Annotated in this window: 418 protein-coding genes, 5 tRNA genes, 4 pseudogenes and 2 riboswitches (1 of these 429 running past the window's edge); of the genes and pseudogenes, 170 read left to right on the top strand and 257 right to left on the bottom strand. The window is 58.5% G+C overall.

Annotation, left to right across the window (positions count from 1 at the left end; genetic code table 11):
* From NSND_RS10625 to NSND_RS10675, 11 genes are all read right to left on the bottom strand, one after another.
* Positions 1 to 1211 carry the 5' portion of a TonB-dependent receptor gene (locus tag NSND_RS10625; protein ID WP_080878981.1) on the bottom strand. 835 nt of this gene lie to the left of the window's left edge, so the window shows 1211 of its 2046 coding nt (coding positions 1–1211); the start codon lies at positions 1209 to 1211; its stop codon lies beyond the left edge, outside the window.
* Between the two features lie 126 nt (positions 1212 to 1337).
* On the bottom strand, positions 1338 to 1757 hold the full coding sequence (locus tag NSND_RS10630; RefSeq protein WP_080878982.1) for a DUF3842 family protein: 420 nt from the start codon (positions 1755 to 1757) through the stop codon (positions 1338 to 1340).
* Entirely contained in the window at positions 1757 to 2176 is a 420-nt protein-coding gene (gene nikR / locus NSND_RS10635) for a nickel-responsive transcriptional regulator NikR (RefSeq protein ID WP_080878983.1), read from the bottom strand. The genes NSND_RS10630 and nikR overlap by 1 nt, the downstream gene beginning before the upstream one ends.
* A gap of 138 nt (positions 2177 to 2314) precedes the next feature.
* Positions 2315 to 3388 (bottom strand): response regulator, encoded by a 1074-nt coding sequence (locus NSND_RS10640; RefSeq protein ID WP_080878984.1) that lies wholly within the window; start codon positions 3386 to 3388, stop codon positions 2315 to 2317.
* Positions 3389 to 3442: 54 nt separating this feature from the next.
* Entirely contained in the window at positions 3443 to 6202 is a 2760-nt protein-coding gene (locus NSND_RS10645) for an ATP-binding protein (protein ID WP_080878985.1), read from the bottom strand.
* A gap of 16 nt (positions 6203 to 6218) precedes the next feature.
* Positions 6219 to 6809: a type II secretion system protein gene (locus NSND_RS10650; protein WP_159450748.1), complete on the bottom strand. Its 591-nt coding sequence runs from the start codon at positions 6807 to 6809 to the stop codon at positions 6219 to 6221.
* A 7-nt stretch (positions 6810 to 6816) separates the two neighbouring features.
* Entirely contained in the window at positions 6817 to 7452 is a 636-nt protein-coding gene (locus tag NSND_RS10655) for a methyl-accepting chemotaxis protein (RefSeq protein ID WP_080878987.1), read from the bottom strand.
* Positions 7449 to 7823 carry a hypothetical protein gene (locus tag NSND_RS10660; RefSeq protein ID WP_080878988.1) on the bottom strand — a complete coding sequence of 125 codons (375 nt, stop codon included), beginning with the start codon at positions 7821 to 7823 and terminating at the stop codon, positions 7449 to 7451. Before NSND_RS10660 ends, NSND_RS10655 begins: the two co-directional genes overlap by 4 nt.
* A 173-nt stretch (positions 7824 to 7996) precedes the next feature.
* On the bottom strand, positions 7997 to 9430 hold the full coding sequence (locus NSND_RS10665; RefSeq protein ID WP_159450749.1) for a Do family serine endopeptidase: 1434 nt from the start codon (positions 9428 to 9430) through the stop codon (positions 7997 to 7999).
* Positions 9431 to 9568: 138 nt separating this feature from the next.
* Positions 9569 to 12463, bottom strand: a complete 2895-nt coding sequence (locus NSND_RS10670; protein ID WP_080878990.1) for a heavy metal translocating P-type ATPase — start codon at positions 12461 to 12463, stop codon at positions 9569 to 9571.
* A 76-nt stretch (positions 12464 to 12539) separates the two neighbouring features.
* A complete protein-coding gene (locus NSND_RS10675; protein ID WP_080880856.1) occupies positions 12540 to 13184 on the bottom strand; it encodes a DsbA family protein in 645 nt (214 codons plus the stop codon).
* A 102-nt stretch (positions 13185 to 13286) separates the two neighbouring features.
* On the opposite strand from NSND_RS10675, the gene NSND_RS10680 reads away from it, so the two are divergent.
* A complete protein-coding gene (locus tag NSND_RS10680) occupies positions 13287 to 13832 on the top strand; it encodes a Slp family lipoprotein (RefSeq protein ID WP_235000226.1) in 546 nt (181 codons plus the stop codon).
* A gap of 109 nt (positions 13833 to 13941) precedes the next feature.
* Here NSND_RS10680 and NSND_RS10685 read toward each other — a convergent pair whose 3' ends face one another.
* The 37 genes from NSND_RS10685 to NSND_RS10865 all read right to left on the bottom strand — a co-directional run bounded on the left by NSND_RS10685 (position 13942) and on the right by NSND_RS10865 (position 55015).
* Positions 13942 to 14421 (bottom strand): hypothetical protein, encoded by a 480-nt coding sequence (locus NSND_RS10685; RefSeq protein WP_080878992.1) that lies wholly within the window; start codon positions 14419 to 14421, stop codon positions 13942 to 13944.
* 16 nt (positions 14422 to 14437) lie between these two features.
* On the bottom strand, positions 14438 to 14782 hold the full coding sequence (locus NSND_RS10690) for a hypothetical protein (RefSeq protein WP_080878993.1): 345 nt from the start codon (positions 14780 to 14782) through the stop codon (positions 14438 to 14440).
* A 255-nt stretch (positions 14783 to 15037) separates the two neighbouring features.
* The gene (locus tag NSND_RS10695; RefSeq protein ID WP_080878994.1) at positions 15038 to 15340 is read right to left on the bottom strand and encodes a hypothetical protein; all 303 of its coding nucleotides are present in this window, start codon (positions 15338 to 15340) and stop codon (positions 15038 to 15040) included.
* 225 nt (positions 15341 to 15565) lie between these two features.
* Positions 15566 to 16093, bottom strand: a complete 528-nt coding sequence (locus tag NSND_RS10700; RefSeq protein ID WP_080878995.1) for a hypothetical protein — start codon at positions 16091 to 16093, stop codon at positions 15566 to 15568.
* Positions 16094 to 16124: 31 nt separating this feature from the next.
* On the bottom strand, positions 16125 to 17279 hold the full coding sequence (locus tag NSND_RS10705; RefSeq protein WP_080878996.1) for a tetratricopeptide repeat protein: 1155 nt from the start codon (positions 17277 to 17279) through the stop codon (positions 16125 to 16127).
* A gap of 459 nt (positions 17280 to 17738) precedes the next feature.
* A complete protein-coding gene (locus NSND_RS10710) occupies positions 17739 to 18290 on the bottom strand; it encodes a cytochrome P460 family protein (RefSeq protein ID WP_080878997.1) in 552 nt (183 codons plus the stop codon).
* Between the two features lie 130 nt (positions 18291 to 18420).
* Entirely contained in the window at positions 18421 to 18669 is a 249-nt protein-coding gene (locus tag NSND_RS10715) for a helix-turn-helix domain-containing protein (RefSeq protein WP_013247265.1), read from the bottom strand.
* Positions 18670 to 19041: 372 nt separating this feature from the next.
* Positions 19042 to 19374 (bottom strand): hypothetical protein, encoded by a 333-nt coding sequence (locus NSND_RS10720; RefSeq protein ID WP_143833509.1) that lies wholly within the window; start codon positions 19372 to 19374, stop codon positions 19042 to 19044.
* Between the two features lie 150 nt (positions 19375 to 19524).
* Positions 19525 to 20697: an ABC transporter permease gene (locus NSND_RS10725; RefSeq protein WP_080878999.1), complete on the bottom strand. Its 1173-nt coding sequence runs from the start codon at positions 20695 to 20697 to the stop codon at positions 19525 to 19527.
* 198 nt (positions 20698 to 20895) lie between these two features.
* Positions 20896 to 22062 (bottom strand): ABC transporter permease, encoded by a 1167-nt coding sequence (locus NSND_RS10730; protein ID WP_080879000.1) that lies wholly within the window; start codon positions 22060 to 22062, stop codon positions 20896 to 20898.
* Positions 22059 to 22742: an ABC transporter ATP-binding protein gene (locus NSND_RS10735; RefSeq protein WP_080879001.1), complete on the bottom strand. Its 684-nt coding sequence runs from the start codon at positions 22740 to 22742 to the stop codon at positions 22059 to 22061. The genes NSND_RS10730 and NSND_RS10735 overlap by 4 nt, the downstream gene beginning before the upstream one ends.
* Positions 22743 to 22751: 9 nt before the next feature.
* A complete protein-coding gene (locus NSND_RS10740; protein ID WP_080879002.1) occupies positions 22752 to 24026 on the bottom strand; it encodes an efflux RND transporter periplasmic adaptor subunit in 1275 nt (424 codons plus the stop codon).
* A 65-nt stretch (positions 24027 to 24091) separates the two neighbouring features.
* Complete coding sequence (locus NSND_RS10745) at positions 24092 to 25309, bottom strand: PepSY-associated TM helix domain-containing protein (RefSeq protein ID WP_080879003.1); 1218 nt, start codon at positions 25307 to 25309, stop codon at positions 24092 to 24094.
* A 182-nt stretch (positions 25310 to 25491) separates the two neighbouring features.
* On the bottom strand, positions 25492 to 25947 hold the full coding sequence (locus tag NSND_RS10750; protein ID WP_235000227.1) for a hypothetical protein: 456 nt from the start codon (positions 25945 to 25947) through the stop codon (positions 25492 to 25494).
* Positions 25948 to 26136: 189 nt separating this feature from the next.
* Complete coding sequence (locus NSND_RS21835) at positions 26137 to 28215, bottom strand: TonB-dependent receptor (protein ID WP_200810519.1); 2079 nt, start codon at positions 28213 to 28215, stop codon at positions 26137 to 26139.
* Positions 28216 to 28502: 287 nt separating this feature from the next.
* Entirely contained in the window at positions 28503 to 28901 is a 399-nt protein-coding gene (locus NSND_RS10760) for a hypothetical protein (protein WP_080879005.1), read from the bottom strand.
* Positions 28902 to 29079: 178 nt separating this feature from the next.
* Complete coding sequence (locus NSND_RS10765; RefSeq protein WP_080879006.1) at positions 29080 to 31413, bottom strand: TonB-dependent siderophore receptor; 2334 nt, start codon at positions 31411 to 31413, stop codon at positions 29080 to 29082.
* 229 nt (positions 31414 to 31642) lie between these two features.
* Positions 31643 to 32026: a hypothetical protein gene (locus NSND_RS10770; protein ID WP_080880858.1), complete on the bottom strand. Its 384-nt coding sequence runs from the start codon at positions 32024 to 32026 to the stop codon at positions 31643 to 31645.
* Between the two features lie 209 nt (positions 32027 to 32235).
* Positions 32236 to 34611: a TonB-dependent siderophore receptor gene (locus NSND_RS10775; protein ID WP_143833512.1), complete on the bottom strand. Its 2376-nt coding sequence runs from the start codon at positions 34609 to 34611 to the stop codon at positions 32236 to 32238.
* 225 nt (positions 34612 to 34836) lie between these two features.
* The gene (locus tag NSND_RS10780; RefSeq protein WP_143833513.1) at positions 34837 to 35235 is read right to left on the bottom strand and encodes a hypothetical protein; all 399 of its coding nucleotides are present in this window, start codon (positions 35233 to 35235) and stop codon (positions 34837 to 34839) included.
* 148 nt (positions 35236 to 35383) lie between these two features.
* A complete protein-coding gene (locus NSND_RS10785; protein ID WP_080879008.1) occupies positions 35384 to 35758 on the bottom strand; it encodes an ExbD/TolR family protein in 375 nt (124 codons plus the stop codon).
* Positions 35748 to 36173: a TonB-system energizer ExbB gene (gene exbB, locus NSND_RS10790; RefSeq protein WP_080880860.1), complete on the bottom strand. Its 426-nt coding sequence runs from the start codon at positions 36171 to 36173 to the stop codon at positions 35748 to 35750. Before exbB ends, NSND_RS10785 begins: the two co-directional genes overlap by 11 nt.
* Positions 36174 to 36234: 61 nt before the next feature.
* Positions 36235 to 38559, bottom strand: a complete 2325-nt coding sequence (locus NSND_RS10795) for a TonB-dependent receptor family protein (protein WP_080879009.1) — start codon at positions 38557 to 38559, stop codon at positions 36235 to 36237.
* A 506-nt stretch (positions 38560 to 39065) separates the two neighbouring features.
* On the bottom strand, positions 39066 to 41030 hold the full coding sequence (locus NSND_RS10800) for an alpha/beta hydrolase family protein (protein WP_080879010.1): 1965 nt from the start codon (positions 41028 to 41030) through the stop codon (positions 39066 to 39068).
* Between the two features lie 242 nt (positions 41031 to 41272).
* On the bottom strand, positions 41273 to 43534 hold the full coding sequence (locus tag NSND_RS10805; protein ID WP_080879011.1) for a TonB-dependent receptor family protein: 2262 nt from the start codon (positions 43532 to 43534) through the stop codon (positions 41273 to 41275).
* A 75-nt stretch (positions 43535 to 43609) separates the two neighbouring features.
* Positions 43610 to 45013: an amidohydrolase family protein gene (locus tag NSND_RS10810; RefSeq protein ID WP_080879012.1), complete on the bottom strand. Its 1404-nt coding sequence runs from the start codon at positions 45011 to 45013 to the stop codon at positions 43610 to 43612.
* Positions 45014 to 45086: 73 nt separating this feature from the next.
* A complete protein-coding gene (locus tag NSND_RS10815) occupies positions 45087 to 45281 on the bottom strand; it encodes a helix-turn-helix domain-containing protein (protein WP_080879013.1) in 195 nt (64 codons plus the stop codon).
* Between the two features lie 61 nt (positions 45282 to 45342).
* Positions 45343 to 47667 carry a TonB-dependent receptor family protein gene (locus NSND_RS10820; RefSeq protein ID WP_080879014.1) on the bottom strand — a complete coding sequence of 775 codons (2325 nt, stop codon included), beginning with the start codon at positions 47665 to 47667 and terminating at the stop codon, positions 45343 to 45345.
* Positions 47668 to 47776: 109 nt separating this feature from the next.
* On the bottom strand, positions 47777 to 48097 hold the full coding sequence (locus NSND_RS10825) for a hypothetical protein (RefSeq protein ID WP_080879015.1): 321 nt from the start codon (positions 48095 to 48097) through the stop codon (positions 47777 to 47779).
* Positions 48094 to 48627 carry a TlpA family protein disulfide reductase gene (locus tag NSND_RS10830; protein WP_080879016.1) on the bottom strand — a complete coding sequence of 178 codons (534 nt, stop codon included), beginning with the start codon at positions 48625 to 48627 and terminating at the stop codon, positions 48094 to 48096. Before NSND_RS10830 ends, NSND_RS10825 begins: the two co-directional genes overlap by 4 nt.
* A gap of 24 nt (positions 48628 to 48651) precedes the next feature.
* Entirely contained in the window at positions 48652 to 49929 is a 1278-nt protein-coding gene (locus NSND_RS10835) for a sialidase family protein (RefSeq protein WP_080879017.1), read from the bottom strand.
* 22 nt (positions 49930 to 49951) lie between these two features.
* The gene (locus tag NSND_RS10840) at positions 49952 to 50320 is read right to left on the bottom strand and encodes a Plug domain-containing protein (protein WP_080879018.1); all 369 of its coding nucleotides are present in this window, start codon (positions 50318 to 50320) and stop codon (positions 49952 to 49954) included.
* Positions 50321 to 50386: 66 nt separating this feature from the next.
* Positions 50387 to 51529: an energy transducer TonB gene (locus NSND_RS10845; RefSeq protein WP_080879019.1), complete on the bottom strand. Its 1143-nt coding sequence runs from the start codon at positions 51527 to 51529 to the stop codon at positions 50387 to 50389.
* 34 nt (positions 51530 to 51563) lie between these two features.
* Complete coding sequence (locus tag NSND_RS10850; protein ID WP_080879020.1) at positions 51564 to 52022, bottom strand: hypothetical protein; 459 nt, start codon at positions 52020 to 52022, stop codon at positions 51564 to 51566.
* Positions 52023 to 52267: 245 nt separating this feature from the next.
* Positions 52268 to 53542: a sialidase family protein gene (locus NSND_RS10855; RefSeq protein ID WP_080879021.1), complete on the bottom strand. Its 1275-nt coding sequence runs from the start codon at positions 53540 to 53542 to the stop codon at positions 52268 to 52270.
* Positions 53543 to 53674: 132 nt separating this feature from the next.
* A complete protein-coding gene (locus tag NSND_RS10860) occupies positions 53675 to 53980 on the bottom strand; it encodes a hypothetical protein (RefSeq protein ID WP_080879022.1) in 306 nt (101 codons plus the stop codon).
* Positions 53981 to 54076: 96 nt separating this feature from the next.
* Positions 54077 to 55015 (bottom strand): tetratricopeptide repeat protein, encoded by a 939-nt coding sequence (locus tag NSND_RS10865; RefSeq protein WP_159450751.1) that lies wholly within the window; start codon positions 55013 to 55015, stop codon positions 54077 to 54079.
* 396 nt (positions 55016 to 55411) lie between these two features.
* Here NSND_RS10865 and secA point away from each other — a divergent pair, with 396 nt between their 5' ends.
* The 16 genes from secA to NSND_RS10945 all read left to right on the top strand — a co-directional run bounded on the left by secA (position 55412) and on the right by NSND_RS10945 (position 75707).
* Positions 55412 to 58117, top strand: coding sequence for a preprotein translocase subunit SecA (gene secA, locus NSND_RS10870; protein WP_080879024.1), 2706 nt, complete (start codon positions 55412 to 55414; stop codon positions 58115 to 58117).
* 177 nt (positions 58118 to 58294) lie between these two features.
* Entirely contained in the window at positions 58295 to 59557 is a 1263-nt protein-coding gene (locus NSND_RS10875; protein WP_080879025.1) for a class I SAM-dependent methyltransferase, read from the top strand.
* Positions 59550 to 59921, top strand: coding sequence for an NADH-quinone oxidoreductase subunit A (locus NSND_RS10880; protein ID WP_080879026.1), 372 nt, complete (start codon positions 59550 to 59552; stop codon positions 59919 to 59921). Before NSND_RS10875 ends, NSND_RS10880 begins: the two co-directional genes overlap by 8 nt.
* A 97-nt stretch (positions 59922 to 60018) precedes the next feature.
* On the top strand, positions 60019 to 60498 hold the full coding sequence (locus NSND_RS10885) for an NADH-quinone oxidoreductase subunit B (RefSeq protein WP_080879027.1): 480 nt from the start codon (positions 60019 to 60021) through the stop codon (positions 60496 to 60498).
* 102 nt (positions 60499 to 60600) lie between these two features.
* A complete protein-coding gene (nuoD, locus tag NSND_RS10890) occupies positions 60601 to 62328 on the top strand; it encodes an NADH dehydrogenase (quinone) subunit D (protein WP_235000228.1) in 1728 nt (575 codons plus the stop codon).
* 64 nt (positions 62329 to 62392) lie between these two features.
* Positions 62393 to 62932 carry an NADH-quinone oxidoreductase subunit NuoE gene (gene nuoE, locus NSND_RS10895; protein ID WP_080879029.1) on the top strand — a complete coding sequence of 180 codons (540 nt, stop codon included), beginning with the start codon at positions 62393 to 62395 and terminating at the stop codon, positions 62930 to 62932.
* A gap of 73 nt (positions 62933 to 63005) precedes the next feature.
* Complete coding sequence (gene nuoF, locus NSND_RS10900; protein WP_080879030.1) at positions 63006 to 64313, top strand: NADH-quinone oxidoreductase subunit NuoF; 1308 nt, start codon at positions 63006 to 63008, stop codon at positions 64311 to 64313.
* Between the two features lie 111 nt (positions 64314 to 64424).
* Positions 64425 to 67094: an NADH-quinone oxidoreductase subunit NuoG gene (nuoG, locus tag NSND_RS10905; protein WP_080879031.1), complete on the top strand. Its 2670-nt coding sequence runs from the start codon at positions 64425 to 64427 to the stop codon at positions 67092 to 67094.
* A gap of 24 nt (positions 67095 to 67118) precedes the next feature.
* Entirely contained in the window at positions 67119 to 68186 is a 1068-nt protein-coding gene (gene nuoH / locus NSND_RS10910) for an NADH-quinone oxidoreductase subunit NuoH (protein ID WP_080879032.1), read from the top strand.
* A 9-nt stretch (positions 68187 to 68195) separates the two neighbouring features.
* A complete protein-coding gene (nuoI, locus tag NSND_RS10915) occupies positions 68196 to 68771 on the top strand; it encodes an NADH-quinone oxidoreductase subunit NuoI (protein WP_080879033.1) in 576 nt (191 codons plus the stop codon).
* Positions 68772 to 68901: 130 nt separating this feature from the next.
* On the top strand, positions 68902 to 69414 hold the full coding sequence (locus NSND_RS10920) for an NADH-quinone oxidoreductase subunit J (RefSeq protein ID WP_080879034.1): 513 nt from the start codon (positions 68902 to 68904) through the stop codon (positions 69412 to 69414).
* A 14-nt stretch (positions 69415 to 69428) separates the two neighbouring features.
* Positions 69429 to 69734, top strand: a complete 306-nt coding sequence (gene nuoK / locus NSND_RS10925; protein WP_080879035.1) for an NADH-quinone oxidoreductase subunit NuoK — start codon at positions 69429 to 69431, stop codon at positions 69732 to 69734.
* Positions 69735 to 69750: 16 nt separating this feature from the next.
* The gene (gene nuoL / locus NSND_RS10930; protein ID WP_080879036.1) at positions 69751 to 71649 is read left to right on the top strand and encodes an NADH-quinone oxidoreductase subunit L; all 1899 of its coding nucleotides are present in this window, start codon (positions 69751 to 69753) and stop codon (positions 71647 to 71649) included.
* 27 nt (positions 71650 to 71676) lie between these two features.
* Positions 71677 to 73245, top strand: coding sequence for an NADH-quinone oxidoreductase subunit M (locus NSND_RS10935; protein WP_080879037.1), 1569 nt, complete (start codon positions 71677 to 71679; stop codon positions 73243 to 73245).
* Entirely contained in the window at positions 73242 to 74717 is a 1476-nt protein-coding gene (locus tag NSND_RS10940; RefSeq protein ID WP_080879038.1) for an NADH-quinone oxidoreductase subunit N, read from the top strand. Before NSND_RS10935 ends, NSND_RS10940 begins: the two co-directional genes overlap by 4 nt.
* Positions 74718 to 74846: 129 nt before the next feature.
* Positions 74847 to 75707, top strand: a complete 861-nt coding sequence (locus NSND_RS10945; RefSeq protein ID WP_080879039.1) for a YihY/virulence factor BrkB family protein — start codon at positions 74847 to 74849, stop codon at positions 75705 to 75707.
* A gap of 56 nt (positions 75708 to 75763) precedes the next feature.
* On the opposite strand, the gene NSND_RS10950 is transcribed toward NSND_RS10945, so the two are convergent.
* Positions 75764 to 76936 carry a site-2 protease family protein gene (locus NSND_RS10950; RefSeq protein WP_080879040.1) on the bottom strand — a complete coding sequence of 391 codons (1173 nt, stop codon included), beginning with the start codon at positions 76934 to 76936 and terminating at the stop codon, positions 75764 to 75766.
* Positions 76937 to 77053: 117 nt separating this feature from the next.
* On the opposite strand from NSND_RS10950, the gene NSND_RS10955 reads away from it, so the two are divergent.
* From NSND_RS10955 to NSND_RS21505, 18 genes are all read left to right on the top strand, one after another.
* A complete protein-coding gene (locus tag NSND_RS10955; protein WP_159450752.1) occupies positions 77054 to 77731 on the top strand; it encodes a polysaccharide deacetylase family protein in 678 nt (225 codons plus the stop codon).
* Complete coding sequence (locus NSND_RS10960; RefSeq protein ID WP_080879042.1) at positions 77698 to 78189, top strand: GNAT family N-acetyltransferase; 492 nt, start codon at positions 77698 to 77700, stop codon at positions 78187 to 78189. Before NSND_RS10955 ends, NSND_RS10960 begins: the two co-directional genes overlap by 34 nt.
* A 65-nt stretch (positions 78190 to 78254) precedes the next feature.
* On the top strand, positions 78255 to 78653 hold the full coding sequence (locus NSND_RS10965; protein WP_080879043.1) for a VOC family protein: 399 nt from the start codon (positions 78255 to 78257) through the stop codon (positions 78651 to 78653).
* Positions 78654 to 78813: 160 nt separating this feature from the next.
* The gene (dapF, locus tag NSND_RS10970) at positions 78814 to 79683 is read left to right on the top strand and encodes a diaminopimelate epimerase (RefSeq protein WP_080879044.1); all 870 of its coding nucleotides are present in this window, start codon (positions 78814 to 78816) and stop codon (positions 79681 to 79683) included.
* Between the two features lie 79 nt (positions 79684 to 79762).
* Positions 79763 to 81571: an excinuclease ABC subunit UvrC gene (gene uvrC / locus NSND_RS10975; protein ID WP_080879045.1), complete on the top strand. Its 1809-nt coding sequence runs from the start codon at positions 79763 to 79765 to the stop codon at positions 81569 to 81571.
* A 313-nt stretch (positions 81572 to 81884) separates the two neighbouring features.
* Positions 81885 to 82517 (top strand): hypothetical protein, encoded by a 633-nt coding sequence (locus tag NSND_RS10980; protein ID WP_080879046.1) that lies wholly within the window; start codon positions 81885 to 81887, stop codon positions 82515 to 82517.
* 35 nt (positions 82518 to 82552) lie between these two features.
* On the top strand, positions 82553 to 83263 hold the full coding sequence (locus NSND_RS10985; RefSeq protein ID WP_080879047.1) for a hypothetical protein: 711 nt from the start codon (positions 82553 to 82555) through the stop codon (positions 83261 to 83263).
* A gap of 10 nt (positions 83264 to 83273) precedes the next feature.
* Positions 83274 to 83795 (top strand): hypothetical protein, encoded by a 522-nt coding sequence (locus NSND_RS10990; RefSeq protein WP_080879048.1) that lies wholly within the window; start codon positions 83274 to 83276, stop codon positions 83793 to 83795.
* 5 nt (positions 83796 to 83800) lie between these two features.
* On the top strand, positions 83801 to 84586 hold the full coding sequence (locus tag NSND_RS10995) for a hypothetical protein (RefSeq protein WP_143833516.1): 786 nt from the start codon (positions 83801 to 83803) through the stop codon (positions 84584 to 84586).
* Positions 84587 to 84604: 18 nt separating this feature from the next.
* Positions 84605 to 85585: a hypothetical protein gene (locus NSND_RS11000; RefSeq protein ID WP_080879050.1), complete on the top strand. Its 981-nt coding sequence runs from the start codon at positions 84605 to 84607 to the stop codon at positions 85583 to 85585.
* Positions 85586 to 85839: 254 nt separating this feature from the next.
* Positions 85840 to 86637 carry a LuxR C-terminal-related transcriptional regulator gene (locus tag NSND_RS11005; RefSeq protein ID WP_080879051.1) on the top strand — a complete coding sequence of 266 codons (798 nt, stop codon included), beginning with the start codon at positions 85840 to 85842 and terminating at the stop codon, positions 86635 to 86637.
* A 220-nt stretch (positions 86638 to 86857) separates the two neighbouring features.
* The gene (locus NSND_RS11010; RefSeq protein ID WP_080879052.1) at positions 86858 to 88129 is read left to right on the top strand and encodes a hypothetical protein; all 1272 of its coding nucleotides are present in this window, start codon (positions 86858 to 86860) and stop codon (positions 88127 to 88129) included.
* Between the two features lie 41 nt (positions 88130 to 88170).
* Positions 88171 to 89496, top strand: coding sequence for a beta-ketoacyl-[acyl-carrier-protein] synthase family protein (locus NSND_RS11015; protein ID WP_080879053.1), 1326 nt, complete (start codon positions 88171 to 88173; stop codon positions 89494 to 89496).
* A gap of 245 nt (positions 89497 to 89741) precedes the next feature.
* Positions 89742 to 90398 carry a LuxR C-terminal-related transcriptional regulator gene (locus NSND_RS11020; RefSeq protein ID WP_080879054.1) on the top strand — a complete coding sequence of 219 codons (657 nt, stop codon included), beginning with the start codon at positions 89742 to 89744 and terminating at the stop codon, positions 90396 to 90398.
* A 104-nt stretch (positions 90399 to 90502) separates the two neighbouring features.
* On the top strand, positions 90503 to 95335 hold the full coding sequence (locus tag NSND_RS11025; protein ID WP_080879055.1) for a PAS domain S-box protein: 4833 nt from the start codon (positions 90503 to 90505) through the stop codon (positions 95333 to 95335).
* 16 nt (positions 95336 to 95351) lie between these two features.
* The gene (locus NSND_RS11030; protein ID WP_080879056.1) at positions 95352 to 98213 is read left to right on the top strand and encodes a PAS domain S-box protein; all 2862 of its coding nucleotides are present in this window, start codon (positions 95352 to 95354) and stop codon (positions 98211 to 98213) included.
* Positions 98214 to 98305: 92 nt separating this feature from the next.
* Entirely contained in the window at positions 98306 to 98863 is a 558-nt protein-coding gene (locus NSND_RS11035) for a TIGR00645 family protein (protein ID WP_080879057.1), read from the top strand.
* 269 nt (positions 98864 to 99132) lie between these two features.
* Positions 99133 to 103095 carry a GNAT family N-acetyltransferase gene (locus tag NSND_RS21505; RefSeq protein ID WP_080879058.1) on the top strand — a complete coding sequence of 1321 codons (3963 nt, stop codon included), beginning with the start codon at positions 99133 to 99135 and terminating at the stop codon, positions 103093 to 103095.
* A gap of 104 nt (positions 103096 to 103199) precedes the next feature.
* Here the strand turns inward: NSND_RS21505 and NSND_RS11045 are convergent, their stop codons facing one another.
* The 5 genes from NSND_RS11045 to NSND_RS11065 all read right to left on the bottom strand — a co-directional run bounded on the left by NSND_RS11045 (position 103200) and on the right by NSND_RS11065 (position 111743).
* Entirely contained in the window at positions 103200 to 103583 is a 384-nt protein-coding gene (locus tag NSND_RS11045; RefSeq protein WP_080879059.1) for a response regulator transcription factor, read from the bottom strand.
* A gap of 18 nt (positions 103584 to 103601) precedes the next feature.
* Complete coding sequence (locus NSND_RS11050) at positions 103602 to 104282, bottom strand: response regulator (RefSeq protein ID WP_080879060.1); 681 nt, start codon at positions 104280 to 104282, stop codon at positions 103602 to 103604.
* 157 nt (positions 104283 to 104439) lie between these two features.
* Positions 104440 to 105078 carry a response regulator gene (locus NSND_RS11055; protein WP_080879061.1) on the bottom strand — a complete coding sequence of 213 codons (639 nt, stop codon included), beginning with the start codon at positions 105076 to 105078 and terminating at the stop codon, positions 104440 to 104442.
* Positions 105071 to 109099 (bottom strand): PAS domain S-box protein, encoded by a 4029-nt coding sequence (locus tag NSND_RS11060; protein WP_080879062.1) that lies wholly within the window; start codon positions 109097 to 109099, stop codon positions 105071 to 105073. Before NSND_RS11060 ends, NSND_RS11055 begins: the two co-directional genes overlap by 8 nt.
* Before the next feature lie 148 nt (positions 109100 to 109247).
* Positions 109248 to 111743: an ATP-binding protein gene (locus NSND_RS11065; RefSeq protein ID WP_080879063.1), complete on the bottom strand. Its 2496-nt coding sequence runs from the start codon at positions 111741 to 111743 to the stop codon at positions 109248 to 109250.
* A 177-nt stretch (positions 111744 to 111920) separates the two neighbouring features.
* Between NSND_RS11065 and NSND_RS11070 the strand changes: the two genes are divergently transcribed.
* Positions 111921 to 112835, top strand: coding sequence for a hypothetical protein (locus NSND_RS11070; RefSeq protein ID WP_080879064.1), 915 nt, complete (start codon positions 111921 to 111923; stop codon positions 112833 to 112835).
* A 271-nt stretch (positions 112836 to 113106) separates the two neighbouring features.
* On the opposite strand, the gene NSND_RS11075 is transcribed toward NSND_RS11070, so the two are convergent.
* The 4 genes from NSND_RS11075 to uvrA all read right to left on the bottom strand — a co-directional run bounded on the left by NSND_RS11075 (position 113107) and on the right by uvrA (position 117851).
* On the bottom strand, positions 113107 to 113535 hold the full coding sequence (locus NSND_RS11075; protein ID WP_080879065.1) for a DUF3015 family protein: 429 nt from the start codon (positions 113533 to 113535) through the stop codon (positions 113107 to 113109).
* Positions 113536 to 113807: 272 nt separating this feature from the next.
* Positions 113808 to 114137, bottom strand: a complete 330-nt coding sequence (locus NSND_RS11080) for a DMT family protein (RefSeq protein WP_080879066.1) — start codon at positions 114135 to 114137, stop codon at positions 113808 to 113810.
* A 66-nt stretch (positions 114138 to 114203) separates the two neighbouring features.
* A complete protein-coding gene (locus NSND_RS20970; protein WP_143833517.1) occupies positions 114204 to 114878 on the bottom strand; it encodes a hypothetical protein in 675 nt (224 codons plus the stop codon).
* A gap of 465 nt (positions 114879 to 115343) precedes the next feature.
* Positions 115344 to 117851 carry an excinuclease ABC subunit UvrA gene (gene uvrA, locus NSND_RS11090; protein WP_080879068.1) on the bottom strand — a complete coding sequence of 836 codons (2508 nt, stop codon included), beginning with the start codon at positions 117849 to 117851 and terminating at the stop codon, positions 115344 to 115346.
* A 196-nt stretch (positions 117852 to 118047) separates the two neighbouring features.
* On the opposite strand from uvrA, the gene NSND_RS11095 reads away from it, so the two are divergent.
* The 18 genes from NSND_RS11095 (at position 118048) to NSND_RS11180 (ending at position 148336) form a co-directional block, all read left to right on the top strand.
* A complete protein-coding gene (locus NSND_RS11095; RefSeq protein WP_143833518.1) occupies positions 118048 to 118848 on the top strand; it encodes a hypothetical protein in 801 nt (266 codons plus the stop codon).
* Complete coding sequence (locus NSND_RS11100; protein ID WP_080879070.1) at positions 118838 to 119617, top strand: oxygen-binding di-iron domain-containing protein; 780 nt, start codon at positions 118838 to 118840, stop codon at positions 119615 to 119617. The genes NSND_RS11095 and NSND_RS11100 overlap by 11 nt, the downstream gene beginning before the upstream one ends.
* Positions 119618 to 119708: 91 nt before the next feature.
* Positions 119709 to 120485 (top strand): methyl-plastoquinone biosynthesis methyltransferase MpqE, encoded by a 777-nt coding sequence (locus tag NSND_RS11105; protein WP_080879071.1) that lies wholly within the window; start codon positions 119709 to 119711, stop codon positions 120483 to 120485.
* A 95-nt stretch (positions 120486 to 120580) separates the two neighbouring features.
* Positions 120581 to 122236, top strand: coding sequence for a B12-binding domain-containing radical SAM protein (locus NSND_RS11110; RefSeq protein WP_080879072.1), 1656 nt, complete (start codon positions 120581 to 120583; stop codon positions 122234 to 122236).
* Between the two features lie 165 nt (positions 122237 to 122401).
* Positions 122402 to 124513 (top strand): universal stress protein, encoded by a 2112-nt coding sequence (locus NSND_RS11115; RefSeq protein WP_080879073.1) that lies wholly within the window; start codon positions 122402 to 122404, stop codon positions 124511 to 124513.
* Positions 124513 to 125916 (top strand): radical SAM/SPASM domain-containing protein, encoded by a 1404-nt coding sequence (locus NSND_RS11120; RefSeq protein WP_080879074.1) that lies wholly within the window; start codon positions 124513 to 124515, stop codon positions 125914 to 125916. Before NSND_RS11115 ends, NSND_RS11120 begins: the two co-directional genes overlap by 1 nt.
* Before the next feature lie 70 nt (positions 125917 to 125986).
* On the top strand, positions 125987 to 126502 hold the full coding sequence (locus NSND_RS11125; protein WP_080879075.1) for a DUF4149 domain-containing protein: 516 nt from the start codon (positions 125987 to 125989) through the stop codon (positions 126500 to 126502).
* Between the two features lie 352 nt (positions 126503 to 126854).
* On the top strand, positions 126855 to 128588 hold the full coding sequence (locus tag NSND_RS11130; RefSeq protein ID WP_080879076.1) for a di-heme-cytochrome C peroxidase: 1734 nt from the start codon (positions 126855 to 126857) through the stop codon (positions 128586 to 128588).
* Positions 128589 to 128732: 144 nt separating this feature from the next.
* Positions 128733 to 131450 carry an ATP-binding protein gene (locus tag NSND_RS11135; protein ID WP_080879077.1) on the top strand — a complete coding sequence of 906 codons (2718 nt, stop codon included), beginning with the start codon at positions 128733 to 128735 and terminating at the stop codon, positions 131448 to 131450.
* 4 nt (positions 131451 to 131454) lie between these two features.
* Positions 131455 to 132843, top strand: coding sequence for an OmpP1/FadL family transporter (locus tag NSND_RS11140; RefSeq protein ID WP_080879078.1), 1389 nt, complete (start codon positions 131455 to 131457; stop codon positions 132841 to 132843).
* Positions 132844 to 133321: 478 nt separating this feature from the next.
* Positions 133322 to 133663 (top strand): DUF928 domain-containing protein, encoded by a 342-nt coding sequence (locus tag NSND_RS22135; RefSeq protein WP_369974246.1) that lies wholly within the window; start codon positions 133322 to 133324, stop codon positions 133661 to 133663.
* Between the two features lie 507 nt (positions 133664 to 134170).
* Positions 134171 to 134452 (top strand): hypothetical protein, encoded by a 282-nt coding sequence (locus tag NSND_RS11150; RefSeq protein WP_080879080.1) that lies wholly within the window; start codon positions 134171 to 134173, stop codon positions 134450 to 134452.
* 356 nt (positions 134453 to 134808) lie between these two features.
* On the top strand, positions 134809 to 136764 hold the full coding sequence (locus NSND_RS11155; RefSeq protein ID WP_080879081.1) for a TonB-dependent receptor plug domain-containing protein: 1956 nt from the start codon (positions 134809 to 134811) through the stop codon (positions 136762 to 136764).
* A 7-nt stretch (positions 136765 to 136771) separates the two neighbouring features.
* Entirely contained in the window at positions 136772 to 138832 is a 2061-nt protein-coding gene (locus NSND_RS11160; RefSeq protein ID WP_235000229.1) for a TonB-dependent receptor plug domain-containing protein, read from the top strand.
* Between the two features lie 68 nt (positions 138833 to 138900).
* Positions 138901 to 142023, top strand: a complete 3123-nt coding sequence (locus tag NSND_RS11165; protein WP_080879082.1) for a PAS domain-containing response regulator — start codon at positions 138901 to 138903, stop codon at positions 142021 to 142023.
* Between the two features lie 57 nt (positions 142024 to 142080).
* Positions 142081 to 143049 (top strand): ABC transporter substrate-binding protein, encoded by a 969-nt coding sequence (locus NSND_RS11170; RefSeq protein WP_159450754.1) that lies wholly within the window; start codon positions 142081 to 142083, stop codon positions 143047 to 143049.
* On the top strand, positions 143049 to 145364 hold the full coding sequence (locus NSND_RS11175) for a sensor histidine kinase (protein WP_080879084.1): 2316 nt from the start codon (positions 143049 to 143051) through the stop codon (positions 145362 to 145364). The genes NSND_RS11170 and NSND_RS11175 overlap by 1 nt, the downstream gene beginning before the upstream one ends.
* Positions 145365 to 145603: 239 nt before the next feature.
* Positions 145604 to 148336 carry a PAS domain S-box protein gene (locus NSND_RS11180; RefSeq protein ID WP_080879085.1) on the top strand — a complete coding sequence of 911 codons (2733 nt, stop codon included), beginning with the start codon at positions 145604 to 145606 and terminating at the stop codon, positions 148334 to 148336.
* Positions 148337 to 148430: 94 nt separating this feature from the next.
* Here the strand turns inward: NSND_RS11180 and NSND_RS11185 are convergent, their stop codons facing one another.
* From NSND_RS11185 to larC, 8 genes are all read right to left on the bottom strand, one after another.
* Positions 148431 to 149192 carry a 2OG-Fe(II) oxygenase gene (locus tag NSND_RS11185; protein ID WP_080879086.1) on the bottom strand — a complete coding sequence of 254 codons (762 nt, stop codon included), beginning with the start codon at positions 149190 to 149192 and terminating at the stop codon, positions 148431 to 148433.
* Positions 149193 to 149431: 239 nt separating this feature from the next.
* Positions 149432 to 150154: a LolA family protein gene (locus tag NSND_RS11190; RefSeq protein ID WP_080879087.1), complete on the bottom strand. Its 723-nt coding sequence runs from the start codon at positions 150152 to 150154 to the stop codon at positions 149432 to 149434.
* Positions 150151 to 152586, bottom strand: coding sequence for a DNA translocase FtsK (locus NSND_RS11195; RefSeq protein WP_080879088.1), 2436 nt, complete (start codon positions 152584 to 152586; stop codon positions 150151 to 150153). Before NSND_RS11195 ends, NSND_RS11190 begins: the two co-directional genes overlap by 4 nt.
* Before the next feature lie 99 nt (positions 152587 to 152685).
* On the bottom strand, positions 152686 to 153492 hold the full coding sequence (rsmA, locus tag NSND_RS11200) for a 16S rRNA (adenine(1518)-N(6)/adenine(1519)-N(6))-dimethyltransferase RsmA (RefSeq protein ID WP_080879089.1): 807 nt from the start codon (positions 153490 to 153492) through the stop codon (positions 152686 to 152688).
* A 216-nt stretch (positions 153493 to 153708) separates the two neighbouring features.
* Positions 153709 to 154029, bottom strand: a complete 321-nt coding sequence (locus NSND_RS11210; RefSeq protein WP_080879091.1) for a hypothetical protein — start codon at positions 154027 to 154029, stop codon at positions 153709 to 153711.
* Between the two features lie 20 nt (positions 154030 to 154049).
* Entirely contained in the window at positions 154050 to 155093 is a 1044-nt protein-coding gene (gene pdxA, locus NSND_RS11215) for a 4-hydroxythreonine-4-phosphate dehydrogenase PdxA (protein WP_080879092.1), read from the bottom strand.
* Positions 155083 to 156096 (bottom strand): sodium:calcium antiporter, encoded by a 1014-nt coding sequence (locus NSND_RS11220; protein ID WP_080879093.1) that lies wholly within the window; start codon positions 156094 to 156096, stop codon positions 155083 to 155085. Before NSND_RS11220 ends, pdxA begins: the two co-directional genes overlap by 11 nt.
* Positions 156097 to 156154: 58 nt before the next feature.
* Positions 156155 to 157363 (bottom strand): nickel pincer cofactor biosynthesis protein LarC, encoded by a 1209-nt coding sequence (larC, locus tag NSND_RS11225; protein ID WP_159450755.1) that lies wholly within the window; start codon positions 157361 to 157363, stop codon positions 156155 to 156157.
* A 169-nt stretch (positions 157364 to 157532) separates the two neighbouring features.
* Here larC and NSND_RS11230 point away from each other — a divergent pair, with 169 nt between their 5' ends.
* On the top strand, positions 157533 to 158105 hold the full coding sequence (locus tag NSND_RS11230; protein ID WP_080879095.1) for a hypothetical protein: 573 nt from the start codon (positions 157533 to 157535) through the stop codon (positions 158103 to 158105).
* A gap of 52 nt (positions 158106 to 158157) precedes the next feature.
* Here NSND_RS11230 and larB read toward each other — a convergent pair whose 3' ends face one another.
* Together larB and NSND_RS11240 are read right to left on the bottom strand one after the other, a co-directional pair.
* Positions 158158 to 158910, bottom strand: a complete 753-nt coding sequence (gene larB, locus NSND_RS11235; RefSeq protein WP_080879096.1) for a nickel pincer cofactor biosynthesis protein LarB — start codon at positions 158908 to 158910, stop codon at positions 158158 to 158160.
* Positions 158907 to 159932 carry an NAD(P)H-dependent glycerol-3-phosphate dehydrogenase gene (locus tag NSND_RS11240; RefSeq protein ID WP_080879097.1) on the bottom strand — a complete coding sequence of 342 codons (1026 nt, stop codon included), beginning with the start codon at positions 159930 to 159932 and terminating at the stop codon, positions 158907 to 158909. The genes larB and NSND_RS11240 overlap by 4 nt, the downstream gene beginning before the upstream one ends.
* A 181-nt stretch (positions 159933 to 160113) precedes the next feature.
* Here NSND_RS11240 and NSND_RS11245 point away from each other — a divergent pair, with 181 nt between their 5' ends.
* A complete protein-coding gene (locus tag NSND_RS11245; RefSeq protein ID WP_080879098.1) occupies positions 160114 to 160473 on the top strand; it encodes a zinc ribbon domain-containing protein in 360 nt (119 codons plus the stop codon).
* Positions 160474 to 160739: 266 nt separating this feature from the next.
* Here the strand turns inward: NSND_RS11245 and NSND_RS11250 are convergent, their stop codons facing one another.
* The 3 genes from NSND_RS11250 to truD form a co-directional block, all read right to left on the bottom strand.
* The gene (locus NSND_RS11250; RefSeq protein ID WP_080879099.1) at positions 160740 to 161540 is read right to left on the bottom strand and encodes a dimethylarginine dimethylaminohydrolase family protein; all 801 of its coding nucleotides are present in this window, start codon (positions 161538 to 161540) and stop codon (positions 160740 to 160742) included.
* A complete protein-coding gene (locus tag NSND_RS11255) occupies positions 161537 to 162781 on the bottom strand; it encodes an ornithine cyclodeaminase, nickel-pincer nucleotide-dependent (protein ID WP_080880862.1) in 1245 nt (414 codons plus the stop codon). The genes NSND_RS11250 and NSND_RS11255 overlap by 4 nt, the downstream gene beginning before the upstream one ends.
* A gap of 107 nt (positions 162782 to 162888) precedes the next feature.
* On the bottom strand, positions 162889 to 163941 hold the full coding sequence (gene truD, locus NSND_RS11260) for a tRNA pseudouridine(13) synthase TruD (RefSeq protein WP_080879100.1): 1053 nt from the start codon (positions 163939 to 163941) through the stop codon (positions 162889 to 162891).
* Positions 163942 to 164062: 121 nt separating this feature from the next.
* Between truD and NSND_RS11265 the strand changes: the two genes are divergently transcribed.
* Together NSND_RS11265 and NSND_RS11270 are read left to right on the top strand one after the other, a co-directional pair.
* The gene (locus NSND_RS11265; RefSeq protein ID WP_080879101.1) at positions 164063 to 164728 is read left to right on the top strand and encodes a hypothetical protein; all 666 of its coding nucleotides are present in this window, start codon (positions 164063 to 164065) and stop codon (positions 164726 to 164728) included.
* A complete protein-coding gene (locus tag NSND_RS11270; protein ID WP_080879102.1) occupies positions 164725 to 165558 on the top strand; it encodes a metallophosphoesterase in 834 nt (277 codons plus the stop codon). Before NSND_RS11265 ends, NSND_RS11270 begins: the two co-directional genes overlap by 4 nt.
* A gap of 37 nt (positions 165559 to 165595) precedes the next feature.
* Here NSND_RS11270 and NSND_RS11275 read toward each other — a convergent pair whose 3' ends face one another.
* Positions 165596 to 166228: a HEAT repeat domain-containing protein gene (locus tag NSND_RS11275; protein ID WP_159450756.1), complete on the bottom strand. Its 633-nt coding sequence runs from the start codon at positions 166226 to 166228 to the stop codon at positions 165596 to 165598.
* Positions 166229 to 166329: 101 nt separating this feature from the next.
* On the opposite strand from NSND_RS11275, the gene NSND_RS11280 reads away from it, so the two are divergent.
* Both NSND_RS11280 and NSND_RS11285 read left to right on the top strand, forming a co-directional pair.
* On the top strand, positions 166330 to 166788 hold the full coding sequence (locus tag NSND_RS11280) for a MarR family winged helix-turn-helix transcriptional regulator (RefSeq protein WP_080879104.1): 459 nt from the start codon (positions 166330 to 166332) through the stop codon (positions 166786 to 166788).
* Entirely contained in the window at positions 166785 to 167543 is a 759-nt protein-coding gene (locus NSND_RS11285) for an MBL fold metallo-hydrolase (RefSeq protein WP_080879105.1), read from the top strand. Before NSND_RS11280 ends, NSND_RS11285 begins: the two co-directional genes overlap by 4 nt.
* 188 nt (positions 167544 to 167731) lie before the next feature.
* On the opposite strand, the gene NSND_RS11290 is transcribed toward NSND_RS11285, so the two are convergent.
* Genes NSND_RS11290 through NSND_RS11305 form a run of 4 tightly spaced genes read right to left on the bottom strand, consistent with a single transcriptional unit; the run spans position 167732 to position 171088 of the window.
* Positions 167732 to 168592 (bottom strand): SirB1 family protein, encoded by an 861-nt coding sequence (locus NSND_RS11290; RefSeq protein ID WP_080879106.1) that lies wholly within the window; start codon positions 168590 to 168592, stop codon positions 167732 to 167734.
* A 26-nt stretch (positions 168593 to 168618) separates the two neighbouring features.
* Positions 168619 to 169398, bottom strand: a complete 780-nt coding sequence (locus NSND_RS11295; protein ID WP_080879107.1) for an ABC transporter permease — start codon at positions 169396 to 169398, stop codon at positions 168619 to 168621.
* 29 nt (positions 169399 to 169427) lie between these two features.
* A complete protein-coding gene (locus tag NSND_RS11300; protein WP_080879108.1) occupies positions 169428 to 170399 on the bottom strand; it encodes an ATP-binding cassette domain-containing protein in 972 nt (323 codons plus the stop codon).
* Positions 170399 to 171088 carry an LON peptidase substrate-binding domain-containing protein gene (locus NSND_RS11305; RefSeq protein WP_080879109.1) on the bottom strand — a complete coding sequence of 230 codons (690 nt, stop codon included), beginning with the start codon at positions 171086 to 171088 and terminating at the stop codon, positions 170399 to 170401. Before NSND_RS11305 ends, NSND_RS11300 begins: the two co-directional genes overlap by 1 nt.
* Positions 171089 to 171266: 178 nt before the next feature.
* Between NSND_RS11305 and NSND_RS11310 the strand changes: the two genes are divergently transcribed.
* The 3 genes from NSND_RS11310 to NSND_RS11320 all read left to right on the top strand — a co-directional run bounded on the left by NSND_RS11310 (position 171267) and on the right by NSND_RS11320 (position 174146).
* Entirely contained in the window at positions 171267 to 172406 is a 1140-nt protein-coding gene (locus tag NSND_RS11310) for a lipocalin-like domain-containing protein (protein WP_235000230.1), read from the top strand.
* Between the two features lie 81 nt (positions 172407 to 172487).
* Positions 172488 to 173519 (top strand): WD40/YVTN/BNR-like repeat-containing protein, encoded by a 1032-nt coding sequence (locus NSND_RS11315; protein ID WP_159450757.1) that lies wholly within the window; start codon positions 172488 to 172490, stop codon positions 173517 to 173519.
* Positions 173520 to 173537: 18 nt separating this feature from the next.
* On the top strand, positions 173538 to 174146 hold the full coding sequence (locus NSND_RS11320) for a histidine phosphatase family protein (protein WP_080879111.1): 609 nt from the start codon (positions 173538 to 173540) through the stop codon (positions 174144 to 174146).
* Between the two features lie 16 nt (positions 174147 to 174162).
* On the opposite strand, the gene NSND_RS11325 is transcribed toward NSND_RS11320, so the two are convergent.
* The gene (locus NSND_RS11325; protein ID WP_080879112.1) at positions 174163 to 174654 is read right to left on the bottom strand and encodes a hypothetical protein; all 492 of its coding nucleotides are present in this window, start codon (positions 174652 to 174654) and stop codon (positions 174163 to 174165) included.
* A 110-nt stretch (positions 174655 to 174764) separates the two neighbouring features.
* Here NSND_RS11325 and NSND_RS11330 point away from each other — a divergent pair, with 110 nt between their 5' ends.
* Positions 174765 to 175121 carry a hypothetical protein gene (locus NSND_RS11330; protein ID WP_080879113.1) on the top strand — a complete coding sequence of 119 codons (357 nt, stop codon included), beginning with the start codon at positions 174765 to 174767 and terminating at the stop codon, positions 175119 to 175121.
* Positions 175122 to 175255: 134 nt separating this feature from the next.
* On the opposite strand, the gene NSND_RS11335 is transcribed toward NSND_RS11330, so the two are convergent.
* The gene (locus NSND_RS11335; protein WP_080879114.1) at positions 175256 to 175876 is read right to left on the bottom strand and encodes a hypothetical protein; all 621 of its coding nucleotides are present in this window, start codon (positions 175874 to 175876) and stop codon (positions 175256 to 175258) included.
* Between the two features lie 254 nt (positions 175877 to 176130).
* On the opposite strand from NSND_RS11335, the gene NSND_RS11340 reads away from it, so the two are divergent.
* On the top strand, positions 176131 to 176817 hold the full coding sequence (locus tag NSND_RS11340) for a class I SAM-dependent methyltransferase (protein ID WP_013247112.1): 687 nt from the start codon (positions 176131 to 176133) through the stop codon (positions 176815 to 176817).
* Between the two features lie 21 nt (positions 176818 to 176838).
* Here the strand turns inward: NSND_RS11340 and NSND_RS11345 are convergent, their stop codons facing one another.
* From NSND_RS11345 to NSND_RS11375, 7 genes are all read right to left on the bottom strand, one after another.
* Positions 176839 to 177657, bottom strand: a complete 819-nt coding sequence (locus NSND_RS11345; RefSeq protein ID WP_143833519.1) for a hypothetical protein — start codon at positions 177655 to 177657, stop codon at positions 176839 to 176841.
* A gap of 129 nt (positions 177658 to 177786) precedes the next feature.
* The gene (locus NSND_RS11350) at positions 177787 to 177990 is read right to left on the bottom strand and encodes a hypothetical protein (RefSeq protein ID WP_080879116.1); all 204 of its coding nucleotides are present in this window, start codon (positions 177988 to 177990) and stop codon (positions 177787 to 177789) included.
* A 151-nt stretch (positions 177991 to 178141) separates the two neighbouring features.
* Complete coding sequence (locus tag NSND_RS11355) at positions 178142 to 179443, bottom strand: ABC transporter ATP-binding protein (protein ID WP_080879117.1); 1302 nt, start codon at positions 179441 to 179443, stop codon at positions 178142 to 178144.
* The gene (locus tag NSND_RS11360) at positions 179444 to 180301 is read right to left on the bottom strand and encodes an ABC transporter permease (protein ID WP_080879118.1); all 858 of its coding nucleotides are present in this window, start codon (positions 180299 to 180301) and stop codon (positions 179444 to 179446) included. It lies immediately after the preceding gene.
* Between the two features lie 376 nt (positions 180302 to 180677).
* Positions 180678 to 181223, bottom strand: coding sequence for a hypothetical protein (locus NSND_RS11365; RefSeq protein ID WP_143833520.1), 546 nt, complete (start codon positions 181221 to 181223; stop codon positions 180678 to 180680).
* A 167-nt stretch (positions 181224 to 181390) separates the two neighbouring features.
* The gene (locus NSND_RS11370) at positions 181391 to 181750 is read right to left on the bottom strand and encodes a DUF1499 domain-containing protein (RefSeq protein WP_080879120.1); all 360 of its coding nucleotides are present in this window, start codon (positions 181748 to 181750) and stop codon (positions 181391 to 181393) included.
* A gap of 169 nt (positions 181751 to 181919) precedes the next feature.
* Positions 181920 to 183095, bottom strand: a complete 1176-nt coding sequence (locus tag NSND_RS11375; RefSeq protein WP_080879121.1) for an acyltransferase family protein — start codon at positions 183093 to 183095, stop codon at positions 181920 to 181922.
* A gap of 269 nt (positions 183096 to 183364) precedes the next feature.
* On the opposite strand from NSND_RS11375, the gene NSND_RS11380 reads away from it, so the two are divergent.
* The 3 genes from NSND_RS11380 (at position 183365) to panC (ending at position 186045) form a co-directional block, all read left to right on the top strand.
* Positions 183365 to 184540: an LL-diaminopimelate aminotransferase gene (locus NSND_RS11380; protein ID WP_080879122.1), complete on the top strand. Its 1176-nt coding sequence runs from the start codon at positions 183365 to 183367 to the stop codon at positions 184538 to 184540.
* 87 nt (positions 184541 to 184627) lie between these two features.
* Positions 184628 to 185191, top strand: a complete 564-nt coding sequence (gene folK, locus NSND_RS11385; protein WP_080879123.1) for a 2-amino-4-hydroxy-6-hydroxymethyldihydropteridine diphosphokinase — start codon at positions 184628 to 184630, stop codon at positions 185189 to 185191.
* Positions 185188 to 186045, top strand: coding sequence for a pantoate--beta-alanine ligase (panC, locus tag NSND_RS11390; RefSeq protein WP_080879124.1), 858 nt, complete (start codon positions 185188 to 185190; stop codon positions 186043 to 186045). Before folK ends, panC begins: the two co-directional genes overlap by 4 nt.
* Before the next feature lie 85 nt (positions 186046 to 186130).
* Here the strand turns inward: panC and NSND_RS11395 are convergent, their stop codons facing one another.
* The 6 genes from NSND_RS11395 to NSND_RS11420 form a co-directional block, all read right to left on the bottom strand.
* On the bottom strand, positions 186131 to 186640 hold the full coding sequence (locus NSND_RS11395; RefSeq protein ID WP_080879125.1) for a PilZ domain-containing protein: 510 nt from the start codon (positions 186638 to 186640) through the stop codon (positions 186131 to 186133).
* 1 nt (position 186641) lies between these two features.
* Positions 186642 to 187070, bottom strand: coding sequence for a pyrophosphohydrolase domain-containing protein (locus NSND_RS11400; RefSeq protein ID WP_080879126.1), 429 nt, complete (start codon positions 187068 to 187070; stop codon positions 186642 to 186644).
* Complete coding sequence (gene rmuC, locus NSND_RS11405) at positions 187067 to 188482, bottom strand: DNA recombination protein RmuC (RefSeq protein ID WP_080879127.1); 1416 nt, start codon at positions 188480 to 188482, stop codon at positions 187067 to 187069. Before rmuC ends, NSND_RS11400 begins: the two co-directional genes overlap by 4 nt.
* A 95-nt stretch (positions 188483 to 188577) precedes the next feature.
* A complete protein-coding gene (locus NSND_RS11410) occupies positions 188578 to 191208 on the bottom strand; it encodes a PEP/pyruvate-binding domain-containing protein (RefSeq protein WP_080879128.1) in 2631 nt (876 codons plus the stop codon).
* Positions 191209 to 191223: 15 nt separating this feature from the next.
* Positions 191224 to 192564, bottom strand: a complete 1341-nt coding sequence (locus NSND_RS11415) for a glycerate kinase type-2 family protein (RefSeq protein ID WP_080880864.1) — start codon at positions 192562 to 192564, stop codon at positions 191224 to 191226.
* Positions 192565 to 192569: 5 nt separating this feature from the next.
* Positions 192570 to 193649, bottom strand: coding sequence for a lytic transglycosylase domain-containing protein (locus NSND_RS11420; RefSeq protein ID WP_159450758.1), 1080 nt, complete (start codon positions 193647 to 193649; stop codon positions 192570 to 192572).
* Between the two features lie 94 nt (positions 193650 to 193743).
* Here NSND_RS11420 and NSND_RS11425 point away from each other — a divergent pair, with 94 nt between their 5' ends.
* Positions 193744 to 194442 carry a uracil-DNA glycosylase gene (locus tag NSND_RS11425; protein ID WP_080879130.1) on the top strand — a complete coding sequence of 233 codons (699 nt, stop codon included), beginning with the start codon at positions 193744 to 193746 and terminating at the stop codon, positions 194440 to 194442.
* A 13-nt stretch (positions 194443 to 194455) separates the two neighbouring features.
* On the opposite strand, the gene fsa is transcribed toward NSND_RS11425, so the two are convergent.
* Positions 194456 to 195103 carry a fructose-6-phosphate aldolase gene (gene fsa, locus NSND_RS11430; RefSeq protein WP_080879131.1) on the bottom strand — a complete coding sequence of 216 codons (648 nt, stop codon included), beginning with the start codon at positions 195101 to 195103 and terminating at the stop codon, positions 194456 to 194458.
* 198 nt (positions 195104 to 195301) lie between these two features.
* Here fsa and NSND_RS11435 point away from each other — a divergent pair, with 198 nt between their 5' ends.
* Complete coding sequence (locus NSND_RS11435; protein WP_080879132.1) at positions 195302 to 195604, top strand: hypothetical protein; 303 nt, start codon at positions 195302 to 195304, stop codon at positions 195602 to 195604.
* Here the strand turns inward: NSND_RS11435 and NSND_RS11440 are convergent.
* The 8 genes from NSND_RS11440 to NSND_RS11475 form a co-directional block, all read right to left on the bottom strand.
* Positions 195601 to 195861, bottom strand: a complete 261-nt coding sequence (locus tag NSND_RS11440; protein ID WP_080879133.1) for a YHS domain-containing protein — start codon at positions 195859 to 195861, stop codon at positions 195601 to 195603. The two genes, NSND_RS11435 and NSND_RS11440, sit on opposite strands and share 4 nt — an antisense overlap.
* A 692-nt stretch (positions 195862 to 196553) precedes the next feature.
* The gene (gene dapB, locus NSND_RS11445) at positions 196554 to 197357 is read right to left on the bottom strand and encodes a 4-hydroxy-tetrahydrodipicolinate reductase (RefSeq protein ID WP_080879134.1); all 804 of its coding nucleotides are present in this window, start codon (positions 197355 to 197357) and stop codon (positions 196554 to 196556) included.
* Positions 197358 to 197386: 29 nt separating this feature from the next.
* Complete coding sequence (dapA, locus tag NSND_RS11450) at positions 197387 to 198259, bottom strand: 4-hydroxy-tetrahydrodipicolinate synthase (RefSeq protein WP_080879135.1); 873 nt, start codon at positions 198257 to 198259, stop codon at positions 197387 to 197389.
* Between the two features lie 36 nt (positions 198260 to 198295).
* The gene (gene lysA, locus NSND_RS11455) at positions 198296 to 199558 is read right to left on the bottom strand and encodes a diaminopimelate decarboxylase (RefSeq protein ID WP_080879136.1); all 1263 of its coding nucleotides are present in this window, start codon (positions 199556 to 199558) and stop codon (positions 198296 to 198298) included.
* A 401-nt stretch (positions 199559 to 199959) separates the two neighbouring features.
* Positions 199960 to 201414, bottom strand: coding sequence for an argininosuccinate lyase (gene argH, locus NSND_RS11460; RefSeq protein WP_143833521.1), 1455 nt, complete (start codon positions 201412 to 201414; stop codon positions 199960 to 199962).
* Positions 201414 to 202631 (bottom strand): argininosuccinate synthase, encoded by a 1218-nt coding sequence (locus NSND_RS11465; protein WP_080879137.1) that lies wholly within the window; start codon positions 202629 to 202631, stop codon positions 201414 to 201416. The genes argH and NSND_RS11465 overlap by 1 nt, the downstream gene beginning before the upstream one ends.
* Before the next feature lie 15 nt (positions 202632 to 202646).
* Positions 202647 to 203627 (bottom strand): ornithine carbamoyltransferase, encoded by a 981-nt coding sequence (gene argF, locus NSND_RS11470; RefSeq protein WP_080879138.1) that lies wholly within the window; start codon positions 203625 to 203627, stop codon positions 202647 to 202649.
* 16 nt (positions 203628 to 203643) lie between these two features.
* Complete coding sequence (locus tag NSND_RS11475; RefSeq protein ID WP_080879139.1) at positions 203644 to 204852, bottom strand: acetylornithine transaminase; 1209 nt, start codon at positions 204850 to 204852, stop codon at positions 203644 to 203646.
* Between the two features lie 172 nt (positions 204853 to 205024).
* On the opposite strand from NSND_RS11475, the gene NSND_RS11480 reads away from it, so the two are divergent.
* Positions 205025 to 205669, top strand: a complete 645-nt coding sequence (locus NSND_RS11480) for a zinc-ribbon domain-containing protein (protein WP_080879140.1) — start codon at positions 205025 to 205027, stop codon at positions 205667 to 205669.
* Positions 205670 to 205731: 62 nt separating this feature from the next.
* On the opposite strand, the gene NSND_RS11485 is transcribed toward NSND_RS11480, so the two are convergent.
* Positions 205732 to 206199, bottom strand: a complete 468-nt coding sequence (locus NSND_RS11485) for a hypothetical protein (RefSeq protein WP_080879141.1) — start codon at positions 206197 to 206199, stop codon at positions 205732 to 205734.
* A 66-nt stretch (positions 206200 to 206265) separates the two neighbouring features.
* Positions 206266 to 207096: a hypothetical protein gene (locus NSND_RS11490; protein ID WP_143833522.1), complete on the bottom strand. Its 831-nt coding sequence runs from the start codon at positions 207094 to 207096 to the stop codon at positions 206266 to 206268.
* A 182-nt stretch (positions 207097 to 207278) separates the two neighbouring features.
* Between NSND_RS11490 and NSND_RS11495 the strand changes: the two genes are divergently transcribed.
* On the top strand, positions 207279 to 207884 hold the full coding sequence (locus tag NSND_RS11495; RefSeq protein ID WP_080879143.1) for a 2,3-bisphosphoglycerate-dependent phosphoglycerate mutase: 606 nt from the start codon (positions 207279 to 207281) through the stop codon (positions 207882 to 207884).
* A 28-nt stretch (positions 207885 to 207912) separates the two neighbouring features.
* Here the strand turns inward: NSND_RS11495 and NSND_RS11500 are convergent, their stop codons facing one another.
* On the bottom strand, positions 207913 to 208407 hold the full coding sequence (locus NSND_RS11500; protein ID WP_143833523.1) for a hypothetical protein: 495 nt from the start codon (positions 208405 to 208407) through the stop codon (positions 207913 to 207915).
* A 155-nt stretch (positions 208408 to 208562) separates the two neighbouring features.
* Between NSND_RS11500 and NSND_RS11505 the strand changes: the two genes are divergently transcribed.
* Positions 208563 to 209105 carry an outer membrane beta-barrel protein gene (locus tag NSND_RS11505; protein ID WP_080879145.1) on the top strand — a complete coding sequence of 181 codons (543 nt, stop codon included), beginning with the start codon at positions 208563 to 208565 and terminating at the stop codon, positions 209103 to 209105.
* A 231-nt stretch (positions 209106 to 209336) separates the two neighbouring features.
* Here the strand turns inward: NSND_RS11505 and NSND_RS11510 are convergent, their stop codons facing one another.
* From NSND_RS11510 to NSND_RS11520, 3 genes are all read right to left on the bottom strand, one after another.
* Complete coding sequence (locus NSND_RS11510) at positions 209337 to 210359, bottom strand: D-alanine--D-alanine ligase family protein (protein ID WP_080879146.1); 1023 nt, start codon at positions 210357 to 210359, stop codon at positions 209337 to 209339.
* Positions 210356 to 211417 carry a putative zinc-binding metallopeptidase gene (locus NSND_RS11515; protein ID WP_080879147.1) on the bottom strand — a complete coding sequence of 354 codons (1062 nt, stop codon included), beginning with the start codon at positions 211415 to 211417 and terminating at the stop codon, positions 210356 to 210358. Before NSND_RS11515 ends, NSND_RS11510 begins: the two co-directional genes overlap by 4 nt.
* 181 nt (positions 211418 to 211598) lie before the next feature.
* Positions 211599 to 212066 (bottom strand): arsenate-mycothiol transferase ArsC, encoded by a 468-nt coding sequence (locus NSND_RS11520; protein ID WP_080879148.1) that lies wholly within the window; start codon positions 212064 to 212066, stop codon positions 211599 to 211601.
* A gap of 78 nt (positions 212067 to 212144) precedes the next feature.
* Here NSND_RS11520 and ttcA point away from each other — a divergent pair, with 78 nt between their 5' ends.
* Both ttcA and NSND_RS11530 read left to right on the top strand, forming a co-directional pair.
* Complete coding sequence (ttcA, locus tag NSND_RS11525) at positions 212145 to 213020, top strand: tRNA 2-thiocytidine(32) synthetase TtcA (protein WP_080879149.1); 876 nt, start codon at positions 212145 to 212147, stop codon at positions 213018 to 213020.
* A gap of 867 nt (positions 213021 to 213887) precedes the next feature.
* Positions 213888 to 214325 carry a hypothetical protein gene (locus NSND_RS11530; RefSeq protein WP_080879150.1) on the top strand — a complete coding sequence of 146 codons (438 nt, stop codon included), beginning with the start codon at positions 213888 to 213890 and terminating at the stop codon, positions 214323 to 214325.
* A gap of 24 nt (positions 214326 to 214349) precedes the next feature.
* On the opposite strand, the gene msrA is transcribed toward NSND_RS11530, so the two are convergent.
* Both msrA and zwf read right to left on the bottom strand, forming a co-directional pair.
* The gene (gene msrA / locus NSND_RS11535; protein WP_080879151.1) at positions 214350 to 214895 is read right to left on the bottom strand and encodes a peptide-methionine (S)-S-oxide reductase MsrA; all 546 of its coding nucleotides are present in this window, start codon (positions 214893 to 214895) and stop codon (positions 214350 to 214352) included.
* Positions 214896 to 214927: 32 nt separating this feature from the next.
* Complete coding sequence (gene zwf / locus NSND_RS11540) at positions 214928 to 216439, bottom strand: glucose-6-phosphate dehydrogenase (RefSeq protein ID WP_235000232.1); 1512 nt, start codon at positions 216437 to 216439, stop codon at positions 214928 to 214930.
* 286 nt (positions 216440 to 216725) lie between these two features.
* On the opposite strand from zwf, the gene NSND_RS11545 reads away from it, so the two are divergent.
* Complete coding sequence (locus NSND_RS11545) at positions 216726 to 217553, top strand: energy transducer TonB family protein (RefSeq protein WP_159450759.1); 828 nt, start codon at positions 216726 to 216728, stop codon at positions 217551 to 217553.
* Positions 217554 to 217586: 33 nt separating this feature from the next.
* Here the strand turns inward: NSND_RS11545 and NSND_RS11550 are convergent, their stop codons facing one another.
* A complete protein-coding gene (locus NSND_RS11550; protein WP_080879154.1) occupies positions 217587 to 217907 on the bottom strand; it encodes a PilZ domain-containing protein in 321 nt (106 codons plus the stop codon).
* A 378-nt stretch (positions 217908 to 218285) separates the two neighbouring features.
* On the opposite strand from NSND_RS11550, the gene NSND_RS21840 reads away from it, so the two are divergent.
* Both NSND_RS21840 and NSND_RS11560 read left to right on the top strand, forming a co-directional pair.
* Entirely contained in the window at positions 218286 to 218408 is a 123-nt protein-coding gene (locus tag NSND_RS21840) for a hypothetical protein (protein WP_255373871.1), read from the top strand.
* Positions 218409 to 218936: 528 nt separating this feature from the next.
* The gene (locus tag NSND_RS11560; protein ID WP_080879156.1) at positions 218937 to 219299 is read left to right on the top strand and encodes a PilZ domain-containing protein; all 363 of its coding nucleotides are present in this window, start codon (positions 218937 to 218939) and stop codon (positions 219297 to 219299) included.
* Positions 219300 to 219369: 70 nt separating this feature from the next.
* Here NSND_RS11560 and NSND_RS11565 read toward each other — a convergent pair whose 3' ends face one another.
* The 11 genes from NSND_RS11565 to NSND_RS11610 all read right to left on the bottom strand — a co-directional run bounded on the left by NSND_RS11565 (position 219370) and on the right by NSND_RS11610 (position 227410).
* The gene (locus tag NSND_RS11565; protein WP_080879157.1) at positions 219370 to 220761 is read right to left on the bottom strand and encodes a DUF3422 family protein; all 1392 of its coding nucleotides are present in this window, start codon (positions 220759 to 220761) and stop codon (positions 219370 to 219372) included.
* Positions 220762 to 220885: 124 nt separating this feature from the next.
* Entirely contained in the window at positions 220886 to 221050 is a 165-nt protein-coding gene (locus tag NSND_RS21270) for a hypothetical protein (protein ID WP_013247062.1), read from the bottom strand.
* Between the two features lie 323 nt (positions 221051 to 221373).
* Positions 221374 to 222084 carry an OmpA family protein gene (locus NSND_RS11570; RefSeq protein WP_080879158.1) on the bottom strand — a complete coding sequence of 237 codons (711 nt, stop codon included), beginning with the start codon at positions 222082 to 222084 and terminating at the stop codon, positions 221374 to 221376.
* Between the two features lie 557 nt (positions 222085 to 222641).
* On the bottom strand, positions 222642 to 222911 hold the full coding sequence (locus NSND_RS11575) for a type II toxin-antitoxin system YafQ family toxin (RefSeq protein ID WP_013247059.1): 270 nt from the start codon (positions 222909 to 222911) through the stop codon (positions 222642 to 222644).
* A gap of 2 nt (positions 222912 to 222913) precedes the next feature.
* Positions 222914 to 223168, bottom strand: coding sequence for a type II toxin-antitoxin system RelB/DinJ family antitoxin (locus tag NSND_RS11580; protein ID WP_080879159.1), 255 nt, complete (start codon positions 223166 to 223168; stop codon positions 222914 to 222916).
* 718 nt (positions 223169 to 223886) lie between these two features.
* A complete protein-coding gene (locus NSND_RS11585) occupies positions 223887 to 224189 on the bottom strand; it encodes a hypothetical protein (protein WP_080879160.1) in 303 nt (100 codons plus the stop codon).
* Positions 224190 to 224326: 137 nt separating this feature from the next.
* Positions 224327 to 225025, bottom strand: a complete 699-nt coding sequence (locus NSND_RS11590) for a hypothetical protein (RefSeq protein ID WP_080879161.1) — start codon at positions 225023 to 225025, stop codon at positions 224327 to 224329.
* Between the two features lie 115 nt (positions 225026 to 225140).
* Positions 225141 to 225788 (bottom strand): hypothetical protein, encoded by a 648-nt coding sequence (locus tag NSND_RS20975; RefSeq protein ID WP_143833525.1) that lies wholly within the window; start codon positions 225786 to 225788, stop codon positions 225141 to 225143.
* Between the two features lie 457 nt (positions 225789 to 226245).
* Positions 226246 to 226488, bottom strand: coding sequence for a hypothetical protein (locus NSND_RS11600; protein WP_080879163.1), 243 nt, complete (start codon positions 226486 to 226488; stop codon positions 226246 to 226248).
* Between the two features lie 2 nt (positions 226489 to 226490).
* Entirely contained in the window at positions 226491 to 227204 is a 714-nt protein-coding gene (locus NSND_RS11605) for a hypothetical protein (RefSeq protein ID WP_080879164.1), read from the bottom strand.
* Positions 227201 to 227410: a helix-turn-helix transcriptional regulator gene (locus NSND_RS11610; RefSeq protein WP_080879165.1), complete on the bottom strand. Its 210-nt coding sequence runs from the start codon at positions 227408 to 227410 to the stop codon at positions 227201 to 227203. The genes NSND_RS11605 and NSND_RS11610 overlap by 4 nt, the downstream gene beginning before the upstream one ends.
* 203 nt (positions 227411 to 227613) lie before the next feature.
* Here NSND_RS11610 and NSND_RS11615 point away from each other — a divergent pair, with 203 nt between their 5' ends.
* A complete protein-coding gene (locus tag NSND_RS11615) occupies positions 227614 to 228279 on the top strand; it encodes a hypothetical protein (RefSeq protein WP_080879166.1) in 666 nt (221 codons plus the stop codon).
* Between the two features lie 427 nt (positions 228280 to 228706).
* Positions 228707 to 229258 (top strand): annotated as a pseudogene (locus tag NSND_RS22140) (tyrosine-type recombinase/integrase); the annotation flags it as partial.
* A 121-nt stretch (positions 229259 to 229379) separates the two neighbouring features.
* Here NSND_RS22140 and NSND_RS11625 read toward each other — a convergent pair.
* The 6 genes from NSND_RS11625 to NSND_RS11650 all read right to left on the bottom strand — a co-directional run bounded on the left by NSND_RS11625 (position 229380) and on the right by NSND_RS11650 (position 233059).
* Positions 229380 to 229456: transfer RNA gene (locus tag NSND_RS11625), tRNA-Arg, on the bottom strand.
* An 87-nt stretch (positions 229457 to 229543) separates the two neighbouring features.
* Positions 229544 to 230062, bottom strand: coding sequence for a shikimate kinase (locus tag NSND_RS11630; RefSeq protein ID WP_235000233.1), 519 nt, complete (start codon positions 230060 to 230062; stop codon positions 229544 to 229546).
* A 66-nt stretch (positions 230063 to 230128) separates the two neighbouring features.
* Complete coding sequence (locus tag NSND_RS11635) at positions 230129 to 230983, bottom strand: shikimate dehydrogenase (protein ID WP_080879168.1); 855 nt, start codon at positions 230981 to 230983, stop codon at positions 230129 to 230131.
* A gap of 13 nt (positions 230984 to 230996) precedes the next feature.
* Entirely contained in the window at positions 230997 to 231332 is a 336-nt protein-coding gene (locus NSND_RS11640; protein WP_080879169.1) for a hypothetical protein, read from the bottom strand.
* Positions 231333 to 231422: 90 nt separating this feature from the next.
* Complete coding sequence (locus NSND_RS11645) at positions 231423 to 232184, bottom strand: SDR family NAD(P)-dependent oxidoreductase (RefSeq protein WP_080879170.1); 762 nt, start codon at positions 232182 to 232184, stop codon at positions 231423 to 231425.
* A complete protein-coding gene (locus tag NSND_RS11650; RefSeq protein WP_080879171.1) occupies positions 232181 to 233059 on the bottom strand; it encodes a tRNA (adenine-N1)-methyltransferase in 879 nt (292 codons plus the stop codon). The genes NSND_RS11645 and NSND_RS11650 overlap by 4 nt, the downstream gene beginning before the upstream one ends.
* A gap of 298 nt (positions 233060 to 233357) precedes the next feature.
* On the opposite strand from NSND_RS11650, the gene NSND_RS11655 reads away from it, so the two are divergent.
* From NSND_RS11655 to NSND_RS11680, 6 genes are all read left to right on the top strand, one after another.
* The gene (locus NSND_RS11655; RefSeq protein ID WP_080879172.1) at positions 233358 to 234617 is read left to right on the top strand and encodes a sigma-70 family RNA polymerase sigma factor; all 1260 of its coding nucleotides are present in this window, start codon (positions 233358 to 233360) and stop codon (positions 234615 to 234617) included.
* Positions 234618 to 234745: 128 nt separating this feature from the next.
* Positions 234746 to 235819, top strand: a complete 1074-nt coding sequence (locus NSND_RS11660) for a S1C family serine protease (RefSeq protein WP_080879173.1) — start codon at positions 234746 to 234748, stop codon at positions 235817 to 235819.
* 3 nt (positions 235820 to 235822) lie between these two features.
* A complete protein-coding gene (gene lipB / locus NSND_RS11665) occupies positions 235823 to 236650 on the top strand; it encodes a lipoyl(octanoyl) transferase LipB (protein WP_080879174.1) in 828 nt (275 codons plus the stop codon).
* Positions 236650 to 237906: a Glu/Leu/Phe/Val family dehydrogenase gene (locus tag NSND_RS11670; protein WP_080879175.1), complete on the top strand. Its 1257-nt coding sequence runs from the start codon at positions 236650 to 236652 to the stop codon at positions 237904 to 237906. Before lipB ends, NSND_RS11670 begins: the two co-directional genes overlap by 1 nt.
* Before the next feature lie 31 nt (positions 237907 to 237937).
* Complete coding sequence (locus NSND_RS11675) at positions 237938 to 238324, top strand: hypothetical protein (protein ID WP_080879176.1); 387 nt, start codon at positions 237938 to 237940, stop codon at positions 238322 to 238324.
* A 36-nt stretch (positions 238325 to 238360) separates the two neighbouring features.
* The gene (locus NSND_RS11680; protein ID WP_080879177.1) at positions 238361 to 238654 is read left to right on the top strand and encodes a hypothetical protein; all 294 of its coding nucleotides are present in this window, start codon (positions 238361 to 238363) and stop codon (positions 238652 to 238654) included.
* A 60-nt stretch (positions 238655 to 238714) separates the two neighbouring features.
* On the opposite strand, the gene NSND_RS11685 is transcribed toward NSND_RS11680, so the two are convergent.
* Positions 238715 to 239197: a group I truncated hemoglobin gene (locus NSND_RS11685; protein WP_235000234.1), complete on the bottom strand. Its 483-nt coding sequence runs from the start codon at positions 239195 to 239197 to the stop codon at positions 238715 to 238717.
* 177 nt (positions 239198 to 239374) lie between these two features.
* Here NSND_RS11685 and NSND_RS11690 point away from each other — a divergent pair, with 177 nt between their 5' ends.
* Together NSND_RS11690 and NSND_RS11695 are read left to right on the top strand one after the other, a co-directional pair.
* Entirely contained in the window at positions 239375 to 240322 is a 948-nt protein-coding gene (locus tag NSND_RS11690) for a LysR substrate-binding domain-containing protein (RefSeq protein WP_080879178.1), read from the top strand.
* A 176-nt stretch (positions 240323 to 240498) separates the two neighbouring features.
* Entirely contained in the window at positions 240499 to 241029 is a 531-nt protein-coding gene (locus NSND_RS11695) for a hypothetical protein (RefSeq protein ID WP_080879179.1), read from the top strand.
* Between the two features lie 154 nt (positions 241030 to 241183).
* Here the strand turns inward: NSND_RS11695 and NSND_RS11700 are convergent, their stop codons facing one another.
* From NSND_RS11700 to NSND_RS11705, 4 genes are all read right to left on the bottom strand, one after another.
* Positions 241184 to 242113: a D-alanyl-D-alanine carboxypeptidase family protein gene (locus NSND_RS11700; protein ID WP_080879180.1), complete on the bottom strand. Its 930-nt coding sequence runs from the start codon at positions 242111 to 242113 to the stop codon at positions 241184 to 241186.
* Positions 242114 to 242158: 45 nt separating this feature from the next.
* Entirely contained in the window at positions 242159 to 242347 is a 189-nt protein-coding gene (locus tag NSND_RS20980; RefSeq protein WP_041186329.1) for a hypothetical protein, read from the bottom strand.
* A gap of 79 nt (positions 242348 to 242426) precedes the next feature.
* A complete protein-coding gene (locus NSND_RS21275; RefSeq protein WP_013247035.1) occupies positions 242427 to 242600 on the bottom strand; it encodes a hypothetical protein in 174 nt (57 codons plus the stop codon).
* Positions 242601 to 242768: 168 nt separating this feature from the next.
* Positions 242769 to 243965, bottom strand: a complete 1197-nt coding sequence (locus tag NSND_RS11705) for an FG-GAP repeat domain-containing protein (protein ID WP_159450760.1) — start codon at positions 243963 to 243965, stop codon at positions 242769 to 242771.
* Positions 243966 to 244211: 246 nt separating this feature from the next.
* On the opposite strand from NSND_RS11705, the gene NSND_RS11710 reads away from it, so the two are divergent.
* The gene (locus NSND_RS11710) at positions 244212 to 244532 is read left to right on the top strand and encodes a hypothetical protein (protein ID WP_080879182.1); all 321 of its coding nucleotides are present in this window, start codon (positions 244212 to 244214) and stop codon (positions 244530 to 244532) included.
* Positions 244533 to 244814: 282 nt separating this feature from the next.
* On the opposite strand, the gene NSND_RS11715 is transcribed toward NSND_RS11710, so the two are convergent.
* From NSND_RS11715 to NSND_RS11825, 24 genes and pseudogenes are all read right to left on the bottom strand, one after another.
* A complete protein-coding gene (locus NSND_RS11715; RefSeq protein ID WP_143833527.1) occupies positions 244815 to 245810 on the bottom strand; it encodes a PCP reductase family protein in 996 nt (331 codons plus the stop codon).
* A 13-nt stretch (positions 245811 to 245823) separates the two neighbouring features.
* Positions 245824 to 246105, bottom strand: a pseudogene (locus tag NSND_RS11720) (HU family DNA-binding protein); the annotation flags it as partial.
* 70 nt (positions 246106 to 246175) lie between these two features.
* The gene (gene sppA / locus NSND_RS11725; protein WP_080879184.1) at positions 246176 to 247075 is read right to left on the bottom strand and encodes a signal peptide peptidase SppA; all 900 of its coding nucleotides are present in this window, start codon (positions 247073 to 247075) and stop codon (positions 246176 to 246178) included.
* A 15-nt stretch (positions 247076 to 247090) separates the two neighbouring features.
* Entirely contained in the window at positions 247091 to 248806 is a 1716-nt protein-coding gene (locus NSND_RS11730; protein WP_080879185.1) for a 30S ribosomal protein S1, read from the bottom strand.
* 57 nt (positions 248807 to 248863) lie between these two features.
* Positions 248864 to 249559, bottom strand: coding sequence for a lysophospholipid acyltransferase family protein (locus NSND_RS11735; protein WP_159450762.1), 696 nt, complete (start codon positions 249557 to 249559; stop codon positions 248864 to 248866).
* Positions 249556 to 250254: a (d)CMP kinase gene (cmk, locus tag NSND_RS11740; protein ID WP_200810520.1), complete on the bottom strand. Its 699-nt coding sequence runs from the start codon at positions 250252 to 250254 to the stop codon at positions 249556 to 249558. The genes NSND_RS11735 and cmk overlap by 4 nt, the downstream gene beginning before the upstream one ends.
* A 12-nt stretch (positions 250255 to 250266) precedes the next feature.
* Positions 250267 to 251595 (bottom strand): 3-phosphoshikimate 1-carboxyvinyltransferase, encoded by a 1329-nt coding sequence (gene aroA / locus NSND_RS11745; RefSeq protein WP_080879187.1) that lies wholly within the window; start codon positions 251593 to 251595, stop codon positions 250267 to 250269.
* Positions 251596 to 251601: 6 nt separating this feature from the next.
* Positions 251602 to 252498: a prephenate dehydrogenase gene (locus NSND_RS11750; RefSeq protein ID WP_200810521.1), complete on the bottom strand. Its 897-nt coding sequence runs from the start codon at positions 252496 to 252498 to the stop codon at positions 251602 to 251604.
* Positions 252499 to 252557: 59 nt separating this feature from the next.
* The gene (gene aroF / locus NSND_RS11755) at positions 252558 to 253571 is read right to left on the bottom strand and encodes a 3-deoxy-7-phosphoheptulonate synthase (protein WP_080879188.1); all 1014 of its coding nucleotides are present in this window, start codon (positions 253569 to 253571) and stop codon (positions 252558 to 252560) included.
* Positions 253572 to 253589: 18 nt separating this feature from the next.
* A complete protein-coding gene (gene hisC / locus NSND_RS11760; RefSeq protein WP_080879189.1) occupies positions 253590 to 254675 on the bottom strand; it encodes a histidinol-phosphate transaminase in 1086 nt (361 codons plus the stop codon).
* A gap of 16 nt (positions 254676 to 254691) precedes the next feature.
* Entirely contained in the window at positions 254692 to 255768 is a 1077-nt protein-coding gene (gene pheA / locus NSND_RS11765) for a prephenate dehydratase (RefSeq protein ID WP_080879190.1), read from the bottom strand.
* Between the two features lie 139 nt (positions 255769 to 255907).
* Positions 255908 to 256945, bottom strand: coding sequence for a Holliday junction branch migration DNA helicase RuvB (gene ruvB / locus NSND_RS11770; RefSeq protein WP_080879191.1), 1038 nt, complete (start codon positions 256943 to 256945; stop codon positions 255908 to 255910).
* Between the two features lie 30 nt (positions 256946 to 256975).
* Positions 256976 to 257482, bottom strand: coding sequence for a hypothetical protein (locus NSND_RS20985; RefSeq protein WP_143833528.1), 507 nt, complete (start codon positions 257480 to 257482; stop codon positions 256976 to 256978).
* Positions 257483 to 257485: 3 nt separating this feature from the next.
* Positions 257486 to 258094: a Holliday junction branch migration protein RuvA gene (gene ruvA / locus NSND_RS11775; RefSeq protein WP_080879192.1), complete on the bottom strand. Its 609-nt coding sequence runs from the start codon at positions 258092 to 258094 to the stop codon at positions 257486 to 257488.
* An 81-nt stretch (positions 258095 to 258175) separates the two neighbouring features.
* Positions 258176 to 258931, bottom strand: a complete 756-nt coding sequence (locus tag NSND_RS11780; protein ID WP_080879193.1) for a YebC/PmpR family DNA-binding transcriptional regulator — start codon at positions 258929 to 258931, stop codon at positions 258176 to 258178.
* A gap of 139 nt (positions 258932 to 259070) precedes the next feature.
* Positions 259071 to 259814: a hypothetical protein gene (locus tag NSND_RS11785; protein WP_143833529.1), complete on the bottom strand. Its 744-nt coding sequence runs from the start codon at positions 259812 to 259814 to the stop codon at positions 259071 to 259073.
* 110 nt (positions 259815 to 259924) lie between these two features.
* A complete protein-coding gene (locus tag NSND_RS21280) occupies positions 259925 to 260680 on the bottom strand; it encodes a PCP reductase family protein (RefSeq protein ID WP_159450763.1) in 756 nt (251 codons plus the stop codon).
* A 26-nt stretch (positions 260681 to 260706) separates the two neighbouring features.
* Positions 260707 to 261633 (bottom strand): Mrp/NBP35 family ATP-binding protein, encoded by a 927-nt coding sequence (locus tag NSND_RS11795; protein ID WP_080879195.1) that lies wholly within the window; start codon positions 261631 to 261633, stop codon positions 260707 to 260709.
* 77 nt (positions 261634 to 261710) lie between these two features.
* Positions 261711 to 263558: a GTP-binding protein gene (locus NSND_RS11800; RefSeq protein WP_080880869.1), complete on the bottom strand. Its 1848-nt coding sequence runs from the start codon at positions 263556 to 263558 to the stop codon at positions 261711 to 261713.
* 83 nt (positions 263559 to 263641) lie between these two features.
* Entirely contained in the window at positions 263642 to 264439 is a 798-nt protein-coding gene (gene cysD, locus NSND_RS11805; protein ID WP_080879196.1) for a sulfate adenylyltransferase subunit CysD, read from the bottom strand.
* A 17-nt stretch (positions 264440 to 264456) separates the two neighbouring features.
* Positions 264457 to 265524 carry an anthranilate phosphoribosyltransferase gene (locus tag NSND_RS11810; RefSeq protein WP_080879197.1) on the bottom strand — a complete coding sequence of 356 codons (1068 nt, stop codon included), beginning with the start codon at positions 265522 to 265524 and terminating at the stop codon, positions 264457 to 264459.
* Between the two features lie 41 nt (positions 265525 to 265565).
* Complete coding sequence (locus NSND_RS11815; RefSeq protein ID WP_080879198.1) at positions 265566 to 266288, bottom strand: phosphoadenylyl-sulfate reductase; 723 nt, start codon at positions 266286 to 266288, stop codon at positions 265566 to 265568.
* A gap of 5 nt (positions 266289 to 266293) precedes the next feature.
* The gene (locus NSND_RS11820) at positions 266294 to 268792 is read right to left on the bottom strand and encodes a sulfurtransferase TusA family protein (RefSeq protein ID WP_080879199.1); all 2499 of its coding nucleotides are present in this window, start codon (positions 268790 to 268792) and stop codon (positions 266294 to 266296) included.
* A 51-nt stretch (positions 268793 to 268843) separates the two neighbouring features.
* Complete coding sequence (locus NSND_RS11825; RefSeq protein ID WP_080879200.1) at positions 268844 to 269296, bottom strand: RrF2 family transcriptional regulator; 453 nt, start codon at positions 269294 to 269296, stop codon at positions 268844 to 268846.
* Positions 269297 to 270071: 775 nt separating this feature from the next.
* Between NSND_RS11825 and NSND_RS22145 the strand changes: the two are divergent.
* The 7 genes and pseudogenes from NSND_RS22145 to rplT all read left to right on the top strand — a co-directional run.
* Positions 270072 to 270227 (top strand): annotated as a pseudogene (locus NSND_RS22145) (helix-turn-helix domain-containing protein); the annotation flags it as partial.
* Between the two features lie 57 nt (positions 270228 to 270284).
* Positions 270285 to 270596, top strand: coding sequence for an HU family DNA-binding protein (locus tag NSND_RS11835; protein WP_255373906.1), 312 nt, complete (start codon positions 270285 to 270287; stop codon positions 270594 to 270596).
* A 133-nt stretch (positions 270597 to 270729) separates the two neighbouring features.
* Positions 270730 to 270804, top strand: a tRNA-Val gene (locus tag NSND_RS11840).
* A gap of 87 nt (positions 270805 to 270891) precedes the next feature.
* Positions 270892 to 272847 (top strand): threonine--tRNA ligase, encoded by a 1956-nt coding sequence (gene thrS / locus NSND_RS11845; protein ID WP_080879202.1) that lies wholly within the window; start codon positions 270892 to 270894, stop codon positions 272845 to 272847.
* A 3-nt stretch (positions 272848 to 272850) separates the two neighbouring features.
* Positions 272851 to 273357: a translation initiation factor IF-3 gene (infC, locus tag NSND_RS11850; protein WP_013247005.1), complete on the top strand. Its 507-nt coding sequence runs from the start codon at positions 272851 to 272853 to the stop codon at positions 273355 to 273357.
* 33 nt (positions 273358 to 273390) lie between these two features.
* A complete protein-coding gene (rpmI, locus tag NSND_RS11855; RefSeq protein ID WP_013247004.1) occupies positions 273391 to 273588 on the top strand; it encodes a 50S ribosomal protein L35 in 198 nt (65 codons plus the stop codon).
* A 45-nt stretch (positions 273589 to 273633) separates the two neighbouring features.
* Positions 273634 to 274002, top strand: coding sequence for a 50S ribosomal protein L20 (gene rplT / locus NSND_RS11860; RefSeq protein WP_080879203.1), 369 nt, complete (start codon positions 273634 to 273636; stop codon positions 274000 to 274002).
* 59 nt (positions 274003 to 274061) lie between these two features.
* Here the strand turns inward: rplT and pheT are convergent, their stop codons facing one another.
* The 5 genes from pheT to fmt are packed head-to-tail and all read right to left on the bottom strand — an operon-like array spanning position 274062 to position 280492.
* Positions 274062 to 275780 carry a phenylalanine--tRNA ligase subunit beta gene (gene pheT, locus NSND_RS11865; protein ID WP_080879204.1) on the bottom strand — a complete coding sequence of 573 codons (1719 nt, stop codon included), beginning with the start codon at positions 275778 to 275780 and terminating at the stop codon, positions 274062 to 274064.
* 12 nt (positions 275781 to 275792) lie between these two features.
* On the bottom strand, positions 275793 to 277337 hold the full coding sequence (locus tag NSND_RS11870; protein ID WP_080879205.1) for a phenylalanine--tRNA ligase subunit alpha: 1545 nt from the start codon (positions 277335 to 277337) through the stop codon (positions 275793 to 275795).
* Positions 277338 to 277364: 27 nt separating this feature from the next.
* A complete protein-coding gene (rpe, locus tag NSND_RS11875) occupies positions 277365 to 278069 on the bottom strand; it encodes a ribulose-phosphate 3-epimerase (protein ID WP_080879206.1) in 705 nt (234 codons plus the stop codon).
* On the bottom strand, positions 278069 to 279481 hold the full coding sequence (gene rsmB, locus NSND_RS11880; protein WP_080879207.1) for a 16S rRNA (cytosine(967)-C(5))-methyltransferase RsmB: 1413 nt from the start codon (positions 279479 to 279481) through the stop codon (positions 278069 to 278071). Before rsmB ends, rpe begins: the two co-directional genes overlap by 1 nt.
* Positions 279482 to 279541: 60 nt before the next feature.
* The gene (fmt, locus tag NSND_RS11885; protein WP_080879208.1) at positions 279542 to 280492 is read right to left on the bottom strand and encodes a methionyl-tRNA formyltransferase; all 951 of its coding nucleotides are present in this window, start codon (positions 280490 to 280492) and stop codon (positions 279542 to 279544) included.
* An 87-nt stretch (positions 280493 to 280579) separates the two neighbouring features.
* On the opposite strand from fmt, the gene NSND_RS11890 reads away from it, so the two are divergent.
* Positions 280580 to 280656, top strand: a tRNA-Met gene (locus NSND_RS11890).
* Here the strand turns inward: NSND_RS11890 and NSND_RS22150 are convergent.
* The 6 genes from NSND_RS22150 to NSND_RS11925 all read right to left on the bottom strand — a co-directional run bounded on the left by NSND_RS22150 (position 280613) and on the right by NSND_RS11925 (position 286947).
* Entirely contained in the window at positions 280613 to 282325 is a 1713-nt protein-coding gene (locus tag NSND_RS22150; RefSeq protein ID WP_369974247.1) for a recombinase family protein, read from the bottom strand. The genes NSND_RS11890 and NSND_RS22150 overlap by 44 nt on opposite strands.
* 285 nt (positions 282326 to 282610) lie before the next feature.
* Positions 282611 to 283072 (bottom strand): hypothetical protein, encoded by a 462-nt coding sequence (locus NSND_RS11900; protein ID WP_080879209.1) that lies wholly within the window; start codon positions 283070 to 283072, stop codon positions 282611 to 282613.
* 103 nt (positions 283073 to 283175) lie between these two features.
* Positions 283176 to 283547: a single-stranded DNA-binding protein gene (locus NSND_RS11905; protein WP_080879210.1), complete on the bottom strand. Its 372-nt coding sequence runs from the start codon at positions 283545 to 283547 to the stop codon at positions 283176 to 283178.
* A gap of 74 nt (positions 283548 to 283621) precedes the next feature.
* Positions 283622 to 284821, bottom strand: a complete 1200-nt coding sequence (locus tag NSND_RS11910; RefSeq protein WP_080879211.1) for a hypothetical protein — start codon at positions 284819 to 284821, stop codon at positions 283622 to 283624.
* Between the two features lie 664 nt (positions 284822 to 285485).
* On the bottom strand, positions 285486 to 286493 hold the full coding sequence (locus NSND_RS11920) for a hypothetical protein (RefSeq protein ID WP_080879213.1): 1008 nt from the start codon (positions 286491 to 286493) through the stop codon (positions 285486 to 285488).
* A 13-nt stretch (positions 286494 to 286506) separates the two neighbouring features.
* Positions 286507 to 286947 carry a helix-turn-helix domain-containing protein gene (locus NSND_RS11925; RefSeq protein WP_080879214.1) on the bottom strand — a complete coding sequence of 147 codons (441 nt, stop codon included), beginning with the start codon at positions 286945 to 286947 and terminating at the stop codon, positions 286507 to 286509.
* A gap of 238 nt (positions 286948 to 287185) precedes the next feature.
* On the opposite strand from NSND_RS11925, the gene NSND_RS11930 reads away from it, so the two are divergent.
* The 5 genes from NSND_RS11930 to NSND_RS22155 all read left to right on the top strand — a co-directional run bounded on the left by NSND_RS11930 (position 287186) and on the right by NSND_RS22155 (position 292484).
* Complete coding sequence (locus tag NSND_RS11930) at positions 287186 to 288151, top strand: CBASS oligonucleotide cyclase (protein ID WP_080879215.1); 966 nt, start codon at positions 287186 to 287188, stop codon at positions 288149 to 288151.
* Positions 288152 to 288159: 8 nt separating this feature from the next.
* On the top strand, positions 288160 to 288675 hold the full coding sequence (locus tag NSND_RS11935; RefSeq protein WP_080879216.1) for an HORMA-1 domain-containing protein: 516 nt from the start codon (positions 288160 to 288162) through the stop codon (positions 288673 to 288675).
* On the top strand, positions 288675 to 289616 hold the full coding sequence (locus NSND_RS11940) for an AAA family ATPase (protein WP_080879217.1): 942 nt from the start codon (positions 288675 to 288677) through the stop codon (positions 289614 to 289616). Before NSND_RS11935 ends, NSND_RS11940 begins: the two co-directional genes overlap by 1 nt.
* A 149-nt stretch (positions 289617 to 289765) precedes the next feature.
* A complete protein-coding gene (locus NSND_RS11945) occupies positions 289766 to 291520 on the top strand; it encodes an SAVED domain-containing protein (RefSeq protein WP_080879218.1) in 1755 nt (584 codons plus the stop codon).
* 52 nt (positions 291521 to 291572) lie between these two features.
* The gene (locus tag NSND_RS22155) at positions 291573 to 292484 is read left to right on the top strand and encodes a nucleotidyltransferase domain-containing protein (RefSeq protein ID WP_159450764.1); all 912 of its coding nucleotides are present in this window, start codon (positions 291573 to 291575) and stop codon (positions 292482 to 292484) included.
* Between the two features lie 148 nt (positions 292485 to 292632).
* Here the strand turns inward: NSND_RS22155 and NSND_RS11950 are convergent, their stop codons facing one another.
* From NSND_RS11950 to NSND_RS11990, 8 genes are all read right to left on the bottom strand, one after another.
* Positions 292633 to 293817: a PDDEXK-like family protein gene (locus NSND_RS11950; protein ID WP_080879219.1), complete on the bottom strand. Its 1185-nt coding sequence runs from the start codon at positions 293815 to 293817 to the stop codon at positions 292633 to 292635.
* A gap of 262 nt (positions 293818 to 294079) precedes the next feature.
* The gene (locus NSND_RS11960) at positions 294080 to 296758 is read right to left on the bottom strand and encodes a DEAD/DEAH box helicase (RefSeq protein ID WP_200810522.1); all 2679 of its coding nucleotides are present in this window, start codon (positions 296756 to 296758) and stop codon (positions 294080 to 294082) included.
* A complete protein-coding gene (locus NSND_RS11965) occupies positions 296755 to 298479 on the bottom strand; it encodes a site-specific DNA-methyltransferase (protein WP_080879222.1) in 1725 nt (574 codons plus the stop codon). The genes NSND_RS11960 and NSND_RS11965 overlap by 4 nt, the downstream gene beginning before the upstream one ends.
* Positions 298480 to 298481: 2 nt before the next feature.
* Positions 298482 to 300143, bottom strand: a complete 1662-nt coding sequence (locus tag NSND_RS11970) for an ATP-dependent nuclease (protein ID WP_159450765.1) — start codon at positions 300141 to 300143, stop codon at positions 298482 to 298484.
* 175 nt (positions 300144 to 300318) lie between these two features.
* Positions 300319 to 302949: an AAA family ATPase gene (locus tag NSND_RS11975; RefSeq protein WP_080879224.1), complete on the bottom strand. Its 2631-nt coding sequence runs from the start codon at positions 302947 to 302949 to the stop codon at positions 300319 to 300321.
* 9 nt (positions 302950 to 302958) lie between these two features.
* Entirely contained in the window at positions 302959 to 304263 is a 1305-nt protein-coding gene (locus NSND_RS11980) for a DUF2130 domain-containing protein (protein ID WP_080879225.1), read from the bottom strand.
* 14 nt (positions 304264 to 304277) lie between these two features.
* Positions 304278 to 307145: an SNF2-related protein gene (locus NSND_RS11985; RefSeq protein WP_080879226.1), complete on the bottom strand. Its 2868-nt coding sequence runs from the start codon at positions 307143 to 307145 to the stop codon at positions 304278 to 304280.
* Between the two features lie 289 nt (positions 307146 to 307434).
* On the bottom strand, positions 307435 to 308145 hold the full coding sequence (locus tag NSND_RS11990; protein WP_080879227.1) for a hypothetical protein: 711 nt from the start codon (positions 308143 to 308145) through the stop codon (positions 307435 to 307437).
* A gap of 663 nt (positions 308146 to 308808) precedes the next feature.
* Between NSND_RS11990 and NSND_RS11995 the strand changes: the two genes are divergently transcribed.
* From NSND_RS11995 to NSND_RS12010, 4 genes are all read left to right on the top strand, one after another.
* Positions 308809 to 309663, top strand: coding sequence for a ParB/RepB/Spo0J family partition protein (locus NSND_RS11995; protein ID WP_080879228.1), 855 nt, complete (start codon positions 308809 to 308811; stop codon positions 309661 to 309663).
* Between the two features lie 10 nt (positions 309664 to 309673).
* A complete protein-coding gene (locus NSND_RS12000) occupies positions 309674 to 310450 on the top strand; it encodes a hypothetical protein (protein WP_080879229.1) in 777 nt (258 codons plus the stop codon).
* A gap of 98 nt (positions 310451 to 310548) precedes the next feature.
* Positions 310549 to 313023 (top strand): hypothetical protein, encoded by a 2475-nt coding sequence (locus tag NSND_RS12005; protein ID WP_143833533.1) that lies wholly within the window; start codon positions 310549 to 310551, stop codon positions 313021 to 313023.
* Positions 313020 to 315284, top strand: coding sequence for a site-specific integrase (locus tag NSND_RS12010; RefSeq protein WP_080879231.1), 2265 nt, complete (start codon positions 313020 to 313022; stop codon positions 315282 to 315284). The genes NSND_RS12005 and NSND_RS12010 overlap by 4 nt, the downstream gene beginning before the upstream one ends.
* Before the next feature lie 1596 nt (positions 315285 to 316880).
* Here NSND_RS12010 and NSND_RS12015 read toward each other — a convergent pair.
* From NSND_RS12015 to merR, 7 genes are all read right to left on the bottom strand, one after another.
* A complete protein-coding gene (locus tag NSND_RS12015; protein WP_200810523.1) occupies positions 316881 to 317318 on the bottom strand; it encodes a hypothetical protein in 438 nt (145 codons plus the stop codon).
* Positions 317319 to 317435: 117 nt separating this feature from the next.
* Entirely contained in the window at positions 317436 to 317876 is a 441-nt protein-coding gene (locus NSND_RS12020; protein ID WP_080879233.1) for a hypothetical protein, read from the bottom strand.
* 88 nt (positions 317877 to 317964) lie between these two features.
* Positions 317965 to 318420 (bottom strand): hypothetical protein, encoded by a 456-nt coding sequence (locus tag NSND_RS12025; protein ID WP_143833534.1) that lies wholly within the window; start codon positions 318418 to 318420, stop codon positions 317965 to 317967.
* A gap of 299 nt (positions 318421 to 318719) precedes the next feature.
* Positions 318720 to 319988, bottom strand: a complete 1269-nt coding sequence (locus NSND_RS12030) for a Y-family DNA polymerase (RefSeq protein WP_080879235.1) — start codon at positions 319986 to 319988, stop codon at positions 318720 to 318722.
* 8 nt (positions 319989 to 319996) lie between these two features.
* On the bottom strand, positions 319997 to 320428 hold the full coding sequence (locus NSND_RS12035) for a LexA family protein (protein WP_080879236.1): 432 nt from the start codon (positions 320426 to 320428) through the stop codon (positions 319997 to 319999).
* A 37-nt stretch (positions 320429 to 320465) separates the two neighbouring features.
* The gene (locus NSND_RS12040) at positions 320466 to 321140 is read right to left on the bottom strand and encodes an SOS response-associated peptidase (protein ID WP_080879237.1); all 675 of its coding nucleotides are present in this window, start codon (positions 321138 to 321140) and stop codon (positions 320466 to 320468) included.
* Between the two features lie 582 nt (positions 321141 to 321722).
* On the bottom strand, positions 321723 to 322121 hold the full coding sequence (merR, locus tag NSND_RS12045) for an Hg(II)-responsive transcriptional regulator (protein WP_080879238.1): 399 nt from the start codon (positions 322119 to 322121) through the stop codon (positions 321723 to 321725).
* 206 nt (positions 322122 to 322327) lie between these two features.
* On the opposite strand from merR, the gene merT reads away from it, so the two are divergent.
* Genes merT through merA form a run of 4 tightly spaced genes read left to right on the top strand, consistent with a single transcriptional unit; the run spans position 322328 to position 324729 of the window.
* Complete coding sequence (gene merT, locus NSND_RS12050) at positions 322328 to 322708, top strand: mercuric ion transporter MerT (RefSeq protein WP_080879239.1); 381 nt, start codon at positions 322328 to 322330, stop codon at positions 322706 to 322708.
* Positions 322709 to 322720: 12 nt separating this feature from the next.
* Positions 322721 to 322999, top strand: a complete 279-nt coding sequence (gene merP / locus NSND_RS12055; RefSeq protein WP_080879240.1) for a mercury resistance system periplasmic binding protein MerP — start codon at positions 322721 to 322723, stop codon at positions 322997 to 322999.
* Between the two features lie 8 nt (positions 323000 to 323007).
* On the top strand, positions 323008 to 323253 hold the full coding sequence (locus NSND_RS12060) for a hypothetical protein (RefSeq protein WP_143833535.1): 246 nt from the start codon (positions 323008 to 323010) through the stop codon (positions 323251 to 323253).
* 42 nt (positions 323254 to 323295) lie between these two features.
* Positions 323296 to 324729: a mercury(II) reductase gene (merA, locus tag NSND_RS12065; RefSeq protein ID WP_080879242.1), complete on the top strand. Its 1434-nt coding sequence runs from the start codon at positions 323296 to 323298 to the stop codon at positions 324727 to 324729.
* A gap of 455 nt (positions 324730 to 325184) precedes the next feature.
* Here the strand turns inward: merA and NSND_RS12070 are convergent, their stop codons facing one another.
* The 19 genes from NSND_RS12070 to NSND_RS12160 form a co-directional block, all read right to left on the bottom strand.
* Entirely contained in the window at positions 325185 to 326666 is a 1482-nt protein-coding gene (locus NSND_RS12070) for a hypothetical protein (protein WP_080879243.1), read from the bottom strand.
* Positions 326667 to 326679: 13 nt separating this feature from the next.
* Positions 326680 to 328875 (bottom strand): TonB-dependent receptor, encoded by a 2196-nt coding sequence (locus NSND_RS12075; protein WP_080879244.1) that lies wholly within the window; start codon positions 328873 to 328875, stop codon positions 326680 to 326682.
* A gap of 50 nt (positions 328876 to 328925) precedes the next feature.
* Positions 328926 to 329050: riboswitch (cobalamin riboswitch) on the bottom strand.
* Between the two features lie 64 nt (positions 329051 to 329114).
* Entirely contained in the window at positions 329115 to 329915 is an 801-nt protein-coding gene (locus tag NSND_RS12080) for a HoxN/HupN/NixA family nickel/cobalt transporter (RefSeq protein WP_080879245.1), read from the bottom strand.
* 50 nt (positions 329916 to 329965) lie between these two features.
* Positions 329966 to 331516 (bottom strand): cobyric acid synthase, encoded by a 1551-nt coding sequence (locus NSND_RS12085; RefSeq protein ID WP_200810525.1) that lies wholly within the window; start codon positions 331514 to 331516, stop codon positions 329966 to 329968.
* On the bottom strand, positions 331513 to 332889 hold the full coding sequence (locus NSND_RS12090) for a cobyrinate a,c-diamide synthase (RefSeq protein WP_080879246.1): 1377 nt from the start codon (positions 332887 to 332889) through the stop codon (positions 331513 to 331515). Before NSND_RS12090 ends, NSND_RS12085 begins: the two co-directional genes overlap by 4 nt.
* A 46-nt stretch (positions 332890 to 332935) precedes the next feature.
* The gene (bluB, locus tag NSND_RS12095; RefSeq protein ID WP_080879247.1) at positions 332936 to 333685 is read right to left on the bottom strand and encodes a 5,6-dimethylbenzimidazole synthase; all 750 of its coding nucleotides are present in this window, start codon (positions 333683 to 333685) and stop codon (positions 332936 to 332938) included.
* Positions 333682 to 335154 (bottom strand): uroporphyrinogen-III C-methyltransferase, encoded by a 1473-nt coding sequence (cobA, locus tag NSND_RS12100; protein ID WP_080879248.1) that lies wholly within the window; start codon positions 335152 to 335154, stop codon positions 333682 to 333684. Before cobA ends, bluB begins: the two co-directional genes overlap by 4 nt.
* Positions 335144 to 335935, bottom strand: coding sequence for a precorrin-4 C(11)-methyltransferase (gene cobM, locus NSND_RS12105; protein ID WP_080879249.1), 792 nt, complete (start codon positions 335933 to 335935; stop codon positions 335144 to 335146). The genes cobA and cobM overlap by 11 nt, the downstream gene beginning before the upstream one ends.
* A 10-nt stretch (positions 335936 to 335945) precedes the next feature.
* The gene (locus NSND_RS12110) at positions 335946 to 336359 is read right to left on the bottom strand and encodes a precorrin-3B C(17)-methyltransferase (RefSeq protein ID WP_080879250.1); all 414 of its coding nucleotides are present in this window, start codon (positions 336357 to 336359) and stop codon (positions 335946 to 335948) included.
* Complete coding sequence (cobJ, locus tag NSND_RS12115; protein ID WP_080879251.1) at positions 336359 to 337195, bottom strand: precorrin-3B C(17)-methyltransferase; 837 nt, start codon at positions 337193 to 337195, stop codon at positions 336359 to 336361. Before cobJ ends, NSND_RS12110 begins: the two co-directional genes overlap by 1 nt.
* Positions 337192 to 338331, bottom strand: a complete 1140-nt coding sequence (locus tag NSND_RS12120; protein WP_080879252.1) for a cobalt-precorrin 5A hydrolase — start codon at positions 338329 to 338331, stop codon at positions 337192 to 337194. Before NSND_RS12120 ends, cobJ begins: the two co-directional genes overlap by 4 nt.
* Complete coding sequence (cobI, locus tag NSND_RS12125; RefSeq protein WP_080879253.1) at positions 338328 to 339110, bottom strand: precorrin-2 C(20)-methyltransferase; 783 nt, start codon at positions 339108 to 339110, stop codon at positions 338328 to 338330. The genes NSND_RS12120 and cobI overlap by 4 nt, the downstream gene beginning before the upstream one ends.
* A complete protein-coding gene (gene cbiE / locus NSND_RS12130) occupies positions 339107 to 340363 on the bottom strand; it encodes a precorrin-6y C5,15-methyltransferase (decarboxylating) subunit CbiE (protein WP_080879254.1) in 1257 nt (418 codons plus the stop codon). The genes cobI and cbiE overlap by 4 nt, the downstream gene beginning before the upstream one ends.
* Positions 340360 to 341010 (bottom strand): precorrin-8X methylmutase, encoded by a 651-nt coding sequence (locus tag NSND_RS12135; protein WP_080879255.1) that lies wholly within the window; start codon positions 341008 to 341010, stop codon positions 340360 to 340362. The genes cbiE and NSND_RS12135 overlap by 4 nt, the downstream gene beginning before the upstream one ends.
* Positions 341007 to 342113 carry a cobalt-precorrin-5B (C(1))-methyltransferase gene (locus NSND_RS12140; protein ID WP_080879256.1) on the bottom strand — a complete coding sequence of 369 codons (1107 nt, stop codon included), beginning with the start codon at positions 342111 to 342113 and terminating at the stop codon, positions 341007 to 341009. Before NSND_RS12140 ends, NSND_RS12135 begins: the two co-directional genes overlap by 4 nt.
* Positions 342113 to 342484: a hypothetical protein gene (locus NSND_RS12145; RefSeq protein WP_080879257.1), complete on the bottom strand. Its 372-nt coding sequence runs from the start codon at positions 342482 to 342484 to the stop codon at positions 342113 to 342115. The genes NSND_RS12140 and NSND_RS12145 overlap by 1 nt, the downstream gene beginning before the upstream one ends.
* Positions 342481 to 343206, bottom strand: a complete 726-nt coding sequence (locus NSND_RS12150) for an FAD-dependent oxidoreductase (RefSeq protein WP_080879258.1) — start codon at positions 343204 to 343206, stop codon at positions 342481 to 342483. Before NSND_RS12150 ends, NSND_RS12145 begins: the two co-directional genes overlap by 4 nt.
* A 5-nt stretch (positions 343207 to 343211) precedes the next feature.
* Entirely contained in the window at positions 343212 to 343586 is a 375-nt protein-coding gene (locus tag NSND_RS12155; RefSeq protein WP_080879259.1) for a DUF3209 family protein, read from the bottom strand.
* A gap of 13 nt (positions 343587 to 343599) precedes the next feature.
* The gene (locus NSND_RS12160; protein ID WP_080879260.1) at positions 343600 to 344781 is read right to left on the bottom strand and encodes a CbiX/SirB N-terminal domain-containing protein; all 1182 of its coding nucleotides are present in this window, start codon (positions 344779 to 344781) and stop codon (positions 343600 to 343602) included.
* A 115-nt stretch (positions 344782 to 344896) separates the two neighbouring features.
* Positions 344897 to 345097: riboswitch (cobalamin riboswitch) on the bottom strand.
* A gap of 50 nt (positions 345098 to 345147) precedes the next feature.
* Here NSND_RS12160 and NSND_RS21000 point away from each other — a divergent pair.
* Both NSND_RS21000 and NSND_RS21005 read left to right on the top strand, forming a co-directional pair.
* The gene (locus tag NSND_RS21000) at positions 345148 to 345393 is read left to right on the top strand and encodes a hypothetical protein (RefSeq protein ID WP_143833536.1); all 246 of its coding nucleotides are present in this window, start codon (positions 345148 to 345150) and stop codon (positions 345391 to 345393) included.
* Positions 345393 to 346515: pseudogene (locus NSND_RS21005) on the top strand (IS3 family transposase). Before NSND_RS21000 ends, NSND_RS21005 begins: the two are co-directional and overlap by 1 nt.
* 328 nt (positions 346516 to 346843) lie before the next feature.
* Here NSND_RS21005 and NSND_RS12180 read toward each other — a convergent pair.
* Both NSND_RS12180 and NSND_RS22160 read right to left on the bottom strand, forming a co-directional pair.
* The gene (locus NSND_RS12180) at positions 346844 to 348010 is read right to left on the bottom strand and encodes a trans-sulfuration enzyme family protein (protein WP_080879262.1); all 1167 of its coding nucleotides are present in this window, start codon (positions 348008 to 348010) and stop codon (positions 346844 to 346846) included.
* Positions 348011 to 348812: 802 nt separating this feature from the next.
* Positions 348813 to 349070, bottom strand: a complete 258-nt coding sequence (locus tag NSND_RS22160) for a tyrosine-type recombinase/integrase (RefSeq protein WP_200810526.1) — start codon at positions 349068 to 349070, stop codon at positions 348813 to 348815.
* A gap of 167 nt (positions 349071 to 349237) precedes the next feature.
* Between NSND_RS22160 and NSND_RS12190 the strand changes: the two genes are divergently transcribed.
* Entirely contained in the window at positions 349238 to 349525 is a 288-nt protein-coding gene (locus tag NSND_RS12190; RefSeq protein WP_080879264.1) for a putative quinol monooxygenase, read from the top strand.
* 1193 nt (positions 349526 to 350718) lie between these two features.
* Here NSND_RS12190 and NSND_RS12195 read toward each other — a convergent pair.
* From NSND_RS12195 to NSND_RS12205, 3 genes are all read right to left on the bottom strand, one after another.
* Positions 350719 to 351612, bottom strand: coding sequence for a glycosyltransferase (locus NSND_RS12195; RefSeq protein WP_080879265.1), 894 nt, complete (start codon positions 351610 to 351612; stop codon positions 350719 to 350721).
* Between the two features lie 331 nt (positions 351613 to 351943).
* Positions 351944 to 353056 (bottom strand): DegT/DnrJ/EryC1/StrS family aminotransferase, encoded by a 1113-nt coding sequence (locus NSND_RS12200; protein ID WP_159450766.1) that lies wholly within the window; start codon positions 353054 to 353056, stop codon positions 351944 to 351946.
* 676 nt (positions 353057 to 353732) lie between these two features.
* Positions 353733 to 354506 carry a lytic transglycosylase domain-containing protein gene (locus NSND_RS12205; RefSeq protein WP_080879267.1) on the bottom strand — a complete coding sequence of 258 codons (774 nt, stop codon included), beginning with the start codon at positions 354504 to 354506 and terminating at the stop codon, positions 353733 to 353735.
* Between the two features lie 635 nt (positions 354507 to 355141).
* Here NSND_RS12205 and NSND_RS12210 point away from each other — a divergent pair.
* On the top strand, positions 355142 to 356074 hold the full coding sequence (locus NSND_RS12210) for a GGDEF domain-containing response regulator (protein ID WP_080879268.1): 933 nt from the start codon (positions 355142 to 355144) through the stop codon (positions 356072 to 356074).
* Between the two features lie 79 nt (positions 356075 to 356153).
* Here the strand turns inward: NSND_RS12210 and NSND_RS12215 are convergent, their stop codons facing one another.
* Positions 356154 to 356987: a right-handed parallel beta-helix repeat-containing protein gene (locus NSND_RS12215; RefSeq protein ID WP_080879269.1), complete on the bottom strand. Its 834-nt coding sequence runs from the start codon at positions 356985 to 356987 to the stop codon at positions 356154 to 356156.
* Positions 356988 to 357314: 327 nt separating this feature from the next.
* On the opposite strand from NSND_RS12215, the gene ybgF reads away from it, so the two are divergent.
* Positions 357315 to 357836, top strand: coding sequence for a tol-pal system protein YbgF (gene ybgF, locus NSND_RS12220; RefSeq protein ID WP_080879270.1), 522 nt, complete (start codon positions 357315 to 357317; stop codon positions 357834 to 357836).
* 50 nt (positions 357837 to 357886) lie between these two features.
* Here ybgF and NSND_RS12225 read toward each other — a convergent pair whose 3' ends face one another.
* Positions 357887 to 358405, bottom strand: coding sequence for a DUF2726 domain-containing protein (locus NSND_RS12225; RefSeq protein WP_080879271.1), 519 nt, complete (start codon positions 358403 to 358405; stop codon positions 357887 to 357889).
* A 15-nt stretch (positions 358406 to 358420) separates the two neighbouring features.
* Complete coding sequence (locus NSND_RS12230; protein ID WP_080879272.1) at positions 358421 to 359605, bottom strand: anhydro-N-acetylmuramic acid kinase; 1185 nt, start codon at positions 359603 to 359605, stop codon at positions 358421 to 358423.
* Between the two features lie 162 nt (positions 359606 to 359767).
* Between NSND_RS12230 and NSND_RS12235 the strand changes: the two genes are divergently transcribed.
* The 3 genes from NSND_RS12235 to NSND_RS12245 all read left to right on the top strand — a co-directional run bounded on the left by NSND_RS12235 (position 359768) and on the right by NSND_RS12245 (position 362636).
* Positions 359768 to 360694 carry a metal ABC transporter substrate-binding protein gene (locus NSND_RS12235; protein ID WP_080879273.1) on the top strand — a complete coding sequence of 309 codons (927 nt, stop codon included), beginning with the start codon at positions 359768 to 359770 and terminating at the stop codon, positions 360692 to 360694.
* A 60-nt stretch (positions 360695 to 360754) separates the two neighbouring features.
* A complete protein-coding gene (locus NSND_RS12240; RefSeq protein WP_080879274.1) occupies positions 360755 to 361534 on the top strand; it encodes a metal ABC transporter ATP-binding protein in 780 nt (259 codons plus the stop codon).
* Between the two features lie 307 nt (positions 361535 to 361841).
* Positions 361842 to 362636 carry a metal ABC transporter permease gene (locus NSND_RS12245; protein ID WP_235000235.1) on the top strand — a complete coding sequence of 265 codons (795 nt, stop codon included), beginning with the start codon at positions 361842 to 361844 and terminating at the stop codon, positions 362634 to 362636.
* Positions 362637 to 362742: 106 nt separating this feature from the next.
* Here NSND_RS12245 and NSND_RS12250 read toward each other — a convergent pair whose 3' ends face one another.
* The gene (locus NSND_RS12250) at positions 362743 to 363186 is read right to left on the bottom strand and encodes a GNAT family N-acetyltransferase (protein ID WP_080879276.1); all 444 of its coding nucleotides are present in this window, start codon (positions 363184 to 363186) and stop codon (positions 362743 to 362745) included.
* A gap of 63 nt (positions 363187 to 363249) precedes the next feature.
* Here NSND_RS12250 and NSND_RS12255 point away from each other — a divergent pair, with 63 nt between their 5' ends.
* Positions 363250 to 363429 carry a hypothetical protein gene (locus NSND_RS12255; protein WP_080879277.1) on the top strand — a complete coding sequence of 60 codons (180 nt, stop codon included), beginning with the start codon at positions 363250 to 363252 and terminating at the stop codon, positions 363427 to 363429.
* A gap of 58 nt (positions 363430 to 363487) precedes the next feature.
* Here NSND_RS12255 and NSND_RS12260 read toward each other — a convergent pair whose 3' ends face one another.
* Positions 363488 to 363952, bottom strand: a complete 465-nt coding sequence (locus tag NSND_RS12260) for a hypothetical protein (RefSeq protein ID WP_080879278.1) — start codon at positions 363950 to 363952, stop codon at positions 363488 to 363490.
* 37 nt (positions 363953 to 363989) lie between these two features.
* Positions 363990 to 364955, bottom strand: a complete 966-nt coding sequence (locus NSND_RS12265) for an RluA family pseudouridine synthase (protein ID WP_080879279.1) — start codon at positions 364953 to 364955, stop codon at positions 363990 to 363992.
* Between the two features lie 383 nt (positions 364956 to 365338).
* Between NSND_RS12265 and NSND_RS12270 the strand changes: the two genes are divergently transcribed.
* On the top strand, positions 365339 to 365824 hold the full coding sequence (locus NSND_RS12270) for a hypothetical protein (RefSeq protein ID WP_080879280.1): 486 nt from the start codon (positions 365339 to 365341) through the stop codon (positions 365822 to 365824).
* Here the strand turns inward: NSND_RS12270 and NSND_RS12275 are convergent.
* Positions 365807 to 366742: an RluA family pseudouridine synthase gene (locus NSND_RS12275; protein WP_080879281.1), complete on the bottom strand. Its 936-nt coding sequence runs from the start codon at positions 366740 to 366742 to the stop codon at positions 365807 to 365809. The genes NSND_RS12270 and NSND_RS12275 overlap by 18 nt on opposite strands.
* A gap of 130 nt (positions 366743 to 366872) precedes the next feature.
* On the opposite strand from NSND_RS12275, the gene NSND_RS12280 reads away from it, so the two are divergent.
* The 5 genes from NSND_RS12280 (at position 366873) to NSND_RS12300 (ending at position 372184) form a co-directional block, all read left to right on the top strand.
* Complete coding sequence (locus tag NSND_RS12280; protein ID WP_080879282.1) at positions 366873 to 367451, top strand: Tll0287-like domain-containing protein; 579 nt, start codon at positions 366873 to 366875, stop codon at positions 367449 to 367451.
* Between the two features lie 87 nt (positions 367452 to 367538).
* Complete coding sequence (locus NSND_RS12285) at positions 367539 to 368963, top strand: circularly permuted type 2 ATP-grasp protein (RefSeq protein ID WP_080879283.1); 1425 nt, start codon at positions 367539 to 367541, stop codon at positions 368961 to 368963.
* Positions 368964 to 369036: 73 nt separating this feature from the next.
* Positions 369037 to 370017, top strand: a complete 981-nt coding sequence (locus NSND_RS12290) for an alpha-E domain-containing protein (protein ID WP_080879284.1) — start codon at positions 369037 to 369039, stop codon at positions 370015 to 370017.
* A gap of 14 nt (positions 370018 to 370031) precedes the next feature.
* On the top strand, positions 370032 to 370784 hold the full coding sequence (locus NSND_RS12295; protein WP_235000338.1) for a proteasome-type protease: 753 nt from the start codon (positions 370032 to 370034) through the stop codon (positions 370782 to 370784).
* 803 nt (positions 370785 to 371587) lie between these two features.
* The gene (locus tag NSND_RS12300) at positions 371588 to 372184 is read left to right on the top strand and encodes a Tll0287-like domain-containing protein (protein ID WP_080879286.1); all 597 of its coding nucleotides are present in this window, start codon (positions 371588 to 371590) and stop codon (positions 372182 to 372184) included.
* Positions 372185 to 372302: 118 nt separating this feature from the next.
* Here the strand turns inward: NSND_RS12300 and NSND_RS12305 are convergent, their stop codons facing one another.
* The 18 genes from NSND_RS12305 to rpmH all read right to left on the bottom strand — a co-directional run bounded on the left by NSND_RS12305 (position 372303) and on the right by rpmH (position 389398).
* Positions 372303 to 372962 (bottom strand): hypothetical protein, encoded by a 660-nt coding sequence (locus NSND_RS12305; protein WP_143833537.1) that lies wholly within the window; start codon positions 372960 to 372962, stop codon positions 372303 to 372305.
* 311 nt (positions 372963 to 373273) lie between these two features.
* Entirely contained in the window at positions 373274 to 373696 is a 423-nt protein-coding gene (locus NSND_RS12310) for a F0F1 ATP synthase subunit epsilon (RefSeq protein WP_080879288.1), read from the bottom strand.
* A gap of 125 nt (positions 373697 to 373821) precedes the next feature.
* Positions 373822 to 375264 (bottom strand): F0F1 ATP synthase subunit beta, encoded by a 1443-nt coding sequence (atpD, locus tag NSND_RS12315; protein ID WP_013246977.1) that lies wholly within the window; start codon positions 375262 to 375264, stop codon positions 373822 to 373824.
* A 68-nt stretch (positions 375265 to 375332) separates the two neighbouring features.
* Positions 375333 to 376220: an ATP synthase F1 subunit gamma gene (atpG, locus tag NSND_RS12320; protein ID WP_080879289.1), complete on the bottom strand. Its 888-nt coding sequence runs from the start codon at positions 376218 to 376220 to the stop codon at positions 375333 to 375335.
* A 64-nt stretch (positions 376221 to 376284) separates the two neighbouring features.
* Positions 376285 to 377802 (bottom strand): F0F1 ATP synthase subunit alpha, encoded by a 1518-nt coding sequence (gene atpA, locus NSND_RS12325; RefSeq protein WP_080879290.1) that lies wholly within the window; start codon positions 377800 to 377802, stop codon positions 376285 to 376287.
* Positions 377803 to 377804: 2 nt separating this feature from the next.
* Entirely contained in the window at positions 377805 to 378344 is a 540-nt protein-coding gene (gene atpH, locus NSND_RS12330) for an ATP synthase F1 subunit delta (protein WP_159450767.1), read from the bottom strand.
* Positions 378345 to 378593: 249 nt separating this feature from the next.
* On the bottom strand, positions 378594 to 379676 hold the full coding sequence (gene mnmA, locus NSND_RS12335) for a tRNA 2-thiouridine(34) synthase MnmA (protein ID WP_080879292.1): 1083 nt from the start codon (positions 379674 to 379676) through the stop codon (positions 378594 to 378596).
* Between the two features lie 32 nt (positions 379677 to 379708).
* Positions 379709 to 380164: a bactofilin family protein gene (locus tag NSND_RS12340; protein ID WP_080879293.1), complete on the bottom strand. Its 456-nt coding sequence runs from the start codon at positions 380162 to 380164 to the stop codon at positions 379709 to 379711.
* A gap of 129 nt (positions 380165 to 380293) precedes the next feature.
* Entirely contained in the window at positions 380294 to 380782 is a 489-nt protein-coding gene (locus NSND_RS12345) for a bactofilin family protein (protein ID WP_080879294.1), read from the bottom strand.
* Between the two features lie 168 nt (positions 380783 to 380950).
* Positions 380951 to 381799, bottom strand: coding sequence for a ParB/RepB/Spo0J family partition protein (locus NSND_RS12350; RefSeq protein WP_080879295.1), 849 nt, complete (start codon positions 381797 to 381799; stop codon positions 380951 to 380953).
* The gene (locus tag NSND_RS12355; RefSeq protein ID WP_080879296.1) at positions 381777 to 382553 is read right to left on the bottom strand and encodes a ParA family protein; all 777 of its coding nucleotides are present in this window, start codon (positions 382551 to 382553) and stop codon (positions 381777 to 381779) included. Before NSND_RS12355 ends, NSND_RS12350 begins: the two co-directional genes overlap by 23 nt.
* A gap of 63 nt (positions 382554 to 382616) precedes the next feature.
* Positions 382617 to 383273 (bottom strand): 16S rRNA (guanine(527)-N(7))-methyltransferase RsmG, encoded by a 657-nt coding sequence (gene rsmG, locus NSND_RS12360; protein ID WP_159450768.1) that lies wholly within the window; start codon positions 383271 to 383273, stop codon positions 382617 to 382619.
* A 103-nt stretch (positions 383274 to 383376) separates the two neighbouring features.
* Positions 383377 to 385251, bottom strand: a complete 1875-nt coding sequence (mnmG, locus tag NSND_RS12365) for a tRNA uridine-5-carboxymethylaminomethyl(34) synthesis enzyme MnmG (RefSeq protein ID WP_080879298.1) — start codon at positions 385249 to 385251, stop codon at positions 383377 to 383379.
* 13 nt (positions 385252 to 385264) lie between these two features.
* The gene (mnmE, locus tag NSND_RS12370; RefSeq protein WP_080879299.1) at positions 385265 to 386695 is read right to left on the bottom strand and encodes a tRNA uridine-5-carboxymethylaminomethyl(34) synthesis GTPase MnmE; all 1431 of its coding nucleotides are present in this window, start codon (positions 386693 to 386695) and stop codon (positions 385265 to 385267) included.
* A 21-nt stretch (positions 386696 to 386716) separates the two neighbouring features.
* The gene (gene yidC / locus NSND_RS12375) at positions 386717 to 388459 is read right to left on the bottom strand and encodes a membrane protein insertase YidC (RefSeq protein WP_080879300.1); all 1743 of its coding nucleotides are present in this window, start codon (positions 388457 to 388459) and stop codon (positions 386717 to 386719) included.
* Between the two features lie 46 nt (positions 388460 to 388505).
* Positions 388506 to 388769, bottom strand: coding sequence for a membrane protein insertion efficiency factor YidD (gene yidD / locus NSND_RS12380; RefSeq protein ID WP_200810527.1), 264 nt, complete (start codon positions 388767 to 388769; stop codon positions 388506 to 388508).
* Positions 388712 to 389080, bottom strand: coding sequence for a ribonuclease P protein component (rnpA, locus tag NSND_RS22165; protein WP_080879301.1), 369 nt, complete (start codon positions 389078 to 389080; stop codon positions 388712 to 388714). The genes yidD and rnpA overlap by 58 nt, the downstream gene beginning before the upstream one ends.
* 180 nt (positions 389081 to 389260) lie before the next feature.
* Entirely contained in the window at positions 389261 to 389398 is a 138-nt protein-coding gene (gene rpmH / locus NSND_RS12390; RefSeq protein ID WP_080879302.1) for a 50S ribosomal protein L34, read from the bottom strand.
* Positions 389399 to 389895: 497 nt separating this feature from the next.
* Here rpmH and NSND_RS12395 point away from each other — a divergent pair, with 497 nt between their 5' ends.
* From NSND_RS12395 to NSND_RS12420, 6 genes are all read left to right on the top strand, one after another.
* A complete protein-coding gene (locus NSND_RS12395; RefSeq protein ID WP_080879303.1) occupies positions 389896 to 391044 on the top strand; it encodes a L,D-transpeptidase family protein in 1149 nt (382 codons plus the stop codon).
* 175 nt (positions 391045 to 391219) lie between these two features.
* Positions 391220 to 392923, top strand: a complete 1704-nt coding sequence (locus NSND_RS12400; RefSeq protein WP_080879304.1) for a glucose-6-phosphate isomerase — start codon at positions 391220 to 391222, stop codon at positions 392921 to 392923.
* A gap of 1 nt (position 392924) precedes the next feature.
* A complete protein-coding gene (pgl, locus tag NSND_RS12405) occupies positions 392925 to 393686 on the top strand; it encodes a 6-phosphogluconolactonase (RefSeq protein WP_080879305.1) in 762 nt (253 codons plus the stop codon).
* Positions 393687 to 393703: 17 nt separating this feature from the next.
* Entirely contained in the window at positions 393704 to 394789 is a 1086-nt protein-coding gene (gene glk, locus NSND_RS12410; protein ID WP_080879306.1) for a glucokinase, read from the top strand.
* Positions 394790 to 394800: 11 nt separating this feature from the next.
* Entirely contained in the window at positions 394801 to 395502 is a 702-nt protein-coding gene (gene rpiA, locus NSND_RS12415; RefSeq protein WP_200810528.1) for a ribose-5-phosphate isomerase RpiA, read from the top strand.
* Positions 395499 to 398276, top strand: a complete 2778-nt coding sequence (locus tag NSND_RS12420) for a M1 family metallopeptidase (RefSeq protein WP_080879308.1) — start codon at positions 395499 to 395501, stop codon at positions 398274 to 398276. The genes rpiA and NSND_RS12420 overlap by 4 nt, the downstream gene beginning before the upstream one ends.
* 30 nt (positions 398277 to 398306) lie before the next feature.
* Here the strand turns inward: NSND_RS12420 and NSND_RS12425 are convergent, their stop codons facing one another.
* On the bottom strand, positions 398307 to 400979 hold the full coding sequence (locus NSND_RS12425; protein ID WP_080879309.1) for an ABC transporter permease: 2673 nt from the start codon (positions 400977 to 400979) through the stop codon (positions 398307 to 398309).
* On the bottom strand, positions 400976 to 401680 hold the full coding sequence (locus NSND_RS12430; protein WP_080879310.1) for an ABC transporter ATP-binding protein: 705 nt from the start codon (positions 401678 to 401680) through the stop codon (positions 400976 to 400978). Before NSND_RS12430 ends, NSND_RS12425 begins: the two co-directional genes overlap by 4 nt.
* 115 nt (positions 401681 to 401795) lie before the next feature.
* Between NSND_RS12430 and NSND_RS12435 the strand changes: the two genes are divergently transcribed.
* On the top strand, positions 401796 to 402542 hold the full coding sequence (locus tag NSND_RS12435) for an arylesterase (RefSeq protein WP_255373876.1): 747 nt from the start codon (positions 401796 to 401798) through the stop codon (positions 402540 to 402542).
* A gap of 61 nt (positions 402543 to 402603) precedes the next feature.
* Here the strand turns inward: NSND_RS12435 and NSND_RS21290 are convergent, their stop codons facing one another.
* The 3 genes from NSND_RS21290 to NSND_RS12445 form a co-directional block, all read right to left on the bottom strand.
* Positions 402604 to 402780 (bottom strand): hypothetical protein, encoded by a 177-nt coding sequence (locus tag NSND_RS21290; RefSeq protein WP_159450769.1) that lies wholly within the window; start codon positions 402778 to 402780, stop codon positions 402604 to 402606.
* A 140-nt stretch (positions 402781 to 402920) separates the two neighbouring features.
* Positions 402921 to 403787: an SWIM zinc finger family protein gene (locus NSND_RS12440; RefSeq protein WP_080879312.1), complete on the bottom strand. Its 867-nt coding sequence runs from the start codon at positions 403785 to 403787 to the stop codon at positions 402921 to 402923.
* Positions 403788 to 404001: 214 nt separating this feature from the next.
* Complete coding sequence (locus NSND_RS12445; RefSeq protein ID WP_080879313.1) at positions 404002 to 405018, bottom strand: ChaN family lipoprotein; 1017 nt, start codon at positions 405016 to 405018, stop codon at positions 404002 to 404004.
* Between the two features lie 139 nt (positions 405019 to 405157).
* Here NSND_RS12445 and NSND_RS12450 point away from each other — a divergent pair, with 139 nt between their 5' ends.
* The 4 genes from NSND_RS12450 to NSND_RS12465 all read left to right on the top strand — a co-directional run bounded on the left by NSND_RS12450 (position 405158) and on the right by NSND_RS12465 (position 410982).
* Positions 405158 to 406486 carry a hypothetical protein gene (locus NSND_RS12450; protein ID WP_080879314.1) on the top strand — a complete coding sequence of 443 codons (1329 nt, stop codon included), beginning with the start codon at positions 405158 to 405160 and terminating at the stop codon, positions 406484 to 406486.
* A 155-nt stretch (positions 406487 to 406641) separates the two neighbouring features.
* Positions 406642 to 407586, top strand: a complete 945-nt coding sequence (locus tag NSND_RS12455; protein ID WP_369974248.1) for an AAA family ATPase — start codon at positions 406642 to 406644, stop codon at positions 407584 to 407586.
* A gap of 77 nt (positions 407587 to 407663) precedes the next feature.
* Positions 407664 to 408806 (top strand): DUF58 domain-containing protein, encoded by a 1143-nt coding sequence (locus NSND_RS12460; RefSeq protein ID WP_159450770.1) that lies wholly within the window; start codon positions 407664 to 407666, stop codon positions 408804 to 408806.
* Complete coding sequence (locus tag NSND_RS12465) at positions 408778 to 410982, top strand: transglutaminase TgpA family protein (protein ID WP_159450771.1); 2205 nt, start codon at positions 408778 to 408780, stop codon at positions 410980 to 410982. The genes NSND_RS12460 and NSND_RS12465 overlap by 29 nt, the downstream gene beginning before the upstream one ends.
* 443 nt (positions 410983 to 411425) lie before the next feature.
* Here the strand turns inward: NSND_RS12465 and NSND_RS12470 are convergent, their stop codons facing one another.
* Complete coding sequence (locus NSND_RS12470; RefSeq protein WP_080879318.1) at positions 411426 to 412199, bottom strand: TonB family protein; 774 nt, start codon at positions 412197 to 412199, stop codon at positions 411426 to 411428.
* Positions 412200 to 412479: 280 nt separating this feature from the next.
* Between NSND_RS12470 and NSND_RS12475 the strand changes: the two genes are divergently transcribed.
* The 4 genes from NSND_RS12475 to NSND_RS12490 all read left to right on the top strand — a co-directional run bounded on the left by NSND_RS12475 (position 412480) and on the right by NSND_RS12490 (position 415289).
* On the top strand, positions 412480 to 412728 hold the full coding sequence (locus NSND_RS12475; RefSeq protein ID WP_080879319.1) for a plasmid mobilization protein: 249 nt from the start codon (positions 412480 to 412482) through the stop codon (positions 412726 to 412728).
* Positions 412729 to 412873: 145 nt separating this feature from the next.
* On the top strand, positions 412874 to 413875 hold the full coding sequence (locus NSND_RS12480) for a replication initiation factor domain-containing protein (RefSeq protein ID WP_080879320.1): 1002 nt from the start codon (positions 412874 to 412876) through the stop codon (positions 413873 to 413875).
* Positions 413876 to 413917: 42 nt separating this feature from the next.
* Positions 413918 to 414229: a helix-turn-helix domain-containing protein gene (locus tag NSND_RS12485; protein WP_080880873.1), complete on the top strand. Its 312-nt coding sequence runs from the start codon at positions 413918 to 413920 to the stop codon at positions 414227 to 414229.
* Positions 414216 to 415289, top strand: a complete 1074-nt coding sequence (locus tag NSND_RS12490; RefSeq protein WP_235000239.1) for a tyrosine-type recombinase/integrase — start codon at positions 414216 to 414218, stop codon at positions 415287 to 415289. The genes NSND_RS12485 and NSND_RS12490 overlap by 14 nt, the downstream gene beginning before the upstream one ends.
* Before the next feature lie 6 nt (positions 415290 to 415295).
* On the opposite strand, the gene NSND_RS12495 is transcribed toward NSND_RS12490, so the two are convergent.
* Positions 415296 to 415370: transfer RNA gene (locus NSND_RS12495), tRNA-Gly, on the bottom strand.
* A 283-nt stretch (positions 415371 to 415653) separates the two neighbouring features.
* On the opposite strand from NSND_RS12495, the gene NSND_RS12500 reads away from it, so the two are divergent.
* From NSND_RS12500 to NSND_RS12510, 3 genes are all read left to right on the top strand, one after another.
* Positions 415654 to 415983, top strand: a complete 330-nt coding sequence (locus NSND_RS12500; protein ID WP_013246939.1) for a hypothetical protein — start codon at positions 415654 to 415656, stop codon at positions 415981 to 415983.
* An 84-nt stretch (positions 415984 to 416067) separates the two neighbouring features.
* On the top strand, positions 416068 to 416436 hold the full coding sequence (locus NSND_RS12505; protein WP_013246938.1) for a hypothetical protein: 369 nt from the start codon (positions 416068 to 416070) through the stop codon (positions 416434 to 416436).
* A 57-nt stretch (positions 416437 to 416493) separates the two neighbouring features.
* Positions 416494 to 416733 (top strand): hypothetical protein, encoded by a 240-nt coding sequence (locus NSND_RS12510; protein ID WP_080879321.1) that lies wholly within the window; start codon positions 416494 to 416496, stop codon positions 416731 to 416733.
* A gap of 509 nt (positions 416734 to 417242) precedes the next feature.
* Here the strand turns inward: NSND_RS12510 and NSND_RS12520 are convergent.
* Positions 417243 to 417539, bottom strand: coding sequence for a Trm112 family protein (locus tag NSND_RS12520; RefSeq protein WP_200810529.1), 297 nt, complete (start codon positions 417537 to 417539; stop codon positions 417243 to 417245).
* A gap of 143 nt (positions 417540 to 417682) precedes the next feature.
* On the opposite strand from NSND_RS12520, the gene NSND_RS12525 reads away from it, so the two are divergent.
* From NSND_RS12525 to NSND_RS12580, 12 genes are all read left to right on the top strand, one after another.
* Positions 417683 to 418309 carry a DUF502 domain-containing protein gene (locus tag NSND_RS12525; RefSeq protein WP_143833539.1) on the top strand — a complete coding sequence of 209 codons (627 nt, stop codon included), beginning with the start codon at positions 417683 to 417685 and terminating at the stop codon, positions 418307 to 418309.
* On the top strand, positions 418306 to 418824 hold the full coding sequence (locus NSND_RS12530; protein ID WP_080879324.1) for a GNAT family N-acetyltransferase: 519 nt from the start codon (positions 418306 to 418308) through the stop codon (positions 418822 to 418824). Before NSND_RS12525 ends, NSND_RS12530 begins: the two co-directional genes overlap by 4 nt.
* 35 nt (positions 418825 to 418859) lie before the next feature.
* A complete protein-coding gene (locus tag NSND_RS12535) occupies positions 418860 to 419240 on the top strand; it encodes a hypothetical protein (RefSeq protein ID WP_080879325.1) in 381 nt (126 codons plus the stop codon).
* Positions 419241 to 419244: 4 nt separating this feature from the next.
* On the top strand, positions 419245 to 419667 hold the full coding sequence (locus tag NSND_RS12540; protein WP_080879326.1) for a hypothetical protein: 423 nt from the start codon (positions 419245 to 419247) through the stop codon (positions 419665 to 419667).
* A gap of 67 nt (positions 419668 to 419734) precedes the next feature.
* Entirely contained in the window at positions 419735 to 420592 is an 858-nt protein-coding gene (locus NSND_RS12545) for an LOG family protein (RefSeq protein ID WP_235000240.1), read from the top strand.
* The gene (locus NSND_RS12550) at positions 420589 to 421986 is read left to right on the top strand and encodes an MBL fold metallo-hydrolase RNA specificity domain-containing protein (RefSeq protein WP_080879328.1); all 1398 of its coding nucleotides are present in this window, start codon (positions 420589 to 420591) and stop codon (positions 421984 to 421986) included. Before NSND_RS12545 ends, NSND_RS12550 begins: the two co-directional genes overlap by 4 nt.
* A gap of 44 nt (positions 421987 to 422030) precedes the next feature.
* Positions 422031 to 423296, top strand: a complete 1266-nt coding sequence (locus NSND_RS12555; RefSeq protein WP_080879329.1) for a DmpA family aminopeptidase — start codon at positions 422031 to 422033, stop codon at positions 423294 to 423296.
* Between the two features lie 95 nt (positions 423297 to 423391).
* Complete coding sequence (locus NSND_RS21515) at positions 423392 to 423619, top strand: hypothetical protein (protein ID WP_080879330.1); 228 nt, start codon at positions 423392 to 423394, stop codon at positions 423617 to 423619.
* Between the two features lie 48 nt (positions 423620 to 423667).
* Positions 423668 to 424894: an FIST signal transduction protein gene (locus tag NSND_RS12565; RefSeq protein ID WP_080879331.1), complete on the top strand. Its 1227-nt coding sequence runs from the start codon at positions 423668 to 423670 to the stop codon at positions 424892 to 424894.
* A 131-nt stretch (positions 424895 to 425025) separates the two neighbouring features.
* The gene (locus NSND_RS12570) at positions 425026 to 425397 is read left to right on the top strand and encodes an FKBP-type peptidyl-prolyl cis-trans isomerase (protein WP_080879332.1); all 372 of its coding nucleotides are present in this window, start codon (positions 425026 to 425028) and stop codon (positions 425395 to 425397) included.
* Between the two features lie 55 nt (positions 425398 to 425452).
* Entirely contained in the window at positions 425453 to 426562 is a 1110-nt protein-coding gene (gcvT, locus tag NSND_RS12575; RefSeq protein WP_080879333.1) for a glycine cleavage system aminomethyltransferase GcvT, read from the top strand.
* A 3-nt stretch (positions 426563 to 426565) separates the two neighbouring features.
* Positions 426566 to 427084, top strand: coding sequence for an NUDIX domain-containing protein (locus NSND_RS12580; RefSeq protein WP_080879334.1), 519 nt, complete (start codon positions 426566 to 426568; stop codon positions 427082 to 427084).
* Between the two features lie 76 nt (positions 427085 to 427160).
* On the opposite strand, the gene NSND_RS12585 is transcribed toward NSND_RS12580, so the two are convergent.
* The gene (locus NSND_RS12585) at positions 427161 to 427385 is read right to left on the bottom strand and encodes a hypothetical protein (RefSeq protein WP_080879335.1); all 225 of its coding nucleotides are present in this window, start codon (positions 427383 to 427385) and stop codon (positions 427161 to 427163) included.
* Positions 427386 to 427624: 239 nt separating this feature from the next.
* Here NSND_RS12585 and NSND_RS12590 point away from each other — a divergent pair, with 239 nt between their 5' ends.
* Positions 427625 to 428170, top strand: coding sequence for a mismatch-specific DNA-glycosylase (locus NSND_RS12590; RefSeq protein WP_080879336.1), 546 nt, complete (start codon positions 427625 to 427627; stop codon positions 428168 to 428170).
* A 99-nt stretch (positions 428171 to 428269) separates the two neighbouring features.
* Positions 428270 to 428911, top strand: a complete 642-nt coding sequence (locus NSND_RS12595; RefSeq protein ID WP_080879337.1) for a tetratricopeptide repeat protein — start codon at positions 428270 to 428272, stop codon at positions 428909 to 428911.
* A gap of 42 nt (positions 428912 to 428953) precedes the next feature.
* On the opposite strand, the gene rbsK is transcribed toward NSND_RS12595, so the two are convergent.
* Genes rbsK through gcvP form a run of 4 tightly spaced genes read right to left on the bottom strand, consistent with a single transcriptional unit; the run spans position 428954 to position 434427 of the window.
* Positions 428954 to 429880: a ribokinase gene (gene rbsK / locus NSND_RS12600; RefSeq protein ID WP_080879338.1), complete on the bottom strand. Its 927-nt coding sequence runs from the start codon at positions 429878 to 429880 to the stop codon at positions 428954 to 428956.
* Positions 429877 to 430863 carry a nucleoside hydrolase gene (locus tag NSND_RS12605; RefSeq protein WP_080879339.1) on the bottom strand — a complete coding sequence of 329 codons (987 nt, stop codon included), beginning with the start codon at positions 430861 to 430863 and terminating at the stop codon, positions 429877 to 429879. The genes rbsK and NSND_RS12605 overlap by 4 nt, the downstream gene beginning before the upstream one ends.
* 32 nt (positions 430864 to 430895) lie before the next feature.
* Entirely contained in the window at positions 430896 to 431594 is a 699-nt protein-coding gene (locus tag NSND_RS12610; protein WP_143833540.1) for a hypothetical protein, read from the bottom strand.
* Positions 431542 to 434427: an aminomethyl-transferring glycine dehydrogenase gene (gene gcvP, locus NSND_RS12615; RefSeq protein ID WP_080879341.1), complete on the bottom strand. Its 2886-nt coding sequence runs from the start codon at positions 434425 to 434427 to the stop codon at positions 431542 to 431544. Before gcvP ends, NSND_RS12610 begins: the two co-directional genes overlap by 53 nt.
* 204 nt (positions 434428 to 434631) lie before the next feature.
* Here gcvP and NSND_RS12620 point away from each other — a divergent pair, with 204 nt between their 5' ends.
* The 7 genes from NSND_RS12620 to NSND_RS12650 all read left to right on the top strand — a co-directional run bounded on the left by NSND_RS12620 (position 434632) and on the right by NSND_RS12650 (position 443919).
* Positions 434632 to 436287 carry an FAD-binding protein gene (locus tag NSND_RS12620; RefSeq protein ID WP_080880876.1) on the top strand — a complete coding sequence of 552 codons (1656 nt, stop codon included), beginning with the start codon at positions 434632 to 434634 and terminating at the stop codon, positions 436285 to 436287.
* A gap of 162 nt (positions 436288 to 436449) precedes the next feature.
* Complete coding sequence (locus NSND_RS12625) at positions 436450 to 437763, top strand: ankyrin repeat domain-containing protein (RefSeq protein WP_080879342.1); 1314 nt, start codon at positions 436450 to 436452, stop codon at positions 437761 to 437763.
* A 3-nt stretch (positions 437764 to 437766) separates the two neighbouring features.
* Complete coding sequence (locus tag NSND_RS12630; protein WP_080879343.1) at positions 437767 to 439035, top strand: YjgN family protein; 1269 nt, start codon at positions 437767 to 437769, stop codon at positions 439033 to 439035.
* A 5-nt stretch (positions 439036 to 439040) separates the two neighbouring features.
* Complete coding sequence (locus NSND_RS12635; protein WP_080879344.1) at positions 439041 to 440183, top strand: M48 family metallopeptidase; 1143 nt, start codon at positions 439041 to 439043, stop codon at positions 440181 to 440183.
* A 68-nt stretch (positions 440184 to 440251) separates the two neighbouring features.
* Positions 440252 to 440923 carry a response regulator gene (locus NSND_RS12640; protein ID WP_080879345.1) on the top strand — a complete coding sequence of 224 codons (672 nt, stop codon included), beginning with the start codon at positions 440252 to 440254 and terminating at the stop codon, positions 440921 to 440923.
* Positions 440923 to 442326 carry a sensor histidine kinase gene (locus NSND_RS12645; RefSeq protein WP_080879346.1) on the top strand — a complete coding sequence of 468 codons (1404 nt, stop codon included), beginning with the start codon at positions 440923 to 440925 and terminating at the stop codon, positions 442324 to 442326. Before NSND_RS12640 ends, NSND_RS12645 begins: the two co-directional genes overlap by 1 nt.
* A 114-nt stretch (positions 442327 to 442440) precedes the next feature.
* Positions 442441 to 443919 carry a DegQ family serine endoprotease gene (locus tag NSND_RS12650; protein WP_080879347.1) on the top strand — a complete coding sequence of 493 codons (1479 nt, stop codon included), beginning with the start codon at positions 442441 to 442443 and terminating at the stop codon, positions 443917 to 443919.
* A gap of 43 nt (positions 443920 to 443962) precedes the next feature.
* Here the strand turns inward: NSND_RS12650 and rimO are convergent, their stop codons facing one another.
* Positions 443963 to 445417 carry a 30S ribosomal protein S12 methylthiotransferase RimO gene (gene rimO / locus NSND_RS12655; protein ID WP_080879348.1) on the bottom strand — a complete coding sequence of 485 codons (1455 nt, stop codon included), beginning with the start codon at positions 445415 to 445417 and terminating at the stop codon, positions 443963 to 443965.
* A gap of 84 nt (positions 445418 to 445501) precedes the next feature.
* Here rimO and NSND_RS12660 point away from each other — a divergent pair, with 84 nt between their 5' ends.
* Positions 445502 to 446041, top strand: a complete 540-nt coding sequence (locus tag NSND_RS12660) for a gamma carbonic anhydrase family protein (protein WP_080879349.1) — start codon at positions 445502 to 445504, stop codon at positions 446039 to 446041.
* Positions 446042 to 446080: 39 nt separating this feature from the next.
* Here NSND_RS12660 and NSND_RS12665 read toward each other — a convergent pair whose 3' ends face one another.
* The 6 genes from NSND_RS12665 to trmFO all read right to left on the bottom strand — a co-directional run bounded on the left by NSND_RS12665 (position 446081) and on the right by trmFO (position 452151).
* On the bottom strand, positions 446081 to 446779 hold the full coding sequence (locus NSND_RS12665; protein ID WP_080879350.1) for a hypothetical protein: 699 nt from the start codon (positions 446777 to 446779) through the stop codon (positions 446081 to 446083).
* A 255-nt stretch (positions 446780 to 447034) separates the two neighbouring features.
* Complete coding sequence (gene argB, locus NSND_RS12670; protein ID WP_080879351.1) at positions 447035 to 447931, bottom strand: acetylglutamate kinase; 897 nt, start codon at positions 447929 to 447931, stop codon at positions 447035 to 447037.
* A gap of 25 nt (positions 447932 to 447956) precedes the next feature.
* Positions 447957 to 449360 carry an ATP-dependent protease ATPase subunit HslU gene (gene hslU / locus NSND_RS12675; RefSeq protein ID WP_080879352.1) on the bottom strand — a complete coding sequence of 468 codons (1404 nt, stop codon included), beginning with the start codon at positions 449358 to 449360 and terminating at the stop codon, positions 447957 to 447959.
* A 12-nt stretch (positions 449361 to 449372) separates the two neighbouring features.
* The gene (hslV, locus tag NSND_RS12680; protein ID WP_080879353.1) at positions 449373 to 449909 is read right to left on the bottom strand and encodes an ATP-dependent protease subunit HslV; all 537 of its coding nucleotides are present in this window, start codon (positions 449907 to 449909) and stop codon (positions 449373 to 449375) included.
* Positions 449906 to 450862 (bottom strand): tyrosine recombinase XerC, encoded by a 957-nt coding sequence (locus NSND_RS12685; RefSeq protein WP_080879354.1) that lies wholly within the window; start codon positions 450860 to 450862, stop codon positions 449906 to 449908. Before NSND_RS12685 ends, hslV begins: the two co-directional genes overlap by 4 nt.
* Positions 450835 to 452151: a methylenetetrahydrofolate--tRNA-(uracil(54)-C(5))-methyltransferase (FADH(2)-oxidizing) TrmFO gene (trmFO, locus tag NSND_RS12690; protein ID WP_080879355.1), complete on the bottom strand. Its 1317-nt coding sequence runs from the start codon at positions 452149 to 452151 to the stop codon at positions 450835 to 450837. Before trmFO ends, NSND_RS12685 begins: the two co-directional genes overlap by 28 nt.
* A 159-nt stretch (positions 452152 to 452310) precedes the next feature.
* On the opposite strand from trmFO, the gene NSND_RS12695 reads away from it, so the two are divergent.
* Positions 452311 to 452385: transfer RNA gene (locus tag NSND_RS12695), tRNA-Val, on the top strand.
* Here the strand turns inward: NSND_RS12695 and NSND_RS22170 are convergent.
* Genes NSND_RS22170 through NSND_RS12710 form a run of 3 tightly spaced genes read right to left on the bottom strand, consistent with a single transcriptional unit; the run spans position 452342 to position 454811 of the window.
* Positions 452342 to 453463 carry a tyrosine-type recombinase/integrase gene (locus NSND_RS22170; RefSeq protein WP_080880877.1) on the bottom strand — a complete coding sequence of 374 codons (1122 nt, stop codon included), beginning with the start codon at positions 453461 to 453463 and terminating at the stop codon, positions 452342 to 452344. The two genes, NSND_RS12695 and NSND_RS22170, sit on opposite strands and share 44 nt — an antisense overlap.
* A complete protein-coding gene (locus NSND_RS12705) occupies positions 453450 to 453764 on the bottom strand; it encodes a helix-turn-helix domain-containing protein (protein ID WP_235000241.1) in 315 nt (104 codons plus the stop codon). The genes NSND_RS22170 and NSND_RS12705 overlap by 14 nt, the downstream gene beginning before the upstream one ends.
* A gap of 42 nt (positions 453765 to 453806) precedes the next feature.
* Complete coding sequence (locus NSND_RS12710) at positions 453807 to 454811, bottom strand: replication initiation factor domain-containing protein (protein WP_080879357.1); 1005 nt, start codon at positions 454809 to 454811, stop codon at positions 453807 to 453809.
* 330 nt (positions 454812 to 455141) lie between these two features.
* Between NSND_RS12710 and NSND_RS21015 the strand changes: the two genes are divergently transcribed.
* Positions 455142 to 455384: a hypothetical protein gene (locus tag NSND_RS21015; RefSeq protein WP_143833541.1), complete on the top strand. Its 243-nt coding sequence runs from the start codon at positions 455142 to 455144 to the stop codon at positions 455382 to 455384.
* 100 nt (positions 455385 to 455484) lie between these two features.
* Here NSND_RS21015 and NSND_RS12715 read toward each other — a convergent pair whose 3' ends face one another.
* Entirely contained in the window at positions 455485 to 456816 is a 1332-nt protein-coding gene (locus NSND_RS12715) for an energy transducer TonB (protein WP_080879358.1), read from the bottom strand.
* A complete protein-coding gene (locus NSND_RS12720) occupies positions 456794 to 457345 on the bottom strand; it encodes a hypothetical protein (RefSeq protein WP_080879359.1) in 552 nt (183 codons plus the stop codon). Before NSND_RS12720 ends, NSND_RS12715 begins: the two co-directional genes overlap by 23 nt.
* Positions 457346 to 457715: 370 nt before the next feature.
* Between NSND_RS12720 and NSND_RS12725 the strand changes: the two genes are divergently transcribed.
* Positions 457716 to 458144, top strand: coding sequence for a hypothetical protein (locus NSND_RS12725; protein ID WP_080879360.1), 429 nt, complete (start codon positions 457716 to 457718; stop codon positions 458142 to 458144).
* A gap of 353 nt (positions 458145 to 458497) precedes the next feature.
* Here NSND_RS12725 and NSND_RS12730 read toward each other — a convergent pair whose 3' ends face one another.
* Both NSND_RS12730 and NSND_RS12735 read right to left on the bottom strand, forming a co-directional pair.
* Positions 458498 to 458875, bottom strand: coding sequence for a putative toxin-antitoxin system toxin component, PIN family (locus tag NSND_RS12730; RefSeq protein ID WP_235000342.1), 378 nt, complete (start codon positions 458873 to 458875; stop codon positions 458498 to 458500).
* Positions 458876 to 458900: 25 nt separating this feature from the next.
* Positions 458901 to 459158 carry a hypothetical protein gene (locus NSND_RS12735; RefSeq protein ID WP_080879362.1) on the bottom strand — a complete coding sequence of 86 codons (258 nt, stop codon included), beginning with the start codon at positions 459156 to 459158 and terminating at the stop codon, positions 458901 to 458903.
* Positions 459159 to 459708: 550 nt separating this feature from the next.
* Here NSND_RS12735 and NSND_RS12740 point away from each other — a divergent pair.
* Positions 459709 to 460038 (top strand): hypothetical protein, encoded by a 330-nt coding sequence (locus tag NSND_RS12740; protein WP_080879363.1) that lies wholly within the window; start codon positions 459709 to 459711, stop codon positions 460036 to 460038.
* A 150-nt stretch (positions 460039 to 460188) separates the two neighbouring features.
* Positions 460189 to 461334 (top strand): tetratricopeptide repeat protein, encoded by a 1146-nt coding sequence (locus tag NSND_RS12745; protein ID WP_080879364.1) that lies wholly within the window; start codon positions 460189 to 460191, stop codon positions 461332 to 461334.
* Positions 461335 to 461373 lie beyond the last annotated feature (39 nt).

Here is a 461373-nt window from a genome sequence, read left to right on the forward strand (position 1 = left end):
AGGCGCATCCATGGTGCCGGTTGCATTTCCAGTTTGAAGAAGGGGGCGTAAGAGGCTTCGGTGATATCCGTATCGCTCGTGCTCCCAAGCGGATTTCTGAGCACTTGCGGCCCGAGCCGCGCATGGATGTGATCGACCCGGGTTTGCACCCCAACGGTGGCGGCGCCGTCCATGTCGAACCATCGTCCGTTCTGTTTGTATCCGATATCTCCGCCATACATGATCCGCCGATCGGACTGCTGAAACCCGTCGCCGTTGACGGGATCGTTCTGGAAGAACGTAAAATTCGTAAAAAGATCGAAGCGATAGTACTGCGCATAGGCATTGGCAAAGAACCGTCCGCCTGACGTCGTGTCGTAGTGATAGTTGAGCCGGCCGGTGCTGCGCATCGTTCGCCCGCCCTCGGAAGGATCGACCGCGCCGAACCGATCCAACGACCCGTCCTGCACGGCGCGCAAGGGGATCTCCCCGGACGCATTCCATTGAGACTTGTGAAAGGTACCGGTCACCGACAGTTCCGACCTGGCGCTCGGATTCATCGTCGCCTTCCCGAGCAGATTGCCCCGGAAGTAACGATTGTCGTGCTCAAACGGTCCGTTCGTGTAGTACCCCTCGGCAGCAATCAGCGAGCGAACACGATCCGTCGTCGGGGAGACCATCAGCAGGTGGCGCTGCGTATGGAACTGCCCGCCGGCCGACTGCACCACGCCCTCCTTCACCACCTCGCGCGTCCTGAAATTGACCGCCCCCGCCGTGGAGAAATCGCCATACTCCGGCAGATAGGCCCCCTTGTAAACATCGAGGCCCTCGATCGTCTCCGGAATGATGAAATTGAGGTCGGTATACCCCTGGCCATGCGCATGGGAACGCAGGTTGATCGGCATGCCGTCGGCAAAAAATGCGACATCCGTGCCGTGATCCGCATCGAACCCGCGCAGAAAATATTGGTCGGCCTTGCCGGCGCCGCCGGAATGTTCGACGGCAATAAATCCCGGGATGAGGCGGAGCACCTGGGCCGGGCGCCCTTGCGGCTGGAGGAGATATTCCTTGTCGGGGATGAATTGTTGCGACGAGGCCGCCACCGGACGGTCGGCCTCGACAGTCACCTCAGGCACGTCGAGATCAGGCGCGTCGGGATCGTGGGCGAACGCCACCAAGCCGCAGCTCAACACCATTGCTCCCGCACCGATCAACCATCCAATCCACCGCATAATCGCTCCCAATCACATCACATGAGCGAACTAGGCGCTCAGAATGGTCCACGCGTCGCCCCTAGCGGCCGCTTCAGACCCTCGTGATCTGACTGTGCAATCTGAGATGTAAATCGGCGGTTTCGATCAGGCGGTCGCCTGAAGCAGACAGACACAACGCTGCAGGGCATGGTCGATTAACGCATCGAGGGTTCGTCCCTCGACACCGACGACTTCGACCTTCCGCTTGTTGAGGGGGAGCAGCACCTTTCTGGCGGACGATTCCAGCACGGCTTGCGCGAGTACGGGAGTGACTTCACCTAACATCGATCCCGGCATGAGGAGACTCAACGAGCCCACAATCACATCCGCAGCATACAGCCGGCGATGGATCATCTGCGGGGCCGTTTCGGTGAAGGTCGCGCCGGCTCGAGCCATCGCCTCCGCGGAGGCGCTATTAAGCCCCAGGCCGATAATGGCATGACCGTCATCCACAAGCCCTCGCAAACCGGCGACCATCCGGCTTCCCAGGCCGCCGCCGCGTCCATCCACGACACAAATCGTCATCAAATGCTGAGTCCTTTACCCGTCGTCGTCATGGTGAGCTTGCCGTGCTTCACGCCCTTCACGCTCAGCAACGCGTCGGCCACCTTGCGAATGGCAGCCCCTTTGCCCTTGGCCACCAGCACCTCCAGGCAGTGATCGTGGTCGAGATGCACATGCATTCCGGCCATGATGTGTCCCTGAAAATCGTGCTGGATATGGGTGAGTTTCCCCGTCAACCCCGGCACATGATGGTCGTACACGAACGTGATCGTGGCGACGGTCTCCCTATTCTCGTCCCATTGCTGCCCGACCAGATTGTCCCGGATCAAGTCGCGGATCGCTTCGGAGCGGTTGGTATAGCGGCGACGTTCGATCAGCCGATCGAAATCGGCAAGAAGGTCCTGATCGAGCGAGACGCCGAATCGTGCAAGCTGCTTCATCGCCGTGATGTCCGTGTTACGAAATTGATTATCGTGGCACGGATAATACAAAGCCGGACGCGAATGCGTCAAGCGGCCGTGAGGAGAATGTTTGGTGAGGCGCTCCCAGCGGGAGGAATCGAACCGGAAAGAGAACCGCTACGCGACCAACTGAAGCGGGCCCGTTGGGGCCAACAGTTTCTCGCCTTCACGGTCGATGAGTTGCATGAATAAGGCGCTCAACTCGGGATCGAACTGTTTACCGGCCTGTGCGCCAATTTCACTCTTAGCTTCGCTGAGCGTCATCGTCGCTTTGTATGAGCAGGGATGCGTCATGATATCGAACGCATCGGCCAGCGCCACGATCCGCGCCGCCAGCGGGATCTGCACATCTTTAATCCCGTGATAGCCGGCTCCATCCCACCGCTCATGATGCGTCAGGGCAATCTCGCGGGCCATCATCAACAGAGGAGCCCGACTATCCGACAGGAGCCGCGAGCCGATTTTGGTGTGCTGCTTCATCGCCTCCCAATCGGCCATCACATAGGGCCCGTCCTTCAGGATCACGGAATCGCGCAGGCCTACTTTCCCGATATCGTGCAACGGAGCGGTCTTCTTGATCATATCCACCTGATCCGCAGGCAGCCCCTTCAGCTCCGCCAGCAACATGGCCATCCGTCCGACCCGCCAGGCATGGCCGCCGGTCGCGTCATGCCGATATTCCGCCGCCAGCGCGAGACGGTTCAGCAGATCCAGCTGCGTTTGCTCCACGACTTTGGTACGCAGGCGCACCTGCGCTTCCAAATGTTCATTGTGCATACGCAGCTGTCGATGCAGCTGCCTCGTGACCAATTGGTTTTTGATGCGGAGCACCACTTCCGTGGCATCCACCGGCTTGTTCAGGAAATCCTTGGCGCCCTCCGCCAAAGCCCTGTGCTTTGTCGGAGCGTCGAGCTCGCCGGTAATGACGAGAATCGGCACATAGTCTTCGGCGGGAATGACGGCGGTCAACTGCCGCATGACTTCGAATCCGTCTATATACGGCATACGCATGTCCGTCGCGACCAGATCCGGCTTCACCTCTCGATATAGCTGCACCGCCTGACGCGGGTCGGTCGTCGTGGTAATTTTTTCGTAGCCGGCCTGCTTGAGGATTGCCTCCATCAGTTTGAGACTAGGCAGCTCATCATCGATCAGCAGCAGTTTGACGGCGCTCGCATCAAGATCCGACATGGCAACACCCGTGCTCCTGGTTCTCGAAATCCTACCGCTTCCACCCTACCATCCTCATGCCGCATCACCAATTTCTTTCTGGCTCTCCGCAGGGAGTGATTTCGGATACCGGAGCGTGGACAGCGCCTGCCGGAGCGCCCCCATCGTCAGCGGCTTGCTCAATTCGGCATCGACCGCTTGCGACACTGTGCCATCCGGCTCGAGTTCGTCGCCCCCGGTCAACAGCAGCACCGGTGTGTCGGGAGAAATTTTTTTGATCACATCGGCCAACTGACGGCCCGTCATATGCGGCATGCCGTGATCGGTCACCACGAGATGCACCCGCTCGGGACTGAACCGCCTGATCGCCTCCGCCGCACTCCCGACCACTTCTACGCTATGCCCGGCCACCCGGAGATATTCGCCCGTCACACGGCCCACCAGAGGATCGTCGTCTACGACCAGGATCTGCAAGCGGACCCCGTCCATGTTGTGGCTGTCATGGTTTGTGCCTGTTTCCGCCTCCGCTTGAATCGGGAGGCGTATGCTGAACGTCGTCCCTACGCCGACGGCACTCGTGATGTCGATGGTGCCACGCAACCGCCGGATGATGCCGTACACCATGGACAATCCCAGACCGGACCCCTTTTCGCCCTTCGTGGAGAAGAACGGTTCAAGACAACGTTGACGCACTTCTTCCGTCATCCCCGTGCCGGTGTCGCTGACTTCCAGGCGCACCGCATCGCCGTCGACTTTGGTGCGGAGCGTAATCGACCCGCTTTGGGGCATCGCATCGACGGCATTAAACACTAGATTGGTCAGCACTTCGCGTAATTCCGATTCATGTCCGGCGACCGAGGGCACCGACTCCAACTCCGTTTTGATCTCGATGGCCACGCCGTTCGCCAGGGCCTGATCCTTCCATTTCGGCTGACTGAGCTTCACACTCTGCTGGACCAGGCTGTTCAGATCGACAATGCCGGCCAGATCCGCATCGAGGCGGGGGCGATAGAAATCCCGCAGCCGGCTGACGACCTTCGCCGCGTCCTTGGCCGCCATATTGATCGTCTGCAGATATTCCTTCAGTTGCGCGGGGTCCGCCGCCATCTGGGGCGCGATGAGCAGGAGTTCGCTGAAACCCATGATGGGCGACAGGGTATTATTGAAGTCGTGCGCGATGCCGCTCGCCATCTGGCCGAGCGCCCGCAGCCGCTCCTGCTGGACCATATGTTGTTGTGTCGTCTTGAGTTCGGTCATGGCGGCTTCCAACTGCGTATGGCTCTCCCGCAAGGACGTTTCCGCCCGCTTCCGCTCCGCAAGATCCGAGGCGTTGCTCAGCGCCACCGCCACCTGATCGGCCAATTGACGCAATTGCACGAGATGATCCGCGTGCATGTCGGGCGCCGTCCGGTAACTCAACACAATCCCGCCTAACAGATCGTGCGAGCGGAAGAGAGGCAGCACCAGCAAGGACACGCTCCCTTGCCCGCTCAGGGCGGCAAACGCCCCTGTTCCGTCCGGCTGTAGCAGGGTCGAGCCGTCCCGGTGCGCCGTGAGCATCCGGCTCTCAGCCTCCGTCACCGTCACACCCTGCATCGTCGTCTGCTTGCTCTCCGGCCCGAGTCTGGCATAGAGCCACCCACGAGTGCGATCGGATGGATCGATCAACAATACGGCCAGGCCCTGGCAGGGAGAGACCTCGCGCAACCTGGCCAGAACCGTATCGACAATCCGGCTGGGGTCGAGCACCGACAGCACGGATCGGTCGATCTCATGGATCGTCGCCAACTGCGTAAATTGCTGATGCAGCCGGCTCGCCATGGCATTGAAGGAGGCCGCCAGCTCCTCGAACTCATCCCCGCTCTTGACCTGTACCGGCGTCGAAAAGTTTCGCTTCGCAATCCGCCTGGTTCCCTTCCCCAGCTCCTCCAACGGCACCATGGTCTTCCGGATTTGATTCACGCTGAGCAACGCCACGCACAACAGCGCGATCACGACCACCAGGCTGAATCGATAGTGAAAGCTTGCCAGCGGCGCAAGCACCGAGCTTCGCGATTCACTCAACAGCACGGTCCAGGGCGCCGCCGAAAATTGGTACCGGAGCGGGATCGCCCAATAACCTGCGATATAGGAATCCTCTTCATCTCGCCATTCCAACAGGGACGAGCTGCCTCCTTCGCCCTGCCCGACCCGCTGCACCTTCAGCGTTGCCGGGGCGGACGGGCTGCAGAACAGGACCTCCGGCGCTGGCCCGAACACACACATGGACATCTCCGCCGGAAGCGTCATGCTGCCGGCCAGGTCCCACAGATAGTCGCCGTTGATTTGAGCCACCACGGCCGAGGTATCGGGATCGGAAAGCCTGACCAAGAACAAGCGCCTGGCTCCGAGGTCGTCGGTCGCCGTCGTCAACAACGTTTTTTTCTGGCGGAGCAACGCCCATTGCGCCGGCGATACGGTGGGAATCGACTGCAGTTCCCCGAGAAAGACACTCGTCGCGCCGTCTCCCGAAATGCGGGCCATACCCGAGAACCCCGGTGTGCTCGGAAGCGGCTCCGTCGGGACGTCACCAGGCGCTGTCGGGGTGATCGCATGGTGCTGTCGGCTGATCGAGAGCAGTTCGGCTTCCAAGAGGAGGAGCCGTTGGTAGACGGCCATGCCCATGGCCTTACTCTCCTGCCGCACCCGGCGTTCGGCCTGCTGCGTGAGCTGACTTCTGACATCGGCGAGCGACACCAGGCTCAACGCGCCGACCGGCACCAGGGCACAGAGGATGAACAGGGCGAACACGCGGCGGGCGACACGACTGCGGAGAAAGGAAGATTCGATCTGCACCGTGGCTGACTCTTCGTTAAAATTCTATCGCCAGCCCGACGAAACTGCCGTCATTTGCTCGAATGACATCGTCGTGGCTTTTTTGAGCCGTCAACGGCTCCACGCTCTCGCCGTCTTTGCCCATGCTGTACAGGTCGTAGTCCGAATTGATCGGATGGAGAAAGCGTTCCTTGCGCGGTTTTCCTTTGCTGCCATTTCCGCCACCCTGTCCTGCGTATGCCTCATCGGGCAGCAACCACAGCCAGGCGTTTTTTTTTGACCCGCCGCCGCCACCCCNNCCCCCATTGCCACCGCCACCCCCATTTCCCGGGAGCGTTAGGGCCGCAATGTTCAGGTACTCGTAGGGATTGCCCCAGGGATCGACCATCTCCCCGGCACCCGCATCGGCCAAGCTGTTCGGAAGGGTATCATAGGCGGCTTCGTACGAATCGATCACCCGCTCGATGTAGCGTATTTCGGCGATCGCTCGCGCCACTCGCGCCTTATCGAGAAATCCCAGATAGTTGGGAATCGCCAGACCCGCCAACGCCCCGACGATCGCCATGGCGATCATCAATTCGATGATGGTAAAGCCCTGCTGCCTGCGGCAGTGTGTACTGTGCGCCATACGCAACCTAAAATCCCGACGCAGAGGGCAACTGCACCGGCCGGGCCTCGATGACATTCGGCGTGGTCTGAAACGGTTCCATCGCCCGCGTGAGCTGTTCGACGGTCGCACGTAATCGGTCGGCCTCCTGCTCCACTTCCCGCAACGCCCCACAGGCTGCGGCGGCTTTCAATCGTTCCAACTGCGGAGCGATGTCGGCATGGTGCGCCTCGATCCGGCCGATCTTCTCCCGCAACGCGTCGACCATTTCACCCAAACATTGCGCTTCCACATGGAGATAATCGGCCTTGCGAATTGAGGTGCGCACGGTCAGATCGCCGCTCGCGACGGACTGGAAAATCCGGCGAAAGCGATAGAGCGGACCGGCAATACGGTGCGAGAAAAACACGCCATGCACGATCAGCAGGAGGGAAACGACGAACACCACCGGCCAAAACCGGCTGTGCAGCAATTCGAACTGATCGGCCACTCGTTGGGCTTCGATGGAGGAAAGCGGCAGGTGATTAAGTTCCAGCATCAACGGCACGAAGAGCGCCCCCGCCACGGCCGCAATGACCACCACCACGTAGCAGAAGCTCAACCCCAGGAAGCGTGGCTGCACCGTATCCCACAGGAAATGCCGTCTGAATCGTGGCCGGCTCATGTGGTCGCGACCTTTCTCGTCCAGACCAAATGGTCCTGATTCTTATAGATAATCCTGCCGCCAGCGGCCGGCTCATAAAAAAAGGCCAGTTGGTACTTAGTTTGGTCTTCACCCTGATAGGAGACGACGAAGAGGGTCTTGGTCCCCTCACGGCTTTCATCGATCTGCGTGATCACATACCCATCCGCCGTGACGGCACTGGTACCGAATCCGATCCGGTGCTCATCGATAAACATATGCTGGTCCGTGTAACCTTCGGCCGCCGTTTCCCACACCCCGACGAGATATGACGGCGCCGCCTCCGGCTCAGGCGCACAGGCCGCGCACAGCCAGAGGGCGAGCAGACAACTCACCCGCGAGATCGACCACACGATACACCTCTTTGAGTTGGAGTCTTCTGAGTCTCTCTCCGGCACCGACTCAGTATGCCGTACCTGCGTCCAAACTCAATTTCTTTAAGAATTCTCGCAGGAAATCAGCACCGACCCGGCGGCACATTCAGCCGTGAGTGCAGGTCGATTCTTGAGAGAGGACAAGAACCCGGTTATTCGCTTTGAATGGGGATGTAGAGCAGACTGCCCTGGCGGTTGATGAGCAACAGTGCGAGATCGGTGGACCGGAGCGGTTCAGCGAGTCGCTGAAACGTGCTGAAGTTGGGGATGGGCTGTCGATTGAGTTCCAACAGAAGATCGCCGGGCTGAAGCCCCGACACCTCGGCGAGGCTGCCGTCTTCGATATCCGTGACCACCAGGCCGCTGTTGGCAGGAAGATCCATCTGTCGCGCCAGCGCTGGAGTGACTTCATCGACGATCACGCCGGACAGGGGATGCGCGGTGGCACCGGCGGCGTCGGCCGTCTGCGTTTTCTTGGGCCGCTCGCGCGGCGCTTCCTGCACGGTGAGGTCCGTCTGCATCAACTTGGCATCGCGGAGCAACTCGATCCGGTGTTTGCTGCCGATGGCCGCCGTGGCCATCAGATTACGCAAATGGCCGCTGTCCATCACATCGCGCCCGTCGAAACGCACCACGACATCGCCGCGCTTCAATCCGGCCCGTTCGGCGGACCCCTTCGCCTGCAGATCGGTAATGATCGAGCCCTTCACATCCGGCAGGTGGAAGGTCTTGGCGAGCAAGGGCGTGACATCCTGCGTGGAGGCCCCCAGAAACCCCCGGACGACCCGGCCCGTCTTGATAAGACTCTGCATGGCGGTTCTCGCCATGTTGCTGGGAATCGCAAATCCGACGCCGACGCTGCCGCCCGTCGGACTGGCAATAGCCGTGTTGATCCCGACCAACTCGCCGTTGGTGTTCACCAGCGCTCCACCGGAGTTCCCGGGATTGATCGGCGCATCGGTCTGAATGAAATCTTCCACATCGGCCACTCCCACATCCGCACGGCCGACCGCGCTGACGATGCCGAAGGTCACGGTGCGACTCAAGCCGAGGGGATTGCCGATTGCGAGGACGAAGTCACCGACAGCCAGCGCACTGGAGTCACCCCAGGCCGCAGCGGGAAGACCGGTGGCGCTGATTTTTACCACCGCGACATCGGTTTTCGGATCGGTCGCCACCACGCGGCCCTTGAACTGCCGTCGGTCCGCGAGAATGACTTCCACGTCCACCGCATCGGCTACGACGTGGTTGTTGGTGATGATGTACCCGTCCGACGAGACGATGACCCCGGAGCCCTGCCCGTATTGGCGGCGCGGCGGCACGTCTTTGAACATGCCGAAAGGCAGCCCCTCATCGGTGAAGGCTTGATCGTGCACCATCACCGTCGAGGCGATGCTGACGACGGCGGGGAGCACCTTGGCCGCGGTGGCCCGCACCTGGGCCTGCAAATCACCGGCCGTGCTGACCTTTGACAGACGCGGTGCAAGCAAATCAGCAGCCGAGGCTGAACTCTCAGCCCACCAGCCCAGCAGGACGCCCGCGATTCCCAGAGCCAACAGGCCCGTTTGTGATCCACGTGACGACATGGTGTGAAACATCCCTAGCAGGAGGCACAAAAACTAGCTTGTCGCGCAATAGCTTGGACTGAGCTCCGGTGCCGTCTCGCGTCAAAATAAACCGCAGGTCCCAGCCTATCACGCGGCAGAGGCTTGCACACTCAGAACTCATAAATCGGCATGCCGGAGGCGTAACGCGTTCGAAATCACCGAGAGGGAACTGAACGTCATCGCCGTGCTGGCCAACATCGGACTGAGGAGAAGGCCGAGGAACGGATACAACAGCCCGGCGGCGACCGGAACCCCGATCATATTGTACACAAAGGCGAAGAAGAGATTCTGGCGGATGTTGCGCATGGTGGCCTTGCTCAGGCGGCGTGCCCGGACAATCCCGCGCAAATCGCCCTTCACCAGCGTCACCCCGGCATTCTCCATCGCCACATCGGTTCCGGTTCCCATGGCAATGCCGACATCCGCCTGCGCCAGTGCCGGAGCATCGTTGACGCCATCACCTGCCATCGCCACCACATGGCCCTGCTGCTGAAGTTCCTGGACGATCCGGCTCTTTTCATCCGGCTTCACGCCGGCCCTGACTTCATCCAGGCCTAATTCCTTCGCCACCGCCTGCGCCGTCACCGCATGATCGCCGGTCACCATCACCAGACGAATGCCTTCCTGGCGCAACAACCGCAAGGCCTCGGGGGTCGAACTCTTGATCGGGTCGGCCACCCCGAGCAAGCCGGCCACCCGGCCATCGACGGAGACGAACATCACGGTTTGTCCGGTCTGACGCATCAATTCGGCATCGGCTTCGAGTGCGGGCAGGGAGGTTTCGTCGTCGAGCTGCATCTCACGCATCAAATCGAGCGTCCCCACCGCCACCCGCCTGGTCCCGACCGTCGCCATGACGCCCTTCCCCGTTTTTGACGTGAACCCAGATGCCGACTCCAATGTAATGCCTCGCAACTCAGCTCCGCTCACAATCGCGCCGGCTACCGGATGTTCACTCCCCCGCTCGATAGACGCCGCCAATCGCAACAGGTCGATTTCAGACCAGGGGGCCACGGCGCTCACGACGCGCAGTTTGGGTTTACCTTCCGTGAGTGTGCCGGTCTTGTCGAAAACCAGCGTATCGACCTTTTCGATGGTCTCCATCGCTTCAGCTTTCTTGAACAGGACACCGGCCGCAGCACCGCGACCGGTCCCCACCATAATGGACATCGGCGTTGCGAGACCCAGCGCGCAGGGGCAGGCAATGATCAGCACGGCAACCGCATTCAACAGGGCATGGGCCAGGCGCGGTTCCGGCCCGATCAACGCCCACACCAGGCCAGTCACGATCGCCACGCTCACCACGATGGGCACGAAATAGCCGGCCACGACATCGGCGGTCCGTTGAATGGGAGCCCGGCTGCGTTGCGCTTCCGCCACCATCTGAACGATATGCGCCAACAGCGTATCCGCCCCGACGCGATCCGCCCGCATCACCAGACCGCCGGAACCGTTGATCGTGCCGCCCGTCACCCGCTCCCCGGTGGTTTTCTCAACCGGCAACGATTCGCCGGTAATCATCGATTCATCGATCGCGGTCGCTCCTTCCAGAATCACCCCATCGACCGGCACCCGTTCTCCCGGTCGCACACGCAGGCGATCGCCCACCTGCACCTGATCGAGCGACACATCTTCTTCACGGCCGTCCTCTCGCATGCGCCGCGCGGTCTTGGGCGCCAGTCCCAGGAGAGCCCGGATCGCGCCGGTGGTTCGGCTCCTGGCCCGCAATTCCAATACCTGCCCCAACAGGACCAGGACCGTAATGACCGCCGCGGCTTCGAAATACACCGGCACCGCTCCGCTTTCCAGATGGAACGATTGCGGAATCAGCGCGGGGAAGAGGGTGGCGAACACACTGTAGAGGTAGGCCGTGCCGGTCCCGATTGCAATCAGCGTGAACATGTTCGGGCTGCGATGGACGATCGAAGCCCAGCCGCGCTGAAAGAACGGCCACCCGGCCCAGAGGACCACCGGTGTGCTCAGCAGGAACTGCACCCAGGCCGATTGCATATCGGTCACAAGATGCTGAATCGGATGACCGGGGATCATAGGCGACATGGCCAGCACGAAGACCGCCGCCGCCGGACCCAGTCCCACCCAGAACCGTCGGGCCATGTCCACCAACTCAGGATTCAGCTCTTCCTCGACCGTGACGGTTCGTGGCTCCAGCGCCATCCCACAGATCGGACAGGCCCCCTGCTCCGCCTTCACCACCTCGGGATGCATCGGGCAGACATATTCCGTTTTGGTCGGCAGCGGCTGAATCGAATCCGGCTCCAGTGCCATCCCGCATTTCGGACAGGGCACCGGCTTTTCTTCCAACACCTCAGGGCACATGGGACAGACGTATTTCGTCCCGGGAGGAGGCGGGGCAGCAGGCGCAGTCGACTGAGCAGATGCGGGGGCGAGATACCGCTGCGGATCGGCGCGAAACTTGGTGAGGCAGCCCTGGCAACAGAACGAGTAGGTCGTGCCCTGGTAGTCGAACGACCCGGCCGCCGTGGCCGGTTCCACCGTCATGCCACAGACCGGATCGATGACGCCTGTGACCGCTTTATCCGGCGTCGCCGAGCCCAGCATCGGGAGCGACTTTCCCCCGAACTGCCGTGACGCTGTTGGCGACACAGCGGGCACCGGCGACAAGTACCGGACCGGATCGGCCCGGAACTTTTCGAGACATCCCTGACAACAGAAGTAGTACGTCTTGCCCGCATGCGCATGAGACCCGGCGGCGGTCGCAGGCTGAACGGTCATCCCGCAAACGGGATCCCGTTCGCCGCCCGCAACCGGCTGTTGCTCAGGCATCGCCTGCATCATCGGCAGCGAACGCCGACCGGCAGCGGGCATGGCGGCGGTCGCAACAGACGCTGTCTTCACATACTGATTCGGCGTGGCACGAAACCGATCGAGGCAATGGGTACTGCAAAAATAGTAGGTCCGGCCGTCATAATCGAAATGCCCTGCCGCCGTGGCCGGTTCCACCGTCATGCCGCAGATCGGATCAGTCGCCATACCCCCGCACCTCATCTCGCGTCGTTCGTATCTCGTTCCGGTCGAGGGACGCTTCACACTTCACGAGATACGACCCTTACTTCTTGCCGTCTCCGTCCAGAATGCTGTGAATGATCAGCTTCAAATTCTCCGGATCGATTTGCTCAACCTTGATGTTGCCGTCGAGCAGAACGGTGGGCGTCTGTTGAATCTTGATGCGATCGCCCCATTTCCGTCCGTCTTCGAAGGCCTTCGCCGGCTTGGCGCTGGCCAACCCTTCTTCGAACGCCGCCGGGTCGAGCCCGACTTCACGAATCAACACTTCGCGGATCGCCTTGTCGATGATGCCGATCTTGTCCTTATGGATGGTCCGGAACAACGCGCGCTTCATCTCAGCGCCCTTCCCCATCGTCTTGGCCTGTTCATACATATCGAAGGCGGTCGGCAACTTGCCGGGAATCACGGGATACCCCACCATGACCGCTTCCAGCTTATGGCCGAATTCCTTCTCCAGAATCGCCAGCCCCTCGCCGTCGAACCGGTGACAATGCGGGCAGTAGAAATCTGCGAATTCAGTCAGTTGCACTTTCCCCGGCTTGTGCGTCGACTTCTCGTCGCTCAGCACCTGAAAGTTGCCCTTGAGTTCCGCCTTCCCCGCCTGCGCGGTTCCCACGAACCCGAGAGCCGCCACCGCCATCAGGCCCATCAACAGACTGCCCCGCCATCCACGACGCTTCGCCATACGCTGCACTCCTTTTTCAAACTTGGTTCGGTTCAACAGGCTCATCGGCATTATAAACAATGCTCGTCCACTTATGCGTCTGATATAATGCCAACGATGCGAGTGAAACTTCTACAGGGGATCGGCATTTTGTGGTTCGCCGCGATCCTGGCGGCCTGCGCGTCGTCCGGCGACATGCACGAGTCGGCCGACGGCGGCCCGCACGTTCCGCCGTTTTCTCAAATCAAGGCCGCACCGGACTCGTTCAAAGGGCAGACCCTCGTGCTCGGCGGGCAAGTGCTCGCCGCGCGACGCATGAAAGACGGCACGCGGATCGAAGTGTTGCAGTTACCGCTCAACGACTCGCAACAACCGACGCTCGATCTGATGAAATCTCAGGGGCGCTTTGTCGCGGTCCAACGGGACTTTCTGGATCCGGCAACCATTCCCCAGGGAACGTTCCTGACCATCACCGGTGAGCTCACCGGCTCGATGACCTTGCCGCTCGACGAGACCGACTATACCTATCCCGTCATCGACATCAAATCGTTCCGCACCTGGATTCCATCGCAAGACTCGACTATGTCCCGTATCCGTCCCTACCCCTATTACAGTCCGTTCTGGCATCCCTACTGGGGACCCTACGGGCGCTTTCCCTACTATTGGTAAACCCGGCCGTCTGTCGATCATCGTTTCGACAACGGTGAAGAAACGACAACGCCCCGTCCATCCCTGCGGATGAACGGGGCGTGTGTACTCGCACTACAGACAGGGTCTGTTACTTGATCATCAGCAGTTTGCCGCCGGGCTGCTTGGGATTGAGCTGGTCGCGGTACTCAAGCGTATTGCCCTGGGTTTGATTGAACAAATCGCTGGTCGGCACGCCGATGTACTTCGTCTCACCGGGCTTCAACCGGACCTCGGCCTTTAAGACGAACGGCGACGCTGCATTGACTGTATCGATCATTTGAAAACCACGCTCCGTTGCGGTGGTATTCGTGACCTTGATCAACAGCGGACGACCCGGCCGGACTTTGAAATCGATGACCGTGGTCGGCGGATACCACGCCTTCATGTTGCCGATCTCAACGGCATATAATTCCGCATCCACGACCAATTCCTTAAACGGCTGACCGACGACGGAACCGGTTTCGAGGTCACCGACTTCGACACCGCCGGCCTGCAGCGCCAACGCAGACGTTCCGCTCGCCAACACGCCCAACACGCCCATGAAAAGGACCGCAATCCTGCTCAACATAGAACCTCCTGTCAGGTTAAAGAGATGAGGACGGACGATGCTCCTGTGCCAGGCACGGAGGAAGACCGGTGCCTTCCAACACCTGGCCACCGACAATGTGACCATCGACGATGAGAAACAGCACTTTCATACGCTTCGTATTGTCTGAAAATTTTCCGCTGGCCACCGCCAGCACTTCATGCGACCCGTCAGGCTGGGGCTGATCCGCTTCGATCTTTACGTAGTACGAATCGAATCCCTCGAATTCCCGATTGAACGCCTGCGCCCGTAACAACCGTTCCAGTGAATCGTCGGCGGCCCACACTCCTGACCCGCCGGCCAGCACGAGGATCTGAACCACGGCCACGAAGAGTTTTCGCATGGGGGACCCCTCCTAGGGAGTCGAGTTATAGCCCCTGCACGCTCAACCGTCTACAGATGCGCGCTTACGGATGCCTACCGATGCTACAGGATCGTGTCGTTGAAACGTGGCTTCCGCAGCCGACCAGAACTTGGCTGGGCTTGACCCGTCTCACGAAGCCGAACACGTCAACTCACGCAAGCGGAAGGACCCCCGGCACGGTTCCAAGGGGGAACGCCGGATGGGACTCACCTCCCCCTTGGAACAGAGATCGCGTTATTTGCCCTTTGCTTTCCCTTTGTGGCTCGAAGCCTGTTCCGCATGCGCCAGGGATTCCTCCGCATGTTTGACGGCTTCCTTCGCATGCTCCAGCGCTTCTTTCGCATGCGGATCGTTGCTGGCCTTGACCGACTCTTCCAGATGCTTGATCGCTTCCTTCTCGTGCTCCACGCCTTCCTTGGCGTGCTTGATCGTTTCCTTCACGTGCCCGCCGCCGTCGGCCAGGGCGTATCCCACCGGCGCAGTCGCCACCAGCGCGGACACGGCGAACGCGAGCATGCCTGAACGCAATACAGTCATCAGAATTCCTCCTGTGTGATAAGTGGATGTAGCACTCGATTGGGCGGCATTCTACCGCATTTGTCATGTCTTGTTCAGTAGGGAAAGAGGAGGCCGCACTCACCGTGAGGGCAACGCATGCCTGAGAAGAAGATGGTGGGAGAGGGAAGCGCATGGGCGTACGCTTCCCTCATCGGAGCTCACTGCGTGGTCAGCGCAGTCCAACCGTCGAGCCCCGTCCACCGATCATCGAACGTCAGCGGGCGTCAGCCAGGGCAGTCGACAGACGCCGCATCGGCCACGATCCGCCATGGCCTGCTGAGCGGGCGAATCCCAGCTCGCATACATCCATGATTCGTACTGCCTCGTCCCCGCGCCATCCATCGTGAGACCGGCACACTTCTCCATCGCAAACACGGACGGCCTGGCCCGATAGGATCCGGGGCCTTCCGGATAGGGCTCGGACTCCACGACGAACGTGGTCCCCACGGGAAACGATTCATAGTCCGGCGTGAGCAGTGCCTTGGGGCACACGTAGAACCGGAGCCGTTTCCGCCCGCCGGGCGATTCCACCGTAGAGGTCAAGCTCGGCCAGTCCCGATACCCGAACGGAATCAAGAGCGTCGCAGCGGGAGGCGCCGGGGACCAGCCCTCGCTGATATCGAGGGCGACCGCCAGCAATCGCACGACTGCCACACTCAACCCCGCCCTGTGTTGAGCGCCCTGAGCCATCTCCGCCCGACGCGGTGACGCCACCGCAGCACTAACCGGCATGGAGCACCTCCCTTCCTGACGCCTTCACTACCTATCGCGTGAGTTCTCCGACCGCAGGCCCCTGGCGCATGGCCGAACCCTGCCGCACGACTCCCGGCTGAACCCGCGCCCGGATCGATGCGGCCCGCGCAGCGAACAATCCGGCTTCAACCGGCTGCCCGAGAGTATCGAGCACGCGCGCATACCGCTCCACCAACAACCCGACGGTGGGATGATGCAAGCCCAGTTGCGCCTGTTGAACGACGAGCGCGCGCTGATACAACAACTGCGCCTGGGTCCATAGTCCCTGCTCATCGGCGAGAAACGCCATATTGCCGACAATCGTGCCGGTCAAGGAGGCCTGGGGTCCGGACGTCCGTTCCGCAATGGCCAGTGCCTCATCGAAATATCGTTGAGCCGACGCGTAGAGTCCTTCGGCCTGGTAGAGGCAGGCGGCGTTATTCAAACTCATCGCCACCGCCGGATGTTCATCGCCGAATCGCAGGCGGCGCATCTTCAGCGCGCGCAGGTAGAACGGTTCCGCCCAGGCATAGAGTCCGCGCCCCTTGTACAAGACGGCAAGGTTGTTGAGCACGGGCCCCAGATCGGGGTGATCCGTGCCACGGGCCTCTTCCATGAGAATCAGGGCCAGGTGATACATCGATTCGGCCGCTGTCTCCCGTCCCTGCTTGCGGTACAACTCGGCCAGATTGTTCAGGCTGATCGCGACATCGGGGTGCGCCGCGCCCAGCACCTTGCGCTCGATTGCCAGCACCCGTTCATATAGCGGCTCCGCGCGGCCCCAATCGCCTTCGGCATGGGCGATTTCCGCCAGGTTGTTTAAGGCCGCCGCGACATCTTCGTGTTCCGGCCCCAAGTGTTGTTCCCACATGGCCAGCGCACGGGTGTATAACGATTGCGCCTCCTGGAGACGACCCTGGTCGTGATACAGCAGTCCGAGATTGTTGGCTGCCGTGGCAACGCGGGCGTCGTCTGGACCGGCCTGCTCAGCCTCGCGGAGAGCGCGCTGCAAGAGCTGCTCAGCTTCGGCATAGTGCGCCGCTTCCCTGGCCTTCACACCATCAGTAAACAACTGCTTCCAAGCATCCGGCTCATTAGCCCAGCCCCCATCAACGCCGCACAAAGCCATGCCGACCACCAATGCCATGAGTAACCACCGCGGGGTTTTCTTCGTGCAATCAGCCATGGTGCGCCGCTCCCTCCACCGACTCCGTCGATTCTCTGTCCTGTATTCCCTGTCTCCGGCCTCTCCGCACTAACAGCCCGGAAAGCCCCGAAGGGCCGGGGTGGAGGGGGAGGCCATCCCACTCACCCCGGGAGGCAGATCCTGAAGAAGGGTGCACAACCTCAGGATCCGAGGGACCTGTGACTCAAGCGGCCGATGGGCGGGGAACGGCCAACCACCGCTCCCCCATGGGACTCCTGCGAGGAGGTAGGTCAAGACCCGCACACAGGCCCCATCTGTCCTGCTCGTGGTCATGATGAACGACCTGCTATTCCAAATCGGTATCAGCATCACCCGCAGGATGCGAAAAAAGGCCGTCCAGCAAGGCCGCAGCGAGCGAAGGGGCGAATCGTACTCGTGCGGTACGGTGAGCCGCGAAGCGATGCGAGAACGCCGCTGGCGGACTTTTTCCGCATCCTGCTAGTGCGCCTTATGGCCCTGCGCACAAAACTCATCATACCGGTGCACGAAATCTTTCTGCGCGAGCGGGGCATGGCAGGCCCGGCATTTCGTAAAATCTTCGGCCAGCGCCTTGCCGTCCGGCCCATAGGCCCCGAGCACCCAGGCGCCGTTCTTCAAATTGTCCGGGACGTCCTGCCCCCACCCCTCGTTCTTCTCCATGACGAACACCTTCAGCAGGTCGCCTTTCACCAGCTTTCCGTCCGCCCCCTTGGCCAAGGCCTCGCCTTCCGCTTTAGCCTTGTACAACTCCATAACCAGTTGCGTGCCCTGCGGAAACGCGGAGGCCGGACAAGCCTTGGCGCCGGCTGGGCTCACGAACAATTCCCGCACCTGCTTGGCATCCTCACGCTGTACCTCGCTCAAAAACTTCGGCCAGGTTTTGTAATCGGCCGGGAGCGCGATTTCGCCGTCCTTGGGGGCCGCCCCCGCTTCAGCAACCGTCGTCACGATCCCGCCGTTCCACGCCACCCCCATCACCACAATGAGGCTTAGTATCTCTCTCACCATCATGTTCATCTCCTTCCTCCCGGTCTTGCCGTCGGCCCCGAGGGGCCGGGGTGAAGGGGGAGGCCATCCCACTCACCCCGGGAGGCAGATCCTGAAGAAGGGTGCACAACCCCAGGATCCGTTTCCGACAGACCTATCGTTTCATCGCCCTGCGCCCGCTGAGCGGCACCGCCTTAAGGTGCGGCGTCGGTTCTTGTGGACGCGGATCCGTTCGATTGCCTTCCACCAGCGCCGTCACGGAGACACGAAAAATGCGGAGGCTGCCTCCACCGATCTTCGTGGCATTGAGCCGTCCTTCATCGATCCACCGGTAGATCGTCCACTTACTGACTTGGAGCAATTGCGCGGCCTCTTTCACACGCAACAGCGGCTGTTCCACCATCTCGCCTACCCCTTCAACACCTTGGCGGTGGATAGGAGCGGTCCGTTACCGCTCCTCCCCCGACTGCAGGAAGGGGCACGAGCCTCCCGCACAACCGGGTCCACCATTCAGGACCGATACAAAACACATCGCGGTTCCGTCGTGGGAACCGGCAGCGGAGGTCACAGGAAACGCGCCTGCGCTGCCGGGCGGTCCGGGATCGGAGGGCAATCCCATCCTCGGACTCAACATGCTTGAGTGAAATAGCTCGGGCCGAACGCCCGGACATGGCGGAGCACGGGACCGATATGACTCCCATTCGGCCTCTGGCCTGGACGACGGGATCGGATTCCTCTGTGCGATGAATCGGTGGCGACGCGCGCCCCGCCCGAACTATCCCCTCACGGGGATGGGCGGCGCACGGGCATGAAGGGACGTGGGGTCCCCGGAAGTCAGGAAGAGCGGAGGGGTAATCAACGTGTGGGATTGAGCGACCCAGGCCGTGCCCACATCACCCTGGGAAATCGGGCCGACATCTGATGTCGCCTGACAGGCCCAGGAGCAAAGGGTGGAATGGGATTCCGTGCCTGAATGCTGATGATGACTATCGGACGGGGTGGCATGGGCGAAGGAACAGCCCGGAGCCACAAGCGCCAGCACCACATACACCCAGACGATTCCGAGTGCGAGACCGGCCACTGAGGTTTGGGAGATTCGTCGGTTCATGGTCTGATAGTTCTCGCGTGCCGTATCAATTACGCCGTTCGACACAAGTTGTCTACCGACGGATGCTCACGCGTGCTACAAAATGTGCGGCCTTGGTCAAACGCCTGTCCATCGAAAGTAACATATTCACGCGATGCCCGATCTCCCTGCTCAGAACGTTCGTTCCCCCAGCGCCTGCACGATGACGAGACGCGCGGCGCGGGTGGCCGGAACGATGCCGCCGACGATGCTCATGAGCATCGCAAAGACGAGGGCGATCGCGATCATCTCGCCCGAGAGGTGAAAACCGAAGACCAGTTCGGTCCCGGTGTCGAAGTTCATGGTGGAGATCGTCATCGACTGCAGTCCCACCGCGGCGACGACTCCCAGCACACCTGCAATCGCACCCAGCGCCATCGATTCCAGCAGAAACGCCTGCAGGATGGCCACCCGCGTGAACCCGATGGTCCGCAGCGTGCCGATCTCGGTCGTCCGTTGGGCCACCGACGCCGACATCGTCATCGTTGCGCCGAGCACCGCGCCGACGCTGAAGACCACGGTTAGAAACAGCCCCGTGACGCGAATCATTCTAGCGAGGCCCTCCGCCTTGCCTTCGTAATACTCCGGCTCGCGCTTCACCGAGAATTTAAACCGTGGGTCCCGCTCGATCCGGTCCTTGAAGGCGGGCAGCGTCGCAGGGTGTGCCAACCGGAGGGTCATGGACGAAAAGGTGGCGCGATGGAACGTCGCCAAGAATTGTTCCGCATCGCCCCAGACCTCGGAGTCGAACCCGCTGCCGCCGGCCTCGAACACCCCGACCACGGTCCAGGCCCAATTTCCGAAGTGCAACACCCGATCGACGCGGGCGTCCGGAAACTGCCTGGCGATGGAGGCACCCACGACGATTTCGGTGGTGCCCGGCTTCCACAGCCGCCCCTGGATCAGCCGGATCGCCGGCCGCACCGCCAGCGCCTCTGGTGCCGTGCCCCGCAAGGTCACGCTGGTCAGACTGCCGCCCTGCCCCTTCCGCAGCGTCAATTGCAGTCCGACTTCAGCGACCGCCAGCGGCCGGCCATCCGCCGTCAGTCGAACATCCGGCTGAGCTGCCACAGCGCGTATTTCCTCGCGGGACAGGCTGCTGCCGATTTCCGAGAGCGCGCCTTTACGCAGAACGATCACGTTCTCCGGATCGCCCGTCTTCCCCAGTGTCTGCTCCAATCCATGGGCCAACATCAACACGGCCAGTAACACGAACACCACCAGCCCCAAACCAACGACGGTCAACGCCGTCGTCACACGGCGAGCCCACAGATTTCTGAGGCTGTACAGACCCCACCGGAACATGTCCCTACCTCCGCCTCGGAGCCTGTCTGAGTAATGCCATTCTGCTGCGGCAAATGATCTGCCGGCATCTGCGTCGTTCTCGGCCCGTAAAAATCCTCAACGTATTCAGCGAATACATTTCCGGTTTTTTCGAGCCTGCGGCCTCGCATCCGCCGGCAACTCCTCCGCCTCGCTACGAAGGATTACTCTGACAGGCTCCTATCCCGCATGCCGCAGCCCGTCCAACGTCGTCATCCGGATGAGACGGACCGCCGGCCAGATCGCCGCGCCCAAGGCCACCAGCACCATCATGCCCAGACACAACCCCACCGTCTCCATCGACACCGCGTAAGTGGCCACATACCCGTTCGATTGGGTCATCTGCGCGTAGAGCCGCGAGGCGGGGACGAGCAGGCCCAATCCCAGGGCCCCGCCGGAGAGGGCCAGCAACAACGACTCGCCCAACACCAGGATGCAAAAATGCCGTGGCTGAAATCCCAGCGTCTTGATCACGGCATATTCCCTGGTCCGTTCCCGGATCGCCATGGCCAGCGCGTTCACCAGGACCAGGAGCGCGATCCCGTTGATGACCGCGGACACCGCTTCCAGGCCGTACAGCAGTGCGCTCGACCGCTCGACCCACCCGGCAATGAACGCCTGCTCCAGTTCCGTGCGTGTCTCGGCAAACGAGTTCGCAAACAGCGCATCGATCGCCAGGGCCACCGCCCGTGGATTACTCCCCTCGTTCACATCGATCGCGTACCACGACACCTGATCGGCGCGGTCTGGCTGTGTCGTCTTCACCTGTTCATTGAGATACTCCCACTGCAGAAACAATTCCTGATCCGACCAGATCATGAGGTTGCTGCTGCGGTAAATGCCACGCACAATCACTTCCCATTGCCCCGGATAGCTGGTCCCGGTCAGCGGAATGACATCGCCGAGTTTCCATCCGTACCGCTCGGCCAGGGACAGGCCGACGATGCACCCGCGGCGATCCTGTACAAAGGCCAGACGCTCCCTCTCGGAGAGCAGAATTTCAGGATATGTGGTCAGCAATGTCGCCGCCGGCTCGGCGAAGGAGGCCAACGGCTGCTTGGGATCCTTGTAGATCCCGCCGAACTCGACGCCATAGTGCACGGACCGCACCCCCGACAGCACCGCCATGCGATCTCTGTATGCCAACGGAAGCGGCAAGGCCCCCGACATCGCATGGACCGTGATCAGCCGGTTCTTGCTGGCCGCTTTTGCCGCCCCCTGCCATTCGTCGAGCGTCAGACGGATGAGGCCGAACGCCAGCACGACCATGGCGAGCCCCCAGACCGTCAAGGCCAGCCGGACCGGGCGGCGCAACGTATTGCGGAGCACGAGCCGGCCGAGCGTCATGGCGGAGATTCCAGGATGCCCTTTTCCAGATGACGAATCATCTGCGCACGCTCGGCGGCGCGAGGGTCGTGCGTTACCATCACGATGGTTTTCCCCAGTTCCCGATTCAATCGACCGAACAGGGTCAGAATATCCTCGGCGGATTCACGATCGAGATTGCCCGTCGGCTCGTCCGCCAGGATCATGGTGGGGTCGCTGACGATGGCGCGGGCAAGACCGACGCGTTGCTCCTGCCCACCTGAAAGCTGGCGCGGGTAATGGTCCATCCGCTCCCCCAGGCCCACCAGCCGCAAGGCCGTCTTCACATGCTCCCTCCGTTCCTGCCGCGACAGATGTGTGAGCAGGAGCGGCAGTTCCACATTCTCCGAGGCGGTGAGCACCGGAATGAGATTGTACGATTGGAACACGTAGCCGATGTGCCGGGCCCGCCATCGCGCCATGTCGCCCTCGGAAAGGTCGTCGAGTCGGGTGCCGGCCACGACGACCGACCCGCTGGTCGGCCGATCGATCCCCGCCATCACATTGAGCAACGTACTTTTTCCGGACCCCGAGGGCCCCATGATGGCGAGGAACGTTCCCGCGGGAATCGTGAAGGAGAGATCGCGCAACACGGACACGTCCGTGCCTGCCCGCGAATAGGTTTTCGAGATCCGTTGGAGCGTGACGACGGGATCGTACACGGTGCAGCCTTATAACGTCCGCCGCCGGATGGTCACCGGGGCACCGGCCCGCAGGTCGGCCGGCGGCGCCACGACGACCTCATCGGCCTGAGTCAACAGGCCGTGAACGGCTTGTATCGGCCCCGAGGTCGAGACGGCCTCCACCACGCGTTCCGTCACCACCGCGTCTTTGACGACGAATACGATCTGACGGCCATCGCGACTCACGACGGCCGTCGGGGGAACCCCCCAGGATTCTCTGTCCTCCTCGACCGATCCGGGCTTCGGCCCGAACGTCACTTTTGCGCTGAGTTCGGCGCGGACCCGTTCATCCAATTCGAGGAATCGCACCCGCGTCAGAATCGTCGCCTTGGCCCGATCGGCAATGGGCATCACCTGGACCACTTCGCCGCGATACCGGTGTCCCGGAACGGAATCCAACTGAATCTCGGCGGACTGCCCGGCCTGGACGCGGTTGATCATGGATTCCGACACCTCGGCATCGACCATCACGGACGCGGGATCGACGATGGTGACGACGGAGCCGCCGGAACGGACCGACGCGGTCATCGGAGAGACGACTTCGCCCAGTTCCGCCAGTTTCTTCACGACAATCCCGTCGAAGGGCGCGCGGATGTTCGTGTTTTCAAGCTGAACCTCGGCCGCTTTCCGTTCCGCTTCCGCCGCCATCACGGACGCTTCGGCCGATCGGACCGCTGCGGCCGCGCGCCGGACTCGCGCCCCGGCGATATCGTATTCCGATTTGGTGATGAACGATTTCTCCAACAGCATCTTCACCCGTTCGAAGTGGAGTGTGGCGTCTTCCAGTTCCGGCTTCGCCGCACCCAGCTGCGCCCGCGCCACGTTGAGCTTCGCCACCATCTGCTGCAACAGCGCATCGATATCCGAATGTTCGAGCCGCGCAATGATCTGGCCTTCCTTCACCGGGTCGCCGACCTTGACCCCGAGATACTCCAGCCGACCCGTGCCTTTGGAAGCGATCAACGCCTGGCGCTGCGCGACGACGTACCCTGTGGCGGCGAGCCCTGAGACGCCGCCTGCCGGCATGCGCACCACCGGGGTCACCTCAACCGCCTCACCGTAGCCGGTGAGACCTGACTTCCAGGCCACAAACGCGCCGCCCGTCACCAGGGTCAGGAGCAGGAGCCACAGCCACCACCGGCCCCGCCCGTTGCGCCGGGGCAGATGCGGTTCAGTTCGCCGGATGGCCAACCCGTCCAAGTCCGCGTCATGAATACTGGGCTTCCTCGGTTCCGGTTGTTCTATCGTCGGTTGTGCAGACACAAGACCTCCATTTTCAGGCGGCTGACACTCTACCGCAGAGAAACGTCACTCCGCACGCACCCCCTTCAGGCCGGACGCATGCGGCGTGCCGACCGCTTTCGCCACCACATCCGCACGCCGGTCACATAGATGACCGGACAGGCCAATCCGCTCAGACAGACCATCAGGCGACCGGGTAATCCGAATGCCTGGCCGGAATGTAACGGCCATTGCCAGTCCGCAAACGTCTCCCCGGCGCTTCGCCGGGTGGCGGGCTCACGCACATCCAGAATGGCGCCGCTGTACTGATCGATACTCACCGTTCGTTCAGACCAGAAGGGGCTGAGGCCCGACACCTCCTTCCGGCCCACCAGATAGATACCCGTCGAATCCTCCGGCATCACGAGACTGTTCAGCACTCCTTCCGGGTAACGAGCCGTCGCAAGCGCCAGCGCCTGCGCGGGAGTGATCGGTTCCCGGCCTTCGAGCGGAATGGACACCGGAGCCTGCTCAGGCCCACGGGTGGCAGGGGACAAGAGCCGGACCACCCACACGAACGGATCGTTCCAGTTCATCCAGACGCCCGAAAGCAAGACCGCGCCGAGCACGAGACAGGTGTAGAGCGAAAAGGTCTTGTGCAGGTCGAAATTCAGACGGACCGGAGTACTGGGCCATCTCAAAACGAAGGCCTGCCGCCACTGGCCGGTGAGCGGCCACCAGGCAATCACCCCGCTGATCAACGACAGCAGCAGGAGCAATGCGCCCACGGCAGCGACGATCAGCCCGTTCTCACCCAGAAACAGCGCAAAATGAAGCTGAAAGACGACGTCCATCAGATAGTGCGGCACCCATTCATAGGCAGCGTAACTGCGGACGCCCGTCACAGCGGCCCGGTAAGGGTCGACATAGATTCGTTGCCAGGCTTTCGACGGATGCTCGGCATAGACCGCAAACACACCGGTACGATTCCGGGGGCCGTACAACTGAACGATCCGGCTCCCCGGTGTCGCCGCCTGCTGAGCTGCAGTCACAATGTCCTGCAGCGGACGAACGGGAGCAGACCCCGGCGACGGCACAGACACCGTCAGCAGGACTGGATTCAGCCACTCATCGATCTCCTGGAAAAATACGAGGATACTGCCGGTCACGCCGAACACCACCAGCAAGGCCCCAACGGATAATCCCAAGTAGAGGTGCACCTGCACCCACCACGTGCGCCACACATATTTCCAGACAGGTCGCGCCTGCGTCTTCCCGGCCTGGTTTCCTGCCAGGGACGCCGGTGCGGCGATCTCTTGCGCCATTGTTACTACTCCAACGAATCGAGCCGGAATGCGCCGCGAGGTTCCTGACGCCGCCACGCGTCCACGCCCTGCCGACCCCACGGGGATGGAGCCTGAGGATAGTGAAACGATCCGGCACAGGACCGCATGAAATGCGACCCGAGCCGGATTGGTGACCGTTCAGAAGCGTTGCGTAACTGGAATCAGGCGATGACAGGAGGAGGGCTACGGCCATGGGCCGCAATCAGCAGTCGGTTTCCATAAGACACCACGAGGAGCAACAGGGGAACAAACAGCGAGACCACGACCGGCAGCAGAGGAACATCGGGCAGGATGAACGCCGTGTCATCCTGCGTAACGGTGCAGGCCCAGTTGATGAGGGGGCCGGCCTCCACCCGGCCATGGTGGCACGGATTCAGGTCTCCCCCGGCGTGGAGATGAAAACTGCGGCTGGTCGGCTTCTCGAAATCGGTAAAACAGGTCACACACACAAAGCCAGCCGCCAACCGGATGGCAACCAGGAGACAGGCAAGTAAGAGCAGGAGCGACGGAGTTCGTCCCGTTCTCCCACGGAGGGACATGAGCCGGAAGATGTCGTTCACCAGACACACTTTCGATGTAGGTTGAGACACACTACCATACGAAACTACTTCCCTCATGTCTACTGCCTCCTGCTCACGCATGCTACATCCGAGGGTCCGTCGCGGAGATGGATGGGCCCCGCACCTGCCGGTCGGCAGGTGCGGAGGCTGAGAGCAGGGCCAGTTATCGCATTGAGGCTTCCTTCAAACAGTCACGCTCCCACCTGAAAAACAGCGGCATTGACGATCGTTGGGCGGAGATCGCAATCAGAACTTCATGTTGTAACCGACTGTCACTACGGTGCCTCGCCCACCCGTAATCCCGGTTCCCACGATTTGTGCCTGCGGCAGAAAATACATCTTGTTCAGAAGATTCTCGACCCCGAGCCGCAGATACCCGGGCCCGGCCTTGATCGTACTGTAGAGATCCACGATCACATAGCTCGACACCGCCAGACCATCCCCGCCGCGTCCCGCCAGAAATGCCTCGTGGGACTGACTGCGCGTTCCGGAGTACAGCATCTGAATGCGATTGCGCCATTGCCACTCCGGCACGGTCTCGTGCTCAAGGTACGCAGTCAATTTGAGCGGCGGAATACGAGCCGTAGTTAGAGGCGTGTAATTCCCATCATTCGTGAGGTCGGCTTTCCCCTTTTGATAGGTCAGGGTCCCGCCGATTCGCAGGCGATCGCTTGGCCGCGCATCCACCGCCGCCTCGATGCCTTCGATGACTTCCGGCACCTGTTGGAGTTGCCCCGTCAGGAGATTGAACACGGCCCCGAATTGAGAGGTGCTGCGGAATAGCGACAAGGAGGCGGTCAAAGGGCTCCACGTGCCGCGAAGTCCAACTTCATAATTCCGCACGCGAATGGCCTTCGGCTTCACCGATTCCAAACTACCCGACGGCTGGAAAGCAAACGAGTCGGCCAGGCTCGGCAGCGAAAAGCCTTCGGAGTAGTTAAAGAACGTGTTGATTTCCTTTGTGAGATCAACCACTGTCCCCGCGTTGAACACCGTGGCGCTGTACCCGACCGTCCCGCCCTGAATGGTGTTCTGAATGAAGTTGATAAAATCCGATGCCTCCAGGCGGACATCTTCGTATCGTACGCCGCCCCGCAGCAGCCATCGCTCATGAGGATGCCACTGCATCCGCGCGAACGTCCCGATATTCCGAAGTAAGGTTTTGCCGGTTTGCTCGACACCGTTTTTCGTGAAGATACGCCCTCCGCTGGCATCGAATTGCGCATTATCGAAGAACGTTGAACGGCTCCCGCCGTTTTCCACGATGTAGTCGGCGCCCCACAGAATCTCAGGATCGCCGTAGAGGGGAATCGGCGTCGTCGCCCAGAACCGACCGCCCCATTTACGCGAGTCCTGCGAGCCTTGCTGGAGAGGTCCTCCGAACGCACGCGCATCCCATGGCTGATACCGGGTCGAATTATTCATGTGAAACAGCTGCGTCTTGATCTGACTTCCCCATAACGACCGGTGCGTGTACTCCAGATTCACATTCGTGTTCTCCCCAAGCTGTTGGTCGTCCAGCTGCATCCCAGATAGATACCGCTGTTTGCTGCGAAAGCAGCCGGGACTCTGCGGAGTAGGGCATACCAAAGAGCCAGCCCCGTCCACGATGAAATCCGAGTGCTGGCGGTGTTGTAGATAGTTCACGGAGAGTTGCAACCGCTGCTCCTCGGTGAACTGATAGCCGATCTTGGCAAACAGGTTATAGGTAGTAGAGTTCGCCACACTCCCGATGCCGCCGCCATGACTGGGCATCGATCGATCTCCCTGGGCATCAAACGTCCCGCCGATATGATTGAATGCGCCGGTCACCACATAGTCGACCGCGCCTTTTTTCCCCGAGACTCCTTGCGTGATGGTGCCGCCGATGCTCTGCCCCGGGCGGCGCGGCGCGATGTTGAGGCTCGTATCGCTCGTATAGACCGGCTTGCCGTCCGTCCCTTTCCTGGTGATGATGTTGACAAGCCCGCCGGTCGCGCCGTTGCCATACACCGCCGTGGCGCCGCGAATCACCTCGATTCGCTCGATCGCGCTCGGATCGATCGTGAACAGATCGCGACCCGTCATCGGACTGGTGTTTTGCGGCACCCCGTCCACCAACACTTGAATGTCACGCCCGCGCAAGGTTTGTGCAAACGACGTGGCGGTGCTCTGCTCCGCCTGGCTGAAGCCCGGCACCAATTTCCCCAACAGATCATTTAACGCTCGCGTGGGCGAAATCGTGTTCTGTTGCTGAATCTGCTGCTCCGTGATGACGGTGACCGACCCCGGAATCGTCGCAATCGACTGCGGTGTGCGCGTGGCGGAGACCACCACTTCAGGCATACCGACCTCCGGTACCGTTTCAGCGTCAGCCGTGGGCGCTGGCAGCGGCTCCGCCGACAATCCAGGCCCTGCCCCCAGTACCCCTAAGACAATACCCATCCCCATGACACATCGAGACAAAACGACGCCTCTCGCGGCGCAGGCTGACCAACGCATGCGTTCCCCTTTCGACCCGATTCATGTAGGTCGCGCAAGAATGACCTCGACACAAATCGCGCAACTAGCCGACGAGCGCAGGCCGTCTGCATGGCAACGGATCGGTCGAGAAACAAGTGACTGTAATTGAATCAGTGCACGAGGAACGGGGGACCGCGGCCATGAGCCGCGACCAGCGGGCGGCCAGGATAGGACCACATCAGCAGGATCAACGGCACGAAGAACGATACAAGGACCGGCAAACGAGGGATTTCCGGCAACACACATGCTGGTTCATCTTTGTTGACCTGACAGGCCCAAGCGGTTACCGGATCGACTTCGACGCGGCCATCGTGACAGGGGGACCGGTCGCCGTCGGTATGTAGATGGAAGGAGCGGCGCTGTGGCTCTTCAAAGTCGTAGAAACAGGCCGCGCAGACCACCGCCGCGATGAGCCGAATGATGATCAATAGGCAGGCCGTGCCGACCGCCAAAAATGACAACCGTCGATCAAGCGGCCTATGGGGGATGAGGCGTACCGGCGAATGCACGAATTGATCTCCGCAGTAATACTGTTCGACTGTACGCAGCCATTCCAAGGCCTGTCTACGGATGCCTGCTCACAGTTGCTACAGTCCGCACCGCGTTCTCGCGGTGCGGACTGCATTCCCCATCGCCGAAACGTGTGACGTCTTTCTTCCCACGTTTCACGATTCACGTTTCACGCCGTCAAAACTCCATCCGGACCGACCCCATGAAGAACCGCGGCACGCCGTAGTAGGTCGGTCCATAGGAAAAGACTTGTCCGATGTAATTCTTGTCGAGCAGATTATCCACGTTCAACTGTGCGGTGTACCGAGCTGTGCCGACACGCCATTGATAACTCGCCATCAAGTTGGTCACGACATATCCCGGTGCCTGCGCCGTTTCACCGAACCCGATCTGGCGCTCGCCGACCCCTTGCACCCCTACTCCGATTCGCAGCCCCTGCAGCCTGTCCTCCTGGAACTGATAGACGGTCCATAGACTGCCGCTGTTGACCGGCGCGTTGTTGAGACGTTTGCCCATTGTTCCCAGATCGGGATCGTCCTTCGTGGTCTTAGCAAAAGGCATATAGGCATAGGCGCCGATGACGCTCCAGCCCGGTAGAATCTCCCCGCTGACATCCAATTCCAAGCCGCGGCTCTCTCCCTCACCCACCGCCCTGGTTCCACCCGAGAAAAAGACCGGCAGGTTTTGCTTGGTCAGGTCGAAGTAGGCCAACGAGCCGACAAACCGACCCCCGAAGAGTTCCGTCTTGGCCCCCACCTCCCATTGTTGGGCCGTTTGCGGCGGCAGCGGTACGAGAGACCCGGCCGTGAACGTGTTCGAGGCCCCGAAGTTTTCCGTATAACTGCCATAGAGCGAAAACTCGGGAACAGGGCGCCACAAGACCCCGGCTCGGGGTGAAATCCGGTCGTTGGTATCCTTGATCGTCGACGTCCGGACCCCTAGGTTCTCGTTGGATGTAGAGGTTTTTGCGTTGTCGTACCGGAATCCCGCCAGGATGTGGATGTGGTAGGGCAACTCGATTTGATCCTGCGCATAGAGGCCGAACCACGGGAGCGACCAATTGAACGTCGTCACGTCGCCGGGCGCGATGACCGGCGGCCCGGCCGTATGAATCGGGTTGAAGAGATTGATCACGTCGTCGGTGCCCGGCGTAAATCCGGCCATCGTCGCGCGGATGTCGCTGTGAAGATAGTCTCCACCGAACAAGAGCGTATGCTTGATCGGGCCGGTCGAGACGTGGCCGGTCAGTTCGAGGGCATTAAAAAAGTTGCGCGTATAGTCCCGGCCATCCGTATTCTGCGCGAAGAAGAATCGACTCACATCCCCGTTGGCCGCGGCATTCCCCACATTCTGCCCGGTCAACGTCAATTGGTGGTTACTGAAATTGAAGCGATGCCGGATCGACCAGGCGTCGTTGAAGGCATGCTCGGTGACCAATGAGACGAGGTGATACTTGTCGTTCTGCAGGTTCCAGCGTTCGCCGAGATTCAGCTCCCGCGCAATGGGGGCGGGACGGTTGCCCAGCAAGGGAATATTCCCCTTTCCGGTGAGCGAAAGATCGCTGTATTCATACTTCAGTGTGGACGTGGTGCGGTCGCTGATGCGCCATCGTACCTGCGGGGAAATAATCAGCCGTTCGTTGCCGCCGAACTGCTGAAACGTCTGGTTTGTTTGATACCCGATATTCAATCGGTAGGACACCGTGTTATCCGCAGTAAGGGGGCCGGTGAGATCGGCGTTGGTCCGATACCAGCCATACGAACCGAATTGCTGTTGGAGCGAATAATTCGGCTGATCCAGCGGTTGCTTGGTCACGAAATTGATGATGCCGCCCGGCTCGGCCCGCCCGTAGAGAATGGAGCCCGGGCCTTTCAACACTTCAACCCGCTCGATATTCGTCAGGTCTTCCGCATGAAAAAACTGTCCCTGGAAAGGATACCCATCGCGATAGAAGTTGAACTGGTCGAATCCGCGCACATTAAATTGCATGTCACCCTCGGCGCCGCTGATCACGCCGCTGACGTTTTTCAACGCCTGGTCGACCCGCACGACCTGCTGATCCCGCATCACCTGCTGAGGCACGACCTTCACCGACATCGGCGTGTCCATGATCGGGGTATCGGTTTTGGTCGCCGTCACGGCGTTCGTCACGCGGTAGGACTCGGCCTGCGCGACCACATACACGGGTTTCACCTCCACAACGGGAGCCTCGCTCGTTCTGGAGGCTTGTGCCTCGGCCGAAGCCTCGGCCGGCAGGGGCACGGGAAGCGGAAGAGGCTGAATCGGCGCAGCCACCTCCTGCCGGCTGGTCTCCTGAACCGAGTCTCCCTGAGCCGATTCGGCGGAGGGAGAACGATGGTCCTGTTCAATCTGGACCGGCTTCTGCGGACCAATGCAGGCCGTCAACAGCACGAGACAGGCCGGTACGGCCAGCCTGCCGATGACCGAGGCCCGCGGTGCGCTATGTGGTTCGGATAGGAATTTTTCCTGGGACGACTCTGCTGACTTCATCGACGACACTCCTCTTCCAGTCCACGCCGGTACGCGGTCGTGAACGCAACTCGTCGAGCCGGGGAGACCGGTGTCGAAGACCGACGCCTGACGCCCAGGGTGTGCGGGACGGTCCACGAAAGACCCGCCCCTTCCGACATCGAGTGATGCCGGTTCCCTGGCGCGCGCATCGCCTCCGATGCAGCGGTCCTGCGGCTCAGACTGAGGTGATATGTATGGGAACCCTGACCTACAAGACGAGGACGCAACGAGGAGGGCCGCGGCCGTGCGGGATAATCGGCGAGCGACTCCCGAACGAGAGACTGAGCGGCAGTAACGGGAGAAAGAGCGACACGACCACCGGCAGGAGCGGAACGTCGGGCAGGATAAAGGCAGACTCATCCTGATTGACTGAACAGGCCCAATCACTCAGAGGGCTCGTTGGAGCCTTACCGTGATGACAGGGAATTCTGTCGCCTCCCGCATGGAGGTGAAACGACCGCGCGGGTGGTGGCTCGACTTCGTTGAAGCAACTGACATGGATGAACCCGGCCACGAGACGAATGCCGATCAGGAACAGGGCAAGCAGCACGACATCGCGCGATGCGCGGCCCTGATATCCCGGAAGATGCATGAATCGACAGACCTGTTTCACGGGCAGTCTCGAGAAAAGTAAGGGGCCTCACCCTACGGAACGACCGGGAGAATTGTCTACAGACGCCTGCTCACCGTTGCTACAGTCCGCACCGCGTTTTCGCAGTGCGGACTGGGCTCTCCGCCGGAGGCTCGTGAAACGTACGATGTGCGCTTCAGTTCACGTTCATCATGTCACCTTTCACGCCTCTAGAACTCCATCCGGATCGACCCCATGAAGAAGCGCGGCATGCCGGGCATGATGAAATACGGCCCTCCGATGGTGCCGGCATAATAGGTCTTATCGAACAGATTGCTGACATTGAGCTGAGCCGTCATTTTGGTCATCCCCATCCGCCATTCGTAGCTGGCCATGGCATTCGCGATGGCATATCCCGGGAGTTGAAAGAGATTCCCGGCATCGCCTTGCCGTTCTCCAGCCGCCTGCATCCCCGCTCCGACCTTGAGGCCACGCAGCTTCACGCCTTGGAGTTCCTCATCCTGAAACGCGTAGGTGGTCCAGAGACTGCCCATGTTCCTGGTCGTATTGAACAGCCGATTACCCGTATTGCCAGGGGTGGGATTGCCGCTCCCATCGTCGCCCACATCGTTGGTGACCTTGGCAAATGGCATGTAGGTATAGGAGGCAATGGCGCTCCAGCCCGGCAGAATTTCGCCGCTGACATCGAGCTCGATGCCGCGTGTCTGCGCCTCACCGATCGCACGGGAGAAAAGCGTGCCTGGCACGGGCACAGCAATATTCTGCTTGGTCAGGTCGAAGTAGGCCACGGTCGTTCTCAAGCGGCCGTCAAAAAACTCCGTCTTAACGCCCGCTTCAAATTGCTGCGCCGTTTGTGGAGGCAGCGGCTGCCGACTTGCATCGAAGGCATTCTGGAGTCCGAAGTTCTCCGTGTAGCTACCATAGAGCGAGAGCCAGGTCATCGGTTGCCACACCAGGCCGACCCGCGGAGACAGGCGATGGTCCTTTCCGGTTTTCTCGTTCAACACGGTGTCATGCGACACGGCATCATCGTATCGAGCACCCGCGAGCGCATGCAGGTTGAAGGGCAACTTGACCTGATCCTGCACATAGACTCCGTGCCACGACCGAGACGACCCGAACGGGCCGTTATCGGGGATTTGATCGAGACTCGGGATCCCCAGGCCATAGACCGGATTGAACACATTGATCGGGAAATTGGATGCCGGATCGGTATCACAGCATTTGGCCACGCTATATTTGTCGGTCTGATACAGAAAATCGTACCCGAACAACAACGTGTGCTTGACCAGGCCTGTATCGAAATGACCGATCAGGTTGAGGGAGCTTTGATAGCGATTTTCCTGCTGCCCCGGCGGAACGTCGGCCAGAAAGCGCTGAACGGTGCCGTCCGGTTGAACGGAAGTAAACGGCACGATCTCTCGATGGCCACGGCCGTGAATGAACTCCCCGGATAGCCGATGGGTGATTTTCCAGTCGTCATTAAATTCGTGCGACCAGTTGAGGCCCGTGAAGAACCGTTCATTGGCGCTTTTGCTGAAGCTCGGCTCATCCAAGTACCGACTGATCGGAATCGGAGCCGGACGGTTGCCGAGCGCCGGGAGGAGGCCATCCGATTTCGTATTGATGTTGTGATACTCCATCTCAGCCGTGATCTGCGTGCGGGGACTAACGTTCCATTTCACGACCGGGGCAAAGAAGATCGTCTTCCGATCGACGAAGTCTCGGAACGATTCCGAGTTCTCATAGGCTAAATTGAACCGGTAGAGGAGACTCCCGTCTTTGGTGAGTGGGCCGGTCGCATCGCCGGTCGTCCGGAAGAAATTATACGACCCGATTTGCTGTTGGAACGAATAGTAGGGCGTGGCCTGCGGCTGCTTCGTGACCACGTTGATGATGCCTCCCGGGTCCGCCCGGCCATAGAGAATCGACGCCGGTCCTTTCAACACTTCCACCCGCTCGATGTTCGAGGTTTCGACCATGTTGTTGGTCGGTCTCAATACACCGTTTCGATAGTACGCCAAGGAGTCGAAGCCCCGGATCATGTAACTGTCGGTCCCCTCGATCGAGCTCGGGAACACGCTGACGCCGCTCACGTTCTTCAGCGCGGTCTCCAAACGCACAGCCTGCTGGTCCCTCAAGACCTGCTGCGGGACGACCTGCACCGAATAGGGCGTTTCCATGATCGGCGTGTCGGTCCTCGTCGCCGTGGTGGTACGGTCCACCTTGTAGGATTCTTGCTGCGCCACGACATAGACCGGTTTGACGTCCACCACCGGCACCTCGCCACCCGTCGGCGCCGCGGCCTGAGTCGGCGCCTCCGCCATCGGCGGGACGGGAAGTGGCACAGGGGGCACTCCGGAAGGCGGTGCCTCAGCCGAAGCCGCTTCGGGGACGGTGGACGGTTCTGTCGCTCCTCCAGACTGAGCTGCGGGTTCTTGCGCCCGTTGAGTCGGCACCGGTTTATGCGGCCCGATACAGGCCGTGAATGTCATCATGATGGCGCAGGCGGCGGCGATCCGGCCGACCGGCCCCAAACTTCGACAAGGGCGATGTACTTCTTGCACTGATTCGACTGACTTCATGACAAGACTCTCCTCCCTGTTCACGCCGGCATGCGGCAATAACAGGCTGACATAGCGCCGGCGGACCGGGACTGGGTCCGCGACCGGGCCTGCGGGGGAACGGCGACAATCTGCGAGCAGACCGCGCCCGCTCATATCGCAAGATATGAGCGCCACGGCACAGGCATGGCCCCGGACTCAACCGATGGCGGCTTGTGTTTCGTTGTGACGGTGTTAGGTACTGGGCTAGCAGGCGCTGAGGGGAGGACCGCGGCCATTGGCCGTAATCGGTATGAGACTACGATAACTGATCAACAGGAACACGAGCGGGACGAAGATCGACACGACGACCGGCAAGCGGGGAATCTCCGGCAGGACAAACGCCGATTCATCTTCGTTGACGGAACAGGCCCAGACGATCCACAGGCTGGCCGGAGCCAGCCCATGGTGGCATCGATCACGATCCCACCCGCTATGGAGATAGAAGGCCCGCGTCTTCGCCTGCTCCCAATCGGTAAAGCAGGTCGAGCAGACGATGCTTGCCGCGAAGCGAATGCCGATGAGCAGGCAGGCAAGCAGCGCAACCAGCCGAGGGGTCCGGCCGGATCGATCGGTCGCATGCATGGCGCGAAGAAACTCGTTCACGGAATAGTCCTACAGAAAAAAGGAGAGTAGCCTACGACACCGCGTAGGAAATGGTCTACAGACACCTGCTCACGGATACTACAGTTTCAGACCCTGAAACGTCAGACGCGAAAGGTTTAAAGTGAGCGACCTTCGGACACGTGACATCTCACCACTTCATCACCTCCAGACTCACCTGTTGGAATCCAAGTCCACGGATGCGATCGACGACGGCGACAAATCGTTCCAGTCGGGTGACCTTGTCTGCCCTGACCAGGACAGGAGATTGGCGTGAATGGGTTGCCAGGGCAGTATCCAGTTGTTCGTCGGTGATGGCCCGATCCTCCACGAAGACCGTGCCCTCTGCCGTGACCGTCACGACAATCGGCCGGTCCTGCCGGTCGCTCGAAGTCGAGGCTTTGGCAAGATTGACCGGGATCTGTCCCGTCGTGATGAACGTCGCGGTGGTCAGCACGATCACGAGCAGCACCAGCATGATATCGACCAGCGGAATCACATTGATTTGATCGACCTCACGCTCCATGGTACGCCTTGTACTGCGCGAGCAGCTCGCTGACGCGCCGCCGGAGCACGTTGTTCATGACGACGCAGGGAATCGCGACGACCAGTCCTGCCGCGGTCGCCTTCAACGCGAGACTCAAGCCGATCATGATCGTGGTGACCGCCAGCGCGCCGGACGTCCCCATCGTGTGGAACGTGAGCATGATGCCCAATACGGTGCCGAGCAGGCCGATGTAGGGTGCGTTGGCCGCCACGGTTCCGATCACCACCAGCCGTTTGGTCAACGCGATTTCACATGCGTCGAGCGACGGGTACGCATGCACATCGATCCGCCGGTAGCACAACCACCGCTCGATCGCCACCGCCACCGCCCAGAAACTCAGCCCGATCAACAGGCCGATCACACCGTACTCCACCAGTTCCTTCATGCCTTCCACGATCACCCCCCTGACGTGTGACGTCTTACCGTTCTCGTCTCACCGTTACTGGCTCCTCCTGCTAAAACCCCAGCGTCACGCCCGCGTAGAACGCCCGCCCGATCCCCGCGTAGAATGCCTGTTTGTTGGCATCCGCCACGCTGTCGGCCACCGGCGTGGCCCACGCGACATAGGCCTTGTCGAAGATATTGTCTAGTTCCACATACGTCTTAATAAACTTGATGTAGCGGTTGTTGTGGGTGCGGTAGTAATGGTGCGCGTTGGCATTGAACAGGACATAGGAGGGAGCGCCGAGCGTATTGTTGTTATTGACGTAGAAACTGTCGATCCAACTCCCCTCGACCCAGCCGCCGAGCCCGGACGGCGTATGGTCGTAGGCCGCCTTTATGTTGAAGACATTCTTTTCCACCGACGGAACCTGGCGTCCCGATTGATTGACCCGCGTCACGACCCCGCCGGTCCCGAATTGATCGACGAACCGAATGTACTGACTATCCATGTGCGTATAGGCACCGGTGAGTCGCAGTCCTTCCAAAGGCATCCAACGCCAACCGAGTTCGATACCACGATATTGGGACTCCTTCGCATTGACGGCGAAATTGCCGGCCGTCGTCGGCGTGATCGGCACACTTTGCGTAATGATTTCGTCTTTAAAGAAGGTCCAGAACCCGACCGCTTCGACCCAGAGGGTGGGCGTCAGTTGCGTGTTGGTGCCGATTTCGACATTGAAGTTCTTTTGCGGCTTGACGTTATTGTTGAAGCCGGGATTGCCGTCCAGGCCCACCGTCATATTGCTGAACTGCGGGATGCCATACCCCACGGATGCACGCGTCCAGATGTTCGTCCCCTCGTTCAGCCGGTAGGTGAGGGAGATGTCGGGAGCCCAGTTGTCGAACGACCGGTTGACGCCGACGGTGCTGGTGAGCGTGCTGGTCGTGGTCGTCGCGGAAAAATTGTTGACGAAGCCGGAGATATCCGAGCGTTCATAACCCAAGCCCACCGCCAGGATCCATTTCGGTGTGAATTCCAATTCTTCGCGAAACCTCCCTCCGATGTTGCGCACCGAGAAGCGGTTCTGCTGAGTCACCGGCCCGAACGCCCCGGACCCATTGTTGAGATTGAGATTATTCACCCCTTCCTGTTCGAGATAGTTGGCGAAGAACCCGAGGTAACTCTTCAAGGGCATGCTGCCGAGTTTTCCGTCGTGCCGCAGGTCCGTATAGTGTTTGAAGCTCGGGTTGACGGTGGTACCGACCGGCTGGTTGATATCCTTCACGTGATAATCGGCCTCTGTCGTCAGCACCGTATTGGCGTCGATTTGTCGCTCGTAGATGGCGCCCACCATCGTCAAGCGGTCGCGTAGCTTTTGCCCCAATGTGACCGGATTGGTCGTCGAAGTACCGCCCATTTGTCTTGGGTTCGCCCTGAATTGGCTGAGGGTCAGACGAGTGGGAAATTTCTCATCCTCGTCGACATTGACCGCTTTCACATACAACGTCTGGCGGTCGTCGATGCGGTACCGGATATTGAGATTGACCGTGGACATCCAATATTGGCTATGGTCTCGCCACCCGTCCTCACGCTGATAACTCGAAAACAACGCGATGTCCAAATTGCCGTATTCCTTTCCGATCGCAATTGCCTGTTTGTGATAGCCATATGATCCGGCCGTGACGAACGTTTCCACCCCGTCGATATCCCTGCCGCGCCTGGTCCGGAGATGCACCATCCCACCCAGCGCATAGTTGTCGTACAACGACGATGACGGTCCACGCCGCACCTCGATGCTCCGGAGGAACCAGGGATCATGGAGTTCGGGCCGCGCCGTGCCGTCGGGCTGCGTCACGGAAAAGCCGTCTTCGTACATTTTGATGTTGCGAACGCAGCAGCCGGTCTTGTTGCCCGACCCACGAATCGAGAGATTTACCTCGCGCCCGCCATGTTCCTGCCGGGGCACAATGCCGGGTATCGATTCCAGCGATTCCCGGAGATGCCGGGTCGGCTGCGATTCGTGTTCGCTCCGGTCCGTCGAAGACTGCGTTACCCCAGTCGGCCGGCTCTCGACCCGCTGGCTCATCACCCGGATGTCGGTCAAGGCGATTTCCGGGACTGTTCCCGGCGGTCCTTCCGCCTGCTGTTCTTGGATCACACTCGGCTCGGGCGCTTGCCGCCCTCTCGCCCTGCGCATGTCTTTGACTTCTTCTAGTTGGTCGATGATCCCCTTCAGCTTTTGCTTTAGCGCCTGTTCGCGCTGATCCAGTACAGCCTCTTCTACAACCTCTTCGCCTCCGCTCGACACTTCCGCCGCGCGGGCAGGATGAGGCCCCGAACCTATCTGCATAAAAGTGAGACCCAGTATGACGATAACCCATCGGAACAATGACATGACTTTATGCTCCCTTTGCGCAAGGACGCGCCCGGCACCCAGGGGGCAGGACAACGTCCGCAAGCCAGAGTCGAGGACATGGAGAGGCGATCGTCACGACGCGAGGGGAGCCGGAGGAGCACGTGAACGAATCACGGAAGAACGGGAATGGGCGCTCGGGGAAAAGCGCGTCTCTGCCCCGATCGCTGCCGAGACAACCGGTGCATCCGGAGGCATGTCCGGGACTAGTCCCGTGTCGGCTTGGCTCTGGCAGACCGCGCTACAGGGAAGGGCATGGGCTGTGTCGTGGGAATGGGTCTGTGAACCCGGTACGGGAACAAGACCCGTGCCGACGCAGACCGGGGAGGCAGCCAGGACAAGGGCGTAGAGGACGACGAACAGCCCTGTCCCGATACGACACTGCCCGCTCCCTCGAACCACTGCTTTCATAGCGGCGGCAGTGTAATGGGGGGGGGCCGGAGCTGTCTACCGACGGATACCTATGGATGCTCGACCGTGAGGCAGATTCATTCGAGGTGGGACTTCAGAAATTGTTCCAGTTCCGTAAACACCTGCAGGCGGTCCTGTTCCCGACTCAGCGTCTGATCGGCGAAGGGAAGTTCCACGTATCGATAGGTCGTGACGTTGGCCGCTTTCAGCGCCTCGGCCATGTCTCGACCATGCGACACCGGCACCGCCCGGTCCATGGCGCCGTGCATCAGGAGCAGCGGGGTGCGAATCTCCTTCGCATGAAAGACCGGCGAGGTATCGCGCAGCCGCTCACGGTCGGTCCACCAAGAGCCGACACGCATTTCGGCCATCGGTTTCTGATTCAAATACCAACGGCTATCAGATACGACCTGCGACAAGTCCGTCACCCCGCCCAGGCTGACGGCGCAGCGATAGAGATCCGGCGTCTTCACGGCGCCCATCAGGGCGGCATACCCTCCATAGCCCGATCCGACGATACAGATACGGTTGGCATTGGCGATGCCGGAGCGGATGGCGTACTGCACCGCATCGGTCAGGTCGTCCTGCATCTCCAAGCCCCAGCGTTGAAATCCGGCACGCAGAAATTCGTCTCCATACCCTTCGGTTCCTCGAAAGCGAGGCTCCAGCACGGCCCAACCGCGACTGACAAACCACTGCGTCCAATAATTGTATGCACCTGGCGATCGCGAGGCAGGGCCGCCATGAGGGAATAGAATCATCGGAAGTTGGCGCGGGTCCCGATCCTTGGGAACGGTCAGGAAGACCTGCAACTCCTTGCCGTCCCGCGCCGTCACATAGGTCGTAGTAGGAGCAGACAGCGCGGCCGTCTCCAGATCGGGGTACGACCTGCCGAGCAATACCATCCGCCCGTCGTGTTCATCGAAGAGCGACCATTGCGGAGGATGCGCCGCGCCGCTCGATTTCACGATGTGAAGCCGGCCGTCGTCGCTGCTGCTGTGAATCACATTGACGCGCCCTGGAATCGCCCGATCGATGCGGGCCTGCAGCCGCTGCGCGTCGAAGTCCCAAAACAAAACCCGCTCGTCCGCCGCGCTGTAGCGGACCCCGACTACTTTCTTACGTCCAGGCGCATACACCAACTCGCCGGTTAAATCACGCTTCGCATCGGCGACAACGAGGAGACGGTCCACTCGACGATCGACGACGTTCATTTTGAAGATGGCCGCCTTGCCCTGATGCTGATCTCTCACATAGAGCCAGTCCGGGTCGGCATCGAAGGCCAAGGGCAACATTCCGGTTTCTTTCGCCAGGTCATACTCCCCCAACTCACGCCAGAGCGTGGATTCCGGCACCTTGTAAATCACCCGCACGGTGGTGCCGAATTGGCCGACTCCGACCCTCAACCGGCCTTCGCGATCGGCTATCCACTGCAACACATTCCGTGGCCCTGGCTGTAGACCTGGATTGGTCTGCACCAGCGTCCGCTCGCCGGAATAGATATCCACTTTATATACATCAGGAGAGTTCGGACGCTCCAGGTCAAGCGCAATCAAGACATGCCTGGGATCGCCGGGAATGGTGCCCACCAGGCGATCCTGGAATTGAGGAAAGTGCTTTTTCCCGAAGATCGAAGGAAAGGAACTCACCCTGAGGAGATTGCCGTTCTGTTGCGTTCCATCCCGGTTCACTGCCAACAGTCTGGTTTCCTGCGAATCGACACCCTCACGCGAATCGGCAAAACGCACGCTGACCAACACCCGTTCCTCATTGGCCCATCGGAACCAGGTAATGACATATTCCTGGTTGTCCGTTGTGACGACGCGATGCGCATCCTGCCCCGTGACGGTTTGGGTGTCCAGATAGGTCTTTCCCTCGTGGTGGCGAAGCACGGCCAGGTGCCGACCCGAGGGAGAGAGTTGGATGGAGGCGATACGGGGAAGTGAGGCGAAGGCTTCGACAGGTGGAGGCCCGGAGCTGGAATCGGCATAGACCGGTACCACGCTCCAGACAAGCACAAAAAAAATGAAAAGTCCGTACATGGCCGGCACGGCCTATCCCTGAAGTTACCAGGACATGTCCATATCCGGGAACACCCGTCGGCTTTCTTTATCCCATGTTCGGACGACGATCGTCTATCCCATTTTTCGAGCAGCATCACCCCGCCAGGAGCGATGCGTGGCTGATTCACCACCTTTCGCGAACGGTGCAGCAGGAGCCCATCCGACGATGGGCCCCTGCGTGCCATGCGAGCACGCTGCCTGCAGCCTGCTTCCACAGCCGGTTAGAATTTGTACTCGACTCCTCCAAACGCGCTGATGCCCAATCCCGCGTTGGCATACCGATTGAACTGATCGTTCACCACCACCGCGCCGGCATAGGTCTTATCGGTCAAATTACGTCCTTCGGCAAAGAGCGTCCAGTGTTCATCGACGTTCCATCCAGAACGCAGATTGATAAGCGCATAGGAGGGGTTCTTGATGGTGTTTTGATAGTCCGTATAAAAGCCGGACAGCGACCATTCGATATTCGGCGCGATCCACCAGCCTGACGGATGGTCGTACCGGAACTCCACGTTCAGGCTATGTTCCGGCGCGCCGGCGACCGTATTCCCATCCTTGGCGATCAGTACATTCGGACCCACCGCTCCGCCGCCCCGCACATCGTCGGTGAATTTGAAACGCGACCAGGTGTAGGCCACACGCGTCTGCAGGCTGTCCTCTCGTCCGGCTCCGCCTTGCGCGAACAGACCTTTCCCCAAGACCATCCCGCCACCGGCTTCCACGCCGGTATGCCGCGTGCCGTTCGCATTTTGGAACGTTCCTTGGTTGTTGATGATCGAGGCCAGAATTTCCTTCTGCATTTCCAAGTTGTAGACGGTCACATCCCAGGTGTAGCGCTTGTCCGCTGATGTTCCTCGGTGACCGAGTTCCAATTGCCATGCCCGCTGAGCATCGAGGTTCAAGAAGCCTGTATTCGGCGTGCCGTTCGCATTAACCGAGGAGAGCAACTCCAGATTGAGCGGCGCCTCATAGGCCCGGCTGGCATTGAAATACAATTGCGAGGTCGGCGTTGTGCGATACACGAACCCGATCTTCGGGCTGATTGCATCGAAATGCTGTAACGGCCGGTTCGTGCCGGTCGGCGTGGACGGCGTATTGGGATTGAAGGGATTCCCGGCCGGCCCGAAATTATCCACCGTCGCCTGACGCCCTGTGTAATCCCACCGGCCGCCGAGCACGATGGTGAAATCCTTGGTGGCATCAAACGCATCTTCTGCATACATCCCGAAATACGTCGTCTTGGCCGTATAGTTCTGCGTCAGCGCCCCGATACTGCCGTTGATGTTCACGAACCGCTGCTGCCGCTGATTGCCGTATCGCGGCTGGAATCCGGCGACGAACGAGTTGTTCTTACCGAACAACGAGTTGGAGTTCACGTACCGGAACTCACCGCCGACGTTATTGTTCTCCTGTCGGATCGTCTGAAAGATAGGATGGTCCACATACTGGTTCGAGAAGTAGGGAATGATCTCAAAATATTGGTTCGGGGCGAACTCGTTGTGGTACGCGATTCCGATACGCTGCAAGTTATAGTACCGCCCGTAGTTACAGACTTGGTTATTCTGATTACACGCAAAAAACGGCGGGGTGCCGGGAGGGCTCTGCCCGCCCGCCTGCTGCCGGTTTTGAAACAGCTGTCCCGTGGTCAACGATCCAGGAATGCGCTCCGCCACATTCGCCTGCAGAAAGTAGGCGCGGATCTCCTGGTGGTTGCCGAGCTGCAGGCCGATGTTGGCATTGATGCGCTCCCGGGCCTGCTGACTGTTGTCTTGATATCCGTCCTGGCGATTGCCTGACACGCTGATGTAGTAATCCATCGTCGCGCTCATGTTGCCCACCTGGAAGGGCTGCAAGACCTTGCCACTGGACACCTGGCCGCTCACCATGCCGAAGCTGCCGCCGAGCATCCGCATTTGCAGGGTGGAGGCGCTATACCCGGTGCGCGGCACGAAATTGATCGCGCCACCGATGCTGTTCGCGCCGTACCGCAGGGCGTTCGCGCCCTTGTAAACTTCGATACGTTCGTAGGCCAAAAGGTCGATCGATTCGAAGTCTGAAAATCCGTCGGCATCGCCGAAGAAGATTCCGTTGATGAGAATATTGATCCCGCGATGGTGAAAGTTATTGCGCAACGAGGTGCCACGAATTTGGAACTGCCCTTCATCGGCACCGAAACGCGATTGAAACCTGACACCTGGCGCGAACTGCAGCACGTCCTGCAGATTCAGCGCGCGCGATTCGGTAATCTCCTTCTCCTGGATGAGGATGTTGCTGCCGGGACGACGCGCAAATTCCCGCTTCACATCCTCGACGTTTTCAATCCGCTTGCCCTTTACCTCCACCGCATCGACCACGACAACCGGCGCCTCCTGATCCGACGGCTCCCCGGCCGCCTGCGCAACAGACGGTTCGATCCCCACCATCAAGGCCGCGGCCAGACAGGCCGCCGCCGTTCCTCTTCCCCACAAGACCACTGACTTCATCGCTCGACTCCTCCTGCGCAAATAAATAAAAAAGACACGATCATATCGACTGACCGGTCCAGGCCGCCTGACGTGTCAGTGAGCCCGGTGACCGGCCCCTGAAGGGGCGGCGTCATGACGGAAGGAACGATCGAGATTCACACCCTGCTTGAATCGCCGCACGATACGCTGCACTTGCGAAAAATCCTCGACGGGGTTGCCGGCCAAAGCGACAAAGCTGGCCTCGTACCCTTCGTCGAATCGCCCGATCCGACGGTCGGGAAAAATCGAAGCCGGCGTGTCCTCACACCACATCTTGAGCAGCGTCAGGTTGTCGAAGAGATGAAACCTGCCCAGCTGCATCACCTCCGCCAGCGATGTCTCGGCATGGTCGCTGCCCACCACGACGCGCACTCCCACGCGATGGAGCAACGCGATGTTGTCCTTGAGAACCTGTGACAATGATTCATCCGGCGCCGTTGCGTGATGATCGGACGGCCCGGTGGCATGCCCTTCGTAGTGCCCGTGCGGGTGATGTCCTGTCACGGAGGGCATGGCGCTTCCCGCCACAGCGGTGGTCACGACCCGCACGTGACGTTCCAAGGCCAACCGCGCATCCGCTTCCGTGAGTCGGGCGGACTCCGCATCGGCGGCACTGTTCACCAACCATCCCGGCACATGCGCAATCTCATCGACTCCCGCACGGATCGCATGGCGAAAGTCCGCCGCCGTTTCGACATGGGCCGTCACCTGTAGCCCTGCCGCATGGGCCTTGGCGACAATCTGTGCCACGAGTCGAGGATGCAAACCGCTTCGCTGCGGGGAATGTCCGGACTTCCCGGTCGCGTCATCGTCTTCGGAATGCACGAGATACACTTTCAGGAAGTCAGGCCGGCCACTCGTGATCACCGGCCACTTCGTCTCCACATCGGCATCGGTGTCGAGCACGATGTACGACCGGTTCTCAAACCAGCCTCGCTCGACCGTCCCGATGGCCGGTTCGTACCGGCCCAGGCGCAACACATCCTCATACAACGCGATGGGATGGCCTCCTTGCCCCGTCAGCCCTGCGTGCGCAAAGGTCGCATCGATGCTCGTCGGTCGATTGACCGCGCCGCGAGTTTCCAGGGCGAGGTCCCGGACGTTGTTCGGATTCTTCACATAGAACACGCCGTCCTTGAGGTACCGCTCTGCCACCGCCTGAATATTCCACGAACCTTCCACGTTATGATTGTGCGCTTCACCGAACGGCGGCACGACGAACAGGCCGGAGAGATCCACCGTCTCGACTCGCCCCTGCGGCGGGGTGCGGGTCAAACGTCCCTGGACTGAATACCAAGTGGCCGCCTGAAACCCTTTCCCGTCGAACCATCGGCCGTTGGTGAAGGCATAGGAATCGCTCCCGGACGGCCCGGTCTGCTGCGAGGCCTTCGACGATAGGCCCGTCCCTCCCGCGCAACCGGCCAGCAGACACACCAGACACAACAGAATGCGATGCATAGGTCCTCTCACTCGCGCACACAAGCCCGCATCGACCTCTCACGGGCCGGGTGCAGCCTTTGCGAGACACGCATCAGACGGTCAGGTTCATTTCCTGCGTCTTATTGTTTTGCACCAGGCGTTCCAGCGACGTGCGGAACACCCTGAGGCTGCCGCGCCCGATCTTGGTGCCTTCCAACCGCCCTTCTTCCACCCACCGATAAATCGTCCAGCGGCTCACGGCCAACACATCCGCCGCCTCACCGACCCGCAAGAGTTGCTTGTTCATGGCAATCTCCTTGTTAAGCGCGCGAGCGGCCTCGCATCCGGGCACCGCTCGCGCCACGTGGTTAAAACAATCCCAACGTCACCCCGGCATAAAACGACCGGCCATACCCGGCAAAGAACAACGTCTTGTTCGCATCCGCCGTGCTATCGGCCACCACGTTGCCGGAGGCCGCATATTTCTTGTCCGCAATATTGTCGATCTCAGCAAAGAACTTCGCGAAGCGGATCCACTTGTTATTGTGGAACTCGAAGTTCTTATGGATATTCAGGTTGGCGATGACATAGGCAGGGATGCCTACCGTGTTGTTGTTGTTCAAGAAGTAACTATTCATATAGTTGACTTCCACCCAACCGCCCCACCCGCTGGCGGCATGATCGTAGGACTCCTTGAAATTGATGGTGTCCGTCGGCACGTTCGGCACCGCCTTGCCGTCCCGCACGAATGCCGTCGGAATCCCGCCGGCCAGGAATTGATCGCTAAAATTGATGTACCGGGCGTCGATATGCGTGTAGGCACCGGAGAGCCGCAACCCGTCCAATGGACGCCAGTCGTAGAACAACTCAATGCCCCGATACTGCGACGAGTCCGCGTTGATCGCGGCCTGGCCGCCGGTATTGGACACGACCTGGGTGATGATTTCGTCTTTGACGAACGTGACGAAGCCGACCAACTGCACCGTCAAGGTCTTGTGCAGCCGGGACTCGGTGCCGATTTCGACGTTGAGGTTTTTCTGCGGCTTCAGATCGAAGTTGGTTCCGGCAAGACCCGTAAAGGGATTGGTCAACAGATTGCCAAACCCCGGAATGGCATACCCGGTGGAAGCGCGCACCCAATGGCGATACCCATCGGCCGGCTTCCAGCTGACCGACAGTTCCGGCGCCCAGTTGCTGAAGCTTCGTTCGGCTCCGGACCGGCCACTCACCGCCCCAGCCGTGTAGTTGATCGTCTGCACGCTCAACTGCGATTGCTCGAACCCGAGGCCTGCGGCCAGGGTCCACTTCGGAACAAATTCTAATTCTTCTCGAAACCGTCCGCCGATGTTCCGGATCGTCCCGCGGCTGTTCTGTGCCAATGTGCCGCGCGTACCGAAAAAGTCCTGGAGGTTATTGAAGGTCTGCCCTTCCTGCTCCATCTGATTCACAAAAAATCCGACGTAACTGCGCAAGGGCATGTCGAACAGCCGCCCGTCATGACGTAGATCGGTGTAGTGTTTGTAGTTCGGATTGATGTTGTCGCTGATCTGCGTGAAGGTCTGATTGATGTCCTTCACGTCGTAGTCGGCTTCCATCGTCAAGACGGTGTTGGCATCGATCTGCCGTTCATACATTCCACCGATGATATTCCGCCGGTCCAATCGACGCTGGCCCAAGAGCACGGCATTCGTGGCATTGTTGATCCCGCCGGCTTGCCGGTGGTCGGCATCGAACTGCGACAGCGTCAGCCGCGTCGGCACCCGCGAGTCCAGCCAGTTCGTAATCGCCTTGAAATACAGGTTCTGCTTGTCGTCCACCTTCACGCGAAAATTAAAATTCATCGTTTGCGTGCTGTAGTCGCTGTGGCGAATGAATCCGTCCTCGGCGACGTGACTGCCGAAGAGCGAGATGTCCACATTGTCGAATTGCTGGCCGACGGCGAATCCGTATTTCTGATAGCCGTAGGACCCGCCGCTGATGAAACTCTCCATCCCGTTGATGTCACTGCCACGCCTCGTACGGAAGTGCACCATGCCGCCCAGTGCGTAGTTGTCGTAGAGAGAGGAAGACGCGCCTCGCGTGACTTCGACGCTCCGCATAAACCAGGGATCGTGGATATCCAGACGGGACAATCCATCGGATTGCGTTTGAATGAATCCGTCTTCGTACATTTTGATCTCACGCACCGCAAACGAGGTTTTGACGCCCGAGCCACGGATCGAAATACTGAAATCCCTCGGTCCGTTGGCCTGTCGCAGGATCACGCCGGGGAGCGACTCCATCGACTCACGAAGCGTCCTGGTCGGCTGCGATTCGGTTTCCGACTGCTCCGTCGCCGACAGCGTGATCCCTTCCGGACGCCGCTGCACCCGGTCGCTCACGATGCTGACATCGGCCAGTTCAAATTGCGGAATCGCTTCGGCGGCTTTTCCTTCCGACGGCTCCTGCACCACCGACGGCTGTACCGGCGCGGCGGTCGCGCCACCTGCAGGCGCCTGTCGGAGTTCCTCCAGTTCATGAAGAATTTTCTGTAGCTGATCCCTCAAGTCCCGCTCCCGCGCGCTTTTTTCAACGACCGCGCCGGCCGCCGCTTCCTCCTGCGCAAGTGCGCGGGAGGCTGTGAACGGCAGTGCCACTACCAGGGTGAACAGCAGAATGAATTGAATTTGAGATGAATTCCGACGGGCCCACATACACGTCCTCCCGGCACAACTGTGCACACGACAGCAGAGACATACCCTTCCCGCCCCTGTCTGGCCGGACGAGAAAAGCTGCTAGAACACCTAGCGATCTGAAATGGAATTACGATTGAACGGGCGGCGCGCGAGAGGCGGCGTGGAAGCCCGCGCCGCCGGCGATGACGGTATGATCGCGCTCGACAAACAGCGCGACCACAAGGAACGGATGAAGCACCAGTGCGGACGCCGCAGCATCCGACGTGGGATTGGCCTGACAAGCCCAATTACAGAAACTGGAGTGAGAGACCGTTCCGCCATGATGATGGCCGGCCGACATGGGGTCGGCATGGTCGAAGGCGCAGGCCATGGAGAACGCCGCCAGGACCAGATAGATCCCCGCAAGTGCGGCCGCGAGTCCGACGGAGGGTGTCTTGAGACGGCTCATGGCATCAGCCCCTGCAACGCCTGCACCGCCTTGGGCGCATCCCACTCACGCGGTCCGACAGCGCGGCCCAGCAAGGCCCCCTGCCGGTCGATGAACACCGTGGTCGGCAAGGCCCGCACCAGATAGGCTTGCGAGACATCCTGCTGCTCGTCGAACAACACGGGGAGTTGCACGTTGAGATTAGCCAGGAACTGCTTGATGCCGGCGCGCTGCAAGTCGGTCGTGATGGTCAGCAACACGAAGCGGTCGGGGTCCAGCTGCCGTCGCAGACGCTCAAAGGCCGGCATTTCTTCTTTGCAGGGCCCGCACCAGGTGGCCCAGAAATTCACCACGACGACTTTCCCCTTCAAGTCCGCGAGTTGCACCGACCGGCCATCCAGCGACTGTAGCTCAAAGGCCGCAGCGGCAGTGCCCGGTGCAACCCGCGCGATTTTCAACGCGGCGAAAGGATCATCCGCCCATACAGGACCGGCCGTCGTGCTCAGCACAACCGCCAGCATGAGGCCTCTCAACAATCCCGTCGGCATCATCGTTCCAATCACAAACCCACCCAGCTAACGCACCGGTTCAGCCGCCACCTTCACCGAAGGCACCTTCACGGTCTGCATCACAATTTTATGACCTGGCATGCCATGCTCCATCCAGGCCAAGGCAAACAGGCCCTGACTATTCACCGCCACGACCGGAGTCTGGCTTTTTTTCTCGTTTACCTTGTGCGGCGCCGTAAACGTTGCCCCACGATCCATCGAGACGCTCATCACCACATCCCGCTTGACCGGAGCCTGCTCCTCCCACACCACCACGATCCGTCCTTCGGGATCGACCGCAATCTGCGGATGGTCGGGAAAGGTGTTTTTCGAGACGTTCAACTTCCGCTTTTCAGAAAAACTCTTCCCCCGATCGTCCGAATAGGCGATGTAGACGGCGGGGATTTCGTCCGTTCCTTCGGTGTACCAGACGACGTAGAGACGACCCTGACGGTCCACACCCATCGAGGCCGGACGATGCGGGCAGGCCGGGAACACCCATCGATCATGCCCCACGATCACGGGCGCCTCGAAGGTCTCCCCGTGGTCCGTCGAACGGGCGACCACAGTTTCACGAACATTGCCTTCAAAAATCTTGCGCCAAGCTACGTAGACCATGCCCTCAGGACCACTCGTCACCGCCGTGCGGCAGCAGACACAGGTACCCTCGTCCACCTTGAGATTCCTGGTGATCGTCGCGCCACGGTCCAACGAACGGGCCACGTAGGTACCCGGCTCCTTCTTTCCTTCACGCCCGTCGATCCAGGAGAGGTGCAACCGTCCATCCGCATCACGATGCAACGCATCGAAGGTATGTTGAATGACCCCCGGATCGTCGTTCACCGCGACGGAGGGCTGAAACGTCTTGCCCCCATCGATCGAGCGGCTCAATCGCAATTCCGTCGCGAAGGGCTGTTGCGGCGTGGCTTTCGGATGGGCCAGGCCCCAGGTGACAAACACGTCTTCCCCCTGCACAACCAGCGCCGGCGCTTCCTGGCGCCAATAGGGCACGTCCTCCGGGCGGTTGATGCGCACCGGCACTCCCATCGGCCCGCCTGCCTCCGCGCTGCGGGCGTACAGAACCGACCGCACATCCTTCTCCTCTTCCATCCAGGCCAAGGAGACTTGCCCCTGCTCATCCACCTGCACGGACGGACCCACCAGGCTCTTCACCTTGTGTTCGGTCACAAACTTCTGGCTGAGTTCGAAGGGAACGGCCGACTCCGCCTGCGCGGCCGCAATAGGGATCGCCGCAGCGAGGCACAGGGCCAACAGACCGCCCAGGCTTGTTTCAGACTGTCCCATCACTGCCCTTTCCTTCCCACATTCATTTTCCGGCTCCTCTGATGGAGAGATCGACGGATCGTCCCTCTGCTCCCGGAGACGACGCAACCCCCGGAACCGACTCCATGGATTCTTTCAGCGTCCGCGTGGGCTGGTTGCTCAGTTCGGTCCTCGGCACCGACGAGCGGCTGACCCCGTCCGGCTGCTGTTTCAATTGATTCAATTCCCGCTCAATGCGCTCCCGATGCTTCTGAAGTTCCTCGATCCGCTGAGCCCGAGCAGAATCGGAACCGACGGCCTGCCCATCTCCAGCCCACACACAGCCCGCGGCAATCCACCAGGCCGCGAGAATCCCCGCACAGACAAGAATCGGGAAACCGACCGGTCGCAGATCTTTGCTTACTCTATCCATGATCAGCGACTTACTCTTTCCCGGACGGTCCGCAGGATGGTCAACATGGTCATCCAGCGAGGCGGCCTAGCGATTCAAACTGTAACTGACCGGCAGATGCAGCACGACCATCGGCGCCGTCAACTCGTGCTTCATATGCAGAGGACAGGCGCGCCGCACCGCTTCCATCGCCGCCTGATCCAACGACTCATGCCCTGAACTTTTCACCACCTCGACGTCTTTGAGTTGGCCGTCCTGGCGGATCGAGACCTTCAAGACGACTTTGCCTTCCCAGCCGTTCAAGCGCGCGGTGCTGGGATAATGCCGGAGTTCGATGATGCGGCGATGCAGCGATTCGGCCAACCAGCCATAATCGGCTTTGGTGGCGGGCCTCGGCGTCGCCACGCGCGCCACGACTTGATGTTCTTGTAACGTCGCTGGATCCGGCTGCGCTGCCGCCACTGGCGCGGGGACGGCAGCGACCGGGGCCGTCGGGGCAGGAGGGGCAGGCGCCGGCTCACTGACGGACGCGACGGCCTCCACGGCCGGAGCGGGACTCGCCGGGGCCGGTTCAGCCGCCGGAGCAGCGTGCACGACCGGCGCACTCGCCGTAACAACCGGTTCAGGCCTCGTCTCCATCACCGTCGGCTCGCTGATCACCGCCTGGGCCTGATAGGTCTGAGCCGTTGCAGGCGCCGCCTCCACAATCGTCTGCTCGACGGCCGCAGCAGTTTCCCGTACCACCTCAGCCGGCATCGCCGCTTGCATCAACGGCTCCGTTTTTTGAACCTCTTGCGGCTCGATGGGCTTGGCTTGCACCTGCACCACTTCCCTGGTCGGCTGAATCTGTTCTTGAGGACGAACCGTTTCGACGACCGGCTGCACCTCACGTTGGATCGCCTGCGGCACGACCCGCGTTTCCACCTGACGTTGCACCGGCTGAGGCGGCGGTGGCACGGCACGTACCGGCTCAGGTCGCGGCTTCACCGGAGTCGGAACGGGAGGCTGCACCTGCGGCACCGGAGCCGGCTCTTCCTGGCGCACCACTTCACGCGGAGCCTCGACCAGCGCCACATCCCATTTGAACGGCTCTTTCTCCACCACCATGGCCATTTTCGGCATCAGCCCGAATGCCGCCAGCGCGAGGCAGGCATGCAACAGGAGCGATGCTCCCCACCCTGTCATCGACCGCTTCGGTTGCCACGATTGCGCCACGAGCACATTCTCCATGGGACACTTCCTTTCGAAACGAGACGGTCCGCCCTTACTTGAACATCACCTTGGATACAGACCCGATCGGCACCTCGACCTGGCCGAAATCCGACTCGCCCTTGAAGCTGCCGCTGACGGCAGGCGTAAATTCCCCGTTCTTGCCGTTCGTTAAGGTCACCGTCATGGCCGGCGCAGTCTTGTCGGCACCGGGCTTGATCTCAATCTGCTTGATCTGGTCGAACTTGATATTGACCGTCGCCGTGCCGCGCTTGGCCGGCAGGTGCCGCAACTCATGCGGGACGAACGAGGTCTCACTCATTTTTTCTTCCCAATAGAAGATGCCGTTCTTCAACTCGGTCTCGACCCCCTGCTGGTCGGTCACGGCAATGGTGAACGACTTCTCCGCCTTTCCATCGGCGGCGGACACGCCCGGCGCCCACAGTATGATCGCCAATCCCACCAACCCGTACAGCCCCATCCGTCCCACCCGCTGATTCACCTGCGTCCTCATGACTCCTCCCCTTGCTCCTGCGGAATACTGAAAAAGTCCGTCAACTTTGTTCTCGCTGCGTTCAGAGGCTCACCGTGCGGGAACAGTACGCTTCGCCCCTTCGCTTGCTGCGGCCTTGCTGGACGGCCTTTGTGAGCATCCTGCAAATTATCCGGTCGTGGTCGTCGCACTTCAGATAACGACGGCTATTGAACGAACCCCGAGTGTTTCCGCAACCTGCTACAAATAGGAATCGCCGGACCGCGCTAGGGTGTCACCACGCGCGACAGTTGCCCCTGTTGTACGATAATTCTGTTGTACGGAAAGGCATGTTCGGTCCAGCCCAACGCCACCGTTCCACTGTCGTGGATGGCCACGGTCGGATGCTCGGCCTTGGAGCCGCTGCTCAAGGTCTGCATCGGGCTGAATGTCTGCCCGCGATCGTCAGAAACCCGCATCACCACACGCTTTCGCACCCCCGTCACTTCCTCCCACACCGCCACGACCCGGCCATCCGGATGGACGGCCATGTGGAGATTGTCCGGCAAAGAGGTTGTGGCATTGTGTAGCGCTACCGGCGCGGAAAACGTCGTGCCCTGATCGTCCGATGTTGAAATAAAGAGGCGCGGCTGTTCGTCCTTGCCCTCGGTGTACCACCCGATATAGAGGCGTCCCCGGCCATCGAATGCGATCGAAGGGCCCCGATGGGGACAGGCGTCAAAGACCCATCCGTCCCGACTGACGACGGTCGGCGGGGAAAACGTCCGGCCCTGGTCGGTTGAATGCGCAATCACAATGTCCCGCACATTGCCCTCGAAGGTCTTGCGCCAGGCGGCCCACAGCGACCCATCCGACGCCTGCGCGAGCATCGGACGGCAACAGGGACAGGCCATCCCGTCGAGGACGAGATTCTTATCGACCGTGGCGCCGTGATCCCGGGAGCACGCGAACATGATCCCTGCCCCGCTCCGGTCCTTGTTCCGTCCATCCAGCCATGCAAGATAGATCTCGCCATTTTTTCCGGCAATCACATGCTCAAAGGTATGCGAAATGGCCAAGCCATCGTCATTGACCTGCACCGGCGGCTGAACACGCGCGCCCCCCGAGTCCAATCGCGCGAGGCGGAGATCCGACGCGAATAAGGCTCCGGGTGTCTTATTGGCAGAGGACCAGGTGACAAACTGTTCTCCGTCCACGCCTATGGCGAAACCCGGTGATTGATGCACGGCTTCCGGCCCGGCACCCGGCGGATTGACGGAAACCTGGGCGACCGCCGAGTGATCAGCGGAAATAACTGCGGTCTTCACCTCCCCCTGCACCCCGTTTTTTTCAATCCAGGCCGCGTGCAGCCTTCCATCGCGATGAAACCGAAGTGTGGGGGGAGAGAGGGCCGTGGTGGACTGGACGAGTGTGAGCGGCGCCCCAAGCATCGTGACCGCCTGGGATTCATTGTGGGCAGAGGCTCCGCTGCTGAAGCCGACGAGAGCCAGCAGGGTCGCAGCACCACACACGGCAACGCCGATCTCACTCACAGGGACCATCACAGTGTCCTCGTATTCCGACGATCTGAAAGAAGGAATGCACCCACAGCATGCGAGACACCTCGCCGAACTGTTTCCTCGGGCTCTGCGACATCGAGTCACGGAGCGAGACAGGCACCACGGAGACTTGGATTAGGCGAACAGGGGTGGAGCGCGAGGCCGACTCGGGGCGAGTCGCTGGGGCAAGAGCACAGTATCAGAGCGGAACGAAGCGTCACCGGCCACGGTGAACAGATGCGTCGAGTGAACGGGGGTCACCACGTGCACCCCGGCCGTCGCACACATCCAGGCACAAATGCCTGACCCATGCATCCCGGCATCGTGATGCGCGGCATGTTGAAGTTCGTGCGCGACCGCGTTCACGGTCGTCACCGCCAATAAGGCAATGACGGCGAATGCGACCAACCAGACGATGCTTTTAAAACGGGAACTTCGCATAAGGACAGGCCCAAAATCTGGCCCGCATGCTAACAAACTGACCGACGGAGCGTCAACGCCACTTTTGGCCTCCAAGGGCCATTCGGCCGGGGCCGGTTACGGTCCGCCCATGCCGATGATGCGCTCGACCCGCTCGTCGCGGCCGCCGAGGTCCCGATAGCGCCGGTATTGCGCCAGCGCCCGCCCCATGTCCTTGCGATGAAGCTCGTAAAAGACCCCGAGGTTATAGTGGGCCTCCGCCGATTGAGGCTTGAGAGCCACCGCCCGCTCGTGCTCCTTCTCCGCCTCCTCCAGCCGGTTCAAACTGGTGTAGACCATGCCCAGATTCAAGTGCGCCTCCGCATATTCGGGGCGATACCGGATCACCTCCAGAAATTCCCGCTCCGCCTCAGCCAGCAGGCCCTGACTCCGATAGACAAACCCCAGGTTGTAATGGGCATCGACCAGATCGGCCTTGACCGCAATGGCTTCTTTGAATGCGGCGGCGGCGGCGTTGAGGTCGTTGCCGCGCTCGGCCAGTCGCCCGAGGAGATACCAGGCATCCGCATGCCCGGGGTTCGCCTGGGTGAGACGGGACAAATACTCGCGGGCCAGCTTGAGATCACCGTGACTGTCATAGAGACTCGCCAAATGATACAGGGCCTCCGCATGGTCAGGACGCACCCGGAGAAGGGACTGATACATCTTCAGGGCATTCGCGCGATCATGCCGTGCTTCATAGAGGTGCGCCAGATCCAGATGGGCTTCTTCATTTCCGGGCGCGATATCCAGCGCCTGCCGCAACACCCCTTCCGCGTCGCTGCCACGCCCTTGCGCCAGATACACATCGGCGAGATCGTTCAGAATCTCCGCGGAAGCCGGCCCCAATTTCAGCGACTGCTTGTAGGCCTGAATCGCCTCGTCGGGATTGCGCTTACTCTGAAAATACACCAGTCCCAACACATGGTACGCCTCGGCCAGCTTGGGATTCTGTGCCACGGCCTTTTTCAACGCCTCGATCGCGCCGTCGGCATTGCCTTCACGAAACAATGTCACGCCCCGCTCGTAACTGCGCCGCGCCGAATCGGACGAAGCGGATGAGGCGTCCGAGACGGGTACGGCTGAGACGAAAACAACCAGGTAGAAGAGCGGAACGCTCGTGATGAGGCTGAGAGAGGAGGTGGCCCTTTGCCGCATCGAAGTCCGCAGTGGAATCCGTGGGTGACCTTCGCCCATAAGAGCCGGCGAAGCGGTGAGCCCCACTATAAATCGCAGCGCATGCGAAAGCAACGACAGGAGCCCGTCGGCCCCGTTCATTGCAAAGCAGTTGAGACCTCCGGCGCTGTTTGGGTAGGATTCCCCTATCGATTCCTGTATACTCCGCCGCCGAGCCCATGCTCAAAGGGTGAGTCTCGCCCGTGAGAAGGTTCATGTGAATAAAGGTGCGTCTGCATGTTGACCCAAGTCCTGAACATCATCTTCGGAAGCAAAAACGACCGCGAGATCAAAGCGTTGCGCCCGATCGTCGAGCGTATCAACGGACTCGAATCCAGCTTCACGCCCTTGTCCGACCAGGCACTGGCCGAGAAGACGCAAGAGTTCAAGAAACGGCTCGAAGACGGAGAAACGCTGGAAGATATTCTGCCCGAAGCGTTCGCCGTGTGCCGGGAAATGTCCCGTCGTCGCTTGAATATGCGGCATTTCGACGTGCAGCTCATCGGCGGCATGATCCTGAATAAAGGCCGGATCGCCGAAATGAAGACCGGTGAGGGCAAGACCCTGGTCGCCACATTGCCCCTCTATTTGAACGCGCTAGAAGGCAAAGGCGCCCACCTGGTCACCGTCAACGATTACCTGGCCAAACGCGATGCCCAATGGATGGCGCAGCTCTATCACGCGCTCGGCCTCTCCGTCGGCATCATCCAGCACGATGCGTCCTTTTTGTATGATCCGACCTATGAAGCGTCGGACAAGCGCCTGCAACATTTGCGGCCCTGCACCAGACATGAGGCCTACCGCGCCGAGATCACCTACGGCACCAACAACGAATACGGGTTCGATTACCTGCGCGACAACCTGATCGTCAGCGACCTGAGTCAATGCGTCCAACGCCCGCTGAACTTCGCCATCGTGGACGAAGTCGACAGCATTCTGATCGACGAGGCGCGTACGCCATTGATCATCTCCGGTCCCACCGATCAAACGACCGATCTGTACTACCGCATCAATTCGATCATCCCGCAGCTCAAGGCGGAGCACGACTATACGATCGAAGAAAAGACCAAGACCGCCTCGCTCACGGAAGAGGGCAACGTCCGTGTGGAGAAACTATTGGGCGTGGACAACCTGTACGACCTGCAGCACATGGATTTGGTCCACCACGTCGTCAAGGCGCTCCAGGCCTATTCACTCTACAAGCGCGATGTCGACTATGTGGTCAAGGACGGCGAAGTCATCATCGTCGATGAGTTTACCGGCCGATTGATGCCGGGCCGCCGGTGGAGCGACGGGTTGCACCAGGCCGTGGAAGCCAAAGAAGGCGTCAAGATCGCCAACGAGAACCAGACTCTGGCCTCCGTCACCTTCCAGAACTACTTCCGTATGTACAAGAAACTGGCCGGCATGACCGGTACGGCCGACACGGAAGCGGGAGAGTTCGCCAAGATCTACAATCTGGACGTCAACGTTGTGCCGACCAACCGGTCGATGGTCCGCAAGGATTACGCCGACGTCGTCTTCCGGACGGAAAAAGAAAAGTTCACGGCGATCGTCGAGGAAATTAAAGACTGCAACGAACGTGGGCAACCGGTCCTGGTCGGCACCGTCTCCATTGAAAAATCCGAGCGGCTGTCCGGCTACCTGAGCCGAAGCGGCGTGAAGCACAATGTCTTGAACGCCAAGTTCCATGAGAAAGAAGCGGAGATCATCGCGCAAGCGGGACGCAAGGGCGCCGTGACCATCGCCACCAACATGGCGGGCCGCGGCACCGACATTCTCCTGGGCGGCAACGCCGACTTCCTGTTCAAACGGATCCTGTACCAGGACGAAAACCTCACGGACGCACGGAAACAGGAAATTTTCGACCAGATTAAGGCCGATTGCGAAAAGGACAAGCAGGAAGTGGTCGCAGCCGGAGGGCTGCATATCCTCGGCACCGAACGGCACGAAAGCCGCCGCATCGACAACCAGCTCCGTGGCCGCGCCGGCCGTCAGGGCGATCCGGGCTCCTCGCGCTTCTACCTGTCGCTCGAAGATGATCTGATGCGCATTTTCGCCTCCGAGCGCGTGTCCCAGTTGATGCTCAAGCTGGGCATGGAAGAAGGCGTGCCGATCGAACACGGGATGGTCACCAGAGCCATCGCCAACGCTCAGAAAAAAGTCGAGGCGCACAACTTCGAAATCCGCAAACAGCTCCTTGAATACGACGACGTGATGAACAAGCAGCGGGAAGTGATCTACCAGCACCGCCACGCCGTGCTGGCCGGCGAGCACATCCAGCAGGATATTCACGACATGATGCGGGACATCGTGAACGCCTTCGTGGAGACCTACTGCCCGGCCGATCAGTACCAGGAAGAATGGGATTTCAACGGCCTTGGCGAAGCGCTGCAGGGCCAGTTCGCTCTGGACGTCACGCAGGGTCACGGCAGCGTCGCAGACCATTTCAAAGACGTCGGGCGGGATGCGCTGATCGAGGACATTCAGAACCAAGTCCGGCGGGCCTACGATCACAAGGAACAGGAACTCGGCTCCGAGCTGATGCGGTATCTGGAAAAGATGCTGCTGCTCCAGGTGATCGACCACCACTGGAAAGATCACTTGCTGGGCATGGACCATTTGCGGGACGGCATCGGCCTGCGCGGATATGGGCAAAAGGACCCGCTGATCGAGTACAAGCGCGAAGGGTTCGACATGTTCTCCTCCATGATGGACCGGATCAAGTCGGATGTGCTGGAGCGGATGTTTCGCGTCCAGGCCGTGCGGGGCGAGCAACCGCCCCCTCCCGCACCCGAGCCGACCCCTCCGCCTCGCATGGTGCTCAATCGCAGCGACGAACCAGCCACGCAAACGGTCCAGAGCCAGGCGGACAAAACCGGTCGCAACGATCCCTGCCCCTGCGGGAGCGGAAAAAAATTCAAGAAGTGCCACGGGGCGTAACAGGGAACAGGCACTCCCCCTTCACTCACGACGGATCGAGCAAACACTCCGTCGAACATCGAGATTCTCCCACCTGATCAGGTCTTTTCGCCTTGACTTGCCGCTGAGGCAGCGGCTAATCTAACCCCCTCTTTTCCCTAGAGAATCCGGTAGAAGTGCTGTTTCTAGCGATGGCGCATGAAACGGGAGGCGACTACCGACAAGGGTGGTGTCACTTTGAGCACTGGGCATCCACAACTCCTGGCGGAAATCAGGGCTGAAATTGCAGCCACTGGTCCGATTCCGTTCGCCCGTTTTATGGACCTCGCCCTGTATCATCCGAAGTACGGCTACTATGTTCGCCCCGTCGATGATCCGACCCAGGAACGCATCGGATGGTCGGGCGATTTTTACACGAGTTCCGACGTGCATCCGATCCTCGGCCAGGCGTTAGCCAGACAGGCACAACAACTCGACACGCTCCTCGGGCATCCAGACCCCTTCACGGTGGTGGAGATGGGAGCGGGCAAGGGACTGCTGGCGCGGGATTTCCTGACCGCTTGCCGGAACGCGCCCGCGAACCTCCGCGACCGTCTTCGATACATCTTGATCGAGCGCAGCGCCGCAATGCGCACCCAGCAGCAAAACAATCTGGCGCCCTGGGTGGGACAGGCCGGTCGCGTTGCCTGGCTCGACCGCCTGGAAGATCTGCCGCCGAACAGCGTCACCGGACTCTTTTTTTCGAATGAACTCGTGGATGCCCTTCCTGTTCACCGGCTCGCAGTGCTCGACGGCCGGCCGCAGGAGGTCTATGTCGAATATCGCGACGAGCGATTCAGCGAGGTCTACCGCCCCCTCTCCAATGAACTCACCGCCTACCTGCGAGAGGGCGGGATCAACCTGCCGGACGGCTATCGGGCTGAAATCAATCTCGACGCGGTCGATTGGATGACGCAGGTGGCACAGGTGATGGCGCGCGGCGCCGTGCTGACGATCGATTACGGCCACACCGCCGAAGACCTCTATGGCCCGGACCGCAAGAACGGCACGTTCCTCTGCTACTACCACCAAACCACCTCTGAGGATGCGTACGACCGGGTGGGGGAGCAGGACATGACCGCCCACGTGGACTTCACCGCCCTGGCGCAAACGGGCCACCAGGCCGGATTGGACGTCACCGGGTTTACGAATCAGATGAGTTTCTTGATCGGCTTGGGCGCCGAACAATTGCTGGAATCGCTCCAGCCGGAATCGCCGGAGTTTTACGCGGCGATACACCTGCTGCGGCCGGACGGCATGGGTCGCACATTCAAAGTATTGATACAGCACAAGGGCATGGCCAAGCCCGAGTTGGACGGACTGAAGTTCCAGCCGTTCTTCGGATCGATTTTGCGAACAAACGCGCCGGTACACGACGCTTCACGAACGACGCTTCACGATTCACAGGTCTGTCATGGGTAGCGAAGCCGCACCGCTGAACTACATCCCGATCCTGATTTTTATCGTGATCGCGTTTGCGTTCGGCGCCGTCCAGATTCTCCTGGGACGCATCGTTCGTCCGAGCCGGCCCTATCGCGCCAAACTCGCGCCGTACGAGAGCGGCAGCCCGCTCTTCTCCGATGCCCGGGTGCAGTTTCCGATCCGGTATTACATCATTGCGATGCTGTTCGTGATCTTCGATATCGAAATCGTCTTCATGTTTCCCTGGGCCGTGGCGTTCAAGAAGTTGGGACTGGTGGGGCTCGTCGAAATGGTCGTGTTTATCGGCATCCTGATCGTCGGGTTCTGGTACGCCTGGAAAAAGGGGGCGCTCGAATGGGACTAACGGCCGTAAAACGAGAGACGTCAAACGTGCACGGTGCGGACGATGCTCTGCCGTCTTTCCTTTCACGTTTCACCTTTCACATTCCACAAGGTCAGATATGAGTTTTTTGGAACGGCAGCTTGATGCCAATATCATGACGACGAATCTCGACGCCCTCGTCTGCTGGGCGCGCAAATCTTCTTTATGGCCCATGACGTTCGGCCTGGCCTGCTGCGCGATCGAGATGATTGCGAGCGTCTCCTCGCGCTACGACATCGACCGATTCGGCGCGGGTGTCTTCCGCGCATCGCCTCGCCAATCAGACTTGATGATTGTGGCGGGAACGGTCTGTCGAAAGATGGCGCCGGTCATTCGCCGCATCTATGATCAGATGCCGGAACCGCGTTACGTCATCTCCATGGGATCCTGCGCGACCTCCGGCAATCACTACAACAGTTACGCCGTCGTGCAGGGCGTGGACCAGATCGTTCCGGTCGATGTGTATATTGCCGGTTGCCCGCCGCGGCCTGAAGCGCTGTTGGACGGGTTGTTGAAATTGCAGGAAAAGATTCAGCGCGAAAAGATCTTTGTGAAGTGAGAGAGGAACAGAGGAGTATCGCTTGTGAGCGCGAGCTTCTCTTACCATCGGCTATAGGCCATCGGCTCTTTGAGGAAGATGCAACCGCTGCTTGAACGACTCATGACTACTTTTCCCGACGCCGTCCGCGGCGTGGAAGTGGATACCGCCCGAAACGAGATCACGGCCCGCGTCGCCGCCGCTCGAATCGTCGACGTTGCGCGGTGGCTGCACGACACGCCGGAGGCCTCGTTCGACCATATCACCGATATCTGTTCGGTGGACTACCCGAATGACCCGGAACGGTTTGAGGTAGTCTATCAACTCCTCTCGCTCGCGCACCGCCGACGCATCCGATTAAAAGCCCGCGTGACTGAAGATGCACCACAGATCGCCTCCGTGACCGGTATCTGGAAGGGCGCCGAGTTCATGGAGCGTGAGGTCTACGACCTGATGGGCATCACCTTCGTCGGTCACCCCGATCTTCGACGCATTCTCCTGCCGGAGGATTACGAAGAGGGCCATCCGCTACGTAAGGATTTCCCGACCGAAGGTCGTGGCTGGCGCAGCTCGTTCCCGTTCATTCCGCGCCTGGACGAAGCTCCCGAAGAACAGACGGAAGGGGAAGTTCCGGAGCAGGAGAAGCAGGCGTACCTCGTCGCTGAGCACCAGGGCGGCACGCGTCGCCGTGAAGAACTGTTGTTGAACATGGGGCCGCAACACCCCAGTACCCACGGCGTGCTCAGAGTGGTGCTGGAACTGGACGGTGAACGGATCGTCAAGGCCACGCCGGATCTCGGCTACTTGCATCGCGGCGTCGAGAAGCTGGCGGAAGGTCTGCACTATATGCAGGTCATCCCGCATACCGACCGGCTCGATTATGTCTGCGCGATGACGAACAACTATGCTTACGTCCGCGCGGTGGAGAAGCTGCTCGACATCACCGTGCCGGAACGGGCGGAATACGTCCGCACGATCGTCGCTGAGATGCAACGCATCATCGGCCACCTCTTCTGGCTCGGCACCCAGGCGCTCGACATCGGGGCCATGACCGTCTTCTTCTGGACGTTTCGAGAACGCGAAGTGCTGCTGGACATGTTCGAAAAGCTCTGCGGCGCGCGGCTGACCTTGAACTACTATCGTATCGGCGGGGTGGACAGCGATTTCACCCCGGATCTCGTGGTCCGCCTGAAAGCGTTCCTGCAGACGTTCCCCGAGAAGGTCAACGAATACAACCAGCTGCTCATGTCCAACCGGATCTGGGTCGGACGGACCAAAGACGTGGCCGTGATTTCGGCGGAAGACGCGATCAATTTCGGGCTCACCGGGCCGTCGCTCCGAGGATCGGGTGTCGATTACGATGTGCGCAAATACGAGCCCTACGGAGTCTACGACAAGGTCGAATGGGAAGTGCCGGTCGGCAAACGCGGGGACACGTACGATCGCTACTGGGTACGCATGGAGGAGATGCGGCAGAGCGCGCGGATCATCGCCCAATGCCTCGACCAGATGCCGGAAGGCCCGATCATGGCGGACGTGCCGCACGTGATTCCCCCGCCCAAGGCGAAGGTCATGCGCGACATGGAGAGCCTGATTCACCACTTTATTATTTTCACGCAGGGGTTCAAGCCGCCGAAAGGCGAAACCTACTGCGGTACTGAAGCGCCCAAAGGAGAACTCGGGTTCTTCATCGTCAGCGACGGAAGCCCGCGACCCTACCGCTTGAAAATTCGCGCCCCCTCATTCATTCACATGGGCGCTTTCGACCACATGGCCCGCGGCTACCTGATCTCGGACATCATCACCATCTTCGGAACCTACGACATCGTGATGGGAGAATGTGATAGATGAGGGGCGCGCGCAGGAAGAAGACAACCTCACGATTCATTGTGGTGTTGGCATAGGGACACGATAGATGCTGAAAGAGACGCACAAGGCAGAGATCGAAGACATTCTGTCCCGCTATCCAGTGAAACGGTCGGCATTGCTGCCTCTGCTGTACATGGCGCAGCGGGAACAGGGCTACGTCACCGAAGCGGCGATGCAGGAAATCGCCGGGATCTTGAGGCTGACTCCGCCGCAGGTGTACGAGACGGCCACGTTTTATACGATGCTGAACTTGAAGCCGGTGGGGACATTCCACCTGCAGGTCTGCAAGTCGCTCATGTGCGCGCTCGTCGGCTCAGACACGATTATCGGCTGGATCAGCGCGAAACTCGGCATCAAGCCGGGCGAGACGACGCCGGACAAACTCTTTACCTTGAGTATCGTGGAATGTCTGGCGGCATGCGGAACCGGCCCGATGATGCAGGTCAACGACGACTATTACGAGCGGCTGACGGAAGAGAAGCTGGATCGCATTCTGGCCGACCTACGACAGACCGGCACCTGTTCGCTGAAGACCGGCCCCTTCATGTGGCCGGAACCGGCGAATGCCGTGAAACATGAGGCGTAAAACGTGAGACGACGCAACACTATAACGGGCCTCAACCTTTCACCTTTCACTTTTTTCGTTTCACGCTGAAGCTATGCCCAAGTACGAACCTATTCTGCTGAAAAACATGCTGCAACCCGGCTATACGGGTTCGTTGACGGAGTATGAACGCGTCGGCGGCTACCAGGCGATCCGGAAGGTGCTGGGCAAGGTGAGCCCTGCGGACGTGACTGCGGTGGTCATGAAGTCCGGCTTGCGCGGGCGCGGCGGCGCCGGCTTCCCGACCGGAGTCAAATGGGGGTTCCTGCCCAAGGACTACCAGGGTCCGCGCTACCTCTGCTGCAACGCCGATGAAAGCGAACCGGGTACCTTCAAAGATCGGCAGCTCATCGAACGTGACCCGCACCAATTGCTCGAAGGCATGTTGCTCGCCTGCTACGCCATCGGCGCGGCCAGCTCCTACATCTATATTCGCGGGGAATTTGTCCTGGGGGCCAAGATTCTCGAACAGGCCATCAATGACGCGCGCGCCGCGGGATATGTCGGCAAGAACATTTTCGGCTCGAACACCACGATCGACATTTGGGTACACCGCGGAGCGGGCGCCTATATTTGCGGCGAAGAGACGGCGCTGTTGGAATCGCTCGAAGGCAAGCGCGGCCTCCCGCGTGTCAAGCCGCCGTTCCCCGCCACGCACGGGCTCTACAACAAGCCGACCGTGGTGAACAATGTCGAAACCCTGGCCAATCTGCCGCACATCCTGAACCGGGGCGCCGAATGGTTCGCCTCGATCGGGTCACCGCCGAAGAGCACCGGCACACGCGTCTTCTGCGTCAGCGGGCATGTCGCGAGGCCCGGGAATTACGAAGTCCCGATGGGTATCACCTTTCGCGAACTGATCTACGAACAGGCCGGCGGTATGCGGTCGGATAAGAAATTGAAGGCCTTCATTCCCGGAGGCGCCTCAGCGCCCTTCCTGACGCCCGATCACCTGGACGTCAAACTGGATTTCGAATCCGTCGCGTTGGCCGGGTCCATGCTGGGGTCCGGCGGTGTGACGGTCATGGAAGAGGGCACCGACATGGTGTGGGCGGCCCTGCGGCTGATGGAGTTTTTCTATCACGAGTCCTGCGGCAAGTGCAGTCCCTGCCGCGAAGGCAGCTCGTGGCTCGTGCAGATCATGCGCCGGATCGTCAACAAGCGGGGGCAGATGGCGGACCTTGAAACCCTGACCGACCTGTGTAAAAACATCGCCGGTCGAACAGTCTGCGCCTTCGGCGATGCCGAGGTATCGCCGATTCTGAGCACGCTCAAACATTGGCGGCACGAGTATGTCGCCATGATCCATGCGGCCGAGGCGGCAAATTTAATACGGCCGGAACCGGCGGGAGCCAAACATTGACGTATCTCCTGAAGCGTCTCTCGTCGTTCGAGAAGATCGACAACGAGACGGGCGACGGCTCCCCGCCGTTCACGGCGTTTCACGTTTCACGTTTCACGAATGACGGCCACTATGCCTGATCCAAAACCAGAAACAGTCCGGCTCACTATCGACGGCACGACGGTCGCGGTTCCCAAGGGAACCCTGGTGATCGAAGCGGCGCGGCGCGTCGGGGTGATGATTCCGCATTTTTGTTACCACCCCAAGCTGAAGCCGGACGCCAACTGCCGGATGTGTTTGGTCGAAGTCGAGAAGATGCCGAAGCTCCAGACCGCCTGCAGCACGCCGGTCGCCGAAGGCATGGCCGTGCGCACCGCCACCACCACGGTGGACGACGCCCACAAGTCGGTCCTGGAATTCATCCTGGCCAACCATCCGCTGGATTGCCCGGTCTGCGACCAGGGCGGCAAATGCGACCTCCAGGATTTCTCGCATCAATACACCCCGACGACCAGCCGGTTTACGGAAACCAAACGCATCTTCCAGAAAGAGTACTTCAGCCCCCTCATCGAAACGCAGATGAACCGCTGTGTGCAGTGTTTGCGCTGCGTCCGGTATTGCGATGAGATCATGGACGTGAAAGCGCTGGCTCCGGTGGGGCGCGGCACCATGACCGAGATCAAACACTTCGGCCCGCATGAACTGGACTGCGAATTCTGCGGAGGCTGCATCCAGATCTGCCCCGTCGGCGCCATCACGAGCCGGCTCTCCATGTATGAGTATCGCCCCTGGATGCTCAAGCGGGCCGACACGATCTGCACCTTCTGCGGCGACGGCTGCCGGATCACCGTGCAGACCAAGGACAATGAACTGATCGAGGTGAACTCCGCACACGGAGCCGGACGGAATAACGGCGACCTCTGCGCCCGGGGCTTCTTCGGCTTCCATGCCAGCAGCCACGCCGACCGCCTTACACATCCGTTGATCCGTCGCGAAGGCAAGTTGGTCGAGACCACCTGGGAAGACGCGCTGGAATATGTTGCCGAACAGGCGCTCCGCCTGAAGCTGGCGCAGGGCGCGGATGCGTTCGGTGGGCTTATCAGCTCCCGTTGCACGAACGAAGACCTCTATGTGTTCCAAAAGTTCATGCGCCAGGTGATCGGCACCAACCGGATCGACAGCAGCGCGCGGTATGGCCACCTCAACGGAGTGCAGGCGCTCCGACGCGTGCAGGGTACCCATCGCTGGACCATCGCCTTTGAAGACATCGTCGCCGCGAATGCATTGCTCCTGGTCGGTACGAACATCACCGAGACCAGCCCGATCACCGGGCTCAAGGTCAAAGAAGCCGTCAAGAAACGGCAGGCCAGTCTCGTGACCGTGGAAACGCTCCAACCGGCCATCGATACTCTGAGCAACATCACGAACCTGGCCCTGCAGCATTTCCCGACGCATCCCGCGCAATTCGGCAATACCGTGTTAGGCGTCACCAAGGCCGTCCTCGAAGCCAACCTGGTCGATGCCGCCGTCGCGCAGCAGGCGCCCGCCTTCGTGCAGCGTCTGACTTCCGCTCTGCAGGGCACCTCGTGGGAGGCCCTGGAGGCGGCGACCGGCCAGAGCCGCGCCCAATGGGCAGAGGCCGCCAACATACTGGCGAAAGCCAACCGGCTGGTCATCCTGGTCGGCAACGGTGTGCTGCGCCATCCTGGCGGAGACGCGACGGTCACGAATCTTCTGGACCTGCTGATTCTGCTTGGAAAACTCGACAAGCCGGGCTGCGGACTCGGGCCGCTCGCCGAAGAAAATAACGATCAAGGTGCCGTCGAAATGGGCGCCGTCGCCGAATTCTTTCCCGGGCCCGCTCCGCTCGACGACCAGCCCGTCCGCGATCGCATCGCAGCCATGTGGCGAGAAGACTTACCGCGCACTCCCGGCGCCTCGCTGACCGAGATGCTTGCCGCCGCAAACAAGAGCACTCTCAAGGCCATGTTCGTGGTCGGGGAAAACCCGGTCGGCACCCTGCCCGCCGCGGCCCAGGCCAAAGAAGCCCTGGGGAAGTTGGACCTGCTGGTCTGTCAGGAATTGTTCCTCACCGAGACGGCGGCGATGGCCCATGTGGTGCTCCCCGCCTGCTCCTATATGGAAAAGGACGGCACCTTCACGAATTCCGAAGGCCATGTTCAGGGGGTTCGGCAAGCGATCAATCCCGTGGGCGACAGCCGCCCCGACTGGGAAATGTTATCGGCGCTCTCCGTGCTGATGGGCTCGCCGCTTGAATATGGCGACGCGCGGGAGATCCTGAAAGAGATTCGGACGGTCATCCCCGGTTATGGACTGTTAGGACCGACTCCTACGCCACCCAAAGTCGACCCAATGGTGTTGAACCGATATCTGACGGAAGGGTTTGCAGTCGACGCGGCCACACGCTATGCCGTGAGCCAGCCTCGGCAGACTAACGACGGCCCGTTCACGCTGATGTTCGTGCAAACGCTGTTTCACTCCGGGAAGCTGTCCACACGCGCCAAGGGGCTCCTCCAATTGCAGCAGGAAGGGTTCCTCTCCATCAATCCGGCGGATGCAGCTCAGCTCGGCCTGGCGGACGGCGGGCAGGTCACAGTCTCCAACTCACGCGGCGCCATCACTACGACGATAAAGATTCGCGAACGGGTGCCGGCCGGCCTGCTGTGGTTTCCGGAACATTTCGACGGCGAGGCCAAACAGCTCGCTGAATGGACGATTGATCCCCGGACTCAAATCCCCTATTTTAAGCTCGCGCACGTGTCTCTCGCGAAGGTCTCGTAGGACGGGACGAGGAGTAATGTTGTCATGGAAATCGGATTACGACTGGCGGTGTCGTTAGCTCAAATCGCCGCGGTAATGGGAGTGGTGATGCTGACCGTCATGGTCCTCACCCTCGCGGAACGGAAAGTTCTGGGCTGGATGCAGGATCGTATGGGCCCGATGGAAGTCGGCCCTTACGGGGTGCTGCAGCCGATCGCCGACGGACTCAAACTCTTCTTCAAAGAAGACATCATCCCGGCGGGAGCCAATAAGTTCCTGTTTACCCTTGCACCGATCCTGGCCCTGGTGCCGGCCATGATCGGATTCGCCGTCATTCCCTTTGGCCCGAGCCTGACCATCGAATTGTTCGGGATGCAGATCAAGCCGTTCGTGATCAGCGACATCAACATCGGCATCCTGTACATCCTGGCCTTTGCCTCGATCGGCGCTTACGGAATCATTCTGGGTGGCTGGTCCTCGAACAGTAAATACTCCCTCCTCGGCGGACTCCGCTCCGCCGCACAGGTGATCAGCTACGAATTGTGCGTTGGCCTGGCGATCGTCGGAGTCATTCTCCTGTCCGGCTCGCTCAGCCTGGTGAAGATCACGGAAGCGCAGGCCGGCGGGTTCTGGAACTGGTTCGTCATCGCCATGCCCTTCCCGCAGATTTTCGCCTTCGTGGTCTACGTCATTTCAGCGGTCGCTGAAACCAACCGGGTGCCGTTCGACCTGCCAGAAGCTGAAAGCGAACTCGTCGCGGGCTTCTTCACCGAATACAGCGGCATGCGCTTCGCCTTCTTCTTCATCGCGGAATACGCCAACATGATTCTGGTGTCCTGCGTCGCGGCGGCCCTGTTCCTCGGCGGATGGAACGCGCCCTACCCGGGCACCATCCTGGGGTACATCGGCCTGGACAGCCTCGCCTGGATTGAAAACGTCGTCTGGTTTGCCGCGAAGGTCTACTTCTTCCTGTTCCTGTTCTTCTGGTTGCGGGCGACGCTGCCCCGCCTGCGGTATGACCAATTGATGCGGTTCGGCTGGAAAGTGATGCTCCCGATCGCACTGGGCAACATCGTCCTGACGGCCATTGCCGCCTATTTCTTCCCGCGGTAACGGAGCGAAATGAACGTCGCCGTCACAACGCAACCCAAGCGGAAACCGTCGTTCAGCGATTGGCTGAAGACGCTGACCTTCTACGAACTCCTGGTGGGCATGAAGGCGACACTGACACACCTGCTCAACTACAAGCCGATTACGCTGCAATACCCGCATGAGAAGCGCCTGCTGCCCGACAACTACCGGGGCATGCTGGCGTTGCTGCGGTATGACGACGGGACGGAAAAATGCGTGGGCTGCGATCTGTGCGAAGCGGCCTGTCCCTCGCGGGTCATCCGGGTCGTCAGCGGAGAAGTCCCCGGGGAACCGACCAAACGGTATTCGAAGGAATACTACATGGATATGACGCGCTGTCTGTTCTGCGGTCTCTGCGTCGACGCCTGTCCCGTGGATGCCCTGGGCATGACTCGCGAGTTTGAATGGGCCGTCTACGATAAGCGCCAGCTGCACCTCAACAAGCAACAACTGCTCGCCATCGGCGACCGTTCATTTCCCGTCCGGGAAAAACGCCTCGAGCTGCAGCATCCGAACGTGGCGTTTTTCAACGTCACCTTCACGCATCTCCCGCAAAAGGAGAACTAGGCCACCCGCCTCGTCCTCCGTGCTGGCCCCCCACACCGAGACGACCGAGGCGGAACAGGCTGCCACCGGGCAGGGCGCAAGGGCAACAGGGGGCAGGACCTTCATCTGATTCGGAAGAGACGACGGACGCATGGACCACATTTTCTTCTTCTATTTCGCCGCAGTGATCGCAGCCACCTCCCTGCTGGTAGTCGCGTTGCGAAACCCGGTCTATAGCGCGTTGTCCCTGCTGATCATGTTTTTTCACGTGGCGGGGCTCTATATCACCCTGCATGCGGAGTTTCTGGCCGCGGTGCAGATCGTCGTGTATGCCGGCGCAATCCTGGTGCTCTACCTCTTCGTAGTCATGCTGCTGAGCATCAAGTCGGAGGAGCGCTACCACAACCAGCTCCCGGTGGCGGGATTGCTAGGGGTGGTGCTGTGTACCGAAGTGATCCTGCTGTTCATCAAGTCGCAGACCAGCGGGATGGCTCCGGCAGCTGCAGCCGATCCCGTCGCAGGACCAGGCAATACGGAAATGATCGGGGAAGCCTTGTACTCGACCTATTTGTTCCCGTTCGAGGTCGCGTCGTTGATCCTGCTGGTGGCCATGATCGGGGCCATCATCCTGGCGAAGAAAGACATCAATGAACCCGTGCAGTAACAACCGGTAATCCCATGGCTGTACCCTTATCCTACTATCTGATCCTGAGCGGATTCGTGTTTCTCACGGGTGTGGTGGGCGTGTTGATCCGGCGCAACATCATCGTGATCCTGCTGTCGGTTGAATTGATGCTGAATGCCACGAACATCAACTTCGTGGCCTTTTCCGAATACTTTCACAATGTGGCGGGGCAGGTGTTCGTCTTTTTCGCCTTGACCGTCGCGGCGGCGGAAGTGGCCGTGGGCCTGGCCATCATCATCGCCCTGCACCGGTCGAATTCATCCATTTACGTCGACGACCTGAACCTATTGAAACGTTAGACCGACTACGCCGACCATGCTGTATGCGTTGATTCCATTTCTGCCGTTGTTCGCCTTTCTGATCGTCGGTATCGGCGAACAGTGGATCAAGGACCGTGCGCATCTGGTGGCGGTTCCGGCCATGGTGGGTTCGTTTCTGCTCTCACTCCTGGCGTTGCATGACGTGGCCACGGGCCAGGCCATCAACGTGCCCCTCTACACCTGGTTGACCTCCGGCAACCTGGACATCCACATCGGGATTTCCATCGATCGCCTCACCGCCGTCATGTTGATTCTGGTCACCACCGTCAGCACGCTGGTGCACATCTACACGATCGGCTACATGCATGGCGAACCGGGCTACGCCCGGTTCTTTGCCTATATCGCCCTGTTCACCTTCTCCATGCTCATGCTGGTGATGGCGGACAATCTGCTCCAGCTGTTCGTCTTCTGGGAAGCGGTGGGACTCTGCTCCTACCTGCTGATCGGCCATTGGTATGAACGGGCGAGCGCCTGCGCCGCCGCCACGAAGGCCTTCCTGGTCAATCGCGTGGGAGACTTCGGCTTCATCCTCGGCCTGTTCCTCGTCTGGTACTCCTTCGGCTCGCTCGATTACGCCACCGTGTTCGCGCACGCGCAGGACCTGGCTTCCAAGACCACGAATCTCCTCGGCCCCTTCGGCGGCACCTGGGAGGTCTCGGTCATGACCATGATTTGCCTCCTGCTCTTTACCGGAGCGGTGGGTAAATCCGCGCAGGTCCCGCTGCACGTCTGGCTCCCCGATGCGATGGAAGGTCCGACGCCGATCTCGGCCTTGATCCACGCCGCCACCATGGTCACCGCCGGTGTCTTCATGGTCGCGCGCCTCTCGCCGCTGTATAACCTGTCTCCCACGGCCATGACCGTCGTGGCGCTGGTCGGCGGGCTGACCATGATGCTGGGCGCCACCATCGCCCTGACCCAGACCGACATCAAACGCGTGGTGGCCTATTCGACGATGAGTCAGCTGGGCTACATGGTGATGGCCTGCGGCTTGGGCGCCTACAGCGCCGGCATGTACCACCTGCTCACCCACGGCGCCTTCAAGGCGCTCCTGTTCCTCGGTTGCGGGTCGGTCATCATCGCCCTGCACCATGAACAGGACATGCGCCACATGGGCGGTTTGAAAGATAAACTCCCAGTCACCTATTGGACATTCCTGGTGGGCTCACTTGCGCTGGCAGGATTCCCGCTCACCGCCGGGTTCTTCAGCAAGGACGACCTGCTGGTCTCTTCCTGGTCATCCGGTCCCTTGGGCCAGGTGCTGACGATCTGTGGGCTGCTGACGGCAGGATTGACCGCCTTCTATAGTTTCCGTCTGGTCTTTGTCACCTTCTGGGGAAAGTCCCGCGTCGATCCGCATCACGCAGGCCATGTCCACGAGCCCTCGACCACGATGACCGCTCCCCTTCTGGTACTGGCTGTCCTGAGCATCGTTGCCGGGTATCTGGGCATTCCAGCGTTCCTGGAACCGGTCTTCCATGGGGACGGGGCAGCCGCGCATCACGAAGGATCAGCCGCCTACGGGATCATGGCAGTCGCCACGTTGATGGGGCTCACGGGAATCGGGGCGGCCTACTATCTGTATGTGCTGAATCCCGGCTTGCCGGACCGGCTCGCGCAGCAGTGGCGCGCAGCCTATGAGTTGTCGCTTCACAAGTGGTATATCGATGAAGCCTACGACCGCTCGCTGGTCCGCCCGACCCTATCGGCGGCGCAGGGGCTCTGGAAACATGTTGATGTCGCGATTATTGACGGAGCGGTCAACGGAGTCGCTCGCGCCATTGCCTGGGGCGGCTGGCTCATCCGCCTGACACAGAGTGGACAAACGCAGCACTATGCGCTCGGCATGACGCTGGGCGCCGTGGTGATTCTGACGGTGTATTTGCTGTTCTAGTGCGACGAACACTATAAGGACGCATTCGTGACCTCATTCCCCTGGCTGAGTTTGATCGTCTTCCTGCCGTTGGCAGGAGCCCTGTTGTGCCTGCTGGTCAAGGCGGAGTCCGCCCGCTGGCTGGCGCTCGGCGTGACCGTCGCCGACTTTGCACTCTCCCTGCCGCTCTGGTGGCTCTTCGATTCCTCAACCGCCGGGATGCAGTTCGTGGAGCGGGCCTCCTGGATCAGCTCTCCACCGGTGCAATACAGCCTCGGTCTCGACGGCATCAGTTTTCCACTGGTGTTGATGACGACGTTTCTCATGCCCTTTTGCGTCACCGTGTCCTGGACGGCGATTGACAAGCGCGTCCAGCTGTTCATGTCGATGCTGCTGGTCATGGAAACGGCCATGCTAGGAGTGTTCGTGGCCCTGGACTTCGTGCTGTTTTACGTGTTCTGGGAAGCCATGTTGATCCCGATGTATCTGCTCATCGGCGTCTGGGGCGGTCCCAACCGCCTTTATGCGGCGATCAAGTTTTTCCTCTACACCCTGGCCGGCAGCGTGTTGCTCCTGGTTGCGATCCTCGCCCTGTACTTCCAGGGCGGACATACCTTCGACATCCTGGCATTGAGCCGCGGCACCTACAGCGCCTCGCTCCAGATGTGGTTGTTCCTCGCCTTCTTCGCCGCCTTCGCGGTGAAGGTGCCGATGTTTCCCTTCCATACCTGGTTGCCTGATGCGCACGTGGAGGCACCGACCGCAGGCAGCGTGATTCTCGCGAGTGTCCTGCTGAAGATGGGCACGTACGGCTTCCTTCGCTTCACCCTGCCGATGTTGCCGGACGCCACCGTGAGCTTCACCAAGCCGATGATCGCGCTCTCGATCATCGGCATCATTTACGGCGCCTACATGGCCCTGGCCCAGACGGACATCAAGAAACTCATCGCCTACTCCAGCGTCAGCCACATGGGCTTCGTCACCCTGGGGATCTTTGTCCTGAACATTCAGGGCATCGAAGGGGCGGTCATGCAAATGGTGAATCACGGCATCACCACCGGGGGACTCTTTCTGTGCGTCGGAATCATCTACGAACGAACCCACAGCCGCCAGATTCAGGACAATACGGGCCTGGCCGGGCCGATGCCGCGGTATGCGCTCTTCTTGATGATTTTTGCCCTGTCGTCCTTGGGACTTCCGGGCACCAACAGTTTCGTCGGCGAATTTCTCGTCCTGGCCGGCACGTTTGTCTGGAGTCAATTTGCCACGGCCCTGGCCGCACTGGGGGTGATCCTGGCCGCAGCCTACATCCTCTGGCTGATGCAGCGGGTGGTCTTCGGGACCCCGTCTGCCGCCCATCGCGCGCATCTTCTGGACCTGAACGCCCGCGAGACCGCGACACTGGTCCCCTTGATCGTACTCGTGTTCGCGCTGGGAATTTTTCCAAACCCGTTGTTGAGCCGTATGCATGCCAGCGTGACCCATCTGCTTGGCGGTCCGAAGAATCCTACGGCGGCGGTCGAGCAGCAGCAGGCTCCGGTCACCGCAGGCAAGCCGACGGCCGCGATCGCGGCAATCCTTTCTCCCTCATCTTCTGAACAGGCAGCGGCACGATGACCTTTCCACTCCAGGACCTGCTCACGATCCTTCCGGAACTCATCGTCATCGGGACGGCCTGTCTCATTCTGACGCTGGATCCCATCCTTGAAGCCTCCAAGAAAGACGTCCTCGCCTGGCTGACATTAGGTGCGCTGGCCATGTGCATCGGCCTCACCTCCTCTCAGATGACGGGTCGTGTGTCGGCGTTCAGCGGCATGGTCGTGATCGATGCCTATGCGGCATTCTGGAAATTGTTGCTGTACATCGTCACCGGACTCACCGTGCTGCTCTCCCTGGCGTATCTCAAAGCCGAACGCCTGAGTATCGGGGAGTACTACGGCTTCATCCTGCTCGCACTGGCCGGAATGATGGTCATGGTGTCCGGCGCCGATCTGTTGACCATCTACCTCGGAACCGAGCTGATGTCGCTCTCGCTCTATGTGATGGCCGGACTCAAGCGGACAGAAGCGCGATCATTGGAGGCGTCGGCTAAATATTTCGTACTGGGCGCCTTCTCGTCCGGAATTTTGTTGTACGGCATTTCGCTGTTGTTCGGCCTGGCCGGCAGCACAGGCCTGTCGGCCATTGCAGCCGCGATCACCACACATGGCACCGGAGATCCGCTCCTCTCCATGGCGCTGGTGCTGCTGGCGGTCGGATTCGGATTCAAAATGGCCGTGGTGCCCTTTCACATGTGGACCCCGGACGTCTATCAGGGGGCCCCGACCTCCGTGACGGCGTTTATGGCCGTCGCCTCGAAAGCCGCCAGTTTCGGCGCCTTCCTCCGGGTGTTCGTGGAGGGCCTGGGAGCAGCCAGCGCCGATTGGTCGGTCTTGTTTACCGTGATCTGCCTGGCGACCCTCGCGTTGGGCAACCTCGTGGCGATCGTCCAGACCAACATTAAACGCATGCTGGCCTATTCCAGCATCGCCCATGCCGGGTATGCCCTGATCGGAGTCGTGGTGGCAGGCGGCCACAGCGGCGAAGGAGCCTCGACTGGTTTCGCGAGCGTGTTGCTGTATATCGCCATCTATTCGTTCATGACGCTCGGAGTATTTGCCCTGATCGGCATGTTGCGCAAAGAAGGGCAGGAGAGCGAGCAGATCGAAGATTATGCCGGGCTGGCCAAACGCGAACCGCTCGCCGCGTTTTTCATGCTGGTGTTCATGGTGTCACTGGCCGGCATTCCCCCGACCGCAGGCTTCATCGGCAAGTTCTACATTTTTATGGCCGCGGTGAACGGGGGCATGACATGGCTGGCCATCGTGGCCGTCATCTTCGCCGCAATTTCAGCCTTTTACTACCTGCGCGTCGTGATGGTCATGTATATGCGCGAGGCTGAGGGTTCCGTTGCCACCCATTCACGACTGGAAACCTCTCCGGCCCTGTCATTGGTTCTGGCCTGCGCCCTCGCCGGCGTGGTGCTTCTGGGTCTGTTCCCCAATGGCCTGTGGTCGTTGGCCAGCCAGGCCGCGCCGCTCTTGAAGTAGCATCTCGAACCGTTCCTCATTGCGGTGGCGTCCGCATTCCTGCAACGACGTCGCGCCGGCCTTCCTCATACCGCGCCCCGGACCGGGCCATGTGTCGCAGCACACCGACTCCACACCAGCCAGGATGGCATGACTGAACTGTCGTTTCTCTCCAATGTCTTCGACACCTTTCGACGGCGAGGCTGTCTCAGCTTGGCCGCCTCGCTGGCCTTCTTCTCCCTGCTGTCGCTTTTCCCCATGGTGTTCCTGCTGCTCTACGGCATCAGTTTCATCGTCAGCCAGGATGTGATCGGGTATCAATTTCTCCTGGGGTTTCTGAAAGGCTTTCTTCCCAGCATGGGAGAACGCCTGGCCAGGGATATTCGACGCGTGGCGGAACAGGAAGAAGTCCGGTGGGCGGTGTTTCTCGCGTTCGGCTGGTTCAGCGCGTTGGTATTCTATGAATTGGACTACGCCATGAACACGGTATTCGGCACGGCGGCCAAGCGGCATCCGCTGATTTCCACGCTGGTGGCGGTCGCGTTGATCTGGATGTTGGGTTTCTTGACGTTGATCTCCTTCGTCGCCACCCAGGCGATCGAACTCTTGACGGCCTATGCGCCCCGCTTCCTGGGCATGAACCTGGTCGCCATCGCCGCCCATGATTTTCTGATCGCCTATTCGCTCCCGTTCCTGCTCGCGTTCGCCTCCGTCACCTGTCTCTATCGATTTCTTCCGCATCAGCGGCCCTCGTGGCGGGAGGCGACGATCGGAGGGGCGGTGTTCAGCCTCTTATGGGTGTCCGCCAAAGCCCTGTTCGTGACCTATCTGGAAGATGCCGCCGTCTACACTCAACTATACGGGTCATTGCTCGAAGTGGTGCTCCTCATGCTCTGGGTCTACTATTCCTCGGCGCTGGTGCTCCTCGGCGCAGTCGTGACCCACGAATGCCAATGCAGACGGCCGTCGTATAGCAAAGAAGCCTCTCCTGATCGGGCAGAAGTTGTCTGATGCGTAGGAGAATTGGGAAGCAAGGAAGACCGCGTGTGGACGCGTTCCTGATCCTGTTATGAGGAGGAACCCTTGCCGGATGGATGTCGCTGCTCAATGAAATGCCCGATAGATGCGCGCGTCACCAGGCCCAACAGTTGCCCGTCTTGAACGACCACAAGCCGCTCGGCCCCCAGCGCCAACATCTGCTCCAACGCCTGCATCGCCGAGAGATCCGGCGACACCACCATGTCGTCGCTGGAGGTTTGCATGATATCGGCCACCCGGCGGAACGCCCAGAGCCCATTGCTCACCGTCTGCACATCGCGCACCCCCACAACACCGACCAGCCGGCCGTCCTGAACCACGGGAAATCCCCCGTAACCGTAGGGGAGAAAATACTGGTTCACGGCCTCCTCCAACGTGGTGTCTGGCGATAAGGCCACGACATTACTGACCATCAACTCGCGGACCGGCACCGACGCCAGTGACCCGCGGATAGCGGCCTGCTTCCGGCTCCCGCGCGCGGCGGCGAACAAGAACGCCCCCAACAACACGATCCATCCCCCGCTGCTCGCCAGAGCGCCGGAGACGGTACCGGAAAGCGCCCCGACAAGGAGGAAGGCCCCGAAGAGGCCGAAGCTCACGCCGAACAACAACCCTACCAATGCCGCCTGGCTTGTCGCGCGATAGTAGTCCTTACTCCAGGCCCACAACCCGGCCCGCAAGGCGCGACCGCCGTCCAGGGGGAAACCCGGGAGCAGATTAAACAGGCCCAGCTGAGTGTTGACCATCCCGAGCAGCGTCCCCAACGCCACCAACCCGTACACGGAGGATCCTGTCGGAAGGAACTCCAACAGCGCGACCATGCCGATGCACAGACCGGCGAGAAGAAAGCTCACGATCGGACCGGCAATCGCAATCAAGAACTCAGCCCGGGGATGCGGCGGTTCCTTTCGCATCTGCGCCACACCCCCGAAGATAAACAGCGTGATCTGACTGATCGGAATCCGATACCGAAGGGCCACCAGGGAGTGGCCGAGCTCATGTAGGAGGACAGACGCAAACAGGAGGATGGCCGCCACACCGCCCATCGCCCAATATCGCGGCTCGGTGAGACCGGGCAGCACGTCGGGCAAATAGCCCGTCGCCAACGACCAGGTCACAAAGAAAAAGACAAAGAGCCACGAGGCGTGCACGTGGATGGGAATCCCGAACATCCGGCCGATTTTCCAGTCTGGTCCCTGCATGGTTTCACCGTAGCAGCCACCCGGACAGAGCGTCAACTATCGCCGCTTCGTGCCTTCGGGTATACTGCGCCCATGCGTGGCAAGCAGTTCTGGATCAGACTGTCGGCGATCTGCGGAATGGCACTCGCCCTTCAGGCTATTCTCGCGGAGGCGCAGGTCATCAAGGCGGGGCCGGCTTCCTGCCCTGCCGTGGCTTTGACCTATGACCTTTGCCCCGTGCGCACGGCATCCGGATTCGACCGGGAGCTGATCGACTTCCTCATCGAGCATAAGGTGCCGGCGACGTTTTTCATGTCCGGCCGCTGGATGGCCAAGCACGATGCCGAGGTCAAGAAGCTGCTCGCCGTACCGTTTTTCGAAATCGGCACCCACGGCGAGGTGCATGCCCATTTGCCGATGCACGAGGTCGAGGAACAGCAACAGGAAATCATGGGACCGGTGCGCCTGCTCAAGACTAAATACGGTCGCCCGGCCACCCTATTCCGGCCGCCCTATGGAGAATATAACGACCAAACGGTTGACGCCGTGAAAACCCTCGGGCTCAAGTTCATCCTGTGGAATATCGAATCCGGCGATCCCGACCCGACGCTGACGACGGAGGCGATCATAACCCGCATTCAAAGACGCATGAAGCCTGGCAGTGTGATCGTCATGCATGCCAACGGCAAGGGCAAGCATACCCGCGAAGTGACCGAAACCCTGGCCGCCACCCTGTTGCCGGCCAAAGGCCTGACCCCGATGACCGTATCGGACCTCTTACGATGCAACCAATCGACGGCCACACCCGCACCATAATCCGCGACATGCGAGAGGAGGATCGTGATCCCGTGGTCGGGATTCTGACCGGCTCCGACCCCTGGAAACGGCTCGGCTTCACTGCCGCCGATTGGAACCGCATCTTTGCACCGCTGCCCGCGGGACGAGACACATTCGTGCTGGAGATCGAAGGGAATGTGTTGGGCATCGCCATCGTGCGCAGGAAATTCCTGTTCGGAGATTATCTGGAACTACTCGGGATCTCCCCGTCGGCCGTGGGGCAAGGCCTGGGCAGCCGGCTATTGACCCACGTCGAGTCCCTGACGTTTGCGCGAGCCGTTAACATGTTTGCCTGTGTGTCGGACTTTAACGAGGGCGCCCGGGCTTTCTACCGCAAGCAGGGCTACAAGGAAATCGGTCCCATGCCGAACTTTCTCATCCCCGGCTACGCCGAAATTCTGCTGCGCAAGACGACCGGGCCGGCACGAAAGAGCTAATGGCTGATAGCCTATCATTTCTTCTCTTGCCATCAGCTATACGCCAACTGCTATAAGCTCCTCGTATGAAAGTCACAAAACTCCTCCACACCCGCATGCGGGTCAGCGACATGGATCAAACGATCCGCTTCTATCAGCACGTATTGGGCCTGGAGGTACTGGAGCGCAAGGTCTCGCCGCGTGGGTCGCACCTCGCGTTCCTCAAAGTACCTAACAGCGAGGAACTCATCGAACTGTGCAGCTTTCCCGCCAGCGGACCGGTGACCGTGCAGGAAGACCTGGTGCACCTCGCCTTTCAGGTCGAGAACCTGGACGACACGATCCGGGCGCTGGAATCCAAACAGATCAGAATCACCGACGGCCCGACCAAAACCTCCTCCGGCAGCCGCTTCATCTTTATCGACGCGCCGGACGGCTACGAAGTGGAACTCATCGAGAGGCCGCCGGGCACGGCGCTGGTGTAAGACGCGTCGTTCGTGAAGCGTCGCTCGTCCGACACAGACAAGTGCACGCATCCCCCTTTCCTCACCCACGGGCTGACCCCATTGACGAATCCGAATCCGTCCACGTATTGTTTCTCGCTTCACGTTTCACAAGCGACAAACGACGAGAAGGAGCGCGCAGATGAAGAACGGGTTTTTCCGCGGACACGGACTCGGTAACGACTATGTGGTGATGGACCCCACGGAACTGACGTTTAAACTCACCCCCGGAAAAATCCGCGGCATTTGCGATCGCCATTGGGGACTGGGCAGCGACGGGATCCTGGCGCTGGTCCCCTCGAAGAAAGCAGACTTTGGCCTGCGCATCTACAATCCGGACGGCAGCGAGGCGGAAAAATCCGGTAATGGCCTGCGCATCTTCGCCCGCTACCTGCATGCCACCGGCAAAACAAAAAAGCGAGCCTTCACCGTCGAAACCAAGGGGGGCCTAGTCTCCATTGCCCTCCATCTCGACCGCCACGGCGATGCCGCTGCCGCTACGGTCGAAATGGGCCGGGCGACGTTTCAACCGAGCGCCCTCCCCTGCACACTCACGATCGATGAACTGATCCAGCAGCCCATCGAGGCGGCCGGGCGGTCGTTGCAATTCACCGGCGTCAGCGTCGGCAATCCCCACTGCGTAATTTTCAAACAACCTGGCGAAGCCTGGACGAGAGAGGACCTCCTCACGCTGGGGCCTGCGCTTGAAAACCATTCCCTCTTCCCGAAGCGGACCAACGTCCAACTTGCGGTGCCCACCGGCCCGAAAGACATCTTTATTCTGATCTGGGAACGCGGCGCCGGTGAAACGCAGGCCTCCGGATCGTCCTCCTGCGCCGCCGCCAGCGCCGCCGTCCGTCTTGGACTGGTGAAGGGACCGGTCACAGTGAAGATGCCCGGCGGCACGCTCAACATCGAAGTCGCCCAGGACTTCAGCCTCACGATGAAAGGCCCGGTCGCAGAGGTCGCCCGAGGCGCTCTGAGTCCGTCGTTTGTGCGCGGACTCAAATAACTTCTCGTCAACCGTCAATGGTCACTCGTGAGGAAATACAGGAACCCTTCCTGTTATCCTTACGCCTGATGGATGACCTATGACGACAGACGTGCTCCAATCCAAGCTCGATCACCTGCCCGGGCAACCGGGCTGCTACCTCTTTCGGAACGCGAAGCGGGAGATCCTCTACGTCGGAAAAGCCGCCGTGTTGGCGGACCGGGTCCGCTCCTATTTCCAGAGAGGCAGCGACCAGACACCAAAGACCGCTCTGCTCGTCAACGAGATTGCCGACCTCGAAACCATCGTCACCCGCTCCGAGCTGGAAGCCCTGATCCTCGAAAGCAATCTGATCAAGCGCCACCGGCCGCGCTTCAATATCGTCCTGCGTGACGACAAGCAGTACCCCTATCTGCGCCTGCCGATCAAAGAACACTTTCCACGCCTCTCCATCGTCCGGCGGGTGCAAAAAGACGGAGCGCTCTACTACGGTCCTTACACCCCGGCCGGGGCGCTCCGCGAAACACTGAAGGTGATCCGCAAAGCGTTTCCGTTGGCCACCTGCGAAATCGAGATCGACGGCCGGGCCGACCGGGCCTGCATCGAGTTCGAGATCAAACGCTGCATGGCTCCCTGCACCGGTAACCAGTCGCGGGACGAATACCATCAGATCGTCAAACAGGTTCGCCAGTTTCTCGAAGGGCGGGACCGGGAACTGCTGGACAGCCTGCGTGAAGACATGGAGCGGGCGGCGGAACGGGAAGCGTTCGAGGAGGCGGCCCGGCTGCGGGATCGACTCTTCAGCGTCGAACGTACGCTGGAAAAACAACGCATCACCCAGGTCAGCACAACCGACCAGGATGTAATCGGACTCGCCCGTCAGGGCACCGCGGCGGATCTCCAGCTCCTGTTCGTGCGCGGAGGCCTGTTGATCGGACGAAAGGATTTCTTCTGGCCCCAATCCACCGACTCGAGCGACGAGGAACTCGTGCGCTCGGCCATCGAGCAGTTCTACAACAAGGAAGGGCAGCCGCCCAAGGAACTGCTGGTGCCCACGACTCTCGACGAGGCCCCGCTGATCGAACAGTGGCTGAGCGAGAAACGCGGCGACAGCGTGCGCATCCTGGCCCCCGAGCGAGGCGCCAAGCATCAACTGGTTCTCCTCGCCGAAGAGAACGCGGGAGCCGCCATTGCCGATCATCTCCGCAACGAAGCCCTGGACCGGCAGGCGACGGCTGAACTCAAACGCCTGCTTCGCCTCGACACGGTCCCTCGCCGGATTGAAGGCTTCGACATTTCGAACATCTTGGGCAATCAATCGGTCGCCTCGCTGGTCGTCTGGGAAGACGGTCAGGCCAAGAAATCCGACTATCGCAAATTCAGGATTCAGACAGTGGAGGGAGCCAACGACTTTGCGAGCATGCAGGAAGCCGTGATGCGGCGGTACGGCGCGACCGAAGATCTCGCCCGCCCGGACCTGATTCTCATCGATGGCGGGTTAGGCCAGTTGAGCGCCGCGCTCGAAGGATTGAAACAGGTCGGGCAGGACCAGATTCCGATCATGGGCCTCGCCAAGGCCCGCGGGGAGAAAGAAGAACGGATTTTTCTCCCCGGCCGGAAAAACCCCATCGTCCTGCGGCCGACCTCCCCGGCTACCCACCTGGTCCAGCGCATTCGCGACGAAGCCCATCGCTTCGCCCTGACCTATCACCGGAATTTGCGCGGCAAGGCCTTGCTGTCATCCGAACTGGACCAGATCGCCGGCATCGGCACCATTCGCCGCAAGCGGCTTCTGAAGCAATTCGGCAGCCTCCAACGGGTCGCCGCCGCCACCGACGATGAACTCCGGTCCGCCGGCCTCGATGTCTCCACCGTCGCTGCCCTACGTAAAGCCCTCACCCCGTCCTAGCCCACATTATTCATGAGCGCTTCGGCTGCAATTTCCGATCCGCTGCGGCGACGCACCGTCATGAGTAATGCGAGCTAACGCAATACCGAGAGAGACTTCGCATAAACTGTATTGGGTTCGATACACCCGTATCTGAATAGGTACGCTCGATCCGCCGCACCGGCGATGCCTCACAGTGGAACAGGCACACTTTCTCTTCGAATATTGGGTTTTTGCGACTCGTTCGACAGCGGAGCAATTGCTGCTTGCCAGGTACGTAGTTTGCGTCTCTCTCCGGGCATCCGACTTAAGACGATAATGGGGAGGCATCCCGATGAGGATGTTGCGCATCGTTCACATACTGATCTTCGCCTCGCTCGCCGCCTGCACCACCCCGCCGGAGGTCAAGCAGGCGCTGGTGGCCAAGGATCAGGGCTATACCGAAAATGAACAGCTCATGCAGCAGTATCGGGAGCTGGTCGGCAATATCAACAGCCGCCATGTGCAGTGGTTCCGCTATGTCCAGACTCGTCTCAAGCTGGATCTGGCCTTGCAATGGGCCACGACCAATCCCCGGCTGACCGACATCCCGGACGCCACCCTCGCCGACGACGATGCCGAGGTGCTGGGTCCCGATGTCCTGGCTGTGATCAATGCCATGCGCCTCAAATCTCTCCCCGAACGCAAGGGCGCGAACGGGCAGCCTGTTTTTCTCGCCGGCTCCGGGGACATGAGTCATCTCATCCAGCAAATTCCCGAACTGATCTCGCGGATCGAGCAGCGCGTGGCCTCCGATTCCAAGGCCCCGCAGGCTCTCGATCTCACGGCGTTCGACCAGTACCGGAATAATGTCGAAGCGCTACGCCGGATCAACGGCATCATCAAACAGTACCTGGACATCGACGTCACTCTCAGCCGGAACGACACCCAGTCGCTTGCCGACGCGCTCCGCACGGTGCGCCGATGATCCGCCGCACAGCCGGCCGGAAGAAGGAGCCCTCCATGGTCACGCGAGGCGTGAGGCTGCTGTCCGTCGTCATACTGTTCCTTATGGCCACCGGTTGCCACTCGATCCACAGCCGTTCGGTGCGCGACCTCATTCAACTGGAAGGCACCAAGATCGACGCCGCGCAGACCAACATCGACCTCTTCCAGAAGGAAACCGAGGCCCGCATCAAGTTCCTCGAACAGGCGCGCAGTTCGCTGCACGAGAGCTTCAAATCACTCCAGATTCAGGAAACCAAACACCGGTTCGCCCTGGCCTCCTTCCGGAACCTGACCACGAAGAAGGGAGACTCCGCCTACGCGGCAGCCTACCTCACCAGCCTCATCTACATGGCCGATGCCCAGGGACTCGAGAAGGCGGTCTGGAATCAATTTGAGGAGGACTTTTGCGGCCTCCGCGATACGGCCAATGCCCTCAACGACTCATGGAAACGGACGGCGACGCTGCATGCCCAGGTGCATCGATTTGCCAAGCAAACGGCCTTCGCATCCGTCGATCCTGAGTTCGTCACGGCCGTCCTTGACCAGGCCCCCAACCGGTCCGGCCAGATCATGGAGATCCTGGATCACTCGCGAACCGTGAACGATGCCCTGGAAGAAGTCGTCGGCGCGCGAATTCTGCGCATCGGCGGACTGGATCGTGCTCAGCTGTTCACCGCCGACCTGGTGGAACTCCTCGATCGATTGAAGAAGGACGACGGACAGTAACGGAGGCTCTATGAACCGCAGTATCGAGGGGGTGGTCACTTTCCTCCAAGACAATGACAGTCTGATCAAGCAGCTGATGGAAACCGCCGAAAGCGCCACCAATGAAATCGAACAACTGGCCGATCGCGTGGGCAACGCCCGCGAGGAAGCGCAAGTGCTGGTCGATCAGTTGGGGGCGGTGGAGTTCAGTGTCGGCCGCCAGGACGATACGAAGGTCCGGCAAGCAGCCCTGCTGGAGGCCGTCGCCGCCCTGCGGAAGAAGTTTGAGACCTACAAGAACGACCCGCTGCGACGAGGCATCTATGCCGCGGAGATCTCCAATCTGTACCTGCAACTGGCCAACACCTTCAATAACGAGACAGTGGCCCAAATCGTCCCCTTCGGCGCCGACGAAATCAGCGGCTATAAAGACTTGATGAAGAAGGCCGTGCTGGATGCCGCGTCGCGAAAAAAACGCGCGGCCGTCATTAAAGCGGGCGTGCAGATTTCGCGTTTGGCACTTGGCGTGGCCGGCAAACTGGCATTGGTGTGAGAGGTATGGGAACTCGACCGGTCATGCGGACATCCGCCGCGTTGATGCTGCTCCTTCTCGCCACAGGCTGCAGTCTCGATGCCGCCTCACGCGGCCCCTTCGGTCCGGACGATCCGGAAACCGCCGTGCCAAAGAAGCCACTGCCCGCACAGCTCCCGACCAGACATGTCCTGGAATTCTCGTCCGATGAATCCCCCGAGCATATCAAGCCCAAGATGGCCGGGAGCGCACTCGATGCCGGTGTCTCCCGCTCACCCAATCGGGAGGCGGTACTCTCAGCTGCCGACATTGCGGGACTGCGAAAGGTCGCGGAAGCGGATCCTCGAGTCGCGGCCCTCCTCGGTGAACGATGGGGATTCATTGACGCGGACCGAGTACCACCGAGGGGGAAGGTGTCGTTCGGCTGCTGTCGGACAACAGCGCGATTCACCAGACTCACCTACTTCAGCTACAGCCATAACGTCGCCGCCCACGTGCACATGAAAGATTCGACCATTCTGGAAGCCTCGCGAGCGGAAGGGTATCTACCCCCCGAAGGCCCCCGGGACATCCAACGGGGCATCGAGCTGGCTCGCGCCGACCGCCGTCTCGCCGACAAGGTGCAAGGGATGCAAGGACACGGGCTGTTGATGCAGCCGGATCGCGGTTTCTTCAGAAACGACCCCGGGTATGGACATCGGGTGATTTGGATCACCTTCTCCCCTGGTCTGGGCGGCGACCCCAAATACTGGGCACAAGTCGATCTCACGGAAGACCGTGTGCTGGATGCAGGAAATGAACCGCCCCGTTAGGCGGTGAAAGGATACGGGATGAGACGCCTCGCGGTGAGTGCCTTGTTACTGCTCTGCACCCTCGCGCTGCCGCTACCCGGCTCGGCCGACACAGCATCGGAGCATGTCGAGTGGGGTGCGTGGAGTTTCGACTACGAAGTCCGGGACAATACCGGCTTGGCCCTTCGCAACGTCACCTACGGCGGAGAACAGGTGCTGGCCAAAGCCAGCATGCCGGTCCTGCGCGTGAAATACGTGAAGGAACGCATTTGGTGGAACCCCTTTACCTGGTTCGGCTCCCGCGCCGACAGCGGACGCTGCGGCCCCTTTCAAGATCGACTGCGCTGGCAGGATCTCGTCCCGATTGTGAACTGCGGCGACCAGAAGGTCTGCGTCGAAAGCTCGACGGTGAAAGGCATGAAGTGGCTGGAACTGGGCATCTATGCCCGAATCGGGGAGTATCACATTTACCAATCCTGGCATCTGTCCGAAGACGGTGAATTGCGGCCGGTCGTCCAGAGCCGGGGGTTGTCCTGCAATACCGATCACGTCCACCATCCCTATTGGCGCTTCGATTTCGACATCAACGGCAACGGAATGGATCAGGTATTTGTGCGCGACGATGGGGGCCCGGACAGCGGCTGGGGACCGGGATGGAAAAAGTATACCAACGAACGCAATGACGTGAAACATACGGCCACTCACCGGTCCTGGTTCATTCGCGACCAACTCACAGGACATGGGGTATGGGTGTTACCCGGAGACGGCTACGCGCCCCTGAAAGACGACGGAGAACGCGATTCCTTCGCCGACCTCGACGTGGCCATTCGCCGGGCCAATGCGGACGAAGATCTCTCATGGGTCTTCGGAGCCCGGGGCCAGCTCGGTTATGACGAGGACAACCAGGGCGTCCAGGAACAGGATGTGGTGTTCTGGTACGTAGCCCATCTGCCGCACATGGCCGCCCTCGGCCCCACGAAGTGGCTGACGCTCGGGCCGACCCTGAAGATTCACCGCTAGTCCGACGACCCTGCGGGCCTCCCGCCGGCGCCATGTCAATTTTCAAGACCCTCCTCTTCCCCGTTGCGGTTCAAACCTTAAGCACTCTATACTAGGTGCAGGTTGCCCTAGATACCGGGATCAAGCGGACAGTACAATCAGCCTGTTTCATCAGGGCACAGCTGTCTCACTATGAACCACGTCCGCGCTTCTGAATCTTCATGGCCTCGGGTGCTCCCACTCGCACCCGGCCCCGCTGATCGGGAAGAATCGGCATGAGTCAGCCAGCATTTTCCGCCAAGGAATTTCAACGGCTCGGCGAAATCATGCATGATGCACGCTCCGTCGATCGCAGCGACAGAGTGTGGCAACTCGTCTCGGCCGTGCAGAAAGTGATTCCCTACGAATTCTCCGGATGCGGCGCCGTCGATCTCCTGCGCGGGATCGATCCTTCACTGGGGCATTCCACCTACCCGCGGGAATTCTGTCATCTGTATATGGGCCAAGGATTAGCCGTCGATCCAGCCGTCAACCGCCTCATCACCTCGGGTCAAACCGTGACCTCCAGCGCCGATGAACCGACCGCCAACGAGCCCAAGGAGATTACCTCGCTGAAACTCGACTTCGGCATCAAGACCTGCCTGTCGGCCGGAGTGCGTGGAGCGAATGGGTCTTGTTCGTACTTCGCCTTCAGTAATTTCGATGAGAAACAAGCCGACAAACTCCGGCTCCTGCTCGACATTCTGACCCCGCATTTTCATCTGAGTTATATGCGATGCCACTCCGCGTGGAACCCGGAGCGATCTGCCCCGTCGTCGGCCCTACTGAGCAAACGGGAAGAAGAAATTCTCCGATGGGTGGCGGCAGGCAAGACCAATTGGGAAATCTCCGTCATTCTGAAAGTCAGTTTGAACACCGTCAAATTTCATCTCAAGAACGTCTTTCAGAAAATCGGGGTCGAAAATCGATGGAGCGCCATTGCCTATTGGCAAACCGGCGAACAACATCGCATCGTTCCATCCGCACCGCCCAGTGACGACCGTCCGCCCTCCGGGGCCAACACACCCGACTAAATCGCTCGATGCATGCCGACTCGCGCTCCGCCCGTCCGTCACCGGTTGACCGACGCCGGGTAGGGCGATCGCCTACCCCGATGGGTAGGTGACGCCAGATCACGCCTCTCGTACAGTCGTCCCACACAACGTCATGCCGCGCGTGACGTACCAGCACCACCCTCATTCACACACCCGGCCGGGGCCATCCTGCCCTAGGATGCCGGGAAGGAGAGGCCCTATGAAGCAGCTTGCCGCACAACCTGCAGCAATGGACGCCACATGTACTCTGCTCGACCTCCTGCAACAACGCAAGACGCGCCGTTTCGGCCGCGGCATGACCCTGCCCGGCGGCCCGCTTCAATACACGAGTCAGCATGAACCGATCCCGCTGAGCCGGGAAGAAGAACGATATCTGATCTATGCGGCCATCGGCCGATCCGGGCGCAACCTGGGCGACATGCAGTTTGTCGGCCGCCCGGGCGCGAGTGCCGGCCAGGGTCACGCGCTGATGAACTTCAACAGCCGCACGGTTCCCAGCCCCTGCTCCGCGCAGAGCACGCAACTCTTTTACACCAACGATGACGGTGTGTTTTTTGTCGCCGACGCGGCCGGTCCCGACCATCCCTGGGATCTGGAGGTGGTGCAACTCCAATCGTCCCGGCTGGAGATCCCGCGCGAAGCCCCGTTCATGCTGCCGTTCAATCAGTGGTATACAAATCGGCCCGGCACCACCTTGTTCATGCCTGTCACCAACATCGCGCTGCTGTACCTGAATCTCTTGCTGACGATGTTCAGCGAAGACACGGGATACTTCATCGTCGATACGGACAACGGCAACGCCGCCTGCGGCCTCGATGCCTTCCGCAAGAGCGCGGGTGGACATCTGCACGACAATCTCGCCTCGCGCAAAATGTTCAGCCTACGCGAGCTCGACGCCGGCATTTGCGAAACCGCCGTTCAAGAGCAAGGGATCATCTGCGAACATCTCTCGCTGATGCAGCAGGCCCTGGGACTGGGCGGCGGCATCCAGAGCGTGGGGAGCGGCCGCCACCTCCTCGGTATGGAACCGCACATCTACCCCGGCCTCGGGTTCCACTTCGTCGTCCCGCCGGGCAAGCCCCTGCGCGGCAATCCGGTCGGCATTCCGCAGGTGTGGGAAGGCCCCACCCCGCCGTTCGTGCCGTCGATGAAGGATGCCGTGACCAGCCTGGTCGCCAGCAAGTTCGGGCCGAACGGCACCTACGGAAAGCCCAGCGAGCAGCCTTGGACCAATCCCAAAGCCGCGCAGCAGGTGCCGCAGCATTCCGAGCGCGCCATCGACGCGACCATCGCGTTTGCCGACTACGTGCTCGGCACCTACGGACGGTTCCCGGCGCACGCCGATGCCTGCAAGTCCATCGTGGCCTGTCAAACCCATCACCTGGACGAAGAGTTCTATGCGACGTTTTATCCCGATTCCACGTTACCGGACGCGCATCGCGAGCACATGCATGTGTGGCACAGCCACTGACGACACACATTTTCACGCTCCCCGGAGCACAGGAGGGCACCATGACACCACAGACCTCTCGTCGAGTCGTCATTACCGGAATGGGAGTGATTTCCCCGTTGGGTTGTACCGTCGATCTGTTCTGGCATCTATTGAGCAAGGGTGAGAGCGCCGTCAAACCGGTCAGCTCATTCGATACCTCACCGTTCCAAGCCTGCCTCGCGGCGGAGGTGCGGGACTTCGACCCCGAAGATTTCCTGCATCGCAAGCAGGCGCGTCGTATGGGGCGCGCCACCCAGTTCGCCGTCGCCTCCGCCATGATGGCAGCCCGCGATTCCGGCGTCGAGCTGGAACAGGAAGATCGCGGGTCCATCGGCATCAGCATCGGCACCTCCATCGGCGGCATGAAGGAAGCGTTCGAGTTCCACGATGCGGCCAAACTCAACGCCTATGAGCGCGTCAATCCATTCACCATGGGGATGACCTTCCCGAATGCGATTTCGTCGGAAGTGGCCATCGTGCTCGGGCTGCACGGCCCCTGCGAGACGTACTCGATCGGCTGCTCCTCGACGGCCAATGCCATCGGCCGCGCCTACGAATGGATCAAGTCGGGCCAATCGTCGCTCGTCGTGGCCGGCGGGACCGAAGCGCCGCTCCACCCGAGCGTCTACGCCGCCATGAACGCCGGGCGCGCGCTGGCGCCGGACGAACGCGGGGCCATTCGCAACCTTCCCCGTCCTTTCGACAAAACCCGATGCGGCATGGTGTTGGGCGAAGGCGCCGGCTGCCTCATCTTGGAAGACTATGAGCACGCGCGCGCCCGCGGCGCCAAGATGTATGCCGAGCTGGAAGGATGGGGCTTTACCTGTGATGCCCATTCCATGGTGAAGGCGGACCACACGGGACACGAGCAGCAACGGGCGGCCAGGCTGGCCCTCTCGACGGCCCATTGGTTCCCGGAGGAAGTGGACTACGTGAACGCCTGCGGGCTCGGCACCATGGAGTTAGATGCGCTCGAAACGAACACGGTCAAACAGGTCCTGGGGGACCACGCGTATCGGGTTCCCGTCAGTTCGTTCAAAGCGGCACTCGGCCACGCCTTCGCCGCCAGCGGCGCCTTCCAAGTTATCGGCACCGCGAAGGCCATGGAGCACCAGTTCATCCCACCCACGCTGAACCTGACGACGCCGGATCCGACATGCGATCTGGACTATGTCTCGGGGCAGGGGCGGGCGGCGCATCTCGATCGTGCCTTGATCAACAGCTTTGGATTCGGCGGCAAGAATATCGTGCTCGCGCTGTCGCGCGTGAATGCCGGCATCGCCACCACCAACCCGATGGCTGCGTCGCCGGGCTACAGCATGACCCATCTGGTGGGAGTCTCGTAGGCCCGCACCATGAGCAACCTGAGCCAGAAGACATCGCGCATCGAATGCGCGGCCGTGTGCGCGGGTCGGCCTCTGACAGGCCGGCCCGCCGCAGGGCCGTTCGATCGCGGCTTCTCTCCGGTTAGAGCAGGATGGACGCCGATCATCATCCGACGGGCCCCCCTTATCGAAGGGCACCCGCCGCCTCGGCACAGACAGAGAAACGGTTCACCAGTCATCCATCCACATCTAGTTGAGAGTCGAACATGAACGAATTACAGAACACTCCGGCGCGCGTGTTCATCATCAATCCTCAGGAATTGGTCAGAGTCGGCATGCGAACGCTGCTGAATTCCGTACCGGACTTTATGGTGGTCGGTGAGGCCTCGTCGAAGGAAGAGGCGCTCCCCTTGGTGCTCCACCACAAACCCGACATCGTCGTGCTCGATCTGCGCGTGCAGGACGGCACGGGTATCGAAACGGCCAAAGACATCCTCGCGCATCTTCCGGAAACGCGCGTGCTCTTTCTGGCCGATGCGCTCAACGATTCCACCCTGCTCTCCGCCGTCGCGACAGGCGCCCACGGGTATGTCCTCCAGGAGGCCGGGGCGGATACCCTGCTGCACGCCATGCGCAGCCTGACCAAGGGTCAATCCTACCTGGACCCGGGGGTCACCCGTCACACGTTTGCCTACCTCCGCAAAGTTGCCGATCGGGAGCCCGAACGGGGCCGTCATCTGCTGTCGCCGCAAGAGCGACGCCTCCTCCCCCTTATTGCACAAGGAAAAACGAACAAGGAAATCGCCGCCGAGCTCGGGCTGAGCGATAAAACAGTCAAAAACTACCTGGCCAACGTGTATTCGAAACTTCACCTGAGCAGGAGGTCTCAAGCCGCCGCCTTTTACTTAAAAACCATTCCCTGACGCCGGATCGCCTGACGCACGATGGTGCGGTGCTCAAGTTCCTCCTCCCGCCGACCGACAGAGTATCGACGCCTACGCTCTGCCTTTGCGGAATCGCCTGTAGCATGCACCATCTGCGATCGTTCCAACTCCGAGACATGACCGCCTGCGGCGCGGCGTTGCGCCGGCTCGGCACAGATGCCACCAGCCTTGAGCAGGTCGCCGACCGCCTCGTTCGTCACCTCTACGGATCCTTGACCATGGGCCATCTCCGGGAGCCGGCCTGCAGCTTGGTCCGCCTCTTCAAGACGACACCCTATAGCCGGCTGACACCGGACCTTCGTGCACTGGCTGACGCCCGGCTCGGAGACACGCCCCCGCCCCCCTCTCTGACCTGCCTCACCCTGCTGGCCAGCGCTGGAGCGGTCCCCGGGTGGAATGACCCGGCGCGTTCGAGCCGCTTCCGCGTGATCCCGCTCGACACCCTGGAGGCCGTCGAACGGTTGCCCATGTTCAGCCAACTCTTCCGGCAGCTGGGAGTCTCGCTCCCCTCGTTGACACAGCCGGGCCCGAGCGTGTTGCTCGACCGGCATGAACAATCGTTCAACGTCTTTCACATCCCCGAAGCCGAAGGAAGCCCCTACGTCCCGGGACAGGAAGAGTTCGTGCTCAAGTACGGGATCCGGTCGGTCCTGGGATTCGGCGCGCCGCTGCCGGACGGTGAACTGTTTTCCATCATTCTCTTCAGCAAGGACTTTATCCCTGAAAGCACGGCAACCCTCTTCAAACCCCTCGCGCTGTGCGCGCAGATTGCACTTGCGCCCTATGCGACTACGACGGCGGCCTTTCACCCGCACCACACTTCCATGCCGGAGCAGGCCGACGGCGACCCAACGCCCGTCCACGACGCGCATCTGCAGGCCAGGATCGCCGACCTCGAACGCCTTCTCGCTGTGCATGAACAGACTGTGGACGAGCAGGCCGACCGGATGGAGCTGATCGTGCAAGGTTCCCAAATGGGCACCTGGGACTGGGAAATCCCCACGGGGCGAGTGACCTTTAACGAACGATGGGCGAATATGCTCGGCTACCGTCTCGACGAGCTCGAACCCCATGTCCGGACCTGGGAACAATTGGTGCACCCGGATGACCTTCACCAGGTGATGGCGACGGTTTCTTCGCATCTTCGTGGGGAAACGCCCACCTATTCCAGCGAGCATCGCCTGCGAACCAAGTCCGGCGCCTGGTGCTGGGTCTTCGACAGCGGACGCGTGGTCAAGCGGGACGCCAAAGGTGCCCCCTTGCGGGCCGCCGGCATCCATCTCGACATTTCCGACCGTAAGGCACTCGAAGCGGCGCAGGCACGCGCGCAATGCGACTTGCAGGCCAAACAACAGGCGCTGGATGAGGCCCAGACGCTGGCCCATCTCGGTTCGTGGCACTGGAATATTGCGACCGGTCAGGAAGCATGGTCCGAAGAGCAGTGTCGGATCTTCGGCCATACTCCAGACCAGAGCCTCCCGACCTATGCGACCTTCCTCTCCGCGCTGCATCCGGACGACGTCGAGCGCGTACAGCAAGCGGTCGATGCGGCGCTGAAATACGACTCGCCCTACAACGTCGATTGCCGGATTCGCCGCCCCGACGGCGAAGTCCGACACGTCAATTGCCGCGGAGTCGTCCAGCGCGACCCCGACGGACGACCGGTGAGTATGGCCGGAACCGTGCTGGACATCACCGACTACACACGCGCCGAATTTGCCTGGCGAGACAGCGAAACCAGAATGCGTTCGATCTTCGAGAGCGCGATCGAAGGCATTGTGGTCATCGACAAACGCGGCCGGATCGAAAGCGCCAACACCGCCCTACTGAATTTACTGGGGTACCAGGCGCACGAACTGGTCGGGCAGAACATTTCCCTCCTCATGCCCTCTCCCTATCGTGAACACCACGATGAGTACCTGGCGAACTACCTGGTCACCGGGAAACGCACCATCATCGGCAGCGGCCGCGAGGTTCCGGCGGTGCGCAAGGACGGGACGCGGATCGACGTGCATGTGTCGGTCAGCGAGATGCAGATCGGAACGGAGAAAAAGTATACGGGCATGCTTCGCGACATTTCCGAGCGGAAGCGCATGGAAGAGACCCTCCGGGAGAGTGAAGAGCGATTCCGGCAATTGGCTGAGCATATCGATGCCGTCTTCTGGCTCACCTCGCCGGATAAGAGCGAGGTCCTCTATGTCAGCCCGGCCTTCGAGGCTATCTGGGAACTCCCCAGAGATCTCCTCTATGTGAATCCGTCATTCTGGCTCGATCACATCCATCCGGAGGACCGGAAACGCGTTGCCACCGCAGCTGCCTGTCAGGAACACCTCCCCTATGACGAGGAATATCGGATCGTCACACCGAGCGGACAGGTCCGTTGGATCCGGGATCGAAGCTTCGCGATCAAGAACGCCCAGGGAGAGACCTATCGCATTGCGGGCATCGCGGTCGATATCACCGCAGCCAAACAGATGGAGGCACAGATTCGTGCCAGTGAGCTACGGCATCGCGCGCTCGTGGAATTATCACCCCACGCTATCTTCGTGAATTGTGAAGACAGAATCGTGTTTGCCAATCAGGCCTGCGCGAAGTTATTGGGCGCGATCGCCCCGTCGCAGTTATTCGGGAAGACCGTCCTCGAGTTCATCCATCCCGAATCGCACCCCACGGTACGGGAGAGATTCGCGAAAATACGCGACACGAATCGACCGCTCCCGCCCACCGAGGAGCGGTTTGTCGGTCTCGCCGGCTCCATCGTCGATGTGGAAGTGGCGGCGGCCCCGATTATGTTCGAGGGGAAACCGGCCATCCAGGTCATTGCCACCGACATCCAGACTCGCAAAGACCTGGAACGGGCCCTGCTCGCGACCAATTTGCAACTGCAAACCATCCTTTCCAGCGCAACCAATGTGTCCATCGTCGCCACCAATACCGAGGGGACGATCACGACCTTCAACACCGGCGCAGAAGAGTTGCTGGGTTATTCCGCCGGCGAGATGATCGGGCAACAGTCGCTCACCTTGCTGCACGTGCCCGAGGAAATCGACCGCCATGCCAGGGAACTCAGCGACTTGTATGAGCGCCCGATTCATGGTGTTGCCGCCTTGATCGAAAATGCCAAACGAGGCGGGTTCGATGAACGGGAATGGACGTACCAGCGAAAAGACGGCAGCCGGCTGACTGTCCTCTTGACTATCACCGCACTCCGGGACAGTGACGGAGTCGTGACCGGATTCCTGGCGATTGGAAAAGACATCACCAGCCGAAAAGCCGCAGAACATGCCCTTGCGCAAGCGCGGGATGAAGCCCTTCGAGCCGCCCAGGCCAAGGCGGACTTCCTCGCCACCATGAGTCATGAAATCCGCACCCCGATGAATGCCATCATCGGCATGACGGGTCTTTTGCTCGATACCGCCCTCACCAAAGAACAACTTGAGTTTGCCGACTCGGTCCGCCGTTCGAGCGACAGCTTGCTGACTCTCCTCAACGACATTCTCGATTTCTCCAAAATTGAGGCGGGAAAACTTCATTTCGAGGAACTCCCGTTCGACCTCCGGATGACGGTGGAGGATACGGTAGAGCTGCTCGCGGAACAGGCGCAGAGCAAAGGCCTGGAGTTGATCGGGTTAGTCGATGCCGCCGTGCCGACCGCCGTCGTAGGCGATCCCGGCCGTCTCCGGCAAATCCTGGTGAATCTGGTCGGCAATGCCATCAAGTTTACCTCCGCAGGCGAAGTGTTCCTCCACGTGACGCGTGAGACTCAAGACGGCGTGGGCCTTTTGCGCTTCACCATCAAAGATACCGGGATTGGTATTCCAGAAGCGGCGCAGGGACGACTGTTTAACGCCTTCGTACAAGCCGACAGCTCCACCACCAGACGATTCGGTGGCACCGGACTGGGGCTCGCTATTTGCCAACGCCTCGTCAGCCAGATGCATGGCCGGATCGGGGTTGAAAGCCATCCCGGACAGGGCAGCACGTTCTGGTTCACCGTGCAATTTCCGGAGACGACACTCGCCGCTTCCCCGTCGCCCTTTTCCTGGAGCCGGCTGCATGGCCGGCGTATTCTCCTGGTGGACCATTGCGACACGGTCCGGCAAGCCATGCGCCAGGAGCTCACCTCGCATGGAATGACTTGCACGGTGGCACAGAGCGGCCCGGAGGCCGTGGAGTTAGCCCGCACGGCGGCCGCCGCTCAGAATCCCTTCGACCTGGCCCTCATCGAATTGCATCTCTCCGACATGGACGGATTCGAAACGGCCGCCTTGCTGAAACAAGACCCCGCCACCGCCGGCGTACACCTGGTCATCCTCACCACGGTCGGCCGGCGGGGAGACGGCCAGACTGCGCGATCCATCGGCATCGATGCCTATCTCACGAAACCGCTCCGTCAGACACAATTGCTCGAATGCCTGTGTCTCTTGCTGGCCCCCGACTCCACAGCCGGGACGCCGCCGAACGCCGAATCGCCTCCGCTGATCACACGACACACCCTGAGCGAATCCCAGGCAGGACCGAAGCCTCGCCTGCTGCTGGCGGAAGATAATCCCGTGAACCAGAAGGTGGCCTGCAAGATGCTGGAGAAGCTCGGCTATCGGGTCGATGTCGCGGGAAACGGCCAGGAAGCCGTGGCCGCCCATGAGCGTGCCCGTTATCCGCTGATTTTTATGGATTGCCAGATGCCGGACGTGGACGGGTTCGAAGCAACCGCACTGATCCGCAAAATGGAAGGCCGGTCGGCCCATACCCCGATCGTCGCTATGACGGCTAACGCCATGCAAGGCGACCGCGAACGCTGCCTGGAAGCCGGGATGGACGACTACATCGCCAAACCGGTCCGCCCGAAAGATCTCCAGGCAGTACTCGACACCTGGCTCGGGAAGCACAACACCGCGACCGGCACCACCGGGTAGGGAAGGAGTCTGCTGTATGGCCGTCCATCACCTCCCCATCAGACGGAGGCAGGACAATGCCCTCGATCCCAGCATCCTCAACGTCCTGCCGGCCAATATCGCCGTGCTCGACGCGAAGGGGACAATTCTAGCGGTCAATGAGTCCTGGGAACGGTTCGCAGCCGCGAACGGCTTTACCGGCGAGGGCTACGGTGTCGGCCTCAACTATCTCCACATCTGCGATGCGGCGGGACCTCAGCCCGACGCCCAGCACGTGGCCCAAGGAATCCGGCACATCCTGGACGGCACCATCCGTGCGTTCGACTATGAATACGAGAGCTCAAGTCCCACACTCCGACGCTGGTTCCGGGTCATCGTCACCCCGAAGCAGGGCAGCCCGAGCTACGGCGCTGTGGTCATGCACATCAACGTGTCGGACCTCAAACAGGCGGAAGCCGCCATGCATCAGAGCGAGGCCCGGTTGCGCGCGATCGTCGACACGGCGGTGGACGGCATCGTCGTCATCAACGAACGAGGCATCATCGAATCGCTCAATCCCGCTGTCACTCGCATGTTCGGGTACACCCCGGACCAGCTGCTGGGGCAGAACGTGAAACTCCTCATGCCCGACCCCTACCACACGGAACACGACCGGTACCTGACCAATTATTTGCAGTCGGGCCAGAAAAAGGTCATCGGCATCGGCCGTGAAGTGCTGGGACTTCGACATGACGGCGTGTCATTTCCCATTGAGTTGGCCGTGAGTGAGATGCTCGTCGACGGCGTCAGAAAGTTTACCGGTATCGTACGCGACATCTCCTCGCGCAAACAGGCCGAGGCCCAGTTCCGTCAAGTGGTGGAATCCGCGCCGAACGGCATGTTGATGATCGATCCCCTCGGCAACATCACGCTCGTCAACAAACAGGTCGAAACCATGTTCGGCTACAGCCGAGAGGAGATGCTCGGCAAGCCGGTCGAAATGCTGATTCCGGAACGGTTTTGTCCCGACCATCCGGCGCATCGCATCGGATACTTCTCCGCCCCGTCGTCCCGCGCCATGGGAGCCGGCCGGGAACTCTTCGGCCTGCATAAGAACGGGCAGGAGTTTCCCGTCGAGCTCGGACTCAACCCGATCGATACGCCGAACGGAAAACTGGCGCTGGCATCCATCGTCGACATCACCATGCGAAAACGCACAGAAAGCGCGCTGTCGAAAGCGGCCCAGGACCTCGAACGGAAGAACTGGGAGATCTCGGAAGCCCGCGACCAAGCCGTGCGGGCCGGCCAGGCGAAGACCGACTTCCTGGCGACCATGAGCCACGAAATCCGTACCCCGATGAACGGGGTGATCGGCATGACGACCCTCTTGCTCGACACCGAGCTGACCGCTGAGCAGAAGGGCTATCTGGAAACGCTGAAACATTCCGGCGAATCGCTCCTCCGCATCATCAACGATATTCTGGACTATTCCAAAATCGAGGCCGGCAAATTCACCATTGAACACATCCCCTTCGACCTGCGGCTGACCATCGAAGACACCCTGGACATCCTGGCACCGACCGCCCAGGGACGCCAGTTGGAACTGGTCGGGCTCATCGATGCGCAGACCCCGCGAACCGTGATCGGCGATCCCGGACGGATCAGACAAATTCTGACCAATCTGGTCGGCAATGCCATCAAGTTCACCGAGAAGGGCGAAGTGCTGATTCAGGTGATGCAAACGGATGAGAGTTCAGGCTCCGTCACCCTGCGGTTCGAGGTCATCGATACCGGGATCGGCCTGACGCAGGAAGCCCAAGCCAAGATGTTTCAAGCTTTTTCTCAAGCCGACAGCTCGACCGCTCGTAAATACGGCGGCACGGGGCTCGGCCTTTCGATCTGCAAACGCTTGGTAGAACTGATGGACGGGGAAATCGGGCTGCAGTCGATGCCGGGCCTGGGAACCCGCATTTCGTTCACGGTCAAGTTTTCTACCCCGGAAGAAGGCACCGCCCCCATCACGCCTCCGCTGCCTGTGAAGAATCTCAGCGGCCTTCGCGTCTGCCTCGTCGACGATAATGCCACGAATCGGAGTCTGCTCCAGTACCATGTCTCAGCCTGGAACATGCACCATGAGAGTGCCGTCGATGGTCCGTCAGCACTCAACCTCTTACGGCAGGCAGCGCAGGAAGGCACCCCCTTCGACATCGCCATCGTCGATGTCCACATGCCGGAGATGAGCGGACTGGAACTCTGCCGGCTCATCAAGGAAGATCCTGCCATCGCGAAAACCCACGTCATTCTGCTCACGGCCTCGGGCCAGCGCGGGGACAGCATGCTCGCGAAAGAAGCGGGCGCCGCCGCGTACCTGACCAAACCGATTCGTGAGCGCCATCTGGCCGATTGTATGCGCCTGACGCTTGGCCGGGAAGGCCGTGAGGAGGAGAAGGCGCAATTGATCACGCGGCACACCCTGACCGAGGTCAAGGCCCATACGGTCCAGCGTGTGCTGGTCGTGGATGACAACCCCATCAACCAACGCGTGGCCGTGAAGATGCTGGAGAAGCTGGGCTGTCGCGTGGACCTCGCGGGAACCGGAATGGAGGCATTAGCCGCCATCTGCCGGCACCCGTACCCGTTGGTGTTCATGGACTGCCAGATGCCGGAACTCGACGGATTCGAAACCACCAGGCTCATTCGTTCGCAGGAACAGCCGGGTACCCGTCTTCCCATCATTGCCATGACCGCCAATGCCATGGCCGGCGACCGCGAAGCCTGCCTGAAGGCCGGTATGGACGACTTCATCAGCAAACCGATCATCGCCGCCGACCTCCAGGCGAAGGTTGCGCACTGGCTGCCCGATGTCAGACCCGAAGACCTCAAACCCTCTGTCGCGAACGACGCGCCTGCGGGGGGCTAGTCGGCCAGGGCATCACGCCTCGCGACCTCACGATTGACAGAACTCCACGCGCCGACTAGGATACGCCCTGAACAAGGAGGGTCCATACCGGCGTGAGTCATCCGTCTGCACCCCATACCCCGTCTCCACCGTCTACAGCAGCCCATCGTGTCGAGCAGCTCTTCGAAATCCTGATCTTCGGCAGCCGCTGGATTCAGGCGCCGCTCTATGGCGGGCTCATCATCGCCGAACTGCTCTATGCCGCCAAGTTCCTGACGGAACTTTGGCACATGATCGTCCATTTCCGCGAGGAAACCGAAACGCTGTTTATGCTGGGTGTGCTGTCGCTGATCGACGTCACCATGGTCGCCAACCTGCTGACCATGGTCATCATCGGCGGCTACGCGACCTTCGTCAGCAAACTGGATCTGGAAACCCACCCCGATCGCCCGGAGTGGCTCACCCATGTGGATCCAGGCACCATCAAGATCAAACTGGCCGCTTCGCTCGTCGGCATCTCCAGCATTCATCTGTTAAAGGCCTTTGTGGACGTGACCAACGAGAACCCCGAACACATCAAGTGGAAGATCTTTATTCACATGACGTTCCTGGGTTCGGCGATCTTCCTCGCCTACACCGACAAGCTGATGCAGCGGGACCGCAAGCATTGACCATAGCGACGCCAGGGTGCCGTATCACTTGAGATACGCGCTGTATCCGATTCGATAATCTCCACAACATACCTGCCCTACGCATTCGCGTCTATTTCCGTATCCGCAGACGGCACGGAACGCATCGACAGGGTTGCCGGGCCGCGTTCTGTTCTACCGTCCTTACTGGGCATGTGGTTTGCCTTTTCCAATCGTGGTATGACAGGCGCCGACACGGGCGCTTTCCGTCGAGACAACGCCACCCTCACCATGTTCCCCTTGGAGTCACGATGACTACTCCCGCTTCGCCGGACGACCCGCTGACACTCGCAACGATTCTGGAGGAAGAAACCGAACTGCTGCACGGCCCCCTGCCCAAGGATCATCCGGTGGGGGCCCCCGATGCGGTGCGCACGGCCGCGCTCTTCCGGCACATCCACGCCTGCCACCCGAAACGCGCGGGACTCTGCTTCTCCGGCGGAGGCATACGCAGCGCGACCTTCGGACTCGGCGTCTTGCAGTCTCTCGCGCGCCTGCAGCTTCTGAACAAGTTCGACTACCTTTCGACCGTCTCCGGCGGAGGCTACATCGGCAGCTGGCTCACCGCCTGGATCCATCGCCATCCGCAGGGATTGGACGGTGTCATCGAGGATCTGCGGGTCACGCCGAAAACAGGCGCCACCGAAGTGCCGCCGCCGGTCCAATGGCTGCGGAACTATAGCAATTACCTGAGTCCGCACCTGGGATTCCTCTCGGCCGACTCATGGACGCTCTTCGGCATTTACTTGCGCAACCTGCACCTGAACTGGATGGTGCTGCTGCCATTGCTGATGGTACCCCTGCTCGTGCCACGCTGGACCATCGCCCTGGCCCAGCTGAATACCCCCGGACGGACCTTGCCCGTCTGGCTTCTCCAAGCCGTGTTCATGATCGGTCTCGGGCTGGCCGTCATGGCGCTCATCTATCTGCACCTCTGTCGTCCTACGCTCCGCGAGTACCGGCGCAATACCCGGTGGCAGACATTGGAACGCCAACACTGGTTTCTGGTCGCCTGCCTCGGTCCTTTGATCACATCGGTGCTCTTCCTCACCACAGTCTGGGCCTGGTTTCGCAACGGAGGCGGCACGCTGGAACAACTCAGCCTCCCCCACGCCATACTCGGCGGCGTCTTCCTCCACACAGGCAGCTGGCTCTTTTCCGTCCTCGCGCTGAAACGATTCAAAGCGTTCTCCCCCTGGCTGTTCTGGGAAACCGCCGCCGTCGCCGCCACCGGCGCGCTGGGCGGATTGTTTCTCCGATCTATCCTGATGAAGACTCCCGATCAGCTGGTCGTCGCCACATTTGCCGAGTGCTTTGCCACCTTCGCCGTTCCGGGCGTCCTCGCGATATTTTTGCTCACGGCGACCGTCTTCATCGGCCTGGCCAGCCGGTTCACCGAAGAGCAGGATCGCGAGTGGTGGGGGCGCACCGGTTCCTGGGTGTTGATCGTCATGGTCATCTGGTCGGGGCTCTCCGCCATCGTCGCCTTCGGTCCCGGTCTCATCGCCTGGACGCCGAAAATCGCCGCTTCCCTCGGCGGACTCTCCGGATTGCTGACCCTCGTGCTTGGATTCGGCTCACGCACCACCGCGCAACAGCAGGAGGAACGGTCACAGACCACCGTGATCACCGACTTCGCGGTACGAGCGGCAGCGCCCTTCTTCATGCTCTGCGTCCTCATCGCACTGTCACTGGGCACCAGTTGGCAATTAGACCTCTTCGCCCATCACTACGAGATGCACCTCAACCATCTTACGGGGCCTATGCAGACCGGATTAGGAATCTGGCCGGATCCCTGGGGGCACGATCAGGTCCTCCACAACACCCCCCTCTGGATGCTCTTCCTGTTCACCGTCGCCGTGACGTCATTGGGCCTGCTCATGTCCGGGCTGATCAACATCAACCGGTTCTCGCTGCATGCGATGTATCGCAACCGCCTCATCCGCGCCTATCTCGGAGCCTCGCGCATTCAGGCCGAACGGGAACGGAGCTTCAATCCCTTCACCGGATTCGACAATCTGGATAACCCGGCCATGGGCGACGTGCGATTCGACGACGTGCGTCTGGCGCGCTGGATGGTCAGAGAGGTGTTTTCAACGGACACCCGCGCGCAGCTGGATGCGTTCCATGCGCTCACGGAGCCGACATCGGCCCAACTGCAGGCCATGATCGCACACCTGACGCAGGAACTTTCCCGTTCGCTCACGAACAAAGCGCTGGTCACGGCCGCCGAACAATTGCGCGTCGGACCGGCCTGCCGCGCCAAGATCGCCGCCTGGCAACAACCGGAGACGCCGGCAGGTCGTGACGCCATCACCTGGCTCACCACACTTTTTCTGAATAAGTTGCACGACCAGAGCCCGCGCCCGCTGCATCTCATCAACATCGCGCTCAATCTGGTCAAGGGCGACAACCTGGCCTGGCAACAACGGAAAGCCCAATCGTTTACGATCAGCGCGCTCCACAGCGGCAGTTGGAATCTGGGGTATCGCCGCTCGGAGGAGTACGGATGCAACCATTACCTCGCCCAACCCCTTTCTCTCGGGACCGCTCTGGCGATCTCAGGCGCCGCCGCGAGCCCCAACATGGGCTATCACTCATCTTCAGCCGTGACGTTTCTCCTCGCGCTCTTCAACATCCGCCTGGGCTGGTGGCTCGGAAACCCGGGCCGTGCGGGCGCCGACACCTATCGCAAAGCGTCACCCAACGTCTCGGTCGGCCCCTTGCTGTCCGAAGCCTTCGGCCTCACGGACTCCTGTCATCCCTACGTCTACCTCTCCGACGGCGGGCATTTCGAAAATCTCGGCTTGTACGAAATGGTCTTGCGCCGCTGTCACTGCATCCTCGTGGTGGATGCCGGGTGTGACCCGCAGCTCAACTTTGAAGATCTCGGCAACGCCATCCGGAAGATCCGCATCGATCTGGGAATCGACATCGAACTGAATCTCGACCAGATCAAGCGGGCCACCGACGCCAAGACCAGCAGTCGCCACCACGCCATCGGCATGATTCGCTACGACAAAGTGGATGCCAACGCCACCGCCGGCACCCTGATCTATCTCAAACCCTCGCTGACCGGGAACGAGCCGTCGGACGTCCAGGACTACACCGCGCGTCACCCCTCCTTTCCCCACGAACCGACCTCGGACCAGTTCTTCGACGAAGCCCAGTTCGAGTCCTACCGCCGCCTCGGCGAACATATCGCTCAACAGGTGCTGCGCCCCGCCATTCAGCGAAGCGAGCAGGACTTCTCCTCGCTCTGCCATGCACTCCGCTCCTACTGGCTGACCACCCCGCCGGGCATGCGTGAATCCTTCCTCGGCGAAACCGACGACCTGAAGGATCTCGAACGCCTCCTGCGCGACGATCCGGACCTGCTTCGTTACGACCTGGAAATCTATCCTGAACTCCGCTCGGTGTTCGGGATCGATCCCGGGGCCATCGCGGTCAATCCGCGAGCCGCGCTGCACACCTGCAATCTGCAGATCCAACTCATGGAACAGGTCTACCTGGCCGTGAACCTCGAAGAGTTCCACAATCACGCCCTCAATCGCGGCTGGATGAACCTGTTCCGGCGCTGGACCTCAGCCGAAACCTTCCGTCTCTTCTGGCCGACGCTCTGCGGCATGTACAGCCAACAATTCGTCCGCTTCGCCGAGCAACACTTGAATTTAAGTATCGATGAGGTGGTCGTGTTGGAAGCGATGGGGCCGGCCAGTGATCTCTCGTCGCTCGCCAGAGACCTGTCGATTGAGTGGGATTCCGTCCCGGATTACGCGGAGACGTTCATGCAGGCGCTCCACAAACCGTTGCCGTTGGAGGAACCGACCGGCGACCACACGCGGCGAGCGGCTTGGCACATGCGACTGAAAGCCAGGCCCTCACCGGACGATTCGGCCGGGCCGGGAGAAATCCTGGCCGTCGTGGCCGCGACCCGTCTTTCGGTGGCCGGACACCGGCTCGCGCTGCATGGGTGGGTACGACCGGCCTATCGAGGCTTGGGCTTGGGACACCGCCTGTTCAGACGTGCCATCGAAGAATTAACGGCGGCGTACTCCGGGCACAATCTGATCGTCGATTTGGGGCCGGACAATCCGGCCTGGGCCGGCACGTCCATCCGCAACGTCGGCTGGCTCCGTTTCTACGAACAACTCGGGTTTACGCGGGATCGTTCAGATCCGGCCCGCTTCCAGATGACCCGGATCTTGAGGTAACACAGGTAGACCCGGCCGGCTAAGGATGGACGAATTCATTCTCAACGTTACACAGTGGCCCTGCTTGACCGGTCTGTCAGGGATGTGGGGAACGGCAGACAGCGTCACGCAACACGGGGATGCGCGGGTCCGATGAGCGCCCGCACTCCGAGCAGCAACCGGTCGACACTGAAGGGTTTTTCCAGCGTGCCATGCGCGCCGAAGATCGCCGCTATTTTGAGAATATCGTAGCCCTGCACCGCTTGCCCGGAGATGGCCAAGACCTTCACGGGCATGTGCCGGCTATGCACTCGAAGAATGGTTTCCAACCTGTCCTGAACCGGCAGGTGGACATCAAGAATGACGAGATCGGGAGACTGACGCTGAATGGTGTGGAGAGCCTGCCGTCCATCCGCGGCTTCGATGACCCGATACCCTTCCAGTTCGAGTACGGTTCGCAGCCACCGACACACTTTCTCATCGTCGTCTGCAACCAGAATCAGCGCCACCGGCTCCTCGCTTCCGCATCAGGCACAGTCTTCGGCAGGAATCCCCCCGCTCGGAAGCGTCCTCGCATACAGCGTCGCCACCTGCGACCGCCGCGTAACTCCTAACTTGGAATACATATTGGAGATATAGTTCTTGACCGTTTTATCGGAGAGCGACAGGGCTACGGCAATCTCCTTGTTCGTCCTGCCCTCTGCGACCAAGGGCAAGAGGCGTCGCTCTTGCGGCGACAAGTCGACCATGCACGCCGTCGACAGCCCATTGGCCATCTCCCGCACTTCCATCAAGACCAGTCCGATCAACTGCGGCCCAAGGACCACTCCACTACCGGCCGCCCGGCGCATCGCATTCCGCCACATCGCCACCGGCGTATCCTTCAACACATACCCCTGAGCGCCCGCAGCGATCGCCTCCCGGATGACAGCGGGGTCGTCGTACACGCTCAGAATGAGCACCCGCGTGTCCGGCCTGCCGGCGACCAGCCGACAGCAGGCCTGCACACCCGACCCGTCCGGCAAACTGATATCCAGCAGCACCAGGTCTGGATTCAGCCTTTCGATCAGCTCAAGACCCTCCGCAATCGACGCCGCCTCGCCGACAATACGGAACTCCGCCGTTCGATTCAGTTGTTCCCTCAAGCCAAGGCGGGCCATGCGGCTATCATCAATCAAAACAATGCGATACAAATGCTGTGCGTCCATCGCCGCTCCTAGCTCGCCAATCGCATGGCGATTTTTGCGAGCATAGTCTCGGCGGAGGGCGCACGCAGGAGTATAGGCAGAAGGTGGATTTACCTGTCAGTATTCGGCTGACAGGACGGAGACGGCTCGCTCAGAGCGGGTCGCGGAAGCGCCGCGGCTAGTCGATGAGCCGCGCTTCGATCGCGTAGCGGATCAATTCACCCGTGCTCTCACAGGACAGTTTTTCGAGAATCCTCGCCCGGTAGGTACTGATGGTTTTCACGCTGAGGCGAAGTTCTTCGGCGATCGTCGACACCGATTTCCCCTGTCCCAGCAATCGCAGCACTTGCAGTTCGCGATCCGACAGTCTGGCATGCAAGGAATCGTCCACGCCGGTTTCGATCACGCTCGCCATTTGCTCGGCCAACGCCGCAGTAATGTACCGGCCTCCCTGCAAGACCCGCATGACGGCTGCCAGCAACTCGGAGGGCGCACTCTGCTTGGTCAAATACCCCGACGCTCCGGCTTTGATCGCTCGCATTGCAAACTCTTTTTCCGGATAGAGACTCAGCATGAGCACCGGGAGCCGAGGCTGCAGGAGTTTGGTTTCCTTCAACACCTCCAACCCGTGCTTGTCGGGAAGGGCAATGTCCAGAATCATGAGATCCCAGGGCTGACGCCGAACGGCCGCCAAGGCCTCCTCCCCGGAACGGACTTCGCAGATCTCGGAGGAGAGTTGCTCCTCCTCCAATAGTTCACGGACACCCCTTCGTACGATCGGATGATCGTCTGCGAGCAGACAGCGACACTTATTCATGCACCGGTTTCCTCCGTCGCGATGCCGAGGCTGATGGCACCCCCGCTGCAGCAGCCCCGTCAGCCGTGGTGCCGACAGGAATACACACCTGGACCGTGGTGCCGGAATCGACCCGGGAACTGATCTCCACATGACCGGCGAGAATCTCCACCCGTTCCCGTATGCCTCGCAGTCCGAACCTCCCCAAGGGGGAGAGACCCGCGACATCGAATCCCACGCCATCGTCGGTGACCGTCAATCGCCATTCCCGCCGACTCTGCTGAACCAGAATGGACACGGTCGTGGCCTGCGCATGGCGGATGACATTCGTCAGCAGTTCCTGGACGCTCCGATAGAACGCCGTCTCCAACGTGGGCTGACGCGCGCCACGGCGTGGTGCCTGCTCGAACACCAGTGCACAGCGCAGACGAGTCCTGGCGTGCACGTCTGCGATCAGAGCCTCTAGACCGGCCTTCAGTCCTAGTTCCTCCAAGACCGGAGGGCGGAGGGCTCGGACAATACGACGCAGACGCGTAAATAACTGGTCCGTCGTGTCTAACGCACGAGCGAGACGTTCCTGCCCGCGTACTCCCACGCCCGCAGATCGTCCCGCGACGCTTCGCTTCACCGACGTCAAATCGAACTTCAACGAGGTCAGCAATTGGCCGACTTCGTCGTGGAGTTCGCGCGACAGCCGGCGACGTTCGTTGGACTCCACCGTGTGCAGTTCCTGCGACATGGCCTGAAATCGTCGATAGGCTTCCTCCAGGGACGCATAGGCTCGCCGAGGTCCCGTGACGTCGATCATAGCCCCGATCATTCGTACGGCCACCCCGGCCTCGTCCCGTACGATATGGGCGCGATCCAGAAAGTACCCATAGGTGCCGTCGGCCAGTTGAAAGCGGTATTCGGCGGAGAGGGTGCTGATCTCTGTGTGAATGGCGTGGCCGACCAGGTCGAGCACCCGCTCCCTGTCTTCCGGGTGCAAGCGGCCGCTCCATGCGTCGATGTTCGGTTCCTTGTGAGGATCGTACCCGAATTTCTCGCAGGCATTGGGACTCCACCAATGATCGCCCGTCAGCAGGTCCCAATCCCACAAGATGTCGTTGGTGGCCTGCGCCACGAGGCGAAACCGCTCCTCACTGGACCGGAGTAGGGCCTCGGTCTGCTGTCGTTCGGTAATATCACGACCCACCCCGGTAATCCCGACGACCCGACCCTGCAAGTCCGCGAAGGGCGCTCCGTTCCAATGGTAGCGAAGGGGACGCCCGTCTTTTGTCAGGAGGTGGCCTTCCAATTCCGCATATCCTGTTTCAAGCGCCCGCCGGATAGCCGCACTGGTCTGCTCAACTTCTGTGGCGGGCACCATCTCGAGGGCGGGCTTGCCCAACAGCTCGTCGCACGTATAGCCGGTGACCGTTTCCAATCGAAGATTCCACTTGCTCAGACGCCCGTCCAAATCCAATACAAAGATAACATCGGGCACCGTTTCCATGATGGTCTGCAAATTGGCCAATGCTTCCGCCCGTTCACGCTCCACCTGTTTGCGCTCAGTGATATCGGTAATGGTTCCGACCATGCGCAACGGACGTCCCTGCTCATCCCGGGCCACGACTTTGCCGCGATCAAGATACCATCGGTATTCGCCGGACTTGTGGCGTAAGCGCAGTTCGAGTTCCTTCAGGGGCGTACGACCATCCAGATGCGCTTGCAGAATCTCCGTCATGCGATGAACATCGTCCGGATGCAGAATCGAATGGAAGAACGCTGTCGATCCGGTGACCTCCTCCGGCAGATATCCCAGAAGCCTGATCCACTGAGGACTGAAATAGACGACATTCGTCGGAATGTTCCAGTCCCACATCCCTTCATTGATCGCTTCGATGGTAATGTGGAACCGTTCCTCACTCGCCCGCAAGGCCGTTTCGGCCAGCTTGCGTTCGGTGAGATCGGTATGCGACCCGAGAAGCCGGACTTTCCTCCCGTCCGATTCTTCGACAAAGGAGGCCCGTGCACAGATCCAACAGTAGGAACCGTCCTTCCGGCGCATGCGAAACTCTTGCTCATAGGGGCCGATTGGATCGTTGAGATAGTTCTGCACATAGGCCAGGGCTCGGTCGTGGTCGTCGGAGTGCAGCCGCGATTCCCATTCCTCAAACCGGCCGTCGATTTCCTGGCTTGAGTACCCGAGCTGCTGCGCCCATTCGTCCGAAAAAAACACTTCATCGGTTTCCGTATTCCAATCCCAGAGTCCCGTGCTGGACGCCCGAAGCGCTTGCCAGAGTTTCTCCTGCGTATGCGCCAGGGCCTGTTCCGCCTGTTTCCGCTCGGTGATATCCCGCACGAATGCGCAATGACATTCCACCTGGTTATAACGGATAAACATCACATTGACTTCGATCGGAATGAGCCGGCCGTCTTTGGCCCGATGATGCCCCTCAAAGAAATCCCTGCCCCGTCGCTGCACATCGTTCCAAAAGGCCGGCCACCTGTCGGCCTGGAATTCCGGATTGATGTCATGCACTGTCATGCGGCGAAACTCGTCTTTCGTGTAACCCAGCATGTCGCAGGCGGCATCGTTCGCATCCAGCAGCTCCGCACCGGCCCCTACCCAGTAAATCGCCTCTGTGGCGTGATCGATCGTGTATTTGGCGAGGTACAACGCCTCTTTGGTTCGTTTGCGCTCGGTGATGTCCTGCACCATCGCCAGCGTATGGCGTGCGCGACCAGTGGCATCCCGTATGACCGAGAGTCCCACTTGCGCCCACACGATCTCTCCGTCTTTTCTGATATAGCGTTTCTCGAAGACGTCGCCGTCGGCCGTCCCTTCCACCAGTTTCTTGATCCGTTCAAGATTCTGGCCCAGGTCGTCGGGGTGCGTGAGCGATTGAAACGTACGGGTCAACAGCTCCGCCTCCGAGTACCCGAGGATCGCACAGAGCCGCTGATTGACTTCCTCGATACGGCCGTTCAGGTCGGCGATCGACATCCCGACCGTCGCATTCCGATACGCAGCGCGGAACCGCTCCTCACTCTTCCTGAGCTGCTGTTCGGCGAGATGGCGTCCTAACTCACTACCGGCGCAACCGGCAGCCATGCGCAGCAGCGACTCTGTCCTCCTGCCGTCCTTCAACGGTGCCCTGGCAAGCAGGGCAATCCAGCCGATGGGCTCACCGGTCGGCGAAGGAAGCGTCAGGGCCATGTATGACTCAATGGAAAGATGTCGAAGCAGGTCATCCTGCGGAAACGAAGCTTGCACGGCGCCCGGATAGTGACAGAAGCCTTCGTTCAAGACGTGCTCGCAGGGCGTCCCGGTGAGATCATATTCCAAGGTGTCCAGCGGACCATCCGGCCCATATCCGGCGATGGTGATCGCGCGCTGCCCCGACAGGGGTCGAATACAGAACGCGTATGCCCCGCCGATCGAGTGCGCCAGCGTGTCGACAAGCTCCCGCAGAAAGTCCAGCCCGGTAGATCGACTGCTCCCGGCCATGAGGCGGACCATCTCTTCGTCCTGTACGCACCGCTCCTCCACGGCCGGTTGCTCGCACCGCAGCATCCGAAGTTCCAGCAGCGCGGCCGCCTGTCGAGCCAATCGTTTAAGGGCCAGACACTCCTTCTCCTCCCGCCTTCGCGGCACAGGATCCATCACGGCGATCGTCCCGACCGCATAGCCATCCGTCGTGACGACCGGCACCCCGCAATAAAATCTGACGTATGGGTCGGACGCGACCAATACGTGGGACGAGAACCGCGGATCGTCCTGCGCATCCTCCACCACCAACGGTTCCCCGCGTTCAATGATATGGGAACAGAGTCCGGACGAGCGGGCGGTCTGGGTAACTTCCAGCCCAACGGCAGCTTTGAACCACTGACGATCCCGGTCGATGAAGGTGATGACGGCGATCGGAGCACGACACACCGCCGCAGCCAGATGCGCCAAGTCATCGAAGGCGATGTCGGGGAGCGTGTCCAGAATCCGGTAGCGCGACAACGCGGCTATGCGGGCAATTTCGTCGGAAGGCGGGGCGGGCGTCGCCATACGTACAGTCCCACGCGCGAACAATCGAGGGCTTTGGGTGTACCGATTTCGCCCAGAGTCTTACCACAAATGCCCCGCATCGAATAGGGCCATCTGGAACGGGGGCGACGCCTGCCGCTTCCCTCCGTTGGCCTACTTGCGGGCGACGCTATGACCAGGCAGGGAGTGACGTTCCATCGGCCGCGCGCCAATGGGGCACCCAAACGAGAGCCACGAGCTTGATCGAGATGTTCGATTTGCTAGGTTTCAACGACAGGGTTTCCAATTTTTCCGTGAGCGGATCGGTCGCCGCAGCCAGGGCATCGGCTTCCGCTTTAAACTCGGCCTCGAGCGCCGCCAACTGTTGCTGCAACGCCGCCACGTTGTCTTCCGCCTGACTCACGTCTTTCGACTCTTTCATCGCCCTGCCGGCGCCGCGGATCGCCGTCGTCGCCTTACCGATATTGCCGGCGCTGATTGCTTTCCGCCCGAGAAACGCCCCCAGGATAGTGGCGCCGACCGAGATGGCCGCCTGGATCTGACTGCTGCGGGACTCGGCCTGCTGCCGTTCCACCATTTGTTCTGCGCGCCGGATACGATCCTGCAATGCGACGATCTTGGGTGAATACTTCTTTCGCAATACCTCACTCTGTTGATCGCGCTGCTCCCGTCCCGCCTGTTGCAGCCGCACACGAAAGTCACGCTCCGGCTCCCCGGGCATCGAAAGCGCCTTCGTGCTCGGACTACGGAATAGTTCAACTTTTTGCGTCCGGAATAACCAGCCTGACAAGTCGTTCTTCCAACCGTCAAACTGCTTGGCCTTGCCGGCGGCAGCCGGCAGCGTGGCGAACTGAGCCCCGCCTGCAGGATCACGCTCCAGATCCGCTACGGCCAAATCGACGATCGTCGCATGATCCCATTCCACCGGCACGGCTCCCTCGGTCAGCGGAGTCAGTAGGGTGAGGGGGTCGGTCACATCGACCGCAGCCTTGTTGTCCACCACCCGTACCTGTGCCACCCCCAAGACCATCGGTTGATAGACGAGTGCGTGCCCCTCCGGTTGGCGTCCCCGTAGCGGGACAAAGTATTGCAGCACCTCCGGCGGCAACATGGGGCGTTGCGCATGGGGCGTCCCATGTGCAGGCGTCGATGCCACTGGTGTGCCTGTCGACTGGCCCGCTTCGGCTGGTCTCTCCCGCTTAATGGGATCCATCAATTGTTTGATTTGTGTCCGCGTGAGCGGCCCGCGCAGATAGGACAGCGTCCATCGGGTCTGGAAAACTTCCGGCGCATCTTCATGCACATTATTCAGCAGGAACACTCGGTTCCCAAGCCCCGCAAGAATTTGCTCCATCTGTCGGCGATCGAATTTCTTGCCGCTGCTGGCCGCCGCGCCCTCCAACCCTTCCATCACGCGCGCCTTGTCGCGCTCCGTCTGCAACCGACCGATGAACCAGGTACCGGTATTGGCCAGGCCTTTGTAATCAAGATCGACCGGGTTTTGCGTGGCCAGCACCACACCAAGCCCGAACGCGCGCGCCTGCTTCAGCAACGTGAGTAAGGGCGCTTTGGACGGCGGATTGGCGACCGGCGGGAAGTAGCCGAAAATCTCATCCATGTAGAGAATGGCCCGCAGGCTCGTGGTGCCGGATTGGCCGCGGACCCACCCCAACGTCTGGTTCAGAAGCAGGGACACGAAGAACATGCGCTCGGCATCGTTCAAATGGGCGATAGAAAAAATGGCGATGCGGGGTTTGCCCGAGGGGCCGTAGAGCATACGCCCGACATCCAACGCCTCCCCTTCCATCCAGGCGGCAAAACCCGGCGCGGCCAGCAGGTTGTTCAGCTGCATGGCCAGGGTGAACCGTTCCTTCGAGGGGAAGAACGACTCCACATCGAGCACACCCACTTTCGTCATGGGAGGCGTTTGGATCTGATGAATGAGCGCGGGCAGATCGAGATCCCGTCCCGCTCGCCAGGCGCTGTCGAGAATCGACGAGAGCAGAATGTGCTCGCGGCTCTTGATCGGATCGGCCTCGACACCGATCAGTCCCAGGAGACTGGTCACGGTCGTGCCGATGCGCTCGCGGAGGAGTTCGGCGTCGTCGAGTAATTCTGCCGACGGGGCCGCGAAGGATTTCAGAATCGACACCGGAAGACCGGCGTTGCTTCCCGGTGTATACACCGCAAAGTCCGCCGCATCGCGCAACTTCTTGATACGCTCGCCGCTCTGGCCCCAGTCGCCAAGCCCCTTTTGCCAGAGGGTCGCCTGCTGTGCAGCGAAGTCGGCGGCGGACAGGCCCTTCTTGCGGGCGTCGTCTTCATTAATCCACGGCGCGAAATCTTCGCCGCGAAGCTGCGGAAATGTGAGCAGGAGATTGGCGAGATCGCCCTTGGGATCGATGACGATGGCCGGGATGCCGTCGATGGCCGCTTCTTCCAGTAAACCGACACAGAGACCGGTCTTGCCGCTTCCCGTCATGCCGACGCAGACCGCGTGGGTGACCAGATCCTTCGAATCGTAGAGCAGCCAGCCGGGCTTAGCCTGTTTGGCGGCGAGATCGTAAGGCCGCCCGAGATAAAAGACGCCGAGCGTTTCGAACTCGGCTGCGCCGTCTGTCGATGAGCCGGTACCGGTGGTGGCCTGTTTTTTCTTCGGCGGCATAAGTCCCCGCAATGGAGATGAAGAGCACCAATTCGACTCGACCGAAGTCGACGGGCATTTTAGTAAGCACAGGCCGCGACTGCAAGCCCGCGGGCACAGTCGACCGGTGCGATCTTGCGGTGCGATTACGTACCGGGTACTTGCGAAATGAAATCGACACAGGCACTATGCGCCCCGATGTATCGTCGATGGATCTTATCCCTCGTGATCGCCGTCTGCGCGATCCCGGGGCTCGCCCTGGCCGAAGCGCCTCCGCATAGCGTCCACTGGGGCGCCATCGCCTTCCCCGATCACGACCCTACCTTGACCCTGAGCGCCGCACTCCTGGATCGATTTACCGAGTTCGACGGGGAAGGCAGGCGCTACAACGATATACGGGAAACCATGGGGCTGAATTTCTTCACCTTGAGCTGGACCAAGCCTCTGGCCCAACTGCCGGGATGGAATCTTAATCTCACGGCAGGCGGCGGCCCTACGCGCGACGGACCCAGCCGGTTTCTTCAAAACGACGTGGTGCACAAGTTTCGAGGACTCACAGAAGTCCCGGTCGGGAACAAACGCGAAGCGAACGACTTCATGCTCAGCGGGTCGCTGACCCGCTGGTTTAGTCTCTTGGGATCGAACGATGCGTTCTTTGCCGGTCTGGGCGGCGCCGGTGGGTCGTTGTATTATGAGCCCTATGTGCAGGCAGGATTTCGCCGGTTGGCCCTCTTCGCCCCGGTACCGCTGCTGGGCGACTACCTTCGCGTTTCAGCCCTCGCGCGATACGGCCGCCCGTTCAGCGGTGCCGCGTTCCACCAGGTCGCGCCCCAGTCCTACATGGCTCAGGGCTCTGTCGGCCTCGGGAACTATCGCCACTGGGCCGACTCGACTCCATGGGAAATCGAACTGGCGGTGACCGTCGATTCAGGTCTGTTCGTGGATCATCGGGGGGATGCGCTGGAAGAACGATTCGTCTCAGTCGCGGTGCGCTATTCGGCCTTCACGTTCGAAACCTGGAACGATCTCATCAACCAGAAAGACTACGGCCCGACCTTCGGCGCCAGACTGACGCTGGATTTGTTGTATATGTACGACCGCTGGTTCAAGTGACAGACCAGGACCGCTGCCATTCGGGTGGACCAAGACGGAAGGGATTGATTCCCCTGCCTGCCGTCGGCATAAATAGTGGTAGGAGTGTCGCGCAGTCTACTCAGGCACAGACGGCCTGTCCGCCCGCAAGCCGATCTCCTCTGCAGAGATCGGGTTACTTGAGGATGCCCAGAAACCATAACAAGACCAGCGGACTCGCCGGCACTCCCAGCAACCAGAGGATGAATCCTTTTCCCATCGTTCCCATACAGTCCTCCTGACTTACCGCAAGTTATGGTAGTAGCGAAGCTGCCACCAACTCACGATTCAGCACGCTGACCATCTTGAGATGCGCCGTGCGATCTTCTTCCAGTGCCGCCGCAAATAAGTCGGCGTGCTTGCGTTGCAACGCCAGGCCAAAATCCTCCTGTTTGTCGGCCGGGATTCCATACAGCGAGGCCAAGGCACTCACGTACTGGCCCCCACCAGCCGCAGCCTCGTGACGGAGGTTTTCATACGCCACCCCCGCAAAGAGATTGATCTTCTGCTCTTTCAGCACCATGCCGCCTGCAGAAAAGAGCCCATTGGGGCTCGTGCTGGAGAAGAAATTGACGGTCGTGTCGACCGTAGCTTTCGTTGTGTTACAGCCCCCGACCATGAAGCCGGCTGCCACAACACACAGGCCCAATCCCAGGTTTTTCATTGATGTTGCTGTCTTCATACATGCCTCCTTCTCGGGGCTGTCAGCGTGAGATCATTTCCCAATCCAGCCTTCTCCTCACGTTGTAATCGAGAAACATCCAGGGCGACCCTAGTCATTACCCTGGAGAGAGGGAAGAAAGGCGCTAGCAAAGCGGCTAACGCTGGCGCCTGTCAGATGCCAGGACCGAGACTACGAAGAAAAATTTGATAGACGCGCCAAAGGATTGGGGGGAGCTGGGAAGGCTCGTCTAACAGTAGGAAGAAGTTGAAAGAACTGTCGAATGACCGCGATCACCATTCCTTAAAGACAAAAAACACGGCACCGATCATCATTCCGAAGCCAACCAAGTAATTCCATTTCAGCTCTTCCTTCAGATATAGGACTGAGAAGACGCAGAACACGATCAGGGTGATGACCTCCTGGATCGTCTTGAGCTGCGCCGCCGTGAATTCATAGTGGCCGATCCTATTCGCCGGCACCTGAAAACAGTACTCTACAAACGCAATCCCCCAACTCACCAGGATGGCGATCCACAGCGGCGACTCTTTGTATTTCAGATGCCCATACCAGGCGAAGGTCATGAAGATGTTGGAGACGGTCAGTAGCAGGATGGTGTGCATGGGACTCCTATGGAGAAGCTTATGGCTGATGGCACGTAGCGCATGGCCAGAATAAGGAACTCACCCTCACAATTCCCAAGGCCACCGAGTTTTCTCTATGCACTCCTTACTCAAATTACTCAAAATGTTTTGTGCCGTTTCAAGGAGGCGATCCCCCGTGATCGCATGGTTGTCTTCGTAGCGCACACTGCGGTCAACGCGTGTAATACGGGTAACGAAAGGAAATCGGACGTTGTGAACTGCGGGGCAACGTGCATAATGATAGAGCATTTCGCAAAGGGAGAAGAGGTGGATATGGTCGAGAAGATTCTGACGATCATAGCCGGGGAATGGCGCTTGCTCTATGCATGCTACAAACTCGTTCGGTGGGACATATCGGACTTTGACCCTGATTTGATCCGGCTCGCCATACTTGGCAACTATTGCATTGGAGATTTCCTTGTAATTCTTTAATCTCTTGTACCTATCCTCGTCCCGAAATTCTGAGCGGGGCCATTGCATAAAGAAGAACAAATCGATTTGGTCATAAAAATCTGTCATCCCTGAATATTCGCGTACGGCCTTTTTATACTTTTCATTGTCTCGCAGCCCTGGGTATCGGAGAGAACCAAACGCGCCCACATAGCAACACAGAACCAGCCAAGCCTCACGATAATACTCCGGGACTTCCATCAACGATTTGACCCGGGCCAAGTTTTCTTGCCACCCGTCAAAATAATCTCTTATCTCGTCGGCCTTCACATGCAAACTATGCCTACCTCGTACAACTGAAGTGGGGTGTCTGAACCGTCTTTCACTCCGCGCGCCTGAAGCATGTTCTGCCTCTACCCCTTCTCGGTGAGGGGCCAGGGCGGCCCTCCACTGCGCGCATCGGACGAACACCGTTTCATCATGCGCGTTCCGCGAGGTGCGCGACGCGACGAATAAGGAGCGTCATGTTTGCGCACGCCGGCGAGTGGTGAGCCGGCCGTGTTGTTGAAGGAGGGCCGCCTTGGCCCCTCACCCCCCTTCCTTCTTAGCGGGGGTGGAAGGGATGGAGCCTTCGGAAGTCGGCATCGCGGGCGTGGCGAGATGTAGCGGATGAACCTGCCGTTGTGCGACGGCATGCGACCTTCGGTCGCGCCTCAAAGTCGCACACGGCAGCCGGTAGCGGGTCGTGAGCCGTCTCCGCCCATCGCATCATGACGACTCCGAACGCTCCATCCCTTACACTCCCGCTTCTTTCAACACCTGTCCCGTATACGACCGTTTCACTTTGGCGATCTCTTTCGGCGGGCCTTCGGCCACGATTTCGCCGCCCCGGTCGCCGCCTTCAGGTCCCAGGTCAATGATCCAATCCGCATTGCGGATCATGTCGAGATTATGTTCGATCACCAGGACAGTATTGCCGGTCTCGACCAGACGATCGAGCACGTCCAGTAATCGCTGGATGTCGGCGAAGTGCAAGCCGGTGGTGGGTTCATCGAGAATGTACATCGTGCGGCCGGTGGGACGTTTGGAGAGTTCGCGCGAGAGCTTCACCCGTTGGGCTTCACCGCCCGACAACGTGGTGGCGGACTGCCCTAGCTTGACGTAATGCAGCCCCACGTCGTGGAGCGTCTGCAACTTGGTCTTGATGTAGGGGATGTTCTCGAAGAACTCCAAGGCGTCGTCCACGGTCATGTTGAGGATATCGGCGATGCTGCGCCCCTTGTACTGAATCTCCAGGGTCTCGCGGTTATACCGCTGGCCTTTGCAGACCTCGCAGGTGACATAGACATCGGGCAGGAAATGCATCTCGATCTTGATGAGGCCGTCGCCCTGACAGGCTTCGCAACGCCCGCCTTTCACATTGAAGCTGTAGCGGCCCGGCTTGTAGCCGCGCACGCGCGACTCGGGCAGGTTTGAAAACAAGTCCCGGATGAACGTGAAGAGGCCGGTGTAGGTCGCCGGATTGGATCGCGGCGTGCGGCCGATCGGCGATTGGTCGATGTCGATGATTTTATCCAGCGCATCGACACCTTTGAGTTCCTTACAACCGTTGATCTTCGGCTTCTTGTGATAGAGCAGCTGGGAGAGCGAATGGAACAGCACTTCGAGCACGAGGGTGCTCTTGCCTGATCCCGATACGCCGGTCACGCAGGTTAACAGGCCCAGGGGAATGTTGACGGTGACGCCCTTAAGATTGTGCTTCTTCGCCCCTACGACGGTCACAAAGCCCTTGGGCTTCCGGGTACGAGACGGGAGCGAGACCATCTGCTCGCCGCGCAGGTACATCCCGGTTAGCGAGTCGGGATTCGCCATCACCTGCTTGGGTGTACCCTGGGCGATGATTCGGCCGCCATGCGTGCCGGCGCCCGGGCCCAGGTCGAGAATGTAGTCGGCCGCCTCCATCGTCTCCGCATCGTGCTCCACCACGATGACCGTATTGCCGAGATCGCGGAGGCGAAGCAGAGTCTGGAGCAAACGCCGGTTATCCCGCTGATGGAGGCCGATCGACGGTTCGTCCAGGATGTACAAGACGCCGACCAGGCCCGACCCGATTTGGGTGGCGAGACGAATACGCTGACCTTCGCCGCCTGAAAGCGTGGCCGCCGGACGGTCCAACGTCAGGTAATCCAAGCCGACATTGACCAGAAATCCCAGGCGCTCGCGAATCTCCTTCAGGATGCGATGGGCGATGACGAGTTCGCGCTCGGTAAATTTGAGGGACGTGAAAAAATCCGCCGCTGCCCGCACCGATAACATCGTGACTTCGGCAATCGATTTCTTGGCGATCTTCACCGCCAGACTTTCCGGCTTGAGCCGCGCCCCGTCGCAGGTTTCACACCGCTCCAGCAGCGTAAAGTCCTCTTCTTCCGACGCGCCCGGCGTCATGGCATACCCGATTCCGTCGCAGGCCGGGCAGGCTCCATGCGGGCTATTGAACGAGAAGATGCGCGGCGTGATCTCCGGATAACTTACGCCACACTTAATGCAGGCCAGCTTCTCGCTGTACAGATGCACCTTGCCGGTCTCTGACAGGACGCCGACCAAGCCCCCGGCCAGCTTCATGGAGGTTTCGACGGAGTCCGCCACCCGCCGCATCAACGCGTCGCCGGGCTTCATGACCAGTCGATCCACGACGATCTCTATATTGTGTTTCTTCTGCTTATCGAGCGTGATGTCCTCACCGAGATCGACGATCTCCCCGTTGATCCGGGCCCGCACATAGCCGGCCTTCCGCATCTCCAGCAATTCTTTCCGGTATTCACCCTTCCGCCCGCGCACGATAGGCGAGAGAATCTGGAATTTCGTCCCTTCCGGTAGTTCACAGATGGCATCCACCATCTGCTGGACGGTCTGTGCCGTGATTTCCTGGCCGCATTGAAAACAGTAGGGATGGCCGACACGGGCATACAGGAGCCGCAGGTAGTCGTAGATTTCAGTGACGGTCCCGACAGTTGAACGGGGATTGTGACTGGTGCTCTTCTGTTCGATGGAAATGGCCGGCGAGAGGCCCTCGATGGAATCCACGTCGGGCTTGCCCATCTGTTCGAGAAACTGCCGGGCGTACGCGGAGAGGGACTCGACGTACCGCCGCTGGCCTTCCGCATAGATCGTGTCGAAGGCCAGGGAGGACTTCCCCGACCCGCTCAGGCCGGTCATGACAACCAGCTTATCCCGAGGAATCTCGACATCGAGGTTCTTCAGATTGTGCTCACGCGCCCCTTTGATAATGATGGAATTGCTCATAAGCGCGGGATTATACCACGCCGTCGCGCGAGTCTCGGCATGCAACCACCGTGACGTTGACGCAGATGCCGGCAAGACCGTCAAAATATCGACGCACCCTTACACCACAGACCGGAAGGGATTTTAGTTTTGCAGAGATGTGCCGATAGGGAACTGCGGGAGCCTTCACCCCGCCCCACAACCACTCACGATTTCGATGGCCGCTATGCATGACGTGCTGAGCCTCTTTAAACGGAATATCAATCAACTATTCGGGATTACGGTCGATATCCTCAACGTCGGCCGCTCTCTCCAGCAGCTGTCGCTGTCTATGCAAATTCTTGCGAATAACGGCGTGGTCCAAGCGGCCAAAATTCCTGGTGGAAAAGGCCGGCCCATGCTGGCACTGGTCGAAATCCTGAACAACACCCCCAAAGAAATCCGACCGGAAGTGGAAGCTCTGGAGCATCTCTGTGCGGGGCTGGCCAAAGTCACCGCCAGCAGTTCGAATATTGTCTGGCGCTACCACCAATTGATTGCGAGCCTCCTCTCGGCGATGGCGCATGCGGAACCGACCTCAGCCTCGAAACATCTGGAGACGTTGTCTCACCTCCGCTTCACCACCGCCGCCGATGTGACCCAATTGATGCACCATCCGGCGTTTTCGGACACCGGGGCACTCGAACGTGACAATCGCGCCTATATCGTCCATCTGTGCCAGACCAATCTCGCCGAACTGCATGAACGGCTGAAAGAGGCGCTGCGCTGTCTGGGGGAAACCCAGCAGGCGCTGGTCGGGCTGAAAACGATCGGCCTCACCGCGCGCTACATGGCCTTCTGCATCGCCTCGGAAGCGGCCGGATTGGCCGAGGCTGAAGCCAACTTCAAGAACCTGGCAACGGAAATTACCCATGTCGTGGACGATCTGGATGCGAAAACCCGCGCCATGAAAGAAGCCATCGAGCACGGGCAGGAACTCTTAGAACTGCTGCTGAAAGGGCACACGTATGCAAAGTAAAGTCTTGTACAACCAGGACGGCCACCAGTGGATCGTCATCGGCCGGGACCCCGAAAAGGACAGCCACGTCATCGATACGAATGAGTACGTCATCATCAATCGCGGCCATGCCATGCTGCTGGACCCGGGCGGCATTCAGATCTTCCCGCAGGTCCTGGCGGAGCTCGCGAAGTATGTACGCATGCAGGATATCAAGGTGATCTTTGCCAGCCACCAGGATCCGGATATCTGCTCGTCGCTGGCCATGTGGCTCGACCTCAACCCGACGATTAAAACCTACTGTTCCTGGCTGTGGACCGGCTTCGTCAGCCATTTCAGTACCGGCGCGGTGATTACGTTGAACCCCATTCCGGACCAGGGGATGCGCATCAGGATCGGCGACGAAGGCCCTGAGGTTGAAGCCGTTCCGGCCCACTACTGTCATTCCTCCGGCAATTTCTCCCTGTACGATCCGACGGCAGGGATTCTGTTCTCGGGGGACATCGGCGGCGCCCTGGTCCCGGATCACCATGCCAGTCTGGTCGTCACCGATTTCGAACAGCACATCCAATACATGCGTGGGTTTCACCTGCGCTGGATGCCGTCCACCGTCGCCCTGCGCGGATGGACACAACGAGTCCGCGCCATCAAGCCCCGTATGATCTGCCCGCAGCACGGCTCGATCTTCGAAGGCGAGATGGTCGGCAAACTGCTGGACTGGCTGGACAGCCTGGAAGTGGGTCAGTGGAAGGACAGCGCCGCCAAGACCGACACACGCGCGGCGGCCTGATCGCCGATCGCCCACCGATCATTTCCATCACATCCGTCCCACCGGCACCGCTACCTTGACAACAGGCAAAAGCGGGTGCTACCACCCTCCCATGGTGCGGACGGAACGATCTTCCATACATGATCAGCCGGAAGGGGCGGCAAAGGCCGTCTCAACCTGGTCCGGGCAGGCGCGCGAACAGGCCGTCCAACGGATGTTCACCGCGATCGCGGGCGTCTACGATCTCAACAACACCCTGCTGAGTTTCGGCCTTCATCACCATTGGAAACGCCTCACGGCTTCGTATGTGCCCACCGTAACGAACGGACGCGCACTCGACATCGGCGCCGGCACGGCGGATCTCGCCCTCTTGATTGAACCCAAAATGGGCGAGCAGGGCCACGTCATCGCCTCCGATTTGAACCATGCGATGTTGGCGGAAGGACTGAGAAAAGTCACCGGGCGCGGGCTCCGCGACCGGATTACCTGCCTGCAGGCCAATGCCGAGCAGCTGGGCTTCCCCGACGAGACCTTCCATGCCGTGACCACCGGTTTCTGCATGCGCAACGTGGGCAACCTGACGCAGGCGTTCACGGAAATCCGTCGGGTGCTGCGGCCAGGCGGTCGATTCGTCTGCCTGGAGTTTTCACGACCGGCCTATGGCTGGCTGCGCGGCCTCTACGATTGGTATTCGTTTCGTCTACTTCCCTGGATCGGCACCAAGGTCGCACGAGACCGGACTGGGGTCTACGAATACCTCCCGGCGTCGATCCGCACCTTTCCCGATCAGGAGCGGTTGGCCACCCTGTTACGCGAAGCCGGATTTCGCCAGGTGGAGTACCGGAACCTCACCGGGGGCATTGTCGCCATCCACATCGCAACCAAGTAACAAAGAGCGTATGGCCTATGGCGAATAGCACCAGGAGCAGGGAACAATTCCTTTCTCACCTGTCAGTCATACGCTATTAGCCATCAGCTCCGACCATGGAATCCATTCTCTACATTTTCCTCCCCTGCAAGAAGGTGTACCCGATCGGGGTCACCTATCTGGCCGACTTCATCCATCGCCGGAAACCGGAAGTGCGGCAACGCATTCTCGACCTCTCGTTGTTTTCAGAGTCACAGCGCAGCCAGGCGATTCGCGATGCCGCGCTTGAGTTCAAGCCGGACCTTGTGTGTTTTTCATGGCGGGATATTCAGATTTTCTCTCCCCATGAAGGCGATGCCTCGCTGGAGCATGCCTTCAATTTCTATTTCGCCGGGAACCCCATCAAGCGGGTGGCGGCGTCGTTCGCCGGGCTGAAGCAGCTCTATCGCTACTACAGCCACATTCGCGCCAACCTGTCGTACCCCTGGCTGGTCCGGAAGGAATTCCCTAAAACGCAGATCATGATCGGCGGCGGAGCCTTCACGGCCTTTGCGGATCAGTTGATCGAAAAACTGCCGGAAGGAACCATCGGCATTTTAGGCGAAGGGGAAGATGCGATCCTGAAGGTGGTCAACGGCGAATCGCTGGAAAACGAACGCTATATCATTCGCGAGGGGAAACAGACGCGCAAGGGCAACCAGGGCTCGCCGGCGCTGCTCGATGCCTTGACCGTCGATCTGCCCTATCTCACCTCCATTTTCCCTCAGCACGCCGCCTATATGGATGAATCAATCGGCGTGCAGACGAAACGTGGCTGCCCGTACGACTGCGCCTTCTGTCTGTATCCTTATATTGAAGGCAAACGCGTGCGGTACCGGCCGCCGGAAATGGTCGTCAAGGATATCTCTCAGCACTATCATCAATGGGGTGCCCGGCGTTTCTGGTTTACCGATGCCCAGTTCATTACCGGGAAGGAAGCCTATCCGCAGTGCACCGAGATCCTCGAACGGATTGTGAGTGAAAAACTTGAGATCGAGTGGTCCGGTTACATCCGCACCTCGTTGATCACGCCGGAGCTGGCCAAGTTAATGGTGCGATCGGGCGTCGGAGATCTGGAAGTCGCCATCACATCCGGGTCGCAAGAGGTGTTGAATAACCTGCACATGGGCTTCAAACTCGAACGCCTCTACGACGGGTGCCGCTATCTGGCAGAAGCCGGCTTCAAGGGCAAGGTCATCCTCAATTATTCACTGAACTCCCCGAAGGAGACGGAAGAAAGCCTGCTCCAGAGCGTCGAGTCCTACAAGAAGGTCGCGTCGATCCTGGGAGAGGAACGGGTCTTCCCCTTGATGTTCTTCCTTGGTATCCAGCCCAATACAGACCTGGAACACCGGCTGCTAGAAGAAGGCTACCTCTCGGCCGGATACAACCCGCTCATGCTGACGCCGACGAGTATTCGCAAACTCCTCTATAATCCGGCACCGTTGAACAAACTCATCGCGAAAGCCTGCCTCGCCGCATGGGAACGAAAAGAAGGAAGCCGCGATCCCCGAGCCTGGACCGGATCCCTCTCCCAAACCGCCTCTCTAACGACCCCCTCCGGTCCGAAGCCTGACACGGCCCACTATGCCGATGCGAATCTCATTCGCGGCATTCAAAACAACTCCGGACGGGACGCGCTGTTGACCCTGGAGGAGATACTCCGCTCGCGTCGCCCGGCTCAGCCGACAGCCGCCACCACCGAAAAGACGGCTGTGAGTCCAATGAGTTAGCCGTTATTCACAGGCCCCTGCACGCCCCTTGGTTTGCTTGCATTCCCCGAGAACACGGTGCTATCATGCCGCTTCTTTTGGGGTAAAGTTCCATTCAACCGTTTGAATTCTTGGCGGTTCTCTGATCTCATCCCCCTGTAGAGTGTTTGCCTAGGAGGCGTCTCGATGTACAAGACCATTTATATCCCGGTCGATAATTCCGACCATTCCAATACAGCCGTCGACGTTGGAGTCGAATTGGCGAAAACCTACGGTTCAAAGATTGTGGGCAGCCACGTCTATGCCGCCAAGATGCACGATAAGCGTTTTAAGCAGATGGAGGCCGGCCTTCCCGAGGAATATCACGACGAGAAGGAACTCGACCGCCAGCGCCAGATCCACGATTCGCTGATTACCCGCGGGCTCCAGATCATCACGGATTCCTACCTCGACTACGTTGATAAAAAGTGCAACGAGGCGAACCTGCCTGTCGAACGCCGTTCCTTAGAAGGTCGCAACTGGAAAGTGCTGGCGGAGGACATCAATACCAATGCCTATGATCTCGTCATCATGGGAGCCTTGGGAGTCGGAGCGGTCAAAGACAGCGTGATCGGCAGCAACACCGAGCGGGTCCTGCGACGCGTACGAAACTCCGACATGTTGATCATCAAGCAGCCGACTCCGGTAGGCACCGGCAAGATCGTTGTGGCCGTGGACGGCAGTCCCTACTCCTTCGGCGGACTCATGACCGGTTTGGCGTTAGGCAAAGCGTTTAATGTGCCGGTCGAAGCTATCTCCGCCTTCGATCCCTACTTCCATTACGCGGCGTTCCACAGCATTTCCGGGGTGCTCAACGAAGAGGCGGGCAAGGTCTTCCGCTTCAAGGAGCAGGAGAAGCTGCACGAAGAAGTCATCGACAGCGGTCTGGCAAAAATCTACCAGTCGCACCTGGATATCTCCCGCGAGATCGCCCAAGCCGAGCAGACCGATGTAAAAACGACCCTCCTGGACGGGAAAGCCTTCGAGAAGATCATTCAATACGTGCGAAAAGAAAATCCTTGGCTGCTCATCGTGGGCCGCATCGGCGTCCACAGCGACGAGGATATGGACATCGGCAGCAACACGGAAAACCTGCTGCGTTCCGCGTCCTGTAACATTTTGGTGTCGAATCGGAAGTATGTGCCACCGATCGATACGCAGGCGGAATACACCATTGCCTGGACCGAAGAAGCCCTGCGCCGGATGGAACGGATTCCCGTGTTTGCCCGCGGAGTGGCTAAGACCGCCATTCACCGGTACGCTATTGAGAAGGGCCACACGATTATCAGCAATACGGTCGTCGACTCTGCCGTCGGACATATTCTCCCCAAGGGAGCGATGGATGCGATGCGGGCGTTGGGCGGGAATCTGGATGCCGCCGGAATCGATCGCGACAAGATGCAGGCCGACGATTCAGTCGCACAGGACCTGATGGGTTCCACCTTGAGCGGCATGATGACCCAAGTGGTCGAGGAAAAGCCGGTCAACAGCCCCGGTACCCAGGCCTATCTGGATCGCATGAGCCAGAACTACTTTGTCTGCGACGGGTGCGGATATATCGGAAAGGGCGACACGCCGGTGAAATGCCCGGTGTGCAGCGCCGAAGGGGATCGCTTTAAACAAGTCGACAAGACGATCTTCGAAGCGGCCGCCAAGGCCGAGGGTGGGCTTGAGACCGATCTCGCCTACGACGATGTCCCGATGCAGTGGACCAAGGATGCGAAGGAAGCGATTCGCGCCGTCCCGGCCGGGTTCCAACGTCGCCGGGCCAAAGCCAAAATCGAAAAGAGTGCCCGCAAGCTCGGCATGACCACAATTACGCTGGAATATGCCGGTCCGATGATTCAAGAGGCGGCAGCGGAAGACTATACGCCCATCTTTGCAAACAAGGGTACGGGAACCACTCCTCAACAGTCCCCTGAGGCAGCCGAAACCAACGGAGCCGACGCTCATGCCAAGAACGGCCATGGCGAAGAACCGGCTCCGGTTCCTCAGGAAACCGTGTCGCCCTATACCTGGACGCCGGATGCTCAGGGTCGTTTGGACCGCGCACCGGAAGGGTTTATGCGGGAATGCACCAAGGCCCTGATCGAAAAACATGCCGATAAAATCGGCACGACGGTCATCACCCTGGAAGTGGCAACTGAGGGAATCGAGCAGGCGAAGGGCTACATGGCCGATGCCATGAAGACCGGCAATCTGAAAGATATGATCGCCAACCTGACCGGCTCCTCCAGCAAAACCGGGGCGAACCGGTGATGGGAAAGTCACTGCCGGTTCTCAATTTCCCGTTCCTCGGAGATAAGCTGGAGTCTCTCCAGCAACAAATCTCGAAGTTCATCTCCCCGACTTCCCCCTCGGCTGCGCCGAACGACGGTCGCACGGTCGATGACTTTAAACCCTATCTGGTCGCGCTGAACCTCACCAAGCGCTGCAACCTCAAGTGTGATCACTGTTATCTCGATGCTACGACCAAAGCCGGCGGCGGGTCGGATGAGCTCAGTACGGAAGAGTGCTTCCGTCTCATCGATCAAATCGCCGAGGTGAACAAAGGATGCCTGCTGGTGATCACCGGCGGAGAACCGCTGGTGCGTCCCGACATCCTGGACATCGCCCGACATGCCGTGGGGCTCGGCTTCATCGTCGTGTTCGGCACCAATGGCATGTTGATCAACGATCGCATGGCAAAAACGCTGGTCGAGATCGGTGTCATGGGCGTCGGCATCAGCATCGACTCGCTTGATCCGGACAAGCACGATCAGTTCCGTGGTGTCCCCGGTGCCTTTGCCAGCGCATTGGCCGGCATCGAGGCCTGCAAACGCAATGGTCTGCAGTTCCAGGTTCACTTCAGTGCGCAGCCCATGAACTATCAGGAATTGCCTGCAGTCGTGGAATGGGCCCACACCCTCGGCGCACGGGTCCTGAACGTGTTCTTCATGGTCTGCACTGGACGCGGCGAAGAACTGACGGATATCACACCCCAACAGTACGAAGAGGTTCTTGGCTATCTTGTGGATTGCCAGGACCAGTACAAAGATATGCTGGTACGCGCCCGCTGCGCTCCGCATTTCAAGCGACTGGCCTACGAAAAAGATCCCAATTCCCCTCTGACCAAAGCCACCGGATATATGGGCGGAGGCTGTCTGGCAGGGACGAATTACGCGCGAGTCACTCCGAACGGGGAACTGACCCCCTGTCCCTACATGCCGCTATCGGCCGGAAATGTTCGCGAGACGAGTTTTGTCGATTTGTGGGAACGCTCGGATGTGTTCAATTCCTTCCGCTACCCCCAACTCAAGGGCAAATGCGGCGATTGCGAGTACACGGACATCTGCGGCGGCTGTCGGGCTCGACCCTACGTAGATCACGGCGACTGGCTCGATGAAGACCAATGGTGCCTGTACACCCCCAAGGGCGGAGACAAGATCAAGGTCGCTTTCAACACTCCGGAAGAGACCGATATTGCATGGGATGAGGCCTCGGCGCTTCGACTCAGCCGAATCCCCTATTTCCTGCGGGCCATGGTCAAGAAGGGCGTGGAGCGCCATGCGAGAGAAACCGGAATCGCGATGATTACCGTTGAGTTGATGGAAGAGCTGCGGAAAAAGCGCTTTGGAAACGACGCGCCGGTCTTCAATTTCGATATGCGAGGGAAGGACTAGGGACCGGGCGCCACGCAGGACCTACGGTAGCCCCAGCTACATTCGCTGGTCGCCCCTGACCGATCTATAAATGGATTCCGTACAAAGTATCTTCCTCGATCTGAATCAACTGATTCCGATCGTCAATCACTGGCTCCATCTCCTCTCAGCTGTGATCTGGATCGGCGGCCTCGCGTTCATCGTGATGGCCGTCAAGCCGGGGCTTCGAGAAGCCGCCCTACCCAAGGAATATGTCCGCCCGATCACCGACGCCTTTTACAAGCATTACAAGCGGGTGGCGGGGATCCTGTTGGTCGTCCTGCTGTTCACGGGCGGCATCAACCTCCACTACGTCAATCAGATCTTCGTCTCGCAGACCGGCCAGGGCATGCAGAACCATCCCAAGTACCTCTGGATTTTCTGCATCAAGCTGATTCTGGTCTTGTGCCTGCTCACGCTGTTTCTCTACACCGTCATTTTCAAGTCGGATCAGGACGAGGAAGAGGAAGGCGAAAACTACGAATCGATTCCGTTTCAACGCGCCGCGCTCTGGATGGGCTTCTTCATCATCCTCTGCGCCGCTGCCATGAAACATCTCCACCAGTAGCAAGTTCGCTTCTTCCGCATATCGTTTTCATCAACTGCGCTGTATCTCTTCAGATACCCCATGCGCTTGACCCGCTCTTCCCTTTCCATACCGGACGAGACGGGCTTCAAACCTGCCACCCGCCACGCATCGCACTCAAAAAATAAATGGCTTTCGTGTACCGATCCAGGTACCCTTCCCGCGCTTATGGCATATGAGTTGCTTCTCAGCACCTGAGTGAGTGCGGCGCTTGCCTCCATCAGTGCCGTCGCAATCAGTGAATGAATGATGCATGCGCGTCAGGTTGACCAACCCCTGGATCAATCATGCACTACCCGTTCAGATAATCTCGCCCACCATGAGGAGATGGACCATGCCTTTCTACTCCCAACGTATCGTGGTACTTGCCGGGCTGCTGTTTGCACTCTCGACCGTACATTGCCAGGCGATTGATCTGCCCCCTCCCCACACAGTCAGTTCATCCGACACCCAAGGATGGACGGAGCAGGACCGGCAACAGTGGTACCATACGTCCGCCGGCACCCAGCTGCTCCCTTATGATTGGTTTGTCGTCCTGGAGGACGAGCCACTCAAGAACAGCTTCGCCCGAACCGGCATCATCCCCGACCAGACCCATCCCGACAGACTTCCAATCGGATTCACGAAGACCGAGGGGCCGAACGTCCCGGAGCCGACTGTCGGGTTGACCTGTGCGTTCTGCCACACGACTCAGTTCACCTACCAAGGCAACCCGATTCGTATCGAAGGGGGTCCGTCCCTCCAATACAACCAGCGGTTCCTACAAGTACTCCTGGAGAGTCTTGGAGAGTTGAAAGCCCCCGACAAATTCCAGGCCTTTGCAGCTCGTGTACTGCAACGCCGTGGACAGGCGGTGACTCAAGAGAATATCGCTACCTTAGCCGGCCAATTCTCACAGGTCATGAAGGATCTCGTCGCTAGAGGGGGAAGAGATGCCTCACCCGCACTGTGGGGCCCGGGACGGTTCGATGCGCTCGGTCGTGGCGGCAATACGGTCTTCTCGCCGCTCAATCCGGACAACCTCAGGCCTGCCAATGCACCGGTGAGTATTCCGCCGCTCTGGGGAGTATGGGAATATGATTGGGTGCAGTGGGCCGGCTCCATTCAACATCCGCTCGCCAGAAATATCGCCCAAGTCATTGGGGTGAACGCCGCACTCTTCTCTTGGGCAAGAACCTCCCCTCAGCCTCCTTCAGAAAAGAAGGAGATCTTTCGGTCGTCTATTGATGTGGCCTCATTGAAAACATTGGAGGGGCTTGCGAAACGGCTGCACCCACCAAGGTGGCCGAAGAGCTTCCCTCCGATCAATCGAGAGTTGGCTGCAAGAGGGAAAGATCTCTATCACGGCAACAAGCTGAAGGGCCTTCCGAATCTCTGCGCCCATTGCCATGTCGCCACGAAGCTCGATTCGCCGAACCCAAACGGCCCAAGCCTGCACGTCACGATGATCCCCCAGAAAGAGGTCGGCACGGACAGCCTGTATCTGGAGAATTTCTCCCGACGTACCGTCGACCTAGAACGTCTTGGGTTGGGCCGATTATCGGCAAAAGACGCCTCCCAGTTGGTCACCACGGAATTGATGACCCTCAACGGCGCGGGGAGCGACCCTGAGTACCAGCATCTCACCAACACATGGCGTGACAAGGCCCAATACATCGCGCGCCCGCATCTTGCCGTTTGGGCAACCGCTCCATTCCTTCACAATGGGTCCGTTCCCAACCTCTACACATTGCTCTCTCCGGTTAAGGAACGGCCGGCCTGCTTCTATCTCAGTCCGAACATGGAGTTCGATCCGGTGAAGGTCGGGTTCGTCGTCTCGGAATGCAACGATTCTCCGACCTTCCGCGATCCATTGGTAGGATTTGAATTTAAAACTCACCTTCCGGGAAACAGCATGGAAGGGCATGAGTTCAAAGGATCTGATTGTGGGTCTGTGGTGGCGGGCGCCGGTGTATTAGGATGTGCGATACCGGTCGCTGATCGTTGGGCCATCGTCGAATACTTGAAGACCTGTGACCTCGACCGTTTGGTCTTACATGATGCCCCGGCCTGCCGGGATCTTGAATAACGGATCACAGCCGGGTGACCAGGCGCGCACCGACAGACGCAACGCTGCACGGAGGGCCTCGCCTCCCGAGCACAGGTACGTTATGATCTGGCCGCCGGGGCACTCCTCTGTCACGCGGCATCGACCGAATCGGGCGGCTTCCGTATGACCGACCTTCTCTCCAAAGAACACTCCATTCTCGAACGACCGTTCATGGAGTTTCGCCCCTTCGGCCTCAACGACCAAGGCGAAAAGATCTGCGACATCAGCGGGGTCATCGTTCAATCGAATGTGGACTACATGTGCGACTATCTGAGTCGCACCGACGGGAAAGCCGCCGCCACTCAGGCGCTGGATGAACTGTGCCGATTGCTCAACGCCCGCCTTCCGGACCGCACCTACCATGTCACCCCCGACTCGCTTCGCAATATCTGGAATAGTTACTCCTACGAATTCGTCTGTTACCTCAGAGAGTTCTGCGAACAATTGTCCGGGGATCCTCAATTTCACGTCAACGTGGGAACGAACAGGAAAGTCCCCCCCTTGATTCAAATCCTCTGTCGTCCGTTTTCGACCCCACAGCTCTACAAAATGTGGCCCTATTTCGGCAGCAAGTACGTCCGGGGTGTGTTGGAGTTCGAGGTCGGCCGGGTGACCAGACGTTCGGCGGTCCTCCGCATGACCTTCACCGATCGGGCCCTTGTGCAATTCGGTCCCTACCGGAAGCGGTGCGTGGATGTAATCTGCCTCTCCTGCAAGAGCAGTATCGCGCGGGTGCAGACGCAAATGCACGGCACACCGGCCGCCACGGTCAGGGACCTCTCCTGCACCGCCAACGGCGATCCCTATTGCGAATGGGAATTCACATGGACGCCGCAAGTCCGTAGTTCCGTGCCGCTCGCCATGTGGATGCTCGTCGCAGGAGGCACCTTCACCTACCTGCATCTTCGCCAGCCTGACGTGCCGACGGTGGAAGCGCTGGGGCTCGCGGCTATTCCAGCGTCGCTGTTGTGGTGGATGATCACCAATCACATGCGACAAGCCGCCAAACCGCTGCAACGGTTGATCAAGGATCAGGAGCAGGTCGTCGATGCGCGGCATGAGGAATTGCGCGAGGCCTACCTCGAACAACAGAGTACCGCCGTCACCTTACGACGAAAAATCAATGACCTGACGACACTTCATCGCGCAGGACTGTTGTTCAGTTCGACCTTCGATCGGGAAGAGTTGCTGACCAATGTTTTGGAGACGATCGTCCGTGAATTGCACTACGATCGCGCCATGATCACGCAGTTCGATCGCACGAGGAACGTGTCGCACGACTTTCGAGTGCGCGGCATGCCGCTGGAGGTCGCGGATTTTCTGCGTACGCAGGAAGTGCCCGTCACCGACCCCAACAGTGTGGAAGGGACCGTGTTCCTGCGTGGCGAACCCGTCCTGACGAACAACATTCACGAAATCTGGGACCGGCTGCACCCGTTCGATCAAAAGTTGATCGCGATGGTGAATGTAAAATCGTTCATTACCGTTCCACTCAAGACACAAGATGCCGTCATCGGCTCTCTCTCGGTCGACCGCACACACAATCAGGCCCTGACCCAGGACGATCTCGATGTCCTGGTCACCCTCGCCAGCCAGGTCGCCATCGCGCTGGACAATGCCCAGGCGTATCGAGAAATCGAATCGTTGAATGCCGGCCTGGAGGCCCGCGTACGCGAGCGTACGGCGGAGTTGGAAGCCGCCAACGCGCAACTCAAGCAGATGGATCGGCTCAAATCGAAATTTCTTGCCCACGTGTCCCACGAGCTTCGAACGCCCCTCACCAGCATCGTCGGCTTCGCGGACAATATGCTCGAGGGACTCGTCGGCTCCCTCAACATGAAGCAGGAGCAGTACCTCACCCGCATCAAAGCCAACGGCACCAGACTCGCCCGCATGATCACCGACCTCCTGGACCTCTCGCGTGTCGAGGCCGGTAAACTCGTGCTCTCTTTCGAACAGGTGTGCCTTCCGACGATCGTGAGCGACGTCATCGAACAACTCCTGCCGCTCGCCATCACCAAGCACCTCAATATCGAACTTCACAGTCCGGATCCAGAACTGCTGGTGTGGGCGGATCAGGACCGGCTCAGTCAGATTTTGACGAATTTATTGGATAATGCTATCAAGTACACTCCTGACGGAGGACAGGTCTCGGTGGAGCTTTCGGTCGATACGCACGACATGGCTCGTATCGTCATCCGTGATAACGGCCAAGGCATCCCCCCGGATGCGCTTCCCAAACTCTTTGATCCGTTCTTCCGCGTGCAGCAAGAAGAGCGAAGCCAAACCAAGGGATTGGGACTCGGGTTGGCGATCGTCAAAGACTTAGTCGATCTACACGGCGGCAGCATCACGGTTCGTAGCGAGGTGGATCAGGGAACGGAGTTTACCTTCACCCTTCCCCTGCATTCGCGCGAACCATCTCCCGCCGGCCAGTTGCCCGCCGTTCGCCGCACGGTGTTGGTCGTCGACGACGATCCTGACATTTGTGACCTGCTGCGGGATCGCCTGGAGGCGGAAGGCGTTCATGTCTGCACCGCGGCGGACGGTCGCGCCGCATTACGGATGCTGGCGGAGACGACGGTCGATGGAGTGTTGCTTGATATCGCCCTGCCGGAATTGGACGGGTTTGAAGTCCTGCGACAGTTGCGTCCCACTCACCCCACGTTGCCGGTGGTCATGATGACGGCCGTGGAGGCGCTGGATCGCGCCATGGCGGCAGTGGAATCCGGCGCTCAAGATTACCTCCTGAAGCCCTTCGATGGAACCAGGCTGCGGCAAATCGTCGATCGTTGGTTCGTCATCGGCTCCGGTCAATCCGAGTCTCCGATAGGACGGTAACCCCATGCCTCTCGCTCAGCGATTCCGCCGCGCCCTGCTTCTCTGCCTGTTGTGTTCGGCCGCCGGATTCGTCTTCGCTGCCGCTTCCGCCAACGCTCAAACCCCACGGCTCCAGGGCCAGTCCGCTGCCGCCGCCGCCATGGGGAACGCCTTCGTCGCTCAGGCCGATGACCCTTCCGCGCTTCATTACAACCCCGCCGGCATGACACAATTGCATGGATTCCAAACCCTGTTCGGAACCACGCTGATCGGGGGCACCACCCAGTTCACGAGTCCCACCGGCGCACAAGTGACAGGCGATCGCAACGGAAGCGTGGCCTGGCCCCCTCCCGGCCACGTGTACCTGGTCGCGAATCTCAAGGACCTCGGCCTGTCGGCACTCGGGAACTTCACCGCCGGTATCGGGATGAACAATCCGTTCGGTTCATTGACCAGATATCCGAACGATGGGCCGTTTCGCACGGCCATCACCTTCACCACCTTGCCGTTACTCGATATCAAACCCACCATCGCCTACAAACTGAACGACCAACTCTCGTTCGGATTGGGCGCGGATATTTACACCTTTTCCGGGCTCTTCGGAGAAGGCCATCTCGAACAGAAATCCATCTGGCCCGGCGGGCTGGGCATCCCGGCCGGCTCCCTGATGGAGATCAACGGAAGCGACACCACGGCAGGATTTAACGTCAGCCTCCTGTACACCCCCTTCCGCAACAGCGACGGGAAACCACTCGTCAACATCGGCATGGTCTATCGCAGTCAAGCCACCTTTCATCTCACGGGCAACTTTCTCGCCAACGGCGCATCAGTCGCCGGCGCCACAGCCACCTTCGTCCTGCCGCAAGTCTTCTCCGGCGGCATCGGCATCTGGCCGGTTCGTACGTCCGAGCGCGAATGGAAACTGGAATTCGATGTGGACTACACGGGATGGAAATCCAACAGGAACCTCGATGTCCATTTGACGAACGGCGCCCTGTTGCCGTTTCCGCAAAATTGGCAGAGCACCTATACCGTCATGATCGGCACCGAATACCGATGGCTGCGCCTGGCCTCGATGCCGGATTGGGACATTGCCCTTCGGGCCGGCTACATGAACCAGCAGGCACAAATACCCGATCGCACCTTTAATCCTGGAGTCCCCTCAGCCAATACCCACATTCCCTCCGTCGGGATCGGGTTGGCCTGCCATGAAAACGGTTCGTTCCTCGGGCTGGTGCGTTGCGGCGAACTGGGAATCGGCCCGCTGAAGCCGAAATTGTTCGCCATCGATCTCGCGTATCAAGCGGGTCTGTATGAAGTACGCACCATCGCAGGCAACCAAAACCCAACCGTCAATGGCCGATACGACAGCATGGTTCATGTCGGCTCGCTGTCGTTGCGGTTCAATTACTGAGTCCAACACGTTTCTGCCGGCTCCGATCGTTATGTCCTGCCCCGTTTCTTCCCTTCAGGCACAACATGCCCCACGCCTACGGCAGAGGCTCTTCGGCCTCGGGACAACCGTTCGTCGATGCGCCGCGATGGCCTCATCTTCAGGCATCGACGGCATGACGGTTGCTTCTTCCACTGCCATGGGTCAATGCAGCCGAGGGAACAGGTGGATCGAATCGTGCTCGTGCCTTTTCGGCGTGGCAGAGAGCCGGTTTCCTGTCGCCGGTTGTCAACCAAGAGCAACCGCATGACAAGGCCTCCTGTCGTGCCCATCCAGCGCTGATCAGACCGCCTTCTCCACGCCATCTGCCGCGTCTTCGCCATCACAGGAGACGCGGCAACCTCTCTCCAGGCCAGATCCTGAACCGTCCTTTCCAGCTACTTTTTAATCACATCTCTCTATCTCGCCCGCGAGTCGCCCCTCACCCCTTCATGCAGGCATCCACTGTACCGGGCTTCGGGAATATGGAATTGAATTCAAGGACCAGGAATCCTACCGATGGTTCGTCACGTTGGTCGTGGATCCTGATGAACCTTCACGGGACATTGTCGCAGGCGGAACCATCGAACGGATCCCCTATAGTGAAGCCTGCTCGCTGGGCATGCCATGCACCTGGACCTCTTGCGATCGTGACGCGATCTATCGTTATTCCGAATCCGGCCTCTGGTACGACGCCATCGCCTGTCTTCTCGACCTCATAACATATGAGGGGGACAAACAGTCGTTGGAGCGAATGCTTCATCACCTCTTGAAACAGTCCGGAGTGAACCTGCCTACATAAGATCCTCTTCCTGCATTGCTTCAGCCCCGTTATCCAATCTGATACGCGGTGAATGAGATCCGATACAGGCGCTGTTCGCGAGGCGCCCCCGCGTAAAGACAACGGTTCTTGTCAGATCGCTCTCCCAATGCAGAATTTCTCAAAAGGTTTGGGAGAATCGGCGAACACTTTTTTCTCAGGCACGTACGGCACGGCTGTTGCTACTTCCAGGGGTGTATAGGGATTGTTGCATTCTTGAGGTAACCGGAAATATCTATTCAGTACAGAAAGGAGCCTGACATGGAACTCGTCATCAGTGGTCTCCTGATCGGAGTCAGTGGCATGTTGGCTCTCTTGATTGTTGCCGTATGGAAAGACGCCGCCCCGCAGCAGCCTGAAACACATCCGCCGCAGCGGTGAACTTCATGACACTGACCATATCCCTGCGCAACGGACTCGCGCATCGATATGACGCAGGCGCCGGGCCAAGCGCTCAACATCAGTGTTCGCGTGCAAAGGAGTGGCACCATGAATCGATTTATCTATCTGCGATCCCAGAAACGCCAACGTATGACCGTCAGCCTGCCGACCGAGCTCCTGGAACGCATGCGCGATGCCGCTTATTGGACATCGGGCACCACTATGGCCGGCCTCATTTCATCCGCGATCGAAGATCTCCTCCATAATCTGGAATCGCAGAATGGCCGACCTTTTTCGCCACGTCTTCAAGATTTGAAACCAGGTCGTCCGCGCGCAAATAAAACCAATCGGGCGCCTGTATCTGAAGACATACAGACTGTATCCAACTAGATACGTGCTTCGATCCGAGAGCTCCTCTCTCGACCTCGCTCCTTGCGTAGACGGCCGAAATCGCGTGAATCCCCCGATAATTCACGCGTCTGCTTTCCGCATACCGAGAATCCCATAAGCATGCATTTTGCGTGAGAGTACTTCTAATCATATGGTCCTCGTGCTTGTCTTCTGTCCAACCATGCCCGACACCGCCGGGCCGGGATCCACGGTATGCCATGCGCCCTCTGATGCACCCCCCCGGCACCGTCTCCTCCCCCCTATCTCCCTCTCCGCCGGCTAAGCGACACCCTGTGGCGGCAGGACCGACCAGGAATCGGTTACGACACTCTGCCCCTCCACTATGTGGTGGGCTCTTGATCTGCTGCTGTGCCATCGGCGCTCATGCTCAGGACGCATCGCCTCCCGCGACGACTCCAACAGCAGCGGCACCGGTCAGCGAAGAGCTCGAATTGCTCAAAGAGGAAGAAACCGTCAGCATCGCCACTCGCCATGAGCAACCCATCTCGCAAGCACCCTCCAACGTCTACGTCATCACCGACGAGGACATTCGGCACTCGGGCGCGACCGACATTCCCACTATTCTCCGCCGCGTACCCGGGCTGGATGTCATGCAGGTCACCGGTGCGGACTTCAATGTCAGCGCACGAGGCGACAATCAACTCTTCGCCAACAAAATTCTCGTGATGGTGGACGGTCGCTCGATCTACATCGACGGCCAGGGCCTCGTGTTCTGGAAATCTCTTCCGGTCACCCTTCCGGAGATTAAACGCATCGAGGTACTGAAAGGACCCGCCTCTGTTGTTTACGGCTTCAATGCCTTCGACGGGGTGATCAACATCATCACGAAGTCCGCTCAGGACATGAAGGGCACGACGTTGCAGTTCGGCGGCGGGGAACTCGGCACCATCTCCAGTTCCGCTGTCCAGGCTGGATCAGCGGGCAAACTTGACTACCGTCTCTCCATCGGCCATGACCAGAATCAACAATGGCGCAACCATGACGCACTCGCCTTCCGGTCGAACAAGTTCAACGTGCAGACGCAGTACAACTTCTCCGGTGACGCCACCTTGCGCGTTGCCGGAGGGTTCATCGATACCAATCGCTTCGACGGCCCCGTTTCAAACGTCCAGATTCCTCGTTCCCAATTCAATCAAGGATATACGGACGTGCATTACCAGTACCGCAATTTCTCCGTGCGCGGCTGGTGGCAGGGCAATGACATCCCCGTCGACTCCGCCACACATCCGCTTCTCTCGCAATTTGTCCGACAGGCGAACGCGACGGACGGGTCCAATGTGTCTTTCACCACGAACACCTATAACATAGAGGCACAACACAGCCTCGAATTCGTCTCGGCCAACCGGCTGAGTTATGGCGTCAATTATCGTTACAACACAGTCGACGGCAGTGCCGTCTCAGAATTAGGGCGAGAAGATCGTCTCGGGGTCCATCTCCAGGACGAGTGGAAGATACGTCCATCTCTCACCCTCGTGGCCGGAGTCCGCTACGACCTGCACACAAGAATCAACGGCACCTGGAGTCCGCGTGTCGCCCTCGTCTACAACCTAACGCCGGAGCATACATTTCGCGTCAGCGGATCTGTCGCCTACCGCCCCCCGACCCTATTCGAATCGAATCTTGATCTTCGCATCTTGCCGACCGTTCCACCGCTGTTCGCACCCATCCCGCTGTTTGGCTCACAGACACTCAATCCTGAGCAGATCATTTCCTACGAAGCGGGATACCAGGGCTGGTGGATGAAACACCGGCTCCGGACCAGGCTCGACCTCTTCTTCAATCACCTCTCCGACTTGATCAACTTCCAAACCGTCGGCACCGCGCGCACGCTCGTCAACGGCGGCGAGGCGGATATCTACGGAACCGAAGCAGGCTTGGAGTTCCTCGCCACTCGCTGGCTCAGCGGCTTTGCGAATGTGTCCTACCAGAAGATCGGACAAACCTTCACCGGCGTCTCACGGCGCGGCGGCCCGGACTGGAAAGCGAACGTGGGCCTCCGCGGCGACTGGGACAACGGCCTCAACGGAGAAATCGCAGTCCATTACGTTGCAAGCGCCACTTACCCCTTGATCGAATTTTTTACCGCGCTCGCACCGGTGCTTCCTAGCCCCACCAGTCCGACAGTCGATAGTTACACCCTGTTGAACCTGCGTGGCGGATACCGATTCTGGCATGACAAGGCTGAATTGGCCGTGGCCGTCTACAACGCGCTCAACGACAAACACAAGGAACATCCGCTGGGCGATACGCTCGGGAGCCGCGTGATGGGTTGGGTCACCTTGAGGTTTTAAATTGAACGTGACGTCTTTTGAATTGAACACAGCCTGGTATCCGTTGTCGGCAGTGCTGTTGCTCCTGTGCCTCAGCAGCGTTGCGGCTGCCGAACCGCCGCCGGTCATCGACGAGTCCATGACTTCCGCCGTCAGCAATGAACTGGAACTCTTGAAAGAAGAAGAAACCGTGAGTATTGCATCTCGTTATGAACAGCCGATTTCCCAGGCTCCGTCGAACGTGTATGTGATCACGGACGAAGATATCCGGCAATCCGGCGCTATTGATTTGCCGACTGTCCTTCGCCGCGTTCCGGGCCTGGAAATCATGCAGATGACAGGCGGCGACTTCAATGTGAGTGCCAGGGGAGGAAACCAGCCCTTCGCAAACAAGATGCTCGTCATGGTGGATGGACGATCCATCTACGGCGATGTCCAGGGGACCGTCTTCTGGAAATCCATTCCGGTCACCCTACCTGAAATTAGACGCATCGAAGTCCTCAAGGGTCCCGCCTCGGCCATGTATGGGTTCAATGCTTTCGACGGGGTCATCAACATCATCACCAAATCGCCTGAAGAGATGAAAGGCACGACCCTGCAATTCGGAGGAGGTGAACTCGGCACGATCAGCAGCGCCGCGGTCCATGCCGGGACCATCGGGAAGTTCGGTTACCGCCTCTCCATCGGTCGCGATCAGACACAACAGTGGCGGGATCGTGATGCTCTGGGGTTTCGGTCGAATAAGTTCAATGTACAAACCGAGTACGCCTTGTCGTCGACTTCCAAACTGCAGGTATCAGGCGGGCTGGTCGACACCAATCGGTACGACGGGCAGGTCGGGGAAGTCACCAGCAATTCGATCCGGCCATCGCTCGCTTACGCCAATGTCCTCTATGAGCAGGGCGCCTTTCTCATTCGAGCCTGGTGGTCAGGATACACGGACAACGCAACGATTACTCCCAACTCTCAATTGGTCGATCTCCTGAGCATTACCGACCGCAACGGACAATCGACCAATCCCTTCTCCGGGAATACCTATAACGTCGATGTGCAACATGCAACCAATCTGTGGGCGACTCACCGGCTGCTCTATGGCGCCACGTATCGCCACAACTCATTGTCGAGCACGACGATCGACCGGTTCAGTCGTGAAGACCGCCTGGGGCTCTTCATCCAGGATGAATGGCGCGCCGCATCTTCGCTGACGATCGTCGCCGGGCTGCGCTACGATCTCCACACACAAATCACCGGGACTTGGAGCCCGCGTGTGGCCATCCTCTACCAGCCCGTTGAGGGCCACACCTTTCACCTCTCCGGATCGGCTGCCTACCGGCCCCCGACCCTCTTCGAATCCCATCAGAACCAACGCGTGACCACGACCATTCCGACTGGTGTGCCGTTTCCGCCCTCAATCTCGTCGACGGTTCCGATCAGCGGCTCGACCCGGCTCGCCCCTGAACAGATCATTTCGTATGAGGCCGGCTATCAGGGCTGGTATTGGAAACATCGCTTGAGGGTGCGGGCGGACCTATTTTTCAACCATGTCTCCGATCTGATCGGCAGCCGAATCACCTCCGGCGGCGCTTCCGAATTCGTCAACGACCAGGGCTCTGCGGACATCTATGGCGGCGAGGCCGGAATTGAATTTCTCGCCAGCCGCTGGCTCAGCGGATTTGCCAACTATGCCTATGAGGAAATCGGCCAGTCGTTCAGCGGGACGGTCAAACGGGGTGCCCCGCGATCGAAAGTCAGCGCGGGTCTGAGAACCGAATGGGACAACGGCCTGAGCGGGGAAATCAGTTACTACTATGTCGGCGCAACCACGTATCCCATTGCACAAACCTTCACGACATTGGCGAGTATTCCGACGACCGGCGTCATCGCGCCGGGGGATCGCGTCGACAGTTACAACCTGCTCAATCTCCGCGTCGGATATCGATTCTGGCAACAGAAGGCCGCCGCCGGGTACATGCGCGACGCGGAAGTCGCCTTCTCGATCTTCAATGCACTGAACGACAAGCATCGGGAGCATCCGCTCGGCGACCGGATCGGCAGTCGGTCGATGGGATGGGTCACTGTGAGATTTTGACGGAATCATCGGCATGCTCAGAGCAAGGTTTCAGGCCATGAGAACTCCGGAGTGACAGCGAGGCCGCTATGACAGCCATTACACCCGGCCATTCGATCCTCGTCGTGGACGACGATCCAGACATCGCCCTCGGGCTACAAGACTTACTCGACCACGACGGCTATCAGGTAAACGTCGCCGGCACCTGTGCAGAAGCGCTCACGCAAGCGCATGAGCATCAGTACAATGCCGTCTTGCTGGATTTGGGCTTGCCGGACGGAGACGGCTCCTCGGTCCTGCGAACATTGCAAGAACAACAACCGCAGCTTCCGGTCATCATCCTCACGGCCTACACAAGCGCCGACCGTACCGTCGGTTCACTCACACAAGGCGCATTCGCCTACCTCACCAAACCCTATAACCGGGACGAATTGCGGGCCGTCCTGCGCCGGGCGATCGGCATCCAGGCGCTCGCCGCCAAAGCCGAGCACGCCGAACATGCGCTGAGCGAAAGCGAAGCACGATTTCGATCTCTGGTCGAGGCCGCCACCGACTCCATCGTGCTGGCGGACCACAACGGTCATATTCTCTCCTGGAATCAAGCCTCCTCCCGCTTGTTCGGGTATACCGATGACGAAGTCCGAGGGAAACCCCTGACCATGTTGATGCCGCAACGGTATCGCGTCGCTCACGAGCGAGGGCTCGCCCGCGTGAAGGACACCGGTCAGTCCCGCCTTATCGGTCGTCTGGTCGAGCTGGAGGGCCTGCGCAAGGACGGCAGCGAGTTCTCGATCGAGCTGTCGTTGGCCATGTGGAAAACCGATGTCGCCGTCTTTTTCAGCGGCATCATTCGCGACATTACTCAACGGCGCAAGGCAGAAGAGATTCTCGACCGCCTTCGCCATCTGCACGAAGTCATCCTCACGCAAGCAGGGGAAGGCATCTACGGACTGGATCGCGACGGCCTGACCACCTTCGTGAATCAGACCGCCGCTCAAGTGCTCGGATATGACCCATCCGAACTTATCGACCAATCGATGCACACACGGCTCCACCATTCCCGGCCGGACGGCAGCGCCTATCCGGCCGATCACTGCCCGATCTATGCGGCCCTTCACGACGGCGTAGTCCACCGTGTGCCGCGCGATGTCTTCTGGAGAAAGGACGGCACCAGTATACCGGTGGAATATGTGAGCACCCCGATCATTGAGAAGGGCACGGTGGCAGGGGCCGTGGTCGTCTTCCGCGACATCACTGAGCGACTGGAAGCCGAACTTGCCGTCGAAGAAAGCCAGGAGCGATTCCTCCAGCTGGCGGAGCACATCCGGGAAGTGTTCTGGATCACCGATCCGGCCAAGACCAGAGTGCTCTATATCAGTCCCGGGTACGAAGAAGTCTGGGGGCGTTCCTGCGAAAGCCTCTACGCGATGCCGGACTCGTGGATGGACGCCATCCATTCAGACGACCGGCTACGGGTCCGGGACGCGGCCATGAGCCGGCAAATTTCGGGAGCGTACAGTGAGGAATATCGCATCCTCCGCCCCGATGGATCGGTGCGATGGATCTGGGATCGCGCATTCCCGATTCGTGACGCGTCGGGGACGGTCTATCGCATCGCAGGCTTCGCGGAGGACGTGACGGAGCGCAAACGGGTTGAAGCGGCGCTGATCGAAAGCGAACGTCGGTATCGGGTCCTGTTCGACGACAATCCGTCCATGTATTTCATGGTGGACGCCGCAGGCATCGTCCTGTCGGTCAACCGCTTCGGCGCCGATCGTCTCGGATATGACGTCCCCGAACTACTCGGATCGTCCGTGTTGAACATTTTCCACCCCGACGATCAGGACGACGTACGCCGGAACCTTGCCGCCTGCCTTTCCGAAATGGGCCGGCCCAGAGGTTGGGAGTTTCGCAAGGTTCGGAAGGATGGCAGCGTCATCTGGGTGCGAGAAACCGCCCAGGCTGTGCTGAACGACCAACAGGCTCCGGTTGTGCTGATCGTGTGCGAAGACATCACCGCCATGAAAGAGGCGGAACTCGCCCTCCACGACAGCGAAGAATTTAAGAATCAAATCTTACGTAGCAGCGCCGACTGCATCAAAGTGTTGGACCTGGAAGGCCGGCTCCAATACATGAACGACGCCGGGCAGACGATTTTACATATCAGGGATCTCAATGCCTACCTCAATAGACCTTGGGTGGATCTTTGGGAGGGGGATGATCGGAATGCCGCCCTGGCTGCATTGGAAGCGGCCAAGGCCGGCGAGGTCGGAAAGTTCGTCGGCTTCTGCCCCACCACCGACGGAATCGCAAAGTGGTGGGATGTACAGGTCACCCCCATGCTCGACACGCGGGGCTATACCCGACGCCTCCTGGCTATTTCCCGTGATATCACCGACTACAGACAGGTTCAGGAATCGCTGCGCGCCAGCGAAGAGCGACTCGAATCGGTCATCCGCGGATCGAACGATGGATTCTGGGACGGCCATGTGCTTCCCGACCAGCCCTGGTACTCGCCGATGACGCCGGTCTGGTGGTCGCCGCGCGTGCGTGAGATGCTGGGATACAACGAGCAAGAATTTCCCGATATCCTCGACAGTTGGGCCTCCCGACTGCACCCGGATGATCGCGAAATCGTATTCGATCGGCTCACGGACTGCCTCAAAAATGGCAGCTCTCATTACGACGTCGACTACCGGTTGCTGACCAAGCAGGGTGACTACTGCTGGTTTCACGCGCGGGCCGAAGTGTTGGATCGGGATGCGCACGGGTATGCGCTCCGCATGGCCGGCTCGCTGCAATGCATCACGGAGCGCAAGCAGGCAGAAGCGCACCTACGCCTCAGCGAAGAACGGTTGCGCAGGGCCCTGACCGAATCGGAAGTCGGCATCTGGGATTGGGATCTGCAGTCCGACCGTCTCTACTGGTCACCTGACGTCGAGGTCTTGTTCGGTCTGACCCCCGGGTCTTTTCCCGGCACCTATGCCGCTTATATCGGCCTGATTTATGCGCTGGATCGCGGGTCGGTCCTGATGCAGATCGAACACAGTTTGCACGACCAGGCCACTCTCAACATCCGGCATCGCGTCGTGTGGACCGATCACAGCATCCATTGGCTGGCCTGGACCGGCCGTATTCATCGCAACGCCGACGGGGTCGCCACACGCGTCCTCGGTATCGTTCACGCGATAAAGGGTCACTCGGACACGTAGACAGGGGGCATTCGGCAATCGCTCACGGGGCCGGCTGGATCGACGAGGATGCAGACTGTGACGTTCCCATTCGTACAATCACCCTCCACCACGGGCTCCGCCGATCGGTTTCGACGGAGCCTGAGTTGCACCGTCATCGCCCTCGTCTGTCTACTCTTCAGTCCAGGGCTGGCCTCGGCCACGGACGTCGTCATTCTCAAGTCGTCGGACATCGCCGCCTATAACCAAGCCATCAGCGGCTTCAAAGCCGCCCTTCCAAACGACGTCGTGCTCGCCGAATATGATTTACAAGGTGATTTGGAGAAAGGACGGAAACTGGCCCGCAAGATCCGTGCAGCCGACCCGGCGCTGGTGTTCGCCGTCGGCTTGAAGGCGGCGAAGGCAGCACAACTCGAGATCGTCGACATTCCAGTGGTCTATGCCATGGTGCTGGATCCGGCCAAGTACGGGCTTAACGCCCCGAACATGACGGGCGTGCTCATGGAAATTCCAATGGAGCGGCAGCTCATCATGATTAAATCCCTGCTGCCTCGTCTCAAACACGTCGGGACCTTGTACGATCCATCCAAAACCGCGACGCTGATCGAAGACGCGCGGCGATTGCTCAAATCCAACGGGACGGAACTTGTCCCGATCCCGCTCAACAACGAGCGGGATGTGCCGGGCGCTCTGCGCACCTTGCTGCCGTCGATCGACGCATTGTGGCTCGTCCCGGATTCCACCGTACTGACCGATGAATCACTACGCTTTATCTTGAATACCGCATTGGAGGAACGCGTGCCGGTGGTCGGATTTTCCCGCGAGTTCGCCCGAAGCGGGGCCCTGCTGTGCCTGTCGGTCAACTATGGCGATATCGGACGACAAGCGGGGCAACTCACCCGCAAGATCCTGGACGGTCACCTCTCACTCCCCGCAAAACCTTTACACCCGGACCGTATCGAAATGAGTCTGAATCGTAAAACCGCCAAGTTCCTCGACATCGAGATCCCCAGAGACCTCGAGGAAAAGGCCGACGAGCTCTATTGATGAAAGGACCCACCGTGAAAGGCCCCGCGCACTACCTCACCTCACCCTCGTTGTACCCGAGCGGCCCGGGACGATTTATCAGTCTCAGGACGAAGTTCGTCGTATTTTTCAGCTTGATCATTATTCTGACCTGCTCGGGAATGAGTTGGTACTTCATTCACAGTAAACGCATCGCCATGACCGAACGAGTGCAAGATCTCGGAACTATTCTGGTCAAGAATCTCGCCCACAACGTACGATACGGCATCATCATCCAGGAACGAGTCATCCTGGAGCAGTTCATCGACGGTGTCATGGGAGTCGACGAGGTGGTCTATGCGCTGATCACCGGCGCAGACGGCCAGATCCTCGCCGCAAAGAGCAAAGGCAAACTCGACAGCCCGCTCGGGACCGTCCGATCGGCAGAACGACCTTTTTATCCGCGTCCTGACATTGCGGACGCGGTGATCAAGCATTCAGGCACGGAGCCGACCATCACGCGCCTCAGGCTCAGCGGTGCGAACACAATCCCTCTGCGGGAGAAGGACTCGACCCTTCCAATTTCGACATCGGGCATTCACGAAGAGACGTTCTACGATTTTGCCATCCCGGTGATGAAGCGCTCGGAATCCCGCCTGGAAGCGCTGGCGCTCCAGGAGGAAGAAACACGCAAAGCGGCGAACGCACCGACCACCCCTCAGGTCTTCGGCGTCGTCCAAATCGGCTTGACCGAGGTGCCGATGCAACGAGAACTGGCGAAAGTTCTGCGAAACTTTCTCCTGCTCACCCTCGGCATCATCACGGCCGGCATTCTCTGCACGAATCTGCTGGCCCGCCGGATCATCACTCCCTTGCGCCATCTCGCCGCAGGCGCACGCAAAGTCAGCGAGGGCGATCTTTCCACCTTTGTCGTTCCGACGACCCAGGACGAAGTCGGCCAACTGACGGCGCTGTTCAATTTGATGACCAAATCTCTTCAAGAACGCAATCAGGCCATCTCCGCCAACCTTGAAACCATCCGGCGACATGTCACGCAACTGACCACCTTGAATCAGTCCAGCACAGCCATCACCTCCACGCTCGACCTTGACCGGCTCCTCTCAATTGTATTGCAGCTGCTCAGTGAAAATTTGGGATTCGCCCGGATGGTCCTGTTTTTATGGGATAGCGAGCGAGGCATCGCGACGGTGGGGCAAATGCTGGGCATGCCCCCGGAAGTGGAAGAAGCCGCTCGGCGGCTTGAGATTCCCGTGTGCGAAGACGGCGGGTTTGCCGCCGAACTTCTGATACGTGGCAAGCCCCTGTTCGTTCCGAGCATTGAGCCGGTCGCCGATCGCATCTCCCCCGCAGTGCTTCCCTGGCTTCGTCAGGTGGGAATCTCCTCCTTCGTCGCTGCGCCTCTTCGGAGTCAACAGCGGATTCTCGGCTACCTGGGCGCCGACCGAGGCACCCATCCCTGCAGCCAGGAAGATCTCGATCTTCTGGTCACCATTGCCAGTCACGTGGCGGTTGCCGTGGACAATGCGCGCGCTTATACCGAACTGGCCACGTTGACGGACCATCTCGAACGACGCGTTCAGGAACGAACGCATGAATTGCAAGCGGTGAACGAGCGCCTGCAGGAGCACGACCAACGGCGCTCGAAATTTGTGTCGGTCGCGTCGCATGAATTACGCACGCCGATGACCTCCATCAAAGGTTTCGTCGAGAACATGCTGGACGGCCTCACCGGTCAACTCTCAGAGCGGCAAGAGCACTATCTCCAGCGGGTGAAACACAATGTGGATCGACTCACACGAATCATCAATCAACTGCTGGACTGGTCTCGCCTGGATGTCGGCCGGATCGAGATCAAGCCCGAATCACTGCACATCGATGAGTTCGTCCGGGATGTGGTGGAGAGCTTTCAGACACTCGCCGCCGAAAAATCCATCGTCCTCGAAGTCCTGTCCTGCGAACAACCGATCACCGTGCGTGCCGACCGCGACAAGCTGGAGCAAATTCTTTGGAATCTGGTCGGCAACGCCATCAAATTCACTCCACCTTCAGGACATGTCTCAGTGAGCTGCAGCATCTGCGACGCGAGGTACGCCCAGATTACGGTGGCCGACACCGGCTGCGGAATTGCCCCCGACGAGTTACCCCATGTCTTTAATGAGTTCTCCAAGGTCGAATCAGCCATGCCCTCTTCACAAGGGGCGCAACTCGGGCTCTTCATCACGAAGAGTCTGGTGGCCCTGCACGGCGGACAGATGTGTGTGGAAAGCCGGCTCGGTGTCGGAACTCAGTTCTACTTCACCTTGCCTCTCGACAACTCACCCGCATCGACGCCGTAGCAGGCTATGTGGTAGTGCGACAGCGTCCCCTCGGCTGTATCCGATCCGATAAACCCCGCATTTATTTGAACACTCGCAGGCAGCGCCACACGGCGCACACGGCTTCCCTCTCTCGCTGTTCCTCACAGAATCAATGGGTTCCCGCTCTGTTGGCTCACGCTTCATCGGCGCACCGGCGGCATAGGTATTGCGCTCACAGCAAATCGTGAAGACTTCTCACAATCCGGAACAGTCGCACCATGCGCCCTCCCATTCTCATAGTCGATGACGATCCGGATATCCGGGAATCTCTCACGGACATGTTAGGTCACGAGGGATACCTCGTACACAGCGCCGCCTCCGGAACCGACGCCCTTCAACAAGCCAAACAGACGCGCTACGACGCAGCGCTCCTCGACATCCAATTGCCCGACCTCAACGGACTCTCGGTCTTGAAAGTGCTCATGGAATTAGATGCGAGTCTCCCCGTCATCATCCTGACCGGAAACGTCACGCCTGAAAACACGATCGGCTCTCTGGCCAAAGGGGCCTTCGCGTATCTGACCAAGCCCTATAATTCCCAAGAACTCAAAGCCATCCTTCGCCGGGCCGTCTCGGTGAAAGGGCTGGCCGTCCTGGCCGAGCATGTAGAGGAGGCGCTGCAGGCCAGCGAAGAACGCTTCCGGGCGTTGGTGGAGTCGGCGACCGACGCCATGGTGCTCGCCGACCAGAGCGGCCTCATCATCTGGTGGAACGGCGCCGCCGAGCGAATGTTCGGTCACACCAAAGAAGAGGCCCTCGGGCGCCCGCTGACCATCATGATGCCGGAACGGTTTCGCGCCGCGCACGCGGCCGGCGTCACACGTCTCGCCCAGGGTGGAACAGCCACGATCATCGGGCATACCATCGAAATGGTCGGCTTGACAAAAACCGGAGACGAATTCCCGATTGAGCTCTCGCTGGCATCCTGGCGTGCGAGTGAAGGGATGTTTTTCAGCGGCATCATTCGCAATATTGCGCGGCGCAAACGCGCCGAAGAGTCTGTCGTCAGGTTGAGCCATCAGAACGCGCTGATTCTCGACAGCGCCGGGGAAGGCATCTTCGGACTAGACCCGCAAGGATGCGCCACCTTCGTGAACGCAACTGCGGCGCGGATGCTCGGATGGAGCGCGGCAGAACTGATCGGCAAGCCGTTGGCACCGCTCTTTTATCGAATCGGCAACGACAATGCGCTGTACGCCTCAGACCCTTTCTGTCTCCGCGCAGCGCTTCATGACGGCGCCATTCACCGCATCCAAAACGAGACCTTCGCCAGGAAGGACGGCTCGCTGTTTCCCGTCCAATACGTCACCAGTCCCATCCGTGAGCGAGACCGGCCGGTCAGCGCAGTCGTGGTCTTCCAGGACATCAGCGCTCGCAAACAGCAGGAGGGCCTACAGCAGGCACAACTCTCCGTCAGCCATATCCTCGCGCAAGCCGGCACCGTCGAAGAAGCCATCCCGCAACTTCTCCACGTCGCAGGCACAATGGGTGCGTGGGATATGGCGCTCTTGTGGCAATGCGGGCCAATGGGAGACAAGCTGACTTGTCAGGGAGGCTGGATCCGTCCCTCACATCGATGGGATGAATTTCTCTCGGTCTGTCGCAACAGTGAGTTCCCGCCGGGGATGGATTTCCCTGGCATCGCCTGGGCCTCAAAACTTCCGCTCTGGATATCGGACGTCCTGGCGGATTCCCGATTCACCCGCGCACCGACCGCCTCTCGCCTGGGTATTCAGGGGGCCTGCATCGTCCCCATCCGGACCGGCAGCATCATCCACGGAGTGCTTGAGTTGTATACCGAACAGCGGCGGGCCTCCGACAGCCACTTGATTCAGATCCTCGCCGACACGGGCATGAAGATCGGACAGTTCATCGATCGCACAGGAGCCGCGCAGGCATTGCGTGCGGCGCATCACATGACTCAGAGCCTGCTGGCCAGTCTGCCCGGCGCCATTTTCCTGTGCGGAAGCGACTGGCACGTTCAGTATGCCAATGCGTTGGCCCATCAGTATTTTGCGCCTCCCGGCGAATCGCTGATCGGCCGTCCGCTGTGCGAATGTCTTTCCCTCAGCGAGCCCGCGCTCCAACAGCTGATGGTGGAATGGAACACGCACAGGGCAGACTCGCCTCATCGGCTCTCTGAACGTGAGTGCGAAGTCGCCGCACGGTTGTATCGCTATCGGTTTTTTCCGGTCTCGACCCCGGAATCCCCGCAGTACCAAGTGGGCATCCTGTTGTGGGATATCACCGACGACAAACAACTCCAGGATGAACTGATCCAGGCTGAAAAACTCTCCAGCCTTGGCACCATGGTGTCTGGTATGGCGCACGAAATCAACAACCCGGCCCAGGCTATCCTCAGCATGGCCGAGTTGATCCAGGATGAGGACGATCCGGACACGATAAAACAGTTTGCCGCCGATATTGTGGGCTACGCCCGTCACGTCTCCACCGTTGTGCGGGATTTCTCCGGCTATGCCCGCGCGGCCGGCAGGGATGGAGCGACGGAAATCGATGTGGCAGAACGTTTGCTCGAAGCGGTCAAGATGGTCCGGCGAGGGCCTCATTTCGGCCACGTGGAGATCGCCACACAGTTCGAAGCCCCTGTGTTTCTTCGCGCGCGAAAGGGAGAAGTCGATCAGGTGTTTGTCAACTTGATCGGCAACGCTATCCAGGCCATGGAGGGGATCGGCTGCTTGACGTTAGCGACCGGTCTGGACGGCAGATGGATCCAGGTGACCATTGCCGATACCGGTCCGGGCATCCCGGATTCCATCCGCCCGAGGATTTTCGATCCGTTCTTCACCACCAAAACAGCTGGCAAAGGGACGGGACTCGGACTCAGCATCGTGCACAAGATCGTGACCAAATATGCCGGAACCATCACGGTGGACAGCACCGAAGGCGGAGGCACCACCTTCCGGTTACGGTTTCCGGCACTCGTTCAGTAAGAGAAACCGTCACGATGAGGGTATGATTCGATTGTAGCCTGACGAGAAGAGCCTCGCGAGGAGTCAGCCGGCAAACTTGAAACCGCGACAGATATCAGGACTGTGAGCGAGGAGCGTACGCCCGCTTAAATACCGAGCGCAATCCGAAATAGGCGAAGGAATCTTTCAGGTTGGAGTACAGGCGCTTGAACGCGCCCATGTCGGGATTCGTCACATACTCCATGGTCAGTACGATCCGCTCTTCCTGCTCTCCGAGCGGCGTGACGGCATGCCAGAGTTTGTCGCCATTGAAGATCACCAGATCGCCTGGCGCAGTCGCCAATTCACGGTGCACCGGTTGTTTCCCCGGCACATCTTTGAAAAGATCGCAGACTAAGCGGCACTGCTTGGACTGATCGAGTAAGCCCATCAGAATGGTGTACCGGGCGCCTTTGTAGTAGGACGTATCGTAGTGATACCCGATGTGATCGCCGGCTTCCGTGTAGTAATAGAGCGCACAGGAATGGGGATCGTTGTCGGGACACAGCAGCAAATTCACCTTGGTCAACCGATTGAGCATCGCCCGGAAGGCGTCCGAGCGATACAGGTCGATGAACTGCGGCGCTTTCTCCATCACGGCATAATAGCCGACACTGCCGCCCTTCTTATGCCCGGGAATATAATTGCGGTTCAACCCTGACTTGAGCATCTGGGCTTGCTGAGCCAGGGTGGCCTCCACAAAATCGCGCGGCAAAAACTCTGGGATATACAGGAATTCGTTCTGATCCCAATATTCCCGCTCAAGCCGGTCAAGATCCAGCGCCGCAATCGCCCGCTCCACCGCCTCGGTCACGCTGCTTGTACAGGTTGGGCTCATACCTTCGCCTTTCGTGAAGCGTCGTTCGTATCTCGTCCGGAGAACGAGCGTATGGCGCATAGCTGGTAGCAGCAGTCGGCGAAGCAGAGCGAATGGCCAATAGCCGACGACAGGGAGTCCGAAATCAGAGGCGCAGAGCTTCTCATACCATCCTCAGCCATATGCTATAAGCCATGAGCTATACGCTCCGATCTCTCACGAGATACGCTTCACGATTCACGCGTCACGGATGTCGAGAGCTAGGGTCTGCTCAGCACCGGCGCCCGCACGATTTCTACATCGGCCGGGGCCTTGAAATCAAATAGGTCGTCCTTCAGTCCGCTGTTCGGCTTCAACTCTGAAAACTCAAAGGTCGCGATATTGCCGCTGACCTCATGCAGGGCGATCGTCTTGAGGAAGTACGTCTTCGGCTGTACTTCGATCACAATCTTCTGAATCGCGCGCTCCGGTTCGGCCCGTCCCTGCTTCGGAGTCAAAGAGACCAGCAGAATGCCCCCTGCGCCACGGTCCTTGTTCGCCGTGGGTTCGATGTCGAACTCTTCATCCAGTTTGGCCACCCCTTGCAGCAATTGCAGCGGCGCCTGGGAAGCGGCCATATAGGTGAGCTTGCCCACCAGCACCTGCTTGTGCTCCGGCACATACATTTTGACGTCGTCTTTGTTGACGTAAATTTCTTCCGTAGCCGGTTCGATATAATCCCATCGGAGACGCCCGGGCTTCTTGATATAGAAATGTCCGGTCGAAATCACGGGCGTCGAAAATCCTTCGATCCTGGTTTTTTGCGTGAACGAGGCCTGCAAGTCCTTGGTCTTTTCATAGCGGGTCTGGATCTTCTTCACGACCTCTTGGACCTCCTGCAGAGACTGGAGGTCCACCGCCGGCTCATCGGGCTTCACCGGTTGAGCCACTGCCGGAATTCCACTCATGAGCAGCACCGCAACGATTAAGAATATCCGCATCATGCCTCATCTCCACCGACCGGCCCACGACGGCCGAGGACCTCTCGACGCCCGTCCCGGCCTGCTGCTCCGACCACACCTTCCGCTTCCATCTGTTCGATCATACGGGCCGCCCGGGGATACCCGACGCGGAGACGCCGTTGAATCAGGGAAGCAGAAGCCTGGCCGGTGGACAATACCAGATCCTTGGCCTGTTCGTAGACTTCGTCCTTGGCTTGCTCCTCTTCCGCCTCTTCGATCTTGAGCGATTGGAGTTCCCGGCAGTACGAGGGCAACGCCTGCTTCTTGACGAATTCGACCACCCGCCGCACATCATCGTCCGACACATACGACCCGTGAATCCGCATCAGCTTCCCGGTCCCCGAGGCGAGATACAACATATCGCCGCGACCAAGCAGCGCCTCGGCGCCGTTGGCATCCAGAATCGTGCGCGAGTCGGTCTTGGACGAGACTTGAAACGCGATACGCGCCGGGAAATTGGCCTTGATGAGGCCGGTCAACACATCGACCGATGGCCTTTGGGTCGCCAACACGAGGTGAATCCCGGAAGCGCGCGCCATCTGGGCCAGACGCGCAATCTTGTCCTCCACATCTTTCGGGGCTACCATCATCAAGTCCGCCAGCTCGTCGATCATGACCATGATGTAGGGCAGGGGCTCCGGCGGACTCGGCTTGACCGAATCAGTCGGCCCATTGTCGCCGGCGGGCTCCGCATCTTCTCCCTTGGAGAGACGCTCCTCTTCGGACAGAAACGTCAGTTCGACCTGCTCAGGCTTGCCGGATTGCCAGACATCCGACACGGCCCCTTGCACCTCGGAAATCCGTCGGTTGTAGGCATCGATGCTCCGCACCCCCGCATCAGCCAGCAGCTTGTAGCGCCGCTCCATTTCCTGGACCACCCACCCCAACCCGCGCGCCGCCGATTTGGGATCGGTAATGACGGGACGAAGCAAATGCGGAATGCCATCGTAACTTTGGAACTCCAGCATTTTCGGATCGATGAGCAGCAGTTTTACTTCGTCCGGACGGGCGTTGAACAGAATGCTCAACAACATCGTGTTCAACCCCACGCTCTTGCCGGCTCCGGTCGCGCCGGCAACCAGCAGGTGAGGCATCGTTCTCAGGTCCGCACAGACCGCACCGCCGAAGATATCTTTCCCGAGCGCGAGCCCCAATTTGGAGCGTGAGCGCGAAAAGGCGTCGCTGGTGACGACTTCCTTCATGGACACCATTTCGCGATGAGGATTCGGCACTTCAATCCCGACGACCGACTTCCCGGGCAACGGCGCCACGATACGCAAGCTGATGGCTTTGAGTGCCAGGGCCAGGTCATCGGCAAGGTTGACGATGCGCGCGACCTTCGTCCCCGGCGCGGGCTCGAACTCGTACATCGTCACGACCGGACCCGGTCGCACCTCCGTCACCCGCCCTTCGATCGCAAAACTCTTCAGCGCCTTGGTCAGGATTTCGGATTGCAGTTTCAACTCATCGTCGCTGAGACGGGCAAGCGGGCCGGAGGGATCGCTCAGCAGTTCCTGGGGATCAGGCAGGACATAGCCGTCAGATACGGAGGGACTGGTCGCAACTGCTGCTGCCGGCTCGTCCGCCGACACCGCGCGTTTTTCGACCTTCATCGGGGGCTGAATCTTAGGGGGAATGACGGGAACGGGAATCTGCTCCACCGCTTCAGCCACCACCTGCACTTCGCGGTCAAAGTCCTGTTCCTCAACCTCGCGCGAAGCTCGCGACTTCTTCTCACGGACTCGCTTGGGTTGCGCCTCCTCCTGCTTCGTCGGCCACTCCGGAACCAGCCCGGCCATCCGCTCGCGCGCGGCCGCCCACCAGTCGGGAACCCGCTGCAGCAGCGCCGTCAGCGACAGCGGCACCGTAAACAGGAGCGCCACCATCAAGCCGGCGAGGATCACGATATGCGCGCCGGTCGTGGCAAAGTAACTTCGGACCCCGTCGGCCAACACCTGCCCGATAATCCCGCCGGCCAGACCTCGATTGACCCAGCCGCTGGAAATCGTGGGCACCGCCGTCACTTCCAAATGCAGCAGGGCACTCAAGAACACCATGGCCGCCAGACCGCTGCCGGCGTTTCTGATTCGCATAGTGAGCGGGATCGGCGTGAAGCAACGCGCGCCGAGCAGTCCGAGAAGAATGGGAAAGAGGTAGGCGGCGCCGCCGACCATGAAAAAACAAGCGGCCGCCGACAGCGCGCCCACCGACCCGATCATGTTTTTGGGCTGATTGCCGGCTGCTCCGGATGCCGCAATCGATTTGGCGTCGCCGGGAACGAACGACACCAGACTGAGCAGGATCAGGAGACCGGCTGCGATCAGGAGAACCCCGATCACTTCGCGCTTCACATGAGAGGAACGGGAAGGGGCTGAGCGGGCGTCACCGCGCTTTGCCGTGGTGGATACACCCATGCGGCGGATCGTAGCACAGGGAAAACGCCTTTTCAAACAAACGGGGAATGTTGCGCAAGCCGATGAAGCCGCGCTTACTCACGCTCACAGGGACCGGAGTCAGACCGGATCGCGATCGAACGCGCGCGCAAGTGTGCGGTAGTCGTCGAGCGTGAGCATCTCCGCTCGAGCTTGCGGCGGCACGCCGGCTTCCGCAGTGGCCCGCGCAATCTGCTCGGAAGGATAGCCTTCATCACGCAGGGAATTCACCAGCGTCTTGCGGCGATGGGCGAACGACGCGCGCACCAGCCGCCGGAACCGTTCGTGCCGGACCGGCTCGAACCCTTCCTGCGTGTTGATCCGAAGATGCACCACCGCCGATCCGACAGTCGGACGGGGACGGAAACAATTCGCAGATACACGAAAGGCCAGTTCCACCTCGGCCGCCTCCTGGGTCAATACCGACAGCACCCCGTAGTCCTCGCTGTTCGGCTTGGCCGCCAGCCTGAGCGCCACTTCCGTCTGCAGCATAAGTACCAGACGATCGAGGCGGGCACGCGCATCGAGCAGCGCGAAGAGAATCGGCGTAGAGACGTAATAGGGAAGATTCGCCACCACCACCGTACGCAGCGGCAAGGTCTCGAAGGGAAAGGCGAGGGCGTCCCCGATCCGAAGGTCCAGGTTTCGGCAATGCCCCAGACTTTCCTGCAGATGAGGCTGCAACTGTGGATCGATCTCAACGGCAATGACGCGTCCCGCTTCGGCACACAAACCGGCGGTCAGGGCCCCACGCCCCGGTCCGATCTCCAAGACAGTGTCCTCCGGGCCAAGCGCCGCTAGGGACACGATCTTGCGGATAATGTTCGGGTCGATGAGAAAATTCTGACCGAGTCGTTTCAGGGCTGGAGGGAAGGAGGGAGCCATCATCTCGCACAGCTTTCTAGCAGGATGCGGAAAAACTCATTTTTTGCATCATACGTCGCGATCAGCTCACCTGCCGTGTCGGCGGCAGAATCACCGCAGGATGCGCAAAAAGGCCGTCCAGCAAGGCCGCAGCGAGCGAGGAAGCGAATCGTACTCGGGCCGTACGGTGAGCTTCTGAGCGATGCGAGAACGCCGCGGGCGGACTTTTTCCGCATCCTGCTAACCGGCGGCCGGAGGGGCCGCGGCCCGAATGCGTTTGGCAAGCGTCACGAGGTAGGAGCGATAACTTTCCACCTCGTCGGTGAACTCTTCGATCAAATCGTTGGTGAACGCCATACCGGGCTTTTTTCGCGCCAACTCATCGGCCGCACTCTGTCCGGCATGCTGCTGGAGCAGGGCCACCGTGCGGATCTTCCACTGCCCCATGCGTTCAGTGCCCAAGGTGGTGTTGAAATCCTGAATGGTCCTTGTCGCGATCGCATCCAATTCCTTCACCTGCTGATCGATCATCGTCGCCGCGGAAAGTCCTGTCTCTGCCATGGACGTATTCCCCTTCTTTCCTATCGGGACGTTTTGGTAACCGGTGACCAGGATTCGGCCAGGCGGGCCGCCACCTTCACGGCCTCCAGCAGGCTCCCATGCTCGGCAACCCCTTTTCCGGCGATGTCATAGGCCGTTCCATGATCCACTGAGGTCCGGATAATCGGGAGCCCGACGGTCAAGTTCACGCAGGTGCCGAACGCGACCAGCTTCAGAGGAATAAGCCCCTGATCATGATACATCGCCACCACACCATCGTAGTCGCCGCGGGCGGCCTTCCCGAACAGGGTATCGGCTGGAAGCGGATCGCTGGCCTTGATACCCGCCGCCCTGGCCAGTTTGACGGCCGGTGCGATGCTGGTCGACTCCTCGTTGCCGAACAGACCATGCTCTCCAGCGTGGGGATTCAACGCCGCCACGCCGATTCTGGGACGCGCAATGCCGAAATACTTCGTCAACCCGAGATGTGCGAGGCGGATGGCCTTGCTGATCCGTTCCGTGGTCAGCAGCGGGGACAGGGCATTGATCGCCACATGGGTGGTGGTGAACATGATTTTGAGCGGCCCGCCGACAATCATCATCCCGAACTCTGTGGTCTTGGTCAGATCTGCCAGCAGTTCCGTGTGTCCCGGGTAGTGAAAACCGGCCATGTTCATGGCTTCTTTATTGATGGGAGCCGTGACGATCCCACCCAGGCTCCCCGCCTGCGCCAGCTTCACCGCTTCCTTGATGAATGCGATGGAGGCTGCACCGGTCACCGCGGTAGCGGCACCCATGCGAAATTTCGGTAACGGACTTTCCAGCGGGTCTGCCACGGCCACCTGCCCCGCCTTCAACCGCTGGCCGTTCGCCGGATTGAAGTCCACCACCTGCAGAGGGAGCTTCAGCCAGGCGATCGTCCGTTCCATGACGTGACGGGAGCCGACGACAACAGGAGTACAGAGGCGCATCAGAGCCCTATCGGCCAAGGCCTTGGCGATGACTTCCGGTCCGATCCCGGCCGGATCTCCCATTGTGAGACCCAGGACAGAACGCGCTGTCTTGGTCGTGCGTTTAGGAGCCATGTGCGTACAAGAACAGTGTGTACCCAAGGTACAGCAGCGCGCTACCGCTGAGCAACCAGGGCCGCCAGTGTCCGGACCAGACTGCCTGCAGTAGACTCAAGCTCATAGCGAGCACGGCGAGCACCATGGTCGCCAGCGCCGTTGGCCCCAGCGTCCATTCGGTGCCCAGCAACCCGACAGAGACGGGAATCGAGCCCTGAAACACCATCGCACCAGTGACATTTCCAACGGCCAGCCGATCCTTCTTCCGATACAACCAGAGAAAACTGTTCGACATCTCCGGCAACTCAGTGGCCAACGGAGCGATCAGCAACGCGAGGATGAGCGGCGAGACCTGCATTTCCGCTGAAATGGAATTCGCGGCCGTCACGAACAGATGGGCCCCACCGACCAGGCCCAGCAGGCCCACGATTCCCTGCGCGCCGATCACCAGATACGACGGACGAGAGGACCGGCGTGCGAACAACAGTGGCTCCAGTTCACCACCTCCCTCACCCTCTTCATCTTCGGCCGAGAACTTGAGCTTCATGTAATAGACGTACATGCCCAACAGCACTGCCGCGACAGCCACGTGAAAGAGCTTGGAGGGGATGACCGCGCAGGTCAACGCCAGCGCATAACTGATCAGGAAGAAGCTGATATCGACGCGGACTTCGCCGTAATTGAGCTTGAACGTCGCCGTCCGCTTACCGAGCTTCGCGTAGAGCAGCAACAGCAGCGCTAGAATAGGCAGGACCAGCGTGCTGAGCATGAACGGCGCCCCGAGAATGGCGCCCAGACCGACCTCCATCTGCTCTCGCCCGGCCCCGAAAAAAATCGCGATGATCGGAATCGACGTCTCCGGTAGGGTCGTCCCGACCGCCGCGAAGACGCTCCCGACCGCGCCTTCAGAAATGTTGAGACGCTTGCCGAGCCATTCAATGGCGTTCGTAAAGAGATGGCACCCGGCGAGGGTGACGACGACCGAGGCCACAAACAATCCCACATAGAGCAGGATCGTCACTGGAGGCCTCGCGAGGAAGGCACCTCAAACGAGAAGACAACGGCGGCAGTTTCTGTGTTCACCTGCTCCCTTTTTCCTTTTTCGCATGTCCTGCCGTGCGCCGATAGGCCTGCATGGCCTCTTCCAAAATGTCTTTCACCGGACGGCCGCTCTGTTCGGCAATCCGCTTACAATCCTCATACTCAGGAGCGGCTTTGCTCCGACCCGGTTGGGAGTCCGCCACCTTGATAGACACCTCGTGGCCATGGACCTGTACCGGGACAAATCGTCGTGGCAGCACCCGTCGCTGCACCTCATGGGTCCTGACCCCGAGCGCCGTCGTGTCGGCGAACAACACGGCCAGCACGGCCTCCACCTTCTCCTGGGGAGCCAGCACGGAGAGTACATTCCCGGGACGGCCCTTTTTCATCGTGACCGGTGCCAGGGTCGCATCCACGGCTCCCGCAGCAAACACCCGATCGAACACGGTCTCGTAGACCTGCGGATTCAAGTCGTCGATGTTCGTCTGAAGTTCAACGATGGTTTCCAGCGAACCTACGGCGGCCGGTTCTTCACCGACGAACACTCGTAACACATTCGGCCAATGCGCCGGATCGGCAGTTCCCGCCCCATACCCCACCCGGCGCACCTGCATATGAGGCAAGCGACCGAATTCTGTCGCCAGGGTTCGCACCAGCGCGACTCCCGTCGGAGTCGCCAGTTCCCGCTCAGGCCCCCCGGCATAGATAGGCAGGCCGACTGCCAGCGCAGCCACGGCCGGACCCGGCACAGGCAACGATCCGTGTGCCGACATGAGGGTGCCCGATCCCACATTGATCGCGGAGGCCGTCACGCGCTGCACCCCCAGGAGATGGATCCCCAGGACCCCGCCGACCACATCGACAAACGAATCGATCACGCCGACTTCGTGAAAATGCACATGCGAGGGTTCGACGCCATGGGCCTTCCCCTCAGCGTGAGCCAGCACATCGAACACGGCCTGGCTCTTTTCTTTCACCGCCGGGGGCAGGCCGCTCTTCAGTAGAATCCGTTTGATCTGCGCCAGGGTTAACGGGGCGCGAAAGCCCTTCTCGACCAGCACATCGACTTTAGTGGCAGTGAGGGCCCCGCGCTCGACCCGTTTCCGCGTCAGGCGAAACCCCTCGATCCGCAACAAGGCCAGCCCGCGCACGAGATCTTTAAACGGCAATCCCGCATCGACCAGCGCACCCAAGGTCATGTCGCCGCTGATGCCGGAGAAACAGTCGAAATGAAGATGTGTGGCCACGTCACTCCTACGATTCATCATCCACTGCGAGCGAGCGGCATCTTACCGGAGCCGCATCCAGACAGCAATCATTCCGCTCGTTCATTGACAGCCCTTCGATGCTGTGTTATCCCCAATCAAGAGACGCATTCCATCGGACCACCGGCCCACACGCTGCGACTTCAACACCATGATCAATGCCACACCATTCAGCTCTACGATTGTCCTTCGCGCATTGCGTGCCGTACGACTCGGCCTCCTGTTTCTCTTAGGTGCGGCCCTTCTGCTGGGAGGACATCCCATGGATGCGTTGGCCAAAACCAAGGGCAAGAGCAGCGTCCCGCGCCCGGAGCCGGACCTGAAAATTCTCTCGCTGCATGCCGCGCCGATGCCCTACCGCCCGCAAGACGGGCCCTTTCATTTCATCGCGACCGTGCAACTGCCCAAGGAAGTCGATGAACAATTGATGCTGGAGGTGTCCGCTCTTGTCACCTCCTCCTCCATGACCTCGCTCCGCTTCCTGTCGATCCGGCAGCCGGTCAATGAACATGCGCAGACAGCCACCAGCGCCGCTGGGGACACGCCACAGAAACATGTGCAGGTGGATCTCGTGTGGGACGGACTGGACCACAACAAGCAGCAAGTGCCGGTCGGGTCCTATGAATATGAAGTGCGGGTCAAATTACTGAGTAACGGAGAAAAGGGCCAACGCACGCAGATGTTGTCGTGGCCCAAACGCGGCAAGTTTGTCGTGAAGAACTAAGCCGTCGATTCCGGAACGCCGACCGGCCCACTCCGCCGGTCAGCGCACTTCGTTATGCTTCCCCCACCATGTTGATTCGATGCGCGAGGCAACCGGCTCCGAAACCGTTGTCGATGTTCATGACTCCGACTCCTGCCGCGCAGGAATTCAACATGGTCAACAATGCGGCCAACCCGCCGAAGTGTGCGCCGTAGCCCCGGCTCGTCGGCACCGCAATCACCGGTTGCCGAACCAGTCCGCCGACCACGCTTGGAAGCACGCCATCCATGCCGGCCACCACGATGAGGGCCCGGGCATCATGCAACCGTTCCTGCTGCCCCAGCAGGCGATGCAAGCCGGCCACTCCCACATCGTACAACGTGTCGGTCTTGCTCCCCATGATATCGGCCGTCACACGCGCTTCTTCCGCCACGGGAATATCGGCGGTGCCGGCGGTGACGATCAATACGGCCCCCCGGCGCACCAACTTGGGCGGCGCAATGGCGACGACCCGCGCCGCTTCGTGGTAGACCGCCCGCTTGCTCACGCGCAGGAGCGCCCGCGCAACCGAGGGTTCCACCCGCGTCGCCAGCAAGGCGTTGTTCTTCCTCAAGAGCGTCTTCGCGATGGCAACCACCTGTGATACCGTCTTGCCTTCGCAAAAAATGACTTCCGGAAACCCCTGGCGTAGCGCGCGATGGTGATCGAGCGAGGCAAATCCCAAGTTTTCATACGGCAGGGTGCGTAACCGGTGAAGCGCATCCGGCACCGCAAGAGCGCCCTGCTGAACCTTCGTGAGCAACGCCTGGAGCTGGTCCTGATTCATGACGGGCTCTTCTCCCCCTTGGCTTCGCGCTCCATGAGATCACCGACCGCCTGACGACAGGACTTGTCGGCAAAGAGCACCGCGTTTACTTCCTGCACAATCGGCATATCCACCCCACAGCGCAGGGCGAGCCCCAATGCCGCCTTGGCCGTGCGCACGCCTTCCGCCACCGCCTGCATGCTCGCGAGAATTCCCTCCAAGCGTTCGCCTTTACCCAACCGCACCCCGACTGAATGATTGCGGCTCAAGGGACCGGTGCAGGTCAGAATGAGATCACCGACCCCTGAGAGGCCATAGAAAGTCCGTGGATCAGCACCCATCGCCACACCCAGCCGGATCATTTCGGCCAGGCCGCGGGTAATGAGCGCGGCGCGGGCGTTATGCCCGAGTTCCAACCCATCCACGACACCGGCAGCCAGGGCCATCACGTTTTTCAAGGCGCCGCCGAGTTGCACGCCGATCAAGTCATCGTCCGCATAGACGCGAAAGTTCGGCGTCATGAACAGCGACTGGATCGCCTTGACGACACCGGCATCCTGCCCGGCGAGACACAGCGCCGTCGGTTTCCCACGGCTGACCTCACTGGCAAAACTCGGTCCCGACAAGACCAACAAGGAACCCTGCATGTGCGAGGGCAACACGCTCTGCATGACCTGCGTCACGAGCGCAAGCGTCTCTTCTTCGATCCCCTTGGTCGCACTGACCAGCGGAATGGGCTGCGGCAATAAGACTGCAACCCGGCTCAGCACCGTTCTCGCTACATGCGAGGGCACCGCAAAAATCAGGCAATCAGCGCCTGCGATGGCGTCGGATAAGACATTCGTTGCCGAGAGGGTCGGCGGAAGCAACACGCCCGGAAGGTACACCGTATTTTCACGCCTGAGCTGGATCGCCTGAACGACTTCCGGCTCATGGGCCCACAAACAGACGGGCACCTGTTTCTCGGCCAGATGCCGGGCCAACGCCGTCCCCCAGGCCCCGGCGCCGATGACTGCCACATGCTTGATGGCCGGTTGCTCCATCACTGCCCCACCACCATGACGTGGCAGAGCGGGCCGGCAGCTGGAATGCAGAATGCAGACTTCATGGACGCGGATTATAGGAAGGGGCTTTGAAAGCTGTCAACGAAGCGATGCCCTCTCTCGCCACTGGAAATCCTGCCGCCGTCGCGTTAGGCTACAGACTTCATCTGGAACGACTGTCATGAAACCCTGTCCTGCCTGCGGACGTGGCCTACCGGAAATCAACCGCTATTGCACCCACTGCGGAGCAGGTGTTAGCCCTGACACCAGCCGGAGAACGGCGGCGACTCCTCCCGGACCGGCCAAGGAACAGCTGAACCTGAATATCCTGTACGGCATGGTGACCGTCCTGATTGTCTCCCTACTCATGCCGCCCTGGGAAACGCCCCCCTCACAGCCGGCGGCCTTTCTCGGGTTTCATTTCATCCTCTCCCCGCCGCAACCGGATGCCCTCGTCAGCCGGCTGCTGCTCACGATTGAGCTCACCACCACCGCCATCGCCGGCCTGTATCTGTCGTTTCTATTCCGCACGAGACAATAGCCGGTCCATCGTCGGACGTCACGCGTCACCCGTGAACGGACTGTCCTTCCGGTCACCATTGCGCTTGACCAATGACGGTTGCCGTTTCTGCTTAACCCGGACTATTCATGACTACCTACTCCGGCGTCCGACCCTCTCGCCCGGCGAGGCTTTTCTCGTTCGCTCATCGACGGACTGCGAGTACGCCTGCGTCGGCCTCACGTGCGAGTGACCTCGGCTGGCTTCCGTCTCGAACGCCTCGCGACGGCATTCATGAATGCTCCGGGTTAATCCAGGGCGAGAGTCAGGCATTTGGCTGCGCCGCCCGACTTCATGAATTCGTCCAACTGAACGGGATGGGCGCGATAGCCTCGATCTTCCAGGAGCTTCGTCGTGAGCGGACAACCGGCGGGGATCACGACCTGTTTGCCGATACAGACCGCATTGCAGGCAAATCTAAGCGCTTCTTCTTGAGGCACCGCGAGCCGACGATCCTCCGGGACCCGTTCCGCGATGGCCGCCTGGCCGTAGGAATCGAAGGCCAAGGGGAGATAGAGCAGGTCCCCGCCGCTGAGCGGACAAAAACAGGTGTCGAGGTGATAGAAGCGGCTGTCGATCAATTCGAGAGGAATGATTTCCCGCTGGAAGATTTCGCTTAACTTCGGAAACGCCCGTATATCCGACCGCTGGCGGTATCCGCCGAACCAGGTGTCCGGAAATCCCAGCAGATCGCCGGCGCCTTCGAAATACAGGGACGGGTCGAGCGTCAATACTTCATATCCGCGTTCACCGAACCATCGCGCAAAATGCGCTTCCTCCCGCTGTCGCTCCGGATAGCGAAAGCGGCTCACCAGCGCGCGACGACCGACGACGACTCCCGCATTGGCCGTAAAGACCAGGTCGGGCAGCCCCTGAACAGGCTGCATCCGCTCAACCCCGACACCGACATCCTGCTCCAGCACGGTCATCAGCGCCTGCCATTGCCGGACGGCACGCGCTGGATCCACACCGTTTTCCCGCCGCATCCAGGGATTGATCTCGTAATCGATCTGAAAATAATCGGGGGGGCACACGAGCAGGCGGCTCATGGACGCCACCCGAGTTCACGCGCGAGTTCCGTGAGAAAGGAGGCGGCATCCATGACAAGGCCGACGGCTTGGAAACTGCCACGGTCAGCCAATTTCGTCGGCACCGCCGGATTCACATCGACGCACACCGTGGGCACGGTGGCCGGCAACAAATTGCCGGTCGCGATCGCATGCAGCGTGGATGCAACCAGTAAGGCAAGTCCGACCCCTGGAATTTCCGCGCGCATGGCCTGCTGCGCCGCCATGGAGTCCGTCAGCACCCCGGGCAAGGGACCGTCGTCGCGAATGGTGCCCGCCATCACCAGCTTCACATCGCACCGCACAGAGGCCGCCATGATTCCGCCGGTGATGACGCCCGACCGCACAGCCTGCTCGATGCTGCCGATGGTACGAATGCGATTGATGGTGCGCAGATGATGCTCATGCCCGTGCGGCACCGAACGGCCGGCCGTCAGCCCATACCCGAGCGACGTGCCGTAGAGTGCGGCTTCCATATCGTGCGCAGCCAAGGCATTGCCGCAGAACAAGACCTGTATGTACCCGGACTCGATCAACCACGCCAGGGCCTCTCGCCCCCCGGCGTGCACGATCGCCGGGCCGCCGGCAAAGAGCACCTTGGCCCCGGCGCGCCCCTGTCGATGCCATTCGCGCAACTTCTGCATGCGCTGAGCGATGTCGGCAATGACAGGGTGATGCGGCCGCTCCGACGACACCACAGATTCCATAAATCCGAACACGTCACGCTCGACAGGACGAGCGAGGGGTGTAACCCTGATTCCCTCCCGCCCGGTCACGATGAGGTCGCCGGCTGTCACCGCCCCCATGGGAACGGTCCTGGCGCGGGCCTTGGCCGGATCGACACAGATGCCAAGGTCCATTTCCATGCCCTCCACCTCCACCCACTCGCCATCCAGACGAATCTGGGTCGGCAAATGTGTCGTCGCATAGAACTGTTCGGGAAACACTCCCGGAGCCGGTGCCGGCTCGAAGCGACAGTCCGCTTCACGCTCAATGGCGGCACCGTGAGGTTGGATGGCCCGCAGAATTTCGGCCAACAGGCGGCCGGACGGGGCTCGCACCACAATCCGCGCCTGGGAAGAGGCATCCCTGGTCGCGCCGATCTTGACGTCCTGCAGATCGAAAGTACCGCCCATCATCAGAATCGTATCCAGGACTTTGGCCAGGATCAACGAATCGATAATGTGCCCCTGCAGGAACACGGTTTCTTGCGATGCGGTCATGACGGACCTCTCACGACTCGTGCCGGCGCCGGAGCGGAAGGCGTCCGGGAGGAACATGCCTGACTCTGTAAATTCTACCATCTGCCGGAAGGAATGAGGCGCGAGGGTCAGTCGCTTTTCTTCACCACTTCCCGCAGGACGCTCGTGGCGTAGGAACCGGGAGGGAGCCAGAAGCCAAGGGTCAGCACAGTGCCCTCCAGCGACCAGGACAACTCGTTGAGACGGACGCGCAGGGCTCGCCGTTCGCCACGGAATCCACATTCGGCGCCGGCTTTCGACAGAAGCTCCGGCGTGGTGCCCAGCTCAGCCACCACGGCCTGTTCAATGTCACCCGGGACCCCCGTCGCCCAGGGTGCGCGGGAGCCAAAGAGTGGTCCGGTCGGACTGATCTCAAACCGGTCGGCACGCGGCTGCTCGACCTCCGGCTGCTCTACAGGAAAACAGGCACCGTTGTCCGATTTCATCGCCCAGTCGCCCAGAAACACCCGGTCGATGCTCTCGATCCGTTTGGCGACGATGCGATTGAACACATGGGACTGGTAGGCATTCATGAACCAGATGCGTTTGTTGCGAGGCATCTTGTTCCGACGGGCCGCGTCCTGGAGCAACTCGGCACCCAATTGAAAGTTCGTCCCCGATCGCCCTTGCCGTTGCGGACCAAAATAGTTGGGGACGCCCCGCCGCACGAGTTCATCGAACAACTCTTGCAGGTCGTCTTCGCTGCGCTCCCGAACATCCCGGATCACCAGACGAAACTGGTTGCCCGCATGATGCCCCTTACGAAGCCGGTTGCGATGGCGCCCCAGGACTTCCAGCGCCAGCAACCGCTCGTCGGTGGGTAATGCCGAGATGGTCTCTGCCTTCACTCCCTGCAACGACAACATCTGCGTCGTCACGGCCTGCGCATCTTTCAGCCCGGCCACCCCGATGGTCTGGGCTTTCACGTGGAGCTGGGAGGCAAGTCGCAAGACGAGATCCGGCGTGGACAGCCCCCGTTTCTTTACCCGGATATACAGATGCTCACCTTCGCCGCAAGGCAAATACAGTGGCCGTTCCTCCACACAAAAATCATCCGGAGTACTGCGAATCCGGCCGCCGAGGGCAGGAACCGAGGCGGTCAAATAGGGCACCGTGTCATCGAGCCAGGACGGAGGCGGCATAGGTTTCCTTCTCGTGCTTCATCGGGCACAATTGCGGTCATTTGGGTAGGCACAGGCCCTACCCGTGTTATACTCGAATGAGGCCGTCCACGACTCCTGCAATTATCTGTAGACGAACCCGATGTCGATCCGATTTGGTCATATCTGCTGCGCCGTCTGGCTGCTGTGCTGCGCGATGACGGCCGGCTTCGCCCCCTCATCCATGGCCGCGACCCGGTTGAACGGCATCGATGTCTTCGCCCAATTCACCCAGCACATCCGCCGCCAGGCTGACACCGACAAGCAGGCCTTTGCTGTGGCCAGTCAATGCATGACCTGGTTCTACAAGCAGCAGCGGCACAAACCCGACCCGCCTGCCGTGCAGAACATTGCCTGGAGCCGACAGACAACGTCACCATGGATCTTCGCTGATTCTTCAGAGCAGGAAGGCTCCGACTGCCGCACGCGTTACCCGGGCGGGATCGACGCCGTTCGCAACGACTTCCAACGCACCCAGGCGTTTCTCTCCCTCAGCCTGACCTTTTACGAGTTCGCCCTGGTCGGGGACGGCGACGACAACTCGACCTACAGCAGCCGTGAACTGCACGACATGCTGATGGCGCTGAACCTGGCCGCTGAACCATCGCTTGGAGCGGATGCCCATCTCCGTTCCCTCACTTCACACTTCGATTCCCTACACGAAGCCCGGGGCATGGAAGCGCTCATGACCGGCATGGGCAAACTGTATGACCAGGGCTACCGCGTTACCACCGCAGACAAGGCGCATCTCAATCGAGTGATGGAATGATCTCCTCCTTGATGCGGTGGCAGGAGCTGACGCGCGTCTGGATCGGCCATTGGCTGAGCCGCCCCTTTCATCATCTGTTCAATGTGATGCCGGGGGTCGAAATCGGGCTGTCCGCGCCGGCCATCACCCGCCTCTCCCTCATCCATGCTCCGCTGGCGGGCCGGCGAGCCGTGCATCTCAGCGACCTCCATCTGGACCGCTATCGCCCCAGACACCGGGCGCTCGTCCGCACCGTCGCCGACTTGAGGCCGGATTGGATCTTTATCACCGGCGACCTCCTGAACGTCCGCGACGGCCTGCCGCATGTGCTTCGCTTTCTGACGGAACTCCGGCGTCTGGCACCGGTCTTCGTCACGCTCGGTAACCACGACCACTACAGTGGCATCCGGGTGGACGAATTTACCGAGCAATTCGACCGACGCAAGGTCACGCTCCTGCTCAACCAAGTCACGTTCCTGCCGATGGACACAGGGGAACTGGCCATCGTCGGGCTTGACGATCCGTCACTGCACCGTGCGGATCTCCGTTGCATTCCCTCATCGCGGGCGGGACGATTCACTCTCGTGCTGGCGCATGCGCCGAATATCCTGGACCAGCTCGCGCCTGAACACCACGTGGACTTGACCCTCTGCGGACACAGCCATGCCGGGCAGTGGCGGATCCCCTCCATTCCCACGTTCTGGTTGCCGCCGGGCTGCCATGGGCGGACAAACGGCATGTATACCAAAGGCACCCACCGGCTCTACGTGAACCGTGGGATCGGATGGTCGGTCATCCCCATGCGGTTGAATTGCCCGCCTGAAATCGTTCTGCTCGAATGGGCCGCGTAATCGTTCGACCATCTGCTCTGCCCGCTACGTTACCTTCTCATCGAATACGTTCCAACGCCTCGCGTGCCCGACTCCGCACCGTTTGATCCCAGTCTTCCTTGCTGACATAGGCCAACTTGTCCTTGGCCGCGCTGGCTCGCAACCGACCGAGGCCCAATGCCGCGCTGGATCGCACATAAGCATGGTCATCTTCCAAGGCCGCCAGGAGATGGGCCACAGCCGCGTCGTCGCCGATCACTCCCAGGTGGCTTGCCGCCATTCCCCGTACCTGATGTTGTTTGTCTCCCAACGCCCGCTTGAGGGTCGTCACAAATAATTCCTGGAACTGCGATGCGATCGCTTCGAGCCCAACCCGCCGGTATTCGTTCACCTCGATCACCGCGAATGCCAGCGTGAGTCGTTTGTCGGAGGCGGTCTGGCTCTCGAATAACTTGATCAATCGCGCCCGCTGCTGATTCCTTCGACGGCGTTTGACGATCTTTCCAATGAGGATCCACGCGACCGCCATGATCGCAAGCGACAGGGCGGCCAGGGGAAGCGCCTGGTCGATGATGAGGTCCTGCATGTCCGGTGACAGACGCTTCCACACCCAAACGCCGGATACAACAAGACCCAGCAGGAGAAGAATCGTGGTCAGATTGGCTTGGCCGGATTGCGCGTGACGAGGCATGGCAGGCGACATGATAGGGGGACGGTCTGTGCGGCGTCAACGCGACCTTGGGCGGCCGACTCTTGACAGCTACCCGATGGGATGACTAGGCTGCGCGCGCAATGGAGTTACCCGACCTCAAAGACGATCCACACCTCAAAGTCCTGCGCCCGTTGGTCGAGACCTACCTCGCCTTTTGGCGCATGGATAGCCGTCACGTGCGTTCGTTGAAGCTGACCCCCTCCCAATTCGACGTGATTGCCACGTTGGGCGATACCAAAGGACTGACCTGCGCCGAACTCTCTACCGCCACCTTGGTGACCAAGGGGACCCTGACCGGCGTGCTGGACCGCCTGGAGGATAAGGGGTTGATTCGACGCACGCCGGTCGCCGATGACCGACGAAGCACGCGCATCTGCCTGACCGAGAAAGGCGACCGCCTGTTCAAGAAAACATTTGCGGCCCACATCGCATTTTTACGCCCCTTTTTCGAACGAGCGCTCACCACCGCAGAAGCGGAGCAATTGCGCACGCTCCTCCGCCGCCTCCACCGGAGCTTTCAGGAGAAGCCGACGGCATGATCCGGGTCACGGTGCTGGGCTCAGGCACAAACGTTCACCCGACACGCGCTGCGGCCGGGTACCTGGTTCAGACCGACCAGACTTTTCTCCTCGACTTCGGACCCCGCACGCTCAGCAACTTGATCACCAGCGGTGTCGATCGGCACCGGATTACACATATTCTGTTTTCTCATTTCCACGCCGACCACTTTGCGGATTTCATTCCCTTCTTCTTCGATGCCGTCATCTTCTGCAAGTACCAAGGCGGCACCAGACCTCCGTTGACCCTGATCGGTCCGCATGGCACCGCCAAGTTGATGCGCGCGATGATGACGACATTCCCGAGTTTCAACCGCGCACCGTTTCGCGTCACGGTTCGAGAAGTCTCCGATCGCGCCTTCCGCCTCGGCGATACCCGCATCAAACCCGGGACGGTGACCCATGCGCCTCGACTGCATTGCGTAGGCTACCGCATCGAATATCAGGACCATGTCGTCACCTACTCGGGAGATTCCCTCTATTGCGACAACCTGGTCCGTCTCTGCCACGAGGCGGATCTTGCCATTCTGGACTGTTCCTTTCCGGAAAACCGCCCGGGCGCAGGACATCTCCACGCCGGGCTCTGCGGCCGCGTGGCGCAGGAAGCCGGCATCAACCAACTTGTACTGTCCCATTTTTATCCGATTGCAGAACGGTATGACGTCTGCGCACAGGCGGGAAACTATTTCTCAGGACGCATTCGGATGGCGCGGGACCTGCTCAAGCTCAAAGCTTAGCTAGGAACCGTCGGTGGTTCGTTCTAGAACATAAAAGAGAGAGGCACGCTGGCGAGAACAGACGAGCAGGATGCTCAAAAAGCCCGTCCAGCAAGGCCGCAGCGAGTGAAGATCCGAGGCGTACCCTTGCGGTACGTTGAGGATCTGGACGAAGCGAGACGAAGCTGACGGACTTTTTCAGCATCCTGCTACAGCCCTTCTTCTCGTTGCTCACACCCCAATATTTCAATGAAGCGAGGCAGGCGGGTCTTTTTCAGCGGCTCATCGAGCTTATTGTAGATGGCGAGCAGATTCTTGATCATACGGGCGAGAATCGCGCGAGTGGGACTCTTCTGGAGAAACCGGTCTTCGAATCCGTAACCGGCTTCCGTCAGGAAACGGGCGCAGTTTTTCTCCGTCAGCAGTGCGCCCCCGTTGAAACAATCGATGAAGATCTTATACCGATCGGAGTCGAACTTCACGAGGAAGTGGCCCGGCATGCCGATCCCCTGCACCGGCAGGTGCAACCGCTTTCCAATGAGCAGATACACGGTTGAAAGACTGATCGGGATTCCTGTTCGCCGGTCCATCACACAGTTGAGATAACTGTTCTCGACCTCATAGTAGTTCTTGGTGTTTCCTCTAAACCCCGCTTCGGTGAACAGGTAGCGATTGAGCGCCTTGACAGTCTCTTCCCCTGAGACCCGGGACCCGATCTGCTCCCGCACATCCTGAGCCATACGATCCAATTGTCGCTGATAGCTCTGGACGTCAAGCGTCGGATAGGCATACCGCGCCAACAGGAACGCCCCCGTTTCAAGATCGATGTGATCTTCCGGAAGGGCGATGAGATCCCGGAGTTCTTCTTCCAGCCTGGTCCCGCGGATTTCCTCCAGCACCGTGACGATACGATCGGCCATCTCCGGCTGCTCGATCTCCGCTTCCTGCAGGAGCGGCACGGCGGAGTCGCCGAAATCGATGAGCTTCCCGCTGATCGTCTTGACGATCCGTTCGTCCTCATCGCCGAGGAGTCGAATCAAGGCGCGGATTTGGCTTTCATTCACAAACATGGAAGGACTCCGCTGCGCAATCCCATTCACCCGATCGCCCGCCGGAAAGCGCGCGCGCCGCCATAGAGGCACAGCGCATCGAACAACACCATCACCCCGATGACCATGCCGACATGGGGCAGGGCTTCAGCCCATCCCTGCAGAATGAGCGGCCGCACGGCATCAATCGCCCAGGTCATGGGATTAAACTGCGCGAGAAAACCCATCCAGCCCGGCATCGCCGCCAGCGGCACCAGGGCCGAGCTCAAGAAAATCATGGGCAGGGAGAGAAACCCGAGGACCGAGAAAAAATCGCCGTGGCTTTTCACTGAAAAGGCCATGGCCATGGAAATCGCCGTCAGCCCGACACCGAACATCATGCCGATGAACAAGATCGTCGCCACCCCCAACAATCCCGTGACCGGCTGCACCCCGAACAACCAGGCCACACCAAGAATGACCAGCACTTGCAGCGACGTGATGGTCGTCACAAAAATGAACCGGCTCAGAATCACCGACGTGCGGTGAATCGGGGTGGACATCAGCCGTTCGAGAAACCCGTTCTCCTTGTCGAAGAGCAGATCCACGCCACCGGCCAATCCGTTGTTCAACACCGTCATAACGACCACACCGGCGGTCAGAAAGCTGATGTAGCTCGACGCTTGCGTCACCTGCATGTCTGCGGCGCGTTGAAACAAATTCCCGAAGAAGATCAACCAGAATAACATCGGCTGGACCAGGGTAAAGAGCATGCTGAACTTTTCCCGGCTCAGCCGGCGCACCCAGCGCATCGTCAGTGCCCGAATCTCCTGCCAATATTCTTTCATAGACCCTTCACAACGCTCTTGATCGAGCCTTACTGACCCTCTGCCTTCGGTTGGTCGTCTTTGATAGACCGCCCCGTATGGGCAATAAACACATCATCCAATCGCGGCCGGTGATAGTCGATGAACTCCAGCTGACAGGTCAGACGATTCGCCGCTTCAAGAATGGCCGGCAGGGCCTTCTCGGGAGAATCGACTCGAATATCCAGCCCGGTCGGGGTGGTCGTCACAGCTCGAATGGCCGGCAGATTCTTCACCGCCGCCGCAAGCAACTCGACACGTTCATGCTCCCGCACCGTCAGCGACACCAAGTCTCCGCCCAAACCGGCTTTCAACTCGTTGGGAACGCCCAGGGCCTTGATCCGACCTCCGTCAATGATAGCGATCCGATCACAGAGCTGATCGGCCTCATCCAGATAGTTGGTGGTCATGACGACGGTAATGCCCCGCTCCCGCATGGCCCGGACATGATCCCAAATGCGCAACCGGCTTTGTACATCCAAGCCGAGCGTCGGCTCGTCGAGAAAGAGGATCTTCGGGTCGGGCAAGAGACCGCAGGCGATATCCAATTTCCGTTTCATGCCACCGGAATAGGTCTTTGCGGGACGATCAGCCTGCTGCTCTAATTCAACCAGCTTCAATAATTGGGGAATACGTGTGGACGCGTCTTCAGGCGACAGGTGATAGAGATCGGCGAGTAGCTCGAGATGTTCCCGCCCCGTCAGGAACCGATCGATCGCCCGCTCCTGAGGCACGTACCCGATCGTCTTCCTGACGCGGTCGGCATCCTTCACCGAATCCATGCCGAGAATCGTCGCCGACCCGGATGTGGGATGGAGCAGCGTGATCAGGATACGGAGTGTGGTACTCTTACCGGCGCCGTTCGGGCCGAGCAGACCGAATATCTCTCCCGCATAGACCTGAAAGGACAGGTCATCAACGGCACGGACCTTCTCGTACGTTTTCCCGAGATGCGACACCTCGATGGCGACCGCCCGCGACATCAGCCCCACCCTCCGGCACCGTGCCGCTCCGCCAGCTTGAACTGGATGAGGTCGCTGAGACGGCGGGCCTGCTGCGGCACATGGTCCGCTTCCAGCAAAAACTGCTTCTCCAGCGGGGTGCAGTCGAGATACGTCGAGAGGGAATTCACGAACACCTCGTCGCTCACATCGGGCCGGACCAGGCTGTGCAGCGGCGAGGCTTCCTCATCGGCCTTGAGATATTCGTCGAGCACGTCCGTCAGATAGCGGCGTAGCGCCGGCTCCATGGAGACAGCGCCTTCCCGCGGCTTCAGCGCGACCCGGGCTTCGCGATAACTCTTCTCATAAAACTCTTCGTGTATTTCATAGCGCTCAAGGCCTTGGAGGAGGATGTTCGAGCGGCCATCGGGCAAGGCTTGAACACTGGCCAACCGTCCGACACACCCGATCGAAAAGATCGGGGGATTTCCGTCGTACTGTTCTTCCCATCCTTCTTTAAGCAACGCCATCCCGATGCATTGCCCTCCCGCCGCCGCATCCGCTACCATCTGGCGGTAGCGCGGTTCGAACACATGGAGCGGCAGATAGGTTTTGGGAAAGAAGACGAGGTTGGGAAGGGGAAACAACGGAATGCGCTCCGGCACCGGAAACGGCTGCGCCTTTCCCGATAACTCCCGGCTCGACTGGTCACGTTCGGGCTCAAGAAACATGGCTCACGATAGCTGATGCTTTGCAAAATTGTCAACGCTTCCGGGCAAGGCAGTCACGGAAATGACCCTCGCAAAACCCTCATGAATACTGGCGTTCCGTCGGTCCCTCATCAAATATGGCACCGCATCATAGGCCGCCACTCCTCACCGCGCACAGGCGACAGCCGGTGAGTCGGACGTGATCACAGTGCGCCATTCTGCATTCGCCGCCCTGGCGGTTATGGTCGTGCTTCTGACCGGCACCGTTCATTCTGTGGCAACGGACAACCAGGCACCGTCATTTGACACCGCCAAGCCCGGCTACCGGTATGAATTTCCTAAAGACCATGGCGCCCACGAACGGTTTCGTACTGAATGGTGGTATTACACCGGCCATCTCACGGCTGCCGGAGGCCGGCAGTTCGGATTTGAGCTCACCTTTTTCAGGCGAGGCATTCCACCGGAACAAGTCCGGACTCAGCCCTCGCAGTGGTCGATTCAACAACTCTATCTGGCCCACTTCGCCCTCACCGACCTCGACGGCAACCGATTCCTTTTTGCCGATAAACTCAGTCGCGAAGGTCTCGGAAAGGCCGGCGCGGAGACGGACCGGCTGCATGTCTGGATCGATCGCTGGTCAGCCACCATGGATGATCCCACGTCGTCCCGACAGAAGCTCCAGGCCGCCACCGATGCATTTGCGATCGATTTGCAGGTCACCCCGGGGAAGTCGCTCGTGCTCCACGGCCGGGAGGGCATCAGCCGCAAGGGCGCGCGACCTGAGCAGGCCTCTCACTATTATTCGTTCACCCACCTGACAACCGAGGGGGAGATTCGCATCGGCGCGGACACCTTTTCCGTCTCCGGTCTCAGCTGGATGGATCACGAATTCGGCTCAGCCGATCTGGAGCGGGATGTCGTGGGATGGGACTGGTTCAGCCTGCAGTTGAGCGACGCGACCGAACTGATGTGGTATTCCCTGCGGCGGGCCGATGGATCGGCGGACCCCGTCTCCAGCGGCACCTTGGTCTTTGCCGATGGACGAACTCAGCCGCTCACGGCCCGGGACCTCACCGTTGAGTCGCTCGACTATTGGACAAGCCCGCGATCGAAGGCGCAGTATCCGCAACAGTGGCGAATCACGGCGCCCAGCCTGGGACTCAATCTGGATGTGCGATCGTTGCTCGCCGACCAGGAACTGAATACCGCGCGCAGCACCCGCGTGGTGTACTGGGAAGGGGCCGTATCCGCCACCGGACAGGCCCACGGCACAGCCGTCACGGGACGTGGCTATGTCGAACTCACGGGATACGCCGAGCGCTTCACCCAGCGACTGTAGCCACTCGCCTGATGTCTACCTTGACTCAATCGCCACGCTATGGTTAGGTCTGCGGCCATTGTGATGACACGACGAACTCGAATGGCTGCCCTGCTCCGGACATCCGTCTGCCTGGTCGGCTTGTTCCTCCTGGCCTGCGGGTCGCGCGAAGCGGCGGTGGTCTCGATCGCGCTCCATCCGTCGAACCCCAACATCGTCTATGTCGCGACGAACGAAGCCGTGCACAAGACCCGCGACGGTGGCGCGACCTGGGAACAGTTTCAGGCGTTCACGGCCCGCCGCGTGACGACCCTGGCGATCGACCCGAAACTCCCTGCCACGGTCTACGCGGGCACAATGGGCGATGCCATCTACAAGAGCCCGGACGGCGGGCAGCATTGGCTCCCGCACAATGTCGGGCTCAAAGAGCATGTGTCCTTCGTCAATGAAATCATCTTCCATCCCGACAATACCGAGCTCATCTACCTTGCCACGACGGTCGGCGCCTTTGTCAGCAAAAACGGAGGCCGGGAATGGGAAGAGCGGATGGCGGGCATGAAGGAAGTGCATATCGTCACCTGCATCACCATGGATCATCAACACCCTCGCGTCTTGTACGCCGGGACGACAGGCGGCACCTATCGCAGTGAAGACGGCGGCACGACCTGGCAGAAGAAAAACAACGGACTCATACCTGACGATGTGCTGAACGCCGCCATGGCGCTCGGGGTGAATATGCTGGCGGTCGATCCGCGTAATTCCGACATCGTCTACGCCGCCACCACCAAGGGGCTTTTTCGATCCACCAACCGGGCCGACTACTGGGAACAGATCGGCCAGAACCTGGCCAATCAATTCATCAGCACCCTGGCCCTGCATCCGACCGATCCCAACATTGTGTACATCGGTGGCCCGGAGGGTATTCTCAAGACCGTCGATGGCGGGAAAACCTGGCAAGCCCACAACCAGGGACTGACGACCATGAATGTGCGGACGATCAGCCTCAGCCCGAGCGATCCTCAACTGCTCTATCTGGGGACCAATGGTAGCGGGTTGTATCGGTCGATCAACGGCGGCGCACAGTGGACCCCGATCCCCCTGACCAGTCACGCGCAAGCGGCGCCCGCGCCGTAGGATTGGCGAGATCTCCCGATGCCGATCGTCCTGCTCATCAGACATGGAGAAACGGAGTGGAATCGATCCGGCCGGGTGATGGGCGATCAACCGATTCCCCTCAACCGGACCGGCGAAGAACAGGCCCGCACCTGCGCCGGCATCCTGTCTCGCACCCCGATCGCGGCCATCTACACCAGCCCGGTCCTGCGGGCCGCGCAGACCGCCGAGATTCTACGTGGGCCACAGGAGATCCCGCTACATCAGGTTCCCGGGCTGAGTGAGATCGGCGTGGGGAATTGGATCAATCGCTATTGGCATGAATTCGCCGACGACCCGGCCAAGCGGGAGTGGTACACCCACCCGGACCGGGCCCGGCCTTCCGGCGGAGAAACGCTGCGCGAGGTGCAACAGCGGGCGGTGGCGGCAGTGGAACAAGCCCTCGCGCCCGCCCACGACAGCCCCGTCGTGATCGTGTCCCACGGGGATGTCATTCGGGCGATTCTCGCGCACTACCTGCAGCTCGACCTGGCGATCATCCGCCAGGCTCGCATCGATCACGTGGCGGTCAGCGGGTTGGACCTGACAGGCACCGCAGCCCAGCTGCTGTTCCTCAACCATCGCCCCGGCTTAGAAACGCTTCTGTAGTCGACCACCCTACCTTCTAGGGTTGGGCGGCAGCAGGGGCCGCAGCTTCTGCGCCCTTGCCGTAGTACCGGCTGCCATACCGTTTCAATTCCTCCGACAATGCCGACCATTCCTCGGCTGTCAGCAAGGACTTCATCTTGAACCGAAGGCTGAGCATCCGTGCGGACGAACGCATCCGGTTGTTGTTCAACTCGTCCAGAATTTTCGTAAACTCCTCCGGCGTCGCCGCATAGTTGGCGTTCAGCTCGTAGAGCGCGCGATGAGACTGGCGATGCTGCTCCCGTGCCGACTTGATCTCCGTGATCATCTCTCCCATCACCGTATTGACCTGCTTCGCGGTCTCCGGATTTTTGACATGCTTTTCAACCAAGCCGTTCACATCCTGAGAAGCCTTGCTCCAATAATAGTCGCCCTTCCCATGTCCATAACTCCCGTGGTGATGGGATGAACAACCGGTCAATCCGGTCACAAGCACGGCGATGAGGACAACCAAGGATCGATAACGCATTACAGCCTCCATACATAAGAAAAATGAATGCCTCGCACGAAAACGCGTTGCGCCGCACGTCGTTCCTCCCGTAAGCTTCCTTTGAACAGGGCACCGCACAGGAGACCGACATGGGCACACAGAAGGACCACCGGCAGGGAACAGGCTCGGTGGAATCGCTCCGGGACGAATTCCGGGAGCATCTCCACATATTCTACAGCACGCTCAAGCTGGCCGCGCCCTACGACACGGTCGAGAAAGCCCTGGGAGCCCTGACCGCGAGACTCAAAACGTTGTCGCCAGAAGAACTCCAACAGGTATCCACGGACTCGTCCTTGCGATGGACGTGCTTCCGGCAGGCCTTCGTCGAATCCGGCCTGAGCGCGAAGCATCGCGGGATCATCGCCGGCCTGGCACGATCCGGAGCGGCACTGGACCTGCCGCCTGAATTCGAGCCCCTGCTCAACCTCTATCGTCCGACCAGCTAGCCCGCATTATTCATGAGCGCTTCTGCTGCAATCGCGGATTCGCAGCTGCGACAGGCCTATCGGCGGGCGGGCACGCCGCTCGTCTCGCATCGCGACTCCGCAATCTCGCGACGAACCATCATGAATAATGCGGGCTAGGCCGCCCCTTCACTCTTCAACGCCACGTCGCGCAGCTCCGTATAGACCTGCATCAGCCTCGTATTTTCGATGCGATAGGCCACCGTAATCGTCAGCAGGCCGAATGCGACCACGATCATTCCCACCCCGGTAACGCCGATGCCCAGCAGGACACTCCCCAGTGAGTCGAGCCCGCCCTGCAGCAGATAGGTAATCACGAACCCGAGCGTCCCGAGCCCCACCAGACTGAACCACAGAAACGTGAGAATCGAAGAGGACCAGGGCACCCGCTTCGTGCACACCAGCTTCAGGCCCTCCGGTTCCGGCGCCCATTCGATGGAGCCCTTCAGCGGCCAGGCCGTTCTGAACCGCAGGGAAAAGAGGCGATGGGTCGGCCTGATGACCATCCGGTTTGCCTCCGGAAAGACCCGTGCGACGCCGTGGGGCAGACTCAAGAAGCCGTTCTGATCGAAGGTGCGCAGCAGTTGGGGAATGGTCAGCGCAGCGAACCGGTCCTGCACCCGCCCGATCCCGTACCCGTACCGACTGGCGTCGGACGAGAGACGGGCAAAGTACATCCAGTCACCGACGATCAACCCGACAAACAACACGATGGCAAACGCACCGGCCAAGATCATAGCGGAAACTTCCCATAGGGGTTCACGGAGAATCAAGCCCGGACGGTATACAGGAGCACTCAAAAACCCGAGGAACCAGTTGACTCCCCATGAGTGCTTTGGCTACATTAAGCCCGTTCTTGTCCGGCGGGTGAGGACGAGTCATCCGGATTGCGGTCCCGCCTTCATAGATTTTTCCACGCCACACTTCTCATCGCCGTCGCTTCTGCACTGCAGAGTGTGCGGGCGGAGAGGCGTGATTTTGCGGAGGGACGATGGATATCGCCAAAGTCGAGCGAGTGTACACCAGTTATTCCGGCGTCTACGATCATATTTTCGGAAAAATCTTCCACGAATCGCGCGAAGCGTGCGTGCGCAATCTTAGAATCCGACCAGAAGAGAAAATTTTGGAAGTCGGCGTGGGAACCGGAATCGCCCTGGAGTACTACCCGAAGAATTGCGAAATCATCGGCATCGATCTCTCCTCAGGGATGCTGGCGAAGGCCAGACAGCGCCAGTCGCACTATCATCTTGACCATGTGCGACTGATGTTGATGGACGCCGGGAAAATGGACTTCGCCGACGACAGCTTCGATACCGTGATGGCAGCCTATGTCGTGACTGCCGTACCGGATTACCGCAAAGTCGTGAACGAAATGATTCGCGTCTGCAAGCCAGGCGGACGCATCATCATGCTGAACCACTTCAGCAACGGCAACAAACTGATTGCTGCCGTGGAAAAAGTGATTTCTCCCCTCTGCAAGCATATCGGCTTCCGAACCGACCTCTCGTTGAACACCGTGCTCGAAGGGACCAACCTCCACGTCGCCCGTAAAGAAAAAGTCAACCCGATGAAGTTCTGGCACTTGGTGGAATGTGTCAACCAGAAGGGTGCCAAGAACGGCAGCGTGAATGGACACGGGAGCGTGAATGGGAACGGAAGGCACGGACATCACAGCTAACAGGCTGATTTAGTCTCCACCTCATCCGCTGGCCTGATGTGTGGGTCTGAATGAGTTCCACTTCACCCATTCCTCGTGTGAGAGAAACGTCTGCCCTACAAGGCACGTCCCGCGATACCGTTGCGTGACCAGGTCGGTCACCAGGCTCAGAAGTCGACCACCCAAGCGACCGGCAGCGTCACGTGCCTGCAGGCGGAGTCCGAATCCGGCTCCATCTAGGGGCCCATACGCCTCCACGCGGAGCGCCGCTGCAGCACCGGCCGCCATGTCGGCAGCCATCGCTAACTCTCCCTCCCAACACATCAGACTGTGCCGACCTTGCCGACGCGTCGCTGCCTTCCAGATACAGGGCACACCCGCCTGATCCAGCCGGGCAAGCAGCCATTCCACTGTGGGGGCCTCACCGGAATCGGCCTGAAACGTCCATTGCGCAATCTCGCCTCCCATGTCCGATTCACTAGCCGGCAACGAGACTTCTTCCAGCGTTGCTTCTTCGCAGACTACATAAAGATTCCCGTCGGGATCGAACCAGAAGCGTAATTTCCCCTCGCTCATCTCCACCTGAATCACCCCCAGAGAAGAGCAGTCGCTGTCGTCCTGCTCAAAGAGGGAAAGATCGATGACGCCCAGCATGGTAAGTTTGGCGACCCGTAGAATGCCCTGCGTGTGATACCGCACGACCACCGTCGCCATACTCCCAGCCATCACCTCGCGACCTGAGGCTTCGTCGAAGATCCGGCGCTTGGACAGATGCACATCGGTAATGTGCCCGCCGCGAAACCCCGCCGTGCGCGACAGGAACCAACGCAGATCATCCACCGTCTTGATCGAATGGGTCATGAATATCCCACGGCCTTTCCCCAAGGTGGCGTTATCCGAGCGCCGCACTCTTTCCACCTTATCATGCCGGGACCGTCGATGAGCGCGTGAAGCAGAGAACACAAGGAGGGAGACGACGACGAGCGATCGCTAGAAAAGAGCCTGTTGCTGCTTGAACTCGGCCAACTGACGCTCTAACTCATCCACACGTTCCTGGAGACGCTGATTGTCGAGGCGCAGCAGATCGAGACGATCCAACAATTGTTCCCGTTGGATATTCGTCCATTTCAGCGACCGCCTCAATCCAGCCAGCTCTAGCTGAGCCTGCTGTCCATCCTCAAACCCGGAACCCATGCGTACGCCTCAGTCGATCGCCATCCGGCAGTAGATGGCAAATCGTAACGCACTCTCGGTCCATTACGGAGTGATTACTGATTTATCGACAGAGAAGGTGAGCGGAGGGGGATCAACCGAATTGGATGAATACACCGGGAGCGTGAGACGATCAACTCGCGCGGGCGCGGATCGGCAATGCGTTGGTCGAACGTGTCTCTCCTGCCTCCCAGCGATAGCGAACAAGAACGCCGTTAGCCTCCCATCCCGGCGGGCACAGCTTGCCTGTGCCATAGTAGTCGGCGTCCAGCACGGAAAAGGGCGCCACATTCTTGATCCAGTCCTGGGCATGGCCGTTCGACTCGATATAGGATTGGAAGAAATACGCGCCACCGGTGAGCGGCAACTCAGGCAAAATGAAATCGACATACCCTTCACCACGCAAGGTCAAGGGTTTCGGATCGACGATGTCGGTGGATAAAACGAACAGGTCTTGCGCCTTCCGTCCATTCACGGAAATGCTGACGCGGCAATTCAAAAATTCTTTTCCCGCCGCACAACGGTAGTACATACGAATCACCACATCTCGCCCGGTGATCGCCGCTGCGACAGGATGCCTCTGAGTATCCATCACTTCGATCCTGGTGAGCAGGATCTCGCCGAGTCCTTCCCGGTCATGACGCGCTTCGATCGCCGTCCCCGCCAGACCCCGAATGGCATCGGCATAGCCCTCAACGACCTCGTGCGTGTTGCCGATCTTAGCGACACGCCCCTTCTCGAGAAGAATCGCGCGTTCACACAACCCTTCGATCACGGTCATGTTGTGGCTGACGATCAGCACCGTCCGCCCGCTTCGGCTCACTTCTTCCATTTTTCCCAGGCACTTCTGCTGGAAACTGGCGTCGCCGACGGCCAGCACCTCGTCCACGATCAGAATCTCAGGCTCGAGGTGTGCGGCGACTGCGAACGCCAGCCGCACGTACATCCCGCTCGAATACCGCTTGACCGGTGTATCGATGAACGCTTCCACACCCGAGAACGCCACAATTTCATCGAACTTTCGCCGCACTTCCCCTCGTCGCATGCCTAGCATCGCGGCGTTCAGGTAAATGTTCTCGCGACCGCTCAACTCGGAATGAAACCCCGTACCCACTTCAAGCAACGAGCTGACACGCCCGTAAATATCCGCCGTTCCCGTCGTCGGCTGAGTGATCCTGGAAAGGATCTTGAGCAAGGTGCTCTTCCCCGCGCCGTTGTGCCCGACGATTCCCAGCACTTCACCTCGCTTAACCTCAAACGAGACATCCTTCAGCGCCCAGAACGAAGGGTTCGACTCCGGTGGAACACCACCCCATCGCGTCAGGCCTCGGAGGCGATGCATCAGATGATCCCGAAGGGTATTATGCTGATGGCTTGCGGCTCCGAGCCGGTAGTGCTTCGACAGGCTGTCTGCTTTGATGGCAATATCGCTCATTCAAATCACGTCCGCAAACGTTCGTTCCATCGAACGGAAATAGATGAGTCCGCCGACAAAGACGACGAACACCACACCCAGACTTGGTAAGAACATCATAAAATCGACCTGAAACCCGGGAATGAGTGCCCAGCGAAATCCCTCGACCACACTCACGACCGGATTCAGCGCATAGAGCGCTCGCCAGGACTCCGGCACCTTGCTCACGGGGTAGAGGATGGGCGACACGAACATCCACAGCTGGATGAACATCGGTAGGATATGCCCGACATCCCGGTACTTCACGTACAGCGCGGAGATCCAGAGCCCGGCGGCCAGCGTAATCGTGGCGGCCAGCGCGGCGAACAACGGCAGGGACAGAATCCGCCAGGTCGGGATGATTCCAAACCAAGCCATGAGGCCGAGAAACGCGACAAATGCCAAGACCAGATCGACCAGGGGCGCGATGGTGGCCGAAAGGGGCAGAATCAGGCGTGGGAAATACACTTTGCTGATGAGCGGGGCTTCTCCCACTAAACTGGTTCCTCCCCTGCTCAACGCCTGAGACACATAGAACCACGGCAGCAGGCCTGCGTAGAGGAACACCGGGTAGGGAAATCCGTCGGATGGAATTTTCCCCATGACACTGAATACAACCGTAAAAATGAGCATGGTCGCGACCGGCTGAAACATCGACCAGGCGACTCCCAGCAGGGTTTGCTTGTACCGCACGGTCACATCACGCCAGACAAGAATATAAATCAGCTCGCGATACTGCCAGAGCGCGGCCAAATCCAAATCCAATAGGCCGCGGGCAGGCTGGATACGCACGTGCGGTAAGGTCGACGATGGCCTCTGGTCGACAGTCAACGCGGACATGGCAATTTCGTCACTCCTCATGATCCTCACACCGACGGCAACCGTATCGAAAGACTGGCCCCCGCGCCTCAAAAACAAGAGGGCCTCACAGCCACATTACACTTGGTTCTAACTCGAACCGACTGTAATCGTTTATGTCAAAATTTTCCGCTTTGGTCAAGAAATTCGAACTGTTATGCCCCTTTGGGGCCCCAGCACTGCATGGATCGCCGAATCCCGGCCCCACGTCGAGCAGGCGGAAATTGCAGGACGCCCACCAGGAAAACTCCATCACCTCAATTGCCAGGCAATACCTTGAAGAATCAACTATACCAAATGACTCTGGATGAGGAAGGATACAGGGTTGGGAGCAGTCACGTGTAATAGAAACGATCGGCTACGGTGCAGGAGGGACAGGTTTTGGAGCGGCACGCAGTTCGTCGGCAGAGACATACCGAATCGCTAACCCGGACATGTGGAGCATCCAGCCCTGCCCACCACCGGCTCCCTGCGTGAAACTCCACGCATCCATTCGAAACGGATTCCAATAGCCGCTGCGATACGAATTACCCGACGTCGCTCCCGGTACCGCCGTGCCCATGGTCGATTGGAATGTTGGGCCTCGATCTGCGAGGCGCCGCACGTCCGCATCTCCAAGGACAACAGCATCGGCCCCCAACTCTTTCGCCCGGGCGAGAATCCGATCACGCAACGTGTCTTCGCTGGCATACTCACTGGTCGCAATGATGCGGGCGATCTGCACGTGTCCATGATTGGGCTCGCGCTGTAACGTCGTCACGTCCTCGCTTCCAGGTCGAGGCTCGAACGCCTTGCTGGTCAAGGGATCCACCTGCACGGAGACACAGGCGCTCGACAACCCAAGAAAAAGGATCAACGCAAGGCGGGAAGCCTGCTTCATCATGACTCTATTTCGAATATTCATGTCCAACGATCCAGGCTCCGACCACTTTGGCTTGATCGAGTTCCATAGTGACGGCTTGGGAGGTCCAATTCAACCCCCAATCACTCCGTGTCCCGATGGTACCCGCCACCAACTGCGGCGTCAATCCGGAAACTCTTGTATCCTATTCTTCAGTGTCATGCTTTGCACTACAACCTGCCTTCGACGACCACTCGAATCTCCTCCATCCGCCGTCGATTGACGCCAAGATCACTATAGCCGGTTCGGGAGGCCGACCGAAAATGGATCGTCTTCGTTTCATCATCAAACACGAATTCGACATCGTCCACGAATCGAAGCAGCAGGCTCCTAAATTCGTAATGGAGGTAGGCCTCGTCCTCTTCAACGAGTTTCGCACGGGGTAGATTGGCCACAATGGTTTTGAGCGTCTCTTTGGCCCCTGCCAGATTTTTCTGGTATCGATACGGCACGATTCCATGGCCTTGATCGGATGCCTGAGTCGACACACAATTCGGACTGGATGGGCAGGGCTGGAGTGATCTGATCATTGCGTTATCAACAATATATAGTACCTACGGGCACGGGCTCCAAGCCGGAGACAGCTGACCAGATACACTACCCCCAATATCCCAACGAGGCTTAACACCTGATTATTGAACTGTAATGAGAGGCCCCTCTCCTGTCAACCGCTGTACCAGAGGTCTGGCAAGCTCCTGCCTATGGGCTTGAGTTGAGGTGAGCAACCAACCAGGCATGACACCGGGGTACGGCAGCCATCGTCGGTTGTTCGATCAGGCGAAACGTGGCAAAACACAGCAGAATGAGAACGGGCACGAGGCCTAGCACAATGGACCAATGTTCAGCGGCCGAGAGAGTTGACGCCCATTCGCCAAGTACCAACCGATAGGCGGCAAACAACAACAGGCTATGCAGTAGGTACAGACTGTACCCCATTTCGCTCAACAGGACAGACGTCGGCCATTCAAGAATGCCGTAGATTGAGTTCCCACAGGCGATAATCGTGAACGCGCCGGTCAGTAGCATCAACGCGGGAAATGTATAAGCCGTCGGAAAGAGCCACATAGTTATCCCAAGACAAGCGACCACGACCAACCCCCAGACTCGATGGGCGAGCCTCGTACGTATGGCATCAACACGCGCCAGGCTCGCAGCCGCGATCCCTCCACCGAACGCATACAACACAGGGCCCCGAACGTCCGGCATCACCGTCGTAAGCGTCACAACTGCCGCGGCACTGAACAGCAGCCATGAGGTCGGCGTCGCCGCGCGAAGGCACCATGAGCCGAGGGGAAGGCATGCATAAAATAACCATTCATACGGCAGAGACCACACGGCGCCGGCCAAGGGAATCGTTTCGGCAAAACCATTGACAGGGGTAATCCCAGGAATCGTAAATGTGAGCCAGCTCGCCATGTGCAGCGCAAAGGAGGCCATCGACTCCTGCAATCGAAATCCGGCACGATAGAGCGCGATACTCACCACACCGATCACTACCAATAGATACAGCGGCACCAATCGAAATACCCGGGAAAGGTACAGTCGCGACCAATCGACCGGTTGCACTCGCCCATCGAGTAGCTTGGACCAAAAGAGAAAGGCGGTAATCATGAAAAAGAGGGTCACGCTGCTCTGTCCCAAGTGCGTGTAAAAATTAGACGGAGGGACATCCCACGTGCCGGAGCGCAGATAGAAATACCAGATGGAAGAATGGCTGAGAAACACCGCGAACGCCAGATATCCCCGGAGTCCATCTATACACGAATATCGGGCTGCCGATGTGGCACGAAGATGGCCGATGTCCGGAAGAAGTGTGGCAGTACCCACTGCAAGCAAGAGCGCGGCAACAGCAGGCCACAGGCTGGTAGCATCCATGTCTTGGATGAGACCATAGGAGCTCGCATTTGTCTAAGCTTTCCCGCAACCTGACCGGTGCATGTCTTACGCGTACGGAAGTCCGGCTCCCAGCCCCTCGCCCACCCACCAACCGGACATCACGCCTCTTCCCGTAGCGCTCCGTTGATTGCCGGACTGATCCTGCGGTACCCTAGCCCCTGACTGATCCAGGGTTGACGGCTGACAGCCGCTCACCGATTGCACACAGCTGAGCGCTGGCGCTCAGGTCAACAAAGGAGTTCCCGCGTATGGCCGGTTTCCCGATCGAAGTCGCAACCCGCATCAAGACGTTGCCTCCCTATTTGTTCGCAGCCATCGACAAGATGAAACAGGAGGCCCTCGCTCGGGGAGTCGATATCATCAACCTCGGTATCGGTGATCCCGATCTCCCCACGCCCACGCCGATCATCGAGAGCCTGGCCCAAGCCGCCAAAAACCCGAAACATCATCAATATCCCTCGTATGAAGGCATGTTTTCGTTTCGTACGGCCGTCGCGGATTGGTACAAGCGACGCTTCAATGTGGCGCTCGATCCCGCGGATGAGGTGCTGACCCTGATCGGATCGAAGGAAGGCATCGGCCACGTCCATCTGGCGTTTATCGATCCCGGAGACATCGTCCTCGTCCCCAGCCCCGGGTATCCGGTCTATCCGGTGGGAACAACCTTTTGCGGCGGCGTCTCCCACACCATGCCGTTGACAAAGGCCAACGGCTTCCTGCCCGACCTCAACGCCATCCCGAAAGAGGTGGCGAAGAAAGCGAAGCTGATGTGGCTGAATTCACCCAATAATCCCACCTCGGTCATCATGAGCAAGGACTACTTCAAGCGCGTGGTGGAATTTGCCCAGGAGAATCAGGTGATCGTCTGCCACGATGCCGCCTACTCGGAGATTTACTACGACGGCAAACGTCCCGCGAGTTTTCTCGAAGTGGACGGGGCGAAGGATGTCGGTGTGGAATTCCACTCGCTTTCCAAGACCTATAACATGACCGGCTGGCGGATCGGATTCGCCGTCGGGAACAAAGGCGTGTTGGCCGGACTGGGCCGCGTGAAAAGCCAGTTGGACTCAGGCGTATTCGAGGCTGTGCAAGCAGCGGGAATCACCGCGCTCGGGTTGGACCATTCGGTCACCGATGGACTGCGAAAGATTTATCAGGAACGGCGCGATACCCTCGTGCCCGGGTTGAAGAAGCTCGGCCTGGAAGTCGATCCGCCTCCAGCGGCCTTCTACATCTGGGTGACGGTTCCCAAAGGTTATACCTCCGCCTCTTTCACAGCCCATCTCCTGGAGAAGGCCGGTATCGTCACGACACCTGGGAACGGGTTCGGTGCCCCGGGCGAAGGCTACATTCGCATGACGGTGTGCACGACGAAGGAACGACTGGCGGAAGCAGTCGAACGAATCAAGAAAGCCGGATTCTAAGGCAAGCGTGACGGCCCCTCTTCCATTCTAAGAAGAGGGGCCCGATACGAATATCCTCATGTGCCATTGAGCCCTGTCAGGACCACGATGGCCACAGCATTCATCGGTTTCGGCTCTAACCTGGGAAACCGGATCGACTTTTGTGATCGGGCCGTGACACTGCTCGGCCTGCTCCCACATTCACGGCTGGAGGCGGTGTCATCGCTCTACGAAACCGAACCGCTCGAGGATGGGGCCGCCCCCGGCCCCTCCTGGTTCCTCAACGGTGTGGTACAGATCGAAACGAACATCGCCCCGAAGAGTCTGCTGGAAATCTGCCGTGAGATCGAGCGGGCGCTAGGGCGCGATCAAGACAACCGCAAGGGGCCTCGCACCCTGGATCTCGACGTACTGTTGTATGATGACTGCATTCTCGCCGAGCCGGCCCTGACCGTCCCGCATCCCCGCCTGCATCAACGACGATTTGTGCTCACCCCGTTGGTCGAACTCGATCCCGAGCGACGACATCCGGTGCTCGGACAAAACCTGCGCGATCTCTTATCGCAACTCACTGATCCATCGATCGTTCGCCTGCTCGAGCCCCAACCGAACTCCCGCTATGGATCACGTCCAACCTGCAGCGCACCCCCAACAGCAGGGCCACAAGCGTGAAGATCATTCGCGCGACGCCGGCCATGGCCGACTGGAGCCGCCGACTCCATCGAGAAGGCATCACGATCGGGTTCGTGCCGACGATGGGAGCCTTACACGAAGGGCACCGCGCCTTGATCCGTGCCGCCCGACTGGCCTGCGACGCTGTTGTGGTGAGCATCTTTGTGAACCCGACACAATTCGGGCCGACGGAAGACCTTTCGAAATATCCACGCCAGCTTCGACGTGATCAAGCACTGTGCCGAAAGGAAGGTGTGGATGTCATTTTTGCCCCCACCGTCAGGACGATGTATCCGACCGGCGCTCAAACGGTTGTGACTGTCCCGGGGATAGCCCGGCGCTGGGAAGGGGAAGCGCGACCGCACCATTTTCAAGGCGTGGCGACAGTCGTCACTAAGTTGCTGTCCCTGGTCCGGCCCGACAAGACGTGGTTCGGACAAAAAGACTATCAGCAAGCCGCCCTGGTGCAACAACTCGTGAAGGATCTCAACTTGCCCGGGCTTCCCATTGTCCATCCGATCGTGCGGGAGGCCGACGGGCTGGCGCTCAGTTCACGCAATGTCTACCTGTCGAGTTCAGAGCGGCAGGCGGCGCCTGTGCTCTCTCGCGCACTCCAGGCCGGCGTAGCGGCGATTCGTGCCGGAGAACGGAATGGAACGCGTATCCGGCGCCACATGCTGCGCGTGGTCGCGACAGAGCCGCTCGCAACTGTGGAGTACCTTGCAGTTTGTGATCCTGCGACTCTCGAGCCGCTTTCTCTGCTCAAGCGCCAGGCTGTCCTACTCGGGGCCATCCGCATCGGGACGGTACGCCTCCTTGACAATGTGCTGACGTCATTCCGCCGCAAGCCCTAACATCGAAGCTTCACGCGCAATCGCGACCCGACGCCGGAAGGAGGCGGGAGTCAGGCGAATGCCACGAAGTTGAACCGTGTGGTTGTTATGCGCTGACGCGGGGAGGCGCTTGTTGATGCGCGAGGAGTTCGAGGACCAGCTGACCCATACGCTGCTTGTCATCAGGTTCAAACTCCAGGAACTTCACCCCGATCGACAGCGGCTGGATGGAGCAAATCATAGCGGCGTCGACTTTGATATCGGGCTGTCCGGCAGGAGCATGCACGATCAGTTTCACGAACGTACCCCGCGGGAGCGAGGAGGATGCTTGCAACGTACAGCCGCCCATTGAGATATCGGTGATCACCCCCCCGACTGCCGGCTGGTCCAGGATCAGCGACGCGGAAAAGTTCGCCCGCAGCCGGCGGTACTCACGCCGATCAAACTCTTGGGAGGTCTGCCGGTTACCCGGCCGGCGGGCCTGAAAGCGAGCCGTGCAGAGCTGGCAACGAACTTGAAAGATGGACAAGCGGTTCAGTGTCTTCTCCATCAAATTCGTCCCGGATGTCACTCTGACACAGGGCGTGCCGCACGCCGGACAATACAGTTCTTTCATGCTACGACTCTGACTCCTGCATTCTTGTGTCCACTTGCGATCGGCCCGCCAAACTCCCGGAGGATTGCGCCGCAAGCAGCGGTTCCACCTGGGCCGGAGAATAGGTCGGCGGTTTTACCCACTTGCCATCGGCTCGCTTGTAGCCACCCACTTTGCTCAAATTCGACCGATGCACCTCACGAAACACCGGATCCATATCCAATCCATAGGACACGGCTGTGCCATAGACCACATACAACAGATCGGCCAGCTCCTTCGCCACCCCGGGGAGATCCTGGGCGACCATGGCCTCCTGCAGCTCTTCGAACTCTTCTTGAATCAGCCGCACCCGAAGCTGTCGGGTCGCTTCTTCCGGAAGAGAAGGCCGGTCGCTGACGGCTATATCGAACTTGCGGTGAAACTCTTCCACCATCGCCTGCGGATCCATCATCCTAACGTCCCTCTACTCTCTGCCGCAAACGCAACTCCCGTCCTTGGTTCGATGCCGGAGGCTTCCAGCAACGCAATGTCTTTATCAGATGATATCCCGAGGTCTTTGAATTTTCTAGCCGCCGGCAGCACCCGCGATTCCAAAGATCCGACTGCCTTATTATATGCACCCACGCTTTTGCCAAGCGCTTGGCCAATCTCGTTCAGATGATCGGTCAAGACGGCCATCCGTTCGTACAATTCCTTCCCCAGTCGTCCCGCCTGCTCGGCATGTTCGTTCAACCGTTCCTGTTTCCAGCCATAGGCCACGGCGCGCAAGAGCGCCATCAGCGTCGTCGGCGTCGCAAGCACGACCCCTTGCGCAAACCCGTCTTCGATCAGCGTCGGATCCTGCTCCAACGCCGCACCGAGAAACTGCTCCCCCGGCAGAAAAAGGACGACGAATTCAGGCGTCTGTCCGAACTGCGTCCAGTAGGCCTTGAGACTGAGCGCGTCCATCCTGGCCCGCACCTGACCGGCATGGCGGAGCAGATGCGCTTGACGCTGCCGGTCATCCTCCGCCTCATAGGCATCGAGGTAGGCGGCTAAGACCGTTTTGGCATCCACCACGATCTGCCTGCCCCCCGGCAGGTACACGACCATGTCCGGACGAATGAGCCCTTCCAAGGACCCGATCGTATCCTGCTCCACAAAGTCGCAATGGGCCACCATCCCCGCAAGTTCAGCGACGCGACGCAGCGTCATCTCACCCCATCGCCCACGCACGGACGGAGCCCGCAAGGCCTTCACCAGATTGCCGGTTTCCTGTTGGAGCCGCTGGTGCGATTCAGCCATGAATCTCAACTGCTGGTCGAGTCCTCCATATTCCCGCTGCCGAACCTGTTCAGCCTGCTGCAGCTGTTCTTGATATCGCTGGAGCGATTCCTCCAAGGGCTTGACCAGTTCGCCGATGGCTTGCTGCCGCTGCGACAACTCGCCTTTGGCCTCTGCCTGCAAGGTGGCAAACGACGTGCGCGCGAGGTCTAAAAACGCCTCATTGTTCTGCTTCAGTGCCTGGCCAGACAGGGCCTCGAATGAGTCGTGGAGTTCTTGCCGTGCCTGCGCCAGCAGCGCCTTCTGGTCCTCCAAACTGCGGGCGACCTCTTCTATGCGGGTTTCGGCTTTGGTCCGGCCCTGCTGCGACTCGGCGAGCGCGTCGCGCAACTGCCCCATCTCCGACTGCTGATCATCCACTCGCTGCTGCAGCGAAGCCGCCACAGCATCGGCGCGCTGCGCGCGCTCTCCGCTCTCAAGCAACCGGGCATGGTGGCGTGATTGGACACGAACGGTCACCCACCATCCGGCCACCAGAACGCCCACGGCGAGACCAACGGCGGTGCCGACCAAAAACGTTGGGGAAGTGAGGTCGATCATGGCGCTTCCCTACGAATGCACCGACTGACTGGAAATCCATTCACCTAACTGTTGTAGGGAAATCGCGTAGAGGGTACGAGAATCCAGGAGAAACGTCAAGAGACCAATCGACTGATGCGGCCTGTGGAACTTGCGATTTCGACCTGTTCATTTTCGCGCAATAGACTGGTGGCATAGGGCACATTGACCAGGACCGGAAGGCCGTATTCACGAGCGATGATCGCCCCGTGCGAGAGCGTCCCTCCCATTTCGGCGATGAGACCGGCCGCCATTCCGAATAAAGGGGCCATACCGGGATCGATCACCGGAACAACGAGGATGTCTCCCGCCCGCACCCGTGGCCAATCCGCGGTCGACCGAACAAGTCGGACCGGTCCTTTGGCAACCCCGGCACTGATGGCAATACCCCGTAACACGCCTCCCTGCCCCTGATCGCTTGACTGCGCCCCCTGCTCGACGACCGCCTCCCAATCCCGAATCGTGTCGGGCACCTGCAGGGCCTCATACTGAAGCCGTTCCTCGCGGCGCCGACGCACGAGGCTCTGCCAATCACGACTTGCGCCATCAGTCAGTGCGATGCGTTCATCCAGCGTGAGATAAAACACATCTTCCCGCACGGCGAAGCTTCCACGTTCCACCATCCGCTCACCGAGCCGAAGCAACAGATGGCGGGCTGCTGTGGAGTAATACATCAGGTGATGGCGATTCTCCTCTCGCAAGGCACAGAAGCGACTGAGCCTCCGATACCACCAACGGAACACGAGCCAACGATGGCGTCGCCACCCGAATCGCCGGGCGATCTCACTGAGCGCCTGTTCGCGTCGCTGAGCCTGGCGGGAAAGAACTTCTTGGGGTGGCGCCGTCACGCCGGCGCGCACCTGTGCCCGCAACAGGGCCAACACGGCATCGGGCTGATCTGCAATTCGTGGGGACATGATATCGGACTCTCCGACTGCACGATGCCCGTACTCGGCTAAGTACTGATCAAACAGCCGCAGGAACTCCGTCCCCTGAATCGCGTCCCGATAACCACACGCCGCCCGCTCCTCCGAGAAAAACCAGTGTCGAACCGTTTCTTCTTGCTGTGCAGCTACGACAAGCTCAGCCAGCCGGACAATTTGGGAGGCACTGATGACGGTCCCCTGTCCCTGCAATGCCCCATTGAGCAACTCTCGCCAGTCTGAACCAAGCCAGCCCGGAAGCACCGTGCCCATAGCCTGAAGACTCTGCGCCACTCCACCCGCGATTGCGAAGGTCACCTCATGATCGTCGAGCCACCGCCCTATGCTGTCGAGAATTGCGGCCAATTCCTGCACCGACAGATTTTGGATGCGATCATAGCGGTAGCGTTGCGCCATGGCCTTCATGGCAGAAAAATTCTTCGGCCCCTGCTTCGCGGCCTTACGCCACTCCCGCAGCATACCGACTCCGGCACGAAGAAGCGCGAGCGCCCCGAGAGGCCGTACCGACGGGGTAAACATCAGGGGCTCACCACCCATCTGTTCGGTTAAGAACGCCGGATTCCCATGAAGCTGCATGACCAAGGTGTAAAACAGAGTCACGTTGAGATAGGGACGTCCATGGAACACACGAACCGACGAGAGCCCTTCGGGGACCGTGCAACCGAGTCGGCGATAGGGGGTGATGATGTAGGCATCCATGAATCGCTCGAGAAACGACAGCCCTAACGGGCTGGGCAATTCCGGCAAGGTTTCTTTGAAATTAGCCCGCGTCCACTCACATTCGTCATTGGTCAGAGAGGGCCACGGTCGAACGGCGGTAATCGGACGGGCCTGCACGATCCAGAGTCGCTCCACATCCAACACCCATTCGAGATCGACCGGTTGACGAAACGCGACTTCAATGCGCTTCGACAACCGTGCGAGCTCGAACAGCTGCTTGTCTGTCAGGCAGGCCTGCCGTTGTTCCGGTTCGGGAATCGACTTTTCCCGCACACCTCCAGGGGTGGCGGTCAGCTTATTCCGTTTCCAGGCAAGCATGCGTCGTCGTACGCGGAACGGCCGATGATCGTCATCGTATACCTCCACCACATACTGATCCGGCGTCACCACTCCATTGACCAGGGAAGAAGCCAATCCTGGCACGGCATCAATCGACACCTGAGAGGTTCGACCCGTGACGGGGTGAATAGAGTATGCGACGCCTGCTGCCTGTGCGCTCAGCATGGGTTGAATGACGACTGCCATGGCGGGACAAGGCCGGTCGGCACCGGAACGAAGAAAATACCGAAACACCCGCTCGTCCCATAACGAAATCCAACAGTCACGGATAGATTGCAGCACGGCCGCCAGGGGCACGCCCAGGGTCGTGCGATACAGACCGGCAGCGCTCATATCCGCAGCATCTTCATTCGTGGCGGAGGACCGGACGGCCCAGCGTGTCGAGGAATCCCCGGCCAGCCCTGTCAGTCGTGTTTCCAGGTCGGCCGGGAATCCTGTCGGCCAGGGCTGCTCCAGCAAGAGCCGCTGAATTCGTGCCAGCTCCTGTGCCCGTTGTCCTTCAGACAAGTGGGGTAGCTTCGTCCAGAGTGCCACCGCATCGACACCAGCCTGATCCAGGCCGTGTTGATAGACTGCAGTCGTCACACACAGCCCCTTCGGCACAGGAAGGCCAGCAGTGAGTACCTTCGCCAGGCCTGCAGCCTTGCCGCCGACAAGAAAGGGAGCACAGCTCTCATACAGAGAGAGGAGGAACGGATCAGCCATAGAGGGGGATACTAGCTAGAGTGCGAGGAGGAGGTAAAGATCGTTCACATTGGTCCCGGTCGGGCCAGTCACAATATGACTACGGAGTTTCTTGAAGAACGGATAGGCATCGTTGCCCTGAAGCGCACCAGGCGGATCAAGCTTGGCGCGCCGGGCCCGCGCAGTCGTTTCCCCGTCTACCACCGCGCCTGCGACGGAAGTCGGTCCGTCTGTGCCGTCAGTCGCAAAACCTGCCACCCACACATCAGACAACCCGGCAATCTCCAATGCCGCCGCCAAGGCGAACTCCTGGGCTCGACCGCCCTTTCCCTGCCCTCGAATCGTCACCGTAGGCTCTCCCCCGGCGATGACACAACAGGGACGAGCCAAAGGGCGACCATGCGTCGCAATCTCCCGAGCTATCGCACCGAAAAACTTGGCGAGTTCGCGAGCTTCCCCCGTAACGGTAGTGGAAAGGACAAGCGTCTGTAGCCGCTTCCCCTTCGCGGCCTTCACGACGGCATCGACAGCCGCTTGATTGTCTCCAATGAGCAGATTGTCTACACGGCGAAAGAGTACGGCGCCGGCTTTGGGAGTTTCGGGCAGGGTCTTCTTCATGCCCGCCTCCAGGCGTCGACGCACCGAAGCTGGAACTTTCCGGGCAACCTCGTATCGCTCCAAAATTCTCCAAGCGTCCCGAAATGTTGTGGGGTCAGGAGCGGTCGGACCAGACCCGATCGTACCAAGATCGTTCCCGATCACATCCGAGAGGATCACACTCGCCACACGCGCGGAGGTCGCTGCGGCAAGCTGCCCGCCTTTTACACAAGACAAGTGCTTGCGAACCGCATTCATTTCGTGAATGGTCGCTCCAGACCGCAACAGCAGCTTAGTCGTCAGCTGCTTGGCCTTGAGGGTGACCCCAGGAGCGGGGGAGGGAAGGAGACTCGAGGCACCGCCGGACAAGAGGACAATCAGCAGGTCGTCCGATTTCAGCGTCCCGATTAATGCCATCATCGCACGGCTGGCCTGGAGCCCCGCCTCGTCCGGAACCGGATGCCCGGCTTCCAGGATGCGAATTTTCTTCGTCGGAGCACCATGCCCGTATTTCACCACGACCAGTCCGGTGTCGATCCTCGCCCCCAGCTGCCGCTCCAACGCCTGAGCCATGCGACCCGACGCCTTCCCGGCCCCGACCACTACAAGTCGCTGATGTTGTGAAAGAGGATAGCGCTCCGAACCGATAGTGAGTTGCCCGCGCCGGAAGCGGACCTGACGGCACACCGCCTCGTAGGGGTCGACGGCCTGCAGTCCCGCACGAAACAGTGTTGTGAAGAGGGCTCGTGCCCTGAGCTGCGAGACTACGACTTGTATCATGGGCACTACGGGAGCTTCTCTTGCTTGAAACAGCGATTCGGACAGGTTTGTCGCGGCACCTTAAGCTGGTAGGTACCCTTTGGCAAGTAGTCCTTCGTGAATTCGGGGTTCAGCATCTTCAATTCAAGAAAATAGGTTCCGTATTCCTCAGCGATCGCCGTGAGGCGGCGTTGCGGCTCTTTGATGGTAACCGTCACCGTTTCTGTTTCAAGGGGAGGGTAGAGATCCTTCTTGGTCAGACCAAGATACTTCTCCGGCTGGGAATAGATCTCTTTCGCCGCAATAATGCGTGCCACATACCGCATGGTCTCTCGTGGGCCGTGCATGCGCCAGTAGTCATTGATCTTCTGTTCTTTGATCAATTTCCGCACGCGGTCTTCCCCGGCGTTGTAGGACGCCATCGCCAGGAACCAATCTCCCTGATACAGATCCCGCAGATACCGTAGATACTTGATGGCGGCTTCGGTGGACATTTCAAGATTGCGGCGTTCATCCAGCCAGCGTTCGTTATGGAGCTTATACCGTCGCCCTGTGGAATTAATGAACTGCCAGGGACCTGATGCCTTGGCCCGGGAATAGGCGGCCGCTATACACTTGCTCTCGACCAATAACATATATTTCAAGTCATCCGGCAATCCGGCCTCAGCCAACTGCTTTTCTGCCGGCGCAAAACATCGACCTGTCCGTTTCGCCAGAATGATACTTTCACCTTGATCCTCGAGGAACTGATAGAACTCGTACTCGATCCGCTCGCGTACCTGCCAGTTATCCAACGGAATCGCCTGCCCGGCGAACGTCAGCTTATCGGGCAACTTGAAGGAGCTGAGGAAGAAGCGCTCTCCCTCCCGTTTGATTTCGGGGAGGATGACCAGTCGATCTTCAAGCTCAGGCACCAACTCCGACTCGCCCGGCGGCGCGACCGGCACCTGATCAGACTCCTGGGCGTTCCGGCCCTCCTCCGCCTTAGCGCCGGTCAACGCGGCAGAACTCGAATCCGCCGATAAAACCGGCATGGCGGAAGACAGGCCGAACAGCATTGTGACGCACGCTAGAAATGCCTGAACACCCCGCTCTTTGTTCCACATGCCCCTGTCATCCTTTCGTCGCGACTGATGGCTCATGCTAGCAACAAGCTCGCCGTGGGACAAGCATCTCCTGGTTTTGGTACACTTCGCGCCTATGTCCGCCCTGACAATGCTCAACAACGAGATCGTCGCCTGCACGTGCTGTCCCCGACTGGTTGCCTACCGAGAAGCTGTTGCCAGGGATAAACGACGCCAATTCCGCGAGTGGTCCTATTGGGGTAAGCCGGTCCCTGGATTCGGAGATTCCAACGCCAGGCTCTATATCTTGGGCCTCGCGCCCGCGGCACATGGGGGGAACCGAACCGGACGCGTATTTACCGGAGACCGTAGTGGGGATTGGCTGTATGAAGCGTTGCACCGGTTCGGGTTCGCCAACCAGGCGACATCCGTACATGCGGGTGACGGCCTCACTCTCACCGACTGCTATATCGGCGCGACCGTTCGGTGCGCGCCTCCGGCAAACAAGCCGACGCCGGATGAATTCACGGCCTGCCGGCCATTTGTCCTGCGCGAACTACGGCTATTGAAGCGAATGCGTGTGATCGTCACCTTGGGCAAGATTGCATTCGATCACTATCTCAAGGCGAGCCGTGAATTGGGGCTAGGAACTCCCGGGCTACGCCCTCAATTTGGACACGGAGTCGTCTACGACTTACCTTGGGGCGTGACCTTGATCGGCTCATACCATCCCAGCCAGCAAAACACGTTCACCGGCAAGTTGACTCGACCAATGTTCCATCGCATTTTTCTCAAGGCCCAGCAGAAACTCGCCGAGGCACCATTGCGCGATTAGCCGCTTCGAGAGTCTATTTCTTTCCCATTGCATCCCAATCGGCCAGAAACTTCTTCAGCCCACTGTCAGTCAGCGGATGCTTCACAAGCTGCTGAAACACGGCGTAAGGCATCGTACAAATGTGCCCCCCGGCCAACGCTGCTTCGACGACGTGCTGCGGATGCCGGACGCTCGCGACGAGGACCTGCGTTTTATAATCGTAGTTCTTATAAATCGTGACGATCTGGCGAATCAGTGCCATTCCATCCGAACTCACGTCGTCGAGACGACCGATGAATGGCGAGACACACCACGCGCCCGCCTTCGCGGCCAGCAAGGCCTGCGTCGGGGAGAAGCACAAGGTGACATTCACACGAATCCCCTCTGCCGCAAGCTTCTTTGTGGCCCGAAGACCTTCCGGGATAAGGGGAACCTTCACCACGATATTCTTGTGAACCTTGGCCAGATCTCGCCCTTCCTTGATCATGGCCTCGGATTCGACACCAACCACCTCTGCGCTGATCGGGCCATCGACCATCTTACAGATTTCGAGAAGCATCTCCTTGAAACTGCGCCCTTCCTTGGCAACAAGAGATGGATTAGTTGTCACACCGTCGATGAGGCCCAGGTTGGCACCCTCTTGGATTTCTTTCACATTGGCCGTATCAAGATAGATTTGCATTTGAAGATCCTTTCCTCGCTCTGAGCATTCGAACCCACTTTTCCTCAAGTTATTGTAGAAGCAACTCGATACCAAGGCAATAAGTCAGGGCTGCCGTGCTAGACTTGTTTGACAGATGAGAATGGTGAACGCTAAGATTTTCTCCGCAATAGACAATAATGTCGCGCTTCACACCCCTGATTCAGGAGGACAACCTGTATGCGCAAATCCGCGTGGCTTATAGCGATCGCCCTCCTGTCCGGAGCCTGCAGTCACAATCCATACCTAGATGCCTCTCTCACTCGCTATCAAGGAAAAGATCGTGCGTGGATTGAAAAGGAATTGGGCGCTCCTGATGCCAAGACGTCCCGATTTTTCGGTGGAGAGAAGTGGACCTACAATCGAATTGCGGGGGGGAAGGCAGGACCGCCGCTATTTAATTTTAAAGCAAACGAATGTCAGTTGATCCTGTTTTTTAATAAGGACGAAATGGTCTCTGACTCTAGCTATTCCGGCTGCTAGCTAGAAAGTTGCTTCTGAAATGTATCGGCGCAACTACGACTGCAGAAATAATAGGTCTGCCCTCCAATCTCCTCTCTCACCGCATTGCCACGAGGGATGAAGACACGGCACACCGGGTCTTGAATCATTTGATTTCCAGCCGCCTGCTCTTCTTGAAGGCTCACCGCCCCGCCATCCTCTTTCATTTTTCTAATTGCCCTGCGAAGCAGGTAGTAGAGGAGCACGAGCAAACCGGAAACCAGCAATAATCTATACATGGTAGTGCATCCTGCCAGCGCCACTAAATATTAGGCCATCGTCCATGACGTGAAAACAGCGACGAACCCTACCCCGCCATCTTACTAGCATGGAACAATCCCGTAAGGGGCAATCTTAGGACCAAATGGCCCAGATGCTTTTGTGTCTATGAGGGGCCTTTTCCCATCCTTATACAGTACTTCAGATGGATGGTTTATCCTACAGCGCAATGTTATAAGCCAGGAATGCATAAATGTGACAAATGCCGCGGAACAATGTTGCCGGAACGGGCGGTTGACCTGAATGCTGGCTTGGCGATCACAGTCCTTGCGTGCCTCAACTGTGGCCGACGAAAAGCAGCTGACGCAGAACCGAGACCGATCACGTCACGACATTAACCCGTCGCAATAATAATCCTTCACAGGACGCTCACATGCGTTGAGCCGAAGTTGGTTTACCCCAACTTCCTCTGGCATTTTGTCCACTCTGGACTTGATGCCCCTCTCATCGCAGAGCAATCCTCCACTTTATCCTACTAGCCAATGCGTTGAGCTAACTGCCAGGTCCGCCCAGCTTTTCTATCCAATCCCCAAGATTTTACGTTTCTACATATTCACGCAGTGATCCCAGCAACAAACGAATTCTCATATCAGGAGCACAAAATCATTCCAGGCGTCTTGGAATGAAAAAGAGGTAGCCTCGGAGGGATTTTTTACTTGAGGCTCAATACATCCAGCATGTCATAGAGACCGGGTGGCTGCTTCACAACCCAGCGGGCGGCACGGAGGGCTCCTCTGGCAAATGTGTCCCGGCTACTCGCACGATGAGTGAGCTCAATTCGTTCGCCCATCGTTCCAAATATCACGGTATGGTCTCCGACGATGTCTCCGGCTCGAATGGTCTGAATTCCGATTTCGCCCCTCTTCCGCTCACCGATAAGTCCTTTTCGCGCATAAACGCCGACTTGACCAAGGTCTCGATTGACTGCGCGAGCCAAGACCTCCGCCATTTTGAGTGCAGTACCACTCGGTGCATCCTTCTTCAGGCGGTGATGGGCTTCGATCACTTCAATATCGTAGTCCTCCCCGAGGGTCTTGGCCATTTCGGCGATCACCTTGTAAATCACATTAACCCCCACACTCATATTGGGGGAAAACACGCAAGGGATCTGCTTACTCACACTTCGGAGCTCATCTAACTCTGACGATGAAAACCCGGTTGTCCCAACCACAATGCCACGTCGGTGCTGCGCCACAATCTTCAAATGCCCAAGAGTTGCCGCAGGCGTTGTAAAATCCACCACGACCTCCCCACGCTCCATCAAACTGGAAAGATCGTCGACGATCGGCACACCTGTTCGCCCACAACCAGCCACTTCACCGGAGTCTTCCCCCACAGCATGATGCCCCTTGCCCTCCACAGCTCCTGCAAGGGTCAAGAATGCAGAATCTTTTACCAAGGACACGAGGCGAGAACCCATCCGTCCCGCAGCACCAGTAATAACAACCTTGATCATGGCAACAACCTTTACCAGCAGCAGACCGACTACACCAGCCCGGCCTCTTTCATCACATGCAGAAGTTTTTCTCTATTGTCGGTTCCCATCGGGCACAGCGGCAGCCGCATCTCACGGTCGATCTTGCCCATCATATGCAGCGCTTCTTTCACAGGAATGGGGTTGGTTTCATAAAAGAGGGCCGTAAACAGCGGATAGAGCCGGTAGTGCATCGCCCGCGCATCATCAACTCGACCGGCTAAAAATGCATTGACCAACTCGGCCATATCACTGGGCACCAGATTGGCCGTCACCGTGATCACTCCCTTGCCACCCACTGCCATCATCGGCAGGGTCAACGCGTCATCTCCCGCCAGCACGGTCAGACGCTCCCCGCAAAGCTGTATGATTTCGGATGCCTGCTGAACCGAGCCGCTTCCTTCTTTAATGGCAACAATCGTTGGGCACACCGTCAATCGTGAGATGGTGCTTGGCATCATATTTACGCCGGTTCGCCCAGGAATGTTATAGAGAACAAGGGGTAAATCGACTGCCTCCGCGACCGCCTTGTAGTGCAGAAACAGCCCTTCCTGCGTAGGCTTATTGTAATAAGGCGTGATCAGCAGTGCGCCATCGGCCCCCGCCGCTTTCGCGTGCTTGGTCAGAGCAATCGCTTCCTGAGTGCTATTTGATCCCGTTCCCGCGATCACCGGGACTCGTCGTCTGGCAACTTCGACCGTAAACGCCACCACACGATCGTGCTCGGCATGTGTCAACGTGGCAGACTCGCCGGTAGTGCCGCAGGGGACAATCCCTTGCGTACCGCTGGTAATCTGCCATTCGATGAGGTCCCCGAGGGACTTTTCATCGAGCTTACCGTTCTTAAACGGCGTCACAATGGCGACCAGAGATCCTGTGAACATGGGAGGCTCCATAAGGAAGACAGTAAATACTGAAACCTAGGAAAGAAACGCCGGTATCTGCTCGCCATGCACCAGGTCGTCGTAACTCTCTCGCGCTCGAATTATATGGATCTGTCCCTCATGAACCAGCACCTCCGGCACACGAGGTCGCGAATTATAATTCGAGGACATGACAAACCCATAGGCGCCCGCACTCATCACGGCCATGAGATCTCCGGCATTCATTTCCGGCATCACCCGATCTTTCGCCAAAAAATCGCCGGACTCGCACACGGGCCCGACCACATCCACAGTCTGCTTCGCCGCACGCGCGACGTTTTCATAGACCGGCCTTATATCATGATGTGCATCGTACAGGCTGGGGCGAATCAGGTCGTTCATCGCCGCATCCACGATCAGAAACCGTTTGGTTTCGCCGTCCTTCGTGTACAACACCTTCGTGAGCAACACGCCGGCATTCCCGACAATCACGCGACCAGGCTCCATGATCAGGATACACTTCAGGTCACGCACAAGCGGGAAAATCGCCGCCGCCAAATCTTTCGGTTCCGGAGGGGTTTCATCTGAATACGTAATCCCCAGGCCACCGCCGATGTTCAGATAACGAATAGGAATTCCCTGCTCGGCCAGGGTCTGCACCATCGCCAACACTTTCTTCAGCGACTCGACGAAGGGGGCCACTTGCGTCAATTGCGACCCGATATGTGCGTGCAAACCCACCACCTCGATGTGGCTGAACGTTGCGGCTGCCTTGAACTCTTCGATGGCACGATCCGCCGCGATCCCGAATTTGCTCTTCTTCAAACCCGTGGAAATATAGGGATGCGTTTTGGGATCGATGTCCGGATTGATGCGCAACGCCACGCGCGCCTTGACGCCCATGGACGCCGCGACATCATTGATGGCCTGCAGCTCCGCAGACGATTCCACATTGAACATGAGAATATCCGCCTTCAAGGCGTCGCGGATTTCCTCCGCTTTTTTCCCAACGCCGGCGAACACGATCTTGGCGGGAGACACCCCTGCTTTCAGCGCACGAAATAGTTCTCCGCCCGACACGATATCGACGCCACTCCCTTCCTTGGCCATCAGACGAAGCACCGCCAAATTGGAATTGGCCTTCATGGCAAAGGCGACAATGTGAGGAATGTTCTGAAAGGCACTATCGTAGACACGGAAGTGCCGGACGAGTGTGTGGTGGCTATACACGTAACAAGGGGTCCCCACCTCTTTTGCAATGCGCGAGAGCGGCACATCCTCGCAATAGAGCTCACCTTCCCGATACTGAAAGTCATTCATGGTGGTCATCCTCGATCAACAATTCTATACCCGCCTCGGAGAATCCGTCCAATAGCCACAACGCCAACCGGTCGAAACCACGACCACAACCTCGACTCACGTCTATCGCGTGCCCATCGTCCTCAGTGGCGGAGTCGGCAACGGGTCGGGATCCGGAGGAATCGGGGCTTCTTCAACGGTCACTGCACTCGGCGCGCTGGGCCTGGAAGCAGATCCCCACACATTCGCGCCTGGCGCTAACAGCCCTTCACGTCTCAACTGCCGCTCAATCACCGGTGCCACACCGACGTCTTCAGGGGGGATCGGCGCACCCAATACCCCGCATCCGCCCAGTCCCACAACAATCCACACTGCACCGACGGCACCACCCCTGACTCCCGGGCCACAGGCCCTGACGAGCCTCATCCCTTCAACGCCTTCTCAAGCTCCTTGATCCGTGCCTCCACACGCCGTCTCGCCGTGCCGCCGATCTGACCTTTCCGGTCGATGGCGCCCCGCACGGTGAGGCAACTCAGGACGTCCTCACCGAAATGGGCGGAGAAACCTCGCAAGTCTTTCAAGGTCAACTGCTGAAGGGGCCGCTGCTGCTCGAGTGAGAATCGCACAATCTGGCCGGTAATGGAATGGGCCTCCCGGAACGGGACCCCCTTCGTCACCAGGTAGTCCGCCAACTCCGTCGCCAGCATTCCGCCACCTTCGGCCGCTTCAGCCAGGACGGTCTTATTGACCACCAGCCTCCGCATCAACTCCGTGCAAAGCGCCAACGATTGCCCCGTCGTATCCACCGCGTCGAACAACGCTTCTTTATCTTCCTGAAGATCGCGATTGTAACTCAGTGGCAATCCCTTCAGCAGCGTCAGGGTACCCATCAAGTGTCCATAGACTCGACCCGTTTTCCCACGCACCAACTCCGGCACGTCCGGATTCTTCTTTTGCGGCATCATACTGCTGCCGGTGCAGAAGGTATCGGGCAGATCCACGTAACGAAATTCCTGCGACGCCCAGAGAATCAATTCTTCGCTCAAGCGTGAGAGGTGCATCATAATCAGCGACAAGGCACTGAGTGTCTCCACCACCGCGTCACGATCCGAGACGGCATCGAGGCTATTCTGCGTCACCGCAGGGAATTCCAGCAGTGCAGCTGTATATCGACGGTCGACCGGGTAGTTCGATCCCGCCAACGCCCCCGACCCCAGCGGCATCACATCGAGCCGTTGCCGACAGTCGTGAAGCCGACCCCGGTCACGATCGAACATTTCTACATAGGCCAGGAAATGATGCGCCAGCAGCACCGGCTGAGCACGCTGCAAATGTGTATACCCGGGCATGACGACATCCAGATGCGCCCGGGCCTGCCCCACGAGGACTCGACGGAATTCCTGCAATTGACCCATCAGCGTCGAAAGCACATCGCGCAAAAATAGACGCAGATCCAGAGCCACCTGATCGTTGCGGCTTCGACCCGTGTGCAGCTTTCCACCCAGCGGGCCGATCAACTCAGTCAAGCGGCGCTCGATCGCCATATGGATATCTTCGTCCTGCGGCGAGAAGGGAAACCGCCCGCCATCCAACTCCACCTTGACGAATTGCAGTCCCCGCACGAGCTGCGCCGACTCACGGGCAGTGAGCACCCCCGCGCGCTCGAGCGTCCTGCAATGGGCGATGCTGCCTTGAATGTCGTAGGGATAGAGCCGACGATCACAGGCCAGGGAGGAGGTGAACTGCTCCACCAACCGATCGGTTTGTTCGGCAAACCGGCCGCCCCAGGCCTTGCCTTTGGGCAAGGCACGACGGGACCGTTGCGGAGCAGTGACAGATTTGCGGGCACGCGCGCCGGCAGATTGGGACTTCGCCATTACCGCGTCGACCTCTTCTTGCGCTGGGCCCGAATCGCCAACCGGAGCGCGCTCAGACGAATAAACCCTTCCGCATCCTTCTGACGATACACGTCGTCTTCTTCGAACGTCGCCATGTCCAGCCGATAGAGCGAGCGCGGAGACTTCCGCCCGACCACCGTGCAGGTCCCTTTGTAGAGCTTCACTCGAACGGTGCCCGTAACATCCTTCTGAGCTTCGTCGAGCGCGACCTGGAGCATTTCCCGCTCCGGAGCATACCAATATCCGTAGTAAATGAGCTCGGCATAGCGGGGGATCAGACTATCCCGCAGATGCAGCACTTCCCGGTCCATCGTGAGTGACTCCAGGCCTCGATGGGCCGCATGCAGAATCGTGCCTCCGGGCGTTTCGTACACTCCGCGTGATTTCATCCCGACATAGCGGTTTTCGACGAGATCGACGCGACCGACACCATGCTCGCCGCCCAATTTATTGAGATGGGCCAGCAAGGCGGCCGGGCTCATCTTCTTGCCGTCCACCGCCACCGGATTGCCCGCCACATAGTCGATCTCGACTTCTCGGGCCTTGTTCGGCGCCCGCTCCGGCGAGACCGACATCACGAAAATCTCTTCAGGGGGGGCCTTCCAGGGATCCTCCAAAATGCCGCCCTCATAACTCGTGTGGAACAGGTTCATGTCCATGCTGTAGGGTTTCGCCTTAGTGGCCGTGACCGGAATGCCGTGCTTCTCCGCGTACTCGATCAACTCACGCCGCGAGCGCATGGTCCATTCCCGCCAGGGCGCAATGATCTTGATCTGCGGATGCAACGCCATATAGGTCAATTCGAAGCGGACCTGATCGTTACCCTTGCCGGTCGCGCCGTGACAGACCGCCTCGGCGCCTTCATCGGCCGCAATTTCAATTTGGCGCCGCGCAATCAAGGGACGGGCGATCGAGGTGCCCAGCAGGTAGCTACCTTCATAGATCGCATTCCCGCGCAACATTGGGAACACATGGTCCTTGACGAACACCTCGCGGAGATCCTCCACGTAGACTTTCTTCACGCCCAGGGACTGCGCCTTCTTTTTGATGGCCTTCAGATCTTCGCCCTGCCCCAGGTCGGCACAAAACGCGATGACTTCGCAGCCATAGACCTCTTCCAGCCACTTCAGAATCACCGACGTGTCCAGGCCCCCCGAATAGGCCAATACCACTTTTTTGTACGATGACCGACTCATACGACTCCCTTTCACTTACGTGCTCCGTACAGGTTTCTTTCCGAGGAGCCTGACCAGAATGGCCTTCTGCATGTGCAATCGGTTCTCGGCTTGATCGAACACCACCGACTGCGGTCCATCCAACACCTCGGCACTGATTTCCTCACCGCGATGAGCCGGCAGACAATGCATGACCAGCGCATCCGGCTTCGCGCATTTCAATAGTCGCGCATTGAGCTGATAGGGCGCCAGGATCTTGAGACGCTTGGCTTGCTCCCGCTCCTGCCCCATGCTGATCCAGACGTCGGTATACACCACATCCGCATCTTTCACGGCCACAAACGGATCGGCGCCGATTTCAATCACCGCACCGGTCTGCCGGGCTTCCTCCCGGGCTCGATCCACAATGCCCCGATCCGGCTGATATCCGAGCGGGCAACCGACGGCGATCGTCATCCCCATCTTCGCCGCCGCCTCGATCAGAGAATTCGTCACGTTGTTGCCGTCGCCGACATACGCGATCTTGATGCCTTTCAGCCGCCGTTTCTTTTCCTGAATGGTCAACAGGTCGGACAGGGCCTGGCAGGGGTGATTCAAGTCGGTCAGCCCGTTGATGACGGGAATGCTCGCCTCGCGGGCCCATTCTTCGGCAATCGCGTGATCAAAGGTGCGCAGGACAATTGCATCCAGATACCGAGACAGGACATGCGCCGTGTCGGCGACACTCTCGCCGCGCGACAACTGGATATCGCCCATGGGCAACACCATCGCCTGCCCACCGAGCTGATTCATCCCGGCCTCGAACGACACCCGCGTCCGGGTCGAAGGCTTCTGAAACAGCAGGCCCAACATGCGGCCCTGCAGCAGAGGATGGGACACCCCGCGACGCTGCTTCACTTTCAGTTGCGCAGCCAGGCGCAACAACCCCGTGAGCTCTGCGACGGGGATCGAGAGCAGTTCCAGAAAATCTTTCCCGAGACCGGCCCGGGAGGATGACCGATGCGGACGCCGCGACATACGCGCCCCTACAGGATTAATGGTGGCTTGATGTAGTTCGCTGACTCAACACCTGCGCAAGCGCGACCAGCAAGCGATCGATCTCGCGCTCCGTGATGATGAGTGGGGGAACGAAGCGCAGAACCCGATCGCCGGTGCAATTGATCAACAATCCGCGCGCCAGGCAATCGGCGACAACAGCTTTCCCATCGATATCCAATTCCACGCCTTGCAACAGACCAAGTCCGCGCACGTCCTTCACGCAACGATGCCGGTCCTTCAGAACAGCCAACCCTTTGGCCAACGTCTCACCCATGCGCCGTCCCTGGTCCAGAATCTTCCCTTCCAGCAGCACTCGCAATACCGCCAGCGCGGCCGCACAGGCCAGAGGATTACCGCCAAAGGTCGAGGCGTGGGTTCCAGGAGAGAAGGCCTGCGCCACAGTGTCCGTCGCTAGACAGGCCCCGATCGGGACACCACCGCCCAGCCCCTTCGCCAGGGTCATGATGTCCGGCTGCATACCGAACTGCTCGTAGCAAAAAAGCGTGCCCGTGCGCCCCATGCCGGTTTGCACTTCATCGAAAATCAGCAACACATCGCGCTCCCGGCAGAGGTCGCGCAAGCCCTGCATATAGCCCCGATCGGCCACATGCACTCCGCCTTCAGCCTGAATGGGCTCCAACAGGACGGCGGCGGTTTTCGATGTGATCGCGCGCTCGACTTCCGAGAGATCGTTGAACGTCACATGCGAAAACCCCGGCATGAGCGGAGCGAATCCCTTCTGCACCTTCTCCTGACCGGTGGCGGTCAAGGTGGCCATGGTGCGCCCGTGAAAGGAGTTCGTCATCGTGACGATCTCGTAGCGGTCTGCTCCGTACTTATCGTACGAATACTTTCGGGCCAACTTGATCGCCGCTTCGTTCGCTTCCGCGCCGCTGTTACAGAAGAAGACTTTCTGCGCAAACGAATGTTCGACCAGGGTCTGAGCAAGCCGCACCTGCGGCTCGGTATAATAAAGGTTCGATGTGTGGATCAGGTGCTGCACCTGTTTTTGAATCGCCAGCACCAGGTCCGGATGTCCATGACCGAGGAGATTGACCGCAATGCCGGCCACAAAGTCGATGTACTCCCGGCCTTCCAGGTCGTAGACCTTCGAGCCACGTCCCCGCACGATCGAAATCGGCTGGCGCGTATAGGTGTTCATCAAGTACTGTTCGGCATTGAGACGCAACTCACCCGTCGGCATGGCACACCTCTCCCATCGTGAGTCGGCGAAGCTACCATAGGGCACAGGTGAAAGCAACCGAACGCACGCCTGTCAGCAGCTCCTGGCGCGGCCGGCGGTCTGTTTCGAACCCTGCCGCTTACGGAGGGCCGCCCTTGACGGGGAGAGACGGCGGATGGGATAAGGTGACCGTATGAAATCCTGTTCACAATGCCGACAAGAAAACCGGGACGATGCCCGCTTTTGCCACCAATGCGGCGGCGCCTTCGCCGTTGAAAGCCAGGAAACTGTGGTGGAGGCGGACTCGGCACCTTCGCCGCAGACGGATGCAGAGCTCTGGAAAGCCTTCATCGGCCCCAATGCCGACCGCTACCTGGAGACCTTCAAGAAATTCACGGGGCCGTCCGGGCCCAAATTCGCCTTGACCTGGCACTGGCCAGCCTTCGTCTTTGAGCCCTTCCTCTGGTTTCTCTACCGGAAGATGTACGTCTACGCGCTGATCTATGCCATCGGCCCGGCGATGGCGTTCTATATCACCCAGGACCTCTCCGCCGACCTCATCTGGCGTGTCATTGCAGGCGCCAGCGCCAACTATATCTATTTCTGGCATGCCAAGGAACAGCTCGCCAAGATCAAAGGCGAACGGGCCACGGGTGGAGAAGCCAGACAGCAGATGTTGGGAGAATTAGGCGGCGTGCAGCCGTACGTCGTGTGGGTCGGCGTCGGCCTCCTGGTCCTGAAGATCGGCCTGGTCGTCGCCATGTTCAAGGACGGACCGCCTGACGGGTCGAAGAATCCTCCCGCCAAACCCCACCCCGCCAGCGTCACGCACGTCTAGCAAAACAACGTTCACAAGTCGGCTCCAGCTTTCTGACAACAGCTGTCACAAATCTGAGGCGCCTATTTCAGGCGGGATAAGAAGCTCAACGGATCTTTTACAAACTGAAAGGCAGTGGATTCCCGGATTTCATCTTTCAAAGCCGACAAACCAGGCTCTATCACCTTCCCGCCTTCACTGATGAGCCAGCACTGAAGATCGCGTGAAAACTGCACTGCAGTCTCCAGCAACTCAATCGTTGTCTCCCTCAAGTCAAAACGGAATTGGACTTCTACAAGAGACTCACCCTCTCGCAAAATCGTTAAACACGACGTCTCAAGGCTACCAAGCACCTCAAGATCCTTCGACCATGTCTTCCCAGACGGAAGCATCTTTTCCACATCGCGCAACAGCGTAACGGGTAGCCGCTGATCCTTCCACCACACAACGGACTCTCGCTGCTCTTCAGTGAGAACCATCCCTGCACGCAACGAGTTCGCCTCTGCGACCGCCTTCGGCACTAACTCGATTTGAAATTGCCAGACAGCCATTACCTAACCCGAACCCTCGGGGGCGGAATCCACCCTCCAGCTCGACTCATGAAACACCGGCCTTCGCTATTCGGACAGACGCTGCCGCTGCCACTCGATCCAGGATACGAACCAGTCGAAATCCTGCTGGTAGGCGGCTCCACTCAGATCAGGCGCGGCCTGGGTCTGCTCCAGTTGCGTGTAGGTGCGCGGCCAGTTCTTTTGCCACCAGGACTTGAGCTCGTCCGGGCCGTAGGGCTGCCCGTTGGGGTTGGTGATGCCGGCTGCCGCGCAGAGCCCGGCCACAAGCGGCCAGTAGCGATCCTTGCCAAGACCGACGCTCCGGAAATGTTCGCGAAGCAGGAAGACCACCCAGAGTTCGGCGCTGTTCTTCTTGTTATGCTTGAAAGGCTGCGTTTGTCGCAGTGGAACCGGGTCGAAGGTTTTGATGACCGACGTGTAATCCGGACCTCCGTAGCTCCCCGCCGACTCGGCAATCCCCTGCAGCATGTTGGCGAGTTCCACCTCGACGACCGGCGAGCGGGCCGGGCTGTGGTCAGGGCCTCCGGTACTCAACGGATTGGCCACCGTCAGCAATTCGATCAACGGCTTGAGCTCACGCAACCGAACGGCGGCGGCTTTGAGAATCTGCTCGGACTCGAGCCAGTAATCCGGATCGCCCTTGGAGGCCCGTTCCCGACCGGGCGGCGGCAACACCACGGGAATCCAGTAGCGCACCAGCACAAAGAGGACGTATTCAACCTCGCCACCGGCCTGCGCGACACCAGCCAGCGCCTGACTGACCCCGAGCGCCCGCCGAAAAAAGGCTTCGACCCTGTCTTCAACCTGCAGGCGCCGTCCCATTGCGCGCCACCACTCCTGCAATGGGGTCCAGCCTGAGGGGGAACGTTCCGTCATCGATGCGCTCCGGCGTGAGGAGAAACCGGCGGCATGGTACTGGCTGCCTCATCTGATTGCAACTCAGCATGACGGAGCCACGGCGCACTTCCGTGGGCTCATCCCGCTTGACAGGGCGAAGGGGAAATCGCATAAGCTGTCCTGAAACCGTTCTATCCTTTCGGACAAGGAGACGAGGCACGATGAGCAAATTGGTTCTCATTCGTCATGGCGAGTCGCAGTGGAATCTTGAAAACCGCTTCACCGGCTGGGTGGATGTCCCCCTCTCCCCGAAAGGTATCGAAGAGGCGAAGGCGGCAGGAAAAAAACTGGCGGGGTTCACATTCGATCGCGCCTTTTCGTCCGTGCTGGCCCGTGCCAACGAAACGTTGCGCCTCGTCCTCGAAGGGATCGGACAGACCGGGATTCCCATAGAAAAAGACAAGGCGCTGAACGAGCGCATGTACGGAGAGCTGCAGGGGCTCAACAAAGCCGAAACGGCCAAGAAGTTCGGGGATGAGCAGGTGAAAATCTGGCGCCGGAGCTACGATGTACGGCCACCGGGCGGAGAAAGCTTGAAAGACACAGCGGAGCGGGTGCTCCCCTACTACGACAGCCGCATCAAGCCCTACGTGCTCAAAGGAGAAACGATCCTCATCGCCGCCCATGGAAACAGCCTGCGAGCGCTGGTGATGCAGCTCGAGCAGCTGACCCGGGAGCAGGTCCTGGAACTCAACATTCCAACCGGAGCCCCGCTGCTCTATGAGCTCGACAACAACGGGAAGGTGCTGTCACACCGGTATCTCTAACAGGAAACAGGAGGGCGCGGCCGACAGCCTACACGCACTGGCTCAGCAACTCCTGGTACTTATCCAAGGGCACCAGATCAGGCAGGAGCACGAGCAACTTCGGCCGATCCTCCGGTTGAATCAAACATTGATTTTCGAGCAGATCTGAGATTTCCTCGGAGGCGGCCATGGCGCCGCCTTCGTAATCCCCCACCGGCGCATAGAGTGCGCGCCGTTCTTCCATTTCGACCAGGTAGTCCTCCCACTTCACCGACTCAAGCTTGAACGTCGCAGCCCAATCCGCCTGAATCAATTCCAGCACCCGCTGAAACAGGACCTCGCGGTACTTCCGTGGAATGTGGGCATTGACGGCCGCATGAACCCAGTAGAGCGTGAAAGAGAGGAGCTCTCGCGTCATCGTCTCCTCATGTTCTTCCTGGCCCTCGATGCCATATTCGCTCAACAGCTCAACGGAAACCCGGCGTGGAATCAGTTTGTACAAGGCGTCGGCAACTTCGGCCGGCGTCATGGCTCCTTTTGGCATACTCATCCTCCCGAAAGGGAACCCAGCATACTGGAGCCCCGCGCGCATTGACAACCCTGGACGGTGAACTGCCACGCGGCGTCGATTGCTTGTCCGCCGGAAGGGCCTATGCTACATAAAGCCTCATCACCGTGAGACGCAGAACCATGACACCTATGCGACCTGTTCGAGCACTGTTCATCGGCCTCGCCTTCCTCGGCATCCTCTGGGCTGCACCGACCACAGCAGCAGAGGTGCAGGAGCCACGCTGGGGCTTCAGCACCGATCTTGGCCTCTGGAGCGGCACCACCAACGACACCACCTTCGCACTCGGCTTCGGGCTCGATTACTACATGGACCAGAACTTTTCGTTCGGCGGGATGGCGCTCTTCACGCCGGTCGGGGACCTGACACAGATCGGCATCGCGGGAGTCGCGAAGTATCATCTTCGCCTGAATAGCGGATTCAATCTGGTGCCGTTCGCCGGACTAGGCATTCTCCACGCGGACCTCAACCGAGGCAGCGGCGCCACCAAAGTTGATCGCAACGACACCAGCCACTTTATTCCCCTCGGCATGTCGCTGGAATATCAGGTCGGTCCCAAAATCGCCTTCTCGACCACCCTCATGGTAAACCTGCACCACATCACCCTCTCGCCACCCGTCGCCAACGACAACACCAGCGTGGCACTCCTCTTCGGTATCCGCTGGGGGCCGTAACGAGGCCACAGTGAACGACAGCTCCGGCGAACTGCACTGAGCATGTCGAAAATTTGAGTACCGCGAGAACGGCGCCAGAAGCACATCCAGCACTTCAGTTTCGGACTCCACCGCCGCTCAAACGGATTTCCAGCGAGGCCGCAACGAAGCGAGGAGGCGAGGCGTACCCTTGCGGTACATTGAGCCCCGGAGCGAGACGAGAACGAAGATGGGGAACCGCTTCAGCGGCTGTCAAGCGGCTTGGGCGGGGCGCCACCGCAACCCCACATGCAACAATTCCTGCAGCAGGTCTTTGTAGGCGAGGTCAGCTTTTTCGGCCGAGTCGGCAAAATCTTCGCCGGTGGCGATCTGAGGATTGGGATTCGCTTCGAGCACGTAGACGTTACCGTCTTTGTCCATCCGCATATCGATGCGAGCGTAACCACTCAGCCCCAATGCACGATAGACGCGCTTGGCCAGGTGCTGAATATGGTCGACGACTCCGTCCGGGAGGTTCCTCGCTTCGCACGAGCAGATGCCGTACTTGTCCTGGTACTTGCGGCTCCACTTCACTCGCTCCGTCGCGATGCGGCGGGCCTCATCCGGCATCTTGTCCATCACGAGTTCCCAGACCGGAAACACTTGCAGGTGCGCATTGCCCATCACCCCGACATAGAGCTCGCGTCCTTCGATGTACCGCTCGATGAGGGCTCCAGTGCCGACATTGTCGTGGATGAATGCCACCCGTTCCCGCAACTTCTCATCGTCATCGACAATCGAGGCCTGCGAAATCCCCAGCGATGCCTCTTCGCTGATCGACTTCACGATCAATGGGAAGGGCAGGTATTTGGGTCGCCGCACCATGCGATGCAGGGGCACGACCATGAATTCAGGGTATGGAATACGATGGTACGACATCACCTGCTTCGCCAGCGCCTTGTCGCGCGCAAGCATGAGGCCGCGTGGATTGCAGCCGGTGTAGGGAATGCGCATCAATTCGAGATAGGACACCACGTTCTGGTCGTAGACCGCCCGCCCGTCGAACTCCTCCAGTAAATTGAACGCAATGTGGGGCTTCCAATCCTCGACGGCCGCACGAATCACTTCCAGATCGCTCTTGACCCCGAGCGGCTGGACATCATGGCCGAGTTTCCGGAGGGTGGAGACCACATCGTACTCAGTCTTCCAGGCCGCGCCTTCAAGGTCCTGCCCGTTCAGTTGATCGGGAGGCACAAGATCCTTGTGCATCAAAACAAGCACGCGCAATCGTCTCATAGTGCCACCTTGTGCCGGCCGCTGTGCAGATAGTTCATGGTCTGCACCGTCAGGAGAATCGCAAAATCCAGCTTGGCCTGCTCTTTATGCTGGGTCAGGTGTAATTTCGACGCCTGACATCGTTCGATCATGCCTTCCAACACCTGATCGATGGTGTACTGATATTCGCCGGTCCATTCAGCGACCCGGCGACGGATTTCTTTTCTGGTCCGACGGAGAAACTCGGCAGCGCTGGGATTTTTGGCATGGGTCGGCCCGTCGGAAAACAGCTTCTTCAGATCCGTATCGTACGACGGCGTGCGGCCGATCCCGTAGTGCTTCCGCTTTTCCTCGTAGTGATCCCGGAGGGTCTTATAGATGCGCGGGAGCGGATCCAGCAGTTGCCGTCCGGTGACGACCGGTGTCGTACCCGCCAATTCGCCCATGAGTCGGTCCATGAAATCCAGCTTCTTTATCACCGGCCAGCCTCGATACCGCTCCTTCCAGAGCGAGTGCGGATCGAGCCACACGGCAAAGGTTTCCGCGAAGTCTTCATCCGGATGGCTCTGGGCATACCAAACATCCAGGTGGCGCACGAAACTCCGGCTATAAGGGCGCGGCGTGTAATACTCGGGATAGGGCTGGGACGAACGTCCGAAGAGTTTCTGGCGACGACGACGACGACGAAGCAGGTAGGCGTTTTCAATGGCATGGCCGGCCTCGTGCCGGAGGATCCGCATGCACCAGTCCCTGGTGCCGCCTTCCACTTCCAACATCTGACTCGCTTCCAGTTTTGTCAGCCGGGGATGCGCAAGATAAAACGGCACGGCAATTCCAGGCACACCATCCGGCGTGAACCATTCGTCCGAGATCCAGAAGTGTGGCCGGAAGGTGAGCCTGCGCGTCTCCAACTCACGAGCGAGTTGTGCCATGGGCTCTTGATAGAAGGTCCCTTCGAGGCGCAGGTCCAGATCGCACATGCGCAGATCGAGGAGCTGTTCGTCGGTCCACTCCGCCCAAACCGGAACAGGATCGGTCGCGCCGAGCCCTTGTCCGCGATGATTCTTTGTCCGCCCCATCGTTCAGCCACCAAAAAGCCCCGTTCGGCGCCGTTTTGTTCTGTTTCAACTATAGCAGCTCATGGAAATTATGCAGGGCGGTCTCCTTCGACCAACGATGCAACACTCAGGGAAAACCCGCAGGCGGTTAGCGATGCGAACCGGCCGGTTCTTTGTGGACACAGAGGCTGCCGGTTACGGATTACAGGGCGGGCTCACGATTGAGCAGATGGGGAACTCCGCCCCAGATGTGGTCGATGACAAACTGCAGATAGTCACGCGATTGATCCGGTTGTTCCCGCCAGTCGGGGATGATCTCATGCACGTCCAGAATCGGCTGATCGATTCCGTAACATAGGTGATTGAAGAGAGGGACTTCTCGACCGAATTCCCCGCGAATCCACGCCTGATGGTTCCTGCCCATGGCAATGACGACGGCGGTCTCCTCGGTCAAGTCGCGCGTCAGCTTCCGTTGACGGTGGCGGGACGGATCGACCCCCTTCTCACGAAGGCCGGCCAGGACCACGGGATGGATCTCCTGCGGTAACGCCTCGATGCCGGCGGATCCGATCAGGTACCCGACCCGCGAGCCGAGCTGAGCCTTCAACGCATATTCGGCCACGAGGCTTCTGAAAATATTGCCCGAACACACGAACAGAATCGACGTCATCGCCTCAGCCTGTCAGTCTGAATGCCCCTGTTCACGGCTATCCCAATCACGGCCCCGGTTGCGCTACAATGCCGGGCCATGCAGAGCACAACCACCCCACCATCCCCAGGCACCGCACAGCCGACCAGGCACTCCAACGAGATCGAACGCGTGCACACCCGCCTCTGCCGCCTGGTGGGACAAGCCATTGCCGACTACCGCATGATCGAGGAAGGCGACAAGGTCATGGTCTGCCTTTCCGGCGGGAAAGACAGTTACGGGCTCCTGGAGATCCTGCTGTCGATCCGCAGCCGTGCGCCGATCCATTTCGACATCATTGCCGTCAACCTGGATCAGAAGCAACCGGGGTTCCCCGCCCATGTCCTTCCGGAATACCTGACCAGGCGCGGCGTGCCCTTCCATATCGAAACGCGCGATACCTACTCCGTCGTCAAACGCCTCATCCCCGAAGGCCAGACCACCTGCTCACTCTGCTCGCGCCTCCGTCGCGGCCATCTCTACCGGCTGGCCACGGAACTGGGCGCCACCAAGATTGCCCTTGGCCATCACCGCAATGACATTCTGGAAACGCTGCTGCTGAATCTGTTGTTCACCGGCAAGATGAAGGCCATGCCGCCCAAGCTGCGTTCGAAAAGCGGCCGCCATGTAGTCATTCGCCCCCTGGCCTATGTGAAGGAAGCCGATCTGGCGCGGTACGCCGCCTTGCTCCAGTTCCCGATCATCCCCTGCGACCTCTGCGGCTCACAGGAGGACCTCAAGCGGAAGCAGGTCAAAACCTTACTGCAGGACTGGGATAAACGGTTCCCCGGTTCCAACGACAGCATGTTCGCCGCCCTCGGCAATATCGCACCGTCGCTGCTGTTGGATCGAACCCTATTCGACTTCTCATCCCTCAAGGCAGATGCCTCCCCAACAGAACCAGCCGCGAGTGATTCTGAAGACGATTTGCTCTAGCCCGACGCGCTGCTGCCTATAGCAGGCTGTGGGAAAACTCGGTTGGCATGCGAACACTCAGATGGTCCACATCGAGTGGCATAGCAGAAGAATACCCCGCAAGATGCGCAAAATGGCCGTCCAGCGTTGAGCCTCTATGCGATGCGAGAACGCCGTTGGCGGAATTTTTCCGCATCCTGCTAGACAGACCGGCGGATGCGAAACATCTCTAGAAGGGATTGCCGGAGCAGTACCGGAAGTCAGACACGCTGGCGGAGATGGGTGCGACGGCCGCATCGCAAACATCGATAAGGATAGTAGCCGATCAGGAAGAAGAAAAAATCCAACAGGCCCTGGCGGCGGGAACGTTTCGTATAACCTGAACATTTGCCGCAATACGACATCGTACACTCTCACTTGTTGAACATCCGGTCCACTGCTTCCAACGGCCGGGATTGGAAGGAAATATCCTACTGAAACATCCTAGGGCCATGCAAGTCTAGTTTGCACGACGTGTCCGTCGTCACTCGGCCACGGGAGTCGTCTCAACGTGACACAATTGCTGTCGGTCGATCAGGTGCGCAGACGTGCCAGGCAAGGAAGTGTGCCGGACTCAGACCGGCTAGGTTCGACGGCGGAGACGAAACCGGTAGACGCAAATGGTGCAGCGAAATGGATAGAACCCGATGAGATGCATGAAAAAATCCCGCCAACCATGACGGGTCACTCGCTTAGCCTCACCTGAACACATTGGACAATAGACCATGGACTCTTGCGGCGCGCCTTTCTCCGTCGCATCGGGTAAGATGACCGAGGTGCGCGGGGACGTGAGTGTGAATCAGTTTGCTACGGGGACGCAAGTCCCATCGAAGGAGGCCGGCCGGCGACATGAAGCGGTCCACACCATCCCGCCGGCCTGCAGCCGAGCCCCCGCTGTGGTCGATCGCGGCCGCAGCCGGCGTGATCATCCTCACCCCGATGTTGCTGTATTCCCTTGCGCCTGAAGGGCCGATTCGCGAAGGTGATACCGTCTTCTCCAGCGGAGCCCACAAGGTATCGCTCTTTGAACCTGACCGCTACCGGCAGGCCGGCTACGAGGCGACCTGCATGCTCGATCCGAAAGACCCGCTCATTGTGACCCATTCCCCCTCAGAAGATGAGTCGGGCGAGGTGATCATCGCCCAGGTCCAAGGCAAAAGCACCATCGAGTGGCCGTTTTGCCCGCCGCAAGCGGAACTTCTCGTCAAACGACACCACATCACCCAACAGCCCAGCATCCTTCAGGACATACGTGACGGACTGCTGCGCCTGTTCAAACCTTCGTAGCGACAGAACCCTCCCCGCCCGGCGTTACGCCTTGAGCAACGACGCATAGTGCTGACGAAACTTGGCCACTTTGGGTCCGACGACGTAGGCGCAGTAGCCCTCAAACGGATTCCGTGCAAAATACTCCTGGTGATAGGCTTCGGCCTCATACCACCGGGTCGCCGGCACCACTTCGGTCACAATCGGATTGGGATAGACGCGCTCCCGCGTGACGGCAGCAATCACCTCCTGAGCAATCTGCTGCTGCTCCGGGGAATGGTAAAAAATTCCGGATCGATACTGCGTGCCGATATCGTTGCCCTGCCGATTGCGCGTCGTCGGATCATGAATCACGAAAAATACGTTCAAGAGATCACGATACGTCACCAACCGCGGATCGAACGTGATCCGCACGGCCTCCGCATGCCCCGTGTGCCCACCACACACCTGCTCATATGTGGGGGCATCCACCTGCCCGCCGATATATCCCGACTCGACCGACCGCACCCCGTTCACCTGGTCGTATACGGCTTCAAGACACCAGAAACAGCCCCCTGCCAATGTGGCGATGTCCGTCGTTTCCTGCCCCATGTCCCACCTCGTCGTTGACTCGCACCGGCAGGCTAGGCCTGCCCTCCATTCCACCACTCCCGCCCTTCACGCTTCAACAAAGCCTCTGCCTCCGGTGGCCCCCAGCTTCCACTCGGGTAATTCGGGAACGACGCCGGTCCGGGAAGGGACTTCCACACGTCGAGAATCGTTTGCACGACAGCCCAGCCCAGTTCGATATTGTCCGCGCGCTGGAAGAGCGTCGCATCCCCGGCCATGGCATCGTGCAAGAGGGTCTCATAACCGGTCTGGGGGGCGTTGCCGAAATAGTCGGCATACTGAAAGTCCATGTCCACCGTGCCGATCCGGACCGTCGGTCCCGGCACCTTGGCATCGAAACGCAGGGAAATGCCTTCATCCGGCTGGATGCGGATCACGAGCACGTTCGGAACCAATCGATCCACCTGAGTTTTTCTAAACAACATGAACGGCGCCCGCTTAAACTGCACCACAATCTCCGTCAACCGCCTGGTCATCCGCTTCCCGGTCCGGAGATAAAACGGGACCCCGGCCCAGCGCCAGTTATCGATGAACAGCTTCATCGCCACATAGGTCTCGGTCATCGACTCGGACCCCACATGCGGCTCCGACCGATACCCCGTTACCGCCTTCCCGTCGGACGTGCCCGGGCCATACTGCCCGAACGAAACAAACCGCAGCACGTCCAGCGAACTCAGCGGGACAACCCCGCGCAACACCTTGGCCTTTTCGTCGCGTACGGCATCGGCGGCAAAGGAGTTGGGCGGTTCCATCGCCAGAAAGCAAAGCAGTTGCAGCAGGTGATTCGGCACCATATCCCGCAACGCGCCGGCCTGTTCATAATAGCGGCCCCGATGCTCCACCCCGAGACTCTCCGCCACGGTGATTTGCACATGGTCGATGTACTGGCGATTCCAGACCGGCTCGAAGATCCCGTTGGCAAACCGGAAGACCAGAATATTCTGCACCGTCTCTTTCCCGAGATAGTGATCGATCCGGTAGATCTGCCGTTCTTGCAAGACCCGTTGGAGCTCGTGGTTCAGCGCCCGCGCCGATTCCAGGTCATGTCCGAACGGTTTTTCGATGACGACGCGACGCCATGTGCCCTCACGTTCGACCGTCAGACCATACTCTCCCAGATGCGTCACGATTTGTCCGAACAGACCGGGAATGGTGGCCATGTAAAAAATATAGTTGCCCTGGGTACCCGAGGACGCATCGACCTGCTGCAGCAACTCGTTCAGCCGTCGATAGGTGGCGCCCTCTTGGAAATCCCCGGCCAGGTAATGCACGCGCTCCGACAACGCCTGCCAGACCGATCGATCCACGGTCGCCGGCAGATAGTCGCCCATCATCCGATCCAACTTCTCGCGAAACTCCGCCGTCGTCATCTCGGGACGGTCCAACCCTACGATGGCGAACCCCTCCGGCAAAAAATGGCCGGCCATGAGATTGTAGACCGCCGGAATCAGTTTTCGCTTCGCCAGGTCGCCATCGATCCCGAAGATGACCATGACGCAAGGAGTGCGCAGCTGGGGGAGGTCCATCAGAGGCTCCGCGCTCATCGCTCTGGCCGTTCAATCAGCATGGGGCATCCTGCCTGATCCCTGCTACAACCGCAACCTCCTCCGCGGGCTCATGACGGTTCTGCCATTTGAGTAGGCGCCCGGCCTGCCCCGTGATACTCATGGAAGGGACGACACACCTGACAACCGGACGGGCACCTCCAACATGCCGCTGCCATCTCCTCCGTCACCTGCTCCTCCTCTCCGAGTCCCGCTCCCTGGATTGAGACGGTGGAGTACCTTCGCCGCACTCTGCGGCATGCTCGCCATGATGGCTGGCGCCGGATTCGTGAGCGGCACGACGCCGCAGCTCACCCCCCGGGATGTGCGCATCGAAGTGCCGGCCGAGAGTTTGTTCGGCTCACTACCGGTCAACCGGAGTCTGACGGTTTCGATTCATGTCCAGGAACCACCGGTCAATCGCGGAGAACCGCTCGTTGCTGTCTTTGAAACTCCGTCCTCCGCGCCCTACGTGGTCCCGTTGGAAATCGATCACGCCCGGCATCACTATTCCGCCACCGTCGACCTCGGTCGGCTGTCAGGCACCATGGGCACTCCCCCGAAAGCGACCGCCCTTCAGGTGCTCATCGGCCGCCGACAAGGGTTACACGTGGAAGCCCTCGTGCGCCGTACCGTCGTCGTCACCCTTGCGATTCCGGGATACGCCGATCATCGCTCAGGCCGGGCGGATCTCGCCAACCACATGGCCAATGGTTCAGGGCCTCCCCGAAACCAACCAGCCGACCTGGCGTTGCTGGACGGACAGGTTGAAGAAGAGGAATTGGTCGGGAACGGGGGACTGCCACAGCAGGAAGGCTATTGGAAGATGCTGCAGGGACTGATCCATAAAGGGATGCCGGATGGAGCGGCCACTCGGCGCGGGAGAGAGATCGGCAGGATGCCGGGGATCGGGTTTCGGCTGTATGCCAACGGCGAGGCTCAGTTGATCGAAGTCGAACGTAGTTCAGGGGATTTGGAACTCGATCAGGCGGCGGTCCTGGCCGTCGTCAACGCCCACCCCTTTCCTCCGTTTCCGCCCGGAACCAGCGACACCCACGTCGATGTGCATGTCGAGATTCCCGGCCTTCCCCGTTAGAACGGCACCGGGTCTCACCGGACCCCGGACGCGCTAATTGTTGTGCGTCCGCTTCAGCCAGTCGATAAAGCGCTGGAGCCTCGTCTGCTCCTCGTCGTGCACGTGCACAAACACCAGTCCAAAGCCTGTGGCATTCGTCCAGCGCACTTCGGCGACCTCGACCGTCATGGGTTCATACGGAGCCGGAAACTCGACGTGGAGGGAGAGACAGGCGCGTGCAGGGAGCGACTCCTCGCTCACGACATGGCAACCTTCATTGGACAGACTGGTGACCAACCCGCTTCCGGCAAGCGCATTCCCCGAAAACGTGAGCGGCACTTCGATTTCATAGCGGGGACTATCGCGACGCTCCACATGTGCCTTTCAAAAGATCAGGGATCTGGACTCGATCCATAAAAATGTCCGGAAATGGATACGCTGTTCCGCTCCCGAAATCAACCGTGCTGCCCGGAGTATCACGAGCCTGCGCACCGGCCCTGTTGCCGCTCGAGGCCTGGACGATCAGTCGGTCGGCGTATCGCTTAGGATACAAGGCCGTATCTCTTGTGACAGCCTGAATCACCCCGCCCATCGCTGAAACAACCAGACACCCTTGAACCACCGGAATATCCAGTCCGGCATGCCACCCACTCCTTGAAAGCCGGTTCCTGTTTCGGCTGGCACGAGGGTTGCTCGCTACAAGAGTACCAGTAGTTTGATCGACCCGAACGGGACCCTCAGAGGGAGCGTCTCATGGAGCACCTATCGGAGATTGTGATTACCGTCGTGGCCTTCGCAGCCTTGATCGGGCAGTGGATGACAGACCTCCGCACCATGCCGAACAGGAACCGCCCCACAAGCCCCGAAGAGCAATGAGACTGCCTCCGTCACCATGCAAGGACTCTGAGGCCGGGACGATAGACCATGCGCTTCGCCACCCCGATCGCGCCCCCTCGAAGACCCACCGGTAGGATTCTGGCTGTCATCGCCCTTGTCCTCATCCCGTTCCCTGTGAGCATCCCCCTGTCGCTGTGGCTGACAGGCCGGCGCCATTTCTCAGACAGTCCTGACCTGCTAGCCCCTCCCCACGACCGGACATCCTAACCCGGACTATTCGTGACTGCCGTCGCGAGGCGTTCGAGACGGAAGCCCGCCGAGGCTGCTCGCACGTCAGGCCGACGCAGGCGTACTGGCAGTCCGTCGAGGAGGCCGAACGAGAACCGCCTCGCCGGGCGACAGGATCGGACGCCGGAGCAGGGATTCATCAATAGTCCGGGTTAAGAGTTTCCCCGACTCCACAGGGCACTTGGCTCAGTTTGGAGCAGTCCCGCTAAAGTTCAGGAAAAACCCTGCCGAAAAGGTCCATACGCCCTCAGGAACGAGGGCCAAGGCAAGGAGGCCTTTATGGACATGGATCTTCGTTCATCCACTCGGGTCGCAGTGACCTACCCTGTTCGCCTGTCGGGCGACTCGATGATCGGCCAGGGAACCCTCATCAACCTCTCCGGACCCGGCTGCGCGGTTGAAACCACGCTGCCCGTCCAACCGGGCGACTACCTCGAACTCCATGTGATGGCGCCGGACCAGGCGCGACCGCTCACGGTGGGCCTCGCAAAAGTGCGCTGGGCTACCGAGAAAAAAGCCGGCATCGAATTTATCCGGGTGCGTCGGGATGAGCAGAGCCGCCTGCAACGCCTGATCGGCCAGGTGCTCGAAGAGTCGACCATGGAAGCCAGCACGAACGGGCACGAACTGACCGCTGCCTAATCAGAAGACATCGAGCAACTCAGCGAAGAGCGCGATAGGATAAGCCGTCGGGAGATGCGGGGGATAGAGCTCAGTGCCCTGCCGGATCCTTGGCGGAATCGGCCATCCGCTTGACGATAATTTTCCGGCCCACGGTCATGAGGGTGAAGGACGTCGCAAACGCGATCGGAACGAAGATCGCCGTCGCCACATTCGCATTCTTCAGCCAGCCCATCTCGTAACAGGCCTTCAGCACATAACTTCCCAAGCCCGTCAGGTAGTAGGTAATCACGATCACGGACAGACTCTCGACCGTGCGCTGCAGGATCGCCTGGGCCCGCGTGGTGGAGTCCACACTGATCAGCAGCTTCATGTTCTGATCCTGCAATTGGATATTCTGCTCCTGCAGCCGCAGTTCGATATGCGTCCGAAGCACCGCCACCGTCGCTTCAAAATCCTTCTCCATGGCATCGATACGCCGGAGCAACTGCTGGTAGCCCTCGGTCACGCCGGTGATTTTCCAGCTCACATACTCTGAGATCTGCCGGAGCGGCGGGTAGGGTCGCTCCTGCAACGCCGCGAGGTTGCTCTGCACGATGCGGTCGTACGGCACCGAGGCGGAGAGCCTGTATCGCATCGACTCCGCCAGCCGGCTCACTTGTAAGAGGTCCTGGGTCAGGACCGTCAACCATTTCTGCATGGTCGGCGGGGTCGTTCCGCCGAGCTGCTCGATCAAGACGGCGCGCTGATAGAGATGTCGCTGCTCGTAGTCATGGATTTGATCGACGGCGCGTGAAAACGCCTTCATCGGCAACATCACGAGGTGGTAATAGTTCTCGATGGCAACGATCGTATCCACGATTTTGGCGACCTGCTGCCGAAGCGCCTGTTCGGAGGTCGAGCAGATCAGATACCGTTCCCGATCGAACTCGTCAGGCGTGAAACTCGTGACCGCCACGATGTCGTCGCCCAGGATACGGCTGCCATAGACCATGGCCCCGGGCAGCCGCGCCGGAAGTTCCTGCTCCAGCGGCAGCTCTTGCGGCAAAAATAACAGGTCGAGCGCATTCACGCGGATGCCGAGCGGGCTCAGCGGCATCATGTAGCCGGGAAACGTGATCGGCCCGAAATCGAGCGGGGTGGCCGCGTCACGGACGACATGCCACACCTGGTAACTGTAATACTCAGTGTGGGCTTCCCACACGACGACGAGACGGTCACCGTTGGCCGCGACTTTAAACCCGTAGCCGAACCGGTCCTCGATGGCCCCTTCGGAAATCTCCAGGGCCTGCAGCAGCTGCTGGAACTCCCGGCGGCTATTGGGGCGTTCCAGCGGCGGATTGGCCATGCGATACGCCACATGGTGAATATGGGCCGGAACACCGAGCCACTGCGGGAGATACTGTTTATTGGATTGATGGATCCGGTTCAAAAATCCCGGCGGGCGGGAATCTGTTCCGGAAGGCTCCACGTGATCCGTCATAACACCCGGCGCTCCGAATAAAACCAGAGGAAGGCGCGTCTTAAATCCAACCCCAGCAGGCCTGCTTCAGAATGAAGCGGGTACCGCAGCCATGCCGCTGCGGCGGCAGAAACGTCCCTCGTCACTACTCATCTTCCTCTTCAATGTCTTCGATGCCTTCATAGCTCACATCCCCTTCATGAATGGATGTCGCCATCTTTTCACAGGCCGACTCAATGATCTCTTCAGCCTCTTCGGGTGAATCGGCTGAAATCAAGAATTTCACGGTAATTCCAAAGCGCTGGTTCACAATCGTACTCCTTCGGCGAATTAGGGGGCAGAAAGTCTGTCACCTGCTGTGGCTCAATACCATAAGCTCCCGAGTATTGTCACCCTTCTGTCTCACCCCAAATGAAACCGGAACAGGTCGACTGGGACGACCTACCCCCCGGAAACGGGTCCGGCGGCTGTTGATGGAGACGCTCGCAATGGTTTTAGAGGTGTGGGCAGCAGATCCGGCTCGGAGGGAAAACAATGCGGAATCGGGAGCAGGAGGGGAAGTCGAGCTGGCTACGCGGCGGCTGGAAACCTGGTCCCAACGCCCACTCACGGGAAGGCGCCGGGACCGCTCGATTATTTACGCAGCAGCATGTGGCCGCGCCGATTCTGTTGATGGCAGGCCTCGTCGTGGTCGGCGCAGAAGGGGCGATCCTTGCCATACGAGACAATCGCCACCTGCTTCGCGTTGACGCCCAGATCGACCAGGAAACTCTTGGCCGCCTTGGCTCGTTTTTCGCCGAGCACCAGGTTGTAATCGTGGGTCCCACGCTCATCGCAGTGCCCGGAGATCTTGAGGAGCGCCTTGGGGTTCTCCTTAAGCCAATCGGCATTGGTGGTCAGCGAAGCCACGCCGTCGTTGTCCGACACGTTATACCGGTCATACCCGTAAAACACGTCCTTGAGGCCGGCTTCCATCGCCGCCGCTTCTTCCCGTCGAATTTCTGCCGCCCACTTCTGATCCCGTTCATTCGACGTCAACATACTGCCGATCGGGCTCCGGCTTAATCGCTCCTCCCCGGCAATCTGGCCGTTCACCAACGGGGAGAAGCCGCGCAACTTGCCGCCCTCTGCCTCCGTCATACCCTCTTCCCGGCCGAGGGAAGGATACTGTCCATCTCGCGCACCGTCGCGCTTCGCATACTCGCTCCCGGAACGGCCCTCCTGAGACATGGACTGATCATCGGAGCCCGACTGAAACCACTTCATATTGCTACAGCCTGGTGCCGCTAACAGAACCATTGCCATTCCGCTCACCATCAGTTGCGATGCGCCACGGTACTTCATGAACCTTACTCCTTCACGCTGGGGTGTAACGTCTGCCTGACGTTACAAATATAGCACCGGCATACAATTCCTCAGGATTCCGCATGGGTGAGCCATAAATCATCGTCATTTCGTGCAGTTACCTAGCAAACTCCGGGTGACACCCGCCCGTGACAACTGAAAGAACCCGCCTATTTTCAGGCATTCTGAGAGGCAATCGTGCGGAGCGTGGCCAACACCGCGGAAACATGACCTGCTAGGAGAAGCAGGGGATGAACTGAGGACAGTAGGAAGCTATGAATGTGGACGTGAGAGGAAGATGTCTGTGCTGCTTGGTGCGCCCGGAGGGACTTGAACCCCCAACCCTCGGATCCGAAGGCGCACAAAGCACTTTAGAGACAGACAGCGATCAGGGAGGACAGATAGACATGTTCTCTTTATAGATCAATGCTTTTTGTATCAATCAATGAAGATCAGCGACGACTGAGGCATACCTGCAATCGTGACCAAAACCGGGACCGAACCGTGACCAAAACCGGGACCAGATTTCCTAACAAATGAGAGACGATCTGGCACATTCACTCGAACAGATCAGCGTGGGAGCCAGTACGTTCCAAGTAAAGGAATTCATCATCCGTTCGATAAATCAGCAGCCAGTCTGGGGCAATATGACATTCGCGGTGATGCTTCCAATTCCCAGAAAGGGCATGATCTCTGTTTCTGACAGGCAGAACTTTTTGGAATTGTAAGAGGTCAATGATGTCCTCGAGCTCATCGATGTCCTGTCCTCGTTTTTTGGCTAACTTAAGGTCTTTGAGAAAACGGCTGGTGGGTTTGATGGTGAGCAAGGCTAGACGCCCGTCTGGTTTCTGAGGGCGCGGAAGGTTTTAAAGGAAGGGAGTTTCTCCGGCTTGTTGGTTTCGTCAAAGGCGGCAATGGTCGTGGCATTTGGAATGGTGAGGGGGAAGGGAATACCTTGATGGAGTTCAACCTGAGCATAAAAAAGCCGTATGGCTTCTGCCTCACTAATCCCCAGGCGATCGAAGATTTTCACGGCTCTCTTTTTAAGGCCGATATCGATACGGGCATTAATACGGTCTGACATGGACAGATGCGACGCCTTCCTCATGTTTCACATTGTACGCCATTTGTCGCACAAGTCAATCATCTGTCAGAACAATCGCACCCTCCCCAAGAAATGAGACCATTGGCCAAGACGACGTAAAAAGGGCCCTAGAGACTGATAGCGATCAGGGAAAGCAGATGGATATTTTCTCCTTATAGAACAAAGGTTTTACCTTCAACCGATAAGGATCAGTGGTGATGGGGGCATACCCGCATTCGTGACCCAAACCCGGGACGAGATTTTCCTCGAAAACGAGACACGGTCTTGAGTCGAAACACGATACGCCTCCGCAACCCTTATCCAGCACGAACCTTGGGATTCGAGTATTCGAGTAGATAATGCTCGTTTACATTGCTTCAAGTGTCTCAAGAAAGGAGCCATAAAAGCCTATCAATCCGTCAGGGCGACCAGGGAAATTCCTTGTTGCTAGACCAAATACTCCGGTCCTTTCGTCGAAGACAATCTTATAACCGGATTGATCCTCAGGCACTTCCTCCAAAATGAGCCACAACTCAATTGATCCACTCCCAGAACAATCCTCGTAAACCCCCTTTGTCGGTTTGACAAGGCATCGCCGCAAGTCTACTCCATGTGCGTTTGAGCGAGACCAATTGCCGTCAATTTCTCGCTCAACTAATCGGGAGATTTCTGCTGCGTCCATTTCCGATGCGTCCGTTAAATTAGCCTAAGTGGTTATCTACCGCGATGTCGTCCCGCTCTGTGGATCTGGCTCTCCGACCACGGTCAGGCACTGTTGACCAAACACGGGCCCCATGCGCGTATCGATCGAGATGCTGCGAATCTTCTTCGCGGGTGGGTCCGCATTGGCCATGGCCTGCTCCACCGTGTTCAGGCCGTACGCTAAACCAAGAAAGAACAGAACACAGTCGCGACCAATGGTCAGCGGCTGCACCGTGCGATCTTCAGGGGTAATGCGGTTGGTGATGTTTATGCATCCGGTGAAAACCACGGATATCATCACGAAGGTAAGTATGCGCATTGGGCGACTATCTCCTCACCATGAGGCTTCTCGTCCGACGCCTCGCTCTTTTAATCTCATGCATGAAAAATGTGAAGCCTTCAGCCGAGAATAGCGTTAATTAGTGGTTCACTGATGGGCCAGAGACGCACTTACATTCATAAAGTCCCAGCAAACTTCTCGACAAGTTGGTGTGCGCAACGAACTCCAAGATCCTCACGTTCGTCTTTCACCAGCTGGCTCTGATTCGACGTCCATTCCTGCATTGAATGTTGCTGCGTATGGACATAGCACGTCGTCTGCCAAAGCAACTTCCTCTGGTCTAGATCGATTAACCTAGCTCGTACCCTATGGAACAGAATAGTTGGAGTCGTCATGTTCCAGTCCGACCATTTCGACAATTTGTTCTCACCATATTGGGTAAACGCCCATTGCAGTGTCTGAAAATCCAGGACTAGCCCATGATCATAGAGTCTGATTAATTCGCGCACATCGACTCCGTACTGCATTTCCCAGGGCTGAAAACGAGGAGCCGGCATCGCCTGAACATTCGTCAGGTGCATCTGCTCGCGCAGGGTAATGAGAAAGCGGTCTTTGACAGTCAACAGAGGATCTTCTACGCGGAACAGATCATGGCGCGACACACCTCCTTCGACCGATAATAAAGTCTCAGGGGCATAATGGATGGCGACCACCTCCGGATTGGTCTTGAGCCGCTCATGTACTTGTGGCTCCAGCTCGAAGTCGAGGTCAGCTTTAATGGACCGGTAGAGTTCACCGACACACGCATTCTGTGCCCCGAGGACGCACACCAGACAAAGAAGCTGCACCAGCTGTCTATAATGACTGGTTATCACGCGTTCATTCTCCTCACCCGATCGGTTTGTAACGGGGCAGCAGCGGAAGCTGTCGTTGCCAGAGAGGCAACCGATCTGACCGTATTCCCATCGATTCCCTTGGGGAGCGGATATCTCACCATCCCAGTCTTGGCCACATTCCCCAGATCCACTTCGATCCCTCTTCAAATTCAATCCGCGAGCCCAATACAGGCTGGCGATCCTTTTCAATGCCATCAAGCACAACAGCGAATTTCTCCTTCTGGGTGGGAGGGTCAATGTTGTAGGCGACACCTATGCACATTCTTCCTATGACATAGAACGGAACTTGTTCAACTTTCCATGCTGCCGATTCAAAGATCTCTGTGCATGGTTCGTTACGCTTTTTCTCTTCGGTAGAGAAGGGACCTGTAAACGTAGTGGGAAGCACCTCATGCCCTCGTTCGAGGATCAGAGTGACCTTGTTCGGGTCGAATGTAATGCCTTCTGTCTGCGCATCGAAAAGTATTCCGATCCAGAAAGGGCGTCGGCTAGGTCTTTCCCATAATGGAACGAGCGGAACCACGGGTCCGACTAGACCAAAACTATGTCCATTGTGCGGTACCAGTCGAATATTCAATTCCTGTAGAGAGAGCGCAGGGTAGGGATTTTTATCACTATCCAGATCGCAACTCTCAGGAAGAACAGACACACTGGACGATCGATAGCCGACCCAGACGCAGCCCGAAGATGAAAGAATGCAACCCAATAGGAGGGGCACCAAAACTGTTCTGAATAAAGGCATCGTTTCCCCTCCCATCGTCTATTCGGTTTACGGCAATCATTACTGTGCCGGCGAACCCGTCGGCTTAAGGTCAGTGCTGCCAAGTTCAGTGGCACATCGCGATTAGGCCCAGCGTGGAGCTGTACATATGTAGAAGCGGCAAACCGAAGTCAAACACCGTATACGTCCTACTTTGACCATAATAGATCAAGTGAAGCGGGGGCTGCGCCCCCGATCCCCCCGGCCGTCCGGTCCAGTGGTCCGGAACGGCCGGGCGGCCTCGTTGGGCGGAATCTTTGCGTTCCTAATCTCCCCATGGTTTCAGTATCCCTGTGCTCTTACCTGTCCTTGCAAGCAACGACCAAACAGAACGGCGGCCAAGCTGACGCATCGCCGCCTTGCACAAGGACGGAGCATCGTTCCCTCTCACCCGTGACGGATAGTGGACGGGTGACAGGGACAAATTGATTCGATGGCCTCACCGTCGCCCCGCAAGCCCTGCACAGTCCACACAGAGCCAGACTTCGCACATCACGTCGTTCTCCGCATAACAGAACCGCACCCAGGCTCGTTCGACATGACAAAACTCACAGAGCCGTTCCTTGGCATGTTCAGGACAGAGCCAGGCTTTCCGCGCCCGATCGTACGTGGTCGCTTCCCGTCCGCAACAGGACGGTCCAAATAGACTCGGCAGCTTCAGATCGCATCGATGCCCGATCATCCTCACACCTCCTGATAGACCAGCCCCTTCCCCAGCACGAGTTGCAGAATGGTGCCGCTAAACCAAATCGGATGGCCCGAGAGCAGATCCTCCCAAGTCTTGAGAAAGACGATCCTGGGGATTTCGATCTCACCCCTGATCCGGCGATAGACATTCCGCGTAGACCATTGATTCCGCATTTCTTCCCAGAGCCGACTGATGGGAAAGCCAAGCGACCGTTTCCAGGACCAGCACATGTTCACGTAGCCACATTGATCCTGGACGTACTGGCTGATGACATAGCGGCTCAGACGGTTCCGGGAACGGTGGCTGGGCTGATAGGCTTTGATCCAGACGACTGGAGCCCCATGGAGGGCTTGCCATTGTGACGAGAGCCATTCCTGCGAGATCCAGAACCGGCGTGCGCGTTCCCCGTCCGGCACTCGCCAGGCCCAGAAGATATGGAGCACGCCATGCCCTTCTTCCGTCCGGACCTGGTAATACTCCAAGCCTTGAAAGCCGAGCTGCCGTTCGATCCGTTGACGCAGTTGCTTGTGGTGATAGGTCAGCTTCTCGGCGTCCCCGCCTTCCGCCGTGGAGAGCGTGACCCAGAGCACTTGGAATTGGTGACATTCCCAGAACCAGAGCAGTGACCGGACCCTGTGATAACCCCGCTTCTGCTTCCTGGTCCATTCCCCGGCGACGGGTTCCCGCCTGAACTCCTTCCAGCGGCTCATCGCGCACCTTCCGCTTGAGGAATGGCTGGACGAAGGCCGGCAGCCAGAATCCGTTCCAGTTCTTCGATAGGAATCCGCACGGCGCGCACCGACGGCTTCACATAGGCGATCTGCCGTTTCAGGATGTATTTCCTGATTGTGCTTTCTTTGAGCCCTAACCGGTTGGCTGCTTCTCGAATGGTGATCAATTTTGTACTCGGGACCATCGGGCACCTCCTTGAAAGAATGGTTGTCTAGAGATCACGCTTATATATTTTTAGGCGTGACTACTCTTGACAGCCATTAGCAGTGAGGAGGTACACTTGCCAAACAAATTCAGGTGGAGACGGCCCTTCCGCACGACATTTTTTTCGGTGGTGTTGGGATCAGACATATGGGGAGGGTTCGGCATGAAAAAGGAGCAGAAGGCATGAGCGCACAGGGGAAGGCCGAGCAGGAATTCCAACAGGAGTACGAGAAAGCCATCGAACGCATCCGCACGATGCCGGACGGCGCCGTCGGATGGGTGCTCAAGTTTCTTCAGACGGAGCTAGAGGCCCTGACACCAACCGAGTGGACGCTGGTGGCATTTGAAGTCGCGGCCTTTGTCGATGAGACGGGGGACCGGTACGGCGGGATGGTGGCCCCGGAAAGTGGCTGGAGCGTGGAGGGGGTACCCCATGCGAAGAACTATCAGACAATACCCAGTCGCAAAGAAGCCCAGGACATTCAGGCCACAGTCCTGGAGCAGTTAGAACTCTATTGGCATGAAGGATACACCGCCTTCACCTTTCCGCAGATGACACTGGTCGTAGTATCGCCGGGCAGCTTCTCCGACGAGACCGGGACAATCTTCGTGAGCGCGAAACGCAAGGCGAAGGAGTTCGAGTATCGCTTTGTGCACCTCTTGGCCCAGTCGGGGGACTACATTCGGCGCTGCCCGGAATGCGCCAAGATCTATTTAGCGATCAGACGGGACCAGGTATACTGCCACCCGCGCTGCCAGAACCGAGTCGCGGCGAGAAAGTGGCGCGAGGCCCAGAAGACCGGGGAGCGAAAGGAGAGCCTCCATGGCAAGAAAAGCGGGAAAGGATAGAGGCATCACCCAGCGGAAGGGCCGCGAAGGGTGGTGGGTCCGCCTCTACGAACATGGACGGCAGCGCTGGTTTCGTTGTGACACGAAATCTCAGGCCAAAGCCTTGTATGGCCGACTGAAGGCCGACATTCGAGAAGGAACCTTTTTCCCGGAAAAGTTTGCACCCCGGAAGGACATCACGCTTCGAGCCTGGATCAACCGCTACCTCGAAGGGTCTGTCAACCGCAACAAGGCTGGCGAAGTACTCTATGGACGGCGCTGGTCCCTTCTTATTGGGAGTCGCCTAGTCACCCAGATTACGGTAGACGATCTCCGGCGGATTCAAGCCAAAATGCGCGCCAAGATGAAGATGAATACGAAGGAACCGCAACGACTGTGGGCGGATGCCACGATTAACCGACATTTTGCCTTCCTTCGGCATGTGCTCATGTTAGCCGTCAAAGATGACAAGTTGACCAAGAACCCGGTGTCCAGTCTCAAGTTCTTCCCGGAAGCAAACCGGACGCGCTTCCTGACGAGTGAAGAACTGGACCGGTTGAGGGGCGTGATGAGCCCGGACGATTGGAAATTGGTGGCCTTTGCCGTCGAGACTGGGTTGAGGCGAGGAGAACAGTTCTCGCTGCGATGGAACCAGGTCGATCTGGAGAACGAGGTCCTGACCCTGCCTATGCCGAAGGGAGGCAAAACCCGGCATGTGCCTTTGAGCGAAGGAGCCAAGACCATCCTGAGGTCATTTGACACGTTTCTTCGGTCGGCCTGGGTGTTCCCAGGTTTAAAGGACGTGACTCACCCTATGGACAGCAGGGCCTTCCTCCGGCGTGCCTTTGAGCCTGGCTTGCGCCGAGCGGGGATCACCGGGGCGTGCTGGCACTCACTCCGGCATACCGCAGCCAGCCGCCGTGTCATGGCAGGGGTCGATCTCGTGTCGGTGAAGGAGATTCTCGGACACCGCGATATTGAAACGACCCTCCGGTATGCCCACCTTGCTCCAGGACATCTTCGGGACGCCGTGAATCGAGGGAGTCTGGCTGGAACCGTGACCAAAACCGTGACCAAACCGGAGGGGGAAGAACGAGAAACGATGCAACCTGTTGATTATCTGGTGCGCCCGGAGGGACTTGAACCCCCAACCCTCGGATCCGAAGTCCGATGCTCTATCCAATTGAGCTACGGGCGCGCGCCGGTATAAGAACCATGTTACCGAGGGGATGTCAAGAAACGTGGATCGCAACGGTGGCGTTCACAGGCAGAGGGCCTCAACGCCTCAGACAGCCGACCCACGAGATATCAGCTGCAGAATGCGTTCGGCAACCTCGGTGGTCGAGGCCCCATCGGTCGACACGACGTGGTTGGCGGCCGCCTGATACTTGGGTGTGCGCTCGTTCAACACGTCCCGTATTTCCTCCGTGAAGGACTTCGTGCCCGTCAATGACGGGCGCTGGGTGTCTCCGCCGATCCGACGCGTGATCGTCTCCACGGTCGCGGTGAGCCAGACCAGGGTCCCGGTTCGTCGCAACGCGTCCACGTTTTCCGGCCGCAGAATGGCACCGCCGCCGGTATCGATGATCAGCTGGTCCCGCGCGGCAAAATCCCGGCAGACGGCCGACTCCAAGTCGCGAAAGTGATCCCACCCGAACTGTTTGACGATCTCAGGCACGGACAGTTGTGCCCGCTTCACGATCTCGGCATCGGTCGACACCACGGTGCGACCCAGCTTGCGCGCCAGCACCTTTCCGACCGTGCTCTTGCCGGTCCCACGGTATCCGATCAACACGAGATTCATGCGAGGATCCATGCCCTGACACGAGGATGTTGTGTGGATTCCTGCTGCGGGAGGCCGACCGCTGTCTTAACCAAAGCGAGACTCCAAGACCCGTCGCATGACATCGGCCGGGGCCGGCTGTTTCGTCCAGAGTTCGAATTGCAACACGGCCTGGTTGAGGAACATCTCCAATCCGGAAATCGTCCGACAGCCGGCCGCCTTCGCTTCCTGCAGCAGCTTCGTTTCGCGCGGATTGTAGACAATATCCATGACCGTCAGTTCAGGCCTGAAGAGATTGGTCGGCACACAGGACTCCTCCACCCGAGGCGACATCCCGACCGGCGTGCAGTGAATCAAGGTGCGCACGTGCGGCACCCAGTTCCGAAGCATGTCGAGCGTGAGCGGGCCATCCTCAATCGGGAGGTTCGTCTTCTCTCGCAAATCCTTCACCAATTTCTGCCGCTCAACCTCTTCGATCCCGAGAATCGTCAACCCGGCGATGCCCGTCCCGGTTGCCAGCGCGAAGGCAATCGCTCGGGCTGCGCCCCCGGAGCCCAGGATCAAGACCCGATGCCCGTCGAGCAACGCCCCGCCTTCTTTCAACGCGCGCAACGCCCCGGACGCGTCCGTGTTGTAGCCCTTGAGCTTGCCCTCTTCCACGACGATGGTATTGATCGCTCCGATATGCTTGGCGGTGGGCTCGACTTCATCGAGAAACGGAATCGCCGCCACTTTGTGAGGAATCGTCACGCTGAATCCTCGCGCATTCCCCAAGGCCCGCACCCCTTTCAGCGCATCGCCGAGGGCTTCCACCCGAAACGCCAGGTAGACCAGATCCAGCCCCATCTTCTGAAAGGCCGCATTGTGAATCGCCGGCGAGAGGGAATGTTCGACCGGATTGCCGATGATGCCGCACCATTGAGTCTGAGTCGTGATGTCCATACGCAAGAACCTTCTACTTCTTGAGTGCGACGTTCAGGGCCACATACTGAGATCCTTGCACCTGATACAGCACCGCCACATGATCGTCTTTCTTCAGATCCTTCACGGCCTTCGCCCCACCGTCGAAATGGGTTTTTTCATTGGCAACGAAGGTAAACCGGCTTCCTCCGCCGTCTTTCTTGACGGCGAATTTTCCGGATGTCGTATCCACCGACAAGATCGTGCCCACGAATTCCGTCCCACCTTCCGCTCGCACCGGCTCCACGCTTGATTCTAGCAATCCTGACAAGACCGCAGCCAAGAAGAGAGCCGGAACCACAACTGCGCTCATACGTGACATGCCACTCATGATCGCCTCCTTGCTTCCGGCAACCAGGTGCCACAGCACTCTTCCCGAGTCGTTGCCCTCCGCTGCAGCAGAGCGGTCGCCTTCTTTTGCTTACCCCTTGCTGATGGTCATGCCTCCATCGATAGGGAACGTCGCTCCGGTCACCCAGGTGGCCTCGTCGGATGCGAGGTAGAGCGCCATCTTCGCTACCTCTTCCGGCTTGCCGGGCCGACGGATGGCGTACTGAGCCATGATCGGTTCCAGGCTGGCAGGATCGGCCATTAAAGGCGCCGCCATGGGCGTATCCACCAGACCGGGATTCATGACGTTGCAGCGGATGTTGTCCTGCGCGTAATCGACCGCGATGGACCGTGTCAACGCGTCCAGGCCGCCTTTGGACGCGGCATAGGCCGACAGACCGCGGATCCCGACCAGGCTCGCCACGGTGGAAATGTTGATGATCGAACCGCCCCCGCCCTTCAACAGCTCAGGAAGAACTGCGCGGGTCATCCGAAAGACCCCCGTGAGATTGATGTCCAGCACCTTCGCCCAGGTGGCATCGTCTATTTCGTGGAGCCGTTTGCCGAAATCGCCGATTCCAGCGTTGTTCACCAGAATATGCAGCTTGCCGAAGGTACGCAGGGTCTGCGCGACCACATCCTGCACGTGGGCCTCATCCGTGACGGATCCGACCACCGCCAATGCCCGCCCTCCGTTCACACCGATCCCCTTCACCACCCGGTCGAGCTCTTCCTTCCGGCGACCGGTTACCACGACGGAGGCGCCTTCATCCGCGAATAGCTTCGCGATCGCCTCCCCGATTCCCGCATTCCCGCCGGTAATGATGGCCACTTTCCCCTGTAACCGATTCATGCCTCTGCGTCCTCCCCCTCGTGCGCTTCGTCATCCTGCTCGCCGGCTGCCTCTGCCTCGACCGTTTTGCTCGGACGCGACCACCAGCCCTCTTCGACTTTTCTGGCGACGGTCAGGAAACCCGAATGCGCCACCATGCGATGATCGGGCCGGACACTCCGCCCCTGAATCGACCAGGTCCGCAGCAACGTTTCAAAGGTTTCGATCATGCCGAATACCGACGTGCGCTCCAGCGCATCCACGGTTTGCATGACCTGCGGGATGGTCGGCACAAAACTCAAATAAATGCCGCCCGAGCGCAGGACTTTTGCCGCATGCGGCACCACCTGCCAGGGTTCCGGCAAATCCAGCACCAGACGATCGAACAAGCGGCCGTCTTCCAGCACGTCGATGCCCTCGTAGGCATTCTTGCGACAGGGCATGAGGGTAGACACGGGCCCCATATAGCGTTCGATGTTGGTCAATGCCGTACGGGCAAAATCGTCACGGGCTTCGTAGGTGACGACCAGGCCGGTCGGCCCCACGGCGCGCAACAACGCCATGGTGAGCGCTCCGGACCCGGTTCCGGCCTCGAATACCCGCGCGCCGGGATAGACATCCGCCCACATCGGGATCAACGACAGGTCTTTGGGATAGAGTACCTGCGCCCCGCGAGGCATTTTCAGGACATATTCCCCGAAGGTCGGCCGGAGCGCGAGAAACCGTTTGCCCTTCGAGAGGGTCACCACGGTGCCGTCCGGCTTGCCGATGAGCTCATCGTGCGGAATCGTTTCGCCGCTGAAGTGATAGATATCCCCGGCTTTCAATGTCAGGGCATATTGCCGGCCCTTTTTGTCGACCAGATGAACACGTTCGCCGTTTTGTAGTTGTGACATAGTCCGGCATTCTAGGAGACTGCCGACGGGTTTTCAACCGAATCACCGGTGACGCGCTTCCGGCAGGCCGCTTCGCCGCGCCTCTTGACACTGCGAGGAGCGGCCCTATCTCGTCCCATGGGCAATCCGGATTGCCCGCTGTCTCGTAATACCACTGAGTGAATGAGGCGAGAGCAGGGACGAACGACGGCGAATCCTTTTCATACCCCCCTGTCTCTAATGTAGTAGTGGAACAGGCAGCCTCTCCAAGCTGTACCAGAAGCCAACCTCCCCAGGACGGGGAAGAGGGGTGACAACAATGAAAGATGCGCTCGCGATTCAAGACGATACAGATCCAACGGTTGCGGCTGAGGTGGACCCGGATGCCGATGACCCGGAAGCCAGCACGCTGCTGGACAGCATCGTGCAAGGCAACCAGGCCGAGACCGAAGCAGACTCCGAGGACACGGCGCCTGAGAAGCCTGTGCGCTCGGCCTCTTCGCCCTTTCTCCTGGAATCCCTCTACTTCCGTTCGTTCGGCGAACGTGCGCTGCTCGAACGGGATGAAGAGATTGCCCTGGCGAAACAACTTGATCTCGGCACACGCCAAATCCGGCAGACCCTTCAACAAGCGGTCAAAACCGGCGGCCGCCTGAAACGAACCGACCGCGCGACCGAGTGCCTCGAAACACTCAAAACAGTGCGCCGCCTGAGCGGTCTGTCGGCCACCGTGCTCAATCAAGCCGAACGCGCACTGGAAGATCTTCAACTGGATGCCACCACCGGCGGCAGAGTTCCCGTCTCGGTCCGCAAGGAACTGGATGCGGCCTTGACGCAATTGAAATCCTCGCGCATCACCCTGGAAACGGCCAAAGACGAGCTGGTGCGCTGCAACCTTCGCCTGGTTGTGAATGTGGCCAAACATTACACCGGACGCGGCCTGACCCTGTTGGATCTGGTCCAGGAAGGCAATATCGGATTGATGAAAGCCGCTGAGCGGTACCAGCACCGGAAGGGGTTCAAGTTCAGTACCTATGCGACGTGGTGGATCCGGCAGGGCATCACCAGATCCCTGGCCGATCAGTCACGCACCATCAGGATTCCTGTGCACCAGACGGAAGCTTCGAACCGCATTCTCAGGGCCTCGCGCCGTCTCGTCCAACAGTTAGGACGACAGCCGCGCCTGGAAGAAGTGGCCTCCACCATGCGGATGCGCCCCGATCGGCTGCATGAGACCATCCAGGCCTTCCAGGAACCGGTGGCACTCGAGCATCGAGTCGGAGATGGCGGCACGGAGCTGGGCGAACTGCTACCGGACCAGCAGGCGGTCCCGCCGGACGCCCATGTGAACCGCACGGAGCTCACCCGTGAAATGGATCGCATTCTCGGCACCTTGACCCCCAGGGAGCAAACCGTCATCCGGTTACGGTTCGGGATCGGGGAAGACCAGGCGCGTACACTGGAACAGGTCGGGCAGCATCTGTCGGTCACTCGCGAACGGATTCGGCAGATCGAAGCCAAGGCCCTCAAGAAGCTCAAGACCCCGATGGTCAAGGAGATGTTCGCGGCCATCAAATAACCACGACCTGTTTCATACGGCAGCGCGATGCGGGCGAGGGGTGACACCTCGCCCGTGTTGTTTGAGCCGCGCTTTCGCCATGCATCCTATTGTGAGAGAATGCGGCAACGGAGGAACGGCTCTCCCCTATGCTGACAGCCCTCTATAGTCGCAACGGCGCCCGGCCCGATCGGACACGATGGTTCGCCTGGGGCCTTTTCTCACTCTCCCTCCTCAGCCTCTGCACGCCGGCGAACGGCGCAGGCCACAATCCCAATGAATCGACCTCGCTCACGGAACTGTCGGTACCCGCCGTCGTAGCCAAAGTCCGTCCGTCGGTCGTCACCGTGCTCACGCGTGGCATTCCCCAGGGAGGCTCCCAACACGGGGCCCCGCCGGGCTCCGGCTCCGGCGTGATCCTCGATGCCGGCGGGCACATCTTGACCAATAACCATCTGGTGCAGGGCGTGACCAGCGTCGTGGTGGGACTCTCGACCGGCCGGCTCACACCGGGGCGAGTCGTCGCTCGTGATTTTCTGCTCGATCTCGCCCTCGTCAGAATCACCGCTCCGGATCTGGTTCCGGCCGAATTCAGCCGGCGCGCGTCCTTCGAAATCGGTGAAACCGTGATCGCCATCGGGAACCCCCTCGCCCTGAAGGGAGGCTCCACCGTCACGGTCGGCGTCATCAGCGCACTCGATCGCTCGGTGCTCACGCCGGAGGGAGAGACCCTGTACGATCTGCTCCAAACGGATGCCGCGATCAACCCGGGGAACAGCGGCGGCCCGTTGGTTGATCGATACGGTCAGGTCGTGGGCATCAATGTCGCAATCGCTCCTTCCGCGCAGGCCATCAGTTACGCCATTGCTATGGAGGCGGTGACGCCCCATCTTCAATCCATGATGGATCGCGGCTCCGTCCTGCGGCCGGACCTCGGCCTGATACCGCTGACGATCACCCCGAGTGTCGCCGCGAGCTTCGATCTGGAGAGTGACCGGGGCATCCTCGCGCTCTCGGTGGATCCAGCCAAACCGGCTGGGCGAGCCGGATTGCAATCCGGGGATGTGGTGACCGCCATCGATAACCATCCGCTGTACAACATCGGAGATTTCTGGCACGCCGTGAGTCGCGCAAGCGACCAGATGTCGTTTCAGATCACCACGCAAGGGAAGGCCGGCACGGGCACCATTACTGTGTCACGTCCCGGTCCGGCTCGGCCGTAACCCATGAAACTCGATCTGCCCAGCCAGACGGAATCCGCGCACCCGGTCTCGAAGGTGCCTGCACAGGCTCAGCCGCCCCGAGCGGGCATCCTGATACGCTGCGAGCCCCTCCTCTACGAGATAGCCTGGAGTCTGCAGCGTGCCTGCCGGACCGAGCGTGCGGCCGACCGTTGCGAGGATCTGCTCCTGCTCCTGGAACACCCTCCCGTGTTTACCGTGGGCCGCACGACGCAAGACCAGCATTGGCCGGGAGAGAGCTGCCTGACGCAGGAATCAGGCATCCCCGTGATTCGCACGGAGCGCGGCGGGTCGATCACCTACCACGGACCGGGCCAGTTGATCGGCTATCCCGTTCTCCGCCTTTCCGATTTCTGTGCCGGACCGAAGGCCTATGTGCATCGATTGGAAGACGTAATCATCAGCACCCTGGCCGAGTGGGGCATTGCCGGACATCGCCGGGAGCGGCTGCCGGGAGTGTGGGTCCGAGGGGATGTCCCGTCGAAAATCGCCTCGATCGGCGTGCGCATTTCGCAAGGCGTCACGACGCATGGTTTCGCGCTGAATGTCTGCCTGGACCTGGCGCCGTTTTCTCACATCGTCCCCTGCGGAATTGCTGACTGCCGAGTGACGTCTATGGCGGCACTCTTAGGAGAAGCGCCCGAGATGGGCGCAGTCCAGGAAAGGCTGGCTGCCAATTTTGCTGAACGGTTTCATCTGGCCTGGGCAGAACGCATCGGGCCGGATCGGTTTTTGGCTCTGAGCGACGCCTCACCGACGATTGCTCAGGGGCCTCTCCCTCTGCGCGCTACTCACCAGCAAGGAGTTACGTGATGAACGAATTCGATACCCACACCTTTCGGCTTGCCGTTGCCCAGTTTAATGAAGCGGCAGAATCCATGCGCCTCGACACCAACCTGCGTGAGCGCTTAAAACTGCCGCAACGCTCCCTGCTGGTCAGCATACCGGTGAAGATGGACGACGGGCATGTGGAAGTGTTTACCGGATACCGTGTCCAGCACGATTCCGCGCGGGGCCCCTGCAAGGGCGGCATCCGGTATCATCCGGACGTGAATCTTGGCGAGGTGGCCGCGCTGGCCATGTGGATGACCTGGAAATGTGCCGTGGCGGATCTTCCCTATGGCGGCGCGAAAGGCGGCGTGAAGGTGGATCCCAAGAAACTGTCCCGCGGGGAACTGCAACGCCTGACTCGCCGGTACGCGGCGGAAATTTTCCCGCTGATCGGCCCGGACAAAGATGTTCCGGCACCCGATGTGGGCACGGACCAGCAGGTCATGGCCTGGATTATGGATACCTACAGCCAGCAGGTCGGCTATGCCGTGCAGGGGGTCGTCACCGGCAAGCCGTTATCGATCGGCGGCAGCCTGGGCCGGGAGGAAGCGACCGGTCGCGGCGTCTCCTACGTCACACTGGAAGCCTTGCAGCACCTGAAACTGGACGTATCCAAAGCGACCGTTGCCGTTCAGGGGTTCGGCAATGTCGGATCGAATACCGCCCTCATCATGCAACAAGCGGGCGCCCGGGTCGTGGCGGTGAGCGACGTCGGCGGCGGATTGTACAACCCGAAGGGCCTGGACATTGCCGACGTGCTCCATCGCTATCGTGACAAACATGAACCATTGCGCGAGATCAAGCTGGGCGAGTCGATTAGCAACGAAGAATTGCTGCAACTCGATTGCACGGTACTGGTTCCAGCCGCGCTCTCCGAGCAAATTACCCACGCCAATGCATCCAAGTTGCGCTGTAGAATTCTGGCGGAAGGCGCGAACGGGCCGACGACGCTGGAGGCCGATCGCATCCTGACCGACAAGGGCGTGTTTATCATTCCCGACATTCTGGCGAACTCGGGCGGCGTGATCGTCTCCTATTTTGAATGGGTGCAGGACGTGCAGCGCTTCTTCTGGAAAGCCAAAGATATTCAAGACCGGCTGCAAGACATCATCACCAGTGCCTTCCATCGAACCCTGCAGTTCTCGGTGGAGAAACGGACGACGATGCGCATGGCCGCGTTGATGTCGGGCATCGACAAGGTGGCCCAGGCGCATCTCCAACGCGGGCTCTACCCTTAGACGACAGGATGCCGAAGACCTCGCTCATGCCATGACACGGTACATACTCGCGGCGATCGCCGGAATCTGGATGGCCGACGGCCTCGCCTTGCTGACGGTCCCCCTGCTCGTCGTCAAAAGAGTGCAGGAGTCCCTCCTGCACAGCCCACAACTGCTCCGCTGGGAAGCCGTCGGTATCGGCCTCGGAGCCATTCTGATCCTCTGGTCTGGGCCGATTCCCTATCAGCCGCTGTGGTGGATCACCGGTGGCGCCATGATCATCAAGGGGTGCTTCCTCACATGGGGGCCCGCCGCATGGCGCACGCCGCTGCTGGATTGGTGTTTCGCCCGCGAAGCCATCGACTACCGGTTCTTCGGGCTGTGGTTGTGCATGCTTGCCGTTCTGCTGCTGCATGCGTTAGGGTTGCTCCACCGGTAACTACGCTTACAGCGGGCCTCGATCGAGACCATCGTCATGAGTCACCAAACCATCGCCTCACTCTGGGAAGAGCACAGCCGCGAGGGCTGGCCGCGTTTTTCCAGCCCGAACGAAGGACAATTGATGACGCTGGATACCGTCATCGGGGGATGTGCCGTGTTTTACCTCGACGGGCAGACGGAAATAGACAGTCAACGCATCGCGATACTCCAGGACTGCGTCGCCGACCTGGATACCTTGCTCGATGACCTGACTGAAGACAGCTTGGGCTACTTTCAACGACTCCGCCGACTCGCGGCCGCCCTCGTCCAGTTGAATCAAGCGACCTAACCGCGACACCGCGAGGCGCAGCGGGGGCCGACCGGTAGGCCTGCCCCCGCTGTCTGTTCCCTACGGCACCTCGACGATATCCTTCTTCATCGGACCGAGGATCCCCAACAATTCGCTTTTCTCACCGGCCGGCACGTTAAACTTGTCGAGCGCGGCGACAAGATCCTGAACCAGGGCTCCAAAGTCCGCACTGCTGATTTGCATCCCCAGGTGCGTGCTTTTCATGTCGCGGCCATGATAGCTGCAGGGGCCACCCGTCGCGCCGCACACTTGATCGACCAGGTGCCCCTTCAACTTGGGGATGTCCGTCGTAGCAAAGCGGCTATTAATCCGCCCATCCGCCGCCACGTTGGCCACAAATTGATCGACCACCGCCGTAATGGCAGGCTTTCCTCCCAAACGGTCATAGAGGGACTTTGTGGCCGTCGCACCGGCCGCCGGGTGTCCGGCTCCGTTCAAACTCCCGGTATCCGCGCAACCGGCCAGCACCGCCAGTGCACTGAGTACAATCGCTCCCATTCCAACACTTTTCGATACCATCATCCGCCCCCCTTGTAATATGTGACCGACTGCTGGCCCTCCTCGACCCACCATGAGCCGAGGTTTTCAACCAGCCGCACCGGTTGACCCCAGACGATAGGGGAGATATGATCTATTCGTCTAATATATTGTTTTCATATGTCCTATAGCTTTCCCCTATAGCGAGAAGTAAAAACCATCATGGAATTGCGTCAAATTGAGTATTTCATGGCCGTGGCGGCCCACCAAAACTTCAGCCGCGCGGCGGAACATGTCCATGTCTCCCAACCTTCTTTATCGATCCAAATCGGCGGCCTCGAAAAGGAACTGGGCACCCGCCTGTTCGACCGGCTCGGCCGGAAAGTCGTCCTGACTCAGGCCGGCGAGTTGTTTCATGTGCATGCGGAGCGGGCTTTGCGAGAGCTGGATCAGGCCGAGCAGGTGGTGCAAGAGCTGCTCGGCGCAAAACGGGGCCGCTTGGTGGTGGGCGCACTCTCAACGGTCAACTCCTACCTCATTGCCCCGCTGGTCTCTCGGTTCAAGCAACGTTTCCCCGACATCCACCTTCAAGTGCATGCCCAGGCCTCGGCAGATGTCGTGAGTGGGCTGCTGTCCAATCGCCTCGACATCGGGATCTGCTTACTGCCGCTGACGCATCCACAACTGACGACCGTCCCGCTGTTTGAAGAACGCCTGGCCCTCGTGGCCCCGGCAGGCATGAACATCGGGAAACGTCGTGCGCGCATCCAAGACCTCGCACGGCTTCCCCTGGTCCTCATGCCGGTCGATTATTGTCTGCGCAAAATGGTTGAAGCCGAATGCGCCAAGGCGGGTGTGCATCCGCAGGTGGTGCTGGAAATGAGTTCACCCGAAGGAATCCTTCAGGCTGTAGCGGAGGGAACGGGAGCCACGATTCTTCCCGAGCTCTACGTCCGCTCGCGACTCCCCGGAATGGATCTACAGGTGATCGATCTCTACGATCCCACTCCCCGTCATGCCGTCGGCTTGGCGTATCTCACGAAGCGACACCGCGGACTGGCCGCTGAGGAGTTTGCAGCGATCTGCCACACGACGATGCGGGACCTGCAATCCGATCCCGAACAGTCCAGGCGGAACCGGCCAACAAGGCGTGCAGCAGGGCAGAAATAGCATCCCCTCTATCCGCTCACCTAACCGCTACCGCTCTAACTGAAAGACCGGCCGCGACCTTGAAAGTCAGACTGCCCCTTGGATAGAATGCCATGTTCTCTGAGTCATCCCCCCGAAATCCTATACCAACTGTCAGAACGGTGTGAGTTCTGAGGATCTGTTCCAAGGAGGCCTTCATGATGCAGCGCAAGTGGGCGTTCACAGCCTTAGTGGCGATGATGGGATCCCTTTACCTCGCTGCCATGGTGAGCGCCGGGCCTTATGAACTCAGCAAGGACGACTTGACCGACCCCAAGGGGATTGCGAGCCCGGACGTGTCCCTCTTCGGAATCAAGTTGGGGGATGATGAAGGAAAAGCGCTGGAGGGGCTGGTGAACGAAAAGATCCCCGGCATCAAGGCCGAACAGGAAGCGACGTTTATTTTCCTGCTTGATCAACGCAAACCGACCGGCCCGATGGCCGGGGTCCGGGTACAGGACGGAAAAGTCGATCTCATTTTCATCAACAACCGCTTTGCCTACAAAACTCGTGGGATCTTTCGCAACGTCCTCAACAGTGAGAGTCCGGATGATGTGCGCAAGTTGCTCGGCAAAGAAGATTACGGTGATGAAAACGTCATGGGCGCAATACTCGCCTATGACAAGCAGGGCTTCCAGGTCAACTATCTCGGAAAAGATGTGAACGTGGAGTTTTCGCTCCCCCACTAAGACAGCCCGGTCGGCTGTTCAGTTCCGCCGTACTTGTCCCCTCAACACCTCAAACCATGAAGACCTGTGCCCTTCTTCCGATGGGCACAACCTTGCCCCGCTTGCCACAGCAAGACTGACCGTCGCGCACCATCCCGGGAAAAACTAGACGTCGTTAACGGGCAAGACCAGCCCGGCTGTCACTGAGCCGCAGGCCGTAGTTGATGAGGCTCGTCGCCGTGTTCCAGCGACGCTTGGAATTGAGAATGACCAGCAGCAAGTCGCTGCCGTCTTGGGAGACTTTCGCGATGAGGCATCGGCCGGCTTTGGACGTGAAGCCCGTCTTGACGCCCTGCACTCCCGGAATACGACCCAGGAGACGATTGGTCGTGCGCAACACGTAGGCCCGATGCTCATTGATCGGCATGATGATCTCCCGCTCTTCACGCACCAATTCCTTAAATACGGGATGGTGCAGGGCGATCTCGCTCAGTTTCGCCAGATCTTCCGCCGTCGAATAATGTTCCGGCGCATCGAAACCGCACGCGTTGCTGAAATGGGTATTGTGTAACTGAAGCGCCGCGGCCTTGGCATTCATGAGATCGACAAACCTGGCCTCATCCCCGCCGACATGCTCACTGGCCGCCAGGCAAGCGTCATTCGCAGACACGATCAACATGGCCTTCAACAAATCTTCCAGCCGAAAAATCTGACCGGTCCGCAAGCGCAAGTGCGTCTTGTGTGCGCGCGCGGCCTTGGGGCTGACCGTCACCTCGTCATCCAGATGGCCATACTCCAGGATGACCAGGGCCGACATGATCTTGGTCAGACTGGCCGGCGACAACCGCTTTTCACTTTCAAATTGGTAGAGGGTGGTTCCCGTCTTGAGTTCCTTGAGCAGAATGCTATGCGCCGGAACATGCCGCCACCGGAGACTATGATTCGCTTGCTTGGCGGACGGAACCGGCCGCGGATCGAAGGGCACCGTAATGACTTCATCGTCTACGTCGCTGTCGAGGGCCAGCGCCTGACCGCTCCAGAGGCCGAACAACAGAGCCAGGATTCCGAAGGCACCGATCGAAAGGGTTCGACGTAAACGATTCATGGAGAGAGTCGCACTTTCTTGTGACGCACAGACGAAGTCTGACGTTCACAGGGTATAGGTTTCTCGCACCTTCGTACCACGCAGGCTACTGGAGATCACCTTATGAAAGAATCGGAGCAAATCGGCGAGATCGATCCAGAATCCACAATTCAGGCAACGGGCATAGAGACGCCGATTCATGAGCGTGTAATGCCGCTCCACCATCATGAATCCTTTGCATTTCAGGCAGTGCATCGCCCAACCCTTGCCCCTTCGAATCGGTTTCGTGGTCGGCCCAGCGCAGCTCAGGCCGATACCGACGTCGTCACTGTATTTAGCGGAGTCGATTGAGGATCAGGGCGAGGCAGCCGGCCAACAACCCGCCCCCGAAGACTGTGGTGCTAAAGGAGAGGATCGCGCCCGAACTTCCCGCCGGGTTGGTCCCTGAGACCAGATCGCGCACCCCACCTTGAACCATCAAGACTGCCAGCGTCGTCAGGCAGCCCATGCAAAACCACCACAGAAACGATCGCACGAGCCCCCGCGGTCTAGTAGCTGAACATGGCGCGGATCCTTGTCCGGCAACCTTTTCGAACTCTATCCGAGCCCTATTGAGGTGTCAAGCAAACTGCCTATCTCCTCTTCGGATGAACCGGCGCAAACCTGAATCCTGCTGCTATTCGCCCGCGCGACCGGCCGCCGAAGCTTGCCCCTTTCGCCCGTGATGCAGGAACACCGACACACTACCCGCGCCGTTATCCGCCGTCACCAGACCAGGCTCTTCCATGTTATCGGCAGAGACACGGTAACTCGCCACGGCAAAGGGTCCGTTCCTCGTACGGTAATTGCGAGGCGGATAATGAAACGTGCCGTCGCCTCGCCCGAAGAGAATGGAGAGATCGGTCGATTGCAGATTCACGATGGCCACATCCGCAATATGGTCGCCGTCAAAATCGTGAGCCGCCCCGAAATTCGGGCTGGCATCGGCGCCGGAATCCTTACCGGGCTGGAAGGTGGCATCCCCATTGCCCAACAATGTGGTGAAGCTGTCCCCTTCTCCGTTGATGACTAACAGATCAGGCAGAGAATCGTTGTTAAAATCCGCGAAGCTGACGCCAAGCGGCCGGCGCCCGGTCTTATAGTCTTTGGGATCCCGAAATGTCCCATCGCCATTGCCGATCCACACAGATACGGCACTTAACATCGGTCCGCCATTCGTGACCACCAAATCCGGTTTGCCGTCCTGGTTGAGATCTTTCAATGCCACCGACGTGGGTGTGTCGCCGTATTCATATTGAAAGCCGGGACGAAAGGTTCCGCCGGCACTCCCGAGAAAAATCTTCACTTTGTCGTTGCGCAGCGCCACCGCCAGATCGGGATGACCGTCACCGTTCACATCCTCGCTGGACACAGAGACCGGCGTACGATGGACCGGATACTGCGGCCCATCTTCGAACTTCCCGTTGCCTCGTCCGAACAGGATCGAGACCTGATCACTCCCCGAGCAGGCAAGCACCACATCGAGTTGGTCATCGTGATTAAAGTCGTTGATGGCCAGGGAGCGGGGCTCCTGACACACCTTCACCTGAACCTGATCTCGAAACGTGCCGTCGCCGTTGCCGAACAACAGCGAAATCGTATTGCTCGATATGTTGGTGGTGATAAGGTCCGTGATTTGGTCGCGATTGAAGTCGGCTGTGGTGACGGTGGTCGGATTCTTACCGACCGGGTAACTGGCAAAGTAGTAGAAAGGGTCGGGCGGAACGTAGGGATCGGCCTTCGAACAGGCGGAAAGCATGATCAACCCGGCCAATAACACCGGTCCAACACCGAAGAACGACCGAATCTTGATGCCCCGACGGTCGGCGGTCATATCCATCTCGATGAAAAAGGCATGACATTCCGGCCAAGTCCATGCTTCGCCGCTCCCGGTTCTCGTCCGTTGGGCGGAGTATACAGAGGCCCCTCGGGCTTCGCAACGAATGGCCCGCTCCGAGAACATGCCGCCGGGGCGAACACGACTACTTGCCGAATGGGCTCAAGCATCTAGGCCTTTCGCCCCTTTGAAAACTTGGAAAGCCTTAGGCTACAATGCGGGCCAAGTGTGGAGGAGGTGCCCATGAGCAAGACAGCCAATATTCCTTTGTCGATGTACGGTGTGGCAGAAGTGTTGAAGTGGTGTATCGATCGCAATAACGGCCGCGTCAGCGGTGTCGATACGGACGGATTTAAGAAAATGCAGGCGCTCCTGGCGGAGAAGCCGACGTCGAATGATTACTTGGCACTGGACCAGTTCTGGAAGAAGCAAGTCATGTTGGAACTGACGGAAGACGAGGTATCGACCATCGACCGCTGTCTTTACGATATTCCAAACTTTGACAACGAACCGCTCCCGCAGATTCGACATAAGTTCTGGCCTGACGCCGTCGGAGCTCACTAAGCCCCGGCTATCCGCGATCGACCACCATCTTCCGGCAACCCACAGATCGTCATGCGCTGTGGGTTGCTGTGGGATTGTGCTGTTTGAGATCACGCGCCCAACGCTCCACTCATACCTTCCCTCCCGAAGGAGACTGTGCGTAGTCGCGGCCATCCTGCGATAGCCTCAAGTATGTTGATTTGATTGTTGGCGGGGGAATAGGCCCGTCCAGCCACGCGATGAGGCAGAACGGGCCCCGGATCGACAGGGCCTGGGAAACCCGAACAGATTGATGTTCCTGCTTTAGAGCGACCCCTCTCCTTTGAGAAACTTCCGGAATCGACCCATGAGGTCGGCGCCAAGGGTGCCGCCTTCCGGTTTCTTAACCTCCGGGTCACTGAAGTGTGACCGGATTTCCTGAAGGCGCTTCTCCGCCTGATCGTTCCCCTGCAATCGCTTGGTTTTTTGGAGGGCGGTGTCGAAGGCATCGAACGTGAGTTCGTTATAGCCGAACGACCGAATGCGCTTCACAGCCTTCATCATGGCCTGATTGCGGAATGTCGTGAGGTGCTCGGAATCGACCTCTTTCAACCCCAACTTGCGGGCTCGACGTTCGGCTGCCTTGCGGATCCCGCTGCGCACGAAATCCGGTGAGGTTTGCAACCGCTTCCAGGCCTCATCGCTCCAGGCGACACGTTCTTGCGGGGCCTCCCACAACTGCACCGCAGTCTGCTCATCGATTCTGGTGAACCCCTTCTCTCGCGCCAGCTCTTCCGTATCATGCCGGATCATGTCGCTCACGAAATCCATGGCAATCGGCGGGGACTCCTTGATCTTCTGCTGCAAGAGCGCCAACGCGCCTTCGGACCATTCCAGTGGAGCCGCCTCCCGCTCGCGGATCTCACCCAAGGCCTCGACCTTCTCAAAGAGATCGACATTGACCTCCATGTGGCCGCCTTTGCGGGCGATCTCGTCGGCGATTTGCTTGATCATCCCGCGCATGAACTCCGGCACGGCCGCCAGGCGTTCCTTCGCGGCCGCGGTCCAAGGCAGCTGCCCCTTGGCCATTTGATCGGCGGCCTCAGCCATGCCGCCCTCACCGCCCATGGTCCCCATCATCTGACCTTTGAACTGATCGAGGATTTCTTCGGTGATTTCGGGATAGCCCAACTCTCGCGCCTTCTTCTCAGCCAGGCGGCGGACCATTCCTCGCAAAAACATGGGAGCGCGCTCCATTCGCTTGAGCGCGCCGTCACTCCACCGAACCTCTGGGGCTGTTATATTTGAGGACTCTGCCACGGTATCACTCCTGTTACTTATTGAGTAATTCCTTCAGTTCCTTGCCTGCCTTGAAGAATGGCACACGCTTGGCCGGCACCGCAACGGTCGCACCGGTTTTCGGATTACGACCTTCCTTCATCCGCCGGGCGCGGAGACGAAAACTCCCGAACCCTCGGATCTCCGTCTTATTCCCGTTCCGCAGCGAGTCGCGAATACAATCGAATATCGTGTTCACCACGATCTCCGCCTGCCGCTTCGTCAATGTCGTGACCTGCTCCGATACCCGCTCGATAATCTGCGCTTTGGTCATCGTCCCTCTCCTCGTGGGTGGGGCTTACGCACGGATGAATTGCTGCGTTGCCTTACCGATGCGCTCCGGCCGTTCAGAACGCCATCAGGTATTTCAGTTTGACGCCGGTATTCAACTCCAGCCTCGGAAACACCGACGCCCAACGTGACTCGATGATATCCCGAAATGAAAACCGCTTGCGAGGCTCGACCACTTTCGGTTCACCCTCCATACCGGCAATGTCCGCCGCGATGTGGATGGCATCGTCCAGATCGCCCAGTTCGTCGACCAGCCTCGCGTCTTTGGCCTGGCGTCCGGTGTAAATCCGTCCATCCGCCAGCGGCTCCACATCCGACACCTCCAACGACCGCCCGTCGGCCACCGCTTGAATGAACTGGTGGTGGACATCGTCCATCACCGACTGCAGGAGCTTGCGTTCCTCATCGCTCATCTTCCGCAACGGGGACCCGACGTCTTTGAATCGCCCACTCTTGATGACCACCCCTTCGACCCCGACCTTTTTCATCAGGCCTTCGAAGTTGGCCATTTCCATGATCACGCCGATACTCCCGGTCAACGTGCCGGGATTGGCAATGATACGGTCCGTGGCCGCGGCGATGTAATAACCTCCGGAAGCAGCAACCGTCCCCATGGAGGCGATCACCGCCTTATTGCTCTTGTTTTTTACCCGCTTCACCGCATCGTGAATTTCCTGAGACGGCACGACGCCGCCGCCGGGACTGTCGATGCGCAGTACGATCGCCTTGACCAGCGGGTTCTCGCTGTATTGCTTCAACTCGCTGATGGTCGCTTGTGCATCAAGGATCACGCCCTCGATGCGAATGAGGGCTACACGATCCTGGCTTGAGAAATCGAGGTCTGGGAGGAGCGCGTTCAAGAGAATCAACGCTCCTCCCCCGATCACGATGGCCCAGAAGATACGTCGCAGCAGGCTCCGCTGTGGTCTCACCGCCGTGTCTGCTTGTGGCCCCATTCGGTCTCCCGTCACCTAGGCTTCGGAATCGCTCTGGTTCCGCTTCCGGCTTTGCTTGGCCGCGCGACCCAGGGTCTGATCGATCCCGCCCTGAGAGGCGTGGAACTCATCGACCTGGCGCCGATCGGAATCCATCTGGTGATCGCGCAAGCTGAGCGCAATTTTCCGCTCATCGCGATCCACCTTGATGATCTTCGCCGTGACGTCGTCACCCGGCTTGAACTTCTCTTCCATGCGAACGTTCGTATCGAGTCCGACTTCGCTGATATGAATCAGACCCTCGACATCGCCATCGAGCTCGATGAAGAGTCCGAAATCGGCGATCTTGCTGACCTTGCCGGTAATGCTATCGCCGACCCGATACTTGTTGGGAATCTGCTCTTCCCACGGATCGCGTGACAATTGCTTATACCCCAGCGAGAGGCGCTCCTTTTCCTTGTCGATACGAATGACCACCGCATCCACCTTCTGGCCCTTCTTGAAGAGCTCCGACGGATGCTTGATGTGCTTCGTCCAGGACATGTCGGAAATATGGATCAGCCCGTCAATACCTTCTTCCAATCCGACGAACGCGCCGAAATCGGTCAGGCTCTTCACCTTTCCTTCGATCCGCGTTCCAGCCGGGTACTTCGCCTCGATCATGTCCCACGGATTCGGCGCCGTCTGCTTCATGCCGAGCGAAATCTTCCGGCTTCCCGGATCGATGTTCAACACGGCGGCTTCCACCTGATCGCCGACCGAGACGACGCGCGACGGATGTCGCACTTCGTGCGTCCAGGACATCTCGGACACGTGGACCAATCCTTCCACGCCGGGCTCCAACTCAACGAAGGCGCCATAGTCGGTCAAGCTCACCACCCGACCACGGACGCGCGTGCCCACCGGGTACTTTGCCGCCACACCGGTCCAGGGATCTGCCGACTTCTGCTTGAGGCCCAAGGAAATACGGCCGGTTTCACGATCGTACTTCAGCACGGTGACTTCGACCTTGTCGCTGACCTGGAACAATTCGGAGGGATGCCCCACACGACCCCAGGACATATCCGTGATGTGCAGCAATCCGTCGATGCCGCCGAGGTCGATAAACGCTCCGTAATCGGTGATGTTCTTCACCGTCCCCTGAATCAACTGACCTTCCTTCAAGGTCGACAACGTCGTCTGACGGCGACGGTCGCGCGTCTCTTCCAACAAGACCCGTCGGGAAACGACCACATTGCCACGGCGATGGTTGATCTTAATGATCTTGAGGGGAAACGTCTTGCCGACCAGCCCATCGAGATCGCGGACCGGATGCAGATCGATCTGGGAGCCGGGCAAGAACGCCTTGACGCCGATATCGACCATCATGCCGCCCTTGATACGGGAAATGATCTTGCCTTCGATGCTCTTTTCTTCTTTATGCAGCGTCTCCAATTCCTCCCAGATTTTCATCTTGTCGGCTTTTTCTTTGGAGAGCACGAGATTGCCGTCCGCGTCTTCACACTCTTCGAGGTAGACCTGGAGGCGATCCCCGACCTTCAATTGGGCCAATTCTTCATGCGAGAACTGGTCGGCTGGAATCATGCCTTCCGACTTGTAGCCGATATCGACCACGACTTTGTCCTTGCCGATGGCCACGACCATGCCCTCGGTGATGGTGCCTTCCTCAAAATTGCGGAAGGTTTCCTCATACATCGCCGCCAAGGCGTCGCGATCCAGCTTGGGTTCACTTTGCGGTGTGACAGTACTCATGAAAAGGTCCTCGTCCTCCGGCTCGTGCCGGGTGCTGATAGTGAGAAAAACCGAGTCTTACTCAGCGTTGCAAGACTTGGCTGTTGGTGTTGCGGCGGAATCGTGGGGCTGCCCGGCGTTGGCCGGTCTGTCCCCCGGAATCGGAACCTGTCCGAGCTCTGCGATCTTCGCCATCACCGTCCGACTGACATGTTGATAAAACGCTTTTCCTTCCAACCGCGCGGCATCCGCGGAAAAATCCAGCGGCTCTCCGTAGGCCACCGTCACGCGACGAAATCTCGGCCACTTGGCGCCGGGCGGCAGCACCTCGAACGTGCCGCCGATATGCGCCGGCACAACCTGACAGCCCGTCTGCGACACGATCACCCCGATCCCCGGTTTGCCGGGCTTCAGCGCGCCGGTCATCGTACGCCCACCTTCGGGAAAAATGGCGACGGCCTTCCCCTCCTGTATCAACGAGACCGCTTTGCTGAAGGCGTCGCGATCGAGACGACCGACCCGTAATGGAATCCACCCCAGGGCCTGCAGCAGGCCGTTGAGCAACGGCATCGGAAACAAATCGTGCCGCCCCATATACCAGACCCGGCGGGGAATCCCGCACCCGAGCAGCGGGATATCCAGATAACTGGCATGATTCGAGGCGATCAGGAACCCGCCTTGCCGCGGCACAGTCCCGACGGTGCGATACCGGAAGCACAGCCACCCGATGGTGCGAGAAATGACCCACAACAGGCCATACAGTGCCGAGCTCACAATCTCGCCGTGATCACGGCCAGCATGTGCTCAACGACTGCCTCCGCCGGCATACTCGACGTATCGATCCGTTCAGCATCGGGCGCAGGAATCAGCGGTGCCACCGTGCGAGAACGATCGCGATCATCCCGCCTGGTCATATCGCGTTTCGTCTGATCGAACTGAACCGAGTGGCCTGCGGCCACCAGCTCACGATGTCGTCGCGTCGCCCGGACTTCCGCATCGGCCTCGAGGAAAAACTTCACATCCGCTTCCGGAAACACCCGGGTTCCGATGTCGCGCCCCTCCGCCACGACACACCCCTCGGCGCCGATCTGCCGTTGCACCGGCAGCAGCCATTCGCGGACAGCCGGAATCGCCGAGACCATCGACGCCAGTGCCGTCACCGCGGGCGTGCGCAATTCACCGGTGATATCCCGCCCATCCAGCAACACATGGGATTGCTCGGGACCACAGGCCATATGCAGCGTCGTCTTGGGAAGCAGCGCGGTGATGGCGAACTGATCCTCAGGGCTCAATCCCGCGTCTCGCACTTTCCACGCAATGGCGCGATACAAGGCGCCTGTATCCAAATAGAGGTATCCAAGCCGCAAGGCCAGAAGTCTGGCGACCGTACTCTTGCCGACCCCTGCCGGACCATCAATGGCGATGATCAACCCGCGCTTCCCGCAGCCGGATGTGCCCGGTTCACCCACGTAATCCTCGCACTATAGACGTTTCCCAGAATCAGTCAACAGTTCCAAGAGCTTACGATCGAAGTTCGGGAACGAAGTCTCGATGCAAGCCGTGCCCTGAATCTGAGTCGGCTGGGCAGCGGTCAGGGCACCGATCGCGACGGACATGGCCACGCGGTGGTCGCCGTGACTCGCGCAGGTCGCCCCTGTGAGCGCGCCGTTCGCACCCTTGCGCCCCAGCCCCTGTATCACCATGCCATCCGGCCGTTCTTCGATCCGCGCGCCCATCGCCCGGAGTTCAGCCGCCATCGTCGCGATACGGTCGCTTTCTTTGACTCGCAGCTCTTCAGCTCCGGTGATTACTGTTTCACCGTCGGCCACGGCCGCCGCGACACACAAAATCGGGAACTCATCGATCGTCTGCGGAATCTGTTCCGGCCCGATCTGAACTCCCCGCAGCGGCATCGACCGTACGCGCAGGTCCGCGACCGGCTCCCCGGCCTCTTCACGAGGATTGAGCACCTCGATGTGCGCGCCCATCTGGCGCAGAATGTCTAATAGACCGGTCCGGGTTGGATTCATGCCGACCGACAGCACGGTCACATCGGAATCCGGCACAATCGAGGCGCCGACGATAAAAAATGCGGCTGCGGACAGGTCACCCGGCACCACCACGGTTTTTCCACTCCAGCGTATGGAGGGCCGCCCTTCGATCCGAACCGTACACCCGTCACGGTGAAAAGGAATTCCGAAGTAGGCAAACATACGCTCGGTATGGTCACGGGAAAGCCGTGGCTCTGAAATGGTCGTCAGGCCATCGGCATACAGCGAGGCGAAGAGCAGCGACGATTTGATCTGAGCGCTCGCGACCGGGGACTCGTACGACATGCCTTTCAGCCGGGTCCCGGTGATCGCCAAAGGCGCCAGTTCCCCGCCCTTTCGTCCGGCAATCGTCGCCCCCATGGCTCGCAAGGGTTTCACGACACGTCCCATGGGACGACGTCTGATCGATTCGTCTCCGGTCAGGACCGTGAAGAAATCCTGGCCTGCCAACAACCCCGCCATCAGACGAATGCCGGTTCCGGAATTGCCGCAATCGATCGGGCCGAACGGCTCCGTGAGACCCCACATGCCTTTGCCATGGACCGTCAACCGCTCCGGCGTCTCTTCGATTCGCACGCCCAGCGACTGGAACGCGCGCATGGTATTCAAACAATCTTCCCCGCGACAATAGTCGGTGACCTGGCTCAGCCCCTCGGCCAGGGCCGTCAGGATAATCGCCCGATGGGTAACGGACTTGTCGCCAGGAACCGCAATCGTGCCCTTCAGCGGACGGCCCGGCGTAATAGTTAAGGATGCCATGGCAGCCTAGCTCTTCCCCGATGTGCGAGGGGTGAGTTGTTCCCGTTCATACTTGGCCTGATCCAGTTGCTTCTCGATCCCAGCGGCGTCACCGGCCGCAATCAACCGTTTGAGTTCGCCGAGATGCCGCTCGTACGTCTCGATCAACGACACCACATTGTCCCGGTTCCACAAAAAAATGTCTCGCCACATCTCCGGGGAACTGGCTGCGATTCGCGTGGTATCGCGTAATCCACCGCCGGAATGGCTGGCCAGATCGAGTTCCGGCAAACCATGGTCACGCACGTCGGCCAGCGCCGTCATCAATGCAAACGCGGCGACATGCGGCAGGTGACTGACGGCACCGAGAATCTTGTCGTGCAGAAAGGGATCCATATCCAACACAATCGAACCCGCGAGTTCCCAGAGAACACGAACCGTTTGAAGCGCCTCCGGATCGGTCTTGGCCGTCGGAGTCAGAATGCAACGCGCCCCCGAGAAGAGAGTCTCTGATCCTGCGGCCACCCCGGTCTTTTCCTTGCCGGCAATGGGGTGCGCACCGACGAACCGCACCGACGGCGGCAGCAAGGCCTCCGCGCGTGTCACCAGCTCACCCTTGACGCTGCCCACGTCACTGACAATCGCGCCCGGCTTCAGGCAACCGGCCCATTCCCGTAAATGTCGCTCATAGGTATCCACCGGTGTCGCGAGCAGCACAAAGTCCGCCCCTTCGACGCCTTCGCGCGGATCCGACACATACCGATCGATGGCGCCCACTTCGACGGCTGTCTTGAGATTTTCAACGCGTCGCCCGATACCGACAACGGAATCCGCCAGCTTTTGACGGCGCAGGATCATCCCCAGCGAGCCGCCGATCAGCCCGACTCCGACAATCGCCACCTGCTTGAAATGTGGTGCCATCATTGAATGAGTGCGTATCTTCAACTCGCCTGCACGGTCGACGATCACGTTCGTAACGGTGATCAGATCGTCCGGTCGACTGCCGCAGCAATTCTCCGCAAATCCCCCATCAACTCCTTGAACTTCGAGGGCCGGATAGACTCTTCTCCGTCGCAGAGTGCACATTCAGGATTGGAATGCACTTCGATCAGGAGCCCGTCGGCACCGGCCGCGATCGCCGCTTTCGACATGGGGGCTACCAAATCCCATTTGCCCGTCGCATGACTGGGATCCACGATAACCGGCAAATGCGACAGACTCTTGAGGGTCGGAATGGCGGCCATATCCAACGTATTTCGATACTGGGTTTCAAACGTGCGGATGCCGCGCTCGCATAACATGACATTCCGGTTGCCGCGGGACATGATGTATTCAGCGGAGAGGAGGAATTCCTTGATCGTGGCCGAGAGACCGCGCTTCAACAGCACCGGCTTATCGTAGGCCCCGACTTCCTTGAGCAACTCGAAGTTCTGCATGTTCCGGGCGCCGATCTGGATGATGTCGGCCTTCTCAAGAAACAGCTCGATATCGCGGGTGTCCAGGATCTCGCTCACCACCGGCAGGCCGGTCTGTTTTTTGGCTTCGACCAAATAGTCCAGGCCTTCACGCCCCAATCCTTGAAAAGAATAGGGCGAGGTGCGCGGTTTGTATGCACCGCCACGAAGGACGGTCGCGCCGGCCGACTTGACCTCGTGGGCAATACCGACGGTCAGTTCCAACCGTTCGACCGCGCAGGGACCGGCCATAATCGTGATTTTCTTATCGCCGATTTTGACGCCGTTCACGTCAATGATCGTGTTCTCTTTCTTGAACTCCCGGCTGACCAGCTTCCAGGGAGCCAAAATCGGCAGGACACTTTCGACCCCTGGCAATGCGGTCAACGGCTGATTGTGCAGGATACGATCGTCCCCGATCACCCCGATAATGGTCCGCTCCTGGCCGGCAGAAATATGCGACTTCAGTCCCAACTCGCGAAGCCGGTCGATAATGTGGTCGACTTCCCGCTCCGACGCGTCAGGCTTCAAGACAATAATCATGATCTCGTCTCGCTTTCCTTATCGAGCGGCGCGCGTCACGTCCGCAAGCGCGCTCAGGAACAGTTGATTTTCTTCCGGAAGGCCGATGGTCACCCGCAGCATTCGGCCGTCGATGTGGCGGACGATGATGCCCTTCCGCAACAGCGCGTCGAATACCTCGCGACCATCTCTCCCGACATCGAAATAGAGAAAATTCGTTTCACTGGGCAAGGCCTCGAAGCCCAAGGTCAACAAGCCTGTCCGGACCTTGTCCATTTCCGCATGGTTCAAGGCCCGACTCGCGCCCACATGTGCCTCATCGTCCAACGCCGCCAACGCGGCGCGTTGTGCCATGCTATTCGCATTGAAGGGTGGACGGATTCGATTCAGGTAGTTCGTGATTTCCGGCGTGGTCATCCCATACCCGATCCTGAGCCCGGCCAAGCCGTAGATCTTGGAGAATGTCCGCAGCACGATGACATTACGACCCGCGTTTACATAGCTGAGCGACTCCGGGAATTCCGGATGCCGGACATATTCGTAATAGGCCTCGTCGAACACCACCACCACATGATCGGGCACGCGCGCCATCAACGCCGCCACCTCAGCCTTGGTCGCCATGGTGCCGGTGGGATTGTTCGGATTGCACACAAACAGCAGGCGCGTCTTGTCGGTGATGGCCGCTGCCATGGCCGGCAAATCGTGGCGCCAATTCTTCTGCGGCACTTCCACCGCCACACCGTGCGCGGCCTTCACCTCCATCTTGTAAATGACGAAGGTGTGCTCAGCCATCACGGCCTCATCACCCGGCGACAAAAAGGTTCGCGCAAGCAGGCCGAGGATTTCGTCCGAGCCGTTTCCGAGAATGACGTGATCCGGCGTGACTTTCCACCGTTCGGCCAAGGCTCCGCGCAAACGAAACGCCCCGCCGTCCGGATACCGATGCAGAGTCGGAGCGGTTTCACCCAAGACGGCGAGCGCTTTGGGCGACGGGCCGATCGGGTTTTCATTGGATGCCAATTTGATCGCGCGCGGGAGCCCTAACTCTCGCTGCAGCTCTTCGATAGGCTTTCCAGGAACGTACGGGACAAGGGAGGCGATATCGGGATGCACCTTCAATGGCATGGCGTGACTCGGACCTCTAGGAATAGGCGGGATACGACCCGAGAATCTTCATAAAGAGACAGCGGCTCTTCACCTCTTCGGCCGCCTTCTTGACCCGTTCTTCATCGATATGCCCCTCGATGTCGACAAAGAAAATGTATTCCCACGCCTTCCGGCGGGAGGGGCGCGATTCGATCTTGGTCATGTTGAGGCCATGGGAGGCAAACGGACGCAACAAGTCGTATAGCGCACCCACCTTATCTTTGACCGACAACATCAGCGACGTTTTATCGCGCCCGGTTCGCTCCGGCGCCTTCTGCGACAACACCAGAAAACGCGTGAAGTTGTTGATGTTGTCTTCGATCCGGGCCGTGATGACCTTCAGTCCGTACAACTGGGACGCCAGTTCGGACGCGATGGCTGCAGCCGACGGATCGTCGACGGACAGTTCAGCCGCCCGTGCCGTACTGGCCACTTCGGACACCGGCACGTGAGGCAAATTCGTTTCCAACCAATTGCGACATTGAGCAATGGCATGCGGGTGCGAATAGATCCGCTTGATCTCTCCTGCGACCCCGCTCTTGGACATCAGGTGATGCGCCACTTCCTGCAACACCTCTCCATAGATGAGCAGACTGGAATCGACGAACATATCCAGCGTGTGATTGACTACGCCTTCGGTGGTGTTTTCGATGGGCACGACGCCAAAATGGGCTCGACCACGCTCGACTTCGCTGAACACATCTTTGATGCTGTTGACAGGAATGTATTGGGCAGACGACCCGAACTTCTGCATGCAGGCCATGTGCGTAAATGTCGCTCGCGGGCCGAGATAGGCGACCTTCTGAGGCCCCTCAAGGGACAACGAGGCCGACATGATCTCTCGATACACCGCCCGGATGGCATCGGTGGGAAAGGGACCGGTATTTTGCTTGCTGAGGCGTTCAAAAATCGCCGCCTCTCGGGCCGGCGTGTGCAGATGCGCTTCCGCATCTCTCTGTTTCTTGAGTTTTCCAATTTCGATCACGGACTTCGAGCGCTCGTTCAAGAGGCGCAAAATCTGATCGTCGATCCGATCGATTTCCTGGCGATGTCCTTGCAGGTCATCAGACATGACGGGGGGACTCCCTCCTCGCGACACCTGCCTTTAGAGAGACGAGGCCGCGAAACGATTCCAAGCCAACGGGATGAACTTGGACAAGTGAGTATCCTACAGGAGCCGGCGAGGGCATTGCAAGGATAGGTGTGGGGATTCAAGGAGTTGTGACGGATGTGTCGTCATCGGAGAGCGGCAGAAGGTCTTTCTGTTTTTTGAAATGGTCGAAGGCCAGCCTGGTCGCCTGCCGGCCGCGGCCGGTGCGTTCCAGAAACCCGGCTTGGATCAGATACGGCTCATAGACGTCCTCCAGCGTACCCCGGTCCTCCTGCACCGCCGCCGCTAAAGAATCCACCCCGACCGGTCCGCCGTTGAACTTCTCCATGACGGTCAGGAGAATGCGCCGGTCCATCTCATCCAATCCGGCGGCATCGACTGCCAACCAGACCAACGCGTCCTGCGCCACCTGCTTGGTGATACGTCCACCGGCCTTGATCTCGGCATAGTCCCTGATACGTTTAATCAGCCGATTCACGATACGCGGTGTGCCGCGAGCCCGGCGAGCAATTTCCGCAGCACCTGCCTCGTCGATCGGAATATTCAGCAGCCCTGCCGACCGTGTAACGATCGATGTAAGTTCCTGTGACGAATAAAACTCCAGCCTGTGAACCAAACCGAACCGGTCCCGCAACGGCGACGTCAATGCTCCGGCCCTGGTCGTGGCTCCGACCAGCGTAAACCGCGGCAATTCCAGCTTCACGGTTCTCGTGGAGGCCCCTTGACCGACCACCAGATCCAGTTGGTAGTCCTCCATGGCCGGGTACAGGGCCTCCTCGACAGAGGCCGGGAGGCGGTGGATTTCGTCGATGAACAACACATCCCGTTCCTGCAAATTCGTCAGAATCGCAGCCAGATCCCCGGCATGGCTCAGGACTAAGCCCGAGGTCGACCGAATCGCTGAGCCCATCTCCCGCGCAATGATATGCGCAATCGTGGTCTTTCCGAGCCCCGGCGGCCCGTAAAAAATGGCATGGTCCAGCGCCTCACCACGGCGTTTGGCCGCCTCGATACAGATCTCCAGGGATTCCTTCATCCGTGACTGACCGACATACTCCTGCAAGCTGTGCGGGCGCAGCGCGGCTTCAAGGCCACGTTCGTCGTCGGTCAATTGATTGCTTACCGTGCGGTCAGACATGGGACGATCCTGTTCGACAATGCGTCGGCGTTATCTGGCCTCGGGTGAGGGCCTGAATTTCGGCGGCGGCGGCACGGCCCCTTGACCTGGCGCAGCCGTACTGCCGCAATCAGGCGGGCACCTGACTCCACCCTGACCGGGATTGGGCATGGTTGATCCCATGTTCTGTAACTGGCATTGCGACACCAGCCCACCATCTACAGAGCCGCAACGCGAGGGGACGTTCGAGCGCCCCACTTCTACATACCCTTCGGGACAGGTGCCGCAGACGGAGAGCATGTTGCCCCCGAGCGGCACGCACTGCACCAGGGACGGCTCGCCGTCCTTGCACAGCTCCGGCGCATGGGTCACACCGGTTGTGGCATAGCCCTCCGGGCACATTCCGCAAGTCTTGCGGATGCTCTTCGGTTCCTCCACACCATCGGCCGCGCCGACTAACCCGGCGGATCCGGACGAGACCATCGCGGCCACAATGACCAGCCTCACCGTACCGACTAACCGGCGACTACCCCACCACCTGCGCAACGACTTCATCATGCGTCACCCCTTGGCCAGGTCTTTGAGTGCCTCACGAATCGCGCCTTCCAGTCCCTGCGCCATAGCGCCGGACTTTTCGATCCTCTTCAACGCTTCTTTCACATCCGGTTGTCGATAGCCCAAATTCACAAGGGCCGACAGGGCGTCCTCATAGAGCCGATTCGCAGATCGTCCGCTCCCCGGCTCGGCCGGTTCGCCCGCTGGATGCAACCGCGCGACCTTGTCCTTCAATTCCAGCGCGATCCTCGCCGCAGACTTTTTCCCGATCCCGGACACCGTACCCAGCTTCTCAATATCACCGGCCTGGATGGCGGAAAAGAGATCGCGGACCGAGAGGGTGGACAGGACACTTAGTCCCAATTTGGGTCCTATGCCGGAGATCCCCGTCAGCAACAGAAAGGCTTCTTTCTCCGCGGCGGTCAGAAATCCATAGAGTTGAATCGCATCCTCACGCACATGGGTATGGATGCTGAGCGTGACAAGCTCATGCTGATGAGGAAGAGAATAGTAGGTACTGAGGGGAATCAATACTTCGTAGCCGACACCATGCACATCGAGCGTGACGTGCGAAGGCGCCTTGAAGGCCATGAGGCCCGTCAGTAAGGCGATCATGTGATCAACAGGGGGGTGTGATGCGAAGGGCCCGAGAGGCTGGCTGCGTGCGCGTCGATGCTCGGTGCCAATCCTTCAGAATCAGGCGGTAGCGGCAGCCACCTTCTCCATGACCTCGTCGGAGATGTCAAAGTTCGCATAGACCTTCTGCACATCGTCGTGCTCATCCAGAATTTCCATGAGCTTCAACATTTGCTCAGCAGCCTTCTCCTCCAGCGCGATCGTATTCTGCGGGATGAAGTTCAATTCGGCAAGCGTGCACTCGATTTTCGCATCGCTGAGCGCCTTTTTGACCGCCTCAAAATCGTGGGTGTCGGTGAGGATTTCAAAGGCCTTGTCTGTCACTTTCACATCTTCGGCGCCGGCTTCCAAAGCTAAGCTTAGCAGCGCATCCTCTTCTACCTTCCCCTTCTCAAGGACCAAGACCCCTTTTTTATGGAACTGCCAGGCCACCGCGCCCGCCTCCGCCATATTGCCGCCGTTCTTGGTCAACAAATTGCGGATCTCGGCCACGGTACGATTTCGATTATCGGAGGTGATCTCCATCAGCACCGCCGTCCCTCCTGGACCGTACCCTTCGAGCGTGAACTCCTCATACGTCACACCGGGCAATTCACCCGTGCCGCGCTGGATGGCCTTCTTCATGTTATCGCCGGGCATGTTGGCTTCTTTGGCCTTCGCAATGGCCAGTCGCAAGCGTGGATTGCCATCGGGGTCCCCGCCTGATCGAGCCGCAATCGTCAACTCGCGGATAATACGGGTAAAGACTTTCCCCCGCTTGGCGTCGACCGCTGATTTATGCCGCTTGATTGTTGCCCAATGACTGTGGCCACCCATGGCGACTCCTCTTGGCCTGGACCGACCGCCTGTCGATCGAGTCCAACGCTCATTGATATGCTGATTCAAAAGGTAGAGCTAACACAGTCCTCACAGAAGTGTCAACGCGAGGCCGGCCCCCTGTGGCCAGGGGAATGTCCTACTCTGAATAGATGAGCAACTGAAGCCCAATGAAGACAACGAGGCTCGCCCAGAGCAACTCCCAATACGAACGTTCGGTGAGGACGGACCGCGTTCGCCAGCCGGAGACCAACTTGGATGATCCCGCGGTGATCGCCATCATGCCCATGATCACGTGATGGAGCACAATTGTACTGGCGGCAGGATGGTCACCGTGCGAATGGCTGAACAACATGAGCCCTCCGACGATCGCAAACAGCGGAAGGGGCACCATCCACACCGCATGCGCCAACCATCCGATTCGCCGCAGGAATTCAACGACACCGACGACGAAAGCCAGCACCCCATAGGTCTTGTGCTGGAGCACCTCCTCATCGCTCCCGAAGAACGTCTGCGCGAAGGTCATCGACCCGATGGGCCACGAGTCATGATCACTCCAAATGAGAAGAAAAATACCTCCCACCGTCAAGGCGCCGGGCAGTAAAAACCTCGTCCAAACCAAGGCCGGCCACCCCAAGGCCTGACGGACTTCACTCAGCCCGATCAGCAACAGAAATACACCCGCCATGTGATGATTGAATTCCGAATAGGCAATGCCCTGTCGCGACCCCTCCCACAGTTCTCCCCTGACAGCCGCATGCTGATGTCCCTGCTCCTGAACGGCCGCGTCATGCCCGTGATCGGCATTCCCAGCCATCACAAATGAACCGCTCCACGGCAGGGCGGCCAGACACAGCATCCCCACGAACGGAAACCATGGCATCAGGAATCTCGGACAATGAATCGGTCGAGAGAAAAACACCGGCAGGAATTGAAAGGCCCATCCGGACTGCCGGATGGGCCGCGCACTCGTCTCACGCATGCATTCGTCGGCTACATAAACTTCATGAACTTCTCTTTGGCTTCATCCATCACTTGCGCCGTGATCTCGACCAAGCCGCGCTCCTTGGCAATCCGCTCAATTTCCCGGCGGGCCATCGGACGAATGAAGTCAGGAATGTTATCCATGCGTTGTTCGGCATCCTTGGTCCAAGCAATACCGTTGGGCGAATCGTTCTTGGAATCGTCCATGACCTGCAGCGTAATGCTCTTATACCCATGCTTGCGCGCATAGGCTTCCACACTGCTCTGAACCATTGGCTTCACAAAAGACGGCAAGCGCTCCAACTTCTCCTTGGCGTCTGCAGTCCATGTGAATTCGCTCGTTCCGTTTCCATTCTGCGGCTTGCCGCCCGAAGTTAATCCCATTTCCGCGACCATCGCCGAGAAGGGGCACCCACCGGACGTCTTCTCTCCACCGGCATCCGGCGCGCTGGGCTTCGCAGAAGCCGCAACCGGTTGCCCGCCCTGAATCTTCTCGTTGAGATAGGCAGCCATCTGCCCTGCGCCGGCCTGTGCCTCCTCTTTCAGCGTCCCGCGAGTCATCTCGAACGGTTCTGCCGTCTCTGTGCGGCCTCCGAGCTTCACACCGAGCGAGGCAACCATTTGGGTCTCGCCAGGATTCGTCACCATGGAGAACTTCGCCTCGCAGGATGGACAGCCGAAGAAGACACCAAGTGAGCCCTCACCGGGTTTTTCGACCTTCTGAAACGTCATGTAGGTCTCGCAGTTCAGGCAAACGAACTTCATAGGATCCCCCCTCCGGGTCGGTGTGCTTACAGCTTTTCCGCCAGGACTTTTTTGTAATCCAGTAACGCTTGAATCCGCCCGACGATTTCTTGATATTTCTGGATCGTCGGATACTCAAGATCGAGGAGCGGCTGCCCCTTATCGAACGTTTTGGCAAACTTACGATCGAACGGGATACGGCCGAGCAAAGGCAGGTCCAGCACCTCGCACATTGCCTCCGTGTTCCCCTCGAACAACTCATTCTCGGCGCCGCAGGATGGACACCGGTATTCACTCATGTTTTCTACGACACCTAACACCCGGATACCCATGTCCCGCGCGTAGGTGACGGATTTCTGCACCACGTCGGAAGCGACTTCGGACGGTGTCGTGACGACGATCGCACCGGCCAGGTCGGGAATGAATCCCGCGATGACCGGCGGTTTATCAGCAGCGGCACCCGGCGGGAGATCGGCGAGGAGATAATCCAACTCTCCCCAGACCACATCGGCCAGGAACTCGCGGATCACGTTCATTTCCATGAGGCCGAGCCAGACCGGGCTCAGATCCATCGGGCCCTTCCACCGCACCGGCGAGGCATCATCGAGGAAAAAATCCATCGACGCCACCTTGATGCCTAAGGGACCGACGGGAGGCTGCGCCCCTTCCGGAGTCATTCTTAGCGACTGACCGTGTAAACCCATCATCCGTGGAACGCAGGGGCCGTTCAAATCGACATCGAGCAGTCCGACCTTCGCCCCCTGTCGCGCAAGGGCCAACGCCAGGTTGACGGTCGTCATGCTCTTGCCGACTCCGCCCTTCCCGCTCATCACCACCAGCTTCTGCTTGATGCCGGCCATTCGAGCCTGCACCTGCTTCATCTGGGCAGTGATCTGCTGCACCACTTTCGCGTCGTCGGAATACTGAAGCTTCGTGAGGATCGTCTTGAGATCCTTGCCGGCAGCCATGGTCATGAAAAACCCTCGGAATTGTTGATGAAGAACGCTACCACAGGGGTTTCAATAGAGTCAAACCGCCCCGCCCCCATCGACTAGATGGAATATTGGATGGTGGACTTCGTTCCGGAGGGCTGGATGAGAACCCCCCGCCGCTTCAACTCCTCCAGGATCTGACGGGCAGCGGCGTCAAAATCCTGGGGGCCCGCGAAATGCAGATCGGTATTCGGTGGCGGTTCTTCCCCCGCCCTGCTCATGTGCACGGCAATCACCGGAGCCGGCTGAACCAACGTCCGTATCATCTCGGCCATTCGCTGATAATTGATACCGAAGGTTTTGCTGGTGGACACGACAATGAGCCCCGTATCGATGAGCAACCTGGCAACCTCTCCATACCGGCGCACGCGCTCGGCGGCAAAGGACGGATCGGCCGCTGACAAATCCGCATCTAATCCCTGCAGCAGATTTTCGCCTTCCAGCAGGTATGCGTGGCGGCTATCGGCGACCAATAACGCTTCGACCCGTCGGGCGAGAAACGTCTTTCCCGTCTGGGCTGAACCGGTGAACAACACGATGGCGGCCCGATGCCCGTATTGCGTCGCGCGGTCCTCTGCCCGGACATCGCCTGTAAGCCACGCATATTCCCGCTGCCGTGCTTCCTCCCGCAGCCCTTCCTGCTCGTCATGCACCAACTCGGTAATGATCCCGCCCCCGGCAATGTCGTACTCATCGACCAGCACGAACCGGCCTGTGGCTTCGAATGAGGACGAGAGATCGAACGCGAGCGGCGCTTTCACACGCAGGGTCAGTTCGGCGACCTGATTCTTCGCCACCGCCTGGCTTTCCTGAAGCTGCGCGAGATCGGCGGTATCGATAATCCGATGAATCGCGGCCACCTCGCAGGCGACTTCACGCGTGGCGAGGCGCAAGACGTACTTCCGCCCCTTCTCCAGCGGCCGCCTGCCCATCCAAAACAAGTTCACACGAACCGCCGTGGAAACGAGCGGAATGGATTCCCGATGGGACGCGATTTCGCCACGCTCCACGAAAATCTGTTCGTCGAGCGTGATGCCGACCGATTGACCGGCCTGTGCCTCACCCCGCGGGGGATCGACATTGAATCCTTCAATCGATTGCACGATGGCTGTCTTGTTGGACGGCGAAAAGACCAGTTGATCACCGACTTTCAAGCGGCCCGCTGTAATGCGACCGGCCAGAATCCGCCGCGCATCGAACTTATAGACGTCCTGCAGTGGGAATCGGAGCGGCTGTTCCGAGCGAACCTGCTCCTTCTTGAAGAGGGCCAGCGTCTCCAGCACCGTGGGCCCCTGATACCAGTTCATATGGCTGCTGCGCGTCGCGATGTTGTCACCCATCTTCGCGCTGACCGGAATCATCTGCTGGGGGACCGCCCGGAACTGACCCAAAAATTCCCGATATTCCTTCTCGATCCCGTCGAACACATCCTGCCGATACCCGACCAGATCCATTTTATTGACCACCACCGCAAACTGCGTCACGCCCAGCAGCGACAGGAGGTAGCCATGCTTCTTGGACTGCTCGCGCACGCCTTCCAACGCGTCGATGAGCAACAACGCGGCTTCCGCCCGGGCCGCGCCCGAGATCATGTTCTTCAAAAACTCTTTATGTCCCGGTGCGTCGATAATGATGTACTGCCGCCCGTTCCAGATAAAGAACGTGCGCGCCGTATCGATCGTGATGCCCTGCTCCTGCTCTTCAAGAAACGCGTCGAACAGGAACGCATACTCAAATTCCTTGCCCTGTTGGCGGCAGATCGCCTGCACCTTTTCCACTTTGCCTTCCGGCAAGGAGCCCGTATCGGCATAGAGTCGTCCCACCAGCGTGGACTTCCCGTGATCCACATGGCCCACGATGACGATGTTGAGACTCTCCTGCGGCTTGGTCTGGTCGTGCTGTGTCATATGATTCACTCGTTCAATGGAACCCCGGTTCATGATCGTGATCGTTCGAATGCCCGCCGGCTATCCAACCGGCGTGGGCCGCCTCACATGTACCCCTTCTTCCGGAGCATCTCCATGCCCCGCCCCGCGTCCTGCGCGCGCCCGGCCCGCTCGGCCACATTGGTCCCGCGGAGTTCCGCGATAATCTCATCCACCGTCTTTGCCGTGGATTTGATCGGCATAGTACAGGGCGCGCAGCCCAAACTTCGATACCGTGTGCCATCCCCCCTGTCCAGGTATAGATCCATGAAAGGGATGTTTTCATGCTTGATGTATTCCCAGATGTTGATCTCGGTCCAATCAAGGAGCGGATGAATCCGGATATGCGTGCCCGGCGGAAAGGTGGTCTTGAACTGATCCCACAGTTCCGGCGGCTGGTCGCGAAAATCCCAATCCCCGTGTTTGTCGCGCGGGGAAAAATATCGCTCCTTCGCCCTGGTACTGTCTTCATCCGCCCGAACACCGAGAATAATGCCGGTGTAGCCCTTTTCTTCGACCAGATTCTTCATGGCCGTCGTCTTTAAGGCGGTACAGCAGACATCACGCCCGAGCGTGTGGTTCATCCCGGCGGCCAAGGCCTCTTTGTTCTGACCCACCACCAGATTGAGGCGCCACTCGCGGGCAATCCGGTCGCGATATTCGATCATCGCAGGAATCTTGTAACTCGTATCCACGTGGAGCAAGGGAAACGGCACATGCCCGAAAAAGGCCTTGCGGGCCAGCCACAAGAGCACCGTCGAATCCTTCCCCATCGACCAGAGCATGGCGAGGTGATTGAAATGCTTGTAGGCCTCCCGAAGGATATAGACGCTTTGATCTTCGAGTTGACGTAAATGTTTCATGGTTCACACTCTTCCGTTTACGCTGAAATGCCGACCTTCGGCGCGTTTCCCGCGCTTGATCCGGCGACCGCCACCAATTCAGCCAGTTTGGCCTTGGCCTGACCGGACTCCAACGCGCTTCTGGCGGCCCCAAGATTTCCAGTAATCGACGTCCCCTTGCCGGCTGCATAGAGCAACATGGCCGCATTGAGGAGGACCCAGTCCCGTTGCCCGCCCTGAATCTCGTTGGCGAGGAGCCGCTTGATCAGATCGGCCTCCCGCTCCCGCTGCTCGACCGGGAACCCGGCCATTTCCCGGAAGGTCGCCATCGACAAGCCCGCATCCTTCGGCTGGAATGTAAATGGAGTGATGCGTTCGTCCTTGAGTTCCAAGAGCCGCGTGGAATTGCCGATCGAGAGTTCCGGATCCCCTTCGACTCCGCGAATCACCAACGCACGGGGACAACTCAACATACGCAGCGCCTCGATCGTCTTTTCGAAGTAAGGCGGATGCGACAGCCCGATCACCTGCGAGGTCGCGCGGGCGGGGTTGAGCATACGGGCCACAGGATGAAAGAAATTGCGCACGCCCAACTCCTGCCGCATTTCCAGAAACCGGCTCACCGGGGGGTGATACAGCGCCAGGTCCAGGTACGCGAATCCCTTCTTTTCCAATTCGGCTCCGACCGACTTGGCGGTCATATCGACAGGAATGCCCAAAAGCTTCAGCACCGACGAGATACCGAGCCGGTCCGGAGGCCCATCCACTCCGTGCAACAGCAAGACGGCTCCGGCGGCCGCCGCGACGATGGCCGCAGGAAGGATGGCGTGAAAGGTTTCCCGTTTCCCCGCATAGACGGGCACATCGACGACTCCGAGCCCGGAACGGACCGGCACCGGCGGCACATATTGGCGCGCGGTCGCAGTGAAGGCCGCTAATTCCGTGACCGATTCCGACTTGAATCGCATGGCCGTGAGGAACGCCCCTATTTGAGCAGGGGTGGCGGTTCCCTCGATCATGAGGCGCATGGCCTGCTTGGCTTCTTCCCACGTGAGATCCTTGGATGTTTTTTGACCTTTAGCGACTTTGGCGAGCAGATGTTGCATGGATGGTAATGACCTTGTCTAATTTCAGGGTGACGATGATGTTACTTGTGCAGCCCGCACTCGGTCTTGCCGAAATTCTTCCACCGACCGGAACGCGGATCGTCTCCCGGAAGGACAGGCGCCGTACAATGGGTACAGCCGATGCTGGGGTAATTGCGGTCGTGTAACGTGTTATAGGGCACCTCATGGAGCTGCAGATACGTCCAGACGTTTTCACTGCTCCATCGGGCCAGGGGATTCACTTTGACCAGGTTGAATTTCTTGTCCCACTCGATCAGCCCGGCGTTTGCCCTTGTGGGAGACTGGTCTCGCCGGATCCCGGTGATCCAGGCCGAGTACTCGCCGAGAATACGAGTGAGCGGTTCGATTTTCCTGAGCTCACAGCACTGATCCGGCTTGCTGGCCCACAACATGGCGCCGTGCTGGGCAGCCTGCTGTTCCGGCGTCAACAGAGACTTCATTTGAATGACCTGCGCCTGCTTCAACCCGTACCGCGCGATAATGCGATCACGCACGTCGAAGGTTTCAGGAAACAGAAAGTCGGTATCCAGATAAAACAGCGGTGCGTCCGGATCGATGCGATGCACCATGTCCACCAGGGCGACATCTTCCGCCCCGAAACTGCAGGCCAGCACAATGCGCTGCCGGTAGGTCTTCAACGCGTACTCCAGCAGGTCCCATGGCTGCTGAGATTCAAACGAATCACTCAGTGTCTTCAGCTCTGCGTCGGAGGGTCGTGCAGCCGGCTTCTGTGTGTCTTTCACCCTTCTTACCCCTCGACCTTTTCCACAAGAATTTTGAAATGCTTGGCCTCAGGCTCCAACGGCCCCTCGTCGAGGATCTTGTGTCCGTCGTTTCGCAAGCTCATCGGCACATTGCGAATGGGTTCTCCGGCGTCGAGCCAGACCTCCAGCTGCTCGCCGTTGTCCATCATTTCCAATTTCAATTTCGTCTTCACATAATTCATCGGGCAGGCCACGCCGCGCAGATCGTACACAGGCGCCTGAGCCGCGGCAACGGGTACAGGCGAAGCAGGCACCGCAGCAGGAGCTGCAGTCGGCAGGGCTTCTTCCTTCACCTGGGCCAACTTCAGATCTTTGCCCATTTGTTCCGTGGCCGCCCGACAGACAGCGAGAAACCGCTTGGCGAAGGCCATTTTCTCCGTCGCCGCCTCGGCAGTCGCGTCCTTAGAACCAAGGTCGCCGACTTGGGCGCCAAGATTCTTATAGGTGACCGGGACGATGCCCTTGCAGGCCAGTCGTTGATCGAACTCCTGGAAGGTTTCGGCATCGGTGGCCGGATCGAGGCCTTCGGTCACCAAAAGACCTTTCGCCGCCGCCAGTACCGCCCGATACGACTTATTCACCGACAAGGCATACTGATGCTTCTCGACCAGCAATTTCGCCTGATAGAGCTCCTGATCGGCCTCTAACATACGGTCGTCGATCATCTCCAAGGCGCCACCCGCGCACTCGCCGGGGCCTAGATCCTCCAGCACGAATTCCGCCTCACCTTCCCAGTCGTAGTAATAGGTCGAATCCTGCTCGTACGGCGGCACGATCGTGTAGGGAATGAGTTCGTCCTTGAGAATATTCTTCCCGACACGCGCAATGAACGATTGGAGGCTCTCACCCGCCTTCCGATCCCGACGATAGACGTCTACCAGATGGCGCACCGCCGCCGGAACACTCTTCGCGGGCAATTTGACCGCCAATTGTCCGATCTTCGGCGTGCCGTCCACATGCCCGCCGAGATGCAGCTCGTAATGCGGAGCCGTATGTTCGCCAAGACGTTTGCCGACTCCGTGCAACCCGATGGTGGCAATATGGTGCTGGGCGCAGGAGTTGTGGCACCCGCTGATCTTAACGCTCACATCCCGAAGATCTTCCGGGACCTGGCCGGCGGGAAACACTTCCGCCAGCGCCCTGGCCATGCCCTTAGACGAGGTAATTCCCAATCCGCAGGTGTCGGTGCCAGGACAGGCGATGATGTCTTCGACCAGCTCTGCGCCAGGATCGCCCAAGCTGTGCTGCATCAGTTCCTGATAGAACTCCTCCAGCCGCCCCTCGGGAATCCATCGGATGACCATGTTCTGATTGATGGTCGTCCGAATATTGCCGTTCGAATACCGTTCGGCCAAGTCTGCGACGACCCACATTTGGTCGCCCGTCAGATCGCCCATCGGCAACTTGATCGCCGCCGTCACAAAACCCGCTTGCCGCTGTGGCACGACATTCGTGCGCCTCCAGGCCTGGAACGCGGAGACCTGGCCATTGAGTGACACGGCACCATCCCCGCTACCGTTGCCATGACCGTTGGACAGGACGCCTGCCTTGGTCGGCATCATGAGCGGCGGCGCATCGGCATAGTCCAGCAGCTTGATCGGCTCGTGCGTCGGCACGGCATAACCCATGGCCGCGTAGGCCGCTTCCCAGCGACGCTTGAATTCGTCGAAGCCGAGCTTCTCGATGACGAACTTCATGCGGGCCTTGTTGCGATTCTTGCGGTTCCCGAGCGTGTCGAACACCTTGATCACCGCCTCGATGGTCGGGAGTAATTCGTCCATCGGCGTAAATTCTCGTAACACCTGGGCCATGCGCGGTGTCGAGCCCAATCCACCGCCCGCCACCATCCGGAAACCGATGGTTCCGTCGGCCCGCTTCGCCGCGAGCAACCCGATGTCGTGGATGGGTGTGAGCGCGCAATCCTGCCGACATCCGGACAGCGCAATCTTGAACTTGCGCGGGAGACTCTGATTCAGCGGATTGCGCAGCAGATGATAGGCCACCGTCTTCGCGTAGGGCGTCACATCAAACACTTCCCCTTGGCATACGCCGGCCAAATGACAAGCCGTGACGTTTCGTACGGTATTCGCGCAGGCCTCACGCGTGGTCAACCCCACGGAGGCCATCAGACGCATCATCTCGGGGACGTGTTTGAGTTCCACGAAGTGCAGCTGAATGTCCTGCCGTGTCGTGACATGACCCACGCCGGTGGCATACTGGTCGGCGAGATCGGCCACTTGCCGCAGCTGGTTCGCCGTCAGCCCACCGAACGGGATCTTAATCCGCACCATCTGGACACCAGGTTGCCGCTGGCCGTAAATGCCATATTGCAGCCGGAAGGGCTTGAAGATGTCGGTGGAGAGGTCTCCGCCCAGGACACGTTGGGCTTCCGCTTCAAACGTTTCGATTTCTTCGACTATATGGGCCGGAATAGGCTCCGTTTTAATCGCTGGACGGAGAGCCACTGTATTGGGAGTCATCATGACGACCTCGTCGGTTGGGAAGTATTGTGCGTATGCATGATTCAGGCTGCTTCAAATGTGGTACATCAACGTGTGCTGCGCGTCGAGGGCCCGCTGGCGCTTGGCCAACTCTTCGACCGTGACCTCCGAAAGAACGCTCAATTCCGCCCGTTTCACGCGATCCCAAATGTGGGCGAGCAGCGCCTCCTGCTTGGCCCCACGCGAAGACGAATGTTTAGGACCGGCCTCTCCATTTGTCGCGAGAAGCGGGCCCTCCAGTGCATCGAGAATGTCCGCCACGGAGAGCTCCGATGGCTTACGGCTCAATACGTACCCGCCTTGAGCCCCGCGCTGACTTGTCACCACCCCGGCTTTTTTCATCGCATGAAGCACCTGCTCGAGGAACCGGGCCGGAATCGCCTGTCGCTTGGCGATCGACTTCGCGCAGACCGGCTGGTCGGCATGGTGGAGCGCAAGATCCACGGCAGCAATAATTCCGTAGGTCGCTCGAAGGCTCACCTTCATTTGCGAGTATTCCGATGGGGATTCATGGATCTCTATACCTTGCGCGCAACTTTCCTGTCAAGCAAGGGTAGATGCACATCAAACCATCATGCCGTTGGGAACCAAGCGCTCATGACGTGCCTGAGACAGCCACCCGTGCGAGCGATCCATATTGAAGAACCGTGGCTCGCCAGTGCAGTGCCTTCAGCCGCGATGAACTGGTGACAGGAGCCAGTCACGACCGCACCCGCGCGCCATGAGTTCACCCCCGTTGTCTGCGCGTCATTACAATGCATTTTTCGTCATTGACATCATCTAGGGGCTGAGCAATAATCCCGCCCTCTTCTTCCCCGGTACCTTCATGACGCTGCGCTCATCAACATTTAATATTCTCTTGCTCAACACAGACAGCGAGATCCAGGCACACTACAAGGACCTGTTCGGCGAGCAAGCGGTCACCATCGGACGTGACGGATTGTCGCTTCCGAAGGACCCGGCAAAGCGTGCGTACGATGCCGTCATCGTGGAATCGAAAGCACAGTCTGCTGCAGACCTTGGGAAATTGTTTGGGGTGATCGATCCTGCGCGCACGCTCCTGGTCGTAGGCTCTCGAACCGTGCTGAAGCGGACGGCAACGTCGCTCCACGCGGCCAAAGCCCCCGAGTCAGACCTGTCGCTATCCAATGGAAATGCACCGGGGCAATCGGTCTGTCTGGAATCTTTTCTGGAACATAAAGTCGGCGATTTCGTCAAAGGGATGCGCAACGGCTCAGGAAGAAACCTCCATCCGATGCTGATCGCCGCCGTCGAACGCCCGTTGATCTTGCTGACCCTGCGGGAGACCAAGGGGAACCAGATTCAAGCCGCAGAGCTGCTCGGACTGAATCGAAATACGCTGAGAAAAAAGATTCTCGATCTGGATATTCCGGTCAAACGCGCCAGGGCGAGCTAGATTCGTGCGCATCTCAGCTCGTCAGTACCTCACCAGAGGCGTAAAATCGGTACGCCCATATATCCACCGGTCGCCAACCACCAACGGAGGGAAGCAATGACCAAGGAAGAATTGATCGCGAAAATGGCGAACAGCGCCGGTATCACCAAGGTCGCCGCGACAGTGGCCCTCGAAGCCTTTACCGGAGCCGTCACCACGTCGCTCAAAAAGGGGAAACGCGTGACATTGGTGAATTTCGGGACCTTCACGATTTCAAAACGTAAGGCCAGGATGGGACGCAATCCACGTACCGGCGAAGCCTTGAAGATTCCTGCCGCCCGCATTCCCAAGTTTTCGGCCGGCAAAGAACTCAAAGCAGCGGTCAAGTAGACCCTTGCTGATACACCCGATGACGCCTGGCCGGTGATACGGTTTCTCCCTCTGGAAGGCAGAGAAAAAGCCTGTCTTGCCGCCGGGTTTCCTTGACACTCTTGGTGAGGCTGTATTAGCATCGCCGGGCGATAGGCGCGTAGCTCAGGGGGAGAGCGCTACCTTGACACGGTAGAGGTCGACGGTTCAAGACCGTCCGCGCCTACCATTTTTTATTCTCGCACACAGTTCGTGATCCGACTCCCGGCAGCATGGTGATCGGCACGGTGTTGTATTTTTTGTAGGATTGACCGGAGTGGCCTCACAGTTCATTCACATTACCCTTCCTGACGGAACTCGAAAACAAGTACCAGCAGGATGCACCGTCCGAGAGGCCCTCACTCCGGAAGGTGGACGCCTCGACGCCAAGGTACTGGCAGCCAAGATCAACGGCGAGCCAAGGGACTTGTCGTGTCCGTTAGAGCAGGACGCCACCATCGAGCCTCTGACCTTCGAATCTGCCGAAGGGCGCGAGGTCTATCGCCACAGCAGCACCCACATCATGGCGCAAGCCGTGAAGGAAGTGTTCCCGACGGCCCAGCTGACGATCGGCCCGGCATTGGACGATGGGTTCTATTACGACTTCGCTTTCGACCGTCCGTTCACGCCTGAAGATCTGGAAAAGATCGAGGCGCGCGCTATCGAGATCATGAAACGTGGTCTGACGGTTACCCGCAGCGAGCTGTCCAAGCAGGACGCCATCAAATTTTTCCAGGAACGCGGGGAAGGCTACAAAGTGGAGCTGATCAACAGCTTCGACGATGCCTCGCCTATTTCGCTCTACCGTCAGGGGGAATTCGTCGACCTCTGCCGCGGGCCGCACCTCCCCACGACCGGGTATGTGGGCGCCTTCAAGCTGCTCTCTACCGGAGGCGCCTATTGGCGTGGCGACGAGCGGAACCCTATGCTGCAGCGGGTCTACGGCACGTCCTTCCCGACCAAAAAAGAACTCGATGCCCATCTCGCGAAGCTAGAAGAGATCAAGCGCCGAGACCATCGGAAACTCGGCAAGGAGCTCGACCTGATTACGATTCAGGACGAGATCGGTCCCGGCTTGGTTCTGTGGCACCCCAAGGGCTCGCTGATCCGGCTGCTCATCGAAAACTTCTGGCGGGAGCAACATATCAAGGACGGCTACGACCTGGTGTATTCACCTCATGTCGCCCGGCTGGACCTGTGGAAGACCAGCGGCCACGTCGATTACTACCGCGAAAACATGTTCGTCTCGATGAAGCTGGAAGGCAGCGAGTATCAACTCAAGCCGATGAACTGCCCTTTCCATATCATGATCTACAAATCCCACATGCGGAGTTATCGGGATTTGCCGATCCGTTATGGCGAATTAGGTACCGTTTACCGCTATGAACGCACGGGTGTGCTGCACGGCCTGCTGCGTGTCCGCGGGTTTACCCAGGACGATGCGCATCTGTTTTGCCGGCCCGATCAGATCGAGGCCGAAGTCAGCCGCGTACTGGACTTTACATTTTTCGTCCTCGGCACCTTCGGCTTTACAGAGTTTGAAGTGTATCTTTCGACCCGCCCGGAGAAATCCGTCGGCTCCGAAGAAAACTGGACCATCGCCACTAATGCGTTGGAAGCTGCGCTCAAGAGCCGCGGTGTGGCCTACGAAGTGGATCCCGGCGAAGGGGTCTTCTATGGCCCAAAGATCGATATCAAAATTAAAGACGTCCTCGGCCGCTCCTGGCAATGCTCGACGGTCCAAGTGGACTTCAACAATCCGGAGCGGTTCAAACTGGCGTACACCGGCGAAGACGGCAAGGCGCATCAGCCGATCATGATTCATCGGGCGCTCATGGGCTCCATCGAACGCTTCTTCGGCATCCTGATCGAGCACTATGCGGGCGCCTTCCCGACCTGGCTGGCCCCCGTACAGGCGGTGGTCCTCACGATCACGGACAACCAGCAGGAATTTGCAGCGAAGATCGTCTCCACGCTCAAGAGCCATGGCTTTCGAGTTGAGGCGGACATCCGCAACGAGAAGATCGGCTTTAAGATCCGCGAGGCGGAAAAGAACAAGATTCCTTATATGCTGGTCGTGGGAGACAAGGAAGTGCAGAGTGGCATGGTGTCGGTTCGCGGCCGGAGTGGCGCGAATCACGGGAGCCTGCCGATTGAAGCGTTCCTGGAACTTCTTCGCACAGATGCGAATCAAACATTGCGTCAAACGGCAACCCACTCACAAACGAGGTGACCTATCGTCCCTAAATTACGCGTAAACCGGGAAATCAGGATTCGGGAAGTTCGAGTCATCGGTCCTGAAGGCGAGCAACTAGGAATATTGCCGACCGTAGAGGCCTTTAACAAGGCCCAAGAGGGGGGCTACGACCTTGTTGAGGTGGCTCCGACCTCGCAGCCGCCGGTTTGCCGCATCATGGACTATGGGAAGTACAAATTCGAACTCAGCAAGAAAGATCACCAGAGCCGGCGTCACCAGAAGTCTACGCAGGTCAAAGAGATTAAGCTTCGTCCCCGCACCGACAAGCATGACCTCGAGATCAAGATCCGCCAGATCAAGGAATTCCTGGCCGACGGCAACAAGACCAAAGTGACGTTGACCTATCGCGGACGCGAAATGGCCAATCAGGAGATGGGCCGAACAATGATGGCCAGCGTCATTAAGGAATGTACGGAAGCAGGGACCGTGGAGTTTGCGCCACGAATGGAAGGGCGGAGCCTGATCATGATTTTGGCTCCCAAATAGTGTGCAGAGTGCACACAAGGAAGGAATGAGAGCATGAAAATAAAAATGAAAACCCACAGTGGCGCGAAGAAGCGGTTTCGACGCACAGGAACGGGGAAGCTGGTTCGCCGGAAGGCCGGCGGTCGGCATTTGCTCACCGGGAAGCCGCGCGACCGCAAGCGGAACCTGAAGGGGGCCGTTGAGGTGTCCTCCGCCTCGACCCCAGCACTGAACCGCATCATTCCGCAGTAACGACGATTGTGCCGTGAACAGGATCTGAAAAAGGAGTAGCTCCCGATGCCTCGTACAAAAGGTGGTCCGAAAACACGACAGCGGCGGAAGAAGCGCCTGAAACTGGCGAAAGGCCAGTATGGCGCCAAGAGCCGGCTGTTCCGAACAGCAACCGAATCGGTCGACAAGGGGCAGGCCTATGCCTACGTCGGACGAAAGAATCGCAAGCGCGATTTCCGCCAGCTCTGGATCGCGCGCATCAGCGCTGCGACCCGCCTGCATGGCATCGCGTATAGCCGCTTCATGAACGCCCTGAAGAAAGCGAATATCCTGCTGGATCGGAAAGTGTTGTCCGATATGGCGATCCGGGATATGGCGGGATTTGAGAAACTCGTCGGGGTGGCCAAGCAGCAACTCGCAACTGCCGCGAGCTAACGGTTACGTCCGCACGAACGTTCTGTGGCGGGAGAATCCTGATCGAACGGATTTTCCCGTCACACCTCTTCCAGTAGTCGATCGATCTCAACCTCCAGCGCCACCGCCGGGACCCCGATTTGCCAGTGCTCCAGCACCTCGGGATGCAACTCGCCCAACAACCCAATGACCCGACCGTTCGATACGATCTTCCCCGCTCGACCATCGAGAAATGAAGGATGATCCACCGGCTCCAGGGTGAAGGGGCGATCCAGGTAATACAGCAACAGATCCAGACAGGAATGAATTTCTGAGAAGTGCGCGCCGGCATGGGCAATCACGGCACCCAACATCGTCACGGTCCGGGATCCGACATCGGCACTCGCATCAGGAATAGCCACTTCCCCGACCTCAAACATGCGGTGCGGATAGAACGCCCGACTAGAGTTCGTTTCCACCTGCAACAACGATGGCGTAATCCACTGGCGCAGGCAGGAGTAGCTGAGAGACATCACGTTATCCACTTCCACCACCTTCGCCCACTCGGTGCCATCCAGACGCATGCGTGTGCAAAAGTCCTGATGAGAGCCCATGATGTTGGAAATGATTTCCTGGAATTCCAGACCCACCATGAGATGCCGAACCCGGTCGGCCATCTGCTCCAAACGCGACAGCCCACCCACCGTAAACTGCGAGGGCATGACGGGGGCAAACCTGGCGTATCCCTGACTGATGGCCACATCCTCCACCACATCGACCGTATGCAGCAGATCGTTGCGGTAGGGCGGTAGTTGCACAGCCACCTTTTGCCCGGCCGACTTTACGGTGTACCCATAGGACTTGAGCGCCGAGGCGACTTCCTTGCCACCCAGGGCCTCTCCCAACGCCGACTCGATGGCCTTGAGAGGAATTGTCCGGGATTCCCCGAAATCGATCGGCGTACTCCAGCGTCGCCCGAAGTTGGTTTTCACCGGCGAGTGAATTTCGACCGGCGTGATCACCGCGCCGCGATCCGCGAGATTGGCGGCAAAAATATTCAGGGTCAGCGCGACCATCGAAAGATCGGTCCCGGTCACCTCGACGAACAATTCATGATCCCCGACCTGGACCTCGCCGATTTCCCGGCTGTTGATGATCGGGGGAAAGGACAACACCTGTCCCTTGGCGTCCCGCAGCACAGGGAGCCGGTCGTGGCCGCCGACAATGCCGCCATACTCCACGCCTTTGGGATGAACCATGAGGATCTCCCGTAGCGTCATCATGGTTTCCATGCCGAGCGGCGTGAATCGCACGTCGTCCGGCTTGACCAGATCGTAGGAGACGGGGAACACGATGGGAGCCAAACGGTATAAGCCGATCGAGACCGACCGCCGCTTACGCCCAAAAATATCGGCTAACTTTTCCTGCGTTTGGATGAGCTGCGTCAGGCCGGATGCCGTCACGCGATACCCGACCGCCGTGCAAGCGGCCACGTACGGACGAATCTGGTCCATTCCCTGCGCCACAACCAGCTTCCCCGCCACTCCCTTCGGCTTCTTGAAGAAGGGATAGGAAATCGCCGAGCCACGCTGCTTGATCCGGATCTGCCTGGCGATGCCTTCACAACACCACAAGTCCGGACGATTGCTGTCTTGCAACTCGATCCGCAGCTCGCCGGTCTCTGAATTGTGCCCCTTCAGCTCTCCCTTCACCAACATCAGCCATTGCTCAAGCTGATCGAGCGGAATCCGCGCCGGCTCTTCGTCCGGTCCGGCAATTAAGGCTTCGAGATCGTCTCGTTGAAGGGAAATCGTGGGCATCGTGTCGTCGTCCTAAAAACTTCCCCGCATGGTGCGAATGAATTCGAGGTCGGCCGAGAACAAATCGCGAATGTCGTGAATGCCCAGCGCCACCATCGCCATACGATCGAGGCCAAGACCCCAGGCAATGACCGGCACAGAGACACCGAGTGGGGTCGTCACTTCGGGCCGGAATAATCCGGCGCCGCCCAATTCCATCCACCCCAGCTTCGGATGGCGCACATGCATTTCGACCGACGGCTCGGTGAACGGAAAATAGGCCGGTAGAAATTTGACTTCCTTGGCTTGCGCCACTTCCCGGGCGAACAGATTCAACAATCCGAGCAGGGTCCGGAAATTGATATCCGCCCCTAACACGATGCCTTCCACCTGAAAGAAGTCGGTGGCATGGGTCGCGTCCACCTGGTCGTAACGAAAGCAGCGGGCAATCGAAAAATATTTCCCCGGCACGGAAGCGCCGGCTGCCAATGTCCTCGCCGACACCGCGGTGCCTTGACTCCGCAACACCAGCCGTTTCGCCCGTTCGGCATCGAAGGCATAGCCCCACCCCGTCGATCCGGCCCCCGTCCCTTTTTCATGCACCTGCGTCACCTGCGTCAGGTACGGCTCGGCGATTGTGCGGGCATGGGTCGGATTTTTCACGAAATAGACATCATGAATGTCACGGGCCGGATGAAACTGCGGCATGAACAGCGCGTCCATATTCCAGAACTCGGTCTCAACGAGCGTCCCGCGCATTTCCTGGAAACCCATACTGACCAGCTTGAGTTTGACGAGATCCAGAAACTCGCGATAGGGATGGCGTTTCCCGGCCGCGATTCTCGGGGCCCGCAAACTGATCGTATATTTCCGAAACCGCTTCGTCCGCCAGGCACCTTCCTTCAGCAACTCCGGCGTCAGCTGCGAGACTTCCTCCGCCACACCATCCCGCGACAGCTGCTCCGCCACCTCCTGCCCGGCAGGGGTCAGCACAAATGACCGGGTTACCCGCTCATCGATCCGGAACGGCTCACGCGCATTCCCACGCTTCACCGCATGTTGCTGGAGCACGCTCCGAAGTGGTTCGGGAAAAGACTGCAACTCCCGCTGGCCGCTCCGCAATTCCTGCAACAACGAGCGCATGGCCTCGGCCGTGGCACTATTGCGGCCGGTACTTTCAATGCACCCGCCCTGGACAATCAGGATCGCGCCCTCTTTCTTGAGGGTGCCGACCGCCTTGCTCACATCGGACGGCTCGAGTGCTTCCTTAGCCTGAATATCCTGAATCGTGAGACGTTTCCCCGTCTGGCCGGCTTCCCGCGCCGCAGAGAGCACTCGTTCAATCGGGGCATATTTCTCAAAAAACAATTCGCCGATCGGGGTCAGAGATGCGATATGCGCGACGGTTTCAGCCTGCACGGCGATCAGCGATTTGGCGAGCAGCCATTCGACGGCCATGCTCAACTGCGACGGCTCCAGCCCGGTTGATGCCGCAAGTTGATCGAGCGTAGGAGGCGCGTCCGGCTGCCGGGTCAACGCCAGCAGCACTTTGCTTTCGAGGGGATGAAGGTTATCCATGAACAAGGGTGTGGTCCGACGCCTCTTCTATCGCTGAGCGGTTGCAACCCTCGCGGTGCGAGCGGCAGGCTCATGTCCGGCTCTGAGCGCCGTAATGGCAGCGGCATAGTCATCCGTGGAAAATACGGCCGACCCCGCAACCAGCACCTCGGCGCCGGCGGCGAGAATCTCTTGCACGTTGTCCGGCTTCACGCCTCCGTCTACTTCCAGAAGCGCCCGGCTCCCGGTGCGGTCGATCAGAGCCCTGACCTCGGCAATCTTGCGTAACGACGAGGCAATAAACTTCTGCCCGCCGAACCCGGGATTCACGGACATGATGAGGATGAGATCGGCATCACGGACGATTTCCGAAAGGGTACCGGCCGGCGTGGCAGGATTCAACGTCACACCTGCCTTCACGCCCCGCTCTTTGATCGACTGCACCGTCCGATGCAGGTGCGGGCAGGTTTCCACATGTACGGTCAGATAGTCGGCGCCCGCTTCGGCAAACTCCCCGATGAACGCATCCGGATTCGTCATCATCAGATGCACATCCAACGGCAGGGTGGTGACTTTTCTCAAGGCTTCGACGATCGGCGGTCCGACCGTCAGGTTCGGCACGAAGTGCCCGTCCATGACATCGATGTGCAACCAGTCGGCTCCGGCGTCCTCCACCCGCGCCACTTCTTCGGCCAGGCGCGCGAAGTCCGCCGACAAAATGGAGGGGGCAATACGTACCGTCCGACCGGCCATTACTCGCTCCTCCGCACACGGGCGGCGAAAAACAGATCCATCCTGTTACTATTAGCCATCGTAGACAGATCCCCTCGAGGGGTCACGAACGGCAGTCCGGCCGGGGGCAACCAGGGCGCGATCGACTCACGCTGAAATTGATGATGAGCCTGACAAAACTCGTCGATGATCGACTCGGTTTCTTCCGGTTCGATCGAGCAGGTACTATAGACCAACACCCCTCCAGGCCGCAAGAGACGGCTCGTCACCGCAAGCAATTCCACCTGCATCTGCCGATGCTGCGCGATGGACTCCGGCGTCTTATACCACTTCCCTTCCGGATGACGCCGCAACACACCGAGGCCGCTGCACGGAGCATCCAGCAGAATGCGGTCGAACGGTCGTGACAACATCGGATGGGACACGATCCCTGCACCGACCAGCGCGCGCAAGTCGCCGGCCAGGGGCGTCAGGATCTTCACTCCGAGACGGCGGCAATTGGCCATCACAAGATCGAGTCGCGCCGAGGCCCGATCCACCGCCACAATCTCTCCCCGATTCTCCATGAGCGCCGCCAGGTGTGTGGCCTTTCCACCCGGCGCTGAGCAGGCGTCCAGCACCCGTTGCCCCGGCTGCACATCCAGCAACAACGGAATCAGCTGCCCGGCTTCATCCTCCACATAGAACCGTCCCTCCTCGTATCCCGGCAGATCGATAACGGAACAGGAGCGCGCCAGTTGAATGCCGACTTCGCTGATCGACGTCGGGCCTGCCTCCACCTGCGCCGCAGCCAAGTCGCCCAGCAATGCCGCGCGGGAGGTTCGAAGCGTATTCACACGTAGCGTCAGCGGAGGCGCCTCCACCGACGCACCGCACAAGGCCTCAGCGCGTTCGACGCCCAAGCGATGACACCAACGTTCCACGAGCCAGGCCGGACAGGAATATCGCACGGCCAAGGCCTCAACGGGATGGCTGCCTGCATCGGGCCAGACCGGTTCGGGTGATCGAAGCAGAGCCCTCAGCACCGCATTCACGAAGCCGCTCCAATCCCGACCCAGACGACGGCTCTGCTGCTTCGTCATCTGCACAGACTCGTTCACGGCAGCGGAATCCGGAACCCGGTCCAAGTACAGGAGTTGATAGGCGCCGAGACGCAGAATGGTCTGAACCAGGGTAGGAAGTTTCGTAATACGCCGATCCGACAACAGACCTAAGCGCCAGTCGAGAGTGGCCCGATACCGCAACACCCCGCGCACCAGCTCGACCATGAAGGCCCGATCGCGCAGATCCAACGCCTCGCGTGTGGACACCTGATCGAACAGATCGTCTCCCAACATGCCCGCTGTGTCGATCGCCAGCAACGCCTTCATGGCCGCGCGTCGCCCGGCAGATACAACCCCGCGTGATTTTGACGGGGGAAGATCAGATGCCATGTTCGGAAAGGATGATCATGGCGAGAAGATAGTCGATAGAATGCGATGATGGGCGCGCGATTAGCTTTGCGATAGAGGGATAGCTTGCAGCTTGAGGCCCTCGGCCAGTCGATGGCCGGCCAGATATTGCGCCATCGTCATCCGCCTGCTATTGGATGGTTGAATCTCGATGAGCTGGATCGTCCCGTCGCCGGTCGCCACCTCAACCCGATCCTTGCTCACCTTCGTCACGGTTCCGGGAACCGCGCCGGAGGTCTCCAGCCCCACCGCCACGCGCCAGAGCACCCACCGTTCCCCGTTCACATGGGTATACGCGCCGGGCCATGGAGACAGGCCGCGCACACGATTCGCAATCTCCATAGCCGACAAGGTCCAATCGACCACACCGTCTTCCTTCTTGAGCAATGGCGCCATGGTCGCCTGTGCGTCATCCTGCGGTTGCGGCGTCAGCGTGCCGGCTTCAAGGCGGCGCAGGGTTTCAACCAACAGTCGCCCGCCGACCTCGGCCAACCGAGGGGCCAGCGTGCCGGCCGTATCGTCGGCACGGATCTCCACCGTTTCCTGTAACAACATGTCGCCGGTATCCATCCCTTCAGCCATAAACATGGTCGTAATGCCGGTTTGCTGTTCCCCCCTGATGACGGCCCATTGAATAGGCCCTGCCCCACGGTACTTCGGGAGGAGCGACCCATGTACGTTGATGCAGCCGCGAGGCGGCAACGTCAGAATGGCCGGGGGAAGAATGCGTCCATAGGCCGTGACGGCAATGACATCCGGCGTCCACCGTCGCAAGGCGTCGAGAAAGGCGGGATCTTTCATCTTGAGGGGCTGGAGCACCGGAATCCCTTCCCGCTGGCAGACAACTTTCACGGGCGAGAAGACCACTTCCTGCCCGCGCCCCTTCGGCCGATCAGGCTGAGTGACCACACCGACCACCTGATGTTCCGACTTAAGCAAGGCCTCCAGAGAAGGCACGGCAAAGTCAGGAGTCCCCATAAATACGATACGCATGCTCACGCTTTATCATTCTGCCCTCGCGAATGCAATTCTCCCCGGACGTTCCTTGACTCTCGTTTCACACGCCTGTTAGTATCCGGTCGCGGGGTGGAGCAGCCTGGTAGCTCGTTGGGCTCATAACCCAAAGGTCGTCGGTTCAAATCCGGCCCCCGCAACCACGAAACCGTACTCCTTCCCAGTCTTCGCAATTCCTTCTGGATTCGGTTGAATGCTTAACCGAGCCCGCTTTGTAAAACCAACCTCGGGGTAGCGACGGTAGGCCTCCTGGAAAGTGAGCCGATGCTTGCGGAGATGCTGAACGGTCAGTTTCGGAAAGGACTTCTTGCAGACGGGGCAATTAGGCCGCCCGTTTCCGATCTTGGCAACGCGAACGCTCTTGAGGGTCTCGTTCAGGAATTCACGCCCTATTCTCACGTCCGTCCGTAACGCCGCGGGAAGATCGTTCACAAAGGCCTTAATCGCTTCGGGATCGTACTTCGTCACTTCGATTTGATCTTGTTTCTTCTTCCCCACCTGCTCACTTTCCAACGTGTCTGCACGGCTCCAGAGACGCTGGTACGTGGCCAACGCTTCGTCAAGTGCTCTGCCCTGGAGGCGGCCTTGTCCAATGGCCCCCATGATGGTCTCTGCTTCCTTTCGCAAGGCATCCATTTGAGCACGGGTATCTCGATCATCCTCAGACTGATTGGACATGATTTGACTTGCGGCATCCCGGAGCAATTCGATGTACTGAGGTAAATGTGCTGCAAATTCACGGACGATGATCTCTTCGATCGTCTCTCGATGAATCCTGAGATCATTCTCACAGGTGCCTAGCACCACATGGTTGCGACAGGCATAGTAGTCCTTTGCTGCAATGCCGAGTCGGCCACTACACTGATCACAAACAAGCAAGCCTGAGAGCAAGTGGGTCGTCCGCTGCCGAGCATGTGTGAACAGCTTCTCCCGTGACGCCAGTCGCATCCGCACGGCATCCCAGAGTTCTTGGTCGATAATTCGAAGCTCTTCAATCTCTCGCTTTTCCCATTGCTCGCGAGGCCGCAGTCGGCAAACGCGCCGGCCTGTTTCCGGGTGTTTCCGCCATTCCCGTCGGTTGAAATAGAACAGACCTTGATACTTGCAGTTCTGTAACATCAGATAGATGGTATTCGGCCGCCACACTTTGCCTGTTGTTCGAGCATTTAACTTCTTCGCGATCGCTTTTTCACCTTCCCCATCTCGAAAGCGTGAAAAGATGTCTCGGACTGTTGTTGCTTCATTCGGCTCAATGGCCAGGCGATATCCGACAGGAATTGGCTGCCCACGCGGATCCGTTTTCCCTGATTCGTCAAACACGGGTTCAGAGCGATACCCATACGTCCGCCCACCTGTGGAAAGACCTTTCAAGAACTGCCCATCAAGTCCGCGCTTGGTCGTCTTGCGTAAATCGTCCAAGAACAGCTCATTGACCAAGCTTTTCACGGTCACACTGATTTTTGTCGTCTCCTCCCCGGTATCGATCCCGTCTGAAACTGCAATGACTCGGACACCGGCAAATTTCAGCCGCTTGATAATGGTGTCAGTGTCGCCAACATCCCGCGACAGCCGGGAAAGCTGATCAACCACGAGAGCCTCAAAGGCCGGGGGGATTGAGTGCGCAGCGTCCAGTGCGGCTTGCAGACCTTCTCGCGTTTTTGCACTAGCACCGGAGACAGCGGCATCAGAAAATTCCCCGATAATTGCATGTCCATTACGTTCCGCCCAGCGTTGAACAACACGATGCTGATCTTCGATCGATGCCTCTCGCTGGTTGTCGGAACTATAGCGACCGTAAAATGCAATTCTCATGATTACCCCTTTCCGTCACCAATTACCGTCACGGTGCAAACGCGTCGCTGGCCCACTTGTCGAGTCTGCCGCTGAAACTTCTCTGGATGAGCAGCGACGTATAAGCGGAGACATTGTATCAGAGCCGGAATCCCTCTCGGAACAGCAGTTATTCGGGCAGATCCCACTGAATGGGGCGTTGTCATGTGGGTGTGGACTTTCTGTATTTCTCGACCTTTTCTCATTTCTTTCCTATGACTACGGCGATCTAGCCCACTTCCATCTCATGAATGTGCAGGTGCTGGCTCAGATGGCCCGTATGCGCTCCCGTTCCCCTGTGGGCAACTCTTGTCTTTTCACGGAGCGAAGAAAGAGCTCTTCGATGGTTCGCTCAACGAGTGATGCCAGTCGGGAGGGAGGCAGGGCGTGGTACGCCACGGTGTGGATCTGGCCATATTCTCCAGCACTCTGAACCGCCCACTGAATAGAATCAGGATCGGATGATGGCCAAAAGTAGATTCCCATCGCGTAGCCATCCAGGCTGATTGCGACATGTGGAAGATCCACATCCAACTCAATAATTGGCGAGGCTGACACACCTTCCAACAAGAGAACATTGGCCGCATGGCGGATCATCGGCCCGAGCACCGTCTCGGCCACTGCACGAAAGCGCGGTTTCGCGAGGGCCGGCGCCGTCACCACGTGGCCTTGGGCACGAACCTCACGAATACAGGCACGAAGCGCGTCGAACGGGGGATAGGTTGTCATCGAACACCTCCAGATATAGGGTTCAAGAAGTCTTCAGTGGTGGCCCGGGCCTTCCTTGGCCCGAGCCGTAAGGGCACGGATGAAACGGAACGGACTGTCGAGGTCAGGCATGCAGCGCGAGTTCCTCGATGCGAATCGAGAGGACCACCCGTTCGGTAACCGTCGGGGCGTCGGCGCGGTATAAATAGTCCAGAGACCCGAGGATCCGCAGGCGGGTGCCGGCCCGCATCGTGGCCAGCCAGTCTGCGACAGGGCTCATGGCAAACGCGTGGACGAAGTAGGTTTGCCGGATCATCGTGCCGGAAGCGCTCGCTTGCAGTTTGCCTTCAATCGCGAGCACCACCACGGCTACTAATTCGCCCGTGGCTCCCACCAGTAAGTCAGGTTCCTGGACAAGCGTACCGGTCACTGAGAGCGCATTGAGATCGGTGAGGGGCCAGGTGTTGGTGGAGTCAAAGCTCAGCTGTGTATCCATAAGAACCTCCTGTGGAAAAGGGTTAACGATGGTCAGCAAGCCGCAGTTGGCCCGCGTTGGGGGTGAGGAGCGGGTTATCGTCCTGAGGGAATTGCATGATCCGGTATGTGTCGAAGCACATTCTGGAAACGTATGGCGAGGACATCCAAGGCGCCGGAGAATCCCTCCGGTCCGGCAGTCACATCAAGGCGCGCGAGCAGTTCGCGCGTCTGCACGTTGATGCAGGAAACGCTCACGCCAGATTGGTTCGCGTCGGAGGAACCAGTGATGAGGACCAGCACCGTGGCCGCGCGCCAATGGCCCGGTCCGATGGCCAGGTCGTCTTCGACGAGGCCAGTGAGGTTCTGTATAAGTTCTCGCAGAACGAGGGGTTGTTGGGCCTCCGAGGCCACGACGGTCAAACCCTGCTGCACGAGCAAATCTTGCACGGTGCTGACGGGATCGGGCCGCGCCGCAGGCAGAGATTCCGTCGCGATCTTGAACACCAGTGAGCGGGGCCACCGGCTGCGAGGCGCCATGACGGGCGTCTCCATCTGTACCGCCGCTTCAAGCTGCTCGGCGGTGACCTCAACAGGCCATCGACGGAGCACCTGATCGCGGTGCCACGCGACCAGTTCAATCCGGCCATGCGGGACCGCCGTGAACGAAACCTCGTGCTGCTGTAACGCCGTGGCCAGATGACTCACCCGAACGATGGCTCGTCCGTCTGCCGTGATGGGATATGGCACGATAACGTCACGTGTCCCCTGCCAGGAGAGGGTGACGCGCCCTTCTGTGAAAGGACGCGAATCCGGTTCCTGCTTGTGCTCGACGACCGTTTCGACATCCGTTACTTTTGGATCGGTGCGGACGATTGCCAACGCCATCAGGCAACTCGCGAAGGTGAAGTCCGTCAACGCCTTCCGTTGTTCAAATTGGCGTGTAGGATCTGGAATGCTGGCAACTGCGCTCCAGAACCAGCCCCACACGGAAGATGGGCAGGCGAACATCCCCGCTGGAATTGCGAAAGGATTCAGGTAGTACGAATGCTCCTCTTTCCGTTCGGTTCGCACGATCTCGACATGACGGAGCAAGGACTCAGTCAGACTGACGGTCCATCCCTGATGGTCCGGATGAATCACGAGGTGACCACCAGGCACCCCCTGTGACGTGACGGCGGATTCCTGCCTGAGGGTCGGACCAGGGATCACCCGATTGGTGACCGTGAGGCAGGATGTCTGATTAAAGAGGAGCCAGATCAGGAAGAGATAGTACGGAGCGCGCGTGTGATGCATGAGAGGTTTCTCCCTGTGAGAATGATCGGATTATCGGAATCCATTGCAGAGATGCGGTTGGATCAACCTTCACTGTTGGCCGCGATGGCTCGCGGTGTTTGTAGTGCAGCTATCGACATGCTGTCGGGATGGTTGGTGAGGCCGTTCTCAGGGCTCGACCCGGTATCCGAATCAGGAGTAGGCGAGAAGCAGCACCGCTAGGAGGGTCGTTACTGCCCCTCCCACAGAATCCATTGCTGCTGGCTCGAGGCAAGAGGTGGCACGGAGGCTCCTCGGGTGACCTATCACTTCGTGAGGAGACGGGTTTGAGAGAACGACAGTGGTGATCAGGAGGCGTGAACCAAGATCACAAGGTTATATATGTTTATGAACTAGCGAAGGGACATCCGCGGAATGTGACGTTTTAGAGAAAAACTGACCGCCATGTCGGCGGCAGAACCCAGAAGAAGGCGGAGACCATGAGTTGGCTCCACCCTATAACAGTCCTACTCAGGTAAGAACTGCATAGCTTTATCGATATTAGAATGCGAAGGAGCCATCGACTGGGGAAGAAAGTCATGTATTGTTGCAGTAATTCCTATACTAGAGAAGTCGCATTTGCCTTGCCTGGCTCTAACTCAAAGTTCAGGCAATCAAAATAAGCCAGGCAATGATTTGGGGGCGGTTAACGGAGGGTGATGATCGCACTCACCTGATCACTATGTTTCCGTGCTTCGATGCGAACAGGCAAGTCTGAAAGACTTGAGCCATTTGAAGCCGTCCATATCCCCAGTCGCTCATCAGCATTTTGATCCATGCTTCCCAGTACTGAGTGAAAGGTGTGATGGATGACCGACGACGAGGGGATACGATAATTCCATGGAATAAAAAGTCCAGCGTATTTTGCGGCCCGATTCCATCTAGGATTGGCTCGCAATGCCCAGCTGGTGGATCCTGGACCTGAAACCTGGCCGGCTTTTGAGGCATATCGTGCGGTGAGATATATGGCTGGAGATTCGTTCTGCTCCACCATTGCGATCGCGGTTGCTGTCCAGCTTGCCTCTGTGCATACGTGCATCCGAAGATCATCGATCAGGTGAAAGCACGGTCGACCATACCCGCATTGGAGCCGTACGAGCCACGGGCTGAAGATCGGCGAGTAGAATGCCAATTCACCACTGATTCGATCAATCAGTTGTTCTTCCGCCACATTCTTTGATGCATGGGTACGTCTGAATACGAAGCTCAGCTGCCTGGGAGAGAGACAAAGTAGATGGGAGCCTTCGTGACGCTTGCCGAAGTAGATACGTGTTGCCCGGCTACCGCGACCGTCGATCACCGCAAGGTGTCGTTTCATGCCTACACCGGCATGTTTCAGCTTTATGGTGATCGCTTCGGTCCCTCTTGCGAATTCCTCCTTTAGGGTCGCGAAAATTGTTTCGCCGTGTCCGGTTTGTTCAGCTATGAGATTATCGAGTTCTGCGTCGTTTTGGACAACGATGTGTTGGACATCCAATTTATTGTCAATCAATTGATGCAACCGCGGTAGATCTAGTTTTCCCTTGAAACTTTCGACCCACGACGCTACCCGTTCGCGACAGTGCGCTAGAATCGCTTCTGCTGGATCCTCACTCGTAAGTCCAAGATCCTTGGCTAGCTTGATAACATCTGGGGCTTCTCTGAGCCGTCCCATAGCATGTGTTCCATTAGTCGAGATGTGCTCGTACCTTGTTATAGAAATCGATCCAGCTCTTTCGTGTCATCTGCGGCTTCCCCTCTGGATTTCGTCTGGCTATGAGCGAGTTCCATGCATCGAGAACAGCCACTACGTTGCGATAGGGCCAATGCATTTCTTCAGCTGCCTCGGCCAGTTCTCTGGGAATCGTGACGGGTGTCGGAGGGCCGTCAGAATTCTGTCCCTCGCCCTTCATGATGAAATCAAGAGAAGCTCCGAGGACATCGGCAATCTCGAGCAGCTTTTCTGAACTCGGGTTACGTCGATCGTTCTCCACCTCGCTAATGAAACTCTTGCTGACACCTGCTTCCTGAGCCAAGCGATCTTGCGTCCAATCCCGCTTCTCCCGGAGATACTTAATTCTCGAACCGATTGTCCCCATCGCCGCACCTTCGTGATATGTGGTTGTCATACTCACAGCTACGCCTCCTTTCAGGAGAATTTCATCCAAGAACTGCTAGTATGATCTAAGTAATTGAAATAATAGATAAACAAAATAATATATGGGTACTTGAAAGTTCACTTATTCATATTATATACTGATCGAGTGAACTTTTACATGACGGTAGCTCTTCACTTTTTAACCCTGTCAGACAAAAGAGTCAAGCGGTCTCGGCTGAATGACCGTGAGGGAAGGAAGGTTCCATGCCATGGCAAGAGAGCACGTTAATCATAGCGATCTCGTACGATTCGCACAGGAGAAGGTAAATCTTCCCAAAGACAGGGCCGATGCATATCGCACTCAGGCACGCGGCTTACGAGACAAGCTCGAAAACTACCTGAACGAGCATCCCGACTTCACACTCAAAAAGATGATGCTGTCCGGAAGCCTTGCCAAGGGCACGGCGTTGCGTACCCTAAACGACATTGATGTTGCCTGCTACATCAGCGGCGCAGATGCGCCTAACGATGTCGCAGCCTTGCTTCAGTATCTCGCCGAACGTCTACGTAAGGCGTATCCGAATTTTTCTCCGGACCAAGTGAAAGCCCAAACATACAGCGTCACGGTATCCTTTCGGGGAACAGGGCTAGACGTTGATGTCGTGCCGATTCTCTATACTGGAGACCCCCAATGGCGTGGCAATCTTGTCAGCCAGGATGATGGCTCTTTCCTTGAGACCAGCATCCCGCTCCACCTTGATTTCACCCGCAAGCGCAAAGACGCACAGGAAACTCACTTTGCACAGACTGTGCGGCTGATTAAATTTTGGGCACAGAAGATGAAACGTGAGAACCAAGACTTCAGGCTTAAGTCCTTTATGATCGAAATGATTCTGGCCCATCTTTCCGACAAAGGTCTCAAGTTTTCCGATTACCCGGAAGCGCTGCAACACTTCTTCACTTATGTCGCGAAGACCAATCTCCATGAGCGCATCGTGTTTGAGGACTACTACAAATCCTCGCAGGTGGGTTCATTCAAGGAGCCTGTACAGATAATCGATCCGGTCAATGCCAAGAACAATGTCAGCCGGCTCTACACCACTACACAGGTCACTGCAATCGTAGATGCGGCCCTGGATGCGGGCGATGCTGTTGAGGCAGCTCTGAGGGCCCCCACCAAACAAGAAACCGTCTACTACTGGCAGAAAGTCTTTGGCTCAACATTTCAGATATAAGGAGAACTATGAGTACCAGCTTTACCCTTTCCGAGACGACCAGCTTCACAGTCGCACATGCCAAACATATGGCAGCCAAAGTCGCAACTGACCTCAAGCGGTTGCAAGGGTTCTATGGCGATCCGCCTGATCTCCTTATTGATCAGTTCGAAAAAGAAGTCATCGAACTTCTCAAGGGAGGATACCTGGGAAAGGTCACGTACGGTTTTAAGCGCAACGGAAACTGGATCGAACCGACTCTTCAATACACTGCCCGCGATCTCTCAGAAGTCTTCACAAATGACGACGATCCGGGGCGTATCCGACCAGGCAAGGATATCTCCAACGCGACCTTTTACAGCTACCTTATTTATAGTAACGCCTGGAATAACCTGTCGCAGGCCGAAAGAGAGGTCTTCGAAAACCACCTTCCTTTCAAGAGGGGAGGTGCATCCGAACCAGGAGTCACCGGGTATCTGAACAGCGATCGAACATATTCCTCGGGTGGCCGGGCACTTGATCGCGCCAGCGTCAGGAGCTTCTGATGACCACACGTCCTCCGCTCGATGAACTCTTTGAACGGCGCCTCACATACCCCGATGTTGACGCGATGGATCGTCTTGCCCGCCTTGTCGGCCTTGACGACCAAAAATCCCGTCTCACGAAAATTCTCGGCCTTCTCGTCAATCCCCGTGGACTGGAAACATGGGCCAAGAAGCACCACCACGGAGCGACGGACCTCCTGAATACAGTTTTACGACGGCCGCCCCTCGTTGTTCTTGCAGGTGATGTAGGATCCGGAAAATCAGAACTGGCCGAAACCATCGGCGATGCTGTGGCACGACAGGAAAAAATCGAGATTACTCTTTTCCCGCTTAGCCTCTCTACCCGCGGACAAGGGCGGGTCGGGGAAATGACACAGCTCTTATCAGCCGCGTTCGATTACACAGTCGAAGAAGCCACCAAACTGAAAGGTACCTCTAACCGATCGCGAGGCGCTATTCTACTTCTCGTCGATGAGGCAGACGCCATCGCGCAATCAAGGGAAGCCGCCCAGATGCATCACGAAGACCGCGCTGGCGTGAATGCATTCATTCGCGGCATCGACCGTATCGGCAACGGTCGCCTTCCCGCCGCCGTCATCATGTGTACTAACAGGCTCGGATCGCTCGACCCTGCCGTGAAACGGCGAGCGGCAGACATTCTCGCCTTTGACCGCCCCAATGAGTTGCAACGTCATGCAGTCCTGGACCGGCCACTCAAGCAGCTTGGCTTTTCACAAACGAGCATAACCGCAATCGTAACTGCCACGGGTGTTGTTAAGGGGCGTGATCACGGCTTCACCTTTTCAGATCTGACTCAGCGCCTTCTCCCTGCCATTGTATTGGATGCATACCCTGATCAAGCTGTCGTCCCTCAGCGCGCGCTAGCAATTGCAGAATCGATAATGCCAACACCTCCATTCCAAGAAAAGGTCATAGAATGACGTGGCCATTTCACCACTCATGCCGCTGAGAGCAATGAGACGATATCGAGTGAGCATCTCAACGTCCGGACTGTATAGCGCCGGTATTTGCCATCGAGTTTCAAACATGCCTGATCAATTGCAGATTCGTTTTTAGGAAAATGAGCCTTATGGAGCACCCTACCCAAATCTTATTCATTCTAAACGTTGATGGAGATGTTTCCGAATCGGAGCTACTCCCACTCCTCACTCCCAATCGATACGAGCTTCTTCCGTTTCGTCTCAGCGACTTTGGCGCCGCAGCTGTCCTGCGTGAAGGTGGAAAACGATTGCCGGTAGATTGGAATGGTCATGCCGATGCCATCGAGCGAATGATTTCGGTTGCGCGAGACAAGAATCGCGAACTCGGGCGACCTACCGAATTCTATGCTACCGGGCTAGCACCCCTTCCTCTTTTCGCACATCTCGGGTGTGAGTTGTCTGCGTGGGCAGCCCCCCTGGTGCTCCTCAATCGTCGAAAAGCGGAGCAGTGGGATGTGTTGCCGCTCGTTGGGTCGGAAGTAGAAAAGAGCGGCCAGTTTTTTGATGTCATGGAAGGTCTTTCGACAGGTGGGCCTGCAGTAGGGACTGGACACGTCGCATTGTTTGTCTCGACGATCGGTCAGCCAGCACCACAGGACGCAATCAGAACTGCGTTACGTGAGGACGGAAAGGGTCTCGCTGGGGTGGTCGAGATAAGAACCAGTAGCCTCCGATATCTTGATAGTACAAATTCTGCGAATGCCTCAGAGCAACTGACGATGTTTCTGTCACAAATCGCAGGAGCCTACCCGCATGCTGCAGGAGTCGCTGTGTTTATTGCTGGTCCTGCTCCGCTCGCTCATATCGTCGGACGAGCAATAAACCCCAATCAATTTGCCGAGATCTTATTCGCTTATTATGAGGCGCCTCGCTATGAGATTGTTCTGCGACGGCCACGGCCAGGGAGACGTATTCGACCGATCAGTATGGAACAGAGCGATAAACTTGTGCGAACGAGTGTCCTGGAAGAAATGAAGAAGGGAATTGAGGATATCCGTGCGACGGTCCAAGCAGAAGATCTTCCTGAGTTCATGGGGAGCGAAGGCAAGTCCCAGTTCCTGAATAATCTACGGAGAGTTGCCTTGCCGAGTTGTCCAGAGGGTGAGTCTTTTGAACTCCACGTGCTTCAGGGACGAATGATTCTGGGGCATGGTCTTCTCGAAGCCCTCCGAGACTGCAGTCTGGAAAGTGTCCGTCGTATTGCTGCGCTGTTCTTCCTCCACGAGGTCTATCATTTTGATCAAAACCTGCAGTCGACCAACTATCTCAATATTGGTCGAGCCGGTGTCGTATTGGAAGAACTCGACTTTTGGGCTGACGCCGTCGCGGTTTACGTCCTGACTAGGCGAGACATTCGCCTTAGCCAACCGGATGATCGTGATGCAGCCAGTCGCTGCCTTTCTGCAAATGTGGAGGGGGTGCTGAATGGCATCGAGGCGTTCGATCGATTCGAGCATGGGAATCGTATTGATCGGTTGGCAGAACGACGTCTTCGCCGGTACTTGATATGGCATCTTGAGCTAGCACGTGCACGAACACGACCAGAGACTGGCGGAGAGATCGAGCGCATGCTCACTGAGCGTTTGATTGTCGAACTTGCTCCCCTCGCTGGTCCGGTTGATGTTCGTTCAGAAAAAATTGTCAGCCGACCGTTTCCCACAACTGAACTCTATGTCGTGTTAGGGAAAAGGCTCTTCCGTTTTCCGCCCAATGCCTACGTCGATCCTGGAGTCGTCATCGAATCCGTTCGTAGTTTTGCTCGTGAAACTCTTGCGTCCACTATGGATCATGTTGTGGGCCAGCATGGTCAGGACTTTGCCCCCTGGGTTCTGAAAACGCGGTAGAAACATCGGATCCTCCGCGAGCTTAGGAAATTATTTCAACTGAGGTTAGTACATGGCAGCAGAAGAATTCTTGTCGAATCTTGCCAGAAAGTGGGAGCCTACAGAGTTGCAAAAGCAAGAGGTGGCTGCTAGCCAGCGTCACCTTCGAGAACTCCTCCACGAGTCGAGACTCCCCGTACTGGATTCGTATCTCTCTGGATCATATTCCCGAGACACCGCACTGCGCCCTATCGACGATGTTGATATTGTGTTTATCGTAGAGCCCTCTCACTGGAGTCAGTGGCCGTCATTGTGGCGTCCTGAACCATATGAAGTACTCGACAGCTTTGCGAGGGCCATTCGTCATCGGTATACACTGTCGTCAGTGTATGGGCAGCGGCGGTCTGTAAACCTTCGTCTTTCAGATCTTGACATAGATGTGGTTCCTGCGTTGAGTGCAAACGAACACTCATCAGCGATCTATGTCCCGGACCGTCAAGCAAGGACATGGATTTTAAGCAATCCCAAAGAGCATGCGCGACAAGCGACACAAGTAAATCGATCTCGAGATGGACAGCTAAAACCTTTAGTCAAACTGCTTAAGCTTTGGAATCGTCAATTGCCGTCGACGGCGCAGGTAAAGTCGTTTCTATTGGAAACTATGGCCCTTCGTATTTTTAGGCGGTATGGAATTCCGTCGCTTGAAGAGGGCCTTGTGAGGTTTTGGGACCATATGGCCTATGCCGCAGGCGAGGATACGGTACTCCAGTGGGAGTCGGTAGGAATCGGCCTATCTGGGTGGTCAACATCTGTGCCTGATGTAGCGGAAACGGGAGGTGATGTTGCTGGAGGCCTTGATTCGGAGTGTCGTCAAAAGTTTGTACAACGAGCGATCAGCTCACGAGACAAAGCACTAGCGAGCCTACGGGCTAGAAACAACTCGTATGCTGTAGATCACTGGAAGCGTGCGTTTCATCTTCTTTGATCAGTCGTCCCAACAAAGGAAGGACACGCCTGATCTATCTCGCTGCACATGAACTACTGAAGGAGGGCTATTGGTTAAACAGGTACGTGAATCATCTTGGCAATCAAGAAACCTGTCACCATTTCTGCCTCGCGAGCCCTACTTCAACTTAGTCCCAGGACTCTCCGCGTAGACCTTCAATGACCTTCACCATTTGTCTCAATTCACCGGTGATAAACTCTCCAAACCTGGCGCTAATGCGCTGCTTAAGATCCTCGATGTCATTTTCATCGTACTCTTTCTTCGTCACCCAATTTTCACTATGGAATGACCACCAGCGTGGGTAATACTTTGTTCCAGCACGATTGAATACAGTTGGTTGCTTGGAAATAAAGGCATAAATGCGCTTACGGGTTTCCTGTCGACCAGGCCCGAGTAATAGTTTGAGTTTGATCCCGCCTCCTGACTGGTCAATCTCAATAAGAATCATACGTTTGGACAGAGTCCACCCCTCTCCGTGTAGGGGAAGAAAGTCCAGAGACTTGGGCATGAAACGGATATAGGATTTGGAACTGTAGTCTGCCTGCAAATGCGCTACGTTTCCGATCAAGCCGATAAGATAGTCCTTAAGCTCAGACGCTCGGTCCGGTTGATATTCGAACAAGATCTCGAGAGCACGCCTGTGCGTCTTGTAGATCTTTTCACACAGCGTTTGAATTTCTGAAGCTTCCACGATATGCCTCCTCAGCATCTCAACATACGACTCCATGAATGCGCTTACAGAAGGATGCATCTGATCCTGTCGTCTTTTGATCGTATCGCTCACTAGCCGTATGAGATCTGGGTATCCAAGGGCAATGAAAGCCCCATCGGAGGCTATTTCGCTATCGACAGTCAGATACACCAAGAATTTGTGATGCTGTGGAAACTGCTTCTCTATAAGACTTCGGTATCGATTGAGCTGATCGCTGTGCTCACTGCTGTCTACTTTGTTTTCAATGAGCACTATAAGCTTGTGGGTATCGTCACGGATGAGGAGATCGATGTTGTTCCACTCAGTCAATACCTGGGTGGTCATGTAGGACCAGCTGTCCAAATCTACAACAGACAAGCTGGCCGGCTGATTGGATATCGAGGCAATATATTTCACGAACTGGCGTAGAAAGTAGGGGCCCAGGCCATGTGTTTCTGAAGGATCTAAAAGCCATCGCAGAAAACAAGAGTGACGGGTTTCCTGTCGGGTCCACCTCATTGCGACGAAGGGGTTAAATTCGTCGAGAATTGCCTCAAGCCGCTCAAGGTCTGGGTTATCAAGAACGAACCGTTCCAGCAGAGCGACTTCTTCTGCTTTCATAGCGCTCCGCCTACGGTATCCGATAGATCAGCGTGGTCGCCGTCTGAGCCAATCATGTCTCTTCACCTTCATCCCAATACTGCGTGTGGCAGTGCTGATGCCACACGCGGCGAAAGAGGAAAGAGCTTCCGTCGAGGGTATCCCACTTTGATTCAACCTCGACGTTCTCCTGCCCATCGGAGATTGCTACTCCGCAAAATGCACACGCTTGGGTCCAGCCCTTTGCAGGGACAGCCATGACGAAATTGAGATTCATTCGCCCTCAGCTCACAGCAAACTGCGTTGCCAATCCTGACAGTGTAATATTCTGGTCGACCATGTCGTGCGGAAGGAGTACATACTTCCACGGCTTGCCGCCGTTGCTGAGGGCGTGCGTCGTGGCGCGGGTGCACCAGGTGACAGCAGCCTCTTTCTTGGCAAGCACATCCGGCGAGGTCATCTCGTTCTTAGCTTTGGGCTCGAGCATGTAAATGCAGTCCGATGTCTCGGCTACAAAGTCCGGCTGGTAGTCGTGCTGCGAGATCCCTTGCTTATAGGAAATCTGGAATTGTCCTGAGGCCGGTCGGAACCACTTCTGGGAATCTCGGTCTAGGATAATGGCCAGCCGTCGTTCGGTGTCGGAGTCAAACTTCTGGACGGAATAGAGGCCGCGCTGGAATCCGCCAAAGAGCATCTGCGAAATCCGGCTCCGATCCTCGACGGTCTGACGAAAGTCCTGGACGGGTTCACCATTTCTCGCTGTATAGGCACTAGGCTTCAAGTCCGTGAACCCTTTACTCACCACCACATCGTAACCCGTAGCCTTCTCCCAATGATGTTCCTGCATTTGAGCATGGACGAAAGCGGCGAGCTGTTTCTGATGGTAAATGAGGACATTCCTGGCATCCTCTTCGGAAAGATATGAGCGGAGGTGTGAGGCCAATTGCCCGGCTAGGTTATACAGCAAATCAGAGTGCTCGTCGTAGCTGATGTCATCAAAATCAACGAGGCCTCGGACCAGATAATCTTCAAGCCGCTGCTCCGGTTGCATCCGTCCACCAAAGCTCAAGGTTTCCTGCTCATGGGTCCGAAGGTGCTGGATCAGCAGATCCCGTTCGACAGGCTGGTAGTGGATAATTGAACAGTCCAGGGTAAAGGCATGAAAGCCGGTGGTCGTCTCACCCCGCGGCACGACAAGAATCCGTGGAATATCGATCGATTGCCGCACGACTAGTTGCGCCGTTTTAGCGACAACCTCCGCAATGCTCGGGACTGTAGCCATGCCCGGCAGGGCCTGCTGACTTGGCGTCACGGATTGTTTCACCTCTTCTACAATCTGTGCCTGAATCTCTGGCTTCAAGAGGTCATTCGAAGACGGCAGGTTCTCGTATTTCTGTATGACCTTGTATGCCGCCTGCGCGATTCCTCGCTCGATCTCTCCTGAAAAGATAGGAGTGGCTTGCGGTGGCCCACCAGCAGGGCCAGTGAGGGAGGCCCCGTGCAACTGTTCTTCAATCTTTGATTGCGCGACCACGGTTCGTGTCTTTTGTAGATCAGTTGCCGGGTCGAGAATCACCTGCGTCAGGTGGATCATGGAGTCGGGCTTGTTGGCTTCATCAACGATTTCTTGGAACCGGTCATGGGCCACGATGTTCAGGCGGTCCACGGTACTGACCCCAGTCCGCTTGCCGTAGGGAAGCCTGAGACCGCGTCCAATAGACTGCTCGATAAGGGTTCTCGCGTTAGCAGCTCGCAGCGGGACAATCGTGTAGAGGTTTGTGACGTCCCAGCCTTCCTTCAACATGTTCACGTGAATCACGATCTCGGTCGGCTCATCCGGGCTTTCGACGGCAAGGAGGCGCTGAACCATCTCGTCCTCTTCTGCGCCGGTCTTGCTGGAGTCCACCTGGATAACTTTGTCTTTGTATCGGCCTTCAAAAAACTGGGGGGACTGAATCAGCTGCATCAGTTGGCCCGCATGCGTCGTCTCGCGGGCAATAATGAGCATAAAGGGCTTCACTACACGCTGCCCCGTCTGCCTTGCGTAGGTTTCCAGCTCCACCTTGGTGTTCTCGTGAAGCCGTACGCCATCTTCCAACTTGATCTGCTCCAATTGAGCGGCATTGAACTGACTCGGGTTGAAATTCTTCTGGGTGACCACCGCCGGCTCTTTGACAAACCCATCGGCCATCGCTTTGGCCAATGAGTAGTCATAGATCACGTTCTTAAATGGCACCGGGCCTTTGGGGGACTCCACAAACGGAGTAGCCGTGAGCTCTAACCCAAGGACTGGTTTGAGTTCGTTAATGGCCCGCACACCCGCCGACGCCCGATAGCGGTGGGATTCGTCCATGAGCAACACAAGATCGTCGAGACCCGCTAAATACTCGAAATAGCTCTGGCCGATGTATTCAGACAAGCGCTTGATCCGTGGCGCTTTCCCGCCTCGGACTTCCGAATTAATCTTCGAGATATTGAAAATGTTGATGTGAACCTCTTGCCCAAAACCTGGCAAGGGTGTGTGACGAGCCGCCACACCGGACTCGTAGTTGTCTCCCGTAATGATCGTTGGCGGCTCGGTCGCGAACTCGGCAATCCCGCCAAAGACATACTTCGATGTATTCGGAGTAAAGTCGGTAATCAGCTTGTTGTAGATGGTCAGGTTCGGCGCTAAGACAAAAAAGTGATTGATGCCATGGGCAAGATGCAGATAGCTGATGAAGGCTCCCATGAGCCTTGTCTTGCCAACGCCAGTAGCCAACGCAAAACAGAGAGAGGGAAAATCCCGTTCGAAGTCAGTGACATTCGGGAATTCGCTCTTGATTGCTGCCAGCGAGGCCGCGACGTCTGCTCCCTTCTTAGGAGGGGCGATCTCCGTGATGCGATCGAGAATCTCCAGCGAGTGCCGTTGCGGATGGCGCAGACTTAATCGTCCAGCGATCGCGTTGACATGTCGATTCATGATTTCGCCTCTTCGCCAAGCAGTTCCATTTGGCCAGACGGAATCGGGGCTTTGGGCAAGTTCTCGATCTTCAGACTGTAATCGTCATGGCCCCATTCGCAGCGAGAGAGCACGGTCTTGGGAATCTTTTTGACCGTGAGATTGGGATACTTATCGGGCTTACCTCGAAAAGCAGGGCACAGCACTAGGAGCGACCGCTCTTCGCCAACCTCATCGCTCAATGCCTGCAACTGATCGTGACTCAGGTTCTGAGTCGTGACATAGATGAAGTCTCGTTCAGTCGAATGGCCCTGCTGCCAATAGACGGAATCGCTCGGCTCATAGGTAAAGCCTTCCAACTTGCAGACGGCCTGAGCCAGCATCGCCGGATTATAGGCTTTATTGACAACCCAGTTACCCCACTTATCTTTCTCCAGGAGGGACGGCGCAAGGTGGTAGTAGCGGAATCCACCTCCACCTTTCCAACCCACGGCTTTTGTAATACCGCTAGTATCTGTGCCGTCAATAACACTTCGCATCCGAGGTAGTATATGTGTGTCGCAGTGTTCACGCAGTTCTATCATGATCCAGCGCCTACCTAACTTATGGGCGACAGCTCCAGTTGTTCCCGATCCTCCAAAGGAATCTAGAACCCAGTCACCAGGACGCGTCGTTAAATCAAGTATTCGCTTGAGGAGCGACTCAGGCTTCTTACCCTTTGGGAAAGCTACTCCACCCTCATTGTGGAGATTATTAGAAAGCAGGTCATCCCAAAGTGTCGTCAACGGTTCTCCAGCTACGAGTTTGCCATCGATGCTTTTGAGCTTGTCGCGGTAAAACAGGATTCGTTCACCTCCGACAAAATACATATCAGAGTGCTCCTCACGGGGAAGTTTAAATATATTCTCAGGATTCGCTGAAGATTCGTCGATCAGCTCTCTTGCGGCACTACTAACAGCATCATAGTCTGGCTGGGCAAAACGGATAACATTGTTTGCAAACTCGACGACAAACTCCTCCAGAAGATCCGGTCGCGCCTTGAGACTGGACCGAGCCTCTTTCTCTGTAATGCCACGCGATTGAGCGAATCCGCGTGTGAGCGTGACAAATTTCCATCTCTCGAACGCTTCGTCTGGATTAAGAAGAAACTGATTGTAGCGCTTGTCACGTTCTCGTCCGACGAACACACGGTTGGGTCGCCACAAGGCCTTTTGCTTAGAGTAAACTATTAGAAAATTAGTGGTGCTGACGCAGCCTGGATTTATCGCTTTGTGGCCGGTCGGAGCTCCCTGTTTGAATGTGATGACTGAAATCCGGTTAGAGCGTTGAAACACCTCATCCATAAGGACTAGCAGGTAACCCAGTTCGTTGTCGTCGATGTGAACAACTATCGTTCCGTCATCTGTCAGCAAGCGATATAGCAACTCAATTCGATCTCGGATTAGAGAAAGCCAGATAGAATGCTCGAGCCCGTCATCGTAGTGCTCCATCGCCTGTCCGGTGTTAAACGGAGGATCGATATAGATGCACTTTATCTTCCCAGTAAATTCCTGTTCGAGCGCTTTGAGTGCCAATAGGTTGTCGCCAAAGATGAGCCGGCTGTCGAATAAATCATGCTCGGTGACACGGTGTGATGCGTGGTAGGACTTCTCGCGGTCCTCCAGCAGAATCCGCGGCTCCAGCTTCGGCCGGTTCTCCTTCCCAATCCAGGTGAGTTCTAGTTTATGTTTTCGGATAGTCATGACTATTTTGTATTAGACCATTTCTCAATCGCAGTAATGACTGCCTGAATTACTTTTGGAATAGAATCTTTGGTCTGCATTTCGTCAATCTTCTTTATAGCCTTACCCGCCTTGTGCTTAACATCCCCGCCCACACCCAGCAAGTCTTCGAAGGACGATTCGAAATATTGAACGGGAAACTCTCCGCATGCCGCAACGATCTTCTGGTTCCCAGCCTCCGCCTCGCTCTTGCTATCCAGGTCAAAAAGCACAAAAGCTGGTATCGCGAATGCATGGCAGATCGTTGCGTAATGGGGAATCTTCTCTTTTCCATCACAACTTATGATTGAGAGTTGATCGAACTGTTTTCCTATTACTGCGGCCAACTTGGGCAACCCGTATTTCTCAACCGGTCCCTCCACAAGAAGCACCTTCCGGGCAAAGAAAATATCGCTATCATTCGAGGCGAACGCTGTTTGATGATACCCATACTTGGGTATATCGTTGAGGTGTTCAGCAATAGTCTTCGATCCAAGCGTTACCGCGAGCTTCTCCTTCTTGGGATACTGATCCTTCCAGGTCATCCGCGAGATACTTTTCCAGTTCCCCAGGTCAATGAACAAGGGAGAATGAGTGGTCATGATCGTTTGTGCAGATGACTGGCATAGGTGGTTGGCAAGTTTCAATTGTAGCTGGGGGTGAAGGTGAAGCTCCGGTTCATCGATCAACAGAATTAAATCATCTCCAGCGCGTTCACTGACTTGTTCAAGGAGCATGAGGGCGACAAGCATGGAAATGCCAGATCCTGCCCCCTCCAAATCTACCTGGTTCGACCCTTCCCGAAATGACAAAAACCCTTTAGTGAAAGGCTGTTCAATATTGAGCAGAGATATTTCCAATGACTCAAATCCCTCCCCAAGGAACTCGCTTAACTGTTTTCTCAAAGGGCTAAGAATTTTGCTCTTCTTTGGGTCTTCAACGACATTGATTACACTTTCGTAGTAAGCATCCCATTTCTCTTTTGCTTGCTCTTGAAACCAATCCTTGCGGTAGCGCCAATTGAGATCCTTGGCGATCTTACTGAAAAGAGAATTGAAGCCCACTTTTGTCTCTCGTTCTCGGTGTCGATCAAAATAGAAGACATTGGGGAACCCCACTAGATCGTTGGCGAGTGAAACGCTATCTCGTCGCAGGTTCATCGGAGTTCCAGACTTTCTCCCAACTGAAAACCCTTGGTCTGTCTCAACAACATATAAAGGCAAATCATCCAATGACATACTCTCTGGGAGGGTAAGTTCGTTGATCTCCTGCTTCTTCTGATAGGTAATCGGAGAACAGAGATGGGAAACAACAAAAGGATCAGAAAAGGCCTTGCTGGGCGCTGCCTTCTCACGGCGTTTGACATTTAACTCTACCGATTGAGCAAGAAGGGTCTGGTGAGTATAGCCATCTGGAACTTTGACGGCGAAGGGCTTGTCAAACTCGACCCTGATTTTTATGGCGTCTGCATCGGCATTATTGAAATCCTGCTCATCTAATCGAGATGAAAGATAGTAAGTAGATGTGGCGTAATTTATGGCTTCAAGAATGGCCGTCTTGCCCGATCCGTTTTCGCCAACTAAAACGTGATGGTCGGCGAACTCCAATTCAGTGCTCTTATGAGCTCGAAAGTTTTGTATTTGCACACGAGATATCTTCACTTCAGAGTAAGCCGGTTAACCAGTAGATCATGGTTGGTGACACCGTGCGATGCGTGGGAGGACTTCTCGCGGTCCTCCAGCAGAATCCGTGGCTCCAGCTTCGGCCGATTCTCTTTTCCAATCCAAGTGAGTTCGAGTTTTGTACGGTTGCTGGCCATGTCTAGGATGATGCTCCGGCGTTGGTCACAGGTGCTTTCTTACCCCTGTCTTTGACTGCTTTCGCAAGTGCTCTCACGTCTCTAATATCTTGTCCCAGCTGCTTGGCTGTAGGGACAGATTCATTCTTTATAGAAGAAGCGTCGTGAGAATCTATTGCCTCGCAACACGCTTTATAAAGCCTTTCAATTTCTTTAAGCTCAGCTTCTGTAAAGCCCACTACTTGCTTAAGTCGATCAATGCTGATTCTGTCCCGGTAGCGGTGCAAGACTCCATTAAACACAACGTCCTGAATAATGCGCTCAATGGTGGCACGTAAGCGACTGTATTGTCTTCGCATTCTTGAGCGTTCTTCCTCGTTGGGGTAGGCTGGCCAACTTTGTTCTAATTGCTTGTGCTCCTCTTCCAACTTATTTAGCCGGTCCTTATAGTCCATATGCTCCCAAGGGAGACCTTCAATGACATGGCCCGGGTGGTCGTTTGCCCATTCAAGATGGTGCATTTGGTAGTCAATGTTCTGTTGCTCGATTGCATCAAGCAATTCACACAAAAATACAGTCTCGTGTGTCAGCACGATAACCTGACGCTGCTTAGCTGCATCGACAAGGCGACGCGCCACTCGCAGCCGTCGGTGATGATCAAGTGAGGAAACTGGGTCATCAAACACAATCCCACCACCGTGACCAGCCAAGTGCAATTCGGCTAAGAAAGAGCCAATTGCAATCGCCCTCTGTTCTCCTTCGCTCAGGATTTCATCCAATTTGGTGGTAAGGGGAAGTGCTAACACTAACTTGTGTTTCATCTTCCCTTTCTCAACACGCTCGATGAGCTTGGTCTTTATATGCCCGACTCCCAAAACTTCAAATTCCTTATCGAGTGCTGTCTTCAGTGCGGCTGTGACTGCTTGACTCGCAAATTCCTTTGCCTTATCTGAAATCGCTTTCGTTTTCAGATCATCTTTACACTTAAGCAACGTTGCCTTGACCTTCATTCTACGGATGAGATCTTGCACGGCTTCAGATCGGGGGGACAGACTCACTCGAGCACGAAGTTCAGCACGTTCAGCCTCGAAGGACTTCCTGAGATTTTGATCAATCGCATTCTCTAGATCCCCAGACTGATCACGCAATGTCTTGGAAATCTCTCTCAGCCTTGGCCGTGGATCCAAATCCAATGGGTAAGGGCTATCCCAATTATGTGTATTAAGAGAGCCCCGAAGCCATGTTCTTCGTGCCTCAACCTGCTTCTCAAAAGCCTCGACACTCTGAAGCACGGCCAGATCCAATTGCTTGAGTTCTTCGATAAGCGGTTCATCCAATCCGAAAGCAAGAGAGGCTTTGGTAAGTCTCTGGTCAGCTAACATGCGCTGCTGGCGCTTGTCCGTAGCCACCTTGGCAGTCTCTTGCTTCAGGAAGCCGTCAAAACGTTGCATGCGATTCGCCGCATCTTCGTTCAGCGGCTGCTGGCACAACAGACACTTCGCCCCTGAGCACACATGTGGAAAGGCTTCACTCGGGTAGGCGGAGTCCAGGGAGAAACTACGCGCAGCCTCGAAGAGAGTCTTCCACGCCAGATCACCTGTCCCTGGCAGTAAGGGTTCCCCGGCTCGAAGATTCTCCGCAGCTAGAACTTCAGCCTTAATCGCAGCTTCTGTCTCGCTATCGCATGCTTTGAGCTTCTCGGCTGCCGCTTCATCGACGTAGGGAAGGCTTGAGTCAATGCGAGAAGCGAGACCATCGATGCGCTGGGCTGAGAGCAGCAATCCTTTTGCCTTGGTCTTCGGATCATTTTCCGCCAAGGTCTTTTCTAGCTCGTTTAGTCGGTTCGTTTCTGATTTTGTGAGAGTTGCCAGTTTCTTAACCAGCTCGCTATTTGTAGTGTCGCTCAGAGATGCGATTACTTTCCCAACCGATGTGTCTCCTATTAGATCAGCAAAAGGAGCAACGTCCGTGTTTGTCGATTCGATTTCGCTGTTCAATCGGCGCAATAGTTCGGGCAGAACCTTTTGACCGAGATTTTCTAATATGTCGAGACCATAGGGAAGGTAGGCAACATCCTGCTCGTCCAGGTATTCACGAGCACATCGTCCATCAAACACAGCTATCGTTGAAAGCTCCTCAGGAGCTGGACTATCGCGTTTCCAGTTAAGCGATTTCTGGACTGTGCCCACCGTAACGTCGAAAATTGCTTCCGGGACTTTCCCACTGGACTGCGGATCACTCGCATCGGCATGGATGGTTTCCGAGACGTCACGCGCACGACAAGCTCGCTTTAGCACACGAGAGTACCCAGACTTTCCTGAACCGTTGCCGCCGTAGATTATTGTGATCCCTTTAGGTCCGAAGGTGAGTTTCTCGCCATCTGCAATTCTATTGACGTGCTTTAACTCTCGAAGGGCATTAAGAACCACAACGCCGGGACCGGCAGACTGTACAGGAAGATGTTCTGCTGCGAGTGGACTTGGCTGGCGATTTTGGGGGTCAGGCAATCCTCGGGCAGACTTGAGCGTTGCATACAAGTCATCAATGTCTTGCGAGCTGCATTCTTGATATTGAAATAAGCGTCGAAGGGCATCGCGCTGCCAAGGCAAGAGGTTTGCGCTAGACCAAACAAGAATATCAGTCAGTAGTGACATAATTGCGCGCTATCCCTCATTACCAATTCGATCATCTGCGTCGGTCGGATGAGAGGCAGGTGGATTCAGAGCACGTAATTCTAGCCCCTCGATTTCCTGTATCGTCTTTCCTGCAATTCCCTGCAGGTCTCCATACATCCCTGCCGTTGCCTGCATCACCCGATCAATTTGTTCTTCACGCTTGGCCCACTGTTTGATGATGGCCTTCTTCTCTTTATCGAGATCCTCCTGCATAGAGGAGAACGCCTCGACAATTGCCTCGACTCTATGACGGAATCGAGGCCCAGTGAGATATTGATAGACCATTTCCGTTTTCGTCTGCTGCCCCTCGGACGCTTGGCGGGCTGAAGCGACTTCGATAAGCGTGTGGCGGAGCGTGAGAGCAACTGGAAGTACTGTTTTAGTATGTGTCACCCAGACGTTCTCGACCAACCCAAATGTTTCTATTTCTTTGGGGAGCGATTGGCTCACAATCACGGCAATCTCAGCTTTGGCAGCCCGCTGATCTTCACGAAGCTTAGCCAGCCAGCCGTCACTCCAGTTCTTGGTTCGCTTCGATTCCCAGATGATCGTCCCACATGGTTGCCCGTTCGGTCCGACGACATGCTGCAGCACATCACCGCCATGCTCTCCTTTGGGGACAGGCTCAATCGTATCCCGTGGGAATTTCGCACGCAGCAGGGCTTCCAGCTCTAGTTCTTGAACTTCCCCTTGAAGCTGCTGCGAACCCTGCTCAGCCTTTCGCTTCAACTCCTCGATCTGCTTCTGCATGGAAGAGATCGTTTGCTCCGCCTCCATGACCTTGAGCCTCAGCCCTTCCTCGGCCTCTTTCTTCGCTTGTTCTCGGGTGGTCGCGAGTCCCTCTTGAACCCGCTTTTCAACCGTCAGCTCCAATTCACGCTTGGCGTCGTCCAGCTCGCGTTGTTTCCGAAGGAGATCGGCCTGCGCTTTCTGCGCCTCAGTCAGTTTGACGTTTTGCTGATTGACGACTTCTTGGAGATCGGCAAGGGCTTGCGTCTTCTGGTCAATATCCGTTTGGAGAATCAGCTTCGCTTTCTTCGCTTCTTCAACCGCAATCTTGCCCCGCTCTAGTTTGAGTTTTTCTGCAACCTGGTCATCGATTGTCTGCTGCGCCTTGGTAAGCGCTACTTCTCGCTCGCGCAATGCAGCATCGCGTTTCGCCACGTCGGCATCTTTCTGAGCCAGTTGCTTCTGGTATTCGCGGCGTGTGGATTCGATCAACGGAGCGGCGAGAGACTCCGTGAGTTTGATCTCGGTCTTACAATTGGGACAGATGATGGTTGGTTCACTCATAGCCGTCCTCGTTATTACCGCACCTGCCAGTGAACAGAAAATAACTGCTGGGAGTTTACCTTTTGTTGCAACTTGCCCTCAATTTCAGAGATGAGCTGTCCGCGCCGATGATCGATCTCATCTTGTGCATCGAACAGGGCCCTACGACGCTTACCTCGCTCGGATTCGATCGCCTTGATCTGCTTTTGTCCAGCGAGCTTCTCTTCCAGAGTGAGGGCTGCCACGGCCGCCTTCCTGGCTTCCTTGATCTGCCGGTCGAATTCTTTAATCTCTCGCTCTAAGCCCACTTTCAAGTCATCGGCCCAGGCATCCAGCTTGTCGGCTTCGATCTCGAAGAATTCCGCATTGCGCTGTGAGATGTGGCGACGAATGGCGTCCTGACGTTCTTCTGTTCGCTTACTGAGTGTTGGATGTTCAATCATGGAGCTTACTGGCTGAGTGACTGTAGCAGGGAGGGAGAACAGGCGCCGGACGGCTTCCTCATCCAACACCTCGCCATTGTCGGTCACACCAGTAGAAATCAGATAGTCTTCGGCTTGATCCAACGCCTCTACAGTGAACAGCGAGAGAGTCAGGACTCCGGACTTGCCGATAAGCGGTTCAAGCACGCTAACTTTGCCGTCATGTTTCCCATACTCAAAGGTCAGTTCTGCCGGGTCGAGCTGGCGGGTCTTTGCCTGCTCCAGCACATGTTCTGCCAACGGATGCGCCAATCGATAGAGATGTGCTTCCCCGGTTCGACGGGGCAGTTCGTAAAGACCCAACGGGATCTCTCCTTTGAAAGGACAGGAGTTGAGTCGAAACGAAGTGTCAGAAAGAAAATCAGCATGGTTGCGCAGCTCAAAGCACGTGAGTTGCATCAGGATGCGTTCGTACCGATTCAGATACAACCGTGAGCTTTCGTCGCTCACGCGCAGCTTTTCCCGCACCTCATCATCAAAATGTTCAAATAGCAGCTGGCGGGCACGGGTCATGGCTTCGTCGATCTGGGTGCCAAGCTCTCCCTGGAGCTGTTCAAACGAGTTCTTGATCTCTTGTGGAGTGCGGCAGCGCTGATAGATGTCGGCAATCCTCTTTTCGAAATCCACGCCGGACTCAATCGCCCCCAGCACTTCGTCACTGGCCCCAAAGACTCCTTCAAACAACAGGAATTTCTCAGAGAGCAAGCGAAAGACATGCTGATCGGCTTCGTTGTTCTGATTGAGGAAATTCACCACGACGACGTCGTGCTTTTGCCCGTACCGGTGGCAGCGGCCGATGCGTTGCTCGATCCGCTGGGGATTCCAGGGGAGATCATAGTTCACGACAAGCGAGCAGAATTGAAGATTGATGCCCTCGGACCCCGCTTCCGTGGCGATCATGATTTGGCCCTGTTCTTTGAAGTAATCCACGATCGCCGAGCGCAGGTCGGCTGATCGTGACCCGGTGATTCGATCTGTCCCTTGATGGCGCTGGAGCCATTCTTGGTAGATCTCCTTTGATCGAGGGTCGTTGTTCGATCCGTTAAAGAGAACGATGTGGTCTTTCCAGGGACTATCGGCCAGGACTCGGAGGAGATATTCCTGGGTACGACGTGATTCAGTGAAGATAATGGCCTTTTGTGCCGCGCCTAATTCTTCTGCTTTGCCAAAGGCGGTGCGCAGGGAGGTAAGGAGCGCCTGCCCTTTCGCATTGTGAGTGATCGAGACGGCCAGCTTGCGGAAACCTTCGAGATCGTCGATTTCCCGTTGAATGGCTTTGCGGTCCGCCTCGGTGAGCACTTTCGAGGCAGCTTCTTCCTCGTCCCACTCCTCCGCCATCTCATCGAGTGTCTCAAAGTCTTCCTCCAGGGCTTCCTCAAGTGGGTTTGGCCCATCGGCGAGTCGAAGACGTTCACGGAGACGCGAACTCATTGAATCCAGAGCTCCGGCGATCGCGAAGGAAGACGAGGCCAAGAGCTTACGGAGGACGAGGGTCATAAGTGACCGTTGGCTCGACGGGAGGGCCTGCAGATTGTCCCGACGGAGATAGTCGGACACTAAATGATAGAGCCGATCTTCATTTTCAGCCGGCGTAAAGGGCTGCATCATCGGTAAGCGCTTGGTGTAGCGCACATACGGCAATACTTGTCGGCGAAGCGTGCGCTTGCAGAGCGGCTGCAGACGAGCCTTCAGAGTATCGAACGTGGCTTGATTGTGAAGATTCGCAAACTGCTCTTTGAAACTCTTCAGGTCGCCGAAGATGCGGTCGTCCACCACACTGACGAGTCCATACAGTTCGAGCAACGAATTCTGCAGTGGCGTGGCCGTAAGAAGCAGCTTCGGTGCGTCCTTGAGGGCGTGCTTAATGGTGTTAGCAATGACGTTCGTCGGCTTATACACGTTCCGTAAGCGATGGGCTTCGTCGATCACCACGAGGTCCCAGCGCATGAGGCTGATCTCCGCAGCCTTGGTACGCGCAAACTGGTAGGAGCAGATGATAATGTCGTCGCACTCAAACGGCCGGACATGACCTTGGCGGACCGTATCGTTGTAGGACTTCGTCTCAAGAATGGAACAGGGCAGAAAGAACTTCTCCAGAAGTTCCTGGTGCCACTGCTTGCGGAGATTTGAGGGGGTAATGACGAGAATGCGCCGCTTGCGCTCCGCCCACTTCTGGGATAGCACGAGGCCAGCTTCAATAGTCTTACCAAGACCAACTTCGTCTGCGAGAAGGGCGCCTTTCGAGAGGGGCGATCGGAAGGCAAATAACGCAGCTTCGATCTGATGGGGATTGAGATCGACTTGTGCATCTACGAGCGCACTTGCGAGCTTCTCGATGCTGTCGGACGGACAGCGCTTGGTGAGTTCGTGGGCAAAGAATTTGGAGTGGTAGGGAGTAAGGTCCGTCAATTCAGAACCCATTGTTCAGGAATGCCTATTAGCCGCCGCAGAATACCCCTTTCCCCACCAGAAATCACCACGGCTTAGGAGGTAAGGAATTCAAAGTTGCCGCAATTAGAGAATTATTCGGCGTCAGTGGATCAAGCCGATCTGCATGCTGATGGGCCCATATAAGCCATCGATCTGCCTGGTTTCCTTGCTGAACCGCCCCATCAGTTCAAATGCGTCAGTTCTGATAGTTCGATGAATCGATACGCACGGCTTGGCTGCATGTTCTGGATATCGGTCAGGCGTCCCTCGCTTAGAAACTTCACTTCCAAGACATGATCTCTCTCCATGGTTCTACTTTTCCAGCAAGCTCCTCCTTTTTAATTAACTGAATGGTTCCTCGTAATCGCTCAAGCGGTACTTCTAAATACGGTTCAACTCGATACTCACGCGGCTGTCGTCGCATCAGGTTATTGAAGATATCAAGCATTCGGCCAGCGGCTTTGCATACAATACGATCTTCTGAATCTTCAGAGAGCTTCTTGAGAACTTGGTAAGTGACCAACTGAGCGAGGTGTTCGTGAAGGAAGGGGTCAATCTGGTTGTATATTGTGGTCAGGCGTTTCAGCCGCGATGCAGCAAATCTTCCGTTTTTAAGACCTTCCCATCTGTCCGCTTCAGTCACACCGAGATGAATAAGCGCATGTGCGTGTTCGTGGAAACGGACTACATACTCAAGATCTTCTTCTTCGCAGTCCAGTAGTCGGGCAGCCCTTTGGATGTTCTCTGAAAATAGCTTGATCGACCGGTTGGCTGAATTATATGTGCCTAAGAAGATGTCTATTGTTAATAATTCGTTGTCTTCTGAGAGTAGCGGCGGTGGAGGAGGATCATCAGCCGGGGGACTCATTAAGTCTTTGAGATAACATGGGTAACCCATTACCTCTCTAACGATAACGTCTGGAGTCAGCTTTTTGTGGAGATGCATTAAGATATCGAGCCCTTCGATAAATTCAGTCACGTCAAGTTTCATTTACATTTCCTTCAGACGTTTTCACGAGGCGTTTGTACGGATCTTCAACAGTTTCTTGACAGAACACTTCCCAATCGAATCTGCACATCAGCTCGCTCCATTAAATCGTTATCAGACGTAAAATGCAAATAACAATGAAAATACATATACAACACAGTTGACATAATACTTGCTTGTCGTTTATAGTGCCTTTCACCGGTGGGTCTTTAACAAGAGGCGCCCAGCCTCGAGCTTCACCGCTTCCTGAAGCCCAACATATACCTCGGGGCTTCACCCTCTTCATCTTCAGCCACACCGTGTTCGGGTGGCTGAACGTGAAGGCGGCGCATAAAACGCCATTCACGCTGAGCATGAATTCTCGTGCTCGGAAACGTGGTGGTGTGTCATGAATCCCTTTAAAAGATCCTTCGACCTGTCCGTTCAGGTTCTTCCCCACTTTCTACTCGTCCCGGCCATTTCATTTTCCTTGGCTCTGATTCGTGATGTCCGTCAAAGCTATGGGATTCGCCATGACCAGGAGCACACATCACTAAGCGAACATTCGCTTTGGACAGTCTTGTGCGCCAACCTCTGCTTTTTATCGACGACTTCGGCCGAGAAGGTCGCATCACTCGTTCTATTTCCCCAAAGCCCACCGTCAACCACAAAGGAGACGAAGTACTTATGAAGCAACAAATGAAAATGGTTCCTCTTACCTCGCTCAAGATTCACCCCATTAACCTGCTGAGGGCTCCAGACACGGACCTGATTGAACGATTGGTGGAAAGCATGCGGCGGGAGGGATTTCGTCCGAACCATCCTCTTTTGGTGACACGTAATTACTTCATTCTGGACGGGAAAAACCGATTTTTCGCTGCGGCAATGGCTGGGATCAAAACAATTCCTATTGTCTTTGATGAAGCGACCACAGATGTCGAGGCAATGACTGCCACCACCGTAGACAACACCTTTATCAACAATCTGAACCAAAAGCTTCCGAGAGGAGTTCGCGTGATTAATACGGTCCGGATCTGTCTCTTAGAAGAGAAAGGAGTGAAAGATCCCTGGAGCTTGGCCGGGGTCAATAAATCTGATTGGTTTGCTGCCAAACGCGTCATCGATGCAGAGATACAGAAGGCGAGCCAGACCCGAAAGGGCCTCCCGATCGAACTTCTTGACGAGATGATCCGCGTCCGGAAGATCTCCGAGCAGGTTTTCGATTTGTACCACGATGAGAAGGCATGGAACAGGATCGTCAAAGGAACGGCTGCATCGACTACACCGAAACGCAACTCTAAACCAACAGAAATCAGCGATGCAATTAATGCCTTATCCCATTATGTGAAGGTGACATCAGAGCAGGACGATAGTTTGCCGGAATCATTGCGAAATAACGTTCAATCATGCCTGGCCAAGATCAAGAAGCTCAGTCGGCCGGATACCGCCGGGAAGGCATTGGTTCTCGCGTGCGAGGTGACGTTGTCCTTACTGGCCAACAACAAAGATTCCAGTGACAGCTCTTCTAAACTCTTTGATTGATGGACGAGATATGAAGTTTATCCCTATGAAGCCTGGATCAATCGGTCTTCGTGTTGATGAAGTGGGCTTCACTGCGTCCACCGATGACTTAAATAAACTGAGAAAGCAAATAGACGATTTGCGAATGCTTTCTCTCCGCCTCCCCTTGATCGCCAGGGAAAATTCTGCGGAGGGGGTCCCATCTCTCATTGGGAGCCATGTTGCTTATTCTTTGATGCATGACCACCCGGAGGCTGAGGTCCCACTTATCGTCATACCGTCCCAAGACCTCACAGAAGAGAACCTCAAGTTCCTTACTAAACTCGATCGGGTGATCTCCACCGCAGTGGTTAACGCTTTTTCGAAGGCTAAGGGTCCATCGCGTCCAATCCGGGCCAGAGAAAAGCGAGTCGACCAAAACCAGAGATGCGTCATCTGTCACCATCCGGGAAAGGACTACGTGCTCCGCATACCTAAAAACTGGAAGACTCTTCTCTCACAGAACCAAGGTGGTCACATTTCCTGCAAAAAGTGTGGCATACGGATTTTCCTGAATGCCGAAGAATTGCGGGAATTTAATTCCGGCACCCTAACAACATGGCACTTTATTCGTCTCAAATATGGAACAAATGGACGGGTTGAGGAATGCCCTCTGTGTGCAGCGGCCAAGAAGCAGTTCGGAATTATCTTACAGAGATTCCGCAGCGGTCATCTAATTGGGGAGGTGTGTCGGAATAGGCTAAAGGATCCCTTGGAGTGTGGATTCGAGCGAATCTATGATGGTGTGATATGGCTGTCTGCGATCTAAGTCCCCAGGTAATAGAGTTCCTCCAGAGGACTAACACTCATCCAAGTACAATCCTCAGGTATGAGGAAACTCTACCTCTCAGCATCATTCTCCCGCCGTTGGCCGACAAAGTCAGCGGGTGTTCATTGAAGGACGCTGTTCAATGGACCAATGCCTTCTTCTCAGCTTTTGATATTCCTTTAAACCTACGAGGTATTTTGCATGCCGAAAGCGTGTTTCGCTATTGGGTTCCACTCCTTCTTCAAGAGAACCCGCCTATTGAAACGACTGTTGCAATCGCCATCCTGGGTCGACTATTCGCGGATCTAAATATCTATAATAAAAACGAACTGGACAAAGGACTCTTTAGCCTGCGGCCACGCGTGGAATACGAGCCTTTGTTTGCCTTCCACGTCGACGCAATTCGCTGGATCGCCAAGGACGAATCACCCTGTCCGTTGTATCAGTTGTGGGGAAGAACATTTCACAAAGGCCTTCGCGAGATTCAGTCCACTACTTCAGAATTGGAAACTCTGCGGGGTTATGCAACATCTGCACGACTGTTCTTCGTCAAGTTCCCACATGATTCCGAATGTATTGATCCTTCTGGCCCCATCACATTTCAAGCGTTTGAAACACACGTTGATTGCTTCCATAAGGGTTATACCGCTAATCCTCCAAAAACGCGGCGAACGCGTGCAGTAAAGAAAATGGCAGACGAGCATTGTGATCGGTTAATTCGACTTTTCCACACGCATAAAGTGCGTGAGTCTAAACATAGTGGAGGCGGCCCCGCGCAGGACGAGCGATCACAATCATTGGATCAGTCTGTCGCCGTTGAACGTATTGACGACTACCCAACTCCCCGGCACGGCGACTTTCGAGAAGATGTGTCCCCGCTCACGGCTATAGTTGTAGTAGATCAGCTGGGAAACGAAGAACCAGCAAGCGCCATAGGGCAAAACGAACCAGAAGAGACCGTAAGCGATTGGGTTTCCTCGGCCGATCAAGCGCCGCTGCTTCGGCATCCTCCCTCCATTCCATATTCTTACAAGTCCCGCTACTACCTGTATCAATACGACTTCTTTTGGGACTCTAAAGTTCCAGCCCCTCACACCCTTGTAGAGCTTTATAAGACGGTTGAACACTTGAGCCCATTGGACCCGGCAAAGTACGGGGCCCTTTGTCTCATGCTGCTTGTGCCTTTATTCACAGGACGTGATGTGCGAGAACTCGAAGAAGCGGTGATTGCACCGTATCCGACGAAAGCAGAAAGCCGACTTCTGGATTTCCACGCTACCCTCTTCTTTGATGTGCGTGCGGAGTGGTTCTTTTTTCATCAGGATACGCTCCGCTCTTCGTTTCAGCCGCCGGAAGCAAGCGGATGGCTTGCATCGACGACATGGGTTCCATTTCCTCTTCCGCAGCCATTGCTCAATACATGGAGGACTTACTGTGCGTGGCTCCAAGATGTCGGTCAAACCACTCCCGGTTCTCCGATACTCCAGTATGTCGATGAAAAAGGACAGATCAAGACACTCAAGGCGAAGGATGTTCATGGATTGTTAATAAGAGCAGGGGTTGATGCACGTCTAATCCCAAGAGTATCAGATCTTTGCCGAGGCTTTCGCGGATGGCTCGTTCACGGGTTCGGAATGAATGATGTGATGGCTTACTTCATTAGTGGACAGCTAACCAGGGTGGGAGTCAAGCCCCGCTATACCCATTTGATGATTGACAACTTCCATGACGAATATCAAAGGTGTTGTAATGACCTACACAAGTATGTGTCTTCCCATCTTCCATTGTCCGGTTGGTGGAATAATCGCCCCGCCGTCGCTGGTCATATCCGAGATCAGGTGAGCGTCTATGGCATCGGCTCTCCGCTCGTATTAGGAGAAACCGTGCTACGAGAAGAAATTGAAAGGGTAGGCAACGCGGTCCACCGAACGTCATACCCCCGCAAACCCAATGAGGTAATTTCACATCATAACGCATCTGTAACCTATGCGGCTCTCGCCGCTCTAACGCTGGGAATTCGACCGAGAAATGATTTTGGCTTTTTGCAGAATGATTATCTCGCCGATTTCGTTTGCATTCCCATCATCGACAAATTGAGTTCGCTCTATATTGAAGACCGCTTAATGGGTTTTCCTCCCACCGTTAGGCATCTCTTTCGCGAACTTGCCACAGGAAGAGAGCGGCTCATCCATATGTTGAAGATGTATTTTGGATATCCTGCTGAGCAGGAGTTGGAGAGTGACAGGCTCTTTGTGTTCTTGATGGACAACGGAAGTATCAGGTCATTCAGTTTGCGTACGTTGAGGGAGCTCTTGACAGCCTTTGGTTCGCACCGCCTAGCCCAAGGGCCTCTAAACATGGGGCGGCATTACAATAGAAGCTGCAAAGTGCCCTTGTATGCCGACGATACGATTGATTTCCATATTGGCCATCAACGAGCTGGACGAGAGCCCTTCTGCGCTTTTAGTAGCGCGTTCATAGGGCAGGCGCTGAAACTGTTGCAAGATCATCACGAGGATCTTGTCACGCATCTTGGATTCAGAAAACTTCCGTATTTCCCACAGACAAAATGACTCCTAAGACCCTAGAAGAACTGGACAGCGTGATCAGGGCATTTGCCCAACAACTGGATCGTCTGGGGAAACGGGCCCCACAAACCGTTCTCACGGTGTGGTCATATCTACGGAATGTATTGGATAGATGCCAGATTAAAGATGATGGTCGGTATGACATCCCAGATCATTTACTAAACGACCTCATTAAGACTCTCGACAAACAATATTCCTCACGCGCTCATCAGTGGCAGGCCAAGCACACACTTAATCTCATTCTATTTAAGCTGACGAAGGAGTCCGTGCTGCACTCCAAATTTGTCAATGTACCGCACCAAGTACCTCGCACATTGGTCACCACTCTCGATGGGATTACTCCATCGATGCTGGCTGCTGCCTACCATTTGCGGCGCATCATGCAAAAGACAACTGCACCCGAGCCTTCTCAAGACTGGCGTTGGGGGATAGAGCTATGGAGTTACATGTGTTTTTACACATCAGTCGTGCTCGACAGCTTTGTCCTGCTGCCGAATGTCCGTAGTCGCCTATTACACCTTCGCAGAGAAGATTTGAAAGAACGCGGCTGGCTGAAGCTTCCGCAGCATGGACGACGCGAAGAGGTAGACCAAGGACTACGCTCGCTACTCAGGTTTCCGCTGACTCACTCGGGCACCCTTCATCTCGAGAACCTTCTACAGATACTCGACCTGCCGGCATCAGGAAGAATCTATAAGGATCCAGTCTTCACAGATGAGTGGCGGACTTCACGATGGCATAAGCGTATGCGCCTCTCGTGGATCGATTTCATGGCCGAACTCATGACCAACACTGCCTTTTCACCTTCCTTGTTCTCAATGGAGACATTAGTCCATGTAGCTACCGTAGTCGCTATGCTGGAGAACATGCCCCCGTTCGCCGTCGCTGTACACACTGGCCAAGTATCGATTTCCCCCATGACTGACGGTAGCTTCAATCGGCTGTTTCTGCTGAAGAGCTTGCGAGGTACCGAAACACTAGTACGCTGCCAGACACCAGTAAAGCCCCGACAGCGGGCATCTACCCATGGACCAGATGGCGAACTTTTTCAGCAAATTGAGCAAGCGCGTCATCGGCTTCACCGCGAGCAGGCTGATGCGAAGAAGGTCCGAGGATTGATTGCGGATAGAATCCTCCAGTTGGTTGAAGTGACCGAAACTGAACTGGTCGATCGGGCCGAGCAATTCACTGCACTTGGGTACAACGTTCGGTGTTATGGACTTTGGCTGATACGTCTGTTGAGAGGGAAAGACGACAACGGTACTGTTGCCACGCGCGCTTCCGCGATAGCAGCTGCCTTCTTCCCATATTTTGTCGGTTCGCCCTTTTGCCGGTGGAGCGAGTTGGATTGGATATCGAATCTCGCCTCGGCTATGGACGATCATGAGACGTCTCAAGCCACGGCTAGCTACCGGCGGTTTGTCGATTTTCTCGCAGAAGCTCGATTGACTCCGAAGCCCACTATCCCCTGGCAAGCCCAAGCGTTCAGAAAATCAGCCGTTCACTACCCAGTCCCATTGGTAAGCCCTCAAGAATTTGAGGCAGCTCTTGCAGCGAGTTCCTTACATTTCATACCTGCGGGAATTCGCTCCCTGCTCCGAGTAAAAATGATCCTGGGTTTCGATCTGGGACTACGCAGCATGGAAGCAACCAACTTGAAACTGCGGCATTTCATCAGGGAGCCGGAACCTGTGATCGAAATCAGGATCACTAAGACGGCTTCTGGTATCCGCAACCTCCACCTCTCAAAGCTCATGGTGGTTCACCACTTGGTTGAGATTTGGCAGTTCGTAGATCAACGTTACAGAGAAACGGGAGGTAACTTGGACGCCCCACTGCTTGCGACGGTGGAGCATCCAGAGCCATATGACAGCAGTTACTTGGCGTCGCTTGCTGGACTAATACTTCGGGAGGTTATCGCCGAAAATCTATGTTTTCACCACTTGCGGCATTCCTTCGCCAGCTGGTTTCTCCTGCGTTGGCTTAAGGCTGTAAGACCAGACTTATTTAATGGAGTGAATATCCCCATATTCGAGCAACAGATATTTGAAGAGCCACTCCTCAGCGCCCTCCGTCAACTTTTGTTCGGCTTACGGGAACCAAAGATCGGGGAAGTTGCCTTCTCTCATGGGTTGGTCGCTCTATGCCGGCTGCTGGGGCATAGCAGCCCAGCAACTACACTTTCCTCATACTGCCATACAGTCGATGTCCTCTCTAATCTGATTTTAGCGGGAAGGCGGAACTAGTCACATTACATGACATGCAAATTCTGGTTTGCAAGCGCGCACACAGTTTCGCTTGTATTTACGTGTAAAGCATTGCTTCAGAATTTTCTCGGTCACGTAGTGACACGGCGAGGTAACCGATCTTCCTGTCAGCACCTTCCCCCTACACAGCCAGGAAACTATTGGGTGAAGCCTCCAGACGGCACGCGAGAAGTGATGGTCACTGTAGAGCTGAGGGGCAATGAGCTGATGGTGTGATGGCCCAACTGCGTATTTTGCTCCAAATGAGCCACTCTGCGTTTGTGGCCAGAAACGTTTAAAGCGAGTCTGTTATGACGACACCGCCACGGGTATTTACAGATCGGATGATTGAGAGACATAGCGACCCACTCTATGTATCCATCGTCTCCCGTGTACCTGAGACCGGTCCTTCAGGGCGGCTCGGGCGGACAAAGCCTGGGCATCTCATTAGATCAAACGTCAATTCTCCGCATGCGCTCCACTTTCGCGAAGCATCGTGAGATGCGAGCTCTTTTTAGGCTTAAGGGACAATACGCGTCGTGTTCTGCCAGAAGACAACTGCGCTTGCCTACGATAGTGACCAGCTTTTGGCAGGAATCTCGACTCGCATCGTGAAACTCGACTGATCCTCAGGCCCGCAGGGGCCCACCGTCTTGCAGAAGCAGAACGGCCTTGGCCGCTGATCGTTCGACAACGGGCGACACGTGAGGAATGTCATTCCGGCCGGATAGGGCCCACGCACTGCAAGACACCACAATGGGCACCACCCGCCATCGACGGCTCAGTCCACCTATCGCCCACGGCGAACGCTGCGGCAAATGGCGAAACGGATCGTTGAAGCTGACGCGTTTCTTGAAGGCCGGTAGTCGGTCGTTGGCCGCATATGAGGGACACCGTGGTTATCCACGCTGTGGCCCTTGAGATGAGGCGGAAGCTCTAAGTTTCAGTCGTATCGCGTGGAGCAAGGAGGAAGGATATAGGCTCACCTGACGCCGTGACGTGGTGAACACAACGGAAATGCGAGGGAGGCTGTTTATTCCGATGCCACCTTCGAAACAGCAGGATGAAGCCCAGCACTAAGACTACGAGCGCACCCAGATAAAGGATACCTACCATTCCGCAGACCGCCTTTGTTTGTCCTGCTTAGATCTCAAGATCGATGAAGGACGCCGTGGTCCTGGCAGATACTCTAATCCGAGAAATGTTTCCTGCGGCAGAGGATACGGCTTGGCCAGCGCTGTAGAGATCACCGAACGCGGCTTTCCCCATATTGAAGATAGCGGGCTGGTGCTCACCTTTACGTAGTACATAAGGTCCCTCCTTAGCTATCCCGTTGCTAAAGCTACACGAGGTTAGGCCTCAATAGAAAGTAGTACGGATATAGGCTCACCTGACGCAGTTACGTGGTGAACACAACGAAAATGCGAGGGAGGCCGCGTGCTCCGTTCCCGCCCGCCATACAGGACGAAGCCTAGAACCAGGGCTGCCAATCCACCGAGATAAAGATAAATAATGTCTGCCATCACGGCCTCCTGTCTCTTGTGGAGAGTAGCTTAGAGGCGGTGGTGAATGCACTTACCGAATAGAACACCCAGCTCATCGGCCGCCTTCTATTCGCCAGCCGCGCCCATACGAATTCTTTGGACTTCCGGGATCGAGCGGGTTGCCAGCGCCGAGCGGATTCTTGAGTGAATCTGGTGAAAGGGAGCTCCCATAGCGTCCAAGCGGATTACTGACCGAGTCGGGGTCCAGTGGATTCGTGCTGAGTTTACCGCGGTAGTTCCCTTCCTGGTCATAGAGGCGAGGAGCATCAATGGCAAGCGGATTCGTAGCGGAGAACGGACTGACGGGACTGCCGTACAGGCCAATCGAGTTCCTGGGACTTGTGGGACTCAGGGCACCATAGGCCCCGATGTCATTAAAGATGGAATCAGGGTTCAGCTCATTCTCGCTGAGGTCGCCAAGATATTCGGCCTGGACAGTGAGTGGGAACAACAGGAGAAGAGCGAGAAGGGCGAGAAGGACGACTTGCATGAGAGTACCTCCGTGGCTCTGAGGCATTATCCTCCGGTCCAATCCAGATGGGAATCAAACACTGATGGACTTTGGAGTGATCGAACCTACGACCTACTACAATACAAGGTTGAGCTACTACTCAAGCTCCCTCTCAAGGTATTTCTCAATACGCTTATTGGTCCAATTCGTCGCAGCCAAAAGTACGAAGCCATCCAATATGTATTTGGCGATGTCTTCACAGACGATCGGAACATCCTGACCATCCTGGTCCTCGTTTTCGACGCTCCAATCGGTGCCATCGTCGGTCTGCAGCCAAATAGCCTGCTTTGTTGCCGAATCAAGTCCTACCAGTTCACCCAGGATGAGGGATTCGATGGTGTCCAAATAGGCATCCCACATCACCGACTCCTGACCCTGAACTTGAACACATATTTCGTCCCAGATGTTCTTGAGGGGCGTGTCATCACCCGACTGCATTCCGTCAGTCATCTTTGTCAGAGAGCGAATCACCTTTCGAGAAAGAGTCTCGCATTCACTCCTTGCTAGATCGGCGATGATATTGTCCCGATAGTTCATACTCTTGGTACTTAGTGTGCCTCTCTACACGGGGAGATGGGGAATCGGACAGGCATGTGGACCTCGTAGGGAGAGCGATTCACGCATCTTACCCCAGGTGCTCCAAGACCAATTGAGCGGCATCCTCCAGAGCGAGTGAGAGCAAGGATTCGGGTGTCACCTCAGCCTCTTCCAGCACCCAAATAGCTTTCTGCATGGTCCCAGGGCTGCGAGCCCAATCGCTCAGAGCCATCATACCATCATCCCAACTCGACACATCTTCATCTAGTGCAAATCGCGCAAGAGAGATCACGGAAATCTCGTTACCCAGTGGGTGCTCACGGGCACTCTCCAGCAGAACACGCGCAGCTGCGTTTAGCGGGTGCTTGTCTAGGTCACGGATCTTGTCCATCCATTTTTGGCGACTCTGTTCATGTAGTTGAGACAATTCGGCTTTAGACAGTTCAACGAGGAGCAAGGCTCCATCGGGCAATTTTCGATACGCCCACTTCCCAGGTTGATCTGGAAAGTAGTCAATTACCAACTCTCCGGGAAGCTCGACCATGAATGCCTCCGTCATAACTGCAAGTGCCATGAATCGCGTGAATGCCTTGGGTGGTTGTCCGATAACATCCAACAGGGCAGCGTCGGCGGAACCCAAGAAAGACGCCAATTAAACACCAAAAGGTTCCATGCGGTGCCTTGCCCCTGAAATGGGCCTGCGTTGTATGTGACGGAGTATTGCACAGGAAAGCAACGGTAGGGGCGAATCGAGAAAGGCATAGGGGCCTCACAGGATGGCGCATTCTAGGAGGGATACAAACGATGGCGCAAGGGCCGAAAGGGGAATTGGTTGTATTTACGCTACGCCGTCACGATCGGCAACGCACCCCAATCCGTCGTATAGGCCGGCGAACGGTGCTGAAATTGCGTCTTCCAGGCTTTGCCAATACCGCTGGACGCATAGTGGAGAGTGTCTGCACCCCAGCGAGTATTGATCGCATCGAGCGCGGACATCAGCCGCTTGGACTTTCCCCTGTCTTGATAGTCGAACAGGTCGGCCTGTGCCTGACTGGCAGGGACCAGGCCTGTGAGGATCACCCCGGCTTTCTTGTAGCGATACCCCTCTCGATAGATCGTGCGGATTCCCTGCAGCGCCGACCTGATGAGGTCCGACGTGGAATCAGTTGCAACGGCCAGCTTCAGCGTCAGCACGTTGCTGTATTGCGGCCCTTCTTTGAATTCGTTCGTCGTGAGACACACCGTTAGCACCGTCGCGGCCAGTCGTTCGCGCCTCAACTTCTCCGCCACACGCGACGTATAGGACGAGACGGCCTCTTCCATGTCGGCCAGGGTACTGATGAGCTGTCCAAACGCCCGCGAGCACGTCAGGCTCTGCTTCGGGGCGGGGCACTCTTCCAGGTCTAAGCAGGAGATTCCACGTAACTCCATCACCAACCGAAGGCCCACGATGCCCAGATGCTTCCTGATCCATTGGTCATCAGCCTCGCGCAGCTGGAGCGCCGTCATGATGCCATGCTGATTCAGAAGCCTGGTGAGGTTTCGCCCGATCCCCCAGACATCTTCAACAGGTACTCGGCCTAGTAAGGCGTCTCGGTCCGGACAGGCCAAGAGGTCGAACACCCCGTTCGTATCCGGTGTGCGTTTCGCCACACGGTTGGCAATCTTGGCAAGGGTCTTCGTCTCTGCGATGCCGACTGAAACAGGGAGACCAGTCCAGCGTTTCACGGTGCTGCGAATGGTACGGCCATACTCAGTCAGGTTTCGTGAGGTAAAGCCCGACAGGCTCAAGAACGCTTCATCGATCGAGTAGATTTCGAGATCCGGGCAGAACTGCTCTAAAGTCTCCATGACCCGCTGCGACATATCGCCGTACAGCATGTAGTTCGAGGAGAACACCTGCACCTGATGAGCTCGGAGAACCGGGCGAATCTGAAACTCTGGAACGCCCATCGCAATGCCCAGCGCCTTGGCTTCATTCGACCGAGCCACCACACAGCCGTCATTGTTGGACAAGACGACAATGGGCTTGCCCTCTAGCCTCGGATTAAACACCCGCTCGCAGGAGGCATAGAAGTTATTGCAATCAACCAGGGCAAAGATGGGAGGCATGGGACCGCTTAGAGTGCGTGAATGACGTTGGTGACGACGCCCCAAATCTCAAAGGATTGGTGGGCCTGAATCTCGATGGGCTGATAGCTCTTGTTGGCTGGAAGGAGACGGAGGGTGTGATCCCGCCTGTAGAGACGTTTGACCGTTAACTCTCCGTCCAGCGCCGCCACGATCACGTTGCCGTCAACGGCTTCCAGGGAACGATCCACGATCAGAATGTCACTCGAATGAATCCCGGCCTCCAGCATCGAGTCACCCGTCACGCGTACGAAGAATGTGGCGGCCGGGTGCTTAATGAGGTGCCGATTCAGATCGAGCTTCCCCTCGATATAGTCATCAGCCGGAGAGGGAAAACCTGCCGGCAGGCGACCAAGAAAGACTGGGAGCGCATAGCGCGTCGAGAGATCAGGGGAGTAGACGGCATCCACATTCATCGGCATCGAAACCCTCACCAGATTGACCGCGCCTAGTGTAGTCCTAAACCGAGACAGGCTCAAGGCAGTCCGGGACATCATGTCGCGGGTTATTGACGAGCGTACTGACCGGATAGGCCATGAGATCCTCACTCGGATAGGGACGAAGCAGAGATTTCAGATTTTCTGTGTCATGGACGGTGGGGTCGAGCCACTGGTCGTAGGCCGAGGGTGCCAGAATGACCGGCATCCGATTGTGGATTGGTTGCAGCAACTTGTTTGGTTCCGTCGTGAGGATCGTACACGATTCGATGTCTGCGCCTTCCGGGGGGTGCCACCGTTCCCACAAGCCGGCAAAGGCAAGCGGACGGTGACTCTTCAATCCGATCCACATTGGCTGCTTCCTCAGGCCCTGAACCTGCCACTCATAGAACCCTGTCGCAATCACAAGACAGCGTCGAGTCTTGAACGCGGCACGAAAGGAGGGTTTCTCCGCCACGGTTTCCGCTTTGGCATTAATGCACTGATTCCCGATCTTGGGGTCTTTGGCCCAGGATGGGATAAGCCCCCAGCGTAACAGCACCAGCTGACGGGTCATCGTACCTGGCTCGATCCGTATCGCGGCCACCGGTTGTGAGGGAGCAATGTTGTACCGGGCAGTGAATAGCGGAGGGACTGTGACGCCAAACTGTTGGGCGATCACCGCTGGCGAGGCCGTTTGGGTAAAGCGTCCGCACATCATGAGCCTCGTAGGAACGTAGATTCTAGGCAAGTTAGGGAACTAAGTCCAAAACGCTGGATGGGCAATGACCGGACGGTCATTGCATAGAACGTCAGGCTATCCACAAACCCTTAAGGATTGCCTATCTCTAAACTCTTGAAGTTTGAGCCCCGTGAGATTGGCAATTCGATTTCCTCAAAATGGACGATAAAAGGCCATTTTGCGGCCGTCGGCATCCGGCCACTTTGCGACAGTCGCTACGGCAATCTCCGCGCCGGAAAGCTGCCGTTCATGAGAGATTGTGCTGGCTTAGCGGTAAGCCAGCCTGGATTGGGTATGAGTCTGCTGGGGGAGGGTCGTAAAACAGTTATCTAACACGGGTGTCGGTGTCCACAAAACCTGCCCACATGTCTTCCCGCAAGTTCTCGAACTCATGTGACCAAGAACTCGACTTCCACCGTCCAGAAATCAGATAATTGAAGGACTGATCCTGAACCTCGGTACATGCGGGTTAGGAGGTTCCTCCGATCTACACTCCGACATCCTAGGCCCACAAGGAGCCACGACTTAGGATAGTGAGCTCGCGGATGAAGAGGACGCTTAATCCTGTTCGAGCACCTGAATGATTGGGCATCCCTCTACAGGTTGTTTCCTGTCGCACTGCTGAACCAGACCGGCTAACGCTTTCCGCATCGCCGCGAGGCCCGTCAGTTTCTGGTCAATCAATCGCATCTTGTGGGCAGCCAGGGTCCGAGTCTTCGCACAGGCACGGGCTTCCTCCAGCTGTAGCAGTTCGGCGATTTCCTCCAACGTGAACCCAAGCGCCTGCGCCCGCTTAATGAAGCGGATGTGTTTCACGCTGTCCGCCGGATACCGCCGATAGCCCATGTGCGGCTTGTCCGGCTCGGCCAGGAGCCCTCGTCTCTGGTAATAACGGATCGTCTCGACATTCACCCCAGCCAGCTTCGCCACTCGGCCTATCGTTAATTCTGAAGCCATGAAGATTTCCCTTGATTCCGTACCGTAGTACGGAGTTTAGACTGGAATCAATGGGCAAGAGTTGGAGATACAGGCCGTGTCTTCATAGAGTGGAAAGGGACCGCCGAGTTGGATCGTGCTGGCCGCCATGGCCCAGTGGTCTGCTGTGTCCGGCCGTTTGTACTGTGGGTTCTGAATGAAAATAGGTGGAGCAGAGACATATAGATATGTCGTCCAGATCGGAGAAAGAGAACCCTTGGTCTAAAGCGAAAAATGGTCACGGCGCCTTGGGTATCGGCGGCCTCGCGGCGGTCCTCGCCTCGATCTGCTGTCTCGGCCCGCTCGTGTTGGTGACGATTGGCGTCAGCGGCGCGTGGATCAGCAATCTGACGATGCTCGAACCGTATCGTCCGATCTTAATCGGCGCAGCACTCGTGGCGCTCTTCTTCGCCTACTGGCGCATCTTCCGGCCCTCCGAAGCCTGCAAGCCGGGGGAGGTCTGTGCCGTGCCGCAAGTCAAGACGGCGTACAAGCTCATCTTTGGGATCGTGGCCGCACTGACGGGGCTCGCGCTGGCGTTCCCCTACCTTCTGCCGCTGTTGTACTGAAAGGAACACGTCATGAACAAGCGCATCACTGTATTGGCCCTCTTGGCCGCCTTGAGCGCGCCCGCCTGGGCCGCCACGCAAACGGTTACCCTGTCGGTGCTCGGCATGAAATGCGCGACCTGCTCGATTACGCTGAAGAAAGCGCTGAACAAGGTCGAAGGCGTCGAGAACATCGAGGTCAACTTGGAGAAGAAGGAAGCCCTGGTCACCTTCGATGACGCCAAGACCACGGTCGAGGCGCTGCTGGACGCGACCAAGAACGCGGGCTACCCTTCTACCGTTCATCCCTAACAGGTGCAATGGACGCGAAAACCAATAGTCACGAGACGCCATCATGGTTGGGCCGAACGCTCATGACGGTCGGCATCAGCGGCGCCGCGTTTGCCGCACTCTGCTGCGTGGCGCCGTTTATGGTCGCCGGTCTGGTCACCGCGCTTGGCCTTGGGTTCATTCTCGATGATTCCATATTGATCGGTCTTCTTATTGTGTTCATCGGCGTGGCCGCGCTGGGCTACTACTTCGTGCGGCGCCAGACGTGCGTGTGACCTGAAGAAAATTCCCGGACAACCAACCCAGGAGGGAAAATCATGGCGAAGACATTTGACCTGGTAATTCTCGGATCCGGCTCGACGGCGTTTGCGGCGGCGCTTCGCGCGGCAGAACGCGGAAAAACGGCAGCCATGACCGAGGTGCGAACGCTCGGTGGCACGTGTGTCAATCGTGGCTGCTTGCCCTCAAAGAACCTCATCGAAGCCGCAAAAACCCTCTACGAGTCGAAGCATCCGCGCTACCCAGGGCTCTCTCCTGCCTCGATGGGCCTGGACTTCCGTGCTCTGATCGAGCAGAAGGATGCCGTGATTGAAGACTACCGGGGAAAGAAGTATGAGAGCATTATCTCCAATTCTGAAAGCATCCGCGTTTTTGAAGGAGCAGCTCGCTTCAGTGGCCAGAACGAGGTGACAGTGAACGGGCAGGTGCTCTCAGCGCCTCGGTTCCTTGTCGCGACGGGAAGCGCGCCCACCGTGCCAGAGGTTCCAGGGCTTCGTGACACGCCGTATCTCACCAGCGACCTGCTCACCAGTCACGAAGACATCGAGATCACAGAGCTTCCGGCGTCGCTCATCATACTCGGTGGCGGTTACATCGCGCTTGAGCTGGGCCAGATGTTTTCGCGCTTCGGCACCCGCGTCACGATTCTGGCACGCGGAGAGCGAATTCTTTCGGCCTACGAGCCGGAGATTGCACAATCAGTGGCAGACGTATTTCGTGAGGAGGGCATTGCCATCCAGACGAACACCACGGTGAGCCGGGTGCAGGGCGATGAACGCCAAGTCGTCGTCACGCTCCAGGTGGACGGGCGGCAGAAGGAACTGAAAGCGGCGAAGCTCCTTGTGGCCACGGGGCGCACACCGAATACAGAACACCTGGGGCTTGACCTTCCAGGAGTCGATCTGGATGAACGTGGTTTCGTGAAGGTCAATGAGGAGCTTCGCACCTCTGCCGAGCACGTGTATGCCGCCGGAGATGTCATTGGTTCCAACACAGGAAGCCAGATGGCGACTCCTGTGGGGGCGCAGGACGGTGGGATTGCCGCCGAGAATGCGCTCAACGGCAAAGGGGGCCATAAGGTAAACCACGCCGTGATTCCGCGAGCGATTTTTACCGACCCGCAGGTGGGCGTCGTCGGACTGTCGGACGAGGAGGCCAATGCGCGCGGGTACGCGTGCGATTGTCGGGTTATTCCTATGTCTCTCGTTCCCAGAGCTGGGGCGGTCCGGGAGACCAGAGGGGTTCTGAAGATGGTGGCGGACCGGACAACGAAGAAGGTGCTGGGGGTGTCAATGCACGGAATGAACGCGGCAGAGGTGATTCATGAGGCGGCAATGGGGCTTCATTTTGGTGCGAGTATCGACGACTTCGCCCACATGCTGCACGTCTATCCAACCATGTCCGAGGCGCTTAAAATCGCCGCGTTGTCGTACACAAAAGACGTGTCGAAAATGAGCTGCTGTGCAGACTAGCGTCACGCCGATATGAGCTAACAAGCCTAGAGGGTCAGAAAAAGTCGTCGGCTCTGGTTAAGCACTGTCTCAGTATGGGGCCATACGTCACCCCGATTACAGTTGCGGACCAGTGGCGGCTACTACCGCGCTTCCCTTAAAGTACATGGGTTAGAAATTCATTGGATTGAAAAATTTACTGCTCTAGTAGGCTTCCTTTCACTTACGCGACCCAATACTTTGCTCTCACCAGAGCTGCCAGAAACGCCGACAGCACTGCTCCGAACACAGTGATCGTGAGACCCATGTCGCCAATCGGCAGAGCGACCGCAGTCAATCGACTTTATTGAGACCAAACATTTGTGAAACAGATTTCTATGTCAACGACCGTTCACCATCGTGTGGATCTTGACGGATGAAAGCACGGACAATACCATGGTATCTGTCCTCCCGCCTCCTCGGAAGACCATGCACTATTAAGTGGCTGGTGGTTTCGGCTGCGACCGACCAACAAACACAGTAATCCCCAAATACACCCCGGACAAGCTGAACAGGAACCCAGCGACGCAGAACACCAGGAGTAAGATCTTCCGTTGGCGGTCGTGCTCCAAAAGAAACGGGATATCCCAACTATGCAGACCATGGAATAGCCATCGATACACTCTCCTGCTGTGATCCATGAGCTCCATCAACTGGCCTGTCTTCATATCGATGTGAAGCCAGGTCTGTGCCGGATTGTCTAAAACAACTCGCAAACCAGGAAGCGGCCGAGGATTGTGGGTCGTGCTGTAGTAATACATGTCGCCGTAGGTGATTTCGCTCCTCTTAATTTCATGAGCTGGGAACACGGCCTTCGCCGCTTGACGAAGAGCCTGGAGACCAAATTCCAGAAACGGCGCGTGCGCCGTGACAGCGCTCATCACCACTTGCTGCTCAGGATCTGAGCGGAACACATAGTAGCTCACTCCCCCAACCTTGCTAACCAGGATCTCTTTAACGGCATCACCGAGCTGGGCCTGCCGCATGGCGTCTCGTAACGGAACGGCAATATCTTCAGGCACCAACGTTCCACCCATGAAGCGTTGACGCTGATCTACCGTTGGCTCGGGGATCGAGAACCAGCGCCCATGATCCATCGAGAACATGCCGCTCAAGAGCCACGTACAGACCACAGATCCAATGGCCACGCCAAAAAGATGATGCCATCGCTTGATCCCCGAAAAGGGGCTGCTATGGCCTTGCCGTCTCCAGTGATGAAGATGCTGAAGACCGAGCACAAACCCGGTGGCGGCAGTGACCACGCCAGCCGCAGCCAGCCACCAGACCGTCTGATCCCACGCAGCCCAATGCCGACGTAGCACCGGCACATAGAGCCAGTGGATGACAGCACCTACCGTATTCCACCTTCGCTCGAACACCGTCGTCTCCATCACCACTTCCCCGGTTTTGGAAGAGACGTATACCTCATGCCCATCCGCATCGTGTAATGGGACTTTCCACAAGGGCCGATAGGGGTCGAAACGCTGTTGGACCGTCCATTGATCGTCCTGCAGCGCCTCCGCCGCGATCTCGCCTTCGAACGGCACACCTTGTTGTGCAATACGTAAGGCATCGCTGTGTGTGATCCCTGACATGGGTTCTCCGCGATCCGCCCACAGACTCGTCAGCGTACCGTCCAGAAAATGGATGACGTAGACCGGACGCCCGGCAGCCATCAGCAGACGCACCCGCTCGACCCCTTGGGGCAGCCCAACCTGATTCCAGACCGACTCCAGCGGCACACAGCAGTACTCCAACTGGAGTGGCTCAAGCCATCGGAATCGCTCCGCCTCGGTCAGGCTCGGATAGGGCACAAAGAGCAACACCGCGCCCGATCCGAACCAGAGCATGACGAGCAGACCGATCCCCACTCCCAACACACGGTGGATTCCTGTCAGTCCGGCACTCACCCAACGCATCCCTGCACCCCTGTCAGAATCGCGCCATCAGGCTCAATTCAACCGTCCGTGGCGCCCCGATGATGACTTCGCTGGGATAGAAATTATCGCCCCAACTCGCATACGTTTTATCGAACAAGTTGCGCCCGCGCAGCGTGAACCACAGATTCTTGTATGGCACCGTCATCCAGGCATCGACCGTCATATACGCATGCATCCGTATGGCATTCGCCGCATCGTTGTAGCGATCTCCCACATAGCGCAGCGCCGCGCCGAGATCGACCGGCACCGCCGTTGGGAGCCGATAGATCGACCAGAGGTTGGCCATCGCCTGCGGCACATTGAACGGGCGATTGCCGTTCCGGGAGACCACACTGCCTCCGGACAGTTCGGCAAAGTCGTCAAATTTGGCGGACAGAAAGGTCAGATTTCCCTGTACTCGCCACGCTTCGGTGGGACGCACCCCCATGGACAGCTCGACACCTTTAGACGACTGCCGACCGACGTTGACCGCTTCCGTCAGCGAGGTTTGCGTCAGAATGTTTTTCCGGAAGATATCAAAGTACGCAACTGTCCACTCGGCCCGTTTGTTCCAGAAGTCCCCTTTGGCGCCCACCTCCCACTGCGCCCCGGTCGCGAGTGCAAAACTTTCCTGACGTGTCACGAGGAAAATATTGCTGGCAGCCGGATCAGCCGCCGTCGCGTATTGCCCATAGAGCGTGACCTGCGGCAGCACGTCATAGACAAGGCCTGCGCGCCAGGTGGTGGGATTGAAGTTCCGCGAGAAACTGCTCGACGTATCGAGGACGCCGGCGGTGTCGAACAACTCCCGAGTCAAATCGATACGATCATGTCGAAATCCGGCGATCAGCTTGAGCTGATCGGTCAGGCTAAGCTGATCCTCGGCAAACAGCGCGGTCGTGGTGACCATTGCCTTCTGCGTTGCTGCCGCGATCGGCCCGAACAGTCCGGCGACAGGGGCAAACGGGTCCACGCTCCCACCTGCCCCATTAAAAAAACTAGGCCTCGTGAAGTCGAGACGACTAAAGTCCAATCCCGTCACAAAACGATTCTTCAACGACGCGACGGGCTGGTTGACCTGAAACTCGAGTCGGTCGCCGATGATAGTCTGATCATGCGCCACATAGAATCGATCACGATCAATAAGCTGCGTCCCAGTGTTAAATGTGTAGGTTTCAGCATTTTGCCAATGTCGCCTCGCCGTGTAGTAATAGGCTTGGTTCCGCACTTCGATCAGATCGGTCGGCTTCCAAGTCGTTTTGAGCTTCGTCCACGTGGTCAGCGCACTCATGTCGCTGTCCTGTGTGTTGTAGTTTTGCCGCAGCATCCGCCTATCGACAGTGCGCCCATCGAGCGTGCTTACGACTCCGTTGACCCCTTGGGTGGCAAACGACGAGGGCACCAGCGGCGTGCCAAAGTAGGGCTTGCTGCGATCGAACCCGAGATCGAAGGACGCTTCAACGCTGAGACGAGAGGTCACGTCATAGAGGAGGGCGCTGGTCCCATTCCAATAGGTATAGGGTGCCCGCTGCACGCCCAGAAAGTTGTCGGAGTTCTGATAACTCAGGTCCACTCGATAATGCAGCTTATCGGTCCCGAGCGTCCCTCCGCTGCCCACGCCGGCCCTAGTTGTATTGAAGCTGCCATACGAGAGAAAGGTCTCCGTTCCCTGTAACTCACGGACCGGTCGCTTGGTCACGAAGTTGATCGCGCCGGCAATCGCCCCTTCCCCATAGAGCACCGACGCGGGCCCCTTCAGGATCTCGATGCGATCAAGATTCCACGTGTCACGCGGGCGCGAGGTCATATTGGCCGGGCCGGTCATCAGTCCATCGTTCAGCAGTCGAATCTGGTTATTCGTGAACCCCCGCATGGAAAAGTTCGCGGGGTCTCCAGGTGCGTCGCCTACCGTCACTCCCGTCGCGCCTTCGATCGCTTCGGAGATCGACCGAAACCCGCGCTCCTGAATAGTCTGTTGACCGATCACCTCAATACTGGCGGGAATCTCACGTAGCGTCAGACCCAAGCGGCTGGACGTCATACTTAGACTGTCGAGATTGAGCGTCCCCGTCCCCTGGCGCTCGACTGGCTGTCCAATCACCGTCACTTCCTGCACTTCCACGGGATCCCCTTCACCTTCCTTGGCAAAAAGATTGAGGGGCATGAGACACAACACAATTCCTGAGGCCATGACAAGACGGCGAAGCATAGTGCTCTTCCTTTGATCACGAAAGGGGTTTCTGGAGTCTCCATATACCCAGGTCTCCTGACTCTCGGCTCGTCCTACTCTCTGCGCCTTCCCATCCTTGTGGACAGTGGCTGAGTGCAGATTTCGTCCCCGATCACAGTTGCGGACCAGTGGCGGCTTCTACCGCGCTTCCCTTGGGGTACATGGGCTATCGATGCATTGGATTGAAAAAGTTACTGCTCTAGTAGGCCTCCCTTCTGTTACGCCACCCGGCACTTGGGTTTGATCAGTGCGGTCAGAAACGCCAGCAACACCGCGCCGAGCACCATAATCGTGAGACCCAGATCGCTGATCGGCAACGCAAACGAGGTGGGCTGGAGTAATTTGATGATCCCGACGACGTAAGCCAGCCCTACGACGGTCAGCGTCATCATGCGATTGCCTTGGATCGCCATCGTGGTCGCCGCCAAATACATCCGGCGTACAACAAGGCCGTTGAGGGAATCGGTAACGACCATCCCCAGACTGAAGGCCACGCCGATCAGCAGCGCGCCCAGCAGGCCATAGCCCATCGTGCCGGCCAAGGCCCAGGCCGACATCTGGCTGGCGGTCTCGAACCCCAGCCCGAACAACGCGCCGATCGGCACGGCGCTCATCGGGTGTGTGATGTTGAGCAACTGTCTGGGCAAAAAATGGCCGATGACCCCGTGGCTCGGAACCGTCATTCCAGCCGGCAATGTCATCAGCCTGGCGAGGTTTAATGTCCCAATGGCGAACAACAGGCAGGCCGACAACACCCCACTCACGTGCAGCACAGAGTCGTTGAACGATTGCAGATACTCCGCCGCCAATGCGATCAACCCCGCAATCAACAGGACGGAGAGGGCATGCCCGAACGCAAACCATGTCCCCACCCACCGGCTCATTCTCGGATGCCGATCGACAGACGCCCTCGTCATGCCATCGATGGCGGTGAGATGGTCTGGGTCGGCTCCATGGCTCAAGCCCAATGCGAAGGCGAGACCGAGCAAGGCCCAGAGACTGCCATCAGCTGGATTCATAGGCTCCCTTGTGGCCCATAGTTCTCACCCCGAAAACTCTGACGCATCATTCACCGTGGTAACACCGGGCAGAGGCCGGTAAGACGCCAGAGCAGCTCACAGTCGAGATGCCCACGCACCACGGCGTCCAGCCGGTCGTACTCGTCCTGTTTCGTGGGAATGCGCCGGATGATGTCGCCTGCGAAAATCCCCTTGCGCCGACGCAGGAAAGAAAGAGTCCGCGCCCTGATCACCTCATTCTCGAACAGGCCATGCAACATGGTACCCACCACCATCCCATCGCTGCTGAGAGCCCCGTCACTGCGTACCTCTGTGCGCCCGTTCCGCGACTGAATCTCGAAGGGGCTCGCCTGCTGATTATGTGGCACCACCATTCCCATATGGATTTCATATCCATGGACCGCTTCTTCGAGCCCCACGCCATCGGTGAGAAACGAGGGGCACAGCACGCGGGCTAGAACCTGCGTCGTGACTTTCTCCTGCTCGAAGTGGGTTCCTAGGGCCAGCAGTCCCAATCCCCGTACGTGAGGCTCCGCCGATTCCACTCCGTGCGGATCGTCGATCATCTCACCAAGCATTTGGCATCCGCCGCATACACCTAAGAGCGGTCCACCCTCACGGGCGCGCGCCTCAATCGCGCCGGCGAAGCCACTGGCACGGAGCCACGCGAGATCTGCCACTGTGCTCTTCGAACCGGGAAGAATCACGAGATCGGCACCCGCAACTTCGTCAGGCTGCTCAACGAAACGCACAACAACACCAGATTCATGTTCCAATGCTTCGACATCGTCGTAGTTGGAGAGGTGCGGCACGCGCACGACCACGACATCTAGTTCCTGCTGGGAGGGTCTACGCCGAGCCATCCGCGCTTCAAGCGATACGGAATCCTCGTCGGCAACGCGGAGGTCTTTGATATAGGGCACGACACCCAGCACCGGCTTGCCTGTGCGCTCGCTCAAAAACTCGAGCCCCGGTGTGAGCAACGCCAGGTCGCCGCGAAATTTATTCACGACAAAGGCCGCAACCCTGTCCCGCTCGTCCGGCTCGAGCAGTTCCATCGTCCCGACAAAGGAGGCGAAGACGCCGCCTCGATCGATATCCCCCACCAGAATAACCGGCGCATCCGCCAGCTTGGCCACATGCATGTTAACGATGTCGCGATCCTTCAAATTGATCTCAGCCGGGCTCCCCGCCCCCTCGATCACAACCAGATCGTAGTTCGATCGAAGCCGAGTCAACGACTCCGCAATCACGGTCGTGAGGCGCGGCTTATACTCGTGATACTCGGTCGCCAGCATGCTGCCGATCGACTTGCCGAGTACCACGACTTGGCTGCGTCGATCACCTTCGGGCTTGAGCAGGATCGGATTCATGTCCACGCAGGACAGAATACCGGAGGCCTCGGCCTGCACCGCTTGCGCCCGCCCGATCTCCAGGCCATCGATGGTGACGGCCGAGTTCAGCGACATGTTCTGCGACTTGAAGGGAGCGACGCGCAGTCCTTCGCGGCGGAAAAACCGGCAGAGGGCCGTGACCAGGAGACTCTTCCCTGCAGACGAAGCCGTCCCCTGGACCATGATCGTGGGGGCCAGTCCGCTCACCGGACCCTCCTGGCATGGGCCGAGCAGGCCTGCACGAAACCCTGAGCCAAGCGCGGGTTCGAGGCCCAATGGGCATGGACATAGGACGCCAGCGTATTGCCCTGACGATAGCCCTCCTGAAACGGCTCTCCCCCGCGGCGACGGCGGACATGGTAGGTGCACTCGACTTCTGCCGGAAGGCGAAAGTCCGAATAGCGAAATTGATGGCCTCGAAATTTTAAGCCCGCCGGACCGAGCATCGTCGCGTCCTTCGTGTCCACCTCGACATATCCGAGCGCCTGCAAACGATCTTTCATTTCCGCTTCGCCTGGAATGAGCCCCACCATGGGATGCAGCACGCCATCGAGCGTCTTGATGCCGTTGGACAAATACATGAGCCCGCCGCATTCTCCATAGATGGGGCCATGAGCTTCGGCAAACGAGACCACATCCCTACGCATCGAAAGATTCCGCGACAGCTCCTCCGCATGAACCTCCGGGTAGCCGCCACCGAAATACAGACCGTCCACATCCGGCAGATGCGTATCGTGAATGGGAGAAAACCGCACGAGCTCCGCACCAAGACTCTCAAGACGGCGGAGGTTGTCGTCATAATAGAAATGGAACGCCTCGTCGAACGCGAGACCAATTCGACAGCTGGCTCCCTCACCGACGATCCGTTCCATGGTAGGAATTTCAGGAAGAACCGGCGTGGATTGCGCCAGCGCGATGATCGCATCGACATCGCACCACTCACTCACCCGATCGCCCCACGACACAAAGACATCCTCCGGGACCGTCGCCCGGTCTGCGCTGCGTAGACCCAGATGCCGATCCGCGAACGCCAAAGTAGGTTCCTTAAGAAGCCCCCCCATGACGGGAGGCTCGCCACCCGTCGCCTTGCGGAGCAATTCCAAATGCCCGCGGCTGCCGAGCTTGTTACAAATGAGACCGGCAATCTGCAAGCCTGCGTCGAAGGTCGAAAACCCTTTGGCTAGCGCCGCAATGCTGCGAGCCATCCCTCCCGCATCGCACACGAGCAGCACCGGCGCTTGGAGCCACTTGGCGATCTCGGCCGTCGAGCCTTCATCGCCCGTCGGTGACGCGCCGTCGAACAACCCCATCACCCCTTCGATTAATGCAATGTCTGCCCCTTGCGACGCGCGCATAAACGTCGAAAGGACCGCCTCACGCCCCATCATCCATCCGTCGAGATTGTGACACGGCGCATCAGCCGCACGAACATGATAGGTCGGATCGAGATAATCGGGGCCACACTTGAAGACGGCCACTCGCAACCCCCGCGCACGTAACGCCCGAACGAGCCCGACCATGACGGTCGTCTTGCCGACGTTGCTAGCAGTGCCGGCGATGACGAGCCGTGGAATCGTCACGAACCAATCTCCGGCTGAGCCTTAACCGCACATTCGAATGGATAGGTCATTGGGCTCTGCCTTCCGCGGAGTGTATCGGTGCAGGTGTCGCTTGCGCTCCGTCGATCCGGCTCGACTCAAGTGCGCGGAGGAGATCGGGCCTGGGCCGCGCGTCCCAGCGGTCATGAAACACCAACTCATGCAGCGGCAGTCGTGGCAACCAGCCATTACTCTCAAAAATTGGCCGCTCAGGAAAACTCTCCACGAACCCGACGCAGAGATAGGCCACCGGAACAATCCGTTCCGGAATTCCGAGGATCGTGCGAAGGACCGCCGGCTCCATAATACTCACCCACCCGACACCGACCCCTTCTGCCCGAGCTGCCAACCAGAGGTTTTGGATCGCGCAGCACGTGCTATACACCGCCGTTTCTGGAATGGTGTTCCGCCCGATCACCGTCGGCCCGAACCGCTCCTGGTCGCAGGTGACACAGAGATTGAGGGGCGCATCAAGGATCCCTTCCAGCTTGAAGGAGAGATACTTCTCGCGGCGTTCCTGATCGAACGTCTCCGCCGCGCGCAGCCGTTCGGCCTCAACATGGGCTCGCACCTGCGCACGAACCTCACGATTCTCGACCACAAGAAAGTTCCAAGGCTGCGAGAGCCCAACCGACCCGGCCTGATGCGCTGCTAGGAGAATACGGGCCAGGATCTCGTTTGGAATGGGATCGGGGAGAAACGCTCGCATGTCGCGGCGGCGCGTGATCGTTTCGTACAGGCCGCGGCGCCAGGCTTCCGGAAAGGCATGATCCGTCATAGTTTCCCCACCATCGACACCACAAGCGAGACCAACGAGATCACAGTATCTTCCTTCGCCAACGATACAGACCGAGCCCCACATTGACGCGCCGCGGCCTCGGTCTGAGGCCCGATCGCCGCCATCGGCAGACCCAACAGAGGCTTGCCGACATCACCAGAAAGCACGGTGCGAGCCGCCGAGGAGCTGGGCAGCACCACAAGATCGATTGGCGGCAAGGGAGCCGTCGGCATCCGGTGCACATACCGATAGGCGGCCACCGCTTCGACCTCCGCGCCGACCTTCGTGAGTTCGTTGTATAAGTTGGGGCGGCCCCCCTCCGCTGTTACGAGAAGGAATCGCCCCTTCTGAAAAAACGACGACTGCTCTTCCACCGCTTCCTGACAGGCGCCTCGCAGCGAAACTTCGGCAGCGAGGCCATGGCGTGACAACGCCTGCGCCGCCGCTGCCCCGACTGCGATGACCGGCACGTCAAGGGTGGGACCATGGGACAAGATCGCATCGACACCGGCCGCGCAGCCGAAGACGATGCCGCGGAATTCATGGAGGCGAACTAGCGCGGTATCGAGGGGAGACCCTCCACTGAGAGAGACCGCTTCGACCTCGGGACTTTCCAGCACCTCGGCACCGAGCGCGCGGAAATCGCTAGCCATGGCAGAGCGGCCAGGGCGCGCGCGGGCGACCAGCAGGCGGCGTCCCGCCAACGGACGGCGCTCGAACCAGGCAATCCGTTCACGCAATCCGACGACATCACCCACGATGACGAGAGCCGGAATAGCAAGATCAACGTGCTGTATTTTTTCCGGAAGGGTCGCCAGGGTTCCGACAATGACGTTCTGTTCTGAAGTGGTGGCGGAAGCGATATAGGCAGCGGGAGTCTCAGCGGAGCGGCCTGCCTGAATCAATCGCTGAAGATTCGCCGAAAGTTTTCTGGCAGCCATGAACAACACCAGAGTGCCCTTGCCGCTGGCAGCCTTGGACCAATCAGTGAGACTCCGGCTCCCCTCGACATCGTGGCCGCTCAGGAAGGTCACATCGGAGGCATGCAGCCGATGGGTCAGAGGAATGCCCGCATAGGCAGCGGCGCCAAGAGCCGAAGAAATGCCTGGAACGATCGTGCAGGGAATGCCTGCTTCCGCCAGCTCCTCCGCTTCCTCCCCGCCCCGCCCGAAGATCAGCGGATCTCCCGCCTTCAAGCGAATGACGGTCCTGCCTGCCTTGACGCGAGCCAGCACCTCCGGATGCAATCGATAGCCTATCGCGCCCTCACCATGACGCCGGCCCACCGGCAGCAGTTCAGCCTCCGACCTGACGAGAGAAAGAATAGCTTGCGAGACCAACTCATCGTAGGCCACGACATCTGCGGCACGCAGCAATTCCAGCGCACGGACCGTGAGCAACCCTGGATCGCCTGGTCCTGCCCCGACCAGATAGACCATGCCTGTTCGAGTTTCCGGCTCAGTCGGCACGCATCTCTCCTTGCGTCTTCACCGCAGGCTCGCCCTTCCGGAACCGATGGGTAAACTCTGGATCGTACAACTTCGAATTGGCAAACTCGGTCGCCGTGAGCACACGCCCCACCAATACCATCGAGGTCGAATTGAGCTTGGCCGCTCTCACTTTGTCGGCAATATCCGCCAGGGTCCCTGTGACAATCACCTGATCTGGCCACGACGCCTTATGCACCACCGCCACGGGACAATCGGCTCCATACGACGGAGTCAAATCACGAACGACATCCTTGAGAAGCGTGATACTTAAAAATAGCGCCAAGGTTGCTTGATGCTTCGCCAGGGCTTCCAGTTTTTCTCCCTCCGGCATCGAGGTCCGCCCCTCCGCCCTGGTCAGAATCACCGTCTGAGACAGTTCCGGCAGGGTGAGTTCTCGGCCCAACGCCGCCGCCGCCGCGGTGAAGGAGGAGACACCGGGAATAATCTCGTAGCCGATCCCCAACTCCGTCAACCGGCGCATCTGTTCGGCAGTGGACCCGAAGATCATCGGATCACCCGTATGGACCCGCGCCACATCCTGGTCCGCATCGTGGGCGGCCACGATCACCTCGACGATCTGTTCGAGCGTCATCCCCGACGAGTCCATCACCTTCGCGTCAGCCCTGGCACGGGCGATGACTTCCTTGGGGACCAGCGAGCCTGTGTAGAGCACGACGGGACAAGACGCGATCAACTCCGCTCCGCGAAGCGTGAGCAGTTTGGGATCGCCCGGACCCGCTCCAATAATATAGACACGCATCAAAACTCCTTTACGTACACTTCAACACGGTCTCTCGCACAATCTGCCAAATCTCTGCCGGGATTTCGCCTAGCCACCGCGCGTCGATCGTGCCACCAGGCACCGCGCGGTTTTCCTGCTTGGGATCGGTCACCAAACGCCAAAGGCGATCGCTCACCGATCCATTCCGCTGGATGACGAACCGATCGACCAGCAACCGAACCAAGACTTCTCCCTCGACGTTCATGGTCACGTACGGTTGCGGAATCTGAACCGGACGAAGGGGCGAGAGCCTGATAAAGGGCCGCTCCATGGCATCGATCACGCCAGGAGACTCGAACCCCACCGCGACGAAATCGCAGGGCTCCTTGGGATTGCCCACCAGAAAGAACTGCCCTTCCGTCTCGGCCAGAATGGCCCCGGCTAAACGTCCGACCAGCGCCATCAGTCCGCCTCCGACGCAGGAGGCACGACGAGCGAGAACCCCGGCCTCTGACCGGGAAGCACGGCCCCGTCGAAACGATACTTGTTGGTATAGCCGCGCGGCGTGACCATGTAGCCTTCGAACATGAAGGTATTGCTCGACCCGATAATGACGGTGGTCAACATCCCGATCTCGTAATCCAAGAAGGTGTCCAGATCGGTCAGAATGACCTGCTCCATATCGCGATAGGCGCTCTTCACGAGGGCCACTGGCGTGTCTCCCTCACGATGACGCCGGATAATCGCCTGGGCATCCACGATCTGCCTCGTGCGCCTGCCGCTGGCCGGATTGTATAAACCGATCACGAAGTCCGCGCTGGCCGCCGCCTCGATCCTGCGCTCGATCACAGACCAGGGGGTCAGCAGATCCGACAGCGAAATCGAGCACGAGTCATGGACCAGCGGCGCGCCGACCAGGGAGGCGCAGGAATTGAGCGCGGTCATCCCTGGAATGAGCCGGAGCTCCGGTGAATCGCCCCTCTTCCAGCCCATTTCTTTCAACACCTGAAAGACCAAACCTGCCATGCCGTAGACTCCCGCATCGCCAGAGGAGATCAACGACACCGTCGCGCCATCTCGTGCCCGTTCAATGGCGGCACGGGCACGGCCAATCTCTTCCGTCATCCCGGTCTTGATGATCTCTTTTCCTTCGAGCAGATGGCGGACCAGCTTAATATAGGTGCTGTAGCCGACCACGAGCTGGGACTCGGCAATCGCCTTCAAGGCCGCCGGAGTCGCATGGTCCTGCGCGCCAGGCCCAATCCCCACGACATAAAGAATTCCTCTTGCCTCGCTCATAGGCTGCCCACCTCCATCGGCCGTTTCACGAAGGCCCGCCGCGCCACGGCCAAGGTCATCGAGCGCCCCGCTCCCGGCTCCGTATAAATCTGCTTGGGCACGAGGAGCTCCTCCACCCCTGCCGCGAGCAATGCCGCCGGCTCCGAAACCCCGCGCGAGCCGACATGCTGCTTCACCGTCTCCGAGGGATTCTGGATGCCCGGCACCGCGTCCAATTGCGCAGCCGGATAGAGACGCAACGGCCAGCCATATTTCTCGCTCAAGGCCAGCAATGCCGGCTCATCCTTCTTGACGTCGATCGTCGCCAGCTCTTTCACCGACTTGGGGGAGAGGCCCTGTTTGGCCAAGAGGGCCAAGACTCCCCGCTCTACCAGATCGGGAGCCGTTCCCCTGTCGCAGCCGATCCCCAACACGAGACTCTTCGGACGATAGATCACGGCATTCGTCCAATGGGCCGGATGCGACAAGCCGATCTCGCGATCCGTGGCGATCAGCAGAATTTCAAACTCGTTCGGATCCACTCCCTCTAGCGACGTCGCATAGCGGACACCTTCCGGCAAGGGCTTCTCAGCCGGCCACCAGTCCGGCTCTCCCGTTTCCTGCACAAACAGCACCTTGGTCGCATTCACCACCGCGGCGCAGCCCCTCGTCACATTGCGGTCCATATCGTCGAGCGTCCATCCAAGATCGCGGCCCAGAATATCTACGGTCAACGTGCCAATTGCATCAGACGCAGTCGTTACCACCGACTGCGCACCCAAGGCGGTCGCGACTCGTTCGGTAAAGATATTGCCGCGCCCGACGTGGCCCGACAGGACACAGATCGAAAACCGCGCGGCGTCGTCGATGCAGACTACCGCCGGATCGACCTTCTTGTTCTTCAAGAGCGGCGCAATCATCCGCACCACGGCTCCGACACTGATAATGAAAATATGGCAATCGTACGCAGAAAAGGTCTCGGTCAACGCCGGGCCCATCGGAAGCGGCAAGCGTCGCGCACCGGCCGGCGCCGAGGCGATCAGCTTCTCCGAAACGAAGAGGTCCGCGCCGGACAGGTGCGGCAGCAAGCGGGAGGCAATCGCAATCCCATGCTTCGTAATGGCATAGACGGCAAACGGTGTGCGTTCGGCGGTCATGCCCTGGTCTCTCTGACGGCCGGGCGCGGCGTGGCCGGGACCACACCTGCCAACAATCCGCTCCGTTCCTTGCGCGACACAATCATCATCGCAAAGCAATCGCCCCGCTCGGTTTGGATCGTGCGGATGTCCCGAACGATCCGCTGTTCAGCCATCGTGGCCTTCGACACATAGACCGCCCGGTCAGTCAGACCCTGCTGCTCCAGCGCCTCAACGACCTTGGGGATCTCGGTGCCCATCTTCATCAAGACGACGGTGTCGAACAGTTCCAGCACCTGACTCAAATCCTCGACTCCGTAGCTTGCGGGGAGGATGGCGATCCGCTCTTGCCCGTCGGCCAGAGGAATGCCGGTCACGGACGGCACGGCCATGATCGACGAGACGCCTGGAACGACTTCGATACGGATACCCGGCCAGCGCAGCGGAGCTTCCCGCCGCAGATAGATGAATGTGCTAAAGAGCGAGGGATCGCCTTCCGTCGCAAAGGCGACCGACAGCCCTTTTCCCAAACGCTCCCCGATAGCCGTGAAGGCCGCATCCCAGGCAGGCCGCAACCGCTCCGGATCCTTGTTCATCGGGAACGTCAGAAAGATGCGTTCCTGTCCGGGAATCTCGCCCAAGGTCGGCTTGAGAATTTTCCAGGCCATCGACTCTCCGTAATCGGAGCTGCGCGGCAGGGCAAGAACCTGCGCCTGCTTCAGCACGGTGAGCGCACGCAGCGTGATCAGATCCGGCGCACCGGGACCGACCCCGACGCCATATAATGTTCCGTAGTTCATGAGACCGCTCCTGTCTGACTGGGCTTCTCGACGGCAAAAATTTGAATCGGGTTCAAGGCTTCGTAACGAAGGTAATGGGCCAAGGGTTCGGCGCGCGAGACTTGCAGCAACGTGACATCCGGCACCAACCCGCGCTTCCGCAAGGTCTGATAGGTCTCCGCGACATTCTCCAACGTGATGGCATTCACGACGAGGCGTCCACCTGGTTGCAGCCGGTCCATGACAACGTCGATGATCTCTTCCATGCTCCCTTTGCTGCCCCCGATGAAGACGGCATCGGGCGCTTCCAAGCCTGCCAGCGCCTCCGGCGCCCGGCCTGCGATGACGCGCACATTGTCCACCGCATGGGCCAACAGATTGTCGCGGCAGATCTCGACGCCCTCCGAATCGACCTCGATCGCGTAGACCAGGCCTTTCGGCGCAAGCAACGCCGCCTCGATCGACACCGATCCGGAACCGGCCCCGATATCCCAGACCACGCTGTCCGGTCTGATCCCCATCGCGGCCAGCGACAACAATCGCACTTCACGCTTCGTAATGAGGCCCTTCTTCGGCATCCGCTTCGCGAATTGATCCTCATGGAGAAACGGAATGGTGCAGGGCGCGCGCCAGGAGGGATCGGAGCGGACGAGCACCAACACATTGAGCGGCCCGACATCCTGACAAGTCGCAAGCGCCGCGATGTCGAATCGCCGAACCTTTTCATCCGGACCGCCAAGATTCTCACAGACCCAGGCCTCCCAGGCCGTCTCTCCATGGAGGACCATGCGCTGAGCTAACACCGATGGCGAATTCTTTTCATCAGTGAAAATCGCCACCTTCGCCTGCCCCTTGAGCCTGGTGAGAAATCCCTCGGACGAGCGGCCATGCAGAGACACAAAGGCTGCGTCGTCCCACTTCAATCCAGCTCGCGCAAAGGCCCATTGCATCGAACTGGGCTGCGGCAACACCTCGACATGCTCGGCACCTAGCCGCTGAATCACCAGGCTGCCGATGCCGAAAAACAACGGATCGCCGGACGCCACCACACAAACATTCTGTTCCTCTGCCAGTTCCGCCACCCGGTCGAGCACCGACACCACGCCGCTCTTGAGGACAATCTTCTCGCCCTGAAACTGCGGGAAGAATTCAAGATGGCGCTCCCCGCCCACGAGCACCCCCGCCTTCATGACCGCATTCACGGCGCGGCTCGTCAGGCTCGCACAGCCGTCGTCCCCGATCCCGATCAAGGTAATGGGGCACCTTGGACTCATGCAGGAACCTTTGCTGATAGGAGCAATAGAGCATGGATAATCGCGACGGCAATGGGGCTGCCCCCCTTGCGGCCGCGCGCCACGATAGAAGGAGTCAAAAGTTCTAATATGACTTCCTTGGACTCAGCCGCCGACACGAACCCGACCGGCACCCCGATGATGAGAGCCGGCGTCGCTCCCTCCTCGCGAATCAAGCGGGCCAACTCCAATAAGGCAGTCGGGGCATTGCCGATCGCCACCACCGCTCCATCGAGCAGATTGAGGCGATGCGCCTTTTTCATGGCCTCGATCGCGCGTGTCGAGTTGTTGGCCTTGGCCGTCGCAATCACATCCTCGTCCGAAATAAACGAGTAGACCTTGCAGCCATAGGAGGAGAGCCGCTCCTCGTTCAGGCCGGCAGAAATCATCTTCACATCGACCAAGAGAGGGCAGCCTCCTTGAAGGGCCGCCACCCCGGCGCGCACCGCATCGGGATGGAATCGCATCAGGGTCTTAAACTCGAAGTCCGCCGTAGCATGGATCACCCGGCGCACGACTTGCCATTCGTCCGGGCCGAAATCGTGCAGACCCGACTCCTGGTCGATGATCGCGAAACTGCCATCCTCGATGCTCCGTCCGAGCGCGGTCATCTGTCTCATATCGTTCATATCTGAACCTCCGGGTAACGACCGAGCAACGAGCCGCCGAAATCTACCAGACAGGTTTCCACCGCCAGCTTGCCGCCCGCGTGAACCTGACAATGTTCGACAACCCTCTTGCAAACCAACGACGTGATACCGACGAGGCCTGCCTCGCGGCATAATTCCAACACATGGCGGGCTGTAATGGCCTGGCGGATAGCGGCCACCAACTCGTCCGACGCCGATAACTCGGCTGCCAGCGACGCCAGAAATTCCATATCCACTTCCGATCCGGCGGCATGCGTCTGCATCTTGCCGTTGGCCATCTTCGACAATTTTCCCATCATCCCGACGATGATGGCTCGCGCGATCCCTCGCTTCGCACATTGTTTGATTCCGACGCCGATGAAGTCGCCCACCTGGATAAAGGCCTGCTCCGGCAACTGCGGATAGAGCGCCATCGCATACTGCTCCGATTTGCCGCCGGTCGTGAGCACCAGCTCGCGCAGACCACCGGCCGCGGCCACATCGATCTCTTGCATGACGCTCGCCTTGAACGCCGCCGTCGAATAGGGCCGCACAATGCCGGTTGTGCCGAGTATGGAGATGCCGCCCAGGAGGCCAAGCCGCGCGTTGGTGGTCTTCTTAGCCATCTCTTCACCGCCCGGCACGCTGATCGTCACCACCGCGCCCTCGTAGGGAGCGCCGGCCAATTCCTCCCCCACCATCTCCGTAATATTGCGCCGTGGAACCGGATTGATCGCAGGCCCGCCAATCTCCAAGCCCAACCCAGTCTTGGTGACGGTGGCTACGCCCTGGCCTCCCCTGATCTCGATGCCTGGTTCTGCTCGCAGCTCCACTTCTGCTGTCAACTCGGCCCCATGTGTACAATCAGGATCGTCGCCGGCATCCTTGATGATGCTGCAAATCGCGCGGCGGTCCATTCGCTCACAACGGGCGAGCGCGAACGTGACGCGCGTCCGATTCGGCAGGGTCGTTTCAATTTCAGACAGCATGGCACCCTTCACGAGACAGCGGGTCGCAGCCTTGGCCGCTGCCGCGGCACAGGCGCCTGTGGTAAATCCTGTGCGCAGCCCCTTTCGATCTTTCGGCGGTACGCTCTTATCCATCACTCATGTCCCGCTAGCCCACTAAAACACTCACGAATCTTTGCCGCACGTTCAGGGCTGTAATGCTCTGCCTTCGCCCGATTCGTACCCCGGAACGTCACCCGACAGAGCAACTCCCCATCCGGCCCTGCTAATTCCAGCGCCGCATTGGCCTCATCCTGCTGTCGATAGAGAAGCCTGCTTCCAGCCTCGATCTTGAGATGCACATGGGTCTGTCCCTCTTCGCCCAGCGTGACCCACTCAGCCCCCTGCCGCACAGTGAGGAGGCCATGGACCTCGGCGATCGCGCCGGACGAACGAACGATGACGCTCGTCTCCCCAAACCCAAGTGCAGTTTCCAGCGCGGCAAGCATCTGCTCCCGTCCGGTCATGCGGACTTCTTCGGCATATTGAAGAACGACTCCACCTGCTCCTTGCTCACGGCCACTCCTGCCGCCACCAAATCGTCGAGCAATGCCAGGTTCACGACTCCATCGCCCGCAATGAAGGCCTGAGTGAGATCGCCACGCGACAACACTTCACAAAGCATGGCTCTGGCATGAGGAACCCGCTCCGGATGACCAACTGCGGGAATCGCCTCGATTCGCACCTCGCCACAAGCCGCGGGAACCTGATTCTTCACGAACTCGTCCGGGAGAAAATACTCCGCCGAGTCGCGCAGCCACATGAGCCGGGCCTGAGGGAGCAACGGCGCAAAACGGGTCGCGCGTAAGAGTCCCAGCGCAGCGGTGATCCCTGTATCCGTCGCCAGGATCAAAGTCCTGCCTGAGACATCCTCTCTCGGGAAAAACTTGCCCCAGGGTCCGCTGAACGAAACGTCCGTTCCCGCTGCCAGTCCGTGCACGAAGGCGGAACCCAATCCATCGGGAATACGCTTCACCGCGAGTTGAAAGCGACATTGTTCCGCATCGCCGGTGAGGAGCGAGTAGGCCCGCTTGACGGCTTTGCCGTTCGGCAACACGATTCGACTATCAAGGATGAGGTACTGTCCGCCGACGAACCCCAAGGGCTCGGCCGCGCACAGATCGAGGAGCAGAGTATCGGGCCCCAGCCTCTCGGTTCCCACCACTCTGGCGATCTTCGCTACGGCCATTGCTGCTACTCCGCCGGATAAATCTCATGAACAAAGTCATGCATCTCATCGAGGTCGCGATAGAGGTGAGTGAGCCCTTCGATCTGATGGGCCAGATCGAGATCGACCTTCTTCGTGAGCACCACCAGCGTACGCAGATAGGGCAGCTTCGGATCGTCGGCGCGGGTGGCAGACACGCGCTCTTCAAGCGCAGCTACCGCCGTCTCATAAAACTGCTTGAGCGTGGCCAAGTCCTTGGCGCCGCACATGGAACGAATCGGTCCCGGTTGATCGGCCCCGGTCCCCAGCTCCGCCAACTCATGCTGCCGTTCGGCTTCGTTCTTCACTCCCAACACTTCCATCAAACCTAGCCGCAGCCCTGCGATTTCATGACAGGCCATCGTCTCTCCTCCGTTACTGCATAATGTTATCGACCAGGCGACTGACGAGCCGATCGCCGAGCAGATGCTCCTCGACCAACTCCTTCGCATCCGTCTCTTTCACACCCCGATACCAAATGCCATCAGGATAGACCGCGACCGTCGGTCCTTCCCCGCAGCGGCCCATGCAGGAGGTCTTCGTCACGCGAATATCCTGATCCCGCCCGGCGTCCTTCAACAGCCGCCGCAATGTGGCAATGAGGGGAATGCTCCCGCCATCGGCGCAATCGACATTCCCGCAGACCAGGACATGTTTAGCCAGCGGGCGGTGGGCATGCACGTGCGGCATGGCCTGCGCATGGGTGAATCCGTGCCGCAGACTCCAGAGCAGCGCTTTGAGCCCGCCCACATGCTCGGTCACAGCGGATACCGGCACACGATACTGACAGGTATCGCAGGGGAGTGGCCGTTCCCCTGCCGTCGCTTGCGCAAGGCGCTCGTCCATCAAGCGGAGCAACCGGTCGTCGACGCCCAAATGGGGTGCCAATTCGGTCTTGATCCAGGGATAGCGAGCTTGAAACGATTCCACCTGCTCGCGAATTTTCGTGATCAGTCTTCCGCCGAAGAGAAAGTAGGGAGCCACGATGATCCGCTCTGGGCGCGCGCGCGCGACCAGCTCCACCGTCTCGTCAAACAGCGGTCTCGTCACGCCGATGAAACAGGGCACCACCCACCCGATCTCGCGCCCCTCGGCAAGAAGACGAACAACTTTACAGAAGTCCCCGTTCGCATCCGGGTCGCTTGAACCACGGCCCACGACCACGACGGCAGTCTTCGCGGATTCACGGGCACCCTCCAGCGCCGCCCGCGCCCGCTCAAAGGCCAGCTCCACGAGATTGGGATGGATGCCCAAGGCATTGGCCACGATAAAACGGACGGAGGGAAACTCTTGCCGAGCCTGCGAGAGCGCGAGCGGGATATCGTTCTTCACATGCCCCGCGGCAAAAAGGAACAACGGCAGGACCACAACGGAATCGGCTCGCTGCGCCAACTCACGAAGCGCGGTGGCCAACGACGGGCGGGCCAACTCCACATAGCCATGCGCCACATCGAGATCAGGACGCGCCACGCGATAGGCATTGACTAAGGACTCGAACTCAACATTGGCATTGGGATCACGACTGCCGTGCCCGACGATGAGCAATCCCGTCGTCATGCAACACAAACCGTGGGAGAGGCTGCCGGCATAAAAAAACCTCCAGCTCCACAACAGGAACAAGAGGTCGCATGCCAAAAAGGCAGGAGAGATCCTCCGTTACCGCGCGGAGAAACCGTACTATGTCAGCTCGGATAGGTCTCCTGGCTCATAGGTTCAGAAGGTCGAACCTTCAACGCTACCCCCAGCCTTCCCCAACAAGTTTGTCGAGTGGCTAAAACGGGGGAGCTTCCCACTTACAGTGGCGGGACCGCGCCGGTTTTTCACCGGACTTCCCTGTTACGCCCTAGCGGGCATCCGAGAGATTACTCATATCAGCCAAGATACCTAACGCGGGCTAGTCCACCCTGTCAAGGCTGAAATATCATGAGTGCACGCGATCCGAAGCAGCTTTACGCGAACTGCGCGACCACAAAGCCCAATAACTTACCAAGACATGCACTGAGACCGGTTGTTTATTTAGTTGCCCAGGCTCACCACAGTGAAAAAGCGCAAATATTTTCAGCTCCTTATAAAGATACAGCGCGGGCATGTCCTGAAAAGGCGAGTATCGTTGCAGTAACAATCTCAAAAGTGATTGTCAGTAAAACAGTGTTTCCTTCGTGCGTTTAATGAAACCTCTGTTTTCCGAGAAGCAAATTGCGACGGCCTTGCGGCAAATCGATGCGGGGGCACTGATTCCGGAGGTAACGCGGAAGCTGGGGATCAGTGAGGCGACGTACTACGTCTGGCGGAAACGCTACGGCCAGATGGCGATCGCCGAGATTCGGCGGTTACGGCAACTGGAGGCAGAGAACAGCAGACTCAAGCAGCTCGTGGCGGATCTGACCTTGGACAAAGTCATCCTGCAAGAGGTGCTCGCACAAAAGGCCTGAAGCCCACGCGCAAACGCGCCCTCGTGCGGGAGGTGCTCGGGCACTGTCCGATTGGAGTGCGACGGGCCTGTGGGCTCCTGCGGTTGAATCGAGCGTCGTGGTATTACCGACGCCATGGGCGGGACGATACGGCGATTCGCATGCGGCTGCGGGAGCTGGCCCAAGCTCGCCCGCGCTTTGGCTATCTCCGTCTGCACGTCATGCTTCGCCGCGAAGGCTGGGTAGTGAATCGGAAGCGGGTGCATCGGATCTATCGGGAAGAAGGGCTTACGATGAGATTACCGCGCCGTCGCAAACGGTCGAGTCATCTGCGGGTCGTGCCACCACACCCGAGTGAGATGAATGAGCGGTGGAGCATGGATTTTGTGGCGGACACGTTGCTGGATGGGCGGCGGTTTCGCGCACTGACCGTCGTGGATACCTATAGCCGGCACAGTCAATTAATCGAGTCCGATTTCACCCTCCCGGGAACGAAAGTCGTGGCGGCTCTGGAACGGGTGGCGAACCGGAGCGGCTACCCGCAGATGATCACAGTGGACAATGGGAGCGACTTGACCTCGAAGGCACTTGACGCCTGGGCATACGAGCACGGAGTGAAACTCGATTTATTCGGCCCGGGAAACCCGTGGAGAATGCGGTGATTGAGAGTTTCAATGGGCACTTTCGAGACGAATGTTTGAACGCGCAGGTGTTCGTGTCGTTACACGATGCGCGACAGAAGATTGAAGCGTGGCGAATCGATTACAATGAGCACCGGCCGCATGGTTCACTGGGGGACTTAACGCCCCAGGAGTTTGTCGAACAGGCGGTCCAAACCGGGCTGCAGGAAGCATCGAATTTCCAGCACGGCGTGGACTAGTTTTCAGGGAAGGGTCAGAAGGAGCGCATTTCCAGTTTTCAGCAGTCTAGTTTCTGGGGAGGTCTCATCATTTGTCCTATCCCCCGCTCCATCTGCACAAAATATGGGAGCAGCGGCGCAGCGCCCAGACCGTCAGATCAAGCCGAAACGGCTGCACCGGATACAATGCAAAGCCGATCTCCTTCATGATTCACAACCGCCTGCCCGCCCCGATGTGCCGATTATTCCTGCATCGCCTGCCGCCTCTCCCACGCCAGCTCTCTCATGATCCTTCCTCTTGTCCGTCATTCAATCGGCCGGCGATGAATTGCTCGGCCCGTGAGGCTGCTCAAATCGCTTCCAGCGCGTCCTCAAGATCGGCGATGACATCTTCGATATCCTCGCAGCCAACGGAGATTCTTACGAGCCCGCTCGTAATCCCCTGCCGCTCCATGATGTCTTTCGGTGTCGCGACATGGGTCATCGACGCCGGATGTTCGATCAACGTATCGACCGTGCCCAAGGATACCGCCAAGGTGCAGAGTTTCAGTTTACTCAACAACCGCGTGGCCGCCTCGAACCCGTCGGCAAGCTCGAAACTGAAGCAGCCGCCAAAGCCGGTCATCTGTCGGGCTGCGACATGGTGGCCGGGGAACTGGGGGTCGCCTGGATAGTACAGCTTGCCGACTTTGGGAACGCTGGAAAGAAACTCAAAGAGCTTCATCGCGTTGTCGTGATGCCGCAGCATGCGCAAGGAAAGGGTTCTGATGCCCCGCAACAGCAGATAGGCATCGAACGGGCTCAGAATGCCTCCGGTGTCACGACGATAAATGCGAATTTTTTCGGCCAGCTCTGAGCGCGCCACAACAATCCCCCCGATCACGTCCCCATGGCCGTTAAGATACTTCGTGGCGCTATGGAGGGAGATATCCGCGCCGTGATCCAGTGGTCGCTGAAAGTAAGGACTGGAGAAGGTGTTATCGACAATCGTCAAGATGCCTTTGGGCCTGGCCAGTTCGGCGATTGCCCGGATATCCGTGATCTTGCACGTAGGATTGGCGGGGGTTTCAAAGAAAATCACTTTTGTCTTGTCCCGTATGGCATCTCTTACGGCCTGCTCATTCGAAGTATCGACCACCGTGGAGGTAATCCCCAGATCTGCCAGGCGCTCCGTGATCAGATGGAGGCTTGGACTATAGAGCACCTCCCCGCAGATCACATGATCACCGGCTTTCAGAATACTCAATAAGCTCGCATGGATAGCCGCCATTCCCGAGCCCAATGCGACAGCGGCCTCCCCGTTTTCCAGGTTCGCAATCACCTGCTCGAGACCTTCGACGGTCGGATTTCCCACCCGACTGTAGATATGCCCGGCGCGACGCCCCAGAAAAAGATCCGCGCCTGCTTCGGGAGAATCGAACGAAAACGTCGACGTTAGGAACAGGGGCATCGCATGCGCGTTCAACGGCTTCTGTTGTCCATCGGCATGCAGTTGTCTGGTTGTAAACCCATGCATGGCTCGCCTCCTCTGTCAGTGTTCGTCGAGCTTATGAGCGAGCAACCTTGTCTCACACAGCATACCGTAATCATCCCAGCTCTCAGGCGGAATTGCCACATCGGTAATCTTGTTCTTCTCATCCAGGAGCAGAATTACCCATCTCCTTTTCAGCAAGTGGCCGAGCTTTTCTTCGACAGAGGGCCGGACTTCCGTATGGTGTTCTTTCCCGGTTCCTGCTGCACATCATGGTCATCAGGACGGGGGCTTCCCCTATTGCGGCCTCGATGTCGCTCCTTTCGTTGTCGTGACCTGCCCGGGCAAATTGGGTCCAGGGTGAATGTTAGACTGGACCAGTGAGATGCGAGCTCTTTTTAGGCTAAGCGAAATCATCCGTTGTATTCCGCCAGAGGACAACTGAGCTTGCCTATGAATTGACCAGATTTTTTCGGGAGTATCTACTCGCGACGTGAATTTCGACTGAACCTCAGGCCCGCAGGGGCCCACCGTCTTGCAGAAACAGAACGGCCTTGGCCGCTGATCGTTCGACAACGGGCGACACGTGAGGAATGTCATTCCGGCCGGATAGGGCCCACGCACTGCAACAACGCATAATGGGCGCCGCCCGTCATCGACGGCTTCCTGGGCACTGTCGCCCACGGCAAACGCTACTGAAAATGTGAAAACGGATCGTTGGAACTGACGCGTTTCTTGAAGGCCGGTAGTCGGTCGTTGGCAGCATATGTGCCGCCGGGTGAGTGTCTCAGTTCGGCCAACACCGGTCGGTGGCTCTTGTTTCCCAAAGCGGTCGTTCGGCTCGAAACTACGTCATCAAGATATCTGCCGGACTGCGCACTCCCGCCAGCGAATTATTCATTAAGTGAGTGTAGATCATTGTAGTCTTGACGTCTTTGTGTCCCATCAACTGCTGAACCACGCGAATGTTGTGACCGGCCTCCAGCAGGTGAGTCGTAAAAGCATGCCTAAAGGTATGGCAACCGACTGGCTTGCCAATGTTGGCACGTCGTACCGCTTCCTTGACCGTTCGTTGCAGCGTCTTCTCATGGATGTGGAATCGCACTGTTCGCCCTGTATAGGGATCGCGGCAATGCGATGTCGATGGAAAGATAAACTGCCAAGCCCAAAGATAACCTGCCTTGGGATATTTGCCCGCAAGAGCAAGCGGTCGTGGCGCCTCACCCAGTCCCCTGTTATACTGCTTTCAGTTCAATTCGCACGGAGAACAACATGAGCACAAATGTAATAGTCACTTTTAAATCGAAGCCAGAAAAATTAGCGGAGTTTGTAAACCTGCTGAGCCAAGCAAAAAATGATCTCCCTAAAGTCGCTGGCTGCAAGGTCTTTCGAGTATTCAATGATGTCAACGATCCTTGTACTTTTACGCTGGTCGAGACCTGGGAATCTGAAACCGATCATAAAAAAAATATCGAAAGCATGGTGGCATCGGGTTTTTGGAGCCACCTTGCTACACATCTAGCTTGCGATCCAACCAGCGGTTACTACAAAGAGCTCTAAGGCATTGCAATAGCCTACCATGGTGTTCAAGAGGGTCGCGCCAAAAGCGGCGCGTCCCTCAACTTTACCTTAAACGTCCGCTTTTCGAATCCTGCTACTTCCGCTTTGGGTCGGAAGCAGCCATTCAGAACAGCGAGCAAACCTCAATCCAGCGCCCAACCTGACCCGATTCGGGGAGTCAATCAAGACTCGCACGACACTCTTCGCCTTGGGCAGTGAGGGCGGCTGGTTTGCAGCATTTTGAGTGGCTGCGTTGGAGCAGAATCGGTGGCCGGTTTGAGCAGAATACGCAATCAGAACGCAGATACTCATTCGATCCCCGTTCCACATGGATAGAAAGAGCACAATCCTAAGAAGGAAGAGAGTATCCCTTCAGAGGGCCCAGTGAGTGAAACGAGCACAGATACATAGACTTATGGACTAGTGCGGGGATTGTCCAAGCTACCAACAGCTTGAACAACCCCCGGGTGATGCACTCTTAATCAGGGAGCACCCTGTGTCATGTAGTGACTTGAGTGAAACGCCATAATCAGAATGGATAACTATGCCGCAGCAAACTTAAGTAGACCAAGAGACAATCCCCAAAACCAGGTACCGTAAAAGGTACCGCTGTACCTTCGGTTTTTCCGTTTACGCATCGTTTACGGTCGATCGCGTAACTAGTTTACGCGGATCAGTCAATCGAAGAGGCGTAAACAATTTTACAACCCTGGCAGGGAGACTGCATTAATATATATATAAAACAATGGGTTCGATAAGTACTGTTTGAAGGAATCCAGTCCCCGCAACCAACCTTCTCTCCTCTCTTTCAACCACATACAGCAGTTTCAGTCCAGACATCGGCACTCGCACGAGCAGCCATGGACTGCTCCCCTAGAGTGAGACGCAACGGATTGGCGCACTTAGCACCAGACGGATGGTGAAGAAACGCGCGGGGGAATTTGCAGTACCTTTCGGCAGGTGGCAGTGGAGCGGCCCACGCCGTACGACGCTCGCAGGGAACTCGACGTCAGTCTAAAGGGACTTTGAGCGCTGACATCAGCCAGGAATCATGTTGAACCAGCAGGAAGGGGTGCGAGGTTTACCTGGAATGGCTTGCCCGCTTACCAGCAAGGACTGTCCCGATATGCCTCCAACGGCTTCAGTGTGTGCCCGAATGTGATCCAAATAGAAGTAGCTTTGTTTCGGTCGTACTAGCGCAAGTAGGTCTTTGCCAGGTCCCAATAGAGGTTATATCGGAACGGTGCTCGCTGTATCAGTCTCATAAGTCGCTGCCTCGCGCTACTCAGATGCCCTTCTATGCAATCCATATATGCCAATTCGCGTTCAACCTGCAGAAATCTCTTGCGTATGATGGCCAAATCCGGTGCTTGGGGACGATTCTCGTATAAAGCGGGCAGTAGTACACCAAACATCTTCCCATACTCCTCCAGGAAGAGTCGCTTGTTGGACGAAACGCTTCCGCCTCGCCAACGATACTTCGCTAACGGCTCATTGATGTATCCAAATTCCCATCCCTTCAGTGACACCATAATCCAATGCAAATAATCTTCTGTTGCCATAAATTGCTCATCAAACCCACCAACCTCTTCGATACACTCCCGTCGTTCAATGACCGATGGAACCTGGATGTGACAGCGTCGCAGAAGGTCTTGCAGACAATAGCCTGAGGGAACGGGCCTAGCGGTTTCCACATTAAAGCGCGCACGGATGACCTTCTCCTGTTCATCAATAACGGTTACATCGCTGTGCACAAGGCCGCATTGGGGATGGGCATCCAAGAACGCGATTTGACATTCGAGCTTCTGCGAATACCACATATCATCGGCGTCCAGATACGCGATAAATTCGCCGGTCGATACGCTCAGGCCGCGGTTTCTAGCGTTGGATACACCAGCATTGGCTTGATAAATACATCGTATTTTTCTGCCGTAGGACTCAAGAACGTCTGCCGTCTGATCGGTTGACCCATCGTCAATCACAACCACTTCGTAGTCCCGATAACCCTGGTTCAGGACGCTGTCGATGGCAGCAGAGACCCACTGCATAGAATTATAGGCGGGGATGATGACGGATACACGTGGCATGCGGGCGTTCCCTGAACAATGCTCTGCAACGCACGATGCGCAGATCAGGGAAGAACTACTCTGATCCCCGCGAACGTTGCAATTGTCCCCTGGAGTGCTTTGTCACAAGAATAACTGCCTTGTGCTCACTGCCCTCAACATGTCCGGGAATGGCCTGCGAATACGGCGCACGATCCTCTCGGCTGACGGCCTCTTTGGGTCACACAGCTGCTTATGCGCCGACACATCTTTTATCGCAAATGTGACCTTCAGCAATAACCACGATTACCTACCAGTGCCTTTGAAGAACGCAATTATTCCGTGGATACAGTGATCACATCGGACGCTGTATTCACATGTACTGTTCATTAAATTTTTGCAAACTTAATAAAATCGCATCAATGTCGCTATCAGAAAGGTTTGGGTGAAGTGGAAGACTAAGTATTTCATCGTTAAGCTGCTCACAAATGGGAAGCCTGTAAGATGATTTATAAATAGGATTCAGATGCAATGGATGGAATCGAACAGTTGTATAGATACCGCGGGAATAGAGGTATTTAGCCAATTGATCGCGCTTTCCTTTGGCAACCCGAATGGAGTAAGTGAAATAGGAATGCTGTTCATCTGAAGCAGGGTCTTGAGGTCTTATCAGCCAGTCGAAATCAGCTAATTGAGCTTGATATATATTCCAAATTTTCTTACGGATCGTTTGAAATTTATCTATCTTGCGTAGCTGCGCCAGTCCGATTGAAGCCGCAATGTCATTGGGAAGAAGTTTAGGAAAAACATCTACGATGTCATATTCCCACCAGCGCTCTTTCATTGCCGCAGCCTCAAATCCTGCGCGTCCAATACCGCAATACCGCAACTGTCGGGCCCGAGTCATTAATTCGGAATCTCTGGTTGTAATTCCTCCTCCCTCACCTGTTGTTATATTTTTGACAGGATCAAAACTATAGACGCCTATTGTTCCAATAGAGCCGCAATATTTATTGCCTAGTTTGGAATCTACGGCTTGAGCCGCATCTTCTATCACTGGTTGTCCAAACGATAACACTGGCTCCATACGGACCGGTTTGCCTGCATAATGTACAACCATAATAGCCCTGGTCTTTGAGGAAATATGCGGGGCAATTGTGTCAGCAGTCACGTTTTGAGTATTCACGTCTACATCGCAAAATACGGGAATACCTCCAGCGAGGATGATAGCGTGGGCGCATGCGACCCATGTAAAAGAGGGCAGTATGACTTCCGATCCAGGGGATAGGTTTAATAGTTTTACAGCCATGTATAAACTATTGGAACCGTTGTCCAGAAACACGAAATCCTTGAGCCCCAACCTGTGAGCGAAGAGAGATTCAAATGATCTTGTTTTCAGACCGATTCCGAGCCATTGCTTTTCAAAGCTGGTGCGTATCTCGTCAATTTCCTCTTGTCCTACGCATGAACCGAATACTGAGATCATAGTAAGGCCCCTATTCAAGGACATACTGAGGATCGGATGAGCCGCGGCGGCTGGAAATTACAGTGTCAGTCGGTAATAACGTGACCCCGCCGCACAATTCTCGCCTTCACGGCATCAATCATGTCGCGAAGTGCTATGGCTAGATCACCGTGCCCCTATTCAGTCTCGTCCGCCGCGATTTGCATTGCTATCGAGCACAAACCGTCGTTTATTTCGGCGATGTGCGACTTCAGCAAAGCTCTCCCTTGCCCCTCGTTTGCCCTATCAAAACCGTCACCACATGTGACGCATCATAGCCGAACCAGTTCATTACTTCATGGCCCATGTGATGACGGACTTGTGCGATGATGCGGTCGCACATGGTTACGGTTGAGCGTGACCGAGCGCGCAGCATTTGCCGAATGAAGGGCGCCCTATTACCCTGATGAAACCACCCAAGCTTGCACGGCAAAGAAGGCCGGGAGTGTTGAAGATTGAACAGGCAAGAGAGCCACGCTGGTCGTGGCCACCCAGCACTGGTGGCTGTTGACCAACGCCACGCATTCGGTCTGCTAAATGTGCGCTACGCCTCGTAACCCTATCTTGAGGATGTGATGTATCGGCCGACCGAATGGTCGGCCTGGTTATTTGTCCGCCTCGTCTGGGAACGTTAGAGAAGATGAGATACTCGGCCCCCCTATTTCCTGACCGCAGGTGGTGAGTTTCGCACATCAGTAGAGACAGGCAGTGGCTCAAGTTGCAGCGGCTTGTGATACATAGCGAGCAACACGGCCTTCCCGGGGCTCGCCTGGTAGTCACCACGGAAGCTCTTGTAATAGATCATCACCTTCCTGACATAGTCGCGAGTTTCCGGATAGGGCGGAATTGCGCGATACCGCTCCACGCGCCGTTCACCTGCATTATACGCAGCGACCGCCAACCGCACGTTCCCGTTAAATCGATCCAGTAAGTACCGCAGGTGCCGCGCGCCGCCTCGAATGTTGTCGTCGGTGTCATAGAGATTGAGCACCCCGTGCCTGATGGCGGTTTCGGGTATCAGCTGCATCAGTCCAACCGCCCCGGATCGTGAAATGACGGTGGGATTAAAGTCCGACTCCGCCTTGATCACCGCCAGCAGTAAGGCCGGATGAAGTTGAAACTGGAAGGCGTAGCGCTTGACGGCTTCCTCCACTTCCTCCGCCGAGGCGCGATGCGACAGGCGGCGCACCTGCGATTCCGCCGAGCGAAACCGTTGGTCGGTCGGAACATTCGTCATTTCGAACACCCCGTTCGGCCCCACATAGCCATAAATCTCGCTGTCTGCAGAGGCGGGCTCCCCGGCCACCAGCACCCCCGCAAGCGCCAGAGGAAGCGCCCACGTGGCAGTCACACGCCCGCCATCGTCACTCTGGCCGCCAAGGTTATGGCTCACTACTCGCAACTCCTGCCGGACAGCTTTTTCGTGATCCATCTCTTCCTCCTCTTGTTCCCGCAGCAACCCATAGCCGGGGAATCCACAGCGTCGCGAACCCCAGGCTAAAGCGCAGCTTTCATGCCATCCGTCCTGACGTGTACAAAAACGGGCAGCTCCAATAACTTCGTACGGTTAGGGCGTTCACAAGGAGTCTCTCCCCTGGTGAGCGGGGAGAGGAACCGAACCGTTTTGTGCCACCATTTGGCCGGATTTTGTTCTTTGTTTCGTTGCTGTTCGTTACCAACATGACGCGCCATCGCAGATTTACGGGCAGGGCATGCATCTGTAGACCCGAACTGAGGAGGTTTCTTCACATGAGGCATTGTCGGTCGACACCAGGACGCAGGGCATGCCGGCAGATCACGCACGATCATCGTGAAGAAGTGCGCTCTTGTTTGAAGCTTCAGAGTGACGTGCTAGAATCGATTTCGGGCTGGTCCCTCAATCACGCACTGCCTGCAGCCACAGGGAGATTCCCGCACTGAATACGCCCCTCGGCCGTCACCACCATTTGAGATGAAAATTCCACACTCGATAGCTCCGGCGCGCAGCATCACGGTGATCTGTCAGCCATCCGCTTGTGCGCAGCACATCGCCTCGCCAGATTGTCTTACGGACGCGAGCACGCACCGATGATCAAACTGCTGTTGGTCGAAGACAATCCCGTCGATGCCCTGCTCACCCGAGACCTCCTGGCCGAATGGCCGCTCGACCAGTTCGAGATCACCCATGCCCCCATTCTGGCGGACGGCTTGACCAGATTAGGCCGGGACCGGTTTGATGTGGTACTCCTCGATCTCTCCCTTCCCGACACCCATGGCTTGAGTACCGTGACCCAGGTCTTAGCGACCAGTCCAGGCGTGCCGGTGGTGGTGCTGAGCGGGCACGACGATCACCCGCTGGCCCTCAAAGCGCTGCAACACGGGGCGCAGGATTATCTGGTGAAGGGAGAAGGCGGAACCGACTTTCTTGCACGCTCGATTCTCTATGCCATCGAACGCAAGCGGGCACAGGAACGCCTGACCTATCTTGCCCAGCACGATCAGCTTACCGGCCTGATCAACCGCGCCCTCTTCCGCGACCGCTTAATCCATGCCATGGCGCGCAGCAAACGGAAAGATCACCCCCTGGCGATCATGCTGCTCGACCTGGATCGATTCAAAGCCGTCAATGATACGCTGGGGCACGATGTCGGCGATCAGTTGCTGAAACTCGTGGCGACCCGACTGCTGGAGTGCGTTCGTGAAGTGGATACCGTCGCGCGCATGGGCGGCGATGAGTTCACCGCCATCCTGGAAGGTATTTCCGGCGTCGCCGATGTACTCGTGGTGGCCAAAAGAATCGTGGAGTCGATCAGCACCCCGTTCGAGATCGGACCGCACCGGATCTCGATCGGCGTGAGCATCGGCATCACGCTCTACCCGTTAGACGATGAGGATATCGACGAACTTCTCAGACATGCCGATAAGGCCATGTATGCCGCCAAGCAGCAAGGCGGGAGCCGATTTCACTTTCATTCTACGACCGGACAACCTCCCTCCGGTACCCCCGCCCCGGTACAGTAGCGAGAAGCCGCTTCGGGAGCCGTTCTTTCTTCAAAGATCGACCGCCGCGACAAGCACCCCCTCCGCACGGCATGTCTGCTTAGCGACCGATATCGGCGAGCGGCTGCTCTGTCACGACCAACGACCCTCGGGGATTCGGCAGCAACACATTAGAGGTGACCAAGTCCTCGCGAGGCGGAGTCGGATGCGTATCCGGGGTCATGACCAAACCCCAGTGCTGGTTGTCCCGACAGGTGTTGTCGAGCAGGAGCGCCTCCGCATGATGGAACAGGAGGATCCCGCTGAGCATGTTGCTGTGACAGACGTTGCGCACACATTCCGGATGGCTGCCGGGATCTCGCACGGCCAAGCCGAAATGATGATTCCCATAACACTGGTTTTGCGCCACACGCGGTTGTGCGCCCGCAAAAACAAAAATGCCTGACTCGCGGTTGTAACAGACCTCATTCTCGACAAACGTCGCACGGGCCTCAGGACCATAAATCACCACTCCTGACAACACGCCTTCCGTCGCCCGGCATTGCGTAATCGTGCAGACTGAGTCCAGGACGTTGATCGCGGAATGTTGATCACTGCCCACATAGCGGAAGGTAATCCCGCTGATCATGCCCGAGGGGACCCGCTGGAGATAGAGCGGCCCTCCGCGACGGCTGTAAATCTGCACGTGATCACGCCCGGCGCCGATGAGGAGCACAGGACGGTCCGCGACAAAGACTTTGTCTTCATACACTCCCGGTCGAATGAAGACCTGATCAGTCTCACCGGCCCCCTTCAGTGCCGCGCTCGGCCTGATGTAGGCGTGGGGATCGCGGGCGTCGACAATCAACGTCCGGCCCCCCTTCGGATTGGGAGGTGGCTCGCTGAGCGGCTCCCTTCGGCCACCGACCGCGCCTGACTCCTGTGGTCTTTCCATACCGACTTTCTCGATCCTCTACAGACTCGGAATCAGCACACCCGCCGCCATGGCCGGCTGCCTGCTAACCGACAACAAGTGAAAACATGCGATCTGTCAACCGGCCAGAGCAGCGCCTCATGGCTGGCGCTTTCCGTACAATACTGTCTGCTTTCCGCCCCTGTTGTTCCGGCACATCTAGGCCACTCCGCCTTCAATTCCACGCGAACTATACAATTTCACAACGGGTTCACTTGTCGAGCCTCGCTGGTGCGGTTCTTTCATATCGGAAGGCACAACGACCGTGTGAACCCAGACTCGTCCAACAGGGAAGAAAGAGGGGCACTCATGACCAGGACTCATACCAAGCTCGGTCCCGTGCGAGGCATCTGTCTCATCTTGGCGTTGATCGGCAACCTCACGACCGTTCCAGTTCTGTTCGCAGCTTCACCTCAACCGCCGGATGACGCACACCGCCTCTACGATCGCGTGATGGAAGAGTTCCGCCACAAGGACTATGCCGCAGCCCTCGCCGGGTTTCGCTTCTTCCTCGAACTCCACGGGCAATCGTCCCTGTCCGCCAACGCTCAATACTGGAAAGGCGAGTGCCAGTACCGTATGGGGCGCTACAAAGACGCGCTGGACTCGTTCTACAACCTCATCTCCGATTACCCGATGAGCCAGAAGCTCGCCGCCTCGACGCTCAAGATCGGGCAGATCTACACGAAGCAAGGCGACCGCGAAAAAGCGCAGATGATGTTCGAGCGGGTGACGGACCAGTACCCCGATAGCACAGAGGCCGAGGTGGCTCGCAAAGCCTTGGAGGCCGCTGCCGCAAAGGGTGAACCGGTCGCTGCCGAGCCAAGCTGATCCGGATTGCGCGCCCTTTCGGCACAGGCCCGTTGACAGTCGAACCGGCGTTAGTCCGGATCGGCAAGATCCAACACGGTAACGAGACCGGGAACCGTATAGGCATGCAGCGGGCTCAGCCGCACGAGTTGCACCCCTGCCGCACGAAGCGCCGACTCAAAGAGTGAATCGTGCGACCCGTCCGGGGCATCATCCGGCACCGGCCGCTCGACTTGTACCACCTTCTCGACCAAACGGCTGCCCGGATGCACCAGCACGAAGGTGGCGCGTTTGAGCGCCAGTTCCCGCAACATCTCGGCAGGCGGCGTTCCCGAGGGAAGACGCAAATCCAACAAGCTCCAAAGAGGAATCTGCGTGAACAGCAGGTACCGGTCTTCCACGGCGAGGCGCAGCAGATTGTAGAGCTGCACTTCCTGGTCGGTCAGCAACGGCTTGGCCTTAAAACTCATACCGGCAGGAGCCTCTGCCGTGGACGCGCCAGGTGAACGGCGCCGCCCGAAACTCTCCCAGGCCAGGCTTCCCAGAAACACCAGCGCCCCGATACCAAGGATAGGATACAGCAATTCCATGACAAGCCAATCGGATCAGCGGGCGAGACGCGCCCATTTCGTCAGCATGTGAGGGGATCCCGGAACCACAGCGCCAAGGAGCACGGGGTGATGGGCACCCGTCACCTGCGGCACGTTGGTGCATTGTCCGTGATAGGTGTCGTGAGCCAGCAGGGCAAACGCCGTCGCTTCAAAGGCCTTGCTGCTCCATCCACATTCGTCAAACGTCAACACAGATGTCGGCGCAAATACCTGCCGGAGAGAGGCCATAATGGCGCGATTGTACACACCGCCCCCTCCGACGATCACATCATGGATCTCGCCGGTGACCCACCGTCGGGACGAACCGATGGCCTCCGCCGTCCAGGCCGCACAGGTCGCCAGCAGATCCTCGACGGACAGACGCGCCTGACGTTGTTTCACGAGAACACTTCGAACAAAGGGCGCACCGAACTCTTCCCGACCCGTCGACTTGGGCGGACGCCGCGTCAGGAACGGATGGGCCATCAACTCGGTGAGCAGAGGCCGGTTCACTGTCCCCTTACGTGCGCGCCGCCCGCCGGCGTCGTAGGCACTCTGCCCCTTCGACGTTTCGTGCACAATCGCATCCAGCACCATATTCCCGGGGCCGGTGTCGAACGCGCGGAGGTCGGCGACATCACCGCCCGGCGGCAGATAGGTCACGTTACTGATCCCGCCGATATTCACCACCAGACGACCCCGACGCGCATGGCCAAAGGCCACCGCATGGGCATAGGGGACCAGCGGAGCGCCCTCGCCCCCCGCCGCCATATCGCGCGGCCTGAAATTCGCGACGGTGGTGATGCCTGTGCGTTCCGCGATCACAGCCGGCTCACCGATCTGCAGGGTGGACCGGACCAACCCGACACCAGGCTCACGTCGCCCCTTCGGCAAATGGTGAATCGTTTGGCCGTGCGATCCGATCAAATCAATATCGGCCGGGCGGCATTTCGATTGCTGAATGACCCGCAGAGCCGCCTTGGCGAACAGTTCCCCGAGATACGTGTTCAGGTGGCAGATGTCGTCCACGCGGCCATGGAGCGAGAGTTCAACAATTCGTTGCTGGAGCGAGCGCGGGTACGGCAGGGAGGCAAATGCCAGGGGGGTGATCCGCGGCGTTCCGCCGCGCCGGACGATGCTGACCAGCGCCGCGTCCACACCATCCGCCGATGTCCCGGACATGAGTCCGACAACTTTCATCGCGCCCCTTCTCCGGCACACAACCGGGAGATTTCTTCCTGTTCGGTTCGCTACGCTAATCGAAACCCCGGCAACGGGTCAAGCATCGCGCGTATCATCCGCGCACAATCTCCACCGGCCTTCGCGTTGACTTTGCAGAAATCGGGTGTTACCGTCCGCCGGATGTTTCGCCTGATCGCCTTGGCCATGTTTCTCGCATTTGCGATGCCCTGTGAATGGGGCTCCTCCGCTACAGCTTTTGCTGCATCCGCTGCCGAACCGCTTCGTGTTGTTGTGACGCTCCCGGTCCTGAAGGACTGGGTGCAACAAATCGGCGGTTCGTATGTGCATGTGAACTCGCTCATGACCGGGTATGAGAGTGAACATACCTATTCGCCGAAACCAAGCGATCTTGTCGCGGTTCGCAAAGCCGCGCTCTTGTTCGAAGTCGGTGCCGGACTCGAAGTCTGGGTGGCCTCACTGGTGAAGAACGCCGGCAATGGCTCGTTGCGTGTCGTGACGACCTCCAAAGACATCGAGCTGATCCAGGATCACCCCGAGCCGGCAGGGACGAGCCATTCGCACGAGCACGCGGCGGGTAATCCGCATGTCTGGCTGGATCCGGCGGCCGCAGCCACGATGGTCCAACACATTTCCGATGCCATGGCCGCCGCAGACCCGGCCCATGCAACCGACTATCGGACCAACACCGCGACATACCTCCAGGCACTCACGCGCGTGCAGGACGAGTCGCTGGCACGGCTCCGCTCGTTGCCGAGCCGCGCGATAATCGTCCACCACCCGGCCTGGCCCTATTTTGCCCGACGCTACGATCTGCACATCGCCGGCACGATTCAGACACAACCGGGGGGAGAACCGTCCGCGCGGCATCTACACACATTGATCGAAACCATCAAACGAGACCACGTCCGCGTGATTATCTCCGAGGTACAACTGAATCAGAAGGTTCCACAGTTGCTGGCGCGGGAAACCGGTGCCCGCATCGCCGTGTTGACGACCTTGCCCGGAGGCGTACCGGGGACCGAGACCTACCTCGACATGCTCCGCTATAATGTGCTCCAATTGGCCCAGGCGCTTGAGCAAACCTGACCGCCGCAGCCACCCGGACATCGACCGACAAACCAGCATTTTCAACGTACACCGCCGCGCATGACCCATCCCATTATTCGTTTCGACCATGCCACCTTCGGTTTTCCCGGTATCGTGGCCCTGGAGGACATCTCCCTGACCATTCCGGAATCGGAATTTGTCGGGGTGATCGGCCCCAACGGCTCCGGGAAAACGACACTCTGTCGTGCCGTGCTCGGCCTGATGGCCCCGCTGAGCGGAACCCTCCGTGTCCTCGACTGTGCCTGCGAAGAACTCCGCTGTCACCATCGGGCGCTCATCGGTTATCTGCCGCAAAAAGGCATGATCGACCGGAACTTTCCCGTGACTGTACTGGAAGCGGCCATGATGGGACGATACGGCGCGCTCGGCCTCTTCCGGCGACCGTCACAAAAGGATCGGGACATCGCCCGTCAGGCGCTGGCCCAGGTCGGCATGGATCATCACAGAGACTCCGCCTTAGGTGCCCTTTCCGGCGGACAGCAGCAACGTGTGTTCATCGCACGGGCGCTGGCGCAGCAGCCCCGGATTCTCTTGCTAGACGAGCCGACGACCGGGTTGGACCTCACCGCGCAGCACAGTGTGGTGGAATTGATCCAGCAGCTACATCACGAGCTGAAGTTGACCATTCTCATGATCACTCACGACATCAACATGATCCGGTCGCGGGTGGACCGATTGGTGTTGCTCAAGACGAAGCTCTTTGCCGAAGGGCCGCCGCAAGAGGTTCTGAAGCCGGAAATTCTGAGTCAGGTATACGGGAAAGAACTGGTTATTACGGACAAGGACTTCGTTCTCGTCGAGGATTATCATCACCACTGAAGCACATACGATGAATCGATCTGGCGACGGTCCTGATTCGAGGGCCGAGCCCGGATTATTCACGAATACCGTCGCGAGGCGTTCGAGACGGAAGCCCGCCGGGGCTTCTCGCAAGTGAGGCCGACGCAGGCGTACTGGCAGTCCGTCGAGGAGGCCGAACGAGAACAGCCTCGCCGGGCGAGAGGATCGGACGCCGGAGCAGGTATTCATGAATAGTCCGGGCTAGACTCAGTCATCGCACTCATTCATTCACGAGATTATTCGGTCACCACATATTACGATGCTCGAACTGCTCGCGTACGATTTCATGCAACGCTCACTTCTGGCCGCCGCACTGGTCGGCGCGGTCTGCTCCGTCATCGGCGTGTTCGTCGTCTTACGGGGCCTCGCGTTCGCAGGGGCCGGGACCGCCCATGCTGCATTTGCCGGTGTCACCCTCGCCTATCTCCTCGGCCTTCCGCCGCTCAGTCTCGCCATTGTGTTCGGACTGGCGACGGTCTGGATCACGGGTTGGGTCGAGGAGAAGGGGCGCATGAAACTGGACGTGTCCATCGGCATCCTCTACACCGCCACCATGGCGCTGGCCATTCTTTTCCTCGGACTCATGAAGACCTATAACCCCGAGGTCTACGGGTACCTGTTCGGCAGCGTGCTTTCCGTAACCACGGAAGAACTCATGACCATCGGCGGGCTCAGCGTGGTGGTGCTGGGAACTATCCTTCTGCTCTCGAAGGAACTGTACTTCATCGCCTTCGACCAGGAGATGGCGGCAGCGTCCGGCGTCCCCGCGCGGCAAATCTTCTACCTCCTGCTAACACTCGTGGCGCTCACCGTGGTGATTGCGCTGAAAACCGTCGGGGCGATTCTCGTGTTTGCGATGATTCTGATCCCCGCATCGACCGCATACCAGCTTACGCACAGCCTGACTCAGATGACGCTCTACTCCATGCTCATCGGCATCTTCTGCGCCGTGAGCGGCGTACTGCTCTCCTATGCCTTTGATCTTCCCTCCGGTCCGTCCATTGTCCTCTTGGCCACCAGCCTTTTCTTTCTCGCGGTCTGCTGTTCGCCCAAACGGTTGCATCGAATTCAGCCGACATAGAACAACCCGGCAGGACCGTTCCCCTCACAGGCAAGGATAGGCGAACCAGGGATCGTCGACAGGGACTGGATGAGTACGGAAAAGAAAACCGTTGGAGGCGGATGGACTATGAAGCTTGCGGCTCAGACTTCTTCCGAGACCAGACCATACCGGTCTGCTCTTTCGCGCTGAACCCGAGCCGTTCATAAAACCCGGGCATGCGCGTGCAGAGCCAAAACAGTTCAACGTGCTGAAGGGTGGGATGGTCGAGAATCCGTCGAACGATCTCGGTGCCGATCTTTCGTTTCTGATACTCGCGATCGACGATCACGTCCCAAATCGACGCCCGGAATACGTAGTCGGTCAGCACGCGGCCGAAGCCCACCAGGCGAGTGCCATCCCAGGCCGAAATGACTACATCCGTCTTCGCCAGCATCGCCTGCGCCTGTTCAAGCGCACGATGCTTGGCCCAGGGAGCCTGCCGGTACAAATGAATCAGTTGTGCAGCGTCGAAATCGTTGCGGTCGGAGAATGTGATGGGATGCTGATCGGTCTTGAGAGCGGGAGGCATCTTGTACTAAATTAATCCCTCCGAACGGGGTGAGTCGGTTAACCGTAGTGTAAGGGGAAGACCATGGGAACGCAAGTGCGAAGCTGTCCGAAGTGTTTTCAATTAATGTGGCTGAAGCAGGATCATTATGATGTCCTCGACGAGGAGACGGTCCGCGCGAAATGTCCGCACTGTGGATCGACGGTCCGCTTCCAACTGGTCACCGCCGGCGCCAACGCGGCCGGCCCGAAGATGGGACATTGACCGTTCCCGGCATGTTGAACGGATGATCCTGCTTCAGTGAACATGACCGCTCCGAGCGTCACATGCCCCGTCCTGCGCCCTCCAACTCCGGCTGACTGCCCGGCAGGATCTTAACCAGCGCCGCGCGATACTCCCCCATCCGCTTCTCCTCGGCTGGACCGACTTTGATCTCCCTGTCCCGATGCATGCGCTCCACCTGATCAAGGACGGCCAGAAGCGGTTGAACCACGCCCAGCACATTGCCGACCTCGAACGCTTCGAGCGACTCGATCAGATAATCCTGCAGACTCTTAAACGGAGAGCGGCCGCTTTGCTCCCGAAACCGCAGAAGGGCCTGCTCGAACACTTCCACCGCCTCAGGTTTCGGTTTAACCCCGGTCGGCACCGACGCGAGATGTACCACCGGCGGCAATTTTGAGGCGTACCCTTTCAGCTGCGCGATCAACTCACCGATCCGATCAAGCACGGCACTGGTTTCCATCGTTCGTCGCTCCTCACTCTCGCCGACCGTCATGTTCGGCATGTTCTTCAATCTGGCTCGGGCCGATCGCCCGGGACTCCTAATGCGCCGTGGCTGCGCGAAGGAGATCCTGCACCTGCTCCATATCAGGCGGACAGGGCACATCGAACTGATGGTACTCCCCGCCGGTGGGATGCGTAAATCCCAGCGTACGCGCGTGGAGCATGACACGGGGAATCGGCACCCCCGCCACCGACATCACTTTGGCCCCGCCGTATGTCTTATCCCCCAGGATGGGATGATCGATCGACGTGAGATGGACCCGCAGCTGATGGGTGCGTCCGGTTCTGGGGGAGAGGCGCACATGGGCCGCGATCTTGCCGTACCGCTCATCAACCTGATAGTCGGTCGCCGAAGGTTTCGGTTTGGTCGTCCGCGCCGAAAACTTTTTCCGCTCTTTGGTATCGCGCCCGATCGCCAGTTCAATGAGGCCATGCCCCTTTTTGGGTACGCCCCAAATCAAGGCTTCGTACACCCTGGTGATCGTGTGGAGCTTGAACTGCGCGGCCAGCGCGCGATGCGCCTGGTCCGTTTTCGCAATCACCATGACGCCCGAGGTTTCTTTGTCCAATCGGTGAACGAGTCCTGGGCGTTCCTTACCTCCGATATGCGACGGGGTGACACCCGAGGTCGCAAAGTGATGCAAGAGGGCGTTCACTAACGTCCCGGACCAATTCCCCGGCGCCGGGTGCACCACGAGGCCGGCCGGCTTATGGAGCACGAGTAAGTCCGCATCTTCGTGCAGAATATCAAAGGGGATGGCCTCCGGTTTGAGATCCAGCGGTTCAGGCCGCGGCACCTCCAGCCGGATGCGGTCACCCGGTTTGATCTTCTGACTTGGCCGGATCGTCTGGCCATTGATGAGAATGCGCCCTTCTCCGATCAAGCGCTGCAAGGCCGAACGAGAGAAGGTCGGGTCGCGGTTGGCAAGGAAGACATCGATCCGCTTGGACGATTCTCCTCCGGTCACGACAATTTCAACCGGAGTGCTACTGATCCTATTCACGTGGTGACTGCCTGACATCCTGCGACATGCGTGGGCATAGGCTGCCACAGAGGCCGGTCAAACACAAGGTACCCGCCGCTCCATCCCCATCCTCTGCACACCTCACACACATGTCGTCCACAATCCATCCACATGTGGTGCGGCACACGCGCATCCTTCAGCGCCGGCACGAATGTACGTTTGCCTGTTCATTTCTGTCAGTGGTGCGTTGGATTTGACACCATGATACTGCGCATTCCGCTGATGTCGCATGATGGCACACTCGCACTCCAGAAAAAATTCATGTTGTTAGCATGATGCCTGTCTCTCCCGCTACAGGCACCTGACTTGCTTATTTATTAAGAAGGTTTGGCGCTTCAACAGTTGAAGATTGTGACGATCCAATGGCTGCTGATTTTATCCACAGAATCCTCAGGTCGCTGCAAGGAACGTTCGTTCCAACACCGGTCGCTCAGCCCGCCATTGTGGACAACCTGACTGAGCAACCGACGCCACCCCCCGTGCGCGAACGGCGCATCGACACTCGGTTTGCCGTCAGGACTCCTTGCGTCTACGAACTGGTGGAGGGACATGGCTCCGACGCCTCCACAATACTCGGGAAGGCCTATTCGTTGAATGTCAGTTCGGACGGCATTCTCCTCTTGCTTGACCAGAAACCTCAGAGCAGACAATTACTCAACATTCGGAATCCGGCACTGCAACGACAGCGCTCACTGACATTGTTCGAGGTGCGCTGGTCCACTCACCTCCCGGTGGGCACCACCCACCCGCGCTACCTGGTCGGTTGCCGCCTCGCATTCGGCCGGTTCCCCTACTTCCTCGTCCAGCGCCAACACTTGGACCGCGACATCTCAGGTCTTTCGCTCTAATCGCCCGGCGCATAGCACTCCTCGTACCCTGTCAAAATCGGACGGCGTGGCAGCCGTCCACTCGCCATACATCCCGGTGACAGGATGTGTGAACCCCAACCGACGCGCATGTAGCATCACTCGGGGAATCTCATACCCTGCTATCGCACCGACCCGCTCACCCCCATAGACCTGGTCCCCGAGGATGGGATGGTTGATGCTTTGAAGATGGGCCCGTATCTGGTGCGTACGGCCTGTGTGAGGACTGAGCACGATGCGCGCCGCCGCTTCGCCAAAGGCTTCTTCGACTCGATAGTCTGTGACCGCACGCTTCGGCTGAAGCGTCTGGGTTGAGGTGCGTTTGGGATGGTGCCGATCCGGACCAAGCGCAGCCTCGATCCGGCCTTCCGATTTAGCCGGCACGCCCACGACGAGCGCTTCATAGTGACGGGTAATGGAATGTCGTTCGAACTGCACCGACAGTTTTCGATGCGCCTCCTCTGTCTTGGCCACCACCATCACGCCAGATGTATCTTTATCCAAACGATGCACCACGCCGGGCGTCGCCACCGCACCTCCGCGGGCGCAATGGTCTAGTAATGCATTCAGCAGCGTGTTGGACCAATGTCCAGGGGACGGGTGGACCACGATCCCGACGGGCTTATTCAGCACCAGGCACGCATGATCCTCAAACAGAATCTCCAGCTGTTTTGTCTCGCCATCGATCCGTAACGGGGCAGCCTGAGGCGCATCAAAGACGATGACATCTCCCGCTTTGATTCGCTGACTCGATTTGGCGATCAGACTATTAACCCGCACCCAGCCCGCAGTAATCATCCGCTGCAAGGCCGCGCGCGAGAGCTTCGGCTCGCGGTGCACGAGGAATACGTCCAACCGTTTGGGCTGCTCCCCGGCAGAGATGACAAATTCCGTTTGCATAACGCTGTTACGCTACGGCAGCGCGGCAACCGAATGCAATCGTAGAAGGCCGACCGATTGCCTCTCGACGACAATCGGCCTATGCTGAGCGTTGCGAGGCCGGTTCGACTTATGAGAAGGAGGGTGGACCATGGGAGGGAAGCTCGCGTTCGTCGCAACGTGCCTGATCCTGGTGAGCGGACTCGCGAAAACAGGACTAGCAGCAGAGCTGCCGGAAATCCCCCCCGAAGTAGTCGCTGACTACCTACATGCAGTGATTGAAGCGGACCGAACGTTTTACACCATCCATGTTGTCGAGCGAATGCAGAAACAGGGCGGTACACCCGCATCGGAAACCTGGCGGAAGGACAAGACCACGTTGCCGCTGCCGGCCCAATTTCTGCGGGAGGCCAGTGAATTGGCAACCTTGACCGGAACCAGGGTGCGCTACCGCCTCATGAGCTTGTGGCCGATCAACCCTCAGAACGCACCGGCGAGCAACTCGGAGCGAAACAGCCTGGAAGCCGTGCGACTCCACCCCGAACGGTCTGTTTCCGGCACCGTCACCATCGGTAGTCAGTCTTATTTCCAAGCCGTCTATGCCGACCGCGCCGTAACACAGGCCTGCATCGCTTGCCACAATGCGCACCCGCAAAGCCCGAAACACGATTTCAAGATCGATGACGTCATGGGCGGGATGGTGATAGAAATTCCCCTGAGCAAGGAGTAGGTTCGGACGGCAGCGTCGATACGCCGCGGGGAAACGGCGCTCCCTGCCGAGCCGTCCGAAGAACGACGGAAGGCACTGACACCTGACATGAAGTTTTCCACCTACGACCCAGGCGAGTTCTACGACGAATTGTTTGAAGGGATCGGCCGGCCCCGGCGGGGAAGCGCGTTACTGCTGCGGAAGTTTGCATCGCTCCCCGATGGAGAACTTAGAAAGCGCCAGCAAGCAGCGGAACGCGTCATCCTGAACATGGGCATGACGTTCGGCGTGTACGGCAGCGACGAGGGGCACGAGCAGATCTTTCCCTTCGACATCGTACCGCGGATTGTGGAGGCACCGGATTGGACGCTCATCGACACTGGCCTTCGCCAACGCCTGCGCGCACTAAACCTATTTATCGATGATGTGTATGACGAGCAAAAGATCCTCAAAGATAACGTCATCCCGAGCGAACTGATCTATTCCAGCAAAGGGTTTCTGAAAGCCTGCTGGGGGCTCAATCCCCCTCGCGGCATCTGGTGTCACATCGCCGGGATCGACCTGGTGCGCATCAGCGACGGCCGCTATTATGTCCTTGAGGATAATATGCGCTGCCCGTCCGGGGTGGCGTATGTGCTGGAAGCCAGACAGGTGATGAAACGAACTTTTCCAGAGCTGTTTGAGGCCTATCGCGTCAGACCGGTCGATGAATACCCAAGCCGCCTGCTGGAAACCCTTCGGTCCTTGTCGGACCTCCCCGATCCGACGATCGTGATCCTCACGCCCGGCAGCTACAATTCCGCCTACTACGAACATTCACTTCTGGCTCAAAAAATGGGTGTGGAACTGGTGGAAGCCAGTGACCTGGTCGTCATCGATGGCTCGGTCCACATGCGCACCACGAAGGGCTCTCAACGGGTGGACGTGATCTATCGGCGGATCAATGACGAATATTTGGACCCGTTGGTGTTCCGTCCCGATTCTCTGCTGGGAGTTCCCGGTGTCATGGAGGCCTATAAGAACGGCCGCGTGGCGATCGCGAATGCGCCCGGCACCGGCGTCGCCGATGATAAGGCGATCTATGCCTACGTCCCCAAGATCATCAACTACTACTTGGCAGAGGAACCGATACTCCCCAACGTGCCCACCTACGTCTGCTGGGAACGCCGGGATCGAGACTACGTGCTGGAACATCTCGATCAGTTGGTAGTCAAGGCGACGAACGAAGCCGGTGGGTACGGCATGATGATCGGCCCCCAGGCCTCTCAGCAAGAACGAGAAGACTGTGCCCGTCGCATCCAGGCCGACCCTCGCAACTACATCGCTCAGCCCACGCTCGCGCTCTCCCGATCGCCGACTCTGGTGGAAGACCATATCGAGGGACGACATGTCGATCTTCGTCCGTACGTCTTGCAGGGGAAAGGGTTCTATGTGTTGCCGGGCGGCATGACTCGCGTGGCCTTGAGAAAAGGGTCCTTGGTCGTCAATTCCTCCCAAGGTGGCGGCAACAAAGATACGTGGGTGCTGTCATGAGTCTTGCGCGCGCACACGCCTCCTGCCGATCGGTCGGCCGGCGGCTCTGCGAACACCTTGGTCGGAGACCGCGATGCTGAGCAGAGTGGCCAGTTCCATCTATTGGGTGAACCGCTACATCGAACGGGCGGAAAACTATGCCCGGTTCATCGAGGTCAATTTGAATCTCTCTCTTGACCTTCCTCGCGGCACGGTCGAGCAGTGGGAGCCGCTGGTCGCGACGACGGGCGATCATGAGATGTTTGTCGCGCGCTATGGAAAAGCGACGAAGGAGACGGTGCTTCATTTCCTTGTGGCGGATGCCGAGAACCAGAATTCCATTCTGTCCTGTCTCCTGGGCGCGCGGGAAAACGCACGGTCGATCAAGGAAATCATCCCCAGTGAAATGTGGGAACAGGTCAACCGCTTTTACCTGATGGTCAGGGACGCCGTCACTCGCGGGATGTCGCACCATGACCTCCACGCATTTTTGGCCGACGTCAAAGCCGCGAGCCATCTACTGTGGGGAATCACCGATGCCACCATGTCCCATGGAGAGGGTTGGCACTTTGCACGGCTCGGCCGCCTCCTCGAACGAGCGGACAAAACCTCTCGCATTCTCGATGTCAAATATTTCATCCTCTTGCCGACCGCCGATGAAGTCGGCACGCCGTTCGACATCATCCAATGGTCGGATTTATTGAAATCCGCGAGCGCCTTAGAGATGTATTACAAACGGTATGGACGCATCGCTCCGGATGACGTGGCCGCCTTTCTCATCCTTGAACCCACCTTCCCGCGGGCAATCCGCTATTGCCTCATTAAAGCGGAGGACTCCCTGCACGCGATTAGCGGATCCGAACGGGGATCCTATCAAAACTTGGCCGAAAAACGATTGGGACGCCTGCGCGCCGAACTAGACTTTGTCGACATCGAAGACTGCGTCACAAGGGGTCTGCATGAATTTGTGGACCACTTTCAAGCACGACTCAACCAAGTAGGCGAGGCTATTTCTGAAACGTTCTTCGTGCCTCGCCGAGTTCACTACACAGAGTCCGTCACGGAGGAGCAATGACGTTTTGCTTGGGAATGAAGGTGGAGGAGGGGCTGGTCGGGATCGCCGACACGCGGGTGACGACAGGGGCGGAATGCATCACCGCGGGAAAGGTATCCATCCATCAACATGGCCGCCACTCGATGTTTCTCATGACATCAGGATTACGATCGGTTCGAGACAAAGCTGTGACCTATTTCGATGAGGCCATCAGCGAGAGCGACCAAACGTTCGACAAACTGTTCAAAGCGGTCAACGTGTTTGCCGCACAGATCCGCCGTGTGGCCGAGGAAGATAAAAGCGCCTTATATAATGCTGGACTGACCTTCAATCTCCACGCCCTGGTGGGCGGGCAACTGGAAAACGACCTCACCCACAAACTTTATCTGATCTACCCTCAAGGCAATTGGGTCGAAGTCAGTGAAGGCACCCCCTACTGTATCATCGGCGAATCCGGCTACGGAAAGCCGCTCCTCGATCGCGTGCTGAGGTATAACTCCAGCATGGACCTCGCGCTGAAGGTCGGCTTCCTCGCCTTCGATGCTACACGGACGAGCTCCACCAGCGTCGAATATCCGCTCGATGTCGTGCTGTATCGGCACGATACGTTCGACATTCTCGAACACCGCTTTCAAAAAGAGGACCTAGCTGAGATTTCTTCTTGGTGGCAATCGCGCATTGCCGATTCAGTGGAAAAGCTTCCCGCCTCGTGGGTAGATCGTTTGCTGGAGGCTCTGCCGAAAGGCACTCGCTCTTCCCCTCAGGACCACGGCAATTCAGCATCGTAAGTCCGGCTCGCGATTCTCCGCTAGCCCGGCCAACGACCGACAAACTGTGTCCCGATGACACGTCACGATCAATCGCGCCGTCGACCAAGCTCGATGCACTGGCCGCGCCACATATCTCTTCCCAGTCCAAAGGTCGATATCACCGGGAAGGATCGCCACTGCGTTTCAATCGAAGAATTTCCGCTTCCGGCTCAGCCATCTGCAGTTTCAATCGCTTGATCTTTTCTTGGAGTCGACCGAGCACACGGTCGTGATCGAGTCCCCACTGACCAGCGAATGGCGTACGGTTTGACGCGACCTCGCCGCTCGCCCACGTTGCCCTGATCTCGTGCGCACCGAAGGTCGTACTTCACATCATGGCCCGAGCCATTGCGATATATGCGACAAGATGACGGGTAAAGAAATGGACGTATTTCCCCTAGTGGCCACCGATGGTGTCGTGCCCTCCCATAAGATGATTAGACAGCGTATAGATCGAAGCGTAATATGATGAGTGACCGTATGATCTGGTGGGCACGTTGGTTCGTACGGGCAAGGAGCTGGGGCGATGCCTTCGGTACCTTCCCACGACCGGTCGTTTTTTCAGGAGGCCATCGATAGGGCCGGCATCCCGGCTCATCGCTCCGCCCCGTCCTCCGCGTCGATACCTCTCAACTCATTATCCTCATTCACCCGGCGATCGATCCCGTTCGTCCTCTCCACTTCACCAAGCACTCACCGGCCAGACCGTATGGTGCAATTCATCTGCTCACGTGGTGCGCCGGCCAGACCGGATCACCCGTGTGCGCAACAAGGAGGTTGGTATGACATCCTCTCAAAAATTGCTGCGGGTCACGACCTTGCTGGGATTCGCATTGGTCTGCGCGACTGTGTTGTGGCCCAGTCACGCACTGCCTGAGAATGCACCGGTCACCCTGCCGATCGAAACGGTGGCTAACTATCTACACGCCGTGATTGAAGCAGACCGGGATGTGTATACCAGACATGTCGTCGAGCGCTTGCAAACAAAGGGTGTGGTCGTGGCATCGGAGAACTGGGAGCAGAAGAATACGCTGCCCCTACCGGCTCAATTTTTGATGGAGTCGGGACGGTACATCGCCAAGAAAGGGTTAGGAATTCAGTACCGGCTGATCAGCTTGTGGCCGATCAACAAGCGCAATGTCGCGGCGAACGAGCTTGAGAAGGCCGGGCTCGGAACCATCTTGACGCAACCGAATCGACCCCACACCGGCTTTATGAAGATCGGGGAGACGCGCTATTTTCAAGCGGTGTATGCCGATCTCGCGGCCACCCAAGCCTGCCTCGGTTGCCACAACGCGCATCCCGACAGCCCCAAACGTGATTTCAAGCTGAATGATGTGATGGGTGCAATCGTGATTACGATCCCCGTCGGGCAATAATGCCGCGGATGTTCGGCACTCTGTCACTCAGGCGCCACGACAATACCGGCAGGACGGACCACGATCCTGCCGGTGGGAACAGGTCCGGTCCTTCACCTGAAACCTTGTCGAGTCTGTTTCAGGGAGGAGTACGGATCACGGGAGCCGGTGTGGTGCGGATCTCGCGTGGCTTCAATCGATCAATCTCTGCGTCCTTGTCTGCGAGTTGCTGCTTCAGTACTTCGATCTCTTCCCGAAGTTGAAGAATGATCTGTTCTGAATCCACCTGGCCGGAGTGGAATGATCCCGGCCCTGGTGCATCAGCTTCTGGTGCCGAGACTGGCGCGTGCGATCCACTGACAGGAACGGGAGCCGCCGCTGATCCCCTGTGCTGGAGAGAGGAAAGAAATGCAGCATGATCGAGGATCAATTCGCTGGCGGACGCTCGATGCCCACCTGACCAATTGGCTTTTGTCCCGATCACAAATCGAGGTAAGTCAAAGACCAAGGCGCCGCCGCTGCCTTGAACGGAATGGAGAGGATTCGCCCGCACACGCGCAAGCTCTTCCGAATTCTCCGCGAGCGCGAGACGGTGATTGGCGATCACCAGATGGAGCTTGCCCTCCTCAACAAACATGCCGCCGGACGTGGTCTCACGACCCGTCCCCTCTTGGCCAACCAACATAAAGACGATCCATTCACGGGATGTTGCTTCTTGAAAGGACTTACGCACAGTGGGCATAAGGAGGTTGATCTCTTCCAACGAGAATACCGAACGCGGCGGTCTCGCGTTATCCATAAGACCGACTCGTTCCTGAAGCAACAATCGGCTGAGGATGGCAAAGAGTTCTTCATCCCTCCAAACACTCGGATGATCATATCGTGGGGATGCACTGCCGGCTTCGAGAAGGGAGTCGAGCCGCACAAACCAGGAGGAGTCCTGTTCAATGACACGACTCGTTAGCGTGGGCGCGGTACAACCGAGACAGAGGAGGATCGTGAGACCAAGGAAGTAAGAATTGAATGACGTGGTTCGTAACACCGGAGGTCCCCCGACGACGGATCAGGGAGGTGCAATCGGCAGACTACGTGAAGTATCGGGAAGAGAGGTTAGGCGTGCCCGGCTTTTTTGGCACGGTCCGCGATCTTTTTTCGGAGACGGGCCTTTTCGAGGCTGATCTGAGCTTCCTTCACTTCGGAAGGGAGCCCACCGGCCTGCAGTCTCTGTTCGGCCTTTTCGACGGCCTGTTGCGCACGACCGACATCGATGTCTTCGGCCTTCTCGGCGATCTCCGCCATCACAGTCACTTTGGATGGTGTGACCTCGGCGTAGCCCCACAGGATCGACATGTAGTGCCACGCGTCCTGAGTCTTGTACCGCAGCTCTCCGATGCGCAGGCTGGAGAGAAGATGGCAGTGTCCAGGCAGGACGCCGAATTCTCCCTCGCTACCCGGAGCGATGACTTCATCGACCTCCTGGCTCAGGAGCAACTTCTCCGGCGTCACGACTTCTAATAGAATCTTCCCGGCCATCTTCTCTTACGACTCCCTTGTCCCACTTGAGCGGGAATCAATGCGTCTTCTTCTGCGCGCGTTCAACGAGGTCTTCCAAAACTTCGCGTGGCGACGAGCACCGAGGACGCGCGGTTTCCGCGCTCCTAAACCTTGACTCCCATCTTTTCCGCCTTCGCGACGGCTTCCTCGATCGGACCGACCATGTAGAACGCCTGCTCCGGCAGGTGGTCGTACTTCCCTTCGAGGATTTCCTTGAAGCTCCGGACCGTATCCTTGAGCTTCACGTACTTGCCCGGCGCGCCGGTGAACGCCTCGGCCACATGGAACGGCTGGGAAAGGAAGCGCTGAATTTTGCGCGCGCGCGCCACGGCCATCTTGTCGTCTTCAGACAATTCATCCATACCGAGAATGGCGATGATGTCCTGCAAATCTTTATAGCGCTGCAATACGGACTGAACGCCGCGGGCCACCTTGTAATGCTCTTCTCCGATGACTTGCGGATCGAGAATACGTGACGTGGAATCGAGTGGATCGACCGCCGGGTAAATACCCAACTCAGCCAACTGCCGGGACAACACGGTCGTCGCATCCAAGTGCGCAAAGGCCGTCGCCGGAGCCGGGTCGGTCAAGTCGTCGGCCGGCACGTAAATCGCCTGCACTGAAGTGATGGAGCCCTTCTTGGTAGACGTAATCCGTTCCTGTAGCGCACCCATTTCGGTGGACAGGTTCGGCTGATAACCGACCGCCGATGGCATACGGCCAAGCAACGCGGACACTTCCGATCCCGCCTGCGTGAACCGGAAGATATTGTCGACGAACAACAACACGTCCTGATTTTCTTCGTCGCGGAAAAATTCGGCAACAGCGAGTCCAGTCAGCGCGACCCGTAGACGGGCTCCGGGTGGCTCGTTCATCTGACCGTAGACCAATGCCGCCTTGGACTTCGTATGGTCGTCGGGATCGATGACCTTGGACTCCTGCATTTCGTGCCAAAGGTCGTTGCCCTCACGGGTACGTTCACCGACGCCGGCGAACACCGAGAATCCACCGTGGTGGAGCGCGATGTTATTGATGAGCTCCATGATGATGACGGTCTTGCCGACTCCGGCTCCGCCGAAGAGCCCGACCTTGCCACCCTTGCTGTACGGCTCCAACAGATCGACCACCTTGATACCGGTCTCGAGCACTTCGGTCTTCGTGTCCTGATCTTCCAATCGCGGCGCAGGCCGGTGAATGGGGTAAGTTTTCTTCGCCTTGATCGGACCCTTTTCATCGACCGGCTCACCCAACACGTTGATCAGCCGTCCCAGGGTCTCACGACCGACGGGAACAGAAATCGGGGCGCCCGTATCCTGCACATCCATGCCGCGAGTCAGACCGTCCGTCGTCGACATCGCGATGCCGCGGACGCGGTTCTCACCGAGATGCGATGCGACTTCAAGCGTGATCCGCACGGCCGGCTTCCCGGCTGCCTTGTTCTCTTCCTGCGTCACCTTGAGCGCATTGTAGATGTTCGGCAATTGACCGGGGGGAAATTCCACGTCGACCACGGGGCCGATGACTTGAATGACTTTTCCTGTGCTCATAAGGCTCCTCTTGTCGTCAATGATGCACCCGGCACATTACCGTGATGCAGCATTCCTCATTCCACATTTTATTTCAGGGCTTCTGCGCCGCCCACGATGTCCATGAGTTCTTTGGTGATAGCCGCCTGGCGAGTCTTGTTGTAATACAAGGTGACTTTTTTGATGAGTTGCCCTGCATTGCGAGTCGCACCGTCCATGGCTGCCATGCGTGCCCCGTGTTCGGCCGCCGCCGACTCCAGAAGGATGCGATAGGCTTGAATCTGAAAATGCTTCGGGACCAAGACATTCAGAAGCTCGCCCTCATCCGGCTCATACAAGTAACTACCGCCGACTGCGGACTGCTCGGTCGCAGTCGGCGCCGCTCCGAATTCGGCGGCCGCATCGATGGGGAACAATTTCTCAACGATCACCCGCTGCTGGATCGCAGACTTGAACTCGTTGTAGACGACGTAGAGTTCGTCGAACGTGCCCTTCACAAAATTTTCCGTCAGGTCGCCGCCGATGTCGATGGCATGTTCGAAGCTCAGCTTGTCGAAGATTCCGGTCCACTCCTGTCGGATCGGCCAGGCACGACGGCGGAAATAGTCACGCCCCTTACGGCCGATCAGGCTGAGATTGACCGAGAGCCCCTGCGCTTCGCACTGTCGGACGAACTCTGAGCTCTTCCGCACGATGTTGCCGTTAAATCCGCCGCACAAGCCGCGGTCGCTCGTGACAACGAGAATTTCGATTTTCTTCCCCTCGCGTTTTTGAAGCAGCGGGTGGGAGGTACGGTTGACGCGCTGACTGAGATTGCTGAGCACCCCGCGCATTTTATGGGCGTAAGGCCTCGCAGCCAAAATGCGATCCTGCGAACGCTTGAGCTTCGCGGCCGCGACCATTTTCATGGCCTTGGTAATCTTCTGCGTATTCTTGAAGGCGGCGATTTTCCGCCGGAGAGATTGTAAGCTCGGCATTCTTGTACGCTCTCAGCAGTCAGCGCTCAGACCTCAGCTCCATGCTGAAGGCGAAGGCTGATTGCTATTTTGCTCCGTAGCCCATTTTCTGCTTAAAGGTCGTGATGATTTCTTTCAGCTTGCCGCCGACCTTGTCATCGATCTTTCCGACCGTGGCGATATCTTTCCGCATGTCCTGGTGATTCTGCGCCACGTAATGGAGCAGGTCCGCCTCGAATTGCAGCACCTTGTCTACGGGGACATCGTCCAGGAATCCGTTGACGCCCGCGTAAATCGACAAGACTTGATCGGCAACCGGCATCGGCTTGTATTGCCCTTGTTTGAGCAATTCCACCATACGTACGCCACGGGCGAGCTGCATCTGGGTCGCCTTGTCGAGTTCGCTCCCGAACTGGGAGAAGGCGGCCATTTCACGATATTGCGCGAGATCTAACCGGAGCGTACCTGCGACCTGCTTCATAGTTTTGATCTGCGCGGATCCGCCGACACGTGACACCGACAATCCGACGTTGATCGCGGGACGAATACCGGAATAGAACAAGTCGCTGCCCAGGTAAATCTGTCCATCGGTAATAGAAATGACGTTGGTCGGAATGTAGGCCGACACGTCGCCGGCTTGCGTCTCGATGATCGGAAGGGCCGTCAGGCTGCCTCCGCCCAACTTATCGCTCAACTTCGCCGCGCGCTCCAGCAAGCGGGAGTGCAGATAGAACACGTCGCCCGGATAGGCTTCACGGCCCGGCGGACGGCGCAGCAGCAAGGACAGCTGACGATAGGCCACCGCGTGCTTGGACAAATCGTCGTACACAATCAACGCATGCTTGCCGTTGTCGCGGAAATATTCACCGATCGCGGCGCCGGAGAAGGGGGCCAGGAACTGCATCGGCGCCGGATCGCTGGCCGTCGCCGCCACGACCATGGTGTATTCCATGGCGTGATTTTCTTCGAGGGTCTTGACCACCCGCGCAACCGTAGAACGCTTCTGACCGACGGCGACGTAGATACAGAATACACCGAGGCCCTTCTGGTTGATGATGGTATCGACGGCGATAGCTGTTTTTCCGGTCTGCCGGTCTCCGATGATCAACTCACGCTGACCACGACCGATGGGGATCATGGCGTCGATGGCCTTGATGCCCGTTTGCAGCGGCTCACGCACCGACTGTCTCGTGTTCACACCGGGTGCCACGACTTCGATACGGGAAGAATGTTGGGAATTGATCGGGCCTTTGCCGTCGATCGGCTGACCGATCGCGTTCACCACCCGTCCGATCAACGCTTCACCAACCGGGATTTCCGCAATACGCCCAGTGCGCTTGACCGGATCGCCTTCCTTGATCCCGACATCATCACCCATCAACACGGCGCCGACATTGTCTTCTTCGAGGTTCAACGCGATGCCGTACAGGCCCCCCGGGAACTCGAGCATTTCTCCGGCCATCGCGCCGTCTAATCCGTAGATTTTCGCGATGCCGTCTCCGACCTGGATGACGGAACCGGTCTGGCTGACATCGACCTGTTGATCGAAGCCCTTGATCTTCTCTTTAATGATGGAGCTGATCTCTTCTGCCTTGATCTGCATGGCTACTCCTTGGTCAACACACGCTGCATGGCGCTCAGTCGGCCCCGGACCGTGCTGTCTACGACGGTGCTGCCCAGGCGGATGTGGAGGCCGGCGACATGTTCAGGTTCTGTATGGAAGGTGACATCGACGTCGCGCTGTAAAAGATCGCGCAATCGGGTGGTGATCCGATCCTGCTCGGCCGCGGGCAAGGCATTCGCGGATGACACGAGCACTTGCTGCGTCCCCTTGGATTGATCCACGAGCTTGGCGAAGGCCTCGGCGATGTCCGGCAGGAAACTGACCCGATTCTTTTTGACCAAGAGTTCGAGAAATCTCTGGCCGACCGGCGGGCATCCGAGTCGAGTGGCCAATTCAATCAGCGCACCCAATTTGGTTTCTTCCGGGAACACAGGAGAAGCGATGGCATGGCGTAACGCAGCGGACTGCGTGAAGGCCTCTCCCAGCCCGTTCAACGCCGAGCGGGCGGGCTCGATGCTTGGGGTATCAAGAAGTTCGAACAGAGCTTTTGCGTATCGACGTGCGACGGCTGTCTTAATCACAATGGACTATCCGCTACGGTTAACCGTGTTTTGATCAAACGGGAAGCTTGCGTGCGGTGGGCACGACAAAAAGCGCGCCAAGTTAGCATTCAAAAGCGGGTACTGTCAAGAAGTGATGCGTGGGGAGACCGCAGATGAGACATCGCAACAAGCATGAGACCCGCGCCAGTGCCGCTTGCGCACGGCCTCCACTGAGCCCCCGCTTCGCAAAATTGATTTACTGGAGAAAAAATTGGAGAGTGGCACTGGCTATGACCGCTGAATGATGCCGCCACCGAGTACGCGGTCGCCATCATAAAACACGGCGGACTGACCTGGGCTCAAGGCGCGCTGCGGCTGATGAAATTGAACCTGAAGCGTGCCGCTTTCAGACGGTAGAAGGGTCGCCGGGCAGGGAGGCGTGGCGTAACGAATCTTCACGTCCGCCTCAACCGGCTGCCGACCGAGGGCGTGATCAAACAGACTGAGATCGGCGACCTGACACTCTGACTGCACAAGCTGATCTTCCGCACATAACACCACCTGACCGGATTCAGGCACCACTTTCTGCACGTACAACCGCTGCCCCACGGCAATACCCAGGCCGCGGCGTTGCCCCGGCGTATAGAACGCGATACCCTCATGCTGCCCGAGGACCTCGCCATCCACCCCCACAAAGGGTCCGGGCTTCTTAGCCTCCGGCATTTCCTGCTCGATGAACGTTCGATAGTCGCCGTGGCTCACGAAACAAATCTCTTGGCTTTCCTTGAGTTCCTCCACGGGCAATCCGAGCGATTCGGCCTCTTGCCACACATCGCACTTCTGCATATGGCCCACCGGAAACAGCAGGTGCGGCAACCAGGCAGGATTGATCCGATAGAGAAAGTAACTTTGGTCTTTGCGCGCATCGAGCGCCCGATGCAGCGACCACTGCCCATCGATCTGCTGCACGCGGGCATAGTGCCCCGTCGCCACATAGTCCAGGCCTCGCTCATGTGCCAAGGCATACAGGGAGCGCAATTTCACCCGCTCATTGCACCGCACGCAGGGATTGGGCGTGGTGCCGGAGGCATACCCGGCGACGAAATCATCGATCACGCCCTGCTGAAAGACTTCGCGACGATCGACAACCTCATATGGAATACGTAGACGTTGCGCGACATACTTCGCGATCCCGATCTTGCAGCATCCCCGCTCTTCCCAGCGCTTGGAGACGGCGACCTGGTCATCCTCATGCTCCCATACCTGGAGCGTGACGCCGTGGACATCGTACCCCTGCCGCACGAGGAGCGAGGCAGCGACGGAGCTATCCACTCCGCCGCTCATACCTAGCAGTACGGTCTGACGTGTCATAAATGGTACCGGAGGAACAATGCGCCGAGCACCTACGGCTCTTGCGTTTTGACTTTGCCGCGATGGGCTACGAGGTCGCGCACGCCGGGATCCTGCGGAGCACCGAATTCAGAGGACTCGTCCTCCGTCCACTTTTCGGCGCCCATATTGCTCATGCCGTGAAAATGCGCGCCTTCTTCGATCATGATCACCGGGCTCTGGATATCCCCGATGAGAATCCCCGGCTTTTGAATCTCGACCTTCTGCAGAGCCGTCACCGACCCCTTCACGCGTCCACTGATCGAGACGGATCCGGCAGCAATCACGCCCTTGATGACGGCGCTTTCTCCGACGATCACCGCCCCGCCCGTATGCACTTCCCCCTCGACACGGCCATCGATTCGGACGGTGCCATCAAACGTAACAATGCCCTTAAAGCTGGTCCCCTTGCCGAGAAAGGTAAATTTATCGTCTTCCGCGACCGGCTGCTTTTTGGTCTCACCCCACATCGGCGTCCTCCTTCACACACCCCACACATCCTAGAGGCCGGGGCGCAGGCTGAATGGAACCTTGCTATGCCTACCTCTTGCTTACAAGGCAAGCCAGACCCTGTCCAACAAATTCGTCGTTGAGCCGAGTTATCCGTTGACCAACTTGACGCCCTGTCCGCGCGTGGATCCCTGCCCCTGCGGCTCGCGCGTTCCCGACTGGCTCATCTCCAACGTGCCGTTGAAGACCACCCCTTCTTCCATGGCCAACAGCGGCGCCTTCACGCCGGCATTCACCACGGCAGGCGCGCGCAACTTCACCTTCTCCCGGGCGCTGATGTCGCCGGTGATCTTCCCTTTGCACACCACGGTACCGGCCGTGATCTTCGCCGTCAGAACCGCATCCTCACCGACCAGCAACACTCCTTCGGTATGAATCTCTCCATCCAGATTGCCATCGATGCGGACGGTGCCGTTATAGGAAATGACACCCTTGAAGCTGACACCTTTTCCGACAAAGGCATTGATCTCTTCGTTTCCCTCGCGCGGTGCCGTAGATTCCAAATTTTCCATTTCAGTTCCCTCGCTTTGTCCTGCCTGACGCTTCCCGTCCTGCTTGTCCTTATTAATCCACGCCATTTGTTGCACCTCCCACCTGTTACAACGTCGTCCATGATCGGACCGGCAGGCTTTCAATTACCTGCCGGACGGTCACCACTAAGAGTGTCCCCATTTAATATCCGGTGAAAATCGCCGATATTTTACTCTCGCAGCGAGCAGAAAATCTCGCCTAAAACACATCTGCCATCAATTGAGCAGCCGCTCGACGACGCCGTCCAATTCTTCCGGCGAAAAATAATGGATGACGATCTTGCCGCCGCGCCGCCCCTTCTGAACATCCACTCGGGTCCCCAGACGTTTCTGCAATCGCTCTTCGAGATCCGATCGTAATGGCGCACGAACCGGACGTTTCCCCGGCTTTCTCGCTTCCGCATGTTCCTGTACCAATCGCTCCGCTTCGCGGACGGACAGTTGCCCGCTGACGATCTGTGTCGCCAAACTGACCTGCGCGGCCGGTGTCATCAGCCCGAGAATGACCTTGGCATGGCCTGTGGAGAGCTGATCGGATTCGATCATGTGTTGCACCTCGGAGGGCAGCGACATCAATCGGAGCAGGTTCGCCACGGACGACCGGTCGCGCGCCACTTTCTGAGCGATCGCCTCCTGGGTAAGTCCGAATTCATTCAGCATGCGTTGGTACGCCCGCGCGGTCTCCATGGGATTCAGGTCGTCCCGCTGGAGGTTCTCCACCAACGCCAACACCATCGACTCCTGATCGGACACGTTTCGCACAAGAGCTGGAATCTTCTGCATTCCCGCTAACTTAGCAGCTCTCAAGCGTCTCTCACCGGCAATCAACTCATAGATGCCATCACCTTTTCGTCGTACCAGAATCGGTTGCAGCAAGCCATTTTGCTTCAACGAGGCGGTCAACTCGGCCAGTTCGACCTCGGAGAATTGCTGCCGTGGTTGAAAGCGGTTTGGGACGATCGCTTCGAGCCGCAACTCCTGGACATCACCACGCTCCGGCTCTGCCGTTGTTCGGCCGGTCGGCAATAGTGCGTCGAGTCCTCTACCGAGGGCTTTTTTCTCCATGGACCACAAACTCCTTGGCTAGGGAAAGATAGGCTTGGGCACCGGCGGATGCCATGTTGTAGAGCAGGGCCGGGCGACCATAGCTCGGTGCCTCGGCCAACGTCACGTTGCGGGGAATCATCGTTTGGTACACGCTGGCCCCGAAATGCCCGCGAATCTGTTCGACCACCTGGCGGGCCAGCGAATTGCGCGCATCGTACATCGTGAGCACAATGCCCTCGATTTCCAACCCAGGGTTCAGCGACTGCCGGAGACGCTGAATACTCTCCATCAGCCGACCGAGGCCTTCCATCGCATAGTATTCGCATTGCACCGGGATCAACACTGAGTGCGCCGCGACCATCGCGTTGATGGTCAGGAGGCCGAGGGCCGGTGGACAATCCAGCAGAATGGTGCCGTAGCGGTCAGACACCTCAGCCAGGGCCTCTTTGAGACGCTGCTCACGGTCCTCCATATTTACCAGCTCAACCTCTGCACCGGCGAGGTGGGAATTCGCCGGGACAATCGACAACCCGTTCACTCCGGTCTGCATAGCCAGAGACTCAATACTCTCCTTACTAATCAAGGCATTGTAGATCGTCTTCGTGAGCGACATGGCGTCCACACCAAGCCCGCTCGTTGCGTTTCCCTGAGGGTCAATATCGACGAGGAGAACCGATCCTCCCTCGATTGCCAGCGCTGCGGCAAGGTTCACAGAGGTGGTTGTTTTCCCCACTCCACCCTTTTGATTCGCAACAGCAATGATTCGAGCCATGTAGTTCCCCTATCCACTCAAACAAAGATATGTGCGCCCCAATGTTCCACGTGGAACACCATCTCATCTCAACGCCTTTGAATACACGGACAACACTCGATGCCCGTACCTAGCAGGAAGCTCATACTCGACTTCCTTGATCAAAGCAAGGCCGACAAGCTCAAAACTCCTAGGAACCTTCTCCGCACGGTATAAAACAAGCTTTCCGTCCGGCTTCAGAAGCGTCGACAGCGCCACGCCGAACTGATCCACCTTAAAGGCCCTCACGACGATGTAATCAAACCGCCCCTGAACATTTCCTCGACCGGCATAATCTTCCAACTTGGCCGTCGCAACCGTCACGTCCTGCAGACCAAGCGATCCCACGACATAGCGCAAAAACGCCCCCTTCTTTTCGCTCGGCTCAAGCAATTCAACGGACAGCTGAGGCCGTACAAATTTGAGGGGCAGAGCCGGAAATCCAGCACCGGCACCAACATCGAGCAACTCAATTTCACTATTAATATCAATGACTTTAAGCCCATAGATTGAGTCAATAAAATGCTTCACCAGGATCTCTCGATCATCGTCGATGGCCGTGAGATTGATGGCCCTATTCCATTTTTTCAGCTCGCTGAGGTAACGCCAAAAATAAGAAACAGAGGAATCATGAATGGAAATGGAGAACTCAGCGGCAAGAGACTGAAGAGATTTTTCGAACTGTAGCTCGTCGTGTTCCACGTGGAACACTTACGCGAAAAGAACCAACAGGGTCAAGCAAGTTCTTCCTTATCATGCGCACAGTGTTAGCGAGAATCCATTCCCGGCAATCCAGCACACCATTTCATGCCGATGGTTGCCGACGATGTCTCTCGATTGCAACCAACAGAAGTGAAATAGCGGCAGGCGTCACACCGGAAATACGCGAAGCCTGCCCTATCGATGCCGGCTTCACACGCTTGAGCTTCTCCCTGACTTCACCTGAGAAACCGGCTATTCCGTCATAATCAAACTGATCTGGAATCGCTCTGTGCTCTAGCTTCTCCGATCGCTGAATCTGCTGCAGTTGCCGCTTAATATATCCTTCGTATTTCACTTCGAGTTGAATCGCTTCCGCGATATCAAGATCGTCAATATTAGCGCCACCGAACACTGCGACGATCTTTTCATACGTCATTTCCTGACGCCTGAGAATCTCAGCCAACGATTGCGTTGGTGCCACAGTGCCTATCTTCGCCTCTTCCATGAGCCGCTTCACATCAGACGTTATTTTCGGCCTGGTTTCCTTGAGGCGCTGAACTTCCCGTTCAATAGCAGACCGCTTCGCCTCCAGCTTCCCGCGCACCTCATCAGATACCAATCCGATGCGGTGCCCGAGATCCATCAGGCGAAGATCGGCGTTGTCATGGCGGAGCAACAGACGGTATTCCGCGCGCGAGGTGAACATCCGATAGGGTTCTCTGGCATCTTTCGTAATTAAATCATCAATTAACACGCCAATATAGGCCTGCGACCGATCCAGCACGAGCGGCTCTTCACCACGCCACCTCAAGGCCGCGTTTATTCCAGCCATAATTCCCTGGGCACCGGCCTCTTCATACCCGGACGTTCCATTGATTTGGCCGGCGTGGTAGAGCCCGGCAACTAATTTCGTCTCTAGCGAATTGTGAAGTTGGCGGGGAGGAAAATAATCGTACTCGACCGCATACCCAGGCTTCAGCATTCTCGCCTGCTCAAGTCCGGGAATAGTTTTCAGGATGGCCGCTTGCACATCGACCGGGAGACTGGTTGAAATTCCATTCGGATAAAACTCGTTCGTATCCAACCCTTCCGGCTCGATGAAGATCTGATGCCGGTCTTTGTCGGCAAACCTCACGACCTTATCCTCGATCGATGGGCAATATCGGGGACCGACAGAGCCAATCACCCCGCTGAACAACGGCGATCTATCAATATTTTTCGCAATAATATCATGCGTTTGTGAGTTCGTGTACGTCAAATGGCAGGGCACCTGTGGCAAGGACACACGCAGCGTTCGGTAAGAAAACGGCGGTGGAGGATCATCTCCTGGCTGCAGCTCCATCACAGAAAAATCGATAGAATCCCGATCGAGGCGGGGTGGAGTTCCCGTCTTCAACCGACCAACCTCAAATCCAAAATCACGCATGCAATCGGAGAGGTGCTCCGCGGACGCCTCCCCAGCACGACCAGCGGGAAAATGATTGAGACCGATATGGATCAACCCCTTCAAAAATGTGCCCGACGTAAGCACTACTGCCCGCGCATGAATAGACGTACCGGCATCCGTGACGATACCGGTTACAGCCCCACCCCGGGTGAGAATGCGATCAACTGTCCCGCCCCTGATCTCAAGTGCCGGCTGCGCACGGAGCGTGCGCTGCATGACTTCGCGATAGACCTTCTTATCGCATTGCGCGCGCAAGGCACGGACGGCCGGACCCTTGCTGGTGTTGATCATCCGAAACTGGATGCCGGCCTGGTCGGTATTTCGCCCCATTTCTCCGCCTAACGCATCGATCTCCTTGACGAGATGTCCCTTGGCAATGCCGCCGATCGCAGGGTTGCAGGACATCTGAGCGATCCGGTCCGGATCCATCGTGAGCAGGATCGTGCGCACCCCCATGCGGGCTGCGGCCAGAGCCGCTTCACACCCGGCATGGCCTCCCCCGACGACGATGACGTCACACTGTTCACTCACGACAAGAGTCCTTTCATTTCCCGATGCAAAACTCAGCGAAAATGCGCTCCAGAATTTCGTCGGTCGTGATAGCCCCGGTAATTTCACCCAGGGCGTCGGCAGCGATACGAAGATCCATCGCAACTAATTCTCCCGCCATCCCTGCCTCGACCGACTGTCTGGCCTGCTCCACCCCCTGCAACGCGCGCTCGAAAGCAGCGGCATGCCGAAGATTGGTCACAAGGACCCCTTCCCGGGACTCTAAACCCCTCGGCATCAATCGGCTGCTGATCGCATCTCGCAATCCATCCAGTCCAATCTGCATTTTCGCAGAGATATCGAGCACACCGGCGTTCACGGGACAGACGCGGATAAGGTCTTCTTTCGAGATCCGAGATGGCAGATCGCACTTATTCACGACCAACAACGCCTGCGCGGCCTCCTGACGACGAAGCAACAGCCGATCGCTCTCCAGCAACGGTTGCGAGCCGTCCAGAAGAATCAGCGCCAAATCCGCGTCTTCCCATGCGAGGTGGCTCCGACGAATGCCTTCGGCTTCGACGGGGTCATCCGTTGCGCGGATGCCGGCCGTGTCGAAGAGTCGGACCGGAATGCCATGGATACTGACGACCTCTTCCAACATATCCCGCGTCGTACCGGGAATCGGCGTGACGATCGCGCGGTCGCTCCGTAACAGGGCATTCATCAAACTCGACTTGCCGACGTTTGGACGTCCGAGAATCGCCACTGCGGCGCCTTCTCTCCAGATCCGTCCTTCCTGACCGGACTGAACCAGACCCCGCAGCTTGCTCAAGGTCTCATCAAGGAGCCGCAGAAGTTCGTCCTGCCGAACGAATGCAATATCCTCTTCCGCAAAATCCAGCGCGGCCTCGATATGCGCCAAGGCCACGACTAAAGCCGACCGCGTCTCCTCCACTTCACGGGACAACTCGCCGCGCCGTTGCGATTGTGCAATCGCCAGGCTACGCGCAGTCTTCGCGCGAATCGTATCGAGCACGGCCTCGGCCTGCGCCAGATCCAGTCGGCCATTAAGGAACGCGCGCTTGGTAAACTCCCCCGGTTCAGCCAGTCTGGTCCCTGCGGATATCAAGCCCAGGCACAGCTGATCCAGCACGACCGGCCCCCCATGGCACTGCACCTCGACGACATCTTCGCCGGTATACGAATGCGGCCCCTTCATCACGACTACGAGCGCTTCATCGAGCACCGCATGCGGACGTGATTCCGTCCCGCGAGGAACGGTTTGGAGCGCGCCGGGCGAGCCTACGTCCGCCAGCGCCATGACATGAGTTTGAAGGTCGTGAAGGGATTTGCCTGACCGGAGGCGCACGACTTGAGAAGCGACATCAACGGCTTGAAGCCCGCTGATGCGGACGACCCCGATTCCCCCTTCGCCGGGAGGGGTGGCGATAGCACAGATGGTATCGTCCAGCGCGCCATGCATGACGCACCCAATCGTGTGGAATTACTCGGATGGACTGTTGCGCCGCTTGCCGCTGCTCTTCTGCTCTTTCGGTTCGTCGCCGGTCACAGCATCGGCGTCCGCAGCAGCCACTTGCCACTTCTTCCCGAACAGCCGCTCGGTCACCACCTGCTGGGTGATCGTAAGCGTATTGTTCGTCAGCCAATAGAGCACCAATCCGGCGGGGAAGTTCACGAACAGGAACGTCATGAACACCGGCAGAAACAGCATGATCTTCGCCTGCGTCGGATCCATCGTGGTCGGAGTGATCTTTTGCTGAATGACCATGGTGGCGCCCATGACGATCGGCAGCACGTAGTAAGGATCCTGCACAGACAGGTCTTTGATCCAGAGCATGAACGGGGCCTGCCGAAGATCGATCGTCATATACAGAATATTGAACAGCGCCACGAAGACCGGCATCTGCAGCACCATCGGCAGACAGCCGCCGACCGGATTCACCCGATGATCTTTATAGAGCTTGATCAGTTCCTTGTTCAGCCGCTCACGATCGTCCTTGAACTTCGTCTGCAGGGCCAGCACTTTCGGCTGAATGACCTGCATCTGCTTCATGGACTTGTAGCTCTTGTACTGCAGCGGCACGAACATCAGCTTGATCAGCATGGTCAAGAGAATGATCGTGATCCCGTAGTTGTGCGTAAATTCGTAGAGGAATCGCAGCACATAGAAAATCGGCTTGGCCACCGCCTTGACCAACCCCCAACTCCCAAATACAAACCAGCCGAAATCGATCGTATCTTCCAGCCCGACGTTTAAGCGTTTCAGCGTGTCGTACTCTTTGGGCCCGGCGTAGAGCTGCATCGCCATCGTTGCCTCGCTCTCGGGCGTGGCGAAGCGGACACCGGCCGACACCAGCTTGTCCCCTTCCTTCTTCGCGAGGGCAGCCGCAGCCTTCTGCGGCATCAACACACTTAAGAAATACTTATCCTGAATGGCCGACCACTTCACGTCGCCTTTGCGTTCAGCCTCGCCGTCCGGCGTTTCCTTCAATACCTTGTCGTCGACCAATGACGCCGACCCCATGAGCCCGATGAAACCTTCCCCCCACTCCACAATGCCGAAATTGGTGCCGAGAGTGACATCCACCGGAGTCGTCAGCCCTTGAGTACGAATCGCAATGTCCACCACGTAGGACCCATGGTGAAAGGTCAGCTCCTTCTCAACGTCAACATTCTTCTGGGTATCGTGGTACCGGAAGGTGAGGTGACCGACAGGATGCGCGCTATCGAGATGCGAGAGATCCTGGGTGACCTGATAGAGGGCAGATCCAAGGTCGCTGGTCACGGCTTGATCCCCGGTCACCAGGCTCAGAGGTCCCTTGAACCGTCCTCCGCTATAGACCAACTGCACAGGCGTCGAGCTCTGCTCGACAGCCGCGCTGTATCGCTTCAATTCCCAGGATTTGAGCACGGCGCCGCGATTGCTGAATTTGGCACGAAACAGTTCCGTGTCCACTTCAACCGTTTGCTCCTCACTTGCTGCCCCGGTCGCATTGCCGGGAGAAGCGGGCGCACCATTCACGGAGGAGACCGGATCAGCACTTGCAGCCTTCGCTGGATCTCCCGCACCCCCCGCAGGCTTGCCTGTCTCGGCCGCAGGGCTTGGGTTCGTAGCCACCTGCACCGGCTCAGACGGCGGCAACAGCCCCATGCCCTTGAGCAGATAGTCGTAACCGATAATCACGGCCAGGGAGACGATGAGGAAGACGATGACGCGTTTTTCCATGGAATTTATGTACTGAACAGAAGCTGAAGAGTTATTGCCACGACGGTTACCGTACCGGGTCCACTCCGCCGGGATGGAAGGGATGACATTTCAGCAAGCGCCTACCCGCCATGAGAAGCCCCTTGAGAACGCCATACCGCTCGATGGCATCCTGGGCATACACGGAACACGTGGGATGGAACCGGCACGCAGGCCCGAGCAATGGGGACAGACAGGCTCGATAGATCATCAAGAGGACAATGCACAGCCGCCTCAGAGCGAGGGTTCCCCAAAACGGGCCAACCGCTGCCTTTGTAATGTGCCTCGCCATAGGATCTGCAGCTCCGCAAACGGCAGATTCAGGCACTCTCGCTTCGGAAACACGAGAAATGCGTGACCTGGGACTAATGCCGGGCGCACCGCGCGGCCCAATTCCCGAAACAGACGCTTTGCCCGATTCCGACGCACTGCTGTCCCGAACCGTCGCCCGATCACAATCCCCAACATCGCATCCTGGGACAGACCCGGACAAATCTGAAGATTGAATAGTCCTGTTGAAACCCGTCGGCCGTTCTTCTTGATGTGCTGGATATCCCGGCTACGCTTCAAGAAAAACGGAACAGCCCTTTGCCCTGCCGACATAACACACCTGCCTGTGGGTCACCAGCCCAGACCAGGCCTCAAAGACCAGAGGCCGCGTGCCAAGACTGTGCGTCGCCGCATTTTTACTACGACCAGGCTAAGACGACAGGACCCACCCCAGGTGTACCATCCACCACCTGGATGTTGCCTACTTGCAGATTGCCTAGCGGCAGGAAAGAATCAGACGGTGAGACGAGCGCGGCCTTTGGCTCTACGACGAGCGATAACTTTTCGGCCGTTCTTGGTGCTCATGCGCTTCCGAAATCCATGTTCCCGCTTGCGCTTGAGATTCGAAGGTTGCTTAAAAGTGAACGACATTGCGCACTCCTTGTCGAGAGATCATTCTTCAATGAAGAGGCCGCATTATAGGGGCGGGACAGGAGGGTGTCAATCAACCTGCTTGCTTCAATCAGCCCTGCAAGGGCGCACGGAAGGAGAACCAGAGCTGGAATGGGGAAAGGTTTCTGACCACGCGATCGCTACTCAACCTCGAACTCTTGAGGCACTCTTGCCCGACTGTGACAAACATGCCACAGAAACAGGCAGAGGGCGCGTCTTGCCGCATCGATCTAACTAATTGTTCTGGAAAGATAATCGTTCCAGTCCGCAACAATCTCCACCCTGGCATCCAGCTTGCGTTAATTAGAGCCCGGGGTCGTGGACCACAACGGATTGGAGGTATTCCTAGCGGCCTGCGGATGCCCCAGCAGAAACCGGATGTACGCATTCTGAAATGGCCATGCTTGTCCGAACGTGTCAGTGACAAAAACGAGAAGAGCTCGCGAGAAACGCTCCCTGCGAGATAGAATGAAACGATGAGACGCCTGACCCACATTTTCCGCACCTTCTGCAGTCTAGCCCTTGCCGGACTCCTGGCAATGAGCCTGGGCGGGTGTGTCGAAACGGTCCCCGACGAGCTGGTCGAAGCCATTGAGGGCATCGACCGCGACCTCGTCACGCTGCGGGCATCCGACATCAGCCCCGAAGCCTATTCAAAATTCTCCCGCGAATGGATCTCTTTACGAGCCCGCATTCAATCCGAGGAAAATATCGTCCGTTGGCCATGGGAAGAAAATGAGCTGGAGACCGACCTGGAAAGCCTGCAAGTCGAAGGGTCGCAGCTCGTGGCCGACGTGAACACGCGCCTCCAAGCACAACGCACCGCCGCCGAAACAAAACTCGCCAAGGTCGAGCAACGGCTCCGCCTCTTGAACACCCGCGTAGGAGATATCGGCAGCCGTGTGGTACTCGGCGAACATCCGGTTGAAACCGAACTGCTTGTACGACAAGCTCGCCTGTTCATTGAACAGGGACAGTTCGATCATGCCATCCAGGCTTCAGATCGTGCGGGAAAAATACTTCTCACCCAAACCGCCTTGCTGACAAACGAGTTGGGCCGGTATGCCGATGACGACCTCATTGCAGCCTGGCGAGAATCAGCCCAACGAACCATTGAATGGTCCCGCACCCATCGTGCGCAAGCCATTGTCATCAGCAAGGCCGACCGAGTGCTGTCTCTGTACAAAAACGGCAAGAAAGTATTGACCTATCCGATCCGCCTGGGGTCGAGAGGGATCCGGGCAAAACAGCACTACGGCGACGGCGCGACGCCCGAAGGCGAATATCGCATTCACCGCAAACGCGGGTCGGGACAGACCCCGTATTTCCGCGCCCTGATTCTCGACTATCCCAATGCCGACGATCGACGCCGCTTTGAAGAAGCTCAACAATCAGGGTTGATTCCCAAGAGCCAGCATATGCCCGGCCTGATCCAGCTCCATGGCATCGCACAAGGTATCACGGATCAACCGTACGGCAGCATCCTGTTGGATAATCCTCAGATTGCTGTGCTCTTTGACCAAGTTTCTGTTGGAACACCTGTCACCATTGTCGGCGCACTGGAATCGCAGAATTCCATTTCTCTCGTACTGGCCGATTTAGGTGATCAGGAAGAAGAAACCTAGATCCCCATCCTTCCGCGCGACTGCTCCAACCGCACAGCACCCACACCCACTCATTCAAGAAACTCCTGCGCAGTCTCTGGCTTCTCTTTGTTTGCCTTTTTACACGCTCGAACCTAAGATACGAAAGAGCCGAGGTCCATCGATTCGTTCCTCCACTAACGGAAGAGAGCGTGTTATGCCGACCCGTCCCACTGCATCGCTCCTGCTCGACAACCCAACCATCAGCAAAACGCTGGACGACCTGGCGAGCAGCCATACGATCGAGCGTATCTGGACACGAGACCATACTCTCTGGAAGCCCAGTCCGACTGAAATCGATAATCGGCTGGGCTGGCTGACGGTGCTCGACCATATGCAGGACGGGCTCGCCGAGTTACGGAGCTTCGAGCAGGCTGCCCGGGAAGCTCGCATCACCGACGTCGTGCTTCTCGGAATGGGTGGAAGCAGCTTGGGGCCCGAAGTCCTCCGCTGCACATTTGGTTCGGCCAAAGGGTCCCCCAAACTCTGGGTACTGGACTCCACAGTCCCAGGCTGGGTCCGTCAGGTGACGAAAGCGATTCAGCCGGCGCGAACCCTCTTTCTCCTGGCCAGCAAGTCCGGCGGAACGATTGAAGTGATGTCACTCTTCGCTCACTTCTGGGAACTTGTCCGGCGGACCAAAGGCAATCGCGGCGGAGCCCAGTTTGTCGCCATCACGGATCCCGGCACCGGACTTGAAGAGCTTGCGCGCGAGCGCGGGTTTTGGCGTACGTTCACCAATCAACCGGACATCGGCGGACGATACTCCGTCCTCTCCTACTTTGGCCTTGTGCCCGCCGCACTGCTGGGACTCGACGTGAGCAAACTCCTGAGCCGGGCGCTCGCCATGCGTGAGGCCTGCCGACACACCACTCACCCAAAAGACAACCCGGGAGCAGCCCTGGGAGGGATGATGGCCGCGATGGCCATGGCAGGGCGGGACAAGGTCACTCTGCTGACCTCTCCCGCACTCAATTCATTTGGACTCTGGGTGGAACAACTCCTCGCGGAAAGCACCGGGAAGGAAGGAACCGGGATCGTCCCCGTGGCAGGTGAGCCCCTGGCCTCCCCGACCGCCTACGGAGCCGATCGACTCTTCGTCACGCTTCGACTCAAAGGCGACCGCAATGCCGCGCTGGATCGATCCATCATCACGTTGCAACGGGCCGGGCATCCGGTATTTCGATTGAACCTGGCGGATCGCTACGACCTCGGCGGGGAATTCTTCCGTTGGGAGTTCGCCACCGCGGTCGCAGGACACGCGCTCGGCATCCATCCCTTCGATCAACCGAACGTGCAGGAGAGCAAAGACAACACAGGACGCGTACTAAAAGAAGTTGAAACACAGGGACGATTCCCCTCACTGCCGATGCTCACGCCCAAGCAGGCACTGACTCAATTACTCGAACAGGCGACGCCCAATCGCTACCTGGCCATTCTGGCGTACACCACTCCCAGCCCTCAGCTGGACGCCTCAATACGAGCCTTACGCAAAGCGGTGATGCTGCGCCACCACATCGCCACCACGGCAGGCTATGGCCCCCGGTACCTGCATTCCACAGGCCAACTCCACAAAGGCGGCCCGAACAGCGGCCTGTTCCTCGAACTCGTGGACAGCATGAAACCCGACCTTCCGGTCCCCGGAAAGTTCTATTCCTTCGGCACGCTGGCACAGGCGCAAGCCGTCGGCGACCTTCAATCGTTGCAGACCCATCAACGACCGGCCGTCCGAATCGCCCTCGGACCCAATCCCGTGCGCACCATCCGAAGCCTCATTGCCATGCTCACACCGGCCAGAGCCGGTCGTCGTAAACCCGCGGCAAAAAAACGTCCTCTGCCCAAACGCCGCACTCACCGTTGACATGTCCCAGGCTCCAGCAATCCACACCTTCACCGATGCCCAGGAACTGACCCGTGCCGCTGCAGGTCTCTTCCTGGAAGTGGGCAAGCAGGCGATCGCCGAGCGGAATCGTTTCCTCGTGGCTCTCTCGGGCGGCTCAACTCCGAAAGCACTGTATTCGATCCTGGCCAACGACAAATACGCACAGCAACTCAACTGGAGCAAGGTGCACTTTCTGTTCGGAGACGAGCGCAGCGTACCGCCTACGCATGCCGACAGCAATTTCGCCATGGCGAACGCCATATTGTTCAGCCCGTTGCACATTCCCTCAGCGCAGATTCACAGGATGCGCGGCGAAGACCCGCCTGAAACCGCGGCAGCTCAATACGAAACCACCCTGCGTCACCTCACCACAGCCGTCCCCGGGCAATGGCCGCGGTTGGACCTTGTCCTTCTGGGCATGGGCGACGATGGCCACACCGCCTCACTCTTCCCCGGCACGGCATCACTGACCGAACAGACTCGTTGGGTAGTTCCCAGCACGTCTCCCCAAGGAACGCGGGCACGGGTGACTCTCACCCTAGGTGTGATCAATCACGCGAGTGTGATACTGTTCCTCGTCGCCGGAAGGAACAAAGCCGCGGTTGTGCGACGCGTACTGGAGCAGCGGCCCGGTGATCCCGGCCCGTATCCGGCAGCTTTGATTCGGCCTGAGACCGGACGACTGTTGTGGTATCTTGACCGCGCCGCGGCATCCGAATTGACCGCAACCACTGACGATTAGTCATCGCAAGAGGCACCATGATCCTGGCAGGCGATATCGGAGGCACAAAAACCAATCTGGCGCTCTACGACTGGACGACTGAACGGGTCGAGCCGGTGCGGGAGGATAGCTTTCATAGCGCGGACTATAAGACCCTCGAAGAAATCATCGAAGAATTTCTCAGTGCACCGTTGCCCAAGCCACAAGCAGAAGACGAGCTGGGAGACGAGCCCATCGAAGCGTCGGCAGAAGGAACTACGGAGGCACCGGAGCTTCCCCCAGAGCCCATCAAATTAACGGCGGCGTGCTTCGGCGTGGCAGGGCCGGTGATCGATAACCGTTGCCGCACCACCAATCTTCCCTGGTTCATTGATGGGGCGACACTCGCGGAGCGATTCGCCATCCCCCAGGTGCGCCTGCTCAACGACCTCGAAGCAACGGCCCATGGGCTCCTCCTCTTGAATCCCGATGAAATCGTAGTACTGAACGCCGGCGCCCCGCCGAAGAAAAAACAGGCCCTCGCCTTGATCGCAGCCGGTACCGGGCTCGGGGAATGCATTCTCTATTGGGATGGAAGTCGCTACCGCCCCATGCCGTCGGAAGGCGGGCACACGGACTTTGCCCCCAACAGCGACAGCGAAATCGACTTGCTTCGCCATCTGCGCGGCAGCTACCTGCATGTCAGTTACGAACGCATCGTATCCGGGCCGGGCCTCCATGCCATTTATGAATATCTCCGCGACACCAAAAAAAATGAGCCGACCTGGTTGGCGGAGAAGATCAAAGCCGGTAATCCTGCCGCCGAGATTGCCGAGGCCGGACTCAAGGGCCAGGCCGAAATCGCCAAACAAGCCCTGGATTTATTTGCGTCCATCTATGGCGCGGAAGCCGGCAACCTGGCGCTCAAGGCGCTCACACTCGACGGGGTCTATGTCGCCGGCGGGATTGCGCCCAAATTACTGAAGAAACTGCAGGACGGCTCGTTTATGCGCGGGTTCACAAATAAGGGCCGTTACAAACGGATCATGAGCCAGATTCCGGTGAAGGTCGTGATGAACGACAAAACCGCCTTGCTCGGCGCCGCCTCGATGGCAGCACAACTCACATCATCGACCACATCATGACGCCATCCATCATGACACTACAATTTGATCTTGATTCCGAAAAGAAACAGGCGGCGCTGAAAGCCACTGAATATGTGCAAGACGGCATGGTCGTCGGATTGGGGACCGGTACGACATCGAAGCATTTGATCATCGCCCTCGGCGAGCGCGTCCGCTCAGGGCTCAAAATCCAAGCCGTGCCGACCTCGCACGACACAGCGGCTCTGGCCAGGCAATCCGGCATTCCCCTCATCGAGTCCGACAACGCATGGATGATCGATGTGGCCATCGACGGAGCCGACCAGGTCGATCCCGCCTTGAACCTCGTGAAAGGCGGCGGAGGCGCGTTGCTCAAAGAAAAAATTGTAGCCGCCGCAGCGAAGCGCTTTATTGTGATGGTCGACCACACGAAACTCGTGCCGGCGCTCGGCGGCAGTTTTCCATTGCCGATTGAAGTCGTGCCGTTCGGATGGGGTAGCACGGCACGGAACATCGAACAAGCCTCAGGAGGCAGAGCGGTCTTGCGCGAGCGAAACGGCGTCGTGTTTCAGACCGAAGCGGGCCACGTCATCCTCGATCTGCACATGCCCAAGATCGAAGATCCGGCCACCCTCGAGATAGAACTTAACCAGATTCCCGGCATCGTTGAGACCGGACTGTTCATTGGACGCACCAGCATCCTGATCGTCGGCCATGCACAGGGTGTCGACGTCACCCTTGCAGCGGAGTCATGACGGGCGACCGGACCGACCCTCCCGTCACTCGGCGACATGCGGCGTTGCTGGCCACACGAGTCCTCACCAACGCAGTGGTGTGGTTGGGAGCCTGGCACGGCGCAACCTCCTGGTTCTTCGTGCCCGCGGCCTGGAGCCACTCGAATCCGCCACACAACCATCGACGGCCGAAGACACACACTATGGGTTCATCTATGACGACTCACGATCCCTACAGACTCCCGCGCCATGTCCTCCCGTCTCATTACGACTTGCGTATCGAGCCGGACCTCCAGGCACACTCGTTCACCGGCCACGAGGTCGTGACGCTGACGGTGACCGAACCGACTACTGAGATTCTCCTGAATGCGACGGAATTGGAGGTCTCGACAGCGACATTGTCCGGTGAAGGGACGCCGCCGCGCACCGGGACCGTACGGATGGACGAGGAGCACCAGCGATGCTACATCACCTTCCCGTCGGTCATTCAACCCGGCGCCTGGAAATTGAGCCTGGCGTTTCGCGGCACACTGAACGATAAATTGCGCGGGTTCTATCGCAGCAGCTACAAGGATGAACAGGGCCATTCGCACAGTCTGGCCGCGACCCAGTTTGAGGCGACCGATGCGCGGCGGGCCTTCCCCTGTTGGGATGAACCGCAATTCAAAGCCGTCTTCGCCGTCACCCTGGCAATCGATCCCGCACTGACCGCCATCTCGAATACCCGGATCGTGGACGATCGACAAGAGGGCGGGAAGCGAGTGCTGCGCTTCGCGGAATCCATGAAGATGTCCACGTATCTCGTGGCTTTCATCGTCGGGAAACTCGACGCCACAACTCCCACCATGGCCCGGCAGACCCCAGTCCGCCTCTGGTCCGTGCCCGGCAAACAACACCTGACCCCGTTCGGTCAGGAAATCGCCGTGTACTCGCTCAATTTTCTCGCCGACTACTACGGCATCCCCTATCCGGGCGACAAACTGGACCTCATCGCCATCCCCGACTTCGCTTCCGGGGCGATGGAAAATCTGGGCGCGATCACATTCCGTGAAACAGCCTTGCTGCTGGACCAGCGCACGGCCACACATGCGGAGCAGGGACGAATCGCGGATGTGGTCGCGCACGAGAATGCCCACATGTGGTTCGGCGACCTCGTGACCATGGCCTGGTGGAACGGGCTCTGGCTCAACGAGGCCTTCGCCACCTTCATGGAAATGCTGGTGGTGGATGCCTGGAAACCGGAGTGGGAACGCTGGACGGCCTTTGGCGTCTCACGCGCTGCCGCTCTGTCGGTCGACGGCCTGCTGAGCACGAGGCCGATTGAGTTCCCCGTGCGCGCGCCCAAAGAAGCCGAAGCCATGTTCGACGTGCTGACCTATGAAAAGGGAGCCTCCGTCCTGCGCATGCTGGAACAGCATATCGGTCCGACGGTATTCAGAGACGGCGTCCGCCACTATCTGACGACGCATGCCTATGGGAACGCAGAGACTACCGACTTGTGGGTCTCGCTCGCGCATGCGTCACAACAGAATGTTCCGGCACTCATGAACGAATGGATCTTCTCGCCGGGATATCCCTTGCTCTCGCTTGCCATCGACTCATCCTCCACGCTGACGCTCACACAGCGTCGCTTCACCTACGCCGAAGGCTCTACGGCGGCATCTTCCGGGGCACCGGCGCAACTCTGGCAGGTTCCGATTCAGTTGCGCATCCACACCGCGCGGGGCGCTGAAACCCGGCGTGTGATGCTCAGCGATCAGGAGAACCGTATCCCGCTGCCGAAGGATTGGACATCAGTACTGGCGAACGAGGGCGGGCACGGATTCTACCGCGTTCGATACAGCACAGCGCTCCTCAACGGCCTGCAACAGACCGGCCTCCAGACCCTGGCCCCCGTCGAACGGTTCAATCTCCTGAACGACACCTGGGCCTCAACCATCGCCGGTATGGTGTCACCCGCCGACTATCTCAGCTTGACGGAACACTTCCGTGGCGAACAGGACCCGCATGTCTGGGCCGTGATGTTGGGGTCGTTCTCCACCATGAATCACCTGCTGAGCGAGGAGGATCGACCGCTGTTGGCTGCCTTTGTGCGCAATCGACTCACCCCGACATTCCAGGATCTGGGATGGACACCGCGTACCGATGAACGCGATCTCGTCAAAGAACTGCGCGGTGACGTGATTCGCGCCTTAGGCACATTGGGTCGCGACCCCAGCGTCCAAACCCAGGCGCTGGAAGCTTACACTGATCTGCAGCAGCAGACTCGACCGATCGACCCCAATGTGATCCCCGCGCTCGTTTCCATCCTGGCCTTCACAGGCGACGCGGCTCGCTACGAGGAATTTCTCAACCGCTTCCACAAGGCCTCCACCCCGCAGGAAGAGCGTCGCTATCTCTTTTCACTCGCGGCCTTCCGGATACCCGAACTGCTGGAGCGCACCCTGGCGAAAACCCTGACCGACGAGATCCGCACCCAAGATGCGCCCTTCCTCGTCAGCAGCCTGTTGCACAATGTGTACATTCGTGAAAAAGCCTGGGAGTTTGTGAAGACTAATTGGGAGCGAATGGACCGGCAGTTTCCCAAGAGCGGCCTGCGCCGCATGTGCGGAGGGATCACCGGTCTTTCGACTCCGGAATTGGAGCAAGACGTCAGAGCGTTCTTCACATCCCGGAAGATCGACCTCGGCGGGAAGACTCTGGAGCAGTACCTGGAGCAGCTGCACATCGCCGTACGATTCCGGGAACGCGACCGCGACGCCATTCGCGCCGTGCTGGCACGCGTCGCGATGTAGTGGGAACGGCCGAGTACATCCAGCCGGCCGTCACTCGTGCCGAAGCACAGTCAACGGAGGCTGCCCGAGCAGTCGGTAGGTACTGAGGAACCCTACGATGAGGGTGAGCAACACAGTGCAACCCAGCCCGATGCCCAGCAGAGACGGCTCCAGCGACCAGGGCAACTCCAGAATGTAGCGCAGAATCGCCCACGAGAAGAGGCTGGCCAGGCCCACGCCGATCACCCCCGCCACGCACCCCAGCACTGCATATTCCGCTGCAAACGACCGGGCAATCAACGCACGGGTCGCGCCGAGAGCCTTGAGAATCACGGCCTCATAGAGACGACGATACCGCGTAGCCGCCAGAGCCGCCGCCATGACGAGTGCCCCGGCCAACAGACAAAACAGAGCCACCGCGCGGATGGCCAGGGACAGCCGGTCGAGAACCCGGGCGAAGCTGCTTAAGACCTCGCCGATGTTAATCGCCGTCACATTGGGAAACGCGGCGACCACGGCCGATTGCAGCGCCACCTCATCCTGCGGGGACACCCGCACCGTCGCGACATAGGTCATCGGCGCCCCGTCCAATGCTCCCGGTGAAAAAATCATATAGAAATTCGTGGAGAAATTTCCCCACTCGACCTTTCTGATACTGCTGACCTCAGCCCGCATAATCGTCCCCTGGATATTGAGGTCCAGAGTGGTGCCCACATCAATGCCGAGACTCTTTGCCGCTTCCTCTTCGACAGACACCTGCGGTCGCGCAAAGACCTGCCCCGGCTTCCACCAGGCGCCTTTGACAATCCTATTGTCTTTAGGCAGTTGCTCGAGAAAGGTCAGCACATACTCACGATTCACATACCAATTCTTCCGCTTCTCTTCTTTGGACTGACTGGGCTGGTCTTCCTGTTCGGACTCCCGCTCAACCGCGACTGCTTGGCCATTGATCGCATGCAATCGAGAGCGCACCAGCGGAGTCAGATCAGGAGCCACATCGCCGGTGCGCCGATGAATCAAGGCGGAGAAGCCCTCCGCCTGATCCGGCTGAATATCGACAAAAAAGAAAGTCGGTGAATCGTTCGGTCGGTTCTCGCCGACTTGACGCACTAAGGCCTGTTCCAGCAACGCAATCGCGAGAATCACCATCACCCCGACGCCGATGGAGACCATCACCCCAAGGGTTTGCCCTCCGGGACGTTGAATGTTGCCGAGCGCCTGTCGCAGAGAAAGCGCACGCGGGCTGGGTAACACACATATCCCGAGGAGGAGTGCTTTCGCGGTCACAGTTAACGCCACCACAGCGACCAGGAGGCCGCCGATAAAGAGCCCTCCGATTGTCAGAGACCCGGCCTGCCACACCGAGAGGCCCGCCAAACCAAGCCCAATGCCGGCCGCCGTGACGGCACGAACAGGATCCGCCGTGACGACCTGTGCCGCGCGGCCCCACACCGATGTCTCAGGCCGAACACCGGGGCGGATTGCACCTTCCACTTCACGCCTGAAGATGACCGCAGGCTTGATGGTTCGAATCGTCAGAAGCGGCCACAGACTGAACAGAAGGGTGTTCAGCACACCCAAGCCCAAGCCCTTCGAGAGCGGCGCCAGCGCTGTCCAAGACAGCACGGACGTAAACTCGACCTGCTGCAGGACATCCGTCGCGAGCAAGGTGGAGACCGCCTGCGGCAAAACGGTCTGCAACAGGAGCCCGATCCCAATACCGACTGCGCTGCCCAGCACCCCCAACCCAACTGCTTGTCCCAGATACGAATAGATGATGGTCTTCGTATCCGCGCCCAATGTCTTGAGGATCGCAATCGAGTGGAGTTTTTCTCGAACGAACGCTTGAATCGACAAGGCCACGCCAATCCCGCCGACGAACAACGCCGTCAAGCCCACTAGCCCCAAGTACCGGGCGAGCTGATCGAGAAACTGCTTGAGCTGTGGCTGAGCATCCCGATAGGAAGACAGCCGTGCGGACTCCGCAGAAAGGCGCCCCTGGAGCTCATGGAGCAGCGGAGACAGGGGCATGGAAGCGGGTAACTTGAGGAGATGCCGTTCGCGAAGACGACTTCCTGGTTTGACGAGGTCGGCGGCCACGAGACCGTCTTGGGAAATCAGCACTCGCGGTCCCAGGCTGAACATATTCGCCATTCGATCCGGCTCGGTATGAATGACGCCGGTAATCCGGAATGACGCCTGTCCGATTTTGATCGCATCGCCCACGACCAACCCTAACCGAATCAGAAGACTTTCCTGAACCACTGCCCCATGGCAAGCCTCTCGACAGCTGTGTCCTGTTTGGCGCAGCAACTCCATCAGCGGCCGGTCAGGTTCAACCCGTACAATTCCATACAGGGGATACCCTGATTCGATCGCTTTCAATTCGACCAGCTGCGTCACATCTGCCGCGCCCACGGCGCGATCAATTCGTGCCACCATTGCGACCAGTTCACTCACTCGTGTGCGCAAAATCCCGCGCTCTGCGAGACTCTGAAGCACGACCGAGCCTGCCGCGCCTACAGGTTTGGAAAGGCGAATCTCCAGGTCCCCCCCCAGCAACCCGCGCGCTTCCTTCAGAACGGCCCGCTCAACATTGGTAGAAAAGAGTGAGACCCCGACCACTGCCCCGACTCCCAGGGCAATGCAGCCGAGAAAGTACAGAAAGTGCCGCCAGGCCGAACGTAGTTCCCGCCAGGCCATCATGAGCCAGAAGGGAATCATGATTCGAGATCAGGCATCCTATGGTGGAGTGACGCCAGCTGATCCGAAGCCACACGCCCATCCCGGAGCGTAATCACCCGTTCCATGGAAGCGGCCAGGTGCTGGTCGTGAGTGACCAGGACCAGGGTCGTCCCGGCATCGCGGTGCAAGGCCATGATCAATTCGATCACCTGCTGCCCTGTGGAGGAGTCGAGATTGCCGGTCGGCTCATCGGCCAACAGAATCGGCGGGCGACAGGCAAACGCACGCGCCACCGCGACCCGCTGTTGCTCTCCTCCCGATAGCTGGACCGGATAGTGCGACATCCGATGTCCTAACCCTACCGCGTGCAGCAATTCCTCCGCTCGCCTCGGGGCCTGAGAGTCGCCCGCGAGTTCAAGCGGTATCGACACATTTTCCAGCGCCGTGAGCGTTGGAATGAGATGAAACGATTGAAAGATATACCCGACATTGGCCAAGCGCAGTCGCGCCATCGCCTGTTCACCGAGCGCCGTGATCTCGACCCCGTTCAACCAAATAGTTCCAGATGTCGGTCGGTCGAGCCCCGCAATCAGGCCTAAGAGCGTGGACTTACCGCTCCCGGAAGGCCCGATAATCGCTACCGTTTGCTTTTCCGGAATGTCTATCGTGACATCGTCAAGAATGGTCACCGTTTGACCGCCTGCGGCCAACTGCATCGTCACATGCTGAGTAGCAATCATTGCTTGGATGATTCCTCGATGGAGTGCCCGCAAAACGATTTCATATTATACTGTACAGATGCTGACCTGCTCGGAGCTTTTGAAGTGTATCGCGCGCCTGGGAACGGCTTGCCTCATGGCATTGGTCCTCAGCGGACTATCAGGATGCGATCAATCAAATACGTCCACTGTCCCTTCCTCACCCGACAGCCTTGCATCTGCAACTCCTCCATCCTCCGAACAAACACCCCCCCGCGAATCGCTTCCTGCCGCGCCGAGTCCTTCACCTGACGATCGGCCCCGTATCATCGCGTTTGGAGACAGCTTGACTGCCGGACTTGGAGTCTCCCCGGAACAGTCTTACCCCACCCAGCTTCAGAAACAACTCGATACCTTAGGCTATCACTACCAAGTGCTCAATGCAGGAGTCAGCGGGGACACGTCAGCAGGAGGACTCCGCCGTGTGTCCTGGGTCCTTGCCGGCAAGCCACGGGTGGTGATTCTTGAGTTGGGCGGGAATGACGGACTGCGCGGCCTCGGGTTGCCTGAAACCCGGTCACACCTCGACGCGATCATCCGACAGTTCAAGGATGCTCACGTACGAGTGATCTTAGCGGGAATGAAGCTCCCCCCAAATTACGGCGAAGAATACACCGCTCGATTCGAAGCCATATATCGGGATCTCGCGCAGCTCCATGGGCTTCCACTTATCCCATTTCTACTGGAGGGAGTAGGAGGGGAAAAGGCCCTCAATCAATCAGACGGCATCCACCCGACGGGGGAAGGGTATCGTATCGTGGTCGAGAACGTGCTCCGGAGCCTGCTTCCTGTGTTGAAGGACGCATCCACCAACAACTCGTCAGCGAAAAAGAAGCAGGCGTGAAATATCCTCCCCGCCACATCAAGCGGGTGAACATTTCACGCCATGAAGTCCTGAAAGCCGGTTAGCTCTTCTTGAAGAAGGTGTCGTAGACCCCGAAAGCCAAGATCAGAGCGATCAAGGTATAATACAGGCCCGTGATTCCACTGTAGTCCGGTGGACCTTCACTGACATTGGCAAACGCACTGGTTGCCTGAAGCGCCCCAATACCGGCAATCAATCCTGCTATCAGCTTGTTCATGATCCCCCCTTGTAATCAAGGAATACCCAAAGAGGGCCGCATTGTACTGAAGTGACCCTGGATGACGCAAGGGGGGTTCACAAAGAGGGAATAGGGGAGAAAAATCGGGGTGGCAGCTTCCGTGACCACCGACTTGCCAATCAGGCCTTTCCCAAAGACTTGAGCATCGAAGACACATCTCGGCAGGTATCCGAAAGACCTTCCAAGCGACGCCCCTTGTCCGTCAAAAGTGCGGCCATCGCTTTCACCTCGACTTCAACCTGCTCAACCTGCCGGGCAAGATCGGTCGTCTTGCTTACCGCAGCCTTCTGCGCCTCAATCTCCCGTTGAAGATCTCGGCAAATGACCTGTAGTGACTTAGATTCATTAACGGAAGCCTCCAGATCCTGGGTGAGACGGGCCACGACCGCTTCTCGATTGCGAATGTCCCCATCAAGCTCAACCTGAGCGACTTCGCTCTCTCGCCTCCGTTCATCCATCTGTTGGATCACCTGGGTCCAGGTCAACACAAGGCCCGGTCCGATAGAAGGTTGGTCTGGAAGGGGCTTCCCGGCTTGAATGGCCTGAACCGTTCGCTGCATCCACTCCGTAAACTGGTTCAATTCGCTCAACTTCATATCACCGGAGGACACGACAGGGGCGGCCGGTTTTTCTGCTTCGGGGCGGGGAGCGGCGACTCTGGGCTTGGGGACAACTCGTGCCTTTGACCACCGCTGATACTCAAGCAGCGCAGCCACACCGTGTCGGCAGATCGGTTGCTCGGATAACGTGCAAGAACATTTGGCTTCCAGATGACCATCAATGAGACGAATCGTCTGCTCGTACAACCCGGAATTGCCCATGACCGACGACGTCACTTCCGTATCCGACGCATCCGTCATTTGCACGCGGCGTTCTGCCTGATACTGCTTTCCGATTTGGAACGCGTTGGGCTCCACCACCGAACTAATCATGGCCGCCTCCAACAAACTCAGACGATCGGCCGAACACGCGATTCTGCCCTTCATAGTGTCACCTGTGGAATGATTAGTACCGCTGAGTCGTCCTTGCAGCCTACCGAGTGATCGCCGCAGTGTCATGGAATCACCACCTTTGACGTCCACCTATCCAGCGAGACTTGAGTGTATGACAGGTTCTCCTGAACGACCATCCCGCAGGCGGGGGGAATTGTGAGAAATGGATCGAGGCCGCGCAGAATTTTCGTGCCGCCACTGGAGAGTCTTATCGGCAGCGTCGAGGAGGTCCTTGAGCCCCCTGGGGGGTCAGCCACACATAGTCAGCAATCCCTTCTTGCATGGCCTGATGAAGCTCTGCAGCCCGCTCTCGCTCGAATGTGGCCATATAAACCGTGACCTGCTTGAGCCCTTCCGGAACTCGTCGAGCCACCCGATCCGGGACCGGCAACCGGTATTGCACATGACCTCCGCCCGTATAACTGAGCAGGGGGCCCTGACCGGAGCTGGCCTCGACACGTAGTTGCTTCATCGCCGCTGCTAAGGTCTTCGCCATCCCCTCGTCTCTGACCATAGAGGCTTCATACATGGTCTGGTAGTCCTCCGGAGACCCACCGCCGTGGCAGTCCTGGAGTTGAGATAAAATCCGGGACCGGTAGGTAGGCGCATCCACGATGACCTCTCCCTCCATGCCCCATTGACGCCACTCAGGCTGTTCCTTGGCTTGGACCAAACCCTGCTTCACCACCTGCCGGATCAGACTCTTCGGCGGATTCATTGCCAGAAGCGGAAGACGTTGATCTTTCGCGAATTGCGCCAATGGCTCGTAATCTTCAAACGCGCCGCCCCAATTCTGCTTCCACGCGACTTGCTCCAGGAACTCCGAGCGAATACTCTCCTCCGAACGCAGATAGCGAGCGAGCGCCGGCTGACCGTCCCACCCGAACATTTCCATCGCGAGCCACGGACGACGCCCCTGGCTCATAAGGGAGCGAAGCACCGTCAACGCCGCGTCGATATGCGATCGATTGTGATGTTCTTCTCCCAGGTAGATCACATCGTACGTGGCCAGCCCCTCCAACCACGGCTGCATCGGTACTGCGAGACCGGTCCTGGCATCCACCACCTGGCCCACCGCCCATTCGTCCCAGACCCGATGAGTGACCATCGCTGAGCGATCTTTCGCCTGGCAGCCGAACATCATCAAGACAAGACCAAGCAGGGCGAGCAAGCGGCCCGAGACTGGGCGAGTCTTCCGGAAAAGCGACGGAGTGAATGTATTCATATTGTCTACCTAACATATGGACCCAGTAGCCGCAAGGCAGCTCCCTTGACTCCCTTACGACAGGCCCGATACTCTGCCCGGACACGCAGCAGCTTTCATCCCCGCACCACCGAGGAATCCGTACACCGCTGATCGAATCATGCACGTTGACTCTGACAACCTGGCGGCCTTTCGGAAACAGATCACGTCGGCGCGGTCACTGGATGCACAAGCCTGGGAGGCCTCGCGTCACCTGGTGAATGCCGCGCACTGGCCGATGACCCTTCACGCGCTGGTCAACGCGATCGAAACCTCGACTGTCCCGGATACGATCAAACGCAGCCTGGTTGAAGCCCTGCCGCCGGAGCACGAGAGCACGAACCGCATCGCCTCCACGGAATCGCTCAAGCACCTGACGGGACTCCCGCCCTCCAAAGCCTTACGGGCGCTTTGCATCTTTTTTGGAGTGCGCTCGAAACCATCATCGAAATGGCCGTTACCGGCGGTCACGGCAGACACCATCGACGTATTGATCCGCCGGCACCACAACCCCTTCGACCTGCTGACACAAGAGAACCCGGCTTCCGTCTTGGATCTGGGAGCCGGTGACCTTTCGTTTGCCGAAGAGCTGGCCACCCTGTACGAACCTCAGCTAGCCGCGCAAAGCAGACCCCTCATTTTCCATTGCCTTGACCGGCTGCATCCCGGCTCGCAACTGGGCGGTCCCCTGCACGCTCATCCGCTTCGTCTGCACCGTCTGCGTTCCAGACCCGGACTGCAATTTCGCTTTTACGGCGATCAAGACATGTTTGCACTCACCCCGCTCGAACAGGATCACCGTCTTGCCGAACGCTACCTGATCGTCACCTGCTGGGCACCCGCCACCCCGACCTTTGCCTATGAACCCACGCGCCTCTCCCCGGCCTGTCTGGCCGAAGAGCTGCGACGCACAAAAGGCGAGTCCCGACAAGTCCGGCATGGCAAAGAGTCCGCCCTTGAAGTGCACCACGCGGGTCGGAGTCTCCTTTTTCCGCCCTGGAAATTCGATATCCGCGGCCCGCTTGCCCTCTTGGAATTGATGGCCACACGCGGAGCGCTCTGCGTCTTGGGAGCTGTTGACTCCCAAGTATTTTGGGAAATCCTGTCGCAATTGATCGAAGATCCGCGGGTCAGACCCCGTGATCTCATCCTGTCTGCTCAGAATGTACCCGAGGTCTTCGGGGATACCTACCACAAGCTCTCAGCCCTCCCGATCGGCGGATCCTGTCTCTTATCCGACCTCACACCGTTGCGCCGGACCTTTCCTTCTGTGCTTCACCGGCCTGCCGACCGGACTGCAGCCTACCGATTCCGACAAGTGACCATTCAGCGCGGCGCTCTGTTCGAAGGTCGTCCAGCCAGCAGCACGGCCCGGCGGTTTGAGGGGATGGCGGAAGAAACTCCCCCCTGGTTTCTTACTCTCGTTCCTGAACCAGTCCAGACGGCGTGACAGGCGCACAAAAGTCGCGCCAACGTGGCAGTCCCTACAGCTTCCGCCTGGCCTCCCGCGTGAAAGTCCGTATAAATTGACGGTCTCCAGACCCTTTGTTAGACTTCGGGCATAACGCCCCTGGTGCCGACCGTAACCCTCTTCAGAAACATCCCATCGTGAATTCTTCTCAATCTATCAAATCGTTACAGGACAATATTGCGCAGGTCATTAAAGGGAAACCACAGGTGATCGAGATGGCGGTCGTCTGCCTGCTGGCACGTGGCCATCTCCTGATCGAGGACGTCCCCGGTGTCGGGAAGACCACGTTGGCCCATAGCCTCGCGCGCTCCCTCGATTGCTCCTTCAAACGTATTCAGTTCACTAGCGACCTGCTGCCCTCCGATATCGTCGGCATTTCCATGTTCAATCGCCAGAAACAAGCGTTTGAGTTCATGCCGGGCCCGCTGTTTGCCAACATCGTCCTGGCCGACGAAATCAACCGCACCACGCCGAAGACTCAAAGCAGCCTCCTCGAAGCGATGAGCGAATCCCAGATCTCCGTCGACAACCAAACCTATCCCCTTCAGCAGCCGTTTATGGTCATCGCCACACAAAACCCGGCAGAGTATCACGGCACCTTCCCGCTTCCTGAATCGCAGCTCGACCGATTCCTCATGCGACTTCGCATCGGCTATCCGACTCCGGATGAGGAAAAGAAAGTGCTGGATCGCCCCCAGCTGCTGCACCCGGCCGACGAAATTCAACCGGTACTGAGCGCGCAGCATATCGTCGATCTTCAAGCGCAGGCGGAAAAGGTCCGGATGGAAGACAGCCTGATGGATTATCTCCTCGCCATCGTGCTCGCCACCAGGCACAACGAGCTGCTGTCATTAGGCGTGAGTACCCGAGGCGCCCTCGCGCTGTGCAGAGCGGCGAAAGCCCTGGCCCTCGTGCGCGACCGCGCCTATTGCCTCCCCGAAGACATCAAAGAGCTCGCACCAACCGTCCTCTCGCACCGTGTCATGCTCAGTCGGTCCCAGGGGATGCGCACGAACACCGTCGAACATACGGAACAGGTCATTCAAGACATTCTTGAGACAGTCCCGGTTCCCGTGTAACAACCGTCAGGGGGCCGAACACCGGCATCACGCGAAATGTCGCAGTAATGCGGTCTGGACGGCAGCAGTCCATCAGCGTGGCAACCAACAAACTCCAGGCTCTGTTCCGCCGGCTGTTCCGGGACCGCACCATCCGGGTGACAACGGAAGGCATCCGTTTCCTGCTGTTGACCCTGGCCGTCGGGATCGCCGCCGTCAACACCGGCAATAATCTGTTCTACCTCCTATTGGCCATGATGCTGAGCCTGGTCGTGCTGTCCGGGTTGCTGTCTGAACAATGTGTGCGGCGACTGGACGTCCATCGGCACCTCCCGGACTACCTCTTCGTCAATCAGCCGACCACCGCAACGCTCCGGGTCGCCAATTACAAATCACGTATTCCAAGTGTCTCGTTACGCCTCCTCGATGTCGTTGCCGGGAAAGATCTCGATCGGGGGATTCACATCACACACCTCGCGCCTGCAGCCTCCACCCTCTGCTCGTACCCGCTACTGGTGCGACAGCGTGGACCATACCGGCTCGACGGAATCCGTATCGTGACCCCGTTTCCTTTCGGTCTGTTTTACAAGAAATCCTTCTATCCACTCGAAGCCACACTGATCGTCTGTCCGGAAATCATTCCCCTTCCGCCGCTGCACTTGCAGGAACTGAATACCTTGGGGCAGGATCACGCACGCGCGCGACGCGGACCGGGTAACTCCCTGTACAACTTGCGCGAATTCAGGCCGGGGGACGATTCCCGCGCCATTCATTGGATGACCACAGCCCGTACCTCGAAGTTAATGCTCAAGGAAACCGAGGCGGAAGAGAGACGATCGATCACTCTCGCCATCTCGACCGTTGCGCCGGACGAGGCAGAGAACAGCTTCGAGCGGGCGCTCTCGATCGGCGCCTCCCTCATTGATCACTTTCTGAAAGCCGGATACCAGGTCCGGTTGCTACTGGGCGATCAGCAGGACATTCTGGCCTGCGGGACTGACCAAGCCCTGCATCTATTTCACGCCCTGGCGCTCTGCGAGCGACGCCCGATGGCAACGGGAGCTGCGATCCGACATTCCATGGCCCGGGCGCTTGCAGAATTGAACGAGGGACCGACTATTCTGCTCTCACCCTGGACCGATCCCGCCCGGAATGAGCAATTTCCATCGGTCGATTACATCGTGTCTCCTCAGTCACACAGGGATCTCTTCGATGACACTGGATCGAGCCTTTCGGCTTAGCTCAATTCTGCTGGCGGCAACCGGCTTTGCGAGCCTGACGCTCGCGATTGCCCTGCCATTCTGGCTTCTCGGCTTGGCAGGTGCAGCCTTCGCCATGGCACTCCTGCGCGTGAATCACGCCCCGGGCTTCTCCGAACTCTTCCCGCATCTCCGCCTCTCCGCCCTGACATGGAATATTTTTCTCCTCCTCGCCTTCGCGGGCTTCTGGATCGATCTGTTACTCGTCTCGCAGGAACTTCTCCCGGCCGGGATTCATTTCCTCGTACTGCTCCTGGTGAACAAACTTTCCAACCTCGACCAGCGGCGGGATTTTCTTCACCTCTATGCCATTAGCCTCATCACACTCCTGGCCTCCGCCGCGCTGACTACACAAATCTGGTACGCCCCCTTCTTCTTTGTCTATCTGGTAGCCGGAGTCTGGACGCTGCTCCTGTATCACCTGTTGCAAGAGCACGAAGAGAGCACCGGTCGCCATTTGCTCGGCAGCCAAGCTGCACCGCTTGACTCGACACGGCCGCACATTACGGCCCGCTTCTTCTGGACTACCAATGCGATGGCAGCCGGCGCGTTCGGCCTCACATTGTTCTTTTTCTTTTCGATCCCACGGGTAGGGGTTGGCCTGTTGCAACATTCCCATGGGGAAAGCCTGCGAACGACGGGCTTTTCAGAGCAGGTCGATCTGGGTGTCATGGGACCGGTGAAACAGGATCCCAGCATTGTCATGCGCGTGGAGTTGCCGGACAGTCCCGGAACTCCCGCTGCACGGGGGCCGCTGTATCTCCGTGGCGTCGCCTACAATCGGTATGACGGAAAATCCTGGAGCAACAACCTGCTGCACCGCCGTATGCTCACGGAACTTCCCCAAGGCACCTTCACGCTCCGAACACCGGGCGCCAAACCGCCGCCCCAGGCACGCGCACTCCGACAAGATATTCTGCTGGAACCGCTCGATACGGCCGTGCTGTTCGGCGCCCCCCTTGCCTTCGCCGTCAAGGGCGACTTCCACTCGGTCCAATCCGATCTGATGGGATCGCTGCACTTGGCGTTTCCTTCTCATAGCCGCATCCAGTACACGGTCTACTCCGTACCGACCAGTCTCAATCCGGCAGAGCGGGCCGCCGCCGCGGTGCTGTACCCGGAGTTTATTCTTCAGCAGTATCTACAGATTCCCCCCGTCAGCCCGCAGATCCTTGACCTCGCACAGCATGTCACGCAGTCGGCCACCAGCGTCTCCCAGGCCGTTACCCTGATCCATACACACTTGCTGGCGAACTATCGCTACAACCTGGACGTGCCCTCGCTCCAATCGGCTCACCCGCTTGAAGACTTTCTCCTGACTCGAAAAACAGGATATTGCGAACATTACGCGACCGCGATGGTGGTGCTGCTCCGCGCCACCGGCATTCCGGCTCGACTGGTCACGGGATTCCTTGCGACTGAATGGAATGAGTTCGGCGGGTACTATACGGTTCGACAACGGGATGCGCATGCCTGGGTGGAGGTCTATTTCCCACGGTCAGGCTGGATTACGATGGATCCAACGCCGCCTGCTCCAGAGAACATTGGGCAAACCTGGTGGCAATCCGCCGATCGTGTGATGGATTCGGTCCGGCTTCAATGGGATCGCCTCTTTGTCCACTTCAGCGCAAACGATCAACTCACTGTCGTGCAAGGCATTCGAGAGGGCGGGGAAGCCGTTCGGACAAAACTCTCCGAATCTCTCAACTCCCTCTCGGCCCAGAGCTCCGCGATGTTCCGGCGCTTCATGTCCTCGTTCACATCGACCGGTATTCCGGAAACTGTACTCTTGATCATTCTGGCCATCGGCGCGACGTATGCGGGTCGGCGACTGCTGCGGTCGTCCCGAAACACAGCGGCACCGCCGGATGTGCTGTCAGCGCATCAACGCACCGTCGTCACGCTCTACACCGCCATGCTGCACTGCCTTGCGCAACGCGGCATCGTGAAGTCAGCGAGCGCCACACCCATGGAGGTGCTTCGCCATGTTCGTGACGAATGGGCTGAAGCCTGGCCCTCCGCTGATGCCCTTACACAACTCTATACTCGAGTCCGATTTGGTCACGCTCCCCTCACTCCCGAAGACCATACCGCTGCCGAAAACCTGCTGCGCAGGCTCCACACACTGGAACGAGCGACAACTCGTTCACAACAATAGTCCTGACTGAGGCCAGATTTCAGCGACTCGACAGAGACAAACGCGTATGAACAGGAGCGGGGAAAAACGGCGTGCTCGGCTGGCAAGTCCGCCCGTCAACATGAAACCTGTCAGGGCGACCTAAATGATGGATGAAGGCCAGCCAGGATTCCAGCCGAAAGGGACGAACCGTGGTGGTCGAAAACGATATGGGTAAAGATCGTGCTGAGGAGAAGTGTGAATTGGAGCGGGAAACGGGATTTGAACCCGCGACCCTCGCCTTGGCAATTCTGAAAAGAGTAATTTCGTAGGGGCTTGATTGAGCCGTGGTTTCCCCGATTTTTCCTGATAGTGGCTCAGTTTGGGCACTGTCGATTGGGTCGATAGGTTCTGACGAGGTTGATACTTTCTGACGACTTCTAGCACAAATCTAGCACACGTCCGTTTGAACTGATTGTCTCTTACTATCTGATGTTGTAGGAAAACGGGACTACAAAGACTGTTGGCTTATGAGCATCAGTACTGTTTAGTGGATATGGGGAGCAATCCATGACCAATTTTGTAGCGGTCCGATCGAGCACGTCCGATCCTGAACTTTCGTCTAACTTTATTTCTTCGACTTCACCGTTCGTCCTCAACGTTACCCGCATAATGACAGTGCCGCTTTGAGCGGACGCAAGCCCTATCAACTGAGATGGTTTAGCTGCTTGGGCAGTAAGGCAAGCCCATACATTAGCAGCAATCTTACGTTGATGTTCAGTCATAGGCTGCAGGTGGTATCGAAAAGGAATTACAGCGGAATATTCCGGGCGATGGAGATCCAGATCAAGATTAAGCCGCTTCATTGATTGGATAGCGTCTAGAGCATTATTGTCGAGCAATGGAATGCCAGAGCTTTGGTGCACTTTAGCTTCCGTTATCGTACCGTCCTTCAAGAAAACTACGCAAATGAGTACAACTCCCTGCCAGCCACGTTGTTGAGCCTTAGTAGGATAGGTCGGTTGTGGAATCTGCTGCCAAAGGTATGCCCCTATCACCTTGGGATGGTCCACTGGTAGATGATCTTCCACATTCGACTCAGGGGCAGTCGGTCTACAGGGAGGGATATGAGATATCGCTTGTCCAGCGCCACTTCTAAGGGTGACAACTTTAATAGGAGTGACTTGGTCACTTGCACAGCCGATAAGCAGGGCGGTCAAGAAAAAGACAACCAAGGATATGTGCTTGCGAGTCGGCATCGATTAGTATCCCCGGGAAAATCGGTCGCAGGATGAACGAGGCTAAGTCTAATCGTTGGCGTCGGCAAGTGAGTAGTCCTCAGTGGGATCAGAACCCCACCTGACTGGGGGGGGGGGGTTACAAAACAAGCTGATTAGAGGAGTACGGAAGGAATTTATTTTCGGTAACCGGGTTGGGCGTTTGGCCACTTGAAATGGAAGCTCTCTCATAAACCTAGCACGGCCATTGACAATTTATATGTACTATATTATGTAATGCATACATATCATGGAGGACGTTATGAAGGGTGAGGATACTAAGACCGAAACGCTGCAATTCAAAGTCACCGAACAAGAACGCAAGCTCATTGAGCGATGTGCCAGGGATGAAGGAACGACTGTCTCCAAGTATGTCCGCGGGGCAGTCCTCATGAGCATGGTGATGGACGGCAAAGCTGAGGCGATTAAAATCGTCGCCAGAGAGGTCGGAGAGAAGGCCTTTGGCGTCGTCCGACAGAAGCTTGTCCGACCGACTCAGGAAGGACGCTGAGAACAATGCTATCCGTCTCACCATCAACAGGCAAAGCCGGTCCGCGCCGCATGCCGGCAGGCTGCGGGGCGGAGCGGAATGGCCCCCGTCTTGGTAACACGGGGGCGCTACCCACAGCGCTCCGTACAGGAGTTCGATAGATTCCATGGATTCTGGCTTCACCCTCACCATTGACTGGCTGGCCTTCACGGTCTTGGCGAGCAATCCCGAAGAGACCATGCGGGTCCTTGGTGGAGACTGGAGCAAGGCTAAGGGCGGGTTCCGAGGCTATCCCTTGTCCTGGATGAGAAGCGACGGTCTGCGTGGGGTCGGCAAATTGGGCACCAATGCCCCTCGTCGTCCGAATGAAATCCATGTGGATCTGTCGGGCGGCCTGGCGTCCGCCCTGACACTGGATCAAATCCGAACCCTCCTCCAGTGGGTGCATAAGCAGCAAGGACACGTCACGCGCATTGATTGCGCCCTGGATGACCGGGCGGGAACGGTCCCGGTCAGGACGATTCGAGAGGCGGTTGCTGCAGGCCAGTGCGTCACGAGGGCGGCTCAAGTCCGGCATATCGTCTCAAACCTGACGCATGGGACCGGAGCGACGACGGGTGAGACGATGTATTTCGGGAGTCCTCAGAGTCAGACCTTATTGCGCATTTACGACAAACGGCTGGAACTGCAGAGCAAAGGACAAGAGAACTGGCCGGAGTACGGGACTCGGTGGGAATTAGAGCTCAAAAAGGATCGCGCCGAACAGTGCGCAAGGGCACTGGCAACGTTAGACGAAACCGACTGGAAGGAGTTAGTCATTGGGTTGCTCCGGTCCTATGTGGATTTCCGGCAGACTTCAAACCATGCCGATGAAGAACGATACCGGGCTCCGATGCTGGAGTGGTACGCCCTCCTGACGGAGGGATTTCAAAAGGGGCGATTGGCCCAGGAGCAGCAGGTGCAGACCCTGCAAAATGTGAAACGATGGGTGAGTGACACCCTGACGCCGATGTTGGCGGTCATTTGTGCCACCCCTGGAGGGGAAGAATGGCTACTGGAAGAAATTGTCAGGGGCATCTCCAGGTGGAAGGACCGACACCGGAACTTGCTCAAACAGCCCGCTCGGTTTCACCGGTCTGCCGGCGGTCACGCGGGCAGCCCATGTTAGGGGGACTGGGGGTGTCGAGAGACTCCCCCGGTGTATCTGCACATGCTCAACGTCAAAGAGCTCTCGGCTTGGCTCAATATCAAGCCATCCACACTCTATCTCTGGGCCTCAGAGAACAAGATTCCCTGCCGGCGCATTCACGGTCTCGTCCGCTTTGAACCTGAGGCGATTCAGGCCTGGCTGAAGGGCTTTGAGACCAATTCCGTCAAGCCGTTCTCTCTGCCGACTCGCCACTACACCCGTGACCTTGACCAGCTCATTGAAGCCTCAAAACGCGAAGTCTATACTTCCCGTCACGGGGAAACCATTCAGTCAAGCCTCATCCAGAAGGAGGATGCAGATGGGGCTGTTTAGACGCAATAAAGTATGGTGGATGACGTTCATTCATCAGGGCCAGCAAGTACGACGGTCCACAGGGACAACGGACAAGCGCCTCGCAGAAGCGATTCTCGGGAAAGTACGGGTCAAGATTGTTGAGGGCCGATTCTTTGACACGTTGGAAGCCAAAGACCATACGTTCAACGACATGATGGATCGATACCTGAAAGAGCGATCAATCACCAAAGCCCCGGCAAGCCGACGGCGGGACGAGCAGTGCCTCACGCATTTACGAAGTGCGTTTGGCTCCTTGAATCTTGCAGAAGTCACACCGAAACTTCTTGCCGCCTACAAGGCGAAGAGGCGTGAGACGGCCAAGCCAGCCACGGTCAATAAAGAACTCGGCTTGGTTCGGCATAGCTTCAACGTGGCTATCCGAGAGTGGGAATGGTGTCGAGACAATCCCATGCAGAGAGTCTGCATGGAGAAAGTGCGCAACGAGCGCGACCGGTGGCTGTCCTCGGATGAAGAGGGCCGATTACTGGCTCATTCGGCACCGTGGCTGCAGGACATCATTGTCTTTGCCTTAAACACCGGCATGCGGCGAGGCGAGATTCTCAACTTGCAATGGCAAGCCATAGACCTCAATCGGCAGGTCCTGGTGGTGATGCGAAGCAAGAATGGCGAGAAGCGGACTGTCCCGCTCAACGGTCGGTTAACGGACTTGCTGAAGAGAAAAGCGTCAAAGAGGGCAGCAGGCTCGTTCGTGTTTGCGAGTTCAGCTGAGACGCTATTCGACGCTCGAAACCTCACGCGATCATTCAGACTCGCGGCAACGAAGGCAGCGTTGAGCGATTTCCGCTTTCACGATTTGAGACACACCTTTGCCACTCGGCTCGCACAAGCTGGTGTCGATTTGTACAAGGTGCAACGTCTGTTGGGGCACAAAACAGCAGCTATGACGCAGCGCTACGCGCATCATTCGCCGGAGAGTTTAAGAGAGGGAGTGTTGATTCTGGAGCGCGTTCACCCTCAGATATCACAAAACTATCACAATGAGGGTGGAGCCGTCGGAGAGTGTTGTGCAAGTGCTTGAGAAAATTGGAGCGGGAAACGGGATTTGAACCCGCGACCCTCGCCTTGGCAAGGCGATGCTCTACCACTGAGCTATTCCCGCTTCCACCGACAGAAGAAGCGGGATTCTACCGGCCATGCGTAAAGACTGTCAAGCCGGGCAGCAGAAATATCGTCATGACAGAGACTCTACGTAGCTGCCTACGCGGGGCCACTGTCAAAGCCGACCATCTGCACGAAGCGCGGGTGGCCCCTTTTCTCGCAAACATACAGCCTTTCGACTCAGACCTGCGTGCTTCTTCTGTCCACTTGACGGACCTGCGGGGCTTGAGTAGAGTAATTCCAATGTCGGCCCACTCCATCCTCATCAGCGAGGTACCCTTAGCGTGACCTCACGTCCTCAGCCGTCCGCGCCTTTTGCAGCACAAGCCATTCCCTTCGACGAGTATCTCGCATCGGGCAAGATCCCCGAGGGGCTTCTCACGAGTGAATACATCGGGCAACAGTTTGTTGAGCGATTGGTTCACTACGTACTGAGCGTTCCTGCCGGGAGCTACACGATGGCACAACTCAGCCGTCTTCTCGAGGAGCTGGATCCACGCGCCCAGGTCTTCTTTTTCAAGCGACTGAAAGAAAATAGTCCGGATAGTCTGAAAGATTTTGCCCCGCTGTATTATGGATTCATGAACGAGTTTCATTCCCTCCTGTTTACGTAAGTCACTGCCCAGTAAAAAAATACCTTGTCGGCCCCCCATTCTCAGGTATAATCACGAGAACCTCTTAATGAGCCAAGGAGCACTATGAATCCCACGTTACAGCGCGCTGTTACGAGTTTTTATAATCTGGTGTACGAAGCCCAGACTTTCGCGACCACCATGTCTCGGATCGACACCGCCGAGCAGGAACACTATGCCGGGCGGATCGAAGGGCTGAACTGGGTCTTGGATCGCTGTCAGGAGCTGGAGGACATGGATGCCAATATCACTCCCACGACACTGCAACGTGTCCTGACGGAAGTGAAATCGGACTTGGATCATGAGCTCTCCGTACAGCGGCGCGAAAAAGGCCGACGGGCCGACGGACGCGAGGAAGCCCTGACCTTCGTGGCGGACTACTTGTCCAGCCTGATCACGGCAACTGAGATCGAATCCGCCAAAACCTCCGTGTAACCGCCTGTCGATTGTCTCCAGGCTTATCCTTCGTCATGGCCTCCTCCGAGGGCGACTATGGCCCGTGAGTGGATCATCTTCGCCGTTTGTCTCGGCTTGGGAGGCCATATTGCCCTTGCCGTGGTGTTGCACGCGCCTGACCTGTGGCCATGGAGCAAAGCCTGGCTCTACGGGTTGCTCTCAGGCGTCGCGCTCTATGTCCTGGTTCAGGTCATCCGTTCACTCTGGTGGATTTTTCGCGGCAGGAACGCTGAGGAGCCGGAAACACCCGAGGATCAACGTATCGGCCATCCTTGATTCCAATCCAGGCAGGCATCGTCCTGTTGCGCCGCATCGATCTCCCTCAGTAGAATACCGCTCATGCAGCCACGTTCGAACAGACCCTCGCCGCTCAATTGGCCTCCAAGCGCCATGCGCCCGCGCCCCGCACCGTCACAACCTGGTCAACGCCAGACAGATCAATATGACTCGTTCAACGCTTCCCTGCTGTACTGCGGACAATGTCGCCAGGCAACTCCTACGCGCCAACGGCTCCTGCTCGTCCTGCCGACAGGGAATCTCTACGAATACCTCTGCGCTCAATGCGGAGCCTCCACCGGCTCCAAGACGGAAAGTGCTTCGGCCGAAGGTGGACTGCTCGCCCCGTAACCATTCGTGCCGCAATCCAGTGCCAGACGGTCGCTTCGGCGCGTACGCTCACGCATGACACGCCGAGTTATAAGCCGGGATCGTCAACGCCCATGGCAAGCGCGAACGCCTGCCAAGGGAGTACTCGCATTGGAGAAGAGAGGACCGAGGGAGGGTAATCAGGAAACCTGTTCGAGAGGGATACCTTCGTCGATCAACATGACAGGAATGTCTTCTCGTACGGGGTAGAGAATCTTGTTGTCGGATCGGATCAATCCTCCATCGAGCTTCTCCGTAACCGGCTTGTGGGCTTTATTTTTGAGCGCCCCGCGCTCGATCGCACCGTTCACCTTTTGAATCAACTGCTCATCGGCAAGAGCCACGGCCTGCTTCGTTTCGGGGCAACAAAGAATGGCTAACAGATCCTTGTCGAGGTTCACCTTTTTTCCTGCGGCATCGCTCACAATATCTCTCACAATCCCACCCGATAGGGGTGACTGAACGGTTACCGGAAAGATAGTCCAAATGAATCGACAGATCAAGAAGATACCAAATCGCCCCCCTTTCTGATATCGTCATTGATCTATTCCTCCTTCACTCACCAACATCGGGGCGCGACGTGACTGCTTCGCATCGGCTCGGACGCATTTTCCTTACCGGACTCCTCGTGCTCCTTCCGGCTTGGACAACGTTTCTCATTTTGGCCGCGCTGTTTGAGACACTGGATTCCTTCTTGCTCAATCTCATCGGCCGGCAGATCCAGCCCTATGCCCCGGGACTCGGCCTCCTGCTGCTCATTGGAATGGTACTCACGGTCGGGGCCATTGCGACCCAGGTCATCGGACAACGAGTTGTACGCTGGACCGAGTCCGTCCTGGACCGGATTCCCTTGATTCGCAGCATCTATATGACACTCAAGGGTATGACGGATTTACTGAACTACCGGGCACGCTTCGGACAAAGCACCGTGGTGGCCTTCCCTTTTCCACGCGACGGCCTTTGGGCCCTGGGTTTTGTCATGGGCTCTCCACCGGCGGCACTTCAAATCGCACCAATGGTGGAATTGGTGATGGTCTTTGTCCCGACTGCCATCCATCCCTTCACGGGATACTTGGCCTTGATTCCCAAAACACAATTACACCCGCTGAACCTGTTGCCGGAAGAGGCATTGAAGTTGGAGTTTTCAGCGGGACTCTATCGCCCCTTACCAGGCTGGCTGACGTCGCCGGCACGTAACCCATCATGAGTCTAGCCGATAGCCTGACCGTACGTCCCGCCACACTGGAAGACCTCGACGCGCTCACGACATTCAGCGCCGCCATGGCCCTGGAAACTGAGCAACGCACACTGGATCACGCACGCTTACGCCTGGGAACCCAAGCGGTTCTCGAACAGCCTGAACGAGGGCGGTTTTACGTGGCAGACTTGCGGCCAGAGCCGCCAGCCGATAGAGTAACCGTAGGCCAGCTGCTCCTCACGTACGAGTGGAGCGATTGGCGGAACGCCCAATTCTGGTGGATCCAGAGTGTGTACGTACACCCTGACTGGCGACGCAAAGGCATTTATCGGTCGATGCATGGCGCCATCATCAACCTCGCTCGATCACAACCGGGTGTGTGCGGTGTCCGGCTGTACGTCGAAGGCGACAATCACATCGCCAAATGCGTCTATGAACGAGTCGGGCTCTCGCCATCCAGCTACCAGGTGTACGAGTCTGATTTTGTCCTACCCACCCCCCACAGCGCCCGCACAAAGGCGTAAGTTAGTCCGATCGACGGCCGCATAAGGAGGATCACATGCGACGAGTGAGTGTGCTGTTGGTTCTGATGCTCCTGACACTGAATGCCTGCGCGTTCAGCCGAGGCACCCTCGGCGACGAGATCAAGACCGAAACCGTCAACTCCATCAAGAAGGGAGTGACCACCAGGTCCGAAGTCCTGGCTCTACTCGGTGCTCCTGACCGACTCCTTCAACTGAACGGACGTGATCTCTTTCAGTACTACCGGTACGATGCCAAGGTCGGCAGTCTGCTGTTGATCGTGCTCAATTTTTCGCGCGTGTCGGTCAAGAGCGACGATCTGTTTGTGGTGATCAACCGCGAAGGGACCGTCGAGGAAGTAATCGCGTCAAAACGAACAGAGGGCCTGGAATTCCGCTTCTGGCCATTCGGAGACTAAGGTCATGACAGGCTGGAACCGCTCGGTCACGCTGCTGTGCTCCGCAGTCATTGCCCTGGCTTTGGCCGGCTGTAACGTGGCTCGCCTCACGATCAACACCCCCCTGACGCCGGAATCGGTAGCCTTCATTGCGGAAGGCCGCACCACCCTGGCCGATGTCGTCGACACACTCGGAGCACCGGATTCCATTACCGATACGGAAACAGGAACTATCGTCACCTACCGGTTCCTCAACGCCAAATATTCGCGGGTCAATTTCGGCTGGCTACTGAAACCCTGGTCGCCCGTGGATCCCGACCTCGTGTTCTCGCGCTCCGGCCTCGGCACAGACGCGTTCGAACTCCTGTGCGACGACCATTGGATTGTCACCCACCATGCCTTTGTGCGTCACCGCCCCGCACCGCCGTTCACACCCTATCCGTTCTGACCCCTCTGCACATACGCCTCGCATCGGTGAATTGCCGCCCCCGGCACATCTCGTTATAATGCCGCTCATGGGTGCAGGTTCTTCCGACGAGTCATCGAGCCAACAGGCCCCCGGCACATCATCCTCCTATATCCCGGCTGATCACGACATCGACTTTCTCCAACGCGACGAACTGCGCCCCCTGCGCCTTGGGTTGGAGTTGCTCAAGCCGGAATTGATACAGACAGAGCAGGGTATCCGCTCGACGATCGTGGTCTTCGGGAGCGCACGGCTGATGGAGCCATCGCGCGCACGCCAAGCCCTGGAACAAGCCTCGACAGCATTACAGGCCTCCCCCGACGATCGAACCTGTCAGCAACGTGTCGCCCTCGCCGAACGCCGTCTGGCCCTCTCGCGATACTATGATGTCGCCCGGGAATTCGGCCGGCTTGTGTCCTCAACCTGCCAGATCGACGGGCAATGCGACTACGTCATCGTCACGGGTGGCGGCCCGGGCATTATGGAGGCGGCCAATCGTGGAGCCGCGGACGCCGGCGCCAAGTCCATGGGGCTCAACATCACGCTGCCGCACGAGCAGCGGCCCAATCCCTACATCACGCCAGACCTCTGTTTTCAATTTCGGTACTTCGCGCTGCGCAAGATGCATTTTCTCCTTCGAGCCCGGGCGCTGGTCGTATTCCCCGGCGGGTTCGGTACACTCGACGAACTCTTTGAGACACTGACCCTTCTCCAGACCGGCAAAACGCGCAACATCACGATCATCCTGATGGGGCAAGCCTTTTGGGAGCGCCTCATCAATTGGCCGCTGTTGATTGAAGAAGGCCTGGTGGGCCCCGAGGACCTCGCGCTCTTCCACTTTGCAGAAACGGCTCAGCAGGCCTGGGATCTCATCAGCCGAAGCCATGGAGGCCCGTCCGCCCGATGAAACTCTCATTCCACGGAGCCGCGAGATCCGTTACGGGAAGCCGCCACCTGCTCGAAATGCCCGGCAATAGAATTCTCCTGGATTGCGGACTCTTTCAGGGACAGCGCCAGGAAGCGGATCGTCAAAACCGGTTTCTGGGATTCGACCCGCGCTCGATCCAAGCCGTGTTGTTGTCCCATGCCCATATCGACCATTCCGGGGCTCTTCCCGTGCTGGGCAAACATCAGTTCCGCGGGAATGTGCACATGACCCGCGCGACCGTAGATCTTGCCGCGGTGATGCTGGAGGATTCGGCCCGCCTACAGGAGAACGATTGCGCCTATCTGAACAAGAAAGAAAACCGTCGGGGCAAGCGCTGCCTGCAACCCTTCTATGAGAGCCGCGATGCCCGCGCCATCATCCGTCGCTTCGTAGGGGCGCGGTACGGGGACACGATCAAGGTCACCCCTCGCGTCACCGCCTCCTTTCACGACGTCGGTCACATTCTGGGATCCGCCGCCATTCGCCTCAAATATTCCGCGCGCGGCAACAGTACGACAGTGCTCTTCTCAGGTGACTTGGGACGGTCGCAGATGCCGATCCTCCGCGATCCGGCTCCGCCGCCAAGCTGCGATGTGCTGATCATTGAATCCACCTACGGCGACCGCCTGCACGAAGAAGCCGGGGAGGCGCTGACCCAAAAAGCCCAGCAACTGGTCGCCCATGCCAAGGCGCACAAAAGCAAGATCATCGTGCCCGCGTTCGCGCTCGGACGCACGCAAGACCTGGTCATGCGGATCAAACGACTGGTGGCGGAGGGGCGAATCGACCCGCTCCCGATTTATATCGATTCGCCTCTGGCCTCGAAAGTGACAGACGTCTTCCGAAAGCACCCCGAGTGTTACGACGAAGAGACCTTCCGCACGTTCACATCGGAAGGGGATCCCTTTGCGGCCCGATATATCCGCTATGTCTCCTCGCCGGAAGAAAGCAAACGATTGAATGAGATGAAAGGCCCCTGCGTGATCATCGCCTCTTCCGGCATGTGCGAAGGAGGGCGCGTCGTGCACCATCTCAAACATGGCATCCAGGACGAAGCCAACATCATCGCCATCGTGGGATTTCAGGCCGAGCATACGCTGGGGCGCAGACTGGTTGAAGGATGGGATGTCGTGCCGATTTTCGGGATCCCGACGCCGCGCCGTGCTCAGGTGGTCGTCTTTAACGGATTGTCGGCCCATGCGGACCGGAACGATCTGCTTGCGTACGTGCGGGCGATCTCTCCCGCCCCTCAGCAAGTGTTCGTGGTCCACGGAGAAGAAAAACAAGCCTTGTCGCTGGGAGCGGCCATCCAGACAGAACACCCCGGGATGGCTGTCGTGGTCCCGGCCAAAGACAGCATATACGAGATCTAGCCCCGCTGCTCGGGCACACCTACTCAGGGAGGAGGTCGGCAGTCATGAACCCGTCAAGAACGATTCTCAATGCGGTACGGGCTTGCGCCGTGATTCTTCTGACTGCCTGCGTGTCTCCGGCCTGGTGCCTAGACGGATCGCCCGATTCGGTGGACCAGGTCCGAGTCCGCGCGCGCGCATTGGGGCTGCACCCCGGACAATTTCAGCCCGGTCCCTTGAATGCCATCACCGATGTGCCCGGGGTCAAGGTCGGCCAGGTGACGCTGATGCAAGGGGACGGCCCCCTGCAGCCCGGACAGGGACCGGTTAGAACCGGCGTCACGGTTATCGTGCCACGGGATGATGTGTGGCACAAGAAAGTCCCGGCCGGATCCTTTGTCCTGAACGGCACCGGAGAAATGACGGGGCTCTCCTGGGTCGCAGAATCGGGCTTTCTCGAATACCCCATCGCACTGACCAACACACTGAACGTGCCTCGAGTTGCCAATGGCGTGATCAGCTGGATGCTCAAGCAATATCCCGGCATCGGCATTACCGACGACACCCTGACCCCCGTCGTGGCGGAATGTGACGATGGACGCTTGAATGACATTCAAGGGCGTCACGTCTCGGAAACCGATGTCATGCGGGCCTTGGATGAAGCCTCCTCAGGCCCTGTGGCGGAAGGCAGCGTGGGAGCCGGAACCGGCATGATCTCCTATGGATTCAAAGGCGGCATCGGCACAGCCTCGCGGCGGCTCCCTGAGGCCAATGGCGGATTTACGATCGGGGTGTTGGTGAACGCCAACCATGGCCGCAGACCAGAACTCACCATGGGCGGTGTACCGGTCGGGCAACGGTACGGTGCCGCTCTAACCCAATCCAGCCTGTCGCCGGAACAGAATTCGAGCTCCCTTCACGCCTCCCGCGAAGGAACCAGCGGCAACGCCGAAGGGTCGATCATTGTCGTCATTGCCACCGATGCGCCGTTGGATGGTCGGCAACTCACCCGCCTCGGAAAACGAGCGGCATTAGGACTCGCCCGCACCGGCTCAACCGCCCGCCACGGGAGCGGGGATTTCATGCTGGCCTTCTCCACCGGCAACGTCATCCCCCATTACCCGTCCGACCCCACCTTTTCACTCACCCATCTGGCCGACACCCACCTCAATCCGGTGATGACCGCCACGGTTGAGGCCACAGAAGAAGCGATTCTGAATGCGCTCACCGGAGCCACCACCGTCACCGGGCGCGACGGGTTTCGAGCCGAAGCCATCTCCATCCCTCGTCTGCGTGAGCTCCTATCCGCCGGTGCCACGCCCGGGCCCTAACAGCCCGCCATCTCCCCGGCTGAGCCGTCGATACCTTGCTTTTGCAAGGCCCCACGGCTATTCTCCTGGCTTGTCAGTACGTCATCCGGAGGGCTATGGCTGATTATCCTATCGGAGGTGGCCTCACACTTCTGACCGCGCTAGAAAAGAACGGCAAGTTCGCTGAATTTTTACAGACGCGCATGACGCAAGCACTGGAAACCCAGGACCCGACCGAACTCCACTACTTGCTCGCCCAGCTCGATGACTACCATTCGTATATGTGGCGCTATTACAAGAAACTCGCGTCGGACCGACCTGAGCGCATGAATCCGGGTGTCTAACCGCACCGGACAGCTCACGACCCTGATCCTATTGGCAAAGACAGACCTGTGATTCTCACACCTCCATCAACACTGCGGTTCGCCTCCGCCCTCACCCGTCAGGCTGACGCGCAGGCTGCGGCGGATGAATTGATCCGAGCCATTCGCGTGCAATTGGGCTCCTCACGCATCGACGTCGCCTTCCTGTTCATCTCCGCCCAACATGCCGATCAGGCCGATACGCTCTCGCACGCACTCCGCACGGCACTCGGCCCCGACACCTTGGTCGGTTGTACAGGAGAGGGAGTCATTGCCACCGGACGAGAAGTCGAAACGGGACCGGCCGCAGCCCTCTGGGCGGCCCATTTGCCCGGAGTCATCGCACATCCGTTACGACTGTCGTTTTCAAGCGTCCACGATCAGTTTTCACTGCGTGACTGGCCCGAACTGGACTATGGAGGCGAGTCGGCCCCCGTCATGCTCCTCTTCGCAGATCCCTTCTCCACCCCGCTGCAAGACGTGTTGGGCGTCATTGAGGAGCGTTACCCGCATGCTCGTGCGCTCGGTGGGCTGGCAGGTGGCGGGCAGGATCTTGCCGAGAATCGCCTTTTTCTGGATGACGAGGTGTACAGCGATGGCTTAGTCGGTGTCGTGCTCTCCGGAAACATCTCGGTTCGCACCGTTATTTCGCAAGGCTGTCGTCCGATCGGAGACCGGTTCATCGTCACAAAGGCGGAGCACAACGTCATTCAAGAACTCGGCGGAATCCCGGCCTTGCATTGTTTGCAAACCGTCTTCGGGCAACTCTCCATGGATGAACGCGCGCAAGCCCAACGGGCCCTCCATATCGGCATCGCCATGGATGAGCAACGCGCGCAATTTACCCGGGGGGATTTTCTGATCCGCAATCTACTTGGAGCAGACCAACAGACGGGGGCCATCGTCGTCGGTGACGTCATCCAGGAAGGACAAACCGTTCAATTTCAAGTCCGGGACGCACAGTCCGCAGACGAGGATCTCCACGCGTTACTCACCGCTTCCCGTCTGGAGGAATCACAACGGCCACTGGGGGCGCTGCTGTTCAGTTGTTGCGGACGCGGGAAAGGACTCTTCGGGGTTCCCAACCATGACGCGTCTGTCCTGGGAGAACAATTGGGCGCTATTCCTCTGGCGGGATTTTTCGCGCAGGGCGAGTTGGGACCGGTCGGCGGACGTAATTTTCTCCACGGTTATACCGCGAGCATCGCCATCTTTTCTGAACCGGATCGATCAGACACACAAGGCTCGAATCATTGACTACCGTCAGCGCATGCAGGTCACGCCACCGAACCTGCAGACTGGACAAGGACACCTCTATGAACACTCGCTTCTGGCTGACGACTTGCGGTATCGTGGGATTCTTATTCCTAACCATAGGGAGACCAATCATGGCACAGAGTGAACAAACCGCCTCAACGCCTGAAATCACAACCGTTTCAGGCCTTACCTACACAGACGTCGTAGTGGGCACAGGCCGTGAGGCTGCCGCGGGAAACCTGGTGACCGTCCACTATACCGGCTGGCTGACCAACGGGAAAAAATTCGATAGCTCCGTTGACCGCAGCGAGCCGTTCTCCTTTCCACTCGGTGCCGGCAGGGTCATCAAGGGATGGGATGAAGGCGTCGCGGGAATGAAAGTCGGCGGAAAACGGAAGCTGACCATTCCTTCTCAACTTGGATACGGTGCGCGTGGAGCCGGCGGCGTGATCCCGCCTAATGCGACCCTCGTCTTCGACGTGGAACTGCTGGAAGTCCGGTAGGACCGTTTTACACGCGCAGGCATTCACTCACCACCGTGGACGTTAGACGCACCTGATGAAACAGACACCCCTCATCGACGCTCACCGCAAAGCCCAGGGCAAACTCGTCGACTTTGCAGGCTGGGAAATGCCCATCCAATATTCCGGCGTAGTAGACGAATATCAGACTGTCCGCCGGCACGCAGGACTGTTCGATGTGAGTCACATGGGGCGCATCAGCGTCAGCGGACCGGGCTCGTTGGCATTTTTGCAGCGCGTCACCACGAACGATGTGTCAAAACTGTCCGTGCGTCAATCGCATTACTCCATGATCTGTGCCCCGAACGGCGGCATCAAAGACGACATCTTCGTCTACCACGTGAAGCCGTATGAGTTTTTGGTTTGCGTGAACGCCTCGAACCGGGAAAAGATTGTGGCATGGCTGCATGAGAAGGTGGCGCAAGCCCAGGGTTGCAAAGTCCAGGACCAGTCAGCGTCCCTCGCGCAAATCGCGATCCAAGGTCCGGCTTCACGTGACATCCTGGCAGCCGCCGGCCTTGCAGACCTCACGACGCTGAAAATTCGTCACTGCCTGGACGCCACGCTCTGTGGTCATTCACTGTTGGTGACACGGACCGGGTATACCGGCGAGTTGGGATATGAGTTGTATCTTCCGGCAGCGGGGGCGCCGACAGTCTGGGATCGACTCCTCGAAGCGGGACGTCCACTGGGGATTAAGCCGGCAGGGTTAGGCGCACGTGATTTGCTCCGGCTCGAAATGGCCTACCTGCTCTATGGCAACGACATGAATGAGGAAACAACTCCCATCGAGGCCGGGGCGGAATGGGTTGTGAAATTCGATAAGGGAGACTTCATCGGCCGGACTGAATTGCTTGCCCAACAATCACAGGGAGCAGCACGACGGCTCGTGGCGTTCGAGCTCGTCGAAAAGGCTGTGCCGCGTCACGGATTCAAAATTCTGAGTGCACAGGTACCTCATGCTGAAATCGGTGAAGTCACCAGCGGAAACCTGTCGCCCTTGCTGCAAAAAGGTATCGGTATGGGATATGTCACGCCCGCTGCAGCCCAACCAGGATCGTCCATTCTGATCGATATTCGAGGCAAGGCTTGCCCCGCCGTCGTCGTAAAACCACCGTTTTACAAGAAACCCGCGGGCACGCCGTAAGTCATGGTGAAACCGATCTACAAGGGCACGGTGGTCACGCTCAACGTCGATACGGTGCGCCTGCCGAACGGCCATACAATCGATCTGGAAGTCATCCGCCATCCCGGTGCCTCCGCCGTCGTTCCCCTGAAAGAAGATGGAACGGTCGTGCTGATCCGTCAATTCCGTCATGCGGCGAACGGTTTTATTTACGAAATACCCGCCGGGAAACTCCATCCGAAAGAAGACCCGCTCGACTGTGCGGCCCGCGAACTCGAAGAGGAGATCGGCTACAAGGCCGGTCGCTTCGAACTCCTCTCCAGCATTTTCACCGCGCCGGGATTTGCGGATGAAGTCATCCACATCTATCTTGCGACGGGCCTGACGATCGGCACGCAAAATCTGGATCAGGATGAAGTCCTGGAAGTGGTGGAAATGCCTCTCCGCGAGGCCATTGCGAAAATCGAGGATGGAACCATTCGGGACGGAAAAACGATCGTAGGGCTACAAGCAGTCTATATTCGGCAGGAGCGATACCGGTAGACGACCCAAGAGGTCTCCCACCTCCAGGATGGGAGACCTCCCAAGCCAGCTAGCCTCGCCAGAAACGGTGTTGTGTTTAGTGGCCGCCCTTTTTCTCGTCCTTCTTCTTCTCTTCGCCGAACACGGTCTGGGACAGGTGTCCACCCTTCTTCTCTTCCTTCTTCTTCTCTTCACCGAAGAGGGTCTGGGAGAAGTGGCCGCCCTTCTTCTCTTCCTTCTTCTTGTCGTCACCGGCGAACGAAGGAGCGCTGAACGCCACCAACAATGCAGCCGCCATCACCGTCAACATCATCTTCTTCATTCTGACTCACCTCCTGTTAGGTTTGAAATTACCAACGACCGACGGATGTTCGGTAAAGCAAAGTCCTTGCCTCATACACCCACAGATCTAAACTGTTGTTTTTTCGGACATGTCATGCATCGCACTTCGCAATGCTACAGAAAGCACAGCTCGATTCTGTGGCAGAATAGCCTGGACGATACTAAACCGCCTCATCAGTCGATTCAGCAGACGCGACAAGGTACGCTCTCACGACCATCATGCCAGAACAACCTCCTCTGCCAGATCATCTCCGCCCGGAACTCAGCATCGTATTCGTGGGCATCAATCCTGGGCTACGCTCAGCCGCGCTGGGGCATCACTACGCGGGACCTTCGAATCGTTTCTGGAAACTGATTTACGACGCGAACCTTGTGCCGGAACCACTCAGCTACCGAGATGACGGGCGACTACCGGAATGGGGATTGGGACTCACCAATCTGGTCAGCCGATCGACCGCGAGCATGGAGAGTCTCACGCCGCAGGATTATACGGCCGGCCGACTTGTGCTCATGCGGAAACTTCTCCGGTATCGCCCGCGTGTTGTCGCCCTGCTCGGCATGACGCTCTACCCCATCCTCTTTCCACTCGAACCAAAACAGACAGGACGAAAACCAGGTCTGCAACCAGCGACACTATACGACTCCAATATCGTGTTACTCCCCAACCCGAGTGGGCGAAACGCATCCTATCCCTACCATTCCATGCTGGAGGCTTTTCGTACGCTGACACCGTGGGCCAAGAGCGGCCTCAAGAGTCCTCCCTGACTTATCCTATTCACGCCGTGCGCTCCGCTGGAATTCCGTCGGGGACCTGCTGTAAAATCTGCGGCTGATTTCCTTCGGGCACACCGAAACGGACACTCCATGAAATGTTCTCCCATCACGATGAGCCTTGCGATCGCTCTGTTATTCGTTGCCGAGCCGGCTTCCGCAGGCACCTCGGTTCAACAACTCACGGCCGATGCGCTGCACGAATGTGCGCTGGGCCGTCAGGCTCAGACTCGTGCGGAACGCGTTCAACATTTCGCACAAGGTCAAGCGTTTGGAGAACAGGCGGTCGAAAAGGACGACTCATCCCCCGATGCCCACTTCTCGCTGTTTTGTAACCTCGGTGAGCAACTGCGGATCGACGGGGAAAGCCTGACCTCGCTCTTCGGCTTCAGACGCATGATGAAGGAGTTGAACCGCACCCTCGAACTGGCTCCGGACCATTTGGATGCCCTCTCAGCCAAGGGAACCGTTCTGGTGCGCATTCCGGCATTCATGGGCGGGGATAAAGAAAAGGGGGAGACGCTGCTGCGTCAGGTCATTGCCAGGGAACCGGCTGCCGTCAATGCCCGGTTGAGCCTGGCAAAGAGCTATTGCGCCAATGGGCGGCATGAAGAAGCGGTTGCCATTGCCACAAAGGCGCTGGATCTCGCGCAAAGCCTGCAGCGCGCGGACTTCATTCCCGAAGCCCGGCAAGTGCTGTCCCAGTTACGAGCCCAAGCGGCCAAAGGTAATTGAGCAGCCCGCTTTTCCCACTCGCCTGAAATCAGGCCTACCGACTTACGAACGCGGCGGCGGTTCCAGCTGCCTGATCCCAGATCGACATAACTGCTCGATGTCATCTTTGGTCGGCATCGACTCCTGCGCCCCACGACCGGTGGTGGCCAACGCACCGGCCGCATTAGCCCGCACGATCGCGCTCTTGATCGGTACCCCTTCAGCCACAGCACAGGCCACAGCACCGTTAAACGCATCTCCGGCGCCTGTCGAATCAATCGTCTCGACAAGAAAACCGGGGATATGGGTCACGTCGTTACCAGTTGCCAAGAACGCCCCGTTTGCGCCACAGGTCACGACCACGGTGCCGACGCCACGATCAGTAAGAATCCGTGCCGCCTCTGCCGGATCCGCCGAACCGGTCAACGCCTGCGCTTCGCTTTCGTTGGGAGTGAGGATATCGATCAATCGCAGGAGGTCCGACGGCAATGGAGCAGCCGGAGCCGGATTAAGAATCGTGGTGAGACCGCATTCGCGGCCAAGCCTCAACGCTTCGAAAACAGTCTCCCGCGGAATTTCCATTTGAAGCAGCAACACCCGTGCTCCGGCTATCAACTCACGATGCTGCCGCAGATCAGCTGGTGTCAGACGCCCATTGCTCCCCGGCACGACCGCAATCTGATTCTCTCCGGAGTGATCGACGAGAATCATCGCAACTCCGGTGGGGAATTCGGCATCGCGAAGAAGGATCGGGCGCGACAGCCCCTGCGCGGCCAAGTGCTGTTCGATCAACCGTCCATTGGCATCCGCCCCCAGCTTGCTGAGAAATGCGACCTCCGCACCGGCGCGGGCTGCCGCGACGGCCTGATTTGCGCCCTTGCCGCCGAATGATTGGGCGAAACGGTACCCGAGGACGGTTTCTCCCCGGCTCGGCAGACGATCGACCGACGCCACCAAATCGATATTGCTGGACCCAACCACTAGGATCATGGGCACAGCCGGTTGCGTAGGAAACTCAGCGTCCGGTCGACATCGACATCAACGGCCACGCGCATGTTCGGACGTGCCTTCTCCTCCGGCGTGCGCTGGCGACGATCGGCGATGGTAATCCCGCGAGACACTCGCCCGGCCATTTCAACCGACACATGCAACGGCTCCACCTTCAACAAGGAGGAATCGACGGCGGCCAGAACGGCCAACGGATCGTGGAAATAGAAGAGCCCATGCCCTTCAACCTTTTCAGCGAACTCGAATGCCTTCCGCGTCATGTCAGTTGTCATCCGAGCGAGCGGGGCACGCGACTCAGCGGCCCAGGTCATCAAGCTCTCCCGTGTCACTCCGACGCGGGTCGTCACATCGAGCGGAACGAGCGTGAGCGGGAGCGACGCCTGAAACACCCGATGCGCCGCATGCGGATCTACATACATATTAAACTCTGCTGCGGGGGCAACATTGCCGGGTACGCCGATCGCGCCCCCCATCACGATCACCGAACGGAACTTCTGAACCGTCAGGGGATTCACCTTCAACGCCACGGCCACATTCGTCAGTGGTCCTAACGTGATCAGCGTGACCTCATCGGGATACCGGCGGACACATTCATTCCAAACATCCTGGGCAGTTGAGAGCACAGAAGGCAACCGGACTTGAGGGTATCGCGGCGTCCCCTCCTCGGCCAGGACAGAGTCGAGTTCGCCAAGCCCGTCGCTTCCGTGGACCTGGACCGCTGTCACAAGATCCTCCTCCAAAGGCCGCGCCGCGCCCTGCCCGACCAACAGCCCCGGAGGTGGCTGTACAACGTTCAGCAGGCGGAACAAATTCTTCGTCGCCTGTCCCACCGGCACGTTCCCGCACACGGTGGTCACCCCGACGACCTGCAATTCGGGCGAGGCGAACGCCAGCAACAGCGCCAGGGCGTCATCGACTCCTGGATCGGTATCGAGAATCACTTTCGTAGGAGAGGGTCTCTGCATGCCTAGAAGATTTGATAGGGAATCGACCCCTATTACAAGCCGACGTCACGCCCGGATACCGGTGCGGCAAATCGGGTAGCTTGTCCAAGTCCTTCCAGAACGGACTGATACCCTGACGCCTCGTCGGGAGGTCCCATGAGAAAATATATCACCGACGTATTGCCGGGCCCGAGGACTGCCAAGGCACGACCAGCCAGGTCTTCACCCTGATACGAGCGGGCGATCGAGCGTTCAGTCTCAACTTCAGAGCCGGCAGGAATAAACGACAACCCGTGTAACAGCGACAGGGGTTGACTGAGGTGATCGCGGACCGTCTCCCGGGTCACATCGGTGAGGGGAAACATCATTCCCAGGCCCTTCCCTTCTTCCGCCATCAGAAAGGGCATCTCCGAATCTTCGGGGCGAGTACTTTGCCAACCGGTCGGCACCAGGAACGACCAATCGGTCCCGGGAATTCTGAGCCTGGCGCCGGCGCGGTACGTCACGCCGGGATCGACATCGAGCATGGGACTGCTCTGTTGCATCTCCGCAGCCGCGCCCGATTCTGAATCAGCCCAAGCCCGTGGCGAGAAGAACAGGGGCAACAGAAGACAACCGGCGGCGATCGAAAGGACGGCATGCACCTGCGGCAGGCGATATGTCGCCGTGTCCGTCGAGGAGGCACCGCCCACAGATCGATTAGGAAGCGGGATCCATCGGAGGACAGGTGCAAAAGAGGTGGCGGTCGCCATAGGCTTCATCGATACGACCCACGCTCGGCCAAAATTTGTTGTCACGCACCCACGGAGCAGGAAACGCCGCCTGCTCACGCGAGTACGGCTTCGTCCACTCAGCCGCGGTCACAGATAATGCCGTGTGAGGAGCATTTTTTAGAACATTGCCCGCACGCGGTTGCCGGCCTTCGGCAATCGATTGAATCTCGCCCCGGATCGCGATCAAGGCTTCGCACAACCGGTCCAACTCCGCCTTCACTTCGCTCTCCGTCGGCTCGATCATCAAGGTCCCGGCCACGGGAAACGAGACCGTGGGAGCGTGGAACCCGTAATCCATGAGACGCTTGGCCACGTCCATCGCTTCCACACCGCTGCTCTCCTTGAGCGGGCGCAGATCCAAAATGAACTCATGTGCGACGAAGCCACGGGTGCCGCTATACAACACGGGGTAATACTTTTCTAATCGTTTGGCCATATAGTTGGCGTTCAGAATGGCCACCTGCGTGGCTTTGGTCAGGCCCTCTCGTCCCATCAGGGCAATATAGACCCAGGAAATCGTGAGGATGCTCGGGCTCCCGTACGGCGCGGCGGCGATCGGGCCGATCGACTCCGGTCCACCCAGTTTGGTGACCGGGTGTCCGGGCAGAAACGGCACCAAATGACGGGCGACCCCGATCGGTCCCATCCCGGGCCCGCCACCGCCGTGAGGAATGCAGAACGTCTTGTGAAGGTTCAGGTGACAGACGTCCGCCCCCAGGTCGGCCGGCCGACAGAGCCCGACCTGAGCATTCATGTTGGCCCCGTCCATATAAACCTGCCCGCCATGCGTGTGCACGAGCTGGCACATGCGGCGAATCCCTTCCTCAAAAACACCGTGGGTCGAGGGATAGGTGATCATCAACGCCGCGAGGCAGTTGCGATGCTGAGTGGCTTTGGCCTCAAGATCGTTCAGATCCACATTGCCACGCTCGTCACAGGCCACCGGGACCACCGTCATCCCGCACATCGAAGCGCTCGCAGGATTGGTCCCGTGCGCCGACACTGGAATCAAGCAAACGTCGCGTTGCGTTTCGCCGCGATGCCGATGATGCGCACGGATCACCATCAACCCGGCATACTCCCCCTGCGAACCGGCATTGGGTTGCAGCGAAATGGCGGCAAACCCGGTCAGTTCAGCCAACCAGGCTTCGAGCTGTTGGAACAGCGTCTGGTATCCCTGCGCCTGCTCGGACGGAGCAAACGGGTGGAGGCGCCCGAACTCCGGCCAGGTCACCGGCAACATTTCCGCCGTCGCATTCAGTTTCATCGTACAGGACCCCAAGGGAATCATGGAATGCACGAGCGACAAGTCGCGGGACTGAAGTCGATGGATGTAGCGTAAAAGTTCATGTTCGGCATGGTACCGGTGAAACACCGGATGCGTGAGATAGGGGCTCGTGCGCGCGAGCGGTGCGGGATAACGCACATCGACCGAGGCGAGAATGGCCTGAAATTCTTCGGCAGGGATCTCATGACCGACGAAGAGCGCCAACACCTGCTGGACTTCCTCAACCGTACTCCATTCATCCAACGAAAGCCCCAGGCTCTGATCGTCGTACTGACGGAGATTGATCTTCTGCTGTCGCGCCCGGTTCAGAATGGTGTCCGATTGCGCCGGCGACAGTGGAACACGCAACGTGTCGAACACCGGCTCCAGGCCGACGGCACAACCATGCCGGCGCAAACCTTCAGCCAGTACCATCGTCAGGCCGTGAATTCGCTCTGCAATCCGCCGCAACCCTGCAGGACCGTGATAGACCGCATACATCCCCGCCATGACGGCCAACAGCACTTGCGCCGTGCAGATATTGCTGGTGGCCTTCTCGCGCCGGATATGTTGTTCCCGGGTCTGCAGCGACAAGCGATAGGCCACGCGGCCCGCCACATCTTTCGAGACGCCGATGATCCGGCCCGGCATCTGCCGGCGAAACTCCTCCTTGGTGGCAAGAAACGCCGCATGGGGCCCACCGAATCCAAGCGGGACACCGAACCGTTGGCTGGATCCGACCGCCACGTCCGCTCCGAATTCTCCCGGTGAACGCAGCAGCGTGAGCGCCAGCAAGTCGGTCGCCACCACGACGTAGGCCCCCGAGGCATGCGCGCGCGTGATGAACTCGCTGTAGTCACCGACGTACCCGTCCGTCGAGGGGTATTGAAGCAACAGCCCGAAGAACTCGTCCCGGGAAAGATCCAACGACTGAATCGCACCGATCTGCAGGACGATGCCCAGCGGTTCCGCACGGGTCTGCACCACCGCAATCGTTTGCGGATGGCAATTTTCAGAGACGAAGAACTTCTTGCGCTCATGCCCGGCCGCTCGAGACATGGCCGCACACATCGTCATCGCCTCGGCTGCGGCAGTCGCCTCATCGAGGAGCGACGCATTGGCGAGCGGTAAGCCGGTCAGATCGGCGACCATGGTCTGAAAATTGACCAGTGCCTCGAGACGCCCCTGCGCAATCTCGGCTTGATACGGGGTGTACTGCGTATACCATCCGGGATCCTCCAGAATGTTCCGCTGGATCACCAACGGCGTGACGCAATCGTAGTACCCCATGCCGATCAAAGACCGCCACACCTGATTCTGTCCGGCCAAGCCACGCAATTCCGCCAGGACCTGCTGCTCACCCCGCGGGGACGGCACCGTCAAGGAGGTCTGCAAGCGAATATCGGACGGGACCGTCACCTCGACGAGGGCCTCCAACGACGGCAGGCTCAATGTGGCCAACATCTCCTGGATGTCGGAATCCGTCGGGCCAATATGGCGGGGCACAAACGTATCGTTCGGTTCAAGGAAATTCGGTTGTGGCATGGGGGTGAAATCCTGCTAAAAGTTGACGCTCTCGTGCATTCGAAGCGGCGTGGGCTAACCTATCATGCAGGACCGAGTTTTCCAAGCGTTCAGCGCCCATCGCCCGTCGCTTGTTTTCCGAAATTCCATAGCGTAATAGTGACATCGGATGTCCCTCCCGGGATGTCGATCGCACGGCTGAACGGTGGCCAGGATACGAAGACCATGATCACACATGACATCTTGATCGTCGGAGCGGGACTCGCCGGAATGCGGGCGGCTATTGCCGCACCGCCTGACCTCAATGTGGCACTCCTCTCCAAGGTTCATCCGGTCCGCAGCCACTCCGTGGCCGCCCAAGGCGGAATTAACGCGGCCATCGGGGAGCAGGACTCCTGGGAAGCCCATGCCTATGACACGGCCAAGGGGGGACTTTACCTGGGCGATCAGGATGCGATCGAGGCCATGTGCCGGGAAGCCCCGCAAGACATTTTAGAGCTTGAACGCATGGGTGTGATCTTCAGCCGCACCCCGGAAGGGCGAATCGCCCAACGGCCGTTCGGGGGAGCCGGATTTCCACGAACCTGCTATGCCGCCGACCGCACCGGGCACGCGCTGTTGCACGCCATGTACGAGCAGCTGATGAAGAGACAGTGCCGGGTGTACGAAGAATGGTACGTCACGGCGTTGCTGGTCGAACAGGGCCGTTGTTGCGGAGTGGTGGCCTGGGATCTGGTCCATGGAGGATTGCAGGTCCTGCGTGCAAAGGCCGTCATTCTTGCCACCGGCGGGAGCGGCCGCGTCTTTTCGACCAGCACGAATGCCGTCATTAACACCGGAGACGGCATGGCCCTGGCCTATCGCGCGGGCCTCCCGCTGGAAGACATGGAGTTCGTCCAGTTCCATCCGACCACCTTGAAAGACACTGGCATTCTGATCACCGAGGGCGCGCGCGGGGAAGGCGGCTATTTGCTGAACACGCTCGGCGAGCGGTTCATGAAACGATATGCGCCGGAGCAGATGGAGCTGGCGACCCGCTCCACGGTGTCGCTGGCCATCGGCCAGGAAATTCAAGAAGGACGAGGCGTCGACGGCTGCGTCTTACTCGACCTTCGACACCTCGGCCGCGCCCGTATTCTGGAGCGGCTCCCGCAGATTCGAGAGCTGGCCCTGGAATTCGCCGGACTCGATCCGATCGAAACACCCATTCCCATTCGACCCGGCGCCCATTACCAAATGGGCGGCGTGAAAACCAACGCTTGGGGAGAGACCGACCTACCGGGACTCTTCGCCGCAGGCGAATGCGCTTGCGTGAGTGTGCACGGAGCCAATCGCCTGGGAGGGAATTCCCTCCTCGAAACCATTGTCTTCGGACGCCGGGCCGGCACGAGAGCCGCGGAGGCGATCCGCGACTGTGACCTGCAGCCAGTTCCCGAAGAAGTCCTCAAAGGTGAAGAACAGCGATTGAAGACCCTGCTGATTAATCCCGGCCCCGAGCGGGCCTGGCAGATACGGGATGACCTCGGCAAGACCATGAGCCTCAATCTGGGCATCTTCCGCACCAAGCAGTCCATGCAAGAGGCCCTGGGGGCCATTCAAGCCCTCAAGGTCCGTGCACAACGGATGTGCGTTCAGGACAAGGGACAGATCTTCAACACCGACCTGATCCAGGCGCTTGAACTCCAGTGCCTACTCGACATCGCGGACACCATCGTCGTGAGCGCCCTCGGACGGGAAGAAAGCCGCGGGGCCCACTATCGGGCCGATTTCCCCACTCGAAACGACAGCGCCTGGCTCCGCCACACCGTAAGCCACCATCAGGCGGATGGGCCCCGGTTGAGCTATGTTCCCGTCACCATTACACGATTCCCTCTCGCATAACGCCTCGATTCCCGTCCCAGACGTGCCCTGTTCGATGAGTACCCGCTAAACCGGCCGGCCGGTTGCGCTCCTACCGTTTTGCGCTATCCTTTTCAATAATCACCGATCGCTCCACTCACGGGACCGTCCACAACAAGCCCGGGCGAAGGGTCGTTAGGCACCATGGCAACCGTTCACCCAGGCACAGCAACATCTGCGTCCGCCATCGCTTCGCCGCTGGATTCGACGCAGGCGGTCGTCTGCCCCTTTTGCCAAACCCTCACCCCTTGCGCGCCTGTTGCCGGTGTCCCCCTACATCAATGTCCCTGTCCCTCCTGCAACGAAAATCTGCTGATTCTCAACCCGGACGGGCAACCAGCCGATGAGGACATGGTCACCCCATCGTCGGCCGGCGGGTCTGATGCCACCGACATGTCACGGCGTCTCGTAGGTCTCGCTGTGGCTCTGCTGGCCTGTGTCTTGAACTATGCACTGCTGGCCGGCATGGCGTCCTGGATGTTCAATCAGATCAAATCGACGCATGATCCCTATGACATCGATGAATTGACGCTCTCCCCGATTATCTTGAAAGCCAACGGTTGGACAGCGCTTCACCTCGCAGCGGCACGAGGAGATCTGTCCGAGGTGACGTCGCTGCTGGAAGACGGGAGCCCGGTCGACCGACACAATAACAATGGACGAACGGCCTTGTTCGAAGCAGCAACGCGCGGGCAGACACCGGTGGTCACGGTGCTGCTTCAATATGGAGCCAATCCCAACGCGAAGATGAAGCAAAACATGACCGCGCTGCTGACGGCGGCTGAACACGGACATGCCGACACCATTGCCGTGCTCCTGTCCAACAGCGCCGATCTCAATGCGCTGTGCACCTGTGGCGATTCAGCGCTACACCGGGCCGTACGGAAAGGGCATCTGGCTGCCGCTCAAGTCCTGCTGGAGCAGGGCATCGCTGCAAACCAAAAGAGCCATGGAGAGACCGCCCTTGAGATCGCGCAGCATGACGAGGATCGGGAATTGATCGAGCTGTTGCGCGCGCACGGAGGCAGAGAATTCTCCCAGGCCAAGGCCCATCGTGCCCAAGGCGTAGCCTTCCAGAAGAAGGGGCAGGTCGATAAGGCGCTTTTCGCATACGCCGAAGCCCTGAACCTGGACCCGGATGACCCGGAAGCCTATTTCGACCGCGGCACCGCGCTGCTCGAAAAGGACTCCCCGGATGAAGCACTCATCGCCTTTCACGCCGCGATCCGCCTCAATTCAACCTTCCTCGAAGCCTATAGCGCCGCGGCCTCGGTACACGTCGCGCGCCGACAGTGGGACCAGGCCTCAGCCTTGTGGGACCGATACCTGGCACAACGGCCACAGGACGGCCGCGCCCATTTTGAACGAGCGATCGTCAAACGGTCGAAGGGGGACAGCAAGGGTTTCTTGCAGGAACTGCAACAGGCCTGCACCTTCGGGCATCGGGCGGCCTGCTGAACCATGACCACCACCGACGCGCAGAGCGAGACCGCCGACCACTCCCCAAGCGTCACCTGCAATCGCTGCCTCGGTCGCTATCGGATTCGCGACGCACGTCGATTGACGGGTAGATCCCGAAGCCTCTGCCCGACTTGCGGGGCACGATTCGCCGTCGTGGTCGCCGCGCCTGCTGTAAATCAACGGCAGATTGAAGTACAGGTCCCTTCGCCGGTGCGCTTCCAGCCTCCGGCAACCGACGCCCCTGAATCCACTCCCTCAATGCAACGCGGGTCCTTTCACGGAGCCGGCGGCACCTTGCTGGGCATGCAGATCGTCAACGTCTGCCTGACGATCGTCACCCTTGGCGCCTACCACTTTTGGGCCAAGGCGAAGATCCGCCGGTACCTGTTCAGCCAAACCTCATTCGCGGGAGACCGGTTTGTCTATCACGGCACCGGAAAAGAACTGTATCAGGGGTTCTTGAAAGCGATGGTGGTCTTCGGCATTCCCTATTTTTCGTTAGGCGCCGCGCAGAGCTTTCTGACCCTCCCGCAACCGGTCGACGTCCTCTTACAAGCGATGGCAGCTCTGGTGCTGTTCCTCTATGTCCCGGTCGCCATCGTCAATGCGCGGAGGTATCGCTGCACGCGCACCTCCTGGCGAGGCATCCGATTCTCGTTTCGAGGACGAACAGCGAACTTCCTGAAGCTCTATCTCAAAGGGTGGCTCTTCACCGTTCTGACCCTGGGCACCTACTATCCCTATTTCCAGACGCAGCGGCAGGCATTTCTCCACTCCCACACCTATTTCGGCAATCAGCAGTTCCGGTTTACCGGACACGGATCGGGCCTGATGGTGCCCTTTGCCGTCACCCTCTTCACCACCTACGCGGTACTGTGCCTGTGCGGCCTCGCCCTGGCCCTCCAGTTGACAAACGCCGGGCTCACGCTGCTCCTGATTCCCTTCGTACTCGGTCCGGTGTGGGTGTGGCTACTCGGGCAAAAGCAGAAGTACTACTGGGATCACACCACGTTCGGCGAGGCACGATTTTCATCCAGCATCACCTGGCAAAAACTATCCGGCCTCTACCTCGGCAACCTTGCTCTCTTGCTGCTCACGCTGGGGTGGGCCTGGCCATGGGTCACCGTCCGGAACGCCCGCTTCTTCACCGGCACGCTTTCGTTGCAGGGTGTGACGGATCTCGATCGCGTCCTGCAAGACACCACCGAAACATCCGTCACCGGCGAAGGCCTGTCGAACCTGCTCGACACTGGCTTCGATATGGACTAACCCGCATGCCTGCCAGCCGGAGCGCCTACTATCTCGACGGTCGCACGGCCACGCGCCATCGTGTCACCCTCACAGTCACCCCCGCGACCCTGCACATTGCGATGCCCGACGGCAGTGCCAAACAATGGCCCTATAACGGGATCCGTCAGACGCAGGGCACTTACCGCGGCGAGCCGGTTCGCCTGGAATTCGGGCCTGAACCGGCCGAAGCCATCGTCGTTTCCACAGCCGCGTTGCTGAGGGACATTCACGGGGTGGCACCGGCTCTCGCACGGCACTTCCATAACCCGGCCATACGACACGCGCGCATCGGTTGGACCCTCTGTGCCGCAGTCGGCGTCGCTCTCATGGTCGTGGGTCTCTATCGATGGGGCATCCCCGGTATCGCCTCCGCCGCGACGCCCTTTATACCCGTAGCGTGGGAAGAATCACTGGGCCGGCAGATCGTCGCACACCTTGCGCCGGAAACACAGCAGTGTCGCAATCCGGAGCGACTGCGCAAACTCGACCTCATCGCGCAAACGCTGGCCGCCACACATCCTGAGTCCCCCTATCGGATCACCCTCTCCGTCGTCGATGACCCGACCGTCAACGCATTCGCCGCACCGGGCGGCCGGGTGGTGATTCTCCGCGGCCTGCTGGAACGCACAGCCAGCCCGGATCAACTGGCCGGCGTGCTCGCCCATGAACTCCAACATATCTATCAACGCCATACGACTAAGGCCATTCTGGAACAGACAGCCGCCACGCTGCTGCTGACCGCCGTCTCCGGCGACATGTCCGGCGGGCTCGCCTGGGGCCTGGAGGGGGCTCGCACGATGGGTTCGTTGCACTATAGCCGTACTCATGAAACGGAGGCCGATCTCGAAGGCCTTCGTATGATGCAGGCCGCCAGCCTCGATCCCGCCGCCATGATTGCCTTCTATGGAACCATGGAGAGAGGTGCCCAGGATCAGATCGGGCCGCCTGCCTTCCTCTCCACCCATCCGGACATGGGGGAACGGCTCGCCAGGCTCATCGCACTGGCCGGCCCTCCTCCGTCCGACGCGCAACGGCTTCTTCCCGGAGAAGACTGGAAAGATATCCGTACACTCTGCCGCCTACAGGCAGGCGGGCGTTCCGCCTCAGCCTCCCCCGAGTTGTCTTAGCCCCGCGATTCCGCTGCTCACAGATCCGATGGCCTCTGGTATAATCCACCGACTTATGGGCCCCATGTATGCGCGTCCTCGTCATTGAAGATGAAACCAAGGTGGGCTCCTTCATCAAGCGAGCGCTTGAGGAGGAGAGTTACGCCGTCGATCTCTGCGAGGACGGCGCGCAAGGCCTCGACATGGCCTTGAGCGGCAGTTACGACCTCATCATGATCGATCTCATGCTGCCGAGCCTACCCGGGCTGGAAGTGCTCACACGCCTCCGCAAGGAAAAGATTCAGACTCCCGTGCTGATCCTGACGGCGCAATCGAAAGTGGACCAGCGGGTCAAAGGATTGGACGCCGGCGCGGACGACTACCTCACAAAGCCCTTCGCCATCGATGAATTGCTCGCGCGTGTCCGGGCTCTGTTACGACGCGGCACGGCCGAATCCTCCGGCACACTCCAGATCGACGATCTCCTGCTCAATCCGGCCACACGCGAAGTCACACGCGGCGGACAACGCATCGAGCTGACGGTGAAGGAATATGCGCTGCTGGAATATTTCATGCGCCATGCCGGACGGGTGCTGACTCGTCCCATGATTTCCGACCATGTCTGGAATCAGGACTTCGACACGTTCACCAACGTGATCGACGTCTATGTGAACTACTTGCGGAATAAGATTGATCGCGGACGCGCTCGAAAGTTGATCCATACGATTCGAGGGAGTGGGTACATGCTCAAGGTGGACTGATGCCGCTTCGAGTCCGGCTCACACTCTGGTACGGAACGGCCCTGGCCCTCATCCTGCTGACCTTTTCCGTGGTGCTCTATACGATCACAGCGCGCGGCCTCCGGGATCAAGTCGATGAGTCGCTGCAAGAAACCGCATCGGCAGCCGTGCGTTCACTGGAGAAGCGCGGATTTCTCCCCTTGATCGACGAAGACGCGCTGTTGAGCCAATTCCCCGAATTGACCCGCATCGACAAATTCTTCCAGATCTTCAGTCCTACCGGCACCATCACCATCCGCTCTCCCAACATCCGGCAACACGACGTGCCATTGAGCCGCCACGCGCTGGAAGCCGCCTTTACGGGCAGCACCGTCTTCGAATCGGCCAGGTATCCCAACGAACCTCCTCTCCGCCTGGTCTCAGTTCCCATCATCTACCGCGGCTCCCTGCTCTATATCGTGCAAGTCGGCACCACCCTGGAAGGTGTCGAAGAAACCCTTCGCCGGTTCTTGCTCGTCCTCGTGGTCATGGCGCCGATCGCTCTGGTCGTCTCATTGGTGGGAGGATGGTTTCTGGCCGGACGCGCCCTTCGGCCCGTCGATTCCATTACCATCGCAGCGCAACGCATTGCCGCAGGCGACCTGACACAGCGCCTGACCTCAGAACGCTCCACGGATGAAATCGGACGACTCACCGACACCTTCAACAACATGATCGCGCGCCTGGAAACCTCCTTCGCGCAAATCCGGCAATTCAGCAGCGATGCCTCGCACGAACTCCGGACCCCGCTGACCGTCATGAAGGGCGAAAGCGAGCTGGTCCTCCGTCGTCCTCGTCCCGTCGAAGACTATATCGCCGTCCTGGAAAGCAATCTGGAGGAAATCGACCGGATGTCGCGCATCGTCGAGGAACTCCTCTTCCTCTCGCGGGCGGATCTGGGCCAGGTCAAAACAGAATGTGAGCCGGTTCGCCTGGAAGCCTTGGTGGAAGATATCCAGCGTCAAGCCTGCCTGCTCGGTCAAGAGCGTGGGGTAGACGTGATCATGGGCACCATTCAACCGGCAACCGTCCGTGGCGACGAACTCCGCCTGCGGGAACTCATTCTGAACATCGTCGACAATGCCGTAAAATACTCCTACCCGCAGGGCACGGTGGATATCGATTTGCTGGTGGAAGGCCCCACGGCGCGCCTTTCAGTGCGGGACCACGGGATCGGCATCCCCCAGGACGCGCACAAACAAATTTTTGACCGGTTCTTCCGCACCGACGACGCACGCTCCCACACGAAAAAGGGGACCGGGCTCGGCCTGGCCATCTGCGCCTGGATTGCCGAGGCGCACCATGGACACATCGAGGTCCAGAGCGAAGTCGGCAAAGGGTCGACCTTCACCATCGTGCTGCCCCTTGCTCCTCCGACAGCTTAACAACTTCTAATCCCTCGTTAATTGGTTTCTCATCCACGGTTGCTACCTTCCAGAGTGTCTGCTGCGGGATCTCTCCCGAGCACACCAATCACCGACTTCAGGAGGAGGAGCCCCATGAAACGACCTACGCAGTCCGTCAGTGCCATTGCCGGCATCGCCGCCCTGGGCGCTGCCTTATTATGGAGTTATCTCCCGCTGACCACTTCACACGCCTCAAATCCGTCACCAGCGGCTGAGGAGCGCCCGGCGACGATGACGGGAATCTTGCCCGCAGCCGGATTTGCAGATGTCGCCAAGACGGTCACACCGGCCGTCGTGAACATCACCACGAGCGGCGCAGAAGAAGTGGCTGATTCCACACGCCCGCGCGGCCGGATGGAAGACTTTTTCGGATCGCCGTTCGGGCCGCGCCGGTTCGGGCCGCCGATGGAGCCCCTGGAACGCCGTGGCGGCGGGCAGGGATCGGGCGTGATCGTCACCCCCGACGGATATGTACTGACGAACAACCACGTGATCGCCGGAGCGAAGACCGTCACCGTCACGCTTCCGGACAAGCGGGAATTCAAAGGGCGCATCGTCGGCAGTGACCCCAAGAGCGATATTGCCGTGATCAAGATCGACGGCACTCAGCTTCCGACAGTGACGTGGGGCGACTCCAGCCGCCTCCAGGTCGGTGAATATGTGCTGGCTGTCGGGAACCCGTTTGGTTTGAACTCCACAGTCACCCTGGGCATTGTCAGCGCCCTCGGCCGCGGACACATGGGAATTACGCAGTACGAAGATTTCATTCAGACGGATGCCGCGATCAATCCTGGCAACAGCGGCGGCGCATTGGTGAACACCAGAGGTGAGTTGATCGGCATCAACACCGCGATCTTCTCTCAGACCGGCGGCTACCAGGGCGTCGGCTTCGCCGTCCCCACGGGCATGAGCAAACCGATCTATGAGAGCCTGGTCAAGACGGGGAAGGTCGTACGCGGGTACCTGGGCGTCGGGATACAGGATCTGAATCAGGAGTTAGCCAAGTCGTTCAACGTCAAAGGAAGTAACGGCGCGATCGTCACCGATGTAAAGGAAGAGGGACCTGCAGACAAGGCCGGCCTCAAGCAGGGAGACGTGATCCTGTCCTTTCAGGGAACTCCGATCGAAGATGCCGTCACCCTTCAGCGCGCCGTTACAAGAAGCTCGGTCGGCAGCAAGGCGACAGTCACCGTGATGCGAGAGGGTCGTGAAAAGGACCTGACCGTCACGATCGGTGAACTGCCGGACAACCCGCAGGTCGCTAAGGCGGAGGCCGGTCCGTCGGAACAGCCGCTGGCCGGACTGGCCGTGCAGGAGTTGGACCGGGAAACTGCCCAGGAGCTCGGGATCAAAGGCAACATTCACGGCGTCGTCGTCACGACCGTCGATCCAGAGAGCGACGCGGAGCGCGCCGGGTTAATGCCGGGCGACGTGATCCGGGAGATCAACCGCAAACCAGTCACCTCGATGAAGGATTTCGATCGGGCCGCATCGGACCTCAAGAAGGGACAAACGGTGTTGGTGCTGGTGAATCGGAGAGGCGCGTCCCTATACCTCAGCGCCAAGATCTAAGCGCGTCCGTATAGAGCGGGGCAGGCGACTGGTGAGCGCAGGCTTATCGGTAGCCTGCCCCTGATTTCTTGGGCATGAGGAGAGTCGGAGCAGCGGGCACAGCAGTCGGCGCGTCGGCCCGCACAACCGGCTGGGCAATCAGATCATAGCCGGCCACATCGGTAACGGTGACCGAAATAAACTCTCCCGGCTTCCCCGCGCTGCGATCACAGAAGACCACCCCGTCAATCTCAGGCGCCAACCCTTCATGTCTGCATTCCAGCAGACGGTCCGATTCTTCAGAGATCCCATCCACAAGGACTTCCATCGTACGACCAAGGTAGTCACGGTTCTTGGCTTCTGAAATGGATTCCTGCAGAGCCAGCAGCTCATTGCGGCGTTCTTCCATCACCGCCTGATCAACCTTCCGGTCGAGATCGACGGCCGACGTGCCCTCTTCATCAGAATAAAGAAACACTGCCACACGATCGAATTCCATATCGAGGATGAATTGCTTCAGCTCCTCGAACATGGCATCGGTCTCACCGGGAAACCCGACGATAAACGCCGTTCTGAAAAAGACGCCGGGAATCTTGGTGCGGATGCGTTCGACCAGCTTGGTGACGTGTTTGCGGTCTCCCAACCGGTGCATCCGCTTCAGCATGCCGTCGCTGATATGTTGCAACGGCATGTCGAGATACTTGGTGATATGCGCCTCTCCGGCATACAGATCCAGCAACTCGTCTGTTACCTGTTGCGGGTACAGATAGAAGGGCCGGATCCAGCGCACATCCTTCACCGTCACCAGTTCCCGAAGCAACGCCGTGAGCCCCTGCTTCAATCCGAGGTCCACCCCATAATTGATCGTGTCCTGGGAAATCAGGTTGAGTTCCTTCACCCCTTCCTGAGCCAACCGTCCCGCCTCAGCCACAATCGATTCAATCGGGCGGCTGCGCTGCTTGCCCCGCATGATGGGAATCGCACAGAACGCGCAGTTCCGGTTACAGCCTTCGGCAATTTTCAAATAGGCGCTGTGGGGAGTCCCAAGACGGATGCGCGGGGTCTCGGCATCATACAGATAGGGCGGTTGCCCAATCCAGAGTCGCTGCTGACGAGCTTTCGGCGCCAGCAAACTGCGACAGATCTCCGCGATGCGCCCGAACTCGCCCGTTCCCACGACGCCGTCCAGCTCAGGCAATTCTTTCAACAGTTCGCCCTGGTACCGCTGCGCCAGACACCCGGCGGCGATCAGGACGCGGCAGGATCCGGACTTCTTCAACCGTCCATGTTCGATGATGCTGTTGATCGACTCCTGCTTCGCCTCCTCGATGAAGCCACAGGTATTGATGATAACGACTTCCGCGGCGCGCGCGTCGCCCGTGAGTTGAAAGCCTCCGGCGACCAATGTGCCGAGCATGACTTCGGAGTCCACCTGGTTTTTTGAACAACCGAGGTTCACGAAGCCGATCGTGGGTTTGTTGCGTTTCACCCGTGATGGGGTAATCAATGACGAGGCCATAATTTGGCAGTCTACGAGACGCCGGAAAACTCTGTCAAACGAGCTCTCTTGCTATTCCCTCTGCAGCTATCCTAAATTGAGCGCATGATCCGGACATTTCAGGGCATCACACCGACCATCCCGCAGTCCTGCTTTATTGAAGAGACCGCCGTGGTCATCGGCGACGTCGTCATGGGCGAAGAGTGCAGCGCCTGGTTTCATGCCGTCATTCGCGGCGATGTGAACTACATTCGCATCGGGCACCGCACGAACGTGCAGGACCTCTGCATGTTGCATGTCACACACGACACGCATCCGCTCATCATCGGCGACGACGTCACCATCGGGCACCACGTGGTCCTGCATGGCTGCACCATTCAGAACCGCGTGCTGGTCGGAATGGGCGCCATTATCATGGACGGAGCGGTCATCGGGGAAGACTCGGTAGTCGGTGCCGGAGCATTGATCACCGAAGGCACCGTCGTTCCGCCCAAGAGTCTCATCCTGGGCTCACCGGCCAAAGTAAAACGCCCCGTTACCGATCAGGAACTCGCCTGGATCCGAGAGTCGGCGCAAAACTACATCCGCTATTCCCGCCAGTACCTCTTTGGTCCCGACAAACCTCGCCCCGGATTCTGGGTCTAGTACGATCCACGCGCATGGCCGCCTTCGACAGTTCGCTTCTCACCCCAGCCGCATGAGACAAATGGGATCACCCACCGTCGGTGAGGCATACGTGCGCTGGTCGATCCGGTAACGGATACGCCGCCGATGGCACCACTCGGCAACCCATACGGCCTCCTCCACCGTCGTCGTCACCGATCCCGGAATTATCAATCGACTCAAGCACCGATCTACCAATATGGCAACCGTGCGCTGCTGAGGCAGAAATTTTCGCGCATCGAACGTCACCGGATTCGCGCGACCGTAGGACAGCGCCGATAACTCGGGGAACCGTTCGGGATCGTTCAGGACGCTGACCAGCCAGAGATGATCCACCCGGTCTTTCACCGATCCGGCATCCAGATGATGAAACCGGATCGGGAACCCGGCACAGGCGCGATTGAGAACCAGCACTTCCTGCCTTCGTAGATTACAGGCCAGCACATGTCGCCCGAGATCCAGGCTTTCCATGAGAAGGAGCGGAATCTCAGCCACCCCCGCGCCCACATATAGACTGGTGCCGCCCGGCTGTAGTCGCGGCAGGAGCGCCTTCGCCAGCTTCAGACCAAGCCGCTGACAAAGTCCGCGCTTCGCCGCCCAAAACTCATCCCCGCCTTCGTCACAATAAATCGGACCCAGTCGAGCGTAGTCGAGGCGCGCGAAGACCTCCCTCATCGCCCGCCGAGCGGCCGTCCCCACGTTCATCAGTTTACGGGCCATGATGCTCCACACCGGCCACACCTGTTGCCGCGATACCTGCGCCAACGACTACTGGGCTCATAAGATTGAGAGTTAACCTATCTCGCGTGTCGCTCGATTGACGGCAATGCGCATATCTGACGTTCGCCGCGACTGGACACTACCGAGGACGCCGCCAGGGCCTGCGCCTTCCACCACGGCACGGCGCCGTCACCATCGCAGGGGCCCGCTCTGCGCCCCCACCTGTGGATGGTTGAGAAGCCGCGCCATCACTGGCTACGCGACAATTTCTGTGCCGATACCCTTGTGGGTGAAGATTTCCAACAGAATGGCATGGGGCGTGCGGCCATCGATGATGTGCGCCTTCCCCACCCCCCCGGCCAAAGCATCCAGGCAGGCGTGAACTTTGGGTAACATGCCCTCGCTGATCGTGCCGCGCTTGACCATCCGCTGCACGTCTTTGCGGGAGACCGTCGGCAGGTGGCGACCATTGGCATCGCGGATGCCCTTCACATCGGTCAACATCACGAGTTTTTCCGCCTTCAATGCTGCGGCAATCGCGCCGGCCACGAGGTCGGCGTTGATGTTGTACGTATTGCCTTCCCGATCCGTTCCGATCGGCGCGATGACAGGGATGTAATTGTCTTCCTGGAGCTTCAAGAGCAGCGTGGGATCGATCGATTTCACGTCGCCCACAAACCCGAAATCGGCATCCGAATCATCCGAATCGAGGTCCTTTTCAATGCTTTCCGCCCAGGCCTTCGCCGTCAGCGGCTTGGTCAACATCAACCCGCCGTCCTTGCCGCTGAGTCCGACCGCTTGTCCGCCGTGTCGATTCAAGAGGTCGACGATTTCCATATTGATCCGGCCGGCCAGTACCATCTCCACAATTTCCATCGTGGCCGCGTCGGTCACTCGCACCCCGTGCCGAAACTTCGCGACCATTCCCAGTCGATCCAGCATCTGATCGATTTGCGGCCCCCCGCCATGCACGATCACGGGGTTGAGCCCGACATACTTCAGCAACACCACATTCTGGGCAAATCGCTCTTTCAGGGGCGCATCGGTCATCGCATGCCCCCCGTACTTGATGACGACCGTCTTGCCCTTGAAGGTGCGGATGTAGGGCAGGGCCTCGATCAGCACGTCCGCTTTCTTAATCAATTTGTTCATGCGCTCCCCCCGTCCAGCCTGCCGCTTACAGAATATAGCGGCTCAAGTCTTGATCCTTCACAATATTCTGCAAGCGCTCCCGCACATACCCGGCGTCCACGACGATGGTCTTTTCGTTCATCTCGGACCCTTCGAACGACACCTGTTCCAGCAACCGCTCCATGATCGTAAACAGCCGCCGGGCGCCGATGTTTTCCGTCCGCTCGTTGACCTGTACTGCCGTCGCCGCAATCTCCGCCAATCCGTCATCCGTAAACTCGACGGTGAGCCCTTCTGTCGCCATCAACGCCTGATACTGACGCACCAGCGCACCTCGCGGTTCGGTCAGGATACGCACGAAGTCGTCTTTGGTGAGCGGCGCCAACTCGACACGGATAGGGAACCGGCCCTGCAGTTCGGGAATCAAATCCGACGGCTTGGCGACATGAAACGCGCCCGCGGCGATGAAGAGAATATGGTCGGTCTGCACGGCGCCATGTTTCGTGCTGACCGTGGAACCTTCCACAATCGGCAGTAAGTCGCGCTGCACCCCTTCGCGGGACACATCCGGTCCCATCGCGCGCTCACGCCCGGCGATCTTGTCGATCTCATCCAAAAAGACAATGCCGGTCTGCTCGACCTTCGTGATGGCCTCCCGAACGACTTCGTCCATGTCGATCAGCTTTTGCGCTTCTTCCTGGGTGAGATGCTTCAGCGCATCGGGCACTTTCATCATCCGTTTCTTTTTCTTCCCTTGAAACATGCCGCCCAGCATGTCGCGCAAGTTCCCTTCAAGATCCTCCATGCCGCCGGCATTGGAAATCACCCCCAGCGGCAACGCTCGTTCCTTGACCTCTACTTCCACAGATCGCTGATCGAGTTTGCCCTCGCGCAGTTGCAGACGAAGCTTGGATCGCGTGGCATCCGGCGATTCGGTCGGCTCCGAAGCATCGGCACGCGCCCCGGAAGGTTCAAATCCAGGCGAAGCCGGACGGGACGGTGCACCAGGCAACAGGAGATCGAGGAGTCGCTCTTCTCCAAGGCGCGACGCCTTCCCCTGCACCTCTTCCAAGTGTTTGGTCTTCACCAAACTGATGGCCAGCTCGGTGAGATCACGAATAATCGATTCGACATCCCGGCCGACATACCCGACTTCGGTAAATTTGGAGGCCTCCACCTTGATGAAGGGCGCTTCGGCCAATTTCGCCAGGCGTCTGGCAATTTCGGTTTTCCCCACGCCGGTCGGCCCGATCATGATGATGTTCTTCGGCATGACCTCATCACGCAGCTCAGGAGCCAACCGCTGACGGCGCCAGCGGTTACGCAGGGCAATGGCGACCATACGCTTGGCATCGTGTTGACCGATGACATAGCGGTCCAGCGCTTCAACGATCTGGCGGGGCGTCAAGCTATTCACATTGAGGGGACGGGACGTCAATTCGGTCGTCATAGCAGGCAGATCCTAACGCGAGAGTGATTCGATCACAATCTGTTGGTTCGTATAAATGTCGATCCCGCCGGCGATCATCAGGGATTCCCGCACGACCTGTTCGGCGACCAGTTCGGAATGTCCCAGTAATGCACGAGCAGCGGCCAGTGCATAGGGTCCGCCCGACCCAATGGCCAAAATGCCGTCCTCGGGCTCAACTACATCTCCGGTTCCGGAAATGATGAAGGAGTGATCGAGGTCGGCAACGGCCAGCAATGCCTCCAAGCGCCGCAACACACGATCGGTCCGCCACTCCTTCGCCAGTTCCACGGCGGCCCTCGTCAGGTTTCCCCGATACTCGGCCAATTTGGCCTCGAACTTTTCAAACAGGGTGAAGGCATCGGCCGTCGCGCCGGCAAACCCCGCCAGCACCGTATCGCCGTGCATACGGCGCATTTTCCTGGCATTGTGCTTCATGACCGTAGTGCCGACCGTGACCTGTCCATCACAACCCATCGTCACCTGACTGTCTCGCCTCACACACAGCACCGTCGTGGATCGAATAATCATCGAGACCCCTTCTGCTTGATGACTTCGCTCGCCTCCGTGGTACGCACGGCACGAGGGTGAGTGCGATCGTATAACGCGAGCAGTTGGTCCGTCGCAAGATGTGTATATTTTTGTGTCGTACTGAGCGAGGCATGTCCAAGCATTTCCTGAATGGCACGCAGATCGGCGCCTTCATCCAGCAAATGCGTGGCAAACGAATGGCGCAAGGTGTGAGGATGAACCGCGCCTCCGGTCAGCTGCCGCGAATACTTGGCCACAATGCGCGCAATGGTTCTGGTGGTCAATCGTCCTCCGCGGCGGTTTCGAAAGACGGCCACGGGATCCGACGATTGCCCTGAGGACGGTCCCGCCACCATCGAGATCTGCGCGTGGTAGGCATCGATTGCCTCCAGGGCAATGCTGCCCAGCGGAATGACCCGTTCTTTCCGCCCCTTCCCGCGCACGCGCACCAGTCCTTCGCTCCGGCTGATATCGTCGCAATTCATGCCGACCAACTCGCTGACGCGAGCCCCCGTGGAATACAAGGTCTCGAGGATCGCACGATCCCGTACCCCTTCCCGCTCCGTTCCACCGGGGAACTCCATCAACGCACCGGCATCGTCTTTCGTGAGGACCTGGGGAAGGTGCTTGGGAAGTTTCGGGGCGCGCACATCCTCTGCGGGGTTCACTTCCAACTGCCCGATGCGCACCAGATACCGGAAGAAACTGCGCAGACAGGCCAGCTTTCTCGCCAACGAGGTCTTCTTTTCCCCCTTGCGATCACGTGCGGCGAGAAATTCGCGAATCAGAGCCGGTGTCACCGCGTGAGGAGCCAGCGGCCCGCCCGGCTTCAGCACCCCCAGCGCGAAGGCGTGGAACTGAGCCAGGTCGGACGCATAGGCACGAATAGTTTGGGGGGACGCGCTCTGCTGGACAGAAAGGACGTCTAGGAAAGTCCGGATTGCGCGATCCATGCGTCAAAATCCTCAACAGCTCGTTGCTGGATGAGACGCCGCTTCTGATCCTTGTCGCGCGTCTTGACGGTGACAGGCGGGAACAGCCCGAAGTTCGTATTCATCGGCTGAAAATGGGCCGGATCGCTCTTGGTAATATGCGCAATCAAACAACCGTGGGCGCTGTTCGGCGGCGGAGTCACCAACGGCTGGTCCGCCAGGCCTCGCGCCGCATTGATGCCTGCTATCCCTCCCATCGCGGCCGACTCGGTGTACCCTTCGACCCCGACCAATTGTCCGGCAAAAAATACGGTGCCACGGGACTTGAGCTGGAGCGTCTCGCGCAGCAATTGCGGCGAGTTGATGAAGGTGTTGCGATGGAGACTGCCGAGCCGTAGAAATTCGGCATTCTCCAGCCCCGGAATGAGACGAAACACCCGTCGCTGCTCCGGATACGTCAGTTTGGTCTGAAACCCGACCATGTTGTAACAAGTCCCATGCGCGTTCTCGGTACGAAGCTGCACCACGGCGTAGGGGCGCACGCCTGTCTTCGGATGCTCCAGCCCGACCGGCTTGAGCGGTCCGAACTGCATGGTCTGCCGACCACGCTCGGCCATGACTTCAATCGGGATACAACTTTCAAAATAGGCAATTTTCTCGAACTCTTTCGGCTGGACCTTCTCGGCCGTCATCATCGCGTCGTACAACGCATTGTACGCAGCTTCATCCAGCGGGCAATTGAGGTAATCAGCCCCCCCCTTGCCGTACCGTGACGCACGATAGACGATGTCCATGTTGATCGACTCCGCATCGATAATGGGCGAAATCGCGTCAAAGAAATAGAGATGCCGCTCGTGCGTCAATTCGCTGATGGCTTTCGATAACTTTTCCGACGTGAGCGGACCGGTCGCGATGATGCAGACGGCGTCCTGCGGGATCTCCGTGACTTCCTCACGCATGATCCGGATGTTCGGATGCCCCTCCAGCGCCTGCGTGATCACCCGGGCGAACTGCTCGCGATCGACCGCTAACGCCGAGCCGGCCGGCACACGCGCCTCCTCCGCCGCACGAATCACTAGCGAGTTCAGGCGACGCATCTCCGTCTTCAGAATGCCGGGCGCATTGAGCGGATCGGCGGATCCAAGGGAGTTCGAACAGACGAGCTCTGCCAGATCACCTGTCTTATGTGCTTTGGTCATCTCTTTGGGGCGCATTTCGTAGAGCGTCACCTTGGCGCCACGATTCGCTGCCTGCCAGGCGGCTTCTGTGCCGGCCAGACCACCCCCGATGATCACGATGTCTTCACGCATGAATGGGAAACCTTTGAAAAGATGGAAGGAGGCCCATTGTAAGAATCGCCTTTTCTCGATGTCAAGAAACGGGAAGCAGACCAATCGGCAGGCCTGCCGGAAAAGGCCCTCTGAGTTTGTTGCTCCTTTTTGCCAGACCGTGCTAGACTCTGGCCGCGTGGGCGATTAGCTCAGGGGGAGAGCGCTTCCTTCACACGGAAGAGGCCACTGGTTCGATACCAGTATCGCCCACCAATTTTTCAACGACTTCCGAGACAGTACTCTCCGACACACGCAGCACTGTGGTCATTTTTGTGTCACGGTGTGACCGTCGGTCCAGAATCTCCACTCCATCTCGCAGGCTTTCCGGGTAATGATGCGCATAGCGTTGCGTCATCATCGGAGACTTGTGCCCGAGGAGCCGTTGCACCTTGTAGAGATCCACTCCCGACTGGACCAGCCGCGTCGCAAAGGTGTGGCGGAGGTCATGGAAATGGCAGTTCACGATGCCAGCCTTTGCCATCGCAGGCCGTAATGCCCGTCGCAGATGGTTGGGATCTAACCGTGTACCGGCAAGACTTGGAAAGACCAGTGCGGTTTTGATGTGCCGCACTTTGGCCTTCTCCGTCAGAAGCGCCATCATAGTGTGATTCAATGGCACAGTCCGCCGCTCCCCGTTTTTGGACTCAAACACAGTCGCAGTTCTTCGGAACAGATCCACGCCAGTCCAGGTCAGTGACAGGATCTCACCCAGCCGCATCCCGCTATGGAGCGCGAACACCACGAGCTCGCGTAACCACGACGGACAGGCATCGAGCAATCGCGCCTCCTCGTCCTCCATCAGCCACCGGTCTCGTTTCGTCACGCCCTTTTCGAGAGACACGCGGCTGACCGGATTGTCTCGGCACCATTCCCATTCCCGCTTCGCCAGGTTGAAGGCCTTTCTCAAGCAGGTGAGCTCTCGATTGATCGAGGCAGGTTTCACCCCGGCAGCATACCGTCGGCTTTTATACTCCACGATCAGCTTGGGGGTAATCTCGCCGAGCGTCCGCTCTCCGAAGAAGGCACGGAAGCGCTTGACGAAGGCATGTCCGGTTTGTCGGCTGGCCAATTTCACGAGGTGCTCTCGCTCAAAGCGATCCATCAATTCCGCGAAGGTTCGAGACTGTTCCTCCGCCCGCTCAAAATACTGCCCTTCGATCAATTGCACCTTCACCTTCGCCATGATGGCGTCAGCCAAGGCTCGATTCGATGACCCTGTCGACCGGCGAATGCGTTGCCCCTGAAACACGATATTCATCCACCAAATATTCCCTCGCTTAACGAGCCCCATCGTTGTTCTCCTTTCCAAGAGGGCTCGCTGTTGGTCTGGTTTCCCCGTGGCGAGGAGTATAGACGGCGCGTTTGGCCGCTTCAATGAGGTGGTCTACGTCACCAGCTTTATGGCGCGGCGCGCGCGGAGGCCTGTGACGAGTGCCGGAAGAAAAGCCATTGAGCCAGGACTGAATGGCCTCAGGTTCAAAGCGAACGAGGCCATGAATGCGACGGCAAGGAATCTTGCTCTTGGAAACCCAGAGATAGAGTGTGGATTCTTTGATATTGAGCCAAGCCGAGAGCTCTTTGACGGTAAGCATGTGCAGATACACCGGGGGAGTCTGCCGACACCCCCAGTCCCCCTAACATGGGCTGCCCGCGTGGCCGCCGGCAGTCCGGTGAAACCGAGTGGGTTGCTTGAGCAAGCTCCGGTGTCGGTCCTTCCACCTGGAGATGCCCCTGACAATTTCGTTCAGTAGCCATTCTTCCCCTCCAGGGGTGGCACAAATGACCGCCAACATCGGCGTCAGGGTGTCACTCACCCATCGTTTCACGTTTTGCAGGGTCTGCACCTGCTTCTCCTGGGCCAATCGCCCCTTCTGAAATCCCTCCGTCAGGAGGGCGTACCACTCCAACACTGGAGCCCGGTACCGTTCTTCATCCTCGGCATCCTTCGGAATCTGCCGGAAATCCACATACGATCTCAGTAAGCCAACTACCAACTCCTTCCAATCGGCTTCATCTAAACTGGCTAATGCTCTCGCGCATTGTTCGGCGCGATCCTTCTTGAGTTCTAATTCCCACCGTGTCCCGTAGTCCTGCCAGTTCTCATGTCCTTTGCTCTGAAGTTCGAGCCGCTTGTCATAAATCCGCAAGAGGGTCTGACTCTGCGGACTCCCAAAGTACATCGTCTCGCCGGTCGTGGCCCCGCTCCCATGCGTCAGGTTGGAGACGATATGCCGGACCTGAGCCGCACGCGTCACACATTGACTTGCCGAGACGGCTTCGCGAATGGTCGAGACCGGCACCGTTCCTGCCCGATCATCGAGCGCACAGTCGATCCGCGTCACATGGCCCTGTTGAGCATGCACCCACTTGAGGAGGGTTCGGATCTGATCCAGTGTCAGGGCGGACGCCAGGCCGCCCGACAAATCCACATGGATTTCATTCGGACGACGAGGCGCATTCGTGCCCAGTTTTCCGACGCCGCGTAGCCCGTCTGCCCGCATCCAGGACAAGGGATAGCCTCGAAATCCACCTTTGGCCTTGCTCCAATCGCCACCGAGGACCTTCATGGTTTCTTGGGGATTGGTGGCCAGGACCGTAAAGGCGAGCCAATCAATGGTGAGGGTGAAGCTCGAATCCATAGAATCTATCGAACTCCTGTACGGAGCGCTGTGGGTAGCGCCCCCGTGTTACCAAGACGGGGGCCATTCCGCTCCGCCCCGCAGCCTATCGGCATGCGGCGCGGACCGGCTTCGCCTCCCGGTGACGGACGACCGTGTTGCTCTAAACAGGGCTCCATTCGGAGTGTCTTCTCGTCCTTGTGATCGTTCCGGTGCATGCTCAGACCTTATGCAAACGCCACCACGCAGTAAAGAACCCTCTAGAGGACAGGAGGGGTCACGAGGGGACAAATAGCGGACAGATTATCGAATGGCAGATGGGGGAAGGGAAGTAGGCATAAGCATGCTTATGTGCGCTTTGCTGCGCTGGTGGCGGCTGCAACGCATATGCCTTTGGATCGGCTATACGATAGGCGAAAGAAAATCGAACTGTCGCAAGGTGCGAAAAAAAAAGTTACAAAGAACAAGAGTCAGTCAAATTTGATTGGCGGATGTGAATGTCACGCTACCTATGTGCAGGTCAGCAATCGCGAAGAAAGAAATCCGTCGCTAGAGACTTGGGCTTTGGTGGCGGCATTGCAGAATAGTGCGTGATGAGCGAGCTTCCCCAGGGACAGTGTGGATGTGTCGCCCCGAGGCGGCGATTTACCAGGAAGTTGGGAAATTAGTCAACCGTACGGAATAACGCTGCTCCTCAATCATTCTGAACCAAGTTCGGAAAACCATCCATGAAGGTCTGCCCTAATATGGTTACTGCTGGCCTACGATCAGAAGGTGTCTGGATCTCAACTGCAGTCCACGCTTCACTCAAATCTCCCTGCATCTTCTTCTGAAGAATGACGACAAAGCGGCGTTTTGTCGTGGTGACGAAAATACCCACGGTGGGGGTCTTTTCATCGATTACGCGGAATTCAACCTTGCCTCCACCCTGGACGGCTGTACAGAATGCTCTACCTAGAGTCTTGGTTTCTTGTCGCCATGCGGCGACTGGTTCGTCCCGGAGGTGAAGCGGAAATTTTGCCTTACGTACCGTCTTTTCGCAGGCACTGTCGTACTCTCTCCATTTGATCTCTTCTGCAAGCTTTTCTGTGATCTCCTTTCTCCTGTCTCTGACATTTCGGTGCAAGTCTCTAGCGAGCCACTGGAGTTCCGAATATTCATTGGAATTGGTTTCCTCATGTTCTCCGAGTGGGAGTTCATTGGACAGACTTTGCAGAATGTCGAGGCCTTCCTGGCTTTCTGGCACTTTGTAAATCGCGTTCAACATCATGTCTAAAAATTTTTGACAGTCGTCAAGTTGTCGGGAAATCGGCACCTCTATTGGGTAGGTATCACGGTGAGTATTAACCATAGAAGCACTGTCACCTGTAGACCGGCTTTCCCCTTCATAATCCAGGGCGCCAGAAGCCTCGCCTACGGAAAAGGTATAGTGCGCATCGAAATACATGTTTGGCAGGTCGGGGGGGAATGGCGGTAAGGGCACTGCGTTCTGAACGGCTTGACGCGCAGCATGGTCGTATTGCTCATTCCCGGATGACTGCTCGACCGTCACGCTACTGATCCGCCCATCCCGTTCCAGGCGGAATCCCACCACAGCCGTCATACCTCTTCCGGATTTATCCACTGGTGGAGATGTCCAGAACCCGGCGATTCTAGCTTGCACACGCGCCAAATAAGGGTTGGACCCAGTCCCCCCTGCTACCCGCAGTCGAGCATCGGGTTTGGTGCGAGGAATGCTGGCGGCCACCGGGGGAGCGATCACGGCCGGCTGCGGCTCGCGAAACATCGGCTTTGCTTCCCGTATCGAGTCGGAAAATTTCCCTCGCGGAGTCGTATGCGACAAGAGCTTACAGGGCTTGTTTACCTCTGGCTGGTAAGCGTTGGACGAGGGTATCTCTGCGGCAATGGCCGATTGAGAGGTATTCCATATCTCTCCAACTAATGAGAAAGCGGATCCAAAGAGAAGGGTTACAATAATGAACAGCACCCGGTAGGTCAGATGACTAGTGGAGTCGATCTCTCCCATCTTCACACCCCTCTGCCTTTTCTTTCTGAGTACACACCTTCGCCTTTTGAGCTAATGGCTCCATCTTGCCAGACAACATATCGGCAATTTTCATTCGCTGATATTTCGTAAAGTCAGATTTGTAGTCAGTCACTTTATAGTCATCATAGTTGTAATAGACGGCAAAGGTGAATGATTCATATCCCCTCTCGCCCACCTTGGCATGTAGAAGCGCCCGACATTTGTAGTCAGGGATATTCTTACTAACATCCTCTGGGTAAGTGACCCTCGTCTGAATCAGTGGCGTCGTTTCTTCCGGCCATCCGTTCTTGACTAACTCCTTGAGTGTGATCTTTTGTAGATCGCTCCTAGCTGCGGCGTTCCCACAGCTATATCCATCAAACACCGGCCCGAGAAGGGAACATCCAATAATCTGAGTGGCGACAATCAAACTGGCGACGATTAAAAATATACATTGGGTCATTCCTTTTCCCCCAACCTTTTCACCAAGCCAACCCCAAAATCGCTTCACGCCCATTGGGGATGGCATAGTAGCCTCTTTGCGATCAGTTGGGAAGTAAGTGGGGGTCGCTATAGCCGGTGTCGGATTGTTCAATTTTCGTCACTCGCATTGGAAGAAATGGATGGTACCCCTTGGCGAGACCTGCGCTCCTGAATAAAGCCCTCTACAGACATCGCCCCTATTGGCGGAGATGTGTATTCTCAGGAAGTAGATTTCCATTTCCGCAAGCCAAGATGTGTCATCTGAATGACTAGGTGGGGGAAGACCTTATATTCAAAGACGCGGGACAGCCGTAGACGAAAAGTTGCCTGATCCATTTATACAACTGCGCCGATTCGGCTGAATGTCGCCTTGCAACTCTGTTTGACTTGACCCAACACAGATAAAGGGGGCCATTATGGAGCACGTATACGAGGACTTAGTTTGTTGGAGAATCACCCGCGATCCACTCATTTTTGCGAGCCGTCAGTATAACATCGGGGGGAATCACAGCTGCCCCGATATGGTTGCGCTGAATCTGAGAAACAAAGAGGTTTGGATTGTCGAGGTGTCTACCAACTCGGTTCCCAAAGACTTGGCCTGCCGTATTAATGATCGGGATGAGCACTGGATCGTTAAGCTAAAGGAGATGTTAATTCAGGGCAACTCGCTTGTTGATGAATCTTGGCGGTTCATTGTGAAGGCATTTATAAGGCGGGATGTCGCAACAGGATTCAAAAGGATGCTGGGTGGCACCATACCCCCCAATGTTGAGATTAATATAATCGAAGACCTGGGTTTTTTATGGAGCGAAGATTGGTGGAAATGGGACAAGCAAGGATCTTGAATTTGGAAAGCAGGACACTATCGCAAAGCGCGTGATGTCATGGGCGCGCTAATCATAGTCATAGCGAACCTCAAGTTGCATTTCGGATGAAGGATAGGAACCGAAGTGGTCTCTTACGCAGGACATCAACTATCCAGAGTGACCACTTCCCTCTCCTGACTACTTGGTTTGTGCTCCATGCCGCTGATTAGGCTATGTAATGTCATCCCCCCCGCCGGACACGTTTTCTGGAACCTTCATGCTGTGCTTTGCCCATCGCGATTAGTCCGACCAAACCGCGATACCCATAAATGCCCGCCCGGATCAGGTTATGGCGTATGTTGCTTCGTGCCATGAAGTGGCTTGGGGATCAATCAGCTGCGTGTGAGCAGGCGGGCAAACTCGGCGGCTGAAATGACCGGAACGCCGCTGTACTCTGAAGCAACGAAATCCTTGTCGCCGGTGACAAAATAGTGAGGCTGAGGGTGGGTCGCCAGCAGGTCTAGAAACAGCCGATCCCGTTCATCACGAATCGGAGCGGTGCTTGTCGCCGGGACTACCAGGTCGGCTTGCACTCTCAACTCAGCCAGCCAGTTCATCGGCGCGATGGCGGCATGCATAAAGTAACGTTGGAGGGTAGGACGGCGGAGGACTGCGATCAGTTCTGCCAAAGTGGCCTCACTCATGACAGCCACGATCTGTCCAGATCGAATAGCATTTAGGATGAGGGCGGGGGCACTGGTACGGGACATCAACCCCGACACCAGGATATTGGTGTCAAGAACGACGCGCACGCTGCGCTCGCACTGCCGCGACTTCAGCCGCGATTTGCTCCGCTGTGAGAGGGCCCAACTCTTGGACGGCACGGCGCAGTTTTCGAACCATCTGCCCAAATCGTTGGCGACTGGCCTGGCGTTCCGGAGATTCCAAAATGACCATGTTTGCGCCCCGTCGAATCGATACGGGCTTGCCCCATCCCTTGACCCAGGAGGAGGGAATCACCACGCCTTCTTTAGTGTACTTCACGGCTTTCATCGGCAACGCATCCAGTGTATCCGCAGGCAGTATACCATGGTACTGCGGCTCCGTAGTCAACGGTCGGCGATTTTGCGAGCCGCTCGACCGTCGTTCATGACTGCATGTTCAGACTGCCCGATTTCGACCATCCCCTGCTGGTTCACGATCCTGTAATCCGAGGCCAGTTCACTGTGGTCATTTTTGTGTCAGAAATTATCTAAAACCTTAAAATCTCCTGTACACAGTAGAAGCGATAGAAAGCTCGTAACCACCTGACATGTAACGCTTTTGTGGGGAAACCATTGCAACAGCGAACAATTCAAAAATCTAGCTTTTCCCCTTCACACGGAAGAGGCCACTGGTTCGATACCAGTATCGCCCACCATTCATATCCCGACCGACCCAACACCACTACGATCCTGCAACAGCTCAATTTATCTGGACATCCTACGACAGCCAGCTGCCCGCGCCCTCAACTGGACAGAATCAAGCGCCTGCGCTAGACTTTTCTCACAAGGAACAGACTTCGTCCTTACGAATGTTCCGACAGAAGAAAGAGAGGCATGGTATGCGCGGGACTGTAGCAACGATCATATTGGGACTGGTTCTGACCACGGGCTGCTCGACCACCAATCAGGTGGCGACACAAGACCAGAACTATAATGCGCCGCTCAGTATTTATAGTGCGATGGACAGCACCTCACTGGTCTATTCCGATCCCATGGCCGCCTCGCAAGCCAACGACCACCCTTATCGATGGGCTGCGTTCATCCTTCATCCAGTCGGCCACCTCGTTGACTACACCGTAAACCGCCCCCTCTACGCCATTGCCAAACACGCACCCTATCTCTTCGGTTATACGTCCGAAGATTCCATGATCGACTCCCAGCGACGGTAACCCTGCTCGAAACCTTGCCGGCCGGGACCTCTCCCGGCGGTGAGGTGAGCATTCCTCGCCCGCCTCTTGCCAGTCGCATCTCGCTTGCCGTTCAGGTATGCTCGCCACTTCGATCGTGCGCCACGTTGAACCGAGGCATCGAATCCGGCCATGTATCGCCGCCTCTCACTGCTGCCGTTCTTGTTCGCTGTCTGCGCCCTGTGGGCAGGATGCGAAACTCCGCCACCGGCCCGGCCCCCGCTTCCTCCCTCTGAGAGTGACCTTGACCTCCTGGGCCCCACAAAACTCTGCGATTCCCGCCAGACATTCCTAGCGGCACATCCTGAAGTCATCCCCCACACCCACGCCTGGGGCAGCGGGCAGGAACTCCAAATCCCGTCTGAGCAAAGCCGCTCCAAGAGCGACGAGTCATATTTTTTCGACGAAGACGGAACGTTGGTCGGTATGCTGTTCGTGTTTCGTTCCGGACTCGATCTCGCCCCCTACAAAACACTCCGCTATACCCTCTCCCGGCTGAAACCCAGCCTGGAGTTCTATTTGACCGTGGCCCAATTGGCCGATCGTCAGAACATGGAAGGCAGCACCATCTATGACACCGGCGACGAAAAGACGACCACCCGATACCTCGTGCTGGGCGATCGCGGTAACCAACGCCTGCTCGAAGCCTCCTTTACGGTCGATCCCTACGTGAAGCTTTTTTCTCCCTATCGCAAGGGGTTCCTTGACCGCCTCCGCGATACCGCTCAACACACCGGCGGCCAGCACCTCGACACCCAGGGGTCTGAGGACAAGGAACCCTTCGCATCGCTGCAACAGTTCGCCCGCGGCCAAACCGCGCAACTGGCCTATTGCGGCACGAAAAACCAGGTCATCGCCCTCGACGCCTACCAGAAAGCCAGCGCCTCAGGATTCACCGGTACAGTCTGGCAAGCGGAGCTTCACCACCGATTGGGCGTCTCCTGGGAAGCGGCAGGCAACCTGGAGAAGGCTAAAAGCGAACTCCTCGCATCCTTAGCCCTACGCCCCAATTCCCCGGAAGTCGTCAACAACCTTGGTGCCGTGTACTGGAAACTGGGCGAGAAGAAAAATGCCCTGGCCTCCTTCGAAAAAGCCATATTGATGCGCCCTAACTACGCCATTGCCCGCTTCAACGTGGCCGAGGCCATCGCAGATGACAACCCGAGGCGAGCTATTACGGAATACGAAACGTACCTGGCCCTCGTCGAAGGCATCCTCGAAGAAACGGACCGTGCCGCGCTCGCACAAAAACGCGTGCAAGCACTCAAGCATCAGTAGCGTCTATTTGGGTTGCTGCGTGGCCACTCGCCCGGCATA

Origin of the sequence: Nitrospira sp. ND1, assembly GCF_900170025.1 — a bacterium.
In the GTDB taxonomy this organism is placed as follows: Bacteria; Nitrospirota; Nitrospiria; order Nitrospirales; family Nitrospiraceae; genus Nitrospira_A.

Coding starts and splice junctions, on each gene's coding strand:
- NSND_RS10825 (WP_080879015.1), bottom strand. CDS start 48,097: ATGAGCCGTCTCAAGACACCCTCCGTCGGACTCGCGGCCGCACTTGCG.
- rsmA (WP_080879089.1), bottom strand. CDS start 153,492: ATGATGGCTCCCTCCTTCCCTCCAGCCCTGAAACGACTCGGTCAGAAT.
- NSND_RS11025 (WP_080879055.1), top strand. CDS start 90,503: ATGCACCATCTGCGATCGTTCCAACTCCGAGACATGACCGCCTGCGGC.
- sppA (WP_080879184.1), bottom strand. CDS start 247,075: ATGGGGCCACAAGCAGACACGGCGGTGAGACCACAGCGGAGCCTGCTG.
- NSND_RS21000 (WP_143833536.1), top strand. CDS start 345,148: ATGAGTGCACGCGATCCGAAGCAGCTTTACGCGAACTGCGCGACCACA.
- pgl (WP_080879305.1), top strand. CDS start 392,925: ATGTCCCAGGCTCCAGCAATCCACACCTTCACCGATGCCCAGGAACTG.
- NSND_RS10980 (WP_080879046.1), top strand. CDS start 81,885: ATGAGGATGTTGCGCATCGTTCACATACTGATCTTCGCCTCGCTCGCC.
- NSND_RS12140 (WP_080879256.1), bottom strand. CDS start 342,113: ATGGATAAGAGCGTACCGCCGAAAGATCGAAAGGGGCTGCGCACAGGA.
- NSND_RS11910 (WP_080879211.1), bottom strand. CDS start 284,821: ATGCATCACACGCGCGCTCCGTACTATCTCTTCCTGATCTGGCTCCTC.
- NSND_RS11275 (WP_159450756.1), bottom strand. CDS start 166,228: ATGCCTCGTCACGCGCAATCCGGCCAAGCCAATCTGACCACGATTCTT.
- NSND_RS12595 (WP_080879337.1), top strand. CDS start 428,270: ATGAAATGTTCTCCCATCACGATGAGCCTTGCGATCGCTCTGTTATTC.
- NSND_RS11305 (WP_080879109.1), bottom strand. CDS start 171,088: ATGTTTCTTGAGCCCGAACGTGACCAGTCGAGCCGGGAGTTATCGGGA.
- NSND_RS10885 (WP_080879027.1), top strand. CDS start 60,019: ATGAGTTTTTTGGAACGGCAGCTTGATGCCAATATCATGACGACGAAT.
- rplT (WP_080879203.1), top strand. CDS start 273,634: ATGCCTCGTACAAAAGGTGGTCCGAAAACACGACAGCGGCGGAAGAAG.
- NSND_RS12245 (WP_235000235.1), top strand. CDS start 361,842: ATGCAACGCTCACTTCTGGCCGCCGCACTGGTCGGCGCGGTCTGCTCC.
- NSND_RS10710 (WP_080878997.1), bottom strand. CDS start 18,290: ATGATGGTGAGAGAGATACTAAGCCTCATTGTGGTGATGGGGGTGGCG.
- NSND_RS11980 (WP_080879225.1), bottom strand. CDS start 304,263: ATGAGTGAACCAACCATCATCTGTCCCAATTGTAAGACCGAGATCAAA.
- NSND_RS12110 (WP_080879250.1), bottom strand. CDS start 336,359: ATGGCGCTGGTCGGACGTTTAGCCGGGGCCATTCTGGCCGAGACGGAA.
- NSND_RS11650 (WP_080879171.1), bottom strand. CDS start 233,059: ATGTCACAACTACAAAACGGCGAACGTGTTCATCTGGTCGACAAAAAG.
- NSND_RS10750 (WP_235000227.1), bottom strand. CDS start 25,947: ATGAGGGAAGTAGTTTCGTATGGTAGTGTGTCTCAACCTACATCGAAA.
- NSND_RS20975 (WP_143833525.1), bottom strand. CDS start 225,788: ATGCCTTTATTCAGAACAGTTTTGGTGCCCCTCCTATTGGGTTGCATT.
- NSND_RS10655 (WP_080878987.1), bottom strand. CDS start 7,452: ATGAGCCGGCCACGATTCAGACGGCATTTCCTGTGGGATACGGTGCAG.
- NSND_RS12395 (WP_080879303.1), top strand. CDS start 389,896: ATGAGACGCCTGACCCACATTTTCCGCACCTTCTGCAGTCTAGCCCTT.
- NSND_RS11050 (WP_080879060.1), bottom strand. CDS start 104,282: ATGGACGCACAGCATTTGTATCGCATTGTTTTGATTGATGATAGCCGC.
- NSND_RS11020 (WP_080879054.1), top strand. CDS start 89,742: ATGAACGAATTACAGAACACTCCGGCGCGCGTGTTCATCATCAATCCT.
- NSND_RS11950 (WP_080879219.1), bottom strand. CDS start 293,817: ATGAAAGCAGAAGAAGTCGCTCTGCTGGAACGGTTCGTTCTTGATAAC.
- NSND_RS22155 (WP_159450764.1), top strand. CDS start 291,573: ATGGCAGCAGAAGAATTCTTGTCGAATCTTGCCAGAAAGTGGGAGCCT.
- NSND_RS10860 (WP_080879022.1), bottom strand. CDS start 53,980: ATGCGAAGTTCCCGTTTTAAAAGCATCGTCTGGTTGGTCGCATTCGCC.
- NSND_RS11730 (WP_080879185.1), bottom strand. CDS start 248,806: ATGAGTACTGTCACACCGCAAAGTGAACCCAAGCTGGATCGCGACGCC.
- bluB (WP_080879247.1), bottom strand. CDS start 333,685: ATGACGGATCATGCCTTTCCGGAAGCCTGGCGCCGCGGCCTGTACGAA.
- NSND_RS12545 (WP_235000240.1), top strand. CDS start 419,735: ATGGGTGCAGGTTCTTCCGACGAGTCATCGAGCCAACAGGCCCCCGGC.
- NSND_RS10960 (WP_080879042.1), top strand. CDS start 77,698: ATGCAACCAATCGACGGCCACACCCGCACCATAATCCGCGACATGCGA.
- NSND_RS11150 (WP_080879080.1), top strand. CDS start 134,171: ATGAATCGATTTATCTATCTGCGATCCCAGAAACGCCAACGTATGACC.
- NSND_RS11780 (WP_080879193.1), bottom strand. CDS start 258,931: ATGGGTGGCCACAGTCATTGGGCAACAATCAAGCGGCATAAATCAGCG.
- NSND_RS10700 (WP_080878995.1), bottom strand. CDS start 16,093: ATGCCGGTTAGTGCTGCGGTGGCGTCACCGCGTCGGGCGGAGATGGCT.
- NSND_RS12035 (WP_080879236.1), bottom strand. CDS start 320,428: ATGCCGATGAATGTGGATGCCGTCTACTCCCCTGATCTCTCGACGCGC.
- NSND_RS12650 (WP_080879347.1), top strand. CDS start 442,441: ATGAAACGACCTACGCAGTCCGTCAGTGCCATTGCCGGCATCGCCGCC.
- rnpA (WP_080879301.1), bottom strand. CDS start 389,080: ATGTCGGCAGGGCAAAGGGCTGTTCCGTTTTTCTTGAAGCGTAGCCGG.
- ybgF (WP_080879270.1), top strand. CDS start 357,315: ATGACCAGGACTCATACCAAGCTCGGTCCCGTGCGAGGCATCTGTCTC.
- NSND_RS11240 (WP_080879097.1), bottom strand. CDS start 159,932: ATGGAGCAACCGGCCATCAAGCATGTGGCAGTCATCGGCGCCGGGGCC.
- NSND_RS12060 (WP_143833535.1), top strand. CDS start 323,008: ATGGACGCGAAAACCAATAGTCACGAGACGCCATCATGGTTGGGCCGA.
- rmuC (WP_080879127.1), bottom strand. CDS start 188,482: ATGATCGACCTCACTTCCCCAACGTTTTTGGTCGGCACCGCCGTTGGT.
- NSND_RS11060 (WP_080879062.1), bottom strand. CDS start 109,099: ATGGCGACGCCCGCCCCGCCTTCCGACGAAATTGCCCGCATAGCCGCG.
- NSND_RS11180 (WP_080879085.1), top strand. CDS start 145,604: ATGCGCCCTCCCATTCTCATAGTCGATGACGATCCGGATATCCGGGAA.
- NSND_RS11795 (WP_080879195.1), bottom strand. CDS start 261,633: ATGACCATGGCTGCCGGCAAGGATCTCAAGACGATCCTCACGAAGCTT.
- truD (WP_080879100.1), bottom strand. CDS start 163,941: ATGCCGCCTCCGTCCTGGCTCGATGACACGGTGCCCTATTTGACCGCC.
- NSND_RS11125 (WP_080879075.1), top strand. CDS start 125,987: ATGGATTCCGTACAAAGTATCTTCCTCGATCTGAATCAACTGATTCCG.
- NSND_RS11565 (WP_080879157.1), bottom strand. CDS start 220,761: ATGACGGATCACGTGGAGCCTTCCGGAACAGATTCCCGCCCGCCGGGA.
- nuoK (WP_080879035.1), top strand. CDS start 69,429: ATGGCTGTACCCTTATCCTACTATCTGATCCTGAGCGGATTCGTGTTT.
- NSND_RS11420 (WP_159450758.1), bottom strand. CDS start 193,649: ATGTGGAACAAAGAGCGGGGTGTTCAGGCATTTCTAGCGTGCGTCACA.
- NSND_RS11600 (WP_080879163.1), bottom strand. CDS start 226,488: ATGATCGGGCATCGATGCGATCTGAAGCTGCCGAGTCTATTTGGACCG.
- NSND_RS11965 (WP_080879222.1), bottom strand. CDS start 298,479: ATGACTATCCGAAAACATAAACTAGAACTCACCTGGATTGGGAAGGAG.
- NSND_RS10770 (WP_080880858.1), bottom strand. CDS start 32,026: ATGCATCTTCCGGGATATCAGGGCCGCGCATCGCGCGATGTCGTGCTG.
- NSND_RS12190 (WP_080879264.1), top strand. CDS start 349,238: ATGAGCACAAATGTAATAGTCACTTTTAAATCGAAGCCAGAAAAATTA.
- NSND_RS11995 (WP_080879228.1), top strand. CDS start 308,809: ATGAAGCAACAAATGAAAATGGTTCCTCTTACCTCGCTCAAGATTCAC.
- NSND_RS11975 (WP_080879224.1), bottom strand. CDS start 302,949: ATGTCACTACTGACTGATATTCTTGTTTGGTCTAGCGCAAACCTCTTG.
- merA (WP_080879242.1), top strand. CDS start 323,296: ATGGCGAAGACATTTGACCTGGTAATTCTCGGATCCGGCTCGACGGCG.
- NSND_RS10955 (WP_159450752.1), top strand. CDS start 77,054: ATGGCACTCGCCCTTCAGGCTATTCTCGCGGAGGCGCAGGTCATCAAG.
- NSND_RS11245 (WP_080879098.1), top strand. CDS start 160,114: ATGAAACCCTGTCCTGCCTGCGGACGTGGCCTACCGGAAATCAACCGC.
- NSND_RS10800 (WP_080879010.1), bottom strand. CDS start 41,030: ATGTACGGACTTTTCATTTTTTTTGTGCTTGTCTGGAGCGTGGTACCG.
- NSND_RS12200 (WP_159450766.1), bottom strand. CDS start 353,056: ATGATCTCAGTATTCGGTTCATGCGTAGGACAAGAGGAAATTGACGAG.
- NSND_RS11010 (WP_080879052.1), top strand. CDS start 86,858: ATGAAGCAGCTTGCCGCACAACCTGCAGCAATGGACGCCACATGTACT.
- NSND_RS12550 (WP_080879328.1), top strand. CDS start 420,589: ATGAAACTCTCATTCCACGGAGCCGCGAGATCCGTTACGGGAAGCCGC.
- NSND_RS11185 (WP_080879086.1), bottom strand. CDS start 149,192: ATGAGCCCAACCTGTACAAGCAGCGTGACCGAGGCGGTGGAGCGGGCG.
- NSND_RS12450 (WP_080879314.1), top strand. CDS start 405,158: ATGCACGTTGACTCTGACAACCTGGCGGCCTTTCGGAAACAGATCACG.
- NSND_RS12645 (WP_080879346.1), top strand. CDS start 440,923: ATGCCGCTTCGAGTCCGGCTCACACTCTGGTACGGAACGGCCCTGGCC.
- NSND_RS11175 (WP_080879084.1), top strand. CDS start 143,049: ATGAAAGGACCCACCGTGAAAGGCCCCGCGCACTACCTCACCTCACCC.
- NSND_RS10815 (WP_080879013.1), bottom strand. CDS start 45,281: ATGAACAAGCAACTCTTGCGGGTCGGTGAGGCGGCGGATGTGTTGGCC.
- ruvA (WP_080879192.1), bottom strand. CDS start 258,094: ATGATCGCCTTACTGACGGGCCTCATGGCCTTCAAGGCGCCTTCGCAC.
- argF (WP_080879138.1), bottom strand. CDS start 203,627: ATGTCGCGGCGTCCGCATCGGTCATCCTCCCGGGCCGGTCTCGGGAAA.
- NSND_RS11585 (WP_080879160.1), bottom strand. CDS start 224,189: ATGCGCATACTTACCTTCGTGATGATATCCGTGGTTTTCACCGGATGC.
- NSND_RS11120 (WP_080879074.1), top strand. CDS start 124,513: ATGGGAAAGTCACTGCCGGTTCTCAATTTCCCGTTCCTCGGAGATAAG.
- NSND_RS11315 (WP_159450757.1), top strand. CDS start 172,488: ATGGCTGCCCTGCTCCGGACATCCGTCTGCCTGGTCGGCTTGTTCCTC.
- NSND_RS10730 (WP_080879000.1), bottom strand. CDS start 22,062: ATGACGCTCGGCCGGCTCGTGCTCCGCAATACGTTGCGCCGCCCGGTC.
- NSND_RS12195 (WP_080879265.1), bottom strand. CDS start 351,612: ATGCCACGTGTATCCGTCATCATCCCCGCCTATAATTCTATGCAGTGG.
- NSND_RS12400 (WP_080879304.1), top strand. CDS start 391,220: ATGCCGACCCGTCCCACTGCATCGCTCCTGCTCGACAACCCAACCATC.
- NSND_RS11640 (WP_080879169.1), bottom strand. CDS start 231,332: ATGAGTGGCATGTCACGTATGAGCGCAGTTGTGGTTCCGGCTCTCTTC.
- NSND_RS12040 (WP_080879237.1), bottom strand. CDS start 321,140: ATGTGCGGACGCTTTACCCAAACGGCCTCGCCAGCGGTGATCGCCCAA.
- NSND_RS11945 (WP_080879218.1), top strand. CDS start 289,766: ATGGAGCACCCTACCCAAATCTTATTCATTCTAAACGTTGATGGAGAT.
- rsmB (WP_080879207.1), bottom strand. CDS start 279,481: ATGGCATCTGATCTTCCCCCGTCAAAATCACGCGGGGTTGTATCTGCC.
- atpD (WP_013246977.1), bottom strand. CDS start 375,264: ATGAGCACAGGAAAAGTCATTCAAGTCATCGGCCCCGTGGTCGACGTG.
- NSND_RS11130 (WP_080879076.1), top strand. CDS start 126,855: ATGCCTTTCTACTCCCAACGTATCGTGGTACTTGCCGGGCTGCTGTTT.
- NSND_RS12725 (WP_080879360.1), top strand. CDS start 457,716: ATGGAGCACGTATACGAGGACTTAGTTTGTTGGAGAATCACCCGCGAT.
- NSND_RS12430 (WP_080879310.1), bottom strand. CDS start 401,680: ATGATTGCTACTCAGCATGTGACGATGCAGTTGGCCGCAGGCGGTCAA.
- NSND_RS10965 (WP_080879043.1), top strand. CDS start 78,255: ATGAAAGTCACAAAACTCCTCCACACCCGCATGCGGGTCAGCGACATG.
- NSND_RS11465 (WP_080879137.1), bottom strand. CDS start 202,631: ATGAGTCGGTCATCGTACAAAAAAGTGGTATTGGCCTATTCGGGGGGC.
- rpmH (WP_080879302.1), bottom strand. CDS start 389,398: ATGTCGTTCACTTTTAAGCAACCTTCGAATCTCAAGCGCAAGCGGGAA.
- NSND_RS10630 (WP_080878982.1), bottom strand. CDS start 1,757: ATGACGATTTGTGTCGTGGATGGACGCGGCGGCGGCCTGGGAAGCCGG.
- NSND_RS10695 (WP_080878994.1), bottom strand. CDS start 15,340: ATGACTGTATTGCGTTCAGGCATGCTCGCGTTCGCCGTGTCCGCGCTG.
- NSND_RS11605 (WP_080879164.1), bottom strand. CDS start 227,204: ATGAGCCGCTGGAAGGAGTTCAGGCGGGAACCCGTCGCCGGGGAATGG.
- NSND_RS12470 (WP_080879318.1), bottom strand. CDS start 412,199: ATGCCGACTCGCAAGCACATATCCTTGGTTGTCTTTTTCTTGACCGCC.
- NSND_RS21835 (WP_200810519.1), bottom strand. CDS start 28,215: ATGCCTGAAGTGGTGGTCTCCGCCACGCGCACACCGCAGTCGATTGCG.
- NSND_RS11410 (WP_080879128.1), bottom strand. CDS start 191,208: ATGGCTGATCCGTTCCTCCTCTCTCTGTATGAGAGCTGTGCTCCCTTT.
- NSND_RS10850 (WP_080879020.1), bottom strand. CDS start 52,022: ATGAGGACGCAGGTGAATCAGCGGGTGGGACGGATGGGGCTGTACGGG.
- NSND_RS11065 (WP_080879063.1), bottom strand. CDS start 111,743: ATGCCGCCGAAGAAAAAACAGGCCACCACCGGTACCGGCTCATCGACA.
- NSND_RS11820 (WP_080879199.1), bottom strand. CDS start 268,792: ATGATGACTCCCAATACAGTGGCTCTCCGTCCAGCGATTAAAACGGAG.
- NSND_RS12310 (WP_080879288.1), bottom strand. CDS start 373,696: ATGGCCGGGAAGATTCTATTAGAAGTCGTGACGCCGGAGAAGTTGCTC.
- NSND_RS12425 (WP_080879309.1), bottom strand. CDS start 400,979: ATGATTCCCTTCTGGCTCATGATGGCCTGGCGGGAACTACGTTCGGCC.
- NSND_RS11055 (WP_080879061.1), bottom strand. CDS start 105,078: ATGAATAAGTGTCGCTGTCTGCTCGCAGACGATCATCCGATCGTACGA.
- NSND_RS11930 (WP_080879215.1), top strand. CDS start 287,186: ATGGCAAGAGAGCACGTTAATCATAGCGATCTCGTACGATTCGCACAG.
- NSND_RS10830 (WP_080879016.1), bottom strand. CDS start 48,627: ATGATGCCGACGGGATTGTTGAGAGGCCTCATGCTGGCGGTTGTGCTG.
- NSND_RS12740 (WP_080879363.1), top strand. CDS start 459,709: ATGCGCGGGACTGTAGCAACGATCATATTGGGACTGGTTCTGACCACG.
- NSND_RS12255 (WP_080879277.1), top strand. CDS start 363,250: ATGGGAACGCAAGTGCGAAGCTGTCCGAAGTGTTTTCAATTAATGTGG.
- NSND_RS11400 (WP_080879126.1), bottom strand. CDS start 187,070: ATGATGGATCCGCAGGCGATGGTGGAAGAGTTTCACCGCAAGTTCGAT.
- mnmE (WP_080879299.1), bottom strand. CDS start 386,695: ATGCATGGCGCGCTGGACGATACCATCTGTGCTATCGCCACCCCTCCC.
- NSND_RS11690 (WP_080879178.1), top strand. CDS start 239,375: ATGGAATTGCGTCAAATTGAGTATTTCATGGCCGTGGCGGCCCACCAA.
- NSND_RS12620 (WP_080880876.1), top strand. CDS start 434,632: ATGATCACACATGACATCTTGATCGTCGGAGCGGGACTCGCCGGAATG.
- NSND_RS12240 (WP_080879274.1), top strand. CDS start 360,755: ATGACCCATCCCATTATTCGTTTCGACCATGCCACCTTCGGTTTTCCC.
- NSND_RS12720 (WP_080879359.1), bottom strand. CDS start 457,345: ATGCCATCCCCAATGGGCGTGAAGCGATTTTGGGGTTGGCTTGGTGAA.
- nuoF (WP_080879030.1), top strand. CDS start 63,006: ATGCCCAAGTACGAACCTATTCTGCTGAAAAACATGCTGCAACCCGGC.
- NSND_RS11355 (WP_080879117.1), bottom strand. CDS start 179,443: ATGAGCGATATTGCCATCAAAGCAGACAGCCTGTCGAAGCACTACCGG.
- NSND_RS11000 (WP_080879050.1), top strand. CDS start 84,605: ATGAGACGCCTCGCGGTGAGTGCCTTGTTACTGCTCTGCACCCTCGCG.
- NSND_RS12010 (WP_080879231.1), top strand. CDS start 313,020: ATGACTCCTAAGACCCTAGAAGAACTGGACAGCGTGATCAGGGCATTT.
- NSND_RS11700 (WP_080879180.1), bottom strand. CDS start 242,113: ATGAATCGTTTACGTCGAACCCTTTCGATCGGTGCCTTCGGAATCCTG.
- NSND_RS11435 (WP_080879132.1), top strand. CDS start 195,302: ATGCGCAAATCCGCGTGGCTTATAGCGATCGCCCTCCTGTCCGGAGCC.
- NSND_RS11210 (WP_080879091.1), bottom strand. CDS start 154,029: ATGGCAGAGACAGGACTTTCCGCGGCGACGATGATCGATCAGCAGGTG.
- NSND_RS12635 (WP_080879344.1), top strand. CDS start 439,041: ATGCCTGCCAGCCGGAGCGCCTACTATCTCGACGGTCGCACGGCCACG.
- secA (WP_080879024.1), top strand. CDS start 55,412: ATGTTGACCCAAGTCCTGAACATCATCTTCGGAAGCAAAAACGACCGC.
- NSND_RS11070 (WP_080879064.1), top strand. CDS start 111,921: ATGTATCGTCGATGGATCTTATCCCTCGTGATCGCCGTCTGCGCGATC.
- NSND_RS12435 (WP_255373876.1), top strand. CDS start 401,796: ATGGCATTGGTCCTCAGCGGACTATCAGGATGCGATCAATCAAATACG.
- NSND_RS10685 (WP_080878992.1), bottom strand. CDS start 14,421: ATGTTGAGCAGGATTGCGGTCCTTTTCATGGGCGTGTTGGGCGTGTTG.
- NSND_RS12730 (WP_235000342.1), bottom strand. CDS start 458,875: ATGTCCCGTACCAGTGCCCCCGCCCTCATCCTAAATGCTATTCGATCT.
- NSND_RS12625 (WP_080879342.1), top strand. CDS start 436,450: ATGGCAACCGTTCACCCAGGCACAGCAACATCTGCGTCCGCCATCGCT.
- NSND_RS12025 (WP_143833534.1), bottom strand. CDS start 318,420: ATGGTCGAGCTTCCCGGAGAGTTGGTAATTGACTACTTTCCAGATCAA.
- NSND_RS12155 (WP_080879259.1), bottom strand. CDS start 343,586: ATGGCCTGTCATGAAATCGCAGGGCTGCGGCTAGGTTTGATGGAAGTG.
- nuoH (WP_080879032.1), top strand. CDS start 67,119: ATGGAAATCGGATTACGACTGGCGGTGTCGTTAGCTCAAATCGCCGCG.
- folK (WP_080879123.1), top strand. CDS start 184,628: ATGGCCACAGCATTCATCGGTTTCGGCTCTAACCTGGGAAACCGGATC.
- NSND_RS12120 (WP_080879252.1), bottom strand. CDS start 338,331: ATGACCGCCGAACGCACACCGTTTGCCGTCTATGCCATTACGAAGCAT.
- glk (WP_080879306.1), top strand. CDS start 393,704: ATGATCCTGGCAGGCGATATCGGAGGCACAAAAACCAATCTGGCGCTC.
- NSND_RS11960 (WP_200810522.1), bottom strand. CDS start 296,758: ATGAATCGACATGTCAACGCGATCGCTGGACGATTAAGTCTGCGCCAT.
- NSND_RS11365 (WP_143833520.1), bottom strand. CDS start 181,223: ATGAATATTCGAAATAGAGTCATGATGAAGCAGGCTTCCCGCCTTGCG.
- NSND_RS11095 (WP_143833518.1), top strand. CDS start 118,048: ATGGCCGCTATGCATGACGTGCTGAGCCTCTTTAAACGGAATATCAAT.
- NSND_RS21515 (WP_080879330.1), top strand. CDS start 423,392: ATGGCTGATTATCCTATCGGAGGTGGCCTCACACTTCTGACCGCGCTA.
- NSND_RS12080 (WP_080879245.1), bottom strand. CDS start 329,915: ATGAATCCAGCTGATGGCAGTCTCTGGGCCTTGCTCGGTCTCGCCTTC.
- NSND_RS12580 (WP_080879334.1), top strand. CDS start 426,566: ATGGTGAAACCGATCTACAAGGGCACGGTGGTCACGCTCAACGTCGAT.
- NSND_RS11670 (WP_080879175.1), top strand. CDS start 236,650: ATGAACGAATTCGATACCCACACCTTTCGGCTTGCCGTTGCCCAGTTT.
- argB (WP_080879351.1), bottom strand. CDS start 447,931: ATGAACAAATTGATTAAGAAAGCGGACGTGCTGATCGAGGCCCTGCCC.
- NSND_RS11480 (WP_080879140.1), top strand. CDS start 205,025: ATGAAATCCTGTTCACAATGCCGACAAGAAAACCGGGACGATGCCCGC.
- NSND_RS11190 (WP_080879087.1), bottom strand. CDS start 150,154: ATGATGCGGATATTCTTAATCGTTGCGGTGCTGCTCATGAGTGGAATT.
- NSND_RS12230 (WP_080879272.1), bottom strand. CDS start 359,605: ATGAAAGTTGTCGGACTCATGTCCGGGACATCGGCGGATGGTGTGGAC.
- NSND_RS12480 (WP_080879320.1), top strand. CDS start 412,874: ATGGATTCTGGCTTCACCCTCACCATTGACTGGCTGGCCTTCACGGTC.
- NSND_RS12215 (WP_080879269.1), bottom strand. CDS start 356,987: ATGGAAAGACCACAGGAGTCAGGCGCGGTCGGTGGCCGAAGGGAGCCG.
- NSND_RS11560 (WP_080879156.1), top strand. CDS start 218,937: ATGGACATGGATCTTCGTTCATCCACTCGGGTCGCAGTGACCTACCCT.
- aroF (WP_080879188.1), bottom strand. CDS start 253,571: ATGATTATTGTCTTGAAGCCTGACGCGTCGGAGCGGGAAGTCGACCAC.
- NSND_RS11515 (WP_080879147.1), bottom strand. CDS start 211,417: ATGGGGCGGACAAAGAATCATCGCGGACAAGGGCTCGGCGCGACCGAT.
- nuoI (WP_080879033.1), top strand. CDS start 68,196: ATGAACGTCGCCGTCACAACGCAACCCAAGCGGAAACCGTCGTTCAGC.
- NSND_RS11500 (WP_143833523.1), bottom strand. CDS start 208,407: ATGCCAAAAGGAGCCATGACGCCGGCCGAAGTTGCCGACGCCTTGTAC.
- NSND_RS12685 (WP_080879354.1), bottom strand. CDS start 450,862: ATGGATCGCGCAATCCGGACTTTCCTAGACGTCCTTTCTGTCCAGCAG.
- NSND_RS12300 (WP_080879286.1), top strand. CDS start 371,588: ATGACATCCTCTCAAAAATTGCTGCGGGTCACGACCTTGCTGGGATTC.
- NSND_RS12030 (WP_080879235.1), bottom strand. CDS start 319,988: ATGCCTCCCATCTTTGCCCTGGTTGATTGCAATAACTTCTATGCCTCC.
- NSND_RS11285 (WP_080879105.1), top strand. CDS start 166,785: ATGATCCGGGTCACGGTGCTGGGCTCAGGCACAAACGTTCACCCGACA.
- NSND_RS11520 (WP_080879148.1), bottom strand. CDS start 212,066: ATGACGTCGATTCTGTTCGTGTGTTCGGGCAATATTTTCAGAAGCCTC.
- nuoE (WP_080879029.1), top strand. CDS start 62,393: ATGCTGAAAGAGACGCACAAGGCAGAGATCGAAGACATTCTGTCCCGC.
- NSND_RS11255 (WP_080880862.1), bottom strand. CDS start 162,781: ATGACCGCATCGCAAGAAACCGTGTTCCTGCAGGGGCACATTATCGAT.
- nuoG (WP_080879031.1), top strand. CDS start 64,425: ATGCCTGATCCAAAACCAGAAACAGTCCGGCTCACTATCGACGGCACG.
- NSND_RS11495 (WP_080879143.1), top strand. CDS start 207,279: ATGAGCAAATTGGTTCTCATTCGTCATGGCGAGTCGCAGTGGAATCTT.
- NSND_RS11870 (WP_080879205.1), bottom strand. CDS start 277,337: ATGGATAACCTTCATCCCCTCGAAAGCAAAGTGCTGCTGGCGTTGACC.
- nuoL (WP_080879036.1), top strand. CDS start 69,751: ATGCTGTATGCGTTGATTCCATTTCTGCCGTTGTTCGCCTTTCTGATC.
- NSND_RS10715 (WP_013247265.1), bottom strand. CDS start 18,669: ATGGTGGAACAGCCGCTGTTGCGTGTGAAAGAGGCCGCGCAATTGCTC.
- NSND_RS10805 (WP_080879011.1), bottom strand. CDS start 43,534: ATGAAGTCAGTGGTCTTGTGGGGAAGAGGAACGGCGGCGGCCTGTCTG.
- fsa (WP_080879131.1), bottom strand. CDS start 195,103: ATGCAAATCTATCTTGATACGGCCAATGTGAAAGAAATCCAAGAGGGT.
- uvrA (WP_080879068.1), bottom strand. CDS start 117,851: ATGAGCAATTCCATCATTATCAAAGGGGCGCGTGAGCACAATCTGAAG.
- NSND_RS20985 (WP_143833528.1), bottom strand. CDS start 257,482: ATGATGAAGTCGTTGCGCAGGTGGTGGGGTAGTCGCCGGTTAGTCGGT.
- dapA (WP_080879135.1), bottom strand. CDS start 198,259: ATGTTCACAGGATCTCTGGTCGCCATTGTGACGCCGTTTAAGAACGGT.
- NSND_RS21290 (WP_159450769.1), bottom strand. CDS start 402,780: ATGAACAAGCTGATAGCAGGATTGATTGCCGGTATTGGGGCGCTTCAG.
- NSND_RS11105 (WP_080879071.1), top strand. CDS start 119,709: ATGGTGCGGACGGAACGATCTTCCATACATGATCAGCCGGAAGGGGCG.
- NSND_RS11330 (WP_080879113.1), top strand. CDS start 174,765: ATGGGCACACAGAAGGACCACCGGCAGGGAACAGGCTCGGTGGAATCG.
- NSND_RS10945 (WP_080879039.1), top strand. CDS start 74,847: ATGACTGAACTGTCGTTTCTCTCCAATGTCTTCGACACCTTTCGACGG.
- NSND_RS11660 (WP_080879173.1), top strand. CDS start 234,746: ATGCTGACAGCCCTCTATAGTCGCAACGGCGCCCGGCCCGATCGGACA.
- NSND_RS11990 (WP_080879227.1), bottom strand. CDS start 308,145: ATGAAACTTGACGTGACTGAATTTATCGAAGGGCTCGATATCTTAATG.
- NSND_RS12180 (WP_080879262.1), bottom strand. CDS start 348,010: ATGCATGGGTTTACAACCAGACAACTGCATGCCGATGGACAACAGAAG.
- NSND_RS12275 (WP_080879281.1), bottom strand. CDS start 366,742: ATGCAAACGGAATTTGTCATCTCTGCCGGGGAGCAGCCCAAACGGTTG.
- NSND_RS20980 (WP_041186329.1), bottom strand. CDS start 242,347: ATGCACTGCCTGAAATGCAAAGGATTCATGATGGTGGAGCGGCATTAC.
- cobM (WP_080879249.1), bottom strand. CDS start 335,935: ATGCGTGTCTATATTATTGGAGCGGGTCCGGGCGATCCCAAACTGCTC.
- NSND_RS12280 (WP_080879282.1), top strand. CDS start 366,873: ATGGGAGGGAAGCTCGCGTTCGTCGCAACGTGCCTGATCCTGGTGAGC.
- NSND_RS12250 (WP_080879276.1), bottom strand. CDS start 363,186: ATGCCTCCCGCTCTCAAGACCGATCAGCATCCCATCACATTCTCCGAC.
- NSND_RS12505 (WP_013246938.1), top strand. CDS start 416,068: ATGAATCCCACGTTACAGCGCGCTGTTACGAGTTTTTATAATCTGGTG.
- NSND_RS10810 (WP_080879012.1), bottom strand. CDS start 45,013: ATGCATCGCATTCTGTTGTGTCTGGTGTGTCTGCTGGCCGGTTGCGCG.
- NSND_RS11265 (WP_080879101.1), top strand. CDS start 164,063: ATGTCGATCCGATTTGGTCATATCTGCTGCGCCGTCTGGCTGCTGTGC.
- cobI (WP_080879253.1), bottom strand. CDS start 339,110: ATGAACTACGGAACATTATATGGCGTCGGGGTCGGTCCCGGTGCGCCG.
- atpG (WP_080879289.1), bottom strand. CDS start 376,220: ATGCCGAGCTTACAATCTCTCCGGCGGAAAATCGCCGCCTTCAAGAAT.
- NSND_RS11075 (WP_080879065.1), bottom strand. CDS start 113,535: ATGAAGACAGCAACATCAATGAAAAACCTGGGATTGGGCCTGTGTGTT.
- NSND_RS11705 (WP_159450760.1), bottom strand. CDS start 243,965: ATGACCGCCGACCGTCGGGGCATCAAGATTCGGTCGTTCTTCGGTGTT.
- NSND_RS12475 (WP_080879319.1), top strand. CDS start 412,480: ATGAAGGGTGAGGATACTAAGACCGAAACGCTGCAATTCAAAGTCACC.
- NSND_RS12355 (WP_080879296.1), bottom strand. CDS start 382,553: ATGGCTCGAATCATTGCTGTTGCGAATCAAAAGGGTGGAGTGGGGAAA.
- NSND_RS12440 (WP_080879312.1), bottom strand. CDS start 403,787: ATGAAGGGCAGAATCGCGTGTTCGGCCGATCGTCTGAGTTTGTTGGAG.
- NSND_RS11545 (WP_159450759.1), top strand. CDS start 216,726: ATGATGGCTGGCGCCGGATTCGTGAGCGGCACGACGCCGCAGCTCACC.
- lysA (WP_080879136.1), bottom strand. CDS start 199,558: ATGAATGACTTTCAGTATCGGGAAGGTGAGCTCTATTGCGAGGATGTG.
- NSND_RS11250 (WP_080879099.1), bottom strand. CDS start 161,540: ATGAGCCGCCTGCTCGTGTGCCCCCCCGATTATTTTCAGATCGATTAC.
- NSND_RS10820 (WP_080879014.1), bottom strand. CDS start 47,667: ATGTGGGCCCGTCGGAATTCATCTCAAATTCAATTCATTCTGCTGTTC.
- NSND_RS10855 (WP_080879021.1), bottom strand. CDS start 53,542: ATGGTCCCTGTGAGTGAGATCGGCGTTGCCGTGTGTGGTGCTGCGACC.
- cbiE (WP_080879254.1), bottom strand. CDS start 340,363: ATGAGTCCAAGGTGCCCCATTACCTTGATCGGGATCGGGGACGACGGC.
- trmFO (WP_080879355.1), bottom strand. CDS start 452,151: ATGCGTGAAGACATCGTGATCATCGGGGGTGGTCTGGCCGGCACAGAA.
- NSND_RS12270 (WP_080879280.1), top strand. CDS start 365,339: ATGGCTGCTGATTTTATCCACAGAATCCTCAGGTCGCTGCAAGGAACG.
- rpe (WP_080879206.1), bottom strand. CDS start 278,069: ATGGCCGGTCGGACGGTACGTATTGCCCCCTCCATTTTGTCGGCGGAC.
- NSND_RS11380 (WP_080879122.1), top strand. CDS start 183,365: ATGGCCGGTTTCCCGATCGAAGTCGCAACCCGCATCAAGACGTTGCCT.
- merP (WP_080879240.1), top strand. CDS start 322,721: ATGAACAAGCGCATCACTGTATTGGCCCTCTTGGCCGCCTTGAGCGCG.
- NSND_RS12715 (WP_080879358.1), bottom strand. CDS start 456,816: ATGGGAGAGATCGACTCCACTAGTCATCTGACCTACCGGGTGCTGTTC.
- NSND_RS11610 (WP_080879165.1), bottom strand. CDS start 227,410: ATGGTCCCGAGTACAAAATTGATCACCATTCGAGAAGCAGCCAACCGG.
- NSND_RS12660 (WP_080879349.1), top strand. CDS start 445,502: ATGATCCGGACATTTCAGGGCATCACACCGACCATCCCGCAGTCCTGC.
- NSND_RS10745 (WP_080879003.1), bottom strand. CDS start 25,309: ATGGCGCAAGAGATCGCCGCACCGGCGTCCCTGGCAGGAAACCAGGCC.
- NSND_RS11935 (WP_080879216.1), top strand. CDS start 288,160: ATGAGTACCAGCTTTACCCTTTCCGAGACGACCAGCTTCACAGTCGCA.
- dapF (WP_080879044.1), top strand. CDS start 78,814: ATGAAGAACGGGTTTTTCCGCGGACACGGACTCGGTAACGACTATGTG.
- NSND_RS11750 (WP_200810521.1), bottom strand. CDS start 252,498: ATGATGGCACCACATTTCAAGCAGGTGGCGATTGTCGGAGTCGGGCTG.
- NSND_RS21280 (WP_159450763.1), bottom strand. CDS start 260,680: ATGAAGTTCGTTTGCCTGAACTGCGAGACCTACATGACGTTTCAGAAG.
- NSND_RS11580 (WP_080879159.1), bottom strand. CDS start 223,168: ATGTCAGACCGTATTAATGCCCGTATCGATATCGGCCTTAAAAAGAGA.
- NSND_RS11080 (WP_080879066.1), bottom strand. CDS start 114,137: ATGCACACCATCCTGCTACTGACCGTCTCCAACATCTTCATGACCTTC.
- ruvB (WP_080879191.1), bottom strand. CDS start 256,945: ATGTCTGACCGCACGGTAAGCAATCAATTGACCGACGACGAACGTGGC.
- NSND_RS11905 (WP_080879210.1), bottom strand. CDS start 283,547: ATGGATACACAGCTGAGCTTTGACTCCACCAACACCTGGCCCCTCACC.
- NSND_RS12535 (WP_080879325.1), top strand. CDS start 418,860: ATGCGACGAGTGAGTGTGCTGTTGGTTCTGATGCTCCTGACACTGAAT.
- NSND_RS10795 (WP_080879009.1), bottom strand. CDS start 38,559: ATGTCATTGTTCCGATGGGTTATCGTCATACTGGGTCTCACTTTTATG.
- yidC (WP_080879300.1), bottom strand. CDS start 388,459: ATGGAAAAACGCGTCATCGTCTTCCTCATCGTCTCCCTGGCCGTGATT.
- rpiA (WP_200810528.1), top strand. CDS start 394,801: ATGACACTACAATTTGATCTTGATTCCGAAAAGAAACAGGCGGCGCTG.
- NSND_RS11100 (WP_080879070.1), top strand. CDS start 118,838: ATGCAAAGTAAAGTCTTGTACAACCAGGACGGCCACCAGTGGATCGTC.
- nuoD (WP_235000228.1), top strand. CDS start 60,601: ATGACTACTTTTCCCGACGCCGTCCGCGGCGTGGAAGTGGATACCGCC.
- NSND_RS11005 (WP_080879051.1), top strand. CDS start 85,840: ATGAGTCAGCCAGCATTTTCCGCCAAGGAATTTCAACGGCTCGGCGAA.
- aroA (WP_080879187.1), bottom strand. CDS start 251,595: ATGGCATCCTTAACTATTACGCCGGGCCGTCCGCTGAAGGGCACGATT.
- NSND_RS11920 (WP_080879213.1), bottom strand. CDS start 286,493: ATGGGACGGCTCAGAGAAGCCCCAGATGTTATCAAGCTAGCCAAGGAT.
- NSND_RS21505 (WP_080879058.1), top strand. CDS start 99,133: ATGACTACTCCCGCTTCGCCGGACGACCCGCTGACACTCGCAACGATT.
- rimO (WP_080879348.1), bottom strand. CDS start 445,417: ATGGCCTCGTCATTGATTACCCCATCACGGGTGAAACGCAACAAACCC.
- NSND_RS10985 (WP_080879047.1), top strand. CDS start 82,553: ATGGTCACGCGAGGCGTGAGGCTGCTGTCCGTCGTCATACTGTTCCTT.
- msrA (WP_080879151.1), bottom strand. CDS start 214,895: ATGGGGCAGGAAACGACGGACATCGCCACATTGGCAGGGGGCTGTTTC.
- mnmA (WP_080879292.1), bottom strand. CDS start 379,676: ATGACACGTCAGACCGTACTGCTAGGTATGAGCGGCGGAGTGGATAGC.
- NSND_RS12160 (WP_080879260.1), bottom strand. CDS start 344,781: ATGACGACGGGATTGCTCATCGTCGGGCACGGCAGTCGTGATCCCAAT.
- NSND_RS11940 (WP_080879217.1), top strand. CDS start 288,675: ATGACCACACGTCCTCCGCTCGATGAACTCTTTGAACGGCGCCTCACA.
- NSND_RS11825 (WP_080879200.1), bottom strand. CDS start 269,296: ATGAAGGTGAGCCTTCGAGCGACCTACGGAATTATTGCTGCCGTGGAT.
- NSND_RS11290 (WP_080879106.1), bottom strand. CDS start 168,592: ATGTTTGTGAATGAAAGCCAAATCCGCGCCTTGATTCGACTCCTCGGC.
- NSND_RS12420 (WP_080879308.1), top strand. CDS start 395,499: ATGACGGGCGACCGGACCGACCCTCCCGTCACTCGGCGACATGCGGCG.
- NSND_RS10840 (WP_080879018.1), bottom strand. CDS start 50,320: ATGGATAGAGTAAGCAAAGATCTGCGACCGGTCGGTTTCCCGATTCTT.
- NSND_RS11630 (WP_235000233.1), bottom strand. CDS start 230,062: ATGAATCTCGTGTTGATCGGATACCGTGGGACCGGCAAGAGCACGGTC.
- NSND_RS11985 (WP_080879226.1), bottom strand. CDS start 307,145: ATGGGTTCTGAATTGACGGACCTTACTCCCTACCACTCCAAATTCTTT.
- NSND_RS12000 (WP_080879229.1), top strand. CDS start 309,674: ATGAAGTTTATCCCTATGAAGCCTGGATCAATCGGTCTTCGTGTTGAT.
- NSND_RS12205 (WP_080879267.1), bottom strand. CDS start 354,506: ATGGATCACGAAAAAGCTGTCCGGCAGGAGTTGCGAGTAGTGAGCCAT.
- larB (WP_080879096.1), bottom strand. CDS start 158,910: ATGAATCAGGACCAGCTCCAGGCGTTGCTCACGAAGGTTCAGCAGGGC.
- argH (WP_143833521.1), bottom strand. CDS start 201,414: ATGGCGAAGTCCCAATCTGCCGGCGCGCGTGCCCGCAAATCTGTCACT.
- NSND_RS12735 (WP_080879362.1), bottom strand. CDS start 459,158: ATGAAAGCCGTGAAGTACACTAAAGAAGGCGTGGTGATTCCCTCCTCC.
- NSND_RS12285 (WP_080879283.1), top strand. CDS start 367,539: ATGAAGTTTTCCACCTACGACCCAGGCGAGTTCTACGACGAATTGTTT.
- NSND_RS10725 (WP_080878999.1), bottom strand. CDS start 20,697: ATGTTCCGGTGGGGTCTGTACAGCCTCAGAAATCTGTGGGCTCGCCGT.
- NSND_RS12555 (WP_080879329.1), top strand. CDS start 422,031: ATGAACCCGTCAAGAACGATTCTCAATGCGGTACGGGCTTGCGCCGTG.
- NSND_RS11505 (WP_080879145.1), top strand. CDS start 208,563: ATGCGACCTGTTCGAGCACTGTTCATCGGCCTCGCCTTCCTCGGCATC.
- NSND_RS11685 (WP_235000234.1), bottom strand. CDS start 239,197: ATGATGGTATCGAAAAGTGTTGGAATGGGAGCGATTGTACTCAGTGCA.
- NSND_RS21275 (WP_013247035.1), bottom strand. CDS start 242,600: ATGGGCTGCCTGACGACGCTGGCAGTCTTGATGGTTCAAGGTGGGGTG.
- NSND_RS12605 (WP_080879339.1), bottom strand. CDS start 430,863: ATGCAGAGACCCTCTCCTACGAAAGTGATTCTCGATACCGATCCAGGA.
- NSND_RS12145 (WP_080879257.1), bottom strand. CDS start 342,484: ATGACCGGACGGGAGCAGATGCTTGCCGCGCTGGAAACTGCACTTGGG.
- NSND_RS11335 (WP_080879114.1), bottom strand. CDS start 175,876: ATGATCTTGGCCGGTGCGTTTGCCATCGTGTTGTTTGTCGGGTTGATC.
- NSND_RS11570 (WP_080879158.1), bottom strand. CDS start 222,084: ATGAAGTACCGTGGCGCATCGCAACTGATGGTGAGCGGAATGGCAATG.
- NSND_RS11475 (WP_080879139.1), bottom strand. CDS start 204,852: ATGCCGACGGGTGAGTTGCGTCTCAATGCCGAACAGTACTTGATGAAC.
- NSND_RS11270 (WP_080879102.1), top strand. CDS start 164,725: ATGATCTCCTCCTTGATGCGGTGGCAGGAGCTGACGCGCGTCTGGATC.
- NSND_RS12290 (WP_080879284.1), top strand. CDS start 369,037: ATGCTGAGCAGAGTGGCCAGTTCCATCTATTGGGTGAACCGCTACATC.
- NSND_RS22170 (WP_080880877.1), bottom strand. CDS start 453,463: ATGGGGCTCGTTAAGCGAGGGAATATTTGGTGGATGAATATCGTGTTT.
- NSND_RS12345 (WP_080879294.1), bottom strand. CDS start 380,782: ATGGCGTGGATTAATAAGGACAAGCAGGACGGGAAGCGTCAGGCAGGA.
- NSND_RS12510 (WP_080879321.1), top strand. CDS start 416,494: ATGGCCCGTGAGTGGATCATCTTCGCCGTTTGTCTCGGCTTGGGAGGC.
- NSND_RS12485 (WP_080880873.1), top strand. CDS start 413,918: ATGCTCAACGTCAAAGAGCTCTCGGCTTGGCTCAATATCAAGCCATCC.
- NSND_RS12465 (WP_159450771.1), top strand. CDS start 408,778: ATGACACTGGATCGAGCCTTTCGGCTTAGCTCAATTCTGCTGGCGGCA.
- NSND_RS11440 (WP_080879133.1), bottom strand. CDS start 195,861: ATGTATAGATTATTGCTGGTTTCCGGTTTGCTCGTGCTCCTCTACTAC.
- NSND_RS12295 (WP_235000338.1), top strand. CDS start 370,032: ATGAAGGTGGAGGAGGGGCTGGTCGGGATCGCCGACACGCGGGTGACG.
- rbsK (WP_080879338.1), bottom strand. CDS start 429,880: ATGATCCTAGTGGTTGGGTCCAGCAATATCGATTTGGTGGCGTCGGTC.
- NSND_RS10665 (WP_159450749.1), bottom strand. CDS start 9,430: ATGTCGTCACGTGGATCACAAACGGGCCTGTTGGCTCTGGGAATCGCG.
- merR (WP_080879238.1), bottom strand. CDS start 322,121: ATGGCTTCAGAATTAACGATAGGCCGAGTGGCGAAGCTGGCTGGGGTG.
- NSND_RS12210 (WP_080879268.1), top strand. CDS start 355,142: ATGATCAAACTGCTGTTGGTCGAAGACAATCCCGTCGATGCCCTGCTC.
- NSND_RS12640 (WP_080879345.1), top strand. CDS start 440,252: ATGCGCGTCCTCGTCATTGAAGATGAAACCAAGGTGGGCTCCTTCATC.
- NSND_RS12590 (WP_080879336.1), top strand. CDS start 427,625: ATGCCAGAACAACCTCCTCTGCCAGATCATCTCCGCCCGGAACTCAGC.
- NSND_RS11345 (WP_143833519.1), bottom strand. CDS start 177,657: ATGACCCATTCGATCAAGACGGTGGATGATCTGCGTTGGTTCCTGTCG.
- hslU (WP_080879352.1), bottom strand. CDS start 449,360: ATGACGACCGAATTGACGTCCCGTCCCCTCAATGTGAATAGCTTGACG.
- NSND_RS12610 (WP_143833540.1), bottom strand. CDS start 431,594: ATGGCGACCGCCACCTCTTTTGCACCTGTCCTCCGATGGATCCCGCTT.
- NSND_RS11375 (WP_080879121.1), bottom strand. CDS start 183,095: ATGGATGCTACCAGCCTGTGGCCTGCTGTTGCCGCGCTCTTGCTTGCA.
- NSND_RS12710 (WP_080879357.1), bottom strand. CDS start 454,811: ATGGATTCGAGCTTCACCCTCACCATTGATTGGCTCGCCTTTACGGTC.
- NSND_RS12150 (WP_080879258.1), bottom strand. CDS start 343,206: ATGGCCGTAGCGAAGATCGCCAGAGTGGTGGGAACCGAGAGGCTGGGG.
- NSND_RS11360 (WP_080879118.1), bottom strand. CDS start 180,301: ATGTCCGCGTTGACTGTCGACCAGAGGCCATCGTCGACCTTACCGCAC.
- NSND_RS12630 (WP_080879343.1), top strand. CDS start 437,767: ATGACCACCACCGACGCGCAGAGCGAGACCGCCGACCACTCCCCAAGC.
- NSND_RS11615 (WP_080879166.1), top strand. CDS start 227,614: ATGAGCGCACAGGGGAAGGCCGAGCAGGAATTCCAACAGGAGTACGAG.
- NSND_RS22150 (WP_369974247.1), bottom strand. CDS start 282,325: ATGAGAATTGCATTTTACGGTCGCTATAGTTCCGACAACCAGCGAGAG.
- NSND_RS11115 (WP_080879073.1), top strand. CDS start 122,402: ATGTACAAGACCATTTATATCCCGGTCGATAATTCCGACCATTCCAAT.
- NSND_RS12530 (WP_080879324.1), top strand. CDS start 418,306: ATGAGTCTAGCCGATAGCCTGACCGTACGTCCCGCCACACTGGAAGAC.
- NSND_RS11925 (WP_080879214.1), bottom strand. CDS start 286,947: ATGACAACCACATATCACGAAGGTGCGGCGATGGGGACAATCGGTTCG.
- NSND_RS12540 (WP_080879326.1), top strand. CDS start 419,245: ATGACAGGCTGGAACCGCTCGGTCACGCTGCTGTGCTCCGCAGTCATT.
- NSND_RS11415 (WP_080880864.1), bottom strand. CDS start 192,564: ATGATACAAGTCGTAGTCTCGCAGCTCAGGGCACGAGCCCTCTTCACA.
- NSND_RS11165 (WP_080879082.1), top strand. CDS start 138,901: ATGACAGCCATTACACCCGGCCATTCGATCCTCGTCGTGGACGACGAT.
- NSND_RS10875 (WP_080879025.1), top strand. CDS start 58,295: ATGAAACGGGAGGCGACTACCGACAAGGGTGGTGTCACTTTGAGCACT.
- NSND_RS10845 (WP_080879019.1), bottom strand. CDS start 51,529: ATGGAGAATGTGCTCGTGGCGCAATCGTGGCAACCGAAGCGGTCGATG.
- NSND_RS11645 (WP_080879170.1), bottom strand. CDS start 232,184: ATGAATCGGTTACAGGGGAAAGTGGCCATCATTACCGGCGGGAATGCG.
- NSND_RS11135 (WP_080879077.1), top strand. CDS start 128,733: ATGACCGACCTTCTCTCCAAAGAACACTCCATTCTCGAACGACCGTTC.
- NSND_RS11800 (WP_080880869.1), bottom strand. CDS start 263,558: ATGACACAGCACGACCAGACCAAGCCGCAGGAGAGTCTCAACATCGTC.
- NSND_RS10705 (WP_080878996.1), bottom strand. CDS start 17,279: ATGGCTGATTGCACGAAGAAAACCCCGCGGTGGTTACTCATGGCATTG.
- NSND_RS10940 (WP_080879038.1), top strand. CDS start 73,242: ATGACCTTTCCACTCCAGGACCTGCTCACGATCCTTCCGGAACTCATC.
- NSND_RS11530 (WP_080879150.1), top strand. CDS start 213,888: ATGAAGCGGTCCACACCATCCCGCCGGCCTGCAGCCGAGCCCCCGCTG.
- NSND_RS11230 (WP_080879095.1), top strand. CDS start 157,533: ATGATCAATGCCACACCATTCAGCTCTACGATTGTCCTTCGCGCATTG.
- NSND_RS10835 (WP_080879017.1), bottom strand. CDS start 49,929: ATGGGACAGTCTGAAACAAGCCTGGGCGGTCTGTTGGCCCTGTGCCTC.
- cobJ (WP_080879251.1), bottom strand. CDS start 337,195: ATGAGCGAGGCAAGAGGAATTCTTTATGTCGTGGGGATTGGGCCTGGC.
- NSND_RS10670 (WP_080878990.1), bottom strand. CDS start 12,463: ATGGCGACTGATCCGATCTGCGGCATGACGGTGGAACCGGCCACGGCG.
- gcvP (WP_080879341.1), bottom strand. CDS start 434,427: ATGCCACAACCGAATTTCCTTGAACCGAACGATACGTTTGTGCCCCGC.
- NSND_RS11510 (WP_080879146.1), bottom strand. CDS start 210,359: ATGAGACGATTGCGCGTGCTTGTTTTGATGCACAAGGATCTTGTGCCT.
- dapB (WP_080879134.1), bottom strand. CDS start 197,357: ATGATCAAGGTTGTTATTACTGGTGCTGCGGGACGGATGGGTTCTCGC.
- nikR (WP_080878983.1), bottom strand. CDS start 2,176: ATGAAGCAGCTTGCACGATTCGGCGTCTCGCTCGATCAGGACCTTCTT.
- NSND_RS11320 (WP_080879111.1), top strand. CDS start 173,538: ATGCCGATCGTCCTGCTCATCAGACATGGAGAAACGGAGTGGAATCGA.
- NSND_RS11140 (WP_080879078.1), top strand. CDS start 131,455: ATGCCTCTCGCTCAGCGATTCCGCCGCGCCCTGCTTCTCTGCCTGTTG.
- NSND_RS12445 (WP_080879313.1), bottom strand. CDS start 405,018: ATGAATACATTCACTCCGTCGCTTTTCCGGAAGACTCGCCCAGTCTCG.
- NSND_RS10995 (WP_143833516.1), top strand. CDS start 83,801: ATGGGAACTCGACCGGTCATGCGGACATCCGCCGCGTTGATGCTGCTC.
- lipB (WP_080879174.1), top strand. CDS start 235,823: ATGAAACTCGATCTGCCCAGCCAGACGGAATCCGCGCACCCGGTCTCG.
- NSND_RS10785 (WP_080879008.1), bottom strand. CDS start 35,758: ATGGAGCGTGAGGTCGATCAAATCAATGTGATTCCGCTGGTCGATATC.
- NSND_RS11425 (WP_080879130.1), top strand. CDS start 193,744: ATGTCCGCCCTGACAATGCTCAACAACGAGATCGTCGCCTGCACGTGC.
- NSND_RS12705 (WP_235000241.1), bottom strand. CDS start 453,764: ATGCTTACCGTCAAAGAGCTCTCGGCTTGGCTCAATATCAAAGAATCC.
- NSND_RS10720 (WP_143833509.1), bottom strand. CDS start 19,374: ATGAACCGACGAATCTCCCAAACCTCAGTGGCCGGTCTCGCACTCGGA.
- fmt (WP_080879208.1), bottom strand. CDS start 280,492: ATGCGTATCGTATTTATGGGGACTCCTGACTTTGCCGTGCCTTCTCTG.
- NSND_RS11785 (WP_143833529.1), bottom strand. CDS start 259,814: ATGCCATGGTTTCCGTTCGTGGGGATGCTGTGTCTGGCCGCCCTGCCG.
- NSND_RS10950 (WP_080879040.1), bottom strand. CDS start 76,936: ATGCAGGGACCAGACTGGAAAATCGGCCGGATGTTCGGGATTCCCATC.
- ttcA (WP_080879149.1), top strand. CDS start 212,145: ATGCAGAGCACAACCACCCCACCATCCCCAGGCACCGCACAGCCGACC.
- NSND_RS12665 (WP_080879350.1), bottom strand. CDS start 446,779: ATGGCCCGTAAACTGATGAACGTGGGGACGGCCGCTCGGCGGGCGATG.
- NSND_RS11015 (WP_080879053.1), top strand. CDS start 88,171: ATGACACCACAGACCTCTCGTCGAGTCGTCATTACCGGAATGGGAGTG.
- yidD (WP_200810527.1), bottom strand. CDS start 388,769: ATGGCGAGGCACATTACAAAGGCAGCGGTTGGCCCGTTTTGGGGAACC.
- NSND_RS12070 (WP_080879243.1), bottom strand. CDS start 326,666: ATGCGTTGGGTGAGTGCCGGACTGACAGGAATCCACCGTGTGTTGGGA.
- NSND_RS10690 (WP_080878993.1), bottom strand. CDS start 14,782: ATGCGAAAACTCTTCGTGGCCGTGGTTCAGATCCTCGTGCTGGCCGGC.
- NSND_RS11325 (WP_080879112.1), bottom strand. CDS start 174,654: ATGCGTTATCGATCCTTGGTTGTCCTCATCGCCGTGCTTGTGACCGGA.
- NSND_RS11030 (WP_080879056.1), top strand. CDS start 95,352: ATGGCCGTCCATCACCTCCCCATCAGACGGAGGCAGGACAATGCCCTC.
- NSND_RS12015 (WP_200810523.1), bottom strand. CDS start 317,318: ATGCAAGTCGTCCTTCTCGCCCTTCTCGCTCTTCTCCTGTTGTTCCCA.
- NSND_RS12340 (WP_080879293.1), bottom strand. CDS start 380,164: ATGTGGGGTGAGACCAAAAAGCAGCCGGTCGCGGAAGACGATAAATTT.
- cysD (WP_080879196.1), bottom strand. CDS start 264,439: ATGAAACATTTACGTCAACTCGAAGATCAAAGCGTCTATATCCTTCGG.
- NSND_RS12020 (WP_080879233.1), bottom strand. CDS start 317,876: ATGAACTATCGGGACAATATCATCGCCGATCTAGCAAGGAGTGAATGC.
- NSND_RS12225 (WP_080879271.1), bottom strand. CDS start 358,405: ATGGAATTGCTGTATCCTATCCTTGGTATCGGGGCGCTGGTGTTTCTG.
- NSND_RS12570 (WP_080879332.1), top strand. CDS start 425,026: ATGGCACAGAGTGAACAAACCGCCTCAACGCCTGAAATCACAACCGTT.
- NSND_RS12585 (WP_080879335.1), bottom strand. CDS start 427,385: ATGAAGAAGATGATGTTGACGGTGATGGCGGCTGCATTGTTGGTGGCG.
- NSND_RS11695 (WP_080879179.1), top strand. CDS start 240,499: ATGATGCAGCGCAAGTGGGCGTTCACAGCCTTAGTGGCGATGATGGGA.
- NSND_RS11395 (WP_080879125.1), bottom strand. CDS start 186,640: ATGAAAGAACTGTATTGTCCGGCGTGCGGCACGCCCTGTGTCAGAGTG.
- NSND_RS11110 (WP_080879072.1), top strand. CDS start 120,581: ATGGAATCCATTCTCTACATTTTCCTCCCCTGCAAGAAGGTGTACCCG.
- NSND_RS12135 (WP_080879255.1), bottom strand. CDS start 341,010: ATGAACGATATGAGACAGATGACCGCGCTCGGACGGAGCATCGAGGAT.
- NSND_RS10775 (WP_143833512.1), bottom strand. CDS start 34,611: ATGAAGTCAGTCGAATCAGTGCAAGAAGTACATCGCCCTTGTCGAAGT.
- NSND_RS12260 (WP_080879278.1), bottom strand. CDS start 363,952: ATGCCGAACATGACGGTCGGCGAGAGTGAGGAGCGACGAACGATGGAA.
- NSND_RS11810 (WP_080879197.1), bottom strand. CDS start 265,524: ATGCAACATCTGCTCGCCAAAGTCGCTAAAGGTCAAAAAACATCCAAG.
- NSND_RS12745 (WP_080879364.1), top strand. CDS start 460,189: ATGTATCGCCGCCTCTCACTGCTGCCGTTCTTGTTCGCTGTCTGCGCC.
- NSND_RS11675 (WP_080879176.1), top strand. CDS start 237,938: ATGACACGGTACATACTCGCGGCGATCGCCGGAATCTGGATGGCCGAC.
- NSND_RS10880 (WP_080879026.1), top strand. CDS start 59,550: ATGGGTAGCGAAGCCGCACCGCTGAACTACATCCCGATCCTGATTTTT.
- merT (WP_080879239.1), top strand. CDS start 322,328: ATGTCGTCCAGATCGGAGAAAGAGAACCCTTGGTCTAAAGCGAAAAAT.
- NSND_RS10640 (WP_080878984.1), bottom strand. CDS start 3,388: ATGTCGGATCTTGATGCGAGCGCCGTCAAACTGCTGCTGATCGATGAT.
- NSND_RS11350 (WP_080879116.1), bottom strand. CDS start 177,990: ATGGGTTCCGGGTTTGAGGATGGACAGCAGGCTCAGCTAGAGCTGGCT.
- atpA (WP_080879290.1), bottom strand. CDS start 377,802: ATGCAGATCAAGGCAGAAGAGATCAGCTCCATCATTAAAGAGAAGATC.
- NSND_RS12490 (WP_235000239.1), top strand. CDS start 414,216: ATGGGGCTGTTTAGACGCAATAAAGTATGGTGGATGACGTTCATTCAT.
- NSND_RS10990 (WP_080879048.1), top strand. CDS start 83,274: ATGAACCGCAGTATCGAGGGGGTGGTCACTTTCCTCCAAGACAATGAC.
- NSND_RS11295 (WP_080879107.1), bottom strand. CDS start 169,398: ATGAAAGAATATTGGCAGGAGATTCGGGCACTGACGATGCGCTGGGTG.
- zwf (WP_235000232.1), bottom strand. CDS start 216,439: ATGGACCTCCCCCAGCTGCGCACTCCTTGCGTCATGGTCATCTTCGGG.
- NSND_RS11710 (WP_080879182.1), top strand. CDS start 244,212: ATGAGCAAGACAGCCAATATTCCTTTGTCGATGTACGGTGTGGCAGAA.
- NSND_RS11655 (WP_080879172.1), top strand. CDS start 233,358: ATGAAAGATGCGCTCGCGATTCAAGACGATACAGATCCAACGGTTGCG.
- pheT (WP_080879204.1), bottom strand. CDS start 275,780: ATGCCCACGATTTCCCTTCAACGAGACGATCTCGAAGCCTTAATTGCC.
- NSND_RS11635 (WP_080879168.1), bottom strand. CDS start 230,983: ATGGACATCACGACTCAGACTCAATGGTGCGGCATCATCGGCAATCCG.
- uvrC (WP_080879045.1), top strand. CDS start 79,763: ATGACGACAGACGTGCTCCAATCCAAGCTCGATCACCTGCCCGGGCAA.
- NSND_RS12350 (WP_080879295.1), bottom strand. CDS start 381,799: ATGGAGAAAAAAGCCCTCGGTAGAGGACTCGACGCACTATTGCCGACC.
- NSND_RS11300 (WP_080879108.1), bottom strand. CDS start 170,399: ATGTCGCGGGCGGTCGCCATCGAGGTGTCGCATCTCGGGAAAACGTAC.
- hisC (WP_080879189.1), bottom strand. CDS start 254,675: ATGCCATTGAAGGTGCATCCCGATATCGCCTCCCTTGTCCCGTACGTT.
- pheA (WP_080879190.1), bottom strand. CDS start 255,768: ATGTCTGATGACCTGCAAGGACATCGCCAGGAAATCGATCGGATCGAC.
- pdxA (WP_080879092.1), bottom strand. CDS start 155,093: ATGGCTCCTAAACGCACGACCAAGACAGCGCGTTCTGTCCTGGGTCTC.
- NSND_RS11340 (WP_013247112.1), top strand. CDS start 176,131: ATGGATATCGCCAAAGTCGAGCGAGTGTACACCAGTTATTCCGGCGTC.
- NSND_RS10765 (WP_080879006.1), bottom strand. CDS start 31,413: ATGAAGTCAGCAGAGTCGTCCCAGGAAAAATTCCTATCCGAACCACAT.
- NSND_RS12075 (WP_080879244.1), bottom strand. CDS start 328,875: ATGCTTCGCCGTCTTGTCATGGCCTCAGGAATTGTGTTGTGTCTCATG.
- NSND_RS11490 (WP_143833522.1), bottom strand. CDS start 207,096: ATGACGGAACGTTCCCCCTCAGGCTGGACCCCATTGCAGGAGTGGTGG.
- NSND_RS10675 (WP_080880856.1), bottom strand. CDS start 13,184: ATGGCGAAGCGTCGTGGATGGCGGGGCAGTCTGTTGATGGGCCTGATG.
- NSND_RS11900 (WP_080879209.1), bottom strand. CDS start 283,072: ATGACAACCTATCCCCCGTTCGACGCGCTTCGTGCCTGTATTCGTGAG.
- hslV (WP_080879353.1), bottom strand. CDS start 449,909: ATGATTATTCGATCCACGACGGTGCTGTGTGTGAGGCGAGACAGTCAG.
- NSND_RS11680 (WP_080879177.1), top strand. CDS start 238,361: ATGAGTCACCAAACCATCGCCTCACTCTGGGAAGAGCACAGCCGCGAG.
- NSND_RS12235 (WP_080879273.1), top strand. CDS start 359,768: ATGTTTCGCCTGATCGCCTTGGCCATGTTTCTCGCATTTGCGATGCCC.
- gcvT (WP_080879333.1), top strand. CDS start 425,453: ATGAAACAGACACCCCTCATCGACGCTCACCGCAAAGCCCAGGGCAAA.
- NSND_RS12305 (WP_143833537.1), bottom strand. CDS start 372,962: ATGGATAACGCGAGACCGCCGCGTTCGGTATTCTCGTTGGAAGAGATC.
- NSND_RS11280 (WP_080879104.1), top strand. CDS start 166,330: ATGGAGTTACCCGACCTCAAAGACGATCCACACCTCAAAGTCCTGCGC.
- NSND_RS21840 (WP_255373871.1), top strand. CDS start 218,286: ATGGAGCACCTATCGGAGATTGTGATTACCGTCGTGGCCTTCGCAGCC.
- rpmI (WP_013247004.1), top strand. CDS start 273,391: ATGAAAATAAAAATGAAAACCCACAGTGGCGCGAAGAAGCGGTTTCGA.
- NSND_RS10920 (WP_080879034.1), top strand. CDS start 68,902: ATGGACCACATTTTCTTCTTCTATTTCGCCGCAGTGATCGCAGCCACC.
- NSND_RS11195 (WP_080879088.1), bottom strand. CDS start 152,586: ATGGGTGTATCCACCACGGCAAAGCGCGGTGACGCCCGCTCAGCCCCT.
- NSND_RS11370 (WP_080879120.1), bottom strand. CDS start 181,750: ATGATCAGATCACTCCAGCCCTGCCCATCCAGTCCGAATTGTGTGTCG.
- NSND_RS11485 (WP_080879141.1), bottom strand. CDS start 206,199: ATGGCTGTCTGGCAATTTCAAATCGAGTTAGTGCCGAAGGCGGTCGCA.